Origin of the sequence: Microbulbifer thermotolerans (genome assembly GCF_001617625.1) — a bacterium.
GTDB classification, from domain to species: domain Bacteria; phylum Pseudomonadota; class Gammaproteobacteria; order Pseudomonadales; family Cellvibrionaceae; genus Microbulbifer; species Microbulbifer thermotolerans.
This window is the reverse complement of sequence record NZ_CP014864.1, coordinates 1,135,881-1,597,253: the sequence shown is the minus strand read 5'-3', so window position 1 is coordinate 1,597,253 and position 461,373 is coordinate 1,135,881. Positions and strand designations below refer to the sequence as shown.

At 57.1% G+C, this 461,373-nt stretch carries 413 protein-coding genes, 3 tRNA genes, 1 other RNA gene, 1 pseudogene and 1 riboswitch (2 of these 419 running past the window's edge); of the genes and pseudogenes, 155 read left to right on the top strand and 263 right to left on the bottom strand.

Annotated features, from left to right (window positions below):
- A protein-coding gene (locus tag A3224_RS06735; protein WP_067152804.1) for a Glu/Leu/Phe/Val dehydrogenase dimerization domain-containing protein crosses the window boundary here: on the bottom strand, window positions 1–1,073 show its 5' portion. 4 nt of this gene lie to the left of the window's left edge; only the first 1,073 of its 1,077 coding nucleotides appear in the window; the start codon lies at window positions 1,071–1,073; the stop codon falls past the left edge of the window.
- A gap of 351 nt (window positions 1,074–1,424) precedes the next feature.
- Here A3224_RS06735 and A3224_RS06730 point away from each other — a divergent pair, with 351 nt between their 5' ends.
- The 3 genes from A3224_RS06730 to rdgC all read left to right on the top strand — a co-directional run bounded on the left by A3224_RS06730 (window position 1,425) and on the right by rdgC (window position 6,351).
- Window positions 1,425–3,371, top strand: coding sequence for a VacB/RNase II family 3'-5' exoribonuclease (locus tag A3224_RS06730; protein ID WP_067152802.1), 1,947 nt, complete (start codon window positions 1,425–1,427; stop codon window positions 3,369–3,371).
- Between the two features lie 143 nt (window positions 3,372–3,514).
- Entirely contained in the window at window positions 3,515–4,987 is a 1,473-nt protein-coding gene (locus tag A3224_RS06725) for an aminoacyl-histidine dipeptidase (protein WP_067152800.1), read from the top strand.
- Window positions 4,988–5,358: 371 nt separating this feature from the next.
- The gene (gene rdgC, locus A3224_RS06720) at window positions 5,359–6,351 is read left to right on the top strand and encodes a recombination-associated protein RdgC (RefSeq protein ID WP_067152798.1); all 993 of its coding nucleotides are present in this window, start codon (window positions 5,359–5,361) and stop codon (window positions 6,349–6,351) included.
- A 46-nt stretch (window positions 6,352–6,397) separates the two neighbouring features.
- Here the strand turns inward: rdgC and gndA are convergent, their stop codons facing one another.
- A complete protein-coding gene (gndA, locus tag A3224_RS06715) occupies window positions 6,398–7,930 on the bottom strand; it encodes an NADP-dependent phosphogluconate dehydrogenase (protein WP_067157610.1) in 1,533 nt (510 codons plus the stop codon).
- A 321-nt stretch (window positions 7,931–8,251) separates the two neighbouring features.
- Complete coding sequence (locus A3224_RS06710) at window positions 8,252–9,118, bottom strand: patatin-like phospholipase family protein (RefSeq protein ID WP_067152796.1); 867 nt, start codon at window positions 9,116–9,118, stop codon at window positions 8,252–8,254.
- 167 nt (window positions 9,119–9,285) lie between these two features.
- Between A3224_RS06710 and A3224_RS06705 the strand changes: the two genes are divergently transcribed.
- The gene (locus tag A3224_RS06705) at window positions 9,286–9,777 is read left to right on the top strand and encodes a PH domain-containing protein (protein WP_067152794.1); all 492 of its coding nucleotides are present in this window, start codon (window positions 9,286–9,288) and stop codon (window positions 9,775–9,777) included.
- Between the two features lie 248 nt (window positions 9,778–10,025).
- The gene (locus tag A3224_RS06700; protein ID WP_067152792.1) at window positions 10,026–15,041 is read left to right on the top strand and encodes a tetratricopeptide repeat protein; all 5,016 of its coding nucleotides are present in this window, start codon (window positions 10,026–10,028) and stop codon (window positions 15,039–15,041) included.
- A gap of 202 nt (window positions 15,042–15,243) precedes the next feature.
- Here the strand turns inward: A3224_RS06700 and A3224_RS06695 are convergent, their stop codons facing one another.
- A complete protein-coding gene (locus A3224_RS06695; protein WP_197463090.1) occupies window positions 15,244–15,627 on the bottom strand; it encodes a DUF4260 domain-containing protein in 384 nt (127 codons plus the stop codon).
- A 623-nt stretch (window positions 15,628–16,250) separates the two neighbouring features.
- Window positions 16,251–16,808 (bottom strand): hypothetical protein, encoded by a 558-nt coding sequence (locus tag A3224_RS06690; protein ID WP_067152787.1) that lies wholly within the window; start codon window positions 16,806–16,808, stop codon window positions 16,251–16,253.
- A gap of 180 nt (window positions 16,809–16,988) precedes the next feature.
- On the opposite strand from A3224_RS06690, the gene A3224_RS06685 reads away from it, so the two are divergent.
- Entirely contained in the window at window positions 16,989–17,978 is a 990-nt protein-coding gene (locus A3224_RS06685) for a transposase (RefSeq protein WP_067152786.1), read from the top strand.
- A 213-nt stretch (window positions 17,979–18,191) separates the two neighbouring features.
- Here the strand turns inward: A3224_RS06685 and A3224_RS16525 are convergent, their stop codons facing one another.
- A complete protein-coding gene (locus tag A3224_RS16525; RefSeq protein ID WP_082817421.1) occupies window positions 18,192–18,569 on the bottom strand; it encodes a hypothetical protein in 378 nt (125 codons plus the stop codon).
- 194 nt (window positions 18,570–18,763) lie between these two features.
- Here A3224_RS16525 and A3224_RS17470 point away from each other — a divergent pair, with 194 nt between their 5' ends.
- From A3224_RS17470 to A3224_RS16850, 3 genes are all read left to right on the top strand, one after another.
- Window positions 18,764–19,102, top strand: a complete 339-nt coding sequence (locus tag A3224_RS17470; RefSeq protein WP_156481441.1) for a hypothetical protein — start codon at window positions 18,764–18,766, stop codon at window positions 19,100–19,102.
- Window positions 19,092–19,439: a hypothetical protein gene (locus A3224_RS17465; RefSeq protein ID WP_156481440.1), complete on the top strand. Its 348-nt coding sequence runs from the start codon at window positions 19,092–19,094 to the stop codon at window positions 19,437–19,439. The genes A3224_RS17470 and A3224_RS17465 overlap by 11 nt, the downstream gene beginning before the upstream one ends.
- Before the next feature lie 738 nt (window positions 19,440–20,177).
- Window positions 20,178–20,952 (top strand): IS5 family transposase gene (locus A3224_RS16850; protein ID WP_156481439.1). Its coding sequence is split into 2 segments (ribosomal slippage): window positions 20,178–20,497 and window positions 20,496–20,952, totalling 777 coding nucleotides; the frame shifts between segments, so codons are not numbered across the junction.
- Window positions 20,953–20,992: 40 nt separating this feature from the next.
- On the opposite strand, the gene A3224_RS06670 is transcribed toward A3224_RS16850, so the two are convergent.
- The gene (locus A3224_RS06670; protein ID WP_067152782.1) at window positions 20,993–21,523 is read right to left on the bottom strand and encodes a hypothetical protein; all 531 of its coding nucleotides are present in this window, start codon (window positions 21,521–21,523) and stop codon (window positions 20,993–20,995) included.
- A gap of 432 nt (window positions 21,524–21,955) precedes the next feature.
- On the opposite strand from A3224_RS06670, the gene A3224_RS06660 reads away from it, so the two are divergent.
- Window positions 21,956–22,891 carry a transposase gene (locus A3224_RS06660; protein WP_331709197.1) on the top strand — a complete coding sequence of 312 codons (936 nt, stop codon included), beginning with the start codon at window positions 21,956–21,958 and terminating at the stop codon, window positions 22,889–22,891.
- Window positions 22,892–23,114: 223 nt separating this feature from the next.
- On the opposite strand, the gene A3224_RS06655 is transcribed toward A3224_RS06660, so the two are convergent.
- The gene (locus A3224_RS06655; protein WP_067152778.1) at window positions 23,115–23,654 is read right to left on the bottom strand and encodes a hypothetical protein; all 540 of its coding nucleotides are present in this window, start codon (window positions 23,652–23,654) and stop codon (window positions 23,115–23,117) included.
- A 247-nt stretch (window positions 23,655–23,901) separates the two neighbouring features.
- Between A3224_RS06655 and A3224_RS06650 the strand changes: the two genes are divergently transcribed.
- Entirely contained in the window at window positions 23,902–24,822 is a 921-nt protein-coding gene (locus A3224_RS06650) for a transposase (protein ID WP_231902484.1), read from the top strand.
- Between the two features lie 229 nt (window positions 24,823–25,051).
- Here the strand turns inward: A3224_RS06650 and A3224_RS16845 are convergent, their stop codons facing one another.
- Together A3224_RS16845 and A3224_RS16840 are read right to left on the bottom strand one after the other, a co-directional pair.
- Window positions 25,052–25,360: a hypothetical protein gene (locus A3224_RS16845; protein WP_156481438.1), complete on the bottom strand. Its 309-nt coding sequence runs from the start codon at window positions 25,358–25,360 to the stop codon at window positions 25,052–25,054.
- A 78-nt stretch (window positions 25,361–25,438) separates the two neighbouring features.
- On the bottom strand, window positions 25,439–25,777 hold the full coding sequence (locus A3224_RS16840) for a hypothetical protein (RefSeq protein ID WP_156481437.1): 339 nt from the start codon (window positions 25,775–25,777) through the stop codon (window positions 25,439–25,441).
- Window positions 25,778–26,435: 658 nt separating this feature from the next.
- On the opposite strand from A3224_RS16840, the gene A3224_RS06645 reads away from it, so the two are divergent.
- The 5 genes from A3224_RS06645 to A3224_RS06625 are packed head-to-tail and all read left to right on the top strand — an operon-like array spanning window position 26,436 to window position 34,115.
- The gene (locus A3224_RS06645; RefSeq protein WP_067152776.1) at window positions 26,436–27,812 is read left to right on the top strand and encodes an efflux transporter outer membrane subunit; all 1,377 of its coding nucleotides are present in this window, start codon (window positions 26,436–26,438) and stop codon (window positions 27,810–27,812) included.
- Complete coding sequence (locus tag A3224_RS06640; protein ID WP_067152774.1) at window positions 27,809–28,975, top strand: efflux RND transporter periplasmic adaptor subunit; 1,167 nt, start codon at window positions 27,809–27,811, stop codon at window positions 28,973–28,975. The genes A3224_RS06645 and A3224_RS06640 overlap by 4 nt, the downstream gene beginning before the upstream one ends.
- Window positions 28,968–32,132, top strand: coding sequence for an efflux RND transporter permease subunit (locus tag A3224_RS06635; protein WP_067152772.1), 3,165 nt, complete (start codon window positions 28,968–28,970; stop codon window positions 32,130–32,132). Before A3224_RS06640 ends, A3224_RS06635 begins: the two co-directional genes overlap by 8 nt.
- Window positions 32,126–32,836: a response regulator transcription factor gene (locus A3224_RS06630; protein WP_067152770.1), complete on the top strand. Its 711-nt coding sequence runs from the start codon at window positions 32,126–32,128 to the stop codon at window positions 32,834–32,836. The genes A3224_RS06635 and A3224_RS06630 overlap by 7 nt, the downstream gene beginning before the upstream one ends.
- A complete protein-coding gene (locus A3224_RS06625) occupies window positions 32,814–34,115 on the top strand; it encodes a sensor histidine kinase (RefSeq protein ID WP_067152767.1) in 1,302 nt (433 codons plus the stop codon). Before A3224_RS06630 ends, A3224_RS06625 begins: the two co-directional genes overlap by 23 nt.
- Window positions 34,116–34,522: 407 nt before the next feature.
- Here the strand turns inward: A3224_RS06625 and A3224_RS06620 are convergent, their stop codons facing one another.
- Window positions 34,523–37,003: a discoidin domain-containing protein gene (locus A3224_RS06620; protein ID WP_082817418.1), complete on the bottom strand. Its 2,481-nt coding sequence runs from the start codon at window positions 37,001–37,003 to the stop codon at window positions 34,523–34,525.
- 476 nt (window positions 37,004–37,479) lie between these two features.
- Between A3224_RS06620 and A3224_RS17225 the strand changes: the two genes are divergently transcribed.
- The 3 genes from A3224_RS17225 (at window position 37,480) to A3224_RS16835 (ending at window position 38,748) form a co-directional block, all read left to right on the top strand.
- The gene (locus A3224_RS17225) at window positions 37,480–37,935 is read left to right on the top strand and encodes a hypothetical protein (protein WP_231902483.1); all 456 of its coding nucleotides are present in this window, start codon (window positions 37,480–37,482) and stop codon (window positions 37,933–37,935) included.
- 17 nt (window positions 37,936–37,952) lie between these two features.
- The gene (locus A3224_RS16505) at window positions 37,953–38,297 is read left to right on the top strand and encodes a hypothetical protein (RefSeq protein WP_231902482.1); all 345 of its coding nucleotides are present in this window, start codon (window positions 37,953–37,955) and stop codon (window positions 38,295–38,297) included.
- A gap of 295 nt (window positions 38,298–38,592) precedes the next feature.
- Window positions 38,593–38,748, top strand: a complete 156-nt coding sequence (locus A3224_RS16835) for a hypothetical protein (RefSeq protein ID WP_156481436.1) — start codon at window positions 38,593–38,595, stop codon at window positions 38,746–38,748.
- Between the two features lie 89 nt (window positions 38,749–38,837).
- Here A3224_RS16835 and A3224_RS06610 read toward each other — a convergent pair whose 3' ends face one another.
- The 7 genes from A3224_RS06610 to A3224_RS17220 all read right to left on the bottom strand — a co-directional run bounded on the left by A3224_RS06610 (window position 38,838) and on the right by A3224_RS17220 (window position 43,261).
- On the bottom strand, window positions 38,838–39,287 hold the full coding sequence (locus A3224_RS06610; protein ID WP_067152763.1) for a hypothetical protein: 450 nt from the start codon (window positions 39,285–39,287) through the stop codon (window positions 38,838–38,840).
- Window positions 39,284–40,057 (bottom strand): RHS repeat-associated core domain-containing protein, encoded by a 774-nt coding sequence (locus A3224_RS16500; protein ID WP_197463088.1) that lies wholly within the window; start codon window positions 40,055–40,057, stop codon window positions 39,284–39,286. The genes A3224_RS06610 and A3224_RS16500 overlap by 4 nt, the downstream gene beginning before the upstream one ends.
- 494 nt (window positions 40,058–40,551) lie before the next feature.
- Window positions 40,552–40,899, bottom strand: a complete 348-nt coding sequence (locus A3224_RS06605; RefSeq protein WP_067152761.1) for a hypothetical protein — start codon at window positions 40,897–40,899, stop codon at window positions 40,552–40,554.
- Window positions 40,900–40,921: 22 nt separating this feature from the next.
- Window positions 40,922–41,356: a hypothetical protein gene (locus A3224_RS17100; RefSeq protein ID WP_231902481.1), complete on the bottom strand. Its 435-nt coding sequence runs from the start codon at window positions 41,354–41,356 to the stop codon at window positions 40,922–40,924.
- Window positions 41,357–41,511: 155 nt separating this feature from the next.
- The gene (locus A3224_RS06600) at window positions 41,512–42,012 is read right to left on the bottom strand and encodes a hypothetical protein (RefSeq protein WP_067152759.1); all 501 of its coding nucleotides are present in this window, start codon (window positions 42,010–42,012) and stop codon (window positions 41,512–41,514) included.
- Between the two features lie 213 nt (window positions 42,013–42,225).
- Complete coding sequence (locus tag A3224_RS06595; protein ID WP_197463086.1) at window positions 42,226–42,615, bottom strand: ankyrin repeat domain-containing protein; 390 nt, start codon at window positions 42,613–42,615, stop codon at window positions 42,226–42,228.
- Window positions 42,608–43,261, bottom strand: a complete 654-nt coding sequence (locus A3224_RS17220; RefSeq protein ID WP_082817414.1) for an RHS repeat-associated core domain-containing protein — start codon at window positions 43,259–43,261, stop codon at window positions 42,608–42,610. The genes A3224_RS06595 and A3224_RS17220 overlap by 8 nt, the downstream gene beginning before the upstream one ends.
- A gap of 25 nt (window positions 43,262–43,286) precedes the next feature.
- On the opposite strand from A3224_RS17220, the gene A3224_RS17620 reads away from it, so the two are divergent.
- Window positions 43,287–43,478, top strand: a complete 192-nt coding sequence (locus tag A3224_RS17620; RefSeq protein WP_067157604.1) for a site-specific integrase — start codon at window positions 43,287–43,289, stop codon at window positions 43,476–43,478.
- A 60-nt stretch (window positions 43,479–43,538) separates the two neighbouring features.
- Here the strand turns inward: A3224_RS17620 and A3224_RS06585 are convergent, their stop codons facing one another.
- Window positions 43,539–43,976 carry a hypothetical protein gene (locus A3224_RS06585; RefSeq protein WP_067152757.1) on the bottom strand — a complete coding sequence of 146 codons (438 nt, stop codon included), beginning with the start codon at window positions 43,974–43,976 and terminating at the stop codon, window positions 43,539–43,541.
- Between the two features lie 90 nt (window positions 43,977–44,066).
- Between A3224_RS06585 and A3224_RS06580 the strand changes: the two genes are divergently transcribed.
- Window positions 44,067–44,324: a helix-turn-helix domain-containing protein gene (locus tag A3224_RS06580; RefSeq protein ID WP_067152755.1), complete on the top strand. Its 258-nt coding sequence runs from the start codon at window positions 44,067–44,069 to the stop codon at window positions 44,322–44,324.
- A gap of 220 nt (window positions 44,325–44,544) precedes the next feature.
- Entirely contained in the window at window positions 44,545–44,784 is a 240-nt protein-coding gene (locus A3224_RS16485) for an RHS repeat-associated core domain-containing protein (protein ID WP_082817413.1), read from the top strand.
- On the opposite strand, the gene A3224_RS16825 is transcribed toward A3224_RS16485, so the two are convergent.
- On the bottom strand, window positions 44,695–45,363 hold the full coding sequence (locus A3224_RS16825) for a hypothetical protein (protein WP_067152753.1): 669 nt from the start codon (window positions 45,361–45,363) through the stop codon (window positions 44,695–44,697). The two genes, A3224_RS16485 and A3224_RS16825, sit on opposite strands and share 90 nt — an antisense overlap.
- A 9-nt stretch (window positions 45,364–45,372) precedes the next feature.
- On the bottom strand, window positions 45,373–46,194 hold the full coding sequence (locus A3224_RS17090; protein ID WP_175487820.1) for a T6SS effector amidase Tae4 family protein: 822 nt from the start codon (window positions 46,192–46,194) through the stop codon (window positions 45,373–45,375).
- Between A3224_RS17090 and A3224_RS17085 the strand changes: the two genes are divergently transcribed.
- Window positions 46,180–46,353 (top strand): hypothetical protein, encoded by a 174-nt coding sequence (locus A3224_RS17085; RefSeq protein WP_197463084.1) that lies wholly within the window; start codon window positions 46,180–46,182, stop codon window positions 46,351–46,353. The genes A3224_RS17090 and A3224_RS17085 overlap by 15 nt on opposite strands.
- A 5-nt stretch (window positions 46,354–46,358) precedes the next feature.
- Here the strand turns inward: A3224_RS17085 and A3224_RS16815 are convergent, their stop codons facing one another.
- Window positions 46,359–46,712 carry a hypothetical protein gene (locus tag A3224_RS16815; RefSeq protein WP_156481434.1) on the bottom strand — a complete coding sequence of 118 codons (354 nt, stop codon included), beginning with the start codon at window positions 46,710–46,712 and terminating at the stop codon, window positions 46,359–46,361.
- Between the two features lie 26 nt (window positions 46,713–46,738).
- A complete protein-coding gene (locus A3224_RS06565) occupies window positions 46,739–47,539 on the bottom strand; it encodes an RHS repeat-associated core domain-containing protein (protein ID WP_197463082.1) in 801 nt (266 codons plus the stop codon).
- On the opposite strand from A3224_RS06565, the gene A3224_RS17080 reads away from it, so the two are divergent.
- On the top strand, window positions 47,525–47,698 hold the full coding sequence (locus tag A3224_RS17080) for a hypothetical protein (protein ID WP_197463080.1): 174 nt from the start codon (window positions 47,525–47,527) through the stop codon (window positions 47,696–47,698). The two genes, A3224_RS06565 and A3224_RS17080, sit on opposite strands and share 15 nt — an antisense overlap.
- Window positions 47,699–48,184: 486 nt before the next feature.
- Window positions 48,185–48,352, top strand: coding sequence for a hypothetical protein (locus A3224_RS16475; protein ID WP_197463078.1), 168 nt, complete (start codon window positions 48,185–48,187; stop codon window positions 48,350–48,352).
- Between the two features lie 415 nt (window positions 48,353–48,767).
- Here the strand turns inward: A3224_RS16475 and A3224_RS06560 are convergent, their stop codons facing one another.
- Window positions 48,768–49,544 carry an RHS repeat-associated core domain-containing protein gene (locus A3224_RS06560; RefSeq protein ID WP_067152747.1) on the bottom strand — a complete coding sequence of 259 codons (777 nt, stop codon included), beginning with the start codon at window positions 49,542–49,544 and terminating at the stop codon, window positions 48,768–48,770.
- A gap of 341 nt (window positions 49,545–49,885) precedes the next feature.
- On the opposite strand from A3224_RS06560, the pseudogene A3224_RS17615 reads away from it, so the two are divergent.
- From A3224_RS17615 to A3224_RS06550, 3 genes and pseudogenes are all read left to right on the top strand, one after another.
- Window positions 49,886–50,308, top strand: a pseudogene (locus A3224_RS17615) (transposase); the annotation flags it as partial.
- A complete protein-coding gene (gene tnpC, locus A3224_RS17610; protein WP_254773224.1) occupies window positions 50,291–50,884 on the top strand; it encodes an IS66 family transposase in 594 nt (197 codons plus the stop codon). The pseudogene A3224_RS17615 and the gene tnpC, both read left to right, overlap by 18 nt.
- 196 nt (window positions 50,885–51,080) lie before the next feature.
- Window positions 51,081–51,323, top strand: coding sequence for a hypothetical protein (locus A3224_RS06550; protein ID WP_067152743.1), 243 nt, complete (start codon window positions 51,081–51,083; stop codon window positions 51,321–51,323).
- 9 nt (window positions 51,324–51,332) lie between these two features.
- Here A3224_RS06550 and A3224_RS06545 read toward each other — a convergent pair whose 3' ends face one another.
- The 13 genes from A3224_RS06545 to adk form a co-directional block, all read right to left on the bottom strand.
- On the bottom strand, window positions 51,333–52,064 hold the full coding sequence (locus A3224_RS06545; RefSeq protein WP_067152741.1) for an AAA family ATPase: 732 nt from the start codon (window positions 52,062–52,064) through the stop codon (window positions 51,333–51,335).
- An 8-nt stretch (window positions 52,065–52,072) separates the two neighbouring features.
- On the bottom strand, window positions 52,073–54,805 hold the full coding sequence (locus A3224_RS06540) for an RHS repeat domain-containing protein (protein ID WP_197463077.1): 2,733 nt from the start codon (window positions 54,803–54,805) through the stop codon (window positions 52,073–52,075).
- Between the two features lie 62 nt (window positions 54,806–54,867).
- Window positions 54,868–56,712, bottom strand: coding sequence for a DUF6531 domain-containing protein (locus tag A3224_RS16465; protein ID WP_156481433.1), 1,845 nt, complete (start codon window positions 56,710–56,712; stop codon window positions 54,868–54,870).
- Window positions 56,713–57,379: 667 nt separating this feature from the next.
- A complete protein-coding gene (locus A3224_RS06530; protein ID WP_067157598.1) occupies window positions 57,380–57,715 on the bottom strand; it encodes a DMT family transporter in 336 nt (111 codons plus the stop codon).
- 60 nt (window positions 57,716–57,775) lie between these two features.
- Window positions 57,776–59,344 (bottom strand): AbgT family transporter, encoded by a 1,569-nt coding sequence (locus A3224_RS06525; RefSeq protein ID WP_067152737.1) that lies wholly within the window; start codon window positions 59,342–59,344, stop codon window positions 57,776–57,778.
- A 106-nt stretch (window positions 59,345–59,450) separates the two neighbouring features.
- On the bottom strand, window positions 59,451–60,458 hold the full coding sequence (locus tag A3224_RS06520; RefSeq protein ID WP_067152735.1) for a tryptophan--tRNA ligase: 1,008 nt from the start codon (window positions 60,456–60,458) through the stop codon (window positions 59,451–59,453).
- 56 nt (window positions 60,459–60,514) lie between these two features.
- Complete coding sequence (locus A3224_RS06515) at window positions 60,515–61,639, bottom strand: tRNA-queuosine alpha-mannosyltransferase domain-containing protein (protein ID WP_067152733.1); 1,125 nt, start codon at window positions 61,637–61,639, stop codon at window positions 60,515–60,517.
- A gap of 56 nt (window positions 61,640–61,695) precedes the next feature.
- Entirely contained in the window at window positions 61,696–62,577 is an 882-nt protein-coding gene (locus A3224_RS06510) for an NAD(P)-dependent oxidoreductase (RefSeq protein ID WP_067152731.1), read from the bottom strand.
- An 86-nt stretch (window positions 62,578–62,663) separates the two neighbouring features.
- Complete coding sequence (locus A3224_RS06505; protein WP_067152728.1) at window positions 62,664–63,461, bottom strand: undecaprenyl-diphosphate phosphatase; 798 nt, start codon at window positions 63,459–63,461, stop codon at window positions 62,664–62,666.
- Window positions 63,462–63,474: 13 nt separating this feature from the next.
- Window positions 63,475–64,176, bottom strand: a complete 702-nt coding sequence (gene tsaB, locus A3224_RS06500; protein WP_067157595.1) for a tRNA (adenosine(37)-N6)-threonylcarbamoyltransferase complex dimerization subunit type 1 TsaB — start codon at window positions 64,174–64,176, stop codon at window positions 63,475–63,477.
- 120 nt (window positions 64,177–64,296) lie between these two features.
- Entirely contained in the window at window positions 64,297–64,779 is a 483-nt protein-coding gene (locus A3224_RS06495) for a hypothetical protein (protein WP_231902480.1), read from the bottom strand.
- 522 nt (window positions 64,780–65,301) lie between these two features.
- Window positions 65,302–66,309 (bottom strand): ferrochelatase, encoded by a 1,008-nt coding sequence (gene hemH / locus A3224_RS06490; protein WP_067152724.1) that lies wholly within the window; start codon window positions 66,307–66,309, stop codon window positions 65,302–65,304.
- Window positions 66,310–66,451: 142 nt separating this feature from the next.
- Window positions 66,452–67,105 carry an adenylate kinase gene (gene adk / locus A3224_RS06485; protein WP_067152722.1) on the bottom strand — a complete coding sequence of 218 codons (654 nt, stop codon included), beginning with the start codon at window positions 67,103–67,105 and terminating at the stop codon, window positions 66,452–66,454.
- Window positions 67,106–67,309: 204 nt separating this feature from the next.
- Between adk and A3224_RS06480 the strand changes: the two genes are divergently transcribed.
- The gene (locus A3224_RS06480; protein ID WP_067152719.1) at window positions 67,310–68,308 is read left to right on the top strand and encodes a 2-hydroxyacid dehydrogenase; all 999 of its coding nucleotides are present in this window, start codon (window positions 67,310–67,312) and stop codon (window positions 68,306–68,308) included.
- 12 nt (window positions 68,309–68,320) lie between these two features.
- Here A3224_RS06480 and mazG read toward each other — a convergent pair whose 3' ends face one another.
- The 3 genes from mazG to cysM are packed head-to-tail and all read right to left on the bottom strand — an operon-like array spanning window position 68,321 to window position 72,319.
- Entirely contained in the window at window positions 68,321–69,145 is an 825-nt protein-coding gene (gene mazG / locus A3224_RS06475; RefSeq protein WP_067152717.1) for a nucleoside triphosphate pyrophosphohydrolase, read from the bottom strand.
- Window positions 69,146–69,172: 27 nt separating this feature from the next.
- On the bottom strand, window positions 69,173–71,416 hold the full coding sequence (gene relA, locus A3224_RS06470) for a GTP diphosphokinase (protein WP_067152713.1): 2,244 nt from the start codon (window positions 71,414–71,416) through the stop codon (window positions 69,173–69,175).
- Between the two features lie 3 nt (window positions 71,417–71,419).
- Window positions 71,420–72,319: a cysteine synthase CysM gene (gene cysM, locus A3224_RS06465; protein ID WP_067152711.1), complete on the bottom strand. Its 900-nt coding sequence runs from the start codon at window positions 72,317–72,319 to the stop codon at window positions 71,420–71,422.
- A gap of 245 nt (window positions 72,320–72,564) precedes the next feature.
- Between cysM and A3224_RS06460 the strand changes: the two genes are divergently transcribed.
- A complete protein-coding gene (locus A3224_RS06460) occupies window positions 72,565–75,582 on the top strand; it encodes a response regulator (protein ID WP_231902479.1) in 3,018 nt (1,005 codons plus the stop codon).
- Here A3224_RS06460 and acpS read toward each other — a convergent pair whose 3' ends face one another.
- The 8 genes from acpS to A3224_RS06420 form a co-directional block, all read right to left on the bottom strand.
- Window positions 75,583–75,969: a holo-ACP synthase gene (acpS, locus tag A3224_RS06455; protein ID WP_067152709.1), complete on the bottom strand. Its 387-nt coding sequence runs from the start codon at window positions 75,967–75,969 to the stop codon at window positions 75,583–75,585. It lies immediately after the preceding gene.
- The gene (recO, locus tag A3224_RS06450; protein WP_067152707.1) at window positions 75,966–76,724 is read right to left on the bottom strand and encodes a DNA repair protein RecO; all 759 of its coding nucleotides are present in this window, start codon (window positions 76,722–76,724) and stop codon (window positions 75,966–75,968) included. Before recO ends, acpS begins: the two co-directional genes overlap by 4 nt.
- 20 nt (window positions 76,725–76,744) lie before the next feature.
- The gene (gene era, locus A3224_RS06445; protein WP_231902478.1) at window positions 76,745–77,644 is read right to left on the bottom strand and encodes a GTPase Era; all 900 of its coding nucleotides are present in this window, start codon (window positions 77,642–77,644) and stop codon (window positions 76,745–76,747) included.
- A gap of 94 nt (window positions 77,645–77,738) precedes the next feature.
- Window positions 77,739–78,452 carry a ribonuclease III gene (gene rnc, locus A3224_RS06440; protein ID WP_175487738.1) on the bottom strand — a complete coding sequence of 238 codons (714 nt, stop codon included), beginning with the start codon at window positions 78,450–78,452 and terminating at the stop codon, window positions 77,739–77,741.
- Window positions 78,442–78,885, bottom strand: a complete 444-nt coding sequence (locus A3224_RS06435; protein ID WP_067152703.1) for a DUF4845 domain-containing protein — start codon at window positions 78,883–78,885, stop codon at window positions 78,442–78,444. The genes rnc and A3224_RS06435 overlap by 11 nt, the downstream gene beginning before the upstream one ends.
- A gap of 44 nt (window positions 78,886–78,929) precedes the next feature.
- Window positions 78,930–79,697, bottom strand: coding sequence for a signal peptidase I (lepB, locus tag A3224_RS06430; protein ID WP_067152701.1), 768 nt, complete (start codon window positions 79,695–79,697; stop codon window positions 78,930–78,932).
- 40 nt (window positions 79,698–79,737) lie between these two features.
- Window positions 79,738–81,543 (bottom strand): translation elongation factor 4, encoded by a 1,806-nt coding sequence (gene lepA / locus A3224_RS06425; RefSeq protein WP_067152699.1) that lies wholly within the window; start codon window positions 81,541–81,543, stop codon window positions 79,738–79,740.
- 221 nt (window positions 81,544–81,764) lie between these two features.
- Entirely contained in the window at window positions 81,765–83,150 is a 1,386-nt protein-coding gene (locus A3224_RS06420) for a DegQ family serine endoprotease (RefSeq protein WP_067152697.1), read from the bottom strand.
- A 173-nt stretch (window positions 83,151–83,323) separates the two neighbouring features.
- Between A3224_RS06420 and mpaA the strand changes: the two genes are divergently transcribed.
- The gene (gene mpaA, locus A3224_RS06415; RefSeq protein WP_067152695.1) at window positions 83,324–84,028 is read left to right on the top strand and encodes a murein tripeptide amidase MpaA; all 705 of its coding nucleotides are present in this window, start codon (window positions 83,324–83,326) and stop codon (window positions 84,026–84,028) included.
- 244 nt (window positions 84,029–84,272) lie between these two features.
- Here mpaA and A3224_RS06410 read toward each other — a convergent pair whose 3' ends face one another.
- The 4 genes from A3224_RS06410 to rpoE all read right to left on the bottom strand — a co-directional run bounded on the left by A3224_RS06410 (window position 84,273) and on the right by rpoE (window position 87,114).
- Window positions 84,273–84,716 (bottom strand): SoxR reducing system RseC family protein, encoded by a 444-nt coding sequence (locus tag A3224_RS06410; protein ID WP_197463075.1) that lies wholly within the window; start codon window positions 84,714–84,716, stop codon window positions 84,273–84,275.
- 15 nt (window positions 84,717–84,731) lie between these two features.
- Window positions 84,732–85,676: a MucB/RseB C-terminal domain-containing protein gene (locus A3224_RS06405; protein ID WP_067152690.1), complete on the bottom strand. Its 945-nt coding sequence runs from the start codon at window positions 85,674–85,676 to the stop codon at window positions 84,732–84,734.
- A gap of 13 nt (window positions 85,677–85,689) precedes the next feature.
- Window positions 85,690–86,385, bottom strand: a complete 696-nt coding sequence (locus A3224_RS06400) for a sigma-E factor negative regulatory protein (protein ID WP_074900870.1) — start codon at window positions 86,383–86,385, stop codon at window positions 85,690–85,692.
- A 114-nt stretch (window positions 86,386–86,499) separates the two neighbouring features.
- Entirely contained in the window at window positions 86,500–87,114 is a 615-nt protein-coding gene (rpoE, locus tag A3224_RS06395) for an RNA polymerase sigma factor RpoE (protein ID WP_067152688.1), read from the bottom strand.
- A gap of 181 nt (window positions 87,115–87,295) precedes the next feature.
- Between rpoE and nadB the strand changes: the two genes are divergently transcribed.
- Window positions 87,296–88,927, top strand: a complete 1,632-nt coding sequence (nadB, locus tag A3224_RS06390) for an L-aspartate oxidase (protein ID WP_067152686.1) — start codon at window positions 87,296–87,298, stop codon at window positions 88,925–88,927.
- A 317-nt stretch (window positions 88,928–89,244) separates the two neighbouring features.
- Here nadB and A3224_RS06385 read toward each other — a convergent pair whose 3' ends face one another.
- Window positions 89,245–89,697, bottom strand: a complete 453-nt coding sequence (locus tag A3224_RS06385) for a protein YgfX (protein WP_082817408.1) — start codon at window positions 89,695–89,697, stop codon at window positions 89,245–89,247.
- Window positions 89,672–89,917, bottom strand: coding sequence for an FAD assembly factor SdhE (locus tag A3224_RS06380; protein ID WP_067152682.1), 246 nt, complete (start codon window positions 89,915–89,917; stop codon window positions 89,672–89,674). The genes A3224_RS06385 and A3224_RS06380 overlap by 26 nt, the downstream gene beginning before the upstream one ends.
- A 135-nt stretch (window positions 89,918–90,052) precedes the next feature.
- Here A3224_RS06380 and ygfZ point away from each other — a divergent pair, with 135 nt between their 5' ends.
- Complete coding sequence (gene ygfZ, locus A3224_RS06375) at window positions 90,053–91,081, top strand: CAF17-like 4Fe-4S cluster assembly/insertion protein YgfZ (RefSeq protein WP_067152679.1); 1,029 nt, start codon at window positions 90,053–90,055, stop codon at window positions 91,079–91,081.
- 142 nt (window positions 91,082–91,223) lie between these two features.
- Here ygfZ and A3224_RS06370 read toward each other — a convergent pair whose 3' ends face one another.
- From A3224_RS06370 to A3224_RS06345, 6 genes are all read right to left on the bottom strand, one after another.
- Window positions 91,224–91,886, bottom strand: coding sequence for an NADPH-dependent FMN reductase (locus A3224_RS06370; RefSeq protein ID WP_067152678.1), 663 nt, complete (start codon window positions 91,884–91,886; stop codon window positions 91,224–91,226).
- Window positions 91,887–92,944: 1,058 nt separating this feature from the next.
- Window positions 92,945–93,667, bottom strand: a complete 723-nt coding sequence (gene ung, locus A3224_RS06365) for a uracil-DNA glycosylase (protein WP_067152675.1) — start codon at window positions 93,665–93,667, stop codon at window positions 92,945–92,947.
- A 29-nt stretch (window positions 93,668–93,696) separates the two neighbouring features.
- The gene (locus A3224_RS06360) at window positions 93,697–94,284 is read right to left on the bottom strand and encodes a uracil-DNA glycosylase family protein (RefSeq protein ID WP_067152672.1); all 588 of its coding nucleotides are present in this window, start codon (window positions 94,282–94,284) and stop codon (window positions 93,697–93,699) included.
- 47 nt (window positions 94,285–94,331) lie between these two features.
- Window positions 94,332–95,255: an esterase-like activity of phytase family protein gene (locus A3224_RS06355; protein WP_156481432.1), complete on the bottom strand. Its 924-nt coding sequence runs from the start codon at window positions 95,253–95,255 to the stop codon at window positions 94,332–94,334.
- Between the two features lie 14 nt (window positions 95,256–95,269).
- A complete protein-coding gene (locus A3224_RS06350; RefSeq protein ID WP_067152668.1) occupies window positions 95,270–95,752 on the bottom strand; it encodes a YajQ family cyclic di-GMP-binding protein in 483 nt (160 codons plus the stop codon).
- A 32-nt stretch (window positions 95,753–95,784) separates the two neighbouring features.
- Window positions 95,785–96,321, bottom strand: a complete 537-nt coding sequence (locus A3224_RS06345) for a YaeQ family protein (protein ID WP_067152666.1) — start codon at window positions 96,319–96,321, stop codon at window positions 95,785–95,787.
- Window positions 96,322–96,508: 187 nt separating this feature from the next.
- On the opposite strand from A3224_RS06345, the gene A3224_RS06340 reads away from it, so the two are divergent.
- The 4 genes from A3224_RS06340 to A3224_RS06325 are packed head-to-tail and all read left to right on the top strand — an operon-like array spanning window position 96,509 to window position 99,362.
- Window positions 96,509–97,123 carry a LemA family protein gene (locus A3224_RS06340; RefSeq protein WP_082817407.1) on the top strand — a complete coding sequence of 205 codons (615 nt, stop codon included), beginning with the start codon at window positions 96,509–96,511 and terminating at the stop codon, window positions 97,121–97,123.
- Between the two features lie 18 nt (window positions 97,124–97,141).
- Complete coding sequence (locus A3224_RS06335) at window positions 97,142–97,879, top strand: TPM domain-containing protein (RefSeq protein WP_067152664.1); 738 nt, start codon at window positions 97,142–97,144, stop codon at window positions 97,877–97,879.
- A complete protein-coding gene (locus A3224_RS06330; RefSeq protein ID WP_231902477.1) occupies window positions 97,879–98,502 on the top strand; it encodes a TPM domain-containing protein in 624 nt (207 codons plus the stop codon). Before A3224_RS06335 ends, A3224_RS06330 begins: the two co-directional genes overlap by 1 nt.
- Window positions 98,503–98,507: 5 nt before the next feature.
- Window positions 98,508–99,362, top strand: a complete 855-nt coding sequence (locus A3224_RS06325) for a PDZ domain-containing protein (protein ID WP_082817406.1) — start codon at window positions 98,508–98,510, stop codon at window positions 99,360–99,362.
- A gap of 43 nt (window positions 99,363–99,405) precedes the next feature.
- Here A3224_RS06325 and lysS read toward each other — a convergent pair whose 3' ends face one another.
- The 12 genes from lysS to A3224_RS06265 form a co-directional block, all read right to left on the bottom strand.
- Window positions 99,406–100,893 (bottom strand): lysine--tRNA ligase, encoded by a 1,488-nt coding sequence (lysS, locus tag A3224_RS06320; RefSeq protein ID WP_067157581.1) that lies wholly within the window; start codon window positions 100,891–100,893, stop codon window positions 99,406–99,408.
- Window positions 100,894–100,963: 70 nt separating this feature from the next.
- A protein-coding gene (gene prfB, locus A3224_RS06315) for a peptide chain release factor 2 (protein WP_139223115.1) occupies window positions 100,964–102,059 on the bottom strand; the annotation gives its coding sequence in 2 pieces (ribosomal slippage) (window positions 100,964–101,986 and window positions 101,988–102,059; 1,095 coding nt in all).
- 135 nt (window positions 102,060–102,194) lie between these two features.
- Complete coding sequence (locus A3224_RS06310; protein ID WP_067152655.1) at window positions 102,195–103,295, bottom strand: permease; 1,101 nt, start codon at window positions 103,293–103,295, stop codon at window positions 102,195–102,197.
- Complete coding sequence (locus A3224_RS06305; protein WP_067152653.1) at window positions 103,285–103,683, bottom strand: MerR family transcriptional regulator; 399 nt, start codon at window positions 103,681–103,683, stop codon at window positions 103,285–103,287. The genes A3224_RS06310 and A3224_RS06305 overlap by 11 nt, the downstream gene beginning before the upstream one ends.
- Window positions 103,684–103,810: 127 nt before the next feature.
- Window positions 103,811–105,295, bottom strand: a complete 1,485-nt coding sequence (locus A3224_RS06300) for a cellulase family glycosylhydrolase (protein ID WP_067152651.1) — start codon at window positions 105,293–105,295, stop codon at window positions 103,811–103,813.
- 92 nt (window positions 105,296–105,387) lie between these two features.
- The gene (locus tag A3224_RS06295; protein WP_067152649.1) at window positions 105,388–106,983 is read right to left on the bottom strand and encodes a glycosyl hydrolase family 18 protein; all 1,596 of its coding nucleotides are present in this window, start codon (window positions 106,981–106,983) and stop codon (window positions 105,388–105,390) included.
- A 412-nt stretch (window positions 106,984–107,395) separates the two neighbouring features.
- Window positions 107,396–107,842 (bottom strand): hypothetical protein, encoded by a 447-nt coding sequence (locus A3224_RS06290; protein ID WP_139223114.1) that lies wholly within the window; start codon window positions 107,840–107,842, stop codon window positions 107,396–107,398.
- Window positions 107,843–107,877: 35 nt separating this feature from the next.
- A complete protein-coding gene (locus A3224_RS06285; RefSeq protein ID WP_067152645.1) occupies window positions 107,878–108,510 on the bottom strand; it encodes a LysE family translocator in 633 nt (210 codons plus the stop codon).
- The gene (locus A3224_RS06280; protein ID WP_067152643.1) at window positions 108,510–109,418 is read right to left on the bottom strand and encodes a DMT family transporter; all 909 of its coding nucleotides are present in this window, start codon (window positions 109,416–109,418) and stop codon (window positions 108,510–108,512) included. Before A3224_RS06280 ends, A3224_RS06285 begins: the two co-directional genes overlap by 1 nt.
- A gap of 62 nt (window positions 109,419–109,480) precedes the next feature.
- A complete protein-coding gene (recJ, locus tag A3224_RS06275) occupies window positions 109,481–111,208 on the bottom strand; it encodes a single-stranded-DNA-specific exonuclease RecJ (protein ID WP_067152641.1) in 1,728 nt (575 codons plus the stop codon).
- 65 nt (window positions 111,209–111,273) lie between these two features.
- Window positions 111,274–112,668 (bottom strand): threonine synthase, encoded by a 1,395-nt coding sequence (thrC, locus tag A3224_RS06270; protein WP_067152639.1) that lies wholly within the window; start codon window positions 112,666–112,668, stop codon window positions 111,274–111,276.
- A gap of 104 nt (window positions 112,669–112,772) precedes the next feature.
- The gene (locus tag A3224_RS06265; RefSeq protein WP_067157579.1) at window positions 112,773–114,107 is read right to left on the bottom strand and encodes a homoserine dehydrogenase; all 1,335 of its coding nucleotides are present in this window, start codon (window positions 114,105–114,107) and stop codon (window positions 112,773–112,775) included.
- 363 nt (window positions 114,108–114,470) lie between these two features.
- Between A3224_RS06265 and A3224_RS06260 the strand changes: the two genes are divergently transcribed.
- The 3 genes from A3224_RS06260 to aspA are packed head-to-tail and all read left to right on the top strand — an operon-like array spanning window position 114,471 to window position 117,806.
- Window positions 114,471–115,478, top strand: a complete 1,008-nt coding sequence (locus A3224_RS06260) for a type I asparaginase (protein WP_067157576.1) — start codon at window positions 114,471–114,473, stop codon at window positions 115,476–115,478.
- 24 nt (window positions 115,479–115,502) lie between these two features.
- The gene (locus A3224_RS06255) at window positions 115,503–116,318 is read left to right on the top strand and encodes a helix-turn-helix transcriptional regulator (RefSeq protein ID WP_067152637.1); all 816 of its coding nucleotides are present in this window, start codon (window positions 115,503–115,505) and stop codon (window positions 116,316–116,318) included.
- A gap of 21 nt (window positions 116,319–116,339) precedes the next feature.
- Complete coding sequence (gene aspA, locus A3224_RS06250; RefSeq protein WP_067152635.1) at window positions 116,340–117,806, top strand: aspartate ammonia-lyase; 1,467 nt, start codon at window positions 116,340–116,342, stop codon at window positions 117,804–117,806.
- A 65-nt stretch (window positions 117,807–117,871) separates the two neighbouring features.
- Here the strand turns inward: aspA and A3224_RS06245 are convergent, their stop codons facing one another.
- The 7 genes from A3224_RS06245 to ffh form a co-directional block, all read right to left on the bottom strand.
- Window positions 117,872–118,624, bottom strand: coding sequence for a DsbC family protein (locus A3224_RS06245; protein ID WP_067152633.1), 753 nt, complete (start codon window positions 118,622–118,624; stop codon window positions 117,872–117,874).
- 138 nt (window positions 118,625–118,762) lie between these two features.
- Window positions 118,763–119,665 (bottom strand): site-specific tyrosine recombinase XerD, encoded by a 903-nt coding sequence (gene xerD, locus A3224_RS06240; RefSeq protein ID WP_067152631.1) that lies wholly within the window; start codon window positions 119,663–119,665, stop codon window positions 118,763–118,765.
- A 135-nt stretch (window positions 119,666–119,800) separates the two neighbouring features.
- Complete coding sequence (rplS, locus tag A3224_RS06235; RefSeq protein ID WP_437180639.1) at window positions 119,801–120,157, bottom strand: 50S ribosomal protein L19; 357 nt, start codon at window positions 120,155–120,157, stop codon at window positions 119,801–119,803.
- A 103-nt stretch (window positions 120,158–120,260) separates the two neighbouring features.
- A complete protein-coding gene (gene trmD, locus A3224_RS06230) occupies window positions 120,261–120,986 on the bottom strand; it encodes a tRNA (guanosine(37)-N1)-methyltransferase TrmD (protein WP_067157573.1) in 726 nt (241 codons plus the stop codon).
- Window positions 120,987–121,030: 44 nt separating this feature from the next.
- Window positions 121,031–121,567, bottom strand: a complete 537-nt coding sequence (rimM, locus tag A3224_RS06225; protein ID WP_067157571.1) for a ribosome maturation factor RimM — start codon at window positions 121,565–121,567, stop codon at window positions 121,031–121,033.
- A 25-nt stretch (window positions 121,568–121,592) separates the two neighbouring features.
- Entirely contained in the window at window positions 121,593–121,832 is a 240-nt protein-coding gene (gene rpsP, locus A3224_RS06220; RefSeq protein WP_067152627.1) for a 30S ribosomal protein S16, read from the bottom strand.
- A 169-nt stretch (window positions 121,833–122,001) separates the two neighbouring features.
- On the bottom strand, window positions 122,002–123,411 hold the full coding sequence (gene ffh, locus A3224_RS06215; protein ID WP_067152625.1) for a signal recognition particle protein: 1,410 nt from the start codon (window positions 123,409–123,411) through the stop codon (window positions 122,002–122,004).
- A 217-nt stretch (window positions 123,412–123,628) separates the two neighbouring features.
- On the opposite strand from ffh, the gene A3224_RS06210 reads away from it, so the two are divergent.
- Together A3224_RS06210 and A3224_RS06205 are read left to right on the top strand one after the other, a co-directional pair.
- Window positions 123,629–124,429, top strand: a complete 801-nt coding sequence (locus tag A3224_RS06210) for a cytochrome C assembly family protein (protein ID WP_067152622.1) — start codon at window positions 123,629–123,631, stop codon at window positions 124,427–124,429.
- Between the two features lie 69 nt (window positions 124,430–124,498).
- A complete protein-coding gene (locus A3224_RS06205) occupies window positions 124,499–125,767 on the top strand; it encodes an HlyC/CorC family transporter (protein ID WP_067152620.1) in 1,269 nt (422 codons plus the stop codon).
- A gap of 18 nt (window positions 125,768–125,785) precedes the next feature.
- Here the strand turns inward: A3224_RS06205 and rnhB are convergent, their stop codons facing one another.
- The 15 genes from rnhB to rpsB form a co-directional block, all read right to left on the bottom strand.
- Window positions 125,786–126,403 carry a ribonuclease HII gene (gene rnhB / locus A3224_RS06200; protein WP_067152618.1) on the bottom strand — a complete coding sequence of 206 codons (618 nt, stop codon included), beginning with the start codon at window positions 126,401–126,403 and terminating at the stop codon, window positions 125,786–125,788.
- Window positions 126,404–126,483: 80 nt separating this feature from the next.
- Window positions 126,484–127,638, bottom strand: coding sequence for a lipid-A-disaccharide synthase (gene lpxB / locus A3224_RS06195; RefSeq protein WP_067152615.1), 1,155 nt, complete (start codon window positions 127,636–127,638; stop codon window positions 126,484–126,486).
- A gap of 80 nt (window positions 127,639–127,718) precedes the next feature.
- A complete protein-coding gene (gene lpxA, locus A3224_RS06190) occupies window positions 127,719–128,498 on the bottom strand; it encodes an acyl-ACP--UDP-N-acetylglucosamine O-acyltransferase (RefSeq protein WP_067152612.1) in 780 nt (259 codons plus the stop codon).
- A gap of 95 nt (window positions 128,499–128,593) precedes the next feature.
- A complete protein-coding gene (gene fabZ, locus A3224_RS06185; protein WP_067152611.1) occupies window positions 128,594–129,031 on the bottom strand; it encodes a 3-hydroxyacyl-ACP dehydratase FabZ in 438 nt (145 codons plus the stop codon).
- A 99-nt stretch (window positions 129,032–129,130) separates the two neighbouring features.
- Window positions 129,131–130,183, bottom strand: coding sequence for a UDP-3-O-(3-hydroxymyristoyl)glucosamine N-acyltransferase (lpxD, locus tag A3224_RS06180; protein WP_067152609.1), 1,053 nt, complete (start codon window positions 130,181–130,183; stop codon window positions 129,131–129,133).
- Window positions 130,184–130,202: 19 nt separating this feature from the next.
- Window positions 130,203–130,718 (bottom strand): OmpH family outer membrane protein, encoded by a 516-nt coding sequence (locus A3224_RS06175; protein WP_067157568.1) that lies wholly within the window; start codon window positions 130,716–130,718, stop codon window positions 130,203–130,205.
- A 68-nt stretch (window positions 130,719–130,786) separates the two neighbouring features.
- Window positions 130,787–133,354 (bottom strand): outer membrane protein assembly factor BamA, encoded by a 2,568-nt coding sequence (gene bamA, locus A3224_RS06170; RefSeq protein WP_067152607.1) that lies wholly within the window; start codon window positions 133,352–133,354, stop codon window positions 130,787–130,789.
- A gap of 107 nt (window positions 133,355–133,461) precedes the next feature.
- Window positions 133,462–134,817 (bottom strand): RIP metalloprotease RseP, encoded by a 1,356-nt coding sequence (gene rseP / locus A3224_RS06165; RefSeq protein ID WP_067152604.1) that lies wholly within the window; start codon window positions 134,815–134,817, stop codon window positions 133,462–133,464.
- 121 nt (window positions 134,818–134,938) lie between these two features.
- Entirely contained in the window at window positions 134,939–136,126 is a 1,188-nt protein-coding gene (gene ispC / locus A3224_RS06160; protein ID WP_067152602.1) for a 1-deoxy-D-xylulose-5-phosphate reductoisomerase, read from the bottom strand.
- A gap of 74 nt (window positions 136,127–136,200) precedes the next feature.
- On the bottom strand, window positions 136,201–137,046 hold the full coding sequence (locus A3224_RS06155; RefSeq protein ID WP_067157565.1) for a phosphatidate cytidylyltransferase: 846 nt from the start codon (window positions 137,044–137,046) through the stop codon (window positions 136,201–136,203).
- A gap of 109 nt (window positions 137,047–137,155) precedes the next feature.
- Window positions 137,156–137,908 (bottom strand): polyprenyl diphosphate synthase, encoded by a 753-nt coding sequence (gene uppS, locus A3224_RS06150; RefSeq protein WP_067152600.1) that lies wholly within the window; start codon window positions 137,906–137,908, stop codon window positions 137,156–137,158.
- The gene (gene frr, locus A3224_RS06145; protein WP_067152598.1) at window positions 137,908–138,465 is read right to left on the bottom strand and encodes a ribosome recycling factor; all 558 of its coding nucleotides are present in this window, start codon (window positions 138,463–138,465) and stop codon (window positions 137,908–137,910) included. Before frr ends, uppS begins: the two co-directional genes overlap by 1 nt.
- Complete coding sequence (pyrH, locus tag A3224_RS06140) at window positions 138,462–139,199, bottom strand: UMP kinase (RefSeq protein ID WP_067152596.1); 738 nt, start codon at window positions 139,197–139,199, stop codon at window positions 138,462–138,464. The genes frr and pyrH overlap by 4 nt, the downstream gene beginning before the upstream one ends.
- Before the next feature lie 153 nt (window positions 139,200–139,352).
- Window positions 139,353–140,216 (bottom strand): translation elongation factor Ts, encoded by an 864-nt coding sequence (gene tsf / locus A3224_RS06135; RefSeq protein ID WP_067152594.1) that lies wholly within the window; start codon window positions 140,214–140,216, stop codon window positions 139,353–139,355.
- A gap of 120 nt (window positions 140,217–140,336) precedes the next feature.
- Entirely contained in the window at window positions 140,337–141,089 is a 753-nt protein-coding gene (rpsB, locus tag A3224_RS06130) for a 30S ribosomal protein S2 (protein ID WP_067152592.1), read from the bottom strand.
- 305 nt (window positions 141,090–141,394) lie between these two features.
- On the opposite strand from rpsB, the gene map reads away from it, so the two are divergent.
- The 7 genes from map to dapE all read left to right on the top strand — a co-directional run bounded on the left by map (window position 141,395) and on the right by dapE (window position 149,714).
- A complete protein-coding gene (map, locus tag A3224_RS06125) occupies window positions 141,395–142,162 on the top strand; it encodes a type I methionyl aminopeptidase (RefSeq protein ID WP_067152590.1) in 768 nt (255 codons plus the stop codon).
- Between the two features lie 190 nt (window positions 142,163–142,352).
- Window positions 142,353–145,070 carry a [protein-PII] uridylyltransferase gene (locus A3224_RS06120; RefSeq protein WP_067152588.1) on the top strand — a complete coding sequence of 906 codons (2,718 nt, stop codon included), beginning with the start codon at window positions 142,353–142,355 and terminating at the stop codon, window positions 145,068–145,070.
- A gap of 76 nt (window positions 145,071–145,146) precedes the next feature.
- Window positions 145,147–146,319 carry a succinyldiaminopimelate transaminase gene (dapC, locus tag A3224_RS06115; RefSeq protein WP_067152586.1) on the top strand — a complete coding sequence of 391 codons (1,173 nt, stop codon included), beginning with the start codon at window positions 145,147–145,149 and terminating at the stop codon, window positions 146,317–146,319.
- Between the two features lie 50 nt (window positions 146,320–146,369).
- Complete coding sequence (gene nth, locus A3224_RS06110; RefSeq protein ID WP_067152584.1) at window positions 146,370–147,038, top strand: endonuclease III; 669 nt, start codon at window positions 146,370–146,372, stop codon at window positions 147,036–147,038.
- A gap of 2 nt (window positions 147,039–147,040) precedes the next feature.
- A complete protein-coding gene (locus A3224_RS06105; protein WP_067152582.1) occupies window positions 147,041–147,382 on the top strand; it encodes an ArsC family reductase in 342 nt (113 codons plus the stop codon).
- Between the two features lie 16 nt (window positions 147,383–147,398).
- Window positions 147,399–148,430, top strand: coding sequence for a 2,3,4,5-tetrahydropyridine-2,6-dicarboxylate N-succinyltransferase (gene dapD, locus A3224_RS06100; RefSeq protein ID WP_067152580.1), 1,032 nt, complete (start codon window positions 147,399–147,401; stop codon window positions 148,428–148,430).
- Between the two features lie 150 nt (window positions 148,431–148,580).
- On the top strand, window positions 148,581–149,714 hold the full coding sequence (gene dapE / locus A3224_RS06095; protein ID WP_067152578.1) for a succinyl-diaminopimelate desuccinylase: 1,134 nt from the start codon (window positions 148,581–148,583) through the stop codon (window positions 149,712–149,714).
- A gap of 228 nt (window positions 149,715–149,942) precedes the next feature.
- Here the strand turns inward: dapE and A3224_RS06090 are convergent, their stop codons facing one another.
- The 3 genes from A3224_RS06090 to A3224_RS06080 form a co-directional block, all read right to left on the bottom strand.
- Window positions 149,943–150,329 (bottom strand): hypothetical protein, encoded by a 387-nt coding sequence (locus A3224_RS06090; RefSeq protein WP_074900816.1) that lies wholly within the window; start codon window positions 150,327–150,329, stop codon window positions 149,943–149,945.
- Window positions 150,322–150,873 carry a flavodoxin gene (locus A3224_RS06085; protein ID WP_067152574.1) on the bottom strand — a complete coding sequence of 184 codons (552 nt, stop codon included), beginning with the start codon at window positions 150,871–150,873 and terminating at the stop codon, window positions 150,322–150,324. Before A3224_RS06085 ends, A3224_RS06090 begins: the two co-directional genes overlap by 8 nt.
- Before the next feature lie 225 nt (window positions 150,874–151,098).
- Window positions 151,099–151,560: a Spy/CpxP family protein refolding chaperone gene (locus tag A3224_RS06080; RefSeq protein WP_067152571.1), complete on the bottom strand. Its 462-nt coding sequence runs from the start codon at window positions 151,558–151,560 to the stop codon at window positions 151,099–151,101.
- A 168-nt stretch (window positions 151,561–151,728) separates the two neighbouring features.
- Here A3224_RS06080 and A3224_RS06075 point away from each other — a divergent pair, with 168 nt between their 5' ends.
- The 3 genes from A3224_RS06075 (at window position 151,729) to A3224_RS06065 (ending at window position 154,578) form a co-directional block, all read left to right on the top strand.
- Entirely contained in the window at window positions 151,729–152,433 is a 705-nt protein-coding gene (locus A3224_RS06075; RefSeq protein WP_067152569.1) for a response regulator transcription factor, read from the top strand.
- Window positions 152,433–153,806: an ATP-binding protein gene (locus A3224_RS06070; RefSeq protein ID WP_067152567.1), complete on the top strand. Its 1,374-nt coding sequence runs from the start codon at window positions 152,433–152,435 to the stop codon at window positions 153,804–153,806. The genes A3224_RS06075 and A3224_RS06070 overlap by 1 nt, the downstream gene beginning before the upstream one ends.
- Before the next feature lie 94 nt (window positions 153,807–153,900).
- Window positions 153,901–154,578, top strand: a complete 678-nt coding sequence (locus A3224_RS06065) for an SRPBCC family protein (RefSeq protein ID WP_067152565.1) — start codon at window positions 153,901–153,903, stop codon at window positions 154,576–154,578.
- A 128-nt stretch (window positions 154,579–154,706) separates the two neighbouring features.
- Here A3224_RS06065 and rluB read toward each other — a convergent pair whose 3' ends face one another.
- The 5 genes from rluB to A3224_RS06040 form a co-directional block, all read right to left on the bottom strand.
- A complete protein-coding gene (rluB, locus tag A3224_RS06060; protein WP_067152563.1) occupies window positions 154,707–155,573 on the bottom strand; it encodes a 23S rRNA pseudouridine(2605) synthase RluB in 867 nt (288 codons plus the stop codon).
- Window positions 155,570–156,460: an SMC-Scp complex subunit ScpB gene (gene scpB / locus A3224_RS06055; RefSeq protein WP_082817403.1), complete on the bottom strand. Its 891-nt coding sequence runs from the start codon at window positions 156,458–156,460 to the stop codon at window positions 155,570–155,572. The genes rluB and scpB overlap by 4 nt, the downstream gene beginning before the upstream one ends.
- Before the next feature lie 113 nt (window positions 156,461–156,573).
- Entirely contained in the window at window positions 156,574–157,476 is a 903-nt protein-coding gene (locus A3224_RS06050) for a segregation and condensation protein A (protein ID WP_067157562.1), read from the bottom strand.
- A 120-nt stretch (window positions 157,477–157,596) separates the two neighbouring features.
- Window positions 157,597–158,220, bottom strand: coding sequence for an L-threonylcarbamoyladenylate synthase (locus tag A3224_RS06045; protein ID WP_067152561.1), 624 nt, complete (start codon window positions 158,218–158,220; stop codon window positions 157,597–157,599).
- A gap of 305 nt (window positions 158,221–158,525) precedes the next feature.
- Window positions 158,526–159,485, bottom strand: a complete 960-nt coding sequence (locus A3224_RS06040; RefSeq protein ID WP_231902476.1) for a PHP domain-containing protein — start codon at window positions 159,483–159,485, stop codon at window positions 158,526–158,528.
- A gap of 144 nt (window positions 159,486–159,629) precedes the next feature.
- Here A3224_RS06040 and A3224_RS06035 point away from each other — a divergent pair, with 144 nt between their 5' ends.
- From A3224_RS06035 to A3224_RS05995, 9 genes are all read left to right on the top strand, one after another.
- Complete coding sequence (locus tag A3224_RS06035) at window positions 159,630–160,352, top strand: VC0807 family protein (protein WP_067152559.1); 723 nt, start codon at window positions 159,630–159,632, stop codon at window positions 160,350–160,352.
- Between the two features lie 45 nt (window positions 160,353–160,397).
- A complete protein-coding gene (locus A3224_RS06030; protein WP_067152557.1) occupies window positions 160,398–160,697 on the top strand; it encodes a YciI family protein in 300 nt (99 codons plus the stop codon).
- Between the two features lie 28 nt (window positions 160,698–160,725).
- Window positions 160,726–161,406, top strand: coding sequence for a TIGR04211 family SH3 domain-containing protein (locus A3224_RS06025; protein ID WP_067152555.1), 681 nt, complete (start codon window positions 160,726–160,728; stop codon window positions 161,404–161,406).
- 85 nt (window positions 161,407–161,491) lie between these two features.
- Window positions 161,492–162,076: a peptidylprolyl isomerase gene (locus A3224_RS06020; RefSeq protein ID WP_067152553.1), complete on the top strand. Its 585-nt coding sequence runs from the start codon at window positions 161,492–161,494 to the stop codon at window positions 162,074–162,076.
- Window positions 162,077–162,079: 3 nt separating this feature from the next.
- On the top strand, window positions 162,080–162,838 hold the full coding sequence (locus tag A3224_RS06015) for a pyridoxine 5'-phosphate synthase (RefSeq protein WP_067152551.1): 759 nt from the start codon (window positions 162,080–162,082) through the stop codon (window positions 162,836–162,838).
- 10 nt (window positions 162,839–162,848) lie between these two features.
- Window positions 162,849–163,718 (top strand): Rossmann-like and DUF2520 domain-containing protein, encoded by an 870-nt coding sequence (locus tag A3224_RS06010; RefSeq protein WP_067152548.1) that lies wholly within the window; start codon window positions 162,849–162,851, stop codon window positions 163,716–163,718.
- 4 nt (window positions 163,719–163,722) lie between these two features.
- Window positions 163,723–164,523: a TrmH family RNA methyltransferase gene (locus A3224_RS06005; RefSeq protein WP_067152546.1), complete on the top strand. Its 801-nt coding sequence runs from the start codon at window positions 163,723–163,725 to the stop codon at window positions 164,521–164,523.
- A gap of 451 nt (window positions 164,524–164,974) precedes the next feature.
- Window positions 164,975–166,030 carry an OmpA family protein gene (locus A3224_RS06000; RefSeq protein ID WP_067152544.1) on the top strand — a complete coding sequence of 352 codons (1,056 nt, stop codon included), beginning with the start codon at window positions 164,975–164,977 and terminating at the stop codon, window positions 166,028–166,030.
- Between the two features lie 433 nt (window positions 166,031–166,463).
- On the top strand, window positions 166,464–166,922 hold the full coding sequence (locus tag A3224_RS05995) for an SRPBCC family protein (protein ID WP_067152542.1): 459 nt from the start codon (window positions 166,464–166,466) through the stop codon (window positions 166,920–166,922).
- 43 nt (window positions 166,923–166,965) lie between these two features.
- Here A3224_RS05995 and guaA read toward each other — a convergent pair whose 3' ends face one another.
- Window positions 166,966–168,543: a glutamine-hydrolyzing GMP synthase gene (guaA, locus tag A3224_RS05990; protein WP_067152540.1), complete on the bottom strand. Its 1,578-nt coding sequence runs from the start codon at window positions 168,541–168,543 to the stop codon at window positions 166,966–166,968.
- Between the two features lie 127 nt (window positions 168,544–168,670).
- The gene (guaB, locus tag A3224_RS05985) at window positions 168,671–170,158 is read right to left on the bottom strand and encodes an IMP dehydrogenase (RefSeq protein ID WP_067152538.1); all 1,488 of its coding nucleotides are present in this window, start codon (window positions 170,156–170,158) and stop codon (window positions 168,671–168,673) included.
- 164 nt (window positions 170,159–170,322) lie between these two features.
- Between guaB and xseA the strand changes: the two genes are divergently transcribed.
- Both xseA and A3224_RS05975 read left to right on the top strand, forming a co-directional pair.
- A complete protein-coding gene (gene xseA, locus A3224_RS05980; RefSeq protein ID WP_067152537.1) occupies window positions 170,323–171,669 on the top strand; it encodes an exodeoxyribonuclease VII large subunit in 1,347 nt (448 codons plus the stop codon).
- Window positions 171,670–171,738: 69 nt separating this feature from the next.
- On the top strand, window positions 171,739–174,084 hold the full coding sequence (locus tag A3224_RS05975) for an MltF family protein (RefSeq protein WP_067152534.1): 2,346 nt from the start codon (window positions 171,739–171,741) through the stop codon (window positions 174,082–174,084).
- A 173-nt stretch (window positions 174,085–174,257) separates the two neighbouring features.
- Here the strand turns inward: A3224_RS05975 and A3224_RS05970 are convergent, their stop codons facing one another.
- A complete protein-coding gene (locus A3224_RS05970) occupies window positions 174,258–175,235 on the bottom strand; it encodes an NAD(P)H-quinone oxidoreductase (protein WP_067152532.1) in 978 nt (325 codons plus the stop codon).
- Between the two features lie 211 nt (window positions 175,236–175,446).
- Entirely contained in the window at window positions 175,447–176,085 is a 639-nt protein-coding gene (gene pdxH / locus A3224_RS05965; protein WP_067152530.1) for a pyridoxamine 5'-phosphate oxidase, read from the bottom strand.
- Between the two features lie 214 nt (window positions 176,086–176,299).
- Between pdxH and A3224_RS05960 the strand changes: the two genes are divergently transcribed.
- The 5 genes from A3224_RS05960 (at window position 176,300) to tdh (ending at window position 182,355) form a co-directional block, all read left to right on the top strand.
- Complete coding sequence (locus A3224_RS05960) at window positions 176,300–177,904, top strand: 5-guanidino-2-oxopentanoate decarboxylase (RefSeq protein WP_067152527.1); 1,605 nt, start codon at window positions 176,300–176,302, stop codon at window positions 177,902–177,904.
- 73 nt (window positions 177,905–177,977) lie between these two features.
- Window positions 177,978–179,411 (top strand): aldehyde dehydrogenase family protein, encoded by a 1,434-nt coding sequence (locus A3224_RS05955; protein ID WP_067152525.1) that lies wholly within the window; start codon window positions 177,978–177,980, stop codon window positions 179,409–179,411.
- 67 nt (window positions 179,412–179,478) lie between these two features.
- Window positions 179,479–179,608: riboswitch (SAM-I-IV-variant riboswitch) on the top strand.
- A gap of 58 nt (window positions 179,609–179,666) precedes the next feature.
- Window positions 179,667–179,882 carry a hypothetical protein gene (locus tag A3224_RS05950; RefSeq protein WP_067152523.1) on the top strand — a complete coding sequence of 72 codons (216 nt, stop codon included), beginning with the start codon at window positions 179,667–179,669 and terminating at the stop codon, window positions 179,880–179,882.
- A 140-nt stretch (window positions 179,883–180,022) separates the two neighbouring features.
- A complete protein-coding gene (locus tag A3224_RS05945) occupies window positions 180,023–181,222 on the top strand; it encodes a glycine C-acetyltransferase (protein WP_067152521.1) in 1,200 nt (399 codons plus the stop codon).
- Window positions 181,223–181,329: 107 nt separating this feature from the next.
- The gene (gene tdh / locus A3224_RS05940; protein WP_067152519.1) at window positions 181,330–182,355 is read left to right on the top strand and encodes an L-threonine 3-dehydrogenase; all 1,026 of its coding nucleotides are present in this window, start codon (window positions 181,330–181,332) and stop codon (window positions 182,353–182,355) included.
- Window positions 182,356–182,531: 176 nt separating this feature from the next.
- Here tdh and A3224_RS05935 read toward each other — a convergent pair whose 3' ends face one another.
- From A3224_RS05935 to A3224_RS05925, 3 genes are all read right to left on the bottom strand, one after another.
- Entirely contained in the window at window positions 182,532–183,245 is a 714-nt protein-coding gene (locus A3224_RS05935) for an alpha/beta fold hydrolase (RefSeq protein ID WP_067152517.1), read from the bottom strand.
- Between the two features lie 187 nt (window positions 183,246–183,432).
- The gene (locus tag A3224_RS05930; protein WP_067152515.1) at window positions 183,433–184,686 is read right to left on the bottom strand and encodes a cation:proton antiporter; all 1,254 of its coding nucleotides are present in this window, start codon (window positions 184,684–184,686) and stop codon (window positions 183,433–183,435) included.
- Between the two features lie 13 nt (window positions 184,687–184,699).
- A complete protein-coding gene (locus A3224_RS05925) occupies window positions 184,700–186,244 on the bottom strand; it encodes an FMN-binding glutamate synthase family protein (protein ID WP_067152513.1) in 1,545 nt (514 codons plus the stop codon).
- Between the two features lie 105 nt (window positions 186,245–186,349).
- On the opposite strand from A3224_RS05925, the gene A3224_RS05920 reads away from it, so the two are divergent.
- Window positions 186,350–187,444: a PA0069 family radical SAM protein gene (locus tag A3224_RS05920; protein ID WP_067152511.1), complete on the top strand. Its 1,095-nt coding sequence runs from the start codon at window positions 186,350–186,352 to the stop codon at window positions 187,442–187,444.
- A gap of 87 nt (window positions 187,445–187,531) precedes the next feature.
- Window positions 187,532–187,915, top strand: coding sequence for a GIY-YIG nuclease family protein (locus A3224_RS05915; RefSeq protein ID WP_231902475.1), 384 nt, complete (start codon window positions 187,532–187,534; stop codon window positions 187,913–187,915).
- Window positions 187,916–188,122: 207 nt separating this feature from the next.
- Here A3224_RS05915 and A3224_RS17400 read toward each other — a convergent pair whose 3' ends face one another.
- Window positions 188,123–188,257, bottom strand: coding sequence for a hypothetical protein (locus A3224_RS17400; RefSeq protein WP_265964163.1), 135 nt, complete (start codon window positions 188,255–188,257; stop codon window positions 188,123–188,125).
- The gene (locus tag A3224_RS05910; protein ID WP_067152508.1) at window positions 188,254–188,769 is read right to left on the bottom strand and encodes a DUF1097 domain-containing protein; all 516 of its coding nucleotides are present in this window, start codon (window positions 188,767–188,769) and stop codon (window positions 188,254–188,256) included. Before A3224_RS05910 ends, A3224_RS17400 begins: the two co-directional genes overlap by 4 nt.
- Window positions 188,770–189,129: 360 nt before the next feature.
- On the opposite strand from A3224_RS05910, the gene A3224_RS05905 reads away from it, so the two are divergent.
- A complete protein-coding gene (locus A3224_RS05905) occupies window positions 189,130–189,903 on the top strand; it encodes a TSUP family transporter (protein ID WP_067157552.1) in 774 nt (257 codons plus the stop codon).
- Here A3224_RS05905 and A3224_RS05900 read toward each other — a convergent pair.
- A complete protein-coding gene (locus A3224_RS05900) occupies window positions 189,896–190,828 on the bottom strand; it encodes a LysR family transcriptional regulator (RefSeq protein WP_067152506.1) in 933 nt (310 codons plus the stop codon). The two genes, A3224_RS05905 and A3224_RS05900, sit on opposite strands and share 8 nt — an antisense overlap.
- Window positions 190,829–190,955: 127 nt before the next feature.
- Between A3224_RS05900 and A3224_RS05895 the strand changes: the two genes are divergently transcribed.
- On the top strand, window positions 190,956–191,714 hold the full coding sequence (locus tag A3224_RS05895; RefSeq protein WP_067152504.1) for an SDR family NAD(P)-dependent oxidoreductase: 759 nt from the start codon (window positions 190,956–190,958) through the stop codon (window positions 191,712–191,714).
- Window positions 191,715–192,003: 289 nt separating this feature from the next.
- Here A3224_RS05895 and A3224_RS05890 read toward each other — a convergent pair whose 3' ends face one another.
- Complete coding sequence (locus A3224_RS05890; RefSeq protein ID WP_067152502.1) at window positions 192,004–192,699, bottom strand: SDR family oxidoreductase; 696 nt, start codon at window positions 192,697–192,699, stop codon at window positions 192,004–192,006.
- Window positions 192,700–192,756: 57 nt separating this feature from the next.
- Between A3224_RS05890 and A3224_RS05885 the strand changes: the two genes are divergently transcribed.
- The 4 genes from A3224_RS05885 (at window position 192,757) to A3224_RS05870 (ending at window position 196,083) form a co-directional block, all read left to right on the top strand.
- Window positions 192,757–193,077: a DUF3301 domain-containing protein gene (locus A3224_RS05885; RefSeq protein WP_067152500.1), complete on the top strand. Its 321-nt coding sequence runs from the start codon at window positions 192,757–192,759 to the stop codon at window positions 193,075–193,077.
- A 120-nt stretch (window positions 193,078–193,197) separates the two neighbouring features.
- Entirely contained in the window at window positions 193,198–194,265 is a 1,068-nt protein-coding gene (locus A3224_RS05880) for a saccharopine dehydrogenase family protein (protein WP_197463072.1), read from the top strand.
- A gap of 256 nt (window positions 194,266–194,521) precedes the next feature.
- Entirely contained in the window at window positions 194,522–195,037 is a 516-nt protein-coding gene (locus A3224_RS05875; protein WP_231902474.1) for a phosphatase PAP2 family protein, read from the top strand.
- On the top strand, window positions 195,034–196,083 hold the full coding sequence (locus A3224_RS05870) for an MJ1255/VC2487 family glycosyltransferase (protein ID WP_067152496.1): 1,050 nt from the start codon (window positions 195,034–195,036) through the stop codon (window positions 196,081–196,083). The genes A3224_RS05875 and A3224_RS05870 overlap by 4 nt, the downstream gene beginning before the upstream one ends.
- Before the next feature lie 26 nt (window positions 196,084–196,109).
- On the opposite strand, the gene A3224_RS05865 is transcribed toward A3224_RS05870, so the two are convergent.
- The 14 genes from A3224_RS05865 to A3224_RS05800 all read right to left on the bottom strand — a co-directional run bounded on the left by A3224_RS05865 (window position 196,110) and on the right by A3224_RS05800 (window position 207,357).
- Entirely contained in the window at window positions 196,110–196,664 is a 555-nt protein-coding gene (locus A3224_RS05865) for a hypothetical protein (RefSeq protein ID WP_067152493.1), read from the bottom strand.
- Window positions 196,665–197,300: 636 nt separating this feature from the next.
- Window positions 197,301–198,578 (bottom strand): O-acetylhomoserine aminocarboxypropyltransferase/cysteine synthase family protein, encoded by a 1,278-nt coding sequence (locus A3224_RS05860; RefSeq protein WP_067152492.1) that lies wholly within the window; start codon window positions 198,576–198,578, stop codon window positions 197,301–197,303.
- Between the two features lie 171 nt (window positions 198,579–198,749).
- On the bottom strand, window positions 198,750–200,096 hold the full coding sequence (locus A3224_RS05855; RefSeq protein ID WP_067152490.1) for an ATP-binding protein: 1,347 nt from the start codon (window positions 200,094–200,096) through the stop codon (window positions 198,750–198,752).
- A gap of 6 nt (window positions 200,097–200,102) precedes the next feature.
- Window positions 200,103–200,777 (bottom strand): response regulator transcription factor, encoded by a 675-nt coding sequence (locus A3224_RS05850; RefSeq protein ID WP_067157545.1) that lies wholly within the window; start codon window positions 200,775–200,777, stop codon window positions 200,103–200,105.
- 45 nt (window positions 200,778–200,822) lie between these two features.
- On the bottom strand, window positions 200,823–201,146 hold the full coding sequence (locus A3224_RS05845; protein ID WP_067152488.1) for a PepSY domain-containing protein: 324 nt from the start codon (window positions 201,144–201,146) through the stop codon (window positions 200,823–200,825).
- Window positions 201,147–201,194: 48 nt separating this feature from the next.
- Window positions 201,195–201,758: a glycine zipper 2TM domain-containing protein gene (locus tag A3224_RS05840; protein ID WP_067152486.1), complete on the bottom strand. Its 564-nt coding sequence runs from the start codon at window positions 201,756–201,758 to the stop codon at window positions 201,195–201,197.
- 80 nt (window positions 201,759–201,838) lie between these two features.
- Window positions 201,839–202,270: a DUF3106 domain-containing protein gene (locus A3224_RS05835; RefSeq protein ID WP_067152484.1), complete on the bottom strand. Its 432-nt coding sequence runs from the start codon at window positions 202,268–202,270 to the stop codon at window positions 201,839–201,841.
- Window positions 202,263–202,508, bottom strand: coding sequence for a hypothetical protein (locus A3224_RS05830; protein WP_067152482.1), 246 nt, complete (start codon window positions 202,506–202,508; stop codon window positions 202,263–202,265). The genes A3224_RS05835 and A3224_RS05830 overlap by 8 nt, the downstream gene beginning before the upstream one ends.
- The gene (locus A3224_RS05825; RefSeq protein ID WP_156481431.1) at window positions 202,492–202,848 is read right to left on the bottom strand and encodes a hypothetical protein; all 357 of its coding nucleotides are present in this window, start codon (window positions 202,846–202,848) and stop codon (window positions 202,492–202,494) included. The genes A3224_RS05830 and A3224_RS05825 overlap by 17 nt, the downstream gene beginning before the upstream one ends.
- A complete protein-coding gene (locus tag A3224_RS05820) occupies window positions 202,845–203,372 on the bottom strand; it encodes an RNA polymerase sigma factor (RefSeq protein WP_067152478.1) in 528 nt (175 codons plus the stop codon). Before A3224_RS05820 ends, A3224_RS05825 begins: the two co-directional genes overlap by 4 nt.
- Before the next feature lie 288 nt (window positions 203,373–203,660).
- Entirely contained in the window at window positions 203,661–204,035 is a 375-nt protein-coding gene (locus A3224_RS05815; protein ID WP_067152476.1) for a hypothetical protein, read from the bottom strand.
- A gap of 112 nt (window positions 204,036–204,147) precedes the next feature.
- The gene (locus A3224_RS05810) at window positions 204,148–205,512 is read right to left on the bottom strand and encodes an L-cystine transporter (RefSeq protein WP_067152474.1); all 1,365 of its coding nucleotides are present in this window, start codon (window positions 205,510–205,512) and stop codon (window positions 204,148–204,150) included.
- Window positions 205,513–205,601: 89 nt separating this feature from the next.
- The gene (locus A3224_RS05805; protein ID WP_083421047.1) at window positions 205,602–205,976 is read right to left on the bottom strand and encodes a TlpA family protein disulfide reductase; all 375 of its coding nucleotides are present in this window, start codon (window positions 205,974–205,976) and stop codon (window positions 205,602–205,604) included.
- Between the two features lie 13 nt (window positions 205,977–205,989).
- Window positions 205,990–207,357, bottom strand: coding sequence for a YihY family inner membrane protein (locus tag A3224_RS05800; RefSeq protein WP_067152472.1), 1,368 nt, complete (start codon window positions 207,355–207,357; stop codon window positions 205,990–205,992).
- Between the two features lie 303 nt (window positions 207,358–207,660).
- Here A3224_RS05800 and arsC point away from each other — a divergent pair, with 303 nt between their 5' ends.
- From arsC to sppA, 4 genes are all read left to right on the top strand, one after another.
- Window positions 207,661–208,005, top strand: coding sequence for an arsenate reductase (glutaredoxin) (arsC, locus tag A3224_RS05795; protein WP_067152470.1), 345 nt, complete (start codon window positions 207,661–207,663; stop codon window positions 208,003–208,005).
- Window positions 208,005–208,622 carry an NAD(P)H:quinone oxidoreductase gene (wrbA, locus tag A3224_RS05790; protein ID WP_067152468.1) on the top strand — a complete coding sequence of 206 codons (618 nt, stop codon included), beginning with the start codon at window positions 208,005–208,007 and terminating at the stop codon, window positions 208,620–208,622. The genes arsC and wrbA overlap by 1 nt, the downstream gene beginning before the upstream one ends.
- Entirely contained in the window at window positions 208,619–208,978 is a 360-nt protein-coding gene (locus A3224_RS05785; protein WP_067152466.1) for a DUF2069 domain-containing protein, read from the top strand. The genes wrbA and A3224_RS05785 overlap by 4 nt, the downstream gene beginning before the upstream one ends.
- 123 nt (window positions 208,979–209,101) lie before the next feature.
- Window positions 209,102–210,964, top strand: a complete 1,863-nt coding sequence (gene sppA, locus A3224_RS05780; protein ID WP_067152464.1) for a signal peptide peptidase SppA — start codon at window positions 209,102–209,104, stop codon at window positions 210,962–210,964.
- A 43-nt stretch (window positions 210,965–211,007) separates the two neighbouring features.
- Here the strand turns inward: sppA and A3224_RS05775 are convergent, their stop codons facing one another.
- Window positions 211,008–211,301, bottom strand: coding sequence for a DUF3175 domain-containing protein (locus A3224_RS05775; RefSeq protein ID WP_231902473.1), 294 nt, complete (start codon window positions 211,299–211,301; stop codon window positions 211,008–211,010).
- A 262-nt stretch (window positions 211,302–211,563) separates the two neighbouring features.
- Here A3224_RS05775 and A3224_RS05770 point away from each other — a divergent pair, with 262 nt between their 5' ends.
- The 3 genes from A3224_RS05770 (at window position 211,564) to A3224_RS05760 (ending at window position 215,665) form a co-directional block, all read left to right on the top strand.
- Entirely contained in the window at window positions 211,564–212,400 is an 837-nt protein-coding gene (locus A3224_RS05770; RefSeq protein WP_067152460.1) for an HAD-IIB family hydrolase, read from the top strand.
- Window positions 212,401–212,683: 283 nt separating this feature from the next.
- Window positions 212,684–213,907, top strand: a complete 1,224-nt coding sequence (locus A3224_RS05765; protein WP_067152458.1) for a glycosyltransferase family protein — start codon at window positions 212,684–212,686, stop codon at window positions 213,905–213,907.
- 3 nt (window positions 213,908–213,910) lie between these two features.
- Window positions 213,911–215,665 (top strand): sugar phosphorylase, encoded by a 1,755-nt coding sequence (locus A3224_RS05760; RefSeq protein ID WP_067152456.1) that lies wholly within the window; start codon window positions 213,911–213,913, stop codon window positions 215,663–215,665.
- 30 nt (window positions 215,666–215,695) lie between these two features.
- Here A3224_RS05760 and A3224_RS05755 read toward each other — a convergent pair whose 3' ends face one another.
- The 20 genes from A3224_RS05755 to leuC form a co-directional block, all read right to left on the bottom strand.
- Window positions 215,696–216,916 (bottom strand): MFS transporter, encoded by a 1,221-nt coding sequence (locus A3224_RS05755; RefSeq protein ID WP_067152454.1) that lies wholly within the window; start codon window positions 216,914–216,916, stop codon window positions 215,696–215,698.
- Window positions 216,917–217,203: 287 nt separating this feature from the next.
- Window positions 217,204–219,204 (bottom strand): transglutaminase TgpA family protein, encoded by a 2,001-nt coding sequence (locus A3224_RS05750; protein WP_067152452.1) that lies wholly within the window; start codon window positions 219,202–219,204, stop codon window positions 217,204–217,206.
- Entirely contained in the window at window positions 219,191–220,204 is a 1,014-nt protein-coding gene (locus A3224_RS05745) for a DUF58 domain-containing protein (protein ID WP_067152450.1), read from the bottom strand. The genes A3224_RS05750 and A3224_RS05745 overlap by 14 nt, the downstream gene beginning before the upstream one ends.
- A gap of 4 nt (window positions 220,205–220,208) precedes the next feature.
- Window positions 220,209–221,120, bottom strand: coding sequence for an AAA family ATPase (locus A3224_RS05740; protein WP_067152447.1), 912 nt, complete (start codon window positions 221,118–221,120; stop codon window positions 220,209–220,211).
- A gap of 135 nt (window positions 221,121–221,255) precedes the next feature.
- The gene (locus tag A3224_RS05735; protein WP_067152445.1) at window positions 221,256–222,437 is read right to left on the bottom strand and encodes an O-succinylhomoserine sulfhydrylase; all 1,182 of its coding nucleotides are present in this window, start codon (window positions 222,435–222,437) and stop codon (window positions 221,256–221,258) included.
- A gap of 175 nt (window positions 222,438–222,612) precedes the next feature.
- Window positions 222,613–224,100, bottom strand: coding sequence for an amidophosphoribosyltransferase (gene purF, locus A3224_RS05730; protein ID WP_067152443.1), 1,488 nt, complete (start codon window positions 224,098–224,100; stop codon window positions 222,613–222,615).
- A 45-nt stretch (window positions 224,101–224,145) separates the two neighbouring features.
- A complete protein-coding gene (locus A3224_RS05725) occupies window positions 224,146–224,640 on the bottom strand; it encodes a CvpA family protein (RefSeq protein WP_067152440.1) in 495 nt (164 codons plus the stop codon).
- Window positions 224,641–224,771: 131 nt separating this feature from the next.
- The gene (locus A3224_RS05720) at window positions 224,772–225,419 is read right to left on the bottom strand and encodes an SPOR domain-containing protein (RefSeq protein WP_067152437.1); all 648 of its coding nucleotides are present in this window, start codon (window positions 225,417–225,419) and stop codon (window positions 224,772–224,774) included.
- Window positions 225,400–226,659 carry a bifunctional tetrahydrofolate synthase/dihydrofolate synthase gene (folC, locus tag A3224_RS05715; RefSeq protein ID WP_067152436.1) on the bottom strand — a complete coding sequence of 420 codons (1,260 nt, stop codon included), beginning with the start codon at window positions 226,657–226,659 and terminating at the stop codon, window positions 225,400–225,402. Before folC ends, A3224_RS05720 begins: the two co-directional genes overlap by 20 nt.
- A gap of 101 nt (window positions 226,660–226,760) precedes the next feature.
- The gene (gene accD / locus A3224_RS05710; protein WP_067152434.1) at window positions 226,761–227,648 is read right to left on the bottom strand and encodes an acetyl-CoA carboxylase, carboxyltransferase subunit beta; all 888 of its coding nucleotides are present in this window, start codon (window positions 227,646–227,648) and stop codon (window positions 226,761–226,763) included.
- A 134-nt stretch (window positions 227,649–227,782) separates the two neighbouring features.
- Window positions 227,783–228,592, bottom strand: coding sequence for a tryptophan synthase subunit alpha (gene trpA, locus A3224_RS05705; protein ID WP_067152432.1), 810 nt, complete (start codon window positions 228,590–228,592; stop codon window positions 227,783–227,785).
- 38 nt (window positions 228,593–228,630) lie between these two features.
- Window positions 228,631–229,860, bottom strand: a complete 1,230-nt coding sequence (trpB, locus tag A3224_RS05700) for a tryptophan synthase subunit beta (protein ID WP_175487736.1) — start codon at window positions 229,858–229,860, stop codon at window positions 228,631–228,633.
- Entirely contained in the window at window positions 229,853–230,500 is a 648-nt protein-coding gene (locus tag A3224_RS05695; RefSeq protein ID WP_067152430.1) for a phosphoribosylanthranilate isomerase, read from the bottom strand. Before A3224_RS05695 ends, trpB begins: the two co-directional genes overlap by 8 nt.
- A 209-nt stretch (window positions 230,501–230,709) precedes the next feature.
- A complete protein-coding gene (truA, locus tag A3224_RS05690; protein ID WP_067152429.1) occupies window positions 230,710–231,588 on the bottom strand; it encodes a tRNA pseudouridine(38-40) synthase TruA in 879 nt (292 codons plus the stop codon).
- Between the two features lie 74 nt (window positions 231,589–231,662).
- Entirely contained in the window at window positions 231,663–234,668 is a 3,006-nt protein-coding gene (locus A3224_RS05685) for a FimV/HubP family polar landmark protein (protein WP_067152427.1), read from the bottom strand.
- A 203-nt stretch (window positions 234,669–234,871) separates the two neighbouring features.
- A complete protein-coding gene (locus A3224_RS05680; protein ID WP_067152425.1) occupies window positions 234,872–235,867 on the bottom strand; it encodes an Asd/ArgC dimerization domain-containing protein in 996 nt (331 codons plus the stop codon).
- A 575-nt stretch (window positions 235,868–236,442) separates the two neighbouring features.
- A complete protein-coding gene (gene asd, locus A3224_RS05675) occupies window positions 236,443–237,558 on the bottom strand; it encodes an aspartate-semialdehyde dehydrogenase (RefSeq protein WP_067152423.1) in 1,116 nt (371 codons plus the stop codon).
- Between the two features lie 282 nt (window positions 237,559–237,840).
- Window positions 237,841–238,926 (bottom strand): 3-isopropylmalate dehydrogenase, encoded by a 1,086-nt coding sequence (leuB, locus tag A3224_RS05670; RefSeq protein ID WP_067157537.1) that lies wholly within the window; start codon window positions 238,924–238,926, stop codon window positions 237,841–237,843.
- Window positions 238,927–239,024: 98 nt separating this feature from the next.
- Window positions 239,025–239,672 (bottom strand): 3-isopropylmalate dehydratase small subunit, encoded by a 648-nt coding sequence (leuD, locus tag A3224_RS05665; RefSeq protein WP_067152420.1) that lies wholly within the window; start codon window positions 239,670–239,672, stop codon window positions 239,025–239,027.
- Window positions 239,672–241,111 (bottom strand): 3-isopropylmalate dehydratase large subunit, encoded by a 1,440-nt coding sequence (gene leuC / locus A3224_RS05660; protein WP_067152418.1) that lies wholly within the window; start codon window positions 241,109–241,111, stop codon window positions 239,672–239,674. The genes leuD and leuC overlap by 1 nt, the downstream gene beginning before the upstream one ends.
- 163 nt (window positions 241,112–241,274) lie before the next feature.
- Between leuC and A3224_RS05655 the strand changes: the two genes are divergently transcribed.
- Both A3224_RS05655 and A3224_RS05650 read left to right on the top strand, forming a co-directional pair.
- On the top strand, window positions 241,275–242,174 hold the full coding sequence (locus tag A3224_RS05655; RefSeq protein WP_067152416.1) for a LysR family transcriptional regulator: 900 nt from the start codon (window positions 241,275–241,277) through the stop codon (window positions 242,172–242,174).
- 213 nt (window positions 242,175–242,387) lie between these two features.
- A complete protein-coding gene (locus A3224_RS05650) occupies window positions 242,388–243,158 on the top strand; it encodes a TIGR04219 family outer membrane beta-barrel protein (protein WP_067152414.1) in 771 nt (256 codons plus the stop codon).
- Window positions 243,159–243,224: 66 nt separating this feature from the next.
- On the opposite strand, the gene aroC is transcribed toward A3224_RS05650, so the two are convergent.
- Together aroC and prmB are read right to left on the bottom strand one after the other, a co-directional pair.
- Window positions 243,225–244,316: a chorismate synthase gene (aroC, locus tag A3224_RS05645; RefSeq protein ID WP_067152412.1), complete on the bottom strand. Its 1,092-nt coding sequence runs from the start codon at window positions 244,314–244,316 to the stop codon at window positions 243,225–243,227.
- A gap of 124 nt (window positions 244,317–244,440) precedes the next feature.
- Window positions 244,441–245,364, bottom strand: a complete 924-nt coding sequence (prmB, locus tag A3224_RS05640; protein ID WP_197463070.1) for a 50S ribosomal protein L3 N(5)-glutamine methyltransferase — start codon at window positions 245,362–245,364, stop codon at window positions 244,441–244,443.
- A gap of 108 nt (window positions 245,365–245,472) precedes the next feature.
- Between prmB and folE the strand changes: the two genes are divergently transcribed.
- On the top strand, window positions 245,473–246,012 hold the full coding sequence (gene folE / locus A3224_RS05635; RefSeq protein WP_067152410.1) for a GTP cyclohydrolase I FolE: 540 nt from the start codon (window positions 245,473–245,475) through the stop codon (window positions 246,010–246,012).
- A 225-nt stretch (window positions 246,013–246,237) separates the two neighbouring features.
- Window positions 246,238–246,582, top strand: a complete 345-nt coding sequence (locus A3224_RS05630; RefSeq protein WP_067152408.1) for a 5-carboxymethyl-2-hydroxymuconate Delta-isomerase — start codon at window positions 246,238–246,240, stop codon at window positions 246,580–246,582.
- A 59-nt stretch (window positions 246,583–246,641) separates the two neighbouring features.
- On the opposite strand, the gene A3224_RS05625 is transcribed toward A3224_RS05630, so the two are convergent.
- The 7 genes from A3224_RS05625 to A3224_RS05595 form a co-directional block, all read right to left on the bottom strand.
- Window positions 246,642–247,535 carry an alpha/beta fold hydrolase gene (locus tag A3224_RS05625; protein WP_082817399.1) on the bottom strand — a complete coding sequence of 298 codons (894 nt, stop codon included), beginning with the start codon at window positions 247,533–247,535 and terminating at the stop codon, window positions 246,642–246,644.
- 157 nt (window positions 247,536–247,692) lie between these two features.
- Window positions 247,693–248,151, bottom strand: a complete 459-nt coding sequence (sixA, locus tag A3224_RS05620; RefSeq protein WP_067152406.1) for a phosphohistidine phosphatase SixA — start codon at window positions 248,149–248,151, stop codon at window positions 247,693–247,695.
- 30 nt (window positions 248,152–248,181) lie between these two features.
- A complete protein-coding gene (locus A3224_RS16460; protein ID WP_082817398.1) occupies window positions 248,182–248,667 on the bottom strand; it encodes a DUF4389 domain-containing protein in 486 nt (161 codons plus the stop codon).
- Window positions 248,668–248,678: 11 nt separating this feature from the next.
- On the bottom strand, window positions 248,679–249,716 hold the full coding sequence (locus tag A3224_RS05610) for an NAD(P)H-dependent glycerol-3-phosphate dehydrogenase (protein WP_067152404.1): 1,038 nt from the start codon (window positions 249,714–249,716) through the stop codon (window positions 248,679–248,681).
- A gap of 189 nt (window positions 249,717–249,905) precedes the next feature.
- Entirely contained in the window at window positions 249,906–251,813 is a 1,908-nt protein-coding gene (gene htpG / locus A3224_RS05605) for a molecular chaperone HtpG (protein WP_067152402.1), read from the bottom strand.
- A 139-nt stretch (window positions 251,814–251,952) separates the two neighbouring features.
- A complete protein-coding gene (locus tag A3224_RS05600; RefSeq protein ID WP_067152400.1) occupies window positions 251,953–253,143 on the bottom strand; it encodes a serine hydrolase domain-containing protein in 1,191 nt (396 codons plus the stop codon).
- Window positions 253,144–253,364: 221 nt separating this feature from the next.
- Window positions 253,365–253,967, bottom strand: coding sequence for a peroxiredoxin (locus A3224_RS05595; protein WP_067152394.1), 603 nt, complete (start codon window positions 253,965–253,967; stop codon window positions 253,365–253,367).
- 330 nt (window positions 253,968–254,297) lie between these two features.
- Between A3224_RS05595 and A3224_RS05590 the strand changes: the two genes are divergently transcribed.
- The 3 genes from A3224_RS05590 (at window position 254,298) to bfr (ending at window position 256,755) form a co-directional block, all read left to right on the top strand.
- Window positions 254,298–254,510 (top strand): bacterioferritin-associated ferredoxin, encoded by a 213-nt coding sequence (locus A3224_RS05590; RefSeq protein ID WP_067152392.1) that lies wholly within the window; start codon window positions 254,298–254,300, stop codon window positions 254,508–254,510.
- 69 nt (window positions 254,511–254,579) lie between these two features.
- Entirely contained in the window at window positions 254,580–255,905 is a 1,326-nt protein-coding gene (locus A3224_RS05585; protein WP_156481429.1) for a DUF2254 domain-containing protein, read from the top strand.
- 370 nt (window positions 255,906–256,275) lie between these two features.
- A complete protein-coding gene (gene bfr, locus A3224_RS05580; RefSeq protein ID WP_067152388.1) occupies window positions 256,276–256,755 on the top strand; it encodes a bacterioferritin in 480 nt (159 codons plus the stop codon).
- Window positions 256,756–256,880: 125 nt separating this feature from the next.
- Here bfr and grxD read toward each other — a convergent pair whose 3' ends face one another.
- The gene (gene grxD, locus A3224_RS05575; RefSeq protein WP_067152386.1) at window positions 256,881–257,213 is read right to left on the bottom strand and encodes a Grx4 family monothiol glutaredoxin; all 333 of its coding nucleotides are present in this window, start codon (window positions 257,211–257,213) and stop codon (window positions 256,881–256,883) included.
- Window positions 257,214–257,457: 244 nt separating this feature from the next.
- Between grxD and A3224_RS05570 the strand changes: the two genes are divergently transcribed.
- The 5 genes from A3224_RS05570 to A3224_RS05550 all read left to right on the top strand — a co-directional run bounded on the left by A3224_RS05570 (window position 257,458) and on the right by A3224_RS05550 (window position 265,544).
- A complete protein-coding gene (locus A3224_RS05570) occupies window positions 257,458–258,642 on the top strand; it encodes an aspartate aminotransferase family protein (RefSeq protein ID WP_197463068.1) in 1,185 nt (394 codons plus the stop codon).
- 22 nt (window positions 258,643–258,664) lie between these two features.
- Window positions 258,665–259,579: an ornithine carbamoyltransferase gene (argF, locus tag A3224_RS05565; protein WP_067152384.1), complete on the top strand. Its 915-nt coding sequence runs from the start codon at window positions 258,665–258,667 to the stop codon at window positions 259,577–259,579.
- A 706-nt stretch (window positions 259,580–260,285) separates the two neighbouring features.
- A complete protein-coding gene (locus A3224_RS05560; protein ID WP_067157525.1) occupies window positions 260,286–263,219 on the top strand; it encodes a ribonucleoside-diphosphate reductase subunit alpha in 2,934 nt (977 codons plus the stop codon).
- Between the two features lie 325 nt (window positions 263,220–263,544).
- Window positions 263,545–264,801: a ribonucleotide-diphosphate reductase subunit beta gene (locus A3224_RS05555; RefSeq protein WP_067152382.1), complete on the top strand. Its 1,257-nt coding sequence runs from the start codon at window positions 263,545–263,547 to the stop codon at window positions 264,799–264,801.
- Between the two features lie 269 nt (window positions 264,802–265,070).
- Window positions 265,071–265,544: a tRNA-uridine aminocarboxypropyltransferase gene (locus tag A3224_RS05550; protein WP_067152380.1), complete on the top strand. Its 474-nt coding sequence runs from the start codon at window positions 265,071–265,073 to the stop codon at window positions 265,542–265,544.
- A gap of 279 nt (window positions 265,545–265,823) precedes the next feature.
- Here A3224_RS05550 and A3224_RS05545 read toward each other — a convergent pair whose 3' ends face one another.
- The 4 genes from A3224_RS05545 to A3224_RS16810 form a co-directional block, all read right to left on the bottom strand.
- Window positions 265,824–268,592, bottom strand: coding sequence for a TonB-dependent receptor domain-containing protein (locus tag A3224_RS05545; RefSeq protein WP_082817397.1), 2,769 nt, complete (start codon window positions 268,590–268,592; stop codon window positions 265,824–265,826).
- 202 nt (window positions 268,593–268,794) lie between these two features.
- Entirely contained in the window at window positions 268,795–271,035 is a 2,241-nt protein-coding gene (locus A3224_RS05540; protein WP_197463066.1) for a GH32 C-terminal domain-containing protein, read from the bottom strand.
- A gap of 24 nt (window positions 271,036–271,059) precedes the next feature.
- Window positions 271,060–272,016, bottom strand: coding sequence for a PfkB family carbohydrate kinase (locus A3224_RS05535; RefSeq protein WP_074900718.1), 957 nt, complete (start codon window positions 272,014–272,016; stop codon window positions 271,060–271,062).
- Window positions 272,017–272,031: 15 nt separating this feature from the next.
- Entirely contained in the window at window positions 272,032–273,513 is a 1,482-nt protein-coding gene (locus A3224_RS16810) for a glycoside hydrolase family 32 protein (protein ID WP_074900933.1), read from the bottom strand.
- A 249-nt stretch (window positions 273,514–273,762) separates the two neighbouring features.
- On the opposite strand from A3224_RS16810, the gene A3224_RS05525 reads away from it, so the two are divergent.
- Both A3224_RS05525 and A3224_RS05520 read left to right on the top strand, forming a co-directional pair.
- Complete coding sequence (locus A3224_RS05525) at window positions 273,763–274,800, top strand: LacI family DNA-binding transcriptional regulator (RefSeq protein ID WP_067152372.1); 1,038 nt, start codon at window positions 273,763–273,765, stop codon at window positions 274,798–274,800.
- Between the two features lie 26 nt (window positions 274,801–274,826).
- Entirely contained in the window at window positions 274,827–276,065 is a 1,239-nt protein-coding gene (locus tag A3224_RS05520; protein ID WP_067152370.1) for an MFS transporter, read from the top strand.
- Between the two features lie 113 nt (window positions 276,066–276,178).
- Here the strand turns inward: A3224_RS05520 and pgi are convergent, their stop codons facing one another.
- Entirely contained in the window at window positions 276,179–277,792 is a 1,614-nt protein-coding gene (gene pgi / locus A3224_RS05515; protein ID WP_067152368.1) for a glucose-6-phosphate isomerase, read from the bottom strand.
- Window positions 277,793–278,147: 355 nt separating this feature from the next.
- On the opposite strand from pgi, the gene A3224_RS05510 reads away from it, so the two are divergent.
- Entirely contained in the window at window positions 278,148–278,468 is a 321-nt protein-coding gene (locus A3224_RS05510; protein ID WP_067152366.1) for a hypothetical protein, read from the top strand.
- Between the two features lie 54 nt (window positions 278,469–278,522).
- Here A3224_RS05510 and A3224_RS05505 read toward each other — a convergent pair whose 3' ends face one another.
- The 8 genes from A3224_RS05505 to A3224_RS05470 all read right to left on the bottom strand — a co-directional run bounded on the left by A3224_RS05505 (window position 278,523) and on the right by A3224_RS05470 (window position 288,660).
- Window positions 278,523–281,687, bottom strand: coding sequence for an efflux RND transporter permease subunit (locus A3224_RS05505; protein WP_197463064.1), 3,165 nt, complete (start codon window positions 281,685–281,687; stop codon window positions 278,523–278,525).
- Window positions 281,688–281,691: 4 nt separating this feature from the next.
- Window positions 281,692–282,762: an efflux RND transporter periplasmic adaptor subunit gene (locus A3224_RS05500; RefSeq protein WP_197463062.1), complete on the bottom strand. Its 1,071-nt coding sequence runs from the start codon at window positions 282,760–282,762 to the stop codon at window positions 281,692–281,694.
- 231 nt (window positions 282,763–282,993) lie between these two features.
- A complete protein-coding gene (locus A3224_RS05495; protein WP_067152362.1) occupies window positions 282,994–283,881 on the bottom strand; it encodes a dienelactone hydrolase family protein in 888 nt (295 codons plus the stop codon).
- A gap of 95 nt (window positions 283,882–283,976) precedes the next feature.
- Complete coding sequence (locus A3224_RS05490) at window positions 283,977–284,846, bottom strand: MaoC family dehydratase (protein ID WP_067152360.1); 870 nt, start codon at window positions 284,844–284,846, stop codon at window positions 283,977–283,979.
- Between the two features lie 313 nt (window positions 284,847–285,159).
- The gene (locus A3224_RS05485) at window positions 285,160–286,617 is read right to left on the bottom strand and encodes a flavodoxin domain-containing protein (RefSeq protein ID WP_067152358.1); all 1,458 of its coding nucleotides are present in this window, start codon (window positions 286,615–286,617) and stop codon (window positions 285,160–285,162) included.
- An 18-nt stretch (window positions 286,618–286,635) separates the two neighbouring features.
- The gene (locus A3224_RS05480; RefSeq protein WP_067152356.1) at window positions 286,636–287,469 is read right to left on the bottom strand and encodes a DUF4198 domain-containing protein; all 834 of its coding nucleotides are present in this window, start codon (window positions 287,467–287,469) and stop codon (window positions 286,636–286,638) included.
- A 30-nt stretch (window positions 287,470–287,499) separates the two neighbouring features.
- On the bottom strand, window positions 287,500–288,033 hold the full coding sequence (locus tag A3224_RS05475) for a DUF2271 domain-containing protein (RefSeq protein WP_067152354.1): 534 nt from the start codon (window positions 288,031–288,033) through the stop codon (window positions 287,500–287,502).
- A 33-nt stretch (window positions 288,034–288,066) separates the two neighbouring features.
- Complete coding sequence (locus A3224_RS05470; protein ID WP_067152352.1) at window positions 288,067–288,660, bottom strand: PepSY-associated TM helix domain-containing protein; 594 nt, start codon at window positions 288,658–288,660, stop codon at window positions 288,067–288,069.
- A 382-nt stretch (window positions 288,661–289,042) separates the two neighbouring features.
- Between A3224_RS05470 and A3224_RS05465 the strand changes: the two genes are divergently transcribed.
- Window positions 289,043–290,389 carry a Na+/H+ antiporter NhaC family protein gene (locus A3224_RS05465; protein WP_067152350.1) on the top strand — a complete coding sequence of 449 codons (1,347 nt, stop codon included), beginning with the start codon at window positions 289,043–289,045 and terminating at the stop codon, window positions 290,387–290,389.
- 128 nt (window positions 290,390–290,517) lie between these two features.
- Here the strand turns inward: A3224_RS05465 and A3224_RS05460 are convergent, their stop codons facing one another.
- Entirely contained in the window at window positions 290,518–290,841 is a 324-nt protein-coding gene (locus A3224_RS05460; RefSeq protein WP_067157515.1) for a TfoX/Sxy family protein, read from the bottom strand.
- Window positions 290,842–291,297: 456 nt separating this feature from the next.
- Complete coding sequence (gene purL / locus A3224_RS05455) at window positions 291,298–295,164, bottom strand: phosphoribosylformylglycinamidine synthase (RefSeq protein WP_067152348.1); 3,867 nt, start codon at window positions 295,162–295,164, stop codon at window positions 291,298–291,300.
- Window positions 295,165–295,539: 375 nt separating this feature from the next.
- Between purL and mltF the strand changes: the two genes are divergently transcribed.
- On the top strand, window positions 295,540–297,021 hold the full coding sequence (mltF, locus tag A3224_RS05450; protein WP_067152346.1) for a membrane-bound lytic murein transglycosylase MltF: 1,482 nt from the start codon (window positions 295,540–295,542) through the stop codon (window positions 297,019–297,021).
- Between the two features lie 136 nt (window positions 297,022–297,157).
- Here the strand turns inward: mltF and A3224_RS05445 are convergent, their stop codons facing one another.
- From A3224_RS05445 to sdhC, 12 genes are all read right to left on the bottom strand, one after another.
- Window positions 297,158–297,832 (bottom strand): TIGR04283 family arsenosugar biosynthesis glycosyltransferase, encoded by a 675-nt coding sequence (locus A3224_RS05445; protein ID WP_067152344.1) that lies wholly within the window; start codon window positions 297,830–297,832, stop codon window positions 297,158–297,160.
- Window positions 297,833–297,871: 39 nt separating this feature from the next.
- The gene (gene arsS, locus A3224_RS05440) at window positions 297,872–298,819 is read right to left on the bottom strand and encodes an arsenosugar biosynthesis radical SAM (seleno)protein ArsS (protein ID WP_067152342.1); all 948 of its coding nucleotides are present in this window, start codon (window positions 298,817–298,819) and stop codon (window positions 297,872–297,874) included.
- Window positions 298,820–298,905: 86 nt separating this feature from the next.
- Complete coding sequence (gene mtnP / locus A3224_RS05435; RefSeq protein ID WP_067152340.1) at window positions 298,906–299,796, bottom strand: S-methyl-5'-thioadenosine phosphorylase; 891 nt, start codon at window positions 299,794–299,796, stop codon at window positions 298,906–298,908.
- 126 nt (window positions 299,797–299,922) lie between these two features.
- Window positions 299,923–300,795 carry a succinate--CoA ligase subunit alpha gene (sucD, locus tag A3224_RS05430; protein ID WP_067152338.1) on the bottom strand — a complete coding sequence of 291 codons (873 nt, stop codon included), beginning with the start codon at window positions 300,793–300,795 and terminating at the stop codon, window positions 299,923–299,925.
- A 110-nt stretch (window positions 300,796–300,905) separates the two neighbouring features.
- Complete coding sequence (gene sucC / locus A3224_RS05425; RefSeq protein ID WP_067152336.1) at window positions 300,906–302,069, bottom strand: ADP-forming succinate--CoA ligase subunit beta; 1,164 nt, start codon at window positions 302,067–302,069, stop codon at window positions 300,906–300,908.
- Between the two features lie 110 nt (window positions 302,070–302,179).
- A complete protein-coding gene (gene lpdA / locus A3224_RS05420; protein ID WP_067152334.1) occupies window positions 302,180–303,622 on the bottom strand; it encodes a dihydrolipoyl dehydrogenase in 1,443 nt (480 codons plus the stop codon).
- Window positions 303,623–303,728: 106 nt separating this feature from the next.
- On the bottom strand, window positions 303,729–304,931 hold the full coding sequence (odhB, locus tag A3224_RS05415; protein WP_067152332.1) for a 2-oxoglutarate dehydrogenase complex dihydrolipoyllysine-residue succinyltransferase: 1,203 nt from the start codon (window positions 304,929–304,931) through the stop codon (window positions 303,729–303,731).
- Window positions 304,932–305,058: 127 nt separating this feature from the next.
- Window positions 305,059–307,887 carry a 2-oxoglutarate dehydrogenase E1 component gene (locus A3224_RS05410; protein ID WP_067152330.1) on the bottom strand — a complete coding sequence of 943 codons (2,829 nt, stop codon included), beginning with the start codon at window positions 307,885–307,887 and terminating at the stop codon, window positions 305,059–305,061.
- Window positions 307,888–308,196: 309 nt separating this feature from the next.
- Entirely contained in the window at window positions 308,197–308,901 is a 705-nt protein-coding gene (locus A3224_RS05400) for a succinate dehydrogenase iron-sulfur subunit (RefSeq protein ID WP_067152325.1), read from the bottom strand.
- A 90-nt stretch (window positions 308,902–308,991) separates the two neighbouring features.
- Entirely contained in the window at window positions 308,992–310,764 is a 1,773-nt protein-coding gene (gene sdhA / locus A3224_RS05395) for a succinate dehydrogenase flavoprotein subunit (protein ID WP_067152323.1), read from the bottom strand.
- Between the two features lie 3 nt (window positions 310,765–310,767).
- A complete protein-coding gene (sdhD, locus tag A3224_RS05390; protein WP_067152321.1) occupies window positions 310,768–311,136 on the bottom strand; it encodes a succinate dehydrogenase, hydrophobic membrane anchor protein in 369 nt (122 codons plus the stop codon).
- Window positions 311,130–311,504: a succinate dehydrogenase, cytochrome b556 subunit gene (gene sdhC / locus A3224_RS05385; protein ID WP_067152319.1), complete on the bottom strand. Its 375-nt coding sequence runs from the start codon at window positions 311,502–311,504 to the stop codon at window positions 311,130–311,132. The genes sdhD and sdhC overlap by 7 nt, the downstream gene beginning before the upstream one ends.
- A 460-nt stretch (window positions 311,505–311,964) precedes the next feature.
- Here sdhC and gltA point away from each other — a divergent pair, with 460 nt between their 5' ends.
- Both gltA and A3224_RS05375 read left to right on the top strand, forming a co-directional pair.
- Window positions 311,965–313,254 (top strand): citrate synthase, encoded by a 1,290-nt coding sequence (gene gltA / locus A3224_RS05380; RefSeq protein WP_067152317.1) that lies wholly within the window; start codon window positions 311,965–311,967, stop codon window positions 313,252–313,254.
- A 463-nt stretch (window positions 313,255–313,717) separates the two neighbouring features.
- A complete protein-coding gene (locus A3224_RS05375; protein WP_067152315.1) occupies window positions 313,718–313,990 on the top strand; it encodes a hypothetical protein in 273 nt (90 codons plus the stop codon).
- Between the two features lie 46 nt (window positions 313,991–314,036).
- Here the strand turns inward: A3224_RS05375 and A3224_RS05370 are convergent, their stop codons facing one another.
- Genes A3224_RS05370 through dcd form a run of 3 tightly spaced genes read right to left on the bottom strand, consistent with a single transcriptional unit; the run spans window position 314,037 to window position 316,043 of the window.
- Window positions 314,037–314,222 (bottom strand): hypothetical protein, encoded by a 186-nt coding sequence (locus A3224_RS05370; protein ID WP_067152313.1) that lies wholly within the window; start codon window positions 314,220–314,222, stop codon window positions 314,037–314,039.
- 4 nt (window positions 314,223–314,226) lie between these two features.
- Complete coding sequence (locus tag A3224_RS05365; RefSeq protein WP_067152311.1) at window positions 314,227–315,435, bottom strand: BaiN/RdsA family NAD(P)/FAD-dependent oxidoreductase; 1,209 nt, start codon at window positions 315,433–315,435, stop codon at window positions 314,227–314,229.
- 38 nt (window positions 315,436–315,473) lie between these two features.
- On the bottom strand, window positions 315,474–316,043 hold the full coding sequence (gene dcd, locus A3224_RS05360; RefSeq protein WP_067152309.1) for a dCTP deaminase: 570 nt from the start codon (window positions 316,041–316,043) through the stop codon (window positions 315,474–315,476).
- 194 nt (window positions 316,044–316,237) lie between these two features.
- Here dcd and imuA point away from each other — a divergent pair, with 194 nt between their 5' ends.
- From imuA to A3224_RS05330, 5 genes are all read left to right on the top strand, one after another.
- A complete protein-coding gene (gene imuA / locus A3224_RS05355; protein ID WP_067152307.1) occupies window positions 316,238–316,945 on the top strand; it encodes a translesion DNA synthesis-associated protein ImuA in 708 nt (235 codons plus the stop codon).
- A gap of 22 nt (window positions 316,946–316,967) precedes the next feature.
- Window positions 316,968–318,473, top strand: a complete 1,506-nt coding sequence (locus A3224_RS05350; protein WP_067152305.1) for a Y-family DNA polymerase — start codon at window positions 316,968–316,970, stop codon at window positions 318,471–318,473.
- A gap of 63 nt (window positions 318,474–318,536) precedes the next feature.
- Window positions 318,537–321,014 (top strand): error-prone DNA polymerase, encoded by a 2,478-nt coding sequence (locus A3224_RS05345; protein WP_082817394.1) that lies wholly within the window; start codon window positions 318,537–318,539, stop codon window positions 321,012–321,014.
- Window positions 321,015–321,060: 46 nt separating this feature from the next.
- A protein-coding gene (locus A3224_RS05335) for an IS3 family transposase (RefSeq protein ID WP_407939252.1) occupies window positions 321,061–322,190 on the top strand; the annotation gives its coding sequence in 2 pieces (ribosomal slippage) (window positions 321,061–321,319 and window positions 321,319–322,190; 1,131 coding nt in all).
- A complete protein-coding gene (locus tag A3224_RS05330) occupies window positions 322,120–322,848 on the top strand; it encodes an OB-fold nucleic acid binding domain-containing protein (protein ID WP_082817393.1) in 729 nt (242 codons plus the stop codon). Before A3224_RS05335 ends, A3224_RS05330 begins: the two co-directional genes overlap by 71 nt.
- Before the next feature lie 351 nt (window positions 322,849–323,199).
- On the opposite strand, the gene A3224_RS16805 is transcribed toward A3224_RS05330, so the two are convergent.
- The 8 genes from A3224_RS16805 to A3224_RS05305 all read right to left on the bottom strand — a co-directional run bounded on the left by A3224_RS16805 (window position 323,200) and on the right by A3224_RS05305 (window position 332,108).
- Window positions 323,200–324,810: a phospholipid carrier-dependent glycosyltransferase gene (locus A3224_RS16805; RefSeq protein WP_156481428.1), complete on the bottom strand. Its 1,611-nt coding sequence runs from the start codon at window positions 324,808–324,810 to the stop codon at window positions 323,200–323,202.
- A gap of 188 nt (window positions 324,811–324,998) precedes the next feature.
- Window positions 324,999–325,619, bottom strand: a complete 621-nt coding sequence (locus tag A3224_RS16455; protein WP_074900636.1) for an HAD-IB family hydrolase — start codon at window positions 325,617–325,619, stop codon at window positions 324,999–325,001.
- The gene (locus A3224_RS05325) at window positions 325,616–326,371 is read right to left on the bottom strand and encodes an SDR family oxidoreductase (protein WP_067152301.1); all 756 of its coding nucleotides are present in this window, start codon (window positions 326,369–326,371) and stop codon (window positions 325,616–325,618) included. The genes A3224_RS16455 and A3224_RS05325 overlap by 4 nt, the downstream gene beginning before the upstream one ends.
- Window positions 326,368–327,669, bottom strand: a complete 1,302-nt coding sequence (locus A3224_RS16450; RefSeq protein WP_082817392.1) for an FAD-binding oxidoreductase — start codon at window positions 327,667–327,669, stop codon at window positions 326,368–326,370. Before A3224_RS16450 ends, A3224_RS05325 begins: the two co-directional genes overlap by 4 nt.
- Window positions 327,666–328,622 (bottom strand): lysylphosphatidylglycerol synthase transmembrane domain-containing protein, encoded by a 957-nt coding sequence (locus A3224_RS05320; protein ID WP_067152299.1) that lies wholly within the window; start codon window positions 328,620–328,622, stop codon window positions 327,666–327,668. The genes A3224_RS16450 and A3224_RS05320 overlap by 4 nt, the downstream gene beginning before the upstream one ends.
- Window positions 328,622–329,563 carry a decaprenyl-phosphate phosphoribosyltransferase gene (locus tag A3224_RS05315; protein WP_197463058.1) on the bottom strand — a complete coding sequence of 314 codons (942 nt, stop codon included), beginning with the start codon at window positions 329,561–329,563 and terminating at the stop codon, window positions 328,622–328,624. Before A3224_RS05315 ends, A3224_RS05320 begins: the two co-directional genes overlap by 1 nt.
- A gap of 128 nt (window positions 329,564–329,691) precedes the next feature.
- On the bottom strand, window positions 329,692–331,569 hold the full coding sequence (locus tag A3224_RS05310) for a tetratricopeptide repeat protein (RefSeq protein WP_067152297.1): 1,878 nt from the start codon (window positions 331,567–331,569) through the stop codon (window positions 329,692–329,694).
- 110 nt (window positions 331,570–331,679) lie between these two features.
- A complete protein-coding gene (locus tag A3224_RS05305; RefSeq protein ID WP_067157510.1) occupies window positions 331,680–332,108 on the bottom strand; it encodes a pilin in 429 nt (142 codons plus the stop codon).
- Window positions 332,109–332,565: 457 nt separating this feature from the next.
- On the opposite strand from A3224_RS05305, the gene pilB reads away from it, so the two are divergent.
- The 5 genes from pilB (at window position 332,566) to yacG (ending at window position 337,408) form a co-directional block, all read left to right on the top strand.
- Window positions 332,566–334,278: a type IV-A pilus assembly ATPase PilB gene (pilB, locus tag A3224_RS05300; protein ID WP_067152294.1), complete on the top strand. Its 1,713-nt coding sequence runs from the start codon at window positions 332,566–332,568 to the stop codon at window positions 334,276–334,278.
- A gap of 69 nt (window positions 334,279–334,347) precedes the next feature.
- Window positions 334,348–335,559, top strand: coding sequence for a type II secretion system F family protein (locus A3224_RS05295; protein WP_067152291.1), 1,212 nt, complete (start codon window positions 334,348–334,350; stop codon window positions 335,557–335,559).
- A gap of 5 nt (window positions 335,560–335,564) precedes the next feature.
- Entirely contained in the window at window positions 335,565–336,449 is an 885-nt protein-coding gene (locus A3224_RS05290) for a prepilin peptidase (RefSeq protein WP_067152289.1), read from the top strand.
- A 129-nt stretch (window positions 336,450–336,578) separates the two neighbouring features.
- Entirely contained in the window at window positions 336,579–337,190 is a 612-nt protein-coding gene (gene coaE / locus A3224_RS05285) for a dephospho-CoA kinase (protein ID WP_067152287.1), read from the top strand.
- Between the two features lie 8 nt (window positions 337,191–337,198).
- Window positions 337,199–337,408: a DNA gyrase inhibitor YacG gene (gene yacG / locus A3224_RS05280; RefSeq protein ID WP_067157507.1), complete on the top strand. Its 210-nt coding sequence runs from the start codon at window positions 337,199–337,201 to the stop codon at window positions 337,406–337,408.
- A gap of 92 nt (window positions 337,409–337,500) precedes the next feature.
- On the opposite strand, the gene mutT is transcribed toward yacG, so the two are convergent.
- The 21 genes from mutT to rsmI all read right to left on the bottom strand — a co-directional run bounded on the left by mutT (window position 337,501) and on the right by rsmI (window position 362,960).
- Entirely contained in the window at window positions 337,501–337,905 is a 405-nt protein-coding gene (gene mutT / locus A3224_RS05275) for an 8-oxo-dGTP diphosphatase MutT (RefSeq protein ID WP_067152285.1), read from the bottom strand.
- Window positions 337,905–339,107 (bottom strand): bifunctional glutamate N-acetyltransferase/amino-acid acetyltransferase ArgJ, encoded by a 1,203-nt coding sequence (gene argJ, locus A3224_RS05270; RefSeq protein WP_067152283.1) that lies wholly within the window; start codon window positions 339,105–339,107, stop codon window positions 337,905–337,907. Before argJ ends, mutT begins: the two co-directional genes overlap by 1 nt.
- Before the next feature lie 109 nt (window positions 339,108–339,216).
- A complete protein-coding gene (secA, locus tag A3224_RS05265; protein WP_067157504.1) occupies window positions 339,217–341,961 on the bottom strand; it encodes a preprotein translocase subunit SecA in 2,745 nt (914 codons plus the stop codon).
- Window positions 341,962–342,138: 177 nt separating this feature from the next.
- Window positions 342,139–343,074: a M23 family metallopeptidase gene (locus A3224_RS05260; RefSeq protein ID WP_067152281.1), complete on the bottom strand. Its 936-nt coding sequence runs from the start codon at window positions 343,072–343,074 to the stop codon at window positions 342,139–342,141.
- Between the two features lie 319 nt (window positions 343,075–343,393).
- Window positions 343,394–344,305 (bottom strand): UDP-3-O-acyl-N-acetylglucosamine deacetylase, encoded by a 912-nt coding sequence (gene lpxC / locus A3224_RS05255; protein ID WP_067152279.1) that lies wholly within the window; start codon window positions 344,303–344,305, stop codon window positions 343,394–343,396.
- A 521-nt stretch (window positions 344,306–344,826) separates the two neighbouring features.
- Window positions 344,827–346,038 carry a cell division protein FtsZ gene (gene ftsZ / locus A3224_RS05250; protein WP_067152277.1) on the bottom strand — a complete coding sequence of 404 codons (1,212 nt, stop codon included), beginning with the start codon at window positions 346,036–346,038 and terminating at the stop codon, window positions 344,827–344,829.
- 166 nt (window positions 346,039–346,204) lie between these two features.
- Window positions 346,205–347,440, bottom strand: a complete 1,236-nt coding sequence (gene ftsA, locus A3224_RS05245; RefSeq protein WP_067152275.1) for a cell division protein FtsA — start codon at window positions 347,438–347,440, stop codon at window positions 346,205–346,207.
- A 118-nt stretch (window positions 347,441–347,558) separates the two neighbouring features.
- On the bottom strand, window positions 347,559–348,356 hold the full coding sequence (locus A3224_RS05240) for a cell division protein FtsQ/DivIB (protein WP_231902472.1): 798 nt from the start codon (window positions 348,354–348,356) through the stop codon (window positions 347,559–347,561).
- Window positions 348,357–348,410: 54 nt separating this feature from the next.
- Window positions 348,411–349,871: a UDP-N-acetylmuramate--L-alanine ligase gene (gene murC / locus A3224_RS05235; protein ID WP_067152273.1), complete on the bottom strand. Its 1,461-nt coding sequence runs from the start codon at window positions 349,869–349,871 to the stop codon at window positions 348,411–348,413.
- 17 nt (window positions 349,872–349,888) lie between these two features.
- Window positions 349,889–350,986 carry an undecaprenyldiphospho-muramoylpentapeptide beta-N-acetylglucosaminyltransferase gene (gene murG, locus A3224_RS05230; RefSeq protein ID WP_067152271.1) on the bottom strand — a complete coding sequence of 366 codons (1,098 nt, stop codon included), beginning with the start codon at window positions 350,984–350,986 and terminating at the stop codon, window positions 349,889–349,891.
- On the bottom strand, window positions 350,986–352,203 hold the full coding sequence (gene ftsW, locus A3224_RS05225) for a putative lipid II flippase FtsW (RefSeq protein WP_067152269.1): 1,218 nt from the start codon (window positions 352,201–352,203) through the stop codon (window positions 350,986–350,988). The genes murG and ftsW overlap by 1 nt, the downstream gene beginning before the upstream one ends.
- Window positions 352,200–353,582: a UDP-N-acetylmuramoyl-L-alanine--D-glutamate ligase gene (murD, locus tag A3224_RS05220; protein ID WP_067152267.1), complete on the bottom strand. Its 1,383-nt coding sequence runs from the start codon at window positions 353,580–353,582 to the stop codon at window positions 352,200–352,202. The genes ftsW and murD overlap by 4 nt, the downstream gene beginning before the upstream one ends.
- 6 nt (window positions 353,583–353,588) lie before the next feature.
- Complete coding sequence (gene mraY / locus A3224_RS05215; protein ID WP_067152265.1) at window positions 353,589–354,674, bottom strand: phospho-N-acetylmuramoyl-pentapeptide-transferase; 1,086 nt, start codon at window positions 354,672–354,674, stop codon at window positions 353,589–353,591.
- On the bottom strand, window positions 354,674–356,053 hold the full coding sequence (locus A3224_RS05210; protein WP_067152263.1) for a UDP-N-acetylmuramoyl-tripeptide--D-alanyl-D-alanine ligase: 1,380 nt from the start codon (window positions 356,051–356,053) through the stop codon (window positions 354,674–354,676). Before A3224_RS05210 ends, mraY begins: the two co-directional genes overlap by 1 nt.
- Window positions 356,050–357,564, bottom strand: coding sequence for a UDP-N-acetylmuramoyl-L-alanyl-D-glutamate--2,6-diaminopimelate ligase (locus A3224_RS05205; RefSeq protein WP_067152261.1), 1,515 nt, complete (start codon window positions 357,562–357,564; stop codon window positions 356,050–356,052). Before A3224_RS05205 ends, A3224_RS05210 begins: the two co-directional genes overlap by 4 nt.
- Complete coding sequence (locus tag A3224_RS05200; protein WP_067152259.1) at window positions 357,561–359,345, bottom strand: peptidoglycan D,D-transpeptidase FtsI family protein; 1,785 nt, start codon at window positions 359,343–359,345, stop codon at window positions 357,561–357,563. Before A3224_RS05200 ends, A3224_RS05205 begins: the two co-directional genes overlap by 4 nt.
- Before the next feature lie 128 nt (window positions 359,346–359,473).
- Window positions 359,474–359,752, bottom strand: a complete 279-nt coding sequence (gene ftsL / locus A3224_RS05195) for a cell division protein FtsL (RefSeq protein ID WP_067152257.1) — start codon at window positions 359,750–359,752, stop codon at window positions 359,474–359,476.
- On the bottom strand, window positions 359,749–360,675 hold the full coding sequence (gene rsmH, locus A3224_RS05190; protein WP_067152255.1) for a 16S rRNA (cytosine(1402)-N(4))-methyltransferase RsmH: 927 nt from the start codon (window positions 360,673–360,675) through the stop codon (window positions 359,749–359,751). Before rsmH ends, ftsL begins: the two co-directional genes overlap by 4 nt.
- Window positions 360,676–360,687: 12 nt before the next feature.
- Window positions 360,688–361,131, bottom strand: coding sequence for a division/cell wall cluster transcriptional repressor MraZ (mraZ, locus tag A3224_RS05185; protein ID WP_067152253.1), 444 nt, complete (start codon window positions 361,129–361,131; stop codon window positions 360,688–360,690).
- 532 nt (window positions 361,132–361,663) lie between these two features.
- Window positions 361,664–362,041: RNase P RNA component class A (gene rnpB / locus A3224_RS05180), an RNA gene on the bottom strand.
- Window positions 362,042–362,108: 67 nt separating this feature from the next.
- Window positions 362,109–362,960, bottom strand: a complete 852-nt coding sequence (rsmI, locus tag A3224_RS05175) for a 16S rRNA (cytidine(1402)-2'-O)-methyltransferase (RefSeq protein WP_067152251.1) — start codon at window positions 362,958–362,960, stop codon at window positions 362,109–362,111.
- Between the two features lie 48 nt (window positions 362,961–363,008).
- Here rsmI and A3224_RS05170 point away from each other — a divergent pair, with 48 nt between their 5' ends.
- Genes A3224_RS05170 through A3224_RS05155 form a run of 4 tightly spaced genes read left to right on the top strand, consistent with a single transcriptional unit; the run spans window position 363,009 to window position 366,517 of the window.
- Complete coding sequence (locus A3224_RS05170) at window positions 363,009–364,931, top strand: penicillin-binding protein activator (protein ID WP_067157498.1); 1,923 nt, start codon at window positions 363,009–363,011, stop codon at window positions 364,929–364,931.
- Window positions 364,918–365,268, top strand: a complete 351-nt coding sequence (locus tag A3224_RS05165) for a YraN family protein (RefSeq protein WP_231902471.1) — start codon at window positions 364,918–364,920, stop codon at window positions 365,266–365,268. The genes A3224_RS05170 and A3224_RS05165 overlap by 14 nt, the downstream gene beginning before the upstream one ends.
- Window positions 365,269–365,328: 60 nt before the next feature.
- Window positions 365,329–365,919 (top strand): SIS domain-containing protein, encoded by a 591-nt coding sequence (locus tag A3224_RS05160; RefSeq protein ID WP_067152247.1) that lies wholly within the window; start codon window positions 365,329–365,331, stop codon window positions 365,917–365,919.
- A gap of 4 nt (window positions 365,920–365,923) precedes the next feature.
- Window positions 365,924–366,517 (top strand): BON domain-containing protein, encoded by a 594-nt coding sequence (locus tag A3224_RS05155; protein ID WP_231902470.1) that lies wholly within the window; start codon window positions 365,924–365,926, stop codon window positions 366,515–366,517.
- Window positions 366,518–366,989: 472 nt separating this feature from the next.
- Here the strand turns inward: A3224_RS05155 and A3224_RS05150 are convergent, their stop codons facing one another.
- A complete protein-coding gene (locus A3224_RS05150; RefSeq protein ID WP_067157491.1) occupies window positions 366,990–368,180 on the bottom strand; it encodes an acetyl-CoA C-acyltransferase in 1,191 nt (396 codons plus the stop codon).
- A gap of 210 nt (window positions 368,181–368,390) precedes the next feature.
- Between A3224_RS05150 and A3224_RS05145 the strand changes: the two genes are divergently transcribed.
- Entirely contained in the window at window positions 368,391–368,987 is a 597-nt protein-coding gene (locus A3224_RS05145; RefSeq protein WP_067152246.1) for a LemA family protein, read from the top strand.
- A 3-nt stretch (window positions 368,988–368,990) separates the two neighbouring features.
- On the top strand, window positions 368,991–370,949 hold the full coding sequence (locus A3224_RS05140) for a M48 family metallopeptidase (RefSeq protein ID WP_067152244.1): 1,959 nt from the start codon (window positions 368,991–368,993) through the stop codon (window positions 370,947–370,949).
- A 395-nt stretch (window positions 370,950–371,344) separates the two neighbouring features.
- Here the strand turns inward: A3224_RS05140 and A3224_RS05135 are convergent, their stop codons facing one another.
- The 9 genes from A3224_RS05135 to zapE all read right to left on the bottom strand — a co-directional run bounded on the left by A3224_RS05135 (window position 371,345) and on the right by zapE (window position 379,975).
- Window positions 371,345–371,959: a Yip1 family protein gene (locus A3224_RS05135; RefSeq protein WP_067152242.1), complete on the bottom strand. Its 615-nt coding sequence runs from the start codon at window positions 371,957–371,959 to the stop codon at window positions 371,345–371,347.
- A 113-nt stretch (window positions 371,960–372,072) separates the two neighbouring features.
- Window positions 372,073–373,266, bottom strand: coding sequence for a GGDEF domain-containing protein (locus A3224_RS05130; protein WP_082817391.1), 1,194 nt, complete (start codon window positions 373,264–373,266; stop codon window positions 372,073–372,075).
- Window positions 373,267–373,573: 307 nt separating this feature from the next.
- Entirely contained in the window at window positions 373,574–373,969 is a 396-nt protein-coding gene (locus A3224_RS05125) for a ClpXP protease specificity-enhancing factor (protein WP_067152238.1), read from the bottom strand.
- A gap of 40 nt (window positions 373,970–374,009) precedes the next feature.
- On the bottom strand, window positions 374,010–374,636 hold the full coding sequence (locus A3224_RS05120; protein WP_067152236.1) for a glutathione S-transferase N-terminal domain-containing protein: 627 nt from the start codon (window positions 374,634–374,636) through the stop codon (window positions 374,010–374,012).
- Between the two features lie 112 nt (window positions 374,637–374,748).
- Entirely contained in the window at window positions 374,749–376,950 is a 2,202-nt protein-coding gene (locus tag A3224_RS05115) for a ubiquinol-cytochrome c reductase (protein ID WP_067152234.1), read from the bottom strand.
- On the bottom strand, window positions 376,947–377,543 hold the full coding sequence (gene petA, locus A3224_RS05110; protein WP_067152232.1) for a ubiquinol-cytochrome c reductase iron-sulfur subunit: 597 nt from the start codon (window positions 377,541–377,543) through the stop codon (window positions 376,947–376,949). The genes A3224_RS05115 and petA overlap by 4 nt, the downstream gene beginning before the upstream one ends.
- Before the next feature lie 296 nt (window positions 377,544–377,839).
- Window positions 377,840–378,232 carry a 30S ribosomal protein S9 gene (gene rpsI / locus A3224_RS05105; RefSeq protein ID WP_067152230.1) on the bottom strand — a complete coding sequence of 131 codons (393 nt, stop codon included), beginning with the start codon at window positions 378,230–378,232 and terminating at the stop codon, window positions 377,840–377,842.
- Window positions 378,233–378,246: 14 nt separating this feature from the next.
- Window positions 378,247–378,675 carry a 50S ribosomal protein L13 gene (gene rplM / locus A3224_RS05100; protein ID WP_067152228.1) on the bottom strand — a complete coding sequence of 143 codons (429 nt, stop codon included), beginning with the start codon at window positions 378,673–378,675 and terminating at the stop codon, window positions 378,247–378,249.
- A 169-nt stretch (window positions 378,676–378,844) separates the two neighbouring features.
- On the bottom strand, window positions 378,845–379,975 hold the full coding sequence (gene zapE, locus A3224_RS05095) for a cell division protein ZapE (protein WP_067152226.1): 1,131 nt from the start codon (window positions 379,973–379,975) through the stop codon (window positions 378,845–378,847).
- A 181-nt stretch (window positions 379,976–380,156) separates the two neighbouring features.
- Between zapE and A3224_RS05090 the strand changes: the two genes are divergently transcribed.
- A complete protein-coding gene (locus tag A3224_RS05090; protein WP_067152224.1) occupies window positions 380,157–380,618 on the top strand; it encodes a YhcB family protein in 462 nt (153 codons plus the stop codon).
- Between the two features lie 111 nt (window positions 380,619–380,729).
- Here A3224_RS05090 and sat read toward each other — a convergent pair whose 3' ends face one another.
- Window positions 380,730–381,920 (bottom strand): sulfate adenylyltransferase, encoded by a 1,191-nt coding sequence (sat, locus tag A3224_RS05085; RefSeq protein ID WP_197463056.1) that lies wholly within the window; start codon window positions 381,918–381,920, stop codon window positions 380,730–380,732.
- Window positions 381,921–382,051: 131 nt separating this feature from the next.
- Between sat and A3224_RS05080 the strand changes: the two genes are divergently transcribed.
- The gene (locus A3224_RS05080) at window positions 382,052–383,200 is read left to right on the top strand and encodes a S1C family serine protease (protein ID WP_067152222.1); all 1,149 of its coding nucleotides are present in this window, start codon (window positions 382,052–382,054) and stop codon (window positions 383,198–383,200) included.
- Window positions 383,201–383,353: 153 nt separating this feature from the next.
- Here the strand turns inward: A3224_RS05080 and A3224_RS05075 are convergent, their stop codons facing one another.
- The 6 genes from A3224_RS05075 to A3224_RS05050 all read right to left on the bottom strand — a co-directional run bounded on the left by A3224_RS05075 (window position 383,354) and on the right by A3224_RS05050 (window position 388,978).
- A complete protein-coding gene (locus A3224_RS05075) occupies window positions 383,354–384,436 on the bottom strand; it encodes a hypothetical protein (protein ID WP_197463054.1) in 1,083 nt (360 codons plus the stop codon).
- Between the two features lie 186 nt (window positions 384,437–384,622).
- Window positions 384,623–385,930: a histidinol dehydrogenase gene (gene hisD, locus A3224_RS05070; protein WP_067152218.1), complete on the bottom strand. Its 1,308-nt coding sequence runs from the start codon at window positions 385,928–385,930 to the stop codon at window positions 384,623–384,625.
- 28 nt (window positions 385,931–385,958) lie between these two features.
- Window positions 385,959–386,588 (bottom strand): ATP phosphoribosyltransferase, encoded by a 630-nt coding sequence (gene hisG, locus A3224_RS05065; RefSeq protein ID WP_067152216.1) that lies wholly within the window; start codon window positions 386,586–386,588, stop codon window positions 385,959–385,961.
- A gap of 107 nt (window positions 386,589–386,695) precedes the next feature.
- The gene (gene murA / locus A3224_RS05060) at window positions 386,696–387,958 is read right to left on the bottom strand and encodes a UDP-N-acetylglucosamine 1-carboxyvinyltransferase (protein WP_067152214.1); all 1,263 of its coding nucleotides are present in this window, start codon (window positions 387,956–387,958) and stop codon (window positions 386,696–386,698) included.
- 36 nt (window positions 387,959–387,994) lie between these two features.
- On the bottom strand, window positions 387,995–388,228 hold the full coding sequence (locus A3224_RS05055) for a BolA family protein (RefSeq protein ID WP_067152212.1): 234 nt from the start codon (window positions 388,226–388,228) through the stop codon (window positions 387,995–387,997).
- 96 nt (window positions 388,229–388,324) lie between these two features.
- Entirely contained in the window at window positions 388,325–388,978 is a 654-nt protein-coding gene (locus A3224_RS05050; protein WP_231902469.1) for an MlaC/ttg2D family ABC transporter substrate-binding protein, read from the bottom strand.
- Between the two features lie 344 nt (window positions 388,979–389,322).
- On the opposite strand from A3224_RS05050, the gene A3224_RS05045 reads away from it, so the two are divergent.
- The 12 genes from A3224_RS05045 to yjgA all read left to right on the top strand — a co-directional run bounded on the left by A3224_RS05045 (window position 389,323) and on the right by yjgA (window position 398,989).
- Window positions 389,323–390,294 carry a KpsF/GutQ family sugar-phosphate isomerase gene (locus tag A3224_RS05045; protein ID WP_067152210.1) on the top strand — a complete coding sequence of 324 codons (972 nt, stop codon included), beginning with the start codon at window positions 389,323–389,325 and terminating at the stop codon, window positions 390,292–390,294.
- Window positions 390,295–390,458: 164 nt separating this feature from the next.
- Complete coding sequence (locus A3224_RS05040; RefSeq protein ID WP_067152208.1) at window positions 390,459–390,998, top strand: KdsC family phosphatase; 540 nt, start codon at window positions 390,459–390,461, stop codon at window positions 390,996–390,998.
- Window positions 390,998–391,564 (top strand): LPS export ABC transporter periplasmic protein LptC, encoded by a 567-nt coding sequence (gene lptC, locus A3224_RS05035; RefSeq protein ID WP_067152206.1) that lies wholly within the window; start codon window positions 390,998–391,000, stop codon window positions 391,562–391,564. Before A3224_RS05040 ends, lptC begins: the two co-directional genes overlap by 1 nt.
- The gene (gene lptA / locus A3224_RS05030) at window positions 391,551–392,099 is read left to right on the top strand and encodes a lipopolysaccharide transport periplasmic protein LptA (RefSeq protein ID WP_067152204.1); all 549 of its coding nucleotides are present in this window, start codon (window positions 391,551–391,553) and stop codon (window positions 392,097–392,099) included. The genes lptC and lptA overlap by 14 nt, the downstream gene beginning before the upstream one ends.
- 141 nt (window positions 392,100–392,240) lie before the next feature.
- Entirely contained in the window at window positions 392,241–392,966 is a 726-nt protein-coding gene (gene lptB, locus A3224_RS05025; RefSeq protein WP_067157483.1) for an LPS export ABC transporter ATP-binding protein, read from the top strand.
- Between the two features lie 287 nt (window positions 392,967–393,253).
- A complete protein-coding gene (locus A3224_RS05020; RefSeq protein ID WP_067152202.1) occupies window positions 393,254–394,702 on the top strand; it encodes an RNA polymerase factor sigma-54 in 1,449 nt (482 codons plus the stop codon).
- A gap of 218 nt (window positions 394,703–394,920) precedes the next feature.
- Window positions 394,921–395,211: a ribosome hibernation-promoting factor, HPF/YfiA family gene (hpf, locus tag A3224_RS05015; protein WP_067152200.1), complete on the top strand. Its 291-nt coding sequence runs from the start codon at window positions 394,921–394,923 to the stop codon at window positions 395,209–395,211.
- A gap of 2 nt (window positions 395,212–395,213) precedes the next feature.
- On the top strand, window positions 395,214–395,675 hold the full coding sequence (gene ptsN, locus A3224_RS05010) for a PTS IIA-like nitrogen regulatory protein PtsN (protein WP_067152199.1): 462 nt from the start codon (window positions 395,214–395,216) through the stop codon (window positions 395,673–395,675).
- A 101-nt stretch (window positions 395,676–395,776) separates the two neighbouring features.
- Window positions 395,777–396,658, top strand: a complete 882-nt coding sequence (gene rapZ, locus A3224_RS05005; protein WP_067152197.1) for an RNase adapter RapZ — start codon at window positions 395,777–395,779, stop codon at window positions 396,656–396,658.
- Between the two features lie 20 nt (window positions 396,659–396,678).
- Complete coding sequence (locus A3224_RS05000) at window positions 396,679–396,948, top strand: HPr family phosphocarrier protein (protein ID WP_067152195.1); 270 nt, start codon at window positions 396,679–396,681, stop codon at window positions 396,946–396,948.
- Between the two features lie 161 nt (window positions 396,949–397,109).
- A complete protein-coding gene (gene mgtE / locus A3224_RS04995) occupies window positions 397,110–398,453 on the top strand; it encodes a magnesium transporter (RefSeq protein ID WP_407939291.1) in 1,344 nt (447 codons plus the stop codon).
- 20 nt (window positions 398,454–398,473) lie between these two features.
- Window positions 398,474–398,989 carry a ribosome biogenesis factor YjgA gene (yjgA, locus tag A3224_RS04990; RefSeq protein WP_067152191.1) on the top strand — a complete coding sequence of 172 codons (516 nt, stop codon included), beginning with the start codon at window positions 398,474–398,476 and terminating at the stop codon, window positions 398,987–398,989.
- A 64-nt stretch (window positions 398,990–399,053) separates the two neighbouring features.
- Here yjgA and A3224_RS04985 read toward each other — a convergent pair whose 3' ends face one another.
- The 8 genes from A3224_RS04985 to A3224_RS04950 form a co-directional block, all read right to left on the bottom strand.
- Entirely contained in the window at window positions 399,054–399,911 is an 858-nt protein-coding gene (locus A3224_RS04985) for a hypothetical protein (protein ID WP_231902468.1), read from the bottom strand.
- Between the two features lie 252 nt (window positions 399,912–400,163).
- A complete protein-coding gene (gene msrB / locus A3224_RS04980) occupies window positions 400,164–400,697 on the bottom strand; it encodes a peptide-methionine (R)-S-oxide reductase MsrB (RefSeq protein WP_082817389.1) in 534 nt (177 codons plus the stop codon).
- A 118-nt stretch (window positions 400,698–400,815) separates the two neighbouring features.
- A complete protein-coding gene (locus tag A3224_RS04975; protein WP_067152189.1) occupies window positions 400,816–404,925 on the bottom strand; it encodes a YhdP family protein in 4,110 nt (1,369 codons plus the stop codon).
- A gap of 195 nt (window positions 404,926–405,120) precedes the next feature.
- The gene (gene rng / locus A3224_RS04970) at window positions 405,121–406,611 is read right to left on the bottom strand and encodes a ribonuclease G (protein WP_067152187.1); all 1,491 of its coding nucleotides are present in this window, start codon (window positions 406,609–406,611) and stop codon (window positions 405,121–405,123) included.
- Window positions 406,608–407,219 (bottom strand): Maf family protein, encoded by a 612-nt coding sequence (locus A3224_RS04965; RefSeq protein ID WP_067152185.1) that lies wholly within the window; start codon window positions 407,217–407,219, stop codon window positions 406,608–406,610. The genes rng and A3224_RS04965 overlap by 4 nt, the downstream gene beginning before the upstream one ends.
- Window positions 407,220–407,325: 106 nt before the next feature.
- On the bottom strand, window positions 407,326–407,805 hold the full coding sequence (gene mreD / locus A3224_RS04960; protein WP_067152183.1) for a rod shape-determining protein MreD: 480 nt from the start codon (window positions 407,803–407,805) through the stop codon (window positions 407,326–407,328).
- Window positions 407,792–408,583 carry a rod shape-determining protein MreC gene (mreC, locus tag A3224_RS04955; RefSeq protein WP_231902467.1) on the bottom strand — a complete coding sequence of 264 codons (792 nt, stop codon included), beginning with the start codon at window positions 408,581–408,583 and terminating at the stop codon, window positions 407,792–407,794. The genes mreD and mreC overlap by 14 nt, the downstream gene beginning before the upstream one ends.
- 185 nt (window positions 408,584–408,768) lie before the next feature.
- Window positions 408,769–409,803 carry a rod shape-determining protein gene (locus tag A3224_RS04950; RefSeq protein WP_067152178.1) on the bottom strand — a complete coding sequence of 345 codons (1,035 nt, stop codon included), beginning with the start codon at window positions 409,801–409,803 and terminating at the stop codon, window positions 408,769–408,771.
- A gap of 357 nt (window positions 409,804–410,160) precedes the next feature.
- Here A3224_RS04950 and gatC point away from each other — a divergent pair, with 357 nt between their 5' ends.
- The 6 genes from gatC to cysZ all read left to right on the top strand — a co-directional run bounded on the left by gatC (window position 410,161) and on the right by cysZ (window position 416,736).
- Window positions 410,161–410,448: an Asp-tRNA(Asn)/Glu-tRNA(Gln) amidotransferase subunit GatC gene (gatC, locus tag A3224_RS04945; protein WP_082817388.1), complete on the top strand. Its 288-nt coding sequence runs from the start codon at window positions 410,161–410,163 to the stop codon at window positions 410,446–410,448.
- Window positions 410,449–410,482: 34 nt separating this feature from the next.
- Window positions 410,483–411,958 carry an Asp-tRNA(Asn)/Glu-tRNA(Gln) amidotransferase subunit GatA gene (gene gatA, locus A3224_RS04940; protein WP_067152176.1) on the top strand — a complete coding sequence of 492 codons (1,476 nt, stop codon included), beginning with the start codon at window positions 410,483–410,485 and terminating at the stop codon, window positions 411,956–411,958.
- A gap of 3 nt (window positions 411,959–411,961) precedes the next feature.
- The gene (gene gatB, locus A3224_RS04935; protein WP_067152175.1) at window positions 411,962–413,413 is read left to right on the top strand and encodes an Asp-tRNA(Asn)/Glu-tRNA(Gln) amidotransferase subunit GatB; all 1,452 of its coding nucleotides are present in this window, start codon (window positions 411,962–411,964) and stop codon (window positions 413,411–413,413) included.
- A 407-nt stretch (window positions 413,414–413,820) separates the two neighbouring features.
- Entirely contained in the window at window positions 413,821–415,509 is a 1,689-nt protein-coding gene (locus A3224_RS04930; RefSeq protein ID WP_067152173.1) for an AMP-binding protein, read from the top strand.
- 98 nt (window positions 415,510–415,607) lie between these two features.
- Entirely contained in the window at window positions 415,608–415,907 is a 300-nt protein-coding gene (locus A3224_RS04925; protein ID WP_067152171.1) for a PA4642 family protein, read from the top strand.
- Between the two features lie 13 nt (window positions 415,908–415,920).
- The gene (cysZ, locus tag A3224_RS04920) at window positions 415,921–416,736 is read left to right on the top strand and encodes a sulfate transporter CysZ (protein ID WP_067152167.1); all 816 of its coding nucleotides are present in this window, start codon (window positions 415,921–415,923) and stop codon (window positions 416,734–416,736) included.
- 83 nt (window positions 416,737–416,819) lie between these two features.
- On the opposite strand, the gene rhlB is transcribed toward cysZ, so the two are convergent.
- Window positions 416,820–418,187: an ATP-dependent RNA helicase RhlB gene (rhlB, locus tag A3224_RS04915; protein WP_407939276.1), complete on the bottom strand. Its 1,368-nt coding sequence runs from the start codon at window positions 418,185–418,187 to the stop codon at window positions 416,820–416,822.
- Between the two features lie 195 nt (window positions 418,188–418,382).
- The gene (locus A3224_RS04910) at window positions 418,383–419,018 is read right to left on the bottom strand and encodes an HvfX family Cu-binding RiPP maturation protein (protein WP_067152163.1); all 636 of its coding nucleotides are present in this window, start codon (window positions 419,016–419,018) and stop codon (window positions 418,383–418,385) included.
- A 68-nt stretch (window positions 419,019–419,086) separates the two neighbouring features.
- Between A3224_RS04910 and A3224_RS04905 the strand changes: the two genes are divergently transcribed.
- Together A3224_RS04905 and A3224_RS04900 are read left to right on the top strand one after the other, a co-directional pair.
- Entirely contained in the window at window positions 419,087–420,481 is a 1,395-nt protein-coding gene (locus tag A3224_RS04905) for an MATE family efflux transporter (protein ID WP_067152162.1), read from the top strand.
- 67 nt (window positions 420,482–420,548) lie between these two features.
- Window positions 420,549–422,021: a succinylglutamate desuccinylase/aspartoacylase family protein gene (locus tag A3224_RS04900; RefSeq protein WP_067152160.1), complete on the top strand. Its 1,473-nt coding sequence runs from the start codon at window positions 420,549–420,551 to the stop codon at window positions 422,019–422,021.
- Between the two features lie 34 nt (window positions 422,022–422,055).
- On the opposite strand, the gene A3224_RS04895 is transcribed toward A3224_RS04900, so the two are convergent.
- The 4 genes from A3224_RS04895 to hemA all read right to left on the bottom strand — a co-directional run bounded on the left by A3224_RS04895 (window position 422,056) and on the right by hemA (window position 426,433).
- Window positions 422,056–422,922: a cation diffusion facilitator family transporter gene (locus tag A3224_RS04895; protein WP_067152158.1), complete on the bottom strand. Its 867-nt coding sequence runs from the start codon at window positions 422,920–422,922 to the stop codon at window positions 422,056–422,058.
- Between the two features lie 305 nt (window positions 422,923–423,227).
- Entirely contained in the window at window positions 423,228–424,055 is an 828-nt protein-coding gene (gene prmC / locus A3224_RS04890; protein WP_067152156.1) for a peptide chain release factor N(5)-glutamine methyltransferase, read from the bottom strand.
- Between the two features lie 21 nt (window positions 424,056–424,076).
- Window positions 424,077–425,159, bottom strand: a complete 1,083-nt coding sequence (gene prfA, locus A3224_RS04885; RefSeq protein WP_067152154.1) for a peptide chain release factor 1 — start codon at window positions 425,157–425,159, stop codon at window positions 424,077–424,079.
- Window positions 425,156–426,433, bottom strand: a complete 1,278-nt coding sequence (hemA, locus tag A3224_RS04880; RefSeq protein ID WP_067152153.1) for a glutamyl-tRNA reductase — start codon at window positions 426,431–426,433, stop codon at window positions 425,156–425,158. Before hemA ends, prfA begins: the two co-directional genes overlap by 4 nt.
- Window positions 426,434–426,653: 220 nt before the next feature.
- On the opposite strand from hemA, the gene A3224_RS04875 reads away from it, so the two are divergent.
- From A3224_RS04875 to A3224_RS04825, 11 genes are all read left to right on the top strand, one after another.
- The gene (locus A3224_RS04875) at window positions 426,654–428,438 is read left to right on the top strand and encodes a tetratricopeptide repeat protein (protein WP_231902466.1); all 1,785 of its coding nucleotides are present in this window, start codon (window positions 426,654–426,656) and stop codon (window positions 428,436–428,438) included.
- A 55-nt stretch (window positions 428,439–428,493) separates the two neighbouring features.
- The gene (lolB, locus tag A3224_RS04870) at window positions 428,494–429,096 is read left to right on the top strand and encodes a lipoprotein insertase outer membrane protein LolB (protein ID WP_231902465.1); all 603 of its coding nucleotides are present in this window, start codon (window positions 428,494–428,496) and stop codon (window positions 429,094–429,096) included.
- 68 nt (window positions 429,097–429,164) lie between these two features.
- Complete coding sequence (gene ispE / locus A3224_RS04865; protein WP_067152149.1) at window positions 429,165–430,037, top strand: 4-(cytidine 5'-diphospho)-2-C-methyl-D-erythritol kinase; 873 nt, start codon at window positions 429,165–429,167, stop codon at window positions 430,035–430,037.
- A 14-nt stretch (window positions 430,038–430,051) separates the two neighbouring features.
- A tRNA-Gln gene (locus A3224_RS04860) sits at window positions 430,052–430,126 on the top strand.
- 293 nt (window positions 430,127–430,419) lie between these two features.
- Entirely contained in the window at window positions 430,420–431,349 is a 930-nt protein-coding gene (locus A3224_RS04855; RefSeq protein WP_067152147.1) for a ribose-phosphate pyrophosphokinase, read from the top strand.
- A 194-nt stretch (window positions 431,350–431,543) separates the two neighbouring features.
- Complete coding sequence (locus A3224_RS04850) at window positions 431,544–432,170, top strand: 50S ribosomal protein L25/general stress protein Ctc (protein ID WP_067152145.1); 627 nt, start codon at window positions 431,544–431,546, stop codon at window positions 432,168–432,170.
- A gap of 11 nt (window positions 432,171–432,181) precedes the next feature.
- Complete coding sequence (pth, locus tag A3224_RS04845) at window positions 432,182–432,799, top strand: aminoacyl-tRNA hydrolase (protein ID WP_067152138.1); 618 nt, start codon at window positions 432,182–432,184, stop codon at window positions 432,797–432,799.
- An 18-nt stretch (window positions 432,800–432,817) separates the two neighbouring features.
- Window positions 432,818–433,909, top strand: a complete 1,092-nt coding sequence (gene ychF / locus A3224_RS04840; RefSeq protein WP_067152135.1) for a redox-regulated ATPase YchF — start codon at window positions 432,818–432,820, stop codon at window positions 433,907–433,909.
- Between the two features lie 114 nt (window positions 433,910–434,023).
- Complete coding sequence (locus tag A3224_RS04835; protein WP_067152133.1) at window positions 434,024–434,968, top strand: DMT family transporter; 945 nt, start codon at window positions 434,024–434,026, stop codon at window positions 434,966–434,968.
- A 180-nt stretch (window positions 434,969–435,148) separates the two neighbouring features.
- Window positions 435,149–435,225 (top strand) — tRNA-Met (locus A3224_RS04830).
- A gap of 38 nt (window positions 435,226–435,263) precedes the next feature.
- Window positions 435,264–435,338, top strand: a tRNA-Gln gene (locus tag A3224_RS04825).
- A 381-nt stretch (window positions 435,339–435,719) separates the two neighbouring features.
- Here the strand turns inward: A3224_RS04825 and A3224_RS04820 are convergent.
- From A3224_RS04820 to edd, 9 genes are all read right to left on the bottom strand, one after another.
- Window positions 435,720–436,751 carry a sulfite exporter TauE/SafE family protein gene (locus A3224_RS04820; protein ID WP_067152131.1) on the bottom strand — a complete coding sequence of 344 codons (1,032 nt, stop codon included), beginning with the start codon at window positions 436,749–436,751 and terminating at the stop codon, window positions 435,720–435,722.
- Window positions 436,752–436,874: 123 nt separating this feature from the next.
- Window positions 436,875–437,591 carry a SapC family protein gene (locus tag A3224_RS04815; protein ID WP_067152129.1) on the bottom strand — a complete coding sequence of 239 codons (717 nt, stop codon included), beginning with the start codon at window positions 437,589–437,591 and terminating at the stop codon, window positions 436,875–436,877.
- Between the two features lie 300 nt (window positions 437,592–437,891).
- Window positions 437,892–440,516, bottom strand: coding sequence for a TonB-dependent receptor (locus A3224_RS04810; RefSeq protein WP_067152127.1), 2,625 nt, complete (start codon window positions 440,514–440,516; stop codon window positions 437,892–437,894).
- A 541-nt stretch (window positions 440,517–441,057) separates the two neighbouring features.
- The gene (gene pyk, locus A3224_RS04805) at window positions 441,058–442,494 is read right to left on the bottom strand and encodes a pyruvate kinase (RefSeq protein WP_067152125.1); all 1,437 of its coding nucleotides are present in this window, start codon (window positions 442,492–442,494) and stop codon (window positions 441,058–441,060) included.
- Window positions 442,495–442,590: 96 nt separating this feature from the next.
- Entirely contained in the window at window positions 442,591–443,625 is a 1,035-nt protein-coding gene (gene gap / locus A3224_RS04800; protein ID WP_067152123.1) for a type I glyceraldehyde-3-phosphate dehydrogenase, read from the bottom strand.
- 299 nt (window positions 443,626–443,924) lie between these two features.
- The gene (locus A3224_RS04795) at window positions 443,925–444,548 is read right to left on the bottom strand and encodes a bifunctional 4-hydroxy-2-oxoglutarate aldolase/2-dehydro-3-deoxy-phosphogluconate aldolase (RefSeq protein ID WP_067152121.1); all 624 of its coding nucleotides are present in this window, start codon (window positions 444,546–444,548) and stop codon (window positions 443,925–443,927) included.
- Window positions 444,549–444,619: 71 nt separating this feature from the next.
- A complete protein-coding gene (gene pgl / locus A3224_RS04790; RefSeq protein ID WP_067152119.1) occupies window positions 444,620–445,330 on the bottom strand; it encodes a 6-phosphogluconolactonase in 711 nt (236 codons plus the stop codon).
- Window positions 445,331–445,343: 13 nt separating this feature from the next.
- Window positions 445,344–446,804: a glucose-6-phosphate dehydrogenase gene (gene zwf / locus A3224_RS04785; protein WP_067152117.1), complete on the bottom strand. Its 1,461-nt coding sequence runs from the start codon at window positions 446,802–446,804 to the stop codon at window positions 445,344–445,346.
- A 50-nt stretch (window positions 446,805–446,854) separates the two neighbouring features.
- The gene (gene edd / locus A3224_RS04780; protein ID WP_067152115.1) at window positions 446,855–448,672 is read right to left on the bottom strand and encodes a phosphogluconate dehydratase; all 1,818 of its coding nucleotides are present in this window, start codon (window positions 448,670–448,672) and stop codon (window positions 446,855–446,857) included.
- A gap of 1,081 nt (window positions 448,673–449,753) precedes the next feature.
- Here edd and A3224_RS04775 point away from each other — a divergent pair.
- Window positions 449,754–450,797 (top strand): LacI family DNA-binding transcriptional regulator, encoded by a 1,044-nt coding sequence (locus tag A3224_RS04775; protein WP_067152113.1) that lies wholly within the window; start codon window positions 449,754–449,756, stop codon window positions 450,795–450,797.
- A 171-nt stretch (window positions 450,798–450,968) separates the two neighbouring features.
- Here the strand turns inward: A3224_RS04775 and katG are convergent, their stop codons facing one another.
- On the bottom strand, window positions 450,969–453,140 hold the full coding sequence (gene katG / locus A3224_RS04770) for a catalase/peroxidase HPI (RefSeq protein WP_067152111.1): 2,172 nt from the start codon (window positions 453,138–453,140) through the stop codon (window positions 450,969–450,971).
- A gap of 329 nt (window positions 453,141–453,469) precedes the next feature.
- Complete coding sequence (locus A3224_RS04765) at window positions 453,470–454,357, bottom strand: LysR family transcriptional regulator (RefSeq protein WP_197463052.1); 888 nt, start codon at window positions 454,355–454,357, stop codon at window positions 453,470–453,472.
- A 231-nt stretch (window positions 454,358–454,588) separates the two neighbouring features.
- On the opposite strand from A3224_RS04765, the gene A3224_RS04760 reads away from it, so the two are divergent.
- Together A3224_RS04760 and A3224_RS04755 are read left to right on the top strand one after the other, a co-directional pair.
- A complete protein-coding gene (locus tag A3224_RS04760) occupies window positions 454,589–454,873 on the top strand; it encodes a CidA/LrgA family protein (protein WP_231902464.1) in 285 nt (94 codons plus the stop codon).
- Window positions 454,866–455,555, top strand: coding sequence for an LrgB family protein (locus A3224_RS04755; protein WP_067152107.1), 690 nt, complete (start codon window positions 454,866–454,868; stop codon window positions 455,553–455,555). The genes A3224_RS04760 and A3224_RS04755 overlap by 8 nt, the downstream gene beginning before the upstream one ends.
- Before the next feature lie 278 nt (window positions 455,556–455,833).
- Here the strand turns inward: A3224_RS04755 and A3224_RS04750 are convergent, their stop codons facing one another.
- From A3224_RS04750 to nagK, 4 genes are read right to left on the bottom strand one after another with little or no spacing between them, the layout of a single operon-like run.
- The gene (locus A3224_RS04750) at window positions 455,834–457,150 is read right to left on the bottom strand and encodes a sugar MFS transporter (RefSeq protein WP_067152105.1); all 1,317 of its coding nucleotides are present in this window, start codon (window positions 457,148–457,150) and stop codon (window positions 455,834–455,836) included.
- A gap of 39 nt (window positions 457,151–457,189) precedes the next feature.
- Window positions 457,190–458,320 (bottom strand): N-acetylglucosamine-6-phosphate deacetylase, encoded by a 1,131-nt coding sequence (gene nagA, locus A3224_RS04745; protein ID WP_067152103.1) that lies wholly within the window; start codon window positions 458,318–458,320, stop codon window positions 457,190–457,192.
- Between the two features lie 18 nt (window positions 458,321–458,338).
- Window positions 458,339–459,382 carry a glucosamine-6-phosphate deaminase NagB-II gene (gene nagB-II / locus A3224_RS04740; RefSeq protein WP_231902463.1) on the bottom strand — a complete coding sequence of 348 codons (1,044 nt, stop codon included), beginning with the start codon at window positions 459,380–459,382 and terminating at the stop codon, window positions 458,339–458,341.
- Window positions 459,383–459,399: 17 nt separating this feature from the next.
- Window positions 459,400–460,344 (bottom strand): N-acetylglucosamine kinase, encoded by a 945-nt coding sequence (gene nagK, locus A3224_RS04735; protein WP_067152102.1) that lies wholly within the window; start codon window positions 460,342–460,344, stop codon window positions 459,400–459,402.
- Window positions 460,345–460,859: 515 nt separating this feature from the next.
- Here nagK and A3224_RS04730 point away from each other — a divergent pair.
- Window positions 460,860–461,373, top strand: the start of a protein-coding gene (locus A3224_RS04730; RefSeq protein ID WP_139223108.1) for a PstS family phosphate ABC transporter substrate-binding protein. Its footprint extends 821 nt past the window's final position; 514 of the gene's 1,335 nt are visible here — the first part of the coding sequence; it begins with the start codon at window positions 460,860–460,862; its stop codon lies beyond the right edge, outside the window.

Below are 461,373 nucleotides of genomic sequence, written 5' to 3'. Positions count from 1 at the left end.
GCGGCCGCCGGGTCAATGTTTTTTGACGCGTCCTCGTGACCAAAACGCTCTTCCGCGATGCGGTCGGCCACGTGCGCAGTGGTCTCACCTGTCTCGGCCGCGCGCTGGAAAATTTCCTGCATGGTGCTGCCGATGGTTTCAATATGTGCCTTCACACGCGCGGGGTCGTAGTCGCCCTGCTGCTGGTAATAAACATCGATAATGCCGCCGGCGTTGATGACATAATCCGGCGCATACAGAATGCCCTTCTCACCGAGGGCCGCAGCGTGACGCATCTCCGTCAGCTGATTATTTGCCGCGCCAGCCACTGCCCCCACTTTTAAGCGGGCAATGGTATCGTCATTCAGTACGGCACCCAGGGCACAGGGGGCGAAGAGATCCACGTCCAGGTCGAAGATCTCATCTGCACCGACCGCCGTTGCGCCCAACTCGCTGACAGCGCGGTCGATATTGTCCTGGAAGATATCTGTAACAAAGAGTTCAGCGCCCGCGTCCTTCAACAGCTTGGCCAGACGGAAGCCCACATTGCCCACCCCCTGCAGGGAGACCTTGAGGCCACTCAAATCACTTTTGCCCCAACGGTGCTCCACCGCCGCCTTCAAGCCGACAAATACACCGTAAGCGGTAGAGGGCGATGGATCACCGCCGTGCTCCGACTCGGCGATCAGGCCGGAAACATACTGAGTTCGCTCGCCGATGATATGCATATCCGCGACGCTGGTGCCGGAATCCTCAGCGGTGATATAGCGGCCGCCCAACGTGTTGATGAAGTCGCCCATAGCGCGCAGCAGCTCAGGGGTCTTCTCCTTGCGCGGATCTCCGATGATGACCGCCTTGCCGCCCCCGAGTTTCAGCCCGGCCATAGCGGATTTATAAGTCATACCTCTGGAGAGGCGCAGTACGTCGTTCAGCGCTTCACCGTCATCCGCATAGGGCCACATACGGCAGCCGCCCAGCGAGGGTCCCAAATTGGTGTTGTGCACCGCAATAATCGCCTTCAGGCCGCTTTTGGCGTCCTGGCAGAAAGCCACCTGTTCGTGCTTGTCATAGGCGGGATGGGAAAAAATACTCATTTACTGTTCCTCTCCGGAGACCGGTTCCACTGCTGGGGAACAACCACAGTCTTTATCTGTTTTATAAGAAGCTAAGATTATATCCACCTGGGGCAGATAGAGTTTGCAAATTTTGCTCGCCAACATCAAATCAAAGCGAAAACATCACGCAATAACAGCCAATTTAGGATAAACAACCACACGGAAACGCTCTTTGCGGCCCAGTCATCAAACCGCCCCTGGCGTCCCCGCGACGGCGGCAGGCCGCTACCAATGCGCCGTACGGAGCGAAAACCGGCGCTGGCGCGTTACCCCGTTTCACTGGGGTCTGGTAGAATCCGCGCGCAAAATCGACCCGCAGAGACTGTTTCAATGCTGAATGCCGACGCGCTCCAAAAACTCAAACAACTGAAATCCGACATCCGCTCCAACAAGGAATTCGCCGAAGGGCGGGTACGTGGCAGCAACGGCAAGTTTGGTTTTGTCGTGCTGGACGACGGGCGCGAAGCCTTCCTGCCGCCGGCAGAAATGGAGCGTGTGTTTCCCGGTGACCGGGTGCGCGTCAGCCTTACCGAAGAGGACAAAGGCAAGCTGTCAGCCGAACTGGACGAACTGCTGGAAAGTGAGCTCAAATTCCTTGTCGGCCAGTATGTACAGCGGGGCCAGGGGCACTTTGTGCAGCCCAGTGAAGTGGGGCTGAACCGCTGGATCTTTCTGCCGCCCAAAGCCCGTGGCAAGGCGCAGCCGGGGGAGTTCATCGCCTGCAAGATCAGCCGCCACCCGTTCCGGGACGGCAAGGCCCAGGCCAAGGTGGAAACCGTCATCGGCAAACCGGATATGCCCGGTATTGAACACGCCTACGTGGTCGCCCAACACCAGTTGCCGGAGCGCTTCAGCCCGGCGGCAATGAAGCAGGCGGAAGAAATCAAAGGGCGAATCGAGGCAATCACCGCCGAACGCACAGATCTCTCGGAGCTGGGCTTCGTTACCATCGACGCCCCCACCACACTGGATATGGATGACGCCCTTGCCGTCAGCAAGCGCGACAGTGGCTGGTCCCTACACATTGCCATCGCCGATCCCTCCTGCCTGATCGAAGAAGGTAGCCCGCTGGATAAAGAGGCATTCAAGCGCGCCCACAGCCAATACCTGCCCGGCGAAACCCTGCCGATGCTGCCCAACGATCTGTGTGAAAACCTCTTTTCACTGGTGCAGGGCGAGCTGCGCCCCGCTCTGGTGCTGCATATCGATATCGAAAGCGACGGCACCATCGGCGACAGCCGCTATGAGTTCGCGGCCATCCGCTCCCGCCACAAACTCAGCTACGAGCAGGTAGCAAACTTTATCGAAGGCGATGACAGCGCCGTGCCCGAGGACCAAAAGGAAAGCCTGCGCAACCTGTCCGACCTCTGCACAGCGCGTACGGCCTACCGCGCCAGCCACTCGCTGACTATGGAGGAGCGCCCCGACTACGCCATCTTCCTGAACGAACAGCGCAAAATCGAACGCATCGAGAAACAGGAGCGCAACGTCGCCCAGCGCATGGTGGAAGAGGCAATGCTCGCCGCCAATATCTCCGTCGGGCGCCAGCTCGCAGCGATGCAACAGGGCTGCTTCTCCGTGCATTTAGGTTTCCGCGACGAACGCATGGGTGAAATCAGAAGCCTGCTCAAGGAAACCCTGCCGGAATACGCAGACAAAGATCTGCACCAACTGGACAATTACCTGGCGCTGGTCAAGCATCTGGAGAACCACAGCGAACCGCAAATGCAGGACCTGCTCGCGGTGCTCAAGCGCATGCTGCGCCCCGGCCAGCTCGCCAACAAACCCGGCGCTCACTTGGGCCTGGGCCTGGAAGCCTACGCCACTGTCACTTCACCGATCCGCAAATACAACGACCTGCACAACCACCGGGTACTGCGTGCCGCCGCGCAGAGTCAGCAGGCCAAGGCTCTGAGTGACGAACAAGTCGAGGCCCTTCAAGACAGCCTGATCCGCGGCCGCCAGGCCAACCGCGCCCTGGAGCAGTGGCTCTACGCACAGTATCTGCAAGACAAGACAGGCCAGGTCTTCGAAGGAAAAATTACCCAAGTCAACGGCGCAGGCCTCGGCGTAAGGCTGGATGAAAATGGCATTGACGGCTTTGTTCGCCTAAATGGCGACAAGAAAAACCTGCCCGAGTTTGATGGCAAATACCTCAAACTGACCCACAACAAAGTCACTTACAAACTCGACCAGCCAGTGACCGTGAAGGTAAGCGCTGTCGATATCGACAAGCGCCGTATTGCCCTGGAACTGGTCGCCACCGAAAACGCATAAGCCTCCAGCAGAACCCCGGTGCGCCAATGCGGTTGCACCGGGACTGCAGAACTCGGTAAACGGGCACAATTCCGGTCCCGGGCCAAAAGCCCGGCGATAACCCAGACCGCCGCATCCGGCGGTCCAGATAAAAAGGAAGCACTATGTCATCCATTGCCGAACTATCCCCTAAACCTCTGTGGAAACACTTCTCCAAACTCTGCGCGATTCCCCACCCTTCCAAACACGAAGAAAAAGTGGTCGCCCACGTACTCGACTTCTGTAGGGAACGCGGGCTGGAAGTGAAGCAGGACGAAATCGGCAACGTCATTATTAAAAAACCTGCCACGCCGGGAATGGAGGACCGTAAAACTCTTGCCCTGCAGGGGCACCTGGACATGGTGCCGCAGAAAAACGCCGACTCCGACCACGACTTCCTGAAAGACCCAATTCGCCCGCGCATTGACGGTGAGTGGGTTACCGCCACCGGCACCACTCTGGGCGCTGACAACGGCATCGGCGTGGCCGCCATACTCGCTCTTTTGGAGAGCACCGATATTCCCCACCCCGCGCTCGAAGCCCTGCTCACTATCGACGAAGAGGCGGGCATGACCGGAGCCAAGCATCTGCAACCGGGCCACTTCGAAGCGGAACTGCTGCTGAACCTGGATGCGGAGGGTGAGGGAGAACTGTATATCGGTTGTGCCGGCGGCGTGGATATCAATGCACTGCTGCCCTACTCAGCGGAACCGGTGCCTGAGGGGCACTTGGCCTTCGAACTCAGCGTTCGCGGGTTGAGAGGCGGTCACTCCGGCCTGGACATAGATAAAGGACGGGGCAATGCGAACAAAATAGCCAACCGCATTCTCGATGCGGCCAATCGCGCTATCGCCGATCTGCGTATCGCCGCTCTCAATGGCGGCAGCCTGCGCAACGCCATACCGCGGGAGTCATTCAGTGTTGTGACCGTACCGGCGGACAAGGCTGCCTTGCTAGTGCAAATCACCCAGCGGGAAACACTGGACATCATTGCCGAATTCGACAACGAAAGCGGGCTGACCATTTCACTGGATGCGGCGGAAATGCCCGCTTCTGTGATGGACCGCGACACCCAGCAAAAATTGATCCGCGCTATCCGCTGCTGCCCCAACGGCGTGGAACGCCCGAGCACCGCGCTGGAAGGCATTGCCGACACTTCCAACAACCTCGCCCGGGTAGTGACGGAAACTGCGGACGGAAAAAGCCAAGTGCACATCCAGAGCCTGGTGCGCAGCCTGTCCGACAGCGCCCGAGACCAGCACGGCCTCAATGTCGCCGCCGCCTTTGAACTGGCCGGCGCCGAAACCTCGCTGGACAACGCCTACCCCGGCTGGAAGCCGAATCCCCAGTCGCCACTGCTGGCAGTAATGAAAAGTATCTACCGGGAAATGACCGGCGAAGAGCCGGAGGTAAAAGTCATTCACGCCGGCCTTGAGTGCGGCCTCCTCGCCAAACCCTACCCGCACTGGGATATGGTCTCCTTCGGCCCCACCATCCGCCGGGCCCACTCACCAGAGGAGCGGGTGCATATTCAGAGCGTGGCTAACTTTTGGGAATATCTCTTGCAAGTGGTGCAAGCCATTCCCGCCAAAGACTGACCGGAGCACAAAGCAAAAGTCCAGCGGCTCCAGCCCGCTGGACTTTTGGATTTGCCCAGCCAACAAAGGAAACTCTGATCAACCTCCCCGCTAAAGCGCCTTTAGATCGAGATAAACCACCCCATGCCCGGAAAAAATCTCTCTAAGGGACCAGCTTGCTACGCTGCCAGATACAGTGAGCTACTGGCGCACTTGCAATAACTACTTTGCAGCCATGGCTATCCGTCGGGCATCCGTGCCAAATCATCAACACAACCCCACAGGCCGCCACACACCAGGTCACAGCAATGCAAGCCATAACACCTGGATGTTATTTCTCGCCTTCCGCATAATTGCCGCCTGCTTCGAACAACAGAATCAACGGCCGATCTATGTGGTTTAAGAATCTCCGCGTCTACCGCCTCACCAAAGCATTCTCCCTTACCGCAGAAAAATTGAACGAACTGCTGGAACCGCACGCGTTCGTGCCCTGCGGCAGCCAGGACGCGGCCCGTTACGGCTGGGTTCCGCCCCTGGGGCGCCACGGCAACCAACTGGTGCACGCGGCCAACGGTTACCTGATGGTGTGTGCCAAAAAACAAGAGAAAGTGATCCCGGCTGCCGTGGTAAACGAGAAAGTGGAAGAGCTAGCTCAGGCTATCTCAGACAAAGAGGCGCGCCAGGTGGGGCGCAAAGAACGGCAGAACCTAAAAGACGAAGTGCTGCTGGAAATGCGCCCCAAAGCCTTTGCCAAATCGCGCCTGCAATACGCCTATATCGCGCCGAAAGACGGCTGGGTCGTGATCGATGCCGCCTCAGCCTCGGCTGCCGAAGAGCTGCTGGAAAACCTGCGCGAGGCCATCAGTAGCCTCGCAGTGGTGCCACTGGCAGCCAAAAACCTGCCCCAGCAAACCATGACCCACTGGTTAACCGCACCTGAGGCACCGGCCCAGTTCGAATTCGGTCACGAAACAGAACTGCGCGATCCCAAGGACAGCGGCAGCGTGATTCGCTGCAAAAACCAGGATCTCTGCGCAGAGGAAATCCACAATCACCTAGTGGCGGGACTGCAGGTTCACAAACTGGGGCTCGTCTGGCGCGGGGGTGTCGAGTTTATCGTCGACGACCAGCTGGCGATCAAAAAGCTGAAATTCAGCGATGCGCTGCTCGAAAAGGCAGACAGCATTGATTCGGAGAATGCGGCCCAACGCTTCGACGCGGACTTTTCGGTAATGACACTGGAAATCTCCGCCCTACTCAAAGATCTGCTCGCCGCCTTCGGCGGTGCAAATACCGAATCCGTCAGTGTCGAAGAAGTCATGGTGCGCGCCGCACGCGCCGAGGCCGAGCGGCATGCGGCGGAAGTCGAGGAAGTGGCCTTCTAGTCAGCCCCACCGCCGGATACAGGCCCCTGCGGCGGAGCGACAGGGTTCACACTGTCACCACCGGCCGCTCCGGCCGGCTCCACTGCACGTGGTATTTCTCCTGCTCCGGGCGATCTACCCGCGAGAAGGTGTGGGCCCCAAAGAAATCCCGCTGCCCCTGCAGCAAATTGGCGGGCAGGGACTCGGTGCGGAAGGCATCGTAATAGCTCAGCGCCGAAGACAGGGCCGGCACCGGAATCCCATTTAGAGTCGCATCCGCCACCGCCCGGCGCCAACTTCCCTGACGCTCGGCAATCTGCCCGGCAAAGAAATCGTCCAACAGCAAGTTGGACAGCTTCACATCGCGCTCATAGGCGTCACTGATCGACTGCAAGAAAGCCGCGCGGATAATGCAGCCAGCACGCCAGATACGTGCAATTTCAGCAAAATTCAGCTGCCAACCCTGCTCCCGTGCCGCCAACTTCATCAGGTCGAATCCCTGCGCGTAAACACAAATCTTGGCGCAGTAGAGAGCATCGTGCAGCTGCGCAATTACCTCGGCACGCCGGGCCGGCCCGACCGCCTCCAGCTCCGGCCCCTGCAGCTTTTTGGATGCCCGCGTGCGCAGCACCTTGCGGGTAGACAGCGCGCGGGCGAAAACCGCCTCGGCGATACTGGGCGCCGGGCAGCCCACTTCCAAACTGCTGACCGCAGTCCACAAGCCGGTGCCCTTCTGGCCCGCGCGGTCGAGGATCACATCCACCAGCGGCTGCCCCGTCTCTCCATCCTTGGTGGCCAATACCTCTGCACTGATGTTAATCAGGTAACTGTTGAGCGGCCCTTTATTCCACTCCCGCAGCACCTGAGCGATATCCGCCGGCGCCATGCCCAGCGCGCTGCGCATCACGTGGTAAGCCTCGCAAATCATTTGCATATCGGCATACTCGATACCGTTATGCACCATCTTCACATAATGGCCGGAACCTATGGGGCCAATATAGGCCGCACAGGGCTCCCCTTCTTTTACCGGTTTACCCGGTACAGAACGCTCTATCGGCTGGCCCGTGGCCGGATCCACCTTGGCGGCAATGGCGTGCCAAACCGGTTCTATACGGCTCCAGGCGTAGGGATCGCCGCTCGGCATCAAAGACGGCCCAAAGCGGGCTCCCATCTCCCCACCCGAAACCGCGGTGGTAAAGAAAATCAGCCGCCCCTCGTAGCGCTTACAACGCTCCACCGAATCGCTCCACAGGCTATTGCCCGTATCTACCACGATATCGTCCGCCTTCAACCCGGCATCCAGCAGCTTGTTGCAAACATCGTCCACCGGTGCACCGGCGGGGACAGAGAGAATGATCAAATGTGGTGCTTTCACCTTGGCCAGCAATTCAGTGTAGGAATTGCACGTCTGCACCAAGGGCGGCAAATCACCGCGCTCTCGGATATGCTGATCCAGCAACGCATTGAGTCGGCTCTGGTCCAGATCAAACGCACACACGCGGTAACCATTATCGGCCAGGTTCAATATCAGGTTTTTACCCATCACCCCGGCGCCGATAAAGCCGATATCACAAAGAGAGTCACTCAGGGAATCAGACATGGAATTCTCCGAAAACACGCGCTGCTGGCGCCAAAAGGCGCGGAGTATAGCAATAGGAAAGCCGGGGTGGGAGAGTGAAAGCGGCCACCACTGCGGCTGCCCGGACAGGCTGCAGGGACTCCCGATAAGCGATTCTGTTGCGCCAATGAAGCCTTGCTCAATCCCCATAAGCGCCGCGATTAGCTTCCAGGGCACTCAGGCAATGGGATGAACACAGCAGAAATCAGAAGAATATTCCGATAGCTAGCAAACGGACGCTACTTGCCTCCAAAAAAGGCGGCTATAGCAGCAATTTATCTATATGCAATTGCAGCCGATGACTTAAACTGCAATACCCCTGCCGCGGAGGTGCGCCATTCCCGCCTCCCTGCCAAACAGATATCCTTGCTCCAACAACTCCGCCTCCCGGGTAAAGCGCCCTACGGGAAAGTGTGCCGGCGGAGCAATCACACGGATACGGCAATCGGCTGGTGGCGACTGGATAAATTCCAAGGCGCGGTTGTAGCGCTCCGCTCGCCCGAGTACTGCTTCAAACAGACGCGCGTGGCCATGGAAAAATTGCTGAATGAATTTCGGGGCCGGGCTCACCCTTTTGCGATACCCCAAGGGGCGCGACAGCACTACAGCGATATCCCGCGCACCCTGCTCGTAGGCCCGGATCACAGGGATAGAATCCGCCAGCCCCCCGTCGGTCATCGGCTCACCATTCACTCGCGGAAAGTCGCGGTAAAAAAGCGGAATAGCGCAAGAAGCGGGAAAGACCTCATGCATATTTTCCTCGGTCACCCGCAAATAGCAGGCCTCTCCAGTCACAATACTGGTTGTCACCGCATAGAGAGGTACATTGTTGTCGAGATAGCGACGGACATTGAGCGGCACTTCATCGTAAGAAGCGTGCCACAACCAGCTAACATCACAAAAATGCCCACCTCTCAGGTAGCGTCGCCAATTGATAAAATCTGTCCGGCGGGCATGATCCAGAAGAATCCGGCGGCTGCGGCCATGATCCCCCGCCAAATAACCAATCAGGTTGGTCGAGCCTGCGGAAACACCAATAGCAAAGTCGAATGGCAGATAGTCCGCTTCGATAAAAGTATCCAGAACGCCCGCCGCGAAGATACCGCGCATAGCACCGCCCTCCACTACCAGAGCTGACGGCTGCCCTTCCCTCGAAACCGGCATATCCATATACAAACCTCATAGTTGCCCTTAAGGTCATTGTAAAATTAACCCGGGAATATTTTCCGACCAAATTGACTGACCTTTCCGTTCAAATAGCAGCACACAACACTTTGGCAGCAACACTACAACAGGGTTATGATTCCTCCCATTGGCAAACTCACGATTGATGACCAATGACTCCGACACAATTCCGCGCGCCCTGGAGCCGACAACTAAAATGGATCACGACAATTACTGCCAGCCTGCTGCTCGCTATCCCTATACTGCTGCTCAGCAAGGCACCTCAAGCGCAATCCACACTGTATAACGTCGCAATAGGGTTGCCGCCGGCCACTCTTTTACTTAGCGCCCTATTCGCTATTCGCGGCTACCGCATCGAAGGCACCAATCTGTTTATACTGCGGCCCGGCTGGAAAACCCGTATTTCTCTGCAGGGTCTGAGCGAAGTGAAATCAGATCCACAAGCTACGCACGGCTCGACCCGCATCTTCGGCAACGGCGGACTCTTTGGCTACATCGGCCTGTTCCACAATAGACGCCTGGGCCGCTACCGTGCCTTCGCTACCGACCTGAGCAAATCGGTTGTGCTGCGCTTTCCCCAGCGCACCCTGGTAATTACACCGGACAAGCCAGAACAGTTTGTTGCCGAGATCACGCCTACCTGACTTCCACGTTAGCGCCAGTGATCCACAACCTACCCCCGACCACAAAAAGCTGCCGAAAGCGTGCAGGCAGATCCCCAATATCCATGCTCTGTGAAATACTACGACGAATATCACCCCAAATACCTATAGATTGGGGGACTTCTGATTAATTCGCTCTCAGATGTCAAAGAGATTTCGCCCTCCCGAACCCTCTACGCGCTCACGCGGATCAATCACTCCAGCTGGCAGTTTAAAAAATAGAAGTACAAATGGAAGTAAAAGACTACTTAGTAACCTCTGCGCCACTAAAAGATCAGATTAACCACTACTTAGAACTTTGTAGACGCGGTCGCTATTTGGATGCACTCGCCCGTGCAGAAGAAGACCACGGCCCTATGGAGAAATGGCAGCACACAAAACTGCGCATTCTCGCCATCAAAGCACTAAGCCATTTGGGATTACACCGTTCAGCAGATGCCATCATTTTCCGCACTTGGAGAAGATACGGTCGTGATCCATTCATCTTTCCCTACTATCTGCAGGCCTTATTGACACGCAAAGGACCACTGCGCGCCTGGGAAATATATGAGTCACATGAGTTTAGCGGAGCGCCCGACGGATTTCCCGAGGGTGCAGACCGCGCCTATTTAATGTGCATCAAGGCCGACATCTATTCCAGATTCCGGGACTTCGTCAACGCAGACCTCTACTTGAAAAAGGCCGAAAAGCTCGACTCAGGGCTCTGGATAAAACTCCGCCGGGTTCACCGGCTACAGGAGGCCGATCAGCACGAAGCGGCGCTGAAACTGTGCAAACAGATTTGCGACGCAGAGCCCGACTATCTCGACGCAATCCATACCTATGCCATTCTCCTGCAGCGCAACGACCAAAGCCAACAGGCCCTGGAACTACTCGAACACCACTGGGCTAACAGCCAGTCTCTGCTAATGGGGCGGCTCCTGTGCCAAATCGCCATAGAACTACACCAATTCCAAACAGCCCACGACAGCCTGAAAAAAATGGAAAAGCTCATGGCAAGGGGCTGCCCGAAATACCTACGCCAAGAACAAGACAATCTCTGGGCGGACTTTTACTGCGCACGCGGCGACTATGACGCAGCCCTCCCCTACCTGGAGCAAAAAGGCTTCTACCAAAACCGGGTTTCCGACGCCATCCGCCAACGGAAAGAAGACGATCAACGCAAGATTCTATCGCTGCCCTATATACAGCAGCGCCATATGACCTGCGCTCCCGCCAGCATAGCAACCGTATTGCAGTACTGGGGACACGCCGCTGACCAGGATGAAATTGCCGAAGCCATCTGCTACCACGGCACCAGCAACTACGATCAGCGCACCTGGCTTATCGAACAGGGCTGGCATCTGGAGGAGTTTGAGCTCAACTTTCCCCAGATCAAGCAGCTGATAGACCGCGACATCCCTGTATTACTCAGCACTGTAGAGCCGGGCAGCGCACATCTCCAGGTCATCGCCGGCTACGACCACACCATGGGCACCTACCTGCTGCGCGACCCATCGCACCCACGCCTGCAGGAAATATTGATCGAAGAGAGCGAGCGCTACTACGCTTCCAGCGGTCCGCGCTGTACCGCAGTTGTGCCAACAGCAAAAGCACACCTGCTAGACGATATGGAGCTGCGTGCATCCGCCCTGTATAACGAGACCTATCTGCTGCAACACGAACTGAGACAGCACCGCTACTCCGCCGCACAGGCCACCGCTGAACGCATGCGCGCGCGGGCTCCTCACCACCGGCTGACGCTACACGCACAACTGGAACTCGCCTATTACAGCCAAGACGACAACGCAATCCTGCAAGTCACTGAGCAACTGCTCGAACAATTTCCCCAAGACGTCAACCTGCAGCTGGGAAAAATCGAAACACTCTCGCGCATAAACGCGGTGCAAAAATCCCTGCAATATATGGAGTCGCTGGAAGAAAGCGGGAAAGCCCATTTCTTAATCCGCAGCCGGCTCACCGACAGCCTGCGAATTGACCACCGAAACAGAGAGCGTGTGGACAAGATGCTGTCAGAGCTACTGCGGCAAAACCCTCTGCACCCACAAACACTTTACCAGTATGCCTGTCAGACCTGTGACGCTATCGAGTATGAAATCGGCAGCGCCATTTACCGCTTTGTCGCCTGCCTCGAAGAAACCAATGAGCACTACGCAAGCAGTTACTTCAGAGCAGAACGCTACCGCCAATGCCCCGACAGAGCCATTGAATTCTTGCGTGACCGCTTCGAGCGATTTGGCAAAAAGTCCCCCGGCCCCGCAATTTCCCTATTCCAAGCGCTCGACGCACTGGAGCGGACAGAGGAGGGGCTGCAAACTCTTTACCACGGCATGACATTGCGTCCCGATGACGGAGAGTTAATGCTAGTTACTGCACGCCGCCTGCTGCACCTGAACCGCACTGATGAAGCAGAGCGAATTGCCGAAAAAGCCAAACCCCATACAAAAACCAACCGATACCTAGAGGTAGCGGCTGAAATCTGCGCCCACCGCCTACAACGCCGTGAGGCTATCGATCTGTGGCAAAATATTCTCAGCAGTGAACCGCTCAATTATGAAGCCTGCAATTCTTTAACTCGTCTATATATTGAATTGGGCCACTATGAGCAAGCCATTACCTTCCTGAACAATAAAATCGCGGAATTTCCCGGCAATTACCAGCTTCAGCGCATGCGCCTGAACTGGCTGGCCACCCAAGATATAGATCAGATAGAAAATTACTGTCAGCTATTGATTGAAAGCCACCCGGATGACAACTGGGCCTATCTCAAACTGGCAGACATCTGCTTGCAGCGCGGTCGCTTGAACGATGCACTCAACTATGCGTTGGAGGCCACCCGCATCTCCCGCACGGACAGCAACGCATGGGCACAGTTGGGCCGAGTGCATCTCCAGCGCCAGGAAAAAGAACAGGCCTTTAACGTGCTCCAGCGGGCTATCTATCGGTCTCCCGACTGCACCATGGCCTTTGAGCCACTACTGCAATGCGCTCACAGCCAGGAGCACAAAAAGGAGCTGCTCGCCTTCCTTCAAATGATGCTAACATCTGCAGTGACTTTTGGTGACGGAGTGCTCGCCTACCAGAAGATCGCCAGTGACTTACTCCCAGCAGAAGATCTGCTCGACTCCCTGCACCAGATTCTACAACAGTGCCCTGACCTCTGGCAGTCCTGGCTGGCGCAGGCCAACGGCTATCAGATTCAGGGCAACCTAGAACAGGCAGAGGAAACACTGGCTACCGCCATAGAACGCTTTCCTCTAGTGCCCCAATTACACCTGAAGCTGGCCGAAATATTGCACTTGCAGGGGAATCTAAGCGGAGCGGAAAAGCAACTGCGACACACACTGCAACTCGCCCCCAATTGGCCAACAGCCTACAACCAACTGGCAGACCTGCTTGAATATCAAGGGAAATACAACGATGCCATAGCCTTGCTGGAAACCGCCATCCAGAGAGTTCCCTGCGATGCCATCCCTCATGGTTACCTGGCAGACTTGCTTTGGAAACAGGGAGAAACTCAGCGAGCTCTCGACACCGTAGCCAAAAGTGTTGAGCTGGACCCCGCCTACGGGTGGGCCTGGCACAAACTCTGCCAGTGGTCTCAGGAGCTCGGTCAAAGAGAAACAGCCGAAAAGCACATTGCCACAGCGCGACAAACCTATCCCAACAGTGCCCTGCTGGCAGAGATAGACGCAGAGTTTCGCCAAGACCTGCATGAGAAAGCCGAAGTCCTGGCAGCCTTTGCCAAGGTCCAACCGCAAAATATTGATATCGCCTGCCGCCTAATCCAGGCACTCGGTGAAACCGGACAGTTTGAGCGAGCGATTCAATACTGTACAGCAGATTACTGGAAGGGTGCCGTCCCAATCGAGATCCGCCTGCGCAGCGCCTGGCTGACTAAACAGCAGTGCAAGACCGCCCAGGCCATCGAACAAATCCGGGAAGTCGCCAGAGAGGCGCCCCACCTCTACGATGCCTGGCGGCTGCTCGCCAACTGGGCGATGGATAGCCATGAAAAAAACCTGGCCCTTGAAGCGCTTAGCCATTGCCAATCGCTCTATCCAAACGACGCCTCAGTACTCACCTTCGTCGCCGAAGGGCTGCAGCGCCTGGAGCAAGATAGCGCGGAAATCCTGCCATTACTGGAACGGGCCTTCGCACTGGAGCCATCCAATCAGTACAACGGCCTCACCTACCTTGACCTGCTGATTGAAACCAAAGACTGGTCCCGCGCTCGCGAAGTGTTAGATCTGATTAAGGCCTACAGTGAAGACGCCTTCGTTCTGACCCGTGAACTGCAAATCTTAGCTGCCGAAGAGCGCGGTGAAGCAGCACTCCTGGAAACATGGTCGCAACTGCTGGTTCACGAACAAACTAACGATTGGGTGATGCAGACCGCCTGGCAGGTCATAACAGACTGCGAACTGCAGGCAGCAGCCAGCCAAAAAATCGAGGCGCTGCGAAGCCAGGATCACAACGTGCATCCCTACTCGGGCTATTGCCTGGCGATATACCAATTATCGCACATGAGTTTCAAAAAGTTCGAAAAGCAATTCCTGAAACTCAAACACGCTGACGCCTTCACCCAACGCGCCCTGGAATACTACCTGGACCTGCTGAGACATCATGAGGTATTACCTTCACGCCACTTTACCCCAATCCTGGAAACACTGATTGCCTCAAATACCCCCAACTGGGGCACCTACGGATTACTATGGGGCCAGAAACTCAAGTGGTTCAAAATGAGACATTGGTATTCCACCTGGCAGAGCCAAGACAATCTCGAAGCCTGGATGGTCTACTTTGTGAGCCTGAGCCATCGCGAGTGTGGTGACTACCAATCTGGCGTAGAGATTCTCGAGGCAGCCTATCAACTGCCGAAAGACAACTATCGCGGAGATATCGTCTGCCTGCATATCCTCGACAGGATACTTACGAATAAACGCGTAACGAACGAAATGGTATCGGAAATATCAGAAATTTACTTAGACAAACTGGACCCCTTGGCACACTACGCTCTAGCCCTCTGCCGGGCCATCATGGCAATACACAACGGAGGCTTTATCAGCCGCTTCAACAAAGTAAGCCCCCTGCTGCGTGAAGCACAGCGCCACTACCAGAAAATCCCTCACGCGAGGTCCGCACAGCAACTGAAACGCCAGGTGCGCTCACTGATCAAAGGCACCCTCCGCGTAACTGGATTGAAGAAGTTCTTTTGGTATTGCCGCTTATCAAACCACTTCTGATTACGAGCGTCGAATGGCCCAGGTGTTCAATTTTAACACCTGGGCCTGCCCGCCAGATTGCATACGACAAGCTAAGTAGAAGACGGGGGCACTGAATAAGCACAGAGGAACACCGCCTCACAAAACCACAGCTAGCAACCCACCGCCCCGATCACGTGAAGAAACACAACAATCTCTGCACTTATCTGGTACAGCGTGTCGGTTATATATTTTTTGCTTTACCAATAAGCCCTAAATGCGTATAACCAAAACCGCGCTGATACTTTAATCCATACCCCAACAGTCTATCGAAACCAATATGGGCAAGCCATATCAGCCCAAGCAACTGAAGCAATTGCACCTCATTGAAAAAACCCAAACCTAAAATCAGGATTGCCCCCACCAAGCTATGAGCAAAATTGTAAGCAATAGCGCCAACCTTGTTATTTATAAGGTAACCCAAAAATGAGAGATCCGGAATAAGAAATAGAATAGCAAAAGTCAACCAGCTAAATTCAAAATTCGCATAAAGGCAGAGGGCAGCAATAAACAGCGCAGCCCCCTCAGCTCTTAACGTCCACCTTACAGCACCAACAACATTTCCCAAAATCATTCCTCCAATGGACTAACTGAAAAGCGTCTTACCCTCCCACGCACATCACGAAAATCGTTTTTGTGCAAACCGAAGCATAGCAACACACAAAAAACAAGCGTGGGAGCGCAATCACCGTGCAATGCTGTTAGATCGCCACCACAGTCAAGAGCAAAGCCGCAGAACACTATAATCGTTTATAAATACCTACGGATATAAATCCATCCGTCACCAGAAAAGAAAAACATTGTTTTACATGACCCTACCTTCAGTGCAAAATGATTGCACCTCAAAACAACAATCCATAAGGAAATCTCCAATCAGCAACCACCTGCAGAACGGGTGATATGAGACCCCCCCCCAGAGGGGGCTATTTACAACCCCATGGGAGCCCATGAAATTCCTGCACTGCATATGGCGACACTTAGTGCAGTCCAGCGTAACCCAGCAATCTGGCAGAACCTATCGACACTTGGTTAAACAGGGGAAACATAAAAATGTCACCATGACAGCCGCAATGACGAAGTTTTTGACGATTTTTAATGCCATAGCATGAAATGAACGGAAGTGAGCGTACTAAATATTTTCGCTAGCATTTGAAGCACTGCCGCTTGCATTCCTGTATTCTTCAGTGATGGCTAATCTAATCCTAACTTTTTCCGAATGCGTTTAGCCCATGACGGTCTTTGTATTTTGTAGCTATATATACTTTCTGGAACAATGATGTTCGGATTGGCCAACACAAGTGCGTCAAAAAAAGCTCGTCGATCAAACCCGTGATAATTTCCGTACATTAGCTGCTTCTGCTCTCCATTTTTGAGCACTATCAAGTTTGAAAAAAACTCTTGCCTTGTATCACTTACTTGCTTTAATTCCGCAATATCGCAAATGTCGACCTCCCAGCTCACATCAGTGAAGGTAGGGTCAAAATAAGACAAAGTGGTTGGTGTAACACAAACCCTAACCTGCTTATTTTCAATCCAAAACCACAGCGCCAACCCAAGCAAAATAACTTCAACAACCCAAATGGCGATATCAAGAACATCAAGAAGTTGTATTAACGCAGCTTTATCGCTCGTCAAATCAGGGAGATACTTGTGTGCGGCCAAATATAGAAGAAGCGCCACGCCAGCATTGAAAATAAGCAACAATGCTGAAGAACGTTGCTTCCTGGTAAAAAGGAAGTAATTTTTCATATTTCCCCTCTTCGCGGAGACTATAAATTAAATTCTGTAACTGCTCATGCCCCGTACTCTAACCGGAGAAACGAATCATGGACATCCATAAAACAAAAAGTTTTCAACGCCACCCATATTGCAACATTATCTACCTTATAGAAAATACTGTTTATCCATACATATGAATGGATAACCAAAATGGGACGCCCATGCAAATCCCCGATCTCTCTTGAAGCCACGCCCTACTATCATTGCGTCTCCCGCTGCGTGCGTCGCGCTTTTCTATGTGGCCGGGATGAGCGCACCGGGCGCTGCTTCGAACACCGAAGGCAGTGGATCGAAGATCGGTTGTTGGAATTGGTCGGGGTATCTGCGCTGGATATCTGTGCTTATGCAGTCATGAGCAACCACTACCATGTGGTACTGCATATCAATGCCGCACAGGCTGAGGCCTGGACGCTGCGCGAGGTGGTGGATCGCTGGCATCAACGCTGTAAAGGCTCTCCGCTCTCTCAACGTTATGCTCGCAACGAAGCCTTGAACGGCGCAGAACTGGCCCGGCTGAGGGAGGTGGCCACAGAATGGAGAGCAAGGCTGATGGATATCAGCTGGTTTATGCGGATGCTCAATGAATCTATTGCCCGACAAGCCAATCGGAAGGATGGCTGCACTGGTCGCTTTTGGGAAGGTAGATTCAAATCCCAAGCACTGCTCGACGAGCGGGCTCTGGCGGCCTATATGGCCTATGTGGATCTGAACCCCATCCGGGCCAAAATGACTGATAGGCCCGAAACCTCGAACCACACTTCCATACAACGGCGTATTTCGGCGGCTCAGGATGGCAAACAGCCACAAAAACTCTTCCCCTTCGTTGGTAACCCACGAAAACCTATGCCAATAGGACTGCCTTTTCAGTTACAGGACTATCTGGAGCTGGTGGACTGGAGCGGTCGCTGCCTGCATGAAGACAAGCGAGGCGCTATCAATGAACAACTGCCGCCGATCCTCGAGCGGCTGCAGATCGACCCGCGACACTGGCTCTACCTGAGCCGTAACTTAGAAAGCCGCTTCACTTCCTTGGTTGGCGCCGCACACTCGGTACGCAATGCCTGTCAGCAGCTCGGCAAACGTTGGGCGCAGGGTATTCGTGACTGTGAGCGCTATCTATCTCCGCCGATCACTTCCTAAAGTCTTTACTTTCCTTGAAAAATAACATCGCGGGCTTATGCGAAGGACTGCTGCGCCACAACAAAACGTTTTGCGCAATTCCACACAGGACGTCGGCTCTACTTGTCCGTATAGCAGGCTCTGGCAACAGCAGACTGAATATGCAGCAGACTTCCCAACAATTTTTCCATTGGTGGATATCCAGTTTCCATCCAATTTCCAATTTGGCTTTTGCTATATGACATGCTTAAAACTTCCCTGGTTTTTGCTTTTCCAGAGCCACGGTGTGACGCCAATAACAACCCCAAAAAAAAACGTTTGTGCTTGTAATGGAATACTGGAACTAATTACCTTCAAAGAATATAGAGAAAAAGAGTTAATACCAACATTGCTAACCATAATTATTAACACAAACAACAAACCTAAATTGCGATACTTTAGAAGCAAAAATACACTAAAAAAATCCAATAAACCTAATAACGACCAATATACATTTATCCATTTTGGGGCGAATTGATAGGGAAATAAGCCAAAATATATATTGTCAAAAATATGAGTTGAACCAGCGCCTGCCAAACAAACGCATAATATCCCTATTGTTATTTTTTCCATATAACCTTGATCTCCCCAGACACAGTAAGCGGTAAATCTACCAACCCATTGCCATTACTCGCCTGATATGCAGGCAAGATTCCATCGAGTCATGGACACCCATAAAACAAAAAGCCTTCAACCCCAGCCATATTGCAACATTCTCTACCTTATAGAAAATACTGTTTATCCATACATATGAATGGATAGCCAAAATGGGACTCCCGCGCAAATCCCCGATCTCTCTTGAAGCCACGCCCTACTATCATTGCGTCTCCCGCTGCGTGCGTCGCGCTTTTCTATGTGGCCGGGATGAGCGCACCGGGCGCTGCTTCGAACACCGAAGGCAGTGGATCGAAGATCGGTTGTTGGAATTGGTCGGGGTATCTGCGCTGGATATCTGTGCTTATGCAGTAATGAGCAACCATTATCATGTAGTACTGCATATCAATATTGGAGAGGCTGAATCCTGGACGCTAAGCGAGGTGGTGGATCGCTGGCATCAACTCTGTAAAGGCTCTCTGCTCTCCCAACGTTTTAACCTTGAACGCTGAGGAACTGGCTCGGCTGGAGGAAGTAGCCACAGAATGGCGGGCACGTCTAATGGATATCAGCTGGTTTATGCGGATGCTCAATGAATCCATTGCCCGCCAAGCCAGTCAAGAGGATGGCTGCACCAATCGCTTTTGGGAAGGTAGATTCAAATCCCAGGCACTGCTCGACAAGCGAGCTCTGGCGGCCTGTATGGCCTATGTAGATCTGAACCCTATCCGGGCCAAAATGGCTGATACGCCCGAAACCCCAGACCACACTTCCATACAACGGCGTATTTCGGCGGCTCAGGATGGAAAACAGCCTCAGCGGCTCTTTCCCTTCGCTGGTAACCCCTGAGAACCTATACCAATAGGACTGCCGTATCAGTTGCAGGACTATCTGGAGCTGGTGGACTGGAGCGGACGTTGCCTGCGTGAAGACAAGCGCGGCGCGATCGACGAACAGCTACCACCAATACTAGAACGGTTGCAGATCAACCCTCGGTGCCACCCATTCAGTGCGCCCTGCCTGCGAACAGATCGAAAAACGTTGCGCCCACGGAATCTGCGACTGCGAGCGATATCTCTCCCCCCGATCACTTCCTAAAATTTTTCCTGTCACGGAAAAGCGCCATCGCGGGCTTCTGCGAAGGACTGCTGCGCCACAACAAAACTGTTTGGCGCAATTCCACACAGGACGTCAGCTCTACTTACTCGAATAGCAAGCTATGGCAATAGTGGACTGAATATGCAGCAGATTCCCCACCAATTTTTCAATTAGTGGGTGTCTAATTTTGTTGCTGGTTGGGGCCGCCCATTCAGTGCGCTCTGCCTGCGAGCAACTCGGAAAACACTGGGCCCACGGAATCCGCGACTGTGCGCGCTACCTATCCCCGCCGATCACTTCCTAAAGTTTTACCTTTCTTTGAAAAAACTCCATCTCGGGCTTCTACGAAGGACTGCTGCGCCATAACAAAACTGTTTGGCGCAATTCCACACAGGACGTCGGGTCTACTTGTCTGTATAGCAAGCTCTGGCAATAGAAGACTGAATAGGTACTAGGGCCTGTTAACACTAATTGTTGTATAATCGCGTAATGGAACTCACAGCACAACAATTCAAAATCATCGAACACTTGCTGCCGATCCCTCGTGGTAACGTGAAAATGTCTAACCCACAGTTCTTAAATGCCATTCTCTACGTGGCTGAGCATGGCTGTAAGTGGCGCGGCTTACCTAAACGGTTCGGTCGCTGGCATAGTATCTACATGCGAGCAAATCGATGGGCCAAGCAGGGTGTATTGGATCGGGTATTCCTTGCACTTCAAGAAAATGATGTGATCAATATTCAGGTTGATCATGTTTCCCTCGATTCCACGGTTGTAAAAGTACATCCAGACGGCACAGGCGCGTTAAAAAAACGGTTCTCAATCTATCCGCAAATCACGAGGCGGATGGACAACCAAAATTCATATGGTTGCAGCGAGCCACAATAGCGCCGTAACGTTTTCTCTTTCTCCAGGACAAGTGGGTGATGCTCCAGAAGGGAGAAAACTGTTAAAAACATTGGAAAACTGTGGCTGGGAAGGAACCAAAGTGATCATGGATAAGGCCTATGAGGGAGATGAAACTCGACAGTTGGTATTTGATCTTGGAATGGAACCCGTCGTACCACCCAAAAGTAATCGCCTGAGCGTCTGGGAATATGATCGTGAAATATACAAAAAACGGAATGAAGTGGAGAGACTGTTCCGTCGATTGAAGGGATTCAGAAGAATTTTCTCTCGTTTTGACAAATCAGATGTCATTTTCAAGTTCTTTATCCATTTTGCATTGATAGTAGATACGCTAATTAGTGTGAACAGACCCTAGGCTTCCCACCAATTTTTCAATTAATGGGCGTCCAATTTTGTTAATCTTGATTTTTTCTAACGATCCAATTCTCTACATCAATTTTTTCATCATGGTAAAAATATTTACTAACTGAAATAAGTCCTTTCTCTCCCGAGTATAAGAACAAAACTTTTCTCAAAGCGAAGGAGCTATTTTTAGTTCGAAACACCTCTTTTAACGAATCCGATAACCTACTCTCAATAAGGTACAAATCCTCTGTACTTGAGTACCCCACCACCTGGAAATAATACCCCTCAAATTCCCACCTAAAATCTATCTCCAGACCTCCTTTGGGAACAGCAAATTTCAAAAACGGCGTATCGGTAACAATACATGATTGATAATTCTCTGGCTCAGCGCACTTCCTGAATCTTCTCTCAACATCACTTTCACTTCCATAAAATGATCCATCAGAGAAAAACCTAAATACGATGGGAGTAAAATATAATTCACTAAACCCATACAATTCAAACTCGACTTTCCTCTCTGCGGGAAAAGCATCCATAGAAGCAAAAATAAAAAGTAGAAAAAAATATTGTTTAATGCCCATACACTCGCTCCGCCCAATTTACTGCTCTATTTGTCGCATCTATTTCCCATTCGGCATTCGCTCTAGAAGGAGCCCGCCCTACCCAGTTGTCCAACATTTTCACATTCTCAGGATGCATATGCGCCAACTCATGCCTAAATACAAACATTTCTTGCTGTTGAACCGACAAGGATTCGATAAATGCAGCCTGTGCACTTGTTGCTTCATCCGGAGCGTACCCGATGTCCGTAAAGAATCTCTGGCCCACTCTCATTGCACCAGTTTTTCCATAAATTAATGGACTCCCACAAAACAAAAAACTTTCAACGCCAGCTATATTGCAACATTCTCTATCTCATAGAAAATACTGTTCATCCATACATATTAATGGATAGCCAAAATAGGACTCCCGCGCAAATCCCTGATTTCTCTCGAAGCTACGCCCTACTATCATTGCGTCTCCCGCTGTGTGCGACGGCTTTCCTGTGCGGCCGGGATGAGCGCTCCGGGCGCTGCTTCGAACACCGAAGGCAGTGGATCGAAGATCGGTTATTGGAGCTGGCCGGGGTATTTGCATTGGATATCTGTGCTTATGCAGTCATGAGCAACCACTACCATGTGGTACTGCACATCAATGCAGCACAGGCTGAAGCCCGGACGCTACGCGAGGTGGTGGACCGCTGGCATCAACTTTGTAAAGGCTCTCCACTTTCCCAACGTTTTGCCCGTAACGAAGCCTTGCACGCTGCGGAACGGGCCCGGCTGGAGGAAGTAGCCACAGAATGGCGGGCACGACTGATAGATATCAGCTGGTTTATGCGGATGCTCAATGAGTCCATTGCTCGCCAAGCCAATCGAGAGGATGGCTGCACCGGTCGCTTTTGGAAGGGCCGGTTCAAGTCTCAGGCATTGCTCGACGAGCGGGCCCTGGCCGCCTGTATGGCCTATGTGGATTTGAATCCAATCCGGGCCAAAATGGCTGATACGCCCGAAACCTCAGACCACACTTCCATACAACGGCGTATTTCTGCAGCTCAGGATGGCAAACAGCCGCAGCGGCTCTTTCCCTTCGCTGGTAATCCACGAGAGTCCATACCTGTGGGACTGCCGTTTCAGTTACAGGACTATCTGGAGCTGGTCGACTGGAGTGGCCGTTGCTTTCGTGAAGACAAGCGAGGTGCTATCAACGAACAACTACCACCAATTCTCGAACGGCTGCAGATCGACCCACGACACTGGCTCTACCTGAACCGAAACTTCGAAAGCCGCTTCAAGTCTCTGGTTGGCGCCGCCCATTCAGTGCGCTCTGCCTGCGAACAGCTCGGAAAACGCTGGGCGCAGGGTATTCACGACTGCGAGCGCTATCTATCTCCGCCGATCACTTCCTAAAGTTTTTCCTTTCCTTGAAAAATAACATCGCGGGCTTATGCGAAGATTTGCTGCGCCACAACAAAGCTGTTTGGCGCAATTCCATACAGGACTCCGGGTCTAGTTGTCCGTATAGCAAACTCTGGCAATAGTGGACTGAATATGCAGCAGATTTCCCACCAATTTTTCAATTAGTGGATGTCCAATTTTTTCTCACAATTAGTGGGTGTCCAGCTTTGTTCTCTTAAGTTGAAAAGACAGTCTGCTTCTCAACTTTTTGTTTGAGAATGAAAGTTATACTTTCAGTGCCACCACCAACATCATAAAAAACAGTTAAAGACAACTCCCCACCTGTACTTACAACCGACTTCAAGTCACCCTCATCCACTTCAAAAAGCTTCAAACCTTTATCAAACCTGAACAATTCATGATCATCGACATAGGCATCTAAAACCAATTCTCGGTTAAAGTTTTGGCTCTTTTCCCAACCATCACCAATAACCATAGCACGCTCAATATTTATAGATTTTCCGGCTTTATCTGAATATAAGCCTAGCCAAACCAAATAGCTAGTGTGGGTTACCTTATTTATATCAACGACAAGTAAAATATCATCAACTTTGAAAGCGTTGAGGGCACTATCTCCAAACTCAAAGTTCTTATAAAACTCTGCTGACTGCTCATGCTCGTACTTAATAATTTTTGCTGTCTTGCAGGATGAAAGGCCACAAAAAACTAGTACCAACAGAATAAATCCAAACTCTACTTTTTCACTGATATACACTAATCCTTTCCTCTTACGTTGCCACCCACAACATATAGAAAAACATCTAAAACAAGGTGCCCCAGACCTTTCGAATCATGGACACCCACAAAACAAAAAGCTTTCAACGCCAGCCATATTGCAACATTCTCTACCTCATAGAAAATACTGTTTATCCATACATATGAATGGATAACCAAAATGGGACACCCGCGCAAATCTCTGATCTCTTGAAACTACACCCCATTATCATTGCGTCTCCCGCTGCGTGCGTCGCGCATTCCTGTGCGGCCGGGATGAGCGTACCGGGCGCTGTTTCGAGCATCGGAGACAGTGGATCGAAGATCGGCTGTTGGAACTGGCCGAGATATTTGCGCTGGATATCTGTGCTTATGCAGTCATGAGTAACCACTACCATGTGGTACTGCATATCAATGCCGCACAGGCTGAAGCCTGGACGCTCCGTGAGGTAGTAGACCGCTGGCATCAACTCTGTAAAGGCTCTCCACTCTCCCAACGTTATGCCCATAACGAAACCTTGAACGCTGCGGAACTGGCCCGGCTGGAGGAAGTAGCTGCAGAATGGCGCGAACGGCTGATGGATATCAGTTGGTTTATGCGGATGCCCAATGAATCTATTGCCAAGCAAGCCAATCAGGAGGATGGCTGCACTGGTCGTTTCTGGGAGGGCCGATTCAAGTCTCAGGCCTTGCTCGACGAACGGGCCCTGGCGGCCTGTATGGCCTATGTGGATCTGAACCCGATCCGGGCCAAAATGGCTGATACGCCCGAAAGCTCAGACCACACTTCCATACAACGGCGGATTTCGGCAGCTCAGGATGGCAAACAGCCACATCAGCTCTTTCCCTTCGCAGGTAATCCGCGAGAACCCATGCCTGAGGGACTGCCGTTTCAGTTACAGGACTATCTGGAGCTAGTGGACTGGAGCGGTCGCTGCCTACGTGAAGACAAGCGCGGCGCGATCGACAAACAACTGCCGCCGATTCTCGATCGGCTGCAGATCGACCCACGACACTGGCTCTACCTGAACCGAAACTTCGAAAGCCGCTTCAAGTCCTTAGTTGGCGCCGCACACTCGGTGCGCAATGCCTGCCAGCAGCTCGGAAAACGCTGGGCGCAGGGTATTCACGACTGCGAGCGATATCTATCTCCGCCGATCACCTCCTAAAGTTTTGCCTTTCCTTGAAAAATACCATCGCGGGCTTCTGCGAAGGGCTGCTGCGCCACAACAAAACTGCTTGGCAAAATTCCTCACAAGACTCTGGGCCTACTTACCCAAATAGCGCGCCCTAGCAATAGCGGACTGAATATGCAGCAGCTTTTCCCACCAATTTTTCAATTGGTAGGTGTCCATTTTTGTTGCTGCTGCGTCCGAGTGCTTTGACTTGTTAGCAGCCTTATCTGGCACCACACTTGGGTAGCTTACCCAACTCTTCACTACTTAAGTGAAGCGCATTACAGCCGTTACCCCAGCCTCTAAAGCCTTCGCCTTCCCCTAAAAACCAGCAAGAACATGGCTCATCTATTAAATTTCTTTCAGACAGCAAAGGAAAGGAGCAAATGACGCCGTCATCTAGGGCAAAAAACTTCATATCGTTACCGGCTCCACTTTCCTGAATTTCGATGAGCCCTGCCATGAAAATAAAAAGTAAAAGTGTGCAGAAGCAACCTAGAGTAAAGCTAAATACTAATTCTTTTTTTATCACGAGATCTAGCTGCTAACGCCTATATAACCGGCGCGCTTTAGCGCGTCCGGCGCCGTAGGCGCGAAGTTGATTGACTTGTTATGTGTTGATCGCAAGCTCGGGATAACTTTCACGCTCATGCCTTAGAAATACAATATGTTTTAAATGAGGGATTTCATTCGGAACCTTTTGCTCCGAATCTCGAAATCGCACCACTATGTACTCTTCCTCTATCTTCGTTGGCGGCTCAAAATCAGCAATTAATTCTGCGGCTGCTTCCGAAAGTAGCTCCCATTGTGACTCCTTTGCTACCTCTGAACCGAATACGCAACGCCACTTAACAACATTATTTGATTTCTCTACCGATACAGCCCTAAGACCCCTCGTGATACGGCCTAGTAAAGCTCTTTGTGCTGATAACCTAAGATGCTCGTCCATGCTTACCTTACACATAACAGTTTTATTCAAAAGCCAGTAGCTCTATATCATCTTGGCTCTTATTCACAGAGCGCGCAATACCACACTCTAGAAAATCTCCATTGAAATCAATTAGATAACATACGAGTCAATCTAACTTCCGGAGTTAAACGAGCCTGGCGCTCTGTTATCTTTTTGTTTACTTGGCTCGAAGTTTTATCACTACGTCCTTCAAAGTCAATAACTTAACCGCTCTTCAGCGGTGAACAAGAGCCACTGGCCACTGAACACGGTCTTGGCATAGTAGTTCCAGCGGAAATACTGTATACAAAAACAGTTCCAAAGTGGTTTATGGACACCCATCAATACCCCCTCCCATCAATACCCCCTAGACTTCCAGCAGCTCCTTCAGAGACAAGGTTAGCCCTTTGATTTCCAGTGCCTGCCAATCGTCCAATTGACCTGCCCCTTTTTCGGTCCCCCCCTGCCATATCCCTATACGCTTCCCATCCCACAGATACCACTGCCAGTACCACCCGCGCCGCCACGAGTATCCTGCGGCATCAGCCCGGCCTACCCCCTTAACCCGTTGTTAACCGCGCCACCGCTAAGTTACAGCGTTACAGCCTGAATCCTTTTGCCCGGGCCGGTTTCCGGCCCGCTAAATCAAGCGGTAGCGATGTACAAAAGAAACAATTTGCGAAGGCCCCTGTGCAGCCTGCTTGTCACTCTGCTGGTCAGCGCCTGCAGTCACCTGCCGGACAGCTCGGAAACTCTGGTACAGGCAGATGCCGACCGGCAGAGCCTGTCCCACTGGTCGGAGCTGGATAGTGCAAGCGACGCCAGTTACCTGAATGAGCTGATCAGCGCTCCGGAGCTGGACGCGCTGATCCAGGAAGCACTGGCGGCCAATCCAGATCTGCAGCAGACCCTGCTCTCTCTGAAGATCCTGCAGGCGCAGTATCGCCAGACTCGCGCCCTGCAGTTGCCAAGTGTGGATGCCGCTGTGTCGGCGGACCGGGAGGAAAGCTCCGATACCGCTTACACCGGTGCACTGGCGATCAGTTGGGAGCTGGATCTCTGGGCAAAACTTGCCGATGAGAGCGGTGCGGCAGCCCGGGATGTGGCAGAGCAGCTGGCGCTCTACCAGTCGGCCCGGGACACGCTGGTGGCCGAGGTGATGCAGGGTTGGCTGAAGCTGATCAATCTGCGGCATACCGCAGCGATTGAATCGGAGCGGGTTGCCGTACTGGAGAAAAACGAGCAGTTTATTATTCAGCGTTACCGGGCGGGTCTGAGCACGCTGGAAGACCTGGACACCGCCCGCAGCTCCACAGAAAGTGCCCGCGCTTCTCTGGTTGCGGCACAGGAGTCCCTGCGCCAGCAACAGCGAGCCATGAATGTACTGCTGGGCCGACCGCAGGGAAATACGGTGGTCGCCTCGGATTATCCCGAGGTATTGCTGCCGCTGGCGGACCTGCCCGAACAGACGCTGCAGCGCAGGCCAGACCTGAAAGCGGCCTGGCTCGCGATTGAGGCAGCGGAGCTGCGCACCCGGGTGGCCTACAAGGACATGCTCCCTTCCCTGAGCCTGGAAGTGGCTCTGACTGAAACGGCAACTTCATTTTCCGATGCACTGCTGAAAGATCCCCTGTGGTCCCTGCTGGGACAATTGAGCGCCCCCCTGTTTCAAGGCGGTGAACTGAAAGCCGCTGCGGATGCCGCCGAGCTGACCACCGCTCAACGCTACCAGGCCTATCGCGAAACCCTGCTGACAGCGGTGCAAGAGGTGGAAGACGCCATCGGCCAGGAAACCAGTCTGGCACAGCAGGAGGCGCACACACGCCTGGCCCTGGACAGCGCCCAGCGCACCTTTAACCAGTATCAGGATAAGTACCGCCAGGGGCTGGTCTCCATTCTGGATCTCCTGAACGTTCAGCAGCAGCTCTTCGATCTGGAAGAGCAGCTCGACAATCTGACCTATCAACGTCTGAACAACCGTATTGCCCTGGGGCTGGCCCTGGGTCTCGGCATTGAAGAGAAGGACCCGCAATGATCAAGCGCTATTCGAAGTGGTTCGCCCTGCTGGGGGCATGTCTCTTTTTACTCTTGGTCCTGGTCTACAACGGCCACAAAATGGCGCAGCAGGGCAACCGCCCCATGCCCCCCAAACGGGACGCTGTCCTGGCTGCGGATGTGGTTGTAGTGCGGGTCAATACCGAACGCTATACCCCGCCTATAGAAGCCTTTGGCGCAGCGGAGAGTCATTATCAGCTGACGCTGGTCAGCGAGGTTGAGGGTCTGGTTAAAGCGGTGTCCGAAAACCTCGAGTCGGGGCGGATGGTTAAAAAAGGAGAGCTGCTCGTCCAGCTGGAAAACAGCGACTACCGGGAAACGCTGGCAACGGCTGAAGCGGCACTTGCCAGTGCCCGCCTGGATCTGCTGGAAGTGGAAAGGGAGGCGGATCAGGCGCAGGCAGAATGGAAAGCTTCCGGGCTGGAGGGAGAGCCGGATTCACCGCTGGTGCTGTACGAACCACAACTGGCGGAGGCCAGGGCCAGCGTCGCCGAAAATGAAGCCGCCGTGGTCAGGGCACGGCGGGATCTGGCGCAAACAGAAATACGCGCGCCTTTTGATGCGCTGATCGTCAGCCGCGGCATTGCGCCCGGTTCCTATCTGCAAAGCGGCGGAGAGGTCGCCGAGCTGTATAGTACCGATCGGGTGGAGATTGCCCTGCCCCTATCGCAGCGAGACTGGAATGCGCTACCAGATAGTAAAACCCTGGAACAGGAAGGTTGGCCGGTTGCCCTGAGTTCGGTGGAGTCCGGCGCGCAGTGGCTGGGATATGTCCGCCGGGTTGAGCGCCATCAAGATGATACCAGCCGTCAACGCTCTCTGATTGTGGCCGTGGATCAACCGCTGGCACAGGAACCGGAGTTGACGCCCGGCACCTTTATCCGCGCCGAAGTTCCGGGGCGGGAACAATCCGACCTCTGGCGTCTGCCGCCATCATCCCTGAGTCAGCGCGGTGAAATCTGGTACGTGACCGATGGCCTGCTGGCAAAATTCGCCGCCGAGGCCGTGGCCAGCGATAAGGAAACAATCTACATCCGGCCACCGGAATCCCTGCGGCAGCAGGAGGTCAGCGTTCTGGTTCATCCGCTGAGCAGTTATGTCCCGGGTATGGCGGTCAACGCAGTGGAGGCCGGCGATGAGTGATCTGGACTGGAACAAGGGGATTATTCCCTGGTTTGCCCGCAATCCGGTAGCCGCCAACCTGCTGCTGGCACTGGTGATCGCGCTCGGTCTGTTCCAGATGGGCAGCCTGCGCAAGGAGGCTTTTCCCAGTATGGAGCCGGACAGTATCACTATATCGGTCACCTACGACAGCGGCTCTGCGACCCAGTCGGAAGAAGGCTTGGGGCTCAAGATTGAAGAGGCGCTCGAGGACGTTACCGGCATCAAGCATATCACCACGGCTGCCACCACCAGCGGCGTTACCGTTATTGTGGAAAAGCAGAGCGATTACGATCTGGATGTGTTGCTGCGGGATGTGAAAACCAAGGTGGATGCCATCTCCAATTTCCCCGCCAACGCCGAAAATCCGGTGATTGAGAAGGCCGAGCGGGAGGAGCACTCCCTGTGGTTGCAGCTGCACGGCGATACCGACCGCCACACACTGCAGCAACTGGCAGAGCGGTTGAAGTCGGACCTGCTGGATCATCCGGACATCAACCGCGTGAGCGAATCCGGCTGGCGCGACCCGATGATCGCCATCGAGGTGGATGAAGGCCAACTGCAGGCGTATGGGCTGTCTCTGTCGGACGTGGAAGACGCCATCAATGAAGGCTCTTCGGACACCATGACCGCAGTGCTGAAAAACCAAAATGTCTATCTACAGCTCAAGGCCTCCCAGCAGGCATACCTGAAAGAGGATTTCGCCGCTATTCCCCTGCTGACCACGTCGGATGGCGTCCACCTGACCCTGGGGGATGTGGCGAAAATTAAAGATACCTATGATGACGACAGCCCTGTCTTGTCCCGCTTCAACGGCGAAAACAGCGTGGCTCTGCAGGTGGTCACCACTGGTCTGGATGACATCACCAAGACCGTAAAAGCTGCCCGTGAAGTAGTGGAACAGTGGCATGCCGAAGGCCGCCTGCCCCAGGGGGTGGAACTGAGCAGCTGGTACGACCGCAGCGAAGCCATTACCGAAAGACTGCAGCTGCTGGTCAGCAATGCCCTGACGGGTATCCTGCTGGTCTTTGTACTGCTGGCACTGTTTCTGAATCTGACGGTCGCCTTCTGGGTGGCTATGGGGCTGCCGTTTATTTTCTTCGGCACGCTTTATTTTATGGGTGACAGTTTCGCCGGCCTGTCCCTGAATGAATTTACGACCTTCGGATTTATCCTGGCACTGGGGATCGTTGTAGATGACGCCGTGGTGGTAGGCGAAAGTGTCTACACGGTGCGCAGCCAGGAGGGCGACACCCTGCGCAACACCATCAAAGGCACTCTGCGGGTGGCGGTCCCTACCCTGTTCGGTGTTTTCACCACAGTGGTGGCCTTTTATTCCCTGTCCAGTATCAGCGGCCACCTGGGACAGCTCTACGCACAATTTGCCGCTATTGTCACCATCTGCCTGCTGCTGTCAGTGGTGGAATCCAAACTGATCCTGCCCGCCCACCTGGCCCATTTGAACACCCGCAAAACGGTCAGCGGCAACCCCCTGCTGCGCCAGTGGCAGCGCATCCAGCACGGGGCCGATGCCGGACTGCAATGGTTCAATGAGCGCCTCTACAAGCCCACCATCGAATGGGCGCTGACCTTTCGCTACGCGGTGGCCGTCGCCTTTATCGGCCTTCTGATCCTGGTGATGGCCATGCCGCTCACCGGCGCGGTGCGCCTGAGTTTCTTCCCAGATATTCCCGGAGACACAGTGCGCGCGTCCATCGCCATGCAGACAGACGCCAGCTATGGCCAAACCCATAGCGCCCTGCTGCAACTGGAAGCCAAAGCGCTGGAAATCGACCGCCGCTTAGTCCGCCAGGCCGGTGCCGAGGGTTCGGGCATTGCGGATATCCAGGTGCTGGCAGAAGCCGATCAATCGGGACAAGTCACCATAGAATTGGCCGACCAGTCGCCCTATGACATTCAGACATTTACCCGCCAGTGGAAACAAGAAGCCGGTATTCCGGAAGGGGTGCGGACGCTCAGCATTGCCAACCGGCGGGAAATGGTGGATGCGCTGCGGATAGAATTGCGCGCTAACGATGACGAACTACTCACCGCCGCCGGCGCCGATCTCAAAGCGGAGCTGGAGCAGATTCCCGCAGTCAGTGGTATTGAAGACAACCTGCAAGCCAGCCAGCCGCAGCTGTTTCTGAAACTGAACGCCCAGGGTAAGTCCATGGGGCTGACCACAGACAGCCTGGCGGTACAGGTTTTACAGGCCTTCAAGGGGCAGGTTGTGCAGCGCTTCCAGCGCAACAGTGACGAGATTGAAGTGCGGGTCCGCTACCCGGAAGAGGCCCGCCAAAACCCGGTGGACGTACTGCGGGCACGCATCCGCACCGATGACGGAACAGTCCTCCCTCTGTCCTCGGTGGCAACCATCGAATACGGCTACGCCCGTGACACCATCACCCGAATCGACGGCAAGCGGGCACTCTATCTCTCTGCCGATGTGGACAAGGAGGCCATCTCCGCAACAGAACTGGTAGCCAGCCTGAGCAGTAATCTGGTACCCAAACTGGAGCGCCAATACCCGGGGCTGGATATCCAGTTTACCGGAGAAGCCGAGCAACAGGCGGAAACCCAAACCTCCATGGTTTCCGTTTTTATCACTGCCCTACTGGTGATCTACATACTGCTGGCCGTGCCGCTCAAATCCTATATCCAGCCGGTGCTGATCATGACCGCTATTCCCTTTGGGGTGGTTGGTGCCATTCTCGGCCACTGGGTCAACGGCCTGCCCATGAGTGTTCTGTCGTTCAACGGCATCATTGCACTCAGCGGTGTTGTGGTGAATGACAGCCTGCTATTGGTCTCTCGTTACAACGACCTCAAGCCAGATGCCGATCACCAGCTGGAAGCCATCAGCGAGGCCTGCCGCAGCCGCCTGCGCGCGGTTCTGCTGACCTCCTTCACCACTTTTGCCGGCTTGGTGCCGCTATTGTCCGAGACCTCCACCCAGGCGCAGTTTCTGATTCCAGCCGCCGTGGCGCTGGGTTACGGTATCATGTTCGCGACTGTAATCACTCTGATCCTGATCCCAGTACTGGTGGCCATACAGCACGACGTGAGCGAGGTGCTGGGCAAACTGAAACGGGCATTCACCATGCAACTCAAAGCGGGCGACGCCAACCCATGCTGAAACTGCTGCTTGTCGAAGACGATTTGGACCTGGCCCAGACCCTGATCCAATACCTGGAGCTGGAGGGAATACTGTGCGATCACGCCAGCAACGGCGTGGCGGGACTCAACCTGAGCCAGACCAATCACTACGACGTGTTACTGCTCGATATCAACCTGCCGCGCATGGATGGCCTCACCCTGTGTCAAAAACTCAGGGAGCAAGGGGACGACACCCCAGTACTAATGCTCACCGCCCGGGATCAGCTGGATGACAAGTTGCAAGGTTTCGGTGCCGGCAGCGATGACTATCTGGTAAAACCCTTTGAGCTGCAAGAATTGGTGGTCCGTGTCCAGGCACTGTCCCGACGCCGCAGCGGTGAAACCCAGAAGCTCGGCTGTGGCGGATTGGAAATGAACCTGCGCGAACGCACCGTACAGCGTGACGGCCAACTTCTGAAACTCTCCCCCACTGGCTGGCAGCTGCTGGAAAAATTGCTGCGCGCCGCTCCCGCGCCGGTTTCCCGCGAAGCCTTGATGGACGCGGTCTGGGGCGAAGATCACCCGGACAGCAATAGCCTCAAGGTGCATATCTTTAATCTGCGCAAAGCCATCGATGGTCCCTTTCCTGTGCCCTTGTTACACACCATCAACGGCGTCGGCTTTGCCCTGCGCCCGCCGTCAACCACCGGGAAGGACCGCAATGAAACCCAGACTCAGCCTTAAAGGCCTGTTGCTGGCCTCTTTTGTCTCCCTCGGGCTGATTCTGATGGCCGCTTACTCGATCGTCTCCACGGAATATTTCGTACGTGGCCTGGACGCTTCCATGGCCAACAATATGGAAAAGGCCGCCCGCTCCTTCGTGCGCCTGTTCGACCGCGAGGCGCAGCACCAGGGACGGGAATTCAGCGGTTTTTACCTGGCATCCGACTGGGCCCATATGCCCGAATATGTGCATAAATCCTTCCCCGCACCGCCGGAAAAACCTCTGAGCCTATACAAAGAAGACAACGGGTCCTGGTTCAGACGACCCGATCACATGGTATTCCTGATGCGTTATGACAGCCCAGCCGGACCGCTTTATATCGCCCGGGAAATGACACATCCGGCCAAGTCCAATGTGGTTGATATCACCGCCCGGCAAAATCGCAAACTGATGGTGATGATCACACTGTTGGCGCTCGGCTTCGTCGCCCTGATCAGCTGGCTGCTGCTGCGTCATATCTCCCGCCCCACCGCCGCCCTGCGGGCATGGACCCACTCCCTGGACAGCGACAAACTGGCCCAGCCCATTCCGGATTTCGGCTACCCGGAACTCAACGAGCTGGCGGCGCTAATCCGCTCCAGCCTGTCTTCCGTACAGGCGGCCCTGGAACGGGAACAGCGCTTCCTGCGACACGCCAGCCACGAACTGCGCACGCCGATCAGCACCATCCGCTCCAACATCGAACTACAGCGAAAACTCGATGCGCAAAAGGCGCATCCCCCTGCACATCAAGCCACCCTGGACCGCATCGATCGCGCCAGCCTCACCATGCAGCACCTGACCGAAACGCTGCTGTGGCTCAACCACCAACCGGACGAACCACTGCAACCCCAGCCGGTCTCTCTCGATGCGTTGATCCGGGAACTGGCAGAAGAAATGAATTACCTGCTGACCGGCAAACCGGTTGACACCCGTATCCATACCCAGCCTTATAGCTGCAATGCACCGCCGGTACCGGCCCGGATTATTCTCGGCAACTTGATCCGCAATGCCTATCAGCACTGCTGGCAGGGCACCGTAGAAATTGAACAGAACGGCGGGCATATCGTGATCCGCAACCCGATGACCGAAGACGCACAAGACGAACCCAGCCCACAAAAGCAAACCGGCTACGGTCTGGGCCTGGAACTGACAGAACAACTGACTCGGCGCCTAGGATGGCGCTATTGCCATAGTGTCGGCGATGGCTACTACCAAGTGGAGCTCAGAACCGCCACAGGTTCAGCCAGTGTGTCATAGTTGAAACAGCAACTCTTTTTAGGCATAAGAGGGTTTGGATAAAAGCGTTCAAATAGATTTTCCCCCTCTTGCTCAAGCAGGCTGCTATTTACCTTTTATATGGCAAACTTTGTGGAATAATTATAGATATAGCCCACAACCAATAAGCACAGAACATTTGTAAACTTGTTTATCAAGGATGATATGAATACTTCACACGGAAACTGTGGCGAGCCTCGGGCTCTCCGGTAATGAGATACACATTTAGAAAACGTGCGAGAGCATTCCTGTATCCAGCGATTTCGAAATGCCATCCCATCACATTAACTTCTCAACCGCACCCCAAAGTACCTATACCGCCAAGAAATAGGTTAACCATAGGCCCAAAAGAACATAAAAAAGCCCGGCAAGTACCGGGCTTTTTTACATTATTTTACGCTATTGTCCTCACCGTTATCGCTCACCTTACCCTCACTAGTCCCAGTGATATCTGAACTGTATTCAGTGAGAACCATTGGGTAATCAGTGTAGTTGTGAATTTCGATATCTCTGGCGGTATGACGATATAAATCATCAGCACTATAATCCCAACGGTCCCATGCGTACCCCACGGCAATAGAGTTAGAACCTTGTACACTACCGCCACCATCGCGCAGGATTATCTTATGACCAGAACCAGCAATATTGGTTAGGTTAAAATTACCTGTAGTATGTTCCGGCTCTAATACAGTGATATCTAAACTGATATTTTTTTCATTGCCGTAAGGCATCTGAATCAATGGTGCGTAGGCCCAGTCTCCGCGACTGTTGGTTACCACACCGTAAGATGGAAGCGAGTAGCCATTCTCTGCACATCGGGTAGCCTCTACGTTATGTAATTCAGCGTATGAAGCCGCAACCAGTGCAAAACAGTTACGCATTTTATCAACTATGGTGTTTTCAACGTAAACCGAACCAGTGTTAACAACGGAACCGTCATACTTAGTACCACTGGAATAAGCGCGAATACCGTCTTCAGTCAGGTTGTACATACGGTCTTTAACTATAGGAATACCAACATACCAATCAGGTGATTGCTGCTCGTAGTTCCACTGGGCAGGCAGTGAATTAGCACCATCTTTATACATATCTGCACCCAAACGCAGCACACCTTCGACTCGGCTATTGCGAATGACAGTATTATCTGCACCCTGCATAAAGATTCCGTGGCCAAAAGCCAATACCGTTAGGTCCACACCATCAATAACAGTGTTATCACCAATCACATTGATACCGGCATGTTTACGTAAATAAACAACGGAACCACTGCCCTTACCAAACATATCTCCGTAACCGTAGGGATACGATCCACGGATAATGATCTTATTACCGCGCAATTCGTTGTTATCGCCCCAAATCTTGAATTCTGTCATCTGGCGTGCTGGCCAGTAATCACTGTGAGAATCGTCGTTATGCTCACCAAAGTCGGTGACATCATGCTGACCGTTTGGATAGATATTTTCGAAGGTGCCATTCACGATTATATTGCCATTACCAACAATACTATAAGTAACATGAGAATGGACTGGTGTACGACTCATACTAGCCAATAAGGCTGTCGGCACCTGAACGGTGACACCTGTCATATCCAGATAGTTATCATCGCCTTCGAATTTGAAAACAATATTTTCACCTGAAATCAACTCATCAGCAACATAAGTACCACGACGCATACGCAAGTGCTGACCACTGTTATTCATAGCAGACTTTAGTTCATCCAAGTTGTTTATAACTGTATATTCCCGATTGGCAGGCCGAATCCAACACGATTTGGTTTTCCCTTTGAAGACATCTTCCAAATACGAGTTGTTACAAGGCACACCGTCAACTTCAATAGAAAAACTCCAGTTATCTTCCGCACCATATGCCAGCTCCTTGACACCGGAGAATTCACAAGTTTCACGCTCAGCGGAACAGTACGTCCATGAACTGTCAGGGGCATCAGGAATAGCACTAGATGTTGAATCACCGGATTCAGGACCTTTTACGACAATCTCGGTTATATTGGTCCATTCTGTACCGTCTGTATTTTCAAAGGTTTTAATACGAATCTGTCGTGCTTCGATATTATCAACATCGTAGTACTCTATTTCCGCCGTTTTTCCCGAACTTACGCTATCGTAGACCTTAGTCCAAGTATCACTGCCGCTAGTGCCAGGACGAGCATAAATTTCGAAGGTGTGTGCCCGAGCATCTCCCCTGCCCCAAGCCACACCCACTTCAGAAATCGTTGTTGCTTCCTCTAGCTGAACAGTAATATTTGCCGGAGATCCACTTGCAGCCCAACGTGAAGCAAATGAGGTATCACCATCAATTACATTGCTAGCCGGATATTTCGCGTGACTGCTACCATCATCAAAGGCCTTTTCAATACTGAGATTATCTCCAGAACCTGAGGCCAATGTATTATCGTAAAGCACAACTTCCTGAATATTAGTCCATTCCGACCCCGAAGTATTCTCAAAGGTGCGAACGCGTATTGTCTTAGCGACAGCGTCATCAATATCATAAACTTCGATATCATTTGTTTTTCCGCTACTTTCACCTTCATAAACTTTGGTCCACCCACTGGCAGAGGCCCAGGCCCAGATTTGGAAAGTATAGGCGCGTGAATCACCTCTTCCCCAGGATATCCCCACGTCCGTTACGGTTTGCTCTGAATCCAAGTGCACCAACAAGCTAACTGGAGAGCCACTCGCAGCCCACCGCGAAGACCAGTCCAAATCGCCATCAATAGCATTGGTAGCAGGGTAACTTGAATGGGTATTTCCCCAAGAGCTGGCGCTTTCTATAGTTAAGGATTTTGCATTAACAAAAGATGGCATTACTAGTGCAAATGCAGCCAGACCGATCAAGTCTTTTAACCTCATTATTGGCTCCTTATATTTTGCCTTTACATTTAAATGAAGAACGAAGGCTCGTTCTTATTCCCATACGATCTACTACTCAATCGCAATTCGACCAAAAAATTAAAGGCAGCCTGGCTCTAAACCTCAATTAACTCTTAGAAACCCAAAAAGTACAGGCAAAGCAAACCCTGATCAGAGCGGCTGCTCCAATAACAAACAAAACCAGAATTTACTCCACCGAAATTTAAATCGTATTTTTATAGCCAGAAGAAAAAGACTCTGAATTATTATTTTTATGAATATAAAACGAATCGTTACAGTACGCTGTTATATTATTTATTGATTGATAAATCTCGTATATAGATGCTATATCTATCGATCATGCCATTCCGTGATTGAGGACAAATATTCTTGTCGATTTATATGACGGGAGTTTAGAGTGATCCAGTTCACCATCGACCTGCTTTGACCACTGAAATCCAGCGCGGCAAGGATGAGTGCACCGGCGTAGCTTCGAACACCGAAAGCAGTGGATCGAAGATCGGCTGTTGGAATTAGCCAAGGTATTTGCGCTGGATATCTGTGCTTATGCAGTCATGAGTAACCACTACCACGTGGTATTGCATATCAATGCAGCACAATCTGAAGCCTGGACGCTACGCGAGGTGGTGGGTCGCTGGCATCAGCTCTGTAAGGGCTCTCCACTCTCTCAACGTTTTGCCCGCAATGAAGCCTTGAACGCTGCGGAACTGGCCCGACTGGAGGAGGTAGTCACAGAATGGCGTGCGCGGCTGATGGATATCAGCTGCTTTATGCGGATGGTCAATGAGTCCATTGCCCGGCAAGCCAATCGGGAAGATGGCTGCACCGGTAGCTTTTGGGAAGGTAGATTCAAATCCCAGGCTTTGCTCGACGAGCGAGCTCTCTCGGCCTGTATAGCTATGTTGACCTGAATCCAGTTCGGGCCAGGATGGCTGATAGGCCCGAAACCTCAGACCACACTTCCATACAACGGCGTATTTCGGCAGCTCAGGATGGCAACCAACCACAGCAGCTTTTTCCCTTTGCAGGTAACCCGCGAGAACCCATGCCTGTAGGACTGCCGTTTTGGTTACAGGACTATCTGGAGCTGGTGGACTGGAGCGGCCGTTGCCTTCGTGAAGACAAGCGAGGCGCTATCGACGAACAACTACCACCAATTCTCGAGCGGCTGCAGATCGACCCACGACATTGGCTCTACCTGAACCGCAACTTCGAAAGCCGTTTCAAGTCTCTGGTTGGTGCCGCCCAATCAGTGCGCTCTGTCTGCGAGTAACTCGGAAAGCGCTGGGCCCACGGAATCCGCGACTGTGAGCGCTTCTATCCCCCCCTTAAATTTTGCCTTTCCTTGAAAAATACCGTCGCGGGCTTCCTCGACGTGCTGTTACACCCCAATAACGCTGTTTCGCGCAATTCCATACAGTACGTCAGATCTAATAACCCAAATAGCAGCCCCTAGAAACATCAGAGTAAGTGTGAAATGGTCTTCCCATCAATTTTTTAATTTATGGGTGTCCATTTCCATTTTTACTTGGGTGTCCATTTTTACTAGCTGGTGTTTTTACTAGCTGGTGTTCGAGGAGAGCGAGCGCGGCCCCGGCGAGCGCATGAAGCTGCTGTTCGAGGCAGTGGAGCGGCTCAGCGAGGAGGAACAGCAGATCATCCGCGAGCTGCTGGAGGGCATGATTGTGAAGTATGAGGCCCGGCGCTGGACCAAGACCATATAGTAAAAAGCCCCGGCAGAGTAATCTGTCGGGGCTTTTGGGATTTTGCGTTGCTAAAAATAGCGGCTAATGATGTAATGCCTAATGTGTAATCAAGATGGGACCCCCGATCTTCTTTGGCCCCCGACTTCTTGCACTCGATTGTAGGATTCTCTGCTAATAAACGGCCATACGCTGTAATCACCAGAACTCATGAACTTACGCTCTTTCGCTTTGGAACCAAATAGCTTTGACCATAATCCGTGGCTGAGTGGGCGAACACCAGGATATGTAAAGGGTGGCCACTCATATTCAACATCTGTACTTAAAAACAAAATCCATCTTTCTACATTGGACTTCATTTCTTCAGATAAAGCCTTCTTGCCAACTATCTTGTGCTCTTTAAAATCATCATAAAAACACCAAGCAGAGTTAGCTATGGCACCAATGGCCAGGTCCCGAGAGTCTGGTATATTTTCTTCAAATTCAAAATTTGTGATTTTTCCAGCCAAAAACTGTTGAAGTAATTCAGCAGTTTTTTTCCTTGCTTCCATGTCAATCATTGAACCGCACACTCATTTTCTTTACATTCTTTTATACACTTATCGTAGGCATGCAGGTCATAAACAAGCAATGCCGTACCGACACCAGGGATCGCTCGGGTAAAAATTTTCCTCCCAGCGGCTCTCACAATTCGCGTAGCTTTAGTTTTTCCAGAGCGTTTATTTACACGGTGAACAGCCTTGCTTAAATAGCTGGTTCTACTACCGGATGGACCACCACCCGCCGCACCTGTTCTTGGTTTGCTGGCAAATGGACCAGTTGCAGCTCCAGCTACCCCCAATCCGGTAACCGTTGCAGCATTACGTATACCTAGAAATGCAGTCTCAAAACAACCGCAAGGGTCTTCAGCGCCTGCACCATCAAAGTCATAGCCGGCGGAATAATTTCCGTTTCGATAATTTGCATAATCAATATCCCACCTATCTAGCCCTGTTGGATCGATGTACTTAACCGGATTCTGCCCAACGTAACCGTAGATATTTATCCCCCCATCCAATCCAATCGGGTCGGGTCGGGTCGGGTCGGATTCCAAGTACCTGCCCGTCCCCGGATCGTAATCCCTAAAATAGTTGTAGTAAAACGTCGCCTCACCACCCTGCATCTGCCCCGGAAACCGCAAATTTACAACAGTCTGCACTCCATCGCTATCCGGATCAGTATCCGCCGCTGTCTGCCCAAACGCATCACTGTCCCAGCGCCAGACAACAACTTCATTACCATCAGTTCCAATACGCGGTGAGTTAAGGTGGTCCGTGTGCAGATAAGTCAAGGTTCTACCCGTGACACCGGCACTACCTGAATCGCAACTTCGAAAGCCGCAAGTCTCTGGCTGGAGCCGCCCATTCAGTATGCTCTGCCAGCGAGCAAATCGGAAAATTCAGAGGCCTCGGAATCCACGATTGTGAGCGCCACCTATCCGCGCCGATCACTTCCTAAAGTTTTTCCTTTCCTTGAAAAATACCGTCACGCGCTTCCTCGACGTGCTGTTACACCCCAATAAAGCTGTTTGGCACAATTCCATACAGGACGTCAGATCTAATAATCCAAATAGCAGACCCTAGAAACATCAGAGTAAGTTTGCAATGGTCTTCCCATCATTTTTTTAATTTATGGGTGTCCATTTTTACTAACCCTTTCCAATTGCACTTATTATCCGAAACCGCGTAAAACTGAAATTTATCGTTTTCTTAACAGTCTTGCAGCATCTTTGTGATTTCCAAGTTCAGCAACCTTAAGCGGTGTTTGTCCAAGTTCATTCTTTATTCACAAAACATTGAGATTAATACTTTTACAGTAACAAGCCACCTCAATTCCAACCGATGGCTCTATGTACATTATGCAAGAGCGTGAATCGAAAGAAACCGTTTTGAGATTTAGCATTTTTTTACAGTATTCTAGATAATCAGAAGAATCATTTTCCTCAAATACAAGCACATCAAGAATGACATTTTGTAGCATCATTCCTGATGCGAAAAAACGCTTTACTTCGTTGCATACAAGAACAGCATTTTTATTATCCACTGGTTCCAGTAAATAAATTTTGAGGCTTTTTTTATCATGATCGACATCAATGCCTCTTATCTCCCAATCATGCAAATAAGATAGATTCATTCGCCCTGTCTCTAAAAAACTACTATTTAATCACTGTAACAGGAACACCAGGACCACGAACACCATCATTCCAGTTGTGTGAATGTGGAGACCCCTGCCCGTGATCATACCCGTAGTCTATATCCACTGCAGGAGTAACGTCATTACCATAGAGCCGATCTTGCTTTCCGTGGGGATGATCAACCCATTCTCCCGGTTCACCGTTAAATGGATTACCTCTCTGATTGGAATCACCTTCTGGAGGACAATGCCCACCCACGGCAACAGAATCAGCAGAGTCATCAATTTCTTCCGAACAATAACCCGTTAATATACATGCTAAAGCCGTTACAGCAACGGGACCAACAGACTGTTTTAGCGCACGAGAAATTGCAGCACCGGCAGCGCGATCACCTATGACTCGGATGCCAACACCAACTGCTACGCTTACCCAAAGCCCGTAGGGATCATTGTACATCAACGGGTTGCCACCTACATATGCGTAAGTGTTCAACCCACCGTGAAGCCCAATAGGATCAGATTGAAGATACCGTCCAAGACTCGGGTCACAATCTTTGAAGTAGTTGTAAGATGCAAAAATTATAATATCAAAACGCGACCCCTACGCCTAGTCTAGCCCGATTTATTCCTTTCCAACTCCCTCTCCAATATACGGATTCCATCTACTGCAAACCCCCGCAAATTACTGTCCTTTTCCGCTTCTATAGCTTTCAACTTATCAAGAATGAATCTAGCAAAAACTTCTTCATAGTTTCTCGCAACAAAATCGCAGACGGCAAGACACAGGTCTTCATTAAGATAGAATCGGTAGTGATCAATGAATATCCTCCCAAGGCTCTCATAATGAAATCGCTTCATCTTTTGCTTTTCTGTTCCGAGAACCATTAGAAAATTCCACAGACCCGGTTTTAAATAAAAACTTTCCTCAGATAAAAGATTTATTACAAACTCAAAGTAACCATCCGGAAACTCATCGTAATCAAGAAGATCATCCTCAAACGAATCAGCTACTTTCTGATATACAGATTCAGCTTTCTTTTCAGGCGCACCGCTTATTTCATTAATGTATTTTTCTATTTTCATAGCCATAATCACGCCAAAAAGCAGCTGCACTCATCCTCAAACTTTTTCTGCAGCTCCTCAAACCTTCAAAGCTGCCTATTCAGAAGCTTTTCATGTCCACGCACAGTGTCTCTAAGCTTCTCTCCTGGCCCCATGTACTGTGGAAGATTGCCCGGATTCTCCATTAAATCAGGATATCTTTTTTTCATAAACCGCGAAGAATGAATTTGACCAAACACCGCTTAAGGTTGCTGAGCTTGGAAATCACAACGATGCTGCAAGACTGCTAAGAAAACGATAGATTTCAGTTTCATTCAACAATTTTGCAAGTTCAGTTGGGGTATCTCCATCAGTGTTTTTGATGTCGATACTTGCACCACGATCAACTAACAATTTCACCACATCGATATGCCCTTGCTCCACTGCATCATGGAGTGGCGAGTATCCATGCTCACCTTTAGCATTAATATCTGCACCACTGTCAAGCAAAATCGAAACCTCTTCAATTAGTCCACGTGTTGCCGCAATGTTGATTGGATAATCGCCAAACAAACTTTTTGTATTGACCGTTGGTATAGGCATTTCACTGTGCTCTGGTAATCCGGCATAGTCGCGCAATATACTTTCCAGTCTTTTATCTCTTTGATTATTCACACTGATCACCACAGTTATCTTGAATCCAATTTTCAAGATTCCGAATTGCATTACGTGTATTCTGAATCTCAGTCATATGACCAGCATCACCATCGTTGTACCATTTGCGGCTGAAGTTCTCACGTAACTGAAGACATTGCTTTAGCCTGTTCAAGTTGTTTTTAGCGTCTGTACATGGGTCTCCAGTTGGAGGGATTGGAGTTTTACATATTCGACTATATTCCTTTCTTTCCCTTGCTTTATCCGCTTTGTCCGTTGGCGTGTCACCGGGAGTGCTGAGGATTGCAGCCAACGCTATACCACCAGCAATTGCAGTTCCAATTCCAGCACCGACACCGCAACCAACTGGTCCACCCCATGCTCCAGCAAGGCAACCTGCGGCAGGATTTAACCCATTCGGGTCGGTATACATTACTGGATTTTGGTATGCATATCCGTAAGTATTGATGCCACCTTGAAGCCCAATCGGATCAGACTGAATATATCGTCCAAGACTGGGATCGTAATCCCGGAAGTAGTTGTAGTAATAAGCCGCCTCACCGCCCTGTATCTGCCCCGGAAACCGCAAATTTACAACAGTCTGCTCTCCATCGCTATCCGGATCAGTATCCGGCGCTGTCTGCCCAAACGCATCAGTGATTGCCAATTGGTTTAAGCGGTTGTATTCGGATATGGGCTATGACGGCTGTTCCAGCCATTCCGGGCGGCGCACGTTTATCACCAACGCGGCAAAGAACATCACCCGTGTGGGTGGATCACTGCGGGATGTACAACTGTTGGCAGGACACACCAATCTGGCAACCACCCAGCGATATATTCAAAGTGACAGCCATGCCATCCGAAAGATCGTGAATTTAGTTTGATTATTTGAAAGGGAAATCAGCCCCGCGAATTAATGCCACGGGGCTGGGAAGGGAGACTCCTTACATGCAATCGCCGGATGCCATCATGATGGCACCAAACTTTCCCATGGCTTCCTGTTCGCTGCATTGGTTGCTGTCGATTTTGCCAAAGTCACCGGTGCCATCCGTGGCTGTCATATAGGCATCATGGTCAGTGCCTGACCAACCTTGATTACTGAGGAACAAGGATAAACAGGCAACCATGTTTTTGAATTCCGGTTGCTGCTTGAATAGCTCCAACATCTGCCGACTTTCCCCACCCTTAGCCAACCCGGAAACTACAATGGCTTCCGCCGTGGCATCGGCTGCGCCATTGGAGCTGTCACATCCGGTCAACAGCATTACCGGTACAAATACAGCCAACAGCGTGGCTTGGATCATTTTCTTCATAGTTTTTTTGTTGTGATACGTGATTTCATCGTGGTGATCCACGAAATGTGACTCATAGTCGTCACGCACAAGTATAGCCAATTTCTCGCCATATGTGACTTATCGTCCGTTGGTTTATGAGTCACACCAAAAGACCATGTTTCCCATTTGAGGGTGAATATGGCAAAAGAGAAAAAACCCTTTCCCTGCCCGGAATTTGGACAGTATCTGCGGCAATTACGGGAAGCAGCGGACTTAACACAAGAACAGTTTGCGGAAGCTGCCGACTTTGACCGCACCTATGTCAGCGGTGTCGAACGGGGGGAGTGCAACGTCAGCTTGGTCAATATCTGCCGATTCGCGGATGCCCTGAGCCTGCATCCCGCCAAGCTGTTTGATTTTTATAAGAATCCCAAACGCCAGAAGAAACCCGGCTAAGCCTCTACACAAAAACGGTGGTCTCACCCTGATCTGACCTTGGTTTCACGATCTATCAGGGTGTACAGGTCAGGTCTGACGGTGCGTAGACCATGATTGCAGTTTGGATGTAGGCTTATGCCGGTGAAAATAAACTATAGGGATGGTGAAACAACGGTGGGGATCGTAGCGGGGTGAACATACTGATCCCAGTCTTGGACGATACCTCCAAAGTGATCCGATTGGGTTAGCTGGGGGGATAAACACCTACGCTTATGTAAGTGGAAACCCCGTTAACCTTTACGACTTCTTTGGTTTGTGTGCTTGTCAGCGCCCAACGTCTAATAACTTTTGGAACGCTTATCCAAATTACAACGCATTTAACGCAACTTCAGTTTGTTGCTACCACAATCGAGAAAGACATTGCCTCATGGATTCCCGCATCAACCGAACCTACAATTTCGTCCCAGTCCTGATTTAAAAACGGGCACTGAAAAGCAATGGGATCAATACCAATAGGAGTAGAATCACATGCATATGAATATTTTGCAAGAGTAGTGCACGTTTTAACCAAAAGATCAGACTTTTGAATAGCACCAAGTAACGCGAAACCGGTCGACTTATCTTTATGCATCACCACGCCGCTATTAGTTTTCGCTGACTCTTTTACCGCATATACACTGTCATTCCAGACCTCAGAAACCAGTCGTAAATCAAGCTGTATTTCATTTAAGGATACTTCCTTACGATTTGCTACTTCAGTAAGTATTGAACTCACCAACTCGATAAATGCACTGACTGTAATAGTATTCCCACTTTTATTCGACTCCGCTGAAGTTAGTCTCATACCGGTTGAAGACTTGAGTTGCAACAACCATCTTTTCCCAAGGTTCTCGTAACGAAGATGAATACCATCGAGTTCTACGCCCTCTGGAAAAGTGGCTTTAAACCTAATATCACTGGGATCACTGTCAAACACTTCCAGCTTCAATTCTTTTGGTGAAGCATTACAGCCACACGCAATTAGGGTAACTACAATTATTAATGCAATTTTATTCATAACATTTTCCTATGGGCAATTACAGCCTTGAGTTGGGGTAGTGGGTAGCAACCAAACATTACCCAAGAATCCCGCAACATAAGGGTCAGTATAAGTGCTCGTCACAACCGCTGCATGTCCATTAGAAACCACCAATGCAACTTGACCACCACTCAAACTATTTTGAAGCGCCTGAAGTTGATTGCACGAAGTCAAGACTTGGTTTGGCGCTCCCCAATTTGCCTGTAGGTAGCTGTTAAGTTGTTGTGCTGAGATAATATAACGCTGACCATTGTTATTTCCGCCCCAATTTCTATTAGTCTGGTGCTGAGGACTATTTTGAATCGGCGCACCGCTATTATTTAATCCATGGCTAACCCTTGCAGCACATGAATTTGAATAAGGTCCGTAACTCTGATTTAACGAACCTCCAATCAAATTCCAAACTGAAGTTGCGTTAAATGCGTTGTAATTTGGATAAGCGTTCCAAAAGTTATTAGACGTTGGGCGCTGACAAGCACACAAACCAAAGAAGTCGTAAAGGTTAACGGGGTTTCCACTTACATAAGCGTAGGTGTTTATCCCCCCAGCTAACCCAATCGGATCACTTTGGAGGTATCGTCCAAGACTGGGATCGTAATCCCGGAAGCAGTTGTAGTAATAAGCCGCCTCACCGCCCTGTATCTGCCCCGGAAACCGCAAATTTACAACAGTCTGCACTCCATCGCTATCCGGATCAGTATCCGGTGCTGTCTGCCCAAACGCATCACTATCCCAGCGCCAGACAACAACTTCATTACCATCAGTTCCGATACGCGGCGTGTTCAAGTGGTCTGTGTGCAGATAAGTCAAGGTTCTACCTTGAACCTCCCCTTCGCTAAAGGTCGTTACAATCTGTGCTACCGGCATGTTATCCAGGTAGATGTAGTCAGTCTGGCTCTGGATATCTGTGCCGTTGGCAGCGATATTGGTCTCAGCAAGATACTGTCCACCCAAGTCGTAGTGATTTAGGTCTTTTACCAGGAAGACCAGTGATATTTGTGTATTAGGACGTCATTTTTGTCAAAGCAAAAAGAATACTTACTCGGCACAAAACTAAGATAGTATTCATACCAAACCTCTTTTACACAACCAGGTATCAACTGACCTGCTGATTTTTTAAATTCTGGTTTCACGTCTACAGTTCCATCTGTGACATAATCTGGATGACCAGCAACGGATATTAACTGATCATATGTACTACCAATCGGCAACTCCCGCATGGCCTTACTCGGATTTTTAAAGTTCAAAATCAATATCACTCCAACAAAGACAGCTAAAATTAAAAAAACTGCTTTTGGTATATATCCACTTTTCTTTATTTTATCCAAGAGAATCCCGTTTTTTAGATTAACCGTTATTTAGGATTAAAGATCTTCAGTTCTGGAGGAACTGTGCCGCCCTTAGGAATAACATAAGTTGCCCCTCCTGTTTGTCGACTCCAGAACGCTGCTTGCGCTGCAACATCTGTTGGGAAAGAAGGGCCAATAGTAATAAATGGATCGATCAAACCTGCCGAGTTCAATGTCTCACTTGTTCGGGTTGAACAGGTGTCAGTCGGGTCAGGAATTATTCCGAAGAGCCAAGGAGGCAGATCATCGCGCTTCCCACTCAAATAATCGTTTATTGCATTCTCCTGCTGTTGTGAAGTATCGATCACGATAACATTTGTATTTCTTTTCAGGGCCTCTCGCTCCAAATAATCCGTTAGGCTACTTCCTAATTTGGTGCTATTTCCGAAGCTGTACACACCAGAACCTGAGGTTGCAATTGCCGTATGTCCAAATGGATTGCCAGGGGTTGTGCCATTGATTACCACTGCCGTGTATAAACCCAACGGATCAGCAAAACCAATTGGATTTCCTCCGACATAGGCATAGGTATTTATGCCGCTGGCAAGCCCAATAGGATCACTGGTGAGATACCTTCCGAGACTCGGATCATAATCCCTGAAGTAATTGTAGTAAAACGTCGCCTCACCATCCTGTATCTGCCCCGGAAACCGCAAATTTACAACAGTCTGCACTCCATCGCTATCCGGATCAGTATCCGGCGCTGTCTGCCCAAACGCATCACTGTCCCAGCGCCAGACAACAACTTCATTACCATCAGTTCCAATACGCGGCGTGTTCAGGTGGTCCGTGTGCAGATAAGTCAAGGTTCTACCTTGAACCTCCCCTTCGCTAAAGGTCGTTACAATCTGTGCTACCGGCATGTTGTCCAGGTAGATGTAGTCAGTCTGGCTCTGGATATCTGTGCCGTTGGCAGCGATATTGGTCTCAGCAAGATACTGCCCACCCAAGTCATAGCGCTCTGACCCAGCGCGTTGTAGAAGTAAGTGGCTTTGAGTTCGCCCTCTTCGCTATAGGTTTTTAAGCGGTTGGCGTGATTTTAAACGGCTCCAGATAAATCCTCGACACTGGCGCTACCTGAACTGCAACTTCGAAATCTGCTTCAAGTCTATGATTGATGCCGCGCACTCGGTGCGCAATGCTTGCGAACAGCTCGGAAAACACTGGCCTCACGGAATCCGCGACTTTGAGCGCTATTTATCCCCTCCGATCACTTCCTAAAATTTTGCCTTTCCTTGAAAAATACCGTCGCGGGCTTCCTCGACGTGCTGCTACATCCCAATAAAGCTATTTGACACAATTCCATACAGGACGTCATATCTAAATAACCCAAATAGCAGACCCTGACAACATCGGAGTAAGTATGCAATAGCCTTCCCATCAATTTTTTAATTTATGGGTGTCCATTTTTACCTTTTTTACCCCCATGAGCGTCATCTATTGATTCGCTGGTGTTCGACGAAGAGGAGCGCGGGCCGGACGAACAGCTGCGGCTGCAGTTTGAAGCTATCAGCCAGCTGCCGCCGGAAGAGAAAGAAATCGTCAAGGAGTTACTGGATGGGATGATTATCAAGTATCAGTCCCGGCGCTGGGACACTTCCCGGCGGCAGGCCGGCTAAACAAAAAGCCCCGGCAGATGGCTCTGTCGGGGCTTTGGCGGGTTTCCCTCGCGCCCTATGGCGAGTGCCAGTGAGCCTTGTGAATCACTCGATTACTGCTATCCAGCTCAATCGACCAAGCCTCTATATTCAAACTAAGACGATTCTCGAACCATAAGCGTTGTCTGCATTCGCCTTGACACGGCTTAGAAGAATAGCGAATGAATGGCGCATCCGACGTTTCCCTAACGGACGGATTTCCCAAAATACGGACAACTTCCTCTTCTGAGTCGCCTATGTTAACGGACTCGTACGCATTAGATTTACTGGTAGAAACGTACGAACAGGCAGCAACATACAGAACTGGGATTGTGATGCAAAACCAGATGATAACTTTCACGACCGCTCCTTCATCCACTATCTATTGTGCTGGAGGTTAAGGATTAAAGTTAGGCAGTACATCGAGCACCGGCTGGGGAATCGGCCCTCCCTTCGGAACAAAGAATGTCTCTGCGCCTGGCAGGGAAGCTGCGTTGCGCGTCAACCCTCCGGGGAAAGGATATTCTTGCGATGGGAATCCTGCTGCCATCAACCCCTCATTTGTTCTAACTGCACAGTTGTCCAAGTAGCCAACGCCATTTGGGTCCGGATAATTCTGGGAAAGGTAGGCTGCTGCCGCTGCGTCTTGATCTGGCGTGGTCGGGATGATCACAACCGTTTGATTGCGGAACTGACTTTGACTTTGAAGGTAATCCGTGACAGAGCTTCGTAAAGGGGTGTCATTACCATAACTAAACGTTCCGTGCCCGGTGATTGCCAACCCCACATGGCCGAAGAAGTTGTAGCTACCAGTACGCCTTCCGCCGCCAATCACCATGATATCCAACCCTAAAGGATCAATGGCGTTAACAGGATTCCCCCCGACATAGGTATAAGTATTTGGTCCGCCCGCCAGCCCGATAGGATCACTGGTGAGGTATCGTCCAAGACTGAAATCATAATCCCTGAAGTAGTTGTAGTAATGCTGTGCCTCACCACCCTGTATCTGCCCCGGAAACCGCAAATTTACAACAGTCTGCTCTCCATCGCTATCCGGATCAGTATCCGGCGCTGTCTGCCCAAACGCATCACTATCCCAGCGCCAGACAACAACTTCATTACCATCAGTTCCAATACGTGGCGTGTTCAAGTGGTCCGTGTGCAGATAAGTCAAGACCCTACCCGCGACACTGGCGCTACCTGAACCGAAACTTCGAGAGCTGCTTTAAGTCTCTGGCTGGTGCCGCCCATTCAGTGCGCTCTGTCTGCGAGCAACTCGGAAAGCGCTGGGCCCACGGAATCCGCGACTGCGAGCACTACCTATCCCCGACGATCACTTCCTAAAGTTTTGTCTTTCCTTAAAAAATACCGTCACGGGCTTCCTCGACGTGCTGTTACACCCCAATAAAGCTGTTTGGCACAATTCCATAAAGGACATCAGATCTAAGGAACCTCTGAATAAGTCCCGGACGGATGGGTTAAAATAGCATCGAGTCAACGACAGTAGCAAAAGCCATGCACCAAGTCAGCTTTGCTAAAGCCGAATATCGCAACAAGCGCCGCAAGACCCGTCGGGAGATGTTTCTTGAGCGGATGGAATCCCTTGTTCCATGGCAGCTCCTGGAAGCGAAGATCGAGCCCTTCTACCCCAAGGCCGGATACCCACTACGGGTCATGCTGCGAATCCATTGCATGCAACTGTTCTACAACCTCAGTGATCCCGCAATGGAAGACTCACTCTACGAGATTGAGTCTATGCGCCATTTTGCGGGATTGACGCTGACAGACCGAATTCCGGATGAAACCACCATTCTCAACTTCCGCCACTTGCTTGAACAGCACCAGCTTGGTCGCCGGTTGTTTGAGGAGATCAATAATCACCTTAAGAACCTTGGCATGCTGCTGAGAGAAGGCAGCATCGTGGATGCCACCATTGTCGGCCTTGGCTGCTGGGCCCATGTACGACGCAAATTTATCGACGCCCAAAAAGCCACCGGCAAAGGCAAGCGCAGCCGTGCGGACACAGCCATCCACCTGATCGGCAAACTGTACAAAACCGAAAAACAAATCCGCCACCTGCCTGCGGAAGAGAAAACCCGGATACGACAGGAAAGGGCAAAACCACAACTGGAAAAGCTCAAAACCTGGCTGGATAAAAACCTCCCACAGGTCCCCCCGAAGAGCACACTGGGCAAAGCCCTGCACTACCTGGCGGGACAGTGGAAAAGGCTGACCATCTATATCGAAGACGGCCGTCTGGAAATCGACAACAACGGCATAGAACGGTCCATCCGCCCCTTTGCCGTTGGCAGAAAAAACTGGCTCTTTGCCAACAGCCAGGCTGGAGCGAAAGCCTCAGCGGCACTCTACAGCTTGATTGAAACCGCCAAACTCCACGGACACGAACCGTACCGCTATCTCAGGCAGGTGTTTACAGAACTGCCCAAGGCGCAGAGTGTGGAGGAGATAGAGCGGCTGCTGCCGTGGAATCTTGCCTGCATATCAGATGAGTGATGGCAATGGGGTGGTAGATTTACCGCTTACATGCTACTGATGGTGCCGGTGAAGATGACTGTGGTTGTTGGAGAATCCTTGAACGCCGCAATAGTTGGTGGGATGGGGATCAGATATACTACGAATACCTTGAATGCCTACGCGAATGTAGGGAAGAACAAAATCAGTGTGAAAATTAATCAATAAGTGGTCAGATATGAATAAAGAATTAGCTGAATTTGTAGCGCGTATAGCCTTCAAAAATTCGTCGGAACTATCAAAGTTGATACCGTTTCTGAAAGATCATCTTGATCAAGATGAATATGAAGAATATGCCAAAACAATTTCAAAAATTACAGGGTTGGTTGGCACTGAAATTTTGTTGAAAATTTTTGAAGAACACCCTGATATTGATGAAAGCTTCAAGGACACCATCAAAAAATATGGAAGACTACCCTAACAGTTTGGCTTAGTCTTCCATTAGATACTTGACCATCTGTTCGTGACGATCAAGAAAGTCTTTAGTAACAGCGTAGTGTTCGGTATCTTCATACTTAACCACGTCAATGCCAGTTTCTGTGAATTGGTAAATTTTGGCGCGTGGGTACGCCAATAATATTGGGGAATGGGTCGCAATAATAAACTGTGACTTTTCTTCAACTAACTGATGAATAGCAGACAGTGCAGCCATTTGACGCGATGGCGATAAAGCTGCTTCTGGTTCATCCATGATGTACAGACCATTACCTTGCAGCTTGTTTACAAGGGTTGCCATAAATGATTCACCATGTGATTGCTGGTGAAGCGATTTCCCGCCATACATTTTCAAGTACCCAGTTTCATCCATTAGCGTGGCAAGGTTGTAAAAACTTTCAGCGCGTAAAAAGTACCCATCTTCAGGATGCTTGAAACTTTTTATCGTCTTTAGATAACGATGAAGTGGCGAATGTGTACGCTTTGTTGCAAAAGTAGATTGTTTAGTTCCACCTTCAGGATTGAAGCCCATTGCAATAGCAATGGCTTCAATTAATGTAGACTTCCCTGTTCCATTTTCACCAACAAAGAACGTTACATCAGGGTGAAACTCAAGGAAATCCAGTTCCCTAACTGCTGGAATGCAAAACGGATAATCGTTATGGGCATCTACTTCATCACGTTTGAACTGGATTTCACGCAGGTATGGCTTTTCATCAAATTTCATTGTGCCATCTAATTTTCACACTGATTTTGTTCTTCCCTACATTCGCGTAGGCATTCAAGGTATTCGTAGTATATCTGATCCCCATCCCACCAACTATTGCGGCGTTCAAGGATTCTCCAACAACCACAGTCATCTTCACCGGCACCATCAGTAGCATCATCAATTGCATCGGATATGGCTTCACCAACACCTTGTGCAGCTTCCGAACAAGCAGAATTTAATGCGCAATATGCCGCTGCTGCTGCGGCAGCAATCGCTTCACACCCACCCGCAGCACATATACCCGGAATGACTAAAGGCGCTAAAAGCCCTGATGGGTCTGTACGATCAATCGGGCTGCTTTCAGCATAGTTGTAAAGGTGATTCAAACCACCATTATTCGGAATGGTTAAAACGCCTATCTGTTGGGCAAGTCTTAACTGGGGATCATTACTGCGACCCAATACATCCAACAAGTCTGACTGGATATACCTTCCAAGACTCGAGTCATAATCCCTGAAGTAGTTGTAGTAATGCTGTGCCTCACCGCCCTGTATCTGCCCCGGAAACCGCAAATTTACAACAATCTGCTCTCCATCGCTATCCGGATCAGTATCCGGCGCTGTCTGCCCAAACGCATCACTGTCCCAGCGCCAGACAACAACTTCATTACCATCAGTTCCAATACGCGGCGTGTTCAAGTGGTCCGTGTGCAGATAAGTCAAGGTTCTACTTTGAACCTCCCCTTCGCTAAAGGTCGTTACAATCTGTGCCACCGGCATGTTGTCCAGGTAGATGTAGTCAATCTGGCTCTGGATATCTGTGCCGTTGGCAGCGATATTGGTCTCAGCAAGATACTGTCCACCCAAGTCGTAGTGCAGCAGGTTGTCCTCGCTCTTGGCCGTACGCACACGCTGACCCAGAGCGTTGTAGAAGTAAGTCGCTTTGAGTTCGCCCTCTTCGCCATAGGTTTTTAAGCGGTTGGCGTGATTGTAGGTGTATTCTTTCTGTCCATCATCAGCACTGATGATGTTACCTGCGGCATCGGTGATCCAGGATTTGGCGTTTTTTTCGATCAAGCGATTGGAGGTCGTTTCGTAGTTGTAGCTGGTGTCCGCCTGGCTTTGATCCGTCTTGATCCAGGTTTTCTGCAGGCGATTGCCGACCGCGTCGTATTGGTAGCTCTTTTCACCTTCGACATAACCTTCATCCGTCAGCCGGTTTAGGGGGTCGTAGATATAAGCTCTGTCTTTGCCGGCATCCAGGTTATCGGCAATTCCGGTGATATTGTTGGCGAGATCATAGGTGTAGTATTCAGAACGGATATCACCGATTCCAGTGGCGGTTACCGTTTCCAACCTTCCGTCCAGGTCATAGGTGTAGCTCTGGGTGATGCCGTTGCCGTAATCCATGGATGCAATACCGCCGTAGGGGTGATATTGGATATTGCTGACGATGGTCTGGGTGGTGGCTTGTGCATTATCTTTAGTGGTGATGGCACTGATGCGACCTAATGCATCGCGACTATAGGTGACGCTGCGGCCAGATGGGTAGGTAATGCCGACAACGCGCCCCATTGTGTCGTAGCTATATTCGGTACTGAAGCTCCAACTGGCAATGGCATCTTCCTGCTTGGTAATTCGGCCCAGGTCATCGTAGGTGATTGTCGTTGAACCCGAGTCGTTGCTGTAGCCAGTGAGACGGCCGACACCCTTGTTTCCATTTTCAGTGCTGTCGTAGGTGAACAGCGCATTTTCGTTGGGATTCCCAGGGTAGCTGATTGCTGTTAGGCGATTCAGTGCATCATAGCTGTAGCTGGTCACGATGCCTCTGGCATCTGTGCGCTTTTTGAGATTGCCGGCCTGGTCGTATTCGTAGGTGGTAACACCAGTATCCGGGCTGGTGAGTTTGGTCAGGTTGCCGGCGAAGTCGTACTCATAGCTGGTGGTATTACCGCGTTGGTCTGTAACGGATTTGATACGATCGGCACTGTCGTAGGTGTAGTGAATCTGGTTGGTGACGGCATCGGTAATGGTTTTAACCCGACCTAGAGCATCGCGCTCTTCAACCGTTGTATTCTGATTACCGTCCGTAGTGGAAATACGCTCACCGTTCTTATTGTAAGCGATAGACGTATTCTGCCCATTATTCCCATTTACGTCGATCAGGCGACTCAGCTCATCGTAGCTGCGACTGACGGAACGTACCAATGTTGTACCGTCAGCGGAGAAGACTTTTTCTTCTTTTATATTACCAGCGGCATCCAGGAGATACTCCACACGTTCACCGAGGGTGTTTTCTATCGCCGTTAGGCGGTGTGCAGCATCGTACTCGAAAGTAACGCTGGAACCGTCCGGGTATTCGATATTGGTGAGCTGTCCTACAGCATCGTACGTGTAGGTGGTTACCAGGTCACCCTCTTCAGCTTTCACCGTGGCAGTTTCCATCCAGCCGCGTGCTGTGTAGGTGTAATGAGTCTGCAAACCGTTGGCGTCCTGCACTTTTGTCGGACGTCCGGCGGCGTCATATTCCAGGATGGAATCCTCTTGCCCCAATGCATTGGTCGTTTTAATTAAACGGTTATTTTCATCATATTCATAGGTTGTAATATCGGAAACATCGGTACGTGGCCCATCGGCAGTTTCGAGCTTTCCCGCAGTGGTATAGGTGTAGGACCAGTTCTGTTCCGTAATAGCCGCATTGGTTCCGTGAATTACCAACAGACTTATTGCCCCAGCAATAAATGATTTTGTGAAGCGCATATCCATTCCTTGAGTTTTTTCAATTATCCATAAACGATACAAACCAAAGTATTCATCACCACTTATGGACTCACCACGGGTGTCACTTTCCGCCCCATAAGGCGACCTGAGCTATCGTAGCTGTATTCAGTAATACTCTCCGGTGTGGTGATTTTTACCGGAAGATTGAACTCAGAATGCCATTCGGTGAGGATTGTACGCGCCTCGGGTGTACCGGCAGCCTCGGTGCGAGAGAGTTCCCGGCCGAGGTTGTCACGCGTGTAGGTGGTGAGATTCCCTTCCCAGTCAGTTTCACTTGCGATAAATCCGTTATCATCGTAGGTGTAAGCTTTATTTGCCGCTGCGCAATTGGCCGATGCCTCCCCTTCAATTTCAGTGATTAGCTTAACGCCGTTCACCTCTGTGTAGTGATAAGTGGTCTGTTTGCCCAAGGCATTTGTTAAACGCCTTGTATTGGCATCTACATAATCCACTTCGACCGAGTCAGCTCCACCATTGTGTTCGGTGCGAATTGCCCGCCCCTGCTCATCGTAGACGAATGTGCTAAATACATTGCCAGACTCATCGGTAACACCGGTCAACGCATTGGGGAAGCGGCTGTCTTCGTAGAGAAATACCCGCTGCGGATTGTCACTGCCCGGGAAAGTAATGGATTGCAGCAAGCCGTTGGCGTTGTAGGCGAAGCCATAAACGGTCCCGTCGTTGCGGGCGATCTGAGTCAGATTTCCATCGGTGTAGTCCAAAGTGATACTATTACCGTTATCATCGGCTATGGACTCTTGATGCACACCTTCCCCATCATAGGTGTAGGTAATGCCCTGCCCTTGTTCATTCTCTACTCGTAGAATACGTCCAGCGGTATCGTACTTCTCGATACGACCAGCGACTTCCAGCGTCCAACCCATGTGCTCTTGATTTTCATCGAACTCCTTACTTACTCGCCAATCGCGATTGGCCAAGGCAACAAAAATGCCACCTTCATCTGCAAAATGCAGATCACTTCCATCAGGGCGATAAGCAATCAGTCGCTCCGTATCACCATCAGGGAGTGTGTAATACGCCAGGAAGTAGCTGTGATTGTGGCGCCAGTGCTCACTGGAGCTGCCGGTATATTCTTGAGTGGGATCTTTATCGAGCGGCAGGGAAATCGGTTGCTCGTCATCTGCTAACGGCTGTTCAGTATGTACTGCTGTCTCACCAGACACTCCAGCCCCAACACTGTAACCGGCACCTGTTTTCTGATGATTGCCAAAACTATTGTAAAGCCATGAGAAAGTCAGGGGAAAATCACCATTGGCTTCAAAAATCGTCTCCCGTTGCAATTTATGACCCGAGAGAAAGTTAATTGGATTGCCGGCCAAGTTATCACAACCTTGACGCTCTGGTGGTGCAACGCAGTCCCGCGCGGTATCGTCCCAGGGTTTATCTGCCGGGCATACCTTTTCACATAGCCCACTAGATTCATTCCAAATTGTTGGAGGCTGACATTCAGGTGGTTCAGACGGGTCGCTGGGGTCATCTGGTTCCGGCTCTTCATAAGTAATTGTCATGCTGTCAGCAGCACTGCAGCTTCCCGCACTCCCTGTGACCGATAGAAAGTTTTCCCCTGGCTGTAAAGTAACAGCAACACCACGACTTTGAAGAAAGCTTACTGCCGCTGTGAAAGACCCTGAATAAGAAAAAAACACTGATCCGTTGAGGGTGGCAGTAACTGATCCTTGATCTCCATGCTCTACATCCGCACCGCCACGGCCATATACCGTAATGTTGGGCGAATAAACTACGGCACCATCTTCAGGCGATGTAAACTCGAGTATGCAGTCAGCTTTTGTCGATAGTGCAACTCCCTGAGCGGACAAGCCGATAACAACAAGGGACAGCAGCTTCTCTATTCCAGATTTTTTCACGGGATATCCTTATAAGTGTGAATGACTGATCCATCAGTACCTTTTTTAACACAATAAAAATTACAAAATCAACCACGAAAAAAACACATAGCAACCCCATACAGTCGGAACAACTTATATAATAGCCTTGTTAAAATTAGGCTCAAAAAAATCCCCACAACCAAAAAATTTATATTTGCAAGAAAAAATCACCTAAATTTTATGATAAATATTTTCCCAAAAAATTAGCCAATGGAGTTCTGATTAATTCTCTCTACGAAAAAACATTCTTTAACTACAGGCGAGAATCTCAGATTGTGGGATTAAGACGTCGAAGCACTTATCCTATTGCCTGAGGATACCGATGCCGACTACAGAACCTATGTAAATTATTTAATTTAGGGTGCCGCTACAGTCGCATCAAAGCGATCTTAGGGAACCTCTGATTAATTCGCGTGAACGCTTTGGTTAGTTCCGTGGCGCTCAGGCAATAGGATGGCCATTTCGAAAACGCACGAGTACTTCCCTGTAGCTCCGACGGATACATCCCTGTATCCGACGGTTTCGAAATGGCCATCCTATCACCTGAGCTTCTCATCTAGCCCCAAAGAATTTTTACGGTCAGGAAGCGAATTAATCAGAGGTTCCTTAGACGTATTTTCTGGAGCAACTCTGAGTAAAGGCCGACTCAATGCCCAACATTTTTTGAATAAAGATTGAGCACTATAACACCGGCAATAATCAACCCCATACCGATTATCGCGGGTAGGTCCGGGACTTGCTTGTAAACCACTGCACCCGCAATACCGACCAACACAATCCCCAAACCAGACCAGATTGCATAGGTCACTCCCACTGGGAGGGTGCGGAGTACCAGTGTCAACAAATAAAAAGCCGTGCCATAACCGATTGCAACAATCAGGGTGGGAATCGGCTTGGTAAATTGCTCGGAGGCTTTTAGCGCTGTGGTGGCCGCCACTTCAGCGATAATTGCTATGGCCAGGTACAGGTAGGCTGATTGCATTTTATATATCACTCAATCAATAAGAACAGAGGCCGGAAGGCCTCTGTTCTTTACAGATTGTTAAGGATAGGAATAACTGGCTTGCAGCCCCAGTGGAATACCCAGGGACCAGTAGATCACTAAAAACACAGACCAGCAAAGCAGAAACACCAGTGAATAAGGCAGCATCATGGATACCAATGTGCCGATACCCGTGCTCTTCACATAGCGTTGACAGTAAACCACCACCAGTGGGAAATAAGGCATCAGCGGGGTGATGATATTGGTAGAGGAGTCCCCCACGCGGTAGGCGGCTTGGGTCAGATCTGGAGAGAAACCAATTTGCATCAGCATTGGCACAAAAATGGGCGCCAACAAGGCCCATTTGGCAGATGCGGAGCCGACAAACAGGTTGACGAAGGCCACCAGCAGAATAATGCCCATTATGGTGACCGGCCCCGGCAGGTTCATGGCCGCGAGCAGGTTGCCACCTTCCACCGAAAGCAAGGTTCCCAACCCGGAGCGGGCGAACTCTGAGATAAATAGCGCGCAGAAGAAGACCATTACGATGTAATAAGCCATGGAACTCATGGTCTTGGACATGGCGTCAATCACGTCCTTACTTGTTTTAAACGTGCCGGCCATATAGCCGAATACCACGCCGGGAATAACAAACAGCAGGAAGATCAACGGCACAATGGACTTCATCGCCGGCGCACTGAACGAGGCCAACTGCCCCTGAGCATCGCGCATGGCGGACGTTTCCGGCAGCATCCAGGCCACCAGGGTGACGATACCAGCCGCCATCACCACCAACGCCAGATAGAGCGCTTTCTTTTCGCGTCCACCGAGGCCGTGCATCACTGGCATGTCTTCTTCGTCACCGTCAATGGCGACCTTTTTCAGGCGCGGTTCCACGACCTTGTCTGTCAGCCACCAGCCTAGCAAGGTGACCAACAGGCAAGAGGCCGATGTAAAAAACCAGTTGTTGAGCGGGTTTACCTGTATCTGCGGATCAACAATTTGTGCCGCCGTCTGGGTAAAGCCTTGCAGTAATGGGTCTATAGCGGAAGGGACAAAGTTGGCGGAAAAGCCGCCGGACACACCGGCAAAGGCGGCGGCAATACCGGCCAGCGGGTGGCGTCCAGCAGCATAGAAAATAACCCCACCCAACGGAATTACCAATACATATCCGGCGTCTACGGCAGTGTGGCTGACAATTGCCACCAGGATCAGCATGGGAGTCAGCAGCATCTGCGGTGTAACGGCAAGCAGCTTTTTCAGTACCGCATTGATAAAACCGCTGTGCTCAGCCACCCCCACCCCGAGCATGGCCACCAACACCACGCCGAGAGGGGCGAAGCCGGTGAAGGTTGTCACCATACTGGAAAGGAAGCGGGCAAGTTCATCTCCGGAAAGGAGGTTGGTCACCTGTATTGCCTCGCCAGTGGCTGGATGCACAGTGCCGAAGCTGACCCCCGATAGAAGCCAGGACAACACCCAGATAATGACCATCAATGCGAGGAACAGCACTGCGGGGTCCGGCAGTCGGTTGCCCACCACTTCTATAAAATTGAGCGCTCGGTCAACCCAGCCACTTTTGGCGGCGGCGTTGTCAGAGGGATTGGGATTTGTCGGTGTTTTGTCCATGTCAGATCCCTGTTGTTATTAGTCTTAATTATAGAAAGGGCCCAAAGCCGCGATCAGTCTTTGTAAGTCCAACCGCAACCGTGGGCCACTGGGGAGCCGGAAATTGTCAGCCTATTTTTCGAATACCTACCGCGTGGCGCAGCTGCTCGATAAAAGGCGCAGCATAAGCGCGGGCTTTCTCAGCGCCCTTCTCTAGTTCCACTTCAATCTGCGCCGGGTTTGCCAGCAGCTCATAGTAACGCTCGCGCGCCTCGGCAATCTGGCCGTTGATCAGCTCGAAGAGCTGGCGCTTGGCCTCGCCCCAGGCAATGCCCTCCTCAAACGCCTTGCGCATTTCCGCAGTCTGTTCCTCGCTGGCAAACGCCTGCCAGATCTGGAATACGGTGGATGTGTCCGGGTCTTTCGGCTCACCCGGCTCCAGCAGGTTGGTTTTGATCTTGTTGATATGCTTCTTCAGCTGCTTCTCCGGCAGGAACAGAGGAATGGTGTTGCCGTAGCTCTTACTCATCTTGCGGCCATCCAGGCCCTGCAATACAGCCACATGATCGTCCACTACCGCCTCTGGCAGAACAAAGTAATCACCGTAGTGATGATTAAAACGCTGGGCGATATCGCGGGCCATTTCGATATGCTGCACCTGGTCCCGCCCCACCGGTACCTTGTTAGCATTGAACATCAGGATATCCGCGGCCATCAGAACCGGGTAGCTGTAAAGCCCCATGGTTATACCGAAGTCAGGGTCCTCACCCTCGGCGCGGTTGGCGTCCACCGCTGCCTTGTAGGCGTGGGCGCGGTTCATCAGCCCCTTGGCGGTCATGCAGGTGAGCAGCCAGGTCAGTTCGGGAATTTCATGGATATCGGACTGGCGATAGAAAACCACATTGTCAGTATTCAGTCCGAGAGCCAGCCAGGTGGCGGCTATCTCCATGGTGGACTGGTGTACCTTCTCAGGCTCCTGGCATTTGATCAGTGCGTGATAGTCGGCCAAAAAGTAGAAGGACTGGTTTTCCTCTTGCTGACTGGCGGCAATAGCGGGGCGGATAGCGCCCACATAGTTACCCAAGTGAGGAGTTCCGGTAGTCGTAATGCCGGTCAGTACGCGCTGCTTAGTCATAAATCCTTCGTGATCCGTGCTGCATATTGGGGAAATGAAAGGCGAATAATAACCTTTTAACGGCCCCGATTGTATGGGACGGCTCCGCACCCCAGACCAGCGAGCAGTTCACGGTAAGTACTTGTCAGGCTCGCCCAACTAAGCGCGGTCACATCTGGAATATCAAACTTCTCACCACCTGCGACGCGATCGGCACACTGGCGCATAGCCTCGCACAAGTTGGCCGCACAGACATCCACCTTCTCGGAAAACGGATAACCGCCACGTCCAAACCACTCTGGGTAAGCCAGGCTGTCCGGCACCAGGGGCTGACAACCGGCAGCCACCGCTTCCAAGACCGCCAGCCCCTGAAAATCGTGGCGCGCGGTGGAGAGCACCGCGTGGCTCCTGCGCAGCAGGCGCCGGTAATCCGCCGTCTGCGCTTGGTAACCCCAGGCTCCCAGCGCGTCATTCTCCCGCAACAGATCGCGAATCTGCGCGAACTCCGGTGGCTCGCGGCGGAACTGCTGGCCCACCAAGTGCAGTGTAAAAGGCCGCTTGTGCTTGGTAAAAAGGCGCAGCGCCGCCAATAAAATATCCGGCCCCTTGTCGTACTCCCAGCGGTGATTCCATATGAATGTCGGCCTGTCCGGGCGTTTTTCCGGTTCCACAAATATGTCCGTTTCCAGTGGCACCGGCAGCACCCGTGACTTGCCCTCTATCTCTGTACAGAGATCCGCGGGCACACAGTCCGGAAAGCGCTTGAGCAGCGCCGCCGCCCCCTGGATCAAGGTGCGGCGGTTGTATTCGGAGTTGAACAGCAGCAAGTCGCCCGCCAATGCTGTGTAGATATTCAACAATTGGGGTTCCACGGACTGAAAAGCTTCCGGGCTTTGCGGATAGGCGAATTGATTTTCGTGGAAATAAACCGCAGTGGGAACGCGGGCAATCTCCGGCACCAGGCCGCGCAGAGCCGCCAAATCGGTCATAGAGGTGGCAAGGATCAAATCCCAGGGGCCGCGCAGTGTTTCCTGCGCATCCCCCCTGCCCCAGCTCAGACTGTTACCACGGATGCGCCAGCTGAAATAGCGCGGCGGCAGTGTGAGTACCGTCCACTGCCATTCCGGTATCGCGGACACTAAACCTCGGCGCCAGCGCTTATGGCTGTCGGCGTCGTATGCGGATAACAACAGGACTTTCATTGCTTTTTGCGGTGCTCTTGCACTGCTCCCCTGCGACAGAAGGGGTACAGGCCCCTTCAGTCAAATGCGCGCAGGTTCATCAGCCGCGCGAACAGGCTGGAAGTATCCCAGCGGCCGCCACCCAGCGCCTGCACTTCACTGTAGAACTGATCCACCAATGCGGTAACCGGCAGCAGGGCGCCGTTACGCTGCGCCTCACTCAGTACTATGGCCAGATCCTTGCGCATCCAATCCACCGCAAAGCCGTGCTCATAGTCGCCGGCGAGCATGGTTTGGTAGCGATTTTCCATCTGCCAGCTCTGTGCCGCGCCCTTGGAGATAACCTTGATAACCTGCTCCGCATCCAGCCCGGCGGCCTTGGCAAAATGCAGTCCCTCCGCCAGCCCCTGCACTACGCCGGCGATGCAGATCTGATTGACCATTTTGCACAACTGGCCGCTGCCTACCGGCCCCAGCAGCTCCACGGCGCGCGCGTAACAGTCAATCACGGGTCTGACGCGCTCGAATTCGGCCGCTTCACCGCCCACCATCACCGTCAGCACACCGTTCTCGGCACCGGCCTGGCCGCCGGATACCGGCGCATCCAAAAAGCCGATACCTTTTTCTTTTCCAACTGCGGACAGTTCGCGGGCCACATCGGCAGATGCGGTGGTGTGATCGACAAACAGGCTTCCGCCGGTCATTCCGGCGAAGGCCCCCTGCTCACCCGCCACCACTTGGCGCAGGTCATCGTCATTGCCGACGCAGGCGAAGACAATTTCGGCGTCTCGCGCGGCATCCGCAGGGGTCGCGAAAGCCTCGCCGGAATAGTCCACCAGCCACTGTTGTGCGCGGCTAGAGGTGCGGTTGTATACCCGCACTCGGTGGCCCGCCTTGGACAAGTGGCCGGCCATCGGGTAGCCCATAACGCCCAGACCCAAGAATGCGACTGTTGCCATGTTCCCACTCCTGTTTTCGATAAGGTGGTGTAACCGGGGCTCTCGCCTCACCAGCAAGAAAAGAGCCGTATTTCGCGTAGCGGAATTTATCCGACAATCATCCAGATCAACGCAGCGCCCAACAACAGACGGTAGATCGCGAAGGGGGCCATACCGATACGGTTAATAAACTGCAGGAAAAAATGGATACAGAGATAAGCGCTAATACATGAGAGCACGGTACCCAGCACCAATTCAGACCAGGGTACCTGCTCCAGAGACAGCAGGTCGAACGTCAATAACAGGGCACTGAGGGCGATCACCGGAATCGACATCAGAAAAGAGAAACGCGCGGCCGCTTCGCGCTTCATACCCAGCATCAGGCCAGCGGTTATGGTAATGCCCGATCGGGAAGTGCCGGGAATCAAAGCCAAGGCCTGGGCCATGCCGATCCACAAGGCTCTTTTCCAATTCAGCTGCGCCAGCGCCTGAGTACGCGCACCGCGCACATCAGCCCACCACAGTAAGATTCCAAATCCGATGGTAGTAGCGGCAATCACGCTCGCGTGGCGGAGATGTGATTCAATAAAATCCTTGAAGGCAAGCCCGGCCAGACCGGCGGGGATCGTAGCCAGCACAATCAACCAGGCCAGTCGTCCCTCGTCCGTATAGCGGTTGTTCACCAGCCCTCCGAGCCCATCGCGCAGCAGTGCCCAGACATCGCGACGGAAATACACCACCACCGCAATCAGAGAGCCGAAGTGTACCGCCACATCGAAAGCCAGCCCCTGGTCGGGCCAGCCCAGTACCTCCGTGGGTAGAATCAGGTGAGCCGAGCTGGAGATGGGCAGGAATTCGGTCAGCCCTTGTATCAGAGCCAAAGCCACTATCTGAAAGAGTTCCATAGGCGCGCCAGTGTTACTTCGAGCGGATTTTTTGCCGTTTTTGCCAGGCGACTTCATCGCGCAGGTACAGCGGCTCGAGATCCTCCGCCGCCACGGCGGCACCGCTTTGCCACAGCGGCAGCGCCAGTTCGGCAATATCCCGCGCATGGATTTCTGCCTCCACCAGCACTTCCGCTACCGGCACCTGCGCCAGTTCCGGGTAATGCCAGCCCGCGCCCGCCCCGTACACTGGCGTTGGCAGGCTGGATTGCGCCAAGCGCTGTGCCATCTGCTGGGGATCCTGTACCGCCTCTGGCCAGAGGCTTGCATTGGGCGCATCGGCGGTATAGACACCCCAGTAGACTTGCTGCATGCGCGCATCCAGCGCAGCGACAATGGGCGCAGCGTCCCAGTGTGGCTGCTCTCTGCGCACACCGGCCGCCAAAGCGGCCAGACTGGAAACCGGCAGCACCGGCTTATCAGCTGCAAAAGCCAGCCCCTGGGTACAACTGATGGCAATGCGCAAGCCGGTGAAAGAGCCGGGGCCACGGCCCACCGCGAGGGCATCCAGCTGACTGAGCGATACCCCAGCTTCCCCGAGTACTTGATCGATCATGGGCAGTATCCGGCGGGTATGGTCCCGCTCAGCCCGTACAAACTGTTCGCTGGTGTGTCCGTCGCAGTGCAAGGCAACGGAACAAGCGCCGGAGGTTGTGTCCAGGGCAAGGATTTTCACAATAAACTCTATCGATTGCCGCAAAGGAGCGCATTGTGTCACGGTCACGGCGGCGAGTCATGTACGGCGCGCCATAAAAGAAAACCCCCGGCCAGGCCGGGGGTTCAAAGGATCGATTGGCTATTGTTGCTTGGGCGGACGACCTCTGCGCGCCACTTTCTTCGGTGGGCGGCCCCGCCGGGCAGCCGTTTTCTTTACCGCGGCCTTTTTCGGGCGACCCGGACCAGCCTTCTTGACTGCCGCTTTCTTTGGACGCCCCGGCCTTTTCTTCGCCGTTTTTTTCGCTTCAGCCTTGGCTTTGGCTGCGGCCTTCTTCTCCAGCGCCTTGACTTTGGCAGCAGCTTTTTTGGCAGCAGCTTTTACCTTGGCTTCAACTTTTTTCTCTGCGGCCTTTATCTTTTTGATGTTGGCTTTAGTCCTGGCCTTCATCCAGCGGGTCTCAAAAGCTTGCAACGCGGCCGCCAGGTCCTGTTCCGCCTTGGTGGAGAGGTTCTCGGCCATTTCTGCAATTTTCTGCTTGGCCGTTTCCTCTACCTGACGCACCGTATCCATCGCTTTCGCCTTGGCCAGATCTAACCTTGCCGACGCGACCTTGGCGCGCAACTCTTTGGCTCTGGCACTGGCGTTACTCAGGGCGTTTTTGGCCGTGGCGGTATTGCTCTTCTGAACCCTGGCCCGCGCTTTGGCAACACGGTCCAACTGCGTATCCAGTGCCGCGGTGGCCGCTTCCACTGCTTTCTGTGCTTTCGCGACTAGCGGTGATATATCCGACGCAGCTTTGACGCTCACTGTGCGTTTCGCCCGCACCTTCCTTTTTGCTACTCGTGCCATCCCTCTCTCCTCTCTGAGATAAGAAGAAGTACATCCAAAAGTGTATTGGCGATATCGCCATTGCGCTGCTTATTAAAGCAGTTCCGGAGACAATTCTGGATGTTTCCGGAGTGCGCTGCACCCCTTAAGGGACCTCTGATGAGATGCAACTGTATCTAAGTTAATAAAAAAAAAGCGCTTTGCAAGAAAAAATGCAAAAAAAGAGAAGTTTTTATTAAAAATTTGCACTTTTTACCCGCTGTCACACTTTGGAGAGGCACCGCCGCAAGAGGTGAGAAATAATCACTGCGCCTTTCACGCGGAGCTGCAACTGTTCGGCAGCTGCTCCTGAACAATTGCCGCAAGTGCCTCGATATGGTCACCGCGCAAGTTTAACGCGGGGATATAGTGATACGCCTTTCCGCCTGCCTGGAGAAAATTAGCGCGATTCTCCACCGAAATTTCCTCCAGGGTTTCCAAACAGTCGGCGGAAAATGCCGGGCAGATGACGTCGACGCTGGTAACACCACTCTTCCCCCATTCCATCAGTGTCCTGTCGGTATACGGTTGCAGCCATTCCGCCTTGCCAAAGCGGGACTGGAAACTGAACTGCCAGCGGTCATCTTCCAAGCCCAACTCTGCGGCCAGGTGCTCCGCGGTTTCTTGGCACTGCTGGTAATAGGGGTCCCCCTTTCGAATATTGGCTTTGGGGATACCGTGGAATGACAGCAGCAACTTTTCCGCCGCGCCGCGTTTTTCCCAATGCTCCCGCACCGAGTTGGCCAGGGCACGGATATAGAGGGGGTGGCGGTAATAATCGCGAATGACTCTAATATCGGGAATATCCCGGTTGCGGCGAAAGATGTGCGCCACTTGATCGTAAATGGGCCCAGTCGTGGTTGCGGAATACTGCGGGTAGAGAGGAAAAACAATAAAAGAGACAAAACCTTCTCTACGCAAACGTTCAATTACCGTCTGCAGACCCGGTTCACCATAAGTAACTGCGTGGCTGACAGTGATATCCGGACGCTCTTCCGCCAACCGCGCCTGCAACAGCTCCGCCTGGCGGCGGGTGTAATAAAGCAATGGAGAACCTTCTACAGGCTCGCCGTCAACGCTGCTATCCCAGATTTGTGCATAGGCCGGCGCTATGCGCCGCGGGCGCAATGGCAAAATGAAGCCGTGCAAAATCGGCAGCCACAGGGGACGGGGGATTTCCACTACGCGGGAGTCCGAAAGAAAATCGCGCAGAAATTTCCGCACTGCCGGCGCAGTGGGTTCCAGCGGCGTTCCCAGATTCATCAAAATCACAGCTGTGGACATAACTTGCCCCCCATAAGTATTTCGAAAAGGGAAATAGTACCTGTCATCAAAAAGCGAAATATAGCCACCAATTGGCTGGAAACGCCCCATGCAAAAAAGGCCCCCATCAGGGAGCCTTTTTCGTTATCTCGCCAGTTCAGGATCAATCCAGAGCGGCGATGACTTTTTCGCGGATTTCATCCATGGAACCCACCCCGAGCACCTTGCTGTATTTCGGTGCACTTTCAGGGCTGCGCTCCGCCAGCTCGCGATAGAAGCCTACCAGCGGCTCCGTCTGCTCGTGGTATACAGCCAAGCGCTTGCGCACGGTTTCCTCGGCATCATCACTGCGCTGGATCAGCGGTTCACCGGTGACATCATCCAACCCTTCCTGCTTGGGCGGATTGTAGACAAGGTGGTATACGCGCCCGGAACTCTCGTGTACACGGCGGCCGGACAGACGCTTGACGATTTCCTCATCGTCCACGGCGATTTCCAGCACGTGGTCGATGCCGACATCCGCGTCCAGCAACGCCTGCGCCTGGGGAATGGTTCGGGGAAAGCCGTCGAACAGGAATCCGTTGGCGCAGTCCGGCTCGGCAATCCGCTCCTTGACCAGGGCGATAATCAGATCGTCCGAAACCAGCTTGCCGGCAGCCATGATGTCCTTGGCCTGCAAGCCTAGGGGCGTGCCAGCTTTAACCGCGGCACGCAACATGTCGCCAGTGGAGATCTGCGGAATGCCGAACTTCTCTGTAATAAACTGAGCCTGAGTCCCCTTGCCGGCCCCCGGCGCCCCCAAGAGAATGATTCGCATAGTCAAGTCTCCCCAGAAATGTCGGCGGATCAGAGTCGACACACGCATCAAGTCCCGCCGCGCCAAAAGAGCGCTACCTTACACGCTGACCCGAAGAAGGGCAAGGCAGATAAAGCAACCGCCAGGGGCGAAATCCTGTAGTAAAACTACCAGCTAAGCTATGGGAAACAAGCCATCGCAACCTGAATCGGGGGTCAGACATCCATGAAAATCGCCATCTACAATGCCCGGCGTTATGACAAGCAGTACTTCGACAGCTTCAACCGCCAATTCGACCATGAACTGCACTATATCGACACCCATTTGGACAGCGATACTCTGATTTTAAGCGACGGTGCCGAAGCTATCTGTGTCTTTGTCAACGACCCGGTTCAGAGACCGCTGCTCGAAAAGATGCGGAATCAGGGGGTGAAAATGCTCGCGCTGCGCTCCGCCGGCTTCAATCACGTGGATATCCGCGCAGCCAACGAGTTGGGCATAGTGGTGGCCAATGTGCCCGGCTATTCCCCCTATGCCGTGGCGGAACACGCGGTGGCAATGATTCTGTGTCTGGTCCGCCGCCTGTTGCGCGCCCACGCGCGGGTACACGAAGGTAACTTCTCCCTTGAAGGGCTGATGGGGTTCGATCTGCACGACAAAACAGTGGGAATTGTCGGTACAGGCAAAATTGGCACCGTCTTCGCGCACATTATGCACGGCTTCGGTTGTCGGCTTCTGGGGGTTGATCCGGTGGAAAGCCGCACTTGCCGGGATCTCGGAATGCACTATGTATCTATGGAAACACTGTGCCGCCAATCGGACATCATTTCCCTACACTGCCCTCTGGTGCCCTCGACCAAGCATCTGATCAACGACGACACCATTGCCGAGATGCGTGACGGCGTCTGCCTGATCAATACCTCCCGCGGTGCGATTATCGATACCGCCGCGATTATCCGCGCGCTCAAGCGGGGGAAAATCGGCTACCTGGGACTGGACGTGTATGAAGAGGAAGAAGATCTGTTTTTCGAAGACCACTCAAACAGCGTACTGAACGACGATGTCTTCGCGCGCCTGCTGACATTCAACAATGTATTGATCACCGGCCACCAGGCTTATTTCACCCGGGAGGCAGTCACCAATATCGCCCGGACGACCCTGGCGAATGTGACTGAATTCGAGCAGACGGGCAGTTGTGCAAACCAGCTGGTAGCGCCCAAATAATACCGTTTTGAATCAGGCCTTTTGATTTTCAGCCCGCTTGACGCGCTGCCAAAGCTGATCCAATTCCTCCAGACTGGCATCCGCCACGCGGCGGCCCTGTTTTTTCAGACTTGTCTCCACCGCATTAAAGCGGGTCTCGAATTTACGGTTGCACTGGCGAAGCGCCGTTTCCGGGTCCACCTTCAAATGGCGCGCGGCGTTGACACAGGAAAACAACAGGTCGCCCAGCTCCTCCCGTGCACTTTCAGAGTCCCCGCTTTCCACCGCTTCACGCAATTCGGCAATTTCCTCTTCGATCTTGTCCAGCACACCGCTGATATCATGCCAGTCAAAGCCGACGTTGGCCGCACGCTTTTGAAGTTTGGCGGCACGGGTCAATGCCGGCAGCCCCAGGGCCACGCCGTCTAGCGTACCGCTTTCGCCCTTGGCACCGCGCTCGGCGGCCTTGATGGCCTCCCAATTCGCTTTTACTCCATCTTCGTCTGTTACTCCGCCGCGGTTGTCTCCATAGAGTTCGCCGCTTGGAAAGACGTGCGGGTGGCGCCGCAATAGCTTGCGCACCAGCGTGTCGACGATTGCAGAAAAATCAAAGTGACCGGCCTCCCGGCCGAGCTGCGCATAAAAGATCACCTGAAACAGCAGGTCGCCGAGCTCTTCGTGCAGGTGGTCGTAGTCTTCCGCCTCTATCGCCTCGGCGACCTCGTAGGCCTCTTCGATGGTAGAAGGGACGATAGTGGCAAAGCTCTGTTTTCTGTCCCAGGGGCAACCGCCATCCGGGCTGCGCAGCCGAGCCATCAAATGGAGCAGATCTTCGATGCTGTATTTTTCCCGCCGCATAAATTTATCCGTGTTTCGCCACCGGAGTCAGTGCAGTATCCGCCGCCGCGCCGAAGCCACATTAGGTAGCTGGTTGATCCTGTGCAGCACGCGGGACAACTCCTCGAAATTACGGATTTCCGCAGTCAGCACCATGTCCACCGTATGCTTCTGTTTGTTGGTGCGGGTCTGCATTGCGGTCACATTAATACGCTGGTTGTCGAGCATGGTGGTGATGTCGCGCAGCAGGCCGTGACGGTCGTAGGCCTCGATCATTATCTCCACCGAATAAACTTCCTTGGGTTTCTTGGCCCACTCTACTTGCAATACCCGCTCGGATTCTTCCGCCTGCATACGCAGCATGTTGGGGCAGTCCTTGCGGTGAATGGAAACACCGCGGCCGAGCGTGATGTATCCCATAATGTCATCGCCCGGCACCGGATTACAGCAGCGGGCGATATGGGTTAACAGGTTTCCGACCCCATTGATGTAAACATCCGCTTTGCCCTCACCTCGCGCGACCGGCGCAGTGAGGGACGGCACGGGCTCCACCTTGTCAACCTGCACCATACGTTGTGCCGCGTTGAGCACCTGTCCCACACCGATATCCCCTGCCCCGACAGCGGCGTAGAGGTCATCCAGCGATTGCATGTTCAGTTTTCTGGCGAGCTGTTCGAAGTCGAAATCAATCAGCGCCAATTGCTTGAATTCCCCGTCGAGAATACTGCGACCATCGGCGATATTCTGGTCGCGGGCCTGCTGTTTGAACCAGTGGATGATTTTGGCGCGGGCGCGGGAAGTGGTGATATACCCCATTCCCGGGGAAAGCCAGTCGCGACTCGGCGCCTCGCGCTTGCCAGTAAGGATTTCCACCTGGTTGGCCGTCTGCAGTTCGCAGTTGAGCGGCACTATGCGCCCGTCCACCTTGGCGCCGCGGCAGCGGTGGCCGATTTCCGTATGGATCTTGTAAGCAAAATCCAACGGCGTAGCCCCACGCGGCAAGTCCACCACGTGGCCGTCCGGGGTAAACACATAAATGCGGGTGTCGGCATCGCTGCGCAAATCATCCTGCAGGGGATTGCCGCCCACTTCCTCGTGCCAGTCGAGTACCTGCCGCAACCAGGCAATCTTCTGCTCGTAGCCGTCCTGGCCCTGCGGATCGCGGTCAGTACCCTTGTAGCGCCAGTGCGCGCAGACACCGTATTCCGCCTCCTCGTGCATGGCGAAAGTGCGTATTTGCACCTCCAGCACCTTGCGTTCCGGGCCGATCACCGCGGTGTGCAGCGAGCGGTAGCCGTTTTCCTTGGGAGAGGCGATGTAATCGTCGAACTCGTTGGGAATGTTGCGCCACAGGTTGTGCACTATACCGAGCACTGCATAGCAATCGCGCACTGTGGGCACTAGTATGCGCACGGCGCGAATATCATAGACCTGGGAGAAACCGATATTCTTGCGGCGCATTTTGCGCCAAATGCTGTAGATATGCTTCGCGCGGCCAAAGACCTCGCCCTGAATTCCCGACCGTTCCAGCTCTCCGCGCAGCAGCTCCAAAACTTGGTCGATATATTTCTGCCGGTCCAGGCGTTTTTCATCGAGCAGCCGGGCGATCTGCTTGTAGTCGTCCGGCTCCAGGTAGCGGAAAGAGAGATCTTCCAGCTCCCACTTGATGTGCCCGATTCCCAGCCGGTGCGCCAGCGGCGCGTAGACATCGGCTACTTCGCGGGCCACCCGCCGGCGCTTGGCCGGCTCGGCATTTTTCGCCGCGCGGATGGCACAGGTGCGCTCGGCCAGTTTAATCAGCGCCACGCGCACGTCGTCCACCAGGGCTACCAGCATGCGGCGGATATTTTCCGAGTGCTCGCCCACCGCAGCACTCTGCCCTTCAGAGCCGGTGTCGGCGGTGCGGCTGCGAATGGCGGCCATGCGCAGGACTCCGCGGATCAGCTTGGCCACCGTTTTGCCAAAGGTGTCTTCGACCACCTTCAGTTCCAGGCGCTTTTCCCGCACCGCGCGGTAGAGTACCGCCGCGCACAGGGCCTCGGCATCGATCTGCAGCTCGGCGAGTATCTCGGCCATTTCCAGGCCCGTGCGGTAGCTGCTGGCCCCCTCGGCCCAGATATTCTCCGCGGCGATAGCCCGCTTCTCTGCCTCAGCGCTCATATCCGCGGCCTGGCGCAGTGTTACCAGCGCGCCGCCCTCCAGGCCGGCGAGCGTCTGGATATGGCGCAGCCAAGCCTCCAGATCCAGCTCTCCGTCACCGCCCAGGGAGTGGTGTTTTCTTACTTGAACCATTGCTTAGCTGGGTTTCCGGTCAAACAGCCCCGAGGACAGATATCTGTCTCCGCGGTCACAAACAATGGCAACGATTATGGCATTTTCAACCTCCGCCGACAGGCGCAGGGCCCCGGCGACGGCGCCGCCGGAGGAAACACCACAAAAAATGCCCTCCTCCCGTGCCAGGCGGCGCGTCATCTCCTCGGCCTCGGACTGGGCCATATCGATTACCCGATCCACCTCTTCGGGCACGAAAATCTTCGGCAGGTAGGCCTCGGGCCAGCGGCGGATACCGGGGATACTGGAACCTTCGGTCGGCTGCAGACCGACAACCTGGATATCCGGGTTCTGCCGCTTGAGATAGCGCCCACAGCCCATAATGGTGCCGGTGGTGCCCATGGAGGAAACAAAATGCGTGATGCGTCCACCGGTCTGGCGCCAGATCTCTGGCCCCGTGCCTTCAAAGTGTGCCTGCGGATTGTCATCGTTGGCAAACTGGTTCAAAACCAGGCCGCGCCCTTCCGCTTGCATTTGCAATGCCAAGTCCCTCGCCCCCTCCATGCCGGCCTCGGCGCTCACCAGAATCAGCTCGGCACCGTAGGCGGTCATCGCTGCCTTGCGCTCTTCGGTGGCGCTCTCAGGCATGATCAGGATCATACGATAGCCTTTAATGGCCGCGGCCATGGCAAGGGCTATGCCGGTGTTGCCACTGGTGGCCTCGATAAGGGTGTCACCGGGCGCGATCTGGCCGCGGGCCTCGGCCCGGGTGATCATCGACAGGGCCGGCCGGTCCTTGACCGAGCCGGCTGGGTTGTTCCCCTCCAGCTTGAGCAGAATCGTGTTGCTGGTTTCGCCCTGCAGGCGTTGCAACCGCACCAGCGGCGTATTGCCTACGCAATCGGCAATCGTGGGGTAATCCATAGTCGGTCCAAAGCCAAATCAGAAAGTTGGGCATTCTACCCGCCTGGCGAAGTGCTGCGAACCTCGACGCCAGACTTATTCGTCAGTTCGATGGCCCGCCAGCATCGTCTTCTGGTCCGGCTAAGGCTTTGCAGACAGTGGACCAGCAACACGGATTATGGCGCCATGCCGGAGCATATTGGAATTATTTTCCTCAACTGGACCAATATTGCGTCCATAAAAGCAACACCAATGCATTATTTGGAATGGAGGCGTACAATCGCGCAAAAATACAACACCACTGCTCACCTTACACCATGGCCGCCCCGACGCTTCCCCAGCCGATACAGGATTTGCCGCCCGCTCTGCGCTCCCTGCGCTCGATTCTATTTCGCTTCACCGTGGCGCCAGCATTGGCGCTGGCGCTGATACTCGGCGTGGTGTTCACACTGCAGCAGATGCACGACCGCCGCCAACTACTGCTGAGCCACGGCCGCGCCAGCGCCGAGCAACTGGCAGAGTTGATCGAACTATCCGGAGGTCAACCGGCGAAGCTACGTATGGAGTGGCTGCACCGCAGCCTGCTCGCGCTGACGCTGGAAAAAGACATGGTACGTTCGGTACAGATTTATTCTTCCGAGGCGGCTGCGGGCAAGCCCCTGGACCCGGATACCGGCCTGCGCCTGCTGGCGGGCGTAGGTCCGCGGCCAAGGGAGCGAATCTCCGCGCGCGACATACACGGTCGCGAGGCCTTTATCTTCGAAACGCACGAGAGTCTGCAGATACTGCAACCGCTCAGAGGTGAAGTACCCAGCTGCTGGATCGCCATTGAATTGCACCGCCCCTATTTCCTGGTAGGCACCTACCAGGTGGTATTGATCGGCCTGCTGGGTCTGATAGTTTGCACTTTAGCGGCATTCGTATGGTCGATCTTTCTGTCCGAGCGCTTCGCCCACAGCCTGGCCCGCCTGGGAAAAATCATCGAGGCCATAGGGCTCGGCCAGTTCGACAAGCGGGCGGAGGAAACAGACACCCGTGAACTAAATGTACTGGCGCAACAAATCAACGAGATGGCGGAGAAGCTGTCGGCCCACCAGGAGGAGTACAAAGCCAGCCTGCTGCAATCGATGGAGGACCTGCGCCAGTCTCTGGACAGTATGGAAGAGCAAAACATCGAGCTGGAGCTGGCACACAAAAAAGCGCTGGAGGCGAGCCAGATTAAATCCGACTTCCTCGCCAACACCAGCCACGAGATACGCACGCCGCTCAACGGTATTATCGGTTTTACCAACCTGCTGCTGAAAACCGCTATCGACGAATTGCAACAGGATTATCTGCAGACCATTCTCCGCTCGTCGGAAAACCTGCTCACCACCATTAACGATATCCTGGACTTCTCACGCATCGAGTCCGGCAATCTGGTGCTGGACCACATTCCCTTGGACCTGGGCCAACTGCTGGAAGAGACGCTACAGATTCTCGCGCCCTTCGCGTACGAACATCACCTGGAGCTGGTGCCTTTGATCGACACCCAGTTGCCACAAACCCTGGTGGGCGATCCGCTGCGCATCAAGCAAATACTGACCAACCTGGTGGGCAATGCGGTGCGCAGCTCCGAGCACGGCAATATCCCCGTGCGGCTGAGTGTGCAAAACAACAAAGACTCTGAACTGATGGTCCGCATCAGCGTCACTGACCTCGGCAACCGCATTGACGAAGAGCGCCGCCGCGAGCTGCAACAACTGCTGGGCGGCAAAGGCCGCGAACAGGGCCGGCAAATCAGCTCCAGTGGTCTCGGCCTCGCCATCGCCCGCAGTCTGGTGGAACGGATGCGCGGCAGTATCGGTATAGACGAAGCCGCCGGCGGCGGCTGTACCTATTGGGTACATCTGCCGCTGCTGCTGGAACGCAACCGTACCCTGCTGGTGCGCGAGCGTTTCCCCGGATGCCGCATACTGATTGCCGACCCCAACCGCATGACACGCACCCAGGTGGCCCAGCTGCTGAAATACTGGGAGGTCGCCGCTATCGAACTGGCGGATACGGACACCCTGCAACCGGCCATAGAGCAGATGTGGCGCCACGACGCCCTACCCGACGCAGTGATCATAGACACCGCAATCGCCGACCCCGGCGACACTAGCGACAGAGGAGATTTCGAGCTGTTCGTGGAGACCGTCCAACAGTTGGTGGACACCTACCAGTGCCGGGTCATCGTGCAGGGGTCCCCGGTGGAACTGCGCCGCTGCTACGAACAGCTGCGCACACGAGTGCTCACTTTCCTGGGCAAACCGGTCACGCGGGACAACCTGCTACGCGCCCTCAAGCGGGTGGCACCACAGCAGAGCCCAAATCAGAGTCGCGCCAACGGAATCCATTCCATCCCCCCCTGGCGCACGGCGCCAAGAATTCTGGCTGTGGACGACCACCAGGCCAACCGCCTGCTGGTCAGCGAGTTGCTGCGCACTCAGGGCGTGGAGGCGGCGCTTGCCGCCAGCGGCGGGGAAGCGCTCGAGCTGTGGCAGCGGGCGCGAGACCAAGGGGAACCGTTTGACTTAATCTTCATGGACATCCAGATGCCCGGCATGGACGGCTTAGAAGCCACGCGCCTCATTCGCGAGAGAGAATCAGAGTCGCAGGATTACAGCGCCCGTATTCCAATTATCGCCCTGACCGCGCACGCGGGCGCAGAGGAAAAGGCGAGACTGCTGTCCGCCGGCCTGGACGACTACCTGAGCAAACCGGTGAGCGAAACGCAGCTATCTCACATGATCAAGCGCTGGATGAAGATTCTGACTCCGGCCGCCCCCCAAAAGCAAAAGCCCCCCAGCCACCGCTTGGTGGATATCGGCAAAAGCTTGCAGCTCAGCAACAACAGCGCCCACCTGGCGCGGGACATGCTGAAGATGCTGATCAAGGGACTGGTTGCCGATGAGCGGGAGTTGAACCGCCTGAATGCCGCCGGCGACCACCGAGGGCTGTTCGAGCTGGTACACCGAATCCACGGCGGCTGCTGCTATTGCGGTGTGCCGCGCTTGCAAGAGGCCACCAAACGGCTACAGGAGGAACTGCGCCCGTTGTGGAAGCAGAAAACTGCGGAGATCAATCAAGACAGCGTGGAAGCAGTGGTGCAGGAAATACGCGCGCTGCGAGAATGGGCTTCGGAGCAAAATCTGGACGTGCTGTTCGGACTCGATGACAGCGCCGGGGAGCAGGCAGAACTTCCCATTGAAGTCCCCTCTCCCGCCCCTGAAAAAGCCGCAACAGGGACACATCCCCCCTGATCACCGGCTTTCGAAAACGGCAAAGGCCAGCGCGAAATCTTTTTCATCCGACAAACTGAGATGGATGCGCTCCACCCCCATGGCATCGGCACGCACTTTCGCCTCGCCGGAGAGCACCACCTCCGGCGCCTCGCCGCGGCGGCGCCGAACCTCCATATGCTGCCAGGAAATGCCGGCACCAATTCCGGTACCCAGTGCCTTGCCCAGCGCTTCCTTGGCGGCAAAGCGCTTGCAAAGATAGGCGGCGCGGTTGGCAACCGCCAGCTCGTAAAAAGCCCGCCGCTCACCCGCAGACAGTACGCGCTCGACAAAACGGTCGCCGAACCGGCGCCAAGCCGATTCGATGCGGGACAGGCTGCAAATGTCGGTGCCGATACTGACAATCATGATTCCAGATCGTGGTTGCTGCGATATACCTGTTTAAAAAGCTCTCGACTGGCAAGCGGCCGGCCTCCCAGCAGCGGTGCCAGCAGGAGGCGAGTCAGGCGCTTGGCGGTCACCAGCAGTTCCGGGGCAAATTTCCCGTCCTGCACCGCCCGCTCCAATGCCAGCAGTTCGGCACCGGAAAATTCACAAGCACCTGCCTGCCCCGCGCGGTAAACCGGGACAAAGCCGCTTTCATTCTCCAACCGGTAACAGGCCTCCGCGCTGACAGGCGCCATACTGTGGGCGCAATAGCCTAGTTGCGGACAGCTGCCGAGGTTTTGCAACACATGCAGTTCAAAACGCCGCAGCGGCGCCTCCAGCTGGTCGCTGCTGTCTCCGGGCAGAGCCGCCAGGTCTTGCAACAGCACCTGGTAGCTGGCGAATATCTCATACTGTGCCTCTCCCGCGGCCAACAGGCGCAGGAGCAACTCGTTGGCATATAGACCTGCGTAGACAGCCCGACCTTTCAGCCACAGGGCACAGCCGCTGTTTTCCACGCTCCCCAAAGTCTTGAGGTCACCGCGACCGAGCAGGCCAACCAGCAGTGGCGCGAACGGCTGCAGAGACTGTGTGCGGCGCTGTTTGTCCCGCCGCGCGCCCCGCGCAACGCAAGCAATACGGCCGTAATCCGGTGTCAGCAGCTCCAAAATCAGACTGGAGTCCCGGTAGGGGCGCGAGTGGAGAATGTAGGCGGGTTGTAGCGGCTGCGATTTCATACCCTGCGACGCAGTCCGCCTTATTCATCCCGGTAACCGAGACTGCGCAAAGCCCGCTCGTCATCGGACCAACCGGATTTCACTTTTACCCACAAATTCAGCATGATCTTGCTTTCAAACAGGCGCTCCATGTCCTGCCGCGCCTGGGTGCCTATCTGTTTGATACGTTCACCCTTGCTGCCGATAATGATGCGCTTCTGCCCAGAGCGCTCCACCAAAATGGCGGCGCTGATATGCAGAATTTTGTCTTCTCGTACAAACTCTTCCACTTCCACGGTGACTTCATAGGGCACTTCCGCACCCAGTTGGCGCATGATCTTTTCACGCACGATTTCAGCGGCAAGGAAACGGGAGCTGCGATCGGTGATCTGATCCTCGGGAAATAGGTGCGGGCCCTGCGGCAGGTGGCGCAGTATCACTTCTTCCAGCGCATCGAGATTGACGCCCCGCAGCGCCGATACGGGCACGATTTCTGCTCCGGGATGACGCTCCGCCAGCGCCTGCAGTTGCGGCAGCAACGTGCTCTTATCCTCCAGCTGATCGACCTTGTTCACCGCGATAATCAACGGACACTTAATACCGCTCAGCTTGTCGGCAACCAGCTGATCCCCCTCGGTCCAGCGAGCGCGCTCCACAACAAAGACCACCGCGTCCACATCCCGAGCGGCACTCGTGGCGGCGCGGTTCATATAACGGTTGATCGCCTTGTCCTGTCCACTGTGGAGCCCCGGCGTATCCACAAACACAATCTGATCCGCCCCCTCGGTCTTAATACCGAGCATATTGTGACGGGTAGTCTGCGGCTTGCGCGAAGTGATCGCCAGCTTTTGTCCCAGCAGGTGGTTGAGCAAAGTGGACTTTCCCACATTGGGGCGGCCGACGATGGCGATATAACCGCAGCGGGTGGGTTGTTGGTTCACGAAAATACCTCTGGTGGGAAAGCGCGGATTACACCGGCACATGTTACCCCGGCAGCCCGACAAGTGCCGACAGGGAGAATTTGGGTTGCTCGATTCACCCCGGACGGCCCTTCACGGAATCTGTCCCCGGGGCATCAGTCAGCCGGTGGTAGGCTTCACTCGCCGCGCGCTTTTCCGCCGCCCGACGGCTTCCCGCGCGCGCGCGCACCGGGTCTACCAGACCACTGACCTGGCATTCGATGACAAACTCCTGAGCGTGCTCGGCGCCAACGATATCCACCACCCGGTACTCCGGCAGCGGTCGCCCTCGGGCCTGCAACCACTCCTGAAGGCGGCTTTTGGGGTCCTTGTCGATTTCCAGGGACAGCTGCGCCATCCGCGGCGCGTACCAGGCCAGTATCCGCTGGCGCGCAGTTTCCAGGCCGGCATCCAGATAGATAGCGCCAATCAACGCCTCCACGGCATCGGCGAGAATAGATGCGCGGCGATGACCACCGCTTTTCATCTCACCCTCTCCGAGGCGCAGGCAGTCCCCCAGTTCCATTTCCCTGGCCAGCTCGGCCAGCGTCTCCCCACTGACCAGCCGGGCGCGCAGGCGGCTCAGCTGCCCTTCCCGCCCTTCGGGAAATTTGTCGTACAGGGCGGCGCCGATGGTGAATCCGAGGATGGAATCCCCAAGGAATTCCAGGCGCTCGTTGTTGCGGCTGCCGTGGGAGCGATGTGTCAGCGCCAGTTCCAACAGGTCCCGGCGCCCAAACTGGTGGCCAAGGCGCAGACAAAGGCGCTCGAGCAGAAGATCAGTTGTCACGTTTGCGGAATTGCTCCAGGTCTACCAGAGGCTCGCAGCAAAGCTCCGGTTTTGCGGTATTGAGCTGCTTGTCGAACTTCATTACTACATCGACGTTATAGATCAACGGCTGGCGCAATTCGTAGTCGATACTCACCAACATACTGTCGGCGCCGCGGATGACCTTGACTGACTTGGTGGGCTCGCCGCGCACATTGTTAATCAGAAAGAAACGATCCAGTTCCTTTTTGATATCGGCCCGGGAAAGTTCGCGCAAGTTGGGGTTTTCGGCGAGCTTTTTCAGCCCTTCCTCCACGTAGCGGGCATCGATATAGGCCGGTGCCATTTTGGAGACGCAGGTCAAAATAAAACCGAACATCGCAACAACCAGCAACCAGCCCCAGTAACTCATGCCGCGCTGACGGAAAAGAGAAGTACGGAGTCGCACGCTCATGATTGTTCCCTCGATTATTATTGCTGTAGTAGGTTCTCTTGTGATTACTCAATCTTACCCGCCCGGTCAAAGCTGGGCAGACTCAATAATTTGTCCCAGTGCATCCATATGGCGAAGGCCTTGCCGACCACATCCCGCTCCGGCACAAAGCCCCAGGAGCGGCTGTCGAGACTGTTGTCGCGGTTGTCGCCCATCATAAAGTAGTGTCCCTCGGGGACAGTCGCACTGAAGTTGCTGAAACGGCTCGGCGCTATCTCTTTGGCCATCAGGTGGCGGTGTCCGCCGACCTCCTCCCAAAGCACTTCCACCTGCGGATTGGCTGGCGGCAGCGCCTGGATCAATTCCTGGGGTGCCAATTCGCCATTGATGTAGAGCATATTGTTTTTCAGCTCGATCTTATCACCCGGCAACCCGATCACCCGCTTGATAAAGTAGGTATCGTTCATATGCGGGGGGAAGAACACCATCACATCGCCGCGCTTGGGTTCACCGATATCCAATACCTTGGTGCGCGACACCGGCAGGCGCAGGCCGTAAGCGTACTTGTTCACGAGGATGAAATCCCCAACCTGCAGTGTTGGCACCATGGACGCGGACGGGATCTGGAATGGCTCAATCACAAAGGAGCGCAATACGAACACAATTGCCAACACCGGAAAAAAGGACTTGGCGTATTCCACCATTACCGGCTCGGCCTGCTCCCCTCCGGCCTCTTTTCGGCGCCGGCGTGCGAAAAATAGGCTGTCGATCAGCCAAATGCCGCCGGTGATGATCACCAGCCAGAGCAGAATCAGGGGGAAGTTAATATCCATTCGCTATTCTCTGTTGTCCCTCGGCACAAAGCGCGGCCGATTACTGGTCCACTTTCAATACCGCCAGGAAAGCCTCCTGGGGGACCTCAACCCGCCCCAGTTGCTTCATGCGGCGCTTGCCTTCTTTCTGTTTTTCCAGCAGCTTTTTCTTACGCGTCACGTCACCGCCGTAACACTTGGCCGTGACGTTCTTGCGCAGCGCCTTGACTGTGGTCCGCGCGATCACCTGACCGCCGATGGCTGCCTGAATGGCGACATCAAACATCTGACGCGGAATCAGCTCCTTCATTTTTTCCGCCATGGCGCGCCCTTTCTGCTGGGCGTTGTCGCGGTGCACGATCAGAGCCAGTGCGTCCACCCGATCGCCGTTGATCAGAATATCCAGGCGCACCAGTTTGGCCGCTTCAAATCGCGCAAAATTGTAATCCAGGGAAGCAAACCCGCGGCTGACGGACTTGAGACGGTCGAAGAAGTCCATCACAACTTCGCTCATCGGCAACTCATAGCGCAGCGACACCTGCCCGCCCACATAGTGCATATCCTTCTGGATGCCGCGCTTTTCCACACACAGAGTAATCACATTACCCAGATATTCCTGCGGCACCAGGATATTGGCCTCGGCAATGGGCTCGCGCATTTCGTCAATGCTACCGGGATCCGGCAGGCGCGAAGGGTTGTCCACATACACCACGGAACCATCGTTCAACGCCACTTCGTAAACCACGGTGGGTGCAGTGGTGATCAGATCCAGGTCATACTCCCGCTCGAGCCGCTCCTGGATAATCTCCATATGCAGCATACCGAGGAAACCACAGCGGAAGCCGAAACCGAGGGCATCGGAAGTCTCCGGTTCATAAAAGAGCGAGGCATCGTTCAGCGACAGTTTGTCCAGGGCATCGCGGAACGCCTCGTAATCATCGGAACTGACCGGGAAAAGCCCCGCATACACCTGCGGCTTCACTTTCTGGAAGCCCGGCAGTGCCGGAACCTCCTCTGCGCCCTTGGCGTGAGTAAGGGTATCGCCGACAGGTGCGCCGTGGATATCCTTGATACCGGCCACTACAAAGCCCACCTCGCCGGCGCGCAGTACATTGGTGACCTTGCGCTTCGGGGTAAAAATCCCCACTTCGTCCACCACGTGGGCACGGCCGATAGACTTGGTCGCAATTTTGTCCTTGGTTTTCAGAGTGCCCTGTACTACCCGCACCAGGGATACCACGCCCAGATAACTGTCAAACCAGGAGTCGATAATCAGTGCCTGCAGCGGCGCGTCCGCGTCGCCTTCAGGGGGCGGTACCAGGCGCACCAAGTCCTCGAGAACGTCCTCCACCCCGAGACCGGACTTGGCACTGCAGCGGGTGGCCTCGCTGGCATCGATACCGATGATGTCCTCGATCTCCTCGGCCACTCTATCCGGATCCGCCTGGGGCAGGTCCATTTTGTTCAGTACCGGAATCACTTCCAGTCCCTGCTCAATGGCGGTATAGCAGTTGGCGACCGACTGGGCTTCCACGCCCTGAGCCGCGTCGACAACCAGCAGTGCGCCCTCGCAAGCGGCCAGGGACCGGGAGACTTCATAGGAAAAGTCCACGTGCCCGGGGGTGTCGATAAAGTTCAGCTGGTAAGTTTTGCCGTCGCGCGCCGTGTAGTTGAGGGTCACGCTCTGGGCTTTGATGGTGATGCCGCGTTCCCGCTCCAGGTCCATGCTGTCCAGCACCTGCTCAGCCATTTCGCGATCGGACAGGCCGCCGCATACCTGGATAAAGCGGTCCGCCAGGGTGGATTTCCCGTGGTCGATATGGGCAATAATGGAAAAATTGCGGATATGGGAGAGATCTGTGGCCACTGCGGAGTAGAAATCCTTAAAAATCAGAACGTTAGCCGGCGGATGTGCCGGCTGTGTGGCGCAAGTCTATCAGGAGTCGCGAGCCGCGACCATCGGCATCCCCACACCGGGGACACGGAATGTCCGGAACTCCGCATTGTTCTCATTTCCGAAGTCGATATCGCCACTTTTGGAACTTGTGACACTCCGGGAGCGGCGCTCCCGGAAGTCCCTGAAAAGGGCTAGTCGTCGATTTGAATAGTTCGGAAGGTGGGCTGTCCGGCGCGGAAGAAGCGGATAGGCAAGAGCTCATCGGCCGGAAGGTCCTCGACCACTTTGTTGTAGTCCTTGAGATCTTCCACCTCCTCAAAGCCCAACTGGGCGATGATATCGCCACTGCGCAACCCGGCCTTGGCTCCGGGCTTGCCGGGTACGACCCGTTTCACCAGAACCCCGGACTCCACACCCCAGCGCTGTTTCAGCGTTTCGGGAATCTCGTCAACGATCAGGCCCAGTCGGCCACCGACACCGCTGGGCACGCTGGTTCCGGCCTGATGCTCACCCTCGTCACCCGGCAGCGCACCCACTGTCAGGCGCACAGTTTTCTGCCGCCCCTCGCGCATCAAGTCCACCGCAACTTCACTGCCCGGGCGGGTTTGCCCCACCACGTGTGGCAGATCCCCGGACACCATAATTTTGCGGCCGTCGAAACGGGTGATGATATCCCCGACCTTGATGCCCGCCTGATCCGCCGGCGCACCCGCCTCCACCTGAGCAACCAAGGCGCCATTGGGTTTACCAAGCCCCATGGCCTTGGCCAGGTTGCGATCCACGTCCTGGATGGCCACCCCCAGCCAACCGCGGTCCACGCGACCTTTTTCTTTCAACTGTTCCACCACATCGCGGGCGACACTGGAGGGAATGGCAAAAGACAGGCCGATGGAGCCGCCGCTGCGAGTGTAGATTTGCGAGTTAATGCCGACCACTTCCCCCTTCAGGTTGAACAGCGGGCCGCCGGAGTTGCCCGGGTTGATGGCCACGTCAGTCTGAATAAAAGGAACGTAGTTTTCGCGATTCTCGTTGGGAATACTGCGCCCCATGGCACTGACAATCCCCGCGCTGGCGGAGTAGTCGAGGCCGAATGGGGAGCCGATGGCCACTACCCACTCGCCAACCTTGAGCTTCTCGGAATCCCCCCAGCGGATTGTCTGCAGGTTATCGGCGTCAATTTTCAACAACGCAAGGTCGGAGCGAGTATCGGTGCCGATGATTTTGGCCTCGTATTCGCGGCGGTCAGTTAAGGTCACCACCACTTCATCGGCCCCATCCACCACGTGATTATTGGTGACCACATAGCCGTCCGAAGAGACGATAAAACCGGACCCCATACTGGCGACGGGACGTTGCTGGCGGCGCGGTTCCAGCAAATGACGGAAAATGTCCGGGATTTCCTGGTACTGAGGCGGCAGACCACCGGTTGTGCGGTTTCGCTCAACAGTGTTGATCTTCACCACCGCCGGAAAATTGTCGTCGATCAGCCCGGTGAGGTCGGGCAACCCCCTGGCACAGGCGGGTACCGATACCAGAAGGCACAGGGCCAGCAAATACTGCGTGCAGCGTGTAACCATACGTTTGTTACCCCTAGTGATCCCTAGTAATATGCAATCTATGGATTTCGGTGTCCCCCTTCGGGGCTGGCTTCAAAAATTGGGGCGCAGCGAGGGACAATCAAGCTACTTATTAGTAGCAATCTGGCCATAAAAGTTCTCTATCCAGTGTAAAGCAGCGTTAAGGCCCCGCCATGTCCGCACTGCGCCCGCGCTCCGACCGCGGCCACTTTTGCCACCCCCACACTCAGTACGGCGCCACCGAGCTGGGAGCCCCCCTCTTTTACTTTCCCGCGCAAAGTGGTGACAAACACGGTATTGTGATGGCCGGCACCCACGGCGACGAAGTTGCGGCAGTGGTGGCACTTTCCTGCGCCCTGCGCGCACTGCCGCCGTCAGCACTGCGCCACCATGTGATACTCGCCGTAAACCCCGACGGCTGCCAGCTGGGGCTTAGAGCCAACGCCCGTGGCGTAGACTTGAACCGCAACTTCGCCACCGCCAACTGGGACGGCAGCGGCACCACCTACCGCTGGAACAGCGAGGCGGAAGCGCGCGACGTGCGTCTGAGCACCGGCAGCAAACCGGGTTCAGAGAAAGAAACCCGAGCCCTCTGCCGGTTGATTGCCGAATTACAGCCCGCCTGGGCAGTATCCATCCACGAGCCCCTTGCCTGTGTCGAAGCCCCCGATGACAGCACCCTCGGCCAATGGCTGGCAGGGCAACTGCAGCTGCCACTGGTCAATGATATTGGATACCAGACTCCCGGCTCCTTCGGCACCTGGTGCGCCGAGCGCAGCTTACCGTGCATCACAGTGGAGCTTCCCCCCGTCTCCGCGGATGCGGCCAGTGAAACCTATCTACAAGCGCTGATTCAGTTGCTGACTTACGAGCAGTAACCCCACCTCGGCCGGTGAACCGAACGGTGGGCCGCCCCGCAGGCCTGCGATATAACTAAAGAGTCTTTCATTAATTCGCCCTTACAACGACAAGGTTATGTCGAGAGCAGATGAGAAGTTCAGGTGATGAAATCGGCAGCTCCGCCGTTTGTAGCACTCATTTCATTACCGGAACACCTTGAGTGCACCAAAGCACGCCCGCAAAGGCACCCGAATGTTGAAGGAAAGAAAAGATGAGCCCCTGTCAGCGGGACGTTTCCAGATGCAGAAGTACTGGTGCATAGGTAGGATCGGCGGCGTGGCGACGACTGTGCAACCGTACCACAGCGGCTCCGCCGAGCAATCCTATGAGTGCGCCAGCCATGGCCCCGAACTCACCGGCCAGGGCCTGGCCTCCCAGGGCCGCCAGCACCAGGGAAATCAGCGGCAACAGGTACACCAGCAAGGCCCCACTGGCCAAAGCGTTTTCACCGATACCAATCACAACGGTATCGTGCAAAGCGATATCGTCTGGGTCCCAGCTGTTCAGTGCCACACGAATACGTGAAGCCGATGAGAAATAGCCGCTCAGCAGCCCTGTACCGCAGCTGCCCTGCGAGCTGCAACCGCTACAGCCTCCGCGCTGGGTGGTCTCCACCCAAATGGCGTCCGGCTCTATCGCTACCACCCTTCCTCGTTCTTCCAACAAACCGGCACTCTCCGTTCAGCCACCCACAGCTACCGCGCCCGCAACACGCCGGGCAGTTGTGTCGGGAATTTCGCCCACAACCGTAACTGTGTAGTTGACACCATCCACTACCAGACGGTCCATATAGGCGACTGTAGCGCCGCGAATAGCCCGCCCTTTGAACTCCAGCTTTGGAGACAGGCGCTGCACGAACACAGTGAAAACACTGATTCCGTCGCTAAACACCAGCATGTCACCATCGGACAGAGGTTTGACCAGCACGGCCTGGAAACCGTCCGGCAACCAACGCAATTGCCAGCGGCTTTGCGCATTTGCACAGGGATTGCGGTTATCAATACGGCGCGCATCTTTGGAGTGCGGCTGCAAATCGGCGTCCTGCACCGGTGAAAGATCCAGCTGCACAAACTGATAACGCTCCAGTACCCGCCCCTTGGCACTCACGAGCATAGATTTCAACGGCAAGCCCGTCTCCCGGTCGAGACTGACCACCAGCCCCAGGCGGTGATGATCCCGCGGGCGCGCCTCGATCACCACGGCCTCGCGATCGGCGATACGCTCTTCACCGCGCAGAATAAACTGATAGTTGCGCTGCACCTTTTGCTGACCGGCTTGAGTCCATAGCGCTGTGCGCGCTACGGGGCTGGTGGGCTCTTCGCAACCCCGTGCGCTACCATGGCTGATCAGCTCGCGCGGCTCACCGCTCAAATAACGCACCCGCTCTACCGAATCGCCATCGCGCACAGCGTGCACAACTTGTATGGTCTCCAGCATACCCGCGTGCTCGAAAGTCACCAGGCCGTGGTATTCAAGCTCGGAAACCGCACGGGCCAACTTGCCCAGCCAATGCTCCACCGGCACTTCGCCGTCCTGGGCTCGGGAGGCCGGAGCCAACAGAAACAAAGCCAACAGCAGGCTGTTGGCTTTTATAACGATTGCAGAAAAAGACCAGCGATCGTTCACAGGCACTCCAGGGCTACATATCAAGCTGTTCACCATAAGTGGCGCGTGCAAAAGGCACCATTCCCTGGCTACCCACATGGGCGGCCTGCTCCGAGTGTTGAATCATCACCCGGTTCAGGTGGCGCATCAGCTCGGGGGTGGGGACCTGTTGAATCACGGCCTGGCCACTGCCTCCCGGCTGGTAGTCGGGCACCAAGCGCGGAGACGCGGTACTGACAGAGCGGGCACTGGGCGCGGGGACATAAAAGCCGGAAGGCTGTGATGCGGACTGCACCGGCTGCTGGGCCGGGCGCTCCACTTCCGCCACCAGCTCGGTACCGGAGTCCCGCTGCACCGAAGAAATTTGCTGCACCCCGAGAATCGCCGCGAAAGCCACTGTCGCCGCCACCGCACCCCGGCTCATGGGACGCCACCAACGGCTGTCACGCCATCCGCCAGGTGCTCCGCCACCACCGCCACCGGATTGCATGGGCGGTTCCTCCCTTTCTATAGCAGCGGAAATGCGCGCCGCCAAGTCACCGTCCACTGGAGCAATCTGTTCCCGGCGCAGCACACTGGCCGCCAACTGATAGCGTGACCAGCGCGCCCCCACCTCGGAGGAAGCCGCACTTGCCTTAAGCAACCGCTGCAGCTCCAGCTCGCCGACCTCACCATCCATCAGCGCTGACAGCGACTCGTACAGACGTTCCTGATGCTTTCCGTGGGACATAGGGGGTAACCCTCTCTGCTCTGTGCGATATTTTTTAGTGCCCGGACAGGCACCCTTTTGGTTGTTACTTTTGACCAGGGATGCGGAGCTTTGTTTCGCCACCAGCGAAAAAATTCAACCGCGGTCTCCCAGCGTCTCGGGCTCACCGGCCATGACCGCCTGAACCGTGCGGTCTATGGCCTCGCGAGCGCGGAAGATACGCGAGCGCACCGTGCCCACAGGGCACCCCATTACCTCTGCGATCTCCTCGTAACTGAGCCCCTCCATTTCGCGCAATGTCACCGCCGAGCGCAGATCCTCCGGCAGGGCGCGAATAGCTTCGTGAACCGCGGCCTCAAGCTGGTCGCGAAACAACTGGTTCTCCGGCGTCTCATTGTCCCGCAACAGATCGGCACCGGAATAAAACTCGGCATCGTCCAAGTCCACGTCCGAGGATGGCGGGCGGCGACTGCGGGAAACCAAGTGATTTTTGGCGGTATTGATGGCGATTCGATACATCCACGTATAGAAAGCGCTTTCGCCACGAAAATTGGCCAGCGCCCGGTAGGCCTTGACAAAGGCCTCCTGTGTTACGTCCTGCACCTCGCTGTGGTCTTTGATAAAGCGGCTGATTACCGCGACGATCTTGTGCTGATATTTCAGCACCAACAGGTCGAAGGCGCGCTTATCCCCCTTCTGAACCCGCTCCACCAGCTGGCGGTCACTCTGTGGCGCCGATTGCGCTGTCATCCCCTACTCCCTTTACGCCCAAAAACAACAGTCGCACCGCAAGCTCCGCGACTGAAAATCGCGGGGATGCCGACGCAGGCGCTTCTTGTATCGTGTTGATGACAATGGCAATAGGGCATAAGTTCCGAGCCAAATCGACGAATTCAAAGGAAGCGCTATACTACGCGACCCCTAAACATAAATGAAATCTATGAAAGCACAGGTCCCACCCAATCCCAAAGACTTCGATGTACTGGTCATCGGCAGTGGTGCCGCGGGCCTGACACTGGCCCTGCACCTGGCGAGACGCCACAGTGTGGCCCTGCTGTCCAAACAACGACTGCAGGACGGTTCCACCTGGTTTGCCCAGGGAGGCATTGCCGCGGTACTCGACGAAATGGACTCGGCGGACTCCCACATCGCCGACACCCTAGACGCTGGTGCCGGTCTCTGCCACCCGGATGCCGTGCGATTCACCGTGGAGAACAGTGCCGCCGCCATCCGCTGGCTGATCGAACAGGGCGTGGACTTTACGCGCGAGGAGAGCGGCTATCATCTGACCAAAGAGGGAGGCCACAGCCACCGCCGCATAATCCACAGCGCCGACGCTACCGGCCGCGCCGTGCACAGCACCCTGATCGAGCGAGTGCGGGAAGTCAAAAATATCCACTGCTTCGAACACCATGTGGCACTGGACCTGATCCGTCAGCCGGACCCGGTCAAAGGCCGTTTCCGCTGTGCGGGCGCCTATGTATACAACAAGGCCACAGAAGATGTGGAACTGTTCCAGGCCAAGGCAGTGGTTCTCGCCACAGGGGGCGCCAGCAAGGCCTATCTCTATACCAGCAACCCGGACGGTGCCAGCGGCGACGGCATCGCCATGGCCTGGCGCGCTGGCTGCCGGGTCGCCAATATGGAATTCAACCAATTCCACCCCACCTGCCTCTACCACCCCAAAGCCAAGGCTTCGCTCGTCACCGAGGCCCTGCGCGGCGAGGGGGCGCAACTAAAACTGCCCAACGGCAACCGATTTATGCATCGCTTCGATAAACGCGGCGAACTGGCGCCGCGGGACATAGTGGCGCGCGCCATAGACCATGAGATGAAGCGTATCGGTGCCGACTGCGTTTACCTGGATATTTCCCACAAGGACCCGCAGTTCGTGCGCGAACACTTCCCCACCGTTTACAAAAACTGCCTGCAGTACGGTATCGATATCACCAAAGAACCTATCCCGGTGGTACCCGCGGCGCACTACACTTGCGGCGGCGTCATCGTCGACCAGTTTGGCCGCACAGACCTCGACCAACTCTACGCCATTGGCGAAACCACTTTCACCGGCCTGCACGGCGCCAACCGCCTGGCCAGCAACTCCCTGCTGGAATGCCTGGTCTACGGCCGGTCCGCCGCACTGCACCTGGAAGAGACGCTGGACTCGGTACAACCGCCGCGCCGCGCCCCGGCCTGGGACGCCTCGCGGGTAACCGATTCAGATGAAGACGTGGTGATCTCTCACAACTGGGAGGAGCTGCGCCGCTTTATGTGGGACTATGTGGGCATTGTGCGCACACGCAAACGCCTACTTCGAGCTCAGCACCGGGTAAAGCTTCTGCAACAGGAAATTCGTGAGTTTTACGCCAACTATAAGGTCAACAGCGACCTGATTGAGCTACGCAACTTGGCACTAGTGTCCGATCTCATCATCCGCTCGGCCCTAGACCGCCGCGAAAGCCGCGGCCTACACTACTCCCTGGACTACCCGGACCTGCGCGAACTGGCGATGGACACCATTCTGGTGCCGGAAAACTTCGCCGGACAGCGGCAATTCGTCTGACCACAGAGGGCGGAGCTGCCCGCCCTTTCCGGCCCGAGGTATTGCAGGACAACCTTCTTCCTGCCTCCCCAGAACCAACAACCGCGCTCCCGCAAATGCTTTTGCGGCTTCCCCCTTAATAATTCGCCTCCTGACGGTAAAGGCTCTTCGGTGTTGGATGAGAAGCCTAGGTGATGGGATGGACATTTCGAAATCGTCGGATACACGGATGTATCCGCCGAAGCGACAGGAACGCACTCGTGCGTTTGCGAAATGCCCATCCCATTGCCTGAGCGCCTCGAAGCCAGCTACAGCGCCCAAGCGAATTAATCAGTTCCCTAGCGCGAAAACCGCAGCGCCACCTGCAACCGCCGCCAGTCATCCCCATGCATGGAATCCCGCGCTAACACCAGCCGCAGGCGGCGCCCCCGCAGATCCCGGCCATTAATCACTATCAACCAGCGCCACAGCACCAGCTCGCCGCGCAACGTAAACTCGCTCTCCACCCCGTCGCCCTCGCGCCAAAACCAGCGCCGCTCACGGGTGCTCAGCACGCCGGACATCGAGCGCAGCCGGCGGTATTCAAAGCCCATATAGATCAGCACCAGGGCCACCGCGGGCAAGAAGAGATAAAGCGGTAAACGGCACCACCAGAGCAGTGCCAGCGCTTGCAGAAGTGTCAGAAGAAGAAGGCTGAAAAGAAGGCGGGAAGGTGCCACGGCACAGGACAGCCGGGCACTGCGTTCGGAGGACAGGGAATGCGCATTACTCCTGCAGACCGGTGTTGTCACGGATAATCTGCACTATTCGCAACAAATCCGGATCCGCCGGGTCCTCGCGGCGCAAAAACCAGGCAAACAAATCCTGATCCTGCTCGTCCAGCAATTTGATATAGCGCTGCTGGTCAGCCTCGTCCAGGGTATCGTAGACATTCTCCAGAAACGGCAGCAGTACCAGGTCCAGTTCCAACATGCCGCGGCGACTGGCCCAAAACAGGCGATTGCGATCCATAGGTTAAATTCCACCCCGTTAAATATGCGCGCAGTATACTCCCCTCCCCCGCAAAGTTGAAAAGTCGCATGAAGCTTGAAAAGCCCTCACCGATCCCCAAATTATCCTCCTCATCAACCCAGAGGCGTGGAATATATGGATCAACAGCAATGGCAGGACTTTCTCACAGGCGAAGGCGCCATTTGGGAAGGACCTAAAGCGCACTTTCCGGAAACAGAGGCGGACCTGCATCTGGTTGACCTGACCCCGCTTGGCGCCATCTCCATCAAAGGCCCCGACAGCCAAAAATTCCTCCAGGGGCAGCTCACCTGCGACCTGATCACTCTGCCGGACGGCCGCAGCACCCTGGGCGCCCACTGCAACCCCAAAGGCCGCATGATCAGCGCCTTTAACGCCCTCAAGGTGTCCCAACAGGAATTTGTTTTCCGCATGCCTAGGGATCTGACCAACATCGCGCGTGATGCCCTGGCCAAGTACGCAGTTTTCTTCAAAACCGAGCTAGCAGACATTAGTGAACATTTCCGCTGGCTGGGACTGCAGGGTAAAAACGCCCCCCAGGCTACCACAAAGCTATTGGGCCTGAACGATCTGACGGCCGGTGAAGTACGCACGTTTGACTTCAAGGGCGAACGCATCCTGGTGCAGGCACTGAACGACCGTCAAGTGGCACTGCTCGTACCCAGTGTGTCAGCTCCAGGCCTCTGGCAGCAACTGAGTGACAAAGCCGATCCCGCTGGCTACGACCGCTGGCAACAACTGCAAATTGAAAATGGTGTTCCCCAACTGTACGCCGCCACCAGTGAACTGTTTATCCCGCAGATGACCAACCTGCACCTACTCGGGGGTGTCAGTTTCAAGAAAGGCTGTTACACCGGCCAGGAAGTTGTGGCGCGAATGCAATTCCGCGGCGCCGCCAAACGCCGCCTCTACCGCGCCATCTGCCCCTCCGGAGAAATACCTACACCAGGACAACCGGTCTTTGGGGAAGGCGAGCAGAGTATCGGTAATTTGGTGGAATCCTGCCGCAGCGAAAAAGGTATCGAATTGCTGGCCGTACTCACTATCGCCAAAGTGGCTGCCGGGGAACAGATGCGGCTTGAGGATGGAAGGTCACTGGAACTGCAGGAACTACCCTACGACGCGGACGCGGACCCACTCGCTTGAGCAAGCATCCATCCAGCCTTTGGTGGTCGAGGTATTTTCGGGCGGAAACCACCGCCCGCGCCGATTAACGGCATAACCGCAACCGGCTGTTTTCAAGCAGCATGGAGCAGCCGATGCAGCCAGATTCCAACCATGAGATAGATCAGCCAGGCGCATTGCGCTGGGAAGGGTCCCTCCTGAAATCTCCGACCATCTCGTGCGGATCCACCTCTGCCCTATGCGCTCTCGCGGCCTGCCCCCACCAAACCATCTGGTTGAAAGCGCGGCTGAAATAATCAAACCAAGATTCCTTATCTTCTCCCGCCTTGGGCGCCCCATCTTCGGCAAAGACCTCCTGAGCCTTGGGCACATGGATCATTGCAGAAACCGGTAGGCAACCCAGCTCCGAGAGAAATGTACGCATACCAACCGCGGCACGCATACCTCCCCACTGTCCGGCTGAATAGGTCACAATCACACTGGGCTTGTAGGAAAACAGGGAGCTCCCGAAGTGATTTAGCAGGTTGGCCAATGCCGGGCTCATGGAATGGTTGTACTCCGGGCTGACCATGATATACCCGTCGGCAGACGCAATCTTCTCGGCCAGCGCCTCTAACGCGACCGGCGCTTGGCCTTTCGCGTAAGCAAAGTGCGGTTTGAACACCTTCTCCAACGGATATTCCAGGGAATCGACCAGCTCCACTTCATGCTCACTATAACGGCTGCCCAAACACTCAAGGCAAGCCTTGGCCACCCGCACGCCAAGACGCGCAGGCCTCGGTGGTGCACTTTCACGAACGGTGCCTAGAAAAAGCAGAAACTTCATCGGCAGTACTCCAGTAATCACTGAATCCGCAGATTAACATACATAAAGAGTCGCTATGAGCAGAAGGCTAACGTTCAGGATATGGTGTAAATCATTCCGGACTTATCGGAGGTGAACTCGCCTCGAGAATGGAATCTATGAAAAATCTGAGATGATTCCCAAAGGCAGTTTATTGGCAATCAGTAGGATTGATCAGCAAACTCAATCATAAAACGGTTTAGTGCAGGTCCGAGTTACGCGTCGAAATAATCCAGCTTTTCGCTGCTGTCTGTATCGTCACAACCTCTCCGTCCAACGGACTTGTAATCCCCCCAGAAAACTCTTTTCAATGCGTTACAAACCGCGTGTAGATGCAAGCTGTATCTTGGTATTGGAGTTACTCCGCCGCAATGGCATCCGGAAAGCCTGTTAGGGAACCTCTGATTAATTCGCGAGAACACTATGATAGCTTCTGGGGCGCTCAGGTAATAGGGCGGATATTTCGAAAACGCACGAGTACTTCCCTGTAGCTTCGACGGATACATCCCTGTATCCGACGGTTTCGAAATATCCGTCCTATCACCTGAGCTTCACATCCACCCGCGAAGAGCCTCTGCCACCAGAAAGTGATTTAATCAGAGGTTCCTTAGGGAGTGGTTCTTTAGCTCGGCCCGAAAGCAGCCTATACCGTCATCTCGACAAGCTTCTGAGTAGAAGTGTTCAAGCCAGCCCCGGTCTTAACGCCTTTGGCACGCTTGGTGAAATGTTCTTTGAATGTTGTTCGAGACCCCAATTGCTCATGGTTCCGCTTGTGCTATTCTCCGGTTAGGGCGCGAGGGCATGGGCAGTTACACAATCTAAATTACAACCTTCGATGCATAAAAAATTGCACTTATTACTTGAAACCAAAATTCACGAGTTTCAGCGATAAAACCAGTGTTTATCCATTAGTGATAACGACTACAGATAAATGGCCCACCCCACACCCAGAGCATTCCTGCCAAAGCAACAGTGCTCACGCTCTTATCAAAGACTGCGCACGAATACTCATAACTTCCATTATCTTTGTAGACGGAAATTTACATTTCCACAGCCACCCGCTGCAATGCCGAAACCGGCGGCAAAGCCCAGTTAATCGGCTGCTGACCGTGCTGTTGCAGCCACTGGTTGGTCTGTGAAAATGGTTTGGTTCCGAAAAAGCCGCGGTGTGCGGATAAGGGAGAAGGATGCGGAGCGCGCAGAACCAGATGTTTGTTGCGATCGATAAAGGCACCCTTCTTTTGTGCGTAGCTGCCCCAAAGGATAAACACCAAACCCTGGCGCTGTTCCGCCAGCTTGTGAATGGCGGCATCGGTAAAGCGCTCCCAGCCGCGGCCCTGGTGGGCTCCTGCCCTGCTGCGCTCTACGGTGAGAGTCGCATTCAGCAGCAGAACGCCTTGTTCTGCCCAAGGCTGCAGGCAGCCGTGGTCAGAGGGGGAGATGCCCAGGTCGGACTGCAATTCCTTGAAAATATTTTGCAATGATGGCGGCAGCGGTACGCCGGGCATCACGGAAAAACACAGGCCGTGGGCCTGACCGGGGCCGTGGTACGGGTCCTGGCCGAGGATGACAACTTTGACCTGCTCGAAGGGGGTAGAGTTAAAAGCATTGAAAATCTGCGGACCAAGGGGATAGATCACCTTGCCTGCGGCTTTTTCCGCGCGCAGGAACTCGCGCAGCTCCGTCATATAGGGCTGCTGGAATTCATCGCGCAGTACCGCGTACCATGAGGGATGTATTTTTATATTTTCCGGAACCTGCATGCTATTCCTTTAAAAGCCATCATCCAATTTTAGGGAAAGATTTTTTGTATCTGCCGGCGCAGTGCCGGTACGACTTCCTGCTCAAACCAGGGCCTCTGTTTCAGCCACAGAGTATTGCGCGGACTTGGGTGCGGCAGCGGAAAGTAGCCTGCCGGTAGCGCATCCCGGTAATGGCGTACATTTTCGCTGATGCTGCCGTACCAATGCGGCAAATAATACCTTTGGGCATACTGCCCCACCAACAACGTCAACTGTAGATTCGGCAACAATTCCAGCAGCCGTCTGTGCCAGGTATCCGCACATTCGGGTCGCGGCGGCAGATCGCCACCTTTACCGCGGCCGGGGTAGCAAAATCCCATGGGGATAATGGCGATACGGGATTCATCGTAGAAGGTTTCACCATCCATCTGCAGCCAGTCCCGCAGGCGGTCACCGGAGGGGTCATTCCAGGGAATACTGCTCGCGTGCACTTTGGTACCGGGAGCCTGGCCGACAATCAGCAGCTGCGCGGACTCGGCGGCGCGCAAAACTGGATTGGCCCCCAGGGGCAGGTGTTGTTCACAGAGGCGGCAGGAACGGACTTCTTCGAGTAGATTAAGGAGTTGACGGGCAGCCAATGTTTTCCTCTAGGGGTTGCAACCACGCGGTTGTTTTGCCGCGTGCCCTACCGGACTTCGGCGGGAAAGGCCAAGTGTAACAGCAATGCCCGCTTGTCCGCAGTATCCGCAGCGCGGCCGACGTTGTTGTTGTCCAGGACCACGTAGATGCCACTGGCATCCACCGCCAGCCCCTCGCCCTTGCCGTAGCGGGTCTCCGTGTAGACAAATTCGGGGGATTCCTCAATCGCTCTGTAGTCGATGCACCACTCGGCCCGTAGATCGCGCAGGGCGCGCCGGCACACGGCGAAGGCATTGCGCTCCAGGGTAAAGAGAGCGCCGTCATAGTGGGCGAGACCGGTGATATCCTCGGCGCGGCCGCGGAAGTCGAGGCCAGCCACCGCGGGAATGGGGAATACTTGTGCTTCGCCCCCGGCAGGCAAGTGCAGCAATCCCCGCGGTTCGCGCTCCATGGCGACCCAAAAGTCACTGCCGATTCGAACCAGGCCTTCGGTACCGGCGTTGACTTTCTGTAAATATCCCTGCCGCCGCACCTGAAAAACCCAGTCGCCCGCCAGCCAGGCGGCACCATCAACAGTGAGTTGGGCAATGCGGCTGTAGCGCTCGCTGACAAGGTAGACGCCGTCACTATCGCAGCTGATGCCCTCAAAATCCATTGCCGTGTCCGGTCGGATTGCCTGCGACAGCGCCGCCAAAAACCCTCCCGGTGCCTCCTCTGGGATCGCCAGCCCGGCGACCTGCTGATAGGCTTTCAGCGCCGCACCGGACGGCGACAGTTCCAATGCGTAAATTTCCGACGAGTTCTTATCAGATACCGCCAGCAGGGTGCCATGGCAAAATGTCAGCCCGGAAATATCCAGGCCCGGGCTGTTGTCCACCCAGTAAGCGGAAAGCAGCTGTGCCGGAGTAACGGAACTGGCCGCCGCGAACGGCGACAGCCAAAGAATAGAAAGAATCAGATATCTCAACAAAGGATTTCCAGTCATCAATCGCGGAAATTGGTGAACTGCAAGGGCTGATCCAGTTCCTTGCCTTTAAGCATTGCGATCACCTGCTGCAAGTCGTCGCGCTTCTTGCCGGTAACCCGAACCTGCTCGCCCTGGATAGATGCTTGCACCTTCAGTTTTTCGTCCTTGATGAGTTTAACGATCTTTTTTGACAATTCTTTTTCCAGACCATTTTTCAAGGTGACGGCCACTTTTATCTGCTTGCCGGATTGTTCCGGCTCGCCAACGGTCATCGCCAGCGGATCGATACTGCACTTGATCAACGCCGCGCGCAGCATGTCTACCATTTGTGTGACCTGAATGTCCGCCTCGGCACGTACAGTCAGATCAAAGCCGTTCATCTCCACCTGTGCATCCACGCCCTTGAAGTCGAAGCGATTGGCTACAGTCCGGTTTACTTGGTCAACGGCATTGGTCAGCTGGTGTTTGTCCACTTCGGACACTATGTCAAATGAGGGCATCTATCGCTTGCTCCGTTTTTCTTTCCCGTTTCTTATTGCAGTACCTGTGGAGTAATCTCCACCGTATGTCTGGCGTCACTGAGCCAGATATGGCCATCCTGAATGGTCACATTTAAATCCATGCTGCGCTCGGCCATCGCCGCTAAGGATTCCGTCGCATCCGCGCACAACTGATAGACGCGCAAATTTTCAAAGCGCGCCAGGGCGCCGCCCTGCTTCTGCCACCACACAGGCGCGGTGCGGCGCCCGTAACTGTACACCAAAACCCGACGCGCCCTGTTACACGCCTTGCGTAGACGCTCCTCCGCCGGCAGCCCCACTTCAACCCAGAGCTCCAGTTCACCGGCGAGATCCCGCTGCCACAAGTCGGCCTCATCATCGGAGCTGAGCCCGCGGGTAAACTCGAGTTCTCGTGCCGCATTGTGGGCAAAAGCCAAGAGGCGCACCATCATGCGTTCATCGGTTTCCGACGGATGGCGTGCCAGCGTGAGCTGATAGTCGCCATAGTGGTCCCGATCCATATCGGCGACCTGTAATTGGGCTTTGAAGATAGTCGCTTTTAACGCCATTTCGGCTCCGTGTATGCGCCAGCTCCAGCAATGGAGGAACGGCGGGCTATTCTTGGGTGGTTTCCTAAAAAAGTAAGGAACCTCTGAGTAATTCGCTCGCGCCCTGTTATTGCCTGCAAAGCGTGCAATATCATTTCCGCCCGGAAGCGAATTATTCGGCAGTTCCCTAGACACAGGGGCACTCCGTATGAATTTCGCCATCGCCGGCAACCGTCGGCTCTGCACAGGTACCCTGCTCTGTTTGCTGTTGCTCGGACTCGGCGGCTGCGGCATCAACAATATTCCCACCAATGACGAACAGGTAAAAGCCGCCTGGGCCCAAGTGGAGAACCAGTACCAGCGCCGCGCCGATCTGATTCCCAACCTGGTGAAAACCGTGAAGGCCTACGCCGCCCACGAGCGCGAAACTCTAGAGGCGGTGACCGAGGCTCGCGCCAAAGTGGGCGCAATACAAGTGGACCAAAATCTGATTGACGACCCGGCCAAGTTACAGCAGTTCGAGGCTGCTCAAGCGCAGCTGTCCAGCGCCCTGGCGCGCCTGATGGTGGTGGTGGAACGCTACCCCAACTTGAAGGCGGATCAAAATTTCCTCGCCTTGCAATCCCAGCTGGAGGGCACCGAAAACCGCATCAGTGTGGCGCGGCGGGATTATATCCAGGCTGTGGAACGCTACAACCGGGAAATCCGTACCTTTCCGGGGCGAATCTGGCATACGATTCTCTATAGCGATATGCCGCTGCGAGAAACCTTCAAAGCCACCGGAGAGGACGTGGAAAAAGCGCCGCAGGTCGATTTTCAGTAACCGCGTCGCGAATTTGCCATGAGTCGCCGCATCACAACGGTCACATCAGCCCTCGCCGCTCTGATCTGCGCCGCAAGCGCATTGGCCCAGGTACAGTTCCCGCCACTGTCCGGACGCGTGGTGGACAGGGCCGGATTACTCAGCCCCGAAGCAGAGTACAGACTGACGGAAATCATGCAGAAGCATGAAAAGGAGACCGGCAATCAATTGGTAGTGGCCACCCTGAACGACCTGCAGGGCCTGACGATCGAAGAATACGGCTACCAACTTGGACGCCACTGGCAATTGGGCCAGAAGGATAAAAACAACGGCGCACTGCTGCTGGTGGCGGCCGATGAGCGCAAGGTAAGGATTGAAGTGGGCTATGGCCTGGAGGGCGCACTCACCGATGCGCTGGCGGCCAACATAATCCATACCAAAATCCTGCCTAAATTTAGAGCCGGCGATTTTGATAGTGGCGTCACTGCGGGTATCGAGTCGATGATCGCTGCGATCGGAAACGAATATGTAGCCGAACCGACGAAAACCGGGGGCGAACGCCGCCTGGCAATTTTGGTCGGCCTGTTCCTGTTGCTGGTGATGCTGCAACTGTTCGGCGCCTCGGTACTGGGCGCCCCCGCGGGCAGCCGCGGCTTCAAACGCGGCCGCTACGGAGGCTATTACGGCGGAGGTGGATTCGGCGGCGGCGCTGGCGGGGGTGGTTTTGGCGGTGGTGGCGGCGGCTTTGGCGGGGGCGGCGCATCCGGAGGATGGTGATGGCCAGGCAGATACTCAACAGCGACTACCGGCGCAAAGTCGCCGAAACCATTAAGGAAGTGGAATCGCGCACCGACGCGGAACTGGTCACGGTGCTGGCGCGGGAGGCGGACAACTACTTGTATATTTCCACTCTCTGGGCTGCTTTTCTGGTCCTGTTGCTGACTCCCCTGCTACACCTGCTGCCCCAATGGCTGAGCCACCAGCAAATTTTTACCCTGCAGTGGATTCTGTTTATCACGCTGGCAGTGCTGTTCCGCTGGCGCCCGCTGACCATGCGGCTGGTCCCCCAAAAAGTGAAATACTGGCGCGCCGCCAACCTGGCCCGACGCCAATTTCTCGAGCAAGAACTGCACAGCACCGAGGGGCGCCTGGGGCTTTTAATCTTTGTCGCCGAGGCAGAGCACTATGTCGAAATACTGGTGGACCGGGGACTGGCGGAGCTGATTAACAACGAAGCCTGGCGGGAAATCATCGAAAACTTTATCCGCGAAATCAAGCGCGGAAAAACTGGAGAAGCCTTTATACACTGCATCGAACAGTGCGGCGAGCTGCTACAGGAGGCTGCTCCCGCCACAGCGATAAAAAATGAATTGCCCAACCATCTGATTATTTTGGATTAAGTAGCATGCAGATAGGAAAATCCCCATTGATTGCCGGAACCACCCTGCTGCTGATACTGGCCACCTACTCCGTCTACAGCGCACTGGGCCAAGGCGGCGCTGAAAACGACGGCAAACCTCGATTGTCATCACTTTTCTCTGCCGACAATCACTTGGCGCAACGGGTGCAACAGCTGGAAGAAGCCGTAGAAAACACCAACCGACTGCAGTCCGAGCTACTGGAACTGGTAGAGGATCTACACCGGCGCCTGGAACATTTAATGCCGCCAATACCGGAGGAGGTAAACGACGCTGCGCGCACCGGTTCAGTGGACAACAGCTTGGCAGAAAGAGAAGAACACCTGAGGCGGAATCCCTATGCGCGGCACCGGCAGATGCAACTACAGCGCCTGATCAATGCCGGTATTAACCCCGACCGGGCCGAACTGATTCTGGAAAAACAGGAGCGCTTTCAGTACGACCATATGAAGCTCGCCTACGCGTACCGCCACCTACAGGACAAATCCTCCGCGGAAGCGGCGGCACTCCGCGAACAGCTCAGTATCTACAGTCATCCACGCAAAATGCTGGAGCACGAGCTCAGCGAGGAGGAATTTGAACTCTATCTGCAAGCCAACGGACAACAGGAAATGCGGGTAAACCGGGTGATCAGTGACACGCCAGCCGCAAACGCGGGGCTTAGGCCCGGAGACAAGATCATCTCCTACAACGGCGAGCGGATTTTTCACATGGGGGACTTGCGCGCGCAAATCTACCGGGTAGCCCCGGGGCAGACTGTGGCGGTGGAAGTACAGCGCGCGGGAAGCGGCAGCCGGGAAGTGATCTATGTGCCCAGCGGGCCGCTGGGCGTGCAAGGCTAAAGGCCTGTCCCCCGGGCGGGGGAAAGGCCATAGCGTGGGTCGACTATTCCCCCGAGGTTTCCGGACGCATATGCGGGAACAGCAGTACGTCGCGAATTGAGGGAGAGTCAGTCAACAGCATTACCAACCGATCTATACCGATACCTTCGCCGGCGGTCGGCGGCAGGCCATATTCGAGGGCGCGGATATAGTCAGCGTCGTAGTGCATGGCCTCATCGTCCCCGGCCTCTTTCTCCGCCACCTGCGCCTTGAAGCGCTCGGCCTGGTCTTCCGCGTCGTTCAGCTCGGAAAAGCCATTGGCGATTTCGCGGCCGCCCACAAAAAACTCAAAGCGGTCGGTGACGAAGGGGTTATCGTCATTGCGGCGCGCCAGCGGCGATACCTCAGTCGGGTATTCGGTGATAAAGGTCGGCTGATCCAGGCGGTGCTCAACGGTCTTCTCGAAGATTTCAATCTGTACCTTGCCCAGGCCCCAGCTGTCTTTGAGCGGAATATCCAGGTTTTCCGCCACTTTGCGCGCACTCTCCAGGTTGTCGATATCGGAGTGCGACAGCCCCGGGTTGTAGCGCAGGATGGCATCGAATACCGACAGGCGCGCAAACGGCTTGGCAAAATCGTAGCTGCTGCCCTGGTATTCGATCGTGGTTTTGCCCAGTACTTCCGAACAGATGCCGCGCAACATTTCCTCGGTCAGGTCCATCAGGTCCTTGTAGTCCGCATAGGCCTGGTAGAACTCCAGCATGGTGAACTCGGGGTTGTGGCGGGTGGAGAGGCCCTCGTTGCGGAAGTTGCGATTGATTTCATACACGCGCTCAAAACCGCCGACCACCAGGCGTTTGAGGTACAACTCCGGCGCGATGCGCAGATACATATCGATATCCAGCGCATTGTGGTGGGTGATAAACGGCCGCGCGGTGGCCCCGCCGGGAATCACCTGCAGCATCGGTGTTTCCACTTCCATAAAATCGTGGCCGTTCAGGAAGCGGCGGATATAGTCGATCACTTTCGAGCGGATGCGGAATACCTCGCGGGATTCCGGTGTGGCAATCAGATCCACGTAGCGCTGGCGATAGCGCAGTTCCTGGTCTGCAATGCCGTGAAATTTTTCCGGCAGCGGGCGCAGGGCCTTGGTCAACAGGGTGTACTCGTCGCAGGTCACGTAGAGATCACCTTTGCCGGATTTGTGCAGCACACCTTTGACGCCGACAATGTCGCCGATATCCCAGCCACCGAAGCGCGCCTTGATGTCCTTCTGCGCCGCTTTGTCCGCGTACAATTGGATTCGCCCGGACACGTCCTGAATCACCATAAAGGGGCCGCGCTTAGCGAGAACACGCCCGGCCACACAAGCGCTCACCCCCAGCTGTTCCAGCTCCTCCTTGGTTTTTTCGCCGTACTCGCTCTGCAGGTCGGCGGCGAGATTTTCGCGGCGGAAGCTGTTGGGGAAGGCATTGCCCTTTTCGCGCAGCGCACTCAGCTTGGCGCGGCGCTCGGCGATCAGTTTGTTTTCGTCATGCTGGATGTCGGTCATGGGTTCTTCCAATGCGGAAAAATGGATAGGGAATGCGGCCAAACCGGCGCTGTTGCCGGCTTGCCCAAACTTAAAGCCCGGCTTTCAGGCTGGCCTCGATAAATTGATCCAGGTCGCCGTCCAGCACCGCCTGACAGTTACTGGTCTGCACACCGGTGCGCAGGTCTTTGATGCGCTGGTCATCGAGCACGTAGGACCGGATCTGGCTACCCCAGCCGATATCCGCCTTACTGTCCTCCATCGCCTGCTTCTCGGCGTTGCGCTTGATCATCTCCTGCTCATACAGTTTGGCGCGCAGCATTTTCCAGGCCTTGTCCCGGTTCTGGTGCTGAGAACGCTCACTCTGACAGGCCACCACGATACCGGAGGGAATGTGGGTCAGGCGCACAGCCGAGTCGGTTTTGTTCACGTGCTGACCGCCAGCGCCTGAAGCGCGGTAGGTATCCTCGCGCACCTGGGACTTGTCTACCGCGATCTCGATATTGTCGTCGATTTCCGGTGAGACAAATACCGAACTGAACGAGGTGTGACGGCGGTTGCCGGAGTCGAATGGCGATTTGCGCACCAGCCGGTGCACCCCGGTTTCGGTACGCAGCCAACCGAAAGCGTATTCGCCCGCAAAGTGGATAGTGGCACTCTTGATGCCCGCCACCTCCCCGGCAGAGACTTCCTCCAGGGTGGTTTTGAAACCGTGGGCCTCTCCCCAGCGCAGGTACATGCGCAGCAGCATCTCGGCCCAATCCTGGGCCTCGGTGCCACCGGAGCCCGCCTGGATATCCAGGTAGGCATTGTTGGGGTCGTTTTCACCGGAGAACATGCGGCGGAACTCCAGCCCGCCCAGCTGTTGCTGCAGGTTTTCGATTTCCGCGGACACATCCGCGACCGAGTCCTCGTCCCCCTCTTCCACGGCCATTTCCAGCAGTTCGCGACAATCGGAAATGCCGCTATCCAGGGTTTCGATGGTTTTAACCACGGCTTCCAGGGAGGCGCGCTCGCGGCCCAGTTCCTGGGCCCGCTCCGGCTCGTCCCAGACGCTGGGTTCGGCGAGTTCCAGTTCTACCTCGGTCAGGCGCTCTTTCTTGTTGGCGTAGTCAAAGATACCCCCTAAGAACGTCGGTGCGTTCTTCGAGGTCTTTCAATTGGTTGAGAAGGGGATTGATTTCCATGAACTCTCGGATTCCGGACTGTCTATAAAGCGGCGCGCATTCTACCGTAGCGCGGGTGGGCGGTTCCAGTGGGGCGGGAAGCGGTACCGGGCCGCGGCAATTGCCGCGGCCCACCTACCCGGAAGGCAATCTGCCTCAAGCTCCAAATCCGTTCATCAACAATCCGACAAGGATGATCTGCGGCAGGGTCAAAAGCGGTAGTGCAAAACCGATTTTCCAGGAGCCAGTGGTGTCTTTGATAGACATCAACTCGGTATAGTCTGTGGACACCCCGGCCATCAGAAACGCAAAGGCATTGCCCGGTGCCGTGGCGCGGCTGAATATATCGGCCGCCAAAGGCGTGGCTCCTTCCGAGCAGACCTCAAGAATCGTCGCCGCCACCAGGGTCGCCGCGAGTCCTAGCGCAGACGGGCCAAACCACTGCTGAAACACTGCCGGGTCCACAAAGGCCCGCACCAGTACCGCGAGGACTATACCCACCAGCAGCCAACGCACCACCATCTGGGAACCGCGAATACCCTCCCACAACAGACTGCCGATACTGGTGGGCGTCAATTCCGCCCGCTGCCAGAGGCCCACCACCTCAGTGCGCCAGTCGTAGTCCTCCGGCAACTCCACCTTGTTGGGATTGGGCGGTAATTTACCCTGCTCCACCAGCCGGTCGGCGAGATAGCCGCTGATCAGCGCGATGGCCGCAGAGCACAGAATAAACAACAGCGTCCACCAGAAACCGATCAGTGCGATCAGGATCACTGTCAGCGACAGAGAATTCCATGGGCTGGCGATCAAGAAGGCCATCACCTGGCCGATGCTGGCGCCGCGCTTATACAGCTGCATCCCTACCATGAGGATGCCGTGGGAGCAGAGATCAAAGAATAGTCCCGCCAAGGTGGCGCGGAACAGACCGCGTTTGCTGCCCCCCCGCCCCAGTGCCTTAATTACCAGCTCCTGGGGAATACGCCCCAACAGCCCCACGAAAAGCGCACCCGCCACCACGCCCCACCACATGGTGTGCACCAGTTCCACCACACCAGCGGACATATGGTGCAGCCACTCCGGCATAGCGTCCAAATCCACGACCCAGTATATGCAGTAGAGAATGGCAACCACGGACAGACTAATCCACAGCAACCAGTCGAGGTGGCCGCGAGGCTCGTCGGCACAGCAGGCGGAGGTGTGCGCTTCCACCACCTGCCCGCCATCAGGGGGGCGGGGACCACAGCACTTATCCGTCACACACACCTCCGCAAAGACTATCCAAAATCGCACACTCGGGAGACTCGTCACCGGCACAGCTGTCCGCCAGGCGGCGCAATGCGCCGCGCATCTCCCGCAAATCCCGCAGTTGCGCTTCTATGTGCGTCAGCTTCTCCTCCACCAACGCCTTGGCGTCGTGGCTGCGGCGGGAAGGGTTGTGGTGCAGCACCAGGAGGCTGCGCACTTCGTCCACGGTAAAGCCCACCGCGCGGGCACGACGAATAAAGTGCAGTGTCTCCAGGTCCCGCTCACTGTAATCGCGGTAACCGTTGCCCGCACGCTTGGGGGAGAGCAAATGAATGGATTCATAATAGCGCAGTGCCTTGGCCGTCAGGCCCGAGCGCTGCGCCGCCTGGGAAATATTCATACGACCGTACCTGTTAAACAGTGAATACGATGCAGGAGGTTAAAGATTACCGCAAGGGGAAGGTCAAGAGACGGAGGGGACAGGCTGTCCCGCCCGGATGCTGCCGGGCGGGCAATTGCTGTGGATATCAGCGGTTGCGGATTTTATCCCGCACCCAGCGGCCGGCCTCCTTCAAGCGTTCTGCGGTCCAGGGGCCGCTACTGCAGGTACCTGTCTGCCAAACCGCCCCGGAGCGGTGGTCGTCGGAGTAATTCCAGTTGGTCCAGCTCACCTGATACTGGTCCAGAAGATCCAGGTAGGCCTGGGCACTGGCGAAATCGTTGCCGCCGTCACCCGTGTAGGTCTGAGAACCCCATTCGGTGACGAAGATAGGCAGACCGCGGTCCAGTGCCGACTTCAGCGCATCGCGGTAATACTGGCCGTGGGAAGCGGCGTAAAAATGAAAGCCGTACATGATGTTATCGATGGTCACCGGGTTGTCGATAATATCCTGTGCGCTGCGACCATCCGAAACGCCCAGGGAAGCCCAACCGTGCGTTCCCACCACCACTACCGCGTCCGGGTCGTACTGGCGGATAACCGGAATTATCTGCATGGCATAGCTGCGAATGTCATTCCAGCTGACATTGTTCGGCTCATTCGCCACATCGTAAATAATATTGTTTTGATCCGCGTGTTCGCGGGCGATATCAGTGAAGAAGCGGCGGGCATTTTCCAGGTTGTAATTGGGATCCCCGGGGTCCAACTGGTGCCAGTCTACCAGCACATACATGCCCCGCTCGGTGACCTCGTCGATGATATGGCTGACCTGTGCCGTGTAGCCGGCGGGATCGGTTTCATAACCGCCCTCTTGCACATAGAGGGATACGCGCAAAATATCTGCCCGCCAGTCATCGGCCAGCGCATCCAACGAGGCGTCTGTCACACAGTCACCCCAGCCATACCACTGCAACCCGTGGGTGCTCATACCGCGCAGTTGCACCGGCTCACTGTCCTTGTTGCAAAGCCTGGTACCGCAGACATGCAGCTGCCCGTTGCGGCCGACGGCAGTGTCACCACCAGACGAGGAACCGCTGGAAGAGCTGCCGGAGGAGGAGCCGGTACCGCATGCACCGCTGTTACTCCACACTTGGTAGGGGCCGGAGTTTTGCGCGGGATTTTCGCCCTGAGTCCACCAGTTTGCCACATACTTCACCCCCTGATACTGCACCGCGCTGCCACCGGTGTAGACAGCACCGATATCCCAGTGCGGCAGCCCACCGCAATCGGCGTCGCCACCAGAGGAAGTATTGCCCGAGGATGAGCCGGAGCCGGAAGAACCCGAGCTCCCGGAAGAACTGCCGCCGGAACCGCCACCGCTGTCGCAGCTTCCCAGACCATCCCAGGCATAACTCCAGGCCCACCCGACACCGGGCTCGTAGGGCCCGCCCTGACTGCACCAGCCACCGACTTTGCAACGGAAGGCTTCACCGGCATTGACTACATTATCACCGCTTTGATAGCCGCTTCCCCCGACATAAGCCGGGAGTGCGCTGCAGTCGTAAGAATGGGCGAGGGGAAATACCATCAGGAAAATCAGGCTGGCCCCTAATTTGAGAATCGTTTTGTTCATTGGCTTTTCTCTCTTGACGGCCAAGGTCAAAATTTCATTCGCAACTTATCCATTCCCTTTGCCTTGTCGGTGGCACCGGCTCGCAAAGGGAGTTAAAGGTTGTCGAGGAATGTCCGGTGCTCGGTAGAAAATTCATAATTGTTGAATTTGTCCCAATTGATCGACCAGGTCATCAAGCCACCGATGCCCGTCCAACCAGTGCTGGTATGCGGAGTGTAAGTAGCACAACCCTGCAGCTTGACCAGACAATTGAGCGCCGCGTGCACTTCCTGCACAGAGGTGAATCCGCCACCGGCATTGACGCTCGCGGGCAAACCGATCAAAACCTGTTCCTGGCGTAGGGGTGGGAAGTAATGGTCGGGATTTCCGCCCACGTTGAAGCCCGTCAGTACCATATCGGCCATGGCGATATGAAAATCAGCCACCCCCATGCTGTGATACTGATTATCCAGCCCGATAATGGGCCCCGAATTGTAGTGTTGCACTTGCAGCCAATTGAGATCATCGCGCAGTGCATGGATAACCGGGAGGTAGGCGCCGGCACGGCGGTCACAACCGGAACAACTGCCACCGTAAAAGCTGTACCCCAGCTGTACAAAGAATGTCTCCGGGGCCATGGTCAGCATAAAGTCAGGGCCATAGTGTGCCTTTAGCGCCTTGAGCGCTTCGATCAGGTGCACAATAACCGGCGTGGTGGGATTGCGGAAATCCACATCCCCGGCATTCAACTCCAGCGAGTGACCTTCAAAATCCACATCTAAACCGTCGAAACCATATCGGTCGATAATGCGAATCATCGAGTCGACAAAATTGTCGCGGGCCTGGGTTGTCTCAAGACGCACCTGACCATTGGCGCCGCCGATACTGATGATCACTTTTTTTCCATCGGCCTGCTTGGCCTGAATACCGGCGATAAATGACTGTTCGTTGAACAGCGGATCCAGCTTAAAACCGATTTCCCCCGGAGCCGCGCCCGTGGGTTCGGCGAAAGACACATTGATCACATCAAAAGCATCCGACACATCGGCTATCGGGATAACACCGGAACCGTTATCAAAATTATGCCAATAGCCGGAAATAATCCGCTTGCTGCCTCCATTACCGGGCCCGCCGCTGCCACTGCCGCTGGAAGAAGAGCCCGAACTACTGGACGCACCGCCACAGCTGCGCACCTGGGTCCAGGCATCCTGCCAGTGCATCCCTTCGCCGGGCGCATAGGCCCAGGCCGCGGAGGAAGAACACCAGCCGGCAATATCACAGCGGTATTCGAATCCCAAGTTCTGCACTGTTTCACCGGCACTATAACTGGTCCCCGCGCGGTATTGCGGCGAGCTACAGGCGCCGCCGGAAGAACCTCCAGAGCCGGATGAGCTGCCGGAACTGGATGAAGAGCTAGATGAAGAACTGGACGAAGAACTGCTCCCCGCGCCATTGCATTGGCCCAAGTTGGTCCATTCCTGCCACTGGCCAGAATGACTTTCAGGGTTGGCGCCCTGGCTCCACCAATTGGCCCTATAGGCAAAGTTGTTGTATCTCACCTGAGCACCACCGGTGTAGGCGGCGGTGCTATCCCACTCTGGCAAACCACTGCAATCGAACGCAAAAACGCCGCTGGCACCCAGAGGTAATAACAGGGCAAACAAAAGCCGGTGCATGCGGAAAACAACGGCATTGCAAACTCTGTTCATGACGACTCTCCGTAAACTGATACGACCGCCCACCGCAGCCGCTATTGACGATGCTCTTTCCGCCTGACATTCCAAAACCCCAGAACCGCAACAGCAGACCGGGCGCACCACGCCCTGAAGCGCCAGACTGATAAAAGGCCTGACAGGAAAACACCCGCCCGGACATTCAACTTTCAGGGAAATACATGCGCTTTAATTGGCTGCCGCGCTCGATGCTGTCCTGGTACCTGCGCAGAAAGCCACTTCACACTACGGACACACTGACAACGCTGTCAAACAAACTGATGTTTACCGCGCCAACTGCGGCATAATTTGGGATCTAGCTCTCGGATACGGCACGCCCTCCGCGGAGGGCGAGGATTTTGTAGGAATAGTGATAGGTCGCCGGGTAACGCGCTGTAGCGGGAAAATCTTAGGAATCGTTGTCGGGACAACTGCCGCGCTGCTGGTACTGAATCTGGTCAGCGGGGTCAAACCCCAACTCCAGAGCCGCGTCCAGCGCGTCCATGGGGATCAGGTGCATCAATATGTCACCGGTGGGCGCTCCGCACACCGCCGGGTACATACGATCGGTGCGGGTGGCACAACGGGACTCCTCAACTTCCACACCGCTATCGGCCAATTTGGCGCGACTTTCCTCCAGAGAAAGACCGCCGCCCTCGCACTGACGGTTGCCGCGCCCCTCAAAGACCCAGACCAGCTCCTCCGCCTGTGCCGGCGGCTGCTCCGCCTCCGCGCTGTTTTGCTTCATCTCTGACATCGCCTCGGATTGGGATTCCTTTTCCGCCCGCCGCTCGCAGGCACCCAGGGACAGGGTGAGAACGGGGATCAACAACAGCAAGGGAATTTTTCTGTTCAATTGTGCTTCCTCCATAAAGCTGGTGAGTTCTGCAATCAATCAAATGCGAGCCAGATACCGACGCCCATCATCAAGCTGCCGGCAATGCGGTTGATCAATCGCAGGTTGTCGCCTCTGGCCAACAGGCGGCTCAGGGTGCGGCCACCACCAGCGTAAATCAACAGGCACAGGGATTCCAACAGCAAAATGATAGCAACCAGGAGTGCCAGCTGCGGCGCCAGGGGCCGACTGTCGCTGATAAAGGGGGGTAACAACGCGATAAAGAAGGCCCACCCCTTGGGATTGGCCACTGCGGTGATAAATCCCTGGGCCGCCAGCGCCCCGCGGGTGGGCGGCGCCGCGGCCCCCTCCTTCGATGTCGCAATGGCCATGTGCCCCCGGGCGCGCCACATCTGCAGACCGAGCCTGGCCAGATAAGCACCACCACAGTATTTGAATATCTGAAAGGCGCCGGGGTACTTGAGCATCAGGGCTGCGATTCCCAGTACCGCGGTCACCGCCACCAATGCCACTCCGGTCAACTCCCCGGCCATCATCCACAGGGTGCGGCGCACCCCCAGCGTCATTCCCATGGTCAGCGCCAGGGTCATGCAAAGCCCCGGAGTCACCGATACGAAGAAAAATGTCGGCACAAACAGCGCTAGCAGCGAAAAGTCGATCACGTCCATCAGTGATGACTTCCCGCGTGAGTCCCATAGCGGCTCAATAGCATTCCGGCGAGCATCAAACCGCAGCCGAGCAGCTCATGCCCGCTGAATACCTCCCCAAGGATCATCCAACCCGCTAGCAGGGCGAATACCGACTCCAAACTCATTATCACCGTGGCGTGAGAGGTGGCCGCGTGACGCAGTCCCAGCAGCTGGAAGGTGAATGCCACCGCGGTGGAGAAGATCATCATATAGGCGATGGGCCAGGCGGCGTCCACCGCGCCCTGCAGACTGGCATCTTCCACCAACAGTGACGCCAGCGTGGAAAAGAGGCCGCAGAAGATAAACTGCACCGCGGCCAGGCGCAGTGCGTGGCGGCGTTTTACCAACCGGTCCGCAGTCAGTACCTGTATCGCAAAGGCGAAGGCGCCGGCGAAGACCAGCAGATCACCGATCATCTGTGATTCCTGGGAAAAGTCTCCCAGCACATAGAGGCCCGCCAGTGCCACCCCGATACCTGCCCAGGTCCAGCGGTTGGTGGCAATTCCCAGGGAGAGCCCAATTAACGACACCAGCAGCATTTCCATACCGGAAATAAAACCGGCGCGCCCGGCACTGGTATATACCAGTCCCCACTGTTGCAGCGCCGCGCCGAGGAACAGCCAAAATCCCAGTATCGCTCCGCCGGCAAAACTGTCGCGCCAGCGGCTTTTTATCTGGGTGCCCGCCTCCGGTGTCGCCACCTCGCGGCGGGACGAAAGCCAGTAAACCAGGGGAATCAGAATCAAGCCACCGAGCAGAAAGCGCCAGGCGTTGAACGCCAGCGGTGGCATATATTCCATCGCCACCTTTTGTGGGACAAAAGCCAGCCCCCAGAAAAAAGCGGCAAACAGCAGCAGTAATTCGGCTTTCGCCTGTTGTCCTTTCATACTATCACTTGGAAAAAAATAGAGTTTTGAGCACAGCGCCCGTGTTTACCCCACAGGTCGCATCACATCGCTTCGAGATAAGTTACCAACAATTGCAGGGATTCACGGCCGCGGAATTCGTTGATATCGAGCTTGTAAGCCACCCGGACCCTATCCACTGGCCGCGGCCACTGCTCCGTATCCACATTGAAGGCGATGGCATCCAGTGCCTGCTGCGGACTTTGCAACGGGGCAAGGACCATTTTCAGGTGGCGCTCGCCGACAATACGCTGCTGCAGCAACAGGAATTCACCATCGAACAACGGCTCGGGGAACGCCTGTCCCCAGGGCGCACAGGCGCGCAGGGTCGCAGCCGTCTGCAGTGTAAATTCGTGCGGCTCCAATTCGCCATCGGAGTCAATCACCGCCTGCAGCTGCTTTTCTGTCAGTCGATTGCGCACCGCCGCTTCAAAGGCATCTACAAACGCGGGAAACTTCTCCGCCGGAAGGCTGAGTCCAGCGGCCATGGCGTGGCCGCCGAACTTGGTAATCAGCTTGGGGTGGGCTGCGTCCACGTCGCTCAGGGTATCGCGGATATGCAATCCCGGAATCGAACGGGCGGACCCCTTGATCAGACCGTTGTCCCCGTCCGCAAAGGCGATCACTGGACGGTGAAATTTTTCCTTGATGCGACTGGCGAGAATGCCAACCACACCCTGGTGCCAGTTTTCATCATACAGGCACAGGCTCCAAGGGATCTCGCCCTCCAGCTGCAGCTTTTCCAGCGCCGCCATGGCTTCGCGCTGCATGCCCTGCTCTATCGCCTTGCGGTCGCGATTGAGGGCGTCCAGTTCCGCGGCCAGTTCACGGGCCTCGGATGGATCGCGGGTCAGCAGGCAGCGGATACCGGTACCTATGTCATCCAGGCGCCCGGCGGCATTGATACGCGGACCGAGGATAAAACCGATATCTGTCGTGGACAGTCTGCGCTGATCCCGCCCGGCCACTTCCAGCAGGGCGGCGATCCCGGGCCGGCAGCGGCCCGCGCGGATGCGGGCAATACCCTGGTGCACCAAAATACGGTTATTGTGATCCAGCGGTACCAAGTCAGCGACTGTGCCCAGCGCCACCAGATCCAGGTAGTCGGCCATATTGGGCGGGCTGATACCTTGATCCGCGAACCAGCCGCTCTCCACCAGGGCGGTGCGCAGGCGGCTGAGCAAATAAAAAATGACCCCCACACCGGCCAGATTTTTACTTGGGAACTGGCAACCCGGCTGGTTGGGATTGACGATCGCATCGGCATCGGGCAATTGTTCTCCCGGCAAATGGTGATCGGTGACAACCACCTTCATACCGGAGGCCTTGGCCGCGGCCACGCCGTCTATGGAGCTGATACCGTTATCGACGGTAATCAGCAGAGCGGGCTCATATTCCTTTGCCACCATCACGATTTCCGGTGTCAGGCCGTAGCCGTAATCAAAACGATTGGGAACCAGGAAATCGACACTCGCCGCACCCATGGCACCGAGAGCTAACACCGCCAGGGTACTGCTAGTGGCGCCGTCGGCATCGAAGTCACCGACAATCAGTATTTTTTCCTGCGCCCGAATCGCTTCGGCAATCAGGCGCACGGCGGTGTCCACACCGCGCATGGTCTGGGGTGGATGCAGCCTGGCTAAACGGTGGTCCAGTTCCGCCTCGGAAGTGACTCCGCGACCGAGCAGCACCCGCTGCAGAATTTTGGGGGTATCAGAAGCAAAACGGCCAGTGGACAAATCCACTGGCCGCCGCTGAATTCTTGTATTCATTCTTGCTCAGCAAATTTCGCAGTGAGGGCAAGGGTATTCGGCCCGCCCCTACTACAGGTTGGCTGTCACCCGCCGAGCGCCATTGCCATAAATTCGTGGACCCGCTTGAGGTCGTTGGGCAGAACCTTCATACGCTCCTCGCGCTGAAACAAATCCTGCATATGGGGCGGCAGGGGAATTTCCTGTGTTGGCAGCGCACGGGCCACCGCCTGAGGGAATTTTGCCGGATGCGCGGTGGAGAGGCAAACCATGGGCTGGTCCTCCGCTCTGCGCACCTGGCGCGCCGCCTCTACACCGATCGCCGTATGCGGATCGAGCAGATAGCCGCTCGATTCGTACACCGCCCGTATCACTTCCACGGTGCGCGTATCGTCCACTCGATAAGAGGAGAATAACTCCCGCGCCCTGTCCAGGGCTTCCTTACTCAGGTGCATGGGGGCACTGCGATCCGCCAACAGGGCCGCTACCGCAGCGCCGTCACGGCCGTAGAGGTCAAAAAGCAAACGCTCGAAATTGCTGGACACCATGATGTCCATACTGGGCGACAAGCTGTGCACTAGCGGCCTGGGGGAGTGGTCGTTGTCACTGATACAACGGTGCAGGATATCGTTTGCATTGGTGGCGATCACCAGCTGGCCGATGGGGAGCCCCATCTGCCGTGCCAGGTAACCGGCAAAAATATCGCCGAAGTTGCCGGTGGGGACCGAAAAATTGACTGTCCGCTGTGGTGCCCCCAGGCGCAGGGCGGCGTAAAAGTAGTAGACGATCTGCGCCATGATGCGCGCCCAGTTGATGGAATTGACCGCCACTAGGCGACGGCCATCGGGCAGGAACGACTGCTCGGCGAAACTGGCCTTGACCATATTCTGACAGTCGTCGAAGTTGCCCTCCAAGGCAATATTGAACACATTGTCCGACAGCACCGTGGTCATCTGCCGACGCTGCACTTCCGACACGCGGTTGTGCGGGTGCAGGATAAAAATATCGATATTTTCACAGTGCCTGCAGCCTTCGATCGCGGCTGAACCGGTATCGCCAGAAGTAGCGCCCATCACCACAACGCGCTCACCGCGCTTCTTCAGCAGGAGATCGAACAGCTGGCCGAGAAACTGCAGAGCAAAATCCTTGAAGGCCAGTGTCGGGCCGTGGAACAACTCCAATATCCATTCATTGGTATCCGTCTGCACCAGCGGCGCTATGGCACTGTGGCGGAATGTGCTGTACGAACGATCGATAATGCCGCGCAATTCCTCTTCGCTGACGTCACTGCCGACAAAGGGTTGCATGATGCGGAAAGCCAGTTCGCGGTAGTCCAGGCCCGCCATGGACGCGATTTCCTCACGGGAAAACGCCGGCAGGGATTCCGGCACATAGAGACCGCCATCACTGGCGAGGCCGGTGAGTACTGTATCGGCAAAGGAGAGTGACGGCGCGCGGCCGCGGGTGCTGATAAATTTCACGATGCTTATTGGTACCAATCAAATACAGAATTCTTTCCGGCAGCGGCCGGTTTACCGCTGCTGCCGGGTCCGGCCCAGACGGGGGCCTGCCCAAGATTTGCGGATCAACCGAGCGGCTCTACACGAATCCGCACCACCTCACCTTCGACAGTGTCCAGCGCATCAATTTGCGCCACTGCCTCGCGCAAGCTGGCCTCCTTGGCGCGACTGGTGAGTATTACCACCGGCACCAGGGTCTCCCCCTCGGCGGGCTCGTGCTGGATCAGTGCCTCGATACTGATACCCTGGTCACTGCAGATCTTCGCTACCTGGGACATGACACCGGGCTTGTCCTGTGCGGAAATGCGGAGATAGTAGCTGGTGAGCACTTCTTCCATCGGCAGCACCCGGGGGCCATCCTGATTGCCCTCTGCCACACCGGCAGCGGGTACTCGCTGGCAGGGGTCGGCCTCTAGTGTGCGCGCCACATCGACAATATCTGCGATCACCGCCGAGGCGGTGGCCTCTGCACCGGCGCCGGCACCATAGTAGAGCGTGGGCCCCACGGCATCGCCATTGACCAACACCGCGTTCATGACACCATCCACGTTGGCGATAAGGCGCCGCTGAGGGATCAAAGTCGGGTGCACCCGCAACTCGACACCAGCCTCGGTGCGCCGCGCCAACCCGATATGCTTGATGCAGTAGCCGAGTTCGTCCGCATAGCGGATATCCTCTATGGAAATGCGGCTGATGCCCTCGGTATAAACTTTGTCGAACGCCAGGGGGATGGCAAAGGCCAGAGAAGCCATGATCACCAGCTTGTGCGCCGCGTCTATACCCTCGACATCAAAGGTGGGGTCGGCCTCGGCGTAGCCCAGGGCCTGCGCCTGGGCCAAAGCCTCTTCAAAACTGCGGCCTTTGTCGCGCATTTCGGTGAGGATATAGTTGCCAGTGCCGTTGATAATCCCCGCCAGCCACTGGATGCGGTTACCCGCCAGCCCCTCACGCAGGGACTTGATAATAGGGATGCCACCCGCCACGGCGGCCTCGTAGGCGATGGTCACGCCCTTTTCCGCCGCGGCGGCAAAGAGTTCATTGCCGTGTTCGGCGATCAGTGCCTTGTTGGCGGTGACCACATGCTTGCCGCTGTCAATGGCAGCCAGCACCAACTCCCGTGCTACAGTGGTACCGCCGATCAGCTCCACCAGAATATCCACATCTGGATTATTGGCTACATCGAAGATCTCGCGGGTGACATTCAACCCGCTGGTATCACACGCCGGATTGTCGCGGCGCGCGCCTATCTGGACGATATCCACCGGGCGCCCGCAACGGGCAGCGATCTCCGCACTGTTGCGCAGCATTACATTGACTGTGCCGCTTCCGACCGTGCCCAGACCGCAGATACCAATACGCGCGGCGCGCCGCGGTTGCTCTGTCTGAAGGCGTTTTGCCAGTTCGGTGGTTTCTTCGACGGGTGCGCTCACAACTTCCCTCCGCGCAGGCAGCTCTGTTCTCCGCTGGTCGAACCAGAGCTGGGCAACAGCGCAATAAGTGGCAACAAAAAACGATAAAAGGACGGCAACCTTACTGAGATGAAGGGGAAAATGTCAATAAAATTGCGCACCGTCGCCGCTCCTTTTTGCGCTTTACACCGATTGCTCGCTTCCCACCCTCATCCAATCCGCCAATAGAGACTGACGCTAATTGACACAAAAAAAGCATCTACTAGCATCAGATACCACCAAGGCGCGAAATTGCGCCCAGCGCGGCTTTACGCAAAATAGGCGGCCATGAAAGAGCGGGCCGAAGGCGGACCTATGAAAAAAACTCTGATTCTCTATACAGGCGGTACTTTGGGTATGCGTCGCAGCGCATCCGGCTATGTGCCGGATGCAGACCTAGAGATCCAACTGCAGCAACTGCTCGCCGGTTCGGCCGATCAGCTGCCGGAATACGATTTCCACGCCTTTGAACGCCTTCTCGACAGCGCCAATATGCAGCCGGCGGACTGGTACCGCATTGCCGCCTGCATCCGCGACCAGGCCGAGCACTATGATGGCTTCGTGGTTCTGCACGGTACAGACACTATGGCCTACACCACCTCCGCCCTCTCCTTTGCGCTGCGGGGACTCAACAAACCGGTGCTGGTCACCGGTTCACAGATTCCGCTACGGGAAATGCGCAGCGACGCCCACAACAACCTGATCGCCGCCCTGCTGTTAAGTGCCGATGAAGCTCTGAACGAAGTCTGCCTCTACTTCAACGGCAAACTACTGCGCGGTAACAGGGCCATCAAAATCAGCGCCGGCTCTCTGGATGCCTTTGCCTCTCCCAACTATCCACTGCTGGGAGAAATCGGCATTCAAGTGAATATTGACCACAGCAGCCTGCTGCCGGCTGTGGCTGAGAAGGACTTTCAAATCCCCGCAAACGCGGACGGCGGCGTAGTGGTGCTAAAGCTCTTTCCCGGCTTGTCACCTCTTTTTCTGGGCAAGGTGCTGGAATTCCAGCCCCGGGGCCTGGTGCTGGAAACCTACGGCACCGGCAACGCGCCAACAGAGAATGCGGCCTTCACCGAACTGCTGAAAAAAGCCACTGACCGCGGCACCGTCTGTGTGGCCGTATCCCAGTGCATGGAAAATCGCGTGGACCTGGGCAAATACGCCGCCGGCTCGGCACTGCTGGATGCTGGCGTCATCGGCGGCCTGGATATGACCACCGAAGCCGCATTCACAAAACTCAACCACCTGCTGGCCATGGGGATGAGCGCCGAACGCGTGCGGGAAATCATGCCGGTTGCACTCTGCGGCGAGTGCACACCATAAGATTAATCACTGGATATCGATGCAATGAGCAGTGATCTTGCACAGAACCTGCGCCTGCTGTGCAGCTACTACCGCTCCATCGCGGAAGTATGTCGGCGCATAGGTATCAACCGGGCGCAGTTCAATAAATATCTGAGCGGCCACACCCAGCCCTCTCGCTACACCCTGGCGAAGATCTGCGATTTCTTTGGCGTTGAACCTCACGAAATCGTGATGCCGAGCGAGCAGTTCGCCCAGATAGTGCGTGTGCGCAGCACCTCCGGCAACCGCCAAGCGCCCCGCTCCCCCTACGCAGCCGATATCGAAAAACTGACACAGGACTCCAAAGGTCACGCAGACAAATATCTGGGATTCTATTTCGAGTACCACTACTCGATGACTTTCCAAGATCACATCATCCGCAGTCTTCTACATATAGAGTCCGATGGCGACGGTTACTACTTTCAACGCTTCGAGCGCATGCGCTACCCGGACAGGGATGAGTGGTACAAATCCCGCTACCGGGGCATGCTGTTTTTTCTCTCCGAGCGCATTTTTCTGATCGGCTACGAGGCGCTGACCCGCAATGAAATCGCGCAGACGATTCTCTACCCCACCTACAAAAGCCGTGTCAGTTATCTGTCCGGCCTCAAATTAGGGGTCTCCGCCAGCGACAGGCGCGATCCAGTTTGCACCAAGGTAGTACTGGAATCCCTGGGACGCAGCATCAGTGTCAGAAGCGCTCTCAAACTGTGCGGCGTTTTTGGCCCGGAATCGGAGGAAATTAATCCCAATATCCGCAAAAGCATCCGCGCAAACACAACCGACGGGCCACAGAGCTTTTTCGCCACGCCGCTATAGATATTGCCCAAAGGAAACCGTATGACCAGTAACTTTCACACACTGAAACCCACCCCACTGTTCACCGCTGGCTCCGCCAGCCGCCCGGAGCGGGACCTGCTCGGCGAGCGCCAAGTGCCCGCCGACGCCTATTTCGGGATACAGACACTGCGCGCTCTGGAAAATTTCCAGATTACCGGTATCACTCTGAACCACTTTCCCAATCTGGTGAAAGCGCTGGCCATGGTCAAGAAAGCCGCCGCCCGCGCCAACTGTGAGCTCGGCTACCTGCACAAGGACCTGGCCGAATTTATCGGCATAGCCTGCGACGAAATTATCGCCGGCAAACTGCACGACCACTTTCTGGTGGACATGATCCAGGGCGGCGCCGGCACTTCAACCAATATGAACACCAATGAAGTGATTGCCAACCGCGCGCTGGAACTGCTGGGCCACGAAAAAGGAGACTACAAAAAGGTTCACCCCAACAATCACGTAAACCTTTCCCAGTCCACCAACGACGTCTATCCGACGGCCATCAATCTGGCCATACTGCTCAGCTACAGCGATCTGGTAGACGCCATGGAGCAACTGTGCCAGGAGTTCGACAAAAAAGCCGCCGAATTTTCCAGTGTCATCAAAATGGGCCGCACACAGCTGCAGGACGCCGTGCCCATGACCCTGGGGCAGGAATTCGCGGCTTTTGCGGCCACGGTGCGCGAGGATGTGGACCGCGTCAAAGAGCTGGTAGAGCTATTCAAGGAAATCAATATGGGCGGCACCGCCATCGGCACGGGCATCAACACCGACCCCGACTACGGCCAATTGGTGGTCGCCGCTCTGTCGGATATTTCCGGTATCGATTTCGTCTGCGCGGAAAACCTGGTGGAAGCCACTTCGGACACGGGCGCATTCGTGATCTTCTCCGGCGTAATGAAACGCATTGCGGTGAAAATCTCTAAGATCTGCAATGACCTGCGCCTGCTTTCCAGTGGCCCGCGCGCCGGCCTCAACGAAATCAACCTGCCGCCGATGCAGCCCGGCTCGTCCATCATGCCCGGCAAGGTCAACCCGGTAATTCCCGAAGTAGTGAATCAGGTAGCCTACCAGGTTATCGGCAACGACCTCACCATCACTCTGGCTGCAGAGAGCGGACAGCTGCAGCTGAACGTTATGGAACCGGTGATTGCCTTTAACCTGCTGCAGTCGATGCGCCTGATGACCCAGGCCATGAATACTCTGGCACACCGCTGCGTCAGCGGTATTACCGCCAACGAGCATCGCTGTCGGGAGCTGGTGGAAAACAGTATCGGACTGATTACTGCCGTCACCCCCTTTATCGGCTACGAAAATGCCACCCGCATTGCCAAAGAAGCGCTGAACAGCGGACGCAGTGTCAAGGAGCTGGTTCTCGAGGAGGGACTTCTGAACGAAGAAGAGTTGAACGATATTTTACAGCCAGAGAATATGACCCGGCCGCGCAAAGTGGCGCTAAAGGGGAAAGCTTGAAAAAGCCCTGAATAGCATGCTCCAGGAAATGAAAAAGGCCTTTACAGGCCTTTTTCGAACTCTCTTCAGATACCCAGAGCGCTGGCCATCCTATCCGGTGGCACATAGCCCGGGACCACACTCCCATCCTCCAGCACGATGGTAGGTGTACCGCGCACATCGATTACTTCATTGCCCAGCTTATACTGTTTCGCCACCGGGTTGTTGGCACACACGTTAAGTGGCACCTTTTGGCGGTTTTTCAATGCAGTCAAGGTACTGTTGCGGTCCTCGGCACACCAGGCAGTGGCAATCTTGCGATAGCTGGGCGATTTCAGACCAGCACGCGGAAAAGCCAAATAACGCACCTCAATACCACGCCGATTCAGTTCCGGCACATCGTTGTGCAATTTACGGCAGTAACCGCAGTCCACATCGGTAAACACATAGATATGTGCTTTCTTTTCCCCCTTGGGAGAGAAAACGATCATATCGTCAATATCCTGTGCTTCCATGACCTTCGCCCGCCGACTGGTACGACGCTCCTCGGAAAGGTTTGCCAGGCCGCCCCCACTCTTCACCTGGTAAAGATCACCGAAGATGAAATGGCTGCCGTCTTTAGAAACAAACAGCGTACTGGCGCCACCATCAACATCCACTTCATACAGGCCGCTAATCGGGCTCTCACGTACTTCGCCGTAGCTGGCCTTGGGATTGCCCGCTTCGAGGCGCGCCTTGATGGTTTTCGCGATACTGGCGTCGACCTCCGCCTGGGCCATTGACCCCAGAAGTGCAGCGAGAGCTCCCGCCAGCACCAACGGCTTCTTAAATAAAGTCATTCCCGATAGCTCCTTCGATGCGTTGTTGACTTCGACTGGTACGATGAATTCCGATTCCCAGTATGGCAATTCATTAGCGACGAACCGCCAGTGCGTCGCGTTTTACCATATCCGCGCCAGCGGAACCATGAAGCAGTCCTACCCCCGCGGGTGGTGCTCCCTGTGCAGCTCGCTGAGACGCGCCTTGGCTACCTGAGTATATATCTGTGTGGTAGAAAGATCCGTGTGTCCCAACAGCAGTTGAACCACGCGCAGATCAGCGCCGTGATTCAACAGATGCGTCGCGAAAGCGTGCCGCAATGTATGGGGCGACAGCGGCTTGTCGATTCCGGCCACCATTGCCCAATGCTTGATACGGTACCAGAAGGTCTGGCGGGTCATCGGTCGCCCACCACGGCCGGGAAAGCAGGTATCACTGTCCCCCGGTGGCAACATGTGCGGTCTGATTTGTTTCAAATAGCGCTGCATCCAGTCCTGGGCCGTCTCTCCCATGGGGACCAGCCGCTCCTTCCCACCCTTGCCAAACACCCGCACCACGCCCTGGCGCAGATTGACCTGGGATACGCTCAACTCCACCAGCTCGCTGACCCGCAAACCGCAGGCGTAGAGTAGCTCCAACATGGTGCGATCGCGCATTCCGATAGGGGTATCCGTATCCGGCGCATCCAGTAACGCATCCACGTCCGCCTCCGACAGAGACTTTGGCAGCGGCTTGGATAACTTGGGGTTTTCAACCAAGGCCACCGGATCTTCCCTAATCAACCCCTCGCGCAGGCAATAGCGGTAGAAGCTGCGCAAGGATGCCAGAGTGCGGGCACTGGAGCGGGCCGAATGATTCCGTTGATGTTTATCGGCGAGAAATGCCTGCACCTCCTCGCGTCCCGCAGCGATCAGACCAAGGCCCAGCCCAGAGCAAAAATCAGCAAATGCGCACAGATCCCGACCGTAACCTTCCCGAGTGTGTTCGCTGGCACCACGTTCAGCCCAGAGCATATCCAGCCATCGGGTGATCAGTGCACGTTGTTCGCTTGAATTATCCATGGGCACATTTAACCACAGATGATAGAAAGCGTGACCGGAGCAACTGCCGCAGCGAGTGGATGAAGCAGGTGCTACACAACAAAAAAAAGCCGGGGCATTTCTGCCCCGGCTTTCGGTTCGCAATCTAAGAAAAACTTAGTTGAGTTTTTCTTTGATGCGCGCTGCTTTACCAGTCAGATCGCGCAGATAGTACAGCTTGGCCTGGCGCACATCACCGCGACGCTTCACGGTTATGCTGTCCACCAGCGGGCTGTGGGTCTGGAAGGTGCGCTCCACGCCAACACCGTGAGAAATCTTGCGCACGGTGAAAGAAGAGTTCAGACCGCGGTTGCGCTTACCGATGACCACACCTTCAAACGCCTGCAGACGCTCGCGGTTACCTTCTTTCACTTTTACCTGAACAACAACGGTATCGCCCGGGGCAAATTCCGGCACGTCACTTTTCAGCTGTTCCTGTTCCAGCTGCTGAATGATTTTGTTAGTCATTTGGATTGCTCCCAAATAAGTTGTGTAGCTTCTCAGCTAGTTCACCAAACTACTCACGCCTCCCGGCGAGTCCGGCATTACAGGCATCTCCACAAAGCGGAGTATGCCCCTAAGATTCTTTCCGCTGCCACTCCTGCCGGATTTCCTCCAGCAGTGCGGTTTTCTCCGTATCCAGCACTAATTTTTCCAGCAGATCCGGGCGCCGCTGCAGTGTTCGCGTCAGTGCCTGCTTCAACCGCCAGCGGCGGATTTTTTCGTGATTGCCCGACAGCAGCACTTCTGGAACCACCCTGCCCCTGTACGCTTCCGGGCGCGTGTAGTGAGGGCAGTCCAACAGCCCCTGGGCAAAAGAGTCTTCCTGTGCGGACTGCTCATGCCCCAGTGCACCGGGAATCAGCCGAGTAATGGCATCCACCATCACCATGGCCGCGAGCTCGCCACCGCTCAATACATAGTCGCCAATCGACCACTCTTCATCGATCAGCAATTCCACAATGCGCTCGTCGACACCCTCGTAGCGCCCTGCCAACAGTACCAGGTTGCCCGCATCAGACAGAGATTCCACACCCTTCTGATCCAGTGGGCGCCCCTGGGGCGACAGATAGATGCTCCGCGCTCTCGCACCGCCCTCTTCAGCCCATTCCCGCGCCGCGGAAAGCGCCTGGTACAGGGGCTCGGCCAGCATGACCATACCGGGCCCGCCACCGTAGGGACGATCATCAACAGTGCGGTGCCGGTCGCTCGTAAAATCCCGCGGATTCCAACAGCGCACTTCCAGCAGCCCGTCCTTGACCGCTCGCCCAGTGATACCGTAGTCGGTCAACGCAGCAAACATCTCCGGAAAGATGCTGACCAGCGCGATGCGCTTGGCGGCCACGGTTAAAACTCCGGATCCCAGTCGACGGTGATAACGCCAGAGGCCAGATCGATATCGCTGATATAGTCACCGGGCAAATAGGGAATCAGGCGTTCACGTTTATCCTGACCCCGCACCACCAATACATCATTGGCGCCGGTTTCCATCAGCCGGACAACTGTTCCGAGGTCATAATCGCCACCGTTAAACCGGCTGACAACACGCAAACCTTCGAGCTGGTGCCAGTAGTACTCCCCCTCTTCGAGCGGGGGCATCAGATTCCGGCCTACAGCGATATCCCGCTGACAGAACTGGCCAGCCAAATCGCGGTCGTCAACGCCCTTGATGTGGACGATCAGGCCTTTGCCGTGGCGCTTGCCTCTGTCAACCTCGACCTTCTCCCAGCCGTGGGGCTTGCGCAACCACCACTGTTCGAACTGCAGGATATTGTCCATCGGCTCCGTGTAGGAGTGTACCTTCACCCAGCCACGGACTCCGTAAACCGCGGTGATGCGCCCAACAGTGACCAAGTCTTCGGAATGGGATCCACTATCCGCCACTGAAACACTCACCGCAGAGTTTGGCTTATGCAGATTCTTTCAGCAGTTTGCTGACGCGGTCGGAAACCTGCGCACCCTGGCTCAACCAGTAGTCCACACGCTCGCGGTCAACGCGCAGACGCTCTTCCTGGCCGCGCGCGATCGGGTTGAAGAAGCCCACACGCTCGATAAAACGACCGTCGCGGGAATTGCGGCTGTCGGTTACTGTCAGGTGATAGAACGGGCGCTTTTTAGCACCGCCACGAGCCAAACGAATGGTTACCATGTAGCTTTCCTGTAGTTTCAATACACTTCGACCGCCTCTGGCGGTCGAACAAACTGATGCCGCCAGACGGGCCTGGCTGAAAGGCGGCGTATTCTAATGTACGTCTCGGGGTTTGTATAGCACCAGGGAGAGGGACGCCCGAATAATTTGCCGGGGCGTGGTGCCCCGGCTATTTTTTGCGGAAACCGGGCGGCAGCCCGCCGGGCATACCGCCCAATCCACCCGCACCGCCGCCGAGCCCCGGCATACCGCCCAGGCCCCGCATCAACTTACTCATGCCGTTGCCCTTGAGCTTTTTCATCATCTTGCCCATTTGCTTGTGCTGCTTGAGCAGGCGGTTGAGATCCTGAATCTGGGTGCCGGAACCAGCAGTGATACGACGCTTGCGGGAACCGTTGAGGATATCGGGATTGCGGCGTTCGGCCGGCGTCATGGAGCTGATAATGGCATCCATGCGCTTGAATTCCTTGCCCATATCCACCTGAGCCGCCGCCTGAGCCAAACCACCCATACCCGGCATTTTGTCCAACAGCGCACCAAAACCACCCATATTCTGCATCTGTTGCAGCTGATCGCGCAGGTCTTCCAGGTCAAAACCCTTGCCCTTGCGCACTTTCTTGACCAGCTTTTCGGCTTTGGCTTTGTCGATTTTCTGCTCGGCTTCTTCAATCAGCGACAGGATATCGCCCATGCCGAGGATACGCGAAGCAATGCGGTCCGGGTGGAAAGTCTCCAGGGCATCGGTCTTCTCACCGACACCGATAAATTTGATGGGCTTGCCGGTCACATGCCGCACTGACAGCGCTGCACCGCCGCGGGCGTCACCGTCCGCCTTGGTCAGAATCACCCCAGTCAGCGGCAGCGCCTCATCGAATGCCTTGGCCGTATTGACCGCATCCTGGCCGATCATGGCGTCAATCACAAACAGGGTTTCCGCTGGATCGAGCGTGCCGTGCAACGCGCGGATCTCTTCCATCAACTCCTCGTCGATATGCAGACGGCCTGCGGTGTCAACGATCAACACGTCGGCAAACTGCTTGCGCGCTGCATCCACCGCCCCTTTGGCAATATCCAGCGGCTTCTGTTCTGGATTGGAAGGATGGAAAAGAGCGCCCACCTCTCCCGCAAGAGTCTCCAGCTGCTTGATGGCCGCGGGACGGTAGACATCCGCGCTCACAACCATCACCTTTTTCTTTTCCCGTGTTTGCAGGTACTTGGCCAGTTTGGCCACGCTGGTGGTCTTACCGGCGCCCTGCAGGCCCGCCATCAAAATCACCGCCGGCGGCTGCACCGCAAGGTTCAACGGCTGGGCCGCCTCCCCCATCACTTTGACCAGCTCGTCCTGGACTATTTTTACGAACTGCTGCCCCGGGTTCAGGGCCTTGCTGACCTTTTGCCCCACCGCCGCAGTGCGCACTTGCTGCACAAAGGCCTTTACCACTGGCAGGGCGACGTCCGCTTCCAGCAGCGCCTTACGCACTTCGCGGAGCGTATCGCGGATATTGTCATCCGTTAGGCGCGCTTTGCCGGTGACCTTTTTCAGTGCCGACGACAGGCGGTCGCTCAGGTTATCGAACATGGGTACGTCTGGACCTCTTCATCATCTACAGACTGGTAATTCCCTGGCGCGGCGGAGCGCCCAGCCGGGAACCCGGAAAACACGGCAGTATAGCGCAGGCGGACTTTTCAGCCCAGGCACCCATTCCAGTTCCGGTCGCTCTTTTCTGCAAAGTCGCACTGTGACACACTGCCGCCCTGTCACGACACTGAATATCAACAGCGACACGGACTTACCGATGGCGACACTCGCCCACTGGATGGCAATCGCTTTTTACTTGGCCACCACTGCCGTGGCCGCCCGCGCCCTGGCCCGCGGACGCCAACCCGACAACAAACTGCTTCTCGGCCTGCTGGCTGCAGCCCTTGCTGCCCACGGCATCTCGCTCTATTACACGCTACTGTCCCCGGCCGGCTACCGCTTCGACCTATTAGCGATACTGTCACTGGTGGCCTGGACGGTGAACCTGTTGCTCTGGATCCTGGCCGCCAACCGCTCACTGACCCTACTGATATTGATTCTGGCCCCCATGGGTGCCCTGACGGAGCTTGGGGCGGTGCACTCTTGGGGCGGCGTCGCCCCGCGCGAGCAGCTTTCCACGGGTATCGCCGTGCACGCCCTGCTCTCTATCGCCGCTTACTCCCTGCTGGCACTGGCTACCCTACAGGCCTTATACCTCTATTATTTGAACCAGCAGCTGCACAACCACAGGCCCGGCGGCATCAGCCGCCTGCTGCCGCCATTGCAGAGCATGGAATCCCTACTATTCGGCCTTATCGCTTTCGGCCAGCTGCTGCTCACCGCATCGCTGCTGACCGGATTTCTGTTTGTAGACGATATCCTCGGCCAGCATCTGGTACACAAGACAACCCTCTCCATTGTCGCCTGGGTGCTCTACAGCATTCTTCTCTGGGGACACTGGAAACTCGGCTGGCGCGGAAACACTGCGGTGCGCTGGACACTGACTGCCTTTGCCACACTAATGCTGGCCTATTTCGGCAGCAAGCTTGTGCTGGAAGTAATATTGCAACGCGGTTAACGCAGCGGCACTTGCGGGCATCGGAATTCTGTTTCAATATCCCCGCTTCGCAATAAAAAGAGCTCTCCCTTGAACGAGATACCCCTCGGCCTGTTATTCGGACTACTGGCTCTGTTAATTGTCATTTCCGCCTTCTTTTCCAGCTCCGAAACCAGCATGATGGCGCTGAACCGCTATCGCCTGCGCCATCAGGCGAAAAGCGGGCACCGCGGTGCCAAGCGGGCGATGGAACTGTTGTCGCGCCCGGACAAACTGATTGGCGTTATCCTGATCGGCAATAACCTGGTCAATATTCTGGCCTCGGTAATTGCCGGGGTGGTTTTCACCCAGCTGTACGGCGACGCAGGGGTTATCTATGCCACCGCGGCCCTGACCATCGTCATACTGATCTTCGCCGAAGTAACCCCTAAGACGGTCGCCGCCCTGCGCCCCGAGAAGATCGCTTTTCCCGCCTCTCTGGTACTGCGCCCCCTACTGTGGCTCCTGGCTCCACTGGTATGGCTCGTCAGCAGTATTTCCAACGGTCTGGCACGCTTGGTGGGGGTTGAGGCCAGCGCCGGTAACGAGGCAGAACACTTGGCGCCGGAAGAACTGCGCACCGTAGTGTTCGAGTCGGGCGCACTGCTGCCGAAAAAACACAAAGGCATGTTGCTCAACGTGCTGGACCTGGACCAGGCCACAGTGGAAGACATCATGATTCCCCGCAATGAAGTGACGGGTGTGGATCTGGAGAGCACTGGCGACGAGATACTGCAACAGCTGGCCGAGAGCAGCTATACACGCCTGCCGGTCTACAGAGGTGACATCAACCGCGTGGTGGGCATACTGCATCTGCGTCGTGCCGCCCAGATACTGCGCGACGGCCCCGAGGCATTCAGCGCTGAGCGCCTTCAGTCCTACACCGACGAACCTTACTTCGTGCCGGAAGCAACCCCACTTCCCACCCTGCTGATGAACTTCCAAAAGAAGAAACGCCGTATGGGATTGGTTGTGGATGAGTACGGCGAAGTTATGGGCATCGTCACCCTCGAGGACCTGCTGGAGGAAATCGTCGGCGACTTCACCACCAGCCCGGTACCCAGCGAGGATGAGGAGATAGTGGCCGACGGGGACGACTGGTACCTGATCGAGGGCGGCACCTCCATCCGCGACATCAATCGCACCCTGCAGTGGGATCTGCCCACCGACGGGCCCAAAACTTTGAACGGCCTGGCAATGGAATATCTGGAGAGCATTCCCGACGGCAATATCAGCTTCTACCTCCAGGATTACCTGGTGGAAATCGTGGAAGTATCAGACAAGATGATAACCCGGGCGCGGGCCAAGAAAGTGCGCTAGCAACCCGCCGCCCCGACGTCAGGTGAAATCCATCACCAGCTGTTTGACCGGGGCAAAACTTTGCCGGTGGATCGGGCTGGGCCCCAGCCGCTCCAGCGCCTCCAGGTGCGCCTTGGTGGGATAGCCCTTGTGGGCTGACAGGCCATAGCCCGGGTACTCTCCATCCAACGCCACCATTTCCCGGTCGCGCGTGACCTTCGCCAGAATAGAAGCGGCTGCGATGGCCGCCACGCGCCCATCACCCTTGACCACAGTATCGCAGGGGTAATTCCAGTCGGGCTTTCTGTTACCGTCCACCACAACGAATTCCGGCTGAATCCGCAGATTTTCCACCGCCCGGCGCATGGCCAGCAGGCTTGCATGCAAAATATTCAACCGGTCAATCTCCTCGACAGTCGCGCGAGCCACCGCAAAGCACAGAGCGCGTTCGCGTATCTCATCGAACAGCAACTCGCGCTTTTTTTCACTCAACTTTTTTGAATCCGCCAGCCCCTCAATCGTCTTGTTCGGATCGAGAATGACCGCCGCCGCCACCACATCGCCAGCCAGCGGACCGCGGCCGACTTCATCGACGCCAGCGAGCAACGGGCCTGTGTAGGGACAAATATATGGAGATAGGGAATCTTGTTTTTTCATGCTTCTTCTCTGCGACAAGGCCGCCCCGGCAGGCCAGGCCACCGGGTGTCTCAGCAACTACTCCACCCGCTATTGCTGTTTTATGCAACCCCCAACAAATTACATACCGCGTCGGCGGCACGCTCTGAGGCGTTGCGCCGCAGTTGCTGGTGCAAAACATCAAACTCCCGCTGCAGCTGATCAACCAGCAGTGGATCCTCAAAATAACGCAGCAGTGCAGCCCCAAGATTTTCCGGCGTTGCGTCCTCCTGCAGGATTTCCGGCACCAGTTCCCGCTGTGCTAACAGATTCGGCAAAGCCACCCACGGCGTGCGCAGCATACGGGAGAAAATCGCGTAGGAAAGGGACGCCATCTTATAGGCCACCACCATGGGCCTCTTCAGCAGCATCGTCTCCAGGGTGGCGGTTCCGGAAGCAATCAATACGGCGTCTGCAGCCGCCAGTGCCTTGTGGGAATTGCCACTCTGCAGACGCACCGGCAGGTCGGCGTATTCCCCCAACATGGACTTCAGTTCCGACAAGCGCTGATCATTGGCTGCCGGCAAGATGAACTTCAGTTCCGGACAGCGCTGGTGGCACCAGCGTGCCGCCTGCAAAAACAAGGGGCCAAGCAGGCGTACTTCGCCACCGCGACTACCCGGCAACAGTGCAATCACCCGCTCCTCCAGCCCGAAACCCAGCTCGCGGCGCGCCGCCGCCATATCCACCTGCAGCGGAATCTCATCCGCCAGCGGATGCCCGACAAAAGTAACTGGTACACCATGCTCCTCGTAAAAACTGGCTTCGAAAGGGAGCAGCGTCAGCATGTGATCCACAGCCCGGGCGATTTTCTTTATTCGCCCGCGCCGCCAGGCCCAAACGGACGGACTGACGTAGTGCAGTGTGGGAATACCCGCAGCTTTAAGGGACTCTTCCAAAGTGAGATTGAAGTCAGGGGAGTCGATACCGACAAACAGGTCAGGGGGATTGTCGATAAAGTGCTGACGCAGGGCGCGACGGATTTTCAGTAGCTCTGGCAAACGCTTGAGAGGTTCCACCAACCCCATTACCGACAAGCGCTCCATCGGAAAAAGAGAGCGGGCACCAAGGGAAAGCATACGCGGACCGGCGATCCCCTCCACCTCCAGGCGGCCCACCCGCTTTTGCAGCGCCTCAATCAGGCCAGCACCGAGAATATCTCCTGACACTTCACCTGCGACTATGCCAATGCGCAGCGTTTTTTCCTCGATGTTCACTCGCCTCCCCTCTTTCCGGCGCCCACTTCCTTAAACAGGGAAAGGGCATACCGGAATAATTGCAGTCTTTTTTGTTCAGGTCAGCGGACTATACCGCGGGTAGAAGACTTGAGGGAATCAATCCAGGGCTGAATTACTGGTGACTGCTCGCGCAACTCCAAAAGAGCCTCCAAAGCTTCATGCATGGTGAGGCCGCGACGGTAGACGATCTTGTACGCTTTGTTGATCAACGCAATTTCATCCCGACTGAAACCGCGGCGACGCAGCCCTTCCGCATTGATTGTCTTGGCTTCCGCGGGATTGCCAGCCACCATCACATAAGCGGGTACATCCTTGCCGATGGCCGCTCCCATGCCCGTAAAAGCGTGCTCACCGATGGTGCAGTACTGGTGCACCAGGCTGAAACCGCTGAGAATGGCCCAGTCCCGCACTTCCACATGGCCGGCGAGAGCCACATTATTGACCAGGATGGTGTTGTTATGGATCACGCTGTCGTGGCCCACATGGGCATAGGCCATGATCAAATTATCGTTGCCGATCGTGGTTTCGCCTCGGTCCTGTACCGTTCCACGGTGGATGGTGACACCTTCGCGAATGACATTGTTGTCGCCAATCACCAGTGTGGTGTCTTCCCCCTTGTATTTCTTGTCCGGCGTATCCTGGCCGACGGTGGCGAACTGATAGATGCGGTTGTTCTTGCCAAGCGTGGTGGGCCCGTTCAGCACTACGTGGGAGGCAATCTCACAGCCGTCTCCTATCTCCACCTTCGGCCCCACTACCGTATAGGGACCAATGCTCACCCCGGAACCAATGATCGCCGATTCATCGACAATGGCGGTGGGGTGGATAGTCGTCTGCATTCTGCGCCCTGCTCCTCGGAAGCTGAAAAAACCACATTAATCGCGATTCAAATTGATTGGAAGCGACCCTTTCACAGCGCCTTCTTAGCGCCCTTTCAAACTTTTTTGACCGCGCAAAGAATATCGGCAGAAGTGGCCAGCTCACCGTCCACACTCGCCTTGCAAGAGAATTTCCAGATACCGCGCCGATCTGAAATCACCTCGGATTCCAGCTGCAGGCGATCCCCCGGTACCACTTGCCGCTTAAAGCGCACATTATCGATACCACCAAAAAGATACAGGTAGCCGTCTTCCGGCTTCTGGCCCAGCGTTTTAAAGCCCAGTATGCCGGAAACCTGTGCCAGCGCCTCAACGATCATAACTCCGGGGAAAATAGGGATCTCCGGGAAGTGGCCATTGAACACCTCCTCATTGACGGAAATATTCTTATAGCCCTTGATGTATTTTCCTTCTTCCAGTTCAACAATGCGGTCCACCAGCAGGAAAGGATAGCGATGCGGCAGGTATTGACGAATCTCGCGAACGTCCATCATTTGAAAAATCCCCAGAAACCATTTCGGGGCCTAGGTGTGTACTGCCGCACGCTAGGCCCCGAAAACAACAAATCCAGTCTAAATTTGTGCCCGATAAGCTCAATCGCCCCGGTGCGCCAACTGCTCCAATTGCACCTCCAACTCCTTCAAGCGGCGGGCCATCTGGTCTAACTGTCCATAGCGCACAGCGTTGCGGCGCCAACTCCTGCTGTCGGAGAAAGGGGTGCCGCTGGAGTAGGAGCCGGCGCGATCGATGGATTTCGTTACCAGTGTTCTGGCAGTGATGTGGCTGCCATCGGCCACAGTAACGTGTCCCACCACACCGGCACCGCCGGCGAGAGTGCAGTGCTTACCGATAACGGCGCTGCCCGCAACTGCGGAACAGGCCGCAATGGCTGTGTAGTCACCAATCCGCACATTGTGCGCGATTTGCACCTGATTGTCGATCTTGACCCCATTGCCGATAACGGTATTGCCCAAGGCCCCGCGATCGATACAGGTTACGGCTCCAATCTCCACCTCATCGCCAATCTCGACCCCGCCAAGCTGGTGAATCTTGACCCACTGGCGCTCGTACGGGGCAAAGCCAAAACCGTCCGCACCAATCACGGCGTGGCTGTGAATAATACAGTTCCGACCCACTGAGCAGCCGTGGTAAACCACTACATTGGGATAGAGACGACTGCCTTCACCGATCTCACTGCCCTCACCCACCACACAGTTGGCGCCAATACTCGCATCGGCGCCAACTCGGGCAAACGCCTCTATCACCGCGCCGGCGGCGATACTGGCGCGCGGATGCACCTCCGCATCGGGGTGCACGCTCGCCGCGGGGTGGATGCCCGCGCTGGGCTTCGGCGCCCTGTCAAACAGCGCTGTGGCTTGGGCGAAAGCATGGTAAGGATTGTCCACGACAAGCGCAGATACCGGACATTCACTAGCCATATCACTGCTGATCAGCACCGCGAGGGCGCGGGTCCCGGGGAGAAAGCGCCGGTAGGCGGCGCTGGCGAGAAAGCTGACCTGAGAGGTATCTGCATCCTGCAGGGTGTTGAGGCCGGAGACCAAGCAGCTGGCATCGGCACCTGGAGCCAAGCGCAACTCGGCGCCCAGCTGTCGCGCCAGCTGGGCAAGTGTGGGCACTTCTGTCATAAATCGGGCTGCGGGTGTGTTACTTGTCGGCATTCATACGCTTGACCACTTCCGCGGTCAGGTCATTTTCCGGACTCGCATAGTAGGCGGAGCCGGCATCCAGCACCAGGTCAATCTTTTGCTCTTTGATAATCGCCTTCAGTGCAGTTTCAGCCTTGGGCGCCATAGTTTTTTGAATTTCCTGGCCCACCTGGACCTCCATGGCCCGCAGCTTCTTCAAAGTGCTTTCAAAATCGGAGCGCTTGAAATTCATCTTGCGCTGGTGCTCGGCCTTTTGCTCATTAGACCAAGTGACGGAATTTTTTTCCGCATCCTCAGCCATTTTTTGCACCTCCGAGCGAATGGATTCTGCACTGCTCTGCAATTTGGAATATTCCGAACTGGTCTTCAGTGCATTCACTTTGGATTTGGCAGCCTCAGTGCTCATGATGGCAGCCTGCAGGTTAAAAACCGCGACTTTGGTCTCGGCCACAGCGGCACCGGACAGGAAGACCCCAGTAAGCAGAACTGCAATAATTTTTACATTTTTAAGCACGTTGGATTCTCCATTTTGCTTTATTTTTACTTCGCGGCCATCAGACCCCAAGTATCTTGGCCTTGTGTTTAGAAGCTGTTACCCAGTGAGAACTGGAAAACCTCCACTTCGTCTTCATCACTTTTCTCCAGCGCCTTGGCCAGACTGAAGGTCAGCGGGCCGAAGCCGGTAATCCAAGTCAGGCCGACTCCCGCCGAGACATTGATATGCTCCAAATCCACATCGTAACAGTTGAGCTGTGAAATACCACAGCTGGAATCAAACACATTCCCCGCATCGATAAAGAAAGCGGACTGCATGGAACGCTGATCCTTGACGAAAGGAAGCGGGAAGATAATTTCCGCACTGCCCTCAATCAAAATATTTCCGCCGAAAGGATCTGGCTCATCATCATATGCGAGCACTTCCAGTTCGCCTGTGTCCGCATTCTTTATATAACAGCTAGAGCTGATCCCATCCTCATCCACCGCACAGCTGGTGAAGTTGTAAAATTGATAAGGTGTGGAACGTGGGCCCAGGGAATTGCGCTCGAAGCCACGCACGGAACCGAAGCCTCCCGCGTAGAAATTTTCAAAGAACGGTAGCTCAGTAGTATCCCCGTAGCTATCCGCATAACCCAAGCGGGTGCGCAGGCGCAGGGTCAGATTCTTAGTCAAGGGGCGGAAATACTGACCAGTATAGATAGCCTTGTAGTACTCCAGGTCACCGCCCGGCAGTGCAACCTCCAGAGAAAAACGCTGGGAGGTGCCGCGGGTAGCGAGAATGCCGCGGTTCAATGTAGAACGCGCATAAGAGCCGGTAACAGTAAAGGAGTCAAAGTTCTCGCCGTTGAGATCCACAAAACCGTCAAAATCGGTATTGAGCAGTGATTCATCGAGCGGGCTGCTCAAATCCAGGGCTTCTCCTGCATCAAATGCTTCTTCCAGCTCTTCGGAAATCTCAGTTTCATCACTCGATAAAATCATCCCGATCAAGCTATCATTTGGAACCGGGCTGCCTTTAATTTCCTTAACCGGGGTTTCACCCACCCCCAACTCCAGGTGGCTGACCCCCAGATTCAGGCCGACCCGTGAAATTTCCGAAATCGGATAACCAAAACTGAGGCCTGCGCCATAGCTGGTGGTGTTATAGCTGGAAACCCCAATTTCTGAGTAATCGCGCTCCTGGTAATAAACGTTGAACCCCCGGCTGACACCATCTGGCGTAAAATAAGGATCGGTGTAAGAGAAATTGAGCACCGTCTGATAGACGGACGTATTCACCGCAAAGCCGACAGACTTTCCGGTACCCAGCCAGTTGTTCTCCTGCACGTTGGCGCCGAGCACCAAACCACTGCTCTGAGCGTAACCCACTGTGCCGCCAATGGTGCCGGAGGGCTGCTCCTCAACCGTATACTCCACGTCGATCTGGTCGGAAGTGCCGGGCACCTCTGTGGTCTCTACCTCCACTTCCTTGAAGAAGCCCAGGCGCTCCAGACGCACCTTGGACTGCTCGATGCGGGCGGACGACGCGGACGCAGCTTCCATCTGCCGCATCTCCCGCCGCAACACCTCATCGGCAGTGCGCGTATTGCCGCGGAAGTTGATGCGGCGCACATAGGCGCGCTTGCCGGGATCGATAAAGAAAGTGACCTTTACCGTTTTGTCTTCCTCGTTGGGCTCGGGGATACCGTTGACCTCCGCGAAGGTGTAGCCCTCATTGCCAAGGCGCTTGGTGATGTAGTCGGAAGTGGTTGTCATCAGCACCTGGGAAAAAGTCTGCCCCTCCCGCACCAACAGCAACCGCCTGATCTCTTCCTCGGGCACTACGGGATCGCCCGCCAGTTCCACCTCGCTTACCTTGTAGATATCGCCTTCGGTGACATTGATGGTAATAAATACGCTGCGCTTGTCCGGGCTCAGGGAGACCTGGGTGGAGTCGATTTTGAATTCCAGATAACCCCGATCCAGATAGTAGGATTCCAGGCGCTCCAGGTCGCCGGTGAGTTTTTCCCGGGAGTACTTGTCGTCGCTTCTGAGCCAGGACAACCAGCCGGTGGTTTGCAGCTCAAAAATCTCCGCCAACTCCTCGTCGGAAAATGCGGCGTTGCCGACGATATTGATATGCTTGATCGCGGCGACAGCCCCCTCGTCCACGATCACCTTGAGCTCTACCTGATTGCGGGGCAGCTCCTTGACCTCAGTCTTGACGCTGGCGCCGTAACGGCCCTGAGCCACATACTGGCGCTGCAGTTCCTGCGCCAGCCCCTCGAGAGTGGCGCGCTTGAAAATCTGCCCTTCGGCCAGGCCGTTTTCCTCCATGCCTTTGAGCAGATCTTCGGTCTTGATGGCCTTGTTGCCGGTAATTTCAATTTTTGAAATCGCCGGCCGCTCGCGCACAGTGATCACCAGTACACCGTTTTCACGGCCTATCTGGATATCTTGAAAGTACCCCGTACGAAACAGGGCACGGGTGGCACTTTGAATGTCCAGGCTCTCGATCTGGTCGCCGACGCGCACCGGCAATGCCGCGAATACGGTACCGGCGGAGACCCGCTGCAGCCCCTCCACGCGGATATCGTTGACCACGAAAGACTGGGCGATGGCGGTCAATGGCAGAGCCAGGCCCAGGGAGGCCGCTTTCAGGAAATGGTTCATCTCGTGTCTGTTCCCGGTTCTTTATTCGCAATTCCAACTGATCAGGAGGGAGGCCGGCGGCGCCCCTCGCCTACCCCTCCCCTTGCGGGGGAGGGCATGTACCGCGCTCAGAGACGCAGTATGTCGTTGTAGAGGGCCAGGCCCATAATGCCCAGCACCAAAGCCATGCCCACCTGCAGACCGATCATCTGCACCCTTTCAGAAACAGGCGATCCCTTGATGGCCTCAATGCCGTAATAAAGTAGATGGCCGCCGTCGAGCACGGGGATAGGAAGCAGGTTTAGCACGCCGAGACTGATACTGAGCAAGGCCAACAGAGAGAGGAACGACTGCCATCCCGCCTCGGCCGAAGAGCCGGCCACTTTAGCAATGGTGATAGGGCCGCTCAAGTTCTTGGTGGACAGCTGGCCGAGGAGCAGTTTCTTCAGGCTGTTTAGGGTAAACAAGGTCTTTTCCCAAGTCTCCTGCAAGCCTTTGGCGAAAGCGCCACCAACACCGTAGTGATAAGTCCTGACCTTGTCCTCCGGCCAGGATTCAGCCACAGGCAGCACGCCAATCTGGCCAACGCTCTCCCCGCTCTCAAGCGTCACTTCCCTGGGCACCACCGGAATTTCCAGAGACGTGCCGTCCCGCTCCACTTCAACGAGTATTTCTTCACCCGGTCGGGCGCGCACATAAGCAGACCAACTGCCCCAATCGTCAAATGTACGGCCATCGGTAAGCACGATGCGATCCCCCGCACGCAAACCGGCGCTCTCCGCTGGACTGTCCGCAGTCACTTGCGAAAGCACCATGGTGATCGGTGGCGTCCACAGCTCGAGCCCAACCTCCTTCACTGGGTCCGGCACCTCTTTACCCGACATCCAGCGATCGATATCCGCCTCCATATGGTATTCGAGCTCGGAATCCGGATAACGCACGGAGAATTCAATCGTCCCGCTATCCCCCAGGCGGTTCGCCAGCTGCCAGTTAAGCGCCTGCCAGGTGGGCGTACTCTCGCCATCGACTGCGATAATCTCCTGCCCCGGCTCCAGCCCGGCCCGCGCTGCGACACTGCCCGCCTCCACTGACTGCACGATGGGAACAGGTCCCGCCGTTCCTCCCATAAACACAACCCAAAAGAAGACGATCGCCAATAGGAAATTGGCAAAGGGGCCCGCGGCAACGATAGCCATGCGCGCCCAAACGCTCTTGCGGTTGAATGCCATGTGCAGCTCATCCTCCCGCACGGGCCCTTCGCGCTCATCCAGCATCTTGACATAACCGCCCAGAGGAATGGCGGACAGAGTGAATTCCGTGCCGTGACGATCGTAACGGGACACTAGGCGCCGGCCAAAGCCCACAGAAAATCGCAGCACCTTGACGCCACACAGACGAGCCACCAGAAAGTGGCCATATTCGTGGAAGGACACCAGTACACCGAGGGCTACTAGGGCCCAGATTACCGTCTGAATAAAATCCATACTCACTTGCAAATTCTTCGATTTCCGCCGCGTCATTCAGCCTGAGAAACACCGGCAGACGCAAACTACCAGCGCTTTGCCTCGAACGGCGCCTCAACACCATTCGGTTTGTCCACCCGGCTTAGAGCGCTTCCAGCACCTGCCGAGCTTGCAGCCGCGCATTGCAATCCGCTGTTTCGACTGCATCCAAGCCCGTCAGTTCAACAACTTGCGCACTTTTCATGACCTGCTCTATCACTGCGGGAATGCTGGTAAACGCCAACTTTCCCTCCAAAAAAGCTTCCACCGCCACCTCGTTGGCGGCATTCAAGACTGCCGGGGCACTGCCACCGGCATCCATTGCCTCCCGGGCCAGTCGCAGACACGGAAAACGCTGTATATCCGGGGCTTCGAAATCCAGGCGGCCCTGCGCAATCAGATCTAGCGCCGCCACACCGCTGTCGATACGCTCAGGGAAGGCGAGTGCATGCGCTATGGGCGTGCGCATATCCGGATTTCCCATCTGCGCCAATAGGGAACCGTCACGGTACTGCACCATGGAATGCACTATGCTCTGCGGGTGCACCACCACCTCAATCTGCTCTGGACGCGCATTAAACAGCAGGCAGGCCTCGATAAACTCCAGCCCCTTGTTCATCATGGTGGCGGAATCCACAGAGATCTTGCGCCCCATAGACCAATTGGGGTGGGCACAGGCCTCATCGGGCGTGACCCGGTGCAGATCGCTTACGGCGCGGGTACGGAAGGGCCCTCCAGAGCCGGTGAGCAGAATCTTCTCCACGCCCGCCTCCTCCAGACTGGCACAGGGCTGTGGCAGGCACTGGAATATTGCGTTGTGCTCGCTGTCGATCGGCAGCAACCGGGCGCCGCTGCGCGCCAGGGCACGCATAAATACGGGCCCGGCCATTACAAGGGCTTCTTTGTTAGCGAGCAATACTTTCTTTCCCGCCTCCACCGCCGCCAGAGTCGGGCGTAGTCCGGCGGCGCCGACAATGGCGGCCATCACCACATCCACCTGCGGATCTGAAGCCACTTGGCAAAGGCCCTCGCTCCCCCAGAGAATCTCGACAGACGACGACTCGTCCGCGAGCAGTTGGCGCAACTCCGCCGCCCCCTTCTCAGTGGCGACGACCGCAAAACGCGGCTTGAAGCGCCGACACTGCTGCGCCAATTCCGCAATGCGCCCGCGTGCGGTCAGCGCGTGGACGGCATAGCGCTGCGGGTGGCGTGCCAACACATCCAGCGTACTGACACCAATGGATCCGGTGGAACCGAGAACGGAAACGGATTGCGCGGCTTGGGATTGCATGGGCTGACTGTCTACCTCTAGGACCTCTTCTCTCCCTCGCACCGAAAACGGGTAAGGAATAACTGCTGATCGTTTTACAGGTACTTGGGCAACTCACTGGCCAGCGCGGCCATGGTAAACACCGGCAACGCCGCCGAAAGACTATCCAGGCGATCCAGAATACCACCGTGGCCCGGCAACATACGGCTACTGTCCTTAATACCCCGGTGACGTTTAAACATACTCTCCACTAAGTCACCGATCACGGATGCCAGTGCCGTTACCAGGATACCGAAGGAGAAGAGAACCGTATTCTTAAGCGGCAGGCCGAGCAGCAGCGACACGGCAAGCGCGAGAACCAGGCAGGCCCCCAGGCCGCCGAAAAACCCCTCCCACGACTTGCCCGGGCTGACTTCCCGAGCCAGCTTGTGCTTACCAAAACGACGCCCGACAAAATAAGCGCCCACGTCCGCAAACACCACGACCGCGACCACAAAAAGCACCAGCCAAGCGCCGTGCTCCTGACCGCGCAAAATCACCACCGACAACCAGGCGGGCACCAGCACCACCAGACCGATAAGTCCCCGCGCCCACCGATTGCCCCACAACATGGCGCTGGCCGGATAGCTCTGCACCCAAAGGAACGCCAGCGCCCACCACCCGCAGGCCACCGCCAGCACCTGGCGCGCGCGGTCCGCATCGGGAGAGGCAAAATCCATTGAAAAGACATACTGAGCAGTGCCGATCAGTACTCCGCCCAGGACAGCGAGAAACACGAAGCGCAAAGCGCGGTTGAGATTGGAAAGATTGGCCCATTCCCAGCCGCCGAGGAGAATGACCGCTACTGTGGCCAGAGTGAACCACTGAATAGGCAACAGGAAGAGAGCCCCGAGAAACAGAGCGACCAGTACCAGCGCAGTAATTATTCTTTGTTTTAGCACCGTAAAACCCTTCTTTATCCAATTCCCCTGGTCGCCCAGCCACATCCGGGCGAACGCAGAGTACAAGATTTTTTGGCCCCGGGATATCCGAGCGCTCAGGCTGCGGATTTTATACTCCGGCCACCACCCCGCCTTCCCCACGACCGCCGAAGCGGCGGTCCCTCCGCCGGTAAGCGGCGATCGCGGCATCGAGTTCGCTCTCGTCAAAGTCTGGCCACAGTGTATCCGTGAAATAGAATTCACTGTAGGCTGCCTGCCACAATATAAAATTGCTGATACGCTGCTCACCACTGGAACGGATCAGAAGATCCACTGGCGGCAGATCCGCCAGCTGCATGTAACCGTCCAATAGCGCCTCGGTAATGGATTCCGGGGAACGCTCGCCCGCGGCCACCTCTTCGGCCAACTCCCGCGCGGCCCGGGCAATATCCCAGCGCCCCCCGTAGTCGGCCGCAATCACCAGCTCGCCCTCTGCCCCCCCGCGGGTGCTTTCCTCCGCGGACGCAATAGCGCGCTGCAGCCGTGGAGAGAAGCGGTCGCGCCGGCCGATAACTCTCAGGCGTACGCCCTCTTCCCGCATGCGCCGGGCCTCTTTGCGCAAATAGGAATAAAACAGTCCCATCAGCAACTCCACCTCTTTTGGTGGACGCTGCCAGTTCTCACTGGAAAAGGCGAACAGGGTAAGCACCTCGACTCCGCGGTCCCGACAAGCCGACAACAAATCGCGGATGCGCTCGACACCGGCCTTATGGCCGGCGGAGGGGGAAAGCCCACGGCGGGCGGCCCAGCGCCCATTGCCATCCATGATAATGGCGATATGACGCGGGCCGGGAGCGCCGGCATGGGTACCACCGGCACTCATCAGATTTCCATCAAATCCTTTTCTTTGGCTGCAAGCGCCTTATCGACCTCAGCAACAAACTGATCGGTAATTTTCTGAATCTCGTCTCCTGCACGGCGCTCCTCATCCTCGGAGATCTGCTTGTCTTTGACGAGTGCCTTGACGTCCGCAAGTGCGTCGCGGCGAATATTGCGAATGGACACGCGCGCGGTTTCCGCCTCGCTCTTCGCCTGGCGGATGAAGTTCTTGCGGGTTTCCTCGGTCAAGGCCGGCATGGGTATACGGATGACCGCGCCCGCAGTGGCCGGATTCAGCCCCAAGTCGGACTTCATGATGGCCTTCTCAATTTCCGGCACCAGGTTTTTTTCCCAGGGGGTAACAGACAAGGTGCGCGCATCCTCTACCGTGATATTCGCCACCTGGGACAGCGGTGTATCACTGCCGTAATAGGAGACATGAATGCCGTCGAGAATACTCGGGTGCGCGCGACCGGTACGGATTTTATTGAAGTTACCGGCCAGTGCATCGAGCGCCTTGCCCATACGCGCTTTCGCTTCTTTTTTGATATCTTCGATCACTGTTCCACTTCCTCTTCGATTAGCGTGCCCTCTTCGCCGCCCACAACAATATTGAGCAGCGCACCGGCCTTGTCCATGCGGAATACCCGCACAGGCATATTGTGTTCACGGCACAGGCAAATTGCGGTTAAATCCATCACCCCGAGTTTCTTGTCCAATACCTCATCGTAAGTGAGGCGGTCGTAACGGGTAGCCGTCGGGTCCAACACGGGATCGGCGGAGTAAACACCATCGACTTTGGTGGCCTTCAGCACCAGCTCCGCTTCTATTTCGATGCCGCGCAAGCAGGCGGCGGAATCCGTAGTAAAGAAAGGATTGCCAGTGCCCGCGGCAAATATCAGCACCTCGCCACGCTCCAAAAAGCGGATAGCCGCACGGCGGTCATAGTGGTCGACGATACCGCTCATCTGAATGGAGGACATCACTCGGGAAGAAATGTTTGAACGCTCGAGCGCATCGCGCAGGGCCAGCGCGTTCATCACCGTGGCGAGCATACCCATGTGGTCTCCGGTCACCCGGTCCAAGCCCGCGGCGTTCAGCGCCGCTCCGCGAAACAGGTTGCCACCGCCGACCACCAACCCCACCTGCACTCCGATGCCCACCAATTGGCCTATTTCCAGCGCCATCTTATCCAGCACCTTGGGGCTGATCCCAAAGCCTTGATCGCCCATCAGCTCTTCGCCACTGAGTTTTAACAGTATTCGCTTGTACTTACGGTCTTTAACACCGGGCATCCATCGGTCCTCATCTAGCGCTGGCAGAGTTCGCCGCCGAACATTACAACAAATTCGGTCATTTACACAGAGGGGTGCCCGGCGCAACTCTTTCCGAGCCCGCCAGAGCACCCCACCGCAAACGGGCGCCCTGTGGACGCCCAATGAGTCTGATCAGGAGGAGGACTTGACCTGCGCGGCCACTTCCGCCGCAAAATCCGTCTCTTCCTTCTCTATACCCTCGCCCACCTCGAAGCGGACAAAAGACACGACTTCCGCGCCGCCATCCTTGACCAGCTTGCCGACACTTACATCCGGATTCTTGACAAAGGGCTGCTCCACAAGGCTGTTCTCCTTGAGGAACTTCTTGATACGACCGCCCATCATCTTCTCGACGATCTCGGCCGGCTTGCCTTCCATATCCGGCTGGGCCTTGATAATTTCCTTTTCTTTGTCCAGCACATCGGCGGGCATATCTTCGGGCTTATTCACCTGCGGATTGACCGCTGCCACATGCATGGCGACATCCTTGGCCAGCTCAACGCTGCCACCACTCAGCGCCACCAGGGCGGCGATGCGGCTGTTGGAGTGTACATAGGCACCGACAACCGGCGCTTCCACCAGCTGCACGCGGCGCACGCCAATGTTCTCGCCGATCTTTTGGACCAGCGCTTCGCGCGCGGCTTCCAGCTCACCTTCCATCAAGGCCGCAACATCCTCCTGACGCTCAGCAAAGGCTTTGTCGACAACCTTGACCACAAAAGCCTGGAAATTGTCATCGCGGGCGACGAAGTCGGTCTCGGAATTCACCTCCACCAGCACACCGTAACTGCCGTCTTCGGCCACTTTGGCAGCAACAATGCCATCCGCAGCGGTGCGGCCAGCTTTTTTAGCGGCCTTCAGGCCGGAGGCTTTGCGCAGATTTTCAATCGCTTTTTCAATATCACCGTCCGCCTCGGTCAGTGCCTTCTTGCACTCCATCATCGGCAGGCCGGTGCGCTCGCGCAGTTCTTTTACCATAGACGCGGTAATCGCCATGATTCAATCCTCGGGGTCTATCTCTGAAAAATTAGAAAAAAGGGGCCGGTCGAGGGCCCCCTTTTTCGCGTTCGCAGTGTAACGGCGTTGTGTTACACCACTGCGCCCTGCGGCTCTCGATTACTCGGAATCCGCAGCGGCCTCGTCGTCACTTGCTTCGACATATTCATCCGCGGCCGCACTGCCGCCTGCCTCAGCAGTACCGGCAACCACAGCATCCGCTACAGCGGTGGTGTACAGCTTGATGGCACGGATGGCATCGTCGTTGCCAGGGATAACATAGTCAACGCCATCCGGGTTGCTATTGGTATCCACTACACCGATTACAGGGATGCCCAGTTTGTTGGCTTCCTGAATAGCGATACGCTCGTGCTCAACATCGATGACAAAGAGCGCATCCGGCAGGCCAGCCATATCCTTGATACCGCCGATAGAGCGCTCCAACTTCTCCATGGCACGGGTGCGCATCAGCGCTTCTTTCTTGGTCAACTTGTCAAAAGTACCGTCCTGGGATTGAGTCTCCAGGTCGCGGTAACGCTTGATAGAGGCACGGATAGTCTTGTAGTTAGTGAGCATACCACCCAGCCAGCGGTTGCTGACATAGGGCATGCCACAGCGCTCGGCCTGCTCCTTGACGGATTTCTGCGCGGCGCGCTTGGTGCCTACGAACAGAATTTTCTTTTTCTGAGCGGCCATTCCCTTGATAACCTGCAGGGCCTCATTAAAAGCCGGAACAGTGTGCTCAAGGTTGATGATGTGAATCTTGTTGCGGGCACCGAAGATATATTGACCCATCTTCGGGTTCCAGTAGCGGGTCTGGTGACCAAAGTGGACACCAGCCTGCAGCATATCGCGCATGCTGACTTGCGGCATAACAAACACCTCGATTGTACGGGTTACTCCTCCACACATCCCATGCACCAACCCCATCCAGCCGAATTGGACAGAGCACCCAGACGCATGTGCCGATGTGTGTGCGGCATTAAACTCACTCCGGGACAGCCCCGGAGCGGCGCGCTTTATACCATATTCGCCCCCGCACCGGAAGAGCCCACCGAGACTCTCCGCGGTCCGGGCGCAGTTTACCCGCCCCAAGCGCAAAAGCCGCCCGTCCCGGAGTGCCCTCCCCCGGCCAATCCGCTACAATACGGCGCCACGCCAAACAGCAAGGATTTTCCATGACAGCTATCAAGACTCCGGAACAGATCGCCAAAATGCGTATTGCCGGCCGCCTGGCCGCGGAAGTGCTGGAAATGATCGGCGAGTACGTTGTCCCCGGCGTCTCCACAGAGGAACTGGACAGGCGCTGCCACGACCATATAGTCAATGTGCAAAAAGCCATTCCCGCCTGCCTCGGCTACCGCGGATTTCCAAAATCCATCTGTACGTCTGTCAACGAAGTGGTCTGTCACGGCATTCCATCGGAAAGCAAAATCCTGAAAAAGGGCGACATCATCAATATCGATGTCACCGTCATCAAGGACGGCTGGTACGGCGACACCAGCAAGATGTTCTTTGTTGGCAAGCCGGCCCTCCACGCAGAGCGCCTGGTGCGGGTGACTCAAGAATGTCTGTACAAGGCGATCGATATCGTGCGCCCCGGCACCACACTCGGCGATATCGGCCACGTGATCCAACAGCACGCGGAAAAGAACTACTATTCCGTGGTGCGCGATTTTTGCGGCCACGGCATTGGCGACGTCTTTCACGAGGACCCGCAGGTGCTCCACTATGGCAAGCCAGGCACCGGTGAAGTGTTGAAGGAAGGCATGACTTTTACCATCGAGCCGATGATCAACGCCGGCAAGGCCGCCACCCGCGTTCTCGGCGATGGCTGGACCGCTATTACTAAGGACCGCCGCCTGTCCGCCCAATGGGAGCACACTATGGTGGTCACCAGTAGTGGCGTAGAAGTTCTGACAGCGCGCAGTGAAGAACATTTTTGAGACTCTGAGCCTGGAACAAGCCTATAGCCCGACGCCCTGGCCCCACTGCGGGCGCCGCTCGCCTGAGGTCACGGACGGCCGCGCAAGCGCAAAGGGGCACACTGGCAGCGCGCGCCGCGAACAGTAACTTCAGCCAGGGCGGCCACCTCGAGCCTGCTCAATGGCACTGCGAATCCCTGAATAAACCAAGATGCAGCTGGCCAACACCCCCTACTTCGAACGCCCCCTGTTCTTCTTCGATCAGGGCCGCTTCCGCAAGGCCCTCACTGAAGGCGTCAAGCCCCCGCTCACCATTTTCAAAGACGCCTTCGCCGCCGCCGACACCCAGATGGCGGAGCGTTTCCGCGAAGGGGAAGATGTGCGTACACTGGTGCACGAGCGGGCGCTATTCATCGACTGCCTTCTGCATTACGCCTGGTATCAATACGACTGGCCGAACGGTATCAGTCTGCTGGCAGTGGGCGGCTACGGCCGCGGAGAGCTGCACCCCCACTCGGATATCGATCTGTTGATACTGACCGACGGCTCCGCCGCCCCGGACACTATCGACAATATCGAGCGGTTGGTGGCGTTTCTCTGGGATCTGGGGCTGGATATCGGTCACTCGGTGCGCACCATTGACCACTGTCTGGAACTGGCCGCCGAAGACATCACGGTGGCAACCAACCTGATGGAGTGCCGCACCGTTGTGGGTGACGACAGCTTGCGCGAACGGCTCACCGAAGGTTTGGCTCCCGATAAGTTGTGGCCGGCAGAGCAATTCTTTTCCGCCAAATACGCCGAGCAGTGCGACCGCCACAACAAGCAGCAGGCGGCGGAATACATCCTTGAGCCCAATATCAAAAACTCCCCCGGCGGCCTACGCGATATTCAAACCATCGGCTGGGTAGCCAAGCGCTATTTCCAAGTGCGCACGCTCAAGCAACTGCAGGGCCAAGGCTTCTTTACCGAAGATGAATTCGCGATTCTTCAGTCCGGGGAAGACTTCCTCTGGCGGGTCCGCTATGGGTTACACCTGCTGGCCGGACGCGCCGAGGAGCGGCTGTTGTTCGACTATCAGCGCGAACTGGCAAAGCAATTCGGCTACGTGGACAGCGGTACCCAACTGGCGGTGGAACAATTCATGCACAACTACTACCGCATCGTGATGGCACTGCGGGAACTGAACGACGTGCTGCTGCAATTCCTGAATGAGGCCATACTGCAACGCGGCCAACACCAGGTAGTCAAGCCGATTAACGAGCGCTTCCAGTTGCGCGACAACACCATTGAAGTCACCCAGACCCGCGTCTTCACCGAGACCCCCTCAGCGCTGCTGGAAATCTTTGTACTCATGGCGGAAAAACCCGAGATCCGGGACGTGCGCGCCTCCACCATCCGTCTGATCCGCGAACACCGTCACCTGATCGATGAACGCTTCCGCGCCGACCCGTGCAATGCGGAGCTGTTTATGCAACTGCTGCGCTCCCCCCGCGGCCTCTCCACCCAGCTTTCCCGCATGACCCGCTACGGTATTCTCGGCCGCTACCTGCCGGAATTCGGCCGGGTGACCGGGCAAATGCAACACGACCTTTTTCATATTTATACCGTGGACGCGCACACCCTGCAGGTAGTGCGCAATATGCGCGCTTTCCGCAGCCCGGAGGCCTGGCAAAAATTTCCTATCGCGGCCGAAATTTTGTCGCGCATGCGCAAACCGGAGCTTCTGTATATCGCCGGCCTCTATCACGATATCGCCAAAGGACGCGGCGGCGATCACTCCAAGCTGGGCGTAGCGGATGCCGATGCCTTCTGCCGCCGCCATCAGTTGCCTGGCAGAGACCGGCGCCTGGTGTGCTGGCTGGTGGAAAAGCACCTATTGATGAGCCATGTTTCGCAGAAACAAGATATCAGCGATCCGGAAGTGGTACACGATTTCGCTCGCGAAGTGGGTGACCGCGAGCACCTCGACTATCTCTACGCCCTCACCGTAGCCGATATCAATGCCACCAACCCGGATCTGTGGAACAGCTGGCGCGCCAGCCTGATGCGTCAACTTTACCAGGCGACGCAACGCGCCCTGCGCCGGGGCCTGGAAAACCCCATCGATCGCGAGGAGATTATTGAAGAGACCCGCAGCCAGGCGCGCAACATGCTGCGCGCCATGGGGCTGCCGATCGGTGCCGTCGAAAACATCTGGGCTCAGATGGGCGAGGACTACTTTGTGCGCGAGAGTGCCGACAATATCACCTGGCACACCGCCGCCATACACCAACTGCACAGCAGCCGCGGCCGGGGCAACCAAAAAGATACCCTGGTGCTGACCCGCAACTCGGGCCCCGGCGAACACGACGGCGCCACCGAAGTATTCGTTTACACCCCGGACAGAGCCAACGTCTTCGCGGCCGTAGTTACCGGTCTCGATATGCTCAATCTGAACATCCACGACGCGCGACTGTACAGCTCCGCGTCCGGCTACACACTAGACACGTTTTACGTACTGGACGAATCGGGACAACCGCTACTGGACGAACCCCGGCGTCTAGAGCAAATCCGCAACACCCTGCAGCGGGAACTGGCACTGGTCGAAGATTACTCCAAAGTCATCCAGCGCAGGACACCGCGCCGCCTGAAAATGTTCGAACTGGAGAGCCGGGCCCAGCTTTCCACCGACCCCGGCAACCACTACAGCACCCTGGAGATTACCAGCGCTGACAGGCCGGGCCTGCTGGCGCGAATTGCGCGTATCTTTCTCGCCCACGACCTGCGCCTGCACAATGCCAAAATCTCCACCCTGGGCGAACGCGTGGAAGACATCTTCCATATCACCGATGCCCGCGGCCAGCCATTACTGGACGAAGCCGCCAATCGCAAACTGGAAGAAGTCATCTGCCGCGAACTGGACGCGCACCAAATCAACCATCAATAACAGCGACACAGCCCCAGCGCCGGAATAGCAGGCAACCGCCGGCACCACCCAAGGATCACGGACAGGAAACGCGAACATGTATCCAAATATCGATAAACTACAGCCCTATCCGTTTACCAAACTGGCAGCCCTAAAAAAGGGCCTGGTGCCGGCTGAAAAGCAACCGATTGCCCTGTCCATCGGGGAGCCCAAACACACCCCGCCAGTATTCGTGCGCGACGAGTTGATCGACAACCTGGACAAACTTTCCGCCTACCCGGCCACCAAGGGCATAGACCCTCTGCGACAAGCCATCGCCAAGTGGCTGTGCAAACGCTTTCAGCTCGAAGCTGTCTGCGCGGACAGTCAAGTGCTGCCAGTCAACGGCACCCGCGAAGCACTCTTCGCCTTTGCACAGGCGGTGGTTTCTCCGGGCGCCAAGGTACTGATCCCCAACCCCTTCTACCAAATATACGAGGGCGCAGCCCTGCTCGCCGCGGCCAGCCCGCATTTCATCAACTGCGTTGCGGAAACAGACTTCAAACCGGATTTCGCCTCCGTGCCGGAACAGGTCTGGCACGACTGTGAACTACTGTATATCTGCACCCCAGGCAACCCCACAGGCGCCCTGCTGGATGAAGCGGATCTGCGCCAACTTATCGAACTTGCGGACCGCTACGACTTCGTCATCGCCTCCGATGAATGCTACTCAGAACTTTACTTCGATGAAGAGCAGCCCCCGATGGGACTACTGCAAGTCTGCCAGCAACTGGGACGCGATGATTTTTCCCGGTGTGTGGTGTTCCACAGCCTTTCCAAACGCTCCAATCTGCCGGGGCTGCGCTCGGGCTTTGTCGCTGGCGATGCCGAAATACTGAAAAAATTTCTGCTTTACCGCACTTACCACGGCTGTGCTATGGCGCTGCCGAGCCAGTACGCCTCTATTGCCGCCTGGCAGGACGAGCAGCACGTGCGGCATAATCGCGCTCTTTACGCACAAAAATTTATCCAGGTGCTGGAAATTCTCGATGGCTGCCTGGACGTGCGGCAGCCCCAGGCAGGTTTCTATTTGTGGCCGAATGTGGGAGATGGAGAGAATTTTGCGCGCGAACTCTATCGCCAGCAAAATATCACCGTGCTTCCCGGCGCCTTCCTCGCACGCGAGGCGGGCGGCGTCAATCCCGGCCGTGAATATGTGCGCATGGCACTGGTCGCGACTCTGGACGAGTGCGTCGAGGCAGCGAAACGTATCCGGGCATTCTGCGGGTAAAAACAGCAAACGCACAGCGACGGAGATCCCAACTGGAATAAGCAGGAAAAATGTCGGGAAAAAACTTACTCAAACGGGAGCGGGTGGCGTTTATCCAACAAAAACTGGACCAACTCTACCCGGAGACCCCCATCCCCCTGGACCACAAAGACCCCTATACACTGCTGGTGGCTGTACTGCTTTCGGCGCAATGTACCGATGAACGCGTCAACCAAGTCACTCCGTCGTTGTGGCAGCTGGCGGATAACCCGGCGGATATGGCACAGGTGCCAGTGGAAAAGATCCAGGAAGTTATCCGTCCCTGCGGCCTGTCACCGCAGAAATCCAGGGCCATCAGCAGACTCTCGCAGATTTTGGTCAACGAATACCACGGCCAGGTGCCGGAAAATATGGCCGCACTGGAAACCCTGCCCGGCGTGGGCCACAAGACCGCCAGTGTCGTTATGTCCCAGGCCTTTGGCCACCCGGCCTTTCCAGTGGATACCCATATCCACCGGCTGGCACAGCGCTGGGGCCTCACCAGCGGCAAAAATGTCGCGCAGACAGAGAAAGACCTGAAGCGGCTCTTTCCCCGCGAACACTGGAACAAACTGCATTTACAGATCATTTTTTACGGGCGCGAATACTGCACTGCGCGCGGCTGCGACGGCACCGTGTGCGAGATCTGTACCACCTGTTACCCGAACCGCAAAAAACCCAAGAAAACCAAAAAGGCCTGATTGTGATTACGCTCTACGGCATCAAGAACTGCGACACCGTCAAGAAAGCCCGCAAATGGCTGGAAAACAATGGTATCCAATATCAATTCCACGATTTTCGCGAGGACGGCATGGAAACAGTGCCGCTGGAATCCTGGCTGGAACAATTCGGCTGGCAGGAAGTACTCAACCGCCGCTCCACCAGCTGGCGCGCACTGAGCGACGAGCAGAAACAGGGAATGGATGACAAGGCGGCCCTGGCGCTCGCCCTGACAACCCCCACTCTCATCAAACGCCCCGTCACCGTTTCCGGCGGCACCACATTGTTTGGCTTCAAGGAAGCCGCCTTCTCCCAACTGATCTAGAAAAAGGAAATCCACCATGAGCGACATGTACAGCATTGGTTTCGGTGTCGGCACCTGCAACAGTAAGGGGGAGTGGCTGGAAGTTTACTATCCGCAACCACTGTTCCAGCCCTCGGCCGACATCGCCGCCGTGGTCAGCGAAACACTGAAAGTCAATGGAGGTAACCACACCCTGCCGTTGGACACCGCACAGCTGCAACCACTTGCGGACAAACTGACCGCCGCGGGCGCTGCCGAACAAGCGCAAATTCTGCAGCAATTCGCCTCCAGCCAACGCCCCCTGGTGGCTGTGGTCCTGAGCAGTGACGAGGCACCGCAGTCTGTGCCCGAGGCCTACCTGAAGCTGCACCTGCTCTCCCACCGCTTGGTCAAACCACACCAGACCAAACTGGATGGCATCTTTGGCGTACTGGCCAATGTTGCCTGGACCAATCAGGGAGCGATAGACCTGGAAGAGTTGCCACAGCGCCAACTGGAAGCGCGCCTCAAAGGCGAATACCTCGAAGTGGCTTGTGTGGACAAATTCCCCAAAATGACCGACTACGTGGTACCCACCGGCGTACGCATCGCCGACACAGCCCGTGTTCGTCTCGGCGCCTATCTGGGCGAAGGCACCACCATCATGCACGAAGGCTTCGTCAACTTTAACGCAGGCACCGAAGGTCCCTGCATGATCGAAGGCCGTATCTCCGCTGGTGTGTTCGTTGGTGCGGGCTCGGATTTGGGTGGCGGCAGCTCTACCATGGGCACCTTGTCCGGCGGCGGTAATATCGTGATTTCCGTCGGCGATAACTGCCTGCTCGGCGCCAACGCTGGAATCGGCATCCCCCTGGGCGACCGCTGCACCGTGGAGGCGGGACTCTATATCACCGCCGGCACCAAAGTGGCGCTGCTGGACGAAGGCGGAAAGCTGGTGGAGCACATCAAAGCGCGCGAGCTGGCGGGCCGATCCGACCTCCTTTTCCGCCGCAACTCCGTCAACGGCGCGGTGGAGTGCCTGACGAACAAGAGTGCCATCGAGCTCAACGACGCACTGCACAGCAATTAATCCCAAGCGCGCCGCGACCGCGAGCGGCGCGCCTTATACCGGAAGATCCTCTGGCTATGCGCTTTCCGGAAATAAAGGTTCGGTGCGCTCCACAATCAACCGCAAAGCCTACGCGAATTATTCAGTGGCTCCCTGACACGTAACAACACTATGACCCCGACAATACAACTCGCCAGCGACCTGATCCGCCTTAGATCCGTTACCCCCGAAGATGCCGGCTGCATGCCCATGATGGTCGAGCGCCTGGAAAAAATCGGCTTCAAAACCACCTGGCTGCGCCGCGGAGACACTGACAACTTCTGGGCCGTGCGCGAAGGCAGTAACCAGGGCCCGCTGTTCGCCTTCGCGGGCCACACCGACGTGGTACCTACAGGGCCGGAAGACAACTGGCGGCACCCGCCCTTTGCGGCACATATCGAAGAGGGCTATCTCTACGGCCGCGGTGCGGCGGATATGAAAGGCTCACTGGCAGCTATGGTGGTTGCCTGCGAAGAATTCATCGCCAAACATCCGGACCACAAGGGACGCATCGCTTTCCTTATCACCAGCGACGAAGAAGGGCCAGCCCACAACGGCACCGTCAAGGTGGTTGAATGGCTGGAGGACCAGGGCGAGAAGATCGACTGCTGCCTGGTCGGAGAACCCTCGAGCACGGCGTGCGTCGGCGATGTCATCAAGAACGGCCGCCGCGGCTCACTGGGTCTGGAGCTGACTGTCTATGGTATTCAGGGCCATGTTGCCTACCCACATTTGGCGGAGAACCCAATCCACAAGCTGGCACCGGCACTGGCTGAACTCGCTGCCGAGGAATGGGACAAGGGCAACGATTTTTTCCCTGCCACCAGCTTCCAGGTATCCAATATCAACGGCGGCACCGGCGCGACCAATGTCATTCCCGGAGAAGTAAAAGTGGTGTGCAACTGGCGCTTTTCCACCGAAACCACCGCCGGAGAACTGGAAGAGCGCACGCGTGCAATTCTCGATAAGCATGGACTCAAATACACAGCCGACTACAAACTCTCGGGCCAGCCCTTTCTCACCGCCGAAGGTCCCCTGGTAGAAGCGGCGCAGGCGGCCATCCGATCCGTTGCCGGTTTCGACACCCAACTATCCACCGCCGGTGGCACCTCCGACGGCCGCTTTATCGCGCCGACGGGTGCACAAGTGGTGGAACTGGGACCGGTAAACGCCACCATTCACAAAGTCGATGAGTGTGTTAAAGCCGAGGATCTGGATAAGCTCAAGGATATGTATCGGGAAATTCTTTCCCGCCTGCTGACGTAACCGGTATCATCCGCTGTAAGCGCACTCGCTTGCCCGGCTAAGTGCGCTTATTAGCGCGGGATACCGCCAGTGGGGAAACAACATTCAGACGGGTGGCACTGACACAGTCCACTGAGCTGTAGCGCAAGGCTGCGCGAACAGCGAGCACCTGTGCTCGCCTTCCTGGATCGACACAACGGCACCGGGCCGCTGAGAGCGGAAAATAACAGGGCTACTGCGACTAACGGTTTAATGCAGCCGCCTGTGACCAGAAGCGCGCGGGCTCTGGTCCGGCGCTTCATAGGAATGGGTCAACACAAAGTAGTAGATTACCTGCGGCTGCCCCTGTATCTCGGCAACCAGGTCGAAGTTGTACTCGCCTTTCTCGCCGGGTGTGATTTTCACCGCAGTCACATGCTCCGGCTCAATAAACATTTCCGCAACCGGGCGCTTGCCGCGCATCACCTGCACAAGCAAAGTGCGCACATCTTCCTCACTGAAACGCCAGTGGTAGTCATCATCATCGAAGACCACAGAGTCGGCGGTGCCTGCGCGCAGAATGCAATTGGGATGTTCGGTGAGCCAATGCCAGAACTCTTTGAAGGAGAGCGTATTTTTCATAGGCCGATCAGTCATCCAGCTCCAGTACGCTGTCGGCACCGCCTTCGAGACCAAACGCCTCTGCGATCTGCCGGCACCAGCGGTTTAGGCGCTCGCCCGTCAAGTCTTCCTGCTGATCCTCATCAATAGCGAGGCCAACGAACATGCCCTCACCCTCGATTTCCGCTTTGGATGACTCGAATTCGTAGCCATCGGTGGGCCAGTGGCCGACAATGGTCGCCCCCCTGGCGACGATCTCGTCGTGCAACATCCCCATGGCATCGAGGAAATAGTCGCCATAACCGAACTGGTCGCCGAGGCCAAACAGTGCCACCGTCTTTCCGGTAAAGTCCATTGACTGCAGATCTTCCCAAAACTCTTCCCAGTCGGACTGTATCTGCCCGAAATCCCAGGTGGGGATTCCGAAGATAAGCTGGTCGTAATCGGCGATCTCCAGCTGGGTGACGTCGGCAATATCGTATATGTCCACCCGCTCCTCACCCAGGCGGGCCTGGATGCGCAGAGCCACACCCTCGGTGTTGCCCTCGTCACTGCCGTAAAACAAGCCGATTTTGCGCACGTTCTCTCCTCTTCTGGACACTGGTCCGACATTCCGGTTGGGGCGGCGGCGTATTCTCCCAGCAATACCGGGGCACGGCAAGCCGGCGGGCGGTCAGGAAAGAGAATAAAAAAGCCCCCGCTGAGCAGGGGCAAGGGGGTGGTATCTCTACCGGGCCCAATTGGGGGGCGGACCCGGTGGATCGCACAGAAATCGGATGATCAATGTCAGTGACTAAGTGTCAGATTAGCCCTCGCCGCGCTTTCCACGACGCTCCATGCGGCGCTCTTCGCGTTCGGCCTTCAGTTTTTCCAGCTTGGCCTTTTGCTCGTCGGTCAGAATGGCCTCAAATTGCTGGCGTTGTTTATGACGTTGCTGCATTTCAGCTACCTGCAGCCGTCCCAGCTCGGCGCCCAGGCTGTCCAGAGTGGCCTGATCCGCACCGGACGCTATGGCCTCGCGCAGTTTTTTGTGCAGCTCGCGCTTCTGTTTGCGCTGTGCTTTATGCGCTTCCCGGGCAGCTTCGCGGTTGGCCTTGAGCTGCGCCTTCTGACCTTCGGTCAGATTCAGCTCCTCGGCGATATGCTCCATATAGTGCCCTTTGTGATGGTGTGGACCCTGCCCGCCTCCGAAGGCGAGAGTCGCAGCCGGAGCCGCCAGTGCGCCCGCCAATATCACGCTGCCCGCTATCGCTTTCCAGTTCTTCATCGATTCGTCCTCTTGGTTTGTGTCGGTGGTTGCATAGTAGGATGGCGCCGTGTAAAGGGGGGATAACCGCAGTAAACAACTGTTAAGAACGGTTAAAAGCCCACGCTGCCGCCGTAATCGGCGCCAGGGCTTCGCATATAATGGCCATACCTAATCTGAGAGCACACCATGAGCCGTATCCTACTGGTCGACGACGACACAGAACTGACCGATCTCCTGAGGGAATATCTCACCGGCGATGGTTTTGAGGTAACCGTGGCCAACGATGGTGGCCGGGGCCTGGAACTGGCCCAAAGCCACAATTTCGACGCCTTGGTACTGGATGTGATGCTACCGGTACATAACGGCTTCGACCTGCTGCGCAAACTTCGCAAAGACGCCGGGCCCGCCAGCCGCTCCCTGCCGGTGCTTATGCTGACCGCCAAGGGCGATACCGTTGATCGCATTGTCGGCCTTGAAATGGGCGCCGACGACTATCTGCCCAAACCCTGCAACCCGCGTGAACTGGCCGCGCGCCTGCGCGCGGTATTGCGCCGCGGGCGGGTAGAGCCGGAAAACGACGGAACTTTGAGTAGCGGCCCACTGCGCCTGCTGCCGTCGGAACACCAGGGCTACTGGGAGGATCAGCCGCTATCCCTGACCGGCGCCGAATTCGCGGTACTCAAGGTGCTGGTGCAGCACGCTGGCGAAGTAGTGAGCAAGGAAATACTCACGGAGACGGCCTTGGGACGAAAGCTGATGCCCTATGACAGGTCCATCGACGTACATGTCAGTAATATCCGCAAGAAGCTCTCCAAACAGGGAGCCAGCCGTGACCTGATTATCAATATCCGCGGGGCCGGCTATATGCTCACCGAGAGTAAAAACGGCTGATGCGCAGTCTCTTCTGGAAGATGTTTTTCGGTGCCTGGATCACCGCCATGGTTATGGTGGTGGCAGCCATCTATATCACACATTTCGGTGAGTTTGGCGATCCGCGCCACGAGGAGCGCTGGGAGGGCCCGGCGCTTTATCGCGAGGTGGTGCGCAACCTGCGCGGCGCCCGCCGCCACGGACAGGAATACTTCCAGCAGTGGCTCGAACGGCAGCCCAAAAAAGTAAAGGAGCAGGTCTTTGCGGTAGACCAGTTCGGACGAGAGTTGCTCGGGCGCCCACTGCCCGAAGACATGGCGCCAATGCTTATAGCCCTCAACTACCGCAACCGCGAATCCCATGCACAGGTAGACAAGAAACCCGCCGTAGGCTTTTTCCTGCCCCTGCGCGACAACGACAACCTGCGGGTAGTAATGATTACCGGCCAGAGCAAAGAAACCCTGCTCTTGCGGTTTTTGTGGCGCAACTTCTGGCCCATGCTGCTACTGTCCATGCTCGCCTCCGGTGCCGCCAGCTACTGGCTGGCGCGCTATCTGAGCCGCCCACTGGAGCAGCTGCGCGCAGCCACCCGCCGTGTGGCCGCCGGAGAGCTGGACTACCGGGTAAGCCCCGGCCTGCACAGCCGCAGCGGTGAACTGGCGGACCTGGCCCGGGATTTTGACTCGATGACCGCGCAGCTACAGGAGTCCATGGCCGAACAGCGCCGCCTGATCAAAGACGTATCCCACGAACTCCGCTCTCCTCTGGCGCGGTTGCAGGTTGCACTGGGCATAGCGCGGCAAAAGAATATCAGGGGACTGGACGCGGAGCTGGATAAAATCGGCAAGGCCGCCGACTACTTGGAGGAGATTATCGCTGACGTCCTATCTCTACCGGTCACCGCTCAGGATCAGCGGCCCCTGGACGACGTGGTGGAAATCAACAGCCTGGCACAAGCCCTGCAGGAAGAACTCAAGGCTGAAGCGGAAGAAAAACAACTGAGCTTTGCTTTCAAAGCCAGCAATGGAGAACTTCTTGTCGCCACTCGCGGCAGCTCATTGACCGCAGCGCTGGAAAACATTTTACGCAATGCGATCAAATACAGCCCCCACGGCGGGAACGTCCGTATCGCCATCGACGACTTGGGCGAAGAGTGTCGAATCCGGGTGACGGACTCCGGCAATGGCGTTCCCGAAGACGAGCTTCAGGCGATTTTCCGTCCCTTTTACCGCACAGACAGTGCCCGTACCCGCGAAAGTGGCGGCATTGGCCTCGGGCTCGCCATCGCCCAACGCACCATCGTTCAACACGGCGGCAATATCCAGGCCTACAACACGCCATCTTCCGGTCTTTGCGTGGAGATACAACTACCCGTTCTGGCTGTCGGCGAGTAACAATTCCCGCCCACTCGTTGATAAATGCGGATCTATCACACATGCTTGTAAAGTCGGGCCGCGTTCACCCCGCCCACTGCAAAAGGGCTCCGCTATGCGCTGGATACTCTACATTCTGATTTTCCTGGCACTTTTGGTACTGGCCGGTTTCCTCTTTCCACGGGAAGTCACACTCGAGCGCAGCGTCTATATCACCAAGCCGCCACAAGTCGTTTTTCCCTACGTCAATAACCTGCGCAACTTTAACAGCTGGTCTCCCTGGTACCACCTGGACCCGAGTGCCCGCTACGAATACAGCGGCCCCAGCGAGGGGGTCGGCGCCGTTATGCGCTGGCGCGGCGACAATCCAAATATGGGAAGTGGCGCCCAGACTATCATCTCCAGCGAGCCCTACTCCCTGGTGCGCACTCAGCTGGACTTTGGCGAGCAGGGCGCGGCAACAGCGGAATTTCGCCTGCAACCTCAGGGGAGTGGAACCAACATCACTTGGTATTTCAGTACCGACATGGGTGGCGGTCCCGTAGCCCGCTGGATGGGGCTACTGGTCAAAAGAATGGTGAGCGAATCCTACCAACGGGGACTGGAAAACCTGAAAAATGTGGTTGAGTCCGGGACACCAGCACCTTCAGAATCTCTTGATGAAGGTACCGATACCGAACTGCCACCGGAAAACGGCGGCACTATGGACACTAACCCGCCGGGAGCCGATCCCGGCATGGAAGGACAATCGCCCGATGTAGAGCGCGAAGAGCCGATTGAGGAAAACCCGTAGAAGTGCCTTATGGCGCTCAGGAGCCAGCTGCGCCGCTCGCACTCCTGACTCAGGAATTCCCTAAGGAACCTTTGATTAATCCGCCTGAGCGCTGACGTTACTTGCGGGGCGCCCAGGCAATGGGCCCTCTACTTTCCCGACGATTTGCCGCGACGCGAAGCTGGAGACGGCGACTTGCGCAACTTACGCCGCTGACGCTGCAGGCTCTGCCTCTCCACCGGGGTCAGCGGGCGCTGGCCCAGCTTCGGCAGGCCGGCAGTCAGGCATAGATCGTCGATCTCCCTGGGCTCCATTTCTATCCACTGCCCCACGCGCACATGGGAAGGGATAAACACGCTCCCGTAGCGCACCCGCTTCAGACGACTGACGCGCACGCCCTGAGACTCCCACAGGCGTCGCACCTCGCGGTTACGTCCCTCCATTACCACGCAGTAGAACCAGCGGTTTCTGCCCTCTCCGCCGCTTTCGACGATATCGGTAAAGCGCGCCACGCCATCTTCCAGCAGCACCCCGGTGAGCAGACGTTTTTTCATTTCATCGTCCACTTCACCCTGAATTCGCACCAGGTATTCGCGGTCAATCACCGAAGAGGGATGCATCAATCTATTGGCCAGTTCACCGCTATTGGTGAACAACAGAAGGCCACTGGTGTTGAAATCCAGGCGGCCGACGGAAATCCAACGCCCGGTCTTCAAGCGCGGCAGCCGATCGTAGACGGTGGGACGCCCCTCTGGATCGTGCCGGGAACAGATTTCCCCCACCGGCTTATTGTACAGAATCACCCGGCAGCGGCTTTCCTCCACCACCGGCAGCCGGCGGCCATCAAACTCTATACGGTCTTCTTCAGTGACCCGCTCGCCCAGTTCAGCCACTGTGCCGTTCACGGTCACTCGGCCGGCCTCTATCGCGCGCTCCATCTCGCGCCGCGATCCCAGACCGGCACGCGCCAGTACCTTTTGCAGTTTCTCGCCCGCGGGCGAAGTACCTTCACTCATAGGGAACTGTTTTCCGCTTGCGATTCTTCCCCGGATTCATTCATTGCCACCCCGGCTTCCAGCGCTTCGGATGCGGCAGTCTCGCTATCTTGTGACGGCTCTGTCTTCTCTGAATCCATCTCTTCTCCAAGCTCGACACCCTGATCGCCGGACAGCTCCCCTGAGACTGCGTCTTCGCTCTCACCACCCGCCACAGGCGCGCGCTCCGACTCGGGATTCACAGGGGGCGTGTCATCCGTTTCGGGACCGGATTTCCCGGGCGCCGCAACTGCCTCTTCTTCCACTTCCGCAGCCGCCTCCTGGGCCTCGTCACCTCCCTCCTGCTGCCCCAAATCCAGCAGCTGGTTGAGACTGTCGATATCGCGAATCTCCGCCAGGGTCGGCAGGTCATCCAGGGTGCGTAAGTTGAAATAGTCGAGGAACTCTTTGGTAGTGGCATAGAGAGACGGTTTACCCGGCACATCCCGATGCCCCACCACTTTGATCCAGCCGCGCTCCGTCAGAGTCTTGACGATATGGGAGCTGACCGCCACCCCGCGAATCTCCTCGATATCACCGCGGGTGATCGGCTGGCGGTAGGCGATAATCGCCAGCGTCTCCAGTATTGCGCGGGAGTACTTCTGAGGCTTTTCCTCCCACAGGCGGTTAACCCAAGGCGCCAAGTCCTCTGGCACCTGGAAACGCCAGCCGCTGGCTACCTGCTTGAGTTCAAAGCCCCGCTCCGAGCAGCTCTCGGCAATCTCTTCGAGGACCCCGCGCACTTCCGACTTTTCCGGGCGCTCGCCCTCGTCGATCAGTGACAGCAGCTTGTCCTCCGACAGCGGTTGCCCCGCCGCCAGCAGCGCGCCCTCCACGATGCGGCGCAGTAGTTCCGGAGCAATTGTCATCTTCTCGTTTCTAACCTTGGAATTCTCTTTATGATCATGCATGTCCGGCCGATAGGGCCGCAACTTCCCCACGCGGTTGGCGCCTATCAGGCCCGGCAGACCAACCGCAACCGCTACGGCATTGCCGGCCCGGCTTCCACTTCATCTTCCGCGCCAGCGGCAGCCTCTTCGCCGCTCGCGGCGCGCACGTGGATGGGGCCAAAGGGCTCGTTCTGTATCAACTCCACCAGGGATTCCTTGACCAGTTCCATTACGGCGAGGAAGGTGACCACCACACCGAGGCGGCCCTCTTCCACCGTAAAGAGGCTGACAAAGGGAACAAACTGGCGGTGGCGGATCTTGTCCAGTACCTGGGTCATGCGCTCGCGAGTGGACAGCCGTTCCCGCTCCACCTGATGGCTCTCAAACATATCCGCGCGCCTGAGTACTTCCGCCAGGGCCAGCAGCACTTCTTTCAGGTCCACCTCAGGATCCGGGCGCGTGATACTGCGGTCCGGTCCCTGAGCGGTGGCTTGATGAATGTCGCGCCCCATACGCGGTATCTCATCGAGATCCTCCGCAGCCGTCTTGAAGCGCTCGTATTCCTGCAGACGACGGATCAGTGCCGCACGGGGGTCCTCACCCTCTTCTTCTTCCTCCTGTGGAGGACGCGGCAGCAGCATACGCGACTTGATCTCCGCCAGCATGGCGGCCATGACCAGATATTCCGCCGCCAGCTCGAAACGCATGGCCGTCATCATTTCCACATAGGCCATGTACTGGCGGGTGATATCCGAGACATTGATTTCGAGAATATCCAGGTTTTGCCGACGGATCAGATAAAGCAGCAGATCCAGAGGGCCCTCGAAGGCCTCCAGGATCACCTCCAACGCATCCGGGGGAATATAAAGATCTTCCGGTAGTTCGGTATAGGCCTGCCCCTGCACCACGGCGAAAGGCATTTCGCCTTGGCGCGGCGATTGGTCGGCTCCCGGCTCTTCGCCCGCCTCGGCCTCAGCGGCGGCAACCTCCGCCAATATCTGCTCTTCCGCCTCAGCTAATAACTCTTCAGTGGACACTCTGCCCCGCCTCGCTCTCCATCGGCCCCTCCCCATCGGGAGAGGCAAACGCGCGATTATACATGAGCACCCGTCGGTTTAGCCCATGATTTCGTCGATGGGGCCGCGGCCCTGGCGAATCAACTGCGGTTCGTCACCAGTCAAATCCACCACAGTGGTGGGTTCCATACCGCAAAAGCCGCCATCGATCACCAGTTCCACCTGGTGTTCGAGCGTGTCTCGAATATCGTAGGGATCCGTCAGAGGCTGTGTATCTCCGGGCATGATCAGGCTGCAGCTCATCAGCGGCTCGCCCAGCGCTTCGATCAGCGCCAATACAATGGCGTTATCGGGCACACGCAGACCAATGGTCCTGCGCTTGGGATGCAGTAGGCGTCGGGGAACCTCTGTTGTAGCGGGCATGATAAAGGTATAGGGACCCGGAGTATGACTTTTGAGCAGGCGGAACATCTGATTGTCCACCTTGGCGTAACTGGCCAGTTCCGATAGGTCGCGGCACATCAGCGTGAAATTGTGTTGTTTATCTAATTGACGCAAGGCGCGGATGCGCTCCACCGCCAGTTTTTCCTCCAGTCGGCAGCCGATCGCGTAGGCGGAATCGGTGGGAAATACGATGACCCCGCCAGCAGCGACTATGTCCGCAGCCTGGCTGATCAGCCTGCCCTGAGGATTGTCCGGGTGGATTTGAAAAAACTGAGCCACTGGTCCCCCCAAATAATTTCTTCTCTGATCCATCTTGCCAGCCGGGCCTTCCCGGACCTCCCTCAAAGGATATATCGCCGCAGCCAATGAGCAATGGCCGCGCACTTGTCCGGCGATCCTTGTCGAACCCCGCCGCAGGCCAAGTTTGCCACAGATACACTCGGCAAAGCAGCCGATCACTCCCCTTCTGCATAGCAGCCATGGACAGAGGAGAACCGCGGGTCACCCATTGCCTGAACGCATAGGCGTGTTTGCAGCAGATGAGGAGCCCGACGGGCGGGCATTACAAGTTCATCGCCGAGCAACTAACGCCCCAGCAGAGCCCACACCGGCTGAACCCCCTCCGGCAAGCGCACACACCCCAGCTCCCGCCAGGGTTGTTCCGGCTGGTGAAAGTCACTACCCAGTGAGCAGTGTAGCGGTGGCCGCGCCAATTCGGCGGCCACCGCCTCCATCAGCTGACGCAGCTCCCGCGTCTGCACCGGATTCTGGCGTCCGCACAGGAGCTCTATCGCTTCGCCACCGGCCATTGCGAAGTCGCGCAACAAACTGCGCAGCTGAGTGCGGCTGAGGTTGTACTTTAGCGGGTGCGCCAGCACCGCTACGCCGTTGGCGGCCCGGATACACGCCACTGTCTCGGATAACTGTGGCCACTCCACTTTTACATCCGCGACCTTGCCGGCACCCAGATAGCGCTTGAAAGCCCGCCCGCTATCCTCCACATATCCCTGCTGCACCAGCCAGCGGGCGAAGTGCGGACGGCCGATCACTCCGTCACCAGCCAGCGCCCGGGCGCCTTTCAGCGCACCCTCAAAGCCGCGCTTTTCCAGCCTCGTAGCGATCCGCTCGGCGCGCTCCCGGCGCAGCCGTTCCCGCAGGGCTATGCCTTCCCGCAGCGCGGGGGAATTCGGATCGATATCGAGGCCGACAATATGCACAGGGCGCTTTCCCCAACGGCTGGAAAACTCGATCGCCGGCACCAGCGCCACGCCCTGGCGGCGACAAGCTGCGGCAGCCTCGGGCAAACCGCCGACGGTGTCGTGATCAGTTAGAGCCAACAGGGTCACACCGCGGGATTTCGCCCTCGACACCAGTGCCGTAGGGCTTAAAATACCGTCCGATGCAGTGCTGTGGCAGTGCAGATCTGCACAGATCGCCTCCTCAGCTGCTGACAGGGCTTTCAATTCAGGATTCTCGCTCAGATTCGGCCGGGTAGTGACACCCGGTTTTTGAACAACGCGCAGGTGCTGCTGTCTCAGGGGCACCCCGCGGTTCCAGGGATAAGGCCCCGACCAAGGGTTTCCAAGTGGAAGCTCTGGGGAAACCAAATTCTGGCAGCGGCACCGTCAGCCGGGAAGCTATTTTGAATATGAAGTAACTTCCCGCGGGCATTATCACCGGAAACAGACATGACCGAAACCAACCCGACATCCCAAACCAACGAACGGCAACCCCAAAAAGAAAGCCTTTGGGCAAATTTGTTACTCAATATCGTCATTCCGACACTGATACTGACCAAACTGTCGGGCGATGACTGGCTGGGCACAAAATGGGCGATAGTCATTGCGCTGATATTCCCGCTGGCCTACGGCCTGCGCGACCTGACCCAGTCCGGCAAAGTCAATTTCTTCTCCGCCCTCGGCATAATCAGCATATTGCTCACTGGCGGCATCAGCCTGCTGGAGCTGGACGCGCAGTATATTGCCATCAAGGAAGCCGCTATTCCCGGGCTGCTGGGTATCGCCACCGTCGCTTCCCTCTATACCCGCTGGCCACTGGTCAAGACACTGCTATACAACGATCGGATTCTAGACACAGAGAAAATCGCCCGCACCCTGGCAGTCAACGGTAACCAAACCGCCTTTGAGCGCACCCTGCAGCAAGCGTCCTGGATGATTGCCTGCTCCTTCTTTCTCTCTTCCGCGCTGAATTACATTCTGGCCAAGCTACTGCTACAAAGCCCCCCCGGCACTGAGGCTTTCAACGAGGAACTGGGCAAGATGACCGCGCTCAGCTTCCCGGTAATCGCTCTGCCGGCGACCATTATCCTGATGCTGGTCTTGTTCTTTCTGTTCCGCCGCATCGGCAAACTGACCGGCCTGAAGCTTGAAGAAATCATGGTTCAGCAGTAACCAACTATTCGATCACTGACAACACGAAAAGAGCACAAGCAATTTATGTGGTATGCAATCATCAGCGAGGACGTTGAAAACAGTTTGCCGCTGCGCAAAGGCGCACGCCCGGATCATCTGGCACGGCTAAACCGCCTGAAAGACGAAGGGAGGCTTTTGATCGCCGGTCCCTGCCCGGCCATCGACAGCGAGACCCCCGGTGAAGCCGGCTTCAGTGGCAGCCTGGTGGTCGCGGAATTTTCTTCCCTGGAAGAGGCCAAAGCCTGGGCGGACGCCGATCCCTATGTGAAAGCCGGCGTTTATGCCTCGGTAAAGGTCAAACCTTTCAACCATCTGTTTCCGTAACCCAATCACAAACGGTGCTCCTCTAATAATGATGAAACAATTGACCGGCCTTATGGCCGCTGCCTTGATTGCCATCGCCTCCCCCGCCAGTTCGCAAGGCGGAGACACTCGCTATATTACCGATCAGCTGCACGTGCCGCTGCGCGCGGGCAAAGGCAATGAATTCAGGATTCTGCACCGCGGCCTTCCCAGCGGCACTCAATTGACACTGCTGGAGGATGCCCCCGAAGAGGGCTGGGCCCGCGTGCGCACACCCGACGGCCAGGAGGGATGGATGCGCCGCCAGTACCTGGTGTCCGAGCCAGTGGCAAAAATCAAATTGCGGAAGGCTGAAGCTGACCTGGCCCGCTTCGAAGCTATGGACTTGGGCGGCGAGGTCCGCCGCCTGGAAGCGGAAAACCAAAAACTGAATACCGCCCTGGCTAGCGAGCGGGAAAAAGCCCAGCAGCTGGCCAAAGAACTGAAAGATCTGAAAACCCTGTCCGCCGACGCCGTGGCCCTGAACGAGCGCCACCAAAACCTCCTGAAACAGCATGAACTGCTCAAACAAAAACAGGCGATGGCAGAAGCAGAAATTCAGCGCCTGTCCAGCAGCGAGGCGCACAAGTGGTATATGTACGGCGCTATGTCCGTGGGACTGGGTGCTATTCTCGCCATGATTGCGCCCTTTATCCGGCCGCGGCGGCGCCGCTCGGAATGGGCAAACTAAGGAAACTCTGATTAATTCACACGAGCGCTTCTGTGAGTCCAGACGCGCTCGGACAGTGGAACGGTCTTATCGGGAGACACGGAAGATGCGCAGCTTGACAGCACTCTTTTTAACCTGCCTGCTCGCCCTGCCGGCATTGGCCGACAACCCTGAAGTGGAGCTGAAAACCGATCTGGGCCTCATCCGGGTCGAGCTTTTCCGCGACAAGGCTCCGGCCACAGTGGAGAATTTCCTAGCGTACCTGGACAGCGGCTTCTACAACGGTGTGATTTTCCACCGGGTAATCCCCAACTTTATGGTCCAGACCGGTGGACACACCTTTGACTTCCAGCTCAAAGAAACCCGCGAACCGGTCATCAACGAATCCGGCAACGGCCTCAAAAATTTGCGCGGCACCCTCGCCATGGCGCGCAAAAGCGACCCGGACAGTGCCACGTCACAGTTCTTCATCAATCTGAAGCACAACGCCCATCTGGACGCACAGGCCGATAAACCCGGTTACACTGTGTTCGGCCGGGTCATTCAGGGTATGGATGTGGTAGAAAAAATCGTTAATGAACCGCGCGGCCTCTATCGCGCTTTTCCGAATGCCCCCAATGTACCCATCCGCATTCTGAATGCCAGGCGCGCCGACACCACTGCGGTTGCCGGCAATACTCAGGGAGACTAAGCGGTGATAGCCCTCAGCGTTAACCTCAACAAAATCGCTCTGATCCGGAATTCCCGCGAGGGCAATTATCCGGATGTGGTCGCCCACGGTCGCGTGTGCCTGGAAGCAGGTGCCCAGGGGCTCACTGTGCACCCGCGCCCAGACCAGCGCCATATCCGCCCCGACGACGTGCGCGCGCTTGCCGAACTGTGCCGCAGCCGTGAAGAGGCGGAATTTAACGTGGAGGGCAACCCCTTTGCCGGCCCCCTGAAGGACTATCCGGGCCTGATGCCCTTGGTACTGGAAACCAAACCCGATCAGTGCACCCTGGTACCTGACAGCAACGACCAGCTCACTTCGGATCACGGCTTCGACCTTGAGCGTGACGGAGCGCGCCTGGAGCCGCTGATTGCGCAACTGAAAGACGCCAATATCCGCGTCAGCCTATTTATGGACCCGGAGCCATCTCAGATAAAGCTTGCCAAAGAAGTGGGCGCCGACCGTATCGAACTCTACACGGGCCCCTACGCGGAAGCCGTGAAACATCAGAGCGACGAACTCGAATCGATTTTTGCCGCCCATTGTGCCGCCGCCGAACAGGCATGCCAGCTGGGGCTTGGCGTCAACGCGGGTCACGACCTGAATCTGATCAACCTGCCCCGCTACCGCACACTGCCCGGTCTGCAGGAAGTCTCCATCGGCCACGCGCTGACCGTCGACGCAATCAGCATGGGGCTTGAAAACGCTGTGACCGCCTATCTCAACTGCCTGGCCGGCAACTGACTGCTATCCGATGCCGACACTTAACATTATTGGCGCCGGCAGGCTGGGGAAAACCCTCGCCCGCCTGTGGCAACGCCAGGGAATTTTTCAAATCGGCGCCGTCTGCAACCGCAGCCTGGAAAGCGCCGTGTCTGCCTGTCGCTTTATTGGCGCCGGCACCCCCTGCCCCTCAGTGGAAACCATGGCCGACGCCGACTGCTGGCTGATCGCCAGCGGCGATGGGCAGATTGCCGCCATCGCCACACAGCTGGCACCGCGCCTTTCTAATAGCACCATGGTTTTTCACTGCAGCGGTGCCTTGAGCTCCTCGACACTCTCCCCCTGTAAGCCCGCCGCAGTGGCCAGCGCCCACCCAGTGCATAGCTTTGCCGACCCGGAGCGTTCCGTGGCCACCCTCGCTGGCAGCTGTGTCGCCCTGGAGGGAGACCAACGTGCAATCGAACATCTGAGCAAGGCGTTTTCCGCGATTGGCTGTACCCCGCTCACCATAACGCCGGAGCACAAGGTCCTCTATCACGCCGGCTCCGTATTCGCCTGCAACTACCTCACCGCCCTGATGGAGCTAAGCCTGCGCGCGTTTTCCGCCGCGGGCATCGACAGGCAACAGGCCCTAAAACTGCTCAAGCCCATAGTTCTGCAAACCGCGGAAAACAATATGCATCTGGGACCGGAAAAATCACTTACCGGCCCCATCGCCCGCGGCGATGCGGAAACCGTGGCGGCCCAGCTGAGCAGCCTGCAATCCACGGATACGCAACTCGCAAATTGCTATCGCCAACTGGGGCAGGTCTGTGTAGAGTTGGCCCGGCGCTGCCAACTTCCGGAAGAAACAGCAGCCCGCCTCACCGAAGTGCTGCGGGAACCCAGCGAAAAGATCTAACCCCATGACTGACACTACGCCTGCGGATTCGCAAGACTACTTGCGCAAACGCGCCTTCTACGACAGCCTGCTGACCATCTACGGGCGCAAGCCGGTACTCGAAGCGTTGGAAGATTTGTCGCTGCCAGTACACAAACTACATCTGGCCGACAGCAACCGCCGCGACAAACTGATCGAGCGCATCGAAGCGCTGGCTGCCGAACGGCACATAGAAATCGTTTACCGGAGCCGCCGGGAGCTGTCGCGCATCTCCAAGAATGCCCGCCAGGACCAGGGAGTTGCGCTAGACTTGGCTCTGCCTCACTACGGCACCGCGGAAGCCTTCTTGCACGAGCCAAAAACCAATTACGAATTGCTCGCTATCGACGGTATCACCAACCCACAGAACCTCGGCATGATCATCCGTTCCGCCTGCGCCGGTGGCATGGACGGTATCCTCCTTCCGCGCAAGGGCTGCGCGCAAATAGATCCACTGGTCATTAAGGCCAGTACCGGCACCGTCTTCAAAATGCGCCTGCTGCGCTGTGAAAAGCTTGCGCCGACATTGAGTGCGTTTAAACAGCGGGGAGCGCGTATCTGCGGTCTCTCCTCCCATGCGCCGATGACACTATCAGCACTGGAGGAAAACGCACCAACAATTTTCGTGCTCGGCAATGAGACCCACGGTGTCAGCGACGCAGTCGATGAGCTGTGCACGCACAGATTGCGTATTCCCATGCACAACGGTGTCGAGAGCCTAAATGTGGCTGTCACGGCGGCTCTGATTGCTTTCCGGGAAAGGCCCTCTCATAGCAACCCGGTTTAACTTGCATGGAGACGACAACCAACTCCGGATCTCTGTTTTTAAGTAACCTCTGATCAATTTGCTCCGGCCGGTAAAGATAACTCTAAGGCAATTAAATCACCACTGATAATCGAGATAGTCCAAACCTATTAGACTACGGGGCCCACTCAAGCGCTTGCGAAATGTCCGCCCATTGCCTGAGCAAGCACAGCTCTTGCGGAAAATAATCAGAAACGCCATAAATTTTAATTTTTCCGCCTAAACCTATCCCCAACGGGTGCGCCTGAATACCGCACTCAGCAGAATACTCTCGTTATCCTCTCCCTTACGCACAATAAATTTCGCGACAAATTAGTGGAAAAATCCGCAAGATAAACTAAACAGTTTCTAAACCAAAAACCAAATGGACTTTGACAACTTTCCCGGCGATAAGCCGCGAATCCGATAACACCAACAACAAGGATGTATCGCCATGCGCTTGATACTCTCACTAATTATCTGCTCATATCTCGCTACAAGCCCGACCGTCAAAGCTGCGGGGCCGGAAGACGGCTATTTCGATCTGACCCCTTACTTTAGCCGCGTCGATAAAGATCGCGACACAGACCGTCAAGCAGGCGGCCTGCGCGCTGCCTACGGATGGGGCTGGCAGGGTCCCTGGTATTCGGAGGTACAGGTATTCGGTTCAATTCTGGAGACAAATGAAACCACAAACGAAAACGGATACTGGGAACAAACAGACTATTACATGTACGGTCTTGGCTTCGATGTGGTGTATAACTTCGGCAACAGGAACGGCTACACGCCTTACCTGTTAGGCGGCTTCGGAGCTGTCCGCGATGACGTATCACCAGATAAAGACGACGCCACCAACCCATTCCTGAATGTCGCCGCAGGCATCACCACCCAGGAAATCTCCCGCCGTGGCGTGCGCTTGCGCAGCGAAATCCGTTACTTCTACGACTTTTTCAATAGCAATATGGGCGACTGGCAACTGGCTTTTGGTATCAGTATCCCCCTGCGCTGCCCGCCCGTAGCTGCCGCTACCATTGCGCCACCGCCAAAAGATATGGGGCCGGTAGAGCTCACCCTGGCAGATTCGGACGGCGACGGAGTCGTAGACCGGCACGACCGCTGTCCCGACACCCTGCCCGGCGCCCAAGTGGACAGCGAAGGCTGTGTTATCGCCGACCAGGCCGTCCCCCTCCAAAATGTTCACTTCGAGTTCAACTCCGCCACTCTCACTCTCGCGGCCCAGCGCGCCCTGCTACAGGTGGTGAATGCCCTGCGCAGCCAGCCTGGCAGTACAGTGGAAATTGCCGGTCACACAGATAATCTCGGAAATGACAACTATAACTTGCGCCTCTCCCAGAGTCGTGCGGATGCCGTGCGCGCATTCTTAATCCAAAATGGCATAGATGCCGCCAGACTGACGGCTCGCGGTTACGGGGAGCAACAGCCGGTTGCATCCAACTCGACCGAAAGCGGCCGAGCGCTAAACCGTCGAGTGGAGATGCGCTTTCACTGAGCCCCTAAGAAACTCTTTGGTCCGCGGCAAAAGCCGCGGACAGCCCACTATCATTTCCTTGCTGGCTGTTGCAGTCCCCATCGAAAGCCTTACACCGTCGCCAGCGATCAGTTGATAAATGTCCACCTCAGCTGTCTCTTCCACAGATTCTGTGGATAACTCTGTTAGCAACCACCCCAAACATTCCTCTAGACCCCGTAATATCGTTGCAACTGTTTTGTGAAGAAAATTTAATCAATGCTATAAACCTATAAAAATCAACAAGTTACAAACGGCAATAAATCGGTCTTGACAATAATAAACTGTAAGTTCCATTCGGCATTGATAATCACCCAGCTGTGGAAAGCCGTGTAGAAGAGACAAATATTCCACCCTGTCAGTCTCGGACTACCCTTTGTACGCCGGACATCAAACTCACAGGAGGGCATTGAAAATGGCAAATATTCTGCACAGAGTGGGCATCAAAACCTCTCCGGAAAGCGTCTACCGGGCACTGAGCACGCGTGAAGGGCTCGCCGCCTGGTGGACAACGAAAACCCGAGGGGAAAGTGCAGTAGGCGGTCGGCTCAAATTCCGCTTCTGTGATACCGGTGGCGCGGAAATAGGCGGCTTCGATATGAAAGTTCTCGACCTCACACCTGCCCGTAAAGTTTTATGGCAGGTAGTCGACGGCCCCGAGGAGTGGATAGGTACGAGTATCAGTTTTGAATTAAAGCAGGAAGGCGACTACACAGTCGTTTTGTTTAAGCATATGGGGTGGAAAGAACCAGTGGAGTTTATGTACCACTGCAGCACGAAGTGGGCAGTTTTTCTACTGAGCCTGAAGTCACTGCTGGAAACCGGCCACGGCTCCCCCAGTCCACACGATGTCAAAATCGACAATTGGAACTGAGGGGCCGCGGGTTCCCACACCCACAGTTTTTGTACTGTAGAGCCTATTCCCACTCAATCGTCGCCGGCGGCTTGCTGGACACGTCGTAGACCACGCGGGAAATATGCTCTATCTCGTTGATGATGCGATTGGAAACCTTTTCGATCAACTCGTACGGCAGGTGCGCCCAACGCGCGGTCATAAAGTCCACGGTTTCCACCGCCCGCAAAGCCACAACATACTCGTAGCGGCGGCCGTCACCCACCACACCCACGGACTTCACCGGCAGGAAGACCGCAAAGGCCTGGCTGGTTTTGTGATACCAATCCGCCTTGTGTAGCTCCTCAATAAAAATAGCATCCGCTTCACGCAGAATGTCCGCGTATTCCTTTTTCACTTCACCGAGAATCCGCACACCTAGTCCCGGGCCGGGGAATGGGTGCCGATAGACCATGTCGTAAGGCAGGCCAAGCTCCAAGCCGATTTTACGCACCTCGTCTTTAAACAGTTCGCGCAGAGGTTCCACCAGTTCGAACTGCATGTCCTCCGGCAACCCGCCCACATTGTGGTGAGACTTGATCACATGGGCCTTGCCGGTTTTGGCTGCCGCCGACTCGATCACATCCGGATAAATGGTGCCCTGAGCCAGGAATTTCACATCCTCGAGTTTGGCCGCCTCCTGGTCAAACACCTCGATGAAAGTGTTGCCGATAATTTTGCGCTTGGCCTCCGGATCAGTCACTCCGGCGAGACGCGACAGAAATTGGGATTCGGCATCGGCACGGATCACCCGCACCCCCATATTGTCGGCAAACATTTGCATCACTTGATCGCCTTCGTCCTTGCGCAGCAAGCCGTTGTCCACGAAAACGCAAGTGAGCTGATCTCCGATCGCCTTGTGCAGCAGCGCCGCCACGACGGAGCTGTCGACACCGCCGGACAACCCCAGTAATACCTTGCCGCTGCCCACCTGTTCGCGCACCTTGGCGATGGAGTCTTCGATAATGTTGGCCGGTGTCCACAGGCGTTCGCAACCGCACAGTTCGATGACGAAATGCTCGTAGATGCGCATACCCTGCAGCGTGTGCGTAACTTCCGGGTGAAACTGCACACCGTAGAAATTTTTCTCTGCGCAGTACATACCGGCAATGGGACAGGAGTCGGTGGAAGCCATCAGCTCGAAGCCCTCGGGCATACTCACCACCTTGTCACCGTGACTCATCCAAACGTCCAGCAGCGCATTGCCGTTGTCGTCCACGTGATCCTTGATATCGTGCAGCAGCTTTGACGCGCCCTCGACTTTTACCTGCGCGTAGCCGAATTCACGGATATCGCTGCCCTGCACCTCGCCGCCCAGCTGGTGCGCCATTGTCTGCATGCCATAGCAAATACCGAGAACCGGTACCCCCAGTTGGAATACCACTTCCGGTGCCCGCGGCGATCCCGCCTCCACCACCGATTCGGGACCGCCGGCAAGAATAATCCCCTGCGGGTTGTATGCGCGGATCTCCTCTTCACTCATATCGAAAGCGCGGATCTCGGAGAAAACCCCCAGCTCGCGTACGCGGCGGGCAATCAACTGAGTGTACTGAGATCCAAAATCCAGGATCAGTATGCGGCTGGCGTGGATATCTTGGCTCATGGCTTATCCAAATTTGGCGAATAGTGTTCCTAAATTACAAACGGACCCGGCGGGTCCGTTTGCGAGTGAATATCCGGTTTTACTTTACCGAAGCGACCGGGGCCACTGCGGCGGCGCGTTCCGGGAATTAGCGACCACCCACCGGGTAGTTGGGGGCCTCCTTGGTGATCTGCACATCGTGCACGTGGGACTCGCCCATACCCGCGGAGGTAACGCGCACAAACTCGGGCCTGGTGCGCATGGTCTCGATATCCACGCTCCCGGTGTAGCCCATAGCCGCGCGCAGTCCTCCCATCATCTGATGCACGATGACCGATAGCGGCCCTTTGTAGGGTACCCGCCCTTCGATACCTTCCGGCACCAGTTTCTCTGCCCCCTTGCTGGCATCCTGGAAGTAGCGGTCGGAAGATCCCTGGGTGCGGGACATGGCTCCCAGACTGCCCATACCGCGGTAGGACTTGTAGGTACGGCCCTGATAGAGTTCCACCTCGCCCGGCGCCTCTTCGGTACCGGCGAACATGGAGCCCATCATCACCGAGTGGGCACCGGCCACTATGGCTTTGGCAATATCGCCGGAATAGCGAATGCCGCCGTCGGCAATCAGCGGTATATCCGTGCCGGCCAGGGCCTGGGCCACTTCTGAGATAGCGGTGATCTGAGGTACGCCTATGCCGGTCACTATGCGAGTGGTACAGATGGAACCGGGGCCGATGCCCACCTTGACGGCATCCGCACCGGCTTCAACCAGTGCCCGCGCAGCCTCGGCAGTAGCGATATTACCGCCGACAACATCTACCTGCGGATGCATCTCTTTAATGCGGCGCACCCGCTCAATCACATTGCGGGAATGGCCGTGGGCGGTATCCACCACCAATACGTCAACACCGGCCTCGACCAGAGCCGCCACACGGTCATCGGTGTCCGGGCTGGTGCCCACAGATGCGCCGACGCGCAGGCGGCCATCCCCGTCCTTGCAGGAATTCGGGTACTGCTCCGCCTTATTGAAATCCTTGACGGTAATCAGGCCGCGCAGTTCGAAATTATCGTTGACCACAAGCACCTTCTCGATACGGTGCTTGTGCAACAACTCGCGAACCTGTTCCGGCGCGGCACCTTCCGGTGCCGTCACCAGCCGCTCCCGCGAGGTCATAATGCTGGCAACGGTAGCATCCAGATCCGTCTGAAAGCGCACATCGCGGCTGGTGACGATACCAACCAGGTTGCCCTTCTCCATCACCGGCACACCGGAAATATTGTGGTGAGAGGTGAGTGCAATCAGATCCCGTACCGTGGCATCGGACTCGATAGTAATCGGGTCCTTGACCACACCGGCCTCGAACTTCTTCACCGCGCGCACTGCCAGCGCTTGGTCCTCGATGGTCATACTCTTGTGAATAATGCCGATACCGCCTTCCTGCGCCAACGCAATCGCCAGACGGGACTCGGTGACCGTGTCCATAGCGGCGGACACAACGGGAATATTCAAAGAGATATTGCGGGAAAGTTTAGTCTTGAGACTTACATCTTTTGCCGTTACCTCGGAGTAACCGGGCACCAGCAGGACATCATCAAAAGTGAGAGCTTCGCGCGCGATGCGCAGGCCGGATTCAGACATGGACACTCAAACCTCGAAAGAGCGGGATTGGGTATCGGAGCGATTATACCCGCAAGTGCGCCGCCAGCAAAAGACTATTTTTCACTCCGCCGGACAAATGTGGCTTTACCTCAAGCGGCGATGCTGCAATATTGGCCCGCCAAATCCACCATCCAGAGACCGATATGCCAGATAACTCTGCCATCGCCAAGCGCAGTGTTCTTTCCGTCAGCGACCTGAACCGGGAGATCAAGCAGCTGTTGGAAGGAACAGTGCCTCTGCTTTGGGTGAGCGGGGAGATCTCCAACTTCGCCGCGCCCAGTTCCGGCCACTGGTATTTCACCCTCAAAGACGCCCGCGCCCAAGTGCGCTGCGCCATGTTCCGGGGCCGCAACCGCAATGTGGCCTTCCGCCCTGAAAACGGCCGCGAGGTACTGGTCCGGGCCAGGGCCGGCCTCTACGAGGGCCGGGGCGAGTTTCAGCTGATCGTTGAACATATGGAAGAAGCGGGGTTCGGCGCTCTGATGCGCCGACTGGAACAGCTGAAGGCCAGGCTGCAGGCAGAGGGGCTTTTTGCGCTCTCGCGCAAAAAAAGTCTGCCACGACTGCCGGGCAATATCGGTATCGTTACTTCCCCCACCGGCGCGGCGGTGCGGGATATGATTCAAGTGCTCGGGCGGCGCTTTCCCGCCGCCGAAATCGAAATTTGGCCAGTGCAGGTACAGGGGGCGGGCGCGGCGCAACAGATTGCCGACGCCATAACAAAAGCCAGCCGCAGCGGGCGCCACGACCTGCTTATTGTCGGGCGCGGCGGCGGCTCTCTGGAGGATCTCTGGCCCTTTAATGAGGAGGTAGTCGCACGCGCGCTCGCCGCCTGCGATATCCCAACCATCTCCGCTGTCGGCCACGAAACGGATACCACAATTGCCGACTTGGTCGCAGACCTGCGCGCCCCCACCCCCTCCGCCGCGGCGGAAATCGCAAGCCGCCATGCCACTGAACTACTGCAAACACTGCAAAATCAACGGCAGCGCCTTATCCGCGCGGCCCAATCGCAACTGCGCCACATGCGCCAACAATTGCAGATTACCAGCGCGCGCCTGCGCCATCCCCGCGAGCAACTGCAGAACCGCACACAGCGGCTGGACCATCTGGAAATGCGTCTACACGCGGCTTGCCGCCAACAGCTGCAGTCGCGCCGTGAGGAACTGCGCGCGGCACTGCGCGCCTTCGCCCACTGCCACCCTGAACGCAGCCTGCAACTGGGGCGGGAAAGACTGTCGGCGGCGGCACAAAAACTGCAGCGGGCAGTGCAACTCACATTGCGTCAGCGCCGCGAACAGCTCAGCCACAGGGCACAACTCTTGCACAATGTCAGTCCGCTCGCTGTGCTGCAAAGGGGCTATGCCATTGTGCAGGACGACACCGGACGCGTAATAAAAAGCAGCTGTCAGTTGCACCCTGGCCAGTCGCTGCGGGTCCGGCTGGCCGAGGGACACTTCTCCGCGACCGTGAAAGAAACAGAGGGCTGATCCCCCCTTTTGGGCGACTGAGCGCTGCCCACACTAGAATTCCCGCGTAGATGGCTGACGGAGCGATCTATGCCGAGCCGTTGCAGTGCTTTATCTTCATCTTCCCTCGTTGCCGCACTGGTGGTCATTTCCGCGGTTTTCCTGCTTTTGGTCACTTCCTGCGGGAAAGAGGAAGGCAGAGCAGAAAAAACCGAGCGCGCCGCGGAGCAAACGGTGGAGACTGAAGATCGCCTGGAAAAAGTGCCTCTACCTGAGAAAGCCGAACAACCGCCTATCGACAATTACATCGAGACCGGCGACCTCAAGGCCATTAAAAAGCGCGGCACCATCCGCTTCGTAAACCTCACCGGGGCCTCGGAAGATATGCTGCCGAGGGCGCACATCGTCACACTGCGCCACTTCGATCTCGCCAACAAGCTGGCGGAAAAACTCAAGCTGGAACCAGTTTGGCTGCGCGCGCGCACACCGCCCGAAGCCATTGAAATGGTGCGCACCGGCCGCGCCGATATAGTGGCCTACGACCTGACGGACACGGAGGCGCGGCGCGAACTGATCGACTTCACTATTCCCATTATGGACGCCCAGCAAATACTGGTCACCGGAAGAAGCGGACCGGACATCAGCAGTGTTCAAAAACTGCGTGATGTAGAGCTCGTCGTCCAGCCCGGTTCCATCTTTGAAGATACCGCCAAGCGCCTGATCGCAGAAAACCCCGATGCCAACCTGACGATCCGGGAGGTCAGCGACTACATCGATAAAGACAAATTTTTGGATCTACTCAACGCACGGAAAAACCGGGTTGCCATTCTCTATAACTATATCGCCGAGGATATGCGCAGTTACCGGGACGATATACGCATGGGTGGGGATGTGGGGGAAAAGGAAATCGTGGCCTGGGGAATGCGCAAAGGTTCAAGAAATCTACTGGTCAGAGTCGACAACTTCCTTACCCGCAATCTAGTCAGCGAACAAGAAGCACGGACCGGAGACTGGAAACAAATCAAAAAATCCGGTCTGATCCGGCTTCTGACCTACAACGGACCCACTTCCTATTTTTTATGGAAGGGGGTGCTAATGGGATTCGACTACGACCTGGCCAAAGCCTTCGCCGATAAGCACAAACTGCAATTGCAGGTTGTTGTTGTTCCCTACAACGAAAACCTGGTCGACTGGCTCAAGGCGGGCCGCGGTGACTTTGCCGGCGCCTCGACCACCATTACCGAAGCGCGGGAAAAAGAAGGCGTAAAATTCACAGTTTCCTATATGGAAACCCCAGAACAGGTGGTGAGCAACAAGGACAAACCCCCAATTGCGAAAGTCCAGGATCTGGCCGGGCGTACACTTACCTTACGCGCCTTCTCTCCATTTATCGACACAGCGCGGACAATCCGCGACAGTGGCATTGATGTGGACATCCAAGTTGCCCCGCCCGGTATTTCGCAGTCGGAAATATTCAATATGATTTCAGACGGCTTGCTGGATGCCTCTGTCGCGGACAGCGACGCAGTTAAAATCGAAGCTTCACTACAGCCAAATCTGATCACCGGAACCCTGCTGGGCGACCCTAAACCGCAAGGCTGGATGGTGTTACCAGAAAACAGAGAATTACTGAAAAGGTTGAACAATTTTCTAAAAAAATATCGAAAAACCAAGCAATACGAAAAGCAGTTCGCAGCCTATTTCGAACCCAATAGGCGTTTCACTCAAAGGGTCAAAGCGCGCATTATTCCGGGTCAGGACCTCTCTCCCTTTGACAGTCTGGTGAAAAACTTCTCCATCGACTACGACTTCGATTGGCGTCTGGTCGTCGCACAAATGTGGCAGGAGAGCAATTTCAACCCCAATGCAGTTTCCCCCGTTGGGGCCCAGGGCCTGATGCAGCTGATGCCGGCTACGGCGGAGGAAATGGGATTTCCACCGCCGGTGTTTGAGCCCGACCGCAATATTAACGCCGGGGTGAAATATCTCGACTGGGTACGCAGCAGATTCAGTCCAAAGCTCTCAGCAGTCAACAGGCTGTGGTTCACCCTGGCTTCCTATAACGCCGGATATGGCCACCTCCTGGATGCCCAGCGTTTGGCCGAGGAGCTCGGCCTGGACCCCAATGTATGGTTCGGCAATGTGGAAGTTGCGATGCTGAAACTGTCAGAGCCCCAATACTTCAGCAAAGCCCGCTACGGTTACGTGCGCGGCGCCGAGCCCGTGCAGTATGTACGCAATATCAGCAATCTCTACCGAGCCTATGCAGCAGTGGCCAGCGGAGAGATCAGCGTACGCCCGCCACTCAGAAAAAATGCAAGGGAAGACATAGCTGAATCCCGCGGGCGAAGCGGTGGTTCCGCCGCAAAGGAAAAGAAGAATCAGATAAAGGAAAAGAAGAATCAGATACCTCTGATTGATTCACGTAAGCGCTGAAGCTGGTTTCGAGGCGCTCAGGCAGTGGAACCGGCAATTCGAGAACACAAGAGCATGTGCCCGCCGCTCCCGCCCTTTTATTCGGCGATTTCGAAATGCCCAGCGGTCGCCCGAGCTTCTCACCTGGCAGCATAGTATTGTTACCGCCTCGAAGCCGGTTGACCGCAGTTTTTTTAAAGTGTCAATACAATTTTCCCGACATGAGCGCCGGATTCCATCAGCCGGTGCGCCTCCGCGGCTTCCGGCAGCGGAAAGGTGGCGTAAACCTGGGGACGGATCTTTCCCTTCTCGATCAGTGGCCAAACTTTCTCTTCCAATGCTTGAGCTATCGCGGCCTTTTCTTCCGCGCTGCGGGGGCGCAATGTAGAACCGGTGAGGATCAGGCGCTTGAGCATCACCGGCAACATGTTTACCTGCACCTTAGCTCCCTGCAGATAAGCGATATTGACGATGCGCCCGTCCATTGCAGCGGCCTTCATGTTGCGCGCAATATAGTCGCCTCCAACCATATCCAAAATGACATCGGCACCGCGCTCATCCGTCGCCGCGCGCACCACTTCCACAAAATCCTCGGCCCTGTAATTGATTGCTCTTTCCGCCCCCAGCGACTCGCAGGCGCGGCACTTGTCGTCGGACCCGGCAGTGGCAAAAACCCTTGCGCCGAATTGACTCGCCAGCTGAATGGCCGTAGTGCCTATGCCGGAAGAACCGCCGTGCACCAGGAACACCTCCCCGGCTTGCAGCCGGCCGCGGTCGAATACATTGCTCCATACGGTAAAAAATGTCTCCGGCAATGCCGCCGCCTCAACCGGGGACAGCCCCTGGGGCACAGGCAGGCACTGGCCAGCGGGCACTGTGACATAATCGGCATACCCCCCGCCGTTGGTAAGCGCGCAAACCCGGTCACCCACATGCCAGCGCACAGCCCCCTCGCCGACAGCGACTACCTCTCCCGCCACCTCCAGCCCCGGAATCGGTGAGGCTCCTGGCGGCGGTGGATACAGTCCTTTGCGTTGAACAATATCCGGGCGATTGACGCCGGCGGCAGCGACCTTGATTAGCACTTCGCCGGCAGCCGGCCGCGGCTTCTCGCCCTCGGACAACTGCAACACTTCCGGACCGCCGTATTCCGGCAAGTCAATAAAACGCATGCCTTTCTCCCTATAAAAATCGCGGCCAAGGCCGCGATTGAAATCTTTTGGCGGGCAACGGTGTATCACAACTCGACACCCAAAACCCGCCCTTTGTTCAGCGAAGTAAAACCGGCCCCCAGGCCACCCAGAATTGCCAGCGCTTGGGGGTTATTGCCCTTGTCCGCTAGGTTTTTTACCGAGCGGCGTCAGGCGGAATCTCTGTGATTGGCTAGGGAGACAGCCTCTCGGCCGCCCACTGATCACCGTCTTCACGGCGGTATATGAAGCGGTCGTGCAGGCGGTTGGCGCCACCCTGCCAAAACTCCATTGCATCCGGCTGCACCCGATAACCGCCCCAGAAGTCCGGCAGCGGAATTTCCCCTTCACCGTACTTCTCCTTCTCAGCCTGGAATTGCTGCTCCAGCACCGCTCGGGACTCCAGTGGCTCGCTCTGGCGGGAAGCCCGGGCCGCCAACTGGCTGTCACGCGGACGGGTGTGGAAATACGCCAGAGCTTCTTCCCGAGACAGTGCCTCAGCGCGCCCATAAACAATTACCTGGCGTTCCAGCGAGTGCCAGGGGAAGAGCAGAGATACCTTTGGATTGGCGGAGATATCCCGCGCCTTATGGCTCTGGAGGTTGGTGTAAAAAACAAAGCCCCGCTCATCGAACCCCTTTAAAAGCACGATCCGCTGGGAAGGCTGGCCACTGGCATCCGCGGTGGCCAGGCACATGGCGCTGGGGTCGGTCAGGCCCGCCTCCACCGCTTCACTCAGCCACTGGCGAAACTGCTCCACCGGGCTCGACTTCAGATCCTTGCGGCGCAAACCGCCGCGCAGATAGTCCCGGCGCCACTGATCAATTTCCATGCTCTACATCCTTATCTTGTTCAAGGGGCAAGTGTACTCACTCCGCCGCTTTTTCCCAATCTTCCGCCCTTGCGCAAATTTCCTTTCATAACACCGGATATTTCTCAATTTTCCTGCGATATCCCGCCCCGACGCGCAGAGTCTGCAGGCGCTTGCACCGCTCAACACCCGCCGCTAGGCTCCATGCGGTTTTGAATGAACAAGGAAATTCGCAATGCCCTCTGCGCCCACCTGTGCTCAAGTACTGATGCGTCTGCTGCGGGAATACCGAGTGGAGAAAGTGTTCGGTATTCCCGGCGTACACACCATCGAGCTGTACCGCGGTCTACCGGGCAGCGGCCTGCAGCACATCACCCCGCGCCACGAACAGGGCGCCGCGTTTATGGCCGACGGCTACGCCCGCGCCAGCGGTCGGCCCGGCGTCTGCTTTCTGATCACGGGCCCGGGGCTGACCAACGCCGCTACCGCCATGGCTCAGGCCTACTCGGATTCTGTGCCGATGCTGGTTATCTCCGCAGTCAACCGGCGCGAGGATCTGGGCCTGGGCGGAGGGCGCCTGCACGAACTGCCGCGCCAGAGTGATGTCAGTCGCGGCCTGTGCATCTGGCAACACACTCTGACTCACGCGGAACAGCTGCCGGAGGTGATCGCCCGCGCCTTTCTTTTGCTCACTTCCAGCCGCCCGGGGCCAGTGCATATTGAGATACCCATCGATCTCTTCCCTGCCCCCATGCCCGGTCAGCTGGATGACTACCGCGCCTGCCCGGGGGCCCAGCCTGCGGCGGCAAGTGCAAAAGCCGTGGCGACCGCTGCCGGTTGGCTGCAGGAGGCCAAGCGCCCGGCGATACTGCTCGGCGGCGGTGCCCAGGAGGCCGGCCTTGAAGCGGCGGCAATTTCGGAAAAGTTGGGCGCCCCGGTCTTCCTGTCTCTGGCCGCCAAGGGGGTTGTCGATGAGCGGCACCCGCTGTGTGGCGGTGCCAACCTGAGCTTCCGCTGCGCCCGCGAGCGTGTGGAAAGCGCCGATGTCGTGCTGGCGGTGGGCACGGAACTGGCGGAAACGGACCGCAACCTGGTGCGGGAAAACTACGCCTTTAGAGGCAAGCTGATCCGCGTGGACAGAGACCCGGCACAACTGACGTGCAACGCCAGTCCCGATCTGGCCATCTGTGCCGACGCGCGCGAAACTCTGGAGCAGCTCAACGGCGCGCTGCAACCGCGCAGTGATGCCGCCCGCGAGGCGGCGGCAGCGGAAGTCGCGCAGATTTTGCGGGATTGCCGCGCCGAGTGGTGGCCGGGCTCGGAAGCGCGTTTTCCCTGGGTGGAGGCACTGCGGGCCGCCCTGCCGGAAGACGGCGTACTGGTGACCGATTCCACCCAACTGGCTTACAACACCAACCACGCCCTGCCGCTTTACCATCCGCGCAGCCACATTACCTGCACGACGGGCTACGGCACGCTGGGCTTTGCCCTGCCAGCCGCCATCGGCGCCAAGTTGGCGAGCGGCAGAGAAGTGCTCGCGCTGATTGGCGATGGCGGCCTGATGTTCACCCTGGGGGAATTGGCGGTAGCGGTGGAGCAGCGGCTATCGTTGCCGATACTGGTATGGAACAATGCCGGCTACGGGGAAATCCGAGACTTTATGGATGCCGCCGAAGTCCCCCGCGAAGGGGTGGAACTGCGCACACCAGACTTCGTTGCCCTGGCGCGCGCCTTCGGCGCTGAGGGATGCCGTATCCACCGCCCGGATCAACTGGCAGACGCCGTTGCCGGGGCCCGCGCCAGAAACACACCGACACTGATCGAAATCGCCGTTGCCTGAACGGTATTTACAGCGAATAAAGATCGCAAGTAAGGAAATCGCTTCCGATGCTTGCCCTCAACAGAGATTGACCATGACCGATTTCTACAAGCTAAAAACCGACAAGCTGTTTATCGACGGAAGTTGGCAGGACTCCCGGAGCGGAGTGCTGCATCCAGTCATAAACCCGGCCAACGAAGCGGTGATCTGCGAGGTGGTGCAGGGCTCCGCGGAGGATGTAGACCATGCGGTGGCTGCTGCCCGCGCGGCTTTCAGGCGCTGGCGCAATACCAGTGCCGTCGACCGCACCGAGTTGTTGAATGCCATAGCCGATGGCATGGAGCGGCGTAAGGAAGACCTGATCCAAGCGGTGTCGCAAGCGCTCGGCTGCCCCGCCCATATCTGCAAATGGCTGCATGTAGAAGGGCCCATCTACGCTATGCGCTATTACGCCCAGCACACCGACATCCTGGACAAAACCGAAAAGGCGGGCCACTCACTGGTGATGCGCGAGCCGATCGGTGTCTGCGGCTTTATCACCCCCTGGAACTATCCGCTGCACCAGTTCGTGGGCAAAGTGGCCCCCGCTCTGGCCGCCGGCTGTACCATGATCTGTAAACCCTCTGAGATTACACCGCTGCAGGACTACGTGATGGCGGAAATCATCGAGTCCGCAGGCCTGCCGCCGGGCGTGTTCAATCTGGTGCCTGGGGCCGGCCCTGTCGTCGGCGCCGCTCTGTCGGCCCACCCGGATATCGACATGGTGTCTTTCACCGGATCAACCCGTGCCGGCATAGAAGTCGCCAAAGCCGCCGCCCCAACGGTCAAGCGCGTCACTCAGGAGCTGGGGGGCAAATCGCCGCTGATCATCACCGCGGATGCAGATCTCGAAGCGGCGGTGCGCTGGGGCTGTGAGGATGTCTTTATCAACAGCGGGCAAACCTGCACCGCTCTGACCCGCATGCTGATCCCGGCGGAGCACTACGACGCGGCGGTGGCAATCGCGAAAAATGTCGCCGAAGGTGTCACCCTGGGCACCGGGCCGGACGCTTTTATGGGTCCCCTGTCATCCGCGCGTCAGCGGGACATAGTACGCGGCTATATCGAAAAGGGGCTTGCCGAAGGCGCGCGCCTAGTCACCGGCGGCGCGGAGCCACCGGTGCAGTTCGAGCAGGGCTTCTACGTCAAGCCCACAGTGTTTGCCGACGTCAACAACGAGATGACCATCGCCCGCGAAGAAATTTTCGGGCCGGTCATCTGCCTGATTCCCTACGGAGATATGGAAGAGGCCATACGCATCGCCAACGATACCGACTACGGGCTCTCCAGCGGTGTCTGGGCCAAGGACCCGGAGAGCGCACTGCCCATCGCGCGCCGATTGGAGGCCGGCCTCTGCTTTGTCAATGGCGGTGAGTTCAATTACGACGCGCCTTTCGGCGGCTACAAGCGCTCCGGCAATGGGCGCGAATTCGGCCAGGCCGGCCTCGACGAGTTTATCGAACTGAAATCCGTGCAGCTGCCGGCATAATCTTCCGCACCGCCGCCCTATGGTGGCGGTGCGGTTGACGCTCCATTCCCGCGCCGCTATCTTTGCTCCCCGACATCCAGAGAGTGGCTGACGCCAACGCCAACCTGCCGACCGGGGCAAGGTGGTTTGCTCCCCTTCGATCCACAAGAGCACGAAGGGGGCGATGGGGCTCTAAGCGAGCAATCCAACCGGAAAAGCGAATTTACAAGCGCCGCTTCCACGTCAGCCCTCCAAGCCGTTTTATTTGGAGGGATCATGTCCGAATTGAGCAAATCCAGTACAGACGTTATCGAAATCGAAATAGCCAATCAGCGTCGTCGCACGGCCGTACGCGCTGTGAGACGAACCGATCGGCAACTATTGTGGCAACTACTGTTCGACAGCGCGGAAGAAGCCTTACAATTCGCCATCAATTGCCGCGCCAGCGAGCAGCCGGTTACAGCCCACAAGGCCTGTGAACTGGCGGGATAGAGTGGCAGGCGCCTTGCGCTTGGCCCAGCCTACAATGACTCATTGATAAGGTGGGCAAAACACAGGTAGAACACGGCTACCCGCGTCTCTACTTATTTGTCCTGTGCCACAAGCACCAGACAGGAGCTAACAACAAAACCATGTCCAAGCGAGAGCAATTCTTCCAGCATCTGCGAGACGAGCTGCAACAGATAGAGGCAGACGGTCTCTACAAACGCGAGCGCATCATCACTTCCCAGCAGTCCGCGCAGATCCAGGTCAACAACGACACCGAAGTACTTAACTTCTGCGCCAACAATTACCTGGGCCTGGCCAACCATCCAGAGCTGATCCAGGCGGCCAAAGACGGTCTCGATCAATACGGTTTCGGCATGGCCTCGGTGCGTTTTATCTGCGGCACCCAGGATATCCACAAGGCGCTGGAATCGCGCCTGTCGGAATTTCTTCACACCGAAGACACCATTCTCTACACCTCCTGTTTCGATGCCAATGGCGGATTATTCGAGACCCTGCTGGGGCCTGAGGACGCCATTATCTCCGACGCGCTAAACCACGCCTCTATCATCGACGGCGTGCGTCTGTGCAAGGCAAAACGCTACCGCTACGCCAACAACGACATGGCGGATCTCGAAGCGCGTCTGAAGGAAGCCGACGCCGCAGGTGCCAGAATCAAACTCATCGCCACCGACGGCGTCTTTTCCATGGACGGCGTTATCGCTGATCTGAAATCCATCTGCGATCTGGCAGACAGGTACGACGCTCTGGTTATGGTGGACGACTCCCACGCAGTGGGTTTTCTCGGCGAGCACGGCCGCGGCACCCACGAATACTGCAATGTGATCGACCGGATCGACATCATCACCGGCACCCTGGGCAAGGCTTTGGGCGGTGCGTCCGGCGGCTACACTTCCGGACGCAAGGAAATTATCGAGTTACTGCGCCAGCGCTCTCGCCCCTATCTCTTCTCCAATTCCGTGGCACCGGCAATTGTCACCGCGTCTCTGAGAGTGCTGGACATGCTGATGGAAGGCGGCGAGCTGCGCGACAAACTGCGCGAAAACTCCGCTTACTTCCGCCGCCGTATGACCGAAGCCGGTTTTACCCTGGCAGGAGCTGATCACCCGATCATCCCGGTTATGATCGGCGACGCCGCCCTGGCACAGAAGATGGCCGACAAAATGCTCGAACGGGGAATCTATGTGATCGGCTTCTTCTACCCGGTAGTCCCCAAGGGACAAGCTCGTATCCGCACCCAGATGTCCGCCGCCCACACCAGAGAGCAGCTTGACCGGTGTATCGACGCATTCGTGGAAGTGGGCAAAGAGCTGAAAATCATCTGATCCAACACCGGTTGCGGCCACACGACTCCGGCACTGCTCCCCCCGCGGCAGCAGTGCTCGGCCGCGATTGAATCCCAACCCCTAGCGCCGCGCATGGCACAGAACCAATGAAAGCACTGTCAAAACTGAAAGCCGAGCCGGGTATCTGGCTCACCGAAGTGGAACCCCCGGTCCCGGGCCACAACGACCTCTTGATAAAAATCCGCAAAACCGCCATCTGCGGTACCGATATGCATATCTACCACTGGGACGAGTGGTCGCGGAAAACCATTCCCGTACCCATGGTGGTGGGCCACGAATATGTAGGTGAAGTGGTGGGCATGGGACAAGAAGTGGCGGGCTTTGAAATCGGCGACAGAGTCTCCGGCGAGGGGCACATCACTTGCGGCCACTGCCGCAACTGTCGCGCCGGCCGCCGCCACCTGTGTCGCAACACCTACGGCGTGGGGGTCAACAGACCCGGCGCCTTTGCCGAGTACCTGGTGATTCCGGCACTCAACGCCTTCAAGATCCCGGACAATATCTCCGACGATCTGGCATCCATCTTCGACCCTTTTGGCAACGCCGTGCACACCGCCCTGTCCTTCGACTTGGTGGGTGAAGACGTACTGATCACCGGAGCCGGACCCATCGGCGCCATGGCTACCGCCGTGGCCCGCCACGTGGGCGCGCGGCATATTGTCGTCACCGATATCAATGACTACCGCCTGGACCTGGCAAAAAAAATGGGCGCCACCCGCACAGTCAACGTCAGCCGTGAAAAACTGACAGACGTCATGCAGGAAATTGGCATGACCGAGGGCTTCGACGTAGGTCTGGAAATGTCCGGCGTGCCCGTTGCCTTCCGCGATATGATCAGCGCAATGAACCACGGGGGAAAAATCGCCATGCTCGGCATTCCCTCCGGCGAAATGGCCATCGACTGGAGCAAGGTGATCTTTAAGGGCCTGGTTATCAAGGGCATCTACGGCCGCGAAATGTTCGAGACCTGGTACAAGATGGCCAGCCTTATTCAGTCCGGCCTGGACCTGACACCGATTATTACCCACCACTTCAGTGTCGATGATTTCCAAAAGGGGTTCGACACCATGGACTCCGGCCAGTCCGGCAAAGTGATCCTGAACTGGCAGTGACCCCCCTTTGCGATCGCGGCCATGGCCGCGATCCGGCTTTAATCGCTGTATACCGGCACGAAATATCCCAAATCTGTCGCATGCCTGGGCGCCACTGCACCAACTATGATGCTCAAGTGGAAGGAGCAGAGGCGCCCCGCTCTTTGCTCAGTTGAGCGCGATTGAATTCTCCCCTGTTATTGAATCAGTGATACTTGCCGGTCGTAGGTATATGTCTGCAGGCCAAAGTGTCCGTAGGCATACGTATAAGTGGCATCTTCCCCCGCTATTTGACTGGAGTGCACACCGCCAACTGTGCAAAAACCGGTGGCGCATACAATTTGATCTGACCAGCTCTTGATGGAATACACCCTTCCCGCAATAGGCTTACCATAGAGCCAATCGAGAAATGGGCTGGAAACCGATAGACCATTGCTGCCGCAGGTACTGGTGTAAACGTTAAACGGATAGGTGCCACAACTCCAAAGCCCACGGTAGGCGCCAGCGACACCGACAAACGCATCCACCTGGTCTTGCACACCCAGCTTAATGATCTGCTGCGCCGCCAAAGTCACTCCCATGGAATGCCCGATCACATCGATCTTCCCGGTACAGGAATCGGCGATGGCGCTGCTGATCGCATCCCGCACAGGGGTCTCTTCCGAGCCACTGTGATCATTACAGGCAGCACAGGTCTTGGACCCCCAACTCGGTCGGTAAATCTCGCTTTCACTGTAACCCCGGCTCCTCAGCTCAGAATAGGTATTGTCCCAGTCCGACGGCGAACCGGTGTTGCCATGAACCAACACCACATTGTCAACGCAGCCGGCCTGCGCGGACGCGATATACAAGACGGAAAGCATCGGAATCAGGTATCCAGTGCGGATACACACAGAAAACAGGCTTTTCATTATTATTTTCCTTTTGTTGTTGCCGCCCTGTCACCACACCTTGTTCGGGCGACACCGTGGATGGAAATTGACAACGCAGACCCACAGCCACCGGGCTGCCGCTAAACTCTGAGCAATTCACCGCGCTGGAGCTATACGACCAAGGTCGTAGGCAACACAAGATCAATCGAATCTGAATTGACTGCGCTTAACAGCGATCGTTTTTCTGCAGCTTGCCGATCAGCCAGGCGCTGCTGCTACCTTGCACCAACAGGGAAAACAACACCACGCCGAACACCATCGACTGCACCGTCCACCAATAAGGCAATTCCGTCGGCAACGACAGCACCAAGGCCACCGCAACCACGCCGCGCAGCCCACCCCACCCCATAATCAGACGCCAGGCCTTGGGAATCTGCGGACCCACGAGGTGTGCCAGTGGCGCCACAAGAAAAATGGCCAGGGCGCGAGCGCCTATCGAGGCCGCAATGGCGATCAAGATCGCCAGCCACTGATGGGCGAACATCTCAAAGGTAATCGTGACTCCCATAATGACAAAGATCAGCGCATTGAACAGCAGCCCCAGCCAGTCCCAAGTGGGCTCCACATGCACCAAGTAGGTTTCGCACTGCTCGCGCAGGCAGACACGGGCCACAATGGCACAGGTCACTACCGATATGATGCCGGAGACATGCACCACATGCTCGGCGAGATAAAAACTTCCGAATGCGGCCAGCACCAAAGTCATCAACCCCGCTCCGGCCGAGCCCAAAAACAGCACCACAACCGCGGTCACCAATCCGCAAAGCAGTCCCACCGCCAAGCCGCCTGCAAAAGTCACCACAAAATACACAGCAACATCAGCGGCGCCGATCAATGGCTCCCCCGTTTCGATGCCTCCCTCCATCACACTGTGGCTGGCCACGCCCAGCACCAGGGAAAACAGTACAATCGCCGCCGCGTCATTAAATAGACTTTCCCCTTCCACCAGTGTCAGTAGCTCCGCTTCCGCATCACTCTGGCGCAGTTTAGTGACCACCGACACCGGGTCTGTGGCAGCCAGTATGGCGCCGGTAAGCAAAGCTGCGATCCAGGGAAACCCCTCTGGGTGGTTGATGCCGAAAAAAGTGAGCAGAGCGATGATCAGCGCACAGACCACCACGCCCAGTGTTGAGAAGAGAAATATCGGGCCCAGCCAGCGCTTGAGAAGGCGCGGCTCAATCTGCCAGGCGGCCTCGAAGATAAGCACCGGCAGTATGACGAAAAATACCAATTGCTGCAGATTCGCCGCCCGCAGGCCAGTGTCGTAATCGAGCACCGGCAACAGGACACCGGCGAGGACACCGGCAATCAGGCAACCGAGGGTAATGTCGGTGCGCAGTATCCGCGCCAACATCAGGCCTACCACCGCGGCTACGGCCATGTAGAGTCCCTGCCCCACCAAGGTGGTAACGCCTTCCATTTTTATCGCTCCGTCACGTAACTCCCTTATCAGACGCTATCACCGATTGTGGTTTGACGTTCGACGCGGCGCTGGAAAGCGGCACCGCCATGCCCCGCTCGTCTATGATTTCCACATGGTGGCGGCGCAGCTGGCGCGGTTCCGCCACGCCGCAGGAGTGAGCGATGATGCCCACCTCACGCGTCATGTTGCGCGCATAATTGTAGACACGCTCGGCCTTATCTACCGGGTCCAGTCCGCGCTGAAGGTCAGGATTGTGGGTAGTGACGCCGGTAGGACAGGTGTTTTTATTGCACTGCATCGCTTGAATACAACCCAGCGCGAACATGAAACCCCGCGCGCAATTCACAAAATCCGCGCCCATTGCCAGTGCCCAGGCCACCATCGAAGGCGTCAGCAATTTCCCGGAGCAGATCACCTTGACCCTGTCGCGCAATCCGTATTCCGCCAACAGATCCACTACCAGCGGCAGGCTGCGGTTGATCGGCAGCCCCATATAGTCCATCAGGCTCTGCGGAGCCGCTCCGCTACCGCCGTCGGCGCTATCGATAGTGATAAAGTCAGGCGCATACTCCCTTCCTCGCAGCTGGATGGATTCACACATCTCGCGCAACCAGCCACTGGCGCCGACCACTGTCTTGAAACCGGTGGGTTTACCGGTAACTTCCCGTATGTGGTGCAGCATATCCAACAGGCCGTCCACGCTACTGAACTCCGGATGCCCGTTGGGACTGATAGAGGGCTGACCGACTGGAATACCCCGCACCCGGGCGATTTCCTCGGTGACCTTGACGCCCGGCAGAATACCGCCCTTGCCCGGCTTGGCGCCCTGGGACAATTTCAATTCAAACATTTTCACCTGAGGGCGCTGCGCCAGGGCGCGCAGTTTGTCGTCTGAAAGATTGCCCTCCGCATCCCGCACACCGTATTTGGCGGTGCCGATCTGGAACACGATGTCGCAGCCCCCAACCAAATGATATGGCGACAGGCCACCCTCACCGGTGTTCAGCCAAATACCTGCCTTGGCCGCCCCCTTCGACAGGGCCGTCACCGCCGGCACCGAAAGGGCGCCGAAACTCATACCGGAAATATTGAAAATGGAACTGGTGCTATAGGGTTCCCGTACATAGCCTTCGCCGACGGTGACCTCCTCCGGTGGCACCGCGTCCTTCTCCAGGGTCGGGAAAGGATGATTCAGAAATATCACATCCCCCGGCTGGTTCAGCGGTCGGGTGGAACCGAAGGCCACAGTGGAATCAACATTCTTGGCCGCACGGTAAACCCAGCTGCGCTGTGCGCGGTTAAAAGGCAGCTCCTCCCGGTCCAAAGCGTAGAAATACTGACGGAAGAACTCTCCGAGGTGCTCAAAGGTGTAGCGGAAACGGCCCAGTACCGGGAAGTTGCGCCGGATGGCGTGCTTGGTCTGGCTGATATCCGACAGGTACATATAGAGCACATAAAGCACCAGCAGTACCAGCGCAAACGCAAACAGCAGCGCGAATATCTGGAGCACATTGACTGCGAAATTGCGGATAGCAGCTACCGCCTCTAAATCCATACTCCACTCTCCGGTTCGATTTGGCCCCAATTGTATGCCCTTGCGACAGGGGTTGCACAGCACAACAAGCCCACCCTAAACTGTATATTCATACAGTTTAGGGTAATGAAATTGGCCAACGAAGATCCCCGCAACTCCACCAGAATCCACAAGGGCCGCGGCGCCGCGAGCAATCTCGCCGGGCGCTTTGCGGTGCAGGTAAGCGCGCGCGAAAGCGACGGCTGGCAGAGCGAAGAAGAACCCCTGGAACGGCTGTTAACCGAGGCCATTGAGGAAAAAGCCAAGACGATTATCAGCAGTAACCGCTCGCCGGACCTGCCGTTCAGTCAATCGGTCAATCCGTATAGAGGCTGCGAACACGGGTGTATTTATTGCTACGCACGCCCGGCCCACGCCTATATGGACTTATCGCCGGGGCTGGACTTCGAAAGCCGGATTTTTTTCAAACCCAACGCGCCAGAACTCTTGGAATTGGCGCTGCGCAAGAGCGGCTACCGGTGCACCCCCATCGCTATGGGCACCAATACAGACCCCTATCAACCTCTGGAAAAAGAAAAGTGCATAACCCGGGAACTACTCGAGGTGATGCAACGCTTCAATCAGCCAGTGACCATCGTTACCAAAAGCCAGCTGATACTGCGCGACCTCCCCATCCTCGCGGAAATGGCGCAAGACAGACTGGCACAAGTGGCCATCAGCGTAACCACCCTGGACAACGATCTGAAGAGGAAGCTCGAACCGCGCACTGCGGGGCCATCGGCACGGCTGCGCACAATTGAGCACTTGAGCAGGGCCGGAATCCCCACGGCGGTTATGGCCGCGCCGATGATTCCGGCACTGAACGACTGCGAACTGGAAGCCATTCTAAAAGCTGCCAAGGTAGCGGGGGCGGAGTACGCTGCCTACATACTGCTGCGCCTGCCCCACGAAGTGGCGCCGCTGTTTCGGCAATGGTTGAGCACCCACTACCCGGAACGCGCCGCCCACGTGATGAGCCTAGTACAACAGAGCCGCGGCGGCCGCGACTATCGGAGTGACTTCGCCCAGCGCCAGTCGGGCACCGGCGTTTTCGCACAGCTACTGCGCCAGCGCTTCCGCGTGGCGGTCAACAAGCTGGGGCTCAACCTGCGTGAGTTAAAGCTGGACTGCACCCGTTTTCATACCCCGGCGCAGGCGGGTGAACAGCAATCCCTGTTCTAGGGAGCCTCTGATGAATTCACCTGAGCACAGTTGTTGGTTCCGAGGCGCTCAGGTAATGGGATGGATATTTCGAAAAGGCGCGTTCAAATGCAGCAGAGCCTCAAACGGTTTGCACGCATCGCCAACTGGCGGAAAATAGAGAGAAACTACAGTGGAAGCAATTTTTTGAGCAATTGGTTTGTCTACCTGATCCGCACCAGAAACGGCGCCCTCTATACCGGTATTACCAAGGATGTGGAGCGCCGCTTCTCCGAGCACCAAAGCGGAGGCCCTAGAGCTGCGAAAGCGCTGCGTGGACGCGGTCCGCTGAAACTGGAGTTCTATTGTGCAGTGGCGGACAAATCCGAAGCACTGAAACTGGAAATGCAAATCAAGAAGTGGCCAAAGAAAAAAAAAGAGGCCCTGATTGCCGGCAGTGTTGGGGGAACTACCGCCGGCGAGCAACTCAGGGCCTCGCGAGAAATGGCCTGAACTGAGAGCATTTTGCCCCCAGATCGTCTTCGGATCACATGCCAAAGACGGCTATGACAGGCCTTAGCGCATCACGGCTGACTGCCGTAAATTTCGGTTTTCAAATCCGCTTCCGACGTGACTGGACTGGTGAATGCCAACGCGGTGATAAACACCATCAGGCTGGCAAACAGAAAGCGCCTCAACATCTCAAAATTCTCTCAACACCTATTCAACACTGGTGCCCCTGCCGGGTTGCATAAGCCGCAGCCCGGCGTCCACCACGGCATTTACAACGGCGGAACGCAATTTGTCCGCGGGCACGCGCATCAGTGTTCCTGCGCGCTGCTTCAGCGTTTTCATAACTTATCCTCCGGTACCGGACGCACCATATCCGGCAGTGCCGCGACAAACGCACCTGCAACAATAGCCGCGGTGAGCATCAAATAGCTGTCCAATGATGTTTCCACAGACGCGGCGAAGGCTACCGCACAACCCAGGAAATAACTGGGAATATTCTTGACTCCGGTAATCCATTGCATCAGCTGCACACTGATCGCCAGCAAAAACCATGTCACCGGCAGCGCCGCGGCTCCGAGCCCGGGGTTCAATTTATCTGCCAGCGCCTGAGCTACGATAGCAAGGCCGAGACCGGTCACTGCGCAGGCGATGTTATAGGCCCGGTCACGCAAACTTGTTCCCCGTGTAAAATAGGCACTCCAACCACCGAGCACCGCCCACACAGACAGACCGACATACAGGCCGAGCACCAGAGCTGCCGCGCCGGTCAAAAGCGCCGCCGGCAGTCGCGCCCCGGTGAAGCCCAAAATTTCCACTTGATCGACACTGCGCTCATCGGCCAGGACCCGCCCCATCAACCACGCCCTCCAAAATTGGATTTGTAACCGCGCCCCGCGAGTGGAAAATCGATTCCATCAAACAAAAAGAAAGGGGCTTATCACCTAGTCCGCGGCATATTTCCGCGGCCATTGAATTGTGCACACGGGGCAATTGCACCGGTAGCGGAGAACTTCACTATCCTTGCCCAAAGTTCCAGAGGGCGGCAAATGCGTGGATTAGAAGGAGGCTTCTGCTATTAAGCAATACTGAACAGTTATATCAGCGCCAAATAGAAGCCTCATTATTTCACCTTGAAATTGCTCTCGGGAGATGTTTTTTCGCACAGGATTCAGGCAAAATCCGCGCTTCTGATCCCCCTTGGCGGTTCCCTCCCGATGGAAGTTACGATCTCTCTGCTGTTAATTTTTTTCGCGGTCGCCTTGCTGGCAGGCTGGGTGGATACGCTCGCTGGCGGCGGGGGCCTGATCACTCTGCCGGCTCTGTTGCTCGCCGGAGTGCCGCCGGTCAACGCCCTGGCCACGAACAAAAGCCAGTCCGTGGTAGGTGTTCTGACCGCGAGCCTGACACTTTTCCTCAAGGGCCATCTGCGCGGCCGCGCGCTGATACCATTGGTTATTGCCGCAGGAGTAGGCGCGGCCCTGGGCACCTGGGTGGTACAGCGCATAGATACCAGCTGGATGAGCTGGGTGATTCCGCTGCTGCTGATTGCAGTGGCCTTTTATTTTTGGCTGTCGCCGAACCTGGGAACGCACGAATCGGAAGCCTGGCAATCCGAGCGGCAGTGGGCCCTGACCTGGGCGCCCGGGGTCGGCTTCTACGATGGTGCTTTCGGCCCGGGGACCGGTTCCTTCTTCGCCGCATCCGCCGTCGCTTTTCGCGGACAGACACTCCTCTCCGCGACCATCCGCGCCAAGCTGCTGAACTTCACCACCAACGCAGTATCCCTGGCGCTCTTCGCCGCTGGCGGAAAGGTGATCTGGGCCATAGGCGCAGCCATGATGGCCGGCCAGGCGCTCGGCGCCTTTATCGGCAGTCATACTATGTTGAACGGCGGCGCAAAACTGATTCGCCCGTTGGTGATCACCATGTGCGTACTGATGTCCATCAGCCAGATAGCCCAGTATTTCGACTGGATCAGTCTCAACTAAGACGCTTGCCGGCCGCATCAACCAACCGCGGCTGCATGATCTCGGCGATCCAGGCCATAAACACCTGCACCCTTTTCGGCAGATGCCGGCGGTTGGCGTAGAGCAGTGATACCGGCATTGGCGCCGGCCGGTACTCGGGCAGTATTTCCTTCAGCTCCCCCGACTCCAGGTAGGATCGCACACCGACCTCGGGGACCTGAATGATACCCAGACCGGCGATACAGGCCTCCAGGTAAGCCTCGGTATTGTTGACAGTCACCGCTCCCTGCATGGATATCGACTGCTCCACATCCGGTTCTGCCGGGTCCACATACTCGAAACCCGGTGGGCGGGCGCCCAGAGTCAGCACATAATGGATAAGCTGGTGGCCGGCCAAGTCGTCCAAATTGCGCGGCGTGCCGTACTCGGCCAGGTACGCGGCGCTGGCGCAGCTGACCATGCGGTAGTAGCCAAGGGGCCGCGCTATCAGGCTGGAATCCTGCAGGGTGCCCACCCGCAGTACACAGTCGAAACCCTCCCGCACCAGGTCGACAAAGCGGTCGGTACTGGACAGCTCCACCTCCAGCCCCGGATGCATGCGCAGGAATTCTGGCAGGCGCGGAATCACCAGGTCGCGGGCGATTGGCAACGGCATATCCACCCGCAGGCGACCGTGCAGTTCCGAAACATCCTCGCGGAACAGGTTCTGTAGCTCGTCCATATCCGCCAGCAGATCCCAACAGCGCTCGTAGAAGACCTGGCCGTCCTGGGTCATCTGTACGCTGCGGGTGGTGCGGTGCAGCAGGCGAGTGCCCAGCAGGTTCTCCAGCTGTTGTATCGCGCTGGAGACACTGGCGCGTGACAGACCCAGGCTGTCCGCCGCCGCGGTAAAGCTGCCCTGCTCCGCCACTCGCAGATAGATCTTCATGGATTCCAGCAGTTTCATGGTTAGCCGCCGGCATTGTTCAGAATAGACAAACAGTCTAGCTACACTAGATGCGTTTATCTATTCATTCCTGACAAATAAGCTCTCATTCGCCGGGTAAAACCACCACCAACGACAGGAACTGACCATGAAACAGAAAATCGCACTAATCACCGGCGGCAGCCGCGGCCTGGGCCGCAATACCGCCCTGCACCTGGCGGACAAGGGCGTGGACGTGATTCTGACCTATCACAGCCGTGCGACCGAGGCCAATACAGTGGTCGCAGATATCGAACGGCGCGGTGCCCGCGCCACCGCCCTGCATCTGGACACCGCCGACTCGAAGGGCTTTGCCGGCTTCGCCGATCAGCTGCGCGAACTGCTGCAGTCCCGCTGGCAAAGCTACCAGTTCGACTACCTGGTGAATAACGCCGGCATCGGCATCCACGTGCCCTTTGCCGAGACCACTGAGGCTCAGTTCGACCAGCTGATGAACATCCATGTGAAAGGTGTCTTCTTCTTGACCCAGAAACTGCTGCCGCTGATCGCCGACGGCGGCCGCATAGTGAACCTATCCAGCGGACTGACGCGCTTCACTCTTCCAGGCCACTCCGCCTACGCAGCGATGAAGGGCGCGGTCGAGGTACTGAGTCGCTATATGGCCAAGGAACTGGGTGCGCGCGGGATCGCCGTCAACGTGGTCGCGCCAGGCGCCATCGAGACCGACTTCGGCGATGGCCGGGTGCGCGATAACAAGGAGGTGAACGATTTTATCGCCGCACAGACAGCGTTGGGCCGCGTGGGCCTGGCGGAAGATATCGGCGGCGTTATTGCCTCGCTGCTGTCAGACGAGAATCGCTGGATCAATGCCCAGCGGATAGAGGCTTCAGGCGGTATGTTCCTGTAATTTAGGGAACCTCTGATTAATTCGCGTGAACACAATAAGTAGGTTCCGGGACGCTCAGGCAATAGGACGGATATTTCGAAAACGCACGAGTACTTCCCTGTAGCTCCGACGGATACATCCCTGTATCCGACGGTTTCGAAATATCCGTCCTATCACCTGAGCTTCACATCCGCCCCCGAAGAACCTCTGCCACCAGGAAATGAATTAATCAGAGGCTCCTTAGGGAAAGCTATCAGCCCCTGTAGGAGCGGTCCACGGGCACTCCTACCACTGGTGGCCAAGAAAAAAACTACCAGGGAATCTCACTGCCGTCGTAATTGATAAAACGCCCGCTGTTTTCCAGACTGGCATTCAGCAGGACCCGCTTCAGCCCCGCCGCACTCTCTTCTACCGAAATCAACGCGTTGGGGCCACCCATTGCAGTTTTTACCCAACCCGGGTGCAACGCTATCACACTGATCCCCCGATCGCGCAAATCGATGGAGAGACTCTTGACCACCTGATTCACCGCCGTTTTGGAGGAGCGGTAAATATAACCGCCGCCGGAAGTATTGTCGGCGATACTGCCCACCTTACTGCTGAGGACAGCGATCACGCGACGCCCGCTGGCAGCCACCTTGTCGGCAAAGGTCTCCGCCATGACATAGGGCGCTATGGTGTTGGTTTCCAGCACCCTGCGCCACTCATCGAAGTCCACATTTCCGAATCCTACCCCCTTGGGCCCATAGTAGCCGGCATTGTTCAGCAAAATATCGATAGACTCGTCTTGCAGCGTCCGGCCCAGGGCCGCTACCGCCTGGTGATCAGTCACGTCCAGCGGCAGAAGCCGCACGTTGGCATACTGTTCACTGAGTGCACGCAACAGGTCCGCGTTACTCAGGTCGCGGCAGCAGGCGAGTACTCGCCAACCTTCCGATGCGAATTGACGGGAAACTTCCAAGCCTATGCCCCGGTTACTGCCGGTAATCAGGATGGTGCCGGACATGCTTTCTCCTCGAATAATGCTATTCTTGCGCGGTCCGATGATAACAACAGCAACCCAATGTTCTACTCTCTCAGCGATCTCTTTTGGCTCTTCCTGCCCACCCTGGCAGTTGGCTACCTCTGGACAGGGATGGCGGCCAAAGAACAAGTGCGCAGAGTTGCGGCTCGTTACTGTCGCGAGCAAGGCCTGCAATTGCTGGACGACACTGTGGCACTGACGCGCACCCGCTTAAAGCGTGACGAACGCGGACAGCTACGCCTGCATCGCAGTTATGGGTTCGAATTCACATCCACTGGCGAGTACCGCTACGCCGGCACGGTGGTATTGCACGGGCGCCGCATCACACGGATACAGCTTTCCCCCTATCACGTGGCCTGAAGCGCTCCAAAGTGCCGCGGTCACACCACCGAATATGACAAGCGTTTGACTAGACTCAGACGAGACCATAAGGTTGCGTCACTCCGTTTCCGCAACCGATCGAACAGATAAGGCTATTCGGTGAACGACAAAAAAATAATGATTTATGGTGCCTACGGCTACACCGGCGAACTGATCGCGCGCGAAGCTGTGGCAAAGGGTTACCGCCCGGTATTGGCGGGGCGCGACGCGAAAAAACTGCAACCGCTGGCGGACGAACTGGGCCTGCCCGCCGTGGCCATCGGTCTAGATGCATCCGAGACTCTGGAGCACACACTGCGCGATATTCAAGTGGTCATCCACTGCGCCGGTCCCTTTTCCGCCACCGCCGAACCCATGATGCGCGCCTGCCTAAACACCGGCACCCACTATCAGGATATCACCGGTGAAATGGCGGTTTACCGAATGGCCCACGGCATGCATGACCAGGCCGAGTCAGCGGGCGTGGTGCTCTGCCCCGGCACGGGTTTCGATGTAATCCCCACTGACTGCCTTGCGGCGGCACTGCACAAAGCCATTCCTTCCGCCACTCACCTGGCCCTGGGTTTCGACTCGGATTCTGCGCTGAGTCCCGGCACCGCCAAAACCTCTATCGAAAGTCTGGGCGTTGGCGGCGCTGTGCGCCGCAAAGGTGAAATAGAAATCATCGGCCACGGCGAGCTGACCCGGCAGATAAATTTCGGCCGCGGTGAGAAATTCGCCGTCGCCATTCCCTGGGGCGATGTGGCCACCGCATACTACACCACCGGCATCCCCAATATTGAGGTCTACATCCCCATGAGCCCGCGCCGGGCTAAAAAACTGAAACGGCTCAACAAGTTCCGCTGGCTGCTGCGCATGAACTGGATGCAGAAGTGGCTAAAAAAGAAAGTGGACAATTCGGTGCGCGGCCCCGGAGAACAGGCGCGCGCCGAACAGAAAACCTGGGTTTGGGGCGAAGTGCGCAACGATCGCCGCGGCGAGCGCAAAATTGGCCGTGTCGTGACCGCTAACGGCTATGATGTCACTGTACACGGCACCCTGGCAGTAATGGCGTTTTTATTGAACTACGAGGGTCCCGGGGGCTATTTCACCCCGTCAAAACTGTGTGGTAGCGAATTAGTTGAAAAACTACCCGGTTCCGGCGCAATCGAAATAGGCATCGACTAGCCCCTCAGAGTCCGCTATAAGAATTCCCGGGAGTTGACCATATACCGTCCAGGATAAAAAGTGGGAGAAAGCTCCGCTGCATTCATATCAGCGCTAACACCAAATCCCCGACGTTCCGACAATTGGTATACGGGCGCCTTAACACTTCTCTTTTCCGCCCAGTTGCGCAAACCGGCAAGATTTCATGTTTTTGACATAAATTGGTCAAGTCGACGCAACATTGGCTTCGTACCTTGACGACATGCGAAGCTTACCGATGACTCTGAAACATTTCGACGTGTCCCTGGTACTGCATATGGCACAGCGGGCGGCACGGCCCGCATCACGCAAGCGCTATCTGTGGCTATCCAAAAGCGGGGACGGCTGGCTGTACCTACTGTCCCCGCTGATTGTGGCTCTCTCCAGCACCACCGCCGCCGCGATACAATACTTCTTTATGTGCGGCACCGCTTTCGCGGTGGAACGCTCACTCTATTGGACTATCAAGAACACCACCAAGCGGCTCCGCCCACCGCAAGCCATTCCCGGCATGCGTTCGGTGATTGTCGCCCACGACCGTTTCAGCCTGCCTTCAGGGCACACTTCCGGCGCCTTCCTGTTCGTCACCCTGCTCTCCCAGACCCTGAGTCCACTGTGGTTGCTGGGCTACTTCTGGGCCGCAGGCGTCGGCACCTCGCGAGTAGGACTGGGGGTACACTTCCCCACCGATGTCTGCGCAGGCGCAGCCCTGGGCACCAGTGTCGGCCTATTAATCAGTGGAGCCTTTTTGTGAAAATACTCTACGGCGTGCAGGGAACCGGCAATGGGCATATCTCGCGTGCCCGCGCCATGGCCAAAGCGCTCGCTCAACACCCGCAATTGGAAGTGCAGTGGCTCTTTTCCGGCCGCTCTCCCGAAAAACTCTTCAGCATGGAACCCTTCGGTGACTACTGGTGGCGTGAGGGCCTGACCTTTGTGCACCGGGAAGGAAAAATAGATTCCCTCGCCACCATCAGGCAACTCAATTTGGGCAAGTTGCTGCGAGATATCCGCGAACTGCCGGTGAACGACTTCGATATGGTCATCAGCGATTTCGAGCCAGTCACCGCCTGGGCGGCCAAACGCCGCGGCGTCCCCAGCCTTGGCCTGGGGCACCAGTATGCCTTCAACTTTCCGATCCCCGCTCCGCGCTTCAAATGGACAGCGCGCGGCATCATGCGCACCTTCGCGCCAGTGCAGAGCAGTCTCGGTATGCACTGGTACCACTTCGGCCACCCGATACTGCCGCCGATCGCTCAGCCCCACGGCGAAGCCGAAAGCGGCGACCATATCCTCGTCTATCTACCTTTTGAACACCACCAGCCGCTACTGAGCGAGCTAGCCAGGCTACCGCAACAATTTATTGTCTACGGCGCTCCGGTCGACCTGCCGGCGGCGGGCAATATTGAGCTCAAGGCCCCCTCCATCGACGGCTTCCAACGAGACGTGGCAAGTTCAAAAGCTGTCATCTGCAACAGCGGTTTCGAATTGATTGCCGAAACCCTGACCTTGGGCAAACCCATTCTTACGCGTCCCCTTGCCGGCCAATTTGAACAAGAGGCCAACGCCCTGGCACTACGTGAACTGCAACTGGCCCATGTCGTAGACCAGGTAAATGCCACTACGATTGGCAGCTGGCTGGACAGCGACCCCACCGGTGTGCGCATCCAGTGGCCGGATGTCGCTGGAAGCATTGTGCGCTGGCTGGCCGAGGGCCGCCGCCAAACCACGGCTGAATTGGCCAACGGCCTCTGGGGGCAAGTGGTTCCCGACCGCGCGGCACAGGTCGCCGCGGATTAACGAACCCATACACTGCGGCACGGACATCAAAGTCTGCTGAACTGGTTGGCGAGTTCGTCAATAGAGATTTTATTGGGCTCGAAGTCATACCACAGCGGGTTGTGATCGGGGTTCGAACGGATCAATAGCCCACCACATGCCAAGGTGAACGCCTTGCCCTGGCCGACCTCATCAAATAAAAGCGGGCGCACGGTAGACGAAACTTTTATCTTGAGCAAATCTGCCAGCCGCCGGGCGGGAGACAGGATTTCGTTATTGTCACTAAGCGCACCGTGATATTTCCCCACGCCGCCCTCGCATATGGCCAACACCAACCAGTTGCATCCACAGGCCCTAGTCCTGGATAGATTCTGCTTGCCGGAAAAGACTTTGAGCATGCTTTGTATAATATAGTCACACAATAGTTCACTGCGATGACCAACCAAAATGACACTCATAAACTCGCCCATATCTCCCAGCCTCTCGGGTGGACGAAGCTCGGCATAATTTTTGTAAAGCCGGTATAACTTAGTCGCCTCTCGAGCGCCATCAATAGAATTTGGAATCCATGTGATCAGGACATTTTGCGTACTTGAAGGCATGATCTTTCACCTTTTCGCGTTTTATGGAATCTCTGATTCAGTCGCTTTGCAACGGTAAAGGCTCTTTGAAGCCAGATAGGCAGCCCACACCATTTTCTGAGCATCCGGTAACGGCTACAGAACTTATGCGAATAAATCAGAGTTTTCCTGAATTATTTGCGTGAGCGCTGTGGTTGTCTCACGAAAAAACTACCACAGAGCACTCTGTAATCCCGGGAACGAAAATATCAGGAGGTATTTTGACGAAAGTCCGGCCGGCGGCATGAAAATTATCTACGAGCCTTAAACCACTGTCTGACCGGGAAAATCGTTTAGAGGACTATATCCACTGAGAAAATGGTGAATTACCAAAGTGCAAAAGGCAACGGAATTACATTCCAATACGAAACATTTAACGCCAAAAATAGTGAACCGTCTCTTATTCGATAAAAGAATCCTGATGATTTATAAAGCGTATGAACCATCAGCTGAGCCAACGCCTTATAACTTCTGATAGCTATTCAAGCTCCCCCCGGAAGCAGTATATGAATATCGCAGAAGGGACGACGCATTGTGCGCGAATCAAGCCCAGCCGGATGCTGGAGCTGGCTGGGCTTGTTAGTGAGCGGCTGTTTTCAGCGCAGCCGGCGGGAAGAATCAAGCCTGGGATTTCTCCAGTGCCTGGCGTATATCGGCAATAATATCGTCCACGTGCTCGATGCCAATGGACAGCCGCACCAAGTCCTCACTCACTCCGGCACTACGCAATTCCTCGGCATTGAGCTGGCGATGGGTGGTGGTAGCTGGGTGGCAGGCCAGGGACTTGGCATCTCCGATATTGACTAGCCGGTAAATCATCTCCAGGGCGTCGATAAATCGGGCACCAGCTTCTCGCCCGCCCTTAATCCCAAAACTCAGAATACCCGAAGCCCTGCCGCCACAAATCTTTTCGCAGGTGGCTTTGTAGGGGCTGTCGTCAAGGGCAGCGTAGTTGACCCACTCCACCGCCGGATGTTGCTGGAGAAAACGGGCCACGGCTTCCGCGTTCTGACAGTGACGCTCCATGCGCAGCCCCAAAGTTTCCAGCCCTTGCATGATTAGGAACGCATTAAAGGGAGACAGTGCCGAACCAGTATTCCGCAGAGGAACCACCCGGCAACGGCCGATAAAGGCAGCCTCGCCGAGCGCTTCGGTGTAAACAACCCCGTGATAGGAGGGGTCCGGTTCATTCATCATCGGAAACTTATCCGCACTGGCTTTCCAGTCGAACTTGCCCGAATCCACAACGATACCAGCGACGGTGGTACCGTGACCGCCGATGTATTTGGTCAGCGAGTGAATCACGATATCTGCGCCGTGTTCGAAGGGCCGGCACAGGAAAGGAGTGGCAACAGTGTTGTCCACAATCAGCGGAATGCCGTGTTTGTGGGCGATCTCTGCCCAGCGCCGCAGGTCCACCACATTGCCGGCCGGGTTGCCGATGGACTCGCAGAACAGGGCGCGCGTCTGGTCATCGATGGCCTTTTCAAGGGCTTCAAAGTCATCGTGGGGCACCATGCGGCATTCGATGCCCTGATTGGGCAGAGAATGGGCAAACAGATTATAGGTACCGCCATAGAGCTGGCTGGTACTGACAATATTGTTACCGACCCGACAGATGGTCTGAATCGCGTAGGTAATCGCCGCCATGCCCGAAGCCACGGCCAAAGCGCCAATGCCGCCTTCCAGTGCCGCCATACGTTCCTCGAGGACCGCATTGGTCGGGTTCATAATGCGGGTATAAATATTGCCCTGCACCTTGAGATCGAACAGATCAGCGCCGTGCTGGGTATCATCGAAGGTGTAGGAAGTGGTCTGGTAGATCGGTGTGGTCGCGGCCTTGGTGGTGGGATCGCTCTTAAAGCCCGCGTGCAACGCCAGGGTTTCCGGTTTCATGGCAAGAGTCCTTGCATTGAATTGGTCTGTTCGGGATTGGGGCCAAGAGTATGCCACAGGCGCGGCCCGCTAGCAGATTGAGATAGGGATCGCTCCGCAGGACTGCGCAGAGCCCCGCGACAAGCCCGGGGGACACAGTGGGCCCCTACAGGATTCCAGCGGCATTACCGCCTATAGGTCGACTTTGATTTCAGTGCCGCCCCCGGGGCGGGGCACCGCGGAAATTTGGCCCTCGTAACTCTCCACGATATCCACGACCACCGCCAAGCCAATACCCTGCCCCGGTTGCTGTTGGTCGGCGCGCACACCGCGCTGGGTGACCTGCTGCCATTTTTCCTCGTCCATGCCCGGCCCCCGGTCGGCCACTCGGATATGGAGTTTACGCCCATCGTTGCGGCCTTCTATTGCCACGTCCATTTCTCCGCCGCCATATTTGTAGCCGTTGTCGAGCAGGTTGCCAAGCAGCTCCATCAGATCGCCCTCATCGCCATAAAAGCGGGTCTGCTGGTCGCATTTCAGTTGCACATTGCAGGGGGTTTCGCGATAGACCTTTTCCAGTGCATCGAGGATTTTCTGCACCAGCGGTGCCACGGGGACACCGCGCAATATCGACTTTGGCGATCCGGTAACAGCGCGGTTCAGCTGATAGCCGATAATGCTGTCCATGCGCTGCACCTGATCTATCAGGGTCTTGTAGGCTTCGCGCGGATCTCCGGAAAAATTCAGTCCCTTGAGTACCGCCAACGGTGTTTTGAGGCTGTGCGCCAAGTCTGCCAGTGTGTGCCGGGTTTTCTCCCGCTGGCGGCGCTCATTTTCAATCAACAGGTTCAGGTTGTCGGTCAGTGGACGCAATTCGCCAGGAAATTTGCCCTCCAGACGGTCGCTGCCACCCCGTTGCATCTCCTGCAATCCACGGGTTACGGATCGCAGCGGCGCCAGGCCCCAGCGCAAGACCAGCCACTGAATCAGCACCAGCAACAGCGCGCCCAGTCCCAGCCAGCGCCAAAGGGTAGAGCGGAACTGTTCCACCTGCGCGGCCAGCGGCGCGGCATCTTCCATAACGATAAAAGTGAAGCGCTGTTCGTTATCCAGTCCCCAGGCCACCCCCTGGCGGAAGCTGACATAGCGGCCGGCATCCCCGGGCAGTGTCACCTGGCCAAAGGCTTGGCGCCCCTGAGGTAGTGGGTGGGAGGGCAATTGTGGCAATGCGAGGGACGACGCGGAGCGCCAAATAACCCGTCCCCGATCATCGGTAACCGCACCCACCAACCCGGAATCCGGCTGGTTGAAGCGCTGCTCCGGCAACAGGGGAGGAAAGCTCAATGTGCCCGCTTCGGGTTCCGCCACTGCCAGCAGCGTGTACACGTGCAGCTGGAGCTCCCGCTCTTTGGCTTCATCCAGAGAACTCCGATAGGCGTGTTCCAACACGCCCGAAAACACCAGCAGAAAGGCCACCAGCATCAGGCTGGTGACAAGGGATAATCGTCCCTTTAGGGAATCGAACCAAAATGAGAGCACGCGCTGCTATTCCGGGGCGACAAAACGGTAACCGCGGCCGCGCAGGGTTTCGATCGGCTTCAGCTGCGCCGCCACAGAGAATTTCTTGCGCAGACGGCCGATAAATACTTCTATGACATTGCTGTCGCGATCGCAGTCCTGCTCGTAAATGTGCTCGGTCAAAGTGGTTTTGGAAACCACCTCATCCGGATGCAGCATCAGGTATTCCAGGACCTTGTATTCGAATGAGGTCAGATCCAGCTCGGTATCGTTTACCCGCACCCGTTGGGAACTGGTATCCAAGGTGATAGGGCCCGCTTTAATAGTTGGAGAGGAAAAACCAGCGGAACGGCGCACCAGGGCGTTCAGCCGCGCCAATAGCTCCTCGGTATGAAAGGGTTTTACCAGATAGTCGTCACCGCCGGCCTCTAGCCCCGCCACCCGTTCCTGCCAGTGGCCGCGCGCAGTGAGAATTAAGATCGGAAAGTGTTTGTCTTCGGCACGCAGTGTTTCAATGACCTGAATACCGTCTATCTTCGGCAATCCCAGATCCATCACCGCTACGTCGTAGGGGTATTCTCGCCCCAGGTAGAGCGCTTCTTCACCATCCGGCGCTTCGTCCACGGTATAGCCGGCACCGCGCAGGGACTCTGCCAATTGTTGCCGCAGCAGCACCTCATCCTCTACTAACAGTGCACGCATGGTGCCCCCTGAAAATTTACCTGTTTGAAACTCAATATTCTTCAATCAAGAACGGGAAATGCGCCCGCTCCGTTTATCTACGTAAACCACATAGACTTGGCTTTTTTTTGACAGTCCTTTTACCCGGTAGACCTTGCGGCCGTCGCGCTGTACCTCGGATATCGCCAGTATCTTGCCACCGTAACGGCGTTTGACGATGGCCGCTGCCTCGTCCCGGGACACGCCGCCCTTTTTTTGCACCAAGGAAAACTCCGGCCGCAAGCCACCCCGTTCATGCGCGCCGGCCGCCTGCAGCTGCGCGGCTGGAACGCTCATCAGCAGTGCGATGACTAGGGGAAACGACCGGATTGCGGCGCAATTGATTTTCACGGTGCGGCTCCTGTGCACGGTAATATTTTTTCGGTATCGACAGGCCGGTTACCAAGCCGGCGTGACATCGACGCGAACCCTGATTCTATCGCCGGGATGCCGGTCTGTGCGAGTCAGATATTCCCGGCCATTATAGCGGTAGCGCACGTCGTATCCGATCAGTTCCCGCCGGGTGGTGACTTCCTCCACGACTTGGCAGCGCTGTTCCGTCACATAGTGGGTGGGCGCATTGGCGCTGCTGATCTGGTGGCCCACCAGCGCGCCGACCGCCGCACCGGCCACGGTGGAAGCCCCCCGGTCGTGGCGATGGCGGTATCCATGTCCGCGATGGCGGTTTTTGCCCAGCTTGTTGCCGACAGCGGCGCCGATCAGGCCACCGATTACCGCTCCGGCCGGAGAGGCCGGCTGCCGGTAGGCCACCTGCTCGTCCCAACACTGGGTGCGCGGGGTTTGCACCTGGACATCGGTATACACTGGGGTCGCGCTCACCACCCTAGCGTAGTCGTAACCATCGTGGGGGTAATAACCGCTGTCACCAGCACTGGCGCAGGCACTAAAGCCCACCAATCCGGCCACCAGAGCGGCGACGAGGAGCTGCTTGTAGTATTTCACGGTGCTTTCTCCCGTAGATTATCGACGGGGAAAGGTTAAAGCTGGGGGAATGAATCGAAGCTGAATCTCCGCTGCTGACATCAGTCTTCATTACTCAGCCTGCGCCGACGCCACTGTTCGCGCAGCCAGCGCCGCTGCTCGGGGGACAGCTGGCGAAATTTCTTGCGCGCCTTGAGGATGCGCGCGCGCTGCTCTGGCGGCAGCGCCTTGAAACGCCGGTATGCCTCCCGCAGTTTTTTGCGGCGCTCTGGTGGCAAATCCTGCCATTTGCGGTATTGCTCCTGCGCCCGCTGGCGCTGCTCCGGTGTCATCGCCGCCCAGCGGCGGGCACCGTTGAGGAGCTTTTGCTGTTGTGTCTCGGAGAGGTCCGGCCAGCGTTCCTCGAAGCGCTGTAAAATGCGCCGCTCGCCGTCGCTCAGACTCTGCCAATCCGCCGCGCTTACCCCCGCAGCGAACAGGAGAAGCGCCAGGCCGACAGTCTCGGTCAGCGTTACTATCAACCATCTAAGCATCACCTTCCTCCTGTGGTCGGGCCGCCTGCCCCTCTTCCGTTTCACTCGGCGGCACTTCCCGCGACGGCTCCAGGTTATCGGGCTCGAAAACTTCTCCCGAGTCGTCGACCCACTCGTTCAGAAACAGCAAAAAATCTGCGTCCAACGCGGATTGTGCTTTCGGATCCGCTGCGAGGAGCGAAATAGGCAAAAGCAACAGGAAAAGCCCCAGTCGGCGCGGATCAGGAAGAGTGATCATCCAGCGCCTCCTCTGCAAGCCACTGGTAGAAATCCATTTCCTCCATCAATTCGATTTCCATACCATCCTCCAGCAACCATTCACCACCGGCAAAAAGCTCCGTTTCCGGCTCGGGCGCACGAGTCCACAAGAGCGCCACCACCACAGCTGCGGCCACCGCGGCACCGGCAGGCAGCCATACAGGTGCCCACACACGCTGCGCCTCCAGCGCTCGGGCGCGGGCGCAGCGCAGGCTCGCCAGCGTCTCGCCGTCCAGCTCGCGGTCGCGACGCGCCATCACTTCGCGGGCGGCGTCGATCACGCATCGGTTGCTGTCGGATTTCGGGACAGACGGCTTCATCGCAAATCCTCCAGGTGTTTGCGCAATGTGGCAAGCGCGCGGGACAAGTGGGTCTTTACACTGCCGCCGCTACAGGACATGGCGCGGGCGGTTTCCGCCACATCAAACCCCTCTACACAACGCAACAAAAAGGCCTGCTGCTGACGCAGGGGCAATCGGCCCACAGCCGAGTCTATAGCGTCCAGTGTACGCTCACTGATCAGCGCCCGATCCGGAGCGGCGGCCTGTGGGCCCGGCAGATCACCCGGGTCAAGCTCGGCGTCTTCGGCGGAGTCTCCCACCAGTCTTTCCCTCAGCAATTGCCAGCGGGAGATCGTATTGCGGCGGCGGTGCCAGTCGGTAATGCGGTTGTTGAGGATGGTGAAAAAAAGCGGCCTCCACTCTGCCCTATCCCGGTGGCGATAGTTTTTCACCAGGGCCAACATGGCGTCCTGCACAATGTCCAGGGCGTCGTCGGGATTGCCCACTGCCAGCCTCGCCATAGTAAATGCCCGCCGTTCCACCGAGGCCAGAAATTGATTCATGAATGCCGATCGACGCTGTTTCGTGCAGAAAATTCCATTTTGCCGCCAATTACAGCGAGCGGCCGTGATTGAGTTCTCGAGGCTTCCACGCCCTGGGTTCGGTGCAATCTCTGGCCGATGTGTACCAGGGAGTCATGTAATGGAATGGCCGTTGCAAACCGTCCGTGGCGGAAGCGTCTCGGACGGTGCTGCGGGAAATCCTCCGCCTTGCCACAATGCCTACCCCGCGGCTCGAACGCCCCGGAACCAAACCCAGTGACTGGGCGAACAAAACAAAATTACCCGACATTAATCGCTCAATGCCCGGCCACGACGGTCCATACGGCGGTCTATGCGGTCTCCTTTGCGGTCCAGACGGTTGTCGATGCGGTCGCCTTTATTATCCAGGCGCCGGTCGATGCGGTCGCCCTTGCGATCCAGACGCTCCGCCAGTTTGTCGTTGCCATTGGCCTCCGCGCGTTCGGCTTTGCGATCCAGGCGCCTATCGATGCGATCGCCTTTGTTGTCCAGGCGCTGGTCGATGCGGTCACCCTTCCGGTCGAGGCGATTTTCGATACGGTCACCCCGATTGTCTAAACGCTCGGCGGCATCGCTGTCCGCCAACAATGGGGTTGAAAACAGCAGACCGGCGGCAACCACTGTGGGCAAAATCAGTTTTTTCATAGTTTGCTCCCTGTGCTTATTTGTATGGAGATTCAAACGAGCCGGATTCAACGACTTCACTCATCCATAACGCCAACAGGCGAAATCGGTTGACAGAGAGCACTGACCATTTTCAGCCTTCGATAATCTCCGGCCCCGGCACTTCTCTGCCGAGCCAGCGCTGGGTCAGGGTGCCGGCGGTCATGGCGCCGTTGACGTTTAGCGCGGTGCGAGCCATATCGATCAGTGGTTCCACGGATATCAGCAGCGCGGCGATGGTCACCGGCAGCCCCATGGCCGGCAACACCACCAGCGCGGCAAATGTGGCCCCACCTCCGACACCGGCAATACCAAAAGAGCTGATCACCACCACCGCCACCAGGGTGGCGAGCCACACCGGGTCCAGCACATCGACGCCCATGGGCAGCGCCACCATAACCGCCAGCATCGCCGGATAAATACCGGCGCAGCCATTCTGGCCGATGGTGGCACCGAAGGAAGCGGAGAAATTGGCAATAGCGGGAGAATTGCGCAGCGCCTCTACCTGCGTCTCCACATTGAGGGGAATGGTGGCGGCGCTGGAGCGGGAGCTGAAAGCGAACACCAGAACAGGCCACACCTTGGAAAAATAGCGCAGCGGGCTGATGCCGTTAACAAGTAACAGCAGGCCATGCACCAGGAACATCAGCGCAATCGCGGCGAAGGAGGCTACGACGAAATTGAACAAATTGAGAATATCCGCCCAGCTGGACTTGGCAATGAGACCGGCCACCAGGGCCATAACCCCATAGGGCGTAAAAGCCATAATCAGCCGCACCAGTTTCATCACCCACACCTGAGCCACATGGACGAAACGCTCTATCTCGGCCCCCTCCTGCGGAAACTCCCGACGCACCGCCAGCGCCGCCACCCCCAAGAGCACGGCAAAGATCACCACAGCGATCACGGAAGTATCACGCGCGCCGCTCAGATCGAAGAAAATATTTTTGGGGACGAAAGAAGTAAGGATTTCAGGAAGGCTAAGACCCGTGACCCTTCCTATGCGCTCGTTGAGCACCTCAACCCGAGCCGCTTCACGGGCGCCCTCTACCAACCCGGCAGCAGAAAGATCAAACAACAGCGCCATGGCGACGCCGATCAGAGCCGCGATTGCCGTGGTGCCGAGTAGCACTGCCAGCACCGAAACACTGATTTTGCCCAGTGCCTGAGTGTGGCTTACTTTGACCACCGCGGCGAGAATCGAGATGAGCACCAGCGGCATCACCAACAGGTGTAGCAGATTGACATAGCTGTCGCCCACCATGCTTATCCACGGCAATAATTCCGCGGGCACCACACCCCAGCCGCGCGCCACTTGCAACAGACCGCCGAACAGGACTCCCAGTGTCAACCCGGCGAATACCGCCGGCGCCAGAGACGCCCGACTCCTATGCCAGCGGTACAAGGGCCAGAACAGTATGAAAAAGATGAGTAAGAAAAGCAGCGAGCTCAATTGCATGTTGTGAGGGTTCCGTCCGGTCACTGTGAAAAAGTCGCGGCATGCTAACAGCGACGGGCGACGACCCTATAGTTGCATTTGTTATAGCGCTATAAGCGGCTTCGCTCCACCGCCGCCTTCAACTGCTCAAGGGTTTGCGGCCCGACCAGTGTCTCCCGCCACTGGCCATCCGGGTCGATCACAAAAGTACTCGGCAATATGTCCGGGCGGGGCTGTCCCCAGCGGTAAGGCGGTTCCTCCACCAAAACCGGAAAGACGATGCCCAGCTTTTCCATCTGCGTCCGCGTTTGCTCGGCAGGTAAGGCGTCATAATTGATGCCCACGACCAACACTGTCTCCGCGCTTTGGGCTAGTGTATTCAGTGCGGGAATCTCTTCCCGACAGGGCGCACACCACTCGGCCCAGTAATTGACCAGCAACACCCGGCCGGCCGGTTCGAGCCCCTCGCCGTCAACAGAGAGCATCCGCTCGCCGGAATCACAGCCGCTTATTGCCGCGGCCAAGCACAGTAAGGCTGCCCACAGAATCGTCTTCTGATTTCCCGTTTGTGGATCCACGCTTACCCCCTCCGCGTCTACTCTTGCTCTTTTTTTCCCCGTGTGCCTCGTCGGCACCTGCAGCAAGCTCGCCTTCCAACGCACTGCGGAATAACTCACCCAACCCCAGCGACAGCTGTTCACCAGCATACTGCCGCGATTCCGCAAAGCGCTGTTCCACTGCACTGTACCAGGGCAACCTTTGCAGGTCACAGTGGCTTCGCGCCGCCATGGGTGCGGGGCTGAGCCATTCAACCAGATCCATCAGCGACAGGGAATCCAGATCTCGCGCCAGCACATAATCATTGCGCTCCGTCTGGGTGATCAGCTTGTGGTCCTGTAACACTTGGCGGATATGCCGCCACTGGGCAGGTTTGATCCCCGCGCGGGAGATATCCTCTTCTCCCAGCGGCAAACCGCGCCGGTATTTTTTGAACAACGCCCACAACAACACCAGCGTCGCTTCCACATCCGAATAGCTTCTACCGTGGGTGGCCGCATGATAGGCGGTGAGCGTGCGCACCAGCACGCAGCCGGCCAGTACGATGATCCACATCAGGTAGATCCAGATCAGGAACAGGGGAACAAAGGCGAAGGCACCATAAATCACTTGCACAGAACTGCGCGCTACCAACAGCCCGAAAAGATATTTGGCCACTTCAAACGCAAAAGCGGTAATCACGCCGCCGACCAAACCGTGACGCAGTGGTACCCGACAATTGGGTACCGCGATAAACAGCAGGGTGAAGGCGATGGCGGTAAATATCCACGGCAATACCCGCAGCACAATCGGCAACAGGCCAAGGGTATCCCCCTCCGGCAGAAACAGTTTTTGAGAAAAGAGATAAGTGGTGGCCGCCATACCGGCACCGAGCAAAATCGGCCCCAGGCTTAAAATGGCCCAGTAGAGCAGAAAACTGGAAATTCCGCTGCGCCCTCGCGGAATATCCCAGATCGCGTTGAACGTCTCTTCGATATTGCGCAACATCAACCCCGCGGTCACCAACAGTATCGCAATGCCGACACCGGTAAGGCGCTGAGCCTGGGAGGAAAAACTACTGATATACTCCTGTACCTCGCGCCCGCTCTCCGGTACGAAGTGGGAAAAAATCTGCTCCTGCAACTTGCTTTCCAGACCGGCAAAATCCGGAAACAAAGACAGCATGGAATAGCTGACCGTTACCAGCGGCACTATGGCGAACAGCGTCATATAAGTAAGTGCCGCGGCGCTCTGGCGGCAATTTTTCTCGTTGAACAGAGCCCACAGGGAAGTGAAAAAGCGGCGCCAGCGGCGCACCAGTTCTGTCATGACTGTTTCCGTTTTTGTTGTTCGTTCTGCCGACTTGGGGAAACCTGTTTTATGCCCCCGGGCGCCCCCCCGGCAACCGGGGTTGAAAGTGCAAGTGCTGCACAGGGCCTCTCAAGACCGGCGGACACAAGGAGGTATCCGGCGGCGCTAGGGCGGCACCCGCGCATTTTCGCAATGGCCATCCCACTACCTGAGCGCCCCGGAACCAACGAAGCGCCCGCGAAAAACAATCAGAGATACCCCAAGCGAAATAAACGCGCTATTCAGTTAGAATACGCCAAACCTTAACAGGATACCGCCATAATGTGGACGATTTACCACAACCCTCGTTGTTCAAAATCCCGTCAAACCCTGCAGTTATTGCAGGACAATGGTATTGAACCGGAAGTGGTTCTTTACCTGGAAACACCGCCGAGCAAGGAAGCCTTGACCAATTTGCTGAGCATGCTCGGAATAAGTGCGCGCGACCTGCTGCGCACCGGCGAGGACGCCTATAAAGCACTGCAGCTAAAGGACACCAGTCTGTCCGATGAGCAGTTACTCGACGCCATGGTGGCGCATCCCAAACTGATCCAGCGCCCCATTGTCGTGAAAGGCGACCGGGCTGTACTCGGCCGGCCGCCGGAAAACGTACTGGAGCTGCTTTGATGGCCGGCGAAGCCTATGTGCTGATTCTCTATTACAGCCGTACTGGCGCCACCGCGAAAATGGCCGCGGAGCTGGCCCGGGGCGTCGAATCCAGCGGCCTGGCCGCGCGCCTGCGCACCGTGCCCACCGTGTCCCCGGATACTGACGCCAGCCTGCCGCCGGTACCCAGCGAAGGCGCCCCTTACTGTACCGGCGATGACCTGCGCCACTGCGCCGGCCTGCTACTCGGCAGTCCCACGCGTTTTGGCAATATGGCGGCGCCTCTGCGTCACTTTCTCGACCAAACCAGTGATATCTGGCTCGAGGGCAGCCTGTCCGGCAAACCCGCCGCTGTCTTCACCGCCACCGGTAGCCTCCACGGGGGCCAGGAGAGTACCCTGCTCTCCATGATGCTGCCGCTCCTGCATCACGGAATGGTCATCTCCGGCATTCCCTACTCAGAGGCGGCACTGACTCACACCAGAAGCGGCGGTACCCCTTATGGTGCCTCCCACTGGTCCGGCGGCAGCGACAGCGGCGAGTTGAGTGAAGACGAAACCGCCCTCTGCCGTGCCCTGGGGGCCCGTATCGGCCATCTGGCCCGCAGCCTTGCCGGCAACCCGGAGGAAACTGCTTGACTGACTCGGCAAATAACAAGATTGCGCGCAAGCTGCGTATCGCCCACTACTTGAACTGGGCCTGTTACAGCGGCCTGATGTTACTGTTCGCGGTCCGGAACCTGTTCCTGCCCGGCGGCTCGCTGAAGTGGTGGGTAGTACAGACCATTCCACTGCTACTGGTGCTGCCGGGGCTGCTCAGGAGCCACTACCGCAGCTATCTGTGGTTGTGTTTTATTCTGCTGCTATACATCACCGCCAGCATTGTCGATGTAATGATGCCCGGGCGCGGCTGGCAGCATGGCCTATTGCTGCTGTTAAGCCTTACCCTATTCTTCTCCGCAATGATGACCAGCCGCTGGCAGCGCATGCAGTAAAGGAACCCTCCGCTGAACCATGATGCCGCAGCGGAGCGGAGCCGCCGACAGCCCGGTTGCGCACGGCGGGAATCCCCGCCTGCTGGCGGCCGAACAGTTAACTGCCCCAAGGAGTGTTGAGGTTTGACAAATACAGCTCACCCAAAAGGATTTATACGCGGTTTCTTCGCTGCCATCGGCGGTACCATCACCTGGTTGCGCCGCGTCTTTACCAACCTATTGTTCCTGTTGCTGTTGTTGTTTATCGGGATCGCTATATTCAGCAAGGAAGACCAGCTGACCATTCCCCAGGGCTCCGCCCTGAGGGTCGCCCCCAGCGGTTTTCTGGTGGACGAGCTTAGCCGCCCCTCCGGTATGGACTTTTTCGGCGGCCCGTCGGGACCGACAGAAGTGCGCGTCAAGGACTTGGTGGATGCCATCGACAATGCGGCCAAGGACAACCGCATCTCCTCCCTGGTTCTGGAACTCGATTATCTGGTGGGGGCCAACCTGAGTAAGCTGGAAGAGGTGGGTGCAGCGCTGCAGCGCTTCAAAGCCGCCGGCAAGCCCGTCTATGCCATCGGCGACAATTACACCCAAGCCCAGTACTTCCTCGCCAGTCACGCGGACAAAATTTATCTGAACCCCATGGGATCGGTATTGCTGACCGGTTTTGGCATCTACCGCAACTACTACAAGAGCGCGCTGGACAAACTCGAGGTCAACTTCCACGTGTTCCGCGTGGGGGACTACAAAGATTTTATAGAGCCCTACACTCGCGATGATATGTCCCCCGCCTCGCGCGAAAACAATCAGCGCTGGCTGCACCAACTCTGGAGCGAGTACACAGAACAGGTGACCGGCCTGCGCAACCTGCCGCCGGAGGCAATCGACACCTTTATCGATACCCTGCCGCAACAGCTGAAGGAGCACGACGGCAGCTGGGCCGAAGCCGCCCTGGCCAACAAGCTGGTGGACCAGCTTGCCAGCCGCCGTGTGGCCATCGATGAACTGCGCGAGGAAATCGGCTCCGAGGACAAAACGGATGACTACAAATCCGTCGATGCCCTCGCATACCTGCGCCACCAAAAGCTCAAGCAGATTCCCCGACCCGGCGCGGGCACGGCCAAGATAGGCCTGATCTCCGCCAGCGGGACCATTATTGATGGAGAAGCTCCGGCGGGGCAGATCGGCAGCGAGACACTGGGCGAGCTGATCGCCAAGGCACGGGAAAAGAAAGTCAACGCCCTGGTCCTGCGCATCGACAGCGGCGGCGGCTCCGCCTTTGCGTCTGAGGCCATTCGCCAGGAATTGCTCGCCACCCGCGAAGCGAATATCCCGGTGGTGATCTCCATGGGCAGTGTCGCCGCTTCCGGCGGCTACTGGATAGCCACCGGTGCCGATCGCATCTGGGCTTCCCCCTCCACCATTACCGGCTCCATCGGTGTGTTCGGGGCCTTCCCCACTTTTGAGGAGTCCCTGGAAAAGCTCGGTATCTATAACGACGGTATCGGCACCTCGGACCTGGCAGGCGCCATGCGCATCGACAGGCCGCTGCCGGAAAGCGCCGCCAGCCTGCTGCAACAGGGGGTGGAAAACACCTATGCGCGCTTCCTGCGCATCGTCGCGGAAGCGCGTGGCAGCACCCCCAAGGAAGTGCACAAGATAGCCCAAGGGCAGGTTTGGACCGGCCGCGCCGCACAGCAGCTGGGACTGGTGGATGAGCTGGGCAATCTGAACGACGCCATCGCCGGTGCCGCTCAACTGGCCGATGTGGAAGATTATGAAGTAGTGGAAATTCAGCGCGAGCTGACACCGGGCGAAAGATTCCTGCGCGCCCTGGCAGACAATGTGGATGCCCGCATCGACGCCGGCATCAAAGACAATCTGCCACTCGGGGCCTGGTTCAACGCCCTGCAACCCAGCCTGGCACCTGTGGCCGAACTGCAGACCTACCGCGACCCCCGCGCCCTCTATGTGCGCTGCCTAGCCTGCCAGGCCCCCTGACGCTCCGCCCTGAGGGCTGCCACATTGCACCGGCGCCCTCTTCTCAACGCCGACGCGGGCGGCCGTAGAGCGCGCGCAGCTCGTCTTTCGCCGCTTCCAGATGGCGGCGCCGTTCCTCCGGCAATTTGCACCCGGCGCGATTGATGTAGTAGTTCAGCATCGACATCGCCGAGCGGAAAGGGTCTGTTTTACGGCGCCTGCTCCGCTCCGCCGAGCGCCGCAGGGAGCGCGCTATGGCCCGGGGATCTTCCAAGGTGAATACCCCCGGCTCCAGATCCAGTGCGTCGCTGGTCTCCGCTACCTTGTGGGACCAGTTGCCGGGTTTAATCTCCGCCACAATCAACCTTCCCAAACCACGCCGATACCCGACACTGTATGGTCCCTCGCGCGCGGGCCCAAGACCAAGGCCAAATTGGTGCAACGCATGTGCTCGCTCTGACTGCACTCACCAAAACAGTGCGATATTCATCCTGAATTTTTCCGGTTGAGGTCGCCGATCACGCCATTCGCCAGCCTTCAGGCGCCAAAACAGCCCAAAGTTTCCGGCTGGCACTATTTTTGGAACAAAAGGAATTGAAACGAAGCAATCCGCTCAGGTGATGACAAAAAATAACCTCTTCGAGGGTCCCTGGCTGATTACCAGCGATCTGGATGGCACGCTGCTGGATCACCACGACTATTCCCATGCCCCGGTTGACCGGCTGCTGCTGCAGCTGGAGCAGCGGCAGGTACCGGTCATTCTGAACAGCAGCAAAACCTTCGCGGAAATGCTGGAGCTCCGCCGCCAGCTGCACAACGAACACCCGTTTATCGTCGAAAACGGGTCAGCGATTTTCATCCCCGCCAATTATTTCCCCGCGCGACCCGAAACTGCGCGCAAGCGAAATAATTTCTGGCTGATCGAAACGGGATTGCCGCGAGAACAGCTACGGGCCTTTTTGCGCGCTGACGCCACGGAATACGGCGCCCCCTACTTGAGTTTTTCCGCCGCCACCTGCGAAGAGATCGTTGCAGCCACCGGCCTTACGGAGCAGCAGGCTCTGGCGGCGCAAAACCGCGACTACTCCGAGCCTCTGCTGTGGCTGGGGACGAGGGAAGAAAAGCGCTCCTTCACCACCCGCGCCGCTGCGGCCGGACTCTCCACGTTACAGGGCGGCCGCTTTCTGCATTTGCTCGGCCCCACGGACAAGGGTGCGGCGACCCTGGCGCTGCTCGACTGCTACCGCAAATACAGACACACCGACTACCGGCTGATCGCCGCCGGGGACAGCCCCAATGATCTGGATATGCTGAAGCTAGCGGATATCGCCGTCATTATCCGCGCCCCCCACCGCCCTCCACCGCAATTGGCGGCGAGCGACAAGCGGCGGGTAATAATCAGCGACGCCATCGGCCCAGCGGGCTGGCGGGAAGTCGTAGGCCAATTATTTTCATAAGGAATCTCTGATTAATTCGCGAGAAAACTATGGTTGGCTCCGGGGCGCTCAGGCAATGGGATGGACATTTCGAAAACGCATGAGTACTGCCCTGTAGCTACGACGGATACATCCTTGTATCCGTCGGTTTCGAAATATCCATCCCATTACTCGAGCTTCTCATCTGGCCCCAGAGAATTGTTACCGCCAGCGAATGAATTAATCAGAGCTTCCATAACCAATATTTCTATGAAATCAGCGCGAGAAAACGCGGAAATCCCGACAAGCTGACCAGGAGTCTCCCGTGACCGACTTTTTTCAAAATGGATCCATCACCACTCTGCACAATCTGTGCAACCGCCCCCTTGAGGACATGGAGCACGAACTGCTGGAATTTTCCCATCAAAGACCCATGTCTCTGCTGTTACCTTCACTCTACTCGGAGCTGGAGGGCGAGGCACTGCCCAAAATTCTCGATGAGTTGGCACAGGTGCCCTACCTCTCGGAAATTGTCATCGGCCTGGACCGGGCCGACGAATCGCAATATCGGGACGCACTGCGCCAGTTCCGCCGCCTGCCCCAGCAGGTGCGGGTACTCTGGAACGACGGCCCGCGCCTGCGCGAACTGGACGCAAAACTCCAGGAACGCGGTCTGGCCCCGATGGAACCCGGTAAAGGGCGCAATGTCTGGTACTGCCTCGGCTATATCCTCGCCTCAGGAAAGGGAGAAGCGGTGGCGCTGCACGACTGCGACATTCTCACCTACGATCGAAACCTTTTAGCCCGCCTCTTCTACCCGGTGGCCAACCCCAATTTCAGCTACGAATTCTGCAAGGGATATTACTCCCGGGTCGCCTCGGGAAAAATCAACGGCCGTGTCTGCCGCCTGCTGGTCACCCCGCTGATCCGCACCTTGCAAAAAATCTACGGCTACACAGACTACCTCAACTACATGGACAGCTTCCGCTACGCCCTGGCCGGAGAATTTTCCTTCCGCCGCGACGTTATCAACGACCTGCATATTCCCAGTGACTGGGGCCTGGAAATCGGCGTACTGTCGGAGATGTACCGCAATTTTTCCACTAATCATCTGTGTCAGGTGGATATCGCACACTGCTACGATCACAAGCACCAATCAGTTTCCTTTCATGACGACCAGGGCGGCCTGTCAAAAATGTCCATCGATATCGCCAAGTCTCTGTTCCGCAAACTGGCCACCCAAGGGATCGTTTTCTCTAACGAGATATTCCGCTCCATCAAGGCCACTTACTTCCGCATCGCTCTGGATTTCGTGGAGACATACCGCAACGACGCTATCATCAATGGTTTGAGTTTCGACATTCATAGAGAAGAGCAGACAGTGGAACTTTTTGCCCGAAACCTGATGAAAGCCGGTCAGGCGTTTCTCGACAATCCAATGGAAACCCCTTTTATTCCGAGCTGGAGCCGCATCAGCAGCGCTGCACCGGGTTTTCTTCAGGAGCTGCGAGCAGCGGTGGAAGCGGACCTAGAGGACTACGGCGAATAACTCATGACCCACATATCATCACAGGAACACCCACAGGAAATTATTTTCAAGAAACTGTGCGATCACTTATCAGTGATCTATCCGCACAGAGACGGAAAATCTCTGGCAAAGCGGTTGATGCACACTATGCGCCTGGACGAGGATTGCCAAAGCCCTCTGCCACACAAAAATTTGTGGGATGAAACCGATGTGATGGTGATTACCTACGGCAACACTATTCTCAGTGAAAAACAGCACCCACTAAAGGCACTGCACCACTTTCTCAAAACCCATTTCACCATGCTGATTAACAGCGTGCACATACTCCCCTTCTTTCCCTATTCCAGTGATGACGGCTTCGCGGTGATCAACTACAAGCGGGTAGATCCGGCACTGGGAGACTGGAATGACATACTGCGTATCAGTACTGATTTCCATTTGATGGCGGACTTGGTGATCAACCACTGCTCTTCATTACATCGTTGGTTCCGCAATTTTCAGGAGGGTAAATCACCAGGGCGGGATTATTTTATTACCGCATCGCCCGACGAAGACCTTTCCAATGTCGTACGTCCCAGGACCACGCCACTGCTACGGGCTGTCCCCAGGGGCGACGGCTGTGAATATGTCTGGTGTACCTTCAGCCACGATCAAATAGACCTAAATTTCCACAACCCACAGGTACTTCTGGAAATTGTGCATATAGTGCGCTTTTATCTGGATATGGGTGTGCGTATTTTTCGCCTGGATGCGGTTGCCTTTCTCTGGAAAAAAATCGGTACCAGTTGTATCAACTTAGAAGAAACCCACGAGATAATACGCCTGCTGCGCACCTTGATCGAGCACGCGGATCCGAACGCGGTAATTATTACCGAAACCAATATCCCCATGCGGGAAAACCTTTCCTACTTCGGCAACGCCAACGAGGCCCACTGTATTTACAACTTTCCCCTGCCCCCGCTGCTGGTCAACACGCTGGTCAGTGGCAACTGTCGGCACTTAAATAGCTGGCTTATGGGTATGCCGCCGACACGCAACGGCACCACCTACCTCAATTTCATCGCCTCGCACGACGGCATAGGTCTGCGCCCCGCGGAAGGGCTGCTCAGCGAAGAAGAACAGGAAGTGCTGATCCAGACAATGGAAAATTTCGGTGGGCAGGTCTCTTGGCGCGCCCTGGACGACGGCAGCCGGAAACCTTACGAGATCAACATTTCCCTCTTCGACGCCATGAAGGGTACGACAGCCGGCGAAGACCGCTGGCAGATGGAGCGCTTTATCTGTGCCCACGCGATAATGCTGGCGCTCGAGGGCATTCCCGCCTTCTACCTCCACAGTCTGGTGGGCACGACCAATGACTACGCGCGCATGGAGGCGCACGGCCACAACCGCGCCATCAACCGGCGCCAGTGGCAGGAATCGGAACTCAATGCAAAGCTCGCCGACCCCGATAGCCATCATCACAAGGTCTTCTACCGGTTGCGTCGCCTGATTCAACTGCGCCGCGAACAGCCCGCCTTCCATCCCAACGCCGCTCAATTTGCCCTACAGCTGGGCGAACAGATATTCGCCTTCTGGCGTCAGAGCATGAACCGTCGCCAGAATATCTTCTGTCTGAATAATATTTCCGATGAGCGGCAGACAGTGCCTCTTTCCAGTATCAATCTGGTCGGCGCGGACCGGTGGAAGGATCTGATCGGCGATCAGATATTCGAGGATATGCTGGGCACTATCGAACTGAAACCCTATCAGACACTATGGATCACCAACCGCTGGTAAGTGCCAAAGCCAAAACGGTTGGGCAACCCATCATAACTCCCGGTCAGAGAGTCTGACCCCGCGCAAGGCGCCGCTCCAGGCCACCAGCAGCAGCGCCAGCACACTGAGAATGCCGGCCCACAACAGGGTAGTCAGGGGCGCCGCGTATTCACTTAACAGACCGGAGGCCAGAGCGCCCAGGGCCGCGGAGCCGAACAGTGCCAGCTGGTAGATGGAAATAATGCGACTGCGGTACTCCGCAGGCGCGAAAACCTGCACTATGGCCCGCCCCAGTGCCGCCGAAGCGGCGGCAACCGCACCCCAACAGATACACATGAGTATCAACCCCAGGGGAGTCGGACCAAAACTGATAGCGACCAGCAGCACCGCACTGTAGAGCAGGCACATGAGGATACCGCGTCCCGGCTGCCCGCCCTGGCCCCGGCGCAACATGGTCACGGTAGCAGCGACAGTTCCAGCGACAAAGGCCAGTTGCAGCGTCGCGTAGTAACCGGCACCGCGGCCATAGTCCGCCGCCAGCAATGGAAGCACCACGAGAAAAACACCGATATGTACGAAGCCGTTAAAAGCCATCAGGGCAATCAACTCGCGCAGAGCCGGTCTGCGCCATGCCTGCGCCAGACCATCGATGATCAGCGCGTGCGGCTTTTTGCCCTCTCTCGCCGAGACAGTCTGGCGCTCGCGCAGAGACAGAAGCAAGCAGCCAGCCAGCGACAGAATTGCCACCTGTATCCCCAGGAGTATCTCCGGCCCCCAGTGGTCGAATCGGCTCGCCAACAGCATACCCGCAGCCTGACCTCCGTACTGCGCCAGCATCATCCAAGTTACCGTTTTCTGCACACGGCGTTCGGTGGTCTGCCCCCGCCTGTCGCGGGCACTGCGCTGCACCAAGTTATCCCGCGCCGGCTGCAGAAACGCGGTGCACACGCCCAAGGCTGCACCGTAGGCCAGCAACTGTGGCAATTCCGGTGTGTGGCGGTACAAGTACAAGGCAAGCGCGGCGTGGCAGAAGGCTAGTCCCAAGCAGGCCAGGGCCGCCACTACCGCGGCATCGCGCCTGTCCGCCAGAGCGCCACCGAACAGCAGGAACACCAAGTTCGGCAACAGTACCGAAGCCTGTACCCAGCCCAAATGTAGCGCTGGCAGCCCCACCACCGTTACCGCAAGCCACGGCACCAATATCACTTGCAGGCCCGTGGCGAGCGAGGTGCCGCCGTAGCCGAGTAAGAACTTTTGCAGTCTCGCGGACATGTTGTTTGTTAACTCAAATTCATAGGACCGGCAGCGGGAAATAGCCCCCCGGTTGCCGGCAAGTGGACGACTTAAGGAACCTCTGATTAATTCGCGTGAACACTGTGGTAGGTTCCGGGGCGCTCAGGCAATAGGCTGGCCATTTCGAAAACGCACGAGTACTTCCCTGTAGCTCCGACGGATACATCCTTGTATCCGACGGTTTCGAAATAGCCAGCCTATCACCTGAGCTTCTCATCTGGCTCCAAAGAGTTTTTACGTCATGAAGCGAATTAATCAGAGGTTCCTTAAACCTTTCTCGTCCGATAGCGGGTAAGTGGACGTCTCAGCAGGCGGCGCAGCTGCTGTTCCGCCGCGGGATCCTCGCAGTAGGCTGCCTTTTCAAAAGCGCGGGTAATCCGCTCCGTTACCTCTGCGAGTTGTGGCTTTTCCTCCCGCACCCGGCGAGCGAAATCCCGCGGCGCCTCTCCGGGGCGCCGCACCATACCCGCGCGGGCCATGCGCTGACAGAACTTTTGGTAAAGGCGGATCGCCACGGGCGGCCTTGTGCGGCGGCTGATAAACCAGAGCCACAACAGAGCTCCCGCCAGTCCCGCGGCAATGGCCGCGCCGACAAACAGTGCCAGGCGCGCGAGCGATACTTCACCGAGCAACCGCCGCAACAGATTCTGTTGTCGGTCGCTATCGAAACTGATCACCGCCCGATACCAGCGGTAGTTAATCATGTCCCATTGCAGGCGCAGCTGATTGAATACCGAAATACGATGTAGCGGCAGCAGCGCGTCCTGCATAAACTCCTCTTCGGCGGCACTCTGCAGACCATCGCGAATACGCTCCGGCGATACCGCTGCGGTGGGGTCCACTCTCTGCCAGCCGCGTCCGGGAACCCAGATTTCCGCCCAGGCGTGGGCGTCGTATTCCCGCACGAGCAGATAGGCCTCTTGCTCCACCCATTCACCGCCCTGATAACCGGCCACTACCCGCGCAGGCACGCCGGCGGCGCGCATGGCAAAGACATAGCTGCCGGCGAAGTGTTCGCAGAATCCCTGCTGGCTGTCGAACAGAAACTCATCCACAGAATCCGCACCCAGTGCCGGTGGGTTCAGGGTGTAGACGAAACTGCGGTTGTAGAAGTTCAAAAGGCGCCGGGATATTTCCTCCGCCCCCAGACCCGCAGCGCGCTGCTCGGCCGCCCAGGCACGGGTACGCGCATTGCCTGTGGCGGGCAACTGCAGATTGCGGCGGCGCTCGGCATTCCCCAGCACTGGCGCGTCTGTCAAAGTCTCCCGCGGCCAGGTACGCACTTCATAGGCAAAGCGGCTGTGCACCGGCGTCTTTTTGACCAGGCGATCGTCCGCCGTCTCCCCCACACCGCGGGTATCGGAAAGCGGCCGCGCCATGGCGAAGAGCCAGGGGGCATTGCTCGCCTCTTGAATGACCTGATAGCGGTAGCGGGGCCCCACTTCCGGCAGTCTCTGCTGCCGCGAGTTCCACTCCACCTCAGCGCCTTGACGCGGGTCCACGCTAAAGCCCTGGCTCCAGCGGCGCCCGTCGAAGTGAGAGTAAACCAGACCGCGCCAGTAGCGCTGTTCCGGCGGCGGTACCGGACCATCAAAAGAGATGCGCAGCACCGGACTGTCAGATTTGGATAGGCGGGTAAAGTCTCCGGGCGCCATGGAGTCACTGACGCCCGTGCGCGCGCCGGAGGCGTCCTGCGGCACCGCCCAGAGAGGGCCGAGACGCGGCATCACAATAAACAGGAGCAACATCAATGGCGCCGCCTGCACCAGGAGTTTCGCCGACAGGCCCAGGGCCCTGCGCGGGCGCGCACTGAAACTTCCCGATTGTGCTGCCAGCGCTGCGGTAATGACGAGTGCGCAAAGCACGCCGTAGAAGGCGTAGGGTATCGTCTGTTCGTAGACGAACAGGGTAGCGGCGACGAAATAGGCCAACAGCAGGCTCAGAAAGGCGTCGCGGCGGCTCACCAACTCCAGATTTTTCAAAGTGAAAGACACAGCCAATAGCGCCACCATCGGCTCCAGCGCAAACCAGCGCCGGTAGGACAGCGCCAATCCCGCGACCGCCAGGGTAATCGCCAGCAGCTTGACCAGGCGCCCGGGCAAGTCGCGCCGGCCGCGATAGACTTCCAGCCGCCAGTAGATGGCAAAAGCCCAGGCACAGACGATCCACAGCGGCAGGCGCGCAAAGTGCGGCAACAACGCCACGAACTGAGCGGCAAAAATCCACAGCAGACTCTCGCGGGGCAACAGTTCCTTAGATCGAGCCATGACCTCCCCCGCTTACCGGAGAATGTACCGGGAAGTCCGCCAACGCGGTCAGCACCTCCCGCAGGTGTTCAGCGCCCAGGGAAGGGGCCAGGGTAGCGCCCGGTATGCGCAAACCGTAGGCGATACCCGAGCGCTCCGCCTGCAGCGCCCAGTGACACAAAACGCTCAGGCGGGTCTCTGTATCGCGCGCGACCGGCAGACTCCAGTCCAGCCAGAGGCGCGCATCGGATCGGCTCTCGTATTCCTTGCTATTGAGGTCGCGGCCGGCAGCGTATTGTTTCCAGGCCAAATGGCGCAGGGAATCCCCCGGCTGATAGGGCTTGAGCCCCGCGAAATCATCCCCGCCGCGGATGCGCTCGCCCGAATCCCCCTCGCCCGGCGCAAGGCCCACAGGCAGGGGACCGGCGGCAATGGGCCTGGGGTACACAAGAAATTCGATATCCAGGTCCACCCAGCTCCAACAGCGGAAAAGTCCCAGCGGAAAGCGGCTTTCCACCCGCAAGCGCGGCGCCCGTACCCGGCCGCGCCTGACTACCGGCAAAGAAACCCGGATCTCTGCACTGTCGCACTCGACCAACTCCAGGTGAACCCCCTCTTCCGGCGGCCAACCCACATGGATCCACTCCCGCGCGCGGCTACCGCCCCCGCTTACTGCGATCTTCGCCTCGGCGTAGTCGCCGGCAAAAGCGGGCGGCACTTCCAGCAAGCGCAGTTGCAGGCCGGACAGGTTGGCGAAGGTATGCACCGGCAGCACGGCAATCAGCCCGGCCAGCAGGAACGTCAGGGCCAACACCAGGTTGTTTTCGTAGTTGGTGCCCAGCAACCACAGAAGCGCGATCACCAAAAGGAAGCCCATACCTGCGCGGCTGGGCAGAATAAAGACATTGCGGTGATTCAGGGTAACGCTGCGGGACGGTGGTGAACGGCGGCTCAACCACCGCTGCACCAGCTGCCGCCCGCGCTCCCGGAGCTTTACGGCGGTTTGTGCGGTCAGGTCCATCAACTCAGGCCGCGATAATATCTACCTGGCGCATCAGGCGCTCCACCAAGCGGGTACCGTCGCCGCCCTCACTCTGCAGCCGATGGCCCGCCACCGAGGGCAGCACCGCCTGGATATCCTCTGGCAACAGGTGCCCGCGGCCATGGATCAGCGCCCAGGCGCGCGCGGCGTGCAACAGTGCCAGAGCGCCGCGCGGGGAGAGTCCTACGCTGCATTCGGGACTCTGGCGAGTGTGCTGCACCAGGCGCTCGAGGTAGTCGAGCAGGCTCTCAGAGGCCTTTACCTGCGCCACCATCGCCTGCATTTTACGCAGCGCGGCAATGTCAATGCGCGGCTTCAACTGCCGCAACTGGGCGCGGGGGTCCACCCCCTGGAAAAGAGCTCTTTCCGCCTCCCGGGTCGGATAGCCGAGGCTGATGCGCATCAGAAAACGATCCAATTGGGATTCAGGTAGCGCGAAGGTACCCGACTGGTGCAGCGGGTTCTGAGTTGCAATAACGAAAAAAGGTTCCGGCAGTGGCCGTGTTTCACCGTCCACACTTACCTGGCGCTCTTCCATCGCCTCCAGGAGGGCGCTCTGGGTTTTGGGGGAAGAGCGGTTAATTTCATCCGCCAACAGCAACTGGCAGAAGACAGGGCCCTCGTGAAAGCGGAACTGACCGGAATCGCGCTCGAAAATAGATACGCCGAGGATGTCCGCCGGCAACATGTCACTGGTGAACTGCACGCGGTTATAGGAAAGTCCGAGCACACGCGCCAAAGCATGAGCCAGCGTGGTTTTTCCCATACCTGGCAAATCCTCGATCAGCAGGTGACCGCGGGACAATAGACAGGCCAGGGCCAGTTTCACTTGGTGCTCCTTGCCCAACAAAATCTTGCCGATATCGGCGACTATGGCGGATATGATCTTTTGCACGGCAAATCCTTTACTACGTGTTTTTTGTATATCGGAGCGGCGCTACCGCTTCTTTCTCCGAGTCCGCGACAGCCCTGATGCCAGGAGCGCCGGTAATCAATCATTGGCCTTGTGCCCCGTCACAAGGGGCGCCATCTACAGCTGTGAAAGCCCCCGCAACAGGTCCCGCTGCAGATCCTCCACATCCTCAAGCCCCACCGAGACACGGATCAAACTCTCGCTAATACCGGCGCGCGCCCGTTCCTCCTCGCTGAGACGGCCGTGAGTCGTGGTGGCCGGGTGCACTATGGTGGTCTTGGCATCCCCCAGGTTGGCGGTGCAGGAAAGGATTTTACAATTGTCGATCACTTTCCAGGCGGCCTCGCGGCCACCGCGCACGCTGAAGCTGAGCATACCGCCGAAAGCAGACTGCTGCTCGGCCGCCAGCAGATGACCTGGGTGCTTGGGCAGGCCGGTGTAATTGACTTTCTCCACCGCTTCCTGCTCGTCTAGCCACCAGGCCAGGGCTAGAGCGTTGCGGGAGTGGGTCTGCATGCGCAGGCTCAAAGTTTCCAACCCCTTCAAAAATACCCAAGCGTTAAAGGGGCTCATACTCGGACCGGCTGTACGCAGGAATGCGCGTAGTTCACCCATCAACTCCCGCCGCCCCACGGCCACGCCTCCGACACAGCGGCCCTGCCCATCCAGATATTTGGTGGCCGAATGCACAACGATGTCGGCGCCGAGGCTCAGTGGCCGCTGCAGCGCCGGAGTACAGAAGCAGTTGTCCACTGCCAGCAGCGCGCCGGCGCTGTGGGCCAGGTCGGCCAACTGGCGGATATCCGCCACCTCGCACAGAGGGTTGGACGGCGTCTCCATAAACAGTAGCTTGGTATCGCCGTCCAGGGCATCCCGCCACTGTTGCATATCTGTCAGGTCGACGAAGGTAACGCGCACGCCGAATTTTTTCATATAACGCGCAAAGAGCGCGGTTGTGGTTCCAAACACACTGCGCGAACAAATGACGCTATCCCCGCTTTTCAGCAGCGCCATGCAAAGGCTCAAAATTGCTGCCATGCCACTGGCGGTGGCCACTGCCGCTTCGCCGCCCTCCAGGGCCGCCATGCGGTCTTCGAACATACGCACGGTGGGATTGGTATAGCGCGAATACACATTGCCGGAACTCTCGCCGGAAAAACGCGCCGCAGCCTCTGCGGCGGAGGGAAACACATAGCTAGAGGTGAGGAACATCGCTTCCGAATGCTCGCCCTCTCCGGAGCGCACTTGGCCGGCGCGCACCGCCAGTGTATCGAAAGCGTAACCGTCGTCTTCGAACATAAACTGTCCCGGGATGATTCGAGTGGGGGATGGGAAATAATGAAGGATGGCGAAGAATTAATAAAGCGCGGAAGCGCGCTTCCCAAGTCAGAGGCCTGTATGCGGGCTGCGGCCTAAGGCCCCTCCGCCCCGGAAAGGAAGAGAGGCCCGCACCCAGTGACTTTCGGACAGGTGTCTACAGAAAACTCTGGCCACTTTTGTTTTGTTTCGCCGCATCATTGCGTGCTGCATGCAGTTCCTGCAGATATTTTTCATCCACATCGCCGGTGATGTAGTTGCCGTCGAACACGGAACACTCGAACTGCTTGATATTCTCATTGCCCTCGGCAGAGCTGGCAATCAAGTCTTGCAGGTCCTGGTAGATCAACCAGTCCGCGCCGATCTCCCTGCACACCTCCTCGGTGGTGCGGCCATGGGCAACCAGCTCTTCCGCAGAGGGCATATCGATACCGTAGACATTCGGGAATTTGACCGCCGGTGCCGCACTGGCGAAATAAACCTTGGCCGCTCCCGCCTCCCGGGCCATCTGAATAATCTGTTTACATGTGGTTCCGCGCACGATGGAGTCGTCCACGAGCAAGACGTTTTTACCGCGGAACTCCAGCTCGATGGCGTTCAATTTCTGCCGCACCGATTTCTTGCGCTGCTTTTGGCCCGGCATGATAAATGTGCGACCTATGTAGCGGTTTTTCACCATGCCCTCGCGGAACTTCACTCCCAGGCGATAGGCCACCGTCTGCCCGGCAGTGCGGGCCGAGTCCGGTATCGGAATCACGACATCGATATCGTGGTCCGGGCGCTCGCGCAGAATTTTTTCAGCCAAGTGCTCGCCCTGGCGCAGACGCGCCTTGTGCACCGAAACGCCGTCAATAATGGAATCCGGCCGCGCGAAGTACACATGTTCAAAAATACAGGGATTAAGAGAGGGATTTTCCGCACACTGCTCCGCGTGCACAGTGCCGTCCAGCTCGATGTAGATAGCCTCTCCCGGCGCCACGTCGCGCACCAGCGTGTAGCCGAGCACATCCAGGGCCACGGATTCCGATGCCACCATGTATTCGGTCCCCTGGTCGGTTTCCCGCTTGCCGTATACCAACGGGCGAATTCCGTGGGGATCGCGGAAAGCCACTATGCCGTAGCCCACAATCAAGGCCACACAGGCGTAGCCGCCCCGCACCCGCTTATGCACGGCGCGCATGGCCGTAAAAATATCCTCGGCTTTCGGCTGCAGCTTGTGCTGCTTGTGCAGCTCGTGGGCAAAAACATTGAGCAGCACTTCGGAATCGGAGTCGGTGTTGATATGGCGCAAATCCTGCTGAAAGATTTCCTCGACCACATCGCGCACATTGGTGAGGTTGCCATTGTGGGCCATGGCGATGCCGTAAGGGGAGTTGACGTAGAAGGGCTGGGCCAGGGCCGGGCCGGAACTCCCGGCAGTGGGGTAACGCACATGACCGATACCGAAATTACCTTTCAGACGCTCCATATGGCGCGCGCGAAACACATCGCGCACCAAGCCATTGGCCTTCTGCTGATTGAGGCGGTTCCGATCACAGGTGACGATGCCGGCGGCGTCCTGTCCACGGTGCTGCAACAGGGTGAGCGCGTCGTACAACTGCAAATTGACGTCACTCTTACCGACGATACCGACAATACCACACATAGCCTTGGCCCCACTGGTAAATTAGAAGCGGCGCTACCGCTCCGATTAAAACAATTGAACGAAAAAATCCTTGATGGCCGCGCCCAACTGCCGCGCACTGTCCTCGAACGCCAAAAAATGGGGGATCAGTACCGACTCCCGCCACCAACCATCCTCTTCCACCGGTACCAGCGCCGGAGCCAGTATCAACAACGCCATCACGATAATCGCACCGCGCAGCAGACCGAACACCATCCCCAACACCCGGTCCGTGCCCGAGAGGCCGGTGGCCTCAACAAACGCGGACAGCGTCATATTCAGGCCGGCACCGGCCAGCAATGTAAAGATAAAAAGGATGGCGAAGGCCGCGATGGCCTGTAGAGAAGGGGTGTCCACAAGATTGGAAAGCAGCGGAGCCAGTTGATCGCGGAACATCATCGCAATCACAAAGGCGGCAATCCAGGTGAGCAGGGAGAGAGTTTCACGCACAAAACCGCGACTGAGACCGATCAGCGTGGATATGGCCACGATCGCAAGAATGGTCCAGTCAGCCCAGTTCATTCAACCCTACCTGCATGGCGGCGGCTGCCGCGAAGAGCGCGCATTCTAACTGAAGCGCCCCAGCGCGTGAAGCCGTTCGCAAATCCCCGGAAGCAGGGTTTGAGTGGTTCGATCCAGGCCTGTGCGCAAATTCACGCTTTAAAGCGCAATACCAGTGTCTGCGCCTTCAACAGTTGATCCAACTCCCGTTTGGCCGCCTGCGCTTCCGCTTTGTTTACCTTGGGGCCGACAAAGACGCGCACAAAGCGCCCCTTGTCTGTGGTGACTTCTCGCGTAAAGGCCTTGAACCCTTCATCCATCAAACGACCACGCAACTGTTCAGCCCTCGATGCCTCGCGATAGGAGGCCACCTGCACCACCCAGGCAACTGGCAACCCCCGCTGATCGACAAGCGGGGAATTCTGTTTTTGATTCTGCGTCTGCTCCGGGTCTTTGGACTCCCGCTCGCCGGTTTCCGCATCCGGTTTGCGCACTGGCGGTTGAGGCTTGGGATCTTCTTTTTCCACCTCGGGCTGAAACGCCTGCTCCGGGTCGGGTGCCGGCGCCACATCGGCAACGGGTTCCGGCGCCGCTATCTCTATCGGCTGGATATCCGGTGTCGGCGGTATCTGGCTGGTGACATCGATATAGCGGGCGCCCTCGCGATCGAACAAGGTGGGGAGAAAGATGACCGCCAGCGCGGCCAGCACCAGTGCACCGACGATACGCTGCTTGAAGCCATCGTTCAGCCGCCCACCGCGCGGGCCGGCTTGTGGGCAGTCAGGGTCTCGATTCGCCATCGCCCTCTTCCCGTATCCGCTGTAAAACTTCCGCAACAGTAAAGAAGGATCCGAATACAAGCAACCTGTCCCGCGGCCCGGTAGTCACCAGTAGCCGCTCCAGGCTATCGCCCACGCTCAAACAGCTGGCCTCCACCTGCGCCCTGGGCACTTCGGCGCACACCAGAGCATTGAGCAGCGCAGAGCTGTCCGCCGCGCGCGCATTGCCCGGCAGCAACGCCGGATGCCAGCGGTCCACCAGGTCCCGCAGCGGCGCGAAAAGCCCCGACAGATCCTTGTCCGCCATAGCGGCCACCAACGCGTGAGTTTCTCCCGCTGCGGGACTCTTTTGGAGTCGCCGCGCCAGATACGCCGCGGCAGCCGGATTGTGGCCCACATCGAGCCAGAAGGATCGGTCGCGCCAGCGGAGCTGCTGGCAGCGCCCAGGCAGTTGAATCTCCCCCAGCGCGGCCGCAATGTTTTGCTCCGGCAAGGCCCCCAGTACCGAAAGAGCGGTTATGGCAGCTGCGACACTCGTCGGCGGCAGGCTGAGCGGGGGAACCGTCACACTCAACTCCCCAAACCGGTAGCGGCTGTCTTCGATAGAGAAATCCCGGCCGATAAAGTAGCTCGGCGCTACCAGTCCCGCAGCCGCAGACACCACCGACAGCGGTGGCTCGGGATCGGCGCAGATCACGGGACTACCGGGGCGCAGTATCCCGGCTTTTTCGCGGCCAATGTTCTCCCGATCACTGCCGAGCCAATCCTGGTGATCAATGGCCACACTGGTAATGATGGCCAAGTCCGCATCCACTAGATTTACCGCGTCCAGGCGTCCGCCCAGCCCCACTTCCAGCAGGGCATACTCGACATCCGCTTCACGGAAAAGCCACAGGGCCGCCAGTGTCGTGAACTCAAAATAGGTCAGGCTGATATCGCCTCGCGCCGCCTCCACCGCCTCGAAAGCGCGCACCAGCTCTGAGTCGCTCGCCTCGGCACCGCCGATGCGCACCCGCTCGTTAAAGCGCAGCAGGTGCGGCGAAGTATACGCACCCACCCTGCGGCCACTGGCACGCAACAGCGCTTCCATCACCGCGACACAGGAACCCTTGCCGTTGGTACCGGCCACAGTGACAATAACCGGTGCCGGCTTTTCCACATCAAGCTTGCGCGCCACCTCTGCCACGCGAGCCAGTCCCAATTCGATTTCCGTGGGGTGAAGCCGCTCCAGGCGCGAGAGCCAGCTTTGCAGATTGGTCATATTGCCATGCGCAAATGAAGGAGCGGCCCGCGGGCGCAATCAGACTTTCGCTTGCACCGAACATCGGTGGCGCCCGCCAGCCGCTTCTGTGATTGGAGAATTTAAATCCCGAGCGCGGAATCCGAAGCCTTGCTTTCCGCTTCAGTCAGCTTGCCCAGCAAGCGCGCGATCGTCGCCCGCATTTCTTTGCGGTGGATAATCATATCGATGGCGCCGTGCTCCAGCAAAAATTCACTGCGCTGAAAACCCTTGGGCAGCTTTTGGCGAATCGTCTGCTCGATAATGTTGGGCCCAGCAAATCCTGCCCGGGCACCGGGCTCGGCGGCATTGATATCACCGAGCAGCGCCAGGGACGCGGACACCCCCCCGTACACCGGATCGGTCATCACTGAAATATAGGGCACACCGGCCATTTTCATTTTTTCAAGCACCGCGGAGGTCTTGGCCATCTGCATCAGGGAGATCAACGCCTCCTGCATGCGGGCGCCACCGGTAGCGGAAAAACACACCAGGGGAATCCGCTCCTCAAGGGCCAGCCGGGCGGCGCGGGTAAAACGCTCGCCGACCACATAGCCCATGGAACCGCCGTGGAACGCGAATTCAAAGGCAACCGCCACCAGCGGTTTGCCCTCCAGCGTGCCGCGCATGGCGATCAGCGCGTCCTTTTCTCCGGTCGCTTTCTGAGCCTGCGTCAACCGATCCTTGTATTTTTTTACATCCTTGAATTTCAGGCGGTCCACTGGAACCACATCGGTGGCCAGTTCCTCGCGCCCGTCTTCATCGAGAAAAATATCCAGGCGGCGACGGGCACCGATACGCATATGGTGATCGCACTTGGGGCACACATCCAGATTGCGTTCCAGTTCCGGGCGATACAGCATGGCGTCGCACTTGACGCACTTTTTCCACACGCCTTCGGGCACCTTGCTCGCGCCCGCGCGGCGCTCGGTGCGGATCACCGAAGGGACAATTTTTTCTAACCAGCTCATCTCGTTTCCAAATTCCGATGCTTGTTATCCGACGGCATTGTACCGGCCAGGGGTTTTGAGACTGAGAATTAAAACATTAAGCGGTGCGGCGAACCGGGCCAGATCAGCCGCAGGCTTTGGCTTTCTGGCCAGCGTCAAGCATCCAGCGCCGTGCGAATTTCGCTTACCAGCTCCGCAACCTTTTCTCTGGCCGCCCCGGTATCCCGCGCCTCACCGATTGCCGATACCAGCAGGCTGCCAACCACAGCACCATCGCCGTGCTCACTTACCGCCCGGGCTGAAGCACCGTCTTTGATACCGAAGCCGACGCACAGGGGCAAATCCGAAAATCCGCGAATATGCGTCAGCTTGTCGCGCACTGATTCCGGGTCCAGGTGACCGGCACCGGTGACGCCCTTCAGAGACACATAGTAGATGAACCCGCTGGCTAAACCCGCGATTTCCTCGATGCGCCGATCACTGGTGGTGGGAGTCATCAGAAAAATATTGCGCAAATTGCGCTCCGCCAACAGCCGGTTCAGGGGACCGGCCTCCTCCGCCGGCAGGTCCACGGTCAGGGTGCCATCGACACCGGCTTCGCGGGCGGCGTCGGCAAATCGCTCGGCCCCCATCTTTTCGATCGGGTTCGCATAGCCCATTAGAATCACCGGTGTATCCGTATCCCGCTGGCGGAACTCCTTCACCAGGTCCAGGCAAGCACGCAGAGACGCCCCCTGAGCGAGGGCGCGTTCGTGTCCCCGCTGGATGACTGGCCCCTCGGCCATGGGGTCGGAAAACGGCACCCCGAGTTCAATCAAGTCGCAGCCGCTTTCCACCAGCTGGTGCATCAGCGGAACTGTATTTTGCAGGCCGCCGTCCCCGGCGACAATGTAAGTTACCAGTGCCTTGCGGCCCTCCGCGCGCAGCTCGGCGAAACGGCGGTCAATTCGATTTTCTTGTGTCACACCTCAATCCCTAATTCGAGTGCGGCCAGCGGCCGCTCCTATACTTGTATGCCATCAATGGCGGCGACGGTGAAAATATCTTTGTCGCCGCGGCCGGACAGGTTTACGACAATGTTCTGATCCGCCTTCATAGTGCCCGCCAGCTTACAGGCATAAGCCACCGCATGGCTGGATTCCAATGCGGGAATAATCCCCTCTGTACGCGTCAGCGTGCGGAAGGCATTCAGCGCGTCCTCGTCGTTCGCCGTGACATATTCGACCCGCCCGATGTCTTTCAGCCAGGCGTGCTCAGGCCCTACACCCGGGTAATCGAGACCGGCGGACACGGAATGGGTCTCGATAATCTGGCCGTCCTCATCCTCCATCAGGTATGTGCGGTTGCCATGTAGAACACCCGGCACGCCATCGTTCAACGGTGCTGCGTGGCGGCCGGTTTCGAGACCTTCACCGCCCGCTTCCACACCGTACATTTTGACAGAGCTGTCGTTTAGGAAAGGGTGGAAAAGGCCGATGGCATTGGAGCCTCCGCCTACGCAGGCCACCAGAGCATCCGGCAGGCGACCGAATTGTTCCAGGCTCTGGCGGCGCGCTTCGCGGCCGATCACCGAATTGAAATCCCGCACCAGCTGCGGATAGGGGTGCGGACCCGCCACGGTGCCGATAATGTAGAAAGTGTTGTCCACATTGGTAACCCAGTCGCGCATGGCCTCGTTCATGGCATCCTTCAGCGTCTTGGAGCCGGACTCCACCGGGATCACCTCCGCGCCGAGCAACTTCATACGGTACACATTGGGGGACTGACGCTTGACATCCTCCGCCCCCATATAAACTGCGCACTGGAGTCCCAGACGCGCGGCTACAGTGGCGGTGGCCACGCCGTGCTGACCGGCGCCGGTTTCGGCGATCACACGGGTTTTGCCGCTGTGCTTGGCCAACAGGGCCTGGCCAACAGTGTTGTTTACTTTGTGTGCCCCTGTGTGATTGAGGTCCTCACGCTTCAGCCAGATACGCGCTCCGCCCACCTGTTCAGTCAATCGCTCAGCCAGGTAAAGGGGAGACGGGCGGCCGACATAGTGGGCCAGATCGCGATCGAAAGCGGCGATAAATTCCGGGTCATCCTTCAGGCGTGTGTACATAGCCTGAAGCTCGTCTAGCGCACTGATCAGTGTCTCCGACACGAAGCGGCCGCCATAGGGGCCGAAGTGCCCGCCTGCATCCGGATAGGCGGAAAAATCGATCGCGCCTTCTTGCGCACTTTGATCACTCACTTGCACACTCCATCGATTGGAAAAACGAATTACCGGCTTTCGCCGCTCGGATAAAGGCAGCGACCTTCTGCGGGTCTTTGCGCCCCGGGGACAGCTCCACCCCGCCGCTGACATCCACCGCCTGGGGGCGCGCAACCGCTATCGCCCGCCCCACGTTGTCCGGATTCAAGCCTCCGGCCAGTACCAACGGGCGGCCACTGTGTTTCGGTACCCGCTGCCAGTCAAAGCTTTCACCAGTACCGCCAGGAACGCCCGGGCGGTAGGCGTCCAGCAAAAAACCGCGCGCGCGCGGGTGCTCATCCATCGCCCCGGCCACATCGAGGCCGTCTTTCATTCGCAACGCCTTGATATAGGGGCGCAGAAACTGCGCACAGTAGTCCGCGTCTTCACCGCCATGAAACTGCAGCAGGTTCAGCGGTACTTGGGCGAGCACGTCCCGCACCGTTTCCGCGTCGGCGTTAACAAAAAGCCCTGTCAGGGTGACAAAGGGCGGCACGGCTTCGGCAATGGCCACTGCCCTATCGATTGCAACGCAGCGGGGGCTGGCCGGGTAAAACACCAACCCCAGGGCATCGGCCCCTGCGGCAACCGAGGCGATCGCATCTTCAATAGTGGTGATACCGCAGATTTTTACTTGCATCCTGCCCACAGCCGACCGGTGGTAAAAATATGAGGGAGGCGGCGATACTAGCAGATTGCCCATTGACGCGAAACGCACAGGGCGCGAGAAGCCCGAGGAAACCCAGCCATCGCGGCGGGCTTCCCCGACAGTTTGCGGGCAGTTTCACAAGGGGGCCGCGATTTCACTCGCGGGGTACCACAATTGCTCCAGATGTGTCCAAGCAGAAATCAAGCGCCGAGACCGCCCAGCGGCAGGGGCACCAGCAGCGGCCCCGCTTCCGGCCGCGGCAGCTGAAACTCTTGCGGATACTGCACGTCCACCAGGTAGAGCCCAAATGGTGGCGCGGTGACGCCACCGGCAGTGCGGTCGCGACGCGCCAGAACCTGCCCTACCCACTCGGGCGGCTGCGCCCCGCGCCCCACAGCCATCAGCACTCCAGCGATGTTGCGCACCATATGGTGTAAAAAAGCGTTGGCACTCACTTCCATCACGATCAGCTGCCCCACTCTGGCGATGTCGAGGCGGGTGATCTCTCGCACCGGACTCTTTGCCTGGCACTGGGCGGCGCGAAAGCTGGTGAAGTCATGCTTCCCAATCAGGTATCCGGCTCCCGCCCGCATAGCCCGCACATCCAGCGGATGTTGAGTCCAGGTCACTTCGGCAGCGGCATGGGCGGAACGCGTGGGCGCGCTGTGGATCAGGTATCGATAACTGCGGGCACGGGCAGAGAAACGCGCGTGAAACTGCGCCGGCACCTCACGCGCCCAGCGCACCCGCACCGCATCCGGCAGCTGCGTGTTGACGCCCTGCACCCAGGCGCGCTCCGGTCGCAGGGCACGGGTATCAAAATGGATCACCTGATTGGTCGCGTGTACCCCGGCATCGGTGCGCCCCGCGCAAACCAGGCTCAGCGGCTCGGCGGCGATGCGGGACAGGGCCCGCTCCAAGTGTGCCTGCACCGTCTCGGCGGCAGATTTCTGCTTTTGAAAACCGCTCAGTCCGGCACCACAGTACTCGACACCAAGCGCGATGCGGCGCAGCCCCTCTGGCAGCTGTTCGCCCGGGGGGACTTCGCCATTGCGTTTGTATTGGTATCCACTACGCATAGATTTCTCTCGGCGCCGGCCAAAACAAAAAAACCCCGCAGCGAATGCGAGGTTTTTCCGGCTTGGCGCGAAGGCTACGCCATACGCTCCAGCATTTCCTCGGCGCGCGCCTTGTGCTCGCCGCTGCTCTCCTGCACTACCTCGTTGAGAATATCTTTGGCGCCCTCCTTGTCACCCATATCCAGGTAAGCCTGGGCCAGCTCCAGCTTGGTGCTGATTTCATCGCTGCCCTCAAGCAGGTTCAACTCGGAGTCCAGGTCGCTTTCCAGATTAAAGTTCAGGTCGCCGAGATCTTCCTGCCCAGACGCCTGCGAAACAGCTTGTCCGGCAGAGACCGGTTCTGCCGTTTCAGCACCCGTCGGCCCAGACACCTCGGCAACCGCAAGATCACCCGCGGCCTCTTCGGCCCCGGCAACCGCGGCGCCACCCTGCCCCGGGGCAACCGTATCTTCGGCGACATCGGGGGACAGCTCACCCGCGATATCGTCTAAATCAATGGCGTCGAGATCCAGATCAGCGCCCAGCTCGTCGCTCATGGCATCCAGATCCGCGGACAGGTCGTCCAGGGATAATTCGGCATCATCTTCAAAGTCCGCCTGCCCGTCGGCAATCTGCGACTCGGTCTCCGTCACAGAGTCGTCGCCGCCGTCCATTGGCGTCAGGTCCAGGTCGAAATCGAGTCCGCCAGACGCCTCGCTGGCCGGCGCCTCCGAGCTGTCTGCTTCCTCGGACCCGGTGCTTTCGTATTCAATCGGACCGAGTTCGCCGCTCTGTTCCCCGTCGTCGGTAATACCGAGATTCTTATCTGTATCCAGGTCCAGCTCGCCCAGGTCCAGATCATCTAGATTAAACGCATCCTCTTCGGCTTCACCCGCTTGCGCCTCGCCACCAATATCGGTGTCCAGATCCAGGGACAACTCTGTCTCTTGCTGCCCGTCAGCGGCGTTATCTTCCGCCAGATCCAGGGTCAGATCATCCAGCAGAGCGCTGTCATCTTCCAGACTGGCCTCCAGTTCGGCACTCTCTGTTGCAGCGCTGGCTTCACTTTCAACACTTCCGAAGTCGTCCTCAAACGAGGCGCTGATATCATCCAGTTGCGCAGCCTCAAGAGACTCACTGGAAAAATCCATCTCCGGCGCCTCAAAAGGCGGTGCATCGGCAATGCTCTCGCGCAGGCGAGCAGCGCGGTCCGCCGCCGGACCGTCGCTGATGCGCAGCAGCTGGCGGTAGTGATCGTCGAACTTGGCCACATCCTGCTTGTGTGCGTAGACCTCGAGCAGCATCAGGCGTGCGTCCACATTCTGGCCATCCTGCTCCAGACCGGCCAGAAGCTTGCCTTCGGCCTCATCATACTGCCCCAGGGACAGATGGATTTCCGCTTCGGAGATGGGGTCGTCAGTACCCACTTCATCGAGGCCGCCAAAGTCGAAGTTTTCGTCGGACTCCAGATTCTCCACCGCGGCCAGGGTTTCATCTTTATCAGGAGACGCTTCCGGCGCTTCCGCCAAAGCGCGCTCAGCGGCCATCTCGCGCTCCACCTGCAACATGGCCTCCTCTTCCTCCTTGCGACGGCGCCAGGTGAAGAAACCGAACAGACCTGCGAGCAGTACGATAGCCCCCGCTGCGAGCAACATTATGTTGTCCATCAGCCGCTCCATCAGCGTCGGCTCGGCAGAAGTCTGAACCACAACGACGCGATTGCGTTTGTTGTCCTCCTGCGGTGCCGGCGCCTCGGGCTCTGCAACAAGTTCTTCGGAGGCGGCTTCGACAACCGTCTCCTCGGCGGCCATATCCTCGCCTGCCGTTTCCGCGGAGTCCCATTCTCCGGTGGACGCGTCTTCCTCTGCGGACTCAGCGCCTTCCTCGTCTATCGCCATCGGGTCGAGGGCCGGCTCGGACTGCTCGGCCGCTGTCTGTACCGCGGCCAGCTCTTCGTTGGACACCTCTACGAGGCGCTCCATGGTATCGATCTGTTCGTCCAGCTCGGCAATGCGCTCCTGCAGCTCCTCGTTTTCCAGGCGCGATTTGTCCAGCTCTTCTTCGGCGACCGTCAGCTCACCGCTCAGAGCTTCACTGTCTTCGGTGCCGCTACCGGAGCCAGAAAGTACAGATTCGTTGTCTCCCGGAGCGGCGAGAGTCACACGTCCTTCAGGGATATCACTGACCGCTGTTTCATCAACAGCCGCACGCGCATCCAGAGGTGCGCCAGTGGCCACCTCATCGCCAATACGCTGGCGCCAGGAGGCATTCTGCACCGCCACTTCGGAAATTGCCTCGCGCATACCGAAGGCTCGGATATCCGCTGCTTCCGGCAGCCGCAGCACAGCCCCCTTCTTCAACAGGTTGATATTGTTATTGATAAACGCTTCTGGATTGAGGCGCTGAATTGCCAGCATCGTCTGCTGTACGGAAAACTCGCGCCCGACGCGGTTTTGCGCCGCGATCTCCCACAGAGTTTCGTTGGCGGCTACAGGACCGTATACCCGGCTGCCATCATCTGCCATCGGCGATTCATCAACAGCCATCGGCGCAGTTGCGCTAGGTTCTTCCATCGTCGCCTGCGGCTCGGCCGGTGCAGAGCGTGTGGTGGGGGCCTGTTGTGGCCGCGGCGCGGAAGGCGTGCGGCGCACCTGTTGGCGCTCGCGTTCGGCGGCACGCACCGGCCGCTTGGCGGCGGTGTCTGAGAAGGCGGGCAAATCCATCAGGAGGGTGTATTCCCGCAGCAGGCGTCCGCTGGGCCAGCGGGTTTCCACAAGAAAATTGAGGTAGGGTTCGCGTATCGGCGTACGGCTGGTAATGCGTATTACCGGCTGACCACCGGAGTAATCCACATCGAAACGCAATTCGGTGAGCAGGTAAGATCTATCGATTCCGGCCCGCTCAAAATCCTCCGCGCTGGCGAGGCGCACTTTAATTTCGTTGTCATCGAGGCCGCGGGTCTGCAGCAGGCTGATTTCCGCATTGAGGGGTTGGTTGAGGGTAGAGTTCAGCTTTATTTCACCCAGCCCCAACGCCAGAGCCAGGTTGCCCCCCAGCGCGCTGACCAGACCAACCGCAAGTGCCAGCTTTCGCACACGCATATCCGATTCCCTTTATTGTTAGAATCCCGGGTTTTCCGTCATCCGCCACGCGCATTTTCGAAAACCCCGCCACTGCACAGTAAACGTTCAATGGTGCAACTGCCGCAAGGACAGTTTTTCTCTCCGGCGAATGTATCGCCCCCCAAGGCCGAATGGAAGGAAGTTAAGAATGCACCTTCACTATGGCCGCTAAGTATTAAATATCAATAGTTTTTTAGCAACAAGTGCACAATCTGCACACAGTTCATGGCCAAATCTTTGCGCAAATTGTCCGAAACCGCACAAAAATTAACCTGCCGATGACTTAACAGACTTTGCCGCAAGCGCCCGATGAGCGTCGTTTCACCGCCGACAGCGTCTTCCGCCGAGGGCCGCTCCGCCATTTGCAGGCGGGCACCGTTTTTGAGCAGAGCGCGCACTTTTTCCAAATCGATATCTTCACTCAACGCGACACTCAAGTTGGCTAACTGGCCGTGAAAAACAGACGCAGTGTTAATGCAGGCATCCACCGCCACCGTATCGCCGAGCAGGCGTCGCAGATCGTGGATCAACGCCAATTCACTGATGTTGTGACCACTGGCCAGCAGCGCCTCGCTGGAACTCAACTGGTTAAATGCCAGCCGCTGTCCAATAGCGGGATCAATGTCCACGTCCTGGCCACTGAACATACGCGCCGTCTGCCCCGCCATCGCATCCACTGCGGACTTGCCCAGCGCCGACACCGGCTGATTGAGCTGTATCTCCACCCGCCGCAATTGATCGCGCAGAGGGAAGAGCGCCTCGGCCACCATCGCCGCACCGGCAACCGGCAGCGTCAGCACTCGGCGCTCAGCGGTGGCTATGGCATCGCTGTTGATCAGAGGATGCACCAGGGTAACGCTATCATCGCCGCGGGTATTTCCAGCGGTATCCAGCACCCATGCACCAGCCTTTTCTGCTGTGTCGAGGGCTGCCTGAGCAGCTTCACCAGCCTTGAGCAGTACCACGACCTGCTCTGCGGTAAAAGTGAATTTTTCCAGGGACTGCACCGGAATATTGCGTTTGGCAAATACTTGCTGCTCTACATCGCTATCCTGCACTTCCAGCAGTTGCAGCCGCTCCGCAGAGACGGAGCCGCGTTCCTCCAGGATTTCCAGCAGGGGAGCGAAAGCCGCATTGTCGACACCGACAATGACCAGTTCAGGGGTGCTTTCGGACATGGTGATTCACTTCTCGGGATGGGGATACAAAAGTGGGGCGATTATACTCACGCGGAGCGATCAAAAAAGCCGCTCCCGGGTTGTGAAACGGCTTTCTTGTGTGAAGGGAATCACAGGCTCGGACTTCCGCGGGCACAACTCGGCCAGAAATGCCGCGGCCCGCGCTTACAACTTGCCTGGAGCCCCTCTGATAAATGCACCGCCTGGTATAAGTCAGACTGCACGACCGGGCGGCGAACTCAGATGATCGATGGACTTTTCGAAACCGTCGTATACAGAGACTGACGGGTATATTTTCGAAATGCTCACCCCATTGCCTGAGCGCCCCGAAATCAGCGACAGCTCTCATGGGATTAAGGAACCTCTGATTAATTCGCGTGGACACTATGGTAGCTTCCGGGGCGCTCAGGCAATAGGAAGGACATTTCGAAAACGCACGAGTACTTCCCTGTAGCTCCGACGGATACATCCCTGTATCCGACGGTTTCGAAATGCCCGTCCTATCACCTGAGCTTCACATCCGCCCCCGAAGCGCCTCAGCCACCAGAAAGTGACTTAATCAGAGGTTCCTTAAATCAGAGTTTCCCAAGCAATATCAGCAATACTCGGCGCAGGGGTTCCGCCGCGCCCCAAAGCAACTGATCGCCGACCGTGTAGGCATTGAGGTATTCGGGCCCCATGTTGAGCTTGCGCAGCCGGCCCACTGGGACATCCAACTTTCCGGTTACCGCTGTCGGTGTGAGACGCTGCAGAGTGGCCTCGCGCTCGTTGGGAATTACCTTCACCCAGTCATTGGCGGTGCCGATCAACTGCTCTATGTCTGCCATAGGCAGGTCCTTTTTCAGCTTCACTGTGAAAGCCTGGCTGTGACAGCGCATGGCACCAATCCGTACGCAGGTGCCATCTACCGGCACGGTGCGCTCAGTGCCAAGGATTTTGTTGGCCTCTACCTGCGCTTTCCATTCTTCCCGGCTCTGGCCGTTTTCCAGCTGGGTATCGATCCAGGGTAACAGACTGCCGGCCAGGGGCGCACCGAACTCTCGCGTGGGGAAGTCTGCACTGCGCATGGTGTCGGCCACCTTGCGGTCGATCTCAAGGATAGCGCTGGCCGGATCTTCCAGCTCATGGGCGACGCCATCGCGGATTGCGCCCATCTGCGCGATCAGCTCGCGCATATTCTTCGCACCGGCACCACTGGCCGCCTGGTAGGTCATAGCGGATACCCACTCCACCAGATCCGCTTTAAAAAGACCGCCCAGTGCCATCAGCATGAGACTGACGGTGCAGTTGCCGCCGATAAAATTTTTCACCCCAGCGTCGATCCCCCGGTCGATCACATCCCGGTTGACGGGGTCGAGCACGATAATGGCATCGTCTTCCATGCGCAGACTGGAGGCGGCGTCGATCCAGTACCCCTGCCATCCTTTATCGCGCAACTTGGGAAATACGGCTTTTGTGTAGTCTCCGCCCTGGCAGCTGACAATCGCATCCAGCTCCGCCAGGGCATCCAGATCATAGGCATCGCCCAGCCGCGCCACTTCGCGCCCAATATCCGGGCCCTTGCCGCCGGCATTGGAGGTGGAGAAAAAAACCGGCTCTGGGATATGGGCGAAATCGTTTTCTTCCAGCATGCGGCCCATCAGTACCGAACCGACCATGCCGCGCCAGCCGATAAAACCTACTTTTTGCATTGCAGATAACCTTGAAATCCCGTGGTGTAAAGAATCCGGTCTATGGAGCCTCCGATGAGTTCACTCCCTGGCAGTTAAGAAACTTCGATGCCAGATGAGAGGCTCAGGTGATGGGGCGGACACTTCGAAATCGATCGGATACGAGGAAATAGCCGGCGGAGCCTCAGAGACTTGCTCGTGCGTTTCCGAAATGTCCTTCCTATTGCCTGGCCGCCCCGAAGTTCACAACATCACGCATGCGAATTAATCAGAGGTTTCCTGGCCGGTGTCACAGTGCTATCGCTAGCGCCGATAGCCGAGTGCTTCGGTCACAGCCGTGCCCATCTCCGCGGTGGATACCTTTTTACATCCTTCAGTATAGATATCCGCGGTGCGCAGGCCCTGATCCAACACTTTGCTCACTGCCGCTTCAATCGCATCGGCGGCTTCGCCCAGATTCAGCGAATAGCGCAGCATCATCGCCGCGGACAGGATGGTCGCCAGTGGATTGGCGATACCCTGACCGGCGATATCCGGTGCCGAGCCATGACAGGGCTCGTAGAGACCGAAACCGGTTTCATTCAGTGACGCGGACGGCAGCATACCGATGGAACCGGTGAGCATGGCAGCGGCATCGGAGAGGATATCGCCAAACATATTGCCGGTGACCACCACATCGAACTGCTTGGGCGCCCGCACCAGCTGCATAGCCGCGTTGTCCACGTACATATGTGACAGCTCGACATCCGGGTATTCCGGCGCCAGACGGTCCAGCACCTCGCGCCACAGCACTGTCACCTCCAGCACATTAGCCTTGTCCACGGAGCAGAGCTTCCCTTTGCGCTTGCGCGCGGCCTCAAAGGCGGTGCGCGCAATGCGCTCGATTTCCGATTCACTGTAGACGTAAGTATTGAAGCCCTGTTTTTCACCATTCTCCAAAGTGCGGATTCCGCGCGGCTCACCAAAATAGATACCGCCGGTAAGTTCCCGCACGATCAGAATATCCAGGCCGGAAACCACCTCCGGTTTCAGTGAAGAAGCCTCGGCCAGCTGTGGGTACAGGATGGCTGGCCGCAGGTTGGCGTAGAGGCCCAAACCGCTGCGGATTTTCAGCAGGCCTTTTTCAGGGCGAATATGGCGCTCGAGCTGATCCCATTTGGGCCCGCCTACCGCACCCAGCAGTACCGCATCACACTTACCGGCCGCTTCCAACTGCGCGTCGGTAAGCGGTTCACCGTGAGCATCAATAGCGGCGCCACCGATCAGGCCCTGCTCAAAGGAAAGACCGAGATCGAATTTTTTGTCTACGGTTTCCAGTACCGCCACCGCCTGCTCGACAATCTCCGGGCCTATGCCATCGCCCGGCAAGATCATAATTTTTTTGCTCATTTTCTTTTCCAGTTTAAGGGTGCGTGTTATCAGGGCCGGAGGCGATTCAGCGACCGGCATCTACGCCTTCCTATCAATCTATATTTTTGCGCCCGGAATTATTTCACCGCATCAAAAAGCCAGGGGGCTTGCTCGCGGCGCTTGGCTTCGTAAGCGCGGATATCCTCCGCATCCTCAAGAGTCAAACCGATATCATCCAACCCATTTAGCAGGCAGTGCTTGCGGAAAGCATCTACCTCGAAGCCTATGACATCGCCATCCGGCTTGACGACCTGCTGTTTCTCCAGATCGATGGTCAGCTCGTAGCCTTCCTGCGCATACATTTCCCGGAACAGCTGGTCTACAACCGCCTCGTCCAATACGATCGGCAGCAGGCCGTTCTTGAAGCAGTTGTTGAAAAAGATATCCGCAAAACTGGGCGCGATGATGGCGCGGAAGCCGTAATCGTCCAGGGCCCAGGGCGCGTGTTCGCGGCTGGAGCCGCAACCGAAATTCTTGCGCGCGAGCAAAACCGAAGCGCCTTTGTAGCGTGGAAAATTCAACGGAAATTCCGGGTTCAACGGCCGTTTGGAGCAATCCTGCCCCGGTTGCCCCTCGTCGAGATAACGCAATTCGTCGAACAGGTTGGGACCGAAACCCGTGCGCTTGATGGACTTCAGAAACTGCTTGGGAATAATCAGGTCGGTATCCACATTAGCGCGGTCCATCGGAGCCACCAGCCCTTTGTGGCAAACAAAAGCCTTCATCACGCAGTCTCCGCTTGAGTTACAAATTCACGCACATCGACGAAATGACCGGCAATCGCCGCTGCCGCGGCCATCCCCGGACTCACCAAATGGGTTCGCCCGCCATAGCCCTGGCGCCCTTCGAAGTTGCGGTTGGACGTGGAGGCGCAGTGCTCGCCCGGATTGAGTTTGTCCGCATTCATCGCCAGACACATGGAACAGGACGGCTCGCGCCATTCGAATCCGGCGCGGGTAAAAATTTCGTGAAGCCCTTCCTTTTCCGCCTGTGCCTTCACCGCCTGGGAACCGGGTACAACCAGTACCTGCTTGACACTGTCGGCCTTATGGCGCCCCTTGGCCACCGCCGCCGCCGCGCGCAGATCTTCGATACGCGAGTTGGTGCAGGAGCCGATAAACACCCGGTCCAGCTTGATGTCTGCAATCTTCTGCCCGGCGCTCAACCCCATATACTCGAGGGCCCGCTCAATACCGGCGCGCTTGGTGGCATCCGCTTCCTCGGCCGGGTCCGGCACCCGCGCACCCACCGGGGCCACCATTTCCGGAGAAGTTCCCCAGCTGACCTGGGGCTCGATGTCTTCACCGCGCAATTCCACCACTGCGTCGAAAACCGCATCGTCATCGGAGTGCAGGCGGCGCCAGTTCTCGACAGCTTTATCCCACAATTCGCCCTTCGGCGCGTAGGGTTTGCCCTTCACGTAGTCGAGAGTGACTTGATCCACCGCCACCATACCCGCGCGGGCGCCCGCCTCGATGGCCATATTGCATATCGTCATGCGGCCTTCCATGGACATGGCGCGGATCACCTCACCGCCAAACTCGATGGCATAACCGGTGCCACCGGCGGTTCCTATTTTTCCGATAATTGCCAGCACCACGTCTTTGGCGGTCACCCCCGCCCCCAGCTTGCCGTCCACGCGCACCAGCATATTCTTCATCTTGCGCTGGATCAGGCACTGGGTGGCCATCACATGCTCCACTTCCGATGTGCCGATGCCATGCGCCAGCGCGCCCAGGGCGCCGTGGGTGGAAGTGTGGGAATCGCCGCAGACGACGGTCATCCCCGGCAATGTCGCGCCCGTTTCGGGGCCGACCACATGCACTATGCCCTGCCCCGGGTGGTTGATACCAAACTGCACCACGTCGAAATGGCGGCAGTTTTCATCCAAAGTTTGCACCTGGATGCGCGCAATCTCGTCGCGGATACCTTCCACGCCAGCGGCGCGCTCGGTGGCGTCGGAAGGCACGTTGTGATCCGGCGTCGCCACCAGGGAATCCTTGCGCCAGGGTTTACGGCCCGCCAGCCGCAGACCTTCAAACGCCTGCGGAGAGGTCACTTCGTGGATCAGGTGTCGGTCGATATAAATCAGCGCAGTGCCATCTTCGCGGCTTTTTACCAGATGGTCCTGCCAGAGCTTGTCGTAGAGTGTCTGTCCGGCCATGGCCGCTTCTCCTCGTTCTTGAACTGCCGCAGTCTAGTCCCGGGCATTGAATAACATCAATTTATATTTATTATAAGTTAGAGTCCAATTTGGAATATTTGGTGAGAATGCGGTTTGTTACCCATCCGGTACTACACCGCCCGTTTGCAGGAAGAATCAGATTATGGAAATCCAGTGGCTGAAGGCCTTTCTGGCCACCGCCGAACAGGGCTCGGTGTCCGAAGCGGCCGAGCAACTGCACCTCACGCAACCAGCGGTCAGCAAGCGCCTAGCGGCTCTTGAACAGCAGCTGGATACTCCCCTGTTCGACCGCATTGGACGGCGTCTGCGCTTGACCGACGCGGGCCGTGCCCTGCTGCCACGGGCGCGCCATATCCTCAACGAGGTCAGCGACGCGGAGCGTGAACTGCGCGCCCTGGGGAGCCATGTCAGCGGCAGCCTGCGCATCGCCACCAGCCACCACGTCGGTTTGCACCACCTGCCGCCGGTACTCAAAACCTTCAGCGCCCGCTACCCGGACGTCGCTCTGGATATCGACTTTCTGGACTCGGAGCAGGCCTATGAAGCGCTGGCTGCCGGCGAGTACGAGCTGGCCGTGGTCACTCTGGCACTGAAGGACTACCCCAACCTGGAGGCCAGAGTCATCTGGCCGGACCCCTGTGTCGTGGTGGCCGCACCGGACCACCCCCTGGCGCAGATGCCCGTCCTGGACATTGCCGACCTGGCCCGCTATCCAGCCATTCTGCCGGATCTGAATACCTACACGGGCAGGTTGATCAAAAGGGAGTTCGATGCCCGCGGATTAAAACTCACTGCAAAACTCGCCACCAACTATCTCGAAACCATCAAAATGATGGCCGGTGTGGGGCTGGGCTGGAGTGTACTGCCGCGCACCCTGGTCGACGACAGCCTCGCCGAGCTCCCTGTGGCGAAGCTGCATATCCTGCGCAATCTCGGCGTAATCAATCACCGCGCCCGCACCTTGAGCAACGCCGCCAGTGCCCTGCAACAATTGCTGCTCGCTACAGCGGATCAACAGCGCGCGGTGCCGGGCAGTCGATAGTGGATTTACGCATCTTCCCTTTTTCAGTTCACTTTCGGATTGTAGAGATAAACAACGGCCAGAAGAGCGGTGTCTCTAACGTCAAGAGGCCAGTAATCAGAACGGTCTAAACAGAGATTCGCCGATAAAAATTAAAAAAATGTGCATCTGACATGAGCGGGCAATACAAAAAACGGTAAACTGCGCCACAGTTTTTACAATGGAGAGAAACTCATGAAAAAAATAACACTTGCCCTTTGCGCGGCACTCGCCAGCGGTGCCGCCAGCGCAGACACCATCCTCGGTTTCGACGCCAGTGCCGGCGTCTGGCAGCCGAGCTACAGTGGTGCCATCGGTGTAGACGATTTTGACACTGACGAGTTCTCCCTGGCCGAAGACAATGTCACCTTCCTACAGGCAGCCCTGGAGCACCCGATACCGCTGATCCCGAACATCATGCTCGCACACAGCAGTATTGAAACCGACGGCTCCGCGGTCTTGAACACCGACGTCACTTTCGCGGATGAGACGTTTGACGCCAACTCCGAAATCAGCGCGAATATCGACCTGACACACACGGACCTGACCCTCTATTACGAAATTCTCGACAACTGGGTCAACCTGGACCTGGGGCTGACCGCACGCCAGTACGACGGCGCCCTCGAGATCGTTGAGCAAGGGGTTACCGCCGCAGTGGTGGGTGCACCGGAACTCGCACAGGAAACCGTTGAACTCTCCGGCGTACTGCCCATGGTCTACGGCATGGCGCGTTTTGATCTGCCCTTTACCGGCTGGTCCATCATTGCCCAGGGCAATGGCACTGGCTACAACGGCGACACCCACACAGATATCACCGCCAAAGTACGCTGGGACTTTATGCCGGTGGCAGACTTCGCTATCGAAGCCGGTTACCGAGTGATGAGCCTGGACGTAAAAGAACTGGATGACCTGCAGAGTGATATCGAGATCAAAGGCCCCTATATCGGTCTGAACCTGCACCTCTAAGGCGCCATTGCCAGTAATAAAAAAGGGCCTTTCCAGGCCCTTTTTTATTTTCCGCCAAATCGATTCTCACCCACCAACAGTCACCACGCCCGGCACAGCATCTCCGTTTTGGGCGCGCTGGCGCAGGGCGTGGTCGATCAACACCAAGGCCACCATCGCCTCCGCGATTGGCGTCGCGCGTATACCGACGCAGGGGTCGTGGCGCCCCTTGGTGACCACTTCGATGGGGTTCCCGTGGATATCGATACTGCGACCCGGAATACGCAGACTGGAGGTCGGCTTCAGCGCGATATGGGCGATGATGTCCTGGCCACTGGAAATTCCGCCCAGCACACCCCCGGCATTATTAGACAAAAAGCCCTCCGGCGTAATTTCGTCCCGATGCTCTGTGCCCTTTTGTTCCACACTGTCGAAGCCGGCTCCAATTTCCACCCCCTTGACCGCGTTGATACTCATCAAAGCGTGTGCCAGATCCGCATCCAGGCGGTCAAAAATAGGCTCTCCAAGTCCGGCGGGGACGCCACTGGCGTGCACTGAGATGCGCGCGCCAATGGAATCGCCCTCTTTAATCAAAGCCTGCATATAGGCTTCCATTTCCGGAACCTTGTCCGCGTCGGGGCAAAAGAAGGGATTCTGCTCCACCTGTGTCCAGTCCAGTTTTTCCGCCCGGATAGGCCCCAGCTGTGAAAGGTATCCGCGCACCTCGATACCGTACTTTTGCCGGAGCCATTTCTTGGCAATGGCTCCTGCGGCGACGCGCATGGCCGTCTCCCGCGCGGAAGCGCGGCCGCCGCCGCGGTAGTCTCGCAAGCCGTACTTTTGCCAGTAGGTATAATCCGCGTGGGCCGGGCGCACCTGCTCGGCAATGTTGGCGTAATCCTTGGAACGCTGGTCGGTGTTCTCGATCAAAAGACCAATCGGAGTCCCCGTTGTTTTTCCCTCGAACACACCGGACAGAATCCGAACCGCATCCGCCTCGCGGCGCTGAGTGGTGTAGCGGGAAGTGCCCGGCTTGCGTCTGTCCAGCTCCCGTTGAATTTCCTCTTCGCTGATTTCCAGCCCCGGCGGGCAGCCATCGACAATGCAACCCAGCGCGGGGCCGTGACTCTCACCGAAAGTGGTGACACAAAACAACTTGCCAAAGGTGTTGCCGGACATAGTTCCTGCCTATTAGCACTTTATCCATTGAAAGCCGCGCATTATAGAGGATTCCCTTTTTAGAAAGCGGCGCGGGCGCCAAAAAGCACGATTGCTCCGCGCTCCAGCGCCTGCGTAAGAGGAACTATTCGGCTTCGAAAAAGGATTGGTAAGCGAGCAGGTCTTCACGCCCGATAATGAAGACACCGTGACCTCCGTGCTCAAACTCGGGCCATGTAAAAGGCACCTGCGGAAACGCCGCCTCCAGCGCCTCCCAACTATTGCCCACCTCACACACCAAAAGACCATCCTGCTGCAGATGGTTGGCCGCCTCGCGCAGCAGGCGGCGGGTAAAGTCGAGGCCATCCTCCCCTGAGCCCAGGGCGATTTCCGGCTCGGCCCGATACTCTTCCGGCATCTCCGCCAGGTCCCGAGCGTCCACATACGGCGGATTGCACACAATCAGATCGTAGCTCAGTCCCCGCAGGCCGGAAAAAAGATCTGACTGTACAGCGCGTACCCGGTCGTTCATTTGATGGCGCTTGATATTGATTTTTGCCACTTCGACGGCGCCTGCATCAATATCGCCCAGATCCACCCGGGCTTCGGGAAATGCCTCGGCGCAGGCAATGCCAATACATCCACTGCCGCAGCACAGGTCCAGTACCGCCAGAGGCTCCGACCTGAGCCAGGGCTGGAAACCGTTGCGGATCAACTCCGCAATCGGTGAGCGGGGCACCAATACCCGTTCATCCACGTAAAAGGTCAGTCCGCAAAAATGCGCCTCGCGAGTCAGATACGGCGCCGGAAGCCGCTCCTCGACGCGCCGCTCCAAAATTGCCATCACCTCGCGGCGCTCCTCCATTGTCAGGCGCGCGTGCAGCACCTCCGGCTTGCTGTCCAGCGGGAGATGGAGGCGGTGCATCACCAGTGCCACCGCCTCATCCCAGGCATTATCGGTGCCGTGACCAAAATAAAGGCCGGCTTCACTGAAGCGACTGGCACCCCAGCGGATATAGTCCAGCACCGTACACAGTTCGTGCAGACTGGCCTCGCGCCTCTCTATCATTAACTCTTTCCTTTAACCTGAATGAATGAACGAAGATCTTTACTCAAAGATGACAAACGCTTAGGGTACCCCACCCGCCCTTCGGGCCGAGACCCTGGAAAGAGCAGTATGAACGAACACTACGCGCGAATTATCGAAGCAATCGGCGAGGATCCGCAACGCCACGGCCTGCGGGACACCCCCGAGCGGGCCGCAAAGGCCATGGAATACCTGACCCGCGGCTACCGCCAGTCTGTCGAGGAAGTCGTCAACGGTGCCCTCTTCCCTTCGGATTGCAGTGAAATGGTGCTGGTGAAGGATATCGAACTCTACTCCCTCTGCGAGCATCATCTGCTGCCCTTCATCGGCAAAGCCCATGTGGCTTATATTCCAGACGGCAAGGTGCTCGGCTTGTCCAAGGTAGCGCGCATCGTCGATATGTATGCGCGTCGCCTGCAAATCCAGGAACAGCTGACAGTACAGATTGCCGAAACCCTGCGACAGGTCACCGGCGCCGCCGGCGTGGGCGTCATCATCGAGGCCAAGCATATGTGCATGATGATGCGCGGCGTGGAGAAGCAAAACTCAGTGATGAAGACCTCCGCGATGCTCGGCGCTTTCCGCAGCAATCAGGCCACTCGCAACGAATTCTTATCCCTGATCCGCTAGGGGACCGCGATCCCTTGCTCCCAGGCAAGAAGCTCGGACGATGGGATACACCGCCGGATACAGAAAAGTTTCCGGCGGCGCTATTCGAGTGTTTTACAGTTGCAATCCCGTGCCCGGGCGCTCCTGAATTCTCCACTGTGCCCGCTAGAATGAATCGCCCCCTGGCGCACGCCCCTGGCCCTTTGCCATACTCTCTACCGAAAGTGGTCCGCCAATGAGGCCAGTATGCCCCACCTGGTTATTGAGTATGCGCGCAAACTGGAAGAAACGATTTCCATCCCGGCACTGGTCAGCGCCGCGCAGGAGGCGATGAACCGCTCCGGCCTGTTTGCCTCCCACACCATCAAAACCCGCGCCCTGGCCTACGACCACTTTATTGCCGGTGATAAAGGCGGCAGCTTTATTCATGCCGAGATACAGCTGCTGGAAGGCCACAGCGATCGGGAGCGGGAGGCGCTCAGCTCGGCAGTGTTCAATTGCTTGTGCCAATTTGCCAACGGCGTTCCAGCTGTGACGGTTGAAGTGCGGGAAGTGGATGCCAGCTGCTACGCGAAAAGATTACCCTTCTGACCGGCCCCGGTTACCCCCCTTGGAAACCTCTGGCGAGTTCCCGTCAGTGCCAAAGCCTATTAATCAGAAACTTTCCCTGTTTCACCGCGCAGAAACGGCCCAAACCAGTCGGCAATGACCCCGGCACTCTCCTCCATATGCAGGTGGTGCCCACCGGGGAATTCCCGCACTTCGATATTGGCTCGCCCCTGCAGGACCTGCCGCAATGGTACAGCTCTGTCGGCCATTCCGCTCTTCGCCAGGGCCAGCCGGACCGGCATGGTAACCCGATCCAGAAATGCCCAAACCTGGGCCTTGTTCAGTTTGGCGGTGGAAGTCGCCATGAGGCGCGGATCGCTGCGCCAGGTAACCCCTCCGCCGGTTTCCATGGTGCCGCGCTCTGCCAGGGCGCGGGCAGCGGTGCCCGATAAGGGAAACATCCCCTTCTTGCGCGCCTCAACCGCCTCTTCGAAAGTAGCGTAGTGGCGGCGCCTGCGCGCACCCAGCCGGGCGCGCTGGGCGATAGCCCTGGCTAGGATCTCGGGCGCTTCCTTGTCCTCCGCCAGCGGCGGAATCAAGCCGTCAATCAGCGCCATTCTCTTGACCCGCCCCGGGAAGGTGCCGGCGGTAAGCATTGCCGCTATGGCACCGCGGGAGTGCCCCAGCAGGGAGAAGTCACGCCAACCGAGCGCCTGACTCACCCCCAGAATATCTTCAACTTCCTCCCAGATGTTGTAGTTGGCGTCCCGCGAACGGTGGTAACTGCGACCGTGACCGGCCATATCCACCGCGACCAGGTGAATTCCGGGCAGCAAGGGCGCCAGGCGATCGAAACTGGCGCAATTATCCAGCCAGCCGTGCAACGCCAGGACAGGCTCACCGTCGGGCGGCCCCCACAGACGGGCGGCGATGGCCTTGCCGTCAAACTCGAGTGTCTTTTCGCTAAAAAGGCCAGGGCCCTGGGATTGATTCATGGGCGGCAACTTCCGGGAAATCTCACTGGCGATATTGAAGGGGCGCCGGAGGACTAGCAATGACCACAGACATCAGCGCAGGTGGTGATTCGGGCGGGACTGGGGAACACGCCCCGCCATTTTGCGGCCGGGGCCGTGAAGCAACGGAGAATACACCTCAGTATGCGTGCTGTAACCACTCGAGTTCCCCGCAGCTGTCAGCCCACACTGGCGCGCGGAGACAGGCGAGGCTGGATGTTCCCATGGGGTGCCGGTTGCCGCTGCCGCAAACCCCATTAACCAGTCTACCCACCAGCGGCTGGTGGCTGACCAACAACAGTGGATAACTGGCAGTATCCACCTGCTGCAACGCATTCAACACCAGCTCCGGAGGGGTATCACCAATCAGAAGCGACTCGGTTTTTACCGGCAGACCCAATAGGTCGGCAACAATCCGCGCTGTCTGCTGAGTCCGGATGAAAGGGCTGGCCCAAATGGCACGAACGCCAGCCAACTCAGCAGCGCGCATTTCACAGACGCGGGCCACGGCCTCGCGACCGCGTTCAGTCAGTTGACGGGCGGCGTCATCCCCCCGCACTGGCTCGGCCTCGCCGTGGCGCAATATCAGCAACTGCACGTCGGCTCCCACTCCTAAAGGTACAGACAGTTACGGCTTGTCGCCGCCCCGCTCCTCGGGTTTCCCTGCATCCTCTGCCCCTGTCTCATCTGAGGGTTCTCCGTCGGCTTTGCTTTTTTCCTCAGCCTCAGTGTCACTGCCGAGCTCGATCACCTCGCCGGACGCCTCTGCTTCAGTTCCGGAGACCACTTCCGTATTCACTTCCTGGGCACTCTCAAAACCGGACAGATCCTCGGCCTCAGATTGCGGCCACTCAGAGAAGGGAAAGGGCTTTTCCTCGGTGTTGTAAACCAGGAACTGCAATGTCTGGTATACATAGGAAGCGATCTGATCCCCCAGGCGGCGCAGGTTGTCGTTGGCACCGCCTGTAATGATCGCAAACAGGAATTGCAACACCACTACCGCCAACATCACCACGCCGGCAATTTCCAGCAGAAAGAAGAAAAGCACCATATACAGCAGGCGCATCCACTGGTTGCCAGAGGTCAGGTTTTTTTTCAGGTCATCGTTGTCCATAAAATTTCCCGTCAGGATTTCACCGAATAGGCTACATCGAATGTTTGCGCGCCCGACATTAAATTGCGTATCACCTCCGGAATCGGCCGCTCCTCAAATAATATGGCGTGGATCGCGGAAACCAAGGGCATGTAGACACCCAATTCGTCCGCTTTGCGCTTGATCAGGCGAATGGTATTGACCCCTTCCGCCACTTGGCCGATTTCCGCCACCGCTTCTTCCAGTGCGCGCCCTTTGCCCACTAAGTAACCGACACGGTAGTTGCGGCTGAGCTTTGAAGAACAAGTCAGAATCAGGTCGCCGACACCTGCGAGGCCGATAAAGGTCATGGGGTCCGCGCCCATGGCTTCAGCGAAACGCATCATCTCCGCCAGGGCGCGGGTGATCAACAGACTGATGGTATTCTGTCCCCGATCCAACGCCGCGGCCATCCCGGTGACAATTGCATAGATATTTTTCAGCGCGCCCGCCAATTCCACGCCGAACACATCTTTGCTCGAATAGATTCGGAAGGTCTCGGAATGCAGCACTTTCTGAATACTAGTGCAGAGCGTTTCGTCCTCGCTGGCAATTACCGTGGCGGTGTAGTGCCCCTCGACGATTTCCTTGGCGAAATTCGGGCCACTGAGCACACCTACACGCATACCGCTGGTTTCCTCGCGCAGAATATCGCTCATCAGGTGGAAACTGTCGTGCTCTATTCCTTTTGTGGTGGATATCAGCATGGTACCGGGCGCCAACAAGGGGGCCACCCGCTGCACCACTTCGCGGAAGGATTTGGAGGGAATGGCCACGAAGACAATTTGGCAGCCGCCGACAGCCTTTTGCAAATCACTGGTAACCGTCAGCTCAGGATGCAGGGACACTCCGGGCAGATAGTAGCGGTTCTCCCGCAGCCTGCGGCATTCCTCCGCGCGCTCCGGATCGCGCATCCACTGGCGGGTGTCGTAGTTATTGCCCGCGACAATATTGGCGATTGCAGTGCCGAAGCTGCCGCCACCCAATACCGCGATAGAGAGGGGTTTGGATGTTTCCAAGTGTGTCGTCATATCCGATACAGCTTTTTTGAAGTTTTGCGGATTATAGAGGGCGTACAGTGGCAGCCCAACGATGGTGGGAAAAAAATATGGAATCGGGTCACATTGGATAAATATTAAGCGATTCCGTGCGCACCGGCAAAGACGCCCGGCAGCCTTGTCGCCGCCGGGCGGACCTTGCGATGCGACCCGGAGAGCGCCTCAGCGATTCAGTTCCAGCAACAAGGCATTCAACCGGCGTACATAGTCCGCCGGATCACTCAGCTGATTGCCGGCAGCAAGGCTGGCCTGATCCATCAGGATATTGGTCAGATCCGCAAAACGATCTTCGTCCTGCTCCCGATCCAGGCGTTGTACCAGTGGGTGATTGGGGTTCAGCTCAAAGATGGGTTTAGCTTCCGGCAGTTTCTGGCCAGCCTGCTCGAGAATGCGGCGCATCTGCGGCCCCATATCCTGTTCGCTGACCACAAGACAGGCCGGTGAGTCCACCAGTCGGGTGGTGGCGCGGACTTCCTCTACACGGCCTTCCAGCACCGCCTTGACCCGCTCCACCAGGGCGCCGGCCTCTTTCTCCAGCTTCTCGCGCTCGGCCTTGTCCTCCTCGGTTTCCGCATCCCCCAGATCCAGAGCGCCCTTGGCCACATCCTGAAAAGGCTTGCCGTCGAATTCGTGCATATGACCGACAAACCACTCGTCCACATGATCCGTGAGCAGTAACACCTCTATGCCCTTCTTGCGGAACACTTCCAGGTAGGGGCTGGACTTCGCGGTGGCAAAGTTATCGGCGCAGACGTAGTAGATGTACTTCTGCCCATCTTTCATACGACCGACATAATCCTCGAGGGATTGATTCTGCACCGGCTCGTCGGTGTGAGTGGTGGAGAAACGCAACAGCTTGGCAATCTTATCCCGGTTGGCATAGTCCTCCGCTGGACCTTCTTTCATCACATTGCCAAACAGATCCCAGAACTTCTGGTACTGATCCACGTCCTTTTTCGCCAGCTTGTCGAGCATATCCAGCACCCGCTTGGTCAGGGCGCTCTTGATTGCTTCAGTGTTGCGGTCTTTTTGCAAAATCTCGCGGGAGACGTTCAGCGGCAAATCGTTGGAATCCAGCACGCCCTTCACAAAGCGCAGATACAGCGGCAGGAACTGCTCTGCATCATCCATGATGAAAGTTCGCTGCACATACAGTTTCAGCCCGCGTGCAGCCTCGCGCTGGTAAAGATCAAACGGGGCCCGGCCGGGAATATACAGCAGGCTGGTGTAATCCAACTTGCCTTCGACACGGTTGTGACTCCAGGTCAGCGGATCGTCAAAGTCATGAGTAACATGCTTGTAAAATTCTTTGTACTCCTCGGACTTGATCTCACTTCTGGGACGGGTCCACAAAGCCTGGGCGGCGTTGACCGCCTCGAACTCCGGCGTTTGCTCCGCCTTGTCATCGCCTTCCCCGGTGCTCTCCTTCGGCATTTCCACTGGAATGGCGATATGGTCGGAGTATTTTTTGATAATCGAGCGCAGGCGCCAGCCGTCGGCAAACTCCTTGGCATCATCCTTCAGGTGTAAGACAACTCGGGTGCCGCGATTGGGCCACTCAACCGTTTCCACTGTGTACTCGGCTTCACCGTGACATTCCCAGTGCACTCCCTGCTCGGCGCCCAGACCCGCGCGGCGGGTGAAGACCTCTACTTTATCGGCAACGATAAAGGCGGAGTAGAAACCGACCCCGAACTGGCCGATCAGGTGCGCATCTTTTTTCTGATCACCGGTCAGCTGCTGCATAAACGCCGCAGTGCCAGAACGGGCAATGGTACCGAGATTCTCGACCACCTCTTCCCGGCTCATACCAATGCCGTTGTCGGTGATGCTCAACGTGCCCTCGTCTTTGTCGAATTCGATACGGATACGCAGATCGGGGTCATCCGCGAGCAATTCCGGCTTGGAAAGGGCCTCAAAGCGCAATTTGTCGGCGGCGTCGGAGGCATTGGATACCAGCTCGCGCAGGAAGATCTCCTTGTTGGAGTAGAGCGAGTGGATCATCAGATGCAGCAGTTGTTTGGCTTCCGTCTGGAAACCGTGGCTCTCTTTGTGGGCCTCAACGGTCATGAATTGGTCTCCCCGTACACATCAATCGGAACAGGGGGCAGATATAGGGGCCGGAAGTGGGGTTTCAAGGCTAACATCCCCACATGTCTTTTCCATTGTACAGAAACAGGGGGCACTCAAAGCGCAGAGCGGCAGGATTTTACTTGTTGGCCATCGCCGTGGAGAGAGTGCCGTTGCCGGTGATGTCGATAACAAAATTGGCGGTCAGATCGGCGATAATGCGAGATTCCGCATTCATCAGTATGGCGATGCCAATTTTCTGTTTCTCCGAATAGGCGACCGCGGCGCGAAAACCGGCTACCCAGCCGCCGTGATAGATAATGCGATCGTTACCGATCGTATACAGGCGCCAACCGAGGCCGTATCCGGCGTGGGAAAGATAGTCGCGCCAGATACGGTGGCGCATATGGCGCTGGGTCTCAACCCGCTCGGTGGTGATATCTTCGATAACCTCGGGAGACAGCACCTTGGGGTAATAGCCCATCTGTGCCTTCAACCACTGTGCCATATCCGAAATACTGGCGTTGACCCCCGCTGCCGGTGCCGCCAGGTAGTATTCCTTTTCCACCTTGACGGGACGCCAGCCGCGCCCGGTCTGCACATGGGGGGCGGCTCGGTTATCCGCCGCCATAAAACTCTCCCAGCCAACCGAGGCATCTTCCATCTTCAGAGGAATAAAGAACCGCTCCTTCAGCTGGCGCTCATAGGGAACCCCCGTGGCCTTGTAGATCACATCCTGAATCAGACTGAACAGCACATTCTGATAGCCATAACACTTACCCGGAGTACAGCGCGGATCAATATTGGCGAATTTGGGCAATATCTTGCTAAGAGGTTTATTGTCTTCCAGGTAATTGTCGTAGGCGTTGGGGGTCAGGCCGGAAGAGTGACTGAGCAGGTGCTGCACTTGCAGCTGCCGGGAAAGTGAAGGGGTTTTGAAGCTGAGCTCGGGCACATAGCGCACCACCCTGTCCGTCCAACCAAACTTCTTCTCGTGTTCCAGTACCGCGGCCATACTACCGGCAAATGTCTTGGATACAGATGCCAAGCGGAACACGGTGTTGCGGTCTACCTTGTCGCTTTTGCCCTTGATGCGTACGCCATAGGTGCTCAACGCGACTACCCGATCACCGTCGACGATCACATAGGCGCCACCGGGAATATCCTTTTCCCGCATCAACATGCGGAAATAACGGTCGAACTCTTTGGCACTGGCGTCGATATCAATCTCATCCGCCTGCGCCGTCAACCACAGGCCGCAGAACAGCAATGCCGCGATACCGCGCAGGCACCGACAAGAGAAAAGGGTGGATAAGGACGCAGGTCTCATGCCGTACTTCACGCCACCGCGGCAATGCTCAACTTGTTAATAAGACTAGCAGCCAACAGGGGAGTTCTCTTCTGGTTTGGGGGTCCGCATGAGGCGCCGCATTGTAATGGCAAACCGACATTGGTGCACGAGTCCCCCAAAAAAGCCTCTGAAAGATACAAAAAAACCGCCTCGCGGCGGTTTTTTCGAAGGGGCGCTCTGCGCCCCAGTGCTGCGACAGCTTACAGCTTGTCGGCGTTCTCGCTCAGGTAGGAGGCAACGCCTTCCGGAGAAGCATTCATACCCTTGTCGCCCTGCTGCCAGCCAGCCGGACATACTTCGCCATGCTCCTGGTGGAAAGCCAGCGCGTCAACCATGCGCAGCATTTCGTCGACATTGCGGCCCAGAGGCAGATCGTTCACCACTTGGTGACGTACCACGCCCTCTTCATCGATCAGGAAGGAGCCGCGGAAGGCTACGCCGCCTTCAGACTCAACATCGTACGCCTGGCAAATTTCGTGCTTCACGTCGGCAACCAGAGTGTACTTGACCGGGCCGATACCACCTTCGTTGACCGGGGTATTGCGCCAGGCGTTGTGGGAAAACTGAGAGTCGATGGACACACCGATCACTTCCACACCGCGCTTTTCAAACTCTGCGAAACGGTGGTCAAACGCGATCAGCTCGGACGGGCATACGAAGGTGAAGTCCAGCGGATAGAAGAAAACTACCGCCTTTTTGCCCTTGATAGCTTCTTTCAGGTTAAAGGACTCGACGATTTCGCCGTTGCCCAGTACCGCCGCAGCGGTAAAGTCCGGAGCAGGCTTGCCTACCAGTACTGCCATGAGAACCTCCTCAATCTAATGATGGGTTGGTTACGAAGGATAAAACGATCAATTTATATACAACCACTATAAATTGACTAAGGATTGATAGTGGGCCGCTATGATACACAGGCGCACCTATCAGTCCCATTAAATTTTTATATAACTTTGATAGTGGCGCCCTCCACTGACTTCTGCGGGAGGCCGAGTCAATACTGCCCTTCCGGTCGCGAAAAATCCGTCTAGACTCATAATTGAGTGCCAGGAATATTATTGACACTCATTCTCACTTGCAATACGATCCTCGCACTGTGAGATAGTTGATCAAGTTAGCGCCAGGTTTCAGCGATAATGTACGTTTGTATCTGTAAAGGCATTACCGACCGTCAGATCAAGGAAGCGGTCTATGACGGCTCCACCTCGGTAAAGGCCCTGCGCCGCCACCTGGGCGTCTCCTCCCAGTGCGGTCGCTGTGCCCAACTGGCGCGGGAAATCATCGATGAAACCATGGCGGGCGGCATGATGACCGCAGGTAACAGCCGACTCTTTTACTCCGCCAGCTAGCCCCACCCCCACTCTCAAGACGGCTGAACTAAGCTGATTTCACCTCTGTCGCCGCACTCGGGTGAAGCCGTGATTCAAAGCCTTGTGCATCTGAGCGAAAAGCTCCGCTCCAGCTTTTGGAGCCTGCCGTTGCTGATGATCTTATCGGCCATGGCAATCGCTCATATTCTGCTCCTGCTGGACGACTGGATAGACCCGGCAGGTATGACCGGCCTCACTTGGTTGCGCCTGCGGGACCCGGACAGCGCACGCGCTCTGCTCTCTACTATTGCCAGCTCCACCATCACCGTCGCCGGCACAGTGTTCTCCATCACCGTGGTCGCCTTGACACTGGCCTCCAACCAGTTTGGCCCCAGCCTGGTACGCAACTTTATTCGCGACCGCCGCACCCAAGCGAGCCTGGGAATATTCCTCGCCACCTTTGTCTACGCCCTGATGATTATGCGCAGCATGGACACTTTGGGAGAACACACCAGCAAGTACGATCTGGCAGTACAGGCAGCCCTACTAATGGCCCTGATCAGCATCGGCGTTCTGATCTACTTCATTCACAACGTCGCCCAATCCATTCAAGTAGACAATATTACCCACCATATCAACCGCGAATTTCACCTAGCCATAGAGCGTGAATACCCGCTTTCACACGAATATACGAACGGAGAGAAATTTGACACCGGACGTCTGGATCTCGGCAGCAGCTGGGTGGAAGTTCCCACCGCCCGCGGAGGCTATGTGCAATTGGTGGACCGACAGAAATTAATTGCGCTGGCACAGGAACATGACTGCTGCCTGCAGATCACCTGCCACGCCGGCAGTTTTCTGCATCATTGGAGCAGTATCGGACGCATATACCAGGCCCCGCGGGACTGCACTACATTGATCGCAAAAACACAGTCCGCATTGAGAATAGGCCCCCTGCCCACCGCGGAACAAGACATCGTATTCTCGGTCCGCCAACTATCGCAGATTGCGGTGCGCGCCCTGTCACCGGGTGTCAATGACCCCTATACCACCTATACCTGTATCGATCGGCTGATTGAAGGACTGGGCACAGTACTACAGCGACCGCAGCCACCAAACTGCTTCTGCGATGATAAAGGCAAGCTGCGGCTGATCACCCGCAAGCTGGAATTTTCCCAGCTACTCGACGCCGCCCTGGAAGAAATCTGCGAATACAGCCGCGGAAATAGCATGGTTATACGCCAGCTGCTCAAAGCCTTGTCGCAGCTCGCCGATGTCTGCGCCCGCGACAATGACACAAAGGCACTGTGCAGTTATCTGCAGCGACTGGAAGAGGATTGCCGAATATTCTTAAAAAGCCCCTCGGACCAGGCAATCGCCGAAGAGAAAATCGATACCATTCAACAGAAGTTGGCGAAAGGGAAAGCCGGATAATTCAGCAATATCTATGGCACTGATAAAAGGCGATAAATACCGCGCCATTCACGGAAATGACAAAGTCCAGACTGCCGGCAAACCTGCACCATGACCCAAACCCCCAGTGAAAACCGGAATCCCTCTCGCGGAATAGAATCATTTTCGTTTGGTTTTACGGCCATATTCGCGTTACAGACTGTATTTTCCCCACTTTGTGCAACCGGCCCGCGCTCTTGACTTGCCAGTAACCGCAACGCAAACTCATCGCGCATTGCGGCTGTGACCCTACAATAAACCTCAGGGAAAACATCAGCGGCGAACAAGCTATTAACAACTAAATTTCTCTGCAGACACGTTTCCCGACTGCAGGGCCTCAGGAGCATAAGCAATGAAAGGCGACCCCAAAGTTATCGAACACCTGAATAAAGTACTGGGCAATGAACTGGTAGCCATCAACCAGTATTTCCTGCACGCCCGCATGTACGACAACTGGGGCCTGAAAGCACTCGGGAAACAGGAATACCACGAATCCATCGATGAAATGAAGCACGCCGACTGGCTGATCGAGCGCATCTTATTTCTCGAGGGAATTCCCAACCTGCAGCACCTTGGCAAACTGTTGATCGGTGAAGATACCGAGGAAATGCTCAAGTGCGACCTGAAGCTCGAGGAAAAGGCTATTCCCGACCTGCGCGATGCCATCGCCTACTGTGAGTCAGTGCGCGATTACGGCAGCCGGGAGCTGCTGGAAAAAATTCTCGAATCCGAAGAGGAGCATGTGGACTGGCTGGAAACCCAGCTGGAACTGATCGATAAAGTCGGCCTCCAGAACTACCTGCAATCGCAAATGGAAAAAGCTTCGGAATAACAGTTGTGAGATCGGCGGCACCTGCCCATATGAACCAGATGTCGCCCAAATACATTTTCGCTACGTCAGACAGAAAAAAACCGCGGTAATTACCGCGGTTTTTTTACTTCAGAGAAAAGCCGACTTTACTCTCCTGCCTCCCCTTCGGCAGCGGCCTCGTCGATTAGCTTCTTCAACTCACCACTTTCATACATCTCCACAATAATGTCACAGCCACCGATCAACTCCCCTTTCACCCACAATTGCGGGAAGGTGGGCCAGTTGGCGTACTTGGGCAACTCAGCGCGGATATCCGGATTGGCCAATACATCCACATAAGCAAAGCGCTTGCCACAGGCCATCAACGCCTGAGAAGCTCGCATGGAAAAACCGCACTGGGGTGCGTTGGGGCTGCCTTTCATATAGAGCAGAATGGCATTGTCGGCGATCTGCTGCTTGATATTCTCCAGTGTATCCATAGGGATGACTAACCTCAGATAGTGAAAGTATTGGTTAATTCCGGGCGCCGGGCGGCAGCGCGCTGGCCGGCATTGTACCCCAGTGCGCCGCCGCGAGAAGCCCATTTCCACGCGCCTATAACTAGCGCGGCACAATGTGTATGTTAGTATTGCCCGCTTCCCGGGGAAACTGCGGCCCAGAACCGCCCGCACCGAATTTTCTGCGGCTCCCTTTTTCGGCCCACTGACACAGAGGAGATAACAGGTGGCCACTCCCGCACTGATGCAAAACTACGGCGATAGAACCCTGACTCTGGTCCGGGGAGAAGGTAACTACGTGTGGGATGACGCCGGCCAGCGATACCTGGATGCTATCGCCGGTATCGCCGTCTGCGGCCTGGGCCACTGTCACCCCGCGGTGACCGAGGCCCTGCACGACCAGGCGCGCACCCTGTTGCACGTCTCCAACCTATACAATATTCCCGCCCAGGAACAGCTGGCGGACCGGCTGGTGTACTTGTCCGGCATGGACAATGTGTTCTTCTCCAATTCCGGTGCCGAGGCCAACGAGGCGGCAATCAAGCTGGCCCGCCGCTTGGGCAACGAACGTGGCTACGCGGTGCCGAAAATTGTTGTAATGGAAGGCGCCTTCCACGGCCGCACCCTGGCCACTCTGACCGCCACCGGCAACGAAAAGGTACAGCAGGGCTTCGCGCCGCTGCCGGAAGGTTTTTTGCGCGCCCCCTTCGACGACCCAGATGCAATCAACCAACTGGCGGCCGAGCACCCCGACATTGTCGCGGTACTGGTGGAGCCGGTACAGGGAGAGGGCGGCATCCGCGTGCCGGCACACGACTATTTGAACCGGTTGCGCAACCTCTGCGACAAACACGACTGGCTGCTGATGCTCGATGAAATCCAGACCGGAAACGGCCGCAGTGGGAAGCTGTTCGCCTACCAGCACAACGATATACTGCCGGACGTGGTCACCACCGCGAAGGGACTGGGCAACGGCGTACCCATCGGCGCCTGCCTCGCCCGCGGCAAGGCGGCGCGCCTCTTTACCGCTGGTAGCCACGGCTCCACCTTTGGCGGTAATCCGCTCGCGTGCCGCGCCGCCCTGGCGGTGCTGGACACACTGGAAAACCAGTGGCTGATAGAGCGCGCGGAAAAACTCGGCGCCCGGCTGTTGCAGCAGCTGCGCCAGCAACTGGCCGGCTGTGACGCAGTCGTGGATATCCGTGGCCTCGGCCTGCTGGTCGGCGTGGCGCTGGACCGGCCCTGCGGCGAGATCGTGGAAATGGCCCGCGCCGAGGGAATACTGATCAATGTCACCGCCGGCAATGTGGTGCGCCTGCTGCCACCGCTGACCCTGACCGACGACGAGTGCGCCCGGATCGCGGAAACTGTCAGCACACTGATTCAACGATTCACCCGCAGTGCGGCCTGATTGATACAAAGGGGAACAACGCATGGCCATCAGACATTTCCTGACCCTGCTGGACCTGTCCAAAGACGAACTCAACAGCGTGATAGAACGCGCCATCGAACTAAAGGCACTGCGCGCCCAGGGCATCGCCACCACCCCTTTCCGCGACAAGGTGCTGGGCATGATTTTCGAGAAGTCGTCCACCCGCACCCGGGTGTCCTTTGAAGCGGGCATGACACAGATGGGCGGCAGCGCCCTCTTCCTTTCACCGCGCGACACCCAACTGGGCCGAGGTGAACCTATCGAAGACAGCGCACGGGTAATCTCGCGCATGGTGGACATGGTGATGATCCGCACCTTCGGCCACAACGTACTCGAGCGCTTCGCCGAGTACTCTCGCGTACCGGTCATCAACGCCCTATCCGACAGCTACCACCCCTGTCAGCTGCTCGCCGATATCCAGACCTACGTCGAACACCGCGGCAGCCCGGCGGGCAAAGTGGTCGCCTGGGTCGGCGATGGCAACAATATGTGCCACTCCTATATCAACGCCGCGCGCCAGTGCGATTTCGAACTGCGCATCGCCTGTCCGGAGGGCTACGAGCCGGAGGAGTCCATCGTCGCCGCCGCGGGAGACCGAGTCCGCATAATGCGCAAACCAGCAGAGGCCGTTCGCGGTGCCGACTGGGTCGCCACCGATGTCTGGGCCTCCATGGGCCAGGAGACGGAACAGAAAGAGCGGGAGCGTGCCTTCCAGGGATTCCTGGTCGACCACGAACTGATGAGCCACGCCAACAGCGATGCTGTGTTTATGCACTGCCTCCCCGCCCACCGCGGTGAAGAGGTGAGTGGCGAACTACTGGAGGATGAAACTATCTCCGTCGTCTGGGATGAAGCGGAAAACCGGCTACACGCGCAGAAAGCGCTGATGGAATTCCTTCAGGAAAACAGCGAGTAAGCCCGGTGCGCAGGATGGTGAACACGAGGCCGATGTGACCACATCAAAAATCGTGTTCATCACTTTGCGCCAGCGGAAGCCCTGTCGCCCGGCCTGTCTACCCCATTCGAAAAAACCGGCCATCTTAGTACCACTTTGCTCAAAGACTAGACAAACCGAAATAGTTATTGCCGGGGTTAATTTAGGGGCCGTTTGCTATTAAAAAAAATTCTTAAAATCCCCCTTGGATTAAAAAGCTCTGCACACTCATTCACCACCCCCAGCAACGGCGGGCACTGGCATGGAAGTGGCCACTGACCTTCCCCCGCCTACCCACAAATTATCCACAGAAAACCACGGAGTTATTCGCCTTGAATTAGGCCTGCTACCGCATTATCTTGTAGCGCAACCTAAGGACCACCCCAATATATTGGGGTAAGACAACAGCAAAACCCTAGCCGGCAGCCGCGGTGGCGCCATCATACGGACAGGTTTTTCAAAGCGAATTCATAAATAGCAGGCGGAATGGACTCCCCGCCGCAGGCAAGGGCCGGCACCCACAAGGGGGGCCGGCGGCGAAGCGGCCTGCTCCCATCCCGCCCCGCGGGAACAGGGAAACGACGGACCCGTTCCACACCATACTCTTCTCTACGGACCCACTGGTTAGAGGGGAAACTGCCCACGGGCAACAGCGGAAAACGACATACAAGTTCTTGTGGAGATCTACATGCACACAGAGTCAGGGCGCTCTCAATCCGTGCCTACAAATACAGACACTACCAGGGATCAAGCCAGCGAAAGCACCAGCCTCGCCGCCACTGCGCCGGGACAGATCCGCGTCATCAAACGCAACGGCACCGTAGTGCCCTACGACGACAGCAAAATCTCCGTCGCGGTCACCAAAGCATTCCTGGCCGTGGAAGGCGGCACTGCCGCCGCCTCCCGCCGCATTCATGAGCGGGTGGAGGAACTGGTTTCACAAATCACCGCCACATTTAAGCGCCGCATGCCTTCGGGAGGCACCATCCATATCGAGGAGATTCAGGATCAGGTGGAACTGGCCCTGATGCGTGCAGGCGAGCACAAGGTGGCCCGCGACTATGTGCTCTACCGCGAAGAGCACGCGCGTCTGCGCGCCGAACGGGAAAAGCAGCAAGAGGCCGCTCAGTCCGCCGACACCCACCCGGACATCCGCGTGAAGCGGGAAGACGGCAGCCTAGTGCCACTGGATATGGAGCGCCTCCGCACCATTGTCCGGGAGGCCTGCGAGGGCCTGAAAGACGTGGACGGAGAAGCTATCCTCGACGAGGCGTTGAAAAACCTCTATGACGGCGTGTCCGAGGAGGACATCAACACCGCCCTGGTCATCACCGCCCGCACCCTGGTAGAGCAGGAACCCAATTACACCTACGCCACCGCCAGCTTGCTGCTGGACAAATTGCGCTCTGAGGCCCTGCGCTTCCTGGGCGTGGCCGATACCGCCACTGCCCGCGAGATGCAGGATCTCTACGCGGCCACCCTGCCCGCCTATGTGCAAAAAGGCATCGAGCTGGAACTGTTGGACCCCAAACTGGCCACTTTCGACCTGGAAAAACTGGGCGCGGCCATCAAGGGTGAACGCGACCACCAGTTCACCTATCTGGGCCTGCAAACCCTCTACGACCGCTATTTCCTGCACAGTGACGACACCCGTTTTGAGCTGCCGCAGATCTTCTTTATGCGCGTAGCCATGGGACTCGCCATCAACGAGGACGACAAGAACGCACGGGCGATCGAGTTCTACAATTTGCTCTCCTCGTTCGACTACATGAGCTCCACACCGACCCTGTTCAATGCGGGTACCCTGCGGCCACAGCTGTCTTCCTGTTATCTAACCACGGTACCGGACGACCTCTTCGGCATCTACGGCGCCATACAGGACAACGCCATGCTCTCCAAGTGGGCCGGCGGCCTCGGCAACGACTGGACCCCGGTGCGCAGTCTCGGCTCCTACATCAAAGGCACCAACGGCAAATCCCAGGGTGTGGTGCCTTTCCTGAAAGTCGCCAACGACACCGCCGTTGCGGTCAACCAGGGCGGCAAGCGCAAGGGGGCCGTCTGCGCCTACCTGGAAACCTGGCACCTGGATATCGAGGAGTTCCTTGAACTGCGCAAAAACACCGGCGACGACCGCCGCCGCACCCACGACATGAACACCGCCAACTGGGTGCCGGACCTGTTTATGAAGCGCGTCTTCGAAGACAAGGAGTGGACCCTCTTCTCTCCCGCCGACTGCCCAGACCTGCACGACCTCTACGGCAAGGCCTTCGAGGAACGCTACGACTACTACGAGCGCCTGGCTGCGGAAGGCAAGCTGAAACTGCACAAAAAAGTCCGCGCCGTGGACCTGTGGCGCAAGATGCTGGGCATGCTGTTCGAAACCGGCCACCCCTGGATCACCTTCAAGGACAGCTGCAACCTGCGCAGCCCGCAACAGCACGCCGGTGTCGTGCACAGTTCCAACCTGTGCACCGAAATTACCCTGAACACCAAGGCCGGCGAAGAGATCGCCGTGTGCAACCTGGGCTCGGTCAACCTCGCTCAACATATTGACGACGCCGGCAAACTGGACCGGGAAAAACTGGCCCGCACTGTCAAAACCGCTGTGCGCATGCTGGATAACGTTATCGACATCAACTACTACTCGGTGGAGACGGCGCGCAATTCCAACATGCGCCACCGCCCGGTGGGTCTGGGCCTGATGGGATTCCAGGACGCCCTCTACAAAGCGGGCATCGCCTACGCCAGCGAAGCGGCCGTGGAATTCGCAGACACCACCATGGAAGCCATCAGCTTTGAAGCTATCTCCGCCTCCAGCGACCTGGCGGCAGAGCGCGGCAAGTACCAAAGCTACGAGGGTTCCCTGTGGAGCAAGGGCATACTGCCGCTGGACTCCATCCAAATACTGGCCAAGCAGCGCGGCGAACAGTTTATCGAACAGGACACCAGCGCCACCCTGGACTGGGACAGCCTGCGCGAAAAAGTGAAAAAACAGGGGATGCGCAACTCCAACGTGATGGCTATCGCCCCCACGGCAACCATCGCCAATATCACTGGCGTCTCCCAATCCATTGAGCCCACGTATCAAAACCTGTACGTGAAATCGAACCTGTCCGGCGAATTCACCGTGGTCAACCCCTATCTGGTGCACGACCTGAAAGACCGCGGCCTGTGGGACAAGGTCATGGTCAACGACCTCAAATACTACGAGGGCTCGGTGCAAAAGATCGACCGGGTTCCGGAAGACCTGAAGGCAAAATATCGCACCGCCTTTGAAGTGGAGCCGCGCTGGATAGTGGACGCCGCCAGCCGCCGCCAGAAGTGGATCGACCAGGCGCAGTCTCTGAACCTGTATATCGCTGGCGCCGATGGCCGCAAACTGGACCTGACCTACCGCATGGCCTGGTACCGCGGACTCAAGACCACCTACTACTTGCGCGCACTGGCCGCCACCAGCACGGAAAAATCCACCGTGAACACCGGCACTCTGAACGCGGTCAGCGCTGGCGGTGCCACTAGCGGCGGCGCGGCGGCCATGAGCGAAGCCCAACCGGAACCGGTTCCCGCGGCAGTCCCCAAAGCCTGCTCCCTGGACGATCCGGATTGCGAGGCCTGCCAGTAAAGCGCGCGCCCTGTCCCCGCGACGCCAGCGGGGCGGGGTATGACTTATCGCAATAGGCGCCGGAGCGCCATCCGGAGCAATTGCGGACCGGCCATAGGATGGCCAAATAAGAACTCTCGGGGGAGAGCGCAGTAACCGCACCTGCGGTCAAGACCACTCGCACCGGCCCCGGTCCACCCGCCCTTCCGGGGGAAGGCGGGATCAAACAAAAATCGGACCGGGTGTCGGCAGCGACCTGCCGGTGCGCCAAGCCCGGCTTGGCGAAGTGCCACTCCCCGGCATGACAAGTAGTTTCAACCACCAGATACGAATCAAAGGGCCAATTATGCTGAGCTGGGACGACTTCGACACACAGCCCCAACCCACAACGAAAACCACCGAACCGCGACCGGCGCCGGAGACGCTGCAGCAACAAGAAGTAACCGAAGCGCGCCCCTCTTATGGAGCCGCCAGTGCTCCGGCGTCGCCCGCGGCCCATAAAGCCGCTTCCTCCGCGGTCGAAGCGGCGCGGGCCGCGGTGGCTGAATTAGACCCGGCTCCGGGCCTGGAGGAACTGGAGATGGGCGCCGCCCGCGTACAGGTAGATGAAAAACGCATTATCAATTGCCGCGCGGACCTCAACCAACTGGTCCCCTTCAAATACGACTGGGCCTGGCAAAAATACCTGGACGGCTGTGCCAACCACTGGATGCCCCAGGAAGTAAATATGAACAAGGACGTCGCCATGTGGAAGGACCCAGAGGGCCTGACCGAAGATGAGCGCCGTATTGTCAAATACTCCCTGGGCTACTTCTCCACCGCCGACAGTCTGGTCGCCAACAACCTGGTACTGGCCATTTACCGCCTGATCACCAACCCGGAATGCCGCCAGTACCTGCTGCGCCAGGCGTTCGAAGAGGCCATTCATACCCACGCCTATCAGTACTGCGTGGAATCCCTGGGTATGGACGAGGGCGAAGTCTTCAACATGTACCGGGAAGTGCCCTCCGTGGCGAAGAAAGCCGCCTGGAGCCTCAAGCACACCCAGTCCATCGGCTCCCCCACCTTCAAGACCGGCACTCCAGAGACCGACCAGGAACTGCTGCGCAACCTGGTGGCCTTCTACGCGGTCACCGAAGGCATCTTCTTCTACTGCGGCTTCAGCCAGATACTGTCCATGGGCCGCCGCAACAAAATGACCGGTGTCGCCGAGCAGTTCCAATACATCCTGCGCGACGAGTCCATGCACCTGAACTTCGGCATCGACGTGATCAATCAAATCAAACTGGAAAACCCGCATCTGTGGACAGCGGAATTCCAGCAAGAAGTCACTCAGATGATTCTCGAAGGCATGGAACTGGAAGTGGCCTACGCCCGCGACACCATGCCGCGAGGCGTCCTCGGCATGAATGCGAATATGATGGAGGAGTACCTCCACTTTATCGCCAACCGCCGCCTGACCCAGCTGGGCCTGAAAGAACAGTTCCCGGGCGCCCAGAACCCCTTCCCCTGGATGTCCGAGATTATGGACTTGCGCAAGGAGAAAAACTTCTTTGAAACCAGGGTGATTGAATACCAGACTGGCGGCGCGCTGCAGTGGTAAGCACCAACCGGAAAGCCAACAACAGGGATTACGACAACAAATAGTCGCTCACAGGAAGAGAAGTTTTGAAACGGGCGAAAGCCCGTTTTTTGTTTAAGGAACCTATAATGGAGTGTCCATTTCGAAACCATCGGGTACAGGCGAGTACTAGTGCGCTTTTGAAATAGCTTCCCCATTGCCCGCCCCCTAAACTGGCTGCAGCACTCACTCGATTTGATCAAAATACCTTAAAAACGCTGCGCTTAAAAAGGTACAAGCCCAAACCAGGAATGAAAATTACTCTGCTGACCCACCAACGCGAGCTGGAGCGAAAAACCAATACCGGCGCACTGGCCCTGCAGCACTGCGGAAATATGGTAGAACGTTTGGTGTGGGCGCGCCGCAGCCCAGCTGTCGACCTGGTGAAGGCCATTGAATGCGGGAAGGCTGTTCTGGTGTATCCCGGGGGAGAGTCGAGAGGCACACAGCTGGAGGATTTCGCGCAGGTGATATTGATCGACGCCACTTGGCAGGAAGCCAGAAAAATTTACAACCACAGCCCCTATTTAAAAGCGGCGCCCCGGGTGACGCTGACAACAGACACCGCATCCAACTACCGCCTGCGACGCAACCAGCCCAATGGCGGCCTCTGTACCGCAGAGTGTGTGATCGAAATACTGCGCAGACACGGTGAAAATAGCGCTGCCGATAGATTGCACACAGCCTTTATACAATTCAACCAAGCGGGCTACGCCCGCAATTGAAAAGTATAAATTAAGTACTCCTAAGGAACCTCCGATTAATTCGCGCGAACGCTAAGGTAGGTTCCGGGGCGCTCAGGCAATAGGCTGGCTTCTCATCTGGCTCCAATAAGTTTTTCACCGTCAGGAAGTGAATTAATCAGAGGTTCCCTAAAAAACTTCTCAGCATTTTTGTGGACACCGGGAATTGCAGATATCAAGCGCTGCTCTTGCGCACGACCCTAGCCGTTCGCAAGAGCAGTTACAGAAATCTCTCTGCGGAGATTTCAAAAGCCCCAGTGATTAAAAGCGATAGCTGATACTTGCTTTCACCGAACGCCCCATTAATGGACGGGCAACTCCCGTATAGATGCCATCACTAAATACCGATTCACTAGTGATGTTGGTTCCCTCAGTAAAGGAGTCCGCATCATTTACGTTGTTAACATGCAGCTGTATATCCATATTTTCGGTAGCTGCGTACATCAGCCCGAGATTAACCTGGGTGTACTCCGGGTACACAGTGACATTGACACTGTCATCGCTGGCAAAGCGCTCGCTGAAGTACTGGACCTGCCCATATACCGTAAGCGGAATAGCGTTAAAGGTATATGCCGGGCGGAAATTCAGCATAATTTCAGACTGCCGGCGTGGGCGACGCCCCTCAGAGGTGGAAACCTCGTATTCGCGCAGGTCATTGACACCGTCATTATCGGTATCCACTTCCACGATACCGGAGCGGATGGCATTATCCTGTGATTGCTCCGGGTCCTGCCACACAAGGCTACCCTGAAGACGCAACCCCGGTATCGCAGACGGCTGGTAGTCCGCTTCCAGCTCAATGCCTATATTGGTCACACTCTGGCGGTAACTATCGCGGATTTTGGGACAATCCGCCGGTGCCGGTACACTGCTACAAGGGATACCCCCGTAACCAGTCGCGCCCAAATCATCCAGAGTAGCGCCCAAATTTTCCTTGGCCTTAAAGTCGATATAGAAAAGGGAAACTCCGAGATCAAGTTCATCCTGGGAAATTCGGAAGCCCCCCTCTACCTGCTGAATATCTTCCACCAGATCACCGCGGACCACTTCTCCGGTGCTTGGGTTTGTAGCCGGCCCCCCAAAAATGTAGTCCTCAAAACCCGGCAGGCGGAAGGAATCAGACACCGTACCAAAAACCGATACATCGCCCCAGCCGCCGTTCTCTATCAACAAGTAGTTAGCCCCCACAGACCAACCATATGCATCGTAATTTTCCTGTGCTTTCTGGGGCACGCCATCCGGCACATTGACGAAATTATCCGCTAAGGTGTCTTCCGTTGACCCCACCACAACATCATCGGGAGTGAAGTCGTTAGATGTATTGCCAGGATCATATGAATTAGTGGTAACCCGATCTACATCCAACTCCTGCCAGCGCACCCCTACATCCAGTTTAAGGCGATCATCCAACAGTGCGATATGATCATGGAGATAAAATGCTTGGGTTTTCATGGTGGCTTCAGCACCGAGGCCGAATATCGCAGGTTGATCCATACCACCACTCGTAATGGCAGGCCCCACTTGTTGTTCGGCAGCATCCACCGCATAAAAATCTACGATACGGGCATTCTCTCCGATATCGCTCCAGGCGCTGGCAAATACGGAAAACACATCATAGGTGAAGTCACTACCGTAAATACCCAGTGTCAACTCGTGATCTGAGCTGGCAATCTCAAAGCTCTTGCTCACTCTAACATCGCCTGTGAAATTGGTCGCATCCACCTTGCCGTACACGGGGATATTGTGTGAGAGGATAGCAGGAGCCTCTGTGGCGCTGGATAAATCAGTGCCGGTTACCGTATCCGCATAGTAGGCCTTGACTTCGGTGGCACCTGCATAAGCTGCGCCCAAATCGCCGGTCAAACTCTGGATACGGGTGAATTGATCCCCAGTTACACGAGCTGTCTCCATGGGCGGATCAATGAATAGCGCGTTGAAACCGTTACTACCGTCAGTAAAACGAAAGTGGGATTCGAAGCGCAGGCCATTTTCCAGGTCGTGCGAAAAATCCAGACTGAATATATCGAACTCTGGATTAATACCATTGCGGATATCGAGATTCAGCGGATTACCGTTATTATCAAACAACGTATAATCCGCGATATTGTCAGACAATTGAGTACCGGAGCCAAAATCAACTCCGAGGCTATTTACACTGCCTGGATCAATTTCAAATGGGTCACTTTCGGTTCCGGGTGCACGATTATTCGGCACGGAAAATGGAATATTCTGGTAATAAATAGTCTTGTCATCGATTACATGGGCCTGCACTTTGAGTGTGGTGCGCGCATCATCACTAGTGAACAAAATATTGCCACGCAACTGCCCGCCCTCATTTCCGGTGAATCCCGGATCGCGCCGGCCATCAGCTGTGCGATAAAAACCGCCTACAGCGTAGGTGAAGTTGTCATTTATTGGGCCAGCAACGTAGAAATCATTGCGCACATGCCCCCAGTCTCCAACTTCCGCTTTGTACTCCCCTTCGAAGTCTTGTGTTCCCGTTCGGGTCACATAGTTCACCGCCGCACCCAAAGCATTGGAATAGAGTACCGCGCCCGGTCCGCCTTTTACGGCTTCTACACTAGTGGTCATCAAGTCGGTTTTGATGAACACATCATTGTTCATAAAGGGGGCTTCCGGCTCTTCGTAAACCGGCAGGCCATCGATTAGGTTGGGGACATAGCGGTAACCACCCGCCTGAGGCAGCCCGCGCACCAGTACATTGTTATGAGTCTCACCGGCAGTACCACCCTCAGCAAAAAAACCTGGGATATTTCCCAGCAATTCCGCAGTACCGTGGGGCGCCAGCTGCTGTATATCAGATCGGTCCAGAGTGTTGATATTGAAGGTGGCATCAAACTTACGGGTTTCCTGCGCCACACCCGTGACAATAACCTCTTCTAAAGCCTCTCTTGTTGATTGCTTATCATCAGTATTGACTGCTTTGCCAACTTCTTCTGCCACCGCGGCATTAATCGCCAAAGCCAGGGGCGCGGCCAGAAAAGTTAGGTGGCCAAACTCTCTCTTCATCACGGTACCTCCTTGAGGTGCATTATTTTTCTGGTTTTTGTGTCATTTTGCGATCGACCTATTCCTGCGAACTCACTGCCGACACACAGCTTAACATCACAAAATGTCTATCGTTAGACATCAATTCGCAAAAATTGTCCATCGCTGGACATTATTCTGTCATCTAATCGCCCTTGTCAACGAGAAAAAGCGACCAATTTCGTCAATGAGTCCCGACAACTTCCATAACACTGGGCAAAAATAGCGGCCATGCGCTCACGCGCACCTGTCCGGATTGATCCCTGCCCAGGGATTGTACGCGAACCTGCCGGGCCATAGGGTCTTTGGGGTAGCTGCGAAAAGAAAAGGCTGCAGCATCGTTGATAAACACCTCTATAACCGAACCATCCACAAATACCCGCAAGCGCCGCAGAGGGCCAAATGCCGAGCTGTCATATGCTGTCTCCAGACGCAGCGGTCCCTCGTCCTCACCGCTAAGGGATGCATGTGTTTTATCCAGCACCAGTCGCCCCTCTACACCGTCAATCTCCAATCGCGTGTACTCACCGGCATCCGATGCGAGAAGATCCAGCTTCAACGCCAGGGGGGGTGCCCCCTGCGCTTCTATCAACAACTCATATGCCCCCTGGGGATGTAACAGCTTGTGTGCCTGAGGCGTGATACTGAGCGTTTTAGAAGTGAATAGTGCTTCTCCTCTCAAAGCGGTCAGTTCCGGAGCCGGAGATTGCCCTAGGGTCCGTCCATCACCCAGCAGCCGCCAGCGACGCGGAAAACTGAAAGTGTGCGCCCAACCGGCATTTTCCTGTGCCTGCGGGCTGCGCCGTTCGTCAATAATACCTATCGCCCGCAAACTACCATCCGGCGCTCGCGCTACCGTAGGTGCCAAGTGACCAGGCAACAGATCCAAGTGTTTCGGTTCTGTGTAAAGAGGGTGAAACAAGCCGTCACGCCACTGACCAATCCAGTACACCGCGCGCGTCGCCGGCTCACCGTATTTAGTGACTTCACCGCCGATAGGGTTGGCCAGTAAGATGTAGGCGTCATCGGAAATCCGCTCGAAGACCGGCATTTCCCATATCAGCGAGCCAATATCCATTTCGTGATAGGGCACGCTGACAAACTTTTGCAGGTGTCGCCACGGCCCTATCTTTTCTTCTCCTTCCAATACGTAGTGGTCCAATCCACCGCCGTCCTCAAGAGCAGCGCCAATCAACATGTGCAAGCTATCACCGTCGCGGAACAAATATGGATCGCGAAAATCCCGCACATATTTGCTATTGATAATTGGCCCCAACTTGCGCCAGTAACGCAATTCCGGGTCTTCACTTACTGCTACTGAGATTCCGGGATTACTGTGCTTAAGACGATCGAAGTGATTGACACTGGTATAGAAAGCAAAGGCCTTACCACCGTCATAGATGACATCCCCAGACCAGATTCCTTTCATATCAAAGCCAAAGTCATCCGCCTGTAACTCAGGCCAAAGAGCGTCTTCCAGATTTCGCCAGTGCAGCAGATCTCTACTCGCCATATGCCCCCAATGCATTTGGGTTTTATAGGGGCCGTTGGGCGTGCGCTGGTAGAACAAGTGCCACATTTCCCCAACCCGCACAAACCCGTGAGGCTCATTGGTCCAATTGGCCGGCGGCATGGCATGCAAACGCGGGCGTAAATGGTCGTCTGCAAACCGGCTTGCAGGGACCACCAACGACGCCTGCGCGTCAAACTTCTCGCGCGCAACCTGTGCGCGGACAGCCGTCATTTCCCGGGAACTGAGACCGCGCTGGTATAGGCGTAGACTGTCGAAAGCACCGTTCAGGCGATTGACGGTGAAATTGAGCATATCAACTTCCCGCGGACTCCGGGCAATCTGCAATGGCGCATCCGCCGGGCGCAATGGAGCCGCCAGTTCTGCTTCCACCACCACCTCACCCTCCAAATAAAGCGCAACCCTATGTCGATCGATGGATACGCCCAGCTGCACCCATCGATACAGCGGGAAGCGCTCGGGTGCGGTCAGAGTTATCTCTCCCTCTTCTGTATGTACGCGGATTCCCCAGCGACCGTAGGTATCGATAAACACATCAAAACCGGCCCCCTCTTCCCATTGATTGAGTATTGAAGAGGGGGACAAGTTGTTCACCGGCACCTCTCGATCGGAAGGATAACTTTCCAGGGCCACCCACAGAGTGGCCGACAATTCAGGGCCGCTCTGCCACGGTATTTCCAGCCAACTGGAAAAACCGTCACTGCGCCAAGCCTGGCCGGACACCCCGATCACCGCATCCGGCGCGGAAAACTGTGTGTGAATCTTTGCCGGCGCCAAAGCGCCAGCTTCCAGACGCTCAAAGTCCTGGGTGTAATCCGCTTGTAGCTGTGCACTGGTGGAGACACAGTAACAGGCCCACAGGCAAACAACGAACGTTACAAAACTCTTCCGCACGCTCATCTCCATTCCCGTCTCGGTCTAAGAGGCCAGTGCTTGCGGCAGAGCCGCCTCCAGCTCTGCCAGCGTCGGCGGATTGCAGCCTTTGCGGGAGACATTGATCGACGCCGCCCACTGCGCAACAGTCAACAGCTCTTCCAGCTCCTCAGCAGACAACGCCGCTAAACCTCGGGCAAAACCACCCTTACGCAACAGAAAAGCCAGCAGCGCAGAGAAAAATGTATCGCCTGCGCCCACAGTATCCCCCACAGACGAAGGCGCCATGGCTCTCTGGGCAACCTCGGTCTCACTGGTGATCAGAGTGGCGCCACCAGCGCCTTCTGTAAAAGCCACTAGCTGTACTGTGCCGTGCCGCACCAGATCTCGGCAAAATTCAAGCGGTTGTTCAATGCCGAGCAGTTCGAGGTCCTCGTCGCTCACTTTGAGCACATCGGCGCAATCGATCAAACCCCGTACGGTAGCAAGGTAAGCCTTGTTATCTGGTACTACACCAGGACGCAGATTGGCATCGATACTGATTGATATTCCCCGCGATCGCAGGTTACTTAGAAGCACCCGCAACTGCGTCTCCATGGATGGCACCAGCGCCAGGGAGCCGGTGTGAAACAACTGACACTCGGGGTGTACCGCCGCAGCCAGTCTGGCACTATCAATATCCAGATCCGCCACGCCCTCACGATAGAGGCTATAGCTGGGTTGCCCATCACTATCGACGGTCACCAGTGCCAGCGAAGTAGGTCGGCGCGAGCGCGGCACCCGGTCACAGTGGATACCTTCCGCCGCGGCGACTGCGGCAATCCGCTCGCCCATCCGATCGCAAGAAATGGGAGACAGATAATCACAAACAAGCCCCTGCCGGGCGAAGCCCCGACAGACATTGAAAGGTGATCCCCCCACATAAAACTCGAATCTCCCCGGGAGCGTTTCAATCAGATCGATCAACGCCTCACCAAATACCGCAACTCTTGCCGCGCACATAGGCTGCCCCCAATATCAGATGGTGTACAGGCTGTATGCGGGCGATAGCCCTGCAGCGCGAAGCACAGCCAGTCGCGACAATGGCTCACTGGAGAAAAACACCGCGGTCAAAGCCGTTTTACCGCCATCAACGAAAATTTCCATGGCACTGCCATCAATTACCACACGCAATTCGCTATCGCGATTCAAGCTGTGCACAAGTGGTGCGCGGATCTCACGGCCCAGCCCCTCCTCCACCCAGCCGGACTCCCGGCGATCGAGCAAGAGCACACCGCGCTCGCGGGACAGCGTCAGCAGCAGTCGCTCGCCATCGCCGGCAAGAAATTCCAATTCCAGCTCCGGCGCAGAACCCACGCTGATAGAGAGATCCAGCGCATTCCCTCCAGGCAGCTGCACCACCTTGCCTCTCTCGAGCACGCCTTCACTGTGCAGAGTGCGCGCGACTTGAACTTCGGTAACAGGCCGATTTCCCAGCAGCAAGCGCTCCTGATCCCGATACAGGTACAACTCCCGCGGCAAAGTCATAGCACCGCGCCAGATTTCCGTAGGCACCTTGTTTGCGTAGTCCCAGTTGGACATCCAGCCCACCAGGATGCGGCGGTCACCTCTCCCCTGCAGGCCGTCCCAGGTCACACCGGCATAATTATCAGTTCCATAATCCAACCAGCGGACCTCTTGGTGCTCCGGCACAAACCGCTCCCCATCGAAATCACCGATAAAATACTGCGTAGCAGAGCCACCGTTTGGGCCACCCGGGTTGATACTGACCAGCAGGCACCAACGCTCCTCTCCCTCGGGCGTTTTCAGAGGGAACAAATCCGGACACTCCCACACCCCACCGTGATCGCCGGCCTTCTCACCGAAGTCTCCTAAGAACTCCCACTCCTTTAAATCCCGTGAACGGTAGAAATGCACGCGGTCGCCAGCCGCCAATACCATCACCCACCGCCTGCTGGAGGCATGCCAGAACACCTTGGGATCTCGGAAATCCTTTATTCCAGGGTTAGGAATAACCGGGTTATCCGCATATTTCTCCCAACGCCAACCGCCATCAGTACTGATTGCCAAGCTCTGGACCTGAACTCCGTTGCCGTCATGGTGAGTAAATGTGGCCACAACCGGGGGGTTTTCCCCGCGCTGAAAACCGGAGGTGTTCTCCCAATCCACCACCGCACCGCCGGAAAAAATCATTCCCAAACCATCGGGTTCAGAAGCGAGGGCGACCGGCTTCTCCTGCCAGTGAAGCAAATCCCTGGATACCGCATGTCCCCAGTGAATATCCCCCCAAACCGAACCGCCCGGGTTGTACTGGAAAAACAGGTGGAACACGCCATCCAGATACACCATGCCATTGGGGTCGTTCATCCAGTTGCGGGCGGGAGAAAAATGTCGGCGGGGCCGCCAATGGGATGGTACCCGCTCAGGCAGCGCTTTCCGGGCACAGTCTTCGGATACTGAAGGGGCGCCGCTTCCGGCAGTTGCGAAGTCTTGTTCCATAATTTGCATGCTTCTATATCGCTTTGTTGCGTGTTTTCTGCACCTTGGCGCACTCTGTCTTTGGCAGACCTGTGAGTTAGAGATATTCCTCCCTCTCCAACAGAAGAGAAAACAACACCAAAAATGTCTACCGTTGGACATTATACGGATAGCAGTTTAGTATCTGTCAACAGGTAGCAAGGGCTTAGATCACGCAAGTGCGAATCGGGTATAGTTCAGGGTCATTCAACCAGTAGACATTCAATACCCATGAGCTCGATCAAAGACGTAGCAGAACTGGCCGGTGTATCCGTTAAAACCGTATCCAGAATTCTGAATGGTTTCGAGGGCGTCAGTGAACGTACCCGGGCAAAAGTCCAGGAAGCCATGGACCGCCTCGAGTACTACCCCTCAGCCGCGGCTCAGTCCTTGCGGGGAAAGGAAACCGGTCTAGTGAGCCTGATCACTGACCATCTGACAACCACGCCGGATGCATTTGAAATTGTTGCCGGCATTCAGAGCGTGTGTGAAAAGCGCGGTAAATTGTTGTTAATCGGAGAGACCGGAGGTAGCCAAGAAAGCTTTCAGAAACTGGTCGAGGATTTTCGCCGACAGCGAGCCCAGGCAATCATTTTCGCCACCATGTATCACCGCAAGGTGGAGATTAAGCAGTCGTTTGAGCGCTGTCCGCTGATTCTGCTGAACTGCTTCGATACCGACAGTCGATACCCCTGCATCATCCCAGACGATGAGCAGGGCGGCTTCGATGCCACCGAGCACTTACTGGCTCAGGGGCATAAGCGAATCGCATTCTTGACTCTGTTCGAACATATGCCGGCTACCTCACTGCGTGTCCGAGGACACCTGCGGGCACTGGAAAAACACGGCATAGAAGTCGACCCAAATCTCATTACCGAAGGCGTATTTGATGATTCACAGGATGAGTTTGCCGGACTAGAAGCGCTGCTGAAAGAATTGCTGAAAGGGCCAAAAGCACCAACGGCGATACTCTGTGGTAACGACAAAATGGCCATGCGGGTATACATGCACGCCATTCAGCTGGGCTATCGGATTCCGGATGAGCTGTCGATTGTGGGTTACGACAACTACCGAATGATTGCAGAAAATCTGGTACCCAAGCTGACCACAGTATCACTGCCCTATTTCCAAATGGGTGAGTTGGCGGCGGAACTGGCCATAGACGGCCCTGCAGAGAAAGAAAAAGGAAAGCGCAACAAGCGCAAAAATAACCACACAATCAAGATCGGTGGCGATCTCATCGTAAGGGGGTCCACCGGGTTTCAATAAAAGCGATAACAAGTGAGAGTCGAGCGATGATAAAAACCTCAACCCGTAACTATTGGCTTCTAAGTGGCGCTCTGTTTGCGTTCTTCCTCACTTGGTCTTTTGCTTTTTCTCTATTTCCCATCTGGCTCAATCGCATCGTGGGTCTTAGCGGAGAACAGACTGGAGTAATTTTCAGCATCAACGCCATTGCCGCTCTAGCGGTAATGCCACTCTACGGCTACCTTCAGGACAGACTGCAACTGAGAAAAAACCTGCTGTATACCGTCGGTTTTTTTCTGCTCGCATCCGGACCTTTCTTTATATTTATTTATGCTCCCCTACTAAAATCACAGTTTTATCTGGGCGTAACCCTTGGCGCCTTTTATTTTGCACTGGCATTTTCCTCCGGCGTAGGTGCTCTGGAAACCTACATCGATCGTTGCAGCCGCCTTACCGGATTTGAATTTGGCAAAGCGCGCATGTGGGGCTCGCTGGGCTGGGCCAGTGCCACCTTCTTTGCCGGCTCCCTGATTAACATAAATCCAGACATCAACTTCTGGATGGCCAGTGCCTCCGCCGTGATTTTTTGTATCGCTGTGCTACTGGTACAGGCACCGAAAAGCGTCGAAGAGAAGCTGGAAAGCCAGCGGAAAGTACAGATCCATGACGCTTTTTCCCTATTGAGGCTACCCACCTTTTGGGCCTTCGCTACTTATGTGATGGGCGTAACCTGTGTTTATTCTGTCTACGACCAGCAGTTTCCAGTGTACTTTGCCTCACTGTTTTCCAACGTTGACGAAGGTACTTCCATGTTTGGCTACCTGAATTCGCTACAGGTATTGCTGGAAGCCGGCGGCATGTTTTTGGCACCGCTTATCGTCAATCGTATTGGCGCCAAGAATGGATTGCTACTGGCCGGGGTCATTATGGTCATACGTATTTTGGGCTCGGGCATCGCCTCGGATCCAATCTCAATTTCCATTATCAAACTTCTGCACGCAGCGGAATTACCGATCATGCTTGTAGCCATATTTAAATATATTGCGAGAAACTTTGATTCACGCCTGTCCGCCACACTCTACCTGGTAGGATTTCAATTCAGCACTCAGGTAGCCGCCAGCGGCCTTTCTGTGATTGCCGGTATCATGTATGACCGAATCGGCTTCACCAACGCGTACTTTATTCTGGGAACTGTGGCTGCCATCTTTCTGGCCATCTCCGCAGTGGCCCTACGCAACGACACCAAGGCAGAATTTAGAACCACAGTCAGTCCAGACTGCGCCTGATTGCCCTGAAAACTCCCTCCGGAAAAAACCAGGGGGAGTTGCTTTAGGGGCCTATGATTATCCCACTTTGTGGTGGAACAAATTTTTAAGTCCGAATTAAAAACTCGATGTGATCAACATTTACATTTAGGATGCATAGAACGAAAACGGGCTATGGCGTTATCAGTCGATCCATCAAACTTTATCTCCGCTAATCCAGACATGGCTTGCAATACATCACCACAAAGCTGCTTACCCAGCTCTACCCCCCATTGATCAAAAGCATTGATATCCCAAATAACGCTCTGCACGTAAACTTTGTGCTCGTACAGAGCGATCAGCGCCCCTAATGTCTCTGGTGTTAGCGCCTCCATCATCAATAGTGTGCTCGGTCGATTTCCCGGCATTGCCCGCGCAGGAGCCAGAGATTGCGCTTCCGACGCCGAGCAGCCATCCTTAAGGAACTCGATCCTTGCCTGTTCCAGGCTTTTACCCATCATCAGTGCGCGGCTCTGCGCAAGACAATTCGCCACCAACAATGGCTGATGGCCGTCAGGCGCCACAGGATTTTTCAATGGAAGAATAAAATCCACGGGGATAAGATCCGTTCCCTGATGCAATAACTGGTGGAAAGAATGCTGCCCATTGGTTCCAGATTCTCCCCAGATTACCGGAGCCGTGGTATATGGCACTGCCTCACCATCCCTAGTAACGCTCTTCCCATTGCTCTCCATTTCCAATTGTTGAAGGTAAGCCGGCAATAGTCGCAGATTATGCGCGTATGGAATAATTGCCTGCGTCTGCGCTTTCAGGTAATTCCTGTACCAACAGCCGAGCAGCCCCATAAGCACGGGAAGGTTTTCCGAAAGCGGAGCTTGCGCAAAATGCCGATCCATCTCCGCGGCGCCATTGCGCAGTGCCGCAAACACCTCACCCCCAAAAGCTAGCGCAATGGAGATCCCAATTGCCGACCATAGGGAATAGCGTCCCCCTACCCAGTCCCACATCGGAAATATTTGATCTGCGGCGACCCCAAATGCCTCTGCTCTCTCAGGAACAGCGGTTACAGCAACAAAATGGCTGGCGATATCAGCTCCATCTGCCGCAGCCTGTAACCATAACCGCGCCGTCTGCGCATTGCGTAAGGTTTCCTGGGTCGTAAAGGTTTTAGATGCCAAAACAAACAGGGTAGATTCTGGGTCGCTATCCGCTAGCGCTGAGGCGATATCACTGCCATCCACATTGGAAACAAAACGTGTTTCAAGCTTATGCTCACAGTGATCCAATGCACTACAGACCATTTTCGGGCCGAGGTCTGATCCTCCGATACCGATGTTGATCACCCGTGTAAACGGCTTGCCCGAAAAGCCGCGAACCGCACCACTATGTATACACGCAACATAAGTTGATATGCGGTCCTGTATCGTCCGTGCTAGGGCGGCATATTCAGCAGGTTGGTCCAGGCGCAATGCCGTGTGCGCCGCTGCGCGCCGCTCGGTACTGTTGACTCGTTCACCAGACAACAGTGCCTCTATCCGTTGTGACATATTACGGCACTTTGCGAGGGCGATTAATTTACCCATCACAGAGTCATCAACCATATTCTTAGAAAGATCTAAGATGAGGCCTGCCGCCTGAAAAGTAAAACGGGATGCCCGCTCAGAATCGCGTAGAAAAAACTCGGATATTTTCGCCTCTTTAAGGCGAATAGCCTCAGACTCAAGGCCATTTCCATCTATTCCTGTCAAAAGTTAACTCCCCATCTCAATAAAAGATGACCCGCTGATACAAGAGAAACACCAGCAGCTATTCATATAGTTCAACCGTATGACAACGGTGATGTCTATCGATGGACATTACAAAAAATATATCATTTGCTCAAGCCTAATCATTCTGCCAAAGCAAAATCCAACCACGCACCTAAGCAACAAAGTAAAGGAACATCCCGTGCGTTATGCTGCCAAGGGGCTTGGCCGAACCACTACGCGGATATAGCGAGGTTTTGCAGCGAGACTGGCAGCCGTCTATATACCGTTTAATCAAACGCTGCATACACACAGCTGAAGACTATAGTTACACTTTTAACAGACACGGAGCCCGAAAATGGAATTTCTTATCCTGTTGATCATTTTGCTGGTCGTACTGGTACTGCCGCTAAAAATGGCCGCGGCAATGATGGGGGCACGCAATACCGGCGTATTCCACTGTCTGTTCGCACTGTTGCTGGCAGTGATTATCCAGCGCTTTGTCGGCGGCATAATTCCCGGGGTGACGGCGGAATACGGCATGTTGATCACCATTCCCCTGGCCGCGATCGCCTATATGCTGGTATTGGGCACCAGCTTCCTGAAGGCGATACTGATTGCCATAGTACAGGGGGTGATTCTAATCGGCGCCGTGTTACTGTTGGGCTTCTCCGTTTAGCCTCTGAAGCCCAGCTTCGTTTGCGCCCCTGAACAGCCGCGCCGCCCCCCATTATCACAGGTGCCCCCCTTGGCCACCTCTCATTGACTGTTCCGCAGCCGCCTGCAACTCTTCCTCCAGCTTGCCGCGCTCTACTGAACGCGGCTTATGGAAACGGCCCAACCCTAGATAAACCACCGGTGTGAGATAGAGGGTGAACAGCGCAGCCAACCCCAAGCCTCCGAACATAACCCAACCGATAGCCCCGCGAGCTTCAGCCCCGGGGCCACTGCTTAGGATCAGGGGCAGGCCCCCGAGTACCGTGGAGAGCATGGTCATGGCGATAGGCCGCAGCCGCACCCGGGCCGCCTCGATCACCGCCTCGTAGACACTGTGGCCGCGGTCCCGCAGCTGGTCGGCGAACTCCACCAGCAAAATGCCGTTTTTGGCCATCAGGCCAATCAGCATCACCAGGCCGATCTGGGAGAAAATATTGACCGTGGTACTGGTCAGGAAAAGCGCATAGATTGCAGCCGCCAGGCCAAATGGCACCGTGACCATCACAATCACCGCACTACTGATCCCCTCGAACTGGGCACACAGCACCAGAAAGACTACCAGCGCCGCAATGGCGTAGGTCATGGCCACTTCCCGGGAACTTTCCTCCAATGTATCCGCTTCGCCCAGAAAAAGAATGCCGATATCTTCCGGTAAAACTTCACTGGCCAGCGCACGCAGTTCCTCTACTGCACTGGCCAGAGGATAACCGGGCTCGAGCCCCGCGCTGATTTCGATGGCGCGGCGCTGACCGTGGCGGTCCAGCTCTGCGGCGACACTCTCCTCGTGCAAGGTAACCATGCTCGACAACGGCAATAACTTGCCGCTGTCATTTTTTACATAAAGATTGACCAGATCTTCCGGAGAGGAAATCGTGGTGTCGGCCGCCTCCAGCATTACCGGTACCGCTTCGTCGCCCACATTCAGATCGGTGACATCCAGGCCGTCGACCACTGCGCGCAGTGTCGTGGCGATATTGTCCAGCGGCACACCCAGGTCCGCGGCGCGGCGGCGGTCTATCTCGATGGAAAGCTGTGGCTGAGTGGGTCTGTAGCTGATATCCGGCTGGCCCAGGTGCGGCAGGCGGTCCTCTATGGCGCGCGCCATCTGCCGCGCGGCCTCGTAGATGCGCGGATAGTCATTGCCCACTAACGCCACCTCGACATCGCCACCGGCACCGCGCAACGACAGGCTGTTGGGACTGTTGACATGGATACGTGCACCGGGGATTGCCTGCAGCGGCCCGAGAATCTCCTGCATCAGTGCCTGCTGGGAGACAGTGCGCTCCTCCCAGGGGGCCAGCAGCAGCGTAACCCTGGCCCGGTTGGGATCGTAGCGACCAACTTCGGTGAGGATATCGCTGACATCACCGCGCGCCACCAGCGGCTGCACCGCACTTTCGATATGCGCTGCCTGACGGCCGATATAGTTCTGGCCGACTCCGTCCGGGCCGGTGGCATTCACTCGGATAACCCCGCGGTCCTCCGGCGGCAAGAGCTCTTTGCCCAGTAGTTGGTACAGAAAACCCGCCCCCACAGCCACTAGCAGTGCCACGGAAAAGCTTAACCAACCGTGGCGCAGGCAGGTTGCCAGGCTGCGCTCGTAAGCAGCGCCAATACGCCCGCCGGCGCGGACCAGTTTGCCGTAATAGCGGCCTTCCCGCGCAGCCTGCCCGCCTTGAGTAATTCTCGCAGTGAGCATTGGCACCAGTGTCAGCGCCACTACCGAAGACAGCGCCACCGCCGTGGCCAGTACTAGGCCAAATTCACGAAACATGCGCCCGGCGGTACTGGGCAACAGTGCAATGGGGATAAATACGCTGATCAGTACTGCGGTAGTGGCCAGGACCGCGAAAACCACTTGGCGGGTGCCCAATACCGCAGCGGCACGGGCCCCCATTCCTTGCGTGCGCAGACGCTGGATATTTTCCAATACCACAATGGCATCATCCACCACCAGGCCGGTGGCCAAGACAATCGCCAGCAGGGTGAGGATATTGATGGAAAAGCCCATCAACCAAATTCCCGCCAGTGTGCCTATCAGAGCGATAGGTATTGCCGTGCTTGGCACCAGCGTGGTGCGGATATTGCCGAAAAACAACCAGATGGCGGCAATCACTATCAACACCGTGTAGCAGAGGCTGGTGACCACCTCCTTTACGGAGCCGCGGATAAAGACAGCGCGATCCTCGGTGACGGTGATATGGAGATTGTCAAAACGCCTGTTGAGCTTGTCCACGGCCCGACGCACACCGTCGCTGATCTCGATGGTATTACTCTGGGCCTGGCGCACCACGGCCAGGCCGATCACCGGCCGGTTATTCAGGTATACCAGGGACTGGACATCCTCCGGGCCAAAGGACACATAAGCGATATCGCCGATCCGCACATCACCGCGGATAATAATATTGCGCACCTGCTCTTCGGTGACTGTCGACGCATCGGCACGCACCAACAACTGTTGATCTTCCGACTGGAAACTGCCGGAAGGGACATCCAGCGGCGCCCGCTCGAGCACAGCGGCTACGTCGCTGACAGACAGACCGAAGCTCGTCAGGCGCAACGGGTCCAACACCACCCGCAGCACCCGCTGGCGCTGGCCGAAAATAGGCACATCGGCAACACCGGGGACCGAGACCAGCTCCGGAATAATGTCTTTTTCAATGATGTAGGTGAGCGCTTCATCACGCAGCTGATCGCTGGTAACCGCCAAGTAAATGACCGGTTCCGGCTGGTCGGCAGCTTTCACCACCACCAGTTGCTCCACATCTTCCGGCAGTTCCCGCTGTACTTGGCTCACCGCTTCACGTACATCAGAGGCGGCAGTATCGAGATCGATATTCGAGTTGAACTCGATATGAATACGGAAGTTATTTTCCTCACTGGATGATTCGATATGCTTGATACCGGAAACCCGAGCCACCGCACCTTCGACGATGCTGGTCACTTCCGAGTCCATAGTCTCCGGAGAGGCGCCTGGCATCTGGCCGCGTACCGACACAATCGGCACATCCACGTCGGGCAGTTCGCGTACCTCCACCGCCGAGAAAGCGGCGATGCCGGCAATGGCGATCAACAGGTTCAGCACCAGCGCCAACACCGGCCGCCGAATAGCCAGTGACGCCAGATCGCTGCGGTGAATATCGGGAGTCGGACTTGGACTCGACTTGCAGTCGTCGCGCACGGCGTTACACCTCCGCGATATCAACGACAGACAGCCCTTCGCGCATGCGCTGAGTGCCTTCTGTCACTACCGGTGTACCCTCGGGAAGGTTCGCATCCACCAGAATGATTCCCTGCAACCTCTGCACCACCGTGGCCGAAACGCGTTTTGCCCGCCCCTCTTCAACCACCCAGACAAAGGCGCCATCGTTGCCCCATTGCAGCGCCACCTCCGGCACCGCCGGATAGCGCCCGGACACCAGATTCAGCGTCACCCGGAAACTCATACCCGGCCGCAGTTGATCCTCGCGGTTGTCCACAAGTGCCCGCACGGCAAAGGTGCGGGTCCCGGGATCGACGCGACTGTCGATATCGGTGACCTTACCAGTATGTTCCGCGCTGCCATTGGCCCAAGTGGCCACATCAATTGACTGCCCCGGTCCGATCTGGCCGAGAAACAATTCCGGCACCTGGAAGGTAACCAGCAGTGTAAGGCGATCGTCGATAGTGGTAATCGGTGTGCTGGGCGACACCTGTGCGCCGGGATCGAGGTCAGTGATTCCGAGATAACCCTCAAAAGGGGCCTCGATGGAGCGGTAATCCAATGCCACTTCGGCCCGCCGCAAGCTGAGCCGGGCGCGCTCGACAGCGCTGCGCGCATCGTCCAGCGCACTCTCTGTCACCGTGCCCGACCCCCGTGTACGCTCATAGCGGCTGTAGAGCCGCTCGGCGTCCTCCAGTGCCACGCGGGCCTGCGCCACAGCCAAGCGCTGGTCGCGGTCATCGAGCCGCAGGATAGTCTGGCCGGCCTTCACTCTGTCGCCAGCTTTGAATAAAACCTCGACGACCTCGCCACTCACCTGAGGATAGAGTGTCACACTCCTGGCCGCCCGCGATGTACCCACCGCCTCGATTCGCACTCTGCGCGGCTGCCAGGCCACCGCTTCGGTTACCACCGGCTGCGCAGATGACAACTGCACCGGTGGAGCGGCCTCGCTTCCCGCCTCACAGCCAGCAAGCAGGTGCAGCGCCAGAAAAAACAAACCGATACCTGCGCTCCGGTAACAGCAGATACGCCCCGCATTCGCTGGTCTCAAGGTGCCTCCCATCAACAATTACTGCCGTTTTGTTGAAAACACATTAGCTTACTGCTTCGCATTTGCGATTGCCATGCAGCCACGCAGCGCCGTGGCGGATTTACGGAGCCTCAGGAGATGGGGTGCACACAGCGTTGGAAAACATGGAAACAGGAGGAAACAACGCTTTTTCCGGGGCGAAAGGGAAGACAGAGCGGACCAATTCCCGCCCCGCTTCACCGATAAATGCCATCAGGACAAATTGCGTGCGAGCAATGCCTGCAAACGCCCCCAGGCCCGCTCCGCCTGTTCCCGGTTGTACACCGCGGAATCCGGCGGACACCAGCCGTGCAGCGTGCCCTCGTACACTTCAATCTCGGCGGGCAGTTCGGCGCTGTCAAATGCCGTGCGCAATGCGGTTTTGGCGCCGGGGTCGCGCTCGTCGTCATTCTGTGCGATCGCAATAAGAAAGCCCGCTTTCATCTCCGGCACCAACCGGTGGGGGCTGTCTTCCCCATCGGTCACCAAGCCTACTCCATGGAAAGAGGCTCCGGCGCCAATGCGCTTGGGCATATCCGCCGCCAACCGGAAGGTATATGAACCGGTCATGCAGTAACCGACAACGCCGATCCTTTTCCCCGTATCCACCGAGGGCTGGCGATCGAGAAATCTGACGAAAGCACGGCCGTCAGTAACACAGGTGGCCGGTGACAGAGTTGCGGCCAGCGCCTTCGCCCTGGGCCAGACAGCCTTGCGCAAATCGGGATCGATCACCCGAGCCTCATCGGGAATCAGCTGGGCATGGATGGATCTGTAGTAAGGATTAACCACCAGTACCGCATAGCCGGACTCGGCGAGCCGCCTTCCCATTTGCCGGAAGGCCGGGCGCATTCCGAAGATATCCGGCCACATAATCACTGCGGGGTGGCGGCCCTTCGCCGGATGGACAAAATAGGCGTCCGCTTCGCCGTCAGGTGTTTCCACCACCACTTTGGATTCCTTCACTTCCTGTGCCCGTGCGGACCAGGGCAGCATCATCGCCAGGGCCGCCCCCAGCCCCGTCTTGCCGAAAGCCCTGCGTGTCATGCCATGTCGCCGGTAATAGGCTTCCGCCTCCCGGTTGCTATCTTCGTCGCACATTTTTCTCTCCTCCTAAAAATATGGCGATTGACGCGGCTACCCTGCCATCCAACGGGGCAAGGGAACACCCATTGCCGTGATGTCTACCGCAGCGGCTAAAGCGATTCAATCACCCCCGTCAAATGCGGTTTTTTGCCCGCGCTGTCTTTTACGGCAAATTCAATAGAGCCATCCACGGCACGCTGCTGAAACTGCACGCTGGAGGGTAGAAATACCGGCAACTTGAAAGAAACACTGACCTTAAAGGCGTCACCGGGCAGCAGGGAATCCAGTTCCGCCAGACAACGCGCCTTGGTCCACATACCGTGGACAATTGCACGGCGGAAACCGAACAGGCGGGCAGTCAGCGCCGACAAATGAATGGGGTTACTGTCTCCGGAAACCCGGGCATAGCGGCGGCCGGTGCCGGCAGGGACATCCCAGCGGGATACAGAGTCCGGTGTAAAATCGACAGTTTTGCGTTTGTTGTGCGCACGGCTTGCGGGCCTACTGCCCCCACCGCGCCGCAGCATGGTGGTGACACACTCCCATAGCAGCTCCTGCCCGGAGAGAACACGGGTATACAGATCGAATTCCATTCCCTTCGGCACCGGCCGCGGCCCGCGCAGAGTGCAGTCTATATCGAGCGTTTCATCTACGTCGATGGTTCGGTGCTGAATAATCTCGTTGCGCAAGTGCACCAATCCCAACACGCGGAAAGGAAAGGCATCGGACACTAGGAGTTCCATGTGCAAAGGCGCGGCCAGCACAAACGGATAAGTGGCAGGCAAGCTCCCCCTGGCGGAGAAAGCACAGGCTTCGCGGTAGGCGTTCAAGGAACTTACATTGACGCGCCGCCCCTTGAGCACCGCCCGGCCCAGCTCACTCTCCGCGACCGGAAGCTGCCCCGATTTACTGACGGTAAGTGCGCGCAGATAGTAAGACAGTGTGGAAGGGACGGATTTCAGCTCAATGATTTTCGACATGCTATACCTGGATGCCCCGGGGAAAATAACTGTTCGCAACTGCTGAGAATTTGCCGGATTAGTGACCGGATTCTGGCAGAAAGCGGTTACAGTTTGTACTCAGGCTCAGCTGCAGCCCCCTGTTGGATATAGGGGTTGACACAATCCGGGTCCGATGCTTTTAGGAATCTCGAAAATCTCAGAGCATCACTCAGAGAAGAGGCTCAGGTAATGGAGGGCATTTCCAATCCGCCGGGGTAAAGAGGCGGCTCCGATGATGCCACAAGGAAGCGCCCGCGCGCTCCTCACGGCTTCCCCAATCGCTCCGTGAAAATCAATACAAATCCCGCCGGTAGCGGCCTTCATCGAGCAGCCGATTCACCGCTTGCGTACCGAGCAGATCTGCCAGGGCTCTGTGCACCGCCTCGCCCATTCCCGCACTGCTGCCACAGACGTAGACATCCGCCCCCTGCGACAGAAAGGAAGCCACCTGCTCTCCGTTGGCCGTCAGAAAATGCTGCACATAGCGCGGACCATTTCCAGCGCGAGAAAAAACTCGGTCGCAGCGGCTCAGTGTTCCAGCTTCCAACCAGCCATCTATCTCACTGGCCAGGTGCCGGTCCACCTCGGGACTGCGCTCGCCGTAAATCAGCCAACTCCGTCCGGGGCTGGGGCACCGGGCCCGCTCCGCGAGCTGTGCGCGCAGTCCCGCCAGACCGCTGCCGGCTCCGATAAGCAAAATCGGGCGGCGGTGATCCAACGTGTGGCAATGGGCGTTGACTCGGATACAGCCGGCCAGGAAACCACCAACCGGACAATAACGGGTGAGCCAGCCGGAGCCCAGTCCACCCCGCCGCTGGCGCACCAACAATATCAAACGGCCCTCCTCGGGGCGGGAGGCCACGGAATATTCGCGCTCGGGCAACAGGGGCCAATCAACAAATTCACCGCCCAGCAATTGGCCTGGCTGGCAAATGCGGTCCGGTAGTTGCCGCTCACTCAACCAGGCCGCCAGCGTACGGCTATGCCCCGCCACGGTAATCCAATTGGCGCCATCCACACCCTGCCGCGCGAGCCACTGTTCCACCACCCGCCGCGCCAACCGCGGCCGGATGGTGAGAACATCGCCCGCCCGCCAGGCGGGAGACGGCCCACAGGCCCGCAGTTCAATCCGGTACAGGGGGTCGCCGGGACTGCTGGGGTTCAGCAGTTGCCGGTCGGCCAACTGCCAATAATTGACGGCATCCGCTGTGCCGGCCCCCGGGCTTGTGGTGTTCGGCTTGCCGCTGTCTATGCGCACCAGTGGCTGCAAGGGCTTGGCACCCATGGCGGCCAGGCCCCTATAAACCGCTTGGCCAAAGGCACAGAATTTCGTATAGGCACTGTCGCCGAGGGCAATTACCGAATAGGAGAGATGAGACAAATCCAGAGGCAAACGGGCGCCGTTGAGATAACGGCGGGCAAAGGCGCGCCCGTTGTCCGGCGGCTCGCCGTCGCCAAAAGTGCTGACCACAAACAGCGCCCGCCGCGTCGACAACAGCGCCTCATTTGTAAGCTGATTCAACGGCAGCAGCCGTATCTCATCACCACTGTAACCCTCGGCTTTTAAATCGTCGATTTTCTGCCGTGCGAGCGCTTCCGCAGTGCCGCTCTGGCTGGCATAGGCCACCAGCGCGGCGCCACCGGCGGCCGCCGCGCGTACGCGCCGCTGCCGCCAGTAGAGCCAGAGACACCAGCTGGTCCAGGCAATAATGACAGCGCCGGCCAGGATACTTCTTTGGTATTCCGTCACTTTATCGGTTCCGAGGTCTTACAGCGGCAGTACCTCGAAGGTGGCGGAGTACACACCGTGTCGCTTGGTGGCCGGCGCTTTGGCCTTGTCATCCTCATACTCGGCTTCCATGAAATAGCGCCCCGCCGCCGGCCAAGTGACACTGAACAGGCCGTCACTGCCCGCCTTGGCGGTAATTTCATTCTGACTGTCCCGGTAACGGGTGCCCCCCGGAATCAATACCACTTCCGCATTTTTGGCCGGCTCCCCGTCAATCAGCAGTTTAAATTCGGCGATTTCACCGACATAGAGATCGTTCGGGTGAGTAACCGGGACCAGTTCCAAGCCCACGCCTGTAGGCGCGAGTACCTCTGAGGTGGGATTGCCTGCCGTCACAAACGTCTCTGTGCGGCGGTAATCGTAGATAACGCGCAAATCCTTAGCATCCTTCGGCACGGCGGTTGCGAACTCGGCATCGTCCGCGCTCTTGCCCCGACCGGGCCACATTTGACGCTTGCCTTCAGCATCTTTCCAGAAAGCGCGCAGACCTGCCGACGCACGACTTACCTTGTAAGTGCCCTCTTCTTTCAGCTGCAGATCAAAGGTACTGCGATAGTGCCCCTTGGCGAGATTTTGCAACGGAACCTGTTCTCCGCTGGGCGCGGTCACCGCTACCTGCTCCATGGGCAGGGCGACGTGATCCGGGAAAAATATGGTATTCGATACAGCGGCATCGAAAGTCACATAGGGACTTTCGCCGGAAAGTACAGTAGCACTCGGCAGTATCCACATCCGGTGCGCCTGCGCCTGCATGGCCACACCCGCACTGATAACTGCGGCCAGCAACGCCCGGCCCAATACATTTCTCTTCATTCCGTGTTCCTCTTATGCGTAGATTGACAATCAGGGGAGCAGAGCCACGCGTATTGCGCCCAGTTCAGTATTGCCACTGCCAGTGAGCGGCAGTGCGGATTTATCCAGTGGCCAAGTCAAAGGGATCTCCACCAGCTCACGGCCGCCCACCTCCCGCGCAGCCTCCACTCGCAGGCGGTAACTGCCCGGCTTCAATGCCGCCAGTTGCTCCCGATCCAACGCCAACTCCAGTTGGTGCTCGCCGGGGCCGTAGGTGGCGGAAGTAATCCCATCCACCGGCATATCGAGGCTGCGGCCGCCCCGGCGCCACCACTGGCGCAAATCCTTGAGCCATTTTTTGCCCTCGTCATTGGGCATGTGAACGTCGTACCAGACTGCCAGCTGTGTGGCCCGACGGGATTCGTCCTCCAGCCAAACGGCCACGTAGGGCTTGTGGTATTCCGCTACTTTGAGACGCGGAATCTCAATACTTACCTGCAGGCTCTCCGCCTGGGCCCAACCGGTGACCGACATACCCGCCACCAACGCCAGGGAGCGGAGTCTTTGCAAAGGCTTTATGTGCATAATTTCTTTCGGTACTTCCTTTTTTCAGCTCAGTCAGTGAATAAAAACCAGGGCAATCACCAAAGGGATGACGATGCCCAGGGCAGTGAGTGGCCAGGTAGACGGTCGGCGCGGAGACTGCTGCCAAAGCAGCCAAAAACCGGTCAGACAGAAAACAACACAGGCGGCCGCAAAGATATCCAGAAACCACTTCCACACAGGGCCGCTGTCGCGGCCTTTGTGCAGGTCGTTCAGATAGGCGATCCAACCGCGGTCGGTGTCCTCATAGATCAACTCGCCGCTATCGGTGTCCAGGGACAGCCAAGCGTCGCCGCCGGGCCGCGGCATGGCGAGATAAAATTCCCCGCTATCCCACTCACCGCTGTGCCGGCGGGGCACTTGGATCTGATGTTCTTCAGCGAGCCATTGCACTAAATTGGCTGGCAACTGCCGCTCTGTTTCGGGAAGCCAATGCGCCAACAGTGGAGCGGGCACAGTGATTTCGCGGCTGACTACCCGCGGCTCAGCGGAAATCTCTGCAGCGTGATTCAGAGTGATACCGGTGATGGCGAACAGCAACATAGCCGCCAGACATATGGCGGAACTCACCCAATGCCACTGGCGTACTGTCCCTACAGAAAATCCCACTTCTACTGCTCTCAATCGAATGTTTTCATTGGCTCCGGGCCAGTATCGCCGGCGCTACGCTCCCGCCGCGGTTAAAACTCCCGACAAATAATAATGCTTCTCATTAACTAAACACAAGAAAAAAGGGGGCGGTGCGTTGCGTGAAATACAACAGTACCGCGGAGCCTCCTTCACCGGTAACAGAAGTGGACCTTGCATGATCTGAGAGAACTGAGCACCTTCGCAACCGTAAAAGGCTCCGAAGATCACCGAGCCTAGCCGGCTTTTATATAACCGAATTGGGACTCTCCCAACCGAATAGTTATTGGTCGATCTCTGGCCGCTCCGTATAATCCGCAGCTTTTCCGCATCATTTCTTCTGTGGTACCCAATCAACAGCTGTATGACCAAAGCCTCTCCCCTGGCACTCCTGCCCCTTTTTCTTTTCCTCGGCCTGTTTGTAGGGAGCGGCCTCTGGTATCAGTCCCAAGGGGTGGAGATGGCCTTCTATCAAATCTCCGCTCCGGTCGCGATACTGCCGGCAATCGCGCTGGCCGTACTGCTCGCTCGCGGCTCTCTGAACCACCGCATCGAAACATTTATCCGCGGCGCTGGCGATCACACCATTGTCACCATGCTGCTGATTTACCTGCTGGCCGGGGCCTTTGCCAGCGTCGCCAAGGCCGCCGGTGGTGTGGACGCCGCCGTCAATCTCGGCCTCAGCGCAATTCCCCCCACCCTGGTTCTGCCGGGGCTCTTCGTGATCACCGCTTTTATCGCCACCGCCATGGGCACTTCCATGGGCACCGTCGCCGCCATTACGCCAATTGCCGTGGGCATGGCCAATGCGACCGACCTGCCACTGCTATTGACTGTCGGCACTATCGTCGGCGGCGCCATGTTCGGCGATAACCTGTCGATTATCTCCGACACCACCATTGCCGCCACCCGCACCCAGGGTGTGGAAATGCGGGACAAGTTTCGCATGAACTTCCGCATCGCCCTGCCGGCGGCGTTAGTGACCGTGAGTGGACTCTATTTCCTGGGTAGCTCGGCAGTAGTGGAGGCTCCGGGGGACTTTGAGCCGCTGCGGGTTCTGCCTTATTTAGTGGTGCTGTGCCTTGCGGTATCGGGCGTCAATGTATTACTGACGCTTTTCACCGGTCTGTTACTGGCCGGGGCCATTGGTCTGACCCTGCAACCGGACTATGGTCTGGCGGCCCTATCCAGGGATGTCTACGCCGGCTACACCGGTATGCAAGAGATATTGATTCTTTCCCTGCTGATCGGCGGCTTGGGGGCAATGATGCAGGCGGGCGGCGGTCTGGCGTGGCTGGCCACTGCGATCGACAAGCTCAATCATTCGCGGCGCAGAGGCGCAAGTGCGACCCGCATTGGCGAGCTGGGCATCAGCACCGCAGTAGCGGCCACCAATGTGTGTACGGCCAATAACACTGTGGCGATTCTGCTCACCGGAAGCCTGGCCAAGGATATCGCACAACGCTACGGTGTTGATCCTCGCCGCAGCGCCAGCCTGTTGGATATTTTCTCCTGTGCAGTACAGGGACTGCTGCCCTACGGCGCACAGGTACTACTGGCTTCCTCACTGGCGAAGGTCTCCCCACTGGCCTTGATCGGCAACATTTATTACTGCTGGTTGCTGGGGATAGCAGCGCTGATCTCCATAGCTATCGGCCTGCCCCGCGAAACTTTACGTCAGGCAGATACAGCTTCAAGCCCCGCAGATTAAAGGGCACAAAGCAAAAATCAGCAGCTCTACAAAAACTGCGCGGAATTTGCGTCCGGCAGCAAAGCCGCCTCACGCTCAAATAAAAATAAGAAGCCGAAGCGATGAAACGGAAGCTGTGAAACCCCGCCCTATTTCGGCGGCAGGGAACCGGCGAATTCCGCCCCCCGGCTCACCCAGGCATCCAGGTCAGCGGCCACCGCATCTTCCTCCACATAGACCATCCCTTTCAGCGGCCTGCCGGTATAATCCATTGGCCTTGTGTAGCGCTCGGCCAGTGCATCCTGGTAATTTTCTGGACCTACTCGCACCATCAGCTCCTCACCGACGACACCACAGGCCATGTTGCCATTCAGCATAAAGGCGAGACCGCCGAACATTTGCTTTTCTGTCAGACCGTCAGTGTTCCTCAACAGATTGCGGACTTTTTCCGCCAACTCTTTGTTGTATGCCATAACAATCTCCTCAATCATCCTTGCTGAATTCGGAATTGCATACCGGCTCCGGTTTACGCCACAAAATCATCGCTGCCGGGAAAGCCGATAAATCGAAGAGGTATCCATTATGAGATTCCCGAATACAGGTCGGGACCTTGGGGTATTTTTTTCCGTATTTCGCCCGGTGCACAAACAGGCGGACTGGGTTTTCGGGAGGCCTGCGACGGGAATAATGCTTGAAACGGATCGATGGAGCAGTGAAACCGCTTGCCGTACAGCAGAGAAGCAGAGGTTATAGTGTTCAGCAAGAAATTCCGAAGCCTGAGCCATCGTTAAAAAGTTATTTTTCGATAACTTTTTAAGTGTAGCAGCTAAGGAGGGGCATCACGGATTTGGGATGGGGTTTGTGAAGCTGTCCCGGGCGATCGGCATCAATTGCGACACATGGCCGCAATTGATGCCGCTATCTGCCCTTTAGTCCACAAACACCCGCGCGTTGCGGAACAGACGCATCCAGCCGGAGTCCTCTTGCCAATCATCCGGGTGCCAGCTGTTGCTGACCATGCGAGCAACCCGCTCCGGGTGCGGCATCATAATGGTGACGCGGCCATCCTCAGAACACAGTGAGGTAATGCCGTTTACCGAACCGTTCGGGTTAGCGGGATAGGTCTCGGTAATCTCGCGGTGGTTGTTTAGATAACGCATGGCGATGGTGCCCGATTTTTCACAGGCTTCCAGCGCCTCGCGGTTCGCAAATTCAACGCGGCCTTCCCCATGGGCCACCGCCACCGGCATCACGGAACCAGCCATGCCCGCAAACAGCACCGACGGCGATTCCTCGATGCCGACCAGCGAGAAGCGCGCCTCGTACTGCTCGGAAAGGTTGCGCACAAAGCGCGGCCAGTGACCGGCGCCCGGGATCAGCTCCTTGATCACCGAGAACATCTGGCAGCCATTGCAAACCCCGAGGCCAAAGGTGTCCTTGCGGTTGAAAAAGCCCTCGAACTGCTCCCGCGCGCGGGGATTGAACAGGATGGTCTTGGCCCAGCCCTCTCCGGCGCCGAGCACGTCCCCGTATGAGAAGCCACCACAGCCCACCAGCCCCTTGAAGTCATCCAGGGTTACCCGGCCGGCAAGGATATCGCTCATATGCACATCCACGGCGGTAAAGCCGGCGCGATGGAAGGCGTGCGCCATTTCCACCTGGCTGTTGACGCCCTGCTCGCGCAATATCGCCACCTTCGGCCGCACACCTTTGTTGATATAAGGCGCGCTGATGTCCTCGTTGATATCGAAGGTGAGATGTACCGACAGGCCAGGGTCTTCCTTGGCAATGGCGGCGAACTCCTGTGCAGCGCAGTCGGCATTGTCGCGCAACGCCTGGATACGGTAGCTGGTCTCGGACCAGATCTGCTGCAGTTCCGCGCGACTGCGTTTGAAAATCCGTGCCCCTTCGCGGGTGATGCACAGGTGTTCGTTGTTGTTCAATTCGCCGATCTGGTGTGCCGGCACGCCGACAGCGGCAAAGCGCTGTACCAGCATGTCCGCGTCGCAGGCCGGCACCTGCAAAACAGCGCCCAGTTCCTCGTTAAACAAGGCGGCAATGGGGTCTTCGCCCAGCTCGTAGATTTCCACGTCGACACCCACGCGGCCGGCGAAGGTCATCTCTGCCAAAGTGGCGAAGAGCCCTCCGTCGGAGCGGTCGTGGTAAGCGATGATCCGCTCCTCGGCCAGCGCTTCCTGCATCAATTCAAAGAAGCCCTTCAGGCGCTTGGGATCATCCAGATCCGCGGGGGCGCCACCGAGCTGGTTATATACCTGCGCCAGGCAGGAGCCGCCCAGGCGGTTTTTGCCCGCACCCAGGTCCACCAGCAGCAGTTTTGTCTCACCCTTGTCGGTGCGCAGCTGCGGGGTGACGGTTTTGCGCACGTCGGTAACCGGGCTGAAAGCGGAGATAATCAACGATAAAGGCGCGGTGACCGCCTTGTCCTCGCCGCCGTCATTCCAGGCGGTGCGCATGGACATGGAGTCCTTACCCACCGGAATGGTGATACCGAGCGCCGGACACAATTCCATGCCGATGGCCTCTACGGTGCGGTAGAGCTTTTCCTCCTCGCCCGGGTGGCCGGCGGCACACATCCAGTTGGCGCTCAACTTAATGTCAGACAGCTGCGCAATCGGTGTACAAGCCATATTGGTAATGGCCTCGCCCACCGCCAGGCGGCCCGAGGCCGGGGCATCCAGCAGGGCCACCGGAGTGCGCTCACCCATGGCCATGGCCTCACCGGCATAGCTGTCGTAGGAGACAGTAGTCACGGCGCAGTCCGCCACCGGAACCTGCCAGGGGCCGACCATCTGATCCCGGGCCACTTGGCCAGTAACGCTCCTGTCGCCAATGGTAATCAGGAAGTTCTTACTGGCTACCGTAGGCAGACGCAGTACCCGTTCCGCAGCTTCGTTAAGATCTATGCCCGCGGTCTCAAACTCCTTGGTTTCGACAACACGCTTCTCTGCCACCCGGTGCATACGCGGCGGCTTTCCGAAAAGCACAGACATGGGAAGATCCACCGGCTTGGCATCGAACTCCTTGTCATTCAGTAACAGGCGTTTCTCTTCGATGGCCTCGCCCACTACCGCAAAGGGCGCACGCTCGCGCTCACAGATCTGCTGAAAACGCGGCAGATCGCCCGGCATCACTGCCAGCACATAGCGTTCCTGAGATTCGTTGCACCAGATCTCCAGCGGGCTCATACCCGGCTCGTCACTGGGTACCTTCCGCAGCTCAAATTTGCCGCCGGTACCGCCGTCTTTGACCAGCTCCGGGAAGGCGTTGGACAAACCTCCCGCGCCCACGTCATGGATGAAAGCGATGGGGTTCTCATCCCCCAGTTGCCAGCACTGGTCGATGACCTCCTGGCAGCGGCGCTCGATCTCCGGGTTCTGGCGCTGCACCGAGGCAAAATCCAAGTCTTCGGAGCTGCTGCCACTGGCCATACTGGAGGCGGCACCACCCCCAAGGCCGATCAGCATTGCCGGGCCGCCGAGCACCACCAACTTGGCACCGGGTTTAAAGGGCTGTTTTTCGATGTGCTCTTCGCGGATATTGCCGTAACCGCCGGCGATCATAATCGGCTTGTGGTAGCCCCGGCGCTCGCCGCCAAATTCTTCTTCGAAGGTACGGAAATAGCCGCAGATATTGGGGCGGCCAAACTCGTTATTGAAGGCGGCACCGCCGATGGGGCCTTCAATCATAATATCCAGCGCGCTGACAATGCGCTCGGGCTTGCCGTAATCCACTTCCCAGGGCTGCAGGTAATCGGGGATTTGCAGGTTGGAAACAGTGAAGCCGGTCAGCCCCACCTTGGGCTTGGAGCCTCGGCCCACGGCACCCTCGTCGCGGATCTCGCCACCGGCGCCGGTACCGGCGCCAGGGAAAGGCGCAATTGCCGTGGGGTGGTTGTGGGTTTCCACCTTCATCAGCATGTGGATGGGTTCGACGCTGAAACCATAGGCTTTGGTTTCCGGGTCCGGATAAAAGCGGCCGGCCTCGTGCCCCACCACAACTGCGGCGTTGTCCGCATAGGCGGACAGGACATTGTCGCCACCCTGTTCGTAGGTGTTCTTGATCATGCCGAACAGGGTATGCGGCATTTCCTCACCGTCGATGGTCCAGGAGGCATTGAAGATTTTGTGGCGGCAGTGTTCAGAGTTCGCCTGGGCAAACATCATCAACTCCACGTCCGTGGGGTTGCGCTGCAGCTCCTGGAAACTCTTCAGCAGATAGTCGATCTCATCTTCTGCCAGGGCCAGACCCAATGCTGCATTGGCCTCCTCCAGCGCCTGGCGCCCACCGCCGAGCAGATCGACACTGGTGAGCGGCCGCGGCTTCTCCTCGCGAAACAGTTGCTCTGCCTGATCGAAATCGGTGAATACGCTTTCCACCATGCGATCGTGCAGTACAGCGGCCAGGGCCTCCCGTTCAGCACCGGTTAATTCGGTTCCGGTTACATAGTAGGCCAGCCCCCGCTCCAAGCGGTGGATCTGGGTGAGACCGGCGTTGTGGGCGATGTCGGTGGCCTTGGAAGACCAGGGGGAAATCGTGCCCGGGCGGGGCACCACTAGCAGCAGTTCACCCTCCGGCTGGTGCATTTCCTCGGTGGGACCGTACTGTAGCAGCCGCTCGAGCAGAGCCAGTTCTTTCTTGTTCAGTGCCGGAGTATCGGCGAAGTGAACATACTCGGCGTAGATATCGTCAATTGCCGGCTGCATCGCGCGCAGTTGATTTAGGAGTTTCTGGTGACGGAATTTCGACAGTGCGGGAGCACCACGCAGAACTAGCATCGCGGGAGTTTGCCTCTTGTCTGAAGTTTGAGCTCCGCGCCGTCAACAATCGCGCAAAGCCCGGGAATTGAAGAGGGCGCAATTGTACCCGAAGCGTCGCGCCACAAACACTGCCCCGGAGCTCTGTGTGTACACAATAACGCTGTCGCATTTTCAGAAATGGGCTGTACTCAGGCAAAGAAAATCTTCGCCTTACTAAAATTGATGAACAAATGCAACCCCACAGATCACACAGCTGCCCCTGCTATTTGGGCAACTTGTCACTCATGGGGTAGAATTGGTGAAATTTTGCCGGCCCCGCCGCTCAGGACGAGCCATGCCGGTAACCGCTGAGAGAAAGCGAAAACAAAACTAAAGGATTAGAGGGGACACTTTATGATCATGAAAAGCCGTATTGTGCGCTACTCCCTGCGCCTGGCCAAGGGCCTGGTGCTGGCAGGTTGCGCCTCGCTGATAGTGGCGAGCAAGACTCCAGACACCCTGGAGCAGATCAAAGCTTCCGGCAAACTGATCGTACTGTCCCAAAACGGCCCCACCACCTACTACGAAGACGCCGACGGGCGCCACACAGGCTTTGAGTACGGGATGCTCAGTGCTTTTGCCGAAGAGCTGGGCGTGCAGCTGGAAATCCGCGATGTGCACGACCTAGATGAAATGTTCAAGCGCCTCCGCGAACCCACCGAGGGCGCCCACTTGGCCGCCGCGGGCCTGACCGTGACCCCCGAGCGCCGCGAGCAGGTGCGCTTCACCCCCTCTTACTTCGAGATACGTCAGCAGGTCATCTACAAAATCGGCGAGGATCGGCCGCGCAAGGTCAGCGACCTGGAAGGCAAAAAAGTGGCGGTAATCGCCGGCAGCGCCCACGCCGAGGAGCTGCGCAAACTGGCCCAGCGCCACACCGACCTGGAATGGGAGGAAATTTCCGATGTCGACGCCACGGAGCTGCTGGAAATGGTCAACGACGGCAGCTACCAGTACGCCATCGTGGACTCAAATGCCTACGCAGTTCACCGCGGCCTCTATCCCAACACCGCCATCGCCTTCAACCTGACCCAGTTTCAGCCAGTTGCCTGGGCCTTTCCCCACAGTGACGACGACAGTCTCTACCGCGCCGCGCGCCGCTTTATGCTCCGCGCCAATACCAGCGGCCTAGTGGCACAGCTGCGCGAGGAGTTCTTCGGCCATATCAGTAAATTGAACGCCGGCGGCGCCCAGGCCTTTGCCAAAAGCACGCGCGAGCGCCTGCCCCAGTGGCGCGAGGCAATGCAGAAGGTGGCGGAGAAATACGACCTCGACTGGCATCTGCTGGCAGCGCTCAGTTATCAGGAGTCCCACTGGAACCCCCGCGCCAAATCGCCTACCGGAGTGCGCGGCCTGATGATGCTGACCCTAGACACGGCGCGCGAGCTGGGGGTCAACCGCCTGAACCCGGAGCAAGCCATCGACGGCGGCGCCCGCTACTTTATCAAAGTGCGCGACAAGATCCCCGAACGCATCCGCGAGCCGGACCGCACCTGGATGGCACTAGCCGCCTACAACGTCGGCTACGGCCATCTGGAAGACGCGCGGATATTAACCGAAAAGCTGGGCGGCAACCCGGATCGATGGGCCGATGTCCGCGAGCATCTGCCACTGTTGGCCAAGCGCCAGTACTACAAACACACCAAGCACGGCTACGCGCGCGGTTGGGAACCCGTCACCTATGTGCAGAACATCCGCCACTATCAAGCCCTCCTTACCTGGAGCAGCCGCATTGAGGAGCAGCGTCTGGCCGCAGCGGCAGAAGAAGCCGCAAGGGAATTAGCCGACAACACCGCTGTCGACATGGAAGCCGCGGCTGCAGCCCCCGCCTTTTGAACGCGCTAAATACACCGGTATTTTGGTGCGGAACGCCGAGGAGCTAGTGGGCATCCGAACTGGCAAGTGAAACAGTTTATTGCAGTCGCTACCGTGCACACCAAATCACCAATGGCAAGCACGGCATTTCGAGGAATTAATCGTAACGGCGGGCAAGCTGTTCTGCGGACACGCCGCGCCAGTAATCAAAGCGCAGCCGCCACATCAACAGCACGGTACGCAGTACACCGTATTTTTGCCAACGGCGGCCAGAGGTGGTGACACGGGCGCGGATACAAGCTGGCCTAGCTAGCTCGAGCAACCTCCCGCTCAATGCAATATCTTCCATCAAAGGCTGATCAGCAAAACCACCCAACTCTTCAAAAAGGTCTCGGCGCACAAAAATCCCCTGATCGCCAGTGGCTATACCACTGATACGCGAGCGCCAGTTGATCAGAGTCGCGATCAAGGGAAACCAAATACTATTGCCACTGATACGCACATCGAAACGCCCCCAACAATTTCCCCGCAAAAGCGCTCTCTCAATGTTTTCCAACGCGTTCTCAGGCAGACGGGTATCCGCATGTAAAAACAATAGACAATCGCCACCGGCAGCTTCGGCCCCCGCGTTCATCTGTCGCGCCCGGCCTCTTTGTGCCGCAATCACCGTCAAACCAGCGGTAGAGAGAAACTCCGCACTGCCGTCATCACTGCCGCCATCCACAAAAATTACTTCGCAGTTATCTCGCGCCAGCAGTGAACGCAGATGTTCGATTAACTGCGGTAACTGCTCCCTCTCGTTCAATAACGGCACCACTATGCTAAACCGCATCAAGCATATCTCCGTTGCTGACAAAGTTTACCGAACAAGTTACAGGGCACCGCCGCAGCTACTGCCCTGCCCCGCAGTGCAGCCGTAACAGTGATCGGCGACGCGAATCGGTGTATCGCGCATATCCAGTTCCAACAGGTCGCGCAAATGCATGGAGCCAGGCAGCGCCAACTCCAGCTGCTGATTGAAATCACAATCGTAAAGATTGCCTCGCCAGTCCACACTGACAAGACTGCGGCACATTACGCTTTTCAGATTATCTGCGCTGTAGCTGTCTTTGAGCAGCTGCATATAGTCGGCAAACCGCCCCTTGGAAATCAGAGTGGAGCCAAAGCGCTTAATCGGCATATTCGCCAGCGCGTATAAGTTGTTGAAGACGATACCGAAGTGGGCGAATAACTCACGCTTATAGTCCGCCTCCAGTTGCTGCTGGTTTGGCGGCAAAACGGGGCCCTGAGGGTTGTACACTAAATTGAGTACTAGGCCGCTGTCCGGCTTACCGTAACCCAGTGCATTCAGTTTCTGCAGTGCGGCGATACTCTTTTCAAAAACCCCTTTGCCCCGCTGGCTGTCCACATTGTCCAGCGAGTAACAGGGCAGCGAGGCCACCACCTCGACTTTATTTCCAGCGAGAAATTCCGCCAACTCTTCCTGGCCTGGTTCGAAGAGTATGGTCAAATTGCAGCGATCTATAACATGTACACCGAGGTTCCGTGCTGCAATCACCAGCGATCGGAAACCCTCGTGCATTTCAGGTGCGCCGCCAGTGATATCCAAAGTGGAAATTTTGCGCACGCGCAACACATCGGGAATCAGCGCCAAATTCTCTGCATTCATCATTTCAGTGCGATTCGGCCCCGCGTTGACATGACAGTGCACGCAGGTCTGATTGCACTTGTAGCCAATATTGACTTGCAGAGTGTCGATTTTCTCGCGTCGGATCGCTGGAAAATCCGATATCTCCAGCAGTGGTATCGTATCGTGCATATGGCTTTAAGCTTCCTGGTTTACTGCATAGGGTGGAAGCGCAATGTATCCACCTGCACACACCCGCTTCCATCACCTGGAGAAAGTCAGGTTTCTTCCGCGATACCTGTCGTTGCCAACAGCGGTTTTATTACAGCCGCCGCCTCTGCCGACAGGGCCTCCACCGGCGTAACCAGGCCACTTGCCAGCGCGCTGTGAGCGGCAGATTCCGGCAAATCTTCGCCCAGCAGGCGAATGGCCTCAGCCGCTATCCGCTGGGCGCGGGCGGCGTTCTGCTGCAGGTTGGCGATGGCCACCTCCGCCGTAACCGCAGCCTCTCGCTCGTGCCAGCAGTCGTAGTCCGTGGCCATAGCCAGGGTCGCATAGGCAATCTGCGCTTCCCGCGCCAGCTTGGCCTCGGGCATGTTGGTCATGCCGATAACAGATGCTCCCATGGCGCGGTACCAGTGGGACTCTGCGCGGGTGGAGAATTGCGGACCTTCAATACACACATAAGTGCCGCCGCGATGCAGTCTGATCGGCTGATCACTCTGGGTCGCATGAAATGCCCGCGCCAGACAATCGGCCACCTGAGGGCACACGGGATCAGCCATGGAAACATGGGCCACGGCGCCCTGACCGAAAAAGGTACTCTCGCGCCTGCGGGTCAAATCAATAAACTGATCTGGGATCAGCATGTCCAGGGGCCGCACCTCTTCGCGCAGGGAGCCAACCGCGGACAGAGACAAAATATAGCGGACCCCGAGCTGGCGCAGTGCATGGATATTGGCCCTGTAGGGCACTTCAGAGGGAATCAGGCGGTGTCCGCGGCCGTGGCGGGCCAGAAAGGCAACGGGTATCCCGTGCAACCTGCCAGCGACAATAGCGTCGGAGGTTGGGCCAAAGGGCGTCTCTATCTGCAGTTCCCGTGCACCGGTCAGGCCCTGCATATCATAGAGGCCGCTGCCGCCGATTACGCCGATCAATGCTTTTGCCATGTCCTCGCCTCATTAGTAATTTCAGCGGAGTATAGGAATGGCGATCGGGAAAGTAAAAAAGCCGTCTCTTTCGAGACGGCTTTTTTACAGGAGTCTGCGGCCGGTTTGCCCGGCCGTAAACCCGGCTTACCAGCCAGTGACTTCCTTCAGTGCATTGCCGATCTCGGCCAGAGAGCGCACGGTTTTAACACCGGCGTCTTCCAGTGCGGCAAACTTCTCGTCCGCAGTGCCCTTGCCGCCGGAGATAATCGCACCGGCGTGGCCCATGCGTTTTCCGGGAGGTGCGGTAACACCAGCGATATAGGAAACCACCGGCTTGGTGACATTTTCCTTGATGTAGGCCGCAGCCTCTTCTTCCGCAGTACCACCGATCTCACCGATCATAACAATGGCTTCAGTCTGCGGGTCATTCTGGAACATTTCCAGAATGTCGATAAAGTTGGAGCCCGGAATCGGGTCGCCGCCGATGCCGACGCAAGTGGACTGGCCGAAACCGTAGTCGGTGGTCTGCTTAACCGCTTCGTAAGTCAGGGTACCGGAACGGGAAACGATGCCCACTTTGCCCGGCTTGTGGATGTGGCCCGGCATAATACCGATTTTGCACTCGCCGGGGGTAATCACGCCCGGGCAGTTGGGGCCGATCAGGCGCACGCCCAGCTCATCGCATTTCACTTTCACGTCCAGCATGTCCAGCGTCGGAATGCCTTCAGTGATGCAGACAATCAGTTTAATACCGGCATTGGCCGCTTCCAGGATGGAGTCTTTGCAGAAAGGCGCCGGAACATAGATTACGGACGCGTCCGCACCGGTCGCTTCCACCGCTTCTTTAACGGTATTGAACACCGGCAGGCCCAGGTGGGTTTGACCACCCTTGCCCGGAGTCACGCCGCCGACCATCTGAGTGCCGTAGGCGATCGCCTGCTCGGAGTGGAAAGTGCCCTGAGAGCCGGTGAAGCCCTGGCAGATGACTTTGGTGTCTTTGTTGATCAAAACGCTCATTTCGAGTCCTCAAATTCTGTCTGGCCGGGAGGAGATGTCTCTCCCTGGAGCCCTATCGCGGCCCGCCCCTATTTGGGCGGGCATTCGGCTGCGCGAAGCAGTGCCTCGCCTCAGCCCTCCGCAGCTTTAACCACTTGCTGAGCCGCATCGGTCAGGCTGGTGGCGGCGATAATATTCAGTCCGCTCTCGCTGAGTACCTTGGCACCCAGATCGGCGTTGTTACCTTCCAGACGCACTACGACCGGAACTTTCACACCCACTTCTTTAACCGCGCCGATCACGCCTTCGGCGATCATGTCGCAGCGTACGATGCCGCCGAAGATATTGATCAGAACCGCCTTTACGTTATCGTCAGACAGGATGATTTTGAAAGCTTCAACCACGCGCTCTTTAGTAGCACCACCACCAACGTCGAGGAAGTTGGCCGGCTTGCCGCCGTGCAGGTTAACAATATCCATGGTTCCCATGGCCAGGCCGGCGCCGTTCACCATGCAACCGATGTTGCCATCCAGGGCCACGTAGTTCAGATCCCACTTGGCGGCGTGCGCTTCGCGGGGGTCTTCCTGGGACGGATCGTGCATTTCGCGCAGATCCGGGTGGCGGTAGAGGGCGTTACCGTCGATTACTACCTTGGCGTCCAGGCAGTGCAGATTACCTTCGGTAGTAATTACCAGCGGGTTAATTTCCAGCAGTGCCAAGTCTTTTTCCTGGAACATCTTTGCAAGGCCGAGGAAGATCTTGGTGAACTGCTTGATCTGGTCGCCTTCCAGACCCAGTTTGAAAGCCAGCTCACGCGCCTGATAGGGCTGAGCGCCCACCAGCGGGTCAACAGTAGCTTTGAGGATTTTTTCCGGAGTCTCTTCCGCTACCTTCTCAATTTCAACGCCGCCCTCAGTGGACGCCATGAAAACGATGCGGCGGCTGGAGCGGTCCACAACCGCACCCAGATACAGTTCTTTGTCGATATCAGTGCAGCTTTCGACCAGGATGCGGGAAACCGGCTGACCGTTCTCGTCTGTCTGATAGGTAACCAGGCGCTCACCCAGCCACTTTTTGGCAAATTCTTCAATTTCAGCCTTGGAATCCACCAGCTTGACGCCGCCAGCCTTACCGCGACCGCCGGCGTGCACTTGGGCTTTTACCACCCACTTGTCGCCGCCGATCTGATCCGCCGCCGCTGCCGCCTCTGCCGGGGTTTCCGCTGCAATGCCTTTGGAAACCGGCAATCCGTATGCTGCAAACAGTTGTTTGCCCTGATACTCATGCAAGTTCATAGTCAATACCAATTCGTCTGTGAAAATTTAGAGGCAGGGGATTTCCCCGTCCTCCCAACCCCTCTCCCCGAGTAGAGAGGGGGGAAGATTAGTGCCGAATCCCCGCGGAGTTATTTCCGCTTCTTGCGATTGGCAATGTGAATCGCGTGACCATTTGCAGCCAGAGCTGCTTCCTTCACCGATTCAGAGAGAGTCGGGTGGCCAAACACGGTCATGCCGATATCCTCGGCGCTGGAGCCAAATTCCATGGCAATGGCAACCTGCTGCACCAGGTCTGCCGCAGACGGACCCACGATGTGCGCACCCAGCACGCGGTCGGTTTCCGCATGAGCGATGATTTTCACCATACCGGCAGTATCGTTCGCAGCCACGGCGCGACCGGATGCAACAAAGGGGAATACGCCCACATTGTAGGGCTCGCCATCGGCCTTAACCTGCTCTTCCGTGCGGCCGACCGCGGCAATTTCCGGGTGGGTGTAGATGACGTTTGGAATCACGTCGTAGTTCATCATTGGCTTCTGGCCGGCGATGCGCTCGGCAACTACCACGCCTTCTTCAGAAGCTTTGTGGGCCAGCATAGGGCCGCGCACCACATCGCCGACGGCCCAGACACCCGGAGCGGACGTCATGCACAGATCGTTGACGTAGATAAAGCCGCGCTCGTCCAGCTTGACACCGGCGTCTTCCGACAGCAGTCCTTCGGTGTAAGGGCGGCGGCCCACACACACGATCAGCTTATCGAAGGTCTCCTGGTGCTCTTTGCCGTCCTTGTCCTCGTAGGTAACGATCACTTCGTCACCCTTGACCTCGGTGCCGGTAACGCGGCAGGACAGACGGATATCCAGGCCCTGCTTCTTCAGGATCTTGTGCGCCTCTTTGGCGATCTGTTGATCCATGATGGCCAGGAAATTGTCCAGCGCCTCCAGTACTACAACTTCGGAGCCCAGACGATTCCAAACGGAGCCCAACTCCAGGCCGATAACACCGGCACCGATCACGCCCAGGCGTTTCGGTACTTCGGTGAATTCCAGGGCGCCAGTGGAATCGACGATGATTTTATTGTCCACCGGAGCCGGCGGAATGTTGACCGGCACGGAGCCGGAAGCCAGGATGACATTGTCGGCTTCATAAACAGTCACCTTGCCTTCGCGGTCAGTCACTTCCACTTTTTTGCCCGCCAGCAGCTTGCCGGTTCCCTCGATGGAGGTGACCTTGTTAGCCATAAACAGGCTGCTGATGCCGCCGGACATCTGTTTCACGACCGCATTTTTGCGCTCGACCATTTTTTTAACATCGATCTTCACCTTACCGGTTTCGATGCCGTGTACGTCGAGAGCATCCTTGGCTTCGTGGTATTTCCAGGAGCTGTCCAACAGCGCCTTGGACGGAATACAACCCACGTTCAGGCAAGTACCACCGTTGACAACCTTGCCGTCTTTATTCGTCCACTTTTCAACACAGGCGGTTTTCAGGCCCAGTTGCGCGGCGCGAATGGCAGCGACATAACCTCCGGGACCGGAGCCGATTACGATTACGTCAAATTTTTCCGACATGGTGTGTTCCAGATAGTCTGTGAATTCAATTTGCAGTTGCGCGGCCTTTCAGCCGCATCGCCGGGCTGGGCCCGACGTTCCCGGGGCAGGGCCGGAAAAGGCCCCGTTAAACTTCGAGCAGGATACGGGCCGGATCCTCGATCATTTCCTTGATCGCCACCAGGAAGCCAACTGCTTCCTTGCCGTCGATCAGGCGGTGGTCGTAGGACAGCGCCAGGTACATCATCGGCAGGATTTCCACCTTGCCGTTTACCGCCATCGGGCGTTCCTGGATTTTGTGCATCCCCAGGATCGCAGTCTGCGGCGGGTTCAGGATGGGTGTGGACAGCAGAGAGCCGAAGACACCGCCATTAGTGATGGTGAAGGTGCCGCCGGTCATTTCTTCAATGGAGAGCTTGCCTTCGCGGGCGCGCACGCCCATATCGCGGATGGCATTTTCCATATCGGCCAGGCCCATATTTTCCGCATTGCGCAAGATCGGTACCACCAGCCCTTTGGGTGAGGAAACCGCCACACCGATATCCTGGTAGCCGTGGTAGACGATATCGTCGCCGTCGATCGAGGCGTTCACCGCCGGATAGCGTTTCAGCGCTTCTACCGCCGCCTTGACAAAGAAGCCCATAAAGCCGAGACGGGTGCCGTTGTGCACCTTCTCAAAGAGCTCTTTATAGTTTTTACGCAGATCCATAACCGGCTTCATGTTCACCTCGTTGAAGGTGGTGAGCATGGCGGTAGTCTGAGTGGCATCCAGCAAACGCTCGGCAATGCGCTTGCGCATACGGGTCATGGGCACCCGCTTCTCGACGCGCTCGCCCGGCGCCACAGATACCTCTGCGGCAGCAGCAGGCGCGGCTGCGGCGGCGGGAGCCGCCCCCGCCTTCATCACATCTTCCTTCAATACGCGTCCGCCCTTACCGGAACCTTCTACACCGGCCAGGTCCACGCCTTTTTCCGCCGCCATCTTTTTGGCAGAGGGCATGGCGATCTTCTCACCAGCTTCTTTGCCTGCAGGCTTTTCTTCCGCCTTCGCTTCTTCAGCTTTGCCTTCCGCCGGAGCGGGGGCCTCACCAGCACCCTCTTCAAATTTGGCGATGACTTCGTTGGACAGGACAGTTTCACCCTCGCCCTTAATGATCTCGCTAATGGCGCCGTCAGCCGGAGCGACAACTTCCAGCACGACTTTGTCGGTTTCAATATCCACGATCAGCTCATCGCGGGCTACGGCTTCGCCGGGCTGCTTGTGCCAGGTGGCAACAGTGCCGTCCTGAACGGATTCCGGGAAAGTTGGCGCTTTAATCTCGATCGTCATTTTCCTGTTTCCTGAGATTGTTCTCTGCGTAAATTGTTGACCTGCCCTGCAGGTGACTTGAGGCTATCGTTCCGGATTTGGACCCGGGACCCGCTTGCATAGCCGGAGCACAGGCTCCGGCTGCGCTTTATTTAACGGTCAGCGCCTCGTTAATAAATTTGTTCTGCTCTTCCAGATGCGTGGACATATAACCGGCCGCCGGTGCGGCGGAGGGTTCGCGGCCCACATACTGCAATTCCAGTCCGGGATGCGTTTCCGCCAGCAGACGGCGCAGATGGTGCTGACTGTGATACCAAGCTCCCTGGTTCATCGGCTCTTCCTGACACCAGGCCACGCTTTCGATGTTCTTGAACGCGGACACCGCTGCAACAAACTCTTCATCGGGGAAGGGATACAGCTGTTCGAGACGCACAAAAGCCACATCGTCCTGTTCGCGCTCCATGCGGGCTTCCAGCAGGTGGTAGTAAACCTTGCCGGAGCACAAGATCAGACGCTTGACCTTGGTGGGATCCACGCCCTCGTCCTGGATGACATTTTGGAACCTGCCTTCGGCGAGCTCGTCCAGGCTCGAAGTGGCCAGCTTGTGACGCAGAATCCACTTGGGACTCATGATCACCAACGGGCGGCGCATCGGGCGTATCGCCTGGCGGCGCAACAAGTGGAAAATCTGTGCCGGCGTGGTGGGGTTGCACACTTGGATATTGTGCTCGGCGCACAGTTGCATATACCGCTCCAGGCGCGCGGAGGAGTGCTCCGGCCCCTGCCCTTCGTAACCGTGCGGCAGCATCATTACCAGCCCACACATACGGCCCCACTTGTGTTCACCGGAAGTGATGAACTGGTCAATCACCACCTGGGCACCGTTGGCAAAGTCGCCGAACTGGGCCTCCCAGATAACCAGAGACTTGGGTGTAGTGGTTGCGTAGCCGTACTCAAATGCCAGCACAGCCTCTTCCGACAACAGGGAGTCGTATATATAGAAAGGCGGCTGGCCATCGTACATGTGCTGCAGCGGAACGTAAGACTGGCCGTCTTTCTGGCTGTGTATCACCGCGTGACGGTGCGAGAAGGTGCCGCGGCCCACGTCCTCACCGGTCAGGCGCACCATATAGCCCTGTTCCAGCAGCGTGCCGTAAGCCAGGGTTTCGGCCATACCCCAGTTCAGCGGCATGGCGCCGGCAGCCATCTTGCGGCGGTCCTCATAAATTTTGGACACTTGCCGCTGCAATACTATGCCGTCCGGAATCGTGGTCATGCGGCTGGCCACGTCCTTAAGTTTCGGCAGTGCAAAGCTGGTATCAGCCGGGGTCAGCCAGTCGTGGTTCAGGTAGGGCGTCCAGTCCACAAACATGGAGCTGTCGGGCTGTTTCACCAGTCCCGTGGCCACATCCTCACCGCGATCCAGTTTGTCGCGGTAGTCGCTGGCCAGCTTATCCGCGGCGGCTTTATCCAGCACACCTTCGTTGACCAGTTTCTCCGCGTACAGGGTACGGGTGGTCTTGTGCTTGCGGATCGCCTGGTACATCAGCGGCTGAGTGCCTGACGGATCATCGGTCTCGTTGTGACCGCGGCGGCGGTAACACACCAGGTCGATGACAATGTCTTTCTTGAATTCATAGCGGTAGTCCACCGCCAGCAGAGCGGCAAGCACGACCATTTCCGGATCGTCGCCATTCACGTGCAGCACCGGGGCGTCGATCATCTTGGCCACATCGGTGCAGTATTCGGTGGAGCGGGCGTCTTCGCGCTTGCTGGTGGTGAAGCCCACCTGGTTGTTGAGCACGATGTGCACGGTACCGCCGGTGTAGAAGCCACGGGTCTGGGACATCTGCAGAGTTTCCTGCACCACACCCTGGCCAGCGAAGGCGGCATCGCCGTGGATGTTGATCGGCAGTACTTTCTCGCCGGTCTGGTCGCCGCGGCGGTCTTGTCGGGCGCGTACCGAACCCTCTACCACCGGCGCACAGATTTCCAGATGCGAGGGATTGAAAGCCAGAGCCAGGTGTACCTCGCCGCCCGGAGTCATGACATTGGAAGAAAAGCCCTGGTGGTACTTAACATCACCGGAAGTGTCCAGGGTCTTCTTGCCCTCGAACTCCTCGAACAGATCCGCGGGGTTCTTACCCAGAATATTGACCAGGGTATTCAAGCGGCCGCGGTGGGCCATACCGATCACAATTTCCTTAACACCGTAGGTGCCCGAACGGCGGATCAGTGCGTCCATCATCGGGATCAGGCTTTCACCACCTTCGACACCAAAGCGCTTGGTACCCGGGTACTTGGAATCCAGGTGGCGTTCCAGCCCCTCTGCCGCGGACAGGCGCTGCAGTATCTCAACCCGGATATCGGCGCCGAAGTTGGGTGTGGACTGACTGCGCTCAAGGCGCTGCTGGAACCACTGCTGCTCTTCCAGATTGGACAGGTGCATAATTTCCGCACCCAGATTGCCGCAGTAGGTGCGTTCCAGGCCTTCAACAATCTCCCGCAGCGTGGCCTCTCCCTTGCCGAAAAAGAGATCCCCGGTCTGGAAGGTGGTGTCGTAATCCCCTTCAGTGAGGCCGTGATAATTAAGCTGCAGATCCGGTACCTGCTCGCGCGCCATCAGTCCCAGGGGGTCCAGGGTAGCTTTTTTATGACCGCGGTGACGGTAAGAGCTGATCAACTGCAGGACCTTGACCTGCTTGCGTTCGTGTTCGATGTTGATGGCGCCGGCACCGGGAGCGGCCAGCGGGCGGGTGCGGTGTTTGGCGAGCAGTTCAAAATGGCGGCGCACCGCAGCGTGAGAGACGTCGCCGACACCGTTTACCCGGGGGAGGCTGTCGAAGTAACTGCGCCATTCCTCCGGCACGCCGTTGGGGTCGTGCAGATAGGTCTCGTACAGTTCCTCCACATAGGCGGCATTGCCTCCGGAGATATGGGAGCTACGCCACAGCTGCTCCATGGTACTTTCGTGCATGTTGATGCCTACCTCGATTGCAGTGAGCCCTTCCGGGCTTTACCACTGCGCTTTCCTTTCACTCACTAAACAGGGCCAAAACACGCGTATCACCAATACCGCTGTACGCACGATTTGGCACCCCGCCATGGACCACGGGGGCGGGGCCAGAAGGCTTCTCCAGGCAGCACCGCGGACGGTAACTGCGGAGATTCCCTCTGACACCAGCCCCCTTTTCGACTGGCTCGTTGGCCAGTTTTCTAATTGAAAAGGCGCTCCATTAGCGCCGAACCCGGCTGTTGTGGGCAACCAGGCGTGAACCCTTAACGTCTATACCGCGCGGGTCAGCAACATATTGCGGATATGACCTATAGCGCGGGTAGGGTTCAGCCCCTTGGGACACACATTCACACAATTCTGAATACCGTGACAGCGGAATACGCTGAAGGGATCATCCAGCTTGGACAGGCGCTCGTCAGTAGCAGTATCACGACTGTCCGCCAGGAAACGGTAAGCCTGCAGCAAACCGGCCGGCCCGATGAATTTGTCCGGATTCCACCAGAAAGACGGACAGGCGGTGGAACAGCAGGCGCACAGAATACACTCGTAGAGACCGTCGAGTTTCTCGCGCTCTTCCGGGCTCTGCAGGCGCTCAATCGCCGGTGCCGGAGTATCGTTCTGGAGGTAGGGTTCGATCTTTCTGTACTGCTCGTAGAACTGCTCCATATCCACAACCAGATCGCGGATCACCGGCAGTCCAGGCAGAGGACGCAAAACCAGTTTACCTTTGGGCGCCGCCACCGAGAGGGGGGTAGTGCAGGCCAGGCCGTTTCGACCGGAGATATTCATACCGTCGGAACCACATACCCCTTCGCGGCAGGAGCGGCGGAAAGACAGGGTCGGGTCCTCGGCTTTCAGCAGTTCCAGCACGTCCAGCACCATCAGGTCTTTGCCCTGGGTATCCAGCTCGTAGTCCTGCATGTAAGGAGCTTTGTCAGTCTCCGGGTTGTAACGGTAAATGCTTACTTTCAACATATTCCGTATCCAGTATCTCTATAAGGGTGACCGCCGGCCGCAATCAATCCGGGCTTCTTCAGCCCCGTTAGCCGCCGGCCACCTGCAGGGTTAGTAGGTCCGAGCCTTGGGCTCGAAGGCTTCCACGGTGCTGGGCGCGAAGTTGACCGCGCGCTTGCCGACACGTTTTTCCTGCGGGAAGAACATGGAGTGGCACAGCCAGTTTTCGTCGTCGCGCTCCTGGAAGTCTTCGCGGGCATGGGCGCCGCGGCTCTCGGTACGGGCCTCTGCGGCGATCGCGGTGGCCTCGGCCACTTCCAGCAGGTTCTGCAGTTCCAGTGCCTCGACACGGGCGGTATTGAAGGCGCGACTTTTGTCGTCCAGGCGCACATTGGCAATACGCTCGCGCAGCGCTTCCAGCTTCTTCACCCCTTCGGCCATATAATCGCCGCGACGGAATACACCGAAGTGGTTCTGCATCACATTCTGCAGCTCTCCGCGCAGCACCGATGCTTTCTCGCCATCATTGCTGTTTTCCAGGCGATTCAGGCGCGCCATGGCCGCTTCGATGTCGGATTCGCTGGCCTCGCGGTGCTCGACACCTTCGCGGAGCGCTTTTTCAATAAAGAGGCCGGAAGCGCGGCCAAATACCACCAAGTCCAGCAGCGAGTTGCCGCCCAAGCGGTTGGCACCGTGCACGGATACACAGGCCACTTCGCCGCAGGCGTAGAAGCCGTCTACCACTTGGTCGTTGCCGGCGGCATCCTGGGTCAGGGCCTGGCCGTGAATATTGGTGGGGATACCGCCCATCATATAGTGACAGGTGGGCACTACCGGGATCGGATCTTTTACCGGGTCCACATGAGCAAAGGTCTTGGCCAGCTCACAGATACCCGGCAGGCGGCTGTGCAGTACCTCTTCACCGAGGTGATCCAGCTTCAGGAATACGTGATCGCCATTGGGGCCGGCACCGCGACCATCCAGAATTTCCAGAATCATGGAGCGGGCCACCACATCGCGGGAGGCCAAGTCCTTCGCGTTGGGGGCATAGCGCTCCATAAAGCGCTCGCCGTCCTTATTGATCAGATAGCCGCCCTCACCCCGGCAACCCTCGGTCACCAGCACGCCGGCACCGTAGATGCCGGTCGGGTGGAATTGCCACATCTCGATATCCTGCACCGGCAAACCGGCGCGCAGCGCCATTCCCACACCGTCACCGGTATTGATATGGGCATTGGTGGTGGAAGCGTAAATACGGCCAGCGCCGCCAGTGGCAAATACAGTGGCCTTCGATTTGATGAAAACGACTTCACCGTCTTCGATACGCATGGCGATCACGCCCACCACGGCGCCGTCCTGGTTTTTCACCAGATCGATGGCAAACCATTCGTTCAAAAAGACAGTGTTGTGCTTGACGTTGTTCTGATACAGCGTGTGCAGCAGGGCATGGCCTGTGCGGTCAGCGGCAGCACAGGTACGCGCAGCCTGACCGCCGCGGCCGAAATCCTTGGACTGGCCACCGAAGGGGCGCTGATAGATGCGGCCTTCCTCGGTACGGGAGAAAGGCAGCCCCATGTGCTCCAGCTCGAACACCGCCTCGGGCCCCACGGAGCACATATACTCAATGGCATCCTGGTCACCGATATAATCGGAGCCTTTTACTGTGTCGTACATATGCCAGCGCCAGTCATCCTGCGGATCCGCGCTGGCGATAGCACAGGTGATCCCCCCCTGGGCGGACACAGTGTGCGAGCGGGTCGGGAACACTTTAGTGATCACCGCAGTCTTGAAGCCGGACTGTGCCATTTGCAGCGCAGCGCGCATGCCGGCGCCACCGCCACCAATCACAATCCCATCAAAAGAAATAGTTCGCATGTTCGCCATCAGTTACACACCCCACAGAATTTCAATGCCCCAAACCGTGTAAAACACGGCAACCGCAGCCAGCAGCACCTCTACCACAACTCGGATTGCCGTGGCCTTGGGACCCATCATGCGGTTGGTGATGTAGTCGGTCACCACCGACCAGAGGCCAATCCAGGCGTGAACCACTGTGGCGAGCAAGGCCACCAGAGTAAACACGCGCATCCAACGCTGCTCAAACAGGGCAGACCAGGTCTGGTAACTGAAGTCATCACTCAGAAAAATGAATCCGACTATAAAGAGCGTGTATGTCGCAAGCACAACTGCACTAACACGCTGATACAACCAATCAAAAGTGCCGCTGCGGCCAAAACTGGTGATTGTGGTTACCATATCCATACCCCCGCCAGCAAAATCAGAACTACAGCGACGACCAGCACCATCACAGCGCCGCGCCGCCCACCTTCCAGGGTCTCACCGATCCCCAGATCCATCAGCAGGTGGCGAACACCGGCCACCAAGTGGTAGATAAGTGCCGCCAGTGCCGCCCACAAAATGAGCTTGGCGGGAATACTGTCGAAGGCCGCCGCCACATCGGCAAAGCCCTGTTCGGATTCCAGACTGGCATCGAGCATGCACAACAACAGTGCAACCACGGCGAAGAGGACCACGCCGGAGATACGATGCAGAATGGAAACCAGAGCGGCAGCGGGAAGCTTGATAGTGGAAATGTCTAGATTGACAGGTCTGTTTTTGTTCACAGGAAAAACACCTTGTTGCCCTGAACGACCGGGCGCCCGTTAGCATTTCAAATATGGAGGGGCGAGTGCTTGCCGATCACTTTGCGCACGACCTGCTGAAGCCTTACACAAAGTGGCCTTACCAAGGCGCAAGCCGCGCGGATTATAGGGCATTCAGTCCTCAAAACACAACGAACGCCTCGGTAACGCCACAGACCGAATTCCTCCGCGGTGCAAGCGGACATGCAAAGGGGACAAAGCTTCCTGCGAATAACCCGCATAAATAACAGGGAAAAGCTCTGAGACCGAGCCAATAAACCACATTTCCTGCCGCCAACCGACCGACCGTCCACCCCGTTTGGTTTGACAATTCCCGGCGCGCAACTTAAGTTTGGCCCCGCTCATAAGCCCGCTGCCGCCCTCTGCCCAGGCAAAAGAGGGCGGAAAAATGGCGGCGCAACATAAGTTTTAGGAGTCCGCAATGTCCGATAAGAAAGCGCAACTCACGGTCGACGGAATCGACGGCGTCATTGAAATGCCGGTCCTCTCGGGCACCCTCGGCCCCGATGTTGTCGATGTCAGCAGCCTCACCGGCAAGGGCTTGTTTACCTACGACCCGGGCTTTGTATCCACCGCCGCCTGTGAATCCAAGATCACTTATATTGACGGCGCCAAGGGCGTGCTGCTGCACCGCGGCTATCCCATCGAACAGCTGGCGGAGAAGTCCGACTACCTCGAGACCTGCTACCTGTTGATGAACGGTGAGCTGCCCAACGCGGAGCAGAAAAAGCAGTATGTCGACAGCATCATGAACCACACCATGGTGCACGAGTCACTGGTGAACTTCTTCAAGGGCTTCCGCTACGACGCCCACCCCATGGCCATGATGTGCGGCGTCGTCGGCGCCCTGGCTTCCTTCTACCACGACTCTCTCGACATCACCGACCCCGAACACCGCAAAGTCTCCGCAGACCGCCTGATCGCAAAAATGCCGACCCTGGCCGCCATGTGCTACAAGCACTCAAAAGGCCAGCCCTTCATGTATCCGGACAACAGCCTCAGCTACGCTGAAAACTTCCTGCACATGATGTTCGGCACCCCCTGCGAACCGAGCAAGATCGATCCGGTGGTCGCCAAGGCGATGGATGTCATCTTCCTGCTGCACGCTGATCACGAGCAGAACGCATCTACCTCCACTGTGCGCCTGGCCGGTTCCTCCGGGGCCAACCCCTTCGCCTGCATATCCTCCGGTATCGCCGCACTCTGGGGACCTGCGCACGGTGGCGCCAACGAAGCAGTGCTGAATATGCTGCGGGAGATCGGCGACGAAAGCCGTATTGGTGAATTCGTCAAACGCGCCAAAGACAAGAATGACCCGTTCCGCCTGATGGGCTTCGGTCACCGCGTCTACAAAAACTTCGATCCGCGCTCTCGCGTTATGCAGGGCATTGCCGATGAAGTGCTGAGCGCGATGGGTGCGGAGAATGACCCGCTGCTGAAAATCGCCAAGAAGCTGGAAAAGATCGCACTGGAAGACGAGTACTTCGTGGAGAAGAAACTCTACCCCAACGTGGACTTCTACTCCGGCATCATCATGAAGGCTATCGGTATTCCCACCGATATGTTCACAGTGATTTTCGCTACTGGCCGCACCGCCGGATGGATAGCGCACTGGAACGAGATGATCTCCAACCCCTACAAAATCGGCCGCCCGCGCCAGCTGTACACCGGTTACACCGCGCGCGACTATGTGCCGTTGGAAGAGCGTTAATCGCCCTACCGAAAAAACCCGGCGCAAGCCGGGTTTTTTCTATGTGTGGTACGTGCATCGACTCCGCGCAAACCACCGGGGGCTCTGGCCACCAATAAAAAGCGGCCGAATTCATTTCGACCGCTCCCTCTCTTCAAGCTGACTGGCTCAACACCCGCTGTTCACCTCGCTGAAGTCATTCAAACCAGTGGTTACCCGCTGTGGGCCGATTTACGGGTTAGTCCAGTCTCTATTACGGACCGCTTGTCATTGCCATCCCTTGTTGCGGGGACTTCCCCTACCCAGGTATTTAAAGTTTAGTGTCGCGGATGAAGCCGCCACAAGTGTGGAGCATTTCCACCAAAACCGGTCAGCGCCAGGAGCAAGCAGCATTCCGCGTTCCAGGCACTCTTGACTTTCTATTGGTCACTCTCTTTTCGCCACAATACACTGAGCCCTGTCTGGCAGTAGGCAAGAGGTTCTTATGGCTACGCAAGCAATTAAACACCTGGGGCTGGCAGCCCTGCTCGTCACCGCACTCGGCAGCCAGGGCTGCGCCAACATGAGCGACTCAGACCGCCGCATCGGTACCGGTATCGGCGTGGGTGCTGTGACTGGCGCCCTTATTTCAGGCGGACGCCCCGGAGGCACGGCGGCAGGCGCCGTACTCGGCGGTGTTGGAGGCTGGCTCTACGACCGCGAGAAGAAAAAACGCTATTACTACGATCGTTATGGTCGGCGTGTGTACGAACGCTAAAAAAACAGGGGGAATCCCCTGTGGATTCCCCCTCTTCCTACAGCACCTACAACAATTTGGTTTTGGTCTTGCCGCAGCGCTGGCAACGGTATTCAGTAACCAGCTTGCCCTGCTTCACATCAAATTTTCTTTCCGTAACCACCACCCATTTGTGGAAACCCTCGCGGCACAGGCTGCTTCCCTTGTGCTTTTGCCAGGCTGTTTTTTTCTTGAACGGAATGACATCGCCCATAGTGTTACACAACCTCTCCCGCAGCATGCCCCGAAGCCCAGGCCCACTGGAAATTGTATCCCCCCAGCCAGCCGGTCACATCCAGTACCTCGCCGATAAAATAAAGCCCCGACTGCGTCTTGCACTCCATGGTGCGCGAAGAGATTCCATCAGTATCCACACCACCCAGAGTCACCTCGGCGGTGCGGTAGCCTTCGGTACCGGCGGGCACTAATTTCCAATATTGCAGCTTGAGGGCAATATCGGCCAGCGCCGTCTCCCCATACTGTTTTAACGGCCGGCTATCGATCCCTTGGCGCTGTAAAAAGTGCTGCACCAGTTTTTTGCTCCAGAGCTCCGCCAGTACGCGGTGCAGGTAACTGTCCGGATTTTGTCTGCGCTTTTCGCTAATCCACTCTCCCAGATTCCGCCCCGGCACCAGATCGAACTCCACGCTCATCCCCTCACGCCAGTAACTGGAAATCTGCAGTACTGCTGGACCACTCAGGCCGCGGTGTGTAAACAGCATTTGCTCCGGGAAGCTGCCCTCACCGCAGCTGGCAATTACCGGCAGAGCGCTACCGGGCAGCGCTTGCTGCTGCTCCAACTGATGCCGGTGCAGGGTAAAGGGCACCAGAGCCGGCCTGGTGGGAACGATCTTCAAACCAAACTGGCGCGCCACGTCGTAACCGAATCCAGTGGCGCCCATGGTCGGAATCGACAGGCCGCCGGTGGCGATTACCAGGGATTCACAGACCACTTTCCCTAAGCCGGTATTGACGAGAAACCCAGTCCCCAGCGGTTCTATGGATTGAATACCGCAGCGAGTGCGAATCTGCGCTTTCGCCGCGCGGCACTCCGCCAACAGCATATCGACAATATCCTTGGATTTGTTGTCGCAGAACAGCTGGCCGAGCGTCTTTTCGTGGTACGGAATAGAATGTTTTTCTACCAGCGCAATAAAATCCCACTGGGTGTAGCGGGCCAGGGCCGATTTGCAGAAGTGCGGATTCTGGCTGTAGTAGTTTTCCGGCGAGGTATAAAGGTTGGTGAAATTGCAGCGGCCGCCGCCGGACATGAGAATTTTCTTGCCGACCCTGTTCGCATGATCCAGCACCAGCACACGCCGACCGCGCTTGCCCGCAGTCGCCGCGCACATCAGCCCTGCCGCGCCGGCGCCGACAATCAAAACGTCGACACTCTCGGGCAGCTGGCGCAAAGCGCTTTTACTCATAAGGAAAGTGATCTGCAGCCGCGGCTGCGGCCACAGAATCAGGCCCGCGGCAGAGTGACGCCGCGCTGGCCCTGGTATTTGCCACCGCGATCCGCGTAGGACACATCGCAGACTTCGTCGGACTCGAAGAACAGCATCTGCGCCACACCCTCATTGGCATAGATTTTTGCCGGCAGATTTGTGGTATTGGAGAACTCCAAGGTCACATGCCCCTCCCACTCCGGCTCCAGCGGTGTCACATTGACGATAATGCCACAGCGGGCGTAGGTGGATTTACCCAGGCAGATAGTCAGCACCGAGCGCGGAATACGGAAATACTCAACAGTGCGCGCCAAGGCGAAGGAATTGGGTGGAATAATGCAGTAGTCCCCCTCGACATCGACAAAGCTGTTCTCGTCAAAAGTCTTGGGGTCCACAGTGGCAGAGTGCACATTGGTGAAGATTTTAAACTCACCGGCACAGCGCACATCGTAGCCGTAACTGGAGGTACCGTAAGAGATCAGCCGCTCGCCACTGGCGCTTTGGCGCACCTGCCCCGGCTCAAACGGCTCGATCATACCGTGCTGCTCGGCCATGCGGCGAATCCACTTGTCGGACTTGATACTCACTTCCCCCCCCCATTCATCTTGTTTGCCGGTCGATAAGGAGGCCGAATCATAGCCCTTTTACGCTGTACAAAAAAGTGCCACTCAGGCCTTAACCCTCTTGTTGCCCTGGACAAACTACTGTATAAAAAAACAGTTAACACTGTACACATATACAGATCCCACTCCCGAGGGGCATCCAGCGAGGGCCGCAGACAGTGAGCAACGCCGAAAACCTTTTGCAAAACAAACAGTTAGCAAATCACACCAAACAGCAGCGGCTGCGCCAGCTGCTCGCGAGACCGGATATCTGGCGGGCCGCCAATGAACGCGGACACCGGCGCAACGGCATTGACAGTGGTTACGCCAGCCTGAACGCCCTGCTCTCCGGCCACGGCTGGCCCCGCGGCGCCACCACTGAGCTACTGATAGACCGGTCCGGCATCGGCGAGATTTCCCTGCTACTACCAGCAGTGGCGGAAATAACCCGGCAGGGGCAAATCGCAATACTGGTCAACCCACCCTTTATTCCCTACGCCCCCGCTCTGGCCAACGCCGGTATACAACTGGAAAAACTGCTGTTACTGCACCCCCGGGGGTGGAAAGAAGCGCTCTGGGCGATGGAGCAGGCCCTGCAATCGGGCTGTTGCGGCGCCCTGGTCAGCTGGCAGGGACACAGACCAACATCAGACAAAGACCTCCGCCGGCTGCAAGTCGCCGCCCGTGAAGGCGACTGTCTGCACTTCCACTTCCGTCCCCTATCCGCGGCAGCCAGCCCCTCCCCTGCCGGCCTGCGCCTGCAGCTGGGCGGCGACGGTGAGCAATTGACCGTACAGCTACGAAAACAGCTGGGCGGCCAAGCTGGCCAAAAACTACACCTGGCCCGCAGCGCCGATCTAATCCGTCGCGACCGTCCATTGCACTAAAGCCCAAACAACGGAAACAACCATGCTCTGGCTCTGTATCCAATTCCCCAAGCTTTCCCTAGAAGTGCTCACCCGCGCCCAGCACGACAGCGCCCAACCCCAGGCTGTGGTGGAACAACAGTTGATCGTGGAAGCCAACCGCCCCGCCACCGAACGGGGTGTGGAAACCGGCCTCAGCCTGGCCACTGCCTGCGCTCTCTGCGCAGACCTGCAACTACTGCAACGGGATATGCAGCGTGAGGAACGGCAACTTCGACAACTGGCCCAGTGGGGCTACAGCTTCACCCCCATCGTTTCCACCCAGCCCGCCGGCACCGTGAGCGCCGAAGGCGACCGCTTCGCCTGCCTCTACCTGGAAATCTCCGGCTGTCTCAAAGCCAACGGGGGCCTAAGGCCCCTGCTACAGCAGCTCAGGCGGGAGCTTCGCCAAATGCGCATCAGCCCCCTGATGGGATTGGGACACAGCCCCAGTGCCGCGCGCATGCTCAGCCAGTTGCCGGAGCACCGCCACTGGCTGCAGCAAACCCAAACGCCGCCCAGCCCCCAGCAATGGCGCCAGTGGATCAGCTTTTCCCCCAGCAAACTGCTCGACTGCGACAACAAAACCATTGCCAAACTCTACGCCTGCGGCATCAAGCGCATCAGCCAGCTCCTGGCTATCCCCCTGTCGGAAGTGGGCAACCGCTTCGGGCGCGGCTTCGTTGATTATCTGGCGCGCCTTAACGGAAGCCGCCACGACCCTCTGCCCTGCTATCAGCCACCAGCGGAATTTCACGGCGAACTCTTTTTCCCCAGCCCACTGGATAACAGCGAACAACTGTTGTTTCCCGCCGGGCGGCTGGTGCGCGAACTCTGCCAGCAGCTGCAGCGGCGCCAGCTCTACAGCCACCAACTGCGCTGGAAACTGGATTTCGGCCGACAAGGCTGTAAAGTTTTCAGTGTCGCAGTTTCCCGCCCCATGCTGGACCCACAACGTCTGATTGCACTGACCAAGCTGCAACTGGAGCGAATCCGGCTGGAGCAACCCACCCAGGCCCTGAGTCTCACCTGTGACCGGCTGCTGCCCCTGGAAGAAAACACACTCGACAGCGACCTCTTCGACGGGGAAAACCAGACACAGCGCAGCCACCAACTGCTGGACAAGCTGGTGGCCCGCCTCGGTCATGAAGCCCTGTCCGGGATCACACTTAAGGAAAGCTATCTACCGGAACAGGCCTGGGCCAGCGCCGACACCCTGGTGCTGCAAAGCCACCACAGTAGCAAGGGACACCGCCTGCAGCCCATTCAGGCCCCCCGCCCTGTCTGGCTGCTTCCCAGGCCCGACAAACTGCAAATGCGCGGACACAAACTTTTCTATCGCGGCGAAATCAAGCTGCTGCAAGGCCCGGAGCGCATTGATGGCTACTGGTGGCAACACAATCGCCACAGCCGCGATTACTACATAGCCCAGGGTGAGGATGGAGGGCTCTACTGGGTGTATCAGGATCTGAGCTCGGAGGATTGGTATCTGCACGGGATCTATTCCTGATCCCGTATCGGGAGGGGAGTGCGATCCCTGCCTGGTAACCTGACAATACACGAGTGACGCCCCATGCAGTACGCCGAGCTCTTTTGCCAAAGTAATTTCTCCTTCCTGCAGGGTGCCTCCCACCCACAGGAATTGATCCAAACCGCACATCAACTGGGCTACAAGGCCCTGGCCATCACCGACGAGTGCTCCCTGTCCGGAATCGTCCGCGCTTATAAAGCACTGGAAAAACTGAAAGCGGAGGGAGGCGATCTCAAACTGATCTGCGGCAGCTTCTTCCGCCTGCAGGAAGGCGGGCAGCTGACTCTCCTGGCCCCCGACAAAACCGCCTACAGTGAACTCTGCCAGTTGATATCCTCTTCTCGCCTGCGCGCAGAAAAAGGCCGCTATCAAACCCACCTCAAAGACCTTCTGGCAATATGCAAAAACACCATCGCCATCTGGCTGCCACAGAGATCGACACAAGAAATTCCCCCAGCACTGAAAAAACACTTCGGCAAGCGCCTCTACATCGCCATCAGCAACCACCTGCTGCCGCAACAAAACCAGCGTTGCGCGGAATTAGTTGCCTTCGCCAAACGGGAAGACCTGCCCCTGGTCGCCACCAATGCCGTACTGATGCATTGCCGCAGCCGCAAGCCCCTGCAGGACGTGCTCAATGCCAACTACCATAACTGCACCCTGGAGCAACTGGGCTACCGCATTGAGCAAAACGCCGAGCGCTATCTGCGCAGTCTGGAAGAAATTAAAGCGCTCTATCCCGCCCAGGCCATAAAAAATACCCTGGCCATTGCTGAGCGCTGTCATTTCAGCCTCGACGAACTGCGCTACCAATACCCCTCCGAAGTGCTGCCCACCGGCAAACAGGCCGGCACCTACCTGCGCGAACTGGTAGAAACCGGCAGAAAAGCGCGCTGGCCCCAGGGGCCCGAGCCACATATCGATGCACAGATCGAAAAAGAACTGGCCCTGATCGCCGAGCTGCAATACGAACACTACTTCCTAACCATCCACGACATCGTCCGGTACGCCCGCAGCCAACACATCCTCTACCAGGGGCGCGGCTCCGCCGCCAACTCGGTTGTCTGCTACTGCCTGTTTATCACTGAAATAGACCCGCACAAAATATCTCTGCTCTTCGAGCGCTTTATCTCCCGCGAGCGCAACGAACCGCCGGATATCGATGTGGACTTCGAGCACGAAAGGCGCGAGGAAATCATCCAATATATCTACCGCAAATACGGCCGCCACCGCGCCGGTCTGGCTGCGACAAAAATCACCTATCGCTTTAAAAGCGCCCTGCGCGATATCGGCAAAGCCCTGGGGCTCAGTGCCGCCACCATTGAACAGCTGATCGCAGAGCGCGCCTGGTGGGACAAGTTCGAAGACTTTCCCCAACAAATGCAGAAAGCCGGCATAGATCCCCATAGTACCGCGGGCAGAACCCTGCCCCTGCTACTGCAACAACTTCTCGGCTTCCCCCGCCACCTGTCCCAGCATGTGGGCGGATTCGTCATTACCGAGCAACCCCTGCACACCCTGGTACCTGTGGAAAATGCAGCCATGGAAGATCGCACCATCGTGCAATGGGACAAGGAAGATATAGAAGACTTAAAACTGATGAAGGTGGACATTCTCGCCCTGGGCATGCTCACCGCTCTGCGCAAATCCCTGGACTACATCGCCCTCTACGGCCCCCGTCTGCGCCTGCAGGACATTCCGCCCGAAGACAAAGCCACTTACGATATGATCTGCCGTGCCGATACCGTCGGCGTATTCCAGATAGAATCCCGCGCGCAAATGAGTATGCTGCCCAGACTGCGGCCAAGCAATTTTTACGAGCTCACAATAGAGGTTGCCATAGTCCGGCCCGGTCCTATCCAGGGCGGCATGGTGCACCCCTACCTAAAACGCAAACAGGGGCTGGAGCCCGTCACCTACCCTCACGAAAAACTGCGCCCGGTTCTCGAACGCACCCTCGGTGTTCCTATTTTCCAGGAACAAGTGATCCAGCTATCCATGATTGCCGCCGGCTTCAGTGGTGGCGAAGCGGATGAACTTCGCCGCGCCATGGCCAGCTGGAGCAGGAGTGGCAACCTGAACAAATTCAAGGGTCGTTTGATCCGCGGAATGCTCGCCAACGGCTACAAAGCAACTTTTGCCGAGCAGCTCTTCAATCAGATGAAAGGCTTCGGCGCCTACGGATTTCCCGAATCTCACTCCGCCAGCTTTGCTCTGCTGGCCTACTTCTCCGCCTGGATAAAACGCCATCATCCCGCCGCTTTCTACTGCGGTCTGCTCAACAGCCAGCCTATGGGCTTCTACGCCCCCGCCCAACTGATCTACGACGCCCAGCGCCACAACGTAAAAATTCTGCCCATAGACGCACTCTACAGCCACTGGCATCACAAACTGGAACTCGCCACACCATCACTGAATCAGCACAAGAGCCAACCCGAACCCCCAAAGCTCCGCCTGGGCATGCGCCTGATCAAAGGGGTCAATGAACAAAGCGCGATTGACCTGCTCCCCACTTTCTAGTCCACTTCAATCCTAGTAATGTTCATCACCAATGAGGACGATGAACATGAAGAAACGTTTTACTGAAGAACAGATTATCCCAATCTTGAAGGAAGCTGAGGCCGGTATCCCGGTGAAAGAGCTTTGCCGCAAGTACAGTATTTCGGATGCCACTTTTTACACCTGGCGTAAGAAGTATGGAGGTCTGGAGGTATCTGAGGCCCGGCGGCTCAAGGCCTTGGAACAGGAGAATGCCCGCCTTAAGAAGCTGCTGGCGGAGTCTCTATTGGATCAGGAAGCATTGAAGGCTGCCCTTAAGGGAAAGTACTAACCGTCGGCAACAAGCGCGAGGCCGTACAAATCATGCGGTCGGAAACGACTATCTCAGAACGTAGGGCCTGTTCGCTCGTCGGGTTATCTCGCGCGTCCATGCGATACCAGTCCAAAAAGGCTACAGAGTCTGAACTGGCTGAACGTATCAAGGAAATAGCACTCGAGCGACGGCGATTCGGCTACCGGCGAGTGCACCAGATGCTGCGTCGGGAAGGGCTGAAAGTGAACCATAAGAAGGTCTATCGGTTATATCACGAGGCGGGACTAGCCGTCCGCAAACGTAGGCGTCGCAAGGGCGTTATGGTTGAGCGACAGCCTCTATCGCTACCGGAAACCCCGAACCATACGTGGTCGATGGACTTCGTGATGGATGCTCTGGCCAATGGCCGTCGTATCAAGTGTCTGACCATTGTCGATGATTTCACCAAGGAGTGTCTCGATATTCAGGTAGCCAGCGGGATATCTGGAGAGCAGGTGGTGAGGAGTTTGGATGCCATAGCGGCCTTCCGTGGTTATCCCAAAGCCATCAGGACAGATCAAGGGCCGGAGTTTACCGGCAAAGCGCTTGATCAGTGGGCCTATCGCAACGGGGTTGAGCTAAAGTTGATCCAGCCAGGGAGGCCGACACAAAACGGATATATCGAGAGTTTCAACGGCAAATTTCGGGATGAATGTCTCAATGAGCACTGGTTTCGGGACTTGGCTCATGCTCGGGGGCTGATCAGCCAGTGGCGGCAAGACTACAACGAGCAGCGGCCACACTCATCGCTGGGCTATCAGACACCGGCGGAATTTGCAGCAGCGTTCAGGTCGCACAAAAAAGAATCTATCAACACGAACATTACTAACACGAGGTTGGATTAAAAATTGGGGGCAGGTCACGATAACCATCGTTACCGAACGCGCAAAGCGGGCCTTCACCTCCTTGAATGAATTCCGCACACGAACCCAACTGCCCCGGGAACAAGTCGCCGCCCTAGCAAGTGCCAACGCCTTCAACAGCCTGACAGAAAATCGCTACCTGGATACCTGGCAATCACTGCACCTGGAAATAGAAAATACCGATACCACAACACACAACCCCACCCACTCCGTGGAAGACAACACCTACAGCGACTACGCCAGCACAGGCCTCACCCTGCGCGAACACCCCATCGCCCTGCTCCGCCGCCGGAACCGCTTCCGCCAACACAGCAAGGCACAAGACCTAATCCACCACCGCAACGGCCAACACACCACCGTCATCGGCCTTGTCACCTGCCGCCAGAGACCCGGCAGCGCCTCGGGCGTGATATTCCTGACCCTGGAAGATGAGACCGGCGTGATCAATGTCGTACTTTGGGAGCAAGTACAACAGCGCTACCGGGCGGAAATAAAGCGGGGAAGTATTCTGGAGATCACTGGCAGGCTACAAATCGACAGCAGTCGCTGTACAGACGACAGTCCGGTGATTCACTTGGTTGGGCGGGAAGTTCGGTGTTTGGAGTGGGGGGAGGTTCAGGGGGTGAGGAGTTTTCAGTGATCTAAATACCCTCCCCCAGAAGATCGTCAAGATGACAGGGCTAAGGGCGGCTCCGCCAAAGAATGCAGCTTACTCAAGTTGCTACCGAAGCCTCCGAACACAGGATACATCCAATCCACAATTGGAACCTGACGCTATCATAGCGGGCGCCCCGTTTTTCGGCTTGCTCGGAGGGCTTGCTCGGAGGAATACATCAGTCTGTGAAGCTATTTGGCTGACACAGAATTTTGAACACCCTCTGAGGCTATTTGTCTACCACTGAATTTTGAATAGCCTCTAGCCTTTCCCCCATATTTCACCATGCCATGACAGGCTTAACCCAGAAAGCATGCAAATGAGTTACTCTCTTTTTCACAATGATTCGTTAATCCGATAAATAGTAAAACGATCCTGCCCTTGCGGCTTCATATTTCTCACAGGGGAAAGGAGCCTTTCATAATTTTCAACTCCGGAGTAACGCAGCAACATTAATACATTCAATCCCCAATCGGAAAAATACTCTACGGATTCTACTCTTAAGTACTCTGCAAGTTGACTATCCTTGATAGCCAAATATGCATTCCTATTTACAACGCCATCCAAATTAATCACTCTAATATTACGATTCGCATAATATCCTAGAGCGCCACTCTGCATTGCAGCTATCGTAGAACCATCAGGCAATTCGTTTATTATTTCTTGAGCCACTTCACCATAGCCACGAGCCCCCTCATCTCCAGCATATAAACTGGAATCAGGAGAAGATCTTAACGGCTTCAATAAAGTCAGATTAATCACAATAGCACATAACATCAAAAACAGAGATGCGTATCTAAACCAAGACACATTTTCTTTTCTTGAAAGCCATAAAAAAACAGCATTCCAGCTATAAGCCACACAAACGATCAAACACAAAAACAAAAAATGATAATACCGATCAAAAAACCAAAATGCAGATAAATAGAACGTATAAAACAGAAATAACAAAACACTTACGATAGCTGACATAGAAACTTCATCCAAACGTCGAAATTTAACAATCCTATAGGCAGAAACAGCTATCGCAAACAAAAAAAGCACAACATAGATTCGAACTGGAACGTCTAAAATCATGCTCACTGGTCGATTTAAAGCTAATAAACTTTTATCGACAGAAGAAGATAAAGTAAGGTGTAATTCTTGATGAAACCCAACAATCTGTTTAACAGCCATACCACTTTCAGGAATCACCGACCCAAAAGAAAAAAAGCAGTACAGCCACCATGGAGCAACCACACCCAATGCTGCCAACACTATAAAAACTGTCTTCTTAAAACCAAGAGTAAAAATACTCCAAACCCCAACTAAAAAAACAATAAAGCAATTATCTATACGAGACAATAAAGCAAGCCCAGAACAAATTCCCATAATGACCATATGCCACCATGGACTATCCTTGCGGACAACACCAACCAACAACAACAAGCTCAATGCAAAAAAAGAAGATAAAGATGTTTCGAGCCCATTGAAATTATTCTTCAACAAAACTGGCGATGACGTTACAAAAAGCATTGCTAAAGTGGCAACGATATAAGATTGCGTTATTCTCTTTATAAGAAAACCAATCAAACAGGTATTCACAACCCCAAATAAAGCACTTAATGCAATAGCAGCATAAACTGGTCCTGCCCCCTCCTCCAAAATCCAAAAAACGGGGACAAGAATAAAGGCAAATAATGGCTGAAAACCGGAGGTTAGAATTACTCCATCTGTTGAAGGTCCGCGTCCAAGTGCTAAATTCTTGGCAATCGAGAGTGTATAATAAGTATCATCTGGCAAAAAGGTTCTATCCAGATAAACCAAGTCCTGATATCCAATCGCAACATGCACAAGTACTGAAACAAAAAATGCCAGCAGCATCCATACTAAATGGGACTCTTGCACATTTAACGACCATCTTTTTTCAAAAACCAAGCCAGTAAACATTTGTTCTTTATCCGTCACCTAAAAGATTTACACTACATAAGCACACTGGAGCAAACATACCACCCAACAAATTTATTGGACCTTCCTAATGAGTAAAATGCTATAAACTGTATAATTCAGATTGAAAATTACAAACAGTAGCTTATCTCAAATAATAAACAAACATAACCTAATAAGCTCGAAAATTAGTAATTCTTACAGTTTACTCAAACAATACGAACAAACCTCCCCTTCTTCCATATCCATCCATTATTAGAAAACTTAATTAAAGGCATATCACCTTTTGTATCTCCATATGCGTATATCAAGGATGGACAGCGATCACTTAACCACTCCTTTACTCTCCTTAATTTTTCATCACCATAGCAATTTTTTCCTTTCAAATTTCCGCAAGTAACACCATCACTGGAAAAAACGAGGCTCGTACTTAATAAACCTGAAAAACCAAATGATCTAGCCCAGTACCTTAGATAAACATCGAGAGAGGCACTAACTAACACACAATCATGCCCTTGAGACTTATGCCACAAAAGGCGATCAATTCCCTCAGCACGAAGCATTTTCGGAATAACTTCAGAAGAAAATCTTTTTCCAAATTCATTTAACTCTTGCAAAGAATATCCAGAAAGAAAACTTTGCAACACAATCTCTTTAGCTACATCATTGCGTAAAACTCCAGCTATATAAGCAATAAGTACAGGCGACACCTTTGTTAACTTAATATAGAAAGAGGGTCTTCCAATAACAAACTTAAGAAAAGGTAACAATGTGTCACTTTTAGTTAAAGTTCCATCGAAGTCAAAAAATGCGACAGGGGTAGTATTCACAGAGACAACCGCTTAAATAAACCTTCAGGAATACATCGTATTAAAAGCATTATCCAACGCCAAAATCCTGGCAAATAAACACAGCTCTTCCCAGACTCCATAGCATTTACCAGTCCTTTAGAGATTTTCTCTGGTTTTGTCCAGAGAATACTGGATTTATCAAAACCTTCAGTCATAGGAGTATCCACGAATCCAGGCTTTATAGTTACGACGGATACACCATGTTTAGCAAGACGGTTTCGCAGCCCCTGCATGAAAATTGATACCATACCTTTTGCCGCACCATAGACATAATTGCTCTGTCGCCCTCGGTCTCCTGCAACTGAGCTAACTACAGCAATAACGCCTCTTTTTTGACTCTCAAATTTATTGGCTAATTCAGTAAGTAAACTAATCACACTGATGGCATTTACGTCTATTGCGTCGCGAGCCATAGAAAAAGAAGATTCACATCTTTTTTGGTCCGGTAATGTGCCATAACAAACAAGGGCTGCATCGATGCCCCCTAGAGTCTCCTCCGCTACTTTCAGTATCTGAGAGTGGCCTTCTGTATCCATCAAATCGGCCACATACCCTTCAATCCTCTGACTAGTTGAATTACGAATCTTAAGATCAGTTACAATTACTTCAAGCTTACCTTGGTCACGGCCAACACAAAACAAGGATGCTCCTCGGTCAATCAAATCTCTTGCAGCATGTTCTGCAATGGCCGAGGTCGCCCCAAAGATGACAACTTTTTTTAACTCATTCATTGAGTCACCCTACGCCAAAAACTCGACGAAAACTTCGGATCTATAAATTTCATAAAGCTCTCCCACTCGGGAAATCCGCATTGAAACATTTCTCCAGACATTCTTGAATCCTTAGCAGGATATAAGGCCCCGCCCGCCTCCTTTACAACAAAATCAAGTGAATCCAAAAGACGAAGGGTTCTTTCTCCGTGATTAGGAAAATCTAGCGCCAACGTTACTCCAGGTCTGGCAAATGAGAGCATCCCCAGAGAGGCTCTATTACCAAATGTTTTGAGCACCGCCAGAAAAGAACCCTGGCCATTTTTTGAAATAATTTCTAGAAGACTATCTATAGCCGCTTCAGCGCTTTCATGAGGCAAAACACATTGATACTGAAGAAACCCTTTACGACCATATATACGATTCCAATTTTTAATTTTATCTAATGGATAAAAATAAGGTATATAATGAGTCAATTTAGAGTTCGGCCTGTTTGGATTCCGGTAGTAAATTTCATTGAAAACGCGAACACTTAAATTATTGACAAGACTAATAGGGGGCGTGACAGGAATCCGCCATGAATTTTCCTTAAAACAAGGAAAAGCATCTTCCATTGAGGCATGACGAGCAGAAAAAAATATACCACGCCCTCTTTGTTTATTTTGAGCTAAACAGTCAACCCATGCTACAGTATAAGGCCACTCTGCCTCATACTGCTGATTTATTGACCAAAATTCTTTCAAGTTAGGAAAACTCTTCGATTCAACATGCATCCATGGGCTACGAATAGGCGCCAATTGAATTTCAACCCAGGTTACAAGACCCGTAAGCCCTAACCCACCAATAGTTGCGTGAAAATATTCTGAATTTTTACTTGGCGTACATTCTAATCTCTGGCCATCTGATCTCAATAATTCAAAACTTCGAATATGATGACCAAAAGTGCCTACAGAGTGATGATTTTTCCCGTGAACATCATTTGCCAGAGCTCCGCCGATAGTAACATATCGAGTTCCCGGAGTACTTGGCAAAAACCACCCTTTCGGCACTATTATTGAAAGTATTTCTTCTAACGTTACCCCCGATTCACAGCGCAAAATACCAGAATCAGAATCAAAATTGATAAAGCGATCTAAATAACGCGTCATCAATAAACAGCCATCTTGGTTTAAACATACATCTCCATAGCTGCGCCCATTTCCGTAAGCCAGCATAGAGCTTTCAGCGTTAGGTAAGTGAGCAAGTCTATTTGAGATGGCGTGTATTTGAGCCGCACAAAGACGGGGATAACGGTTCCAAGATAATAGTTGCTTGCTCATATCGTGGCTACCTGCTCATTTCTGCTACTATACAATGCAAACAAACCAATAAAAACGGCAAACCACAATGTTGCTAAACGAATAACGATAGTAGCTGCAACAGCATCATGCATGGGCATTCCCTTAAAAACCAACAGAGAAATCATCACGCCTTCAGCGCTCCCCAATCCTCCCGGCAAAAAACTAAAGGCGCCAACTAGCATTGAAATAGAATACACAAAAAATGAAAAATATAAGGGGACATCCACTCCCAACCACGTTAAAATCCAGTGAAACGCTAATGCTTCCGCGCCCCATGCAATAACACTAAGAAAAGTGGCGAAAAGTAGGACTTTAGGGCGATGGCACTCCCGCATGCTTAATAGCATATTTGCCGTGCTTCTCATCACTCTTGCCAACTTGCTTTTCCTACTTTCAGTCCAGCTTTTAATCCCCTGCAATACTTCGCGATTTGCTAAGCAAATTAATATAAAAACACATAAACCCACTCCAACATATACTAGATTTTGAAATTGCGGGTAATATGACAAACCAAGAAATGCAAGAAATATTATTGCAGTAAGGTCCGACACACGCTCACTTATAAAAGCAGCAAAAGTTTTAGAAAATTGAATACCATACCGACTCAACAAAAAACCACGAAATATTTCGCCAGCCTTGCCTGGGGTGGTTGTTAAAGCAAAGCCACTTAGATAGATTCTAAGACTTGCTTTCCAAGGCACTATACACTGCATATTGAGCAAATATTTCTGCCAGCGAACGAATCTAAGACTATAATTCACCAAGGAAAGACATAGAGCAACAAAGACACCCCACAGGCCTATAGAAACGAAGCCCTTCACTACATCTTGCCATCCGCTCCAGAGTGCAAAAAGCAAGTATCCAACAACCGCAATCAAAATTGATAAAATCAAAAAGTGCAGCTGCCTCTCATTAACTTTTTGCCCACCCATCACGCCAAAATCCCAAAGGTAACTCCAGCCCAAGCAAATACGGTTACAAGCATGTGCTTATCCGTTAGTAGGTCTTTAGCTGTATCCTGACCCTTTTTCCTAAAATGGAGTAAAAACAAATAGCGCAATATTCCATAAATAACGAAAGGCAATGTATACACTAAATTTTTAGTGTCATGTAACTCAATAGTTGAAGGAGCAACAGTATAGAGCCCATAACTCAGTATCGTGCAGGCTGCAGTGACCGCAATAAATTGATCCAACATTGCTGGATTATAATCATCCAATACTCGCCGCGTAAGAATACCATTGGTCCCAGCACCCTCCAAAACCAGTAGCTCAGCACGACGTTTAGAGAATCCAAGCAATAATGTCACCATTAACCCACAAAGCAACAACCACTGAGACGGCTCTATATAAAGACCAATAGTTCCGGACAAAATACGCAACATAAATCCAGATGAAATAATAAATACATCAAGAATGACTATATGTTTTAGCCTCCACGAATACAAAATATTAAGAAACAAGTACATTAAAACAAAGATCACAACCCAAAAACTAACAAGGGAAGAAAGAATAAGAGATAGTATAGTTAGCTCTATAAAAAGCCTTTTGGCCTGCGTCAGAGACACCGCACCACTTACGATTGGACGATTTCTTTTAACGGGGTGTTCACGGTCTGCTTCAATATCCACAATATCATTGAGAATATATACCGCACTAGCCATACAGCAAAAAGCAAAAAAAGCCCAAAATGCATGAAGCATGGTAACCAAAGACCACTGATGCGCAAAAAGCGGGCCGATAAAAACAAAGCTATTTTTTATATATTGATGCGGTCTAAGCAGCTTCCATACAGGAAGCATCCCCTTAAAAAAGAGAGGAATGCTTCGGCTCATTCGACTTTGGGCCCCGCCCGATACACTCAACTCTCTCATTTTAAGGAACTCCAGCCAACCTCATAAAATCTTTGACCTTTAGAAACAAGTATAAATGTATTCTCCACCATCCATAGTGATCTACAAAGTAGATCAATTCTGCAAAACAAGAAATTTATTAAATAACGTTAACCCTCCTTCTTCATTGAAGCATCAACAATTTCAGAAGAACATGAAGGATTTTCACTATCTGGCTCACACAATTGTGAAAAAAACTGTCTTCGAATTTCATACAGTTCAGCAACAGAGTCATCTATTATCAACTCTTCCGCTCTACGAAAAGCATTATCTGCTTCCTCCACCAACCCCAATCCATACAGTGATAATGCATGTAACAGATGCGCTGGAGGATAAGAAGGCTGATAAAAAAGCATTACTTCTGCGTCTTTCTTGGCTTGGGCAAATTGCTTCAAGCCAATACGTGACTCAGCTAAAACTCCATACGCAGATCTCACACTCCACATAGATAAGTACCGAGAATCAACCCCAAGGCTGTAATCCCCGGAAGCCAACTCCTCATCAGATAAAACTTCATGAGGCAAAAGCATTCTTGATTCGGATAGATAATTCTCTATAAGATTGATCGCCTCGTTAAAATTGTGCTTGCGAACTTCCAAGTAGCTAACTGCAACTTTTACGTTATTTGGAATTGATCCCATATCAACAATACTATTAACAGTTTCCTGTGCCAAATCAAGCTGCCCTTTACGTACAGCAGCAGAAATCAAACTAAACTGCACATACGGATCGCTTGGATTTTTATCAAATGCCCACTTCCATAAAATTATATTGTTTGACCATAGAGGCACTGTTACTTTTACATTAATCACACACAAACAGAGCAACGAACCAGCGAATAGGATGACAACATTTTTTTTGTCAGCATATTTGGTAATCAAATCACTCAAAATACGGGATATAAGTAACGCATAAAGCAAGAGTGGAACAGCCAGAAAGCGCTCATGACCTATATTCTCACCAATGGTTAGTGGGATAATATTCAGCACCGGCAATAGAGAAATTAGGTATGCCAACACGTAGGCCTTATATCTTTTGTACAATTGGCCTTTAAAAAAAATAAGAATTCCAGCAATAACCCAACCAACAGCCCCTCCCACATATTCAGCAGCTGAAAAAACAACTGGAAATCTGTGCATAGGGTTAATATCACTGAAAGGCCATACGGTCATTTTCAGATAGAAAAGAATTGCATTTCCAATATATGTGAGTTGATCGATAAAACTGTACGCGCTCCGAACATCATCCGTATGGTAAATGGAGCCATTGATGCCAGCACCTCTAACTATCAAATAAACGACTCCGGTAGCAACTAAAGCCGCACATAAGTTTTTATAGCTGTATGCAAACTTGCCCAGCTGCATATAAGAAAATCCATTTGGATTATTTGCTATCCAAAGAGCTAAAATAATGATAGCAGGCAGAGTTGCTACCATTTCCTTCGACAAGGCACCAAGAAAAAAAGCTGCACAGACCACGACCATTCGCCATATTCCACTTAGGGATATCGCCGCATATAGTGCAATCGATGAAAAGAATGCAGCCATTAGATCGAAACGGCCAGCAACCCAAGAGACTGGCTCTACCATCGCGGGGTGCAATCCGTAAAATGCACCACCTAATAGGCTGACAACAACACGGGAACGTTGAGGCAAATTCCTCATCAATGTCCATACACATAAGGCGATAATCAAAGTAGTCGCCAAGTGAAATATCAAATTAATCACATGTGACAAAGTAGCATCGACATCTACCAAGAGAAACTCAGCCATAAAAGTAAGCAGAGGGAGCGGCCGGAAGTAACTGGTTCCCGGTAAAATAGGCTGACTAATACTATCAATAATATTTTCGGGTGCCCGAAGCGCCGGCGAATCCACAAATAAAGAGATATCATCCCAAACGTATTGCAGCCCAAAAACTGCTGCGAACGAATACAATACGAGAAGCAGCAAAAGAGTATAGGGGATAAATATCTTTACACTTTTCATTTTAGATAATTGCCTGCACAAACTAAAAAGGGCCCAATATAGGGCCCTTTATAACACTATATAAAACTGTCACCGCATACTGGCAGCAATGACTCGGATGAAACTTGTCATCAGCGGCAGTTGCTCGGGCGAAATTTGTCATCCAGGGAGCCGCCTTTGCAGTCCCAAACAAGACTGGTAGTCGGGACTGTACCAGCACTCAGTGCACTACCACCAGCAGCCGGACTCAACGTAATAGTGCCATTACCTGCACTATTGCTGTAGGTAATAGTAATCACGCCGGTAGAGCCGTCAACAGCAACTGCATTAACAGCATCAGTAGAACCCGGTGGAGTCCAGCCCAAGTTCAGCGGGGAAGTACCGCTGACCGCGTTCTCAGCCACTGTGGCTTTAGCTGCAGAAGCCAGCGCTAAACCTTCTGTTACTTTCGCGCGAACCGTGTAATCCTGATAAGCCGGCAGCGCCACCGCAGCCAGAATGCCGATAATCGCAACCACGATCATCAATTCAATAAGAGTAAAACCCTGTTGCTTTTTCATTGTAACCGTCTCCATACAGACTTTTGGTTTGGTGAATCCCAATTGGGAGAGCATCCCGTGAGGAAGTCCCTGAACAAGATACAAGCTTTGTGCCAATTGTGGCAAGCGAGAAAATGGCCGGTGACGACATGAATGAGAGGTAAGTCACATCAATTTTATCGATTTGTCGAGCAACCTGAACAGGTGCTAACACACAAAACCCATTGCTGACAAAAAGTGTCAACTTGTGCCGAGCACGGCACCATAAGAAACCACCTCTAAAGCCAATGTCAGCAACCGCTTATTCCAAATGAAATCCATATGTCACTGGTGTTTGGCGCCAGCGGGTGATTTCGCTATATTGGCGAAACTGCGCAGCTTGCCCTTTGCTCGCCTTTCCCTAAAGTGCAAAGGTAAGACCACGCGCAAAGTGGATTAAAAAACAAACAAACATAACCCTGTTGGGGTAGCGTCCTCTATGAGTGTTAGCCAACTCTCGGGCCTGGCCAAGCGTTTGGTAGCCGACCAGGTTCTCGATGAAGCCACCGCGGTTTCCGCCACCAAGGCGGCCAAGCGGGAAAATCAGACCTTTGCCCAGCACGCGGTGGAGGCCAAACTGGTTAAGAGCCGGGATCTTGCCGGTATCGCCTCGCAGGCTTTTGGCTCACCGCTGTTCGATCTCTCAAGCTATAACTTTGATCTGATCCCCAGGGATATTGTTGACGAAAAACTGATCAGCAAACACTTTGCCCTACCCCTTTACAAGCGCGGAAACCGCTTGTTTGTAGCCGTCGCCGATCCCACCAATCTCGCCGGGCTGGACGAGATCAATTTCAATACAGGCCTCAATACTGAAGCGGTACTGGTCGAAGCGGACAAACTGGCCAAGGCCATCGACAGCTACCTGTCCGATGGCGGCGATATGGGGGCCGGCCTCGACGGTATGGATGACGAGGATCTGGATTCCCTAGATGTCGATGGTGCTGACGACGAGCGCAATGATGACGACAGCCTGGGAGGCGACGAAGCACCGGTTGTGCGTTTTGTTAACAAGGTGCTGCTAGACGCAATCCGCACTGGTGCCTCGGATATCCACTTCGAACCCTACGAAAAAAGCTACCGGGTGCGCTTCCGTACCGACGGGGTGCTGCACGAGGTGGCCAAACCGCCGATCCAGCTGGCAACTCGCCTGGCCGCGCGTCTAAAGGTGATGTCCAAGATGGATATCTCCGAACGGCGGGTGCCCCAAGACGGCCGTATTAAGATGAAGCTGTCCAAAACCAAAGCTATTGACTTCCGGGTTAACAGCCTGCCGACGCTTTGGGGAGAAAAAATCGTTCTGCGGATTCTCGATCCCTCCTCCGCAAAACTCGGTATCGACGCCCTCGGTTACGAGGACGACCAGAAAAAGCTCTATCTGGACGCGCTGGCCCAGCCCCAGGGCATGATTCTGGTGACCGGTCCCACCGGCTCCGGCAAAACGGTATCCCTGTATACGGGTCTCAATATCCTCAATACACCCGAGCGGAATATCTCCACGGCGGAAGACCCGGTGGAAATCAATCTGGAGGGCATCAACCAGGTCAACGTCTCTGCCAAGGTGGGATTGAACTTTGCCGAGGCGCTGCGCTCCTTCCTCCGCCAGGACCCGGATATCGTTATGGTGGGGGAGATCCGTGACCTGGAAACCGCGGAAATCGCAATCAAGGCCGCGCAGACGGGCCACTTGGTGCTCTCCACCCTGCACACCAATTCGGCACCGGAAACCCTGACGCGCTTGATGAATATGGGGGTTCCCTCTTTCAATATCGCAACCTCCGTCAGTCTCATCATCGCCCAGCGTCTGGCGCGACGGCTGTGCAGCGAGTGCAAGAAGCCTATCGACCTCCCACAAGAAGTACTGAAGCAAGAGGGGTTCGACGCGGTCACCATCGACCGCAAGGAGTGGACCATCTACCAGCCCGTGGGCTGCGAGCACTGCAGCAAGGGCTATAAGGGGCGCGTGGGGGTCTATGAAGTGGTTCGCATCACCGAGGGGATCTCCAGAATTATAATGGAGGGCGGCAACTCTATTCAGATTGCCGACCAGGCGCGCAAGGAAGGCTTTAACAATCTGCGCACCTCCGCATTACGCAAGGTGGTAATGGGAATTACCAGTCTGGAGGAGGCAAACCGGGTAACCAAAGATTAAAAAACCATTGATCACTGGTCTCCGGCAAAAAACCAATTTATAGCGAAACAATAAAAGACAGGATAAACCATGGCCAACGCCGCAGCGGTCACCTACGTCTACAAGGGTGTGGACAGTAAAGGCAACAAGGTCGAGGGAGAGATCAACGGCACCAGCCCTGCGCTGATCAAGGCGCAGCTGCGCAAGCAGGGCATTATAGCCAACCGGGTGCAGAAAAAGCCCAAGCCCTTATTTGGCGGCAAGAAAAAAGTCAAACCTGAAGATATCGCGCTGTTCACACGGCAGATGGCCACCATGATGAAGGCCGGGGTGCCACTGGTACAGAGCTTCGAAATCGTCGCCGACGGCCTGGACAATCAGGGCGTTAAGGAACTGATTTTTAAAATCCGCGACGACGTGGCCTCCGGTACCGCCTTTGCCGATGCCCTGCGCAAGCACCCGCTCTATTTCGACGATCTCTTCTGCAACCTGGTGGCCTCCGGTGAGCAGTCCGGCGCCCTGGAAACCATGCTGGACCGCATCGCCACCTATAAAGAAAAAACCGAATCCCTGAAGAAAAAAATCAAAAAGGCGATGACCTACCCGATTGCGGTAATCGTTGTCGCCATTGTGGTTACCTCTATTCTGCTGATCAAGGTAGTACCCCAGTTCGCCGAAACCTTCTCCAGCTTTGGCGCCGACCTGCCGGCATTTACCCAAATGGTAGTGGGTATGTCTGAGTGGATGCAGGCCAACTGGTTTATTGCCCTGATTTGTGCAGTAATCGGGATCGGGGGTACCCTTGAAGCCAAAAAGCGCAACAAAAAAGTGGCCGATTTCTTTGACCGGTTAATCCTCAAAATGCCAATTCTCGGCCAGATTACCTATAACTCCATCGCCGCCCGTTTCGCCCGTACGCTGTCCACCACTTTCGCCGCGGGTGTTCCCTTGATCGATGCCCTAAAGTCCGTTGCTGGCGCCACCGGCAATGTGATTTATGAGGACGCCACCCTTAAAATCCGCGATTCTGTGGCCACCGGTATTCCGCTCAACGGCGCCATGCGCGCTTCCAACCTCTACCCCACCATGCTGGTACAGATGGCCGCGATTGGTGAAGAGTCTGGCGCCCTGGACGAAATGCTGGGCAAGGCCGCGGACTTTTACGAGGAGGCCGTGGACAATATGGTGGATAATCTGACAACCCTGCTGGAACCGATGATTATGGCGGTGCTGGGTATTCTGGTCGGCGGCCTGATGGTGGCTATGTATCTGCCGATCTTCCAACTGGGTCAGGTTGTATAAAAGCAATGCTAGAAACACTGGTTTCTCACCAAGCGCTGCTCCTCGGCAGCGCTTTTGTTTTGGGCCTATTAGTGGGCAGCTTTCTAAACGTGGTTATTTACCGCCTGCCCATCATGATGGAGCGGGAATACAAGCGGGATTTCCACAGCTATTTCGGCACCAATCCCGATCCGGCAGAGCAAAAAATACTGGACGAACCCTTTAACCTTATACTGCCCTACTCCCACTGCCCCAGTTGCGGCGCCGAGGTCAAACCTTGGCACAATGTACCGCTGATTAGCTTTCTACTCCTGAAAGGCAGGTGCAGCCATTGCGGTACCCCCATCTCCAAGCGCTATCCGCTGGTGGAGCTGGTTACAGGGCTGTTGACCGCGCTGGTCGTGTGGCAATTGGGCTTTACCTGGCAGGCGCTGGCGGGCTGTGGTTTTACCTGGGCACTGGTGGCTCTAACGGGAATAGACTTCGACAAGCAACTGCTGCCGGACAGTATCACCCTGCCGCTGCTGTGGACGGGATTACTGGTTAATCTCTGGGGACTGTTCACTCCCCTTAGTGATGCGGTGATAGGGGCCATGGCTGGCTATCTCTCTCTTTGGGCTGTGTTCCACCTGTTTAAGCTGGTAACCGGCAAGGAGGGAATGGGGGCGGGGGATTTCAAAATCCTGGCAGCCATCGGCGCCTGGTTCGGGTGGCAGATGTTGCCGATGGTCATCCTGCTGTCCGCCGGTGTTGGCGCCCTGGCCGGATTGAGCTGGAGTCTGATCGCGGGGCGGGACAAAAACCTGCCCATCGCCTTTGGCCCCTATCTGGCCGGTGCCGGCTGGATAGCGATGCTGTGGGGGGAGCGGATTGTAAACTGGTATCTGAATTTCTCAGGACTCGGGTCATAGCCGCGGATAGGGCTCCCGCAAAAAGGGCGAACCAGTGGTTCGCCCTTTTTACTTGTGGTCTGCGGATGAAAGCGAACAAAATGCAGATACTAATACTTGGCTTGGGACACAAACCATCAGCAAGAGGGAATGGAAGCAGTGTTCACTGTGGGATTGACGGGCGGCATCGGCAGCGGAAAGTCAGCAGCGGCGGGCTGTTTTCGAGCGCTGGGCGTCAACGTAGTCGACGCGGATTGGGCGGCGCGGGTAGTGGTACAACCTGGTCAGCCAGCACTGGAAAAAATCGCCGGGCACTTTGGCGCCGGTATCTTGCTGGACAGTGGTGAACTTGACAGAGCCAAGCTTCGCCAGCGGATTTTTGAAGACAGTGACGAACGGCGGTGGCTGGAGAATTTATTGCATCCCCTGATCCGCGAGGAAATATTGCGGGCGCTGCAAAACGGCACTGGCCCCTATGGGATTCTGGAATCCCCGCTATTGATCGAGTCCGGGCAATATAAACTGGTGAACAGAATCTGTGTAGTCGACCTACCCGAAGAATTGCAGGTCCAACGGGCCAGTGAACGCGACCGCAATGACCCGGCGCAAATCCGCAAGATTATGGCGGCCCAGCTGTCCCGCAACGAGCGGCTGGCGAAAGCGGACGATGTACTGGACAATAGCGGCCCTCCGGAGAAGCTGAAGACACAGGTTGAATCACTGCACCGGAAGTATCTACAAATGGCCCAAGCACAGCGTTGAAGCAAATTATGACAAAAGAGACCACCAGCCTCAGCTGCCCCACCTGCAAGAAACCAATTGAGTGGAGCGACCGATTTCCATTCCGCCCTTTCTGCTGCGAACGCTGCAAACTGATCGATCTTGGAGAGTGGGCCTCGGAGGGGCATCGGATTCCGGGGGAACCGGCCTTTGACGATGTATTGAGCGGAGAGCTGGAACAACCAGGCACCCGCCATTAAGGAATCTGTACGGGGCGCTTATCCGGCCTCAAAGTGTCTCTTCCCCCAAGGAGTGCATTTCCTTGGCACTGCGGCACAATCGCAGGAGGCGCTCAGCAGCAGTTTTCGGCCTCCCGGATGGCTTGAATAATCCCCTGGTTCGCGTCGGGAAACTGATAACTATTGAGGTCCACCACTTCGACCCAAGTGGTCTGCTGGCCCTCCAGACCTTTTGCCTCGCCTCTGAATTCCGTCACCCACCAGGTATCCAGCAATACGGTTTTTTCCGCATAAGTGTGGCGGATTTTCGTCAGCGGACTTAACCCTGTCACTTCAATCGCCACTTCTTCCCGCAGCTCCCGGGTCAGAGCTTGCTGGACTGTCTCCCCCGCTTCCACTTTACCTCCGGGGAACTCCCAGCGCCCCCCCATATGCAAGTGTTCCGGGCGGCGAGCGATCAGGATTTTGCCGTCCTTCCGCCGCACCACTCCCACTGCGACATGTACCACCTTACCCATCAAGTACGGTACTCCGCATTGATGGTGACATACTCGTGGGAAAAGTCGCAGGTCCAGATATGCTCGCTGAAATCCCCACGCCCCAAATCAACAGTAATGGTGAACTCCGGTTTCGAGAAAACCTGCTGACCGTCTTCTTCCCTGTAGCCAGCGGCAAGGCCGCCGGACGCCACCACCTGAACCTGATCCAGGTAGATATTGACCCTGGAAGTATCCAAGCCCTCAACGCCGGCCTTGCCGACCGCCATAACCAGCCGGCCCCAATTGGGGTCCGAAGCGTACAGTGCAGTTTTGACCAGTGGCGATTCACCAATAGCAAAGGCGACTTTCAGTGCTTCCTCACTGCTATTCGCCCCGCGTACCTGCACTGTGACAAATTTACTCGCGCCTTCTCCATCGCGGACGATGGCCTGGGCCAGTTCAATATGCACTTCCACGACTGCCGCCTTCAGACGCTGGTAATCCGCACTGTTGGCATCGCTCAACAGAGGTCCCGTGGTACCACTGGCAATCAGTACACAAGCGTCGTTGGTGGAAGTGTCACCGTCGATGCTAATGCGGTTGAAGGATTCGCCCACCGCTTCACCGATCAGCTGGTCCAGCAGGGGCTGTGGGATACGCGCGTCCGTTGCCACATAGGCGAGCATGGTGGCCATATTGGGCTTGATCATGCCTGCACCCTTGGCGATGCCCTGAATCCGGATCTGTTCACCGGCAATATCGACAGTGCGGAAGGCGATTTTGGGCCGGGTATCCGTGGTCATAATGGCGCGCGCGGCTTTGTCCCAGCCCGCACCCTCAAGTTGATCTGCCGCAACGGGAACCGCCTCCAAAATTTTCTGCAAAGGCAGATGCTCGCCAATGACACCAGTACTAAATGGCAACACCTGCTCCGCTCTGATGTTGAGCGCTGTGGCCACCGCCGCGCAACAGGCGCGGGCGTCACTGATGCCGCGCGCACCTGTTGCGGCATTGGCATTGCCAGCGTTGACCAACAGCGCCCTGATATCGCCGCTGCCAATATGTTCCTTGGCCACAACGACCGGAGCCGCGCAAAAGGCGTTTTGGGTAAAAGTGGCGGAGACGGAAGCACCTTCATTGATCTCAATCAGCAACAGGTCATCCCGCTGCCAATTTTTCATACCGGCAGCCACACTGGCCAGGCGAATGCCGGGAACTTGAGGCAAATGGTCTTGGAGCATTGATGCGATTCACGAAATGGGCAAACGCAGCGCGCCCATCAGTATCTTTCAACGGGCATGCTGCGCTCTGCCCATACCATGAAAGCGGCGCCGAGGCGCCGCTTGGCGATCAATTTGAAGTCGAGGTAGAGGAAGCCAGCTTGCCGTGACACTGCTTATATTTCTTGCCAGAACCGCAGGGACAGGGGTCGTTGCGACCAACTTTGGGACCGCGCCGCTCCGGCATTTGCGCCTGAGGCTCTTTCGCCTGTGGAATCGCAGAAGCCTGGGCGTGTTGCAGTTCTAACTGCTGCTTGCGTTGCTGCTCGAGACGGCGGCGCTCCATTTCTTCCATCTGCTCGCGGGTCATCGGCTCCACATGGGCGAGGATACGCACCACCTCATGCTTGAGGTTATCCAGCATGCTTTGGAACAAGTGGAAAGACTCGCGCTTGAACTCCTGTTTGGGGTTCTTGTTGGCGTAGGCGCGCAAACCGATTCCGGCGCGCAGGTGGTCCATGCTGGCAAGGTGCTCCTTCCACAGCTGGTCCAGTACCTGCAGCATGATTTGGCGCTCCACGGTCGGCATCAGATTGGGCTCGCCCGAAGACTCACTAATACGCGTCACCTTGGCCTGATAGGCCTCCTGGGCCGCGGCGACTATTTTCTCCCGCAAGCTTTCTTCATGCAGAGTGCGATCCTCGTCCAGCCACTGCTGAATCGGCAACTGTAAGCCCAGCTCGCCGGCCAGCTGTTTCTCCAGGCCAGGGATGTCCCACTGCTCCTCCACGCTCTGCGGCGGCACAAAACCGGAGATGATATCGTTGACCACATCTTCGCGAATGGCGGTAATGGTGTCACTGATCGTCTCCGCCTCCAGCAGCTCATTGCGCTGACTGTAGATCACCTGGCGCTGATCGTTGGCGACATCATCGTATTCCAGCAATTGCTTGCGAATATCGAAGTTGCGTCCCTCCACACGGCGCTGGGCTTTTTCAATCGCATTGGACACCATGCGGTGCTCAATAGCCTCTCCGCGCTCCATCCCCAGCATTTGCATGAAGTTCTTCACGCGGTCCGAGGCGAAGATACGCATCAGATTATCTTCCAGGGACAAGTAGAAGCGGGTTACGCCGGGGTCACCCTGGCGGCCAGCGCGGCCGCGCAGCTGGTTGTCGATGCGTCGGGATTCGTGGCGCTCGGTGCCGATAATGTGCAGACCGCCCGCCTCTATGACCGTGTCGTGCCGCTTCTGCCACTCGGATTTGATCGCGGCGATCTCCTCTTCGGTGGGCTCGCGGCCTTCCTTCTGGCGCAGTTCCTCCACCTCCGCTTCCCAGTTACCACCGAGCACAATATCAGTGCCGCGACCGGCCATATTAGTCGCAATGGTGACGGTACCGGGGCGGCCAGCCTGAGCGATGATCTGCGCCTCCCGCTCGTGGTACTTGGCGTTCAGTACCTGGTGAGCAATTCCGGCCTTCTTAAGCATGCGGGACATCTCTTCCGATGTCTCGATGGAAGCGGTACCTACCAGGACCGGTGCCTGCTTTTCTCGGCAGTACTTGATGTCCTCGATAATGGCTTCCATCTTTTCTTCTTTGGTCAGATAGACCAAGTCGTTCAAATCCTCCCGCTGTACCGGCTTGTTGGTGGGGATCACCACCACGTCCAGACCGTAGATCTGGCGGAACTCGAAGGCCTCGGTATCCGCAGTGCCCGTCATACCGGCAAGCTTGGGATAGAAGCGGAACAAGTTCTGGAAGGTTGTGGAGGCCAGGGTTTGACTCTCGCTCTGAATCTGCACTTTCTCTTTCGCTTCCAGTGCTTGGTGCAGTCCCTCTGAAAGACGGCGACCGGGCATGGTGCGACCGGTATGCTCGTCGATCAGGACCACTTGGCCATTCTGCACTATGTAATCCACATCCCGGTGGAAAAGCACATGGGCGCGCAAAGCGGCGTGTACATGATGCAGCAGCCCCAGGTTACCGGGGGCGTAGAGGGATTCATCTTCCTTCATCAAGCCACTGCGCGCGAGCAGCTCTTCGATCAGCTGGTGCCCCTCCTCGGTCAACTCCACCTGCCGGGTCTTCTCATCGACCGTATAGTGTCCCGCCCCCCCTTCTTCTGCCCGTTGCAGTTTGGGAACCAATTGGTTAATGGCTAGGTAGAGGTGCGAAGAATCCTCCGCGGCGCCGGAGATAATCAATGGGGTCCGGGCTTCATCGATCAGGATGGAATCCACTTCGTCGACAATTGCGAAGTTCTGCGGGCGCTGTACCCGGTCTTCCTTGCGCAGCACCATGTTGTCGCGCAGATAATCGAAACCGAATTCGTTGTTGGTACCGTAAGTAATGTCCGCGCCGTAGGCGGCCTTTTTTTCCTCCGGGTGCTGCTGGGACACGATAATGCCCACGCTTAGACCGAGGAATTCATACACCGGACGCATCCAATTGGCGTCCCGTGCGGCCAGATAGTCATTCACCGTAACGATATGTACCCCTTTGCCTTCCAGCGCGTTCAGATACGCGGGCAGGGTCGCCACCAGGGTCTTACCTTCACCGGTACGCATCTCGGCGATCCTGCCTTCGTGCAGGGTCATACCGCCGATCAGCTGGACATCAAAATGGCGCAAGCCCAGGGTACGGCGGCTGGCCTCGCGCACGGCGGCGAATGCCTCCGGCAACAGCTGGTCGAGACTCTCACCATCGGCGAGACGCTTCTTAAACTCATCGGTTTTAGCCCTGAGCCCGGCGTCATCAAGCTTGCGGTATTCATCCTCCCGCTCATTGATCTGCGCCACCACACGGCGCATACGCTTCAGCTCGCGGTCATTTTTCGAACCGAAGATCGATGTAATCAGTTTGCCAATCATTATCAAGAAACCACTTTTCTTTTTTCGCTCTGCCGGCCGGAGCGCCGGGAAACCATCAGCACCCAATCCTGGCGCGCTGCGCTGGTGAGGGATGCAAGTAAACAGGAAGGCGCCACGACTAGCAACTGTCTCCTCAGACAACTGCCGGTGGTGGCGCGATACAGGAAAGGATAGATGTTATCTGCCAGTGCGGCGGATGTAGGTGGCGGGGTCCACAGGGCGATTGTTTTTGTACACTTCAAAATGCACATGGGGGCCGGTGGAGCGACCGCTGGACCCCATCAAGGCAATCACCTGGCCCTTCTTGACCACATCGCCCAACTTTACCTTGATTTCACTATTGTGGCCGTAGCGGGTTTTATAGCCATTGCCGTGGTTGATCTCCACTAACTGGCCATAGCCGTAGCGTTCCTCGGCCCAGGTCACAACACCGGCGGCGACGGAAACCACTTCTGAGCCCATCTTGCCGGCGAAATCCACTCCTTTATGCCAAGCGCGCCGCCCAGTGAAGGGGTCAGTGCGGTATCCGTATCGAGAAGACATCCAGCCGCGACTGATCGGGCGGCCAGCAATAAACTGCTCGTCCTGCAACTGGCGTCTGGCGAGTAGGGTTTCGAGGGTGTTGAGCTGCATCTGGCGGTCTTCGATTTGGTCCGCCAACTCATCAATCACCTCGAGAAACTCCGGTGGCTGATAAGGCAGCTCAGCGGCACCGGCGATACCCGGATCCTCGGGCCCGCCAACAGCCGGAGCGGTACCAAACTGGAATTCGCCCTCATCCAATTTAGCAGCGACGGTAAGGCGCTCGCCAAGAGCGTCTAGGCGTGTCAGACGTGCCTGCATCTCCGCCAACTTGACGGTCAGTGCCGTCAACTGCTCGCGCGCCTCGCGGTCCGCCGCCTCTATCTGTTGCTGCTGCTTGCGCAGCGCCTTGCTCCAGGCCTTGGCGGTACGGGAATCGAAAACATCCGTTTCCGCTACAGGCAGGTTGGCGCCGATCAAAAAAGCGCCCACAGGCAAGCCCAACAGGCACAGCCCCAGCAGCGCCTTACTCAGGCCGCCAAAGCTAAAGCTGCGCGTGGCACCGCGCTCATTGACCAGAATTACTTTCATAACAGGCGTGAGACTATCGACAATTTTGGTTATTTCGCAATCCGCTGCGAAGCCAGGGGCTCTCTCCTGGCCTCGCTCGCACGCCCATCCAATGGCTACTAGGCCGGAGGCCCCATCCTATACACAACATCGGCCAAACAACAAAAATCTTGTGAGATAACAGCTCCCCACGCATTTTTATTTGTGAACGCACTGAATCAGCGCCACTACAGGCCGCTATGCGCGCCAGGAGAACGCACAACACGGTAAATTCATCCGCAGAGCGGTCTCCCGCGCAAGAAAAAGCCGGCAATTTTTATGCCGGCTCCACTGTTCTTGATCAAACCGCCAGTATTGGCTTCACATAGGAAATCGGCGCTTCCTTCTCATCCTCGAAGGTCACCATCTCCCAAGCGTCCTCCTGGGCCATCAGGGTGCGCAGGGATTTATTATTCAGTGCGTGACCGGATTTGTGCGCTTTGAATTCGCCGATCAGACTGGTGCCCAGCAGATAGAGATCGCCAATGGCGTCCAGAATCTTATGCTTAACAAATTCGTCTTCGTAGCGTAATCCGCCTTCGTTCAAAATACGGTACTGGTCGATCACAATGGCGTTATCGACACTGCCTCCCTGAACCAGCCCTTTGGAGCGGAGGTACTCTATTTCGTGCATAAAGCCGAAGGTGCGCGCCCGGCTCACCTCTTTGACAAAAGAAGTGCTGGAGAAGTCCACCGAGGATGTCAAATTGCGCCCCTGGAACACTGGGTGATCAAAATCGATGGTGAAGGTCACCTTAAAACCGTCGAACGGCAGGAAGCTGGCCACCTTATCACCCTCTTCCACGGTCACCGGTTTCTTGATGCGCAGGAATTTCTTCGGCGCAGACTGCTCTTGGATGCCGGCGGACTGTATCAGGAACACAAAGGGACCCGCGCTGCCGTCCATGATCGGCACTTCCTGGGCGGAGAGTTCCACAATGGCATTGTCGATGCCCAGGCCCGCCATGGCGGACAGCAAATGCTCGACCGTGGCGATGCGCACATCGTCTTTTACCAGGGTCGTGGACAAAAGCGTATCGCCAACGTTTTCTGCCCGGGCTTCAATCTCAACCATCGGGTCCAGATCTGTACGGCGGAATACGATGCCGGTATTCACGGGCGCCGGTTTCAGGGTCAGAACGACCTTCTTGCCCGTGTGCAGACCTACGCCGGTGGCGCGGATAGCATTCTTGAGAGTGCGCTGTTTGATCATGAATGTGTCGTTTCCAAGTCGGTGGACGGCAACAGAAGCCGCGGCGAGCCGGCAATAATAGCAGAAATATTACGCCAAAACCACATACTGCCTGACGGTCATTTCTGTCTATCGCCTCGTTCTTTCAGGATAGCGCAGCGGTGACGATTGCAGCGCCATGCCGAAGACTTTGACCCCATTTTAGGGCGGTGTTCGGCAGTACCGCTGTTAAATATTGTTAACCGGCTGCGACTCAGGGGTCACAGAATAGCGCGAACACAAATGCCGGCGCGGCGAAAAGGCCCCTGTTGCACGGCAGAAAAAGCATCAGGAGAAGCGTCGGAATCTTCCGGCGGTCAACATGCCGGCAAATCCGCGCCGCCGAGGCAGGCCCGGACTCTCCATAGAGAGACCGGGCGTGACATGAGCGGGGTTTTGCCTCGGAGCGACGGCTGCGACATATCGCCGGAGAGCGCCCGGAAAGACTTCATATACGGCCGCCGAAGCCTTTGCGGCCCTTCGGCGTTGTACTGATTCCCGCGCTAATCCGCTTGGCGGCGCAAAAACGCGGGGATGTCCAGGTATTCCATATCGGCGTCGGCCGGGTTCAGTGTCGGAGCCGGGCGCTTGGGTCGCTCGCTTTCGACGCGCACCCGGTTGTCGGCGGCGTCCCGGCCGGCCAGGCCACCCTGTCCGCCTTCGCGCGCTTCACGCCCCTCGTGCAGCTGCGCGCGACGGGTGTTGTCCACAACCTTAGTGGGACGCGCGGCTTGCTGGACACCCTCACCCAGGCCCGCGGCAACCACGGTGACTCGCATCTCGTCGCCCAGCTTGTCATCCACTGCGGTACCGATCACCACGGTGGCGTCGTCGGAGGCGATCTCCTGCACGATTTCACCGACTTCCGAGTACTCGCCCAGCGTCAGCTCCTGACAGCCGCCCTCTTCGCTGCCGGTGATGATGTTCACCAGTATGCCGCGAGCTCCCTGCAAATTGACATTGTCCAGCAGCGGGCTGCGCACCGCCTTTTCAGCCGCCTCGCGCGCGCGGTTTTCACCCACAGCGGAGCCGGAGCCCATCATGGCCATTCCCATTTCCGACATCACCGTGCGCACATCGGCAAAGTCCACGTTCATAATTCCCGGACGGATCATCAGGTCGGCGATACCCTGCACCGCCCCCAGCAACACATTGTCCGCCTCTTTATAAGCAGCTTTCATAGTGATCTTGTTTCCCAGCACCTCGAGGAGGCGGTCATTGGGAATAGTGATCAGGGAATCCACTTTGTCGCGCAACTCACGGATACCCTCTTCGGCCACCAGAGAGCGCTTTTTACCCTCGATGGTAAACGGGCGAGTGACCACTGCAACGGTCAGAATACCGAGATCCTTGGCAATTTCAGCCACGATTGGCGCACCACCGGTACCTGTACCACCACCCATGCCGGCAGTGATAAATACCATGTCTGCACCGGTGAGAACCTCGGCGATACGATCGCGATCCTCCAGTGCGGACTGACGGCCCACATCTGGATTGGCTCCAGCGCCAAGGCCGCGCGTAATGTTGTTGCCTAGCTGCAAAATAGTACGCGCTTGGATGTCTTTCAGTGCCTGGGCATCCGTGTTGGCGCAGATGAAATCCACACCTTCTACTTCGCTGGCGATCATATGCTTAACCGCGTTGCCGCCGCCGCCGCCGACACCAATCACTTTGATGACAGGCTTATCCTGTACGCTATCAACTAATTCGAACATTGCTGTTCCCCTTCTCTGCTCATGTCAAATCTGTTTCTGTGCCCGGAATCATGGGCGCCCGGACTCCACGGCGTTATGCCGCCAAATCTGTATTTGCCAGCCCGCCCCAAACCGAGAGGCAATTTCTCCAGGGCGCATTGTTACCGCCCCTTCCCAGCCCCTTTCACTACAAGTTTCCTCTAAACCAATGCTTTACTTTGTCCCACCACTGATTCTCCTCCCTCACTGGGCGCTGCCGCCCCTCACTGTTTTCCTCTCCCTGCATGGCATACATCAAAAGTCCCACGCCAGTGGAATAAATTGGGTTGCTGACGATATCTGTCAGCCCAGATACACCTTGGGGTACGGCCAGGCGCACCGGCATATGGAAGATCTCCTCGGCCAGTTCCACGGCACCCTCCATCTTCGAGGAGCCGCCGGTCAATACCACACCCGCCGCGCACAGATCTTCGAAGCCGCTGCGGCGCAATTCCGCCTGCACCAAGGTAAACAGTTCGTCGTACCGCGGTTCCACTACTTCGGCCAGCGCCTGCCGGGACAGATCCCGCGGCGCGCGGTCGCCAACACTGGGCACCTTGATGGTCTCCCCCTCGCGCGCCAGCTTGGCCAGCGCACAGGCGTATTTAATTTTCAGATCCTCCGCGTGTGGCGTCGGTGTGCGCAGGGCCATGGCGATGTCATTGGTCACCTGATCGCCGGCGATGGGAATAACCCCGGTGTGGCGGATGGCACCGCCGGTGAACACCGCGATATCGGTGGTGCCGCCACCAATGTCGACCATACAGACACCGAGTTCCTTCTCATCTTCGGTAAGCACCGCGTAGCTGGATGCCAGCTGCTCGAGGATGATGTCTTCCACTTCCAGACCGCAGCGCCGGATGCACTTCTCAATATTCTGCGCCGCATTGACCGCCCCACTGACCAAATGCACCTTGGCTTCCAGACGCACGCCGGACATACCCAACGGTTCTTTGACACCCTCCTGGTTGTCGATCAGATATTCCTGCGGCAGGGTGTGCAAAATCTTCTGATCCGCGGGAATTGCCACTGCGCGCGCGGCGTCTATCACCCGATCCAAATCCTGCTGGGTCACCTCGCGATCCTTAATAGCGACAATGCCGTGGGAATTCAGGCTGCGGATATGGCTGCCGGCTATGCCGGCGTAAACCGAGTGAATTTCGCACCCGGCCATTAGCTCCGCCTCTTCCACCGCGCGCTGTATGGACTGCACGGTGGACTCGATATTCACCACCACACCTTTTTTCATACCAGTGGATTTGTGAGAACCGATACCGACGATATTCAGCTCACCATCACCGGAAACTTCGCCGACGATAGCGACCACTTTACTTGTGCCGATATCCAGTCCCACAATCATGCGGTGATCGGATGCATGTGTCATTTTTGTACCAACCTCGCTGAGCCGCGCTCCGATTCCTATTTCCAATAAGGTTTCAGGGCACAGCGTTCGCTTTTAAATTTCGTTTTTTCCGCAGCTTGAACACTGCAGGTTTTCTCTCTCAATTTTGTTTCCACTGCACTGCCACCGCATTGCTGTAGCGGGTATCTACCCTTCTAACCTTGGCCAAGTGCGGTGCCAACAGGCCCCTGCTCAATTGCAAGAAGCGATCAACCCGCTCCAGCAGTTCCTCGTGCCCCAGATGTAACTCCACTCCGGAGACCAACTCCAGCTGCCAACCGGACAGCTCATCGAAAGTGAGTCGCTTCACTTCCATATCCCGCGTGGTCAATAACCTGGCCAACGCTTGGTATTGGGTCACTATGCGCTCCACCAGCTCTTCGTCACCCGCCAGTTCCGGCAGGTGGCCAGTACGCATCTGTGCTGGTCTTGGCAGCAACTCTCCGCTCGCCACCAGCAGTTTATCCTCTCCCCAAACCGCCAGCGGCTGCGCCTCTCGCACTTCCACTTCCACACCGTGGGGCCAGCGCCGACTCACCGAAGCGCTGGTAATCCAAGGGTTCCGCAACAGCGCTTCGCGCATGCCGCGAATATCCGCGGAAAAAAAACCTTTCTGCAAAAAAGGCAGCAATGTTTCCTCTATCTGCCGTTGGGTCACCGCATTGAAGGGGCCCTTGACCCGCACCTGTTCCAGACTGTCAATTCGGCTCAGCTCCCCTAACGGGGACCGCCAAAGCCAGAGGCCGCCGTAGCTGATGCCGGCCAGAGTGACAATTGCCAAAACAGCCACCAACAGCGGACGCCAGTTGCGGCTCGTGCCGTCAACACGGTTCGCAATACGGCGCGCACCGCGCAATTTCGTTTTGCGTCCGCGATAGGCGCGCTCCGGTTTTCTCACCCTAATCGACCTCCAATTTGAGGCCCGGCCAAATCAACCCCTGCGGTACAGCCATCACTCCGTATTTCCTTCACCCAAGCGCCAACTGGCCAGCTGCTGAGCCAGGGCGCCGACATTCCCCGCTCCCTGGGTCAGCACAATGTCACCGGGCTCCAGCAGGTCCGCGAGTAACGGCGGCACCTGCTCAACAGTCTCGACAAAAATCGGATCCACTTGGCCACGGTTACGCAGACTGCGCGCCAGGGTCCGACCGTCGGCGCCGGGAATAGGTTGCTCTCCCGCGCTGTACACATCCAGCAAAATCAACTTGTCGACGCGCGACAAAACATCCACAAAGTCCTCGAACAGGTCGCGGGTACGGGTGTAGCGGTGCGGTTGGTAGATCATCACCAAACGCCGCTCCGGCCAGCCATCGCGCACCGTTTTTATGGTCGCGGCCACCTCCCGAGGATGGTGGCCGTAGTCGTCCACCAGCATGACTTTTTCCGCACTCCGATCTGCACTGACGGCGTATTGACCGTAGATTTGGAAGCGGCGGCCAACCCCTTGGAAACCTTTCAAGCCGGCGAGAATGGCTTCATCGCCTATACCTTCGTCCGTCGCCACCGCGATCGCCGCGGTCGCATTTAATACGTTGTGAATACCTGGGGTATTCACACATACATCCAGGGTATCGCCATCTGGGCGCAGCACAGTGAAATGGCTGCGCAGGGGTTCCTGTTTCACATCGACGATGCGAAAGTCGTTCCCTTCGTTGAAACCGTAGGTGAGTACTGGGCGCGAGAACTTCGGAATCACCTCTCGGATATGCTCGTCGTCCCCGCAGACCACTGCTAGCCCATAAAAGGGCAGGTTGTGCACGAAATCGATAAAGATCTGCTTGACCTTTTCAAAGTCGCCGCCATAGGTTTCCATGTGGTCCGCGTCGATATTGGTGATCACCGTCACCATAGGCTGCAGATGAATAAATGACGCATCGCTTTCATCCGCCTCTGCGATCAGGTAACGGCTCTCCCCCAACGCGGCGTTGGTACCGGCGGCGTTCACCAAACCACCGATAACGAAGGTCGGGTCCTTTTTATCCGCTGCAAAAATCGAAGCGATCAGACTTGTCGTGGTTGTCTTGCCGTGGGTACCCGCCACAGCGATGCCATAGCGGTACCGCATCAGCTCGCCGAGCATTTCCGCGCGGCGCACAACCGGGATACGGTTTTCTCTGGCCGACAGCAGTTCCGGGTTATCGCCTTTGACCGCGGACGAATTCACTACCACGTCGACACCGCGAACATTGTCGGCGCTGTGCCCTATTTGCACCCGGATACCGAGATTGCGCAGCCGCTCGGTGACCGATGACTCGCGCAGATCGGAACCGGAAACCTCGTAACCCTGATTCTGCAGTACTTCGGCAATACCGCTCATACCGGCTCCGCCAATGCCGATAAAATGAATGCGGCGGATGCGGCGCATTGCCGGTACGCTAAATCTGTTCTGTGCCGCGGTCAGTTCTGATGGCATTTCTCAATCCTCACCCGCTACCCGGCCAGTGCCAATTCTTCGGCACAGGCATCCAGTACCCGCGCGGTCGCATCGGTTTTTGCTACCCTGCGCGCGGCCTCGGCCATCGCCAACAATTTTTCCGGCTCGGCAAACAAAGTCTTCAGCAGCATTGCCAGCTTTTCCGCGTCCAGATCTTCCTGCTGAATCACTATGGCTGCGCCAGCCTGCGCCAACCACTCGCCGTTTTTTGTCTGGTGGTCGTCGATAGCAAACGGGAAAGGCACCATGATGGCGCCCACCCCCGCCGCGGCAATTTCTGATACGGTCAATGCGCCAGCGCGGCAAATAATCAGATCCGCCGCGCCGTAGGCGGCAGCCATATCGGCAATAAACGGTGTCACTTCCGCCTCTACACCCGCCTGCCGGTAGGCTTCCCTGGCAATATCCAGGTGACGCTTGCCCGCTTGGTGCACGACGCGCGGGCGCAAATCCTCTCCGAGTAGAGCAATCGCCTGAGGCACCAGCTCATTGATTGCCACTGCTCCGAGACTGCCGCCAAGGACCAGCAGACGCAGCGGACTTTCTTTTCCGATACGCACCTGCGGCTCCGGCAGCTGCGCGATCTCACTGCGAACCGGGTTACCCACCTGCCGCGCACCCGGCAGTCCGCTGGGAAAAGCTTCCAGCACGCGATTGGCGATGCGCGCCAACAAGCGGTTGGTAGTGCCTGCCACGGCATTCTGTTCGTGAATGATTAAAGGAATGCCGGCAAGACGCGCAGCTACCCCACCGGGGCCAGTAGCAAAACCGCCAAAGCCAAGCACCGCATCCGGCTGCACTTTCTTCACCACTGCGCGCGCCTGCAAAATCGCCCGCAGTATTTGCAGCGGCGCCTTCAGCAGCGCCAGTTTGCCCTTACCGCGCACGCCCTCGACGGAAATACAGTGCAGCGGGATATCCACATCCGGAATCAACTGTGCTTCTATCCCCCGCGCCGTACCCAGCCATTCAATGGCCGCACCTTGCTCCCGTAAAGCATTCGCCACAGCCAGGGCCGGAAACACATGTCCACCAGTACCCCCGGCCATTAGCAAAAACTTTTTGCCGGAAAAGGGAGCTGAATGTTCTACCATCACGCGGCCTCCCCTTTCACTGTCCTGTCCCCCATCTGCAGCGGGTTGAATATCGGCAACTGACTGATCGGTGCCACTCCAGTCTCTTTGCTGCCGTTCTCCGACCGAAGCTCCACTTGCAGGCGCAGCGCCAGCGCAAACAACACGCAGCAAATCACCAAACTACTTCCCCCCGAGCTGACAAATGGCAAAGTCAGCCCCTTCGTCGGCAACAGTCCGGAGGCCACGCCCATATTGACAAAGGCCTGCCCGGCCAACAGCACTGCAATACCAAAAGCAAGCAGTGCGGCAAAAAAATTCTGTTGCGCTAGTGCACCGCGCACCAGGCGCAGTAGCGACACCGTGAGTCCGGCGAAGAGCGCTATGACTGCCAGCCCTCCGACCATGCCCCACTCCTCGGAGAGAATCGCGAAAATAAAATCCGTATGTGCCTCCGGCAGATAAAATAACTTCTGCACGCTATTTCCCAGCCCCACGCCGAACCACTCCCCGCGGCCAAATGCAATCAGCGATTGCGTCAGCTGATAACCGCCGGCGAACTGATCTCTCCAGGGGTCCAGGAACGTCATCAACCGCTGCAACCGATAGGGACTCACCAGCGCCATCAGCACCAGGCCGCAAGCTGCGGCAGCCACCAGCACAAATGTGTGTGGCAGGCGCGCCCCGGCGAGGAAAACCATGGCCAAAACGGTGCCGGAAATCACCACCACAGAGCCGAAATCCGGTTGCAGCAACAACAACAGCGCGACAATGCCCAAAATCACTACCGGCACCATAAAGCTGCTCCAGTGGCGCAACTGCCGGTTGCGGCGGGTCAAAAAGCTGGCGAAAAACACCAGCAGGCAAAACTTGGCGATTTCCGCCGGCTGCACGGTAATGGACCCCAACGCCAACCACCTCCGGCTACCATTCACCTCACGGCCGATACCCGGGACCAACACCGCCATCAGCAGCAAACAGGAAAACAGCAACAGTGGCCACGACAGGCGCGACCAGACATAAAGTGGCACTTGACTCACTACCAGCGCGACGCAGGCACCCACCCCCAGATAAATCAGGTGGCGCTTGAGAAAAAACCAGGGGTCGCCGTGGATATCCGCCGCATAGGCAATAGAGGCCGAGGCGACCATCACCACGCCGATACTGGCCAGCGAGAGCACGCAAAACGGCAGTAGCCAGTCGAAGTTTTTTGCGCTCATTGTCTGCGCCTGACTCATTTGGCACCTCCTGCCGATGCACAGCCGAGTGACGCCACTGCGCGGCGGAAATCCTCTCCGCGCGCTTCGAAATTGCGGTACATATCGAAACTGGCGCAGGCCGGTGAAAGCACGACATAGTCACCGCGCTCCGCCAGCGCCCGCGCCTGTATTACCGCGTCATCCATGGATGCAGCGCGGTGAATCTCTGTTTTATGGGCAAAAACCTGCGCGATTTTCTCGCCGTCTACACCGATCGTGACCAGCGCGCGCAATGCACTGGCAGCTTCCGCCAGCGGGGAAAAGTCCGCACCTTTACCATCTCCGCCCGCAATCAGCACAACTTTGTTTTTCTCTGTTGCCAGGCCATCCAGCGCTGCGCGCGTGGCGCCGACGTTGGTGCCTTTGGAGTCGTTCACAAAGGTGACACCGTCCAGATCCGCCACACGCTCGCAGCGATGCGGCAGCCCCTTGAAATTCCGCAGCACAGTCAGCATCGCTTCCAGTGGCAATTCCACCGCACTGCCGAGCGCCATCGCTGCCAGCGCATTGGCGATATTGTGTCTTCCGACCATGGCCAGCTGGCTGACAGGCATGAGTTTTTCCGCTCCCCGCGCCAACCACTCTTCACCGGAAAACTCTATGACTCCGAACTGGCGCAAATCCGGCCGATCGAGGCCGAAAGTCCACTCGAGGCTGTTGCGCGCCAGCGGGCCGCGGGTTAGGGGATCCGCGCGATTAACCACTAGCTGCTGTGCATTGCGATAAATACGCTGCTTGGCCCTGTGGTAATCCGCCAGGGTGGCATAGCGATCCATATGATCCGCACTCAGGTTCAAAATGGTCGCCGCAGACGGCCTCAACGAAAAGGTGGTCTCCAGTTGGAAACTGGAAAGTTCCAGTACAAACAGTTCCGGCATGGGCTGATCCAGTAGATCCAACACTGGCACACCGATGTTGCCACCCACCCGGACATCCACCCCGGCCTCTTCCGCCATCTGGCCCACAAGGGTAGTAACGGTACTCTTGCCATTGGAACCGGTAATGGCCACCAACTTCGGCGCCCGCGGGAGCTCGGCCAGCTGGCGGGCGAAAAGTTCGATATCGCCGATCAACGGGATGCCCGCCTCGGCAGCCCGCCGCAAAGCCGGTTCCGCCAAGGCAACACCAGGGCTGACAATAATCTCGCTGGCGGCAAGCAGAGTCTCCGGATTGAGCACCCCCGTCTCCACCGGCACCTGGGGAAATTCAGCGCGGAAGGCATCCAGTCCGGATGGCTGTTCACGGCTGTCTACAACCACGGGAGTGATTCCGGCACGCAGCAAAAAGCGCACTACCGAAATACCGGTAGCGCCCATGCCGATAACCACTTTTTGCTCCGAAGTCGCAATCAATGCCATGTTTATTTATCGCAGTTTAAGCGTTGCCAAACCCGCCAAAACCAATACGACGGTAATAATCCAAAAACGCACTATCACACGCGGCTCCGGCCACCCCTTCAGTTCGAAGTGATGATGCAACGGCGCCATGCGGAATATGCGCTTTCCGGTGAGTTTGAACGAAGCCACTTGCAGGATGACCGATACAGTCTCCATGACAAAGACACCGCCCATAATGAACAGCACGATTTCGTGACGGGTAATCACCGCGATAATGCCAAGAGCCGCTCCCAGAGCCAGAGCCCCTACGTCCCCCATAAAAACTTGCGCGGGATAAGTGTTAAACCACAAAAAGCCGAGTCCGGCTCCGCCCAGAGCCGCGCAAAAAACTGCGAGCTCACCGGCACCGGGAACCGATGGAATATGCAGATAGTTGGCAAACTCCAAATGGCCAGCCAAATAAGCAATCAGCCCCAAGGCACCGCCGACCATAACTGTTGGCATAATTGCCAATCCGTCCAGACCATCGGTCAGGTTTACCGCGTTGCTTGATCCCACCACAACGAAATAAGTCAGCAAAATAAAAAACACCGGGCCCAGATCTATCGCCACATCCTTGAAGAAAGGCACGAAGAACTGTGTCTCCACCGGACTGGTGGCGCTCATGTATAGATAAATAGCTGCTCCCAGGCCGGCGACCGACTGCCAGAAGTATTTCCAGCGCGCGATCAGGCCGCGGGGATTCTTGTTCACGACTTTTTTGTAGTCATCGACAAAACCCACAGCGCCGAAGACGAAGGTCACCAACAGCGTCACCCACACATATCGGTTACTGAGGTCCGACCACAGCAGTGCCGAAGAAAAAATAGAGGCAAGTATCAGAGTGCCACCCATGGTGGGCGTGCCGGATTTGCTCAAATGCGTTTGCGGGCCGTCATCCCGTACCGCTTGTCCCACTTGCAACTGGTTCAGCCAGGTGATCATGCGCGGACCGACAATCAGTGAAATCCCCAAAGCCGTGAGGGCCCCGAGGATGGCGCGCACCGTGAGATAATTGAACACCGCAAAGGTGCTTACATATTGTTGCAGTATTTCTGCCAGCCAGAGCAGCATTATTTATCCTCTTTGGCGTTCCCACAGAGTGCCTGCACCACCAGTTCCATACGGGCACTGCGGGAACCTTTCACCAGCACTGTGGTGTTTTTATTCAATTCATGGGTCAACGCCGCGATAAGCGGCTGCCTGTCCCTATAACTGTGCAGGGGCAAGTGACGCCCGGCACTGAAGGCAACACTGGCGGCGGCACCCAGCGGCCCAAGGGTAAACAGGGCATCCAGGCCGCGTTCCCGCGCCAGCTCGCCCATTTGACGGTGCATTTCCTCTGCATCCGCTCCCAGTTCGGCCATGTCGCCGAGCACTAGAACGCGCTTGCCGCGGCGCTGTGCCAACAACTCAATCGCTGCAGCCACCGAGCCGGGGTTGGCGTTGTATGTGTCGTCAATAATCGCCGCGCCCTTGATGCCGCAGAGCTCCTGCATACGACCGGCGACGCCACCCAGGCTTTGCAGGCCACTGGCGATTTCCGCCGCAGGGACACCGGCGGCAAAGGCGCAGCCGGCGGCCACCAGCGCATTGTGCACATTGTGTTCGCCAAGCAATTGCAACCGCACGCGGTACGCCAAGCCTTCGATGCACAAATCGAAGGTGGGGCACCCATTATCATCAAGTGCAATATTGTCCGCGTGGATGGGCCACTGATGCCCCAATCCCACTTCCAGCGTGTGCACCCCCTCCGGCATCCGCTCCAGCCAATAGTTCGCGTAGTCGTCATCGGCATTGACCACAGCTGTGCCGCCGGTTTCGAGACCGGTGTAGATCTTCCCCTTGGCCCTAGCTATGGCGTCCACAGAACCGAAGCCTTCCACATGGGCCGGCATGACGTTGTTGACCGCACTCACCTGGGGTTTCGCAATGCCGCACAGATAAGCGATCTCATCCGGACCACTGGCGCCCATCTCCAGAATCAAAACATCATGATCTGAAGTCAGCTCGAACAGGGTCATGGGCAGGCCGAACTGATTGTTCAAATTGCCACGGGTCACACAGGGGTTATGCCGCTGGGAAAATATCGCCGCGAGCATTTCCTTGACCGTAGTTTTCCCGCAGGAGCCAGTCACCGCGATCACCCGGCCTTTAAACTGTTCCCGGCACATGCGGCCTATCTGCCCGAGGGCCTCAGTGGTATCGGCCACCCGCCACTGTGGCAGCTTGCTGCCGGGAATTTCCCGATCCACTACCAGCCCCAATACCTGCCCTTCGAGTTCGCCGACAAAGTCGTGCGCATCGAAACGCTCCCCCTTCAAGGCGACAAAGAGGGCGTTGGAATCCAGCTGGCGCGTGTCGGTGCACACCTGTTCAAACTGCACCGAACCATTGATGAGCTCACCGCCGAAACGCGTTTGAAGTTGCTGCAGGGAGATGGCGCTGATCATAAGCCTGCTCCCCGCACTGTTTCCGCGAGGCGTTGCTGCAATGCCGCCGCGGCCTGCTCGCGATCGCAGAAATGAATTTTTTCACTGCCGATAATCTGGTAATCCTCGTGGCCCTTACCGGCAATGAGAATAATGTCTCCCGGCTGAGCACAAGTTACCGCGCGCTGGATTGCCCGAGCGCGATCGGCTTCCACTTCAACATTACTGGCTGCACCTTCGAGAATATCGTCGATAATTTTTTGCGGTTCCTCGCCACGCGGATTGTCGCTGGTCACAATGGTGCGGTCCGCCATTTCAGAGGCGATACGCCCCATGGGTGCGCGCTTGCCAGAATCGCGGTCGCCCCCGCAACCGAATACGCACCAGAGGTTACCGCGGCAATATGGCCGCGCCGCTGCCAGGGCCGCGCGCAGTGCGTCCGGCGTATGGGCGTAATCCACCAGCACACTGATATCCTCAGTCCCGTCCACCTTCACGCGCTCCATGCGACCGGGCACCGGCTGTATCTCAGGGAACGTGGCGAGAATGGCTTCAAAAGGCATCCCCGCGGATGCCGCCGCGGCAACCACTGCCAATGCGTTGTGGATGTTGAAGTCACCAATTAGCGGCGCTTTCAATTCGCCACTACCCCAAGGCGTAGCCAGTTGTACGGAAAAGCCGCCTTCGTGCCGACACAAGTCGGTCACATGCAGATCACCGGCCTGCAGCCCATAGGTAATGACATTCAAATTGCGCAGCTTGCAACGCTCTGCCAGTTGTGCACCAAAAGGATCATCCAAATTAATGATGCCGCGCTTGAGTTTGGGCAGCCCGAACAATTTTTCCTTGGCCGCTCCGTAGTCAGCCATATTGCCGTGGTAATCCAAGTGGTCCCGCGACAAGTTGGTGAAAATCGCGGTATCGAAAATCAAGCCGTGCACCCGGCCCTGGGACAGGGCGTGAGAAGACACCTCCATTGCCGCTGCGCGCACGCCGTAGTCGCGGAATCGCGCGTAATCCGCCTGCAGGCGCACGGGATCCGGTGTTGTCAGCCCCGTTTCCTGTAACTCGATATCACCGTCAGTCCAGATGCCGTTGCCGATAGTGCCCATCAGCGCGGCACTACCGAAATGACGCGCCAACAGCTGGGAAGTCAGGTACGCACAGGTGGTTTTGCCATTTGTGCCCGTCACTCCCACCAAGTGCATTTGCCCAGTTGGATTGCCGTGGAAGCGTGCGGCGATTTCACCCACCCGCTTGGCCAGCCCCGGAACACTGACGATCTGAATGCCATCGCACACCTTTGTCTCCAGGGTGTCGCCGTCTGCCAGCACCGCTGCGGCTCCAGCAGCGATAGCCTCAGCGATATACTCGCGCCCGTCCACGACTGTGCCGCGCAGGGCCATGAAAACATCACCCGGCTGCACCAAACGGCTGTCCAGTGCCACGCCACTTACGGGGACTTCTGGAATGCCGGCGTAACCCGGCACCAGCACTTTTAGCGACACGGCTCTTTTTTCGCGCTGACTCACGATTTGCTACCTCTCTCGTTTGCCACAGGCGCCTGCCCGGCGGGCAGGCTCCTGGCCAGCTGCTGTGCCGCCGGGGCCAGCTCCGCGGGCGGCACCCTGAGCAGGCGCATGGCGCCGGCCATCACTGAACCAAACACCGGAGCGGCCACTTCACCACCGTAATATTTGGCGTGGCGCGGGTCGTCGATCACCACCACCGCAGCCAGGCGCGGATTGTCCGCGGGAATAAAACCCGCGAACACCGATCGGTAGCGGTTGTCCGCATAGCCGTCAGTGCCCACTTTGTGCACCGTGCCGGTTTTGCCCGCCACCCGGTACCCCTCGACCGCGGCGCGTTTGCCGGTACCGTGAGCGCCGATTACGGTTTCCAGCATTGCTGTCACCTGCTTGGCCAATTCCCCGTCGACCACACGTTCCGGCTCCACCGCCAATTTTTCACCGCTTAAAACCAAAGAAACCGGGCGCTTTAGCCCGGCGTTGGCAAGCACACTGTAGGCCTGTGCCAATTGCAATCCGTTTACCGTTAATCCGTAGCCAAAGGCAAAATTCGCCCGCTCTATCGGGTGCCAGCGACTGCGGCTGGGCAGTATTCCAGCCGCTTCACCCGGAAAGCCGGTGCCGACCGCCTCTCCCAGACCCAATCGGTAAAAGAGCTCTCGCAGTGCGTTTGGTTCCAAATCCAACGCGATTTTGGTGATACCCACCTGACTCGATTTTGTAATCACACCGGTCAGATCCAGGCGGCCGTAGTTCACCGGGTCCACCAGGGTCTTGCCGGGAACACGGATATAACCGGGACTGGTGTCCACCGGCGTGTGCGGCTGATAACGGCCGGTTTCCAGCGCCGCCAACGCGGTTAACGGCTTGACCGTAGAGCCGGGTTCGAACTGGTCAATCAAGGCGCGGTTGCGTGTCGCCGCGGCTTTCACCCCGCTGCGATTGTTGGGGTTGAAGGAAGGCTGGTTGGCCATCGCCAACACGTCGCCGCTGCGGGTATCCAGGATGACTATAAAACCGGAAGCGGCGTCATTTTCCGCTACGGCTTTCTTCAGTTCACGATAGGCGAGATACTGCAGCCGCATATCGATGGACAGGCGCAAGTCGCGGCCCGGGCGCGCTTCGCGCTTGGTCGCCAAATCCTGCACCGTGCGCCCCTTGAGATCCTTGACCACCTGCTGGGCACCGGGCTGACCGGACAGCCAGTCCTCGTAGGCCAGCTCCAACCCTTCCTGACCACGGTCATCAATATCAGTAAAGCCCACCAACTGCGCCACTACCTCACCGGCGGGGTAAAAGCGGCGGTATTCCTTCCTGCTATACACGCCTGTCAGTTGCAGATCCAGCACCCGCCCGGCCTGTTCCGGCGACAGGTGGCGGCGCAGGTACATAAACTCCTTATTGCGGTATTTTTCCAGCCGTTTGGCCAAGTTCGCGGGATTCATATCCAGGGCCGCGGCCAGCTTGCGCAGCTGCTTGGCACTGGCCTCCCGCAACAACTGTGGATTGGCCCACAGGCTGTGTACTGGCGTGCTGACTGCCAACAGTTCGCCGTTGCGGTCGAGAATGGCACCGCGGTAGGCGGGAATTTCTTCGGTACGTATTGTGCGTGCCCGGCCTTGATCTTGCAGAAAGCGGTAGCCGCGCTCCGCCTCCGGCAGCACCTGCAGGCGCGCGAGATGGAAAATCAATGCCAGGGCGAGCAGGCACAGCAAAGCCGCCACCAGCGCAAAGCGCCAGCGGGCAATACCCGGCTGATTTTGCTGTTTCTTGACTGCGCCCATTGAAGTCCCTGTTCGCTTTATCTGTTGTATCAATTATGTAGTGAGCCACTTGCTCACCTGTTCGGCATCGAATGGGGCAACTCGCTGACTCCGTATGCCCGCCCAAACGCCTGTTCCACCCTGCTTCTCTAATTGTGCTCCGCCGGCACCAACACCCGCTCGGCTGGCGACGGCACACGCATTTTCAACTCTTCCCGCGCGACCCTCTCAATACGGCTGTATGCAGACCAGGCACTCTTCTCCAAAAGTAACCGCTCCTGCTCATAACGCAGTTCGTCGCGGGCTTTTTGCGCCTGCATCAACTGAGCGGTCAACTCCCGGCTGCGCTGGGTGCTATACACCACCGCCAAAGCCGATACGATGGTCGCCAGCCACAACACCACCACCAGGTGCTTTCCACCTTTCACCCCAGCTTCTCCGCGACCCGCATCACCGCGCTGCGGGAGCGGATGTTCTCGCTCACCTCTCCGGTATCAGCCTTGACTGCCTTGCCGACCGACTTCAGCGTCTTGCTGATCTGACTCTCCCTCACCGGCAGCCCCCGCGGTAACTGCGGACCGCGTTCCTTTTCGCGGATAAAACGTTTCACCATGCGGTCTTCCAATGAGTGAAAGCTGATCACCACCAGACGTCCACCGGGTGCAAGCAGCTGCAGGGACTGATCCAGGGCCCGCTGCAGGTCATCCAGCTCGCCGTTGATCCGAATACGTATTGCCTGAAACACGCGCGTAGCCGGGTGTTTTCCCTTTTCCCAGGCGGGGTTGGCCGCCTTGACGACCTCCGCCAGATCTAAGGTGCGCGAAAACGGCCTTTCCGCCCTGCGCCGGACGATAGCCGCCGCTATGCGGCGGGCGAAGCGCTCCTCTCCATACTCCTTAAATACGTGGGCCAGCTCCGCCTCCGATTCGCTGTTGATCCAGTCTGCCGCGCTGTCACCCCTGCTGGTGTCCATACGCATATCCAGCGGGCCATCCTGCATAAAGCTGAAACCGCGCTCTGGCTGATCCAGCTGAGGAGAGGACACTCCTAGATCCAGCAGTATTCCGTTCACCCGGCCTGCCCAGTCCCCGGCCGCAGTGTCCATATCAGCGAAGGAACCGTGCCAAATCGCAAACCGCGCATCATCGGAAAAGCGCTGTTGTGCGTACTCGACCGCCTGCGGGTCTTTGTCGACACCCAGGAGGCGCCCCGCATCATTCAGCTTTTGCAATATCGCCGCACTGTGGCCTCCGCGACCAAAAGTGCCGTCTATATAGAAGCCGCCTGGATCGGTAACCAGGGCATCCACGGCCTCGCGCAGTAACACACTGCGATGCAGTTCTTGAGACACCCTGTGTTCTCCTTATAAAGAGAGGGACGCCATCTCCTCCGGCATCTCCCCCTCACCCTCACTGTCGTCGAGCCAGGCCATCCAGCGGTCCTCGCTCCACAATTCCAATTTCTTGCCTTGCCCCACCAGCATCAGCTTCTTTTCCAACCCCGCGTATTCCCGCAGTGTCGGCGGAATCAATACGCGGCCATTGCCATCCACTTGCAGCTCGCAGGCATAGCCAATCAACAGCCGCTGGGCACGCCGTGCCACCTTGTTAAAACTGGACAAGGCTTCAATTTTCGGAAGAATTTCCCGCCATTGAGGCTCCGGGTAAACCAGCAGACAGCGCTCCTCGGTATGAGCTGTCACCACGAGCCGCCCGCCACACTCTTCCAGCAGCGTGTCGCGAACGCGCGCCGGAATGGCCAGACGCCCCTTGGCGTCCATATTGATTGCGTGGCTGCCTAAATACACTTTTTATCGGTGTGCGTTTTTTCTCGTGTGCGCTATCCGCCCCGGACGCGACCTAGTTGCCGGGAATGCTAGCGGAGAAAATTTGAGCAATTCTCATTCGAGCAGTGTAAATACCCACTCACAGCCACGAATAAACCACTTAATTCCACAAATTTCCACTTTTCTCCACCACCGACACTATAAATCTGGTCGGGTTAAAGTCAAGGAAATCGGCGGCAAAGTGCCGCGAAAACCCAGCAATCTCGGGGGCTGCAGAGAAAAAAGGGGAGAAAATGGGCTTCAGGCGACACTGCAATTGCAAAATGGAGCAAGCACTTACTTTTTTAAGTTAAGGAAACACTTTAACTTGCACACAACCCCGGCAATAAACACACCCGCTGCACTAGCCGCACTCGCGGCCGGCAATCGCAATGGACACAAATCAGGGAGAGGAAACGAGCGCCACCGGGCCCCAAGTGCGCACTCAGGCGCGGATACGCCATTAGATCTTCAATCAACAGGAAAAACCCGGCTGGGCGCCGGGTTCTAAAAGCGGATGAGCTGGCCTGTAAGCCGGGTTCTGTCGAGCGGATCACCGCTCGCGACAATCATTCATCTGGGATGCCTGTCACCAGACACCTCAAGCGACCTACCCGCCCTCAGTGCGGGTCACACCTATAGAGGGCCTATTTGGTCTTGCTCCGGACGGGGTTTACCATCGCCGCAGACTGTTACCAGCTGCGCGGTGCGCTCTTACCGCACCGTTTCACCCTTACCTGTGCCCGCGAACCGGGGTCCGGGGCCATCGGCGGTCTACTCTCTGCTGCACTTTCCGTAGGCTCGCGCCCCCCAGGCGTTACCTGGCGTCCCACCCTGTGGAGCCCGGACTTTCCTCCACCGTCGAAACGGCAGCGATTGCCCGGCCAGCTCACGGCGAAGGTTAGTGGTGGAAGACGGGAAATGCAAGGCACAAACACAGGGCAACCGACGGCACGCAGTCACTCGCCCTTGCTCGCCAGACTCCATTTATATAACACCTTCTTATTTATTCCGGTGATCTCAGCGGCCAGCGCTGCAGCCTTCTTGGGAGGTAGCTCCCCCAACAATAGCTTCATTACCCGCTCAGCCTCTGCATCCACCTCTTCGTCACCTCGACGGCGCTCGGCACCACGCACCAACAATACGATTTCACCACGCTGTTGATTGCTGTCGTCCCCCACCCAGGCCGCCAGCTCGCTCAGGGGGGCGGAATGGAAGGTCTCGAACGCTTTGGTCAACTCACGGGCGATCACCGCTTCCCGATCGCCCCCAAACACCGCCACCATCGTTTCCAGCGTCTCCACCACCCGGTGCGGAGCCTCGTAAAAGACCATTGTGCGGCTCTCCGACGCCAGAGTATGTAAAGCTTTTTGGCGCGCCACCGGTTTGGCGGGGAGGAACCCTTCGAAGCTGAAACGGTCGCTGGGCAAGCCCGCGGCGCTGAGCGCGGCGATCAGCGCACAGGGTCCGGGAATAGGCACCACGCGAATGCCCCGGCGGCGAGCTTCGCGCACCAGCCTGTATCCGGGATCCGAAATCAGAGGCGTACCCGCATCTGAGATTAGCGCAACCGTCTGACCGCTCTCCAGCCGCTGCAGTATCTGCTCCGTCCGCTTTTCATCCGAGTGGTCGTGATACGCTATCAGCGGAGTATCGATAGCGAAGTGAGAAAAAAGCCTCTGACTGTGACGTGTGTCCTCCGCCGCTACTAGGTCGGCGCATTGTAGAACTTCAACAGCTCGCGGTACCATATCGGACAAATTACCAATAGGCGTAGCGACGATATAAAGCAGCGCCTGATCCGGCCCCATAGACAATCCCATTGTTTGAGTAAAAGTTACATTTTGCTGGAGAAGAATATGTCCGCGCCCGGCGCATCCTCCCTTGTCAGCAGGTTAGCCGCCCGATTTGCCGCTGGTGCTCTAACCGTGGCCTTGGCCGCTTGTCAAACGCCGGCTACCAGACCCGACGCGCAGCTGCCGGTGGATAACACGAGTGCCGCGAGCCGCAGTGCCGCGATACAGTTGCTGCACAGCGCCGAATCACTACCCGCACCAGAGCGGGACAAACAGCGCCTGCAGGCGGCGGCCATTCTATACGAACTGGGAGATAAGGCGTCCGCAAAGCAGGCGGTTGCGAAAGTAGCCCCGGAACAGCTGGACGACCTGAGTTACGCCCGCTATGCCCGGGTGTACGGTGGCCTGCTCTCCGAGGAAGACGAATTTTTTCGCGCCCTCGACCTGACCACCGCCCCGCGCCTCGATGCCATATTGTCGCAGTTACCCGCGGACACCGCACTGCCGCTGCGCGACCTGCGCGCTGATCTCTGGGGATTGCTGGGCGACCTAGACAGCGCCATCGCCGAGCGCCGTCAAATCGCGGAACTGGCGCGCACCGACGACGCCATCGCGGACAATAACAACGGCTTCTGGCAGCTTCTCACCCAACTCCCATCCCGTGAGCTGCAACTGCGCGCCGACGAAAGCAGCGACCCGCAGATGCGCGGATGGTATCAACTCGCCCTGCTGGGACGCGACACCCAGACCGATATCAGCTCACAATTGTCCGCCCTGACACGCTGGCGCCAGCAGTGGCCGCACCATAGCGCCAACACCCATCCGCCCCAGGCGCTGCAGCTTCTGGAGCAGCTGGCGACTCAGCGCGCCGACCACATAGCCCTGCTGCTACCTCTGTCCGGCCCACTGGGCGGCGCAGGCCGGGCCATTCGCGACGGTTTTATGGCCGCCTACTACACGGCCCTGAACGCAGGTGCCCCGACGCCAGCGGTGCAAGTGTACGACACCGGCGGTGACCGGCCGTTTGAAGAGATCTACCAGTCCGCCGTCGACGCTGGTGCCCAGGCCATCGTGGGTCCACTGGACAAGCGCAGAGTATCCAACTTGCTCGCCACCGAAAAACTGCCGGTGCCCACCCTGGCATTGAACTACGGTGACGAAGGCCGCCTGACCGGCGACCTGGTGCAGTTCGGACTGGCCATCGAGGACGAAGCGCGCCAAGTGGCCCGGCACGCCTATCTGCAGGGACACCGCCAGGCGATGATCCTCGCCACCGACTCCGGCTGGGGCCAGCGCGGAACCAAGGCCTTCCAAGAGGAGTGGCAGCGGCTGGGCGGCACAGTAACTGTCAGCCGCAGCTTCAATGACAACAGCAACTTTTCCCGCTTGGTGAGCGATGCCCTGCTGATCTCAGACAGTAAGGCCCGCGAGGCAAGCCTGCGGCGGAAACTGGCCGCCCCCTTGGCATTTACACCGCGACGCCGCGGCGATGTGGATATGATCTTCCTGCTGGCGCAGCCCCAGCAGGCGCGCCAGATTAACCCGATGCTGGCCTTTTTCTATGCCGGCGACCTGCCTGTCTACGCCACATCACAGGTATTTGGGGGACGTGTTGACCCACAGCGCGACAGAGACATCAACGGCATCCGCTTCACCGCACTGCCCTGGCTGTTCGAGGATGACAATCTCACCAAACGCAATATCGAAGCACAGGCAGCCCCGGCCCCGGCTTTCGCGCGACTGTATGCCCTGGGGGCGGACGCTTTCCGCCTTTTCCCACGCATTCCCATGCTGCGCCGCTTCCCGGAACAGCGGGTACACGGTCTGACCGGAGCGCTCAGCCTCACTGCCGACGGACGCATCGTGCGCGAACAAATATGGGCGCGTATCAAGAAAGGGGCGCCAGTGCCAATCACCACAACGGAGGAGGTAGCCCCACAGCCAGTGGAAAACATGGAGCTTACGGGAAACAGTGAAGCCTTCTGAAGGCATTGGCCCCCGAATGGAAACGGTGGCGGCGCGCTACCTGCAAGCCGCCGGCCTGAGGCTCGTGACTCGCAACTACCACGGCCGCTACGGTGAAATCGACCTGATCGCAAAGGACGGCAACACACTGGTATTTGTTGAGGTGCGCTACCGTCGCAGTAGCCGATTCGGCTCGGCGGGCGCCAGTGTCGATCTGCGCAAGCAGAAGAAGCTCGTAGCCACCGCACAAACCTATTTACAGCAAAACAAACTGGACTGCCCCTGCCGCTTCGATGTCATTGCGATTGAAGGCGATACCCAGGATATTCACTGGATAAAAGGCGCCTTCGGGGCATAACCCATATCTGAATTATGGAATCAATAGGGTGAACCACGCGTTCTCCCGTCAAAGGTAATTATGGAACAGCGAGTTGTAACCCTATTCCACCGCAGTCTGGAAGCCACAATGAACGCGGGCGAGGTGCTGGCGCCACTGGTGGCCGAAGCGAGCGAAATGGTGGTGCACACCCTGCTGGCGGAAAACAAGCTTCTCCTGTGCGGCAACGGTGTCAGCGGCGCACTGGCGCAAAGCTTTTGCGCCCAATTATTGGGAGGCTTCCAGCGCGAGCGCCCCGGCCTGCCGGCAATCGCCTTAAATGGCGACGCCGTGTCCATGGGCACTGTCTCGCGCAATCACGGCCGCGCGGAAATCTTCGCCCGGCCGGTGCGCGCCCTGGGCCAGCCGGGTGACCTGCTGGTAATCCTGAGTAGCGACGGCCGCGACTCCAACCTAATTCAGGCCATGCGCGCGGCGCGCGACCGGGATATGGGTATACTGGCGCTGACCGGTGGTGACGGCGGCGACTGCGCTGCACTGCTGGACACACACGATATTGAACTGCGCGTACCTTCAGAGGTCGCAGCAGAGGTACACCAAGTACACCTGCTTACGATTTTCTGTCTGTGCGACCTGATCGACAGCAGTCTTTTCGGTGGTTACGAGGACTGAAACCGTGAAAAAAAAATTAAAGTTTCAAAAGAAACGCTTTTTTATCGCCCTGATCGCGAGTGCCATTTTGAGTGCCGGCTGCAGTACTGTGCTGGAAGCCACGCACGACGGTCCTATCCAGCAGGACCCAGGCAAACGCTCACTGGGCACCTTTATCGATGACCAAAAAATCGAAACCATAACCACTGTCAATATCAACAAGGCGCACCCGGATCTCAAGGCAGCCAATATCAATGTCAACGCCTTCAACGGCGTAGTGCTGCTCACAGGCCAGGTTCCAAACAACGAACTGCGCCTGCTGGCCGGCCGCACCGCCCAACAGGTGCAGAATGTCCGCCAGGTGTATAACGAAATCCAAGTGCGCGGCAATGCATCCTTCCTGGCGGCCTCCAGCGACACCTGGCTGACCACCAAGGTGAAAAGTAATCTCCTTGCCAACAAGGAAATCGACAGCGGCCGTATTAAAGTGGTAACGGAAAATGGCGTCGTCTATCTGATGGGGCTGCTGACCCGCGCCGAGGCGGAAAAAGCGGCGGATGTGACCCGCAGTATCGGAGGTGTGCAAAAGGTGGTTAAGGCGGTGGAATATATCGACTAAGGAACTTTGCCCCTATTCTCCTGAGCGCCCTGGATTCTCCAGGGCGCTTGAAGCATAAAAGAGTACAGGAGAAAGTCCCTGCGCCCCTGCTGACAGCACTTTGAAAATTGATAGGGAACCTCTGATTAATTCGCGTGAACGCTTTGGTTAGTTCCGTGGCGCTCAGGCAATAGGATGGCCATTTCGAAAACGCACGAGTACTTCCCTGTAGCTCCGACGGATACATCCCTGTATCCGACGGTTTCGAAATGGCCATCCTATCACCTGAGCTTCTCATCTAGCTCCAAAGAATTTTTACCGTCAGGAAGCGAATTAATCAGAGGTTCCATAGTTTCGAAGCCGCTAGCCAGTCGATAATCCGCTGAGCTTATTGCCCCGCTGCGATATCTGTTTAACGTCAGGGAGCGAAAAAATTCAGGGGTTCTGAGCGGGCTGCTGCAACGCTTTCCCAGCAGCCCGCCCCTCGGTCACGTCAGGCCCGCTCAATCGCGACCGCAGTCGCCTCACCGCCACCGATGCACAGGCTGGCAATTCCTCGCTTCACATCGCGCTTTTCCATCGCCGCCAAAAGAGTGACCAGTATACGAGCACCACTGGCGCCCAGCGGGTGGCCCAGTGCGCAGGCACCACCGTTGACGTTGACCTTGTCGTGCGGCAGGTTCAACTCACGCATCGCTGCCATGGCCACCACAGCGAAGGCCTCGTTGATCTCGAACAAGTCCACTTCATCCACACTCCAGCCCGTGCGCTCCAACAGCTTCTGCATGGCCCCCACAGGGGCAGTGGTAAACCACTCCGGCTGGTGCGCGAACTGGGCCTGGCCGCGCAATACTGCCAGCACCTTCAGGCCGCGCCGCTCGGCCTCGCTCCGGCGCATCAGCACCAGGGCCGCGGCGCCATCGGAGATAGAGCTGGCATTGGCGGCGGTGACAGTGCCGTCCTTGCGGAATGCGGGTTTCAGCTGAGGGATTTTGTCCGGACGCGCATTGCCCGGCCCTTCGTCCACGCGAACCTGTACATCACCGCGGCGAGTGGAAATAGTCACCGGCGCTATTTCGCGTTCAAAGACACCGCTCTCTATGGCCTTTTGCGCCCGGGCCAGGGATTCCAGCGCAAAGGCATCCTGCTCCTCGCGGGTGAACCCATACTTGTCCGCGGTATTCTCGGCGAAGTTACCCATCAACTTGCCATCGTAGGCATTCTCCAGACCGTCCAGGAACATATGGTCTTTTACCTCACCGTGGCCCAGTCGCATGCCACCACGGGCCTTTGGCAAAAGGTAGGGAGCGTTGGTCATGCTCTCCATGCCGCCAGCGACAATCACCCTACCCTCGCCCAGCAACAAGGCATCCCGGGCCATCATCACGGTTTTCATGCCCGAACCGCACACCTTGTTGACAGTAGTACAGGGGGTGCCTTCGGGAACTCCCGCACGGATAGATGCCTGACGCGCGGGAGCCTGCCCCACACCGGCGGGCAAAACGCAACCCATCAGCACTTCATCGACGTCCGCCGGCGCCACACCCGCATCCTCGAGCGCCGCGCGGATGGCCACAGAGCCCAACTCCGGCGCGCTGACCTCCGACAGTCCTCCCTGCATGGCGCCCATCGGCGTCCGCGCCATTCCGACTATGACTACCGGATCTGAAGTTACATCGCTCATACTGGCTGCTCCCAAATCTGTGCCGCCGCCGCTCTTATCGGACACCGGCGATTGTTATATTGCGGCGGCATTATAACCGATGCGCCCGCATCCGACGCCATCCACCCTTGGCATGAGACAGCGCGCAAGAACCCGCCGCACGACGCATTTACTCCACGTCCGCCGTGTTACTATCGACGCCAACAACTTACAACAACAGTGAGAAGTCATATGGAAATCTCAACTATCGTCTGGCTGGTGATCATCGCCGCACTTTTGTTCTACGTTATCGGTATCTACAACAAATTGGTATCACTAAAAAACCGTTACGAAAACGCTTTTGCGCAGATCGAGGTACAGCTAAAACGCCGTTACGACCTTATCCCCAACCTGGTGGAAACCGCCAAAGGCTATTTGAAACACGAGCGGGAGACACTGCAGGCAGTGATCGAAGCCCGCAATACTGCCCTGGCAGGCCTCAAGGCAGCCGCCGCCAACCCCGGCAACGCCAATGTTATCTCCGATCTGGGACAAGCCGAGGGCGCACTGGCCAATGCGCTGGGACGCCTGAATGTAGTGATGGAGGCCTACCCAGAACTCAAGGCCAACCAAAATATGATGCAGCTCACCGAAGAGCTCACCAGTACTGAAAACAAAGTCTCCTTCGCCCGCCAGGCCTTCAATGACGCAGTAACCGCTTACAACATCTACAAACAGAGCTTCCCGCCCGTCTTCTTCGCCGGTTTCTTTGGTCACCGGGAAGACGGCAAGCTGCTGGAGTTCGCTGATTCAGACACCATACAAGCGGCACCGCGGATCGAGTTCTAACCCATGAATTTCTTCGAGTACCAGGACAGGGCCAAACGCAACACCGGTCTGCTGGTGGGGCTCTTCACTCTGGCCGTACTGCTTTTGATCGGGATCACCACTCTACTCGCCGCCGCGCTGGTAGCCTACTCGCAGGGCCTAGACTTCTCCCCGGCGCAAATCGGTCAGCTGCTGGGCTGGGACACTGTCGTCACCATCGCGCTTTCCATCGCCGCGGTGATCGGCCTGGGCAGCCTTTACAAATTGCGTCAGTTAGCGGCGGGCGGTCGCGCGGTGGCGGAGTCTTTGGGTGGACGCAAGATCAACATCGCCCCCCATGGCGACGCGGAAAAGCGCGCGCTCAACGTCGTCGAGGAGATGGCTATCGCCTCCGGTACACCTGTCCCCGACGTGTATCTGATCGAAGACGATGCCATCAACGCCTTTGCCGCCGGCTACAAACCCAGCGATGCGGTGATTGGCCTGACCCGCGGCTGCATCGAAAAGCTCAACCGCGACGAGCTCGCGGGCGTGGTGGCACATGAATTCAGCCATATTTTCAACGGCGACATGCGTCTCAATATCCGCATTGTCGGTCTTCTGCACGGCATACTGATTATCGGGATGCTCGGCTACTGGCTGCTGCGCGGTTCGCACTTCAGCTCCAGCCGGGATAATCGCGGCCGCACAGCGCTGTTCGGCATCGGCGCCGGACTGATGGTGATCGGCTACACCGGTACCTTCTTCGGCAACCTAATCAAGTCCGCCGTCAGCCGCCAACGGGAATTTCTCGCCGACGCTTCGGCAGTGCAATACACGCGCAACAACCGGGGTATCGCCGGTGCGCTAAAGAAAATCGGCGGCTACAGCGCCGGTTCCGAGCTGGCATCGAGCAATGCGGCGGAATTCAGCCACATGTACTTCGCCAGCGGCCTGAAAAAATCCTTCGCCAATCTCTTTGCAACCCATCCGCCGCTGGCGGAACGCATCGCGAGGCTGGACCCGCAATGGAACGGGCACTTTCCGAATGTGGACAAAGAGCCCCTGGGATTTTCCGTGACAGAGCAGCAAAATGCCCAGGTTATGGGTATTGCCCCGGTGGCATCCGCGAGCAGCAGTGCATCCCTCCAGCAGGTGATCGACGCGGTCGACAACAGCATTTGCAGCCCTAGCGATCAACAGGTGGCGTACGGCAGACAGCTTCTGCAGGCGGTGCCGGAGGCCGTCAAGCAGGCCGCTCACGACCCTTTCGCCGCGCGCGCGCTGGTCTATCACCTGATGATGCACGGCGATCAGCAGCACAGAAAGCAACAACACCAGCTGCTGCAAAAGATTGCCCATCCGGCGGTGATGCGGGAGCTGCAAAGATTGGGGCCGCAGCTGCGGGACTTGGCCGCTGGCACGCGTTTGGTGCTGCTAGATCTGTGTGTACCTGCGCTGAAGGCGCTGGCTCCCCAGCAATACCAAGTTTTCAAGCGCAATCTGATCAAGCTATTGCGCAGTGACGGGGTGGTGGAGCTCTGGGAGTGGGCCCTGTACCGGGTGCTGATGCACGCACTGGAAGGCAGCCCGGATCGCCAGCGCTTATCGCCAAAAGGTGGGGCTGAAAAGGACGCTGCGCGCTTTATACTGGCCGCAGTGGCCCATGCCGGTAACCCGGATTATCTCTCCGCCAAGCGAGCCTACGAGACAGGCCTCAACGCCATGCAATTGAATATCACACCGCTGCCCACCTCGGCGGACATCACTCTGCCGCGCCTGGATAAAGCTGTCGCCATCGCCGCCCTTATGCCTCCGCTCAAGAAGCCGGTACTGCTCAAAGCAATCGCGACCACTATGGTTCACGATGGAATAGTGGCGGCCGAGGAAATCGAACTGCTGCGTGCCGTGGCCGACAGCCTGGATTGCCCCATGCCCCCCATTGCACCGACAACTGCAACTACCGCTGCAGCCGGGACCACAGCCGTTACAGAGCGCACTTAACCCCCCAAGCACGGCCTTTGCGAACTGTGTTGCTACAACTAAGGAACCTCTGATTAATTCATTTCCTGGTGGCAGAGGTTCTTCGGGGGCGGATGTGAAGCTCAGGTAATAGGACGGCTATTTCGAAACCGTCGGATACAAGGCGGTATCCGGCGGAGCTACAGGGAAGTACTCGTGCGTTTTCGAAATATCTGCGCTATTGCCTGAGCGCCCCGAAACCTACCATTGTGTTCACGCGAATTAGAGGTTTCCTAACCCAGTCCGTTTCCGCAGGAAGAACCCAGGGAACCTCTGATTAAGTTGCGTACTGACGGTCAAGCTACTTTGAGACCAGATGAAAAGCGCAGGTGATGGGGCGACACCCAGAAACCCAGCTTGATCGCATCGGAGGTGCCCTAATGCTGATATACGGGTCCGATCCCAATACTCCAGAGAATCACCGAGCCGATCATCACCGTCACCATCATGACGAGCGCCACTGTCACCACAGCACACGCATAAAGAAAGGCACGCTCCTTGTTCATATTCATCAGGATCGGGATACCTTCAAACAGCAGATAGATGGAATAGGTTCCAGCTAACCCAAAAACAATCACCGTCAGCCACAAGTGCGGGTAAATCAGCACAAAGCTGGCTAGGAATATAGGCGTGGTCACGAAGACCGCCAGAGCCGTGCCTTCGTAGTGGCGCCGGGGTTCATCACCCTCTACACCGTAGGACTTGGCCATCCAGTTAATGAACTCTCCCAACAGGTAAACGCCGAGCACAATGGCGAAATAGGTCACCACTGCCAATAAAGCAGCGCTTTGCGATGTCAGCTTCGTGAGATGGCCACCCAGCTCAAAGCCGACATAGGTCACACCGATATATCCGGCGATGGTCGGTATCAGTGCCAAAATGGGCACATGACTGAAAAACACCTGCGCAAAGGAAAGGTGGTCGGCGCGAATGGCTTTCCACTCTTTGTCGGGATGGGTGAATATTCCAATGGTATGGCTGAGTAATCGCACGCGCTTTCTCCCTCTCATCTTTCACTGCCTGTTTAGCAGTATCGGGAGCCGGCGTGGAATTAACCAATCCAAACCAGGAATGAAGCGCCATTTTTATAGGAGGATGATTTATATCAGGCCTGCGTGCAGACTCTGTTGCGCCCACCGCGCTTCGCTCTGTAGAGGGCCCGATCCGCGGCCTCCAACACTGCTTCCGGCAACCGGTGATTACCGCCACTGCCAGCTAGGCCGACACTGACAGTTGTCTTGATCGCCCGACCACCGCCCTGCCCCCGCCGGCGGCGAGCCTTGGCGTTGTCGGCGGTATCGCGCATGGCCGAACGCAGCTTCAAGGGATAACCGGCGATTTTCTCACGCATACGTTCAAGTGCATTCAGCGCTTTTTCTCTATCGCGCCCACGAAAAACCACCACAAATTCCTCACCCCCGTAACGAAATGCACGCCCACCGCCATAACGAGCAATTTTGCCCGCCACCATGCGCAGTACCTGATCGCCGACGCGGTGGCCGTGCCGATCGTTGAGCTTCTTGAAATGGTCGATATCAATCACCGCGATCATGTAATGGCGCCCCAGTGTCAGCAGATACCGGTTGTATGCGCGCCGCGACGGAATACCCGTCAACTCATCGCGAAATGCCAGTTCGTAGGCACTGTGCAAAACAAGGAAGGTCAGCAGCAGACTACTAATGGAGGCAGCTAGGTGAAACTGTCCCGGCGGCAAAGCCGGGTCCCGAACCAAATACAACAGCAAAGTACAAGCGAGCAATCCGAAGCCGGTAGCTTCAGGCTTCACACTGACCTTCACGAGTAAAAGCAGAATCGCACAGACAAACACCTGTGCCGCCAGGTCAAACTGGATTCCACCGCCATAAGGCAGCGTCAAGGGCATGAGCCAACTAAAGGAGTTCGGCCAACTCTGTAGCAAGTAGAGTCCCACCCCCTGCCCGAGGGCCGCGAACAGTAGCAACAGGCCAAATCCGCTGAGTGGATTCCTGTCACTGGTATAGGCAACTAAAGCTATATTCAGCGACACCAATGCCAGGCCCAGGGAAAATAGGCTTTCCTGCCGCAACCAGGGCACAGCATCCAAGGCCAAATAGAAGGCGAGAATCAGTGTGGCGGCATACGCCAGTCGACTGGACTTGAAAAAAACCGCCAGTGCCAGCGCGACGCCAAGGAGTACCGGTGAAAGCTTCACAGGTGCTGGGAACGGGAAGTCCAACCACGCATAACGCTGTAGCACAAAAGCAGTCAACAAGAGAAGCGGCAGCCAGCCGTGGCGCAACCACTGCATGAATAGAGACATAGGCGGCAAAACGTGACGTTTGCCCCGGATTATATCGCTCAGTAAAGCGCGCCGGAGGGCGTGGATCTCAGTTAGGGAAACTCACCTGAATTCGCTCGCTCCGGGGAGATACGATGCCCCACACACAACACTCAACCCATAGCGTGGATAGCTTGAAACCGTCGAATGCCAAGCCGGAGATTTCAGGAGCCCATTCGAGTCTCTTCCACATGCCCACATCCTTTACCCCAACACACAGGTGTCAGGGGCCAGCACAGGCACGCCAATCAGCCACCTACGCGCCGACGATGGCAATTGCCACCGCCGACTACTTGACCACTCGCAGGGCGGGTTTGCGCGCGGACTTGCGCCCCAGACTGGTGGGCGGCGTGGGCTCCGGCGGTTCCGGCGTCTCCTCAGCCTCGAATACCATTCCCTGGCCGTTTTCACGCGCGTAGATACCCACCACCGCACCCACCGGTACCTGGATATCGGTGGGCACGCCGCCGAAGCGGGCGTTGAAGCGGATAGCGTAATTATCCATCGTGAGGCCGACCACCGCGGACTCGGAGATATTCAACACGATTTGCCCGTCCTCGTTGACATGCTGCTGAGGAACCAGCACTCCGGGCAGATGAGTGTCGACGAGAATATAGGGAGTGCACCGGTTATCGGTTATCCACTCGTAGAAAGCCCGCAGAATATACGGGCGGTTGGATGTCATCGCCGGCTTGCTCAAAACACTCTCCCTTTATACCGTCCTCTCAACGCATTTCCCGCTCATACTCGGTCAGACTCTGTTGGAAAGACTCGCGGGTAAAGAGCCGATCCATGTATTCCAACAAAGGCTTGGCCTGTTTTGTCTTCGGCAGGCTGATTTCAAACTGCTCCAAGCGCCAAAGCAGAGGAGCCATGCAACAGTCCACCAGAGAAAACTCTTCATTGAAGAAGTACGGCAAATCCGTAAACAGGGGCGCGATACCCACCAAACTGTCACGCAAATCCTTGCGCGCGGCGGCTGCTTCTTTACCACCAGCAAGAATTTTGTCGACCAGAGGGCACCAGTCGCGCTCGATGCGGTACATGATCTGACGACTCTGGGCCCGCGCCACTGGGTAAACCGGCAATAGTGGCGGATGCGGGAAACGCTCATCCAGGTATTCCATCATCACCTTGGTTTCGAACAGAACCAAGTCGCGGTCCACCAGAGTGGGCAGGGAGTTATACGGATTGAGATCAGCCAGTTCCGCCGGCTTATCATCCGGGTCTACATCAATGATATCGACGGAAACCCCTTTCTCAGCGAGCACGATACGCACGCGGTGACTGAAATGACTGCGACCATCGGAAAAGAAGGTCATTGAGGAGCGCTTGTTGGTCGGCACACCCATCTTCTAACTACCTCGAACTATTCAGCCGGCTGCAGCGCCGGCCCTCTGTCAATAAACGCAAAAGGGTGGCAGAGCAGCTCTACCACCCAGAGATTCAGAAAAGGCGCGCAGCTTAGTGGTGCACGTCTTTCCAGTATTCGCGGTTCAACAGCCAGGCGAAAATGAAGAACACGAGGATAAACGCCAGCACGTAAAAGCCAACGCGTTTGCGTTCTTCCGCCATGGGCTCGGCGATATATTCCAGGAAGTTCACCAAGTCGTACATTGCCTGGTCGAATTCCTCTTCGTTCATCGAGCCCTTGATATTGCCGACTTTCAGGCTGCCGCACTCCGCATCCATAATCGGATTGCCGAGCTCATCCCGCACAACACGGCCGTGTTCGCGCTTCGGACCGGCAGCACACTCGGGCAGGCCCTGCAGTTCCATTAGAACATGGGGCATACCCACGTTCGGGAAAACCTTGTTATTCACACCGGTAGGACGGCTGTCATCCTTGTAGAAACTGCGCAGGTAAGTGTAGAGCCATTCCGGCGAACGAGCGCGGGCCACCAAAGTCAGATCCGGCGGCGTGGCGCCAAACCATACTTTTGAGTCCTCGGGGCGCATGGAAATCTGCATAAGATCACCGATCTTCGCATCTCCCAGCACCAGGTTCTGCATCATCAAGTCATTGGGAATATCCAAATCGTTGGCCACGCGCTCCCAGCGGGAGAAGTTGGCGCTGTGACACCCCATGCAGTAGTTGACGAAATACTTCGCCCCCCGCTGCAGGGACGGCTTGTTAGTCAAGTCAATGTTGATATGGTCGAGCTCAACATCGCTCTCAGCGCCCACTGCCTTGATCGGGATAAAGGCCAGCAGCGCAACCACGATCAGGCCAAAGAAGAGTACGGCAAAAGTCTTCTCGCCGGACGGGCTGGTAACCCGCTCAGGCGTTGGGTACACATCATCGTGGGAGGCCACCCAGGGCAACGCGGCGAAAAAGGCCCCCAACAGCAGGGCGACAACACCGACGAAGACACTGGCAGAGAAGTTGGTGGCAGCCATCCACAGGAAGAGCAGGCCGAAAATTCCGCTCACAATCCAGGAGGCAATACCTTTGCGCGCCTTCGGATTACTCCAGATGGGCATGGTTACAAAGAAAGCGAAATAGAACAGGGTTCCCACCTGGGCCAGGAAGTTGCGGCCCGGGGTTGGAGACTGCACGCCCAGGTAACCGAGGATAATGAACACCGCGGCGAAGACCAGCAACAGCGCTTTCGGCAACCAGCCTTTGTAGCGAATGGAGCGTACCGGGCTCTTGTCCAGCCAGGGCAGTACAAACAGTATCGCGATAGCGGCGCCCATGGCCACCAGGCCGAGGAACTTCGCGGTCAGCGGACCTATGTCGATCGTCACCGCGCGCAGAATCGCGTAGAAGGGCGTAAAGTACCAAACCGGTGCGATATGCGGCGGTGTCTTCAGTGGGTTAGCTTCCTCAAAGTTGGCGTGCTCCAGGAAGAAGCCGCCCATTTCCGGGAAGAAAAACACCACAGTGCAGAAAATAAACAGGAATACCGCTATCCCCACCAGATCGTGCACAGTGTAGTACGGGTGGAAGGGCACGCCATCCTTGGGGATGCCGTTTTCGTCTTTGTTCTTCTTGATTTCGATACCGTCAGGGTTGTTGGAGCCCACTTCGTGCAACGCCAGGATGTGCAGCACCACCAGCAGCACCAGCACCAGCGGCAGTGCAATTACGTGCAGGGAGAAGAAGCGCGTGAGAGTGATACCGGAAATCAGGTAGTCACCGCGAATCCACTGCACAAGATCCTCACCGATAACCGGTATTGCACCGAACAGGGATACGATTACCTGAGCCCCCCAATAGGACATCTGCCCCCAGGGCAGTACATAACCCATAAAGGCTTCGGCCATCAGCACCAGATAGATGCACATGCCGAAAATCCATACCAGTTCCCGCGGCGGCTTATAAGAACCGTACATGAGACCGCGGAACATGTGCAGGTAGACAACAACGAAGAAAGCCGATGCGCCGGTGGAGTGCATATAGCGGATCAACCAGCCCCATTCGACGTCGCGCATAATGTACTCGACTGAGGCGAAGGCGCCCTCAGCCGAAGGAGTGAAACTCATTACCAGCCAAATACCAGTCAACAGCTGATTGACCAGCACCAGCAGTGAAAATACACCGAAGAAATACCAGACATTGAAGTTCTTGGGCGCGTAGTACTTGCCCATATGCCGATCCCAGGCATCGTAGATCGGCAGGCGTTGATCGATCCAATCGCCCAGAGCGGTTAGCCAGTTCATGCAGTGCCCTCCTGATCCACGCCGATTACGATGATGTCGTCACCCTCATAGGAATAAGGCGGCACATCCAGATTGGTGGGTGCGGGCACCCCCTTGTAAACACGGCCGGCCATATCGTACTTGGAACCGTGACAGGGGCAGAAGAAGCCGCCCATCCACTCGGCACCACCGAGATCGGTGGCACCTACTTCAGGGCGGTACATGGGCGCGCATCCCAGGTGGGTACAAAGCCCGACCAACACCAACAGCTGCGGTTTGATCGCGCGATTTTCCGGATTGACATAGGCGGGCTGGACGGACTCTTCGGAGTTGGGGTCGCGCAACAGGGGCTCGACTTTCTCCAGGTTCTGCAGAGCCTCTTCGGTACGGCGCACCACATAGACCGGCTTGCCGCGCCACTCCACCGTAACCATCTGGCCCGGCTCAAGCTTGCTGATATTGTATTTGACCGGCGCACCTGCGGCCTTGGCCTTGGCGCTCGGATTCCAGGATTTCACGAACGGAACGGCTATACCGACCGCTCCGGCCGCGCCAACTGCCGAGGTCATCCCGGTCAGAAAACGCCGCCGCCCTACGTTTACACCGTCAGTCATGACGTATTTCTCCCATCTCAGCCCGATACACTGGGCTGACCCAACCCAAAAAAATCCTGCATACGGTTATGCCCCGGCCTCGCCGGTGCAAAATTAACCCTATAAATCAAGCGGATACAAATTTGCGCAATGTTAAAGAAAATGCCAATTTGATACAAGGCAAAGACAAAGGGGGAACATCTTTAATCCCGCAGCGAACTGGCGAGAAAACAAGCAGAAATAACAAGAAATCCCCACCCGGAAGGGGGACCCGAAGACACAAAAAAGCCCGGCGTTCGCCGGGCCTGAAAGAAAGCTTAACGCTTGGAGTATTGCGGTCTCTTGCGCGCCTTGCGCAGACCCACTTTCTTGCGCTCCACAGCGCGGGCATCGCGGGTGACATAGCCCGCTGAGCGCAGCGGCTGGCGCAGCCCTTCATCATACTGGATCAGGGCTCGGGTCAGGCCGTGGCGGATAGCACCCGCCTGACCGAAAGATCCACCACCCTTCACGGTGACATTGATATCAAATTTGTCAGTCATTTCGACCACTTCGAGCGGCTGACGCACGATCATGCGCGCCACCTCACGGCCAAAATATTCGTCCAGGGAGCGGCCGTTGATGGTGATCTTGCCTTCACCCTGCGCAATAAAGACGCGGGCAGTGGAGGTCTTGCGGCGGCCGGTACCGTAGTATTGAGTAGTTGCCATAAGAGTATTCCCGTTTAGATCGCCAGTTCAATCGGCTGCTGCGCCGCGTGAGGATGTTCGCTACCGCTGTACACCTTCAGCTTCTTGAACATGGCGCGACCCAACGGACCCTTCGGCAGCATGCCTTTGACGGCATTCTGGATGGTGCGCTCGGGCGCCTTCTCGATCAGCTTCTCGAAGCTGATGGATTTGAGACCACCGGGATAGCCGGAATGGCTGTGGTAGATCTTGTCTTTGGCCTTGTTGCCGGTCACGCGGACCTTCTCGGCATTGATCACGATAATGTAATCACCGGTGTCCACGTGGGGCGTGTATTCAGGCTTGTGCTTGCCGCGCAGACGGTGAGCGATCTCGGCAGAAATACGGCCGAGCGTCTTACCCGCAGCGTCGACAATGTACCAGTCGCGTTTTACCGCTTCCGGTTTGGCACTGTAAGTCTTCATGTTATAAACACCTGTAATATGACCCCGGAATGGGGCCGTCCCACGAAAGAGCGCGGATAGTACATAAGGAGTGTTCGCTTTTCAAGCGAATTTGAACGCTTTCCTCCCCGCCTCCACACCCCGCCCCCAGAAGCCACCGAGGCCTGTCCGGTCAGGCGCAATCCCCCCTTCAGCCGGGGCGGTGCGGCCGGGCCAGATACTCATGGGACTGCATTTCGAGCAACCGGCTGACTGTGCGCTCGAACTCAAATCGCAAGTGTTTGCCACCGTACAGCTGCTCGGCCGGCACTTCGGCGGAAATCACCAGCTTGACGCTGCGATCGTAGAACTCGTCCACCATATTAATAAACCGCCGCGCCTGCGCTTCCATACGCTCGTTAAAGCGCGGTACCCCAGCCAGCAGCACGGTATGGAATTCCCGCGCCAGCTCTATGTAGTCATTCTGTGAGCGCGGGCCGTCACAGAGCGCAGCAAAATCGAACCAGGCCACATCGTCGGCCACTTTCAACGCGCGGATGGGGCGCCCCTCAATACTCAGATCCACCCTTTCCCGCACTTCACAACCCTCCACGCTTAAGCGCGCAAAGCTGCGGGCCAGACTGGCATCCGCCACTGCCCCCAGGGGTGAGTGATAGAGCTCCGCCATTTCCAGCGCGCGCAACCGGTAATCGACACCGCTGTCCACATTGACCACTTTGGTGTGCCGCTTCAGCAGAGCGATGGCGGGCAGGAAACGCGCTCGCTGCAGACCATCCTTATAGAGCCCCTCCGGCTCAATATTGGAGGTGGCCACCAAAGTCACTCCTCGCTGAAAGAGAGCGCCGAGAAGGTTGGCGAGTATCATCGCATCGGTAATATCGGAAACGAAAAACTCATCGAAGCACAAGACCTTTGCCCTGGCGGCGATGCGGTCCGCCACCCGCTCCAGTGGGTTCTTCGCCCCCGCTAGCGCCTTCAGCTCCCGGTGCACCTCACGCATAAAGCGGTGAAAATGAGTGCGCTGCTTGCGCTCGAAAGGCAACGACTCGAAAAATGCATCCATCAGGTAGGTTTTACCCCGCCCTACCCCGCCCCAGAAATAGAGGCCGCGCTCGGGCTCGGTTGCGCCTTGCCACAAACGCCGGACACGCCCGAACAGCCCGCCTCCGTTCCCCCTCTCCCGTTGCAACAGGCGCGTGTACAGATCTTGCAGCTCGCGTACCGCGCTTTCCTGCGCCGGATCGGCAATAAAATCCGGACGCTGCAGATCGCGCCGATAACGCTCAAGCGGTGAGAGTTGGGAACTGCTGACTAGGGACATAACTGGCGAGAAAATCAACTACCTTCTTACGAGGGGCGCACTCTATCAAATTCAACGACTGACCGACTAGCCGACGGCGCGGCACTATTCGCGTATACTCATAGCCCAGCGCCGGCCATCACCGCCGGCCACTCCGTCACGGACGACCGCTGCTGTCATTTATCTAGAGGAGGAAGCATTAGTGCACTCTACTTCGCTATTGATTCTGGTGGGTATCCTAGGCTTGGCACTGGGCGCCCTGCTCGCTTTCCTGGCTGTACGCAGCCGCGGCAACAGTACAGCCCGCACCCAGGAGCTGGAACTGCGCCTGCGGGAGGCCAACCAGAAGCTGGAGGATTTTCAGCTGCAGGTTAACGAGCACTTTGACCAAACTGCCCAGCTGGTCCACAACCTCACCGAAAGTTACCGGGAAGTGCACGAATATCTGGCCAACAGCGCCCTGCGCCTTTCCAGCCAGGACATCGGGCGCCAAATGCTGGAAGCGGGCAGCGGGAAACTGAGCGACAACGATGAGCACCTACAGGAAGTCGTCGCCCCGCCGCGGGACTGGGCACCGAAAGAACCCGGGGCCAAGGGCACCCTGGCAGAAGACTTCGGCCTGGAAAAAGAGCCCTTGAGCGGAGAAGGCACCGCGACACGCTAACCCCCCAATCCAGCCCAGGTGTCGCAGCACTTGGGCAACCATATCAGGGGCACCCCAAGCGATTGCAAACAAAAAAGGGCGGATAACACTCCGCCCTTTTTTGTTTATTACTTACAGGCTCTGATAGTAATCCATCAGAATCTGAGCCACTTCAGGGCGGGAGAATTCTGGCGGCGGAGCTATGCCATCTCCCAGCATCTCGCGCACCTTGGTTCCAGACAACAGAATAAAATCTTCCTTTGTGTGATCCGGGACATCGCGCATCATCACCACTTTATTCAGCTTTTTTGAGTAGGCCGTGTGGTCGGCGCGGAAAATCTCAATCTCCAGCGCGCCCTCCGGTACTTTCTCATCAAAAATGGTCTGCGCATCAAAAGCACCGTAGTAGTCGCCTACCCCGGCGTGGTCGCGACCGACGATCAAGTGGCTGCAACCACAGTTTTGGCGGAAGACTGCATGCAACACAGCCTCCCGCGGGCCGGCATAGAGCATATCGAAACCGTAGCCGGTCACCATCACGGTATTACTGGGAAAATAGAGCTCCACCATCTTCCGTATCGCGGCGTCGCGCACGGTTGCGGGAATGTCGCCCGGCTTCAGCTTGCCCAGCAACATATGAATGAGTACACCGTCGGCATCCACCGCTTCAAGAGCCATTTTGCACAGCTCCTCGTGGGCGCGGTGCATCGGATTGCGGGTCTGGAAGGCCACCACCTTGCTCCAGCCGCGCTCAGCAAATTCGTTGCGGATCTCCACCGCGGTGCGGAAGGTATCCGGGAAGTCACTTTGGAAGTAACTGAAGTTCAGCACCTCGATGGGACCGGAAATTAACTGGCGGCCGGCGGAGCGGAAAGTGGCCACACCCGGATGTTTTTCATCTAAAGTGCCAAACACCTGTTGCACCATGGTATCCATCTGCTCCTCGGACACCGTTTCTATTGCCTGGACGTCCATGATCGCCAAAACCGGATTGCCCTCGACATTGGGGTCGCGCAGCGCGATACGGGATGCCCCTTCGATGGCACTGGTGTCCTCAACCATATTGACGATCGGCACCGGCCAGAAAAGGCCGTCCACGGTACGCAGCGATTCGGCAACGCTCAGGGCGTCGGCCAGATTCATATAACCGTGCAGCGGATTGAAATAGCCGGCACCCAGCATTACCGCATTGGCCGCGGCAGCGGAGCTGACCACGATGGACGGAAGCGACTCCGCCTCATGGATCAGCTGGTGATGCCTTTCAGCGTCATACACAAACCGGGGCTGCAGCTCCATACTGCCGTGGGGTCGAACCAGGGACATAGCGATCTCCAAAAACTTGAAAAGCAGGCGGGTCACAAAATTTGGACCCGCCATTATACGGATCTGCGGGCGATGACCAACGGCTTCACCGCTGCACCCATGTATAATGGCCGCAAATCGAGGAGTCGAGAGTGTCCCTACAACGTTTTATTCAAGACTGGGCCGCGCCCACCGGCATTGGACTGGCAGTGGCGGCACTGCTGTTGTTCGTGTTCCCACAGCTGCGCAACGGGGCACCGTCTCCGCAAGCGGGAGAATGGCAGGGGCCGGTTTCCTACGCCAGCGCGGTGAGCCTCGCGGGACCGGCGGTGGTCAATATCTACACGCGCAAGGCCGTGCCCCAGCGACAGCATCCGCTTTTCAACGATCCCCTGTTTCAGCGCCTGTTCAACAGCATGAACCTCCCCCAGCGGGAGCGCATGCAGTCCAATCTGGGCTCCGGCGTCATTGTTAGCGATGACGGCTACATTCTCACCAATCACCATGTAGTGGATGAGGCGGATGCCATAGTGGTGTTACTGGCGGATGGCCGGGAAGCACAGGCCCAGCTGGTGGGTTCAGATGCGGATTTCGACCTGGCAGTACTAAAAATCGAGCTGCCCAGTCTCACGTCTATCGAAGTTGGAGAACCGGAAAAAGCCCAGGTGGGAGATGTGGTACTCGCCATCGGCAACCCGTTCGGTGTGGGACAGACCGTCACTCAAGGCATTATCAGCGCCACCGGCGAGCGCAACCTGAACCTGGCCGCCACCGGTGCCGGCGGCTACTTGCAGAATTTCCTGCAGACAGATGCAGCGGTAAACCCGGGCAATTCCGGCGGCGCCTTGGTGGACGCTCACGGCCGCCTATTGGGAATCAATACATCCATTCTCAATCAGTCCGGCTACTCCGGCGGCATCAGCTTTGCAATACCGGCCAATATCGCTTTCAAAGTGATGCAAGACATCATTGAGTACGGCCGGGTAGTGCCAGGCTGGCTGGGCATCGAGGCCCAGGCGGTGACTCCGCAACTGGCGCGCAATTACAATCTGGCTTCCACCAACGGCGTGCTGATCACGGCCATTTACAATCAGGGGCCCGCGCACCATGCGGGACTTAAGCCCGGCGACGTAATCACCCATATCGACGGTCTCCCGATCAATGACGGCCGGCGCGGCGTTGCCACCATGGCCACTCTGCGCCCAGGCGATACCATATCTATCACCTTCATACGCGATGGCGTGGTCGATACTGTCGAAGCTACTGTCTCGGAAAGACCGAACACACAACGCCGCAGTTGAAGCACTGAATGATGGCGAATCGCGCCCCGGTGAGAGGCTCAGGAAATGGAACGGACACTCCTAAGCCGCTGGGGCGGGCGCTACAAACCTTTCCAAATATCCACCCGGTCTCCCGGAGCATAGTAGCGCGCACGCGAGTGCAGTAGACATTCCTTAAGGTTGCGAAGCCCGCTCATCCCTCCACATCTTTCGCACCCGGGCCATAAACCGCGACTCGTCGGGAACCTCAATGGACGCCAACACTTCCCGCGCGAACGACTCCACATCCTTCTTACCGCGCCCTTCCCCAGTAAAGGAAGCCCGCACTTTAACAAACTTGTCTTTCAATAAAAAAAGGTATGCATAGGTGTGGTAGCGGGCTTCGTCCGCCACTGTCGAAAAGTCACCGGACAACTCCAGCACCGGCACCTGCTGATCGGCACGGCGCCAGCGTTTCCAAGTATCATCACTGAGACTTAAATCCTTCCACTGTCCCTCTTTTTCCACATATTCCATTTCCTTGCGCACGCGCAGCGATTCCCGCGCGAGCACGCTCTTCTCATCCACCCACTCCCAGCTGGGAATCGGATAGACGAAAACATCGACGAAATCAAACTGAAATTGCTTGTGCTCATAGCGAGCCTGGGCGCCGTATAAAGGGTGCCGAAACATTACTAAGGGGCTGGCAAGGTACTCTCCCACAGCCTCTGGCAGGTGCAACTCAGTTTCATAATTGCTTGCCTCCAGAGAGCGATACAGCACTCGTGGTGAGAGCGCCTCGTCTTTTTGAAAATCGGCAATCAACCGGGAAACCACTGCCCTGGCCTGATCCCTGTCCATGCTGCCGTGCTCGCTGAACAGATTGACGCTGGAGGTAAACGGAATTTCATATTGGTAGCGCCGGATCAAATGCCCGTGCCAAGTGAGCGCCGCGTCTATGTGAATTTCCCACGAAGTGTTTACCGGCGCCAGCATCAGCGTTGCGCCAGCCACTGCCGCCTGCCCCAATTCCACTGCGCTGGTCTTGTCATACATCGCTGACGATATCAACAATTGATAGGGCACCGCATCGTTGGCTAGGTGCACGGACTCAAACAGCCCGGATTGGCTCAGCTCTTGGTAGATTTGCGAGTAATCAATGGTATTGAAGCTGCATTGCTTCAACAGAGACTCTTTATTGACTGCTTCGCAACGCTGCCTGAAGTCACCATCGGGCACTTTTGAGAAAACGGCCAGGGGCGGAAACTTTGCATCCATTGTCTGCTGGTATTCCACCACGCTGAATTTATTGGTGGCTGCGCAGCCTCCCAAAAGAAAAAAGATGGCAGCCCAAATAGAAAGAACAACTATTTTTTTCATTTTTAAAGACCCAAAATACTCTGCATCACAGGCATCTTGGGGGATTGTACTCGCACTGCGGGCGGTTGCCACGCACTCGGGGCATCAATCCTTTACCCGATATTCCGCCGAACGCGCGTGCGCCTCCAGGCCCTCGCCCCGTGCCAGCGTGCCGGCCACCCGGCCCAGGGTATCGGCGCCCTGCGGCGAACAAAAAATAACGGAGCTGCGCTTCTGGAAATCGTAAACACCCAGCGGAGAAGAAAAGCGCGCGGTGCCGCTGGTGGGCAACACGTGGTTGGGACCAGCGCAGTAGTCCCCCAGTGCCTCGGCAGTGTGGCGACCGAGAAAAATAGCGCCGGCATGGCGGATTTGCGGCAGGTATTTTTCCGGGTCTTCCACAGATACCTCCAAGTGTTCCGGCGCTATGCGATTGGATACCGCAATAGCTTCCTCAACGGACGCCACTTGAATCAGCGCACCGCGATCCGCTAACGAGCGGGCGGCGATTTCCCGCCGAGGCAATTCCGCCAACTGCCTTTGCAGCGACACTTCCACCTTATCCAAAAAAGCCGCGTCCGGGCTCAGCAGTATCGACTGTGCCTGCTGATCGTGCTCCGCCTGGGACAACAAATCCATAGCAATCCAATCGGGATCTGTCTTGCCGTCACAGATAACCAGAATTTCCGAGGGGCCGGCGATCATATCGATAGCGACACGCCCAAACACGGCGCGCTTGGCAGCGGCAACGAAAATATTGCCGGGACCGACAATCTTATCCACCTTCTCTACGGTCTCTGTACCATAGGCCAGCGCTGCTACCGCCTGGGCACCGCCAATGGTGTAGAGGCGGTCCACCCCGGCGATGGCCGCCGCCGCCAGCACCAAGTCGTTCAACTGGTTATCCGGGGCAGGCACCACCATTGTCACGCAGTCGACACCAGCGACCTTGGCGGGAATGGCATTCATCAGTACCGAGGACGGGTAGCTGGCCTTGCCACCGGGCACATAGACACCGACCCGCTCCATGGGCATTATCTGCTGACCCAGCACTGAGCCATCGGCCTCGGTGTAACGCCAGGACACCTGCAATTGGCGCTGGTGGTAATCCCGTACCCGCTCGGCGGCTTGTTCCAGCGCCGCCCGCTCCGCGTGGGGGATGCGCTCGAGGGCAGCGGCCATTGCCGACGCAGAGAGCTGAAACTCACCTGCACTAGTGAGCTGGCGGCGGTCAAAGCGATTGGTGTATTCAATCACCGCTGCGTCGCCACGGCTTCGCACCTGCTGCAGAATTTCCGCAACACTGCTCTCCACACTCTTATCGGCGACAGATTCCCACGCCAGCAGCTGGTCCAGCTGCGCATTAAAATCCGAGTCTGCGGCATTGAGACGGCGGATGCTGTCGATCGTCATGGCTGTATCTACGGGGTTGTTTGCAAGGTTAATTTTTCTTTGCGGCGGCGGCGAGCTTTTCAATCAGGGCATTGATGGGCTGATACTTCATCTTCATCGACGCCTTGTTGACGATCAGGCGACTGCTGATATGAGCAATGGTGTCCCGGGGTTCCAGGCCGTTGGCTTTCAGCGTATTGCCGGTGTCGACGATATCGACTATCTCATCCGCCAAATCCATCAGCGGCGCGAGTTCCATGGCGCCGTACAGTTTGATGATATCCGCCTGGCGCCCCTGGGCCGCGTAGTAACGCTTGGCACTGCGCACAAACTTCGTGGCCACTTTGATACGTCCTTGCGGCAGCTCCACCCCCTTGACACCGGCGGTCATCAGTCGGCAGCAGGCGATACCCAAATCGAGCGGTTCGTAGATACCGTCGGCGCCGTGCTCAAGCAGCGTATCCTTGCCGGCAACCCCCATATCCGCGGCGCCGTGCTGCACATAGGTGGGCACATCCACGCCACGCAAAATCAGCAGGCGCACGCCCTGCTGATTGGTGGGAAAAATCAGCTTGCGGCTGCGCGAAATATCCTCCTGCGGCTCGAGCCCCGCGGCTGCGAGCAATGGCAGGGTCTCCTTGAGGATTCGCCCCTTGGTCAGCGCAATGGTGATCTGCATAGCTGTTATCGCTTATAAGTCATTTCGATTTATTCAGTGGCGGCGGATAGAAACGCAAAAGCCAGATGCCGGTAGCGGAACCTCGCGACAACCGGCTCCCGTCTAGGTCAACCAGGCACTCGGCGAATATTCGCTCCCAGTTGCCGCAACTTTTCCTCAATGCACTCGTAACCGCGGTCAATGTGGTAGATACGATCCACGACAGTGGTACCTTCGGCCACAATGCCGGCAATCACCAGGCTGGCGGAAGCGCGCAGATCGGAAGCCATCACTGGTGCCCCCTTGAGTTTCTCCACCCCAGTGACAATGGCGGTATTGCCCTCCAGCAGGATATTGGCCCCCATCCGATTGAGCTCGTGCACCTGGATCAAACGGTTCTCGAAAATGGTTTCCACCACTGCACCCTTGCCCTCGGCCACAGCATTCATCGCAGTAAACTGGGACTGCATATCGGTGGGAAACGCGGGATAGGGCGCCGTGCGGAAACTGACCGCCTTTGGCCGGTTGCCCTTCATATCCAGCTCAATCCAATCATCTCCGCAAGAGATATGCGCACCGGCCTCCTCGAACTTAACCAATACGGCATCGAGAATATCCGCACGAGTGTGCGTCAAACGCACTCTGCCGCGCGCCGCTGCAGCGGCAGCGAGGAAGGTCCCCGTTTCTATGCGGTCTGGCATCACAGTAAAGGAGCAGGGACTGAGGCGCGGTACGCCGTGCACCCGCAGGGTATCTGTACCCACACCTTCAATCTGCGCCCCCATGGCGATCAAGAACTCCGCCAGGTCGACGATTTCCGGCTCCCGCGCGGCGTTGTGCAGCACCGTGGTACCCTCCGCCAGCACCGCCGCCATTAAGAGATTTTCCGTGCCCCCAACGGTAACCTTTTCCATCACGATATTGGCGCCTTTGAGACGACCGTTGGAGCGGGCGCGGATAAAACCGCCGTCAATCGTGATCTCCGCCCCCATGGCCTCCAGTCCCTTTAGGTGGATATCCACCGGGCGGCTACCGATGGCACAACCGCCGGGAAAGGAGACGTTGGCCACCCCGTGGCGGGCCAACAGAGGCCCCAGCACCAAGATGGAGGCGCGCATTGTCTTCACCAGCTCATAAGGTGCCGTGAGATCGTTGACTGGACGAGGATCAATCTCCACCCCCAGTTTTTCGTCGACGGTAACCTCGCAACCCATGCACCGCAGCAGGGTGATCATAGTGGTGATATCGTTCAGGTGCGGCAAATTGTGGATCTGTACTGGCCCGTCCGCCAGCAATGCCGCGGCGAGGATCGGCAGCGCGGCGTTCTTGGCCCCTGAAATTTTCAGGGTGCCGGCAATAGGGCTGCCGCCCTCGATAATTAATTTGTCCATTCGGCTTAGCGTCTGTTTGTCCGATTGAGCGGCGACCTAACGGCCAGCCTCTTCAGGGGTGAGCGTCTGCATCTGAACCGCATGCAGGGTGCCGTCGGCGATCTTGTCGCTGAGCGCCGCATAGACCAGTTGCTGTTTCTTCAGCCGGCTCAAACCTTCAAAAGCGGGACTCACTACGGTCACCATCAGGTGGCTGCCTTCGAAAGCGACCTCGGCGCGGCTGTCGGGGATCTGCCCCTCGATCAGGGCTTTGATATCATCGGCTTGCATAGGTGGGAAAAACGTTGCGTTGAAACCAGCGCGCAAGTGTACTGGAAACCAGCGGGCCGCGCAGCAGCCGCCGCGCGCATCCCGCAGATGGGCAGATTACCCGACCTGGTCAGCGACCTCCTCAGCCGCGGACCAGTTGCTGATCACCTTGTCTATATCGCCGTAAGTTTGCATGGATTGGGCGAACTGACTGCGGAAAGTTTTGCCAAGGTTAACGCCGTTCAAAATCACGTTGATCAATTTCCACTGACCGGCGCGGTTGCGCACCAGCGTGTAAGAAACCTTGGTCACCCCTTCCTTACTGCGCACTTCCTGCAACACATTGACACGATTGCCGTTGGGAGTGGAGCCAGGATTGACCACCTTCACATCCATACTTCCAAAACCGGCCACACCGCGGGCAAAAGTCGCTACCAGATCGCGCCGGAAAGTACTGGCGAAGCGCGCGCGCTGGTCTGCAGTCGCCTGTTTCGCATAACGCCCCATCACTCCGCGGGCGATAAAATTAAAATCCACGACGGGGTTCAGAACACTGTCCACCGCGCTGTAATAGCGCTGCGGGTCTGACTCCAGATACTGAGCATTGGCGCGGATCACCCCCAGCAAATTCTCGGAAACCCCTTCGATCATGGCGTAGGGGTTCTGGGCGGCGCTTGCGGCGGAGGCCCAGGCGGATACGAATAGAGTGCACAAAGCGGCCCTCAGCCAAACTGCAAATCCCACTCGACCATTCAATGACAATACGTTCACACAAATTCTCCCGTTGGCAAATCGATCCTTGGACGCAAAAAGGGCATCAAAGTGCCCCGCGTCGCCGCTATTACAGATAACCGCCATTCTTCCGCAGCCCTCCGGATCATCCATTGACCGGCGGAGCTGACAGCGGCGGCGGCAAACTATACCATGGCCGCGCCCTGCGTTGTGGCGGCACGTCGTAGCTATGCTCCGCTCCGCCTCGCCGAGCGTCGTACAAATCATCCTATAGATGAGGTTAGCACGCCGGAGAGACACCGGGGCCAAACCCGGCACCAGCTGCCACAAGACGGCAGCTCTGCACAGATTTTCACATTAAAGACTGAAATCAGAGACAACCGATGACCCAGGACCTGATCTTACAAGCGGGACGCCGCACCGTGCTGATGGAAACGGAAGCCGTCACCAAGCTGGAAGAACGTATCAATGGAGACTTCAAGCGCGCCTGCGAGCTCATCCTGCAGTGCGGCGGCCGCACCATCGTCACTGGCATGGGCAAATCCGGACACATCGGCCGCAAGATCGCCGCCACTCTGGCCAGCACCGGCACCCCGAGCTTTTTCGTGCACCCTGGCGAGGCCAGCCACGGCGACCTGGGCATGATCACCCGCGATGACTTGGTCATCGCCATTTCCAACTCTGGTACCTCCGCCGAAGTACTGACCCTGCTGCCACTGCTGAAGCGGCTGGGTATCCCCATGATCAGTATGACCGGCAAGGCTGACTCTCCCTTGGCACAAGCGGCGGATGTCAATTTGGATATCGCTGTGGAAACTGAGGCCTGCCCCCTTGGACTGGCTCCCACCTCATCTACCACCGTAACCCTGGTGATGGGCGACGCCCTGGCGGTTGCGCTGCTGGAAGCACGGGGGTTCTCTGCCGAAGACTTCGCCTTCTCCCACCCCGGCGGCGCCCTGGGCAGGCGCTTGCTACTAAAAGTAGAGGACGTCATGCATTCCGGCGATGAACTGCCACAAGTCTCCCCCGAGACACTGCTGCCAAAAGCCCTGCTGGAGATGACTAGCAAGGGATTCGGCATGACCACAGTGGTCGATCATAAAGGTTCTCTACTCGGTGTCTTCACCGACGGTGACCTGCGCCGGGTTATCGACCACAAAGTGGAACTGGATAAGGCGACCATGGACCAAGTCATGAGCCGCCGCCCTAAAACTGTCTCTGCAGAAACTCTGGCGGCAGAGGCCCTACGCATCATGGAAGACCACAAAATTACCGCTCTGGTGGTAGAAGGCGAGGAACACCAACCAGTGGGCGTGGTGCATATGCACGATATACTGCGCGCCGGGGTGATTTGATCCACCGCCGCACAAACACCGATACTCTATACACAAGCACCGCCCCCGGAACATTTTGCAAAACTCGGTACGACACCGGGCAACGACAGCAAACACAGGGTTTACTCACCCACGGCAAAAAACCGGCGGCGAGGCCCCGCAAATACATTAAGGACAAGTCACCTGTGACCTCAGAAAAAAAACTCACTCAAGCCCTGAAAAAAGTCCGCTGGCTGGTACTGGATGTGGATGGTGTGCTGACCGATGGCAAGTTGAGTTTCGACAGCAGTGGCAACGAACTCAAAAGCTTTAACACCCTGGACGGCCACGGCATCAAAATGCTGCAGAAGTCCGGTGTACGCGTTGCCATTATCACGGGCCGGCGCAGCACCGTGGTGGAGCGGCGCGCGCACGAACTGGGGATCGAAAAACTAATCCAGGGGCGCGAGGACAAATTCTCCGCATTGCAAGAGCTATTTACCGACGAGCCCTGCTGCCTGGAAAATATCGCCTACATGGGCGACGACTACCCGGACCTACTGGTAATGACCCGTATCGGCTGCCCCATCTCCGTTCCCAACGCCGCACCGCCAGTGCGCGAGCGGGCTCTGTGGATCACCCAGGCCCGCGGCGGCGAGGGCGCAGTACGCGAAGTCTGCGACCGCATAATGCAGGCCCAGGGTACCTTTGACGCCGCCCTGGCGCCCTACCTCGGAGAAGAGTAATGCGCAGTTGGCTGCCCCTGGTCGCCGTGGTACTGCTGATCAGTGCCGGACTCTGGTTTGCAGAGAGCCCGCCGCAACAGCTGCTCGGCAAGCGCCCCACTCCCCAGCAACAGAAAAAGGCTGCGGATCTGATTATCCGCGACGCCCGCACGCGCCACTTCAACGAAGAGGGCACCCTCGCCTATCGCGTAGACGCGGATCAGATCACCTATTTCCAGTTCGAGCGCCGGGACCGCGCCGATCTGACCGAGCCGCGCTTTCTCTTCTACCAGGCGCACCAACCCAAGTGGCGCACCGAGTCCAGAAGCGGTGTCGCCCACAATAATGGCGAGCGGGTGGTATTGCGCGGCGATGTCAAAATCAACGAACTGCCGGAAGCGGGAGGCATCCGCCTGGATACCCAGGCCATCACTATCAAACCGCGCCAGGAATACGCTGAGACAGACAAAGTTGTTACCATTACCGCCGGCCCCAATATCACCTCCGGCAAGGGCCTGCGCGCCTTCCTCAAGGAGGACCGGGTGGAAATCCTCTCCGATGTTAAGAGCAGCTATGAAAGCAAATAAACTCCGTCATCTGTGGCTCATCGCCGCCATTGCCCTGCTGCTTCCGGGCACCCGGGGCCTGGCTCTGCCACAGGATCGCGAGCAACCGATCAAAGTGCAGGCCAAGAAGCTGGAAGCCAACCGCGGCAAAAATCTTTCCGTCTACAGCGGCGATGTGGTCATCACCCAGGGTTCACTGCAGATCCGCGCCGACCGCGTGGAAGTGCACGGCAACGCCACTGGCGAGATCAGCCGCGTGATCGCCACCGGTCGGCCGGCGCACTTTCAACAGCAGATGGTACAGAGCCAGAACCCAGTGAAGGCGCGGGCGCGACGTATCGAATTCACTGTCAGCACCGACGAGCTGCACCTGATCGGCGATGCCCACGTAAACCGGGACGGCAATACCCTGACTGCGGAAAAAATCGACTACGACCTGAAAAGCGAAGAGATGCAGGCCCAGGGACAGTCCGGCGACGGGCGCGTGGAAATGATCTGGAAGCCGGAAAAAAAGAATAGCGGCCAACAAACCGACGAGGGCCAAAAGCAGCAATAACCCGCTCCCTTTATCTTGGCGCGGAAACCCGATCCCCGCGGCGCCTCGCCGCCGGGAGCACTCCCGCGAAGGGTTATAAGCGGCGGAACCTCCATGAAACGGGCCAAAGAGCCGGTCCTAAAATCAAACTCGGAATACACTATGCCAACGCTGAAAGCGTTACACCTCGCCAAACAATACAAAAAAAGAAAAGTCGTCCAGGACGTCTCCATCAACGTAACCAGCGGCCAGGTGGTCGGTCTGCTCGGTCCCAACGGCGCCGGCAAAACCACCTGCTTTTACATGATCGCCGGATTGGTGCAGGCCGACGCAGGCCAGGTCCTGATCGACGACGAGGATATTACCCGTCTTTCCATGCACGGGCGTGCGCACAAAGGCCTTGGCTACCTGCCCCAGGAAGCCTCGGTGTTCCGCCGTCTCTCCGTGCGCGACAACATCCTCGCCATCCTGGAAACCCGCAAGGACCTGAGCCGGACCGAACGGCAGCAACGCGTGCGGGAACTGCTGCAAGAGTTCAACATCACCCACATTGAGAACAGCCTCGGCATGGCTTTATCCGGCGGCGAACGCCGCCGTGTTGAGATCGCCCGGGCCCTGGCCACGGACCCCGATTTCGTACTGCTTGACGAACCTTTCGCCGGTGTAGACCCCATTTCAGTCAATGATATCAAGCAGATTATCCGTCACTTGCGCGAACGCGGTATCGGCGTACTGATCACCGACCACAACGTGCGCGAGACCCTGGATATCTGCGAAACCGCCTACATAGTGAGCGAAGGACACATCATCGCCGCCGGCACCCCCGAAGAGGTGCTCGCCAACCAGCAGGTGCGAGAGGTCTATCTGGGTCACGAATTCACGATCTAGGGTCCCAGATCATTCACACGGGAGCTGCGGTGGGTTTCGGGGCGCTCAGGCCCCGAATTCACTCACTCCCGAATGAACGCCGCACGCGATTGACAACCCAACGCGGTAGCTGCCCCCCAAGTCGGTGGATACGCGGAAAACAGCTTGCCGTAACACTCCCCCAATCCCCACCAGCGACTAAAAAGTCGGCACAGTTATTGCTTGTAATCCGCTTTGTAGAGGGTTAGTCTGCGACATCTTGGATTTTTAGCAAATTCATCCGCCACAAGATTTCGCAGTCCCTCACTATGAAGCAGTCTCTCCAGCTAAAGCTTGGCACTCAGCTGACCATGACACCCCAGTTGCAGCAGGCTATCCGGCTGCTGCAACTGTCGACTCTGGATCTTCAGCAAGAGGTGCAATCGGCGCTGGACAGCAACCCCCTGCTGGAAGTCGACGGAGAGGAACCTGCCCAGGCGGAAAATACCGGCGAGCAGTCGACGGATCCGACGGGGACCGAACAAGGGAATGTGGAGGCCGGAGAAGCGGATAGCGGCGACTGGAGCCAGAATATTCCCGATGAGCTGCCCGTGGATACCCGCTGGGAAGATATCTACAGCAGTGGCAGCTACAGCGGCGGCGACGGTGAGGAAGTGGCTCTGGAACAGCGCAACGCCGCCTCCGACAGTCTGCACGATCACCTGCTCTGGCAACTCAACCTCACCTCCCTGTCCGTTCAGGACAAGCTGATCGGCGAGAACCTGATCGACGGCATAGCGCCGAACGGCTTCCTGGAAACGCCACCGGCCGATATCGCCGCGGCCCTTGAGGTGGAGGAAGACGAAGTCCTGGCGGTGCTCAAGACCATTCAGCAATTCGACCCCACAGGCTGCGGAGCCCGCGACCTGCGCGAATGCATGCTGCTGCAACTGCGCCAGTTACCGCCCGACACTCCCTGGTTGGAGCAAGCGCTGACAGTGGTCGAACAGCACCTGGACCTGCTCGGCAAGCGCGACTTCCGCACCCTCAGCCGCCGCACCCGCCTCAACGAGCAACAGCTCGGAGAGGTGATGCGCCTGATCCAGACATTGACCCCCAATCCCGGGGAAGCCTTCGGTGGCGAAGATCCTCAGTACGTGATTCCGGATATCATCGTCCGCCGCAAGGAGCAGCGCTGGCTGGTGGAGCTAAACCCCGAGACCACGCCCCGCCTGCGGATCAACAGCAATTACGCGTCACTGATCAGGCGCGCCGACAACTCCAGTGACAACAATTTCCTGCGCGATCACCTGCAGGAAGCGCGGTGGTTTCTCAAGAGTCTGCAGAGCCGCAATGAAACTCTGCTGAAAGTGGCCACCAGCATCGTCGAAAAGCAACAGGGCTTTTTCGAACATGGCCCCGAGGCGATGAAACCCATGGTGCTGGCGGATATCGCCGAGACTATCGGCATGCACGAATCCACTATCTCCCGCGTCACCACCCAGAAGTATATGCTCACCCCCCGCGGCGTCTTCGAGCTCAAATATTTCTTCTCCAGTCATGTGAGCACTGACTCCGGCGAGGAAGCCTCCTCCACCGCGATCCGAGCCCTGATCCGCAAACTGATCGATGCGGAACAACCGCGCAAACCCCTGTCAGACAACAAAATCAGCCAGGAACTCGGCAAACAGGGTATCAAGGTGGCGCGCCGCACCGTGGCCAAATACCGCGAGGCGATGGGCATCCCGTCCTCCAGTGAGCGCAAGCGGTTGGTATAAGGCGCAGCACCTTCAATACCGCCGCGACACCCAACACAACGCGGCAATACTGACCATTGACCTTTAGGTGGTCACATTACCGGGGCGTTCCACTCCACCCCATGCGCGACCGACGTCCAAACTTTGAGTGTATGCTTCCATTCTGGCGCACTTCCTTGTAGGGTTGCGGCCCAAACGGGAGGGCGCCGCCTAGCGATGCGCTCAAAAAGGAGATATCCATGCAGATCAACATTAGTGGCCACCACCTGGATCTCACTCCTCCCATTCGCGACTACTGCGAAAGCAAGCTGGAAAAGCTCTCCCGACACTACGACAACATCACCACCGCGCAGGTAATCCTGTCCGTGGACAAACTGATCCAGAAAGCCGAGGCCAGAGTACACGTCAACGGGCATGACCTTTGCGCGGGATCTGAAGACAAAGATATCTACGCGGCCATAGACGCCCTCGCCGACAAGCTGGATCGCCAACTGAAAAAATACAAAGAGAAGTTGCAGAGCCACCGCTGACTATGACACTGGACGCACTACTTTCTCCCCGCCTGACCCTCTGTCACTTGGCGGGGAGCAGCAAAAAGAAGTTGCTGCTCGACATCGCCCAGGCCATCGCCGAGCAGTATCCACAACACGATGCCGATACCATTTTTAACCAGCTGATCGCCCGCGAGCGCCTCGGCTCTACCGGGATTGGTGACGGTGTGGCTATTCCCCACTGTCGCCTGCCCGGCTGCGAGCGCCCCATCGGCGTACTCTGTACCACTGAACCGGCGATAGACTTCGATGCCGCCGACCGCCAACCGGTGGATCTGCTATTTGCCCTTTTGGTCCCGGAAAACTCTGAGCAGGAACACCTGGACACCCTGGCGGAAATTGCCGCCCTGTTCAGCGACAGCCGGATCAGGGAAAAACTCCGCCAAGCCCGGACCAATGACGAACTCTACGCACTGGCAATCAACAGCACTGCCGCTGCATAATCTGTACCGGAGCGGGGACCGCTGTAAAACCCTCGCCCAGGTCATCCTACACAGATAAGCTATCGTTGCCTGACCACAAAGCGCTGAAAAAGGACCGCCCAATGCGCCTGGTAATTATCAGCGGCCGCTCCGGCTCCGGAAAAAGCTCCGCCCTGCAATTGCTGGAAGATGTCGGCTTCAACTGTATCGACAACCTGCCCGCCAGCCTGCTGCCCGAACTGGTGCGGCGGGTGCGCGAGCACCCCCCAGCGGACGAGACCCGCGAGGCCCCCGACGGCCCCCGCCTGGCGCTCGGCATAGACGCGCGCAACCTGTGGCAGGACGTGCAACAGGCACCGCGGGTCATCGGCCAGCTGCGCGAAAGCGGCCTGCAGTGCGATGTCATATACCTGGACGCCCGCTCCCCGGTACTGGTGCAACGTTTTAGTGAAACCCGGCGCAAGCACCCGCTCTCCGACAACCGGACCCACCTGCTCGAAGCCCTGAATCGGGAGAAGGAGCTGCTCGCCCCGCTGGCGGCCATGGCCGATCTAGTCATCGACACCAGCAGTCTCAGCCTTCACCAACTGCGCGATCTGGTGAAGAACCGGGTGGTTGGGAAAAAATCACCGGGCATGGCGATCCTCTTCCAGTCTTTCGGCTTTAAACACGGCGTGCCCGTGGACGCAGACCTGGTATTCGACCTGCGCTGCCTGCCCAACCCCTACTGGGTGGCTGAGCTGCGCCAAAAGACCGGCCAGGACCCAGAAGTCGTAGAATTTCTGCGCGCCCAGCCGGAAACAGATGCAATGGAGCGGGACATTACAAACTTCCTGCAGCACTGGCTGCCCTCCTATCAGCAGAGCAACCGCAGCTATACTTGCGTCGCCGTCGGCTGCACCGGAGGCCGACACCGCTCCGTGTACATGGTCGAGCAACTGGCGAAAACCTTTGCCGTCCAATTCGATAATGTGCAAATTCGCCATCGCGAACAACAGAGGTAACCTCGGAAAACAGATCCCCCATGCAAAAAAGCCGCCTCCAGTTAGTCAACAAACTCGGGCTGCACGCCCGAGCCGCCAGCAAGTTTGCACAGACTTGCGCGCGATTCTCCGCCGACGTGAAGGTGCAATGCAACGGCAAGTGCGTGGACGGGAAGAGTGTCATGGCGCTGATGCTGCTAGCCGCGGGGAAGGGTACAGAATTGGAGCTGGAAGTTACCGGCCTCGACGAGGAAGACGCACTGAACGCGATTACCAAACTGGTGGCGGACCGTTTCGGCGAGGCGGAATAAAGCAGTTCCACGCAGAAGCAGCCTCCCCTCTCCACAATCGATTTCCACACGCACTGATAGTATGATCGCGGTCACCGGCCAAGCCCCATTAGAGGGTTGAGCCGCGCATTTAGTGTCCTGTTTCAAGAGGTTCCTCCGTGCCCAACCAACCCCCGGCTGATATCAAGTTCCGCGCGCAAAACCAGCTGGGTGAGTTGTTCGCCGCGCTCGACAGCGGCACCGGGCGTGAAGTGCGGCGCATGCTCAGCACCCTGACACCGCAGAGCGTTGCGCAACTGCTGGAGAGCTCACCGCCACGTATCCGCCAAGTACTGTGGAAACTGATCGACCACGAAGTCGAAGGCGAGGTATTGCAGGAACTAAGCGACGACGTGCGCAGCCAGATACTCGCCACCATGGACACAGAGGAAATGGTGGCGGTGATGGAAGGACTCGATGCCGACGACGTCGCCGATATACTCCAGGACCTGCCCGAGCGGGTAATGGCCGAAGTCCTCTCCGCCATGAGCGAGACGGACCGAGCGCGCGTGGAGGACGTTCTCGCCTATGATGAGGAAACCGCCGGCGGCCTGATGGACACGGATACCATCTCCGTGCGCCCCAATCTGAGCCTGGATGTGGTACTGCGTTACCTGCGCCGCCACGAGCAGCTGCCCGAGTCCACCGACAGCCTCTTTGTAGTCAACCGCAAAGGTCAGTACATCGGCCTACTGCCCCTATCCAAACTGCTGACCACGGACCCCTCGGTGACAGTACGCGAGGTGGTGAACACCGATGTGGACCCCATTCCCGCGGATATGCCCGACACAGAAGTCGCGCGGCTGTTCGAGAAATACGACTGGATCACCGCACCGGTGGTGGACGAGGACAACCGCCTGGTCGGCCGTATTACCATCGACGACGTGGTGGACGTGATCCGCGAAGATGCCGATCACTCACTGATGAGTCTCGCCGGCCTGGACGAAGAAGAGGACACCTTCGCCCCTGTGCGGCGCACCGCCCGCCGGCGCGCTGTCTGGCTGGGCATCAACCTGCTCACCGCGCTGCTGGCATCCTGGGTAATCAGCCTCTTCCAGGGCACTCTGGATAAAGTGGTGGCACTGGCGGTGCTGATGCCAATCGTCGCCAGCATGGGGGGTGTCGCCGGTAGCCAGACACTCACAGTAGTCATCCGCGGCATGGCCCTGGGGCAGATCGGCCGCAGTAACTTAAACTGGCTGCTGTCCAGAGAGCTGGGAGCCGCGGCCCTGAATGCATTGCTCTGGTCACTGGTGATGGGGGCGATCACCGCGCTGTGGTTCAATGACAGCCGCATAGCACTGGTGATCGTCGCCGCCATGGTGATCAATCTGCTCACCGCCGCCCTCGCCGGCGCCATACTGCCAGTGGCCCTGCGCGCCATGCGCATAGATCCGGCGCTGGCCGGTGGTGTGGCCCTGACCACAGTTACCGACGTTGTAGGCTTTTTGTCCTTCCTCGGTCTGGCCACCTGGTATTTCGCTTAACGCATTACGCGGAAGAATCAATGGAAGAATTTGACGATTACGAAGAAGAACTGCCGAAAAGCAAAACCCAGTTGAAAAAAGAAATGCACCAGCTGCAGGAACTGGGCAAGCGGCTGACCGAACTGTCCGCCGCGCAGCTGGCGGAGGTGCCACTAGACGGAGATCTGCGAGAGGCGGTAGAGACACTGCACAGGATCAAATCCAATGAAGCGCGCCGGCGCCAACTGCAGTATATCGGACGCCTGATGCGCAGTGCCGACGTCGACGCCATAGAGAAAGTACTGGAGCGGTTTAAGGAACGGGACCAGCAGCACCTGCGCTTCGACAAGATGGCCGGGGACTGGCGCGAGCGGCTGCTACAGGAGGGCAACGCCGCGCAGAGCGACTTTTTCGATCGCTACCCCCATGCGGATCACCAACAGCTGCGCCAGCTGATACGGGACTCGCAAAGGGAAATCAAAAACAACAAACCGCCCACCAACCAGCGTAAACTGTTCCGCTATCTGCGCGATTTCTTTATCCAGGCATCTCAATAGCGGGGTAACCAAATCTCTGACGTGCTCGCGCTGGCGCGGGCCAGTCAGAGATTCCTCCACTTTTTTACTCGCCACGGGTCTCCGCCTGCCACTGAAACAGATTCATCTCAATAAAGAAAAAGGCCACCAGCCACAGGAAGGCATCCCAAAAATCCAGAAAACTGCCGCTGACGCCCCAATAAATTGCACACAGGAACAGGGTGAAATACAAGCTCCCTTTTACTATCTGCGACCAGCGCATAACGCGCTCGGAGAGCTTCTGCCGCAGCTGCAGCCACACTTCAAAAGCCAGAATAGCGACCACCAACAACCACGCACTGGCGTTGATCACATCGGTCCAGGCCAGCCACTTGATAGCACTCCAGGTAGCGGCCGAGCCGAGAACCGCCGCATCAGCAAGGCGCAGTAGCGGTGTTCCGCCAAGCGACGCACAGTTTCCTGCAGCCAGAGGTACATAGTCATCCTGCCCTACCACCAGCTGCCAGCCGCCCTGTGCGGCCAGTTCACAAGCCGTCTCCACCACTGGCGACAAGTCGGTCAGATGAACCATCTCCGCGATATAGCCGTAGCAGGAATAGGTAATAAACAGGTAGCAGACAGTGGAAACCGCGTTTAACGACCACTTGACCCAGCCGCGGATCAGGCGGTCGTCCAACACAAATGTCTCCAATTCGAACACCAATAACAACAACACCCAGGCCAGGGTGTCGATGGAATCGTTGTAAGCCTCGATCACCCGTCCCCACTGCAGCCCATCGGAGAAGACAGCACCGGCAGCTGCGTGGTTCTCCACGAAGAAGGCGTAAACGTTGTAGGTGAGCAGGAGATAGACGGTGTACTTGAACACCCGGAAAAGCAAGTAACGGTTATCGGGCAGACGTCCCGCGGCCAATTCGGACATGGGCATGGATCTCTGTTTCATTATTGTTCTAGGGAACCTCTGATTAATTCACTTCCTGACGTAAAAACGCTTTGGAGCCAGATGAGAAGCTCAGGTGATAGGCTGGCCATTTCGAAACCGTCGGATACAGGGATGTATCCATAGGAGCTACAGGGAAGTACTCGTGCGTTTTCGAAATGGCCAGCCTATTGCCTGAGCGCCCCGGAACCTACCACAGTGTGCACGCGAATTAATCAGAGGTTCCCTAGGCTTGCGGAAAACAATATTGAACTATCATTCGGCTTTTTCAACCGCAGGGACAAAATCCAGGGCCAGGGAATTGATGCAGTAACGCAGCCCGGTTGGCGCGGGACCATCCTTGAACAGGTGACCAAGATGCTCTCCGCAGGCGGACTGCACTTCTATACGCTTCATTCCCCAGCTGTAATCTTCCTTGAGGACAACATTCTCCGGGTAGGCGATATCCCAAAAACTCGGCCAGCCGGTCCCGGAATCATACTTGTGCTCGGAGCTGAATACCGGCAGGCGACAGCCGGCAGTTACATAGACCCCGGGATCTCCGTGGCGCAGCCACTTGCCGGTAAATGCGCGCTCCGTGTCTTTCTCCCACAGAACTTCATATTGCGCCTCCGGCAACAGCTGCCGCCATACCGCTTGCGGAATCGCGGACAAGTTGGTTCCAGCGGCGATGTTCGCCCTGGCCTCCGCCACTGTCATCATCTGATCCCGGTCCTCGTCTTCCTGAGTACACGCGGGCAGGATATGCAGCGCCAGCAGCAAAGACATGAAATAAGGCCATCGATGCATGGTGACATTCCCCCTAAGCCATGGAGAACCACTGATAGATTCGCCTACAAGCGCCAAAATACGCCACTTTGGACAAAAAGCCCATAAGCAAGACCTCGCGCCCACCGCAGCGGGGAATTCAAATTGATGGCGCGAATGACGAGTGCATGCTCTCAACTTCGACCGGTTCCCGCTGCCGCTCTGCGGCCGCCCCCTCGCGCTGGGCGCCGTCGCCGTCGAACAGCTTGTCGAAGCGCACTTCAGGCTCATCCCAGGCGCCACTGATGCGATAACTGACACTGGCTACCTTGTCCACCTGTTTTTTGAACGCTTTACTGATCAGGTAAACGCCCGCCGCCGCCGGCAAGCCTCCGGCCAGTGCCGCCACCAAGGCGAGATTGTTGCCCACCGGCAGGGTCGCCACCAGGGTCAGGTTCAAATCCTCCCGTTCCAGATTCACCCGACCGGCCATCTGCAGCTCACTGGTGGGGCCTTCCACCTGGATCGGCACCGCGATCAGCAGCTGGCCGTCTCCCTCGAACACTACCTCTCCGCGCACACTGTCGAAAGCGAGACCGCTCTGGTAGAGATCGGAAAAATCGAGGCGCAGACGCCGCGCCCAGGTATCAAAATTAAACAGGGATAACAGGCGCAACAGGGCCGGGCCGGCACTGTCGGTCGCTCGCAGGAAGCGGCCTTTGCGGATATCGATTTTTAACTCCCCGGACAGCAGGTTACCGGCTGCGCGCAACGGCGAACCGTCCCAGCGCAACGATGTGTCGAAGCTGGCGGATTTGCTCTCGATCAGCGGATCCTGCCCCCAGGCCCGCTGCACATCCGCCAGGTTGTCCGCCACCAGGCGACCGGTGAACCGCGATGACTCGCGCCCCTCGCCATCCCGCAGCCAAGTCAGCTGGGCGCCCTGCTCGTCCTCTCCATTGCCTTCGACCCGCACACCGCGCATGGCACCGCGGATATCACTCAACACCAGCCGTTCGGAGGACGGACGCACACGGAAGGACCAGCGGCCCAGTACCTCGTCACCGATAGCGAGATTCTCGGTACTGAAATCCATTTGCGGCAAGGAAGTGAAGTCAAACCCGGCCCAGGGGTCCGCCGGTTGCACCGCTTCTGCGGTCGATTCCTGTCCCGGCAAGCGGAGGTGACTGAGTGCCAACCGCAGCGGTGCAGATCCGTCGAGCGGGCCATTTAAATCCCCAGCGGCCATCTCACTGTCGAAGGTCAACTGCCAGCGCGCCCCCTGGCCGCTGCCCCGTACATGGATATCCGGCACCTCGACAGTTCCGAGAATCAGGCGGTCAGTACTGAGATCCAGAGAGATCGGCAAGGGGTCGCCAGCGGTGCCACCCTCCCCACTCTTATCGACATCGTACACCTGCAGCAACTGGTGCAAACGCGGCAGGTCGACCTGCGACAGGTGGCCACCGATCGACAGCCCCGGTGCCTCAGGTAGCTTTGCTTCCGCATTGAGAGCAATGGCGGCGCGCTCCAGCTCACCCTTCACCTGCCAGAAAAGCCCCTGCAGATGCTCACCGTATTTCATATGAAACAGGCTGCCCTGCTCGCCGATGGGCACCCGCAGCACATAGTCGGTCTTATCCTCAGCCAGCTTGCCCAGGGGCGCGGGCAGCTGCACTGCAACACCCGCCAGGTCGGAATTCAGCTCAAAAACGGCCGAATAAGGCATTTGCCGCGATTTGGCGGGAATTGTCAGCAGTGCCCGATAGTCGAACGCCCCCTCCAGCCATTGCAATTCCGGGCGTTGGCTCCAGGCGTGCACCGACTCAATAGCAGCACTGCCTTCCAGCACCACTTGGGTGTCGCGGGTATCGCCCTCTTGCGGATGGTGAATTCGCGCTCTCAACGGCCGCCCCCACAGTTTGCCTTCCAGGCTGGTGCCGGCGAGCCCCCGTTCGCTGTCGTAATCCACACGACCGTGCAGACCGTCGATCTGCAGGCGCAGATCGCGCAGCTCCAGTTCCCCGCCGTCAAGGGACAGGGTCACTGTCTGACGGGCCGGCAGCCCGGCGCCGCCCAGGGGCTGCGACAAGGTCAAACTGCCATCGATACGCCCCTCAAGCCGCCAGTCGTCAAAAGCACTGCCGAGCTGCTTGCGCAGAGGCGACTGCCGCAGCAGCCGGAGACCGTCCGCCGCCGGGCCGGACAGCTTTGCGTGCACACCCAACAGCGAGCCCTTGCCCGACGGATTCGGGGTCACCCCCACCTCGATATCCCGCGCATCGATATTCCACAACTTGGCAGCACGGGCATTGACCTGCACATTGCGGTCGCTGAGCAAGAGTCGGGCATCCACATCCCTCGCTGCCGGCCAGCCCGGGGCATAGTCCAGATCGGCGGCGGTGACATCCACTGCCAGCTGCACAGTCTGCCGTTCCGGGTGCCGCCCCAGGGCCAGTAACTCGCCGTCCTCGCCATCGCGGTAACTGGTACCGCGATAGACAAAGGCCGCACTGGCAACCCGCCCGGGATTATCCTTACCCAGCCCCTTGTCGAGCCACTGGCGCAGATCGTCCCCGACAGATAAGGGGACCAATAGGCGCTGCGCGGATACTGGCGCGTCCCTCAGCCCCAGCGCCAGGGTGAAGTCCGATGCGCGTGTGCGGGCAAAGTACGGCAACTGCAGCAAGAACTGGCCGTCGACCTCGCCGAGCTGTCCGTCAAGCTGCAGGGGGCCCGAAAAGACCTGCACAGAATTGCCATCCCGATCCACACGCCAAGCGACGGTGCCACTGGCCCGCTCAAAATGGAACGCCTCCCGATAAAGCTGAGGGAAATGCATACTCAACGGACCGCCGCCCAGCTCCACGTGACCATCCGCGCCCTCGAGATACAGATAACCATTCAGTCCCTTCACCGCCGGTGCCCCGCGGTGGGCACTGGCGCTGAAATCGATCAGATTGGCACCCAGTTTTACCCGACCATCACTGCCGCGGGACAGCTGGATATTGCGCAATTGACCACTGGGCTCAAGGGCGCGCAACCACTCATCCGCCGGACCCTTGAGCACTTGCAGACGCTTGAGGATACGGCTCCATCCCCCCAGGTCGATCACATCCGCGGCCAACTGCAGACCGGCGTCGGCGCCGGAACTCGCCTGCAGATTCAGCGGCGGCATCTGCAGACCGCGCCAGTCCAGCTGGATGTCCTGCAATGCCAACTGCCACTGCGCTCCCGGCTGCCAGCGCCCCGACAAATTGCCAGCCACTGCCCCCAAAGGTGCCAGAGCTGCCGCTGTCTCGCCCTGCTGCTCCCCTGCATCATCGCTGGCTTCCAGTGGCGCCATTTGTTCCAGACTGAGTTGACCAAGCAGCCGATAACCTTGCTCGGTGTCACGGGCGAGCCACAGCTTGCCGCGTGCCAGCTTGCGACCGTGCCAGTGATACGCTTCCGGCAAGGGCGTCAGCTGGTGTAACAGGGTGACAATGTCGTCATCCAGCACTAGATCATTTAGCTGCAGATAGCCGTTGAGAGAAAAGTTTGCCTCGTCCCGCGGGTTGCCGCGGCCCTCCAGCACCAGGCGCAGTGTCTCTGTATCGGCCGCCGGCACCGGGCGTACCTGCGCTATCCCGTCGGAAACATCCGCGGCGCCATCCCGGGAGACTTGGGCGCGGGCGATAAGGCGGTGGAAGCCGCCACCGTTTTCCAGTTGAATCTGCGGCAGGTCCAGTTGCGCCAGCTGGCCGTCGGCCAGGCGCACGGTAATGCGGGCATTGCGCACCTGTACCTTGGGGCTCAGTTGGAAAAGGCGCGCAGGGTCGGCGAGGCGGGTGCCGCCGTCCCCGCTGTGTTCATCCGCCTCCGCCGCGACAGGAAAACCATCGAGATACCAGTGGCCGTCGTCGCCACGGGTGATTCCGGTGGAGAAATCGTGCACCTCCAGGTTTTTCCACACCAGCTCGCGGTTCCACAAGCTGGCCAGAAGATCCAGCTGGAAAAGGCCGTAGCCCATGCGCATTTCGCTGTTTTCACCGAGCTGCAGTCCGTCCAGCTGCAACGCCACTTCCAGCGCCTGCCAGCGCAGGGAGAGGCGCTCCATCCGCACCGGAACGCCGAGGCTATCGGACAGCCAGGCGCTGATCTGCGGCCGATACTGCTCCACCTGGGGCGACAGCAGGCGGCCCGCCTGCACCAGCAACGCCAGTGCGATAACCAGGGTGACACTCAGGAGCCAGAATTTGCGCGCAAACCAGCGGAGAAATGGGATCATCGCACGCCTCCGCCGCAATTCCTGTGCGGCAACAATGATCCGGTGCTCCGGTTGTACGATGCGGGAAAACAGAAGACAGGGGTAAGCGCTGGCCGCGCACCACCGCACGCACCCGGGCGCCAATGCCATTTGCACTGCCGACACCCGGAAACCGGGCGCCGGGTTCGGGCACATCGCAATTTTCGATTCCCGCCGTTACACAAGAACAATGTCGTACTGCTCCTGGTTATAAATGGGCTCCACCTGGAACTGTATCGGCCGGCCGATAAATTCCTCAAGATCGGCAACGTTGGCGGATTCCTCATCCAACAGCAGGTCGATCACCACCTGACTGGCCAGCACCATGATCTTGTCGCTGTCGTAGGCGCGCGCCTCGCGGATAATTTCGCGAAATATTTCGTAGCAGACAGTCTCCGCGCTTTTCAGTGTGCCGCGCCCCTGGCACACGGGGCACGGCTCACAGAGAATCTGGCCGAGCGATTCGCGGGTGCGCTTGCGGGTCATTTCCACCAGCCCCAACTCGGACACTCCGGTGATGCTGGTCTTGGCATGGTCCCGCTCCAGGGTCTTTTCCAGTGTGCGCAACACCTGCCGCTGATGCTCCGGGTCCTTCATATCGATGAAGTCAATAATGATGATGCCACCCAGATTGCGCAGGCGCAGTTGCCGGGCGATCGCCGTGGCGGCCTCCAGGTTGGTCTTAAAGATGGTCTCTTCCAGGTTGCGATGACCGACAAAGGCGCCGGTATTGACGTCGATGGTGCTCATGGCCTCGGTCTGCTCGATAATCAGGTAACCGCCGGATTTGAGCGTCACCTTGTTCTGCAGGGCCTTGCGGATTTCCTCCTCCACACCGTAGAGATCAAACAGCGGCCGTTCGCCGGGGTAGTGTTCCAGACGCCCGGCGATTTCCGGCGCATACTTGCCGGCGAATTCGGCCGCGCGACCGTGGGCCTCGCGGGAGTCGATGCGAATTTTTTCTGTATGGGGACGGGCCAGATCGCGCAGGGCGCGCATAAACAGCGGCAGGTCCTCGTAGATCACCGCCGGTACCGGAAGCTCCTTGATACGGGTCTCCAGCTCGCGCCACAGGCGGTACAGAAAGGGAATGTCCCGCAACAAATCCTCCTCGCTGACCCCTTCCGCTACGGTACGCAGAATAAAACCGCCGTCGCCGGACAACCCCTCTTCCGCCAGTTTGGTCGAGGCCAGTTCCACCAGCTGGCGCAGTCGCTCCCGCTCGCCTTCGTCCTCTATGCGGTTGGAGATGCCAATATGGCGGGTCTGGGGCATGTACACCAGGTAACGGGCGGATACCGACAGGTGCGTGGTCAGGCGCGCCCCCTTGCTGCTGATCGGATCTTTCACCACCTGCACCACCAGGGACTGCCCCTCGCGCACCAGCGCCCGGATATCCGCCACTTCCGCCGGTTCGCGGGATTCCATGCCCTCCTCGTCCAGAGGGGCGATATCGGAGGCGTGAATAAAGCCCGCGCGCTCCAGGCCGATATCCACGAAGGCCGCCTGCATGCCCGGCAGCACGCGGATCACCTTGCCTTTATAGATATTGCCGACGATGCCGCGGCGCGCGCTCCTCTCCAGGTAGACCTCCTGCAGCACACCGTTTTCAACCAGCGCAACCCGGGTCTCCGTGGGCGCGACATTGATCAATAGCTCCTCGCTCACGCGCTCGCCTCCCGCTCCTGCCAGTAGGGAATCCCGGCTTTCTCCAGCATGGGCACCAGCGCTTCCAGAGGCAGCCCCACCACATTGCTATAACTGCCGCTGATGGACGCCACCAGTGCGGCGCCCAACCCCTGAATCCCGTAGCCCCCGGCCTTGTCAACCGGTTCCCCGGTGTGCCAGTAAGCTTCGATCTGCCCACGGTTCAAGTGGCGGAAACGCACCCGGGTCTCCACCAGGCGGTTGAACTGACGTGTCTGCGAACGCAGGCAGACGGCGGTCAGCACCGAGTGCTCGGCGCCGGAAAGACACTGCATCATGGCTTCAAAGTCGGCGAAGTCCCGCGGCTTTTCCAGCACCTGATCGCCAGCCAGTACCACGGTATCGGCGCCCAGGGCCCAGACCGCCGGGTCCGGCCCGCCAGCAATTGCAAGTCCGGCTGCGGCCTTGTCGTGAGCCAGGCGCTGGATATAGTCCTGAGGTGACTCATCCGGCCGCTGCTGTTCGGGGACTGAGGGTGTAACGGCGGTAAAAGGCACCGCGATCTGCGCCAGCAACGCGGCGCGGCGCGGGGAAGCGGAAGCGAGGACAAGTCGGCTATCGGCGGGCATGTTTAGCACAGTACTACTTATTCTCGGTGGATTAGCGGCTGATTATAGCGATATCGGTCGAAAAATAATCGATCTTTACCCGGCTTTACGCTGTCTTCATATGACCCTATTTCACATGCAGCCGCCCCGCCACCCCACTCATCCAGGGGGCGATCCAAGGCCACAGGAGTGCACTGGTGACGGCGGGCCACAGGAAGGTCAAACCCGATACCGGTTTGCCGGCCAGGCTGTGCACCCAGTTGCCCAGCACCTGATTGATACCGACCAGAATAAACACCCACATCAGCTGCTGCCCCATGTTGAAAGCGCGGGTGCGCTGGTAGGTGAGCAGACTAAAATAGGCCACAACCGCCAGTGCCAGCGCCTGGCTGCCGACCGCGGCCCCCGTCACCAAGTCCTCCAGCAGCCCCACGGCCCAGGCAAACCCCACCCCCAGGCTCTGGGGCATGTAGTTGACCCAGAAAATCACCAGTAAAGCGGTAAACGCGGGGCGAAACCAGAGCCACTGATACGGCAACGGCATTACCGCCAATAACAGCGCCACAACCACGGTGACGGCGATAAACCAGCGGTTATTCGCTTCCAAGGTCTTTGTCCCCACTGCCGGAAGCGTTACTTTCGCCGACCACCGCCAGCACAAAACGGCTGCGGTTCATGCGCCCGCGAGGCACAACCTCCGCCTCGGCAAAGGGACGGCCCGGATCGCGATCTATGGCGATGACTTCCCCCACTGGGTAACCGGCGGGAAAACGGCCACCAAGACCGGAACTGAGCAGTAGGTCGCCCTCGCGGATATCGCTGGTATTGGCCAGATGGCGAAGCTTGAGGCGGTATAGATCACCGGTACCCTCGGCCACCGCACGGATATTGTTACGCAGCACCTGCACCGGGATCGCGTGACTGGAGTCTGTGATCAGCAAAACGCGGCTGGCAGAGCCTCCCGCCTCTATCACCTGTCCCAGCAGGCCACTGGCATCCATGATCGGTGTGCCCAGAGTCAAGCCGTCGTCGCGTCCCTTGTCGATCAGCAGCACATGCTCGAGCGGATCGGGCGATACCCCGATTACCTGCGCCACCAGCACCCGCTCATCGACCATTCCGGCGGAATTCATCAGCTCCTTGAGCTGTGTATTTTCCGCCTTAACCGCCGCCAACTGCTGACTGCGCTGTTCCAGCAGCAGCACCTGGCGCCGGAGACGGCTGTTCTCCTCCAGCAATTCCTCACGCGTGCGCAATTGCTCCCCGGCCCAAGTACCAACACGCTCAGGAGCGCCGGTCAGCCAGTAAAGGGGGGCCGCCAACCCGGCAGCGCGCTCGCGCAGAGGCTGCAGCCAGTCGGTGTAGTGGTTGATTGCGATCAGCACCACCGCCGCCAAGCCCAGCACAAGGATGCGGGACTCAGGCGAGGGGCCGCGGGTAAAAAGCGGTTTGATAGGCGGACACCCCTCTACAGATCAGTTGGTGTATGGTTTCAGAGCTCGATTAAATTCCGGGCCAAAGCCGACAGTCATCCGGGCTGCGACGCAGCCCGGGAATCAGCTGACAGCGATCAGTTGGACACGAGATACAGGCGGCTCTTGTCCATCATATCCAGAGCCTTTCCACCACCGCGGGCCACGCAGGTCAGAGGATCATCGGCGACGATGACCGGCAGGCCGGATTCCTCCATCAGCAACCGGTCGAGATCGCGCAGCAGCGCGCCGCCGCCAGTCAGCACCATGCCGCGCTCGGCGATATCCGAAGCCAGTTCCGGCGGAGACTGCTCCAGCGCACTCTTGACCGCCTGCACGATACCCGTCAATGGCTCCTGCAGCGCTTCCAGAATTTCATCGGAATTCAATGTGAAACTGCGCGGTACACCTTCCGCCAGATTGCGACCGCGCACGTCAATTTCGCGCACTTCACTGCCGGCGTAGGCGCAACCGATTTCCTCTTTGATTCTCTCAGCGGTCGCATCGCCGATTACACTGCCGTAATTGCGGCGCACATAGTTGACGATGGCTTCATCGAAGCGGTCGCCGCCGATACGCACGGAATCGGAATAGACAACGCCGTTCAGGGAGATAATAGCGATCTCGGTAGTGCCACCACCGATGTCCACCACCATGGATCCACTTGCTTCTTCAACTTTCAGCCCGGCGCCGATGGCGGCCGCCATCGGCTCTTCGATCAGCCAGACCTCGCGGGCACCGGCCCCGATCGCGGACTCGCGAATCGCGCGGCGCTCCACTTCAGTGGACTGACATGGCACACACACCAGTACTCTGGGGCTGGGGCGCATCCAGCTGTTCTCGTGCACTTTCTTAATGAAGTGCTGCAGCATCTTTTCAGTTACCTGAAAATCGGCAATAACGCCGTCCTTCAGCGGGCGGATAGCGGTGATATTGCCGGGAGTGCGCCCGAGCATTCGCTTGGCTTCAACACCGACGGCCTCGACAATTTTCTGGCCGTTGTAGTGGCGGATGGCGACGACGGAGGGTTCATCCAGGACTATGCCGCGATCGCGCACATAGATGAGCGTGTTGGCTGTTCCCAGGTCGATGGAGAGATCACTGGAAAACATGCCCCGCAAACGTTTAAACATGGAAGTCGGTTACCTTGTACTAATTTTCGGCGCCACGGACAGACGCCCTTTGGGCAGACTTGAGCATCGTTAAAGCCTAATTAGTCCGCGCAGAAAAATCTGAGTTCCGGGCCGCATTTCCGCTCCCGTTAATCTGCCACACAGCCACAGCGGCGGACTCCGGCCAGAATCGGCAAACTCTAACAACGGCGGGGGGGGCAGGGCAAGGCTGAAAAACCGCCCCTTTCCGGCGACCGACCGGCCGCACCCCACAGCGCCCGATGAGATGCAGAGTCTTCTGTGCTAAATTTGCGTCCCCCTGTCTCCCGCGGGAGGCAGTTCCCATTCGCCACTCAAGCTGGAGCCCCGATAATCGCCATGGCCGTGGATACGCAAACCGTAGAAAAACTGGCGGAGCTGGCCCGCATCGCTATCTCCGCAGAAACCATTGATGAAGTCAGCAATCGCCTGGGCGATGTACTGCAACTGGTAGATCAGTTGCAGGCAGTGCACACCGAGGGTGTGGCACCCATGGCCCACCCACTGGACGAAGTACAGGTACTGCGCGCGGACGAAGTCACCGAACCCAACCGCCGCGAGGAATTCCTCGCCCTGGCGCCACAGTCGGAAGCGGGCCTCTATCTGGTCCCCAAAGTCATCGACTGACTCTGCCGCACGGAATACACCAAAAGGGAAGGCTATGCACCAATTAACCATCGCCGAGATTATTCGCGGGCTGCGCGACAAACAGTTCTCCAGCGCCGAGATCACCCGCCATTTACTCGATCGCATCCAGCAACTGGATGGCCACTACAACAGTTTTATCACCGTCACCGAAGAGCAGGCGCTGGAACAGGCCGCGGCGGCGGACCGGCGCCTGGCCGCCGGCGAGGCGCCGGCGCTCTGCGGCGTACCCATCGCCCATAAAGATCTCTTCTGCACCCGGGGTGTGCGCACCAGCTGCGGTTCGAAGATGCTCGATAATTTCGCGCCGCCCTATGACGCCACTGTGGTGGAAAAACTCAACGCCGCCGGCAGCGTGACCCTGGGTAAAACCAATATGGACGAGTTCGCCATGGGCTCCTCCAACGAAACCAGTTACTACGGCCCGGTAAAAAACCCCTGGAATGTCGACTGTGTTCCCGGGGGCTCTTCCGGCGGTTCCGCCGCCGCGGTGGCTGCGCAGCTGGTCCCCGGTGCCACCGCAACCGACACCGGCGGCTCCATCCGCCAGCCTGCGGCCCTGACCAACACCACCGGCCTCAAACCCACTTACGGGCGCGTGTCCCGCTGGGGCATGATCGCCTTTGCTTCCAGCCTCGACCAGGGCGGCCCCATCGCCCGCAACGCCGAGGATTGCGCCTATCTTCTGTCGGCCATGGCCGGCCACGACGGCAAGGACTCCACCAGCCTGAACCGACCGGCAGAGGACTATACGCGGAGCCTGAATGACTCCATCGCGGACTTAAAAATCGGTGTGCCGAAAGAGTATTTCGGGGAAGGACTGAATGCGGATGTGGCCGCACGGGTGGAAACCGCACTGAAGGCGTTCGAAGCGCTGGGTGCCAAACTGGTTGAGATCAGCCTGCCGCACACCGACCTGGCAGTCCCAGCCTATTACGTAATCGCACCGGCAGAGGCATCCGCCAACTTATCCCGCTTCGACGGCGTGCGCTACGGCTACCGCTGCGCGGACCCGAAAGATCTGCGCGATCTCTATATGCGCTCCCGCGGCGAGGGCTTCGGCGAGGAGGTGCAGCGCCGCATTCTGGTCGGCACCTACGCACTGTCCGCCGGCTATTACGATGCCTATTACAACAAGGCGCAACAGGTGCGCCGCCTGATCAAGCAGGATTTTGTACAGGCTTTCGAAAAAGTGGATGTCATCATGGGGCCGACATCGCCCAACCCAGCGTTCGCGATCGGCGCCAAAAAAGCAGACCCGGTAGCCATGTATTTGGAGGACATTTACACCATCGCCGCGAACCTGGCGGGACTGCCTGCCATGTCCCTGCCCTGCGGACTGGTGAACAATCTGCCGGTGGGCCTGCAGATCATCGGCAACTACCTCTGTGAGGCGCGCATGCTCAACATCGCGCATCAGTATCAACAGGTCACCGATTGGCACACAGCGAGCGCATTCTCAATAGAAACAGCTGGCAGCGCAGGAGAATAAACCGTGGAATGGGAAATCGTGATCGGGCTGGAGGTACACGTCCAGCTGTCCACCAAATCGAAACTTTTCTCCGGTGCCAGCACCCGCTTCGGCGCCGAACCCAATACTCAGGCTTGCGCCATCGATCTGGCAATGCCGGGCACCTTGCCGGTTCCCAACGAGGAAGCCTTCCGCTACGCGGTAATGTTTGGCCTGGCAATGAACGCCGAAATCGGCAAACGCTCAGTGTTTGAGCGCAAAAATTATTTTTACCCGGACTTGCCCAAAGGCTATCAGACTACGCAGCTGGCCGAGCCGATCGTGGGCGCCGGAGAAATAGAGATCCATCTCGATGACGGCACCAGCAAAAAGGTGCGCCTGCACCACGCCCACCTGGAGGAAGATGCGGGCAAATCCCTGCACGAAGACTTCCAGGGCATGAGTGGCATCGACCTGAACCGGGCCGGCACACCGCTGATTGAAATTGTCTCCGAACCGGATATGCGCAGCCCCGCCGAGGCGGTCGCCTACCTGAAGAAAATCCACAGCATTGTCACCTACCTGGGGATCTCCGACGGAGACATGTCCCAGGGCTCCATGCGCTGTGACGCCAACGTATCAGTGCGCCTGAAAGGCGAGGAAAAACTCGGCACCCGCACAGAGCTGAAAAATATCAACTCTTTCCGTTTCGTCGAGCGCGCCATCAAGGTGGAAGCCGAACGTCAGATCGACATTCTCGAGGACGGCGGCACGGTAATTCAGGAGACACGCCTCTACGACTCGGACAAAAACGAAACCCGCTCCATGCGCAGCAAAGAAGTGGCCAACGACTACCGCTACTTTCCCTGCCCCGATCTGCTGCCGGTCATACTGACCGACGATTATGTGGAAAAGATACGCAGCGAACTGCCGGAACTGCCGGACGCAAAACTGGCCCGCTTCCAGAGCGAGTATCAACTGTCCGCCTATGACGCCAGCCTGCTGACTCAGGAGCGGGCCCTGGCCGATTATTTCGAAGCTGCGGCAAAGGAATCCGGCGAGCCCAAACTGGCCGCCAACTGGATCACGGGTGAACTGGCGGCACTGCTGAACCGCGAGGAGCTTTCCATCGAGCAGTCCCCGGTCTCCGCCCTGCAGTTGGCCGGCCTGATCAAGCGCGTCACCGACAACACCATTTCCAGCAAGATTGCCAAGCAGGTGTTCGAAGCCATGGCCAAGGGTGAGGGCAGCGCGGACCAGGTCATCGAAAAACGCGGGCTGAAACAGGTATCCGATAGCGGCGCCATTGAACAAATGGTGGACCAGGTTCTCGCCGCAAGCGGCACCCAGGTGGAAAATTACCGCAACGCCGACGAATCCAAACGGCCAAAAATGATGGGCTACTTCGTCGGCCAGGTGATGAAAGCCTCCAAGGGGCAAGCCAACCCGCAGATGATCAACAAGATCCTCAAAGAAAAGCTCGACGCTCTACTCTGACCTCATCCCAGGGGAGCGCCGGAAGTCGCTCCCCTGCCCCCCGCCCCTCCACAATAGCGCACCGCTAGATACTCGTAACAGCCGCACTTAGGAACCTCTGATTAAGTTACTTTCTGGCGGCAGAGGCGCTTCGGGGGCGGATGTGAAGCTCAGGTGATAGGACGGGCATTTCGAAACCGTCGGATACAGGGATGTATCCGTCGGAGCTACAGGGAAGTACTCGTGCGTTTTTGAAATGCCCGTCCTATTGCCTGAGCGCCCCGGGAGCTACCATAGTGTTCACGCGAATTAATCAGAGGCTCCCTTATTCGACCAATGGCTAGTAGACATACGTCGAAAGACTCATAAATTGAGGAGCAGTATCCGATAACGACAACACAGTGCAAAACAACAACGAGAGACCGGCGATGACAGATACGCTCCTCAGCTATACCCGCGGCAACAGCAACCTGCCGTTGATCAATATGACCATTGGCGACAAGTTCGACCAGATCGCCGGGGACTTCCCCGACAACGAAGCTCTGGTAGTGCGCCACCAAGGCATTCGCTGGACTTACCGGGAATTCCGGCAGCAGGTGGACATCTGTGCCCGGGCGCTGTTGGCCGTCGGCATCAACAAAGGGGACCGAGTGGGCATCTGGTCTCCAAACTGCGCCGAGTGGGTCACGCTGCAGCTCGCCACCGCCAAGATTGGCGCCATCCTGGTCAATATCAACCCATCCTACCGTCTGCACGAACTCGAATACGCCCTCAACCACTCCCAGACCCGCATGCTAGTGCTTGCCGAGCGCTTCAAAAGCTCCAGCTACACTGAAATGCTCTACGAACTGGCACCAGAACTGCGGGCATCTCCCCGCGGAAAACTTTCCGCCGCAAAGCTGCCGCACCTGCAAATCGTCGCCAACCTCTCGGAAGGGAAACACGATGGCATGTGGCGCTGGAACGACTTGCTCGAAGAAGCGGAAAAAGTCGGCGCCAAGCACCTGCAAGCGGTGCAGCAATCACTGCACTTTCGCGACCCGATCAATATTCAGTACACCTCCGGCACCACCGGTTTCCCCAAGGGAGCCACCCTGTCCCATCACAACATTCTCAACAACGGCTACTTTGTTGCCGAGAGTATCAAACTGACGGAGCGGGATCGCCTGGTGATTCCGGTACCGCTGTATCACTGCTTCGGCATGGTGATGGGCAACCTCGGATGCTTGACCCACGGCGCCACCATAATTTACCCGGGAGAAGGGTTTGATCCGGGCGCGGTCCTAGAAACAGTGGCGGAGGAGCGTGCCACCGCACTGTACGGGGTACCGACCATGTTTATCGCGGAGCTGGAACACCCGAATTTCGCCAGCTACGACCTCAGCTCCCTGCGCACAGGCATTATGGCCGGCTCCATCTGTCCCGCAGAAGTGATGAAGGCTGTCAACCACAAAATGCATATGCGGGAAGTGCAGATTGCCTACGGAATGACTGAGACCAGCCCGGTTTCAACCCAGACTGCTGCCGACGATCCCTTCGATAAACGCGTAACCACTGTCGGTCGCACCCAGCCGCATCTGGAATCAAAAATCATCGATCCCGCCAGCGGCGAGACACTGCCGCGCGGCGCCATCGGCGAACTCTGCACCCGCGGCTACAGCGTTATGCTCGGGTACTGGAACAACGACGAAGCCACCCGCGCCGCCATCGACGACGATGGCTGGATGCACACTGGCGACCTGGCCACCATGGATGAAGACGGCTACATCCAGATCGCCGGCCGCATCAAAGACATGGTGATCCGCGGTGGTGAGAACATCTACCCGAAGGAGGTGGAGGAATTCCTCTTCACGCACCCGGCGATCGCCGATGTACAAGTGACCGGCGTGCCGGACAAGAAATACGGTGAGGAACTGGTGGCCTGGGTACAGCTGCGCACCGATGCCGACGCGGTATCCGCAGAGGAGTTGCGGGAATTCTGCAAGGGGAAGATTACCCACTTTAAAATACCGCGTTACTTTAAATTCACGGACAGCTTCCCCATGACCGTGACTGGCAAGATCCAAAAATTCAAAATGCGCGAAATATCCATCGCCGAACTCGGCCTCGCGGAGTGACGCTGCGCTGGTAGGAGGACAGGCCGGGCCGCGGCGCGTACAATTGCCCGCGAGCCGGCCCTTGGCCCCTACTTAGCAATTACCTTAAGGAAGCGTCTGTGAGCCTGAGAAAAGACAAGCAAAAAGTCATCGGCGAAGTGTTTGACGATGAGCGCATCGCCGGATTTCTGGTTGGTGAAGCACCGGAAGGCATCAATCGCGACTACTACCTACTCGACCGCGCCTACCGGGGCATGAAGGCGGAAAATTTCGCAACCTTCGTGCGTATGTTCCAGGACCGGGACCTGGACCTGAACTGCCCCGGACCGGATGGCAGATCTCTGCTGGCCCGCATTGAAGAACACCGCCAGAGCGCCGAGTACGCGGCCATTCTGAAAGCCGCCGGCGCAAAAAGCTGACCGGGCACAAGACATGACATCCAACCCGGTACACGGCGTCGACGCCCTGATGCGCGGCGCCCGCCTGCTGACCCGGCGCGAACTGCGCCCCTTCGTTATCGTCCCGCTGGCCATCAACCTGGTGCTGTTTGTCATCATCAGTGCAGTGATGCTCTCCCAGCTGAGCGGTCTCACGGATTACCTCACCAGCCTGCTTTCCCACACTCCAGTGAACACTGAAAACATGTCTTGGTGGGAATCGATTATGGCGAAGGGCGCCGCCTGGGCTGCCAATGTGTTCGAATGGCTGGCCTGGATTATCGCGCTGGCGGTATTGCTGCTCTTCCTTTTCGTCTACGGCTACCTGTTCGGCATTATCACCAACATCATCGCAGCGCCTTTCAACGGCTTTCTGGCGGAAAAAGTTGAGGAAATACTCACCGGCAAAGGACCGCCACCAGAGCCTCTAGGCAGGATGATATTGCGAACCCTGGGGCGCGAACTGCGCAAGCTGCGCTACTTTATCGGCTGGGGCCTGGTGATCATGCTAATCGCGCTTTTCACCAGTTGGACTGTCTTCGTGCCGGCGGTGCTGGGCGCACTCTGGGGCGCCTGGTGCATGGCGATTCAATACGTGGACTACCCCCTCGACAACCACCAGCGCCCCTTCGACGAACTGAAGCGCGTGTTGATGCGGCGCAAGCTCACCACCCTGAGTTTCGGCGGCGCAGTGATGCTGGCAAAGATGGTACCCGTACTAAATATTTTTGTGATGCCGGCGGCTGTGGCCGGCGGCACGGCGCTGTGGATAGAGCGCCTGCGGCAGGAAGGGGATCCCGGCGCGAACTAATCACCGGGGGAGACAGCGGGCTTTCCCGGCAGCCTCCAAAAGCGGCATTATTCCCAGCCGCCAACCGACACAGCGGTATCGGATCAGCGCCGCGGGCGGCTCCGCCCGGCGCGGCGCCCGCCGCGGCCGTCCCGATCACCACTTCTGCGCTGCACCTCGACCTCCGGCGGCGCGGCGAGCAGCGCTTCCGGTGGCACCTCACATTTAAGCTTCTGGCCCAGCAACTGCTCGATCGGCTCCAGGCGCATGGCGTCGTCTTCACAGGCAAAGCTGATGGATGTACCGGTTTTTCCGGCGCGGCCGGTGCGGCCGATGCGGTGGACATAATCCTCCGGTTCTTCCGGCAGGGTGAAATTGACCACGTGGCTGATACCGTCGATATGAATTCCGCGCCCGGCCACGTCTGTGGCCACCAGTACTTTGGTCTTGCCGGACTTGAAGTCCTCCAGAGTACGCACCCGCTTGTTCTGTGCGATCTCGCCGGACAAGAGTCCCGCGGAAATACCGTGGGCAATCAAGTGTTCGTGCAGACAGCGGCACTGATCGCGGCGGTTGGCGAAGACAATCAGGCTGTCCACTTCGTCGCTCTGCAGAATGTTGTAAAGGAGGGGATATTTTTCCTCGCTGGCGACCAGGTAGACGCGCTGCTCCACTGTGTCCGTGGCCACCCGCTCCGGCTGGATCTCCACCACTACCGGATCTTCCGTCCACTGATCCACCAGGGCGTCCACTTCCGGCGTGAAAGTGGCGGAAAAGAACATAGTCTGGCGGTGGGTCTTGCGCGGCGTCTGGCGCACTATGCGGCGCACCTGGGGGATAAACCCCATATCCAGCATGCGGTCCGCCTCATCGATTACCAGTATTTCCACCTGATCCAGGTAACAGTCGCGGTTGCCCGCAAAATCCAGCAAGCGCCCCGGTGTTGCGACGAGAATATCCACAAAACGCTCGTGCAGCCGGCGCTGCTGCTTCTGATAATCCATGCCGCCGACCAGGGTGTGGATCTCCAAGTCGGTGTACTTGCACAGCGCTTTGGCGTCATCGGCAATCTGCATCACCAGCTCGCGGGTCGGCGCAATAATCAATGCCCGCGCCTCGCCGGCATAGCGCTCGCCCTCGAAGGGATTTTTGAGCAGATCGTCGATAATGGTGATCAGAAAGGCCGCCGTCTTGCCGGTACCGGTCTGCGCCTTGCCCACAAGATCGTGGCCATTGAGAGTGTGCGGCAGGGAGCGCCCCTGGATCGGCGAACAATATTGAAAACCCAGGTCGTGAATCGCGTGCATCAAGGGCAACGGCAGGTCCAGATCGTGGAAGCGCACCTTGCCTTTCTGCTGCGGCACTTTGAAATCGTCCAGCGACCAGGACTGCCCCTGCCCGGCGCCGCTCTTGGCGCGCTTGCCGCCACGGCGGCGGGGCCTGCTCTTGTCCGTGCTGGCGGACTTGTCCATAGCGCTCGCAGCCCCTTTGGCGGACATGTCGCGCTTGGCTCGGGGGGCTTTTTCCGGTTTTTGAGCCTCGTCTTGTGACGCGGATCGGCGAAACAGCTTTCCTATCAAGTGAAATACTCGCTCAGATGGTGACAAATCCACGGGATGCGAATTTGAACGCCGCGAAGGGCGTACGTTGATCGGCGAGTATACCACTTATGGATCCCGGCTTTCTCTACCGCCGCTGCGGCGGCTGACCCAGTAGTCCAGGCTGGCGTAGCGACCCGCGCCAGTAAACAGCAGCGATAGCAGCATGATGAAATAGGTGGCGGCAAATTCAATGCCGTTTTTCAATACAGTGAAGTTGCCCGCCGCCGTTAACCACTCATAGTCGCCATAGGCCTTCAACAGTGCCACCGCCTTCTCCTTGCGCACCGCCGCCGCTTCGATCAGATCCCGTCGCCACTCCCACGGCATCACCAGTGTCTTATCCGGCAGCGCGGACCAACCGTACTGCCAGTGGGCGGTGACGGCGGCCACCGCCATCACGATCAACAGGGGCAGCGCCACCAGGCGTACCCCCAACCCAGCGAGCAACGCGATACCGCCAATGAGCTCCGTTAATGCCGCCACCCACGCCATCAGCACTGGTGCCGGCAACCCCAACCCCCAGTCGGGGTTGCCAAACCAGGCAGCCACATCACCGATGTGGCTGACTTTATTCATGCCGGACAGGATAAAGATCGGCGCCAGGTAGATGCGCAAAACAAGGGGGCCCAGCCAGTCAAGTCGCTGCAGACAGCGCAAAAAAATTCCGTATAGCCAATTGAACACGCCCGGTACGCCCGCCATAATTCCGCCTCTTTGTTTGCGTTGATCCCCGTCGCTCGGCGCGCTTCCCCAGCTGTTACACATCCCCTATGCCCAGATTCTACCGGCGCGCCGCCGCCACTGAACTCCAACACCTGACCACCCTCGGCGGCCCTCTGGTGGTGAGCAACCTGGCCGTGGTGAGTATGGGTGTAACAGACACCATAGTCGCTGGTCGCGCCGGCGAGGTGGATCTGGCCGGACTGGCCCTGGGATCGAGCATCTGGGCAGTGTGCGCTGTGACATTACTGGGCCTTCTGGCAGCGGTATCGCCAATCGTGGCACACCTGCGCGGCAGCCGGGATGAAGCGGGCTGCGCGCGGCAATTCCAGCAAGCGCTGTGGATCGCCATGATCGGCGGCCTCATCATCGTGGGCGCACTGCTGGCAGTGCCAGTGTGGAGCCAGTGGATAGACACGGAAGAACCCGTGCGACACGTCATGCAGCAATATCTGCTGGCACTCGCCACCGGCACTCTGCCTTTTGCATTGGGCACGGCCGCCCGCGGCTACTGCGAGGGCATGGGCCAGGTACGCCCGGTTATGCGCATCTACCTGGCCGCCGCACTGCTGAATATTCCGCTGGACATGCTCTTCGTCTTCGGCGCTGGCCCCATTCCCGCCATGGGCGGTGCCGGCTGCGGATGGGCGACGGCTCTGGTGAGCTGGGCCATCGCCGGCGCTCTCTTCTGGCACGCGGGCAGCGATCCGGTATACCGGGGGCTCAAGCTCAGCACTTTGCCAACCCGCCCCCACTGGCCGACTCAGCGCCACCTGCTGGCGGTGGGGTTGCCTATCTGTATCGGCGCCGCCAGCGAAGTAACCTTCTTCGCCAGTCTGACCGTTCTTCTGGCCTCCTACGGCGCCACCATCGTTGCCGCGCACCAAATCAGCCTGAATATTGGCTCCATCTTCTACCTGGTGGCGCTGGCTCTGGCCCAAGCACTGTCCATCCGCGTCGCCCAGCTCTTGGGCCAGGGGCGCCCGCGACGGGCCCGTTTCGCCAGTGTCGTGGGGGTAGGTTGCGGCTTGGTGTACGCCCTGGCCACCGGTGCACTGCTGATTTCCCTGCGCTATCTGTTTGTGCTCGCCTATACGAGCAATGAGGACATCATTGCCGTGGCCGCCAATCTGCTGCTGCTGTGCGCGGCCTTCCAACTGGTGGACGTAGCCCAGGCCATGGCCTGGGGCGCGCTGCGCGGCTACCGCGATACCCGTGTCCCCATGTATGTGCAACTCTTTTCCTATTGGCTGGTGGGCCTCACTGCCGCCTACTGGCTGGGAGAGAATCTCTGGGGGGTTTACGGCTACTGGACGGGCATCTGCGTGGGCCTGGGCACGGCTTCGATTCTGCTCGGGCTCCGCCTGTGGCACAGTAGCGGCAAGCTGATACGACAAAACCGAGCGCGAGTAGATCACTCTTCGGCGGGAACACATTCGCTATAATCGCGCTCCAAGTCGGGCATCGGGTGGCACCCTGCCATTACCGACCAGGTTTTATCGGAGTTATTACATGTCATTGCGCCCGCCGTTGCGCTCAGCGTATCGCGCCCTTTCCCTGACCCTGATGCTCGTATCCGCGCAGGGCTACAGCTTCACCGAGACAGAGGAAAACCAGACCACCGCGCCATCTCAAGCGGAGGAGTTGCAGGCAGACCAGCCGCGCGCGGAGGGACAGGGGGAGGAAGCCGAGCCCCTGGCGCAACAGCCCGACGAAGCCCCGCTACCCCAGGCGGAGAACCTGCAACTGGATCAGCCCATCGAAGAGCTGGAAGTGCCAACAGCGGCTGAGGAAACACCCCAACCGCCGGAGAGCAGCACCGCGAGCGGAGAAAAGCGCGCGGCACCGCAACCGGATTCACCCCCCGCTCCAGAGGAGCAGAACCGGCCACTGCGCCTGCTTGGCGCCGAGGTGCCGCCGGCTACCGCCACCCGCCTCGCCTGGTCCCCCTCGCAGCATTTTGAAGGCGTCTACAGCCCGACACCGGTACTGGTAGTCAAAGGCGCCAAGCCGGGCCCCACTCTGTGCCTGACCGCAGCCGTGCACGGTGACGAGCTGAACGGCATAGAGACGGTGCGACGGGTGATGTACAACCTGGACGCGAATACAATGAGCGGCGCGGTGATCGGCGTGCCCATCGTCAATTTGCAGGGCTTCCACCGCGGTTCCCGCTATCTGACCGACCGCCGCGACCTGAACCGGCATTTCCCCGGCGACCCCAACGGCTCTTCGGCCTCGCGCATCGCCTACTCGTTTTTTCACGAGGTTATCAGCCACTGCAACGCCGTGGTCGATTTGCACACCGGCTCCTTTTACCGCACCAACCTGCCACAGCTGCGCGGCGACTTACAAAACCCCAAGGTGGTCAAGCTGACCAAGGGCTTTGGCTCCACAGTGGTATTGCACAGCACCGGCGCCAAGGGCACATTGCGCCGCGCCGCCGTGGAGGCGGGTATCCCCGCGGTAACCCTGGAAGCGGGCGCGCCCATGGTGCTGGACGAGCGCTCGGTCAGTCACAGCGTCAAGGGCATCCGCACCCTGCTGAACCAGCTGGGCATGGTGGCCAAGTTCCGCCTCTGGGGCGATCCGGAGCCGGTCTACTACAACTCCACATGGCAGCGGGCCACCACTGGGGGGATTATCTTTAGCGAAGTGCAACTGGGGCAGTTCGTGCGCAAAGGCGACCTGCTCGGCACCGTCACCAACCCGATCACCAATGTGCGCACGGAAATCCGCTCCGAGTACAACGGCCGCATTCTCGGCATGGCCATGAACCAAGTGGTGCAGCCGGGCTTTGCCGCCTACCACATCGGGATACAGGCGCCGGAGGAGCAGATCAGTCCACCGGAAGAAGTCACCGCAGACAGCGAGCAGGCTGTGGAGGAGTCGGCAGGCTCTGGGGAAGTCGGAGCGCCGCACGAGGCAGCGACACCGGCTACAGACACAGAGAGTCAGCCTCCCGCAGAAGAAAGCGACGATGATTAGGGGCCGCCGCATAGGGGCCCCGCGTGAAGTCAGGTCAAGGGTGGATCGGCTCCGGTTGCAGCGTGATGTGCTCTATGTCAAAACGCACAATCAGCGTCTCCCGCAACCGCTCCAACACCGCCGGCCAAGCCCGCAGATCATCGACAACGATATGTGCAGACAGTGAGATGGTGCTGGAATCCAGACGCCAGATATGCAGATCGTGCACCGAGCGCACCCCGTCCACATCCACCATGGTGTCGCTTACCACCGGCAGGCTCAGCTCGCGCGGTACCCGCTCCATCAGCACATCCACCGCATCGCGCAGCAGACGCAGGCTCGAGAAGAGAATCAACAGGCAAATCAGCAGCGACAGCAACGGATCGACTGGTGTCCAGCCGGTGAAATAGATCACCGCACCGGAAATCAGTGCCGCCACTGAGCCGAGCAGATCCCCCATCACATGCAGCAGGGCGCCGCGGATATTCAGCGTCTGTTCCCCGCGGTGCAAAGTCCAGGCAACCAGCAGGTTGACCGCCAGACCGATTAGGGCGATCAGCATTACCGTACCGCCCGCCACCGGCTGCGGATTACGCAGTCGGCCGACAGCCGCAACGCAGATGCCGATCACAATCAGAATCATAAATACCGCGTTGACGATGGCCGCCAGCACCTCCGCCCGGCCCCAGCCAAAAGACATAGCGCGATCCGCCGGCCGCTGTGCCAGCAGCGCCGCCACCGCACCCAGGCCCAGCGACAGCGAGTCCGTGGCCATATGCCCGGCATCGCCGAGCAGGGCCAGGGAGCCGGACAGCCAGCCACCAACGGCTTCGACCAGCGCAAAAACAAAGGTAATCACCAAGCCCCACACCAGCGGGCGCAAATGGCCACTGCCGCGGCGATGATGGACATGGTCGTGCACGGGTGCTCCCCTCCAGTTTTTTTAGGGAACCTCTGATTAAATCACTTTCTGGTGGCAGAAGTTCTCAGGGGCGGATATGAAGCTCAGGCGATAGGACGGACATTTCGAAACCGTCGGATACAGGGATGTAACCGACGGAGCTACAGGGAAATACTCGTGCGTTTTAGAAATATCCGTCCTATTGCCTGCCCCCCGGAAGCCACCATAGTGTTCACGCGAATTAATCAGAGGTTCCTTTGCGATAAAAAGTCCCAGCCACGGCAACCGGTGAAGCGGCGCCCAATGGCAGGGAGCAGCTTCGGATATTACTTCCGCCCCAGCGTCACGCGCTCCCAACCGGAATAATCTTTGCGACTCTCTACCCCGTGCAAGCCCGCATCGGCAAACAGTTCGCGCACCGCCGCCGCCTGCTGCCAGCCGTGCTCCACCATCAGCCAGCCTCCGGGCTCGAGGTATTCGCCACTGTGCCGCGCTATCGCCGCGATATCCGCCAGTCCTTCGCCCTCCGCCACCAGAGCGGAGCGCGGCTCAAAACGGACGTCGCCTTCCGACAAGTGCGGGTCGGCGGCATCGATATAGGGCGGGTTGCTGACAATCAGGTCAAATTCCCGCTGCGGAATCTCGGCAAACCAATCGCTCTGCACCAGCTCCACATTGCCAAAACCAAGTGCCTTGCGATTTTCTTGCGCGAGCGCCAGCGCATCGGCGGATTTCTCCGCGGCAACAATCGTCCATCCCGGTTTTTCCGCGGCCAGCGCCAGGGCGATGGCGCCGCTGCCGGTGCCCAAATCCAGAGCCCGCAATTGCGTTTGCGGACACAGCTGCAGAGCGATTTCCACCAGCAGCTCGGTTTCCGGGCGCGGGATTAAAGTGGAAGCGTTGACTTTCAGCGACAGCGACCAAAACTCCCGCTCTCCCGTCAGGTATGCGACCGGTTCGCCTTTTTTACGCCGCTCGAACAGGCGCTCGAACTGTCTCTGCTCGCTCGGCGTGAGCTGATATTCCGGCCAGGTGTAAAGCCAGGTGCGCGGGCGGCCGAGCACATAGCCGAGGAGCACCTCTGTATCCAGGCGGGCGCTGTCGCTGTCCGCCAATTCTCTACAGCGGGACAGCGTTTCTTTCACCGTACTCATTGCAAATCTGCACCCGGCCCGTCACTGGCCGAGCGCAGCCAATTGATCCGCCTGGTACTCGGTGCGCAACGGCTCGATGACCTCTTCGAGTGCCCCCTGCATGATCTCGTCGAGCTTGTACAGTGTCAGACCGATGCGGTGATCGGTGACGCGCCCCTGGGGAAAGTTGTAGGTGCGAATACGCTCGGACCGGTCGCCACTGCCCACCAGATCCCGGCGCGCATCGGAGATTTCCTTGGCCGCCGCGGCCTCCTGCTCGCTGGAAAGCTTGGCCTGCAGCAGCGCCATGGCCTTGGCGCGATTCTTGTGCTGGGAGCGCTCGTCCTGACACTCCACCACAATACCAGTGGGGATGTGGGTGAGACGCACGGCCGAATCAGTCTTGTTCACATGCTGGCCGCCAGCGCCGGAAGCGCGGAAGGTATCCACGCGCAAATCCGCCTTGTTGATCTCGATCACATCCCGCTCATCCGGCTCCGGCATCACCGCCACGGTACAGGCGGAGGTGTGAATGCGGCCCTGGGATTCCGTCTCCGGCACCCGCTGCACCCGGTGCGCCCCGGACTCAAATTTCAGTTTGCCGTAGACGCCCTCGCCGATCACGCGGGTAATAATCTCCTTGTAACCACCGTGTTCGCCGGGATTTTCACTGATTATTTCGATTCTCCACCCCTGGCGCTCGGCATAGCGGGAATACATGCGGAATAGATCGCCAGAGAAAATGGCGGCCTCATCGCCGCCTGTACCGGCGCGGATCTCCAGGAAGACATTCTTGCGGTCATTGGGGTCTTTGGGCAGTAACAGCGTCTGCAACTCCCTCTCCAGCGGCTCCAGCTGCACCTCGGCGTCCCGCAACTCCTCCTCGGCCATCGCCCGCATCTCTGGATCATTTTCCTGCAGCATTTCCCGCGCCGCCGCCATATCCTCCTGCAGTTGCTTGTAGCGGCGGTAGCACTTGACCACATCTTCCAGTTCGGCGTATTCCCGGGACAGGTCGCGAAACTGCTCTTGGTCGGAAATTACACCGGCGTCACCAAGCAGCGCGGAGACCTCCTCGTGGCGTTCCACCAGATGATCGAGTTTGGTTAACAGCGAGTCTTTCATCCGTCTTTCTTCTCTAATTCGGCATTGGGCGAGGGGTCCAGGCCGATTACCTCCCGCACGACACGCAGCCGCTCCAGATCGCCCTCGGCAGTGGCGCGTTTGAGGCTGACTGTGGGAGCGTGAATCAGTTTGTTGGTCAGGGAACGGGTCAGTTGCTCCAGAAGCCGCCGCGGGTCTCCGCCCTTTTCCAGCTGTGCCAGCGCCCGCTCCAGCTCCGCACTGCCAATCTCCTGGGCGCGGCGGCGATAACTGCGGATGCTGTCCACCGCGCCCAGGGCGCGGTACTGACGCATAAATTCGGCCGCGGCCGAGTCAACAATAGTGTGCGCAGCCTCTGCAGCCTTTTCCCGCGAGCGTTTACCTTCATCGATTACACCGCGCAGATCATCCACTGTGTAGAGGTAAACATCATCCAGCTGACCCACCTGGGGTTCGATGTCCCGCGGCACGGCGATATCCACCATAAATACCGGCCGATGGCGGCGCTTCTTCAGGGCCGTTTCCACCGCGCCCTTGCCGAGAATTGGCAACTGGCTGGCGGTGGAGCTGATCACAATATCCGCCCGCGGCAGGTGCTGCGGAATATCCGCCAGCAATATCGCCTCGGCATCGAGATTATCCGCCAACTGTTGCGCCCGGCTCAGGGTGCGGTTGGCGACGATCAGTTGATTGACGCCCTGCTCCAAGAGGTGGCGCGCCACCAGCTCAATAGTCTCACCAGCGCCGATCAACAGCGCTTTCTGCTGGCTCAAATCCGTAAAGATACGCGAGGCCAAAGAAACAGCGGCATAGGCCACGGACACCGGGTTTTCGCCGATGGCGGTCTCGGTCCGCACTTTTTTCGCCACCGCAAACACTTGCTGGAAAGTGCTGTGGAGCAGGCTGCCCACACTGCCGCTATCGCGCGCCACTGCGTAGGCGGACTTGATTTGGCCGAGAATCTGCGGCTCCCCGAGCACCAGTGAGTCCAAACCGCAGGCCACCCGCATCATATGCCGCACAGCGGATTCGCCCGTGTAGCAGTAGCAGGATTTCTCCAGCTGCTGTAGGTCAACCTGGTGGTAATCGGCCAGCCACTCCAGCAACCGACCGGGCTCGAGCTGGCCGTATATCTCTGTCCGGTTACAGGTGGAAAGTATCGCCAGCTCCTTGCAATCCAGCGCCTTGCGCGCAGCCGCCAGCGCTCCGGGGACCAGCTCGGGGGCGAAGGCCACCCGCTCGCGCACCTCGATTGGCGCGCTGTCGTGATTGATTCCCAGAACGAGGATTGGCATAGATATCTGTCGGTGTTAAATCTGGAGGTACGGCGTCGGGAGCGCATTTTCCCGGGGGACAGGGCCACTTGCAAGCGATGGGCGGTCGCCGGGCAGTAAGATACTCTAAGAAAGGCGGGCCCCGAACGCCCCAATACGCGAATCGCGGCTAGAATTATACGGCGGTCAACGCATAAACCACGCCGGCTGCCACGCGGCGCCAACGCACGGATTCGCCCCTATGCTTCCAGCAGCTCACCCGATTCCCCTCATGCAGTTTTTCCGTCTGCCGGCTTCATTGCTTGCGGTGATCCTGTACCTGCTCCCTGCCTGTACCCAGCAGGGAGCGGCCCCCGACCCCAAAGAGACGCCACAATCCCGAATGGCGGTCTCCGGCGGAGGGGAAATCGCCGCGCGCCCCTTCCCTATTGATACGTTCTATACCCTGCTCGTAGCCGAAGTGGCCGGCAATCGCGAACACTACGACGTCGCATTGCTGAACTACTACCGGCAGGCGGCACAGACACGGGACCCCGGAGTGGCCGCCCGCGCAACCCGCATAGCGCGGTTTCTGAACGCGCGCCGCATGGCGCTGCGGTCGGCGCAGTTGTGGGCGGAACTGGAGCCGGAAAACGCCGAGGCCCAGCTGGCCGCCACCGCGGAACTGACCCTGGCGGGAGAACTGGACACCGCCCTGACACACGCGGAAAAGGCGCTGGCTCTGGGCGGCGACGCACCACTGCAATCCCTGGCTGCCACCGCCGTCAACAATCGCACCATTGCAGAAAAGTTACTGCCGGAATTTCGGCGCATGGCACAGCAATACCCCGACAACAACGAGGCCGCCCTGGCCCATGCAATGATGCTGCGGGCCACAGAGCAATACCCTCAGGCGCTGGCGATCGTTCGACAAGTTCAGGAACAGGACCCTGATTTGCTGGACGCCCTGCTGTTGGAGACGCATCTGCTTGTCGACCAAGGCGAACGTACAGAGGCCGTCCAGCTGCTGGAAAAACTGGTGAGCATCTATCCGCGGGAGAGCCGCCTGCGTCTGCAGTACGCGCGATTACTGATCCGCGAAGACCTATCCCTGGCCAAAGAGCAGTTTGCGGAGCTAGTCAAGCTGCACCCGAATGACGGCAATATGATCCTATCCCTGGCGCTGATTCGCTACGAGACCGGCGACCTGGACGCGGCCAAACCGCTGTTTGAACGCCTGCTGGTGTTGAGACAGCATGAATCCGCCGCGCACTTCTATCTCGGCAGTATTGCCGAAGATAAAAACGACGCCTCCACAGCCATCACTCACTACCGCCAAGTACAGCCCGGCAACGACTATGTCGAAGCCATCTCCCGAGGCACTCGCCTGCTCGCCAGTGCGGGCGAGCTACAACACAACCGCGACTGGTTCACGGAATTACGCCGGCGCCACCCGGATCAGTCGGAACACTTTTACCTGATGGAAGTCCAGCTGCTCAGCAAACACGAGGAGTACCAGCAAGCACTGAAACTCGCCGACCGCGCACTGGAAAAACACAGCGACAGCGGCCGACTGCTCTATGTCCAGGCACTACTCAACGAACAACTGGGCAATGTCACTGCCTTTGAGCGGGGCATGCGGCAGCTACTGGAGCGCGACCCAGACAACGCCACTGTGCTCAATGCACTGGGATACAAGCTGTCTGAAGATGAAGACCGCCTGGATGAAGCGCTCGCCCTGATCAGCAAGGCGCTAGAGCTGCGCCCGGACGATGCATCCATCATCGACAGCATGGGCTGGATACAGTACCGTCTCGGCAACCACAGCGAAGCAGTGAAATACTTACAAGACGCTATGGAGAAAATGCCCAATCACGAAATTGCCGCCCACCTCGGCGAAGTACTCTGGGTGCAAGGCAACCGCGAACGGGCCATGGAAATCTGGCAACAGGGACTGCAAATCAACCCGCAGAGCAAGATCATCCCGGCGGCAATGAAACGCCTGCAAATCAACGAGTCTTTGGAACAACATGCATCGGAATCCTGAACAGACGAACCCGGAACGCCGGAGTTCGAAACACGGAAAGTGCGTTGCGCGCGCGGTGAGCGGAGCCTCCGCACAACTGGTCCTGATCCTGACCGCACTACTGCTCGGCGCCTGCGCCGGCCAGCGCCCGCAACCGCCGCAAATACCCGCCCCGGCCGCTTCCCCGGCGGCGCAACTGCAGCACTGGACCATCAAAGGCAAGCTGGGTGTGCGCTCCCCCAATGAAAACGGCAGCGCCAACCTGACCTGGCAACAACAGGCCGCGAGCGATTACCGCATTCACCTCAGCGGACCGCTGGGCGCCGGCAGTACCGTGATTACCGGCTCCCCCGCCGGTATCCGTTTACAGCGCGGCGGAGATCCCCCAATGGAAGCGCGCAACGCGGAAGAGCTCACAACGCAAACTCTGGGCTGGCCACTGCCGGTCAACGAAATGTTTTACTGGGTTCGCGGCCTCGCCGCACCCGGCCCTGCCAGTCAGCAGCAGCGCAATGCCCAGGGACAACTGCAAAGTTTGCAACAAGCCGGCTGGCAACTGATCTTCAGTGACTACCAGAACCGCGGGGCCTATGTACTACCGACGCGCATCAATGCGTCCACACAAGGCGCCGCCGGACCGGTGACAGTCAAGCTGATTATCAAGGAGTGGCTGTTCTGATACGAAATGATGAAAGCCGGTCATAGCGTTATGATTCGGCTTTCATCATTCATCGTTTATCAGAAATTATGCAGCTTCCCGCTCCCGCCAAACTCAACCTGTTCCTGCGCATTCTCGGCCGCCGCGCGGACGGCTACCACCAGCTACAGACACTCTTTCAGCTCCTTGACTTCGGCGACGTACTCGAGTTCGAACGCCGCAATCACAAAGCGGTCAGTGTCGAATGCGACGGCCTGGATATTCCCCTACAGGACAATTTAATTTTCCGTGCCGCGCAGCTGTTGCAGCAGGCAACTGGTTGCGACAAAGGCGCACATATCCGCCTGCAGAAAAATTTGCCCCAGGGCGGCGGTATCGGCGGCGGCAGCTCCGACGCAGCCACAGCGCTACTGGGTCTCAATCATCTGTGGGACTGCGGGCTGACGCTCGAGCAACTGGCGACGCTGGGCCGGCAACTGGGTGCTGACGTGCCCGTGTTCGTGCGAGGGCGTACCGCCTGGGCGGAAGGCATAGGTGAAATACTGACCCCGGCGACCACCGAAACCCGCCACTATCTGGTATTGATGCCGGACTGTCAGGTGAGCACCGCCGCGATTTTCAGTGACCCGCGTTTGACAAGAGATTCGCCCGCCATTAAATTAGCGCACCTTCGTGAGGGGGACCTGAACAGCCAGTGGCTGGAGCGGCACTCCGGCAACGACTGCCAGGCACTGGTCGAAACACTCTACCCGCAAGTGCGGGAGGCCAGAGAATGGTTGCAGCAGTTCGCCAAAGTGCAACTGACCGGCACCGGCGCCTGCGTATTCGGGGTGTTTGAGTCCAAACAGTCGGCGACAGAAGTGTTCGCCGAGCTACCGGGAAAATGGAGCGGCTTTGTCGCCAGCGGCGTACAGGTGTCTCCCACCCACCGGCAACTCGCGAAGATAGCGTCCACCACTTGAGACGCAAAATACACTGGGGCGTAGCCAAGCGGTAAGGCAGCGGGTTTTGATCCCGTCATGCGTAGGTTCGAATCCTACCGCCCCAGCCATTTTTTTCGGGCGGAGCGATGCCCGAATGAAGCCGCCGGGCGCAACCGGTTCGAGCCGCAAGCCACTGAGGCTGCGAGTCCAAAAGACTGAGCTCCCTCCGAGTCCCGGCCATTCCCCAACTGACGAATTCCCTGTGGGAGCGACCCGCGATCGCGATGAACGCTGAACCCTATTCCGATTCCGCTCGCACTTGTGGATCACTCCTGCACAGCACAGATACCCACCCCTTACAGGTATCCGCACCGCATTTCACTTCCAGACAAAACCAAAGGAACTCTCAGTGGCTGACTTAATGGTCTTTACCGGCAATGCGAACCCGGAACTGGCACAGAAAATTGTCGACCATATGGCAATTCCCATGGGAGAAGCGACCGTCAAGCGCTTCTCCGACGGCGAGATCGCCGTGGAGATCACCGATAACGTGCGCGGCCGCGACGTCTTTGTAGTGCAGTCCACCTGTCAGCCCACCAACCGCAACCTGATGGAGCTGATACTGCTGGTGGACGCCCTGCGCCGCGCATCCGCGGGCCGCATCACTGCGGTGGTACCCTATTTCGGCTATGCGCGCCAGGACCGCCGCGTGCGCTCCCAGCGGGTGCCCATTTCCGCCAAAGTCGTCGCCGACATGATGGTCAGCGTAGGCATTGACCGGGTACTGACCGTCGACCTGCACGCGGAACAGATTCAGGGCTTCTTTGATGTCCCGGTGGACAACGTCTACGGCTCATCCGTACTGCTGGACGACATCGAGCGCCAGAACCACGAGAATCTGACCGTGGTTTCTCCGGATATCGGCGGCGTGGTCCGCGCCCGCGCAGTGGCCAAGAGCCTGGAATGCGACCTGGCGATTATCGATAAACGCCGCCCCACCGCCAACGTGGCCGAGGTAATGAACATTATCGGAGAAATCAAAGACCGCACCTGTCTGCTGGTGGACGATATGGTCGACACCGCCGGAACCCTGTGCAACGCAGCCAAGGCCTTGAAGGACCACGGCGCCAAGAAGGTTATCGCCTACTGCACCCACCCGGTCCTGTCCGGCGCAGCCATCGACAACCTAAACAACTCGGTCCTGGATGAGCTGGTCGTCACCGACTCCATTCCGCTTGGCGACAAGCAGGAGCGCTGCCCTCGCATCCGCCAGCTGACCCTGTCCGCAATGCTGGCGGAGGCAGTGCGCCGCATCAGCAACGAGGAATCCCTGTCGGCAATGTTCCGCTGACGCCCCCGGGGCGAACCCTCGCCCCAAATTTCCCCCGCGCCCCACTGGCGCGGAATCAGCACATCCCGTAGAATACGCGCCCGCCCGGCAGCACTGCCGGGCGTTTACTATTGGATTGGCACAATCCGATCTACAGCAACGTCAGGACAGCCCGGTCGCAGGTTGTCCTGAACAGACAACCCGAGGTTTATCCCATGTCTGATATCAAACTGAACGCCAGCGTCCGCAGCGACGAAGGGAAAGGTGCGAGCCGCCGCCTGCGTCGCCTGGAAGGCCGTGTACCCGGCATCGTCTACGGCGGCGAGGCCGAGCCGCAATCCATCTCCGTACTGCAAAAAGACCTGCTCAAAGCCCAGGAAAACGAAGCCTTCTTCTCCTCAGTCCTGTCCCTGGACATCGACGGAAAAGAGGAAAAAGTCATCCTGCGCGACCTGCAGCGCCACCCGGCCAAGCCGATACTGCTGCACGTGGATTTCCAGCGCGTATCCGCCAACACCAAGGTACACCTCAAGGTGCCACTGCACTTCCTGAACGAAGATACCTGCAAGGGCGTCAAGGCTGGCGGAATCGTCTCCCACACCCTGACCGAACTGGATATCAGCGCCCCCGCTTCCAAACTGCCGGAATTTATCGAAGTTGATCTGGCCGATCTGGATATCGACGGCGTATTGCACATCTCCGACATCAAACTGCCGGAAGGTACCGAGTCCGTAGACCTGAGCCACGGCCCGGACCACGATCTGGTTGTCGCTTCCGTGCACAAGCCGCGCGGCGCTGTCGAAGCTGAAGCAGAAGCTGCCGAAGGCGAAGGCGAAGAGTAAGGGTCAGTACCTTGGCCAAGGCACCGGAGACGCCAATCCAACTGATCGTCGGGCTGGGCAACCCCGGCCCGGAATACGACCGGACGCGGCACAACGCCGGTGCCGACTTTGTCGCCGAGCTGGCGCGCCACTGCGGCGGCCAGCTCTCCCCAGACAGTAAATACCACGGCCTCACCAGCCGGGTGCGGATTGGCGGTGAAGATGTACGCCTGTTGATTCCCACCACCTATATGAATCGCAGCGGCCAGTCCGTCGGCCCGCTGGCAAATTTCTTTAAGATTCCCGCCCAGGCTATCCTCGTGGCCCACGACGAACTGGATCTGCCCCCGGGCACCGCGCGGCTGAAAGCCGGCGGCGGACACGGCGGCCACAACGGTCTGCGGGACATCATCGCCGCCCTGGGCAACAACCGCGACTTCAAGCGCCTGCGTCTCGGTATCGGTCACCCGGGCAGCGCCCGCGAAGTGGTCAACTATGTGCTCGCGCGCGCCCCCAGGGTGGAACAGGAACAACTGGCCACAGCCATCGAGCGCGCTATGGAAATAATCCCAGCCGCCGTCGCCGGCGACTGGGAAGCGGCCATGAAAACACTGCACACACAAAAACCGGGCCCCGGCAAACGCCCGTAAACCACTGGAATATCGACCATGGGATTCACTTGCGGAATCGTCGGACTGCCCAACGTGGGCAAGTCCACCTTGTTTAATGCCCTGACCAAAGCGGGCATCGACGCCGAAAACTTCCCCTTCTGCACCATTGAGCCCAACGCCGGAGTAGTACCAGTACCCGACGCCCGGCTCGACAAACTGGCGGAAATCGTGAAACCGCAAAAGGTGCTTCCAACCACGATGGAATTCACCGATATCGCCGGCCTTGTGGCCGGAGCCTCCAAAGGGGAAGGACTCGGCAACAAATTTCTGGCCAATATCCGCGAAACGGATGCCATCGCCCACGTGGTGCGCTGCTTCGAGGACGACAATGTGATCCACGTGGCCAACCAGGTGCACCCCGCTGCGGATATCGAAGTCATCAACACGGAGCTGGCACTGGCAGACCTGGAAACTGTAGAAAAAGCCCTGCAGCGCTACACTCGCGCGGCGAAAGGACAGGACAAGCATGCCATTGTGATGAAGGGGCTGCTGGAAAAAATCCAGCCTCACCTGAATGAAGCCAAACCACTGCGCTCCTTCGGCCTTTCCGATGAAGAACTGGCAAATCTGCGCGAACTGAACCTGCTCACCGTCAAGCCCACCATGTACATCGCCAACGTGGACGAAGACGGCTTCGAAAACAACCCGCACCTGGATGCGGTAGCCGCCATTGCGGCGGAAGAAAATGCGGTACTGGTACCCATTTGCAACAAGCTGGAAGCGGAAATTGCCGAGCTGGACGACGAAGAAAAACAGGAGTTCCTCGAAGAATTGGGCATGGAGGAGCCGGGCCTAAACCGTGTTATCCGCGCCGGCTACCAACTCCTGGGCCTACACACTTACTTTACCGCTGGCGTCAAGGAAGTCCGCGCCTGGACCATTCCCGTCGGTGCTACCGCGCCCCAGGCTGCAGGTAAAATCCATACGGACTTCGAAAAAGGCTTTATCCGCGCCGAGGTCATCAGCTACGCCGACTTCGTGGCCCACAACGGCGAAGCCGGTGCCAAAGAGGCCGGAAAGTGGCGCCTGGAAGGCAAGGAATACCTAGTTCAGGATGGAGACGTTATCCACTTCCGCTTTAACGTCTGACCCCCGTCCGCCGCGAGCGCCGTTCCTGCACCGACTACAATCCCTGCAGGGGCGGCGCAGACCAGCAACCAGCTGTCCCTCCTGTCCGCACCCACAAGCTTTCGCGGAATTACAATGCATCAATCCAACTGGAAAATCGGCCTGCCTCTGGCTCTGATCACCGCATTCATGTGGGGGCTGCTGCCCATTGCCCTCAAAGGCCTGCTAGACACCATCTCCGCCACCACCGCCACCTGGTACCGTTTCGTGGGCGCCGCCTTACTGGCGGGTGGTTACTACGGCTGGTCGCGCAGACTGAACCTGCGCCAGCTGTTTGGAAGCGCCCTGCTGCCTTTTACACTCCTGGCCGTCGGCGGCCTGCTCACCAACTACCTGACCTACGCCACCGGGCTCAACTACATCACCGCCGGAGCATCGCAGATAGTGATCCAGCTGGCGCCGCTAATGCTGCTGGTTTCAAGCGTACTGTGGCTCGGCGAAAACTTTTCCCCTCGCCAGTGGCTGGGCGTGATCATGGTGGCCGCCGGCCTGCCGCTTTTCTTTAATCAGCGGCTGCCGCAGCTGCTTAGCGGTGCCGGCGGAGACTATCTGCTGGGGCTGGGGTTTATCGTTGTCGCAGCCATTGGCTGGGCGGTATATGGGTATAACCAAAAGAAAATACTGCGTCACGCCGCCTCGCAGAACCTGCTGGTGCTGATTTACATTACCGGCACACTCTGCTTTCTGCCGATGGCCGATCCCCTCAGCGTCTCCCGTCTGAACGGGCTCGAATGGGCACTGCTGGTATTTCTCACCGCCAACACCCTGATCGCCTACGGCGCCTTCAGCAAGGCACTGGCCAACTGGGAAGCATCCCGCGTGAGCGCAACACTGGCTCTGGTCCCGCTGATCACCCTGGCGCTGGCAGCATTGATAGGCGCCCTCTGGCCGGGCTATATCGAAGTGGAGCCGCTAAACTGGATCAGCTGGCTGGGCGCGGCTGCGGTAGCCTGTGGCTCCCTGTTAGCCGCTGTGGGCAAAGGCCAGCGCAGACACTCGGATCAAGGAACCTCTGATTAATTCACCTCCTGGCGGGAAAGTGGCTTAAAGACCAGAGCCGACTGCAGCGCGCACGCGAATTTATCAGAGTTTCTCTAACTTACTGAAAAGACAGCGAAAACAGGGGTTGACAGCCCCGCCCCGGCGCCCGATAATGCGCGCCCTCGGTAAGGCCCACGGGCAAAATTATCGAGCAACAGTGGCAAGGTAGCTCAGCTGGTTAGAGCGCAGCACTCATAATGCTGAGGTCGGGAGTTCAAGTCTCCCCCTTGCTACCATTTTCAAACCGTGAATCCATGATTCACAGTCCTGTAACTGGGGCGTAGCCAAGCGGTAAGGCAGCGGGTTTTGATCCCGTCATGCGTAGGTTCGAATCCTACCGCCCCAGCCATTTTCCCTTACTCTTCCACCCCAACGCCTCGCATTTGGGAATTCCTAAACTCCCGACAGCCTCAGCGCGTTAAGTTGTTAAGCTGCGAAGTGCTAAGGAACCTCTGATTAATCCGCTTCCTGGTGCACTAGTTCTTCGGAGGGGTGGATGAGAAGCTCAGGTGAGAGGATGGGTATTTCGAAACCGTCGGATGCAGGGGTGCATCCGTCGGAGCTACAGGGAAGGACTCGCGCGCTTTCGAAATGTCCATCCTGTTGCCTGAGCGCCCCGGGACCTAGTGTTCACGCGAATTAATCAGAGGTTCCCTGTAGTTCGACCCTCGGACAGCGAACAAATCAGAAGCATCTTAGTACACGCAAACGCGAGCCAAGGGCGCGCCAATTAGGCCGCCCCGGACAACTCCTCGCGCATGCTGGAAGCCTTCCTCACCGCCGCACCGGAAGTGGCCAGTTGCAGCCCCAGGCGGCGCAACCACTCCAAACCAAGCAGGCCGACACCTGCAGCGACCAAGGTCCCCAGCAGCCCAATGGAGCCCAGCGCATCCCACTCCGCGATACAAGTCCAAACAAACTGCACCACACAGAGCACAGCCACCACCAGCAGCGTCGGCCGCCGACCAATCAGGCCGACAATATATACGCCCAGTGGCGCCCCCAAAGCCACCACTGGTGCCGCCGCCAACCAGTTGCCAAAAACCTGCGCCTGCCAGTCTCCCACCAACGTCTTTACCGCCACTCCGATAAGAGAGGTAAACGCCATAATCACCACCGAGGTGGGAATCGCAACTTTCAAATCCACACGACACAGCAGCACCAAGGCTGCGTAGACCACCATATCAATACCGACACCAGTGACTGCCGCGGCAAAAGCCCCCGCCAGCACACCCAACGCCAAGCCCACACGGAAATCCCGTCGCGGACACAGACCGGCGCTCTCGCTGTGCGCGGTAATCTCACCGAGTCGGTAGAGGTGAAGTATGCCGAAACTGCCCCAGATCACCGCAAATACCAGCTTAATCCACAACTCGGGGATCAGCGGCGCCACCAGTAATATGCCGAGGGGGGTGCCAATCAGTGCGCCCAGCATACTGCCGCGCAACATTGACCAGGCCAGGGGCTGCCGGCGACAAAGAATAAAAATACTGGCACTGACCATACCTATGGATTGCACTGCAAAACTGAAGTCGCGCCCCAAGCTCGCCGGGGTATCAAACAGGAGAACGAGAACCGGAAAGCCCACTGTTCCCCCACCCATCGGCGTGGAACCGGCTGCATAACTGCCGAGAGCCATGGCCAATGCCATTGGCCAGTTTTCACGAGCTTCGGGCCAATAGCCATAGCCCGCAACCAGAAGCAGCCAGGTGCCATAGAAAGCAAGCAGGAATATCAGCCACACCCAAAGATATGTACGCATAACGGTGTCCAGAGAAAAGAAGAACTGGCGGCTGGGCGAAAGAGAAGGCAGGTGCTGTTTCGGGACAGTTGCGCTTTGGTTGGCGGTCTGAGGCCCGGTGGGCCTCAGACCGCCCCAATCGCATCAGGCGCCGGCCTGCATCTTCGCGAGTTTAGAGAACTGGTGCAGCGAACCCAGTTGCGCGTACAGCGGGGGCAGGAAGCCGCGCTTGCGGAAATCAGCAAAATCTTCGTCGCTCAATTCGCCCAGTTTTTTCTCGTCAACAATGTAGATACCGTTGAGATTGATCTTCTCCTTGCCGGCGTTGACGGTTACCGTCTGCGAAGTCAGCAACTCCTTTTCTGCCAGAATATTGACGAAGGCCTTGGTCATCTTGTCGCTCTCAAGGAAGCTCACCAGGGTTTCCTTCTTGGCCTTGAGGTAGTCAGTCTCTTCACCCTCTTCACTAAACAGCGCATTGCCCTCTTCTTCACTGACGAGGGGGCTGTTTTCAATTAGGCCCACCACCAATTGGTCACTGTTCTGACCGGCGGGTGCCAGTACAAACGGATGATTGCGGATACTGCCGGGGACGAACACGCCTTTCCAGCTGTCCCCATCGACAAAGAGGTTCTCTCCGACTTTCAGCCCCAGCAGGGCCACGGACTGGAACTCGCCGGTGTCGGAGTTCTTGACGAAGACAATTGGGTACTCCGCGCCCAGTCTGGCGAATTCATGAGCAGTCACCGGCACCATATGAGCATTCTTAACGTGCTCAAATGAAGCGAGCTCGCGAATCTTCAGTTTACCGTGCACATCGCGGCGCAAGGGAACGATTTTGGGGGGCTGCTTATCAGACATATAACGCTACCTGTAACCTTATTGGTTTGCTTATTGTGTAAATAGCGCAACAGTATATTTTCCTTAGCAGAAAAAGAAAGCCTTTACGCCCCTATCATTTTTTCGCGCGGATTTTGTAGCAATTTGGCAATCTTCGTTCGCTCTTGGGCCCTCCCCGTGTAAAGCCCAGAAAAAGGGGGAGAGGCTCCCCCCAAGGATATTTGGGCCTGCCCACACACACGCAACGCCATTGTCGTGGCGGAGAGTTAACTGCGCGATTCAACCCCTGTGCAGGCCCGGCAAGACCGCTAGCCACCTTTGCTAGAAGGTGTAGCGGGCACCGATGGCAAAGCGGCGGCCATTTTCATACAGCGACATCAGGCGATCCTCATCCTCACTGTATTCGATGATCTGCTCATCGGTCAGATTGACCGCCTCGAAGGTCAGCTGGGCATTATCGGTGATATTGTATGAAAAGCTGGCATCCCATTGCCCGTAGGCATCATTCGAGAGCGGATTGCCATTCCAGTGGAAGCCCTTACTCCATTCTGAACGGTAGTTGTACATCAGGCGGGCGCCAAAGGTGTCGTTCTCAAAGTAGCCCATTAAGTTGGCCATATTCTCGGAAATACCGACCACCACATCGTCATTGGTATCCGTGTAGGTATAGTTCGCCTGCAAGCCGAATCCATTGTCAAAATCGTGGAGAATGGCGAGTTCCAGACCACTGACAGCGCCCCCTATTCCGTTGGCAGGACGCGAGAAATCCACGTCCACCCACACATCATCCGCCTCGTAGTAACGGGCATCGGTATAGGTTTCCTGGACCAGGTAACTCTGATTATCTTTAAAGAATAAGGTGGCGGAAAAAGCCGAGACGTCGCCGTAGTACCACTCGTAGCCAAAATCCAGCTGATTGGCAATAAAGGGCTTCAACTCCGGGTTGCCCGCCTGACCTTTGGGATCGGGAGCATTCAATGCTCCGTATGTCTCAAAGGGAGAAATCTGATTCCAGTTCTGCCGGGCCATGACCCGCGCCGCGGATGCCCGCAGCACCATATCCTCATTCAAGTCATACGCTAAATTAACACTCGGCAGAAATTCACTGTATTTATTGTCGACCGTTACCCACTCCAACTCTGAGGGTGCGAGCCATTCGCGGTCCAGAGTATCAAAGCCCCAGGAGTCATCGCTGAAGCGCCAGCCGGAAGAGGCCTGATCGGTTGTCACATAGCGCACTCCGAAGTTGCCCCGAAAACTCTCGCTTTCAAAATCCGCTTGTAGATATACCGCGAAAATATCTTCTTCGACCTCCCAGTTATTCGCCAATTCACGGGATATCGCATAGTCAGCGGAAACACCGTTGAGCCCGCCAAAAGCGATCTCTTCCATCACTTCCCGCATTTGCTCGATGACTTCTGTCGCGTTGCCACCCACCGGGGAGTCAATATTTATGGTACCGCCAGAATTCAGCCCACAACTGGCGAGCGTCGGACATGAGGCAAGGATATAGTCGAGGTAGGTGTCCGCGAGATCTTCGTTGCCGGCCATGGTGTCTGCACCATGCCAGCTGTAGACAATGCGATCCTGCGTGCGTTCTGCATTGCGCACCTTGATGCCCGTTTTGATGGCGGTAAACGCACCGGCATCAACGGGAAGCTCCAAATCCACCTGAAAATAGTTTTCTTCATCGGTAGTCGGCTTCTCGCCACCCCAGATCCAGCCGGCGGTAGAGGTATAGGCTTCGGCATCGCTGGGCGCCGGATTCGTACTTAGGGAGGGGGCATTCAAATCAAAAGCATAATTCCCACCATCCCATCCGTACTCCCACGAAGTTTCACGGTAGGTTCCACCTTCCGCCGAAGTGCTTCCCAGCACCACATCCAAAGCGAAAACATCGGATTCATATTCGGCAGTCAAGGTGAGCGACTGCGTTTCAGAGGAGGATACACGGTTGATCCAGTTCACCACGCCCCGGCCAGCACCAGTGATTTCCGAGGCCACAACACTGGATCCGCTGATCTCACCGTTGGCGGCATGCTCAGCCGCGTTGTCACCGGAAAACACCAGCCAATTGCCATTCATGTTGTCGGCACTCATTGTGGAGTCCAGTGCGTCCAGAGTGAAAAGCAGTTGGTCTGTCGCTCGGAACTGTGCGGATAGGAAGTAAGTTTCCCGTTCACGCTCTTGATAAAAAGTTGGTGCCCCCATAGTGCCGGGCACCATAATTCCCGGAGTAGCCTCATCGGTCCAGGAGAGAACTTCAAAACCGGATCTTTGTACCGTGCGGTCCTGCCTGGTCGCAGACAGCAGAACCCCAAAAGTTTCACTATCGTTTTTCCAGGAATACTGGCCGGAGATACTCGGATCCATTTCCTCGGAAGTCTCGGAATAAATACTCTCCACTGCAATAGCGCCCTCACCTGCCGCCAGATCCAGTGGGCGGTGTGTGCGCACATTCACTGTGCCGCCCAGGGATCCCTCATCCTGAGAAGCCGTCGGGCTCTTGGAAACTTCCAGCGAGGAAATCAATGTGGAAGGCAAAAGCGTAAAATTAAAACTGCGGGCGGGATTATCCAGAATAAACCAGTCAGCGGTCGCAACAGACTGGCCGTTGAGAGTTGTGCGGTTGTAATCCGGACCCGCGCCGCGAATAGATACTTTTTCGCCCTCGCCAAATTCTCGGCTGACCGCTACGCCGGTCATGCGGGAGAGAGACTCTGCGATATTTTTATCGGGAAACTTGCCCACATCCTCGGAGGAAATTGCATCCACAATATTGTCGGCATTGCGTTTGGTACTCATCGCGTCCTGCAGGGAAGTACGAATACCAGTGACAGTAATTTCTTCGAATAGAGCTTCTTGCGCCACCACTAGTGGCGAGAACAGACCGCCGCTGAGCACGGCCACCCCAATGGAAAGTGAAAGCTTGTTGCGCTGTAGCATCGGTTTCCCCTTTTTTTATTGATATTCCCAAGTCGTAAGCGTTTTGGTCTTGGTTTAAGTGCAGATGATAGCGTTGTCATATTTGGTTATGATAACGCTGTCATCCGCGACAGACCGAAGCTACACAGAAAAAAAACAAAAAGCTAGCGGCCAGGCGTTTATTCACGTTTTACAGGTTTTATTTCGCGCCATTGTGTTGAATAAGACGACAGACGCATTTCCGAGCTGATCACACGCCCCCCTGCCACCGCACCAGAAATACCCCGCCTGAAGGGACGTACATTTCGCAAGCGAACACCACCTTCCCCGCCGCTTTCACGATGTGTCTCCCGTCTTGCATTCGCCATCCAATTGTTCGGGGGCAGAATCTAATTTATTGAGTGAATGAATCAGGGCTTTCCGGTATACAATCCACAGCGAACCGTCAGCCCCTCTTGGAAAACTGACCGCGTGATAAAAAGAGAGAATAGGCGGGGAAACCGGCGCACCGGCTGCCTCCCGCCCTGCCTGGCGGCGGGACGGGAAGTGGGAGAAGAAAAGGCTACTCGATTTCTTTAATCCGCATCGAGTTGGTATGCCCTCCCATATTCAGTCGCTCGCCCTGAGTGATCAGAATGCGCTGGCCTTTTTGCAAATCCAGACGAGAGCTCAACACTTCAATAATGGCTTCCGTCAAATGGCCGAGCGGGACGGACGCGGGGTCGAACTCCACGGGCTCCACACCGCGCAACAAGACCAGTTGGCGGGCAACAGACGGGTGGCGGGTCAAGGCGTAAATTGGCAGGCGCGTAGTGGCCCTGGACATAATGCGCGGGGTGCGGCCGGATTCACTCAGCGCCGCGATAGCACAGAGATTTTCCACCCGCGCGGCCACATCAATAGCCGCCTGAGCAATCACCGTGTCGATGCGTTCGGAAGCGCTCTGGCTTGCGGCTGATTGCGGCACGCTGCCGAGATATTGTTCCGCACCGACGATAATTTCACTCATGGATTCCACCGCCGCAACCGGGTATTCGCCAGCTGCTGTCTCCGCCGATAACATGACAGCATCTGTACCGTCGAGCACGGCGTTGGCCACATCCATTACTTCGGCACGTGTCGGAGTGGGGCTGGTGATCATTGACTCCATCATCTGGGTAGCGGTAATCACTCCCCGGTTCAGAGCATTCGCGCGATTGATCAGTTTTTTCTGCACCCCGATCAAAGCGGCATCCCCGATTTCCACGCCCAGGTCGCCACGGGCAACCATGATTGCATCGGCAGCCAAAATCAGGCTATCCATCTGTTCGTCGCTGGCGACCGCTTCGGCGCGCTCCACTTTGGCGACGATGGCAGCGCGGCTGCCGGCTTCCTGCATGGCGCTGCGAGCGGTTTCCAGGTCCTCCGCACAGCGCGGAAAACTGACCGCGAGAAAGTCCACTTCAAGTTCCGCTGCCAGCTTGATATCGCGGTAGTCTTTTTCCGTCAGCGCCGGAGCAGACAGGCCGCCGCCGAGCAGGTTAATACCTTTGTTGTTCGACAGTTTTCCGCCCTGCAGTACACGGCAATAAAGTTTCGTCGAAGTAGTACCAGTGACCTCGAGGCGGATCTTGCCGTCATCGAGCAACAGTATATCGCCCGCCTTGCAATCGCTGATCAGACTGGGATAGTCCACATTGACCCGATGTTGGTCACCGCCGTCCGCGGGACAGTCCAGATCCAAGGTGAACTCGCTGTTGTTCTCCAGCCAGATACTGCCTTCGGCAAAGCGGGCAATGCGGATTTTTGGTCCCTGCAGATCTCCGAGCACAGCGACCATCTTGTTCTGTGCCGCAGCGGCGCGGCGCACTTCCTCCACCCTGCGGCGGTGGTCGTCGGCGGAGCCGTGGGAAAAGTTCAAACGCACAATATTGACACCGGCGCGAATCATTTCTTCGATGACACGGGGTTTGTCTGTGCCGGGGCCGAGGGTGGCGACAATTTTGGTGTGGCGAATCATGGGATCCTGTTGGGAGTTATTATGAAAAATGAGGTTCGGAAAGGCTGCACGCCCCCGCCCCACTCAAGTCAACCGTGAGAGAGGCGGGAGGAAAACTCAGGCAGTTTCAGCCGCAACCTGATTCAGTTGCAGTGACTCCGCCATGGCCAGGCTGGTGTCGAGCATGCGGTGGGAGAAGCCCCACTCGTTGTCATACCAGGCCATTACCTTGACCAGATTGCCGTTGACGCGGGTATGATTGGCGTCGAAGTGGCTGGAGGCATTGGTGTGATTGAAGTCCACGGATACCAGCGGCTGATCGCAGTAAGTCAGTACACCACCACTGGCCTCTGCGGCAGCTTTCATGATGCGATTGACCTCTTCCACGCTGGTTTCACGACCGGCGATAAACTGGCAGTCCACCAGGGAGACGTTGTTGACCGGTACGCGCACGGCCATTCCATCCAGGCGGCCTTTCAGCTCCGGCAATACCAGGCCAACAGCTGCGGCTGCACCGGTTTTGGTGGGAATCATATTGTCGGCGGCGGCGCGGGCTCGGTAGATATCCTTGTGCACCGCATCCTGGGTATTCTGGTCGTTGGTATAAGCGTGTACCGTGGTCATAAATCCGCGCTCTACTCCCAACTCGCGGTGCAGGGCCTTAGCCACCGGCGCCAGACAGTTGGTAGTGCAGGAAGCGTTGGAAACCACTTTGTGATCGGGGGTCAGCTTGTCGTGGTTAACGCCATAGACGACGGTCAGATCCGCGTCCTTGGACGGCGCAGAAATCAGTACCGCCTTGGCGCCAGCGGCAATATGCTCAGAGGCGGAGGCCTTGTCGGTAAAGCGGCCGGTGCACTCAAGCACCAGGTCGACACCCAGTTCCGCCCAGGGCAACTTGGCCGGTTCCCGCTCCTGGCAGACACGGATGCGGTCGCCACCGATCAGCAGGTCCTCGCCTTCCACGGCCACTTCGGTATTAAAGCGACCGTGAATAGTATCAAAGCGGGTCAGGTGGGCATTGGACTCCACCGGAGCCAGGTCGTTGATCGCCACCAGCTGCACACGGTCGTTATATCCGGATTCGTAGATGGCACGGGTGACGTTGCGGCCGATGCGGCCGTAGCCGTTAATGGCAATTTTGATTTTCATCTCGCTATAGCCTCATTATTGCAAATCGCTTTTACCCTCTCCCCTCATTCCCCTATCTCCCTCCAGCTGGAGAGGAGAACGAGAATTAACGCGTAGGCCCCTGATAAATTCGCCCCAGGCATTCGAGACCGCTCCGCGCCCGGATAAGAAGTACAAGTTGCGGGCTAGATATTTCGACACTACCGGTTACCGGAAACGGTATAACCGGGGACTGTACGTGCACTTTCGAAGTATCCACCCCAAAATTCGAGCGCCCCTGGGTCAACTTCAGCGCTCATGGAAATTCATCAGGGATTCCCTTACAGGGTGGCGGCCTCTTTCGCCAGACGGGTGATTTCGGCCCATCTTTTTTCCCGAACCAGGTTGACTGCCGCCATCCAGGAGCCGCCCACGCAGATGACGTTGGGCAACGCCAGATAATCCCTGGCATTGTTCGGACTCACACCACCGGTGGGACAGAAACGCACCTGTGCCAGGGGCCCACCGATGGACTTGAGCATGGGTACGCCGCCAGCGGCCTGGGCGGGGAAGAATTTCTGGTAGCGGTAACCACGCTCCAACAAGCGCATCACTTCAGAGGGGTTGGCGACCCCCGGAAGCAGTGGCACATCGCTGCTCTCCGCCGCGTCCAGAAGTTGCTCAGTGGTTCCCGGACTGACCATAAAAGACGCGCCGGCATCCTCAGAGCGGCGCACATCTTCGCCACTCAGTACCGTACCAGTGCCGATATGGGCGTCCGGAAGCTGTTTGGCGATGCGTTCCACCGCGGCCAACGCCGCCTCGGTACGCAGTGTGATTTCCAGTACGTTCAAACCACCTTCCACCAAGGCTTCCGCCAGCGGCAGGGCATCTTCGACATCGTCGATTACCAGCACCGGGATTACTTTGGCCTGTTCCAGTACTTCGGCGAGTTTTTCTTGCATCTTTGAATTCCAAACCTTTTGTTACAAAAGTCTCCGATTACACGATCGGGACAAAAGCGGGGCCGTTGAATTTAAGGCGCCCAATAAACGGTGACCGGTTTTAAGCCCTGCTTGAGAATACTGCGCACCGGCATTTCCAACTCGTCACTGCCGAGCAATGCCTCGCGATAAACTTTCAGTTTTTCGTTGCCGGTAATCAGCAGCTTAATATCCCGGGCCTGTAATATCGCCGCCAGAGTCAGAGTCATACGCTCCGTGTGAACGCCGGTAACTTCGCTTTGTCTGGCGGTAATGGCACTACACAATTTTTGCGAGTCCGGATTCAACGCTGCGGCCAGCCCATCGGCGTGCGGAAAAAGTGAAGCTGTGTGTCCGTCGCCCCCCATACCCAATATGCAAACGTCAAAAGGCTTCGGAAGTTCTGCGTAGGCGCGCTCACAATCTTCCTCGCCTTCAGCGGCGGTGGCGTGCGGAGTTTTCATGGCGAGCAGGGGCGCCTCAGCGGCGCAGTTTTGCAACAGTGTTTTCTCGATAAACGCCTGATTGCTGCCGCTCTCGTTCCTGTCCACCCAGCGCTCGTCCACCAGGGCGACGGTAATCTGCGGCCAGGGCAGGGGCCGCTTCGACAGTTCGCGATACACCGGCTCAGGCGTACTGCCACCGGAAACCAGGAAGCTCGCCTGACCGCGCTCCTTAATACCTTTTTGCAGTTCACTGGCACAGTCGTGCACCAGTGCCTGAACCAACCGCTCGCGGTCTGAATAGAATTTTTCTTCTACCATTGCGCCCACCTACCTATTGCGCGTTGAACCAGTGGCGACCGTCGCGGGCCAGCAGTTCACTGGCGGCCTGGGGACCCCAGCTTCCAGCGCGGTAAAGATGCGGCTGGTTGCCGGTATCCCGCCAGTGGTTGATGATTGGATCTACCCAGGCCCAGGCGGCGGCGACTTCGTCGCGGTGGATAAACAGCGCCGGGTTGTTCTCCGCCACGTCGAGCATCAAGCGCTTGTAGGCATCGCTGCGGAAGCTGTCGTAGGTATCTGACAGGGTGAGGTTCAACTCCGCCGGCTGCAGCTCCATGGTCAGGCTGTCCATTTTTTTTGCCATCAGCACCAGTTTGATGCTTTCCTCCGGCTGCAGGCGGATCACCAGGCGGTTGGGTATCACCTCGCCGGCGGATTCGTCGTATACCCGGTGAGATACGCACTTGTACTGGATCACAATTTCCGCACAGCGCTTCTCCATACGTTTGCCGGTGCGCAGATAAAAAGGCACGCCGGCCCAACGCCAGTTATCAATGTGTGCGCGTATGGCAACAAAAGTCTCCGTACTGCTCCTGGCCGCCTCCAGTTCCTCGAGATAGCCAGGCACCAGTTGGGTTCCCAGACCACCCGCCACATACTGGCCGCGCACAATATTCTGATCGACCGCCTCTCCCACCAATGGACGCAGCGCTTCCAGCACCTTGATCTTCTCGGCGCGAATATTTTTCGCCGACATGCTGTTGGGGGACTCCATGGCAATCAGGCACAGCAGCTGTAGCAGGTGGTTCTGTACCATATCGCGCAAAGCACCTGTTTCATCGTAGAAACCCGCTCTGCCCTCGAGGCCGACAGTTTCGGAAATACTGATCTGAATATGGTCGATGGTCTTCGCATCCCACAGATGCTCGAAAAGCACGTTACTGAAACGCAGCGCGAGCAGATTCTGAACGGTTTCCTTACCCAGGTAGTGGTCGATGCGAAATATGTTCTGTTCCGGAAAATAGGTGGCAATCTTGCCGTTGATCTCGTCTGAAGTGCGGGCGTTGTAACCCAAGGGCTTCTCTACCACCACGCGGGAGTTTTCGTGAATCAATCCCTTCAGCGACAGATTCTCGCAACAGGGACCAAACACCGCCGGTGGAATCGCCAGGTAAAAAATCCGCACCCGCTCCGAGTCACTGCCGAGAACATCAGTGAGAGAGTCCCACTGTTCATCCGGCACAGAAATATCCAGGGCCACGGCGCGCAGCAACTCACTGAACTCCCGCCAGCAGTTGTCGTTGTACTCGCCATCGCGCAAGTGGGTTTTCAGTGCCTGCTGGGCCGTTTCCAGATAATTGTCCGCATCCTCCTGGCGCCGGCAGACCGGCAATATGCGGCAGCCCTCAGCCAGGCTGCCCTCCCTGTGTGCGCGGTACAAGGCGGGAATCAGCTTGCGCAACGCCAGGTCGCCTCCACCGCCAAACAACACCATGTCAAATGGGTTAGCCATATATTCGCTCTGATTTCCTGTCTTTCGGCGCCTGTTTTGCGCGCCGTAATTTAATAAAGAATGCTGGCGCCACTTTCTGCGCCGCTAGCCAGTGAACGCATATTCGCAAACAATTCCCGGCCAGTGCCGCGGGCACTGCTGGAGAGATCTCCAGAGGCAGGCTCGCGCGCGGCCAGTTCGGCATCGTCCACAAGAACGCGCAGAATTCCGGCATCGGCATCCAATTCGATCAGGTCTCCGTCGCGGACTTTGGCGATGGGACCGCCTTCCACCGCCTCCGGCGACATATGGATAGCCGCCGGAACCTTACCGGAAGCGCCGGACATACGGCCGTCGGTGATTAGCGCCACTTTGAAACCGCGGTCCTGCAACACGCCCAGGGTCGGCGTCAGCTTGTGTAGTTCGGGCATACCGTTGGCCTGTGGCCCCTGGAAACGCACGACAGCAACAAAGTCTTTTTCCAGTTCGCCGGCCTTGAAACGCTCCAGCAACTGGTCCTGACTGTGGAAGACCACCGCAGGCGCCTTCACCTGCAGATTTTCCGGCTTCAGCGCGGACACCTTGATCACGCTGCGACCCAGGTTGCCCTCCAACAGCTGCAGGCCACCGTGATGGGAGAAGGGCTCATTCACCGGACGGATCACATCCGGGTCGCCACTGGTTTCCGGCGCCGGCCGCCAGACCACACCGCTTTTGTCTTCATTGAGGAAGGGGTCGCGGCAGTAGGGTTCCAGGCCCGAGTCGCCGAGTACCGTGTGCACATCCGCGTGCAACAATCCTGCGCCCAGCAACTCGCGAATCAAAAACTGCATGCCGCCGGCGGCGGCGAAGTGGTTAATGTCAGCGGTGCCGTTTGGATAAACACGGCAAAGCAAGGGCACCACTTCGGAGAGTTCCGCCATATCCTGCCAGGTCAACTGAATGCCTGCGGCACGGGCCATGGCCACCAGGTGCAGGGTGTGATTGGTAGAGCCGCCGGTCGCCAGCAGGCCGACAATGCCGTTGACGAAGGCTTTTTCAGTGAGAATCTTGGCGATAGGGGTGTGCTGACTGGGCTCGGTAATCCGGACCAGCTGCTCAACCGCCGCCCCGTTCAGCGCTTGGCGCAGCTCGGTGCCGGGGTTCACAAAGGAACTGCCCGGCAACTGCAAGCCCATGATCTCCACCAACATCTGGTTGGAATTCGCCGTACCGTAAAAAGTGCAGGTCCCGGGGCTGTGGTAAGACGCGCTCTCCGCCTCCAGAAGCTCTTTGCGCCCCACCTTGCCTTCGGCGAACAGCTGGCGCACGCGCACTTTCTCCGCGTTGGCCAGCCCGGTGGGCATGGGGCCCGCAGGCACAAACATCGCCGGCAAATGGCCGAAGGCCAGAGCGCCGATCACCAGGCCGGGCACGATCTTGTCGCAGATACCGAGATACATGGCCCCTTCGAACACATCGTGGGAAAGGGCAATGGCCGTGGACATGGCAATAACATCGCGGGAAAACAGGGAGAGCTCCATACCTGCGCGCCCCTGGGTGACGCCGTCGCACATGGCGGGCACACCACCGGCCACCTGGGCTGTGGCACCACAGCGGGCGGCGGCCTCTTTCAATTGCGACGGGTAGGCGCCATAGGGCTGGTGCGCGGAAAGCATATCGTTGTAGGCGGTGACTATCGCCAAGTTGGGACCGCGCCCAGAGGCAATCAGATTCTTGTCTTTTTCATCGGAGGCGGCGATGGCGTGGGCCAGGTTGCCGCAGGAGAGACGACTGCTGGCACGCCCCTCGATATGCGCTTTATCGACTTGTGCGAGGTATTGGGCGCGGGTTTCCTCACTGCGTTCAATAATTCGCTCGGTAACTGCTTGAACCTTGCTGTGTAGCATAACTCTTCCGTTTTACTCAGCCGGCAGACTTCAGCGCGGCGACGCAGGTCTCTACCCGCTGGCAGAAAATATCAGGGCCAGGTGGGGCGCTTTGCCCTCCGGATTCACCGTTATCCACCTGTGGTTTTAGCGCCGCGGCCGGTCCTTTGCCCAACGCCACTGTTCGGGCATGGAAAACGACTTTGCGTTCATGCTTCCCAACCGCGAAATTTGATCCTGACCAATGGCGACCGGCGCCCCCGCGTGAGCGGGAACTCAGCTGAGGCAGCAAAGTGTGCTGCCTCAGGTTTGAACAGATTCCCGCAGATCCGGCACTAAACCGGCGGAGCTGCTGGCCGGTGCGCTATTATGTAGTAAATTTACAAACTCTTTCAAGCACCCCACCCCGCAACAATTGCGGGGCGGCCACACACAAGCCCCACCCCGAGAGCCCTCGGAAAACCCTCACTGAAGCTAAGGAACCTCTGATTAATTCGCGTGAACACAACGCTAGATTCCGGGACGCTCAGGCAATAGGACGGATATTTCAAAAAGGCACGAGCACTTCCCTGCAGATCCGCCGGATACCCCCTTGTATCCGGCGATTTCGAAATACGCCTCCTATCACCTGAGCTTCACATACGCCCCCGAAGAAACTCCGCCCCCAGGAAATGAATTAATCAGAGCCCCCCTAACGACTGACTACAATAATGAACACCCTCAATTTTTGACCTCGCCGCCCTATAAAGCCCCACCCCAAACACCCCCACCCCTAAGCAGGCGCACCGATGGAAAACCCGCGCCACCAAGCTCAACACGACCACATACGCCATATGTAATAAATTTACAAAAGAGGCATGGCCTGCCATCCTGTGCAAAAGCGACTGGAAACAGGGTCAGCCGCCCTCCCCGATTTCCAAGCAAAAAGCAGCCATTTGCTGATAAAATCGTTTATTTTGCCGAAACAGGGTCTGACAGCGCTGGCGGAGTCGAAGAGGACAGAACTCCACTCCGTGGGGGCTTGGCGCGGGCGAGCCGCTCATATCACACCGCGCCCAGCTTCCAATCGGCAGCGGTCTCCACTACAAGGACAAGCGCCCAGATGAAAGTCACCATCAACGATGTTGCCGCACAGGCCGGCGTTTCCATCAAGACAGTTTCCCGCGTTATCAACAATGAGCCCTCGGTGCGCCCCGCTACCCGGAAAAAGGTGATCGACGCCGTAGAGGCACTCAATTACCAACCCAACCTCGCCGCGCGCAATCTTGCCGGCACCCGCTCCTACACTATTGCCTTTATCTATGACAATCCGAATGCCTACTATGTGATTGACATGCAGAACGGCATACTCGAAGCCTGCCGGGCACGCGGTTACGAGCTGCTGATTCACCCGAGCAATGCCAAATCGGACGCAGTGCACGATGAACTGAAAAACCTGGTGAGACATTCCAGGATTGCGGGGCTGGTCCTGACACCTCCATTCTCGGAAGACCAGGCAATCATTGATACCGTCCGCTCTCTGGACCTGCACTATGTACGCATCCTTTCCGCCGCGGCCGCTGAGGACGATGAGGAAAATTGCATACAAGTGGACGACAATGGAGCGGCCTATGCGCTGACAAAGCACCTATTAGAGCTCAACCACAGACGCATCGGCTTTCTCTGCGGTAGCGAGGGTCACATCTCTACCCGCGCCCGCCTGGACGGCTACCGCCGGGCGCTGCGGGAAGCCGGCCTGCCAATCGAGAAGGAGCTGATACTGAAAGGCGAATACGCCTTTGATTCCGGTGTCGAGGGCGCCAAGAAGCTCCTACAGTCAGCCAACCCGCCCACGGCAATCTTTGCCAGTAACGATGAAATAGCTGCCGGCGCCCTCTTCGCCGCGCGACTGATGGATATCAAAATCCCCGAGCAGCTTTCCATCGTCGGCTTCGAGGATAGCCCCTTTTCGCGCCAAACCTGGCCCAAACTCACCACTGCTCACCAACCCAACAACGAAATCGCCAAGTGCGCCGCCGCACTGGTTCTGAACAAAGCCCGCAGCAAAGGCACAGAGAACGGAAAAGCACACAAAGAGGCAGGCATTCAAAAAGAGTTCACACCGGAGCTGGTGATACGGGATTCCAGCGGGCCAGCACCGGGCTAAACGCCCAGCCTGCACTGACGGCGAGCTGTCGGGACCTGTTCCCGGTGGGAAATGCGATACCGCCAACCGAAAAAATGCAACGGCCCCTGGATTCTGCAGGCCGTCACGCGTGAATAAACGCACAGGAAAGAGGCGCGCAAGCCCGCGCCTCCCTCCTGTATCCGGGTGTGATTACTTCAGGTCAAAACGATCCGCATTCATCACCTTGACCCAGGCCTTGACGAAATCCTTGACGAATTTCTCCTGGTTGTCATCCTGGGCGTACACCTCGGAGTAGGCGCGCAGGATGGAGTTGGAACCGAACACTAGGTCGACCCGGGTGGCGGTCCAGCGGGTTTCGCCGCTGCGGCGGTCAACGATGTTATACAGGTTGTCCCCCGCCGGTTCCCAGCGGTAGGCCATGTCGGTCAGGTTGACGAAGAAGTCGTTGCTCAGCACGCCTTCCCGGTCAGTGAAGACCCCCTCCTTGCGACCACCGTAGTTGGTGCCCAGCACCCGCATGCCGCCGATCAGCACAGTCATCTCCGGTGCGGTCAGTCCCATCAGCTGGGCCCGGTCGAGCAGCATCTCTTCAGGGGTGACCACATACTTCTGCTTGAGCCAGTTGCGGAAGCCATCGGCCAGGGGTTCCAGCACAGAGAAGGAGTCGGCATCGGTCATCGCGTCGGTGGCATCACCGCGCCCCGGCGCGAAGGGTACGTCGATGTTGACCCCCGCAGCCCTGGCGGCCATCTCCACCCCCAGAGAGCCGGCCAGCACGATGGTGTCGGCGATGGAGGCTCCCACCTGAGCGGCCAGGGGTTCGAGCACCGAGAGTACCCGCTGCAGCCGTTCCGGCTCGTTGCCGACCCAGTCCTTCTGCGGTGCCAGGCGGATGCGGGCACCGTTGGCCCCGCCGCGGTAGTCGGAGCCGCGGAAGGTGCGGGCACTGTCCCAGGCGGTGCTGACCATGTCGGCGATGGAGAGACCACTGGCGGCTATCAGGCTCTTCAGGTGGCCGATGTCATAGTGGGTCGGGCCTTCGGGCACCGGATCCTGCCAGATCAGGTCCTCCTTGGGCACGTCCGGCCCGTAGTAACGGCTTTTCGGCCCCATGTCGCGGTGGGTCAGCTTGAACCAGGCGCGGGCGAAGCAGTCATCGAAGTAAGCCGGGTCCGCCATGAATTTCTGGCAGATCTGGTTGTAGATCGGATCGACCTTCATTGCCATATCGGCGTCGGTCATGATCGGTTTGTGGCGGATGGAGGCGTCCTCCACATCCACCGGCATCTCGTCGTCCTTGATGCTCACCGGCTCCCACTGCCAGGCGCCGGCTGGGCTCTTTTTCAGTTCCCATTCGTGGCCAAACAGCATCTCGAAGTAGCCCATATCCCATTGGGTGGGGTTGGTGGTCCAGGCCCCTTCGATGCCGCTGACCACGGTATCCCGACCAATACCGCGGCCCTTGGTGTTGAACCAGCCAAGGCCCTGATATTCCACATCGGCCGCTTCCGGTTCCGGACTCAGATCTTCGGCACGGCCGTTGCCGTGGCACTTGCCGATGGTGTGGCCGCCGGCGGTGAGCGCCACGGTTTCTTCATCGTCCATCGCCATGCGGGCGAAGGTTTCGCGGACCTGATCGGCGGTTTTTTGCGGGTCCGGCTGGCCGTTGACCCCTTCCGGGTTCACGTAGATCAGCCCCATCTGTACCGCCGCCAGCGGATTTTCCATGCTGTCGGGTTTGCCCACATCCTCATAGCGACCGTCACTGGGCGCCAGCCACTCTTTCTCCGCACCCCAGTAAGTGTCTTTTTCCGGGTGCCAGATATCCTTGCGGCCAAAGGCAAAGCCATAGGTTTTAAGGCCGGCCACTTCATAGGCGATGGTGCCGGCCAGGATGATCAGATCGGCCCAGGAGATTTTGTTGCCGTACTTTTTCTTGATCGGCCACAGCAGACGACGACCCTTGTCGGTATTGACGTTGTCCGGCCAGGAGTTGAGGGGCGCAAAGCGCTGGTTGCCGGTGCCCGCCCCACCACGGCCATCGGCCACGCGGTAGGAACCGGCGGTGTGCCAGGCCACACGGGCGAACATGCCCACATAGCTGCCCCAGTCGGAGGGCCACCACTCCTGGCTGCTGGTGATCAGCTCACGCAGATCCTGCTTGAGCGCTGCCACATCCAGCTTTTTCAGCGCTTTGTGGTAGTCAAAGTCTCCCCCCATGGGATCGGTCTTGCGGTCGTGCTGGTGGAGAATGTCGAGGTTGAGGGCGTTGGGCCACCAGTCGGTGACGGATTTGCCCACTTCCGTATTGCTGCCGTGCATAAAGGGGCATTTGCCTGCGGAAGAGGTATTGTTTTCCATGGTGAGACGCCTTTGCTTTCACTCCGCAGTCAGGAGATAACTACGAAATTGGGTCATATCGATGAAAGGAACCGCCTGCCTCACCTCCATGTTCGCGTAAAAGAATCAGGGGCTCCTTAGCTATGACTTCCAGTATCACCGGCACGGGGAGGGAAAGATATTTAGATATCACCATGGCCCTAATAGGAAATTTATATCAACAAAAGAAACTCAATAGGATTAAAAGATTATCAAAAGTGTGCAGCGTTTTTTTCTAGAGATATGCACATGCGCGCTTTCACCGCTGCCGAAGGGAGAAATGGGATAAACCGGCGTCAGTCGACCGCTTGTCAGAGCATTTCCCTTATCATTTCCCGCATTTTTCTTGCAGCAAAAGAGAGGCTCGCATTCCGACGCCAAATCAAAGAAAGAGTCCAACGCAAGAGCGTACTATCGAGAGGAACGACAACGACTCCGTCTGTTTTGTGACGTTCCGCGATCAATCGGGGTAACAACATAACCCCAGTACCAGCGGCCACCAGCGCGAGACCGAAGTCTGGATGGGAAACCTCTGCGACGACTCTCGGATCAAATCCCACAGCACGACAGTTATCCCTAATCAGCTTGCTCAACATAAAACCAGGTTCAAACCCGACAATTGGCACCTCAGCCAGTGCCTCCAGACGGATGGCTCCGGTCTCCGACATCGGGTGGGCGTGCGGCAATGCCACCATCATCGGATCGTCGCAAATCTGCATCCAGGCGATATCCTCATCCGTCGGTTTTAAACTGGTTGCCAGTTCAATTTCCCCGTTGCGCAAAGCGTCCTCCTGCTCTACCCCGCCCCGCTCTCGCAAGTGAATTTCAACGCCCGGGTAGAGTTCACGAAAACGGGCGATCACCGGCGCAAAGATTTCGCCACTTCCCAGCGGAGAAAGACCAATGCGCAGCTCCCCGCACTCGAGCCCTCGCAGCATACGGAGTTCATTGAGCATCTGCTCCCGGCCTTCCAACAGTGCATTTGCGTGGCGATATACCACTTTTCCTGCGGGCGTGAGCCGAACGCGGCTACCGCGACCTCCCCGCTCCAGCAGGGTCTCGCCCAGTGCCTCCTCCAAGCCACGTATCGCTTTACTGAGCGCTGGCTGTGAAAGATGCACCTGTTCCGCCGCCTTGCCAAAACCACCGTGGCGGACGATCTCAACGAGATAGCGCAATACTTTCAGGTCTATTTGCATAAATTAATTTCATGCATTTCATATTTAACATTCATTATATATATCTCAAGCTCAACGCTAAACTAACGTCAATCCCATTTCTTAACCCCCAGAGAAACGACCCGCTTTATGGCACGCACAGGTTCTGCAGTTTTTCTACTGTTTCAGATTGCGGCCCTCTGTGGACTCTTCTGGCTCTGTAATCAGATAGTCGCACTTGCACACTTGCCGATCCCCGCCAGTGTCATCGGCTTGGCGATCCTCGCTTTGTTGCTTCTCATGCGTATCGTTCCGGAAAAAGCGGTAGTTGCAGCTTCCAGCTGGCTGCTCGGCGACCTTTTATTATTTTTCATTCCCCCAGTTGTTTCGGTAATCAAGAACTGGGTGCTGCTCCGCGAGGACGGCGGTGTGCTCGTTACCTCACTGATTGTCGGCACAGCGCTCGTCTTGACCGGAACAGCCTGGGTGGTCGATCGCGTTTTCACCCTGGAAAAACACCTGCATAAACGTCACTTGCGAGGCCAAGCCGATGTCTGACACGCTGCTTGCGGCCCTGAGCCTGGCCGCCACTCTAGGCTTTTACTATCTGACTAAAACAGCCTATAAGCACCGAAAAAATATTTTGCTGGCTCCCTTACTGGCAGCTCCTCTGGGTATCATCGCTCTAATCCTCGTATTGCATATCCCCTTGGAAGACTACTATCTCTATACCCATTTTCTGGTGATGATGCTGGGTCCAGCGACAATTGCTTTTGCCGTGCCAATCTATCAGGAACGCAGGGTAATTCTGCGCTACCCCCTAACACTGACGATCGGTGTTTGTACCGGACTAATACTGGGCCTGTTTTCATCCTGGCTTCTGGTGCAAATTTTTCCCATGCCTGAGGCGCTGGCGAGTGGAATGTTGGTTCGTTCCGTTTCTATGCCTTTTGCAATGGAGGCAGTCACTGCTTTTGGCGGAGTGCCCGATATTACGGCGATGCTGGTGATTATGACTGGTATTACGGGAATGGCATTATCCGAACCGATCTTTAAATTCGCTGGGATCCGCACCTCTCTGGCCAAGGGTATCGCTCTGGGTGCAGCCTCCCACGGTGCCGGCACAGCAAAAGCCCGTGAGCTTGGTCGTGAGGAAGGCGTCATCGCCAGTTTAACGATGATTTTTACCGGCGTGGCCATGGTGCTCTGCGCACCTCTATTTTCCCAGCTGCTGAATTGAGGGACCTCTGATGCACTCACATGCGCGCTGCAGCTGGTTCCCGAGCGCTCAGACACACCGGTAAAACGCACGCGTGCGGCCTTAGAACTCCACCGGACACCTTTTGCCGGGCGGTTTGCAGCCTCCCCTTTTTTGACCGCCCCACCCACTGTCAAAATAGTTTTTACGGCTGCGTGAACCAACCTGGGTCCACGTTAAATAAAATACAAAAAAGCCCTCGCGAAGAGGGCAAAGATGACGAGAACCAAAAATAACGGATAGATATCCAACCGAGTTCACTATTTCCAGCTGCGCAGTTTGTGGCCCTTGACTGCATAAAAAAGAATAAACAGATAACAAGGCAGCGCAACGCTGTAGCCAGCCCCCGTGGTACCGGCAAGTTCAGCTACCTTGCCAAACAACAGTGGAATAATCGCGCCACCAGCGATTCCCATAATCAACAGCGCCGAACCCTGCGCGGTGAATTTTCCCAAACCATCCAGCGCCAGAGGCCAGACTGAGGGCCAAACGAGAGCGTGGGCCAGCCCCATCAGAGCGACGAAAGCCACTGTATCCGGTATGACAGGGATTCCGGACCAGCCCCAGAGCAGACTCGCAATTACAGTGCTCTCTTTGGAGGCCAACAGAACGCCAAGCACACACAGAAAACCAGCGACAGCGGAGCCGAGCAGCGCCTGTTGCTGAGAAATAAAGCGCGGAATGCAAGTCACACCCACCAGATAGCCGATCACCATAAATACCATGGTGTAGGAGGTGAGTGACGCAAAGTCGACAACACCGAGTCGCTCTCCATAGAGACCTATGGTATCGCCCGCGATGACCTCCACACCCACGTAGGCGAAGAGAGCAAAAGCCCCCAATACCACTTGTGGGAATTGCCATATGCCGGACCTGCTTTCGCTATCAGAGGCATGTTCCTCTTCAATATCCGGCAGACCGGAAAGCTTCACCAGCCCCACCAGTAAGAACAACAGCACCGCCATACAGATGTACGGCATTACCAGGCGGTTGGCCACCTCGCTCAGTTTCGCTTCGCGCTCGGCCTCGCCCAGCCTGGCGATGGCCTCGGTATTGAAATCCGCAAGGCCGGAAAGAACTAGCGCGGTAAATACGATTGGCGCCAACACACCGGCACTTTTGTTGATAATGCCCATCACTGCAATGCGCGTGGCGGCACTTTCGGCTGGTCCCAATTTCACCACATAAGGATTGGACGCGGTCTGCAATATCGTCAGACCACCACCGAGGCCAAACAGAGCCAGCAGGAAGACCGGGTAACTGCCCATCTGCGCGGCGGGGATAAATACCAGCGCCGCCACGCCCATAATACCCAGCCCTATGGCCATGCCGTCGCGATAGCCGGCGCGGCGCAGGATAAAGGACATCGGCAGCGCCATCACCGTGTAGGCAATATAAAAGGCGAAAGTAACAAACAGCGCCTGAAAATCACTCAAGTCGCAGAGTATTTTTAAAAACGGGATCAGAGAGCCGTTCAACCAAGTCACAAAGCCGAAAATAAAAAACAGGGTGCCGATAATCGCCATCGGCAGCAGGCTGCTTTTTGAGGCTCGCTGAGTTGCAATTGCGGTTTCCATTAGAGCACCTTTTTATCGTTATGATTCGTTCTATCGTTTTTACGCAAGCTGAGAAAAAACTTCCCTGCCACCGATCCAGGTTTTTTGCACCCGCAAGTTATCATCCAACAAAATCAGGTCGGCAGCCCCGCCCACCGCGATACGGCCGGCACTAGATCGCAAAAACTGTGCCGGATAGAGACTGCCCATACGCAAAGCTTCTTCAAGCTCAAGACCACACCAATCGCGGATATTGCGCACGGCGCTGATCATATCCAAGTGGGAACCGGCCAACTCGCCGGTAGTGGAGGTCAACTTGTCCCCCCGCTTAGTGACGATTCGCTCAAACAGAGGAAAGCTGGTTTCATCACTGCCCACCAGGGACATGGCATCGGTCACCAGCATCAATTTTCCGCGCGGCTTGGCTTTCAATGCCAAAGTCATGGCCTCGACACACAAGTGGTGTCCATCGGCAATCATTCCGCACCAGGCGCCGTCACTGATCAGCGCCGTGCCCACCATACCCGCTTCGCGGGACTGCAGTGGCGACATTGCGTTGTACAGGTGGGTAAAGCCGGTCGCGCCGGCCCGCAGCGCTGCCGCAGCGGTAGCGCCATCGGCATTGGAGTGCCCCAGACACACCCTGACACCCAGGGCAACCAGCCTGCGGATATCCTCTTGCGACACATTTTCCGGTGCCAGGGTAACCACCTTGATACCGAGATCGTCGCGGGCATAAATGGCCAGCTCCGCGTCACTAAGCGGACGAATAAAGCGCTCCTCGTGAGTGCCCTTCTTGGGCACACTGAGATGAGGCCCTTCAAAATGCACGCCAATAACCCCGGGTATCCCTTCGCGCAGCGCGGCGCTGACCGCATCCGCGGCCCGCTGCATCACTTCTACTTTGTCGGTGATCAGGGTCGGCAGGAAAGCCGTGGTGCCGAAACGCGCATGGGCCTGACTCATTTTCCACAGCGCCTCGACACTGGGGTCATTGTTAAAGAGCGCGCCGCCGCCGCCGTTGACCTGTACATCCACCAAACCCGGAGCCAGCAGCCCGGAAAGCCGTTCAGCACCCTCGGTTACCGCACCGCCTATCGCGCAAATATGGCCGTCGTCGCCGATAACCACTGGAATATCACTGCGGATCTGTTCGCCATCGAATAGCCGCTCCGCTACCAAAGTGCGCATCGCTGTGGGCTCCCAAATTTACAGAGTCTGAGTCACTTTCTTCAGGCCCGCCGGCGCATCCGGATTGATACCCCGACTGACCGCCACATGGGCGACATCGATATAGAAACGCTGCAGCAACGCAAGCGGTGCCACCCGCGGGTGCACCCCTTTGCTGGGCACATGCAGGTTTATCATGGTGCCGCCGCGGCGAACGATATCGGCGATTTGCGCACTGTGTGTTTCGAAGGATTCGTCCTCAATGGGTACATTGACCACCGTGAGTTCCTGCTCCACCAGAGTCACCGGTCCGTGCAGGAATTCCGCACTGGAAAAGGACTCCGCGTGAATATTGCAAACCTCTTTTAATTTCAACGCCAGCTCCCGGGTGATGCCGTAGCCAGGACCGCGGCCGAGCACCACCAGATTCTTCACTCCGGCCAGGTCTTCAGGCCGCAGCTGGGTCTCTGAGGCAACCGCATCTGAGAGCGCCTGGGGCAACGCCTCGACCGCATTCAACAGCTCGCGGTTTTCGCTCCAGTAGGCAACCAGCTGCAGCACTGCCGCAAGCGTTGCCAGATAACTCTTAGTGGCGGCAACAGCTTTTTCCGGCCCCGCCTTCAAGGGCAACGTCAGATCAACGATGTCTTTAATCGGCGCTGTTTCGTCATTGACCAGCGCAACGGTATAAGCGCCCGCTGCCTTCGCCATCCGCGCCTGGGCGAGAATGTCCGGGCTGCGGCCGGACTGGGAAATCACCAGCACCAGCGCCCCTTCGAGTTTCAACTTGCGACCGTAGACACTGGAAACCGACGGCGCCGCGGCAAAAGTGGGTGTGCCCGTCTCAATCTCGATCAGATACTTGGCGAAGACACCCGCGTGGTCGGACGAGCCGCGCCCGACGATCATCACAAACCGCGGCGGTTCCCGGCGCAAGCGCTCACCCAGTCGGGCCATGATTGCCGCATTGCTTTGCAACTGCTCCGCGACGCGCATAGGCGCCTCGCGGGCCTCGGATTCCATCACCGTGGTAGCCATACTGCTGTCTGCCTGTGTTGCCTCGGCGTGCGTAGCTTTGCTCATAAAAAAATCTACTTCCGTTAACTGTAAAAAGCCTTTGAATCGGTTCCGGGGTGATCGACTCCGCCACCTGCCTCCTTCGCCAGAGACTGCCGGGCGAAATAAACACATCCCATTTCTGGCGCTTCCAGGGGGGTGGCCAGGCGCTCCACGACATGCGGAGCCAGCCAGGGGCGCAAGCGCTGCGCCAAACCACCGATCATCGACAATCTGGGCGGTTTCAGCTCCAGCAACTTATCCGCCAGATCGCTGATATAAGAGGCGCCATCGCGCACTATGGCCTCCGCCACCGGGTCGCCGGCCTCGGCACACTCGATTACCGGCACCGCCAGGCGCGCATAGTGGCTGGATGACTTGCCGCCAATTTTCTCGAATACCTCATTGGCGTCCTCGGCACCCAGCATCTGCAACAGTTCATTTTTCAGTCTGGAGTCCTCGGCGAGACCATCCAAAGCCATCAGCAAGTATTTCACCGCCTCCATACCCATCCAGGCGCCGCTGCCCTTATCGCCATGGGGAAAGCCGTGGCCGCCAATCAGTTTGCTCTGACCGTTAGCCCAAACGTAACCACATGAGCCTGTGCCGACGATAATCACCGCACCGTCACCGCCGCGGTGAGCGCCCAGACAGGCCGTGTGTTGATCGGTAGTGAGGTACAGTTTGGAGAAAGGATGGGCCCAGGCGGCCATTTCACTGTACAGGCGCGGCATATTTACACCGGCAAGGCCGGCTCCGGCCACAAGCTCCCCCAGCATTTGGGCAGGCAAATCGGCGTCCGCCAGCGCCAGGGCGGCCGAGCGCACTATGGAGTCAATCGTCTGCGCATATCCGTGCAGAGGATTAGCTGGACCGGCGACACCGGTACCGAGCACCTGGTTATTGGCATCCACAATAGAGGCCCGACACTTGCTGCCACCGCCATCTATACCAATAAAAAAAATGTCTCTGTCTCTTATAGCAACCACCTGTACCGGCCTCTAAGACTTTGTATTGTTGTGTGCCTTTGTCGGGCTTCCCAGTGCCTCCGAGGCTGACGCAAACGCCAGCATCACGGGAGCGATATTACACAAATTATGACAGCGTTGTCACATCATTTTTAAAAAAATTTGCACAAGCGTACCTGAGCCTCCCTTCCATGCATGAAACAAGCTCTTCACCGACGCCCGGACCGCCGCATGCCGCCCAGCCTGGTGAAATAAACAAAATCCGCCCCCTCGCAACTGGGGTGGCGCAGAGAGTGCGGCCACTAGCCCAAACCCGCCGCATTCAGAGCCTGATCACAAAAAATTGTGAATAAACCCAGGAACAGTTGCAATAATCACGTCACACATTTCTGCGATAAAGCGCACCCCGGCGGCACCGACCGCCCCATGCAATTACGCCTGTGTCGAGCTCCAGCCAGTCCAGGCATCCCGATAACAATAACGGCAATATTCGTGCCGGAAAGTCCCTCACAAAATGCAGACGAGAGGATAATTTGATGGCGGGGTTACCCACGCGCGTTTTGGCGATCGCCCTTTTGTACTGTCAACTGCTTTCCTCACACACCTGGGCGGAAACCCAAACACTCTTCCGTATGACCGGTTCCAATACTGTCGGCGCCGAATTAGCGCCGCTTTTGGTCAAAGGCTATCTGCGCAGCCTGAATGCCAGCAATATCGAGCAACGCAGTGCCGGCGAGCGACACTGGATTAAAGCAACCATGGAAGGTCGCACAGTGGAAATACCCATCGTCGCCCTCGGTTCCAGCACCGGCTTCAAGGCGCTAAATAGCGACACCGCCGATATCGGCATGTCCTCCCGCAAAATCAAGCGACAGGAAATCCGTATGCTCTCGCGCTTTGGCAATCTCGCTGGCGCGGAAGCGGAGCATGTAATCGGCCTGGATGCGCTGGCAATCGCCGTACATCCAAGCAACCCTGTCAGCCAATTGACCCTGGCTCAGGTGGCGCAGATCTACAGCGGAAAAATCAAGAACTGGGCCGAGCTGGGCG

Bases quoted from the DNA above. Each gene is read 5' to 3' on its own strand.
- A3224_RS06730 (WP_067152802.1), top strand. From the start codon at position 1,425: ATGCTGAATGCCGACGCGCTCCAAAAACTCAAACAACTGAAATCCGAC.
- A3224_RS06725 (WP_067152800.1), top strand. From the start codon at position 3,515: ATGTCATCCATTGCCGAACTATCCCCTAAACCTCTGTGGAAACACTTC.
- rdgC (WP_067152798.1), top strand. From the start codon at position 5,359: ATGTGGTTTAAGAATCTCCGCGTCTACCGCCTCACCAAAGCATTCTCC.
- gndA (WP_067157610.1), bottom strand. From the start codon at position 7,930: ATGTCTGATTCCCTGAGTGACTCTCTTTGTGATATCGGCTTTATCGGC.
- A3224_RS06710 (WP_067152796.1), bottom strand. From the start codon at position 9,118: ATGGATATGCCGGTTTCGAGGGAAGGGCAGCCGTCAGCTCTGGTAGTG.
- A3224_RS06705 (WP_067152794.1), top strand. From the start codon at position 9,286: ATGACTCCGACACAATTCCGCGCGCCCTGGAGCCGACAACTAAAATGG.
- A3224_RS06700 (WP_067152792.1), top strand. From the start codon at position 10,026: ATGGAAGTAAAAGACTACTTAGTAACCTCTGCGCCACTAAAAGATCAG.
- A3224_RS06690 (WP_067152787.1), bottom strand. From the start codon at position 16,808: ATGAAAAATTACTTCCTTTTTACCAGGAAGCAACGTTCTTCAGCATTG.
- A3224_RS06685 (WP_067152786.1), top strand. From the start codon at position 16,989: ATGGGACGCCCATGCAAATCCCCGATCTCTCTTGAAGCCACGCCCTAC.
- A3224_RS16525 (WP_082817421.1), bottom strand. From the start codon at position 18,569: ATGGAAAAAATAACAATAGGGATATTATGCGTTTGTTTGGCAGGCGCT.
- A3224_RS17470 (WP_156481441.1), top strand. From the start codon at position 18,764: ATGGGACTCCCGCGCAAATCCCCGATCTCTCTTGAAGCCACGCCCTAC.
- A3224_RS06670 (WP_067152782.1), bottom strand. From the start codon at position 21,523: ATGGGCATTAAACAATATTTTTTTCTACTTTTTATTTTTGCTTCTATG.
- A3224_RS16840 (WP_156481437.1), bottom strand. From the start codon at position 25,777: ATGGACGAGCATCTTAGGTTATCAGCACAAAGAGCTTTACTAGGCCGT.
- A3224_RS06645 (WP_067152776.1), top strand. From the start codon at position 26,436: ATGTACAAAAGAAACAATTTGCGAAGGCCCCTGTGCAGCCTGCTTGTC.
- A3224_RS06640 (WP_067152774.1), top strand. From the start codon at position 27,809: ATGATCAAGCGCTATTCGAAGTGGTTCGCCCTGCTGGGGGCATGTCTC.
- A3224_RS06635 (WP_067152772.1), top strand. From the start codon at position 28,968: ATGAGTGATCTGGACTGGAACAAGGGGATTATTCCCTGGTTTGCCCGC.
- A3224_RS06630 (WP_067152770.1), top strand. From the start codon at position 32,126: ATGCTGAAACTGCTGCTTGTCGAAGACGATTTGGACCTGGCCCAGACC.
- A3224_RS06625 (WP_067152767.1), top strand. From the start codon at position 32,814: ATGAAACCCAGACTCAGCCTTAAAGGCCTGTTGCTGGCCTCTTTTGTC.
- A3224_RS06620 (WP_082817418.1), bottom strand. From the start codon at position 37,003: ATGAGGTTAAAAGACTTGATCGGTCTGGCTGCATTTGCACTAGTAATG.
- A3224_RS16505 (WP_231902482.1), top strand. From the start codon at position 37,953: ATGGCTGATAGGCCCGAAACCTCAGACCACACTTCCATACAACGGCGT.
- A3224_RS06610 (WP_067152763.1), bottom strand. From the start codon at position 39,287: ATGATTGACATGGAAGCAAGGAAAAAAACTGCTGAATTACTTCAACAG.
- A3224_RS06605 (WP_067152761.1), bottom strand. From the start codon at position 40,899: ATGAATCTATCTTATTTGCATGATTGGGAGATAAGAGGCATTGATGTC.
- A3224_RS17100 (WP_231902481.1), bottom strand. From the start codon at position 41,356: ATGTACAATGATCCCTACGGGCTTTGGGTAAGCGTAGCAGTTGGTGTT.
- A3224_RS17620 (WP_067157604.1), top strand. From the start codon at position 43,287: ATGGGCTATGACGGCTGTTCCAGCCATTCCGGGCGGCGCACGTTTATC.
- A3224_RS06580 (WP_067152755.1), top strand. From the start codon at position 44,067: ATGGCAAAAGAGAAAAAACCCTTTCCCTGCCCGGAATTTGGACAGTAT.
- A3224_RS16825 (WP_067152753.1), bottom strand. From the start codon at position 45,363: ATGAATAAAATTGCATTAATAATTGTAGTTACCCTAATTGCGTGTGGC.
- A3224_RS06550 (WP_067152743.1), top strand. From the start codon at position 51,081: ATGAATAAAGAATTAGCTGAATTTGTAGCGCGTATAGCCTTCAAAAAT.
- A3224_RS06545 (WP_067152741.1), bottom strand. From the start codon at position 52,064: ATGAAATTTGATGAAAAGCCATACCTGCGTGAAATCCAGTTCAAACGT.
- A3224_RS06540 (WP_197463077.1), bottom strand. From the start codon at position 54,805: ATGCGCTTCACAAAATCATTTATTGCTGGGGCAATAAGTCTGTTGGTA.
- A3224_RS06530 (WP_067157598.1), bottom strand. From the start codon at position 57,715: ATGCAATCAGCCTACCTGTACCTGGCCATAGCAATTATCGCTGAAGTG.
- A3224_RS06525 (WP_067152737.1), bottom strand. From the start codon at position 59,344: ATGGACAAAACACCGACAAATCCCAATCCCTCTGACAACGCCGCCGCC.
- A3224_RS06520 (WP_067152735.1), bottom strand. From the start codon at position 60,458: ATGACTAAGCAGCGCGTACTGACCGGCATTACGACTACCGGAACTCCT.
- A3224_RS06515 (WP_067152733.1), bottom strand. From the start codon at position 61,639: ATGAAAGTCCTGTTGTTATCCGCATACGACGCCGACAGCCATAAGCGC.
- A3224_RS06510 (WP_067152731.1), bottom strand. From the start codon at position 62,577: ATGGCAACAGTCGCATTCTTGGGTCTGGGCGTTATGGGCTACCCGATG.
- A3224_RS06505 (WP_067152728.1), bottom strand. From the start codon at position 63,461: ATGGAACTCTTTCAGATAGTGGCTTTGGCTCTGATACAAGGGCTGACC.
- hemH (WP_067152724.1), bottom strand. From the start codon at position 66,309: ATGTCCACAGCTGTGATTTTGATGAATCTGGGAACGCCGCTGGAACCC.
- adk (WP_067152722.1), bottom strand. From the start codon at position 67,105: ATGCGAATCATTCTCTTGGGGGCGCCGGGGGCCGGCAAGGGGACTCAG.
- A3224_RS06480 (WP_067152719.1), top strand. From the start codon at position 67,310: ATGAAAATCGCCATCTACAATGCCCGGCGTTATGACAAGCAGTACTTC.
- mazG (WP_067152717.1), bottom strand. From the start codon at position 69,145: ATGCGGCGGGAAAAATACAGCATCGAAGATCTGCTCCATTTGATGGCT.
- relA (WP_067152713.1), bottom strand. From the start codon at position 71,416: ATGGTTCAAGTAAGAAAACACCACTCCCTGGGCGGTGACGGAGAGCTG.
- cysM (WP_067152711.1), bottom strand. From the start codon at position 72,319: ATGGATTACCCCACGATTGCCGATTGCGTAGGCAATACGCCGCTGGTG.
- A3224_RS06460 (WP_231902479.1), top strand. From the start codon at position 72,565: ATGGAGGCGTACAATCGCGCAAAAATACAACACCACTGCTCACCTTAC.
- acpS (WP_067152709.1), bottom strand. From the start codon at position 75,969: ATGATTGTCAGTATCGGCACCGACATTTGCAGCCTGTCCCGCATCGAA.
- recO (WP_067152707.1), bottom strand. From the start codon at position 76,724: ATGAAATCGCAGCCGCTACAACCCGCCTACATTCTCCACTCGCGCCCC.
- A3224_RS06435 (WP_067152703.1), bottom strand. From the start codon at position 78,885: ATGAGCGTGCGACTCCGTACTTCTCTTTTCCGTCAGCGCGGCATGAGT.
- lepB (WP_067152701.1), bottom strand. From the start codon at position 79,697: ATGGATATTAACTTCCCCCTGATTCTGCTCTGGCTGGTGATCATCACC.
- A3224_RS06420 (WP_067152697.1), bottom strand. From the start codon at position 83,150: ATGGTTACACGCTGCACGCAGTATTTGCTGGCCCTGTGCCTTCTGGTA.
- mpaA (WP_067152695.1), top strand. From the start codon at position 83,324: ATGTCCGCACTGCGCCCGCGCTCCGACCGCGGCCACTTTTGCCACCCC.
- A3224_RS06400 (WP_074900870.1), bottom strand. From the start codon at position 86,385: ATGTCCCACGGAAAGCATCAGGAACGTCTGTACGAGTCGCTGTCAGCG.
- rpoE (WP_067152688.1), bottom strand. From the start codon at position 87,114: ATGACAGCGCAATCGGCGCCACAGAGTGACCGCCAGCTGGTGGAGCGG.
- nadB (WP_067152686.1), top strand. From the start codon at position 87,296: ATGAAATCTATGAAAGCACAGGTCCCACCCAATCCCAAAGACTTCGAT.
- A3224_RS06380 (WP_067152682.1), bottom strand. From the start codon at position 89,917: ATGGATCGCAATCGCCTGTTTTGGGCCAGTCGCCGCGGCATGTTGGAA.
- ygfZ (WP_067152679.1), top strand. From the start codon at position 90,053: ATGGATCAACAGCAATGGCAGGACTTTCTCACAGGCGAAGGCGCCATT.
- A3224_RS06370 (WP_067152678.1), bottom strand. From the start codon at position 91,886: ATGAAGTTTCTGCTTTTTCTAGGCACCGTTCGTGAAAGTGCACCACCG.
- ung (WP_067152675.1), bottom strand. From the start codon at position 93,667: ATGCAGGTTCCGGAAAATATAAAAATACATCCCTCATGGTACGCGGTA.
- A3224_RS06350 (WP_067152668.1), bottom strand. From the start codon at position 95,752: ATGCCCTCATTTGACATAGTGTCCGAAGTGGACAAACACCAGCTGACC.
- A3224_RS06345 (WP_067152666.1), bottom strand. From the start codon at position 96,321: ATGGCGTTAAAAGCGACTATCTTCAAAGCCCAATTACAGGTCGCCGAT.
- A3224_RS06340 (WP_082817407.1), top strand. From the start codon at position 96,509: ATGAATTTCGCCATCGCCGGCAACCGTCGGCTCTGCACAGGTACCCTG.
- A3224_RS06335 (WP_067152664.1), top strand. From the start codon at position 97,142: ATGAGTCGCCGCATCACAACGGTCACATCAGCCCTCGCCGCTCTGATC.
- A3224_RS06330 (WP_231902477.1), top strand. From the start codon at position 97,879: ATGGCCAGGCAGATACTCAACAGCGACTACCGGCGCAAAGTCGCCGAA.
- A3224_RS06325 (WP_082817406.1), top strand. From the start codon at position 98,508: ATGCAGATAGGAAAATCCCCATTGATTGCCGGAACCACCCTGCTGCTG.
- lysS (WP_067157581.1), bottom strand. From the start codon at position 100,893: ATGACCGACATCCAGCATGACGAAAACAAACTGATCGCCGAGCGCCGC.
- A3224_RS06305 (WP_067152653.1), bottom strand. From the start codon at position 103,683: ATGAATATTTCCCAGGCGGCGCAGCGCTCGGGCCTGACGGCCAAGGCA.
- A3224_RS06300 (WP_067152651.1), bottom strand. From the start codon at position 105,295: ATGAACAAAACGATTCTCAAATTAGGGGCCAGCCTGATTTTCCTGATG.
- A3224_RS06295 (WP_067152649.1), bottom strand. From the start codon at position 106,983: ATGAACAGAGTTTGCAATGCCGTTGTTTTCCGCATGCACCGGCTTTTG.
- A3224_RS06285 (WP_067152645.1), bottom strand. From the start codon at position 108,510: ATGGACGTGATCGACTTTTCGCTGCTAGCGCTGTTTGTGCCGACATTT.
- A3224_RS06280 (WP_067152643.1), bottom strand. From the start codon at position 109,418: ATGAAAGGACAACAGGCGAAAGCCGAATTACTGCTGCTGTTTGCCGCT.
- recJ (WP_067152641.1), bottom strand. From the start codon at position 111,208: ATGAATACAAGAATTCAGCGGCGGCCAGTGGATTTGTCCACTGGCCGT.
- A3224_RS06260 (WP_067157576.1), top strand. From the start codon at position 114,471: ATGAAAAAAACTCTGATTCTCTATACAGGCGGTACTTTGGGTATGCGT.
- A3224_RS06255 (WP_067152637.1), top strand. From the start codon at position 115,503: ATGAGCAGTGATCTTGCACAGAACCTGCGCCTGCTGTGCAGCTACTAC.
- aspA (WP_067152635.1), top strand. From the start codon at position 116,340: ATGACCAGTAACTTTCACACACTGAAACCCACCCCACTGTTCACCGCT.
- A3224_RS06245 (WP_067152633.1), bottom strand. From the start codon at position 118,624: ATGACTTTATTTAAGAAGCCGTTGGTGCTGGCGGGAGCTCTCGCTGCA.
- xerD (WP_067152631.1), bottom strand. From the start codon at position 119,665: ATGGATAATTCAAGCGAACAACGTGCACTGATCACCCGATGGCTGGAT.
- trmD (WP_067157573.1), bottom strand. From the start codon at position 120,986: ATGTTTGCTGCGTTGACCGACTACGGTATCACTGGGCGAGCGGTCAAG.
- rpsP (WP_067152627.1), bottom strand. From the start codon at position 121,832: ATGGTAACCATTCGTTTGGCTCGTGGCGGTGCTAAAAAGCGCCCGTTC.
- ffh (WP_067152625.1), bottom strand. From the start codon at position 123,411: ATGTTCGATAACCTGAGCGACCGCCTGTCGTCGGCACTGAAAAAGGTC.
- A3224_RS06210 (WP_067152622.1), top strand. From the start codon at position 123,629: ATGGCGACACTCGCCCACTGGATGGCAATCGCTTTTTACTTGGCCACC.
- rnhB (WP_067152618.1), bottom strand. From the start codon at position 126,403: ATGAAAAAACAAGATTCCCTATCTCCATATATTTGTCCCTACACAGGC.
- lpxA (WP_067152612.1), bottom strand. From the start codon at position 128,498: ATGCAGACGACTATCCACCCCACCGCCATTGTCGATGAATCGGCGATC.
- fabZ (WP_067152611.1), bottom strand. From the start codon at position 129,031: ATGATGGACGTTCGCGAGATTCGTCAATACCTGCCGCATCGCTATCCT.
- lpxD (WP_067152609.1), bottom strand. From the start codon at position 130,183: ATGACAGAAGTGCCCACACTTGCCCAGCTGGCGCGACAGCTGGGCGCC.
- bamA (WP_067152607.1), bottom strand. From the start codon at position 133,354: ATGAACCATTTCCTGAAAGCGGCCTCCCTGGGCCTGGCTCTGCCATTG.
- rseP (WP_067152604.1), bottom strand. From the start codon at position 134,817: ATGGATTTTATTCAGACGGTAATCTGGGCCCTAGTAGCCCTCGGTGTA.
- ispC (WP_067152602.1), bottom strand. From the start codon at position 136,126: ATGCAATCCCAAGCCGCGCAATCCGTTTCCGTTCTCGGTTCCACCGGA.
- uppS (WP_067152600.1), bottom strand. From the start codon at position 137,908: ATGAGTGCCGGTGGTACCCATGCCGGCGCTCCCGGCCCGCGTCATATC.
- pyrH (WP_067152596.1), bottom strand. From the start codon at position 139,199: ATGCCCGGTGTTAAAGACCGTAAGTACAAGCGAATACTGTTAAAACTC.
- tsf (WP_067152594.1), bottom strand. From the start codon at position 140,216: ATGGCGATTACCGCGTCTATGGTAAAAGAACTGCGCGAGCGCACCGGC.
- rpsB (WP_067152592.1), bottom strand. From the start codon at position 141,089: ATGCCGCAAGTCAGCATGCGCGATATGCTGCAGGCTGGTGTCCACTTT.
- map (WP_067152590.1), top strand. From the start codon at position 141,395: ATGACAGCTATCAAGACTCCGGAACAGATCGCCAAAATGCGTATTGCC.
- A3224_RS06120 (WP_067152588.1), top strand. From the start codon at position 142,353: ATGCAGCTGGCCAACACCCCCTACTTCGAACGCCCCCTGTTCTTCTTC.
- dapC (WP_067152586.1), top strand. From the start codon at position 145,147: ATGTATCCAAATATCGATAAACTACAGCCCTATCCGTTTACCAAACTG.
- nth (WP_067152584.1), top strand. From the start codon at position 146,370: ATGTCGGGAAAAAACTTACTCAAACGGGAGCGGGTGGCGTTTATCCAA.
- dapD (WP_067152580.1), top strand. From the start codon at position 147,399: ATGAGCGACATGTACAGCATTGGTTTCGGTGTCGGCACCTGCAACAGT.
- dapE (WP_067152578.1), top strand. From the start codon at position 148,581: ATGACCCCGACAATACAACTCGCCAGCGACCTGATCCGCCTTAGATCC.
- A3224_RS06090 (WP_074900816.1), bottom strand. From the start codon at position 150,329: ATGACTGATCGGCCTATGAAAAATACGCTCTCCTTCAAAGAGTTCTGG.
- A3224_RS06080 (WP_067152571.1), bottom strand. From the start codon at position 151,560: ATGAAGAACTGGAAAGCGATAGCGGGCAGCGTGATATTGGCGGGCGCA.
- A3224_RS06075 (WP_067152569.1), top strand. From the start codon at position 151,729: ATGAGCCGTATCCTACTGGTCGACGACGACACAGAACTGACCGATCTC.
- A3224_RS06070 (WP_067152567.1), top strand. From the start codon at position 152,433: ATGCGCAGTCTCTTCTGGAAGATGTTTTTCGGTGCCTGGATCACCGCC.
- A3224_RS06065 (WP_067152565.1), top strand. From the start codon at position 153,901: ATGCGCTGGATACTCTACATTCTGATTTTCCTGGCACTTTTGGTACTG.
- rluB (WP_067152563.1), bottom strand. From the start codon at position 155,573: ATGAGTGAAGGTACTTCGCCCGCGGGCGAGAAACTGCAAAAGGTACTG.
- scpB (WP_082817403.1), bottom strand. From the start codon at position 156,460: ATGACAATTGCTCCGGAACTACTGCGCCGCATCGTGGAGGGCGCGCTG.
- A3224_RS06035 (WP_067152559.1), top strand. From the start codon at position 159,630: ATGACCGAAACCAACCCGACATCCCAAACCAACGAACGGCAACCCCAA.
- A3224_RS06030 (WP_067152557.1), top strand. From the start codon at position 160,398: ATGTGGTATGCAATCATCAGCGAGGACGTTGAAAACAGTTTGCCGCTG.
- A3224_RS06025 (WP_067152555.1), top strand. From the start codon at position 160,726: ATGATGAAACAATTGACCGGCCTTATGGCCGCTGCCTTGATTGCCATC.
- A3224_RS06020 (WP_067152553.1), top strand. From the start codon at position 161,492: ATGCGCAGCTTGACAGCACTCTTTTTAACCTGCCTGCTCGCCCTGCCG.
- A3224_RS06010 (WP_067152548.1), top strand. From the start codon at position 162,849: ATGCCGACACTTAACATTATTGGCGCCGGCAGGCTGGGGAAAACCCTC.
- A3224_RS06005 (WP_067152546.1), top strand. From the start codon at position 163,723: ATGACTGACACTACGCCTGCGGATTCGCAAGACTACTTGCGCAAACGC.
- A3224_RS06000 (WP_067152544.1), top strand. From the start codon at position 164,975: ATGCGCTTGATACTCTCACTAATTATCTGCTCATATCTCGCTACAAGC.
- A3224_RS05995 (WP_067152542.1), top strand. From the start codon at position 166,464: ATGGCAAATATTCTGCACAGAGTGGGCATCAAAACCTCTCCGGAAAGC.
- guaA (WP_067152540.1), bottom strand. From the start codon at position 168,543: ATGAGCCAAGATATCCACGCCAGCCGCATACTGATCCTGGATTTTGGA.
- guaB (WP_067152538.1), bottom strand. From the start codon at position 170,158: ATGTCTGAATCCGGCCTGCGCATCGCGCGCGAAGCTCTCACTTTTGAT.
- xseA (WP_067152537.1), top strand. From the start codon at position 170,323: ATGCCAGATAACTCTGCCATCGCCAAGCGCAGTGTTCTTTCCGTCAGC.
- A3224_RS05975 (WP_067152534.1), top strand. From the start codon at position 171,739: ATGCCGAGCCGTTGCAGTGCTTTATCTTCATCTTCCCTCGTTGCCGCA.
- A3224_RS05970 (WP_067152532.1), bottom strand. From the start codon at position 175,235: ATGCGTTTTATTGACTTGCCGGAATACGGCGGTCCGGAAGTGTTGCAG.
- pdxH (WP_067152530.1), bottom strand. From the start codon at position 176,085: ATGGAAATTGATCAGTGGCGCCGGGACTATCTGCGCGGCGGTTTGCGC.
- A3224_RS05960 (WP_067152527.1), top strand. From the start codon at position 176,300: ATGCCCTCTGCGCCCACCTGTGCTCAAGTACTGATGCGTCTGCTGCGG.
- A3224_RS05955 (WP_067152525.1), top strand. From the start codon at position 177,978: ATGACCGATTTCTACAAGCTAAAAACCGACAAGCTGTTTATCGACGGA.
- A3224_RS05950 (WP_067152523.1), top strand. From the start codon at position 179,667: ATGTCCGAATTGAGCAAATCCAGTACAGACGTTATCGAAATCGAAATA.
- A3224_RS05945 (WP_067152521.1), top strand. From the start codon at position 180,023: ATGTCCAAGCGAGAGCAATTCTTCCAGCATCTGCGAGACGAGCTGCAA.
- tdh (WP_067152519.1), top strand. From the start codon at position 181,330: ATGAAAGCACTGTCAAAACTGAAAGCCGAGCCGGGTATCTGGCTCACC.
- A3224_RS05935 (WP_067152517.1), bottom strand. From the start codon at position 183,245: ATGAAAAGCCTGTTTTCTGTGTGTATCCGCACTGGATACCTGATTCCG.
- A3224_RS05930 (WP_067152515.1), bottom strand. From the start codon at position 184,686: ATGGAAGGCGTTACCACCTTGGTGGGGCAGGGACTCTACATGGCCGTA.
- A3224_RS05925 (WP_067152513.1), bottom strand. From the start codon at position 186,244: ATGGATTTAGAGGCGGTAGCTGCTATCCGCAATTTCGCAGTCAATGTG.
- A3224_RS05920 (WP_067152511.1), top strand. From the start codon at position 186,350: ATGAAATTGGCCAACGAAGATCCCCGCAACTCCACCAGAATCCACAAG.
- A3224_RS05915 (WP_231902475.1), top strand. From the start codon at position 187,532: ATGCAGCAGAGCCTCAAACGGTTTGCACGCATCGCCAACTGGCGGAAA.
- A3224_RS17400 (WP_265964163.1), bottom strand. From the start codon at position 188,257: ATGAAAACGCTGAAGCAGCGCGCAGGAACACTGATGCGCGTGCCCGCG.
- A3224_RS05910 (WP_067152508.1), bottom strand. From the start codon at position 188,769: ATGGGGCGGGTCCTGGCCGATGAGCGCAGTGTCGATCAAGTGGAAATT.
- A3224_RS05905 (WP_067157552.1), top strand. From the start codon at position 189,130: ATGGAAGTTACGATCTCTCTGCTGTTAATTTTTTTCGCGGTCGCCTTG.
- A3224_RS05900 (WP_067152506.1), bottom strand. From the start codon at position 190,828: ATGAAACTGCTGGAATCCATGAAGATCTATCTGCGAGTGGCGGAGCAG.
- A3224_RS05895 (WP_067152504.1), top strand. From the start codon at position 190,956: ATGAAACAGAAAATCGCACTAATCACCGGCGGCAGCCGCGGCCTGGGC.
- A3224_RS05890 (WP_067152502.1), bottom strand. From the start codon at position 192,699: ATGTCCGGCACCATCCTGATTACCGGCAGTAACCGGGGCATAGGCTTG.
- A3224_RS05885 (WP_067152500.1), top strand. From the start codon at position 192,757: ATGTTCTACTCTCTCAGCGATCTCTTTTGGCTCTTCCTGCCCACCCTG.
- A3224_RS05875 (WP_231902474.1), top strand. From the start codon at position 194,522: ATGACTCTGAAACATTTCGACGTGTCCCTGGTACTGCATATGGCACAG.
- A3224_RS05865 (WP_067152493.1), bottom strand. From the start codon at position 196,664: ATGCCTTCAAGTACGCAAAATGTCCTGATCACATGGATTCCAAATTCT.
- A3224_RS05860 (WP_067152492.1), bottom strand. From the start codon at position 198,578: ATGAAACCGGAAACCCTGGCGTTGCACGCGGGCTTTAAGAGCGATCCC.
- A3224_RS05850 (WP_067157545.1), bottom strand. From the start codon at position 200,777: ATGCGTGCACTGTTAGTAGAGGATGAGGTGCTGCTGCGGCAACAATTG.
- A3224_RS05835 (WP_067152484.1), bottom strand. From the start codon at position 202,270: ATGCTTAGATGGTTGATAGTAACGCTGACCGAGACTGTCGGCCTGGCG.
- A3224_RS05830 (WP_067152482.1), bottom strand. From the start codon at position 202,508: ATGATCACTCTTCCTGATCCGCGCCGACTGGGGCTTTTCCTGTTGCTT.
- A3224_RS05825 (WP_156481431.1), bottom strand. From the start codon at position 202,848: ATGAAGCCGTCTGTCCCGAAATCCGACAGCAACCGATGCGTGATCGAC.
- A3224_RS05820 (WP_067152478.1), bottom strand. From the start codon at position 203,372: ATGAATCAATTTCTGGCCTCGGTGGAACGGCGGGCATTTACTATGGCG.
- A3224_RS05815 (WP_067152476.1), bottom strand. From the start codon at position 204,035: ATGAAAAAACTGATTTTGCCCACAGTGGTTGCCGCCGGTCTGCTGTTT.
- A3224_RS05810 (WP_067152474.1), bottom strand. From the start codon at position 205,512: ATGCAATTGAGCTCGCTGCTTTTCTTACTCATCTTTTTCATACTGTTC.
- A3224_RS05805 (WP_083421047.1), bottom strand. From the start codon at position 205,976: ATGCTCTCTGTTGACGGCGAGGGGCTCGAACCGGCCGGCCGGGTGTTG.
- A3224_RS05800 (WP_067152472.1), bottom strand. From the start codon at position 207,357: ATGACAGAACTGGTGCGCCGCTGGCGCCGCTTTTTCACTTCCCTGTGG.
- arsC (WP_067152470.1), top strand. From the start codon at position 207,661: ATGTGGACGATTTACCACAACCCTCGTTGTTCAAAATCCCGTCAAACC.
- wrbA (WP_067152468.1), top strand. From the start codon at position 208,005: ATGGCCGGCGAAGCCTATGTGCTGATTCTCTATTACAGCCGTACTGGC.
- A3224_RS05770 (WP_067152460.1), top strand. From the start codon at position 211,564: ATGACAAAAAATAACCTCTTCGAGGGTCCCTGGCTGATTACCAGCGAT.
- A3224_RS05760 (WP_067152456.1), top strand. From the start codon at position 213,911: ATGACCCACATATCATCACAGGAACACCCACAGGAAATTATTTTCAAG.
- A3224_RS05755 (WP_067152454.1), bottom strand. From the start codon at position 216,916: ATGTCCGCGAGACTGCAAAAGTTCTTACTCGGCTACGGCGGCACCTCG.
- A3224_RS05750 (WP_067152452.1), bottom strand. From the start codon at position 219,204: ATGGCTCGATCTAAGGAACTGTTGCCCCGCGAGAGTCTGCTGTGGATT.
- A3224_RS05745 (WP_067152450.1), bottom strand. From the start codon at position 220,204: ATGGACCTGACCGCACAAACCGCCGTAAAGCTCCGGGAGCGCGGGCGG.
- A3224_RS05735 (WP_067152445.1), bottom strand. From the start codon at position 222,437: ATGTTCGAAGACGACGGTTACGCTTTCGATACACTGGCGGTGCGCGCC.
- purF (WP_067152443.1), bottom strand. From the start codon at position 224,100: ATGTGTGGTATTGTCGGTATCGTCGGTAAGAGTGACGTCAATTTGCAG.
- A3224_RS05725 (WP_067152440.1), bottom strand. From the start codon at position 224,640: ATGAACTGGGCTGACTGGACCATTCTTGCGATCGTGGCCATATCCACG.
- A3224_RS05720 (WP_067152437.1), bottom strand. From the start codon at position 225,419: ATGGCGAATCGAGACCCTGACTGCCCACAAGCCGGCCCGCGCGGTGGG.
- folC (WP_067152436.1), bottom strand. From the start codon at position 226,659: ATGACCAATCTGCAAAGCTGGCTCTCGCGCCTGGAGCGGCTTCACCCC.
- accD (WP_067152434.1), bottom strand. From the start codon at position 227,648: ATGAGCTGGTTAGAAAAAATTGTCCCTTCGGTGATCCGCACCGAGCGC.
- A3224_RS05695 (WP_067152430.1), bottom strand. From the start codon at position 230,500: ATGCAAGTAAAAATCTGCGGTATCACCACTATTGAAGATGCGATCGCC.
- truA (WP_067152429.1), bottom strand. From the start codon at position 231,588: ATGCGTAGTGGATACCAATACAAACGCAATGGCGAAGTCCCCCCGGGC.
- A3224_RS05685 (WP_067152427.1), bottom strand. From the start codon at position 234,668: ATGCGTGTGCGAAAGCTGGCACTTGCGGTTGGTCTGGTCAGCGCGCTG.
- A3224_RS05680 (WP_067152425.1), bottom strand. From the start codon at position 235,867: ATGTCCGAAAGCACCCCTGAACTGGTCATTGTCGGTGTCGACAATGCG.
- asd (WP_067152423.1), bottom strand. From the start codon at position 237,558: ATGCAAAAAGTAGGTTTTATCGGCTGGCGCGGCATGGTCGGTTCGGTA.
- leuB (WP_067157537.1), bottom strand. From the start codon at position 238,926: ATGAGCAAAAAAATTATGATCTTGCCGGGCGATGGCATAGGCCCGGAG.
- leuD (WP_067152420.1), bottom strand. From the start codon at position 239,672: ATGAAGGCTTTTGTTTGCCACAAAGGGCTGGTGGCTCCGATGGACCGC.
- leuC (WP_067152418.1), bottom strand. From the start codon at position 241,111: ATGGCCGGACAGACACTCTACGACAAGCTCTGGCAGGACCATCTGGTA.
- A3224_RS05655 (WP_067152416.1), top strand. From the start codon at position 241,275: ATGGAAATCCAGTGGCTGAAGGCCTTTCTGGCCACCGCCGAACAGGGC.
- A3224_RS05650 (WP_067152414.1), top strand. From the start codon at position 242,388: ATGAAAAAAATAACACTTGCCCTTTGCGCGGCACTCGCCAGCGGTGCC.
- aroC (WP_067152412.1), bottom strand. From the start codon at position 244,316: ATGTCCGGCAACACCTTTGGCAAGTTGTTTTGTGTCACCACTTTCGGT.
- prmB (WP_197463070.1), bottom strand. From the start codon at position 245,364: ATGATAGAGAGGCGCGAGGCCAGTCTGCACGAACTGTGTACGGTGCTG.
- folE (WP_067152410.1), top strand. From the start codon at position 245,473: ATGAACGAACACTACGCGCGAATTATCGAAGCAATCGGCGAGGATCCG.
- A3224_RS05630 (WP_067152408.1), top strand. From the start codon at position 246,238: ATGCCCCACCTGGTTATTGAGTATGCGCGCAAACTGGAAGAAACGATT.
- A3224_RS05625 (WP_082817399.1), bottom strand. From the start codon at position 247,535: ATGAATCAATCCCAGGGCCCTGGCCTTTTTAGCGAAAAGACACTCGAG.
- A3224_RS16460 (WP_082817398.1), bottom strand. From the start codon at position 248,667: ATGGACAACGATGACCTGAAAAAAAACCTGACCTCTGGCAACCAGTGG.
- A3224_RS05610 (WP_067152404.1), bottom strand. From the start codon at position 249,716: ATGACGACACACTTGGAAACATCCAAACCCCTCTCTATCGCGGTATTG.
- htpG (WP_067152402.1), bottom strand. From the start codon at position 251,813: ATGACCGTTGAGGCCCACAAAGAGAGCCACGGTTTCCAGACGGAAGCC.
- A3224_RS05600 (WP_067152400.1), bottom strand. From the start codon at position 253,143: ATGAGACCTGCGTCCTTATCCACCCTTTTCTCTTGTCGGTGCCTGCGC.
- A3224_RS05595 (WP_067152394.1), bottom strand. From the start codon at position 253,967: ATGGCAGTACTGGTAGGCAAGCCTGCTCCGGACTTTACCGCTGCGGCG.
- A3224_RS05590 (WP_067152392.1), top strand. From the start codon at position 254,298: ATGTACGTTTGTATCTGTAAAGGCATTACCGACCGTCAGATCAAGGAA.
- bfr (WP_067152388.1), top strand. From the start codon at position 256,276: ATGAAAGGCGACCCCAAAGTTATCGAACACCTGAATAAAGTACTGGGC.
- grxD (WP_067152386.1), bottom strand. From the start codon at position 257,213: ATGGATACACTGGAGAATATCAAGCAGCAGATCGCCGACAATGCCATT.
- argF (WP_067152384.1), top strand. From the start codon at position 258,665: ATGGCCATCAGACATTTCCTGACCCTGCTGGACCTGTCCAAAGACGAA.
- A3224_RS05560 (WP_067157525.1), top strand. From the start codon at position 260,286: ATGCACACAGAGTCAGGGCGCTCTCAATCCGTGCCTACAAATACAGAC.
- A3224_RS05555 (WP_067152382.1), top strand. From the start codon at position 263,545: ATGCTGAGCTGGGACGACTTCGACACACAGCCCCAACCCACAACGAAA.
- A3224_RS05550 (WP_067152380.1), top strand. From the start codon at position 265,071: ATGAAAATTACTCTGCTGACCCACCAACGCGAGCTGGAGCGAAAAACC.
- A3224_RS05545 (WP_082817397.1), bottom strand. From the start codon at position 268,592: ATGAAGAGAGAGTTTGGCCACCTAACTTTTCTGGCCGCGCCCCTGGCT.
- A3224_RS05535 (WP_074900718.1), bottom strand. From the start codon at position 272,016: ATGTGCGCGGCAAGAGTTGCGGTATTTGGTGAGGCGTTGATCGATCTG.
- A3224_RS16810 (WP_074900933.1), bottom strand. From the start codon at position 273,513: ATGGAACAAGACTTCGCAACTGCCGGAAGCGGCGCCCCTTCAGTATCC.
- A3224_RS05525 (WP_067152372.1), top strand. From the start codon at position 273,763: ATGAGCTCGATCAAAGACGTAGCAGAACTGGCCGGTGTATCCGTTAAA.
- A3224_RS05520 (WP_067152370.1), top strand. From the start codon at position 274,827: ATGATAAAAACCTCAACCCGTAACTATTGGCTTCTAAGTGGCGCTCTG.
- A3224_RS05510 (WP_067152366.1), top strand. From the start codon at position 278,148: ATGGAATTTCTTATCCTGTTGATCATTTTGCTGGTCGTACTGGTACTG.
- A3224_RS05495 (WP_067152362.1), bottom strand. From the start codon at position 283,881: ATGTGCGACGAAGATAGCAACCGGGAGGCGGAAGCCTATTACCGGCGA.
- A3224_RS05490 (WP_067152360.1), bottom strand. From the start codon at position 284,846: ATGTCGAAAATCATTGAGCTGAAATCCGTCCCTTCCACACTGTCTTAC.
- A3224_RS05480 (WP_067152356.1), bottom strand. From the start codon at position 287,469: ATGAAGAGAAATGTATTGGGCCGGGCGTTGCTGGCCGCAGTTATCAGT.
- A3224_RS05475 (WP_067152354.1), bottom strand. From the start codon at position 288,033: ATGCACATAAAGCCTTTGCAAAGACTCCGCTCCCTGGCGTTGGTGGCG.
- A3224_RS05465 (WP_067152350.1), top strand. From the start codon at position 289,043: ATGACCAAAGCCTCTCCCCTGGCACTCCTGCCCCTTTTTCTTTTCCTC.
- A3224_RS05460 (WP_067157515.1), bottom strand. From the start codon at position 290,841: ATGGCATACAACAAAGAGTTGGCGGAAAAAGTCCGCAATCTGTTGAGG.
- purL (WP_067152348.1), bottom strand. From the start codon at position 295,164: ATGCTAGTTCTGCGTGGTGCTCCCGCACTGTCGAAATTCCGTCACCAG.
- mltF (WP_067152346.1), top strand. From the start codon at position 295,540: ATGATCATGAAAAGCCGTATTGTGCGCTACTCCCTGCGCCTGGCCAAG.
- A3224_RS05445 (WP_067152344.1), bottom strand. From the start codon at position 297,832: ATGCGGTTTAGCATAGTGGTGCCGTTATTGAACGAGAGGGAGCAGTTA.
- arsS (WP_067152342.1), bottom strand. From the start codon at position 298,819: ATGCACGATACGATACCACTGCTGGAGATATCGGATTTTCCAGCGATC.
- mtnP (WP_067152340.1), bottom strand. From the start codon at position 299,796: ATGGCAAAAGCATTGATCGGCGTAATCGGCGGCAGCGGCCTCTATGAT.
- sucD (WP_067152338.1), bottom strand. From the start codon at position 300,795: ATGAGCGTTTTGATCAACAAAGACACCAAAGTCATCTGCCAGGGCTTC.
- sucC (WP_067152336.1), bottom strand. From the start codon at position 302,069: ATGAACTTGCATGAGTATCAGGGCAAACAACTGTTTGCAGCATACGGA.
- lpdA (WP_067152334.1), bottom strand. From the start codon at position 303,622: ATGTCGGAAAAATTTGACGTAATCGTAATCGGCTCCGGTCCCGGAGGT.
- odhB (WP_067152332.1), bottom strand. From the start codon at position 304,931: ATGACGATCGAGATTAAAGCGCCAACTTTCCCGGAATCCGTTCAGGAC.
- A3224_RS05410 (WP_067152330.1), bottom strand. From the start codon at position 307,887: ATGCACGAAAGTACCATGGAGCAGCTGTGGCGTAGCTCCCATATCTCC.
- A3224_RS05400 (WP_067152325.1), bottom strand. From the start codon at position 308,901: ATGTTGAAAGTAAGCATTTACCGTTACAACCCGGAGACTGACAAAGCT.
- sdhA (WP_067152323.1), bottom strand. From the start codon at position 310,764: ATGGCGAACATGCGAACTATTTCTTTTGATGGGATTGTGATTGGTGGC.
- sdhD (WP_067152321.1), bottom strand. From the start codon at position 311,136: ATGGTAACCACAATCACCAGTTTTGGCCGCAGCGGCACTTTTGATTGG.
- gltA (WP_067152317.1), top strand. From the start codon at position 311,965: ATGTCCGATAAGAAAGCGCAACTCACGGTCGACGGAATCGACGGCGTC.
- A3224_RS05375 (WP_067152315.1), top strand. From the start codon at position 313,718: ATGGCTACGCAAGCAATTAAACACCTGGGGCTGGCAGCCCTGCTCGTC.
- A3224_RS05370 (WP_067152313.1), bottom strand. From the start codon at position 314,222: ATGGGCGATGTCATTCCGTTCAAGAAAAAAACAGCCTGGCAAAAGCAC.
- A3224_RS05365 (WP_067152311.1), bottom strand. From the start codon at position 315,435: ATGAGTAAAAGCGCTTTGCGCCAGCTGCCCGAGAGTGTCGACGTTTTG.
- A3224_RS05350 (WP_067152305.1), top strand. From the start codon at position 316,968: ATGCTCTGGCTCTGTATCCAATTCCCCAAGCTTTCCCTAGAAGTGCTC.
- A3224_RS05345 (WP_082817394.1), top strand. From the start codon at position 318,537: ATGCAGTACGCCGAGCTCTTTTGCCAAAGTAATTTCTCCTTCCTGCAG.
- A3224_RS05325 (WP_067152301.1), bottom strand. From the start codon at position 326,371: ATGAATGAGTTAAAAAAAGTTGTCATCTTTGGGGCGACCTCGGCCATT.
- A3224_RS16450 (WP_082817392.1), bottom strand. From the start codon at position 327,669: ATGAGCAAGCAACTATTATCTTGGAACCGTTATCCCCGTCTTTGTGCG.
- A3224_RS05320 (WP_067152299.1), bottom strand. From the start codon at position 328,622: ATGGGTGGGCAAAAAGTTAATGAGAGGCAGCTGCACTTTTTGATTTTA.
- A3224_RS05315 (WP_197463058.1), bottom strand. From the start codon at position 329,563: ATGAGAGAGTTGAGTGTATCGGGCGGGGCCCAAAGTCGAATGAGCCGA.
- A3224_RS05310 (WP_067152297.1), bottom strand. From the start codon at position 331,569: ATGAAAAGTGTAAAGATATTTATCCCCTATACTCTTTTGCTGCTTCTC.
- A3224_RS05305 (WP_067157510.1), bottom strand. From the start codon at position 332,108: ATGAAAAAGCAACAGGGTTTTACTCTTATTGAATTGATGATCGTGGTT.
- pilB (WP_067152294.1), top strand. From the start codon at position 332,566: ATGAGTGTTAGCCAACTCTCGGGCCTGGCCAAGCGTTTGGTAGCCGAC.
- A3224_RS05295 (WP_067152291.1), top strand. From the start codon at position 334,348: ATGGCCAACGCCGCAGCGGTCACCTACGTCTACAAGGGTGTGGACAGT.
- A3224_RS05290 (WP_067152289.1), top strand. From the start codon at position 335,565: ATGCTAGAAACACTGGTTTCTCACCAAGCGCTGCTCCTCGGCAGCGCT.
- coaE (WP_067152287.1), top strand. From the start codon at position 336,579: ATGGAAGCAGTGTTCACTGTGGGATTGACGGGCGGCATCGGCAGCGGA.
- yacG (WP_067157507.1), top strand. From the start codon at position 337,199: ATGACAAAAGAGACCACCAGCCTCAGCTGCCCCACCTGCAAGAAACCA.
- mutT (WP_067152285.1), bottom strand. From the start codon at position 337,905: ATGGGTAAGGTGGTACATGTCGCAGTGGGAGTGGTGCGGCGGAAGGAC.
- argJ (WP_067152283.1), bottom strand. From the start codon at position 339,107: ATGCTCCAAGACCATTTGCCTCAAGTTCCCGGCATTCGCCTGGCCAGT.
- secA (WP_067157504.1), bottom strand. From the start codon at position 341,961: ATGATTGGCAAACTGATTACATCGATCTTCGGTTCGAAAAATGACCGC.
- A3224_RS05260 (WP_067152281.1), bottom strand. From the start codon at position 343,074: ATGAAAGTAATTCTGGTCAATGAGCGCGGTGCCACGCGCAGCTTTAGC.
- lpxC (WP_067152279.1), bottom strand. From the start codon at position 344,305: ATGATCAAACAGCGCACTCTCAAGAATGCTATCCGCGCCACCGGCGTA.
- ftsZ (WP_067152277.1), bottom strand. From the start codon at position 346,038: ATGTTCGAATTAGTTGATAGCGTACAGGATAAGCCTGTCATCAAAGTG.
- ftsA (WP_067152275.1), bottom strand. From the start codon at position 347,440: ATGACACATGCATCCGATCACCGCATGATTGTGGGACTGGATATCGGC.
- murC (WP_067152273.1), bottom strand. From the start codon at position 349,871: ATGCCATCAGAACTGACCGCGGCACAGAACAGATTTAGCGTACCGGCA.
- murG (WP_067152271.1), bottom strand. From the start codon at position 350,986: ATGGTAGAACATTCAGCTCCCTTTTCCGGCAAAAAGTTTTTGCTAATG.
- ftsW (WP_067152269.1), bottom strand. From the start codon at position 352,203: ATGAGTCAGGCGCAGACAATGAGCGCAAAAAACTTCGACTGGCTACTG.
- murD (WP_067152267.1), bottom strand. From the start codon at position 353,582: ATGGCATTGATTGCGACTTCGGAGCAAAAAGTGGTTATCGGCATGGGC.
- mraY (WP_067152265.1), bottom strand. From the start codon at position 354,674: ATGCTGCTCTGGCTGGCAGAAATACTGCAACAATATGTAAGCACCTTT.
- A3224_RS05210 (WP_067152263.1), bottom strand. From the start codon at position 356,053: ATGATCAGCGCCATCTCCCTGCAGCAACTTCAAACGCGTTTCGGCGGT.
- A3224_RS05200 (WP_067152259.1), bottom strand. From the start codon at position 359,345: ATGGGCGCAGTCAAGAAACAGCAAAATCAGCCGGGTATTGCCCGCTGG.
- rsmI (WP_067152251.1), bottom strand. From the start codon at position 362,960: ATGGGGCCGGATCAGGCGCTGCTTTATATCGTCGCTACGCCTATTGGT.
- A3224_RS05170 (WP_067157498.1), top strand. From the start codon at position 363,009: ATGTCCGCGCCCGGCGCATCCTCCCTTGTCAGCAGGTTAGCCGCCCGA.
- A3224_RS05160 (WP_067152247.1), top strand. From the start codon at position 365,329: ATGGAACAGCGAGTTGTAACCCTATTCCACCGCAGTCTGGAAGCCACA.
- A3224_RS05150 (WP_067157491.1), bottom strand. From the start codon at position 368,180: ATGAGCGATGTAACTTCAGATCCGGTAGTCATAGTCGGAATGGCGCGG.
- A3224_RS05145 (WP_067152246.1), top strand. From the start codon at position 368,391: ATGGAAATCTCAACTATCGTCTGGCTGGTGATCATCGCCGCACTTTTG.
- A3224_RS05140 (WP_067152244.1), top strand. From the start codon at position 368,991: ATGAATTTCTTCGAGTACCAGGACAGGGCCAAACGCAACACCGGTCTG.
- A3224_RS05130 (WP_082817391.1), bottom strand. From the start codon at position 373,266: ATGTCTCTATTCATGCAGTGGTTGCGCCACGGCTGGCTGCCGCTTCTC.
- A3224_RS05125 (WP_067152238.1), bottom strand. From the start codon at position 373,969: ATGACATCCAACCGCCCGTATATTCTGCGGGCTTTCTACGAGTGGATA.
- A3224_RS05120 (WP_067152236.1), bottom strand. From the start codon at position 374,636: ATGGGTGTGCCGACCAACAAGCGCTCCTCAATGACCTTCTTTTCCGAT.
- A3224_RS05115 (WP_067152234.1), bottom strand. From the start codon at position 376,950: ATGAACTGGCTAACCGCTCTGGGCGATTGGATCGATCAACGCCTGCCG.
- petA (WP_067152232.1), bottom strand. From the start codon at position 377,543: ATGACTGACGGTGTAAACGTAGGGCGGCGGCGTTTTCTGACCGGGATG.
- rpsI (WP_067152230.1), bottom strand. From the start codon at position 378,232: ATGGCAACTACTCAATACTACGGTACCGGCCGCCGCAAGACCTCCACT.
- rplM (WP_067152228.1), bottom strand. From the start codon at position 378,675: ATGAAGACTTACAGTGCCAAACCGGAAGCGGTAAAACGCGACTGGTAC.
- zapE (WP_067152226.1), bottom strand. From the start codon at position 379,975: ATGTCCCTAGTCAGCAGTTCCCAACTCTCACCGCTTGAGCGTTATCGG.
- sat (WP_197463056.1), bottom strand. From the start codon at position 381,920: ATGTCCCTGGTTCGACCCCACGGCAGTATGGAGCTGCAGCCCCGGTTT.
- A3224_RS05075 (WP_197463054.1), bottom strand. From the start codon at position 384,436: ATGGATGCAAAGTTTCCGCCCCTGGCCGTTTTCTCAAAAGTGCCCGAT.
- hisD (WP_067152218.1), bottom strand. From the start codon at position 385,930: ATGACGATCGACAGCATCCGCCGTCTCAATGCCGCAGACTCGGATTTT.
- hisG (WP_067152216.1), bottom strand. From the start codon at position 386,588: ATGCAGATCACCATTGCGCTGACCAAGGGGCGAATCCTCAAGGAGACC.
- murA (WP_067152214.1), bottom strand. From the start codon at position 387,958: ATGGACAAATTAATTATCGAGGGCGGCAGCCCTATTGCCGGCACCCTG.
- A3224_RS05055 (WP_067152212.1), bottom strand. From the start codon at position 388,228: ATGCAAGCCGATGATATCAAAGCCCTGATCGAGGGGCAGATCCCCGAC.
- A3224_RS05045 (WP_067152210.1), top strand. From the start codon at position 389,323: ATGACCCAGGACCTGATCTTACAAGCGGGACGCCGCACCGTGCTGATG.
- lptC (WP_067152206.1), top strand. From the start codon at position 390,998: ATGCGCAGTTGGCTGCCCCTGGTCGCCGTGGTACTGCTGATCAGTGCC.
- lptA (WP_067152204.1), top strand. From the start codon at position 391,551: ATGAAAGCAAATAAACTCCGTCATCTGTGGCTCATCGCCGCCATTGCC.
- lptB (WP_067157483.1), top strand. From the start codon at position 392,241: ATGCCAACGCTGAAAGCGTTACACCTCGCCAAACAATACAAAAAAAGA.
- A3224_RS05020 (WP_067152202.1), top strand. From the start codon at position 393,254: ATGAAGCAGTCTCTCCAGCTAAAGCTTGGCACTCAGCTGACCATGACA.
- hpf (WP_067152200.1), top strand. From the start codon at position 394,921: ATGCAGATCAACATTAGTGGCCACCACCTGGATCTCACTCCTCCCATT.
- ptsN (WP_067152199.1), top strand. From the start codon at position 395,214: ATGACACTGGACGCACTACTTTCTCCCCGCCTGACCCTCTGTCACTTG.
- rapZ (WP_067152197.1), top strand. From the start codon at position 395,777: ATGCGCCTGGTAATTATCAGCGGCCGCTCCGGCTCCGGAAAAAGCTCC.
- A3224_RS05000 (WP_067152195.1), top strand. From the start codon at position 396,679: ATGCAAAAAAGCCGCCTCCAGTTAGTCAACAAACTCGGGCTGCACGCC.
- yjgA (WP_067152191.1), top strand. From the start codon at position 398,474: ATGGAAGAATTTGACGATTACGAAGAAGAACTGCCGAAAAGCAAAACC.
- A3224_RS04985 (WP_231902468.1), bottom strand. From the start codon at position 399,911: ATGAAACAGAGATCCATGCCCATGTCCGAATTGGCCGCGGGACGTCTG.
- msrB (WP_082817389.1), bottom strand. From the start codon at position 400,697: ATGCATCGATGGCCTTATTTCATGTCTTTGCTGCTGGCGCTGCATATC.
- A3224_RS04975 (WP_067152189.1), bottom strand. From the start codon at position 404,925: ATGATCCCATTTCTCCGCTGGTTTGCGCGCAAATTCTGGCTCCTGAGT.
- A3224_RS04965 (WP_067152185.1), bottom strand. From the start codon at position 407,219: ATGCCCGCCGATAGCCGACTTGTCCTCGCTTCCGCTTCCCCGCGCCGC.
- A3224_RS04950 (WP_067152178.1), bottom strand. From the start codon at position 409,803: ATGTTTAAACGTTTGCGGGGCATGTTTTCCAGTGATCTCTCCATCGAC.
- gatC (WP_082817388.1), top strand. From the start codon at position 410,161: ATGGCCGTGGATACGCAAACCGTAGAAAAACTGGCGGAGCTGGCCCGC.
- gatA (WP_067152176.1), top strand. From the start codon at position 410,483: ATGCACCAATTAACCATCGCCGAGATTATTCGCGGGCTGCGCGACAAA.
- A3224_RS04930 (WP_067152173.1), top strand. From the start codon at position 413,821: ATGACAGATACGCTCCTCAGCTATACCCGCGGCAACAGCAACCTGCCG.
- cysZ (WP_067152167.1), top strand. From the start codon at position 415,921: ATGACATCCAACCCGGTACACGGCGTCGACGCCCTGATGCGCGGCGCC.
- rhlB (WP_407939276.1), bottom strand. From the start codon at position 418,187: ATGGACAAGTCCGCCAGCACGGACAAGAGCAGGCCCCGCCGCCGTGGC.
- A3224_RS04910 (WP_067152163.1), bottom strand. From the start codon at position 419,018: ATGGCGGGCGTACCGGGCGTGTTCAATTGGCTATACGGAATTTTTTTG.
- A3224_RS04905 (WP_067152162.1), top strand. From the start codon at position 419,087: ATGCCCAGATTCTACCGGCGCGCCGCCGCCACTGAACTCCAACACCTG.
- A3224_RS04900 (WP_067152160.1), top strand. From the start codon at position 420,549: ATGTCATTGCGCCCGCCGTTGCGCTCAGCGTATCGCGCCCTTTCCCTG.
- prmC (WP_067152156.1), bottom strand. From the start codon at position 424,055: ATGAGTACGGTGAAAGAAACGCTGTCCCGCTGTAGAGAATTGGCGGAC.
- prfA (WP_067152154.1), bottom strand. From the start codon at position 425,159: ATGAAAGACTCGCTGTTAACCAAACTCGATCATCTGGTGGAACGCCAC.
- hemA (WP_067152153.1), bottom strand. From the start codon at position 426,433: ATGCCAATCCTCGTTCTGGGAATCAATCACGACAGCGCGCCAATCGAG.
- A3224_RS04875 (WP_231902466.1), top strand. From the start codon at position 426,654: ATGCTTCCAGCAGCTCACCCGATTCCCCTCATGCAGTTTTTCCGTCTG.
- ispE (WP_067152149.1), top strand. From the start codon at position 429,165: ATGCAGCTTCCCGCTCCCGCCAAACTCAACCTGTTCCTGCGCATTCTC.
- A3224_RS04855 (WP_067152147.1), top strand. From the start codon at position 430,420: ATGGTCTTTACCGGCAATGCGAACCCGGAACTGGCACAGAAAATTGTC.
- A3224_RS04850 (WP_067152145.1), top strand. From the start codon at position 431,544: ATGTCTGATATCAAACTGAACGCCAGCGTCCGCAGCGACGAAGGGAAA.
- ychF (WP_067152135.1), top strand. From the start codon at position 432,818: ATGGGATTCACTTGCGGAATCGTCGGACTGCCCAACGTGGGCAAGTCC.
- A3224_RS04835 (WP_067152133.1), top strand. From the start codon at position 434,024: ATGCATCAATCCAACTGGAAAATCGGCCTGCCTCTGGCTCTGATCACC.
- A3224_RS04820 (WP_067152131.1), bottom strand. From the start codon at position 436,751: ATGCGTACATATCTTTGGGTGTGGCTGATATTCCTGCTTGCTTTCTAT.
- A3224_RS04815 (WP_067152129.1), bottom strand. From the start codon at position 437,591: ATGTCTGATAAGCAGCCCCCCAAAATCGTTCCCTTGCGCCGCGATGTG.
- A3224_RS04810 (WP_067152127.1), bottom strand. From the start codon at position 440,516: ATGCTACAGCGCAACAAGCTTTCACTTTCCATTGGGGTGGCCGTGCTC.
- pyk (WP_067152125.1), bottom strand. From the start codon at position 442,494: ATGATTCGCCACACCAAAATTGTCGCCACCCTCGGCCCCGGCACAGAC.
- gap (WP_067152123.1), bottom strand. From the start codon at position 443,625: ATGAAAATCAAAATTGCCATTAACGGCTACGGCCGCATCGGCCGCAAC.
- A3224_RS04795 (WP_067152121.1), bottom strand. From the start codon at position 444,548: ATGCAAGAAAAACTCGCCGAAGTACTGGAACAGGCCAAAGTAATCCCG.
- pgl (WP_067152119.1), bottom strand. From the start codon at position 445,330: ATGGTAGAAGAAAAATTCTATTCAGACCGCGAGCGGTTGGTTCAGGCA.
- zwf (WP_067152117.1), bottom strand. From the start codon at position 446,804: ATGGCTAACCCATTTGACATGGTGTTGTTTGGCGGTGGAGGCGACCTG.
- edd (WP_067152115.1), bottom strand. From the start codon at position 448,672: ATGCTACACAGCAAGGTTCAAGCAGTTACCGAGCGAATTATTGAACGC.
- A3224_RS04775 (WP_067152113.1), top strand. From the start codon at position 449,754: ATGAAAGTCACCATCAACGATGTTGCCGCACAGGCCGGCGTTTCCATC.
- katG (WP_067152111.1), bottom strand. From the start codon at position 453,140: ATGGAAAACAATACCTCTTCCGCAGGCAAATGCCCCTTTATGCACGGC.
- A3224_RS04765 (WP_197463052.1), bottom strand. From the start codon at position 454,357: ATGCAAATAGACCTGAAAGTATTGCGCTATCTCGTTGAGATCGTCCGC.
- A3224_RS04755 (WP_067152107.1), top strand. From the start codon at position 454,866: ATGTCTGACACGCTGCTTGCGGCCCTGAGCCTGGCCGCCACTCTAGGC.
- A3224_RS04750 (WP_067152105.1), bottom strand. From the start codon at position 457,150: ATGGAAACCGCAATTGCAACTCAGCGAGCCTCAAAAAGCAGCCTGCTG.
- nagA (WP_067152103.1), bottom strand. From the start codon at position 458,320: ATGCGCACTTTGGTAGCGGAGCGGCTATTCGATGGCGAACAGATCCGC.
- nagB-II (WP_231902463.1), bottom strand. From the start codon at position 459,382: ATGAGCAAAGCTACGCACGCCGAGGCAACACAGGCAGACAGCAGTATG.